Source organism: Halomonas sp. ALS9 (genome assembly GCF_001651035.1).
Lineage (GTDB): Bacteria > Pseudomonadota > Gammaproteobacteria > Pseudomonadales > Halomonadaceae > Vreelandella.
The window spans coordinates 57672-519044 of sequence record NZ_LXRG01000192.1; the positions used below are offsets into that span (position 1 = coordinate 57672).

Below are 461373 nucleotides of genomic sequence, written 5' to 3' on the forward strand. Positions count from 1 at the left end.
TTTGATCGACTCAACAGTTTCCGCCAGCCTTTCATCCTCCCCATGCGCTAACGCCTGTTCAGGCATCGCAAGACGCTCAAACAGACGGCTACCTAGCAGGCTGCCATGGTTAATAGCCATGATGGAGAGGTTCCCTTATTCCTTGTCGAGACGTCCGACTAAAGACAGCTCAAAGTTGGCACCCATGTACTTAAAGTGCGGGCGTACCGACATAGATACCTGGTACCAGCCCGGATCGCCTTCGACATCCGACACTTGAATAGAGGCGGCACGCAGTGGGCGGCGGCTGCGAACGTCAGAGGGCGGGTTCTCTTGGTCGGCCACGTACTGTCGGATCCAGGTATTCAGCTCACGCTCAAGATCCTGACGCTCTTTCCACGAACCGATCTGCTCACGCTGGAGCACTTTAATGTAGTGAGCCAGGCGGTTGATGATGAACATATACGGCAGCTGAGTACCCAGCTTATAGTTGGTCTCAGCGTCTTTGCCTTCGGGCGTGTTCGGAAACACCTTGGGTTTTTGTACGGAGTTGGCGGAGAAGAAAGCAGCGTTATCGCTGCCCTTACGCATCGTTAACGAAATGAAGCCCTCTTCGGCCATTTCGAACTCACGGCGATCCGTCACCAGCACCTCGGTGGGGATTTTAGCCTGCAGTTGGCCTAGCGCTTCGTAGGTATGGACAGGCAAGTTCTCAACCGCACCGCCGCTTTGTGGACCAATAATGTTCGGGCACCAGCGGTATTTTGCAAAACTGTCGGTTAAGCGTTCGGCCAGCAAGTACGCCGTATTACCCCACAGATAATGGTCGTGATCTTCACTGACGGTTTCACGATAGTTAAATGTCTTGATGGGGTTTTCGACTGGATCGTAGGGCATCCGCAGCAGGAAGCGAGGCGCCGTCAGGCCTAAGTAGCGCGCATCTTCTGACTCACGCAGGCTACGCCAGCGAGCGTACTTGGGCCCCTCAAAGATCGCTTTAAAATCTTTGATATTGGGCAGCTCTTCGAAGCTATCGATACCGAAGAAGGAGGGCGCTACCGCCGACAGGAACGGTGCGTGAGCCATCGCCCCGACCGCAGCAGTATGCTGCAGTAACTTCATATCGGGGGTCGAGGGCGTGAAATCGTAATGCCCGATAATCCCCGCTACTGGCTCGCCGCCAAACTGGCCATACCCGCCTGCGTAAACGTGTTGATAGAGACCACTTTGGGTAATTTCCGGGGCAAACTCAAAGTCATCCAACAACTCTTCTTTGGTGGCATGCAGCACATCAAGCTTAATGTTTTCGCGGAAATCGGTGCGATCAACCAACAGCTTCAAGCCACGCCATGCTGACTCTAGCTGCTGAAAGTTATCGTCGTGGAGAATCTCATCAACTTGCCGACTAATTTTGCGGTCAAGTTCAACAATCATGCTATCTACGACGGCTTTGTTAACCTGCGGGGCAGCATTCTCGCCGTTTAACAGCTCGGAAATAAAGGCGGCAACGCCCTGCTTGGCAACGTCGTAGCCTTCATCCGCTGGCGCCATACGAGTCTGCGCCATCACTTGATCAAGTAAAGAAACCTCTTCCTGGGCTTCCGCCGTTTGGCTTTTCTTTTGCGCCATATCACTCATAAGAGATGCCTCGAATACAATCCGGTTACTGGACTAACACGAAAATAAGAATGCTTAATCGTTTCGGTTAGGGTCAGAATCAAGCAGCTCTAGCTCCGCCAACAGTTGCTGACGCGTTTCGTCACTTTCGAGCAGCTTCTGTAAGCGGTCACGAAAAGCAGGTACGTTGCCAAGAGGGCCCTTCAAGGCCACTAACGCCTCCCTTAACTCGACTAACTTACGCAGCTCCGGCACCTGCCGAGCGATACTATCGGGCGCAAAATCATGGAGTGATTTAAACTCCAGATTGACGGCCAAATCGCTTGCTTCCCCCTCTTCTTGCAACCGGTTGGGAACCGCAGCCTGCAAGCCAAGGTTCGCTTCACGCATAACAGACTGGAAGTTATTCTTATCAACAGATACAGCCTCGCGCTCCTCAATGGGGGTATCTTCCTCCCCACCCTTGAAGTCACCGACCACCAATAATTTCAGCGGCAGTTCAGTCTCGGCCTGCTGATCGCCTGTAGCGGGTACATATTTGATGTTGATGCGCTCTTTCGGCGCGACCGTTCCTTGCTTAGCCATGGTTTTCGCCCGTAAAAAAATAGAACAATTCGATTCAAAGAAGAATGCTTATTAATCGCGGGAAACTACCGGATTTAAGCCTAAAGTACCAAATGCTCCCAAACAGGCATCACTGTCATTCAGAAAACAGGAATATCAGAAAGGCATTTTTTTACCGCCATTTTCGCGGTTTTTAGCGACATGATAAGAGAACATTAATTAAAGCTAATTTAAGAAATATGAATTTGTAAGATATTTCTTACAAAAACTGTCAGAGATTTCTTACAAACGGCGAGCAAAATTCATACAAAAGGGGAGCTTAGTGGGGGTAGCTCAATCATTTTTGAGCAGTAAAAATATGGCACTGATGGCACCGTTTCTGCTTAAAACATAGGCAATTCTTATTAGGCATAAAGCATGGCCATGGAAGATGCAACTCTGCGTTACGCAACGCATGTGGATGTAACAAACAGGCAAGCAAGTTCTTGCCCCACCTGGCAATAAGTTGCCCAGCACAGGCAACTTATTGCCTCAGAGAAAGAAACCCATTACCCAAAAACATCATAAGCAACTGATATTTAAGCATTTAAAAATATTGGCCTTGAAGTTGCTCTACTGTTTGTGTCCACGAGACATTCATTTAATTTTCCAGTCAAGGAGCAGACCATGCCAACACCATGTTATATCAGCATCGAAGGCCAAACTCAGGGCAACATCACATCAGGCGCTTTTACCCCTGACTCCGTAGGCAACATCTACGTTGAAGGTCACGAAGACCAGATGCTGGTACAAGAATTCAAGCATGTCGTTACCGTACCTACTGATCCGCAGTCTGGTCAGCCGTCCGGCCAACGTGCTCACAAGCCCTTTATCTTTACTGTTGCTCTGAACAAAGCAGTACCGCTGATGTACAACGCACTAGCGTCTGGTGAAATGCTGCCCAATGTTGAGCTGAAGTGGTACCGCACTTCTGTAGAAGGTAAGCAGGAGCACTTCTTCACCACCACGCTGACCGATGCCACCATCGTTGACATCAACCTGCGCATGCCCCACGCCCAAGACATCCAGAAATCTGAATTCACTCAGCTGATGGACGTGTCACTGGCTTACCGTAAGATTGATTGGGAACACACTGTTGCCGGCACCTCTGGTTCCGACGACTGGCGCGCCCCGATTGAAGGCTAAGCTGTCGCTACTAGCCTGAACCAGGCTTGAAAAACACGGCCTGAAACAAGCGAAGCCCCTTCCAACTGGAAGGGGCTTCGTCGTTTTTACTGCCTTGTTACAATGGGCATATTGCGATTCGTATTACGGCAAGGCCCTGAAACTATACAAACCGCCCCAGACCAACGGCTGTACGAAGACGACCCATCGTTACAGCAGCCTCTTCCCGTGCCCGCTCAGCGCCTTTTTGGAGTACTGCCTCAATATGAGCCGGGTCTTCCATCAGCGCGTTGTAACGTTCACGAGAAGCGCTCAAGTGGGCATTCAAATATTCAAACACCTTATCCTTGGCCTCGCCCCAACCAATACCGCTCTCGTACTGTTCACGCAGGCTGGCGGTCTCTTCCGCTGTCGCAAAGGCTGAATAGATCTGGAACAGCGTGCAGGTATCAGGGTCTTTCGGCTCACCGGGCTCCAGCGAGTTGGTCTTAATCTTGCGCACCAGCTTCTGCAGTTTTTTCTCTGGGGCAAACAGCGGAATGGTATTGTCGTAGCTTTTGGACATCTTGCGCCCATCCAAGCCATTCAGTAGCTGTATTTTTTCGTCTACTACGGCCTCGGGGAGAACAAAGTGCTGCCCTTTATAGAGGTGGTTAAAACGCCCAGCAATATCGCGGGCCATCTCAATGTGCTGGATCTGATCACGACCCACCGGCACTTTGCTGGCGTTGAACATCAGAATATCCGCCGCCATCAGAACGGGGTAGCTAAACAGCCCCATGGTAATGCCTTTATCCGGGTCTTGGTTCTCCGCCTCTTCGTTCTCAGCCACCGCTGCTTTGTAGGCATGCGCACGGTTCATCAAGCCCTTGGCGCACACGCAAGAAAGCATCCAAGCGAGTTCGGGGATTTCTGAAATATCCGACTGGCGATAGAAAATGGCGTTATCAGTATCCAGCCCTAGCGCCAGCCAAGTGGCGGCAATTTCCAAGCGGGACGCCTGCACCCGCTTTGGATCTGGGCACTTGATCAGCGCGTGGTAATCGGCCAAAAAATAGAACGACTGCACGCTGGGGTCTTGACTGGCTTCGATGGCGGGCTTGATCGCCCCCACATAGTTGCCCAAATGGGGGATGCCGGAAGTGGTGATGCCGGTGAGAACGCGGGTTTTAGCGGTTTGACTCATGTTTTCAGACTCTTAGCTTTCAGGCTCTTAGGCAAATAGGACTATCATAACGCGCAGCATGCCGTGTGGCGAATGGCATCCCTGGCATTTAAACAATGCCCCTCACAACTGCTTAGTCGCCTGCTCCGCTGGTTCGGCTGGCCCGTTGATAAACGGCAACCGATGTGCCCTCAATGCTGCTATTAGTGCCCATATCGCGTGTTGTAATAGTCACTTCATCACCACTCACATCAAACGTGACGCCCAACTTATCGAAGGATTCAAATCCCTCGGCGCCAGTTACATCATTTAAAAAATCACTCTCGGTATAAGTAGCGTTAAAGATGCCTTCTAATAACTGACGCCGAGAAGCCATGCTTCTAAACGCCGACAACATGCTTTCTGCGTTCATTTGGGCCTGTACAGAGGCTCGATAATTACCCGCTAACCGCTCATCAATCAACGCGCTCTGCATGCCTGACATGCCTAGCATCAACGCACCGGCAAGCAGAGCCATAACAATCACTAACGCCGCACCTTGTTGTTGCTTCATGAAGTAGGCTCTCGTGATGAGATTGCTTTATTTCGCTCGCTGATAGTAAAGGTGATTTCATCGCACGTCATATTCACGCTTTCTCGGCAATCGCCAAGGGGCAGTGTGATTAAATGAGACACGTCATCGCTGTTGGTTTCGGAAAGCGTTGGGCAATCGGCTTCATCATCAACCTGAGCAAGATCTAAGACAGGTTGGTTTTTAACCTCGTCTTGCAGCACACAATAATAGTCCGTCCCGCTATCAGAGTGACGTCCATCGGACACAATAGCGTAGTCACCAATATTCCCTTTGCGTCCTGCAGCAGTCAGGGTAGTTACCGCAAAAATTAATGTCTCTTGTTTACGACTGACCTTGTCAACGGTTTGAAACGTTTGAAAAGAGGTTAAAAAAAGCTGTCCTGCCCCTAAGATAATCACTGCACCTATCGCCATCGCGACCATCAGCTCAACGAGGGTAAAGCCCTTTTGCCTAACTGGCATCACTCGCCTCCACCTGTATCAGGAAGGCGAAGCGTATAGGTAAACACATCAGATCCGGTATCGCCTGCCAAGCTACCCAGGCCTACCTCAATGGTAAATTCACAACCATCTGATACGATTTTGCTCTCTTGCGCATTCACATTCCGCAAAGGATTTAAATCACTCTCGGCAAACCACTGGGCCTTCCAAGCAGCCTCTACATCAATATCTGCACAGCTATCTAAGCCCTCTCTTGCCAGCTCCGCCCACAGCCGCTCTTGCGCATCCACGGCTGCAACACTTGCTAATGAACGCTGGTAGCCAGCATTAGCACTTTGCAACGCTTTAAGCTGCATGGCGGCAACCCCGATCAAGCCGATGGAAAGCACCACCAGTGCGATCAAAGCCTCAATTAAACTAAAGCCTTGCTGCTTTTCCTGTTTACCAGCAAGCATCGGGCAACCTTTCGCCACTCGAATTTAGCGTCATATTATTGTCGCAGCCGTCATTCTGATGGGTACTAGCGGTCAATAAATAGCCGTTACCGCTAACATCTACCGCAATCGTATAGTTGTTTTCGGGAGAGGCCTTACTGATAGGACAATCACTATAGGAGTAAGTCCGCGTATAACAGCGCTCAAGCTCGGAAGCAGCCTGCATAAGGCCTGCATGGGCATCGGTTCGCACTGATTTTTGCACGTAGCGGGTATAGCTGGGGTAGGCAATGGCGGAGACGATGCCGATGATCACCAGCACAATCATTAACTCAATGAGGGTGAAGCCGCGCTGGCCCTTCAGCAAAGAACGGCCAGAAAAAGAGTGGGAGTCATAAGACACGCGGCTCTGCTCCTGTATTAGTTAGCTCATACTGATTCAGTATGTCGCAAACCAATACGCATTGCATTCCGCAGTTTATATCAACTGCTGGCGATCACCTTTTCACGCAGCTCTTTCGGCATAGAGAAAGTAATGGTTTCTTCGCGGCCCTGTAGCTCTTCAGGTAGTGCAGCGCCCATGGTTTGCAACTTGGCAATCACGCCTTTGACCAACACTTCAGGGGCACTGGCGCCCGCGGTTACGCCAATGCGTGAAACATTCTCAAGCCACTGCGGGTCAATCTGGTCAGCGTTGTCGATCAAATAGGCGGGCGTGCCCATACGCTCCGAAAGTTCACGTAAGCGGTTTGAATTTGAGCTGTTGGGGCTGCCTACCACTAACAGTAGATCGCTTTGGGCGGCTAGCTCGCGTACCGCATCCTGGCGGTTCTGCGTGGCGTAGCAGATATCGTCATTACGCGGCCCCTGAATATCGACAAATTTCTCGCGTAGCGCACCGATCACCTTGGCGGTGTCATCCATCGACAGCGTGGTTTGGGTCACAAAAGCCAGTTTGGTGGGGTCACTCACCTCCAGCTTGGCGACGTCTTTTTCGTCTTCTACCAGATAGATCCGGCCACCATGGGAGGTATCGTAACGCCCCATGGTGCCTTCGACTTCCGGGTGGCCTTCATGGCCGATCAGGATGCACTCCTGTCCGCGCTTGGCATAGCGAAGCACTTCAAGGTGAACCTTGGTCACTAGCGGGCAGGTGGCGTCGAATACCTTCAAACCCCGCCGTTCCGCATCGGCCTGCACCGCCCGAGAAACGCCGTGGGCAGAAAAAATGACGATAACATCGTCCGGCACTTCATCCAGCTCTTCAACAAACACGGCCCCACGAGCGCGCAAGGTTTCTACCACAAAGCGGTTATGGACAACCTCGTGGCGCACATAGATAGGCGGGCCAAACACATCCAGTGCACGATTGACGATATCGATCGCGCGATCCACACCGGCGCAAAAGCCACGCGGATTGGCTAACTTGATCTGGATGGGCTGGGATTGCGTCGATTGCGTCAGTTGCATAGTAGCGCCTTGATGCGTAAGCACATCGCTTAGTGAATTAATGCGTTGTCACCGGTTTGACGTCGAGCACTTCGACTTCAAACACCAGGGTACGCCCTGCCAGTGGGTGATTGAAGTCCACTTCAATGCGCTCACCGTCAATGGTTTTGACCACACCGGGCAATTCCGTTCCCGCTTTATCGGCAAACGACATCACCATGCCAATTTCCGGGACTTCATCACCAAAATCAGCCCGCTTCAGGGTCTGAATATTTTGCGGGTTGTGCTGGCCGAACGCATGTTCAGGGGTTATCTGAAAGGTTGCCTCTTGGCCTGCGGACATGCCTTTAATAGGGTGTTCAAAACCGGGCGGCAAATTGCCGTCGCCAAACTCAAAGGTAGCCGGCGCTTTGTCTTTAGTGGAGTCCACTAAGGTGCCGTCTTCGAGCTTTAAGGTGAAGTGCAGCGTCACTTCCATACCGTCATCAATCAAATAGTCGCTCATGTCAGCCCTCAATGTACCTTTCTAAACGTTCGATTAATGGGCAGCCCCGTGCGCTTTTTTACGCCGCCGCTCACCCATAATGGATTCCCAGATTAAGGCGACCGCCCCCAGGGTAATCGCAATATCGGCCACGTTAAACGCGGGGTAGTACCACCCCGCTGCGTGGAAAGACAGAAAATCGACCACGTAACCATGCACCAGGCGGTCGTAGAGATTGCCCAGCGCGCCACCGATAATCAGCGGCAACGCTATCGCCAGCAGTTTTTCGTCGTTCTTGATCCGCGCAAGCCACACCGTCAGCGCCACGCTGGCACCCACGGCAATCAAGGCGAAGAACCAGCGCTGCCAGCCGGGATGGGTAGCTAAAAAGCTGAACGCAGCGCCCGTGTTGTGCAGCAGCGTCAGGTTAAAAAAAGGCAACACCTCTACCGGCTGTGCATAACCCAACTGGCTACTGGCCACATATTTAGTGGCCAGATCCAAGACAATGACCACCACCGCCAGCCACAGCCAGCGCAACGGCCGCTGCATCGGCGGCCGTGCGTTTGTATCGCTAGGTGTGTCTTTGCTAGGCATGTTTTTATCAAGCATAGTAGCGAATCTCACCGCTTCCCTCGGGGAGGTTGCTGATACAGCGACCACATAGATCCGGATGATCAGCATGAGTGCCTACGTCAGGGCGATGGTGCCAGCAGCGTTCGCACTTGGTGTTACCACTTACTTTAACCGCGACTTTCAAGCCTTCAAGCTCTGTCGCTTCCGCGTCTACATCACCGGCCTCAGCAAGCGGTTTCAGCGTCACTTCGCTGGTAAGCATCACAAAGCGCAGCTCGTCGCCCAGTTTGGTCAGCATCGCCTGCAGCTCGTCGCTGACATACAAGGTGACTTCAGCCGCCAGGCTGCCTTTAATCACTTTGGCATTACGGGCATCTTCCAGGCACTTGTTGACCGAGTGCTTGACCTCTAGCACCTGTTCCCAGAAAGCACGGCCCAGCTCGGCGTTATCATCCAAACGGCCCAGGTCAGTGTAATAGGTCTCCAGCAGCACGCTGTCGCCGCGCTTACCGGGGATATTCTCGTGAATCTCCTCAGCGGTGAAGGAGAGGATCGGCGCGATCCAGCGGCTCAGCGCTTCCACTACATGATAGAGCGCGGTTTGCGCACTACGCCGGGCCAGTGAATCGGCCTGGGTGGTGTATTGGCGGTCTTTGATCACATCTAAGTAGAAGCCACCCAACTCCCGGGCGCAGAAGCCGTGCACCTGCTGGTACACATCAAGGAAGCGGTACTCCTCGTAGGCTTTTTCGATCCGCGCCTGCAGCTGGTAAGCACGATCCACCACCCACTGATCCAGCGCCAGCATATCGCCAAACGCCACCTGGTTCTGCTCTGGGTCGAAGCCGCTAAGGTTCGAGAGCAGGAAACGGGCGGTGTTACGAATCCGCCGGTACACATCCGAGGTGCGCTTCAGAATTTCGTCTGACACCGCCATTTCCCCGGAGTAGTCGGTGGAAGCGACCCATAGGCGCAGAATATCGCCGCCCAACTTATCCATCACTTCCTGGGGCGCGACCACGTTACCTAGTGATTTGGACTGCTTGCGCCCCTGGGAGTCGACGGTAAAACCATGGGTTAGCAGCTGACGATACGGCGGATGGCCATCAATGGCTGAGCCGGTCAGCAGCGACGAATGGAACCAGCCACGGTGCTGGTCGGAGCCTTCCAGGTAGAGATCCGCCCGCGGGCCGCTTTCATGGCCATGGGGGTGCGAGCCGCGCAGTACGTGACGGTGGGTGGTGCCAGAGTCGAACCAGACATCAAGCGTATCGGTGACTTTGTCGTACTCCGCGGCTTCTGCGCCCAGCAGCTCTGCCGGGTCGAGTTTGAACCAGGCGTCGATGCCCTCTTGCTCAACGCGCTTGGCCGCCTCTTCCATCAGCTCCACGGTGCGCGGGTGCAGCTCGCCGGTTTGCTTATGCAAGAAGAACGGGATCGGCACGCCCCAGTTACGCTGGCGGGAGATACACCAATCCGGGCGATTGGCAATCATGCTATGCAGACGCGCCTGGCCCCAGGCAGGCGTAAATGCTGTCGCTTCAATACCTTCCAAGGCACGCTCGCGCAGGGTTTTACCGTCTTTGCCTTGAATATCCATACCCACAAACCACTGCGCCGTGGCACGGTAGATCACCGGTGTTTTGTGGCGCCAGCAGTGCATATAGCTGTGCTTGATGGGGATATGCGCCATCAGCGCATTGACTTCGCGCAGTTTTTCAACAATCTGCGGGTTGGCCTTCCAGATCATCTGGCCGCCGAAGAACGGCAGGTCATCAACGTAAACGCCGTTGCCCTGCACCGGGTTGAGCATGTCGTCAAACTCCATGCCATGCTCGCGGCAGGTGATAAAGTCATCCATACCGTAGGAAGGCGCGGAGTGAACGATACCGGTGCTACCCACTTCAGACTCGACGTACTCTGCCAGATAGACGGGCGAGAGGCGGTCATAAAAAGGATGACGGAAATTGATCAGATCGAGATTTTTGCCCTGCGTGGTAGCAATCACTTCTCCCTGCAACTCAAAGCGTTCCAAGCAGCTTTCCACCAGCTCTTCCGCCAGCAGCAGCAAACGCTCGCCGGTATCCACCAGTGCATAAGTAAACTCAGGGTGAACGTTCAGCGCTTGGTTAGCCGGAATCGTCCACGGCGTGGTAGTCCAGATAACCACAGCGGCCGGTTTCGTCAATTCGGTTAACCCGAAGGCAGCGGCCAGCTTATCGGCATCTTCCACCGGGAAGGCGACATCGATGGCGTCAGACTTCTTATCGGCGTACTCAACTTCGGCTTCCGCCAGCGCCGAGCCGCAGTCAAAGCACCAATTAACCGGCTTCAGGCCTTTAAACACATAGCCTGCATCGACCATCTCGGCCAGCGCGCGAATCTCGCCCGCTTCATTGGCGAAATCCATGGTGCGGTAGGGGTTATCCCAATCACCAATAATGCCCAAGCGCACGAAGTCGGCCAGTTGGGTTTCAATCTGCGCACCGGCGTATTCACGGCATAACTCACGCGCTTTACTGGGCTCAAGGTGCTTACCGTGGGTAGTTTCTACCTTGTGCTCGATAGGCAGGCCGTGGCAGTCCCAACCTGGCACATAAGGGGCATCAAAACCGGCTAAGTTTTTTGACTTAACGATAATATCTTTAAGAATTTTATTAACGGCGTGACCAATATGAATACTGCCGTTGGCGTAGGGAGGGCCATCGTGCAGCACAAACAGCGGCGCACCGGCGCGCGCTTCGCGCAGGCGCTGGTAAATGTTCATATCCTGCCACTGGGAAACCCGCCCCGGCTCTTGCTTCGGCAACATGCCGCGCATGGGGAAGTCAGTTTCAGGCAAATTCAGCGTGTGCTTATAATCCATGGTCTGGTCAGCCGTTGTTAGCATCGGCGTCATCCGCCGAAGAAGAATCAAAAGAAATCGTATCACGCCCAAGCGGGGCCGAGGCCAGCGGAAGAGAATAGTCTTGCTTACCCTCGTCTTGCTCAGCATCGTCTTGCTTAACATCGTGGCGCTGAGCACTGTTTTTCTCACCCATCGCCGCCGTTAGATAGTGACGAGCGCGGGCCTGATCACGTTCAATTTGCACTTTGAGCGCTTCAAGGCCGTCAAACTTCACCTCGCCCCGCAGCCGTGCGCAGGGAAATACCGTCATGCGTTGGCCGTAAAGATCACCATTAAAATCCAGCAGGTGTACCTCTAGCGTCGGCCGATCTGAACCCACCGTGGGGCGGAAGCCCACATTCGCCACCGCCGGGTAGCGCTCACCGTTTTCAAGTACCGCCATGACCGCGAAGACCCCCCGCAGCGTTAATGGCTGGGGCATCAGCGGCAAGTTGGCGGTAGGTACGCCAATGGTGCGCCCCAACTGCTGGTCACGCACTACGCGCCCGTCTAATGAGTAGGCGCGGCCCAGCAAACGCGCTGCAGCAGAAAAATTGCCACTGGCCAGCAATGTGCGAACCCGCGTACTGGAAACGCGTTCGTCATCCACGGTAAAGGTGCGGGTGTGTTCAACCCCGAAGCCCTGTTCACGCCCCACTTCTGCTAGCAGCGCGAAATCGCCGCGGCGATCGCAGCCAAAGCGGAAATCATCGCCCACCACTAAGTGCTTAACGCCAAGCCCATCAATCAAAACCTGGTCGATAAACTCATGCCCGGTGAGGCTGCGCAGTGCATCGTTAAACGGCAGAACCAGCACTTGCTCGGCGCCAAAGTCGCGCAATAGCCGCACTTTCTCACGTAGCCGGGTTAAACGCGGCGGCGCTTGATCACCGGCAAAAAACTCTCTCGGTTGGGGCTCGAACACCACAACGGTCAGCGGCACACTCCAGCGCGCCGCATGCTCACGGCACTGCTGCAGGATGGCTTGATGGCCACGATGCACCCCATCGAAATTTCCAATGGTCGCAACGCAGCCACGATGAGCCGCTTTTAGGTTGTGCAGACCTCGAATGACGCGCATGGCACCTCAGCCGTTGGAGGATATAAAGCCTCTGATTATAACGAACACGCCCGGCGGGGTGCAGTTACGATTGCATTTTAAAATGACGAATGCGCAAACCCAGCGCCGCCAGCCAGGCAAAGTAGAGCGAGCCGCCCAGTACCACTAAGCCTGCAACCCAGCTTACCCGCTGCCAAAGGCCAAAGGTAAGCCACGCCTGCCAGTCAGGCGCCACAAAATAGAGTGCTGCACACATTAACCCACTACCCCCTATTAACTGCACCGCATACCGCTTCCAACCGGGTTGAAAGACCAGCACTCCCTGCTTATGCAGCAAGTAGCCCAGCAGGCCAGCGTTTAGGAATGCAGAAAGCGCGGTGGCTAGCGCCAACCCGGCATGCGCCAGCGGCCAAATCAGCAGTAGGTTTAACAGCATATTCGCGACCATGGCGATAATACCCACCTTTACCGGCGTCTTGGTGTCTTGGCGGGCAAAAAAGCCCGGCGCCAATACTTTGATCAGCATAAAGGCCACCAAGCCGAAGGCATAAGCGCGCAGGCTCATGGCCGCCATTTGGATGTCGTTATCGGTCATCGCCCCGTAATGGAACAGGGTAATCAGCAGCGGCTCGGCCAATACCGCCAGCGCCAGCGCTGCGGGCAAGCCTAACAGCAATACAATACGGATAGCCCAATCGAGCATCGCCGCAAAGTGCTCTTTGGACTGGTCAGCATGGCGTTTAGACAGCGCAGGTAGAATCACCGTGCCAATCGCCACCCCAAACACGCCCAGCGGCAGCTCCACCAAGCGATCCGAATAGTAGAGCCACGACACGCTGCCCGCCGTCAGCAGTGACGCCAAAACGGTATCCAACAGCAGGTTCATTTGCGAGACCGACACCCCAAACAGCGCAGGCCCCATAAGCTTCAGTATGCGCCGCACGCCCTCATGGGCAAAATTTGGCCAGGGCGTGGGCATCAATCCCAGGCGCAGTAAAAACGGCACCTGAAACACCAGCTGGGCCGCCCCGGCGATCAGCACGCCCCAGGCCAGCGCCATAGCGGGCTCTTCCATTAACGGCATTAAAAACAGCGCCGCACCAATCAGCGAAAGGTTCAGCAGCACCGGGGTAAACGCGGGTACCGCAAAGCGGTTCCAAGTGTTCAGCACACTGCCTGAAAACGCGGTGAGCGAAATTAGCAATAAATAGGGAAACGTTAAGCGCAGCATATCCGCGGTCAGCGCTAGCTTTTCCGGCTCACTGCCAAAACCAGGGGCAAATACCCAAATCAGCCACGGCGAACAAAGCATGGCTACGGCGGTAATCAGCGCCAGCACTGCCGTTAAACTACCCGCAGTCGCATTCAGCAGCGCGCGAATCTCTTCACGGCTGCGCTGGGTAGAGTATTCTGAAAGCACAGGCACAAAGGCTTGGTTAAACGCCCCTTCGGCAAACAGACGGCGCAGAAAGTTAGGTATCTTAAACGCCACGAAAAACGCATCGGCGCCATCCCCTGCCCCCAATAAGGTCGCGATGACTACATCGCGCGCCAGCCCCATCACCCTCGACAGCATGGTCATGGCACTGACTACAAGCCCAGAGCGCATTAGCCCGCGGCGGACTATGGTGGTGTTTGGGGGCGTATCGAGTGTTTTCTTAGCTGTCATGAGCTATCCAGAACAAACCGTCTAGAAGAAACCATCAGAGCAAACCATCAGAACAAGCCATCAGAACAAGCCATCCAGAGAAAACTTTCTAGAAAGAATCGTCTAGAAAGAACCATCTAGAAAAGGCCATCTAGGAAAATCATCCAGACACAAAAAAACCGGCCGCAGCCGGTTTTTTTATGGCGCCTGCCGACTTACGCCGCCAGTGCCTTAATACGCTTGTTCAAACGGCTCTTCAGGCGAGCTGCTTTCTTCTTAGACAGCACGTCTTTGTCTGCAATACGGTCAACGACCGGCTGCATTGCCTTGAACTCTTCCATTGCCTTGGCGTGGTCGCCGGTGCCGATCGCTTTCACTACACGCTTGATGTAGGTGCGAACCATGCTGCGCTGGCTAGATTTCAGGACGCGACGGTTCTCGGCCTGGCGGGCGCGCTTGCGAGCTTGCTTGCTGTTCGCCACAGGGTATCTCCTTGGAGAATAAAGGTTGCCGATAAAACGGCAACGAAATTAAATATGTATTCGTCGGCTGCGCTGTCACAGCACGACGTTTCCGCAACAACCAATTGATTTGGCAGGCGTATCATCCTACCAAAATGTGCAGCAGGCAGTCTAAATAAGCTGCCCGCCCACGGGACTTGTCTGAGAGGATGGCATAGTCTATCACGCGCAAGGTGTGCTTGCTAGCTGTTGTCAATGAGATTCAGGGCCAGCCTACTTCACAAGATGGCCTGCCCCGTAGGCGCTAGAATTTTGCGTAAGAAGTGCCGCGTTCGCTCATCTTTGGGCGCTGTGAACAGCTCTTCGGGTGGGGCTTGCTCGACAATACCGCCGTCATCCATAAATACCACTTGATCAGCTACGTCTCGGGCGAACTGCATTTCGTGGGTAACAACGATCATCGTCTGGCGCTCTTCCGCCAATTGCTTCATCAGACTCAGCACTTCCTCTACCCACTGAGGATCTAACGAAGAAGTCGGCTCATCAAATAAAATCACATCAGCATTCGCGGCCATCGCGCGGCCGATCCCCACACGTTGCTGCTGACCGCCTGAAAGTGAGGCCGGGTAAGCATCGGCTTTATCCGCCAGGCCAATGCGCTCCAGAATTTCCCTCGCCCTCGCATGGGCCTTAGCTTTGGGCAGCTTATCCACCACGATCATGCCCTCACTGATATTCTCCAGCGCAGTTTTGTTGGCGAATAGGCCGTAATTCTGAAACACAAAGGCAGTGCGGCGGCGCAGCGCCAGAATATCCGCCCGGCTGGCATGCTGGGTATCGACACTTAAATCACCTACCGTTAAGCGCCCCGCATCTGGGCGCTCTAAAAAGTTAATGCAGCGTAGCAGCGTCGATTTACCGGTGCCTGAAGGGCCAATGATAACGATGATCTCACCTTGAGAAAGGCTCAAATCGATATCTTTAAACACCATATGGCCACTGAAGCGTTTGGTAATGCCTTGCAGCGAAATCATCGTTGGTAGGCCTTATTCAGGTAAATTTCTAACCGACGCTGCCCCCAGGAGAGGACTTCCACTATCGCCCAGTAAATCAGCGCGACTAGCAGGAATGCCTCCAAGTAAAGGAAGCTGCCCGCGGCCTCTTTTTGGGTAGCCCCCATAAGCTCAGTCACCCCTAGCGTAAAGGCCAGCGAGGTCGCCTTGATCATATCGATGAAGTAGTTCATCAGCGTCGGCGTTGCCACACGGGTAGCCTGGGGCAGAATAATACGGCGCATTAATTGCGACTGAGTCATACCGATGGAGAGCGCGGCCTCGGTCTGGCTGCGGTCAATCCCCACAATGGCTGCACGAATGGACTCGGCCATGTAGGCAGAAAAGTGCAACGTTAATCCCAGCACCGCAGCGGTAACGCCGGTAATAGAGATCAATGCGCTGATCAGTTGCGGCAAGCCGTAGTAGAAAAGAAACAGCTGAACCAGCAGCGGCGTGCCTCGGAAAAACGAGATAAACAGCAGCGAAAAGCCGTTTAAAAATGGCACCCGTGAGACGCGAATCACTGCCAGCAGGCACGCCAATATCAGCGCAAAGACCATGGCAATCGTCGCCATTTCCAGCGTAAGCGGCAAATAGCTCAGCAGAACCGGCAACAGCCCCCACATATATTCAAGGTTAAGCATGGTTATTCAACATGGTCATTCAGATTAGTCATCCAACATAGCCATTTGACACAGCCATTCAAACTAGCCATTAACAAACGCCACATCGCGTATAAGCAAACGGCCGTGGCAATGCCACGGCCGCGTGAAACAGGCGAACTCAGCGGTTACGGTTGAGTGATATCGGTATTAAACCACTTTTCGGATATCTCGCGCAGCTCTCCACTATCACGAAGTTCAGCAAGGGCTGCATCAATGCGATCCCGCTGCTCGCGCCCTGCCTCATCATCACGAAACGGCAGAGCATTCTCAATGGTCGAGAACGGCTGACCAGCCAGTTTCAAGGGTAGGCCTTTCTCTTTAATAACCTGGGTAGCACTCACACGATCCATGACAAACGCCTCGACACGACCTAGCGCCACATCTTGCTCAATGTTGGACTCATAGGTGCGAATGTCGATTTCATCGGCGTTAGGCTGTTCACGTAGCAACTGCTCGTAGTTCGAGCCCAGGTTTACCGCGACGCTCTTGCCAGATAAATCTTCCACGCCTTGGATAGAATCATTACCCGCACGCACCACGACCTGCGCGCCGTCATACACGTAAGGCGAAGTGAACACGTACTTCGCTTCACGCTCCGGGGTAATCGTAATCTGGTTAGCAATGGTGTCAATGCGTCCAGACTCCAGCATACCCGCCAAGCCAGAGAAGCTCGCCGTAACGAATTCAATGTCATCACCGATGATCTCACCCACGGCGTTCATGACATCCACTTCAAAGCCTTTTAGCTCGTCTTGCTCAACGAAGGTAAAGGGAAAATAACCACCGGACATGCCTACACGGAGTGAATCTGCATGGGCAGCCGCGGCAAATAACCCGCTGGCAACGCTCAACGAAAACGCGGCCAGGGTGAGATTAAGCTTGCGGGGTAGTGGCATAAGTCTATTTCCTCGTTGGTCGGTTGTGCGACGATATGAATAGCCACACAGCACATAAATAGTCATGGATATTGATGGCAACTATTTTACCTCTAAGAAAAAAGCATACAAAAGAATATTAAAATAATTTTTTATTCCTTTACTGCATATGACATCGCAAAGGGCTGTACGGCTACTTTTGCCTAATAGCCAAAAACGTTTTAGGGGTGGCTACTTGGCGATCAGCATCAAGCACGCTTCCGCCCAACGCTGCCAACTCGTTTGTAAACGCAACCAACTTCTCCAACTGCACTTTATCAAACCCGCGCCTGCGCTTGGGCTTTTTGAGGATCACACTCACGCCACCAAGTAAGTGCTCATCTTGCAGGAAGGTATCCGGGGAAGGCATTACTCCAGGCGGGTAGGCATTGGCAATCCGCAATGGATTTTGTGGGGTAGCTCCTGGCACGCTGTATACCTGAAATGCAGCATCGTAGTGAGCCTCCCATTTTTTAAGACTAAGCTGAAGTCTCTTATTGAGCGCGGCATCCGGCTGATCAAACATCACAAATAGTACATGAGCAGTCTCTTCTGCCTCTACAGTTACCACCTCCTCTACGCTATCTTCAATCTCGGGTAACGTAGAGGAGGTATTCACCTGTTGAGCCATAGCTGAGGGCTGAGCTGGCAATTCGGTACTCCCATCGGCTGGCAATAATGACTGGCCGATCCTTAGCCACTCTCCGCCGCGCCACATTCCACCCTCTAGCACGCCTCTGCCACTCAGCAGGAAATACATACAAACAATAAGGCTGTTAAAACTCAACCAACCTGCTGCAATCGCTAAGGTTACCGCCAGTTTTTGCGGATCCATGGGGTGTTTTCCTGCCCAATGACGAAGGTAAAATTTGGGCACCCACTAGCCGACGAGTGCCAATATAACGACTCATTATCGAGCAAACGCCGGGAAGATCAATTTTAGCGGGCTAAGTAATTAGTGGTATAAGCAAAAAAGAAAGTTAATAAGCTGAGTCCATGCTAGATACCGCTTAGTAGGACAACATCGAACGAGTGTGCTCGCGCTGCTGCTCTATAGCGTTATCCATATCCAACTGACCGTGCATTTATCTTAGGCAATTTTGGCAGTGAAAATACATGGTTAACATAAGTGACTTCTGAAGGAGAGATCGAAACCAAAATCGAGGAGCTACCTTACTGGTTTTACCGCCATGTCGTGCAAAAGCTTAGCCCCTAACCTCCCAACATCGCATGCGTATGCTCACTACCGAGCTGGCGCCAGCGAGCTCAGCCTTTGAGGTGAAAGCGCAAAGTCCTGCTTGTCTGAGCGGCATCTAACGCAAGCTGATTGGCCTTATCCAGCGTGCTATTGCACGACATAGGCCTTAACATAAGGCCTTTTCCCCTATTTGCCATCAAAGCACTCATGGCAACATAGTCGTTAACACCACCACTTTTCACATGCCTATTTCATACGATCACACGAACAGTATGATCAGGGCAGACATCCTTTGATAAGCTATACCATCAGGATGCCCAGGGACTACTCTAGGTAAATGTCAAGGGTTAAGAAGCCAAGAAAATTGCCGATATACCTATAACAGCGATGTTAAACAGTGGCGAAGCATGACAGGCATCAACCAAATATACCCGATAAGTGGTGATATTAATGTAGAATTTTAAAGTCTTAATTTTTCTAGGCTGAGTATAGTTATAACGAAGTGGTCTATTGTTAATTCTATTAAAACGGTAAAAAGGCAATAAACACACAAAATAACCTGTTGGAAAAGTATCTTTTAATTAAGCTTGAATGGTTTCGACAGCATCAACCAACCTTAATAAATCACTACAAAAAGCAGATATGGAAATTATTTACAACCTTTACTGGAAGATGTATGAACGATAAACCCATTTATGTAACCGAACCGTTTCTTCCCCCATTGGAGGAATTCATCCCCTATTTAGAGCAAATATGGGAAAGTAAGCGTCTGACAAACAGCGGACCTATGCACGAACAGCTAGAAAACGCCCTGTGCCAGTATTTAGGTGTTCCAGAGATAGCGCTTTTTAATAACGGTACCATAGCGCTGCTTACTGCATTGCAAGCCCTGCGCATTACTGGTGAAGTGATTACCACTCCATTCTCATTTATTGCGACTGCTCATGCCCTGACCTGGAATGGTATCAAGCCAGTTTTTGTCGATATAGATCCAGAGACATATAATCTTGACCCTAGCAAAATTGAAGCTGCAATCACACCCCGCACAACCGCGATTTTAGCGGTACATTGCTATGGGAATCCCTGCGATATTGTTGCTATTCAAGAAATTGCTGATCGCTACAATTTGAAAGTTATTTATGATGCTGCCCATGCTTTTGGCGTTCAAGATGATGGAGGGAGCATACTAAGGCATGGAGACCTCAGCTCAATTAGCTTTCATGCAACAAAAGTATTCAATACTTTTGAAGGTGGTGCCATCATCTGTCCTGACAAAAAAACCAAACAGCATATTAACAACCTTAAGAACTTTGGAATTGTTAATGAAACAACGGTAGTTGCCGTCGGCATTAATGGAAAAATGAGTGAAATTAATGCCGCCTTTGGGCTTTTGCAGCTCAAACATATTGATACTGCAATCCAGAAAAGAAAAGATATTCATCAGTTTTACCAGGACAACCTTGGCAAAACCAAAGGCATCAAATTATCAACACCCGTAAATCAAGCAGTCAGCAATCACTCTTATTATCCAATCATCATTGAACCAGCATATCACTTATCTCGCGATGAATTATATGAAGAATTTCGCCGCCACAATATATATGCACGAAGGTACTTTTACCCATTAATAAGCAGTCACATGATGTATCAGCGCTCTGTAGATGAAGGCATGCTACAAAATGCCAAATCCATTTCTGAGAAAATACTTTGTTTGCCTATTTACAGTGAACTAACCTTAACGGATGCAAAAAAGATATGCTCTATTATAAACAAGCATTGTTAAATCAAGGCGTGGATTTATGAGTAGCATAGCTATTATGCAGCCCTATTTTTTCCCTTACGGTGGCTACTTTAGTCTTGCCTCGGCATCTGATACTTTTGTTTTCTTTGACGATGTAAATTTCATAAAAAAGGGGTGGATAAATAGAAATAAATTATGCAATGACATCAATATCGTCGTCCCTCTTAGAAAAGCAAGCATAAACAAAAAAATCAATGAAATTGAAATAATAAATGAAAAAAATTGGCGTACAAAACTTCTTAACAGCTTGAATCACTGTTATCACAAGGCTCCTTACTTTGACAATATCTATAGCTTGGTCGAATGTGTCATTGAACCTCAATACAAAAGCATCGCTGACATGGCCAGAGAATCAATTGTCAGATCTAGTGAATACCTGAGCCTAAATTGTCATTGGGAAGTATCTTCAACACACTATCCTGAAACAGCTACCCAAAAAGGTGCGCAGCGTTTACAAGCAATCACTAAAGGAAATCGGTGTAGTCACTATTACAACCCCATTGGCGGCATCGAACTATATTCAAAAGAAGACTTTCTTAAACGTGGCATTCATCTTGAATTCATTTCCAACAATAGTATGGGAAAGATTTCTATATTAGATTACATGATGCGACACCCCCCCGACACTATTAAAAAACTGATTAATGAATACAATATCTCATAGAGTACTTTATGAATCATAACGCTGGTACTGAAAGAATTCTCTTGCTGGGAGGCAACCATTTAATGGTGTCTCTTGTAGAAGAGTGTCAGGCTATCGGACTTGAGGTGTATGTAACTGATAATCTGAAAGATGCTCCTGCAAAGAAAACATGTGACCATGCTTGTAATATAAGTATCCGTGATATCGATGCTATTATTGATCTTATACAAGAAAACAACATAAACGGGGTACTGTGTGGCTTTACCGACTCAGTACTTCCCTATTATCAGCAAATTTGTCAGCGTGCAGGACTTCCATGCTATATCACTACTGCTCAGCAAATGGCTGTCACAACCAACAAACTAGATCTAAAGAAAATATTAAAAAGTCACTCTGTACCATGCTTAGAAAGCTATAACGAGAATCACCTTAGCACAGAGCACTTTCCTGTTATCATAAAACCGACTGATAATAGTGGCGGCAGAGGCATACAGATATGCTCAACAGAAATTAATTTTCAGCATGCATTAGAAAATGCAAGAAAGTACTCACAAAGCGGCCAAGTCCTTATTGAAGAAAAATTGGATGCAGCCGAGGCAACCGTTTTTTATTTTGTCAGTGAAGGAGAGATCAACTACCTAGGAATTGGGGATAGAGTTACACGTCAGATATATGAGGACAATATTCAACTTCCTATTTTATATCGATTCCCTTCTAATCATCAAGAAAGCTATATTTCTCAACTAGATAATAAAATAAGAACCCTGATTACCAGTCTTGAGATGCACGATGGACTAGTTTATCTACAAATGTTTTACCATCAAAATACTTTTATTGTATACGAACTTGCCTACCGATTAACGGGTAGCTTAGAGTACAAAATATTTGAACGTACACTTGGATTTAATTCTGCGAGGGAACTAGCCGCCTTCGCAGTTGGAAGACCAATGAAAAGAATAGATTCCATGCCTATTGCTATCAACGGCTACAACCTAACCATATTGTGTGACGACAGCCGCGATATCGTTAATGTATTAGGCTTGGATGAGATCAACGCACATTCTGGTGTTATCTATATTCACCAGAACTTTACACCTGGCGAAGGCGGCAAGGCAGCTGAAAAAGGGACGCTTGCCCAAGTAATCTATCGCATCCTTTTCCTTGCTCAAAATGAATGTGAAGCAAGGGATATAATCACCATGGTAAACAAAACGTTACGTCTACAGGGAAAATCCGGCAATGTTATACCCTATTACACAGCCAGCCTGTAAAAACTATCTAAACAGGATACTTTAATGAATTTTTTAGTAACAGGCTCAACAGGCATTTTAGCCCAGCAAGTTATTAAAAGCTTGCTGGCAGAAGGACACATTGTTAATGCTTTTTCAAGAACCCACGATGCTAGAAGCAGTCGCCAAGGCGAAGCTAAATATCGAAATGACGAACTACTGAATTTCAATAATCAGGTTGATGCAGTAATCCATTGCGCTTTTACCCGCAGCGAAGATCCAGCTGAGCTGTCGACGTCACTTCAGTTTACCTATGAAGTAGCCAAATTTTGTAACGCTCAGAAAATACCGACCGTCATCAATATTTCATCCCAGAGCGTTTACTCCGATCAGTCTCATGGTCACTTGCTTGATGAAACCTCTGCTGTAACACCTGCTACCCGGTACGGGCTTGCAAAATTTTCCTCGGAGCTAATCCTTAGCAACCTAAATTGTACAAATGCGATCACCATTAGACTCGGAAGCCTCATAGGAAAAGGTATGGAAGTGCGAGCACTTCATAAAATGACCCTTAATGCTTGGAATAACAACCAAGTTACGGCGTTAGATGGACGTCAGTTTTGCAGTCTGATCTCTGTTGATGATGCTGCAAGGGCGGTTATTTCTATTGCTTTGGCCACTCCGCCTACAGAAGATATAACACTCAACTTGACCAGCCATGAGCAACCTACATTAGAGGATATCGTTCAACAAATAGCCTTGACTGTAGAGAAAGCAAAAGACGCTAAAGTAGATATAGTTTATATCCCAGCAGTAGATCAAATGCCTGCTTCACTTAAGATAAGCACAAGCAAGCTAGAAAGAGATTATGGGATCGTTATTCGTGATAGTATCGCTAATACAATTAAGCAAATACTTTCTGACAACGCAGATTAGGATAAAATTAAGTCATATGCGTATTAATAGAAGAAGAGCTTCTCTTAGCAAAAAAATTAAGCTTACGTTTGACGTGAATATTTTTTCTGCTCTGACCACAGGCCACGTGAAAAAAGCGATAGCAGCTGTAGAGCGGGAGATAAAACGAGGTTATTCAGTCACCATTGCAGCATATGACTGGCGCCTGGCATTAACCCTAAAACGACATTATCCGGTAATTAAAGCCAACCTCTTGTTACCAGACCTTATCTTTGATCCAATCAACACCAGACCTACCTCGGCTTTTTACTGTCGCTATAAAAAGTCTTACCTTTTTTATCAAAGTTTCTATGGTCGCGATTGCGCCTGGTTTTTCACCTTTAATCCAAAGAAATATTTTATAGATTTAGGTGCTCTTCTGAACGCAACAGGCGCAGACAGGATAGAGGTTACAAGAAGTTGTCGCAGCTACGTGAATAACAAAACTACAGAAGGAAGTTTTTTTTACAACTACGCGCAATATTCGCAGCTCTCCCAAGAAGGCAGGTACCCCACTTGGAATCACAAGTTTAAAAGCCACTTAGTCAGCCTAGCTGACTACTACCAGTTGGAAAAACATGTTAAGCAACCTGAAGCACATCAGTATCTGAGTGCTGTTAGAAAAGCTGCTCTTCTAGCAGAGGAAATGGCCAATAACAATCACAGGGAGGGAATAAAAGCCTTCTATGACGGACTTAAAAAGATAGGAAAAACACCTAATATTAGTACATTTAAAGATTTATGGTTACATCCAGTGGCACTTAATAAGATTTCTGATATTTACGCCGCTATGGGAGACATCGAAAATTATTTAACCTGTAAAAAAATTGAACTTAACCATCTTTTAGGCATTCATTCAAATAATCCAGTGATGTTGAGTGAGCGACAATTATTGGATGCGATGTTTAAACACATCACAATGGAAGCGGATGGCTTCAAATTCCGTAACTATCATGACGAAGAGTTCTTTAAATTAGTAAGCGGGAAAAGCGTAGCCATCGTTGGCCCTGCACCAAATCAGGAGCAGCATGGTCAAACCATCGACAGTTTTGATAATGTGATTCGCTTACGATTCCCTGAAAAAGATACAGACTCCATCCCTTTTGTTGGAAAAAAAACAACTATTATCAATAACTCTTTAGCGTTTTCAAATCTAATGAAGGACAGCCTAATCTATGATGACAAGATTTCTGTAACTTACCAATCGGCAATTCCAATAGATAATAAAGCAAAGCGTGCGAGAACTTTGTTTGAACTAGAAAATAATCTATTGACCATGCCACATACGATACCCCGTATCCTTATCGACCTACTCGCGTTTTCACCCAACAAGATCAAAGTTTTTAATACAACATTATTCCTTGCTATTAATGGTAAAACCTACACAAAGAATTATGATGAAAAAATTTCTGAAATTTTCCAAAAACATTTAATATCGTCAAAAAGAAATGTCTGCCTTAATTTTTTGTATCACGACCCAACTGTCAATTTCCTCATAACAAAATCTCTATATGAAAGATATTTTTTTGAAGCCGATCAACAACTTTCAAACATACTAAAAATGAACATCAAGGAATATATACATCAAAGAATTAACAGCCATTAAACGTATATTATACCTTCCAGTTTTCACTATGCGATAGATGCATAAACGAAACACGATCAATAGCTCTTCAATCAAACCACTGACGGTGGTTTTCAATCCAATTGTCCAAAAGGCTGCGCTTAAGCAGCCTTTTTATTACGCTCAATTTCCTGCACTTTCCCTGGGTTGAGCGACACGGAACGGTAATCCCCCGTTTTTAGAGGGCTTCAAAAGTAGACTTCAGGACATCATGGCCAACTTCTGTTGAGGAGTGATTCCCCCGAGTCCCATATTGGGTCGTTCGTGATAGTAGTGCCGAGCCAGCGAGTAGCATAATCTTGGACTTCTTCGGAGCTGTCGAACAGATACTGTGCCAGCCAATCGTAACGCTCCGTGCGGGTGTAGCGTTCGATATAGGCGTTCTGCTGGGGTTTGCCGGGCTGGATAAACGCAAGAGTAATGCCTTGGTTCTTAGCCCAGGTCGCCAACTTGCCACTGATGTATTCAGGGCCGTTGTTACAGCGAATAGAACGCGTTTTGCCCCGCCACTCAATGATCTGCTCAAGTGATCGGATAACACGCTATGCCGGAAGCGAGAAGTCTACTTCGATGCCAAGACCTTCGCGGTTGAAGCCATCAATCACATTCAGTAGCCGGTAGCGGCGACCATCGATGAGCTGGTCGTGCATGAAGTCCATTGACCAACTATCATTGATCATTTCCGGCACGGCCAATGGCGCCGGCTTTTCACGAACCAGGTGTTTCTTGGGTTTTATCCGCAGGTTCAGTTCCAGCTCTCGATAAATTCGGTAAACCCGTTTGTGATTCCAGCCAAACCCTTTGACGTTTCTCAGGTGCAAAAAAGCACAGATCTACGCGGTAGTTTTGTTTTATTCTCGTGAATAATTCATGAAAATATCTGCTTTAAAAGAGAGCTTTATGACCCATAATGGCACAAAGTTACTTTAAAAGAGCGTTGTACTGAAAGTTTTCAGTACTTTGACGCTAAAATAGCGCTGCCACTTTTTAAAATTGGAATATCCTTTAGAATCGGAAACGCTATACCAGTATCGATTGAATAATAACAGTCTTTTTTATATTCTAGTAAGTAGTCTGTACCTGGAACCGTAAAGTGGCTATCCCCTTCATAACTTGCTTTACTTGGAGGCACTTTAATTATAAAACACGCTGTTGGGTTCAACGCGTTAGAAGAGTGAGTAATAGGAATAATATCCTCAACACTACCGCCGAAATTTTCGACGACATTTTCTACGTCTTTAATATAACCAAGCCTATCCATTCTCTCACGGCCTTCTTTAGAACAGAGTTCATAACATGGTTCGAAAAGAACACATTTATCTCTCGAAACCCTAAAAAGTTCATTAACAATTTCGCCTAACTGGCTACCATTCGCCTCCAAAGCATGGCTGGAAGTAACGATATCAACAGACTTTGTCGGAAGAGGAATTTCGAGCATATCTGCCACTAAAGGCTTCATCTTAATTGAGGCACCGTGAATATCGTTCCAAAATGAACAACCTTTATAAATCCTAGACCAACTTATCTCTAAGTTATAAACCATTTTAGGTTTTACTGAAAAGCGGTCTACCATTAAAGCTATTGTCCATAACTCACCTGCGCCAACGTTTAAAATCACGCTATCTTTGTTAATATGCCGCTCAAGAATGTCTCCACCTTCATCCGTATACCTTCTTTTCTTTTCTTCATTATTGTAGAAATCCTTGATGTATGTTCCTGCCTGTAGATCATAAGCTATCTCAATTGCTAACGATCTACTATTTGGTACCGATTTTTGCACGAGATCCATTACATTCTGCCCGGTTTTATAGGCGTCCCTACATTCCAAAAACAACTTATAATTCATTTTTCTTAACTCCTTCAGTAAGTGCGCCTTTCAGCATGCCAGCGGTGAAACCAAATCATTTCAACAAAAGCTTCATTTCTTTGAGCGTTAGCATATTCGTTCTTTTTTTGCTTCAACTATTTAGAAAGTCTCCGAATTACTAGCCCGGATATCTTACGCGGAGTAACAAAAAGTGACTGAAGCTGCTATCGTCATAAATTCGGATAATGAATGTTTAACTTCGGTCGGTAAAGCCCGTGAATGTACCGGCGACAGGCCACTGATGGGCTCGAACCAGAATCATAATAATATAAGGCTATGAACCTCCGATATTCGCTTAGGGAGAGGAATCGATCGGCAAAACCCTCTTTTCTTATGTATTACAGTAACTTTAGAATCTACAGAAACAGGACTACGACCAACATTTAACCGCGAAAAATTTCTATTCTTGCTTTCGCCCACAAAGCAATACTTATCATTTTCCTCGTAGCCTCGAACAAAACCTGACAATACAAACTGACTCTCAAAATTATTGGTTAACACCTCTCCTTTGAAAGAGTTCAATATCCTAAGTGAACCATCAATAAAATCAACACTGTGCGGCATAGTAAGGTTGTTCACGACTACCTTCATTTCACCAGTATCAAGATTGACCTCTACTAAACCGCCATCATATACTCCTCTCTTCCAGTTTCCTGAAACAGAGAACATAGAAACGTATGCAAAACTGCCTACAACAATAAGGTCATTGCAATGATGTTGCGCGGACGAGAATTTTGTCTTTTTATCACTGAAGGGATACTCGAATAAAGTTTCGCCCTGCGAGCTGATCCCAACGATGGAATCATTATAGCTTGAAATAAAAACCCATCCGCCTTTAAACGGCCTTAACCCATGAGGTCTGGACGACTTAGGAAGTGGAATAACTGATGACACGTTATAATCAGCATCAAGAACGATAATCCCCTCACCTTGTGAGGATATCGCAATTCCATCTTTGTATCTGATCATCCCATGGATATTCCCTGGATAAAGCTTTTCAATATCTGGATAATCAGAGTCTCCTTCTTGTATTTTATAGACGCCGCCACCTGAATCATCGGTTGCATTCGAAGGTAAACCACTTGATATGAGGAATGCAAAACGTTCATCTTCAAGCTCTGCAATTTCTAGGCGCTCTTCTAGGTAATCCGAAACCCTAGCATCCTTACCCCAGACGAAACCTAATTTTTCAAGTTGTGCTTTCACTTCAGAAACTGACGTGGTACATATTACGACTTCAAATTCATCAGACCTATTGCGTAGAGCCTCAGGTGACTTAATTTCAATTCCATGAAAAAAACCACCGACCAAATCAGGATTATTGTCTACAATAAATGCAGGCTTACTTTTTAGCGATTTTTCAGCTACCACACCACTACCAAAAAACACTAACTCACGGATATTTCTACGCATCTAATTAAATACCTTTTCCATATTGGATGAATTGCTTGCTTGGTGCCCTCGCAAAGCCGCTAGATTCGTGAACCAAAGAAAAATGTTTGCTAAGAACTGCAGATTCATTAACATCCCCGGATTTTATTAGGTTAGCAAATGCTGCAAGCCGGTGTTCCACGTACCACTGGTAACCACTCTCACTGACCCCTAACCATTTAAAGAAAGGCTTGATTTCAACTGAGGCACCAGCATATTCTGACTTTAACTCTATTAACGTATTAGCATCTACTCGACCATGCCGAATTTCGCGCGCCAAGTGGTCATCCAACTTTCTATACCCAGTTCTTTTAAACTTTAGGAGGTCATGAATATTGTAATAAACTGAACTTCCTGCGCGCTCATATGGATCAAATGTCGCCGAATTAGGCTCAGGCCAAAATCCGAACTGGCATGACCTTGAATTTTGACTCAACGGGTCCCACCGAAAAAAATTGCTCAAATATAAACCATGAATATTACGACGTGCTATTTTTTTGATAGCAGGGTATCTATAGTAATTCAGTTTGCGTGTATCAATCTGCGCACCATTACCTATCAGGGTATCAACTTCCACATTCAATAAGTCATGTTCCCTACGACTCCACCTAGACATCTCAACAGAATCAAGATGACTGAACTTACCAACTTGTTCAACACTTTGATTTTGCCCCCATATTACTAACGGTATATTCCGATCATGGGCCACATGAACTGGAAATGCAGTATGAAGATTATGAAAGGGCAAAAGAATACTATCGTACTTTCTTAGACTAGTCTTAATTAACTCTTGGTAAACATGGAAATCTGGATTAAAAAAGACGGAGTCAACGTCAAAATACGTAATTAGATTATGAAGATTATGCCATCCGATATCATTTTTAAAATAATCATTCACACCCACGACTAAAGGGGAAAGGCCTAAATCTAGCACGAGGGACAATACGTAATAATCCTCGGCGTCACCTATAACTGGAACTACACAGTCATATGACTTATTTCTCTTTGTAGAGCCATCTAAAATTTCAATTAAAGCTTTACGCCTTTCCTCCCAATTTATTGAATCTTTTTCTTGATGGGTAATGCAACCGCTACAAACCCCGTTATATAACTCTAACCCAAACGGATGATTTATTGGATATAAACACTTCTTACAGGCCAGCATATTTTTTAGCCTCCAAGATTGAATATTCTTTATGAAGGACTCTATTATCTATTGAGACAGCAGCCACCCCTTCTGACTTAGCCCTCTTGATCACATCTAACCCTATCCCCCCCATTAAAATAGTTCGAGGCAATGGAAATTTAATATCTTGGAGTGCATTAAAGGAAAAAAGGTTATCGAAACCATCGGCATCAGTATCATAAACGATCAACTCATTACACAGGTTATGCAAGCTTTCAAAATCAATTTCTTCTACTCCAATAAATCTATTCTGGCTTGGTATAAACACCCTGACTTTATCGTTATTATAAGAAATTGGAATCAAACACTGTATAGCTTGATGACCAAAGAGTGTTGCCGCTTCCTCTATTAAGGAATAATTTCCTTCGAATACCGCAGAAGAGAAGACAAGCCTCTCTACAGGGAGACGACGAATCTTCTCAAGATCTTTTAAGGATCTAATTCCACCACCAAAACTTAAAGGGCTTAATGTATTACAACTCTCCAATACATCTATGTCGGCATTGTATGCTTGCGCGTCGTCTTCCGATCTCGCATATCGTAATACGGTTATTTCATCACACTCATATTCATCCAAAGAGTCTAAAATGAATTGTAGATCACCAAGCGGGCGCAGTAAATTCCAGCCATATGACTGGACTGCTACCCTATTTTTCATAATAATTGAAGCGCCGATTCTCAAACTACATCCTCCTACAAGATGTGTCGAAGGAATTCTATACCAGACTGCTGGCTTTTTTCGGGATGATACTGAACACCTATTACATTGCGACTAATAACTACCCCACTGTAATTTTTAAGCGAGTTAGATATTGGAAAACTACGTTGATCTCTATCACCGTTTACAGCAGCGTACTCATGATTGTAAAAAAAACGCCCACATAAGACCTTAGCCCTAGTTAATTTTGCCTTCCGCCAATGCTCCGATATGTCTACTTGTCGAAAATCAAAGCTTGTCTGCTCCCAACCATTGTGGGTGCCGACTCCCCTAAGACGTTCAACCTTCCCTCCGAGAATCCCAAGCGTTTGGACTCCCCCATCTTCCTCTGAATACTCAAACATTACTTGAAAACCCAAGCAAATGCCCAATAAGCGACCACCTGCACTGACATGATTCCGGACAGAGTTATCGAAACCTGTTTTTCTCAGTTTATGCATAAACTTCCCTGCTGCACCAACTCCTGGCATCACTAGTAACTCGCTATTAATATCCTCAACTCGATTGATCACGTTGACATCGCAATTAACTTTGGTAAGCCAGTTAGTGACTGATCGGGTATTACCTATCCCCAAGTCTATTAAATCAACTTTCACTATCAACCCCTACTTCGAATTTAGGTTGTGGCCGCCCGGTAATTGAAACGTCAAACAAGTCGACATTAATCCACTTATTGGCAATAGTCCAAAACCTATTATTGTCGATCCCTACATAATCGCAAAAGCCATTAATGATTCGATCCGAGCATACACCATCATATTTTTTGACTATTTCGACTCCTTCTTCACGCGATAACTCTCCACCTCGTATTTTTTCGTTGACTAAATCTGTAGCTCTACCGAAGCCGAACTTATAATATTTCAACATCATATTAATGTTCGTAAACTCCTCATCCAACATTGATGCGTTAGATATATCACCAGTCTCTACCTCATCACCTGGACGCAATGTTAGGCCTTGAAGAGCAGCGTATGTAGAGTTTTGCTCGTTACTCCAATCGTCCCAAGCAGCACCTAGGTAGAATATTTTTATTTTTTTTCTTTTGAATTGTATCTCACCTGGATAAAAGTAGTGCTTTGCCTTGTAAGATTCAGTCACAAAGCTTGTGATCCAGTCATTACCGCCTTCAGTTAGTGTATTTAATTTTCGCAGATTATTTCCATCAAACTCATCTACACCTTCAACCGCCGAGTCTCCGACTTGTAGTGCTGGATTTTCGCCCCAAAAGATCATGTTTACGCCATGTTCAATGGCAAGCCGAGGTACTGTAGAAAACAGTGACATTTCGGTCGATTTACAAACGTTGCCAAACTTTTCGAATGACTCTAGGGCTAACGAAGCAGCAGTCTTGGGAGCCGGTGTAACTGCCATCAAGTCAAACCCCATAGAAATCAAATTACTTAGATTCTCTGCGCCAATATCGCTCATTTGTTTAGGAGGATAAGCTGCACACACTAGCAATGGACGTAGCCCTAAACGATCTCTCACCCAATGTGCTTGTCTCGTACTATCCTTTCCACCACTTACGCCGACGATACAATCATAAGATCCTTTAGATCTTTGTTTCTTTTTTGCTGCTGCGATTAGCTCTTCTAACTGACGTAGCTTTAATGAACTAGACCCATTGCTACTCGTAGTCGCGTATCTACACGCGATGCATATACCGCCTGAAAATTGAGCATTGGGTCGAAGATCTGTTGTTAGACATGTTTTACAGTATTTCAACGTTTAAGATTCCAAACTTTCCCAGCAGACTGGGGTGTTTTTAAAAATATCTGTTTTCAACTTCTTACCAATTAATTCTTCCATATATTTCGGCTCTATTCCGTACCCAGGCCTAACGCTTCTAATATCAGCGTCAGAAATAATTGCACCTGCTTTTAAATCATTAACGAAGTACAAAGAACGCCTGAACTTTACATTTCCGTGCTCACTTGATTTTCGCCCGTAGTCAACCTCGCCTATTGCCTTCCAGGCCGTTTTACTGTCCCTGCAGAGCGCAGCCAGATCGGCAGGCTCCAGTGAGAAGCTATCGTCAGGGCCACCGCCGTTCCGATCCAGTGTAAAGTGTTTTTCAATCAGGGACGCTCCCATCACAATGCTAGCAATTGCAGTGGTGTTATCCAGAGTATGGTCCGACAAACCAGTGACCAACCCGAAACGCTCAATCATGTCTGCAATCGTTCTCAGGTTGTAGTCTTCTGCGGGAGCAGGATAACCGCTAACACAATGCAGAATGGCCAGCTGCTTGCAGCCACCTTCTCTTGCTGCCGTAATTGCTTCCTCTATTTCCTCAGCATTGGCCATGCCGGTGGATATGATCATGGGCTTACCGGTAGCAGCGACATAGCGAATGAGTTGCAAGTCGACCGATTCAAATGAAGCAATTTTATAGGCTGGTGCATTCAGCCCTTCCAGCAGATCCACAGCGGTGGAATCGAAGGGAGAGCTGAAAATTGGAATACCTATCTTTCTAGAGTGTTCGAAGAGAGGTTTGTGCCAATCCCAAGGAGTATGAGCCCACTCATAAAGCTCGTACAACGTTTTGCCATCCCATAGGCCGCCTTTAATCTGAAAATCTGGTAAGTCGGAATCCAGCGTAATGGTATCCGGTGTATACGTCTGAATTTTTAGAGCATCCGCACCCGCTTTTTTGGCTTCGTCAATAATTCGAAAAGCTGTTTCGATATTGCCATTATGATTGGCTGACATCTCGGCGATGATGTAAGGGGGCTGATCAGAACCGATCTTCCTCCCGGCTATCACTACATTATTCATCATTCAGCTTCTCCAAAACGATCTTGTATTTTTGCCCATGTATCTCACACCAAGCAGGGTAGCGATCCGGGTCGCACATCCTTAGCAGATCAAACTGTTCTGAGATTGATTTCTCAGGATTGATTTCACTGTCTTCTGGGCCCCGGCGACGATAATAGCTAGGCTCTGCAATGCCACTTTGAGGTTTCGGATTAATTTGGCTTAATGGCTCAATGGCTTCTGACATTAACTCAATCTCAGCCTCGAAGAGCGAGTGATTTACTTCATACCAGAGAGCGGTTTTCTCGATCGGGATGATCCGCTTGCGCCAGATTCGACCGGTATCTACTTGATCTTCGGCTTCCAAGAGGCTTAGGGTAATTTCTTTGGCACCATGTACTATTTCCCAGACATGGGGACTCCAACCACGGCCTTGTGGTAGATCGCTGGCGTGTAGAACAAGTATGTGGCGGTATCTAGCCCGATGCTCCTGCTTGATAATGTCTGAACAGGAAACCAAAAATAGAAAATCCCCACCTCTCAGTTCTGACCGGGAGCGAGCAAGCTCAATCTGATGTACTCCTTCGTGCTGCTGCACCCAACGCTTCAAGTAAACGTTAACAGGGTGGGCGACGTCGCTGCATAAGATGGTGATCTTCATACGTTGTCCCCAGGGCACAGAGTGCTTACTACGCGTAGACATCCTTTTCCATCGCAGACTTTCTCAGCATTATCCGACATATGCATCAGTATTGAATGCTGAGCATTCAGTTTTTGGATTACACTTCTAACCCGTCCGTCAACGCCACTGATAGATGACTTTTCAGCACAGCCCGCTTTCTCAAGCGCAGCTGCAATCAACCTTTGGTTGTTTGCCAGTACAACCACTATTGACGGCAAGCCCAGGCAACATCGCTCCCAAGAGGTGCTACCAGCCCCGCCAATTGAAAAATCAGCGGCACACATCCGCGCGGCGATATCATTGACACTTACACTCACCGTTGACTGAAAAGGAAGCTCCAAAGCCTGTTTTTTTACATATTCAAGATGAGGAGCAGACCTGCCCATCACAATGTCCAACTCGGTCTCTGTTGGAAGAGTGCTGTTTGAAAGGACTTCTAGCACCTCGCCCGTAACATTGGTGCGGTCAACGCCGCCCAAAGAGATCAGGATTCGCTTGAACTCCGGTGCGCGCCTGCGTTCAAGGCTGGTCGGCCTCAGCTCTGCAAATTCTGGACGAAGTAGCGCAAACTGCGGACCGATCAGTTTGGTACAGGTCGAAGGGATCAGCGCTTCGTAATCTGCAGATTCGCGCCCCAGATTTTGATCCAATAACACCGCACACTCATGCTCCCGGTCAGCCAAGTCATCAATCACCATAATCTGGCCAACGGCTTCGGCCAGTTGGCACTCCCATTGGCTGTCGAGTGCGTAATGGTCGACAATCAGCCAATCAATGTTGTTCCGGGCGAGCACTTCAAGCGTTTGCTTGGCATCGGTTTCCCATGGAACGCCTAGCCAACCGGAATGTGCAAGCGTTGGTTCATCTTTTGCTAACGTTTCTAATTGGGCTGGCGACTGCAGCAGATGAAGATCAAAACCCTTTTCAGTAATCAAACCTGCCAGATGGCCTTCATGGTTTCTACAAATAAACAGGCACTGATGGCCCTGCCGACGCAGCTCTTCAGCCAGAGTTAGGCAACGCATCACATGGCCGGTGCCGATCTGGACAGAGGCATCGGCGCGGAAGGCAACCTTCATTGAGTCTCCGTTTCTGCCCGCATTGCTTTAAAGAGCCACTCAGCACGGGTCCAGTCTTCAGAGGTATCGATATCCTGTACGCGGTGGCGTGGTAGTTTTACCGGCAACGAGTCTTCGCCAAAGATCGGTTTTTCTTCCAACCAGGCGTCAGCTGTGCCCCAGTAAAACTGACCCGCATCGTGCCAGGCTTCTTCCAGGTCTTGGGATCGCGTCTGGGAATGCTCTGGGTTAAACATAGCAACCCGGCCATTCTCAGTGATCCGGATAGCCCGCTGAATCGGAAAAGCGTAGCTGGTTACCGAAAACACAAAGCTAGCACCGCTTTGATGAATTAATTCCCACCCACGCAGGAGATCTTTTGAGGTGACGAAAGGCGCTGTTGCGTAGACGCAACAGGCATAGTCAACCTTCACTTCATGATTAGTGAGCCATTGAACTGCATGTCGAATCACCGGAAGTGTACCCGTATAGTCATCAGCCAGATCGCTTGGGCGAAGAAATGGAGCTTCTGCACCCCATTGTTCGGCTACATCGGCGATATCATGATCGTCTGTGGACACGATGATTTTGTCGAAACAACCGCTGGCTTTTGCGGCTTCAATTGACCAGGCAATCATCGGTTTGCCACAGAATTTTGTAACATTTTTGCGAGGGATACGTTTGCTGCCACCACGAGCGGGGATGATCGCAACTCGGCTCATAAATAGCTTCCAACTTCCAGAGCCGTTTTCAGCGCCTGCATCACGTCATCCTGTTGTTCATCCGTTAGCCCCTGGAACATCGGTAAACTGATTGTTTCCCGATAATACTGCATCGCTTTCGGGAAGGCTTCTGGTTTAAAACCCATTTCTTGGTAATAGGGCTGGGTATGTACAGGGATATAGTGCAGATTCACTCCTATGCCTTGCTCTCTCAAAGACTCAAACACTTGTCGGTGAGTTTTGTTGATTGCACCCAGTTGCAGGCGAATCACATATAAGTGCAAGCCGGTATAACTGTCAGGGTGCTGCCAGGGCGTCATTACGGGCAGATCTTTTAAGAGTTTATCGTAACGTTTGGCCAGCTCATGACGACGGGATATAAAAGCATCCAGCCGATCCATCTGACTGATGCCCAACGCAGCCTGCAGCTCGGTCATGCGATAGTTATAACCCAGCTCCACCTGCTGGTAATACCAGGGGCCATCCGGCTCATGCGTCATGAGGTTCTGATCACGGGTAATGCCGTGGCTGTGCAATAGTCTCATACGGCTAGCCAGTTCGTCATTATTGGTCAGCGCCATGCCTCCTTCAGCGGTGGTGACAATCTTTACCGGGTGGAAACTGAAGACGGTAATATCACTGTAGCGCCCACTGCCTATAAATTTGCCCTTATACTTGCCACCAATGGCGTGAGAAGCATCTTCAACGATGCGGAAACCAAAGCGCTGACTCAGATCATAGATCGCTTCCATATCGCAGGGCTGGCCACACAAATGAACGGCCACCAACACTTTCGGTAGGCGGTTATTCTGCTCGGCTTCTTGCAACTTGGCTTCGAGAGCCTTCGGACATAGGTTGTAGGTTTTCGGGTCTATATCCACGAAATCGACCCGGGCACCGCAATACAATCCACAATTGGCAGAAGCCACGAAGGTAATGGGCGTCGTCCATAACCAATCACCCGATCCCAATCCCAGCGCTTTGCAGGCAATGTGTAAGGCTGAAGTCGCGCTGTTTACAGCAAGCGCGTGTTTGGCACCCACATGTTCAGCTACTTTCTGCTCAAAAGCAGGTACTTTCGGGCCTTGTGTCAGGAAGTCTGACCTCAATACCTTAACTACAGCATCAATATCAGATTGAGTGATATCCTGTTTGCCATATGGAATCATGATCAAATCTTGCCGATTTCGTTATAATGGTGATCAATCCAGCTTTTTAGCTCGTCGTCGGTCATCCATTCGGTGTTGTTATCGCTTGAGTAAACAAAACCTTCAGGCACTTTTTTGCCATCCTTGATACGTTCTACGGAATTACCCCAGTTATTGATACTCGGCAATATCTTGAAGTGCTCCGCGTACTCGTAGGTAAAGTGGGAGTCTTCTGAACCAATCATTTGTTCGTGCAGTTTTTCGCCAGGTCGAATGCCGACTATTTCTTGCTTGGCCTCTGGTGCAATAACGCGCGCCAAATCTGTGACCTTCATTGACGGAATTTTCTTTACATAAATCTCGCCACCCACCATGTCTTCAAAGGCATGCCAAACCAGTTGCACGCCCTGCTCCAGACTAATCATAAAGCGAGTCATGCGTGGATCGGTAATAGGCAGTACACCCTTATCTTTGATCGACATAAAGAACGGTATTACGGAACCGCGTGAGCCCATTACGTTGCCATACCGAACTACGGAAAATTTGGTTTCATGACCACCAGCGTAGGAGTTACCCGCTACAAAAACTTTATCAGACGCTAGTTTGGTAGCACCGTACAAATTAATGGGGCTACTGGCTTTATCAGTGGACAACGCAACAACCCCTTTGACCCCTTTGTCGATACACGCATCGATCACGTTCATGGCACCGTTGATATTTGTTTTGATGCACTCAAAGGGATTGTACTCGGCAGTGGGTACAATTTTGGTTGCGGCAGCATGTACTACGTAATCGACGCCATCCAATGCTCGATACACACGCTCCCGATCCCGTACATCGCCAATAAAGAATCTTAGACGATCATCGCCTTGAAACAACCTGGCCATCTCCCACTGTTTCATCTCGTCACGAGAGAAGATGATGACCCGGCGAGGGTTGTAGCGTTCGAGCAGCATAGGAACAAAGGTGTGGCCAAAGGAGCCGGTTCCGCCGGTAATCAAAACTGATTTATCGTTAAACATATGCACCTTTTTCAAATGCGTAGAAAACCATTGAACCACTATCTAGCAAATCTGTTTTTTTAGCATGGCGTGCAAATATTTTTTTGATTTTTTCACACACAGCCTCATCTTTTACTTCGGGGCCAGTAACGACTACAGACGATGAGATTCTGACTACTTCTCGCGCAAGCTTTTCAGGATTGTCAGAAAACCCCGAAAACTCGCTTATAACGGTCATTTTGTAATGCCTATCGGGCGCATCAAATTCAATTCCATCAACGTCGACTATGAAGGTATTCTTATCACTATTCGCACTCTTAACAACATTATTACTTCCTTTAAAAAACAGGTTATTTAGCGAAGAAAATTCTAAAATATCGCACGGTTTCTCCACTCCCAACTTATTCAACTTAATCAGAAAACTTTTCGACACATTTCTATTTTCAAAATAACTACCATTAGCCGTTGCTTTCGACTTACCATAATAATAAGCAGCAACTTTCTTCCTACCCTCTCTTTCGTGAAACACACCTATCCAATTAAGTGAATTACTTAACATAAGCATTTTATCTAGGGATTTCTTACTAGACCATGTCGATTGCTCATGTAATCGATACGCCGCTGGTTTAATATTAGCTAAATACTTTCCTTTCCCTAACAACCCAAGCCTGCTGATTAATAAGTTATCACCGTTGCTTATCCTTCGAGCTTCTGGCCCACGTGGTGAAAAATGATCTTCTTTTCTAATGAATCTAGTTTGCGTTAGCAAAAAACAATTATTCAGCAGCAAATCATCCTGAGAAAAATCTCTCTTCTCTATATCTGGGAGTTTGGATCTTCTGACAATATCATTACCACTAAAGACAAACGCATTATGATAACAAACTGAGTAATCTGAATTAGACTCCATAAAATCAAACTGTAACTGCAACTGATTTTCATCGACCCAATAATCATCCCCTTCACAGTAAGCTATGTATTTACCACGAGCCATTTTCTTCAAATCAACTGCCATGCCCTTCCGTGAAGACCTCAAGTTAACTTCATTAAAAACTGGACGTATTAATTCAGGGTACTCACTTGCATACCTACTGATAATTTCCTGGGCATCATCAGTTGATGCATCATCAATTACGATAACTTCAAACGGGAAGTTAGTTTTCTGCGAAACAAAGCCTTTCAGAGCATCCTCAATATAGGGACCATGATTATAGGTTGGGCACAAAACAGTGACTACTGCTTCACCTTTGACATGCTCGCTCTGCGGGATAGGTGGGCCTGCAGGAGGTGGTACCTGTGTTTTTGTCGCAGACGCCTTGGGCAAAAGCTCTTGCGCTTCAAGAAACTCCAGCGCCTTATTCTTGCTAATGTCGGCTAACAGCTCAAAAGCAACATCATGCACTGCAAAGACAGCACTTAGCACAAAAGCGAGTTTCGTTTTATTTTCATCACTCAGAGCCGCCATGCGCTCGTGGGAAGGAAGAAAAAGCACATCGGCGCTTTCTTGCTCGGTAGCGCAAGGTGCACGGGAGTTCAACTCTTCTGGCAAATGGCTGTAGTGTCGAATATTGTGGAAGCGATAAAAGCGGAAACCATTTCGGCTGGCCCAGTGCTGTAGTTCAGCAAAGCTAGGCTGTTTTTCATGGGTAAGTTGGAAAGGCACTCGCACCTGAATCAGCAGTGTGTGAGTCAGTGCCTTTTTTCCATTTTCCAGAACTGCCATAGCGTCGCTTAGCTCATCTAGAATTAGCCAATCGAGATTTCCTAAACCTTCAATGCTATCTATGGCTATCGAGCTAATCGGCAATTCAGCTAAAGGCTTGGCGCCCAATTGGTGGCGCTTGGGTAGTTTTTCTGCCGGTAGCGGAGAAAGAGTACTGGACATTTCGGGGGCTACACAGGCATGAAGCGTGGCCGCTTTTCCATCGCCTAGCAGGGCGTGCTGGAATAACTGAATATACTCACTGCCATCATATTGCTTGGCGTCTTTTACTTCACTGGCGGGGTCAAAAGCGACAATACCGAATGCTTTCGTAGCTACCATCTGTTCGGCAAGGCCACTTTTAATTAAGCTGGCACGATTGTCAAGCACCATCACTTTGCCTTTGAACTGCCAAGTAAAGTCATTCGCCAAGCAGAGATGTTGCGACTGCGAATCTTCACCGGGTTTGGCGTTCGTTCCAGCGCCAACCAACTGTTGAAATGAGTTATCGACTTTGAACGTTGGCTTGGTTGCTCGACTGGCTAACCGTTGACGGTGGCGTTTCTTCTGAATAATAGCGAAATCTTTGTTGCCAGCACGTAGCCCTACTAGAGGCGTTAAAGCACTAATCAGCTTATCAGTAGCGCGGTCAAGGTGGTGCTTCTCTTTGCCTACCTGCCTGGCACGATCGACATAGTCCTGATAAAGGTCTTCGTCATCGAAAAAGCTGATGACTGCATCCGTTAAAGGTTGTAGCTCCTCGTCACTGAGAAGATGTTGGTAGGGTTCTTCATAACAAGCATCCGGAAAATCAAAGGCAATACCCGCGTCGCCGATCATTTCGGGCATACCACCGCGGTTGGTAATTAGCGCAGGAATACCGTTCAGCATAGCTTCAGCCAGCATACGCCCAGAGCTTTCCCACCATAGACTAGGCGCCACCACCACGCGAGCACGGCTGTAAGGGCCTCGCATATCGCTGGTATTAGGGGTCACTACAACATTACTTAATGAGTTACGCTGCTCGCCCATTCGGCGTGTAGTCTCCCGCAGTACAGCTGGCCAGTCGGCCCGGGCTTCTACCACTTCAAGCTCAATATCAGGTCTTTCTCGCTCCAGCTTTTCTGCCAGTTGCACAACCACGCTGGCACCCTTTTGCCAACTGGGGTTAACAAACAGCAGTCGATTTCGCTCATGGTGTTCGGCGATAAAATTCTCAGGGGCGATGAACTTGCCCACAGGTTTGGCTGCATAGCCCACTGTTTTACGGTACATATCAGCCGTGGCCTGGCTATCGGTAAGAATCAAATCGATGTCACGACACCAATTTGATGCTTTATAGTTGCCATTGGCTAGATAGAAAGCGACAGGGATACCTCGGTCACGCGCTTCAGCGGCAATTAGCATATCCAAGGTTTGGCCGCCGTAGTACCAAACAACATCAGGCTTAAATGAATCCAGCATATAGAGGTACTGGCTGTACCAAAGCCCCTCTTCATGGGACGTAAAATGGCTGCGATTGTGACTATAGCTGACCACCAATTGATGGTTCAGCGGGCCATCTTCAGCTTCAATCAGTTGATGTAGGTGAGCATTCAGGTCTGAATATTGCTCCTTGAGTCGCCCCATCCCCTTGGGATTATCAAAAATGGTTGCCCCCAACACCTTAATCTCATAGCCACGCGCCGCCAGTTGTAACAGCATTTCGCGCACGGTCATGCTAGCACCGCTGGAGGTATCCAATAAGCAGGAAGGATTAGCCCAAAGCAGGCGAGGTTTGCGTTTTTGAGTAGTAGGGGCAGAGGAGGTCTTGACCATGAAGCGGCTCACAGAGAAAAATGGCAATTTACCCAGCTTACCGTGCTAGCGCAGTCAGCAAAGGCACGAATGCGCCTGTATTTGAGTATGTGTTCTCAAGATCAGCGCCATGCAGAGCTTGAAGCAAGTCACAAATTGAGATTTTACGTTTAAGCGGCTCTCGATTACTAACTCTAAATAAGGCGCCAGAAATACAGTACAGACGAGATTATCAGTCTAACACGCAAAAAAACGGGGCCCGATTGAGCCCCGTCATTACTTTACGTTGTACATCACTAGCTAAAAGATTAGCCCAGCAGAGATAGTACAGACTGCGGCGTCTGGTTCGCCTGTGCCAGCATGGAGGTACCAGCCTGCTGAAGAATGTTGGCACGCGTCATGTTAGACACTTCCACTGCGTAGTCGGCATCTTCGATACGCGAACGGGCTTCAGAAAGGTTGGTTGACGTCGTGGCCAGGTTATCAATCACTGAGTCAAAACGGTTCAGCGTCGCACCCAAGGTTGCACGGTTGGTATCTAGCGTCTCAGTTGCAGCGTCAACGGAATCAACCAGTGACTGGAACTGATCGTGAACAACACCTGCTGCTGCTCCGCCAGAAATCTCAAATGTTGACTCAGAGCCAGCAACAGCAGTGATCGCGCCACCTGACATTCCAAGACCTGCAACTGTGGCGTCAAGCGTAGCAACGGTAATAACGTCCTCATCTTCAGTATTGGAACCAACCTGAATATTTAGAGTACCGCCACCACTTACGTTCAGTAGGCTAGTGCCATTAAAGTTATTGCTGCCAGCCACACGATCAATCTCAGCTAAGCGCTCATTGATCTCGGTAACGATCGCATCACGGTCTTCTGTAGCGTTGGTATCGTTGGCACCTTGTACCGCTAACTCACGAATACGCTGTAGGTTGTCGTTGATTTGGTCAAGACCGCCTTCCATGGTTTGTACCAATGAGATACCGTCGCTAGCATTACGGCTTGCTTGATCCATACCGCGGATCTGAGCTGTCATTTTGTTGGCGATGGCTTGACCAGCAGCATCGTCAGCTGCGCTGTTAATGCGCAGGCCAGAAGACAGACGCTCTTGCGCTTTGGCCAGCATAGACTGGGAGTTAGAAAGGTTGTTCTGGCCGATCAGGGCAGTAATATTAGTATTAATTACAGACATGTGAGTGCTCCTTGGAGATTAACTGGCCTAGTGGCCTGCTTTGCGGCACCTGCGTTGCCGTTATTATAATTAACGGCCTCCCCACCTACTTCTTTAGAAAAAACCGCTCTTTTTTATGTAAATTACTGTAACAATTCTGATTGATACGACAGCTGCTTCTTAACGGCGATATTTGGAGCCTTCAGCCTTAAAATAAAAACGGGGCCCATTGGCCCCGTCATTACTATCGTTTACATATTACCATCAAGGGTATTAGCCCAGCAGAGACAGTACAGACTGCGGAGTCTGGTTAGCCTGTGCCAGCATGGAAGTACCGGCCTGCTGAAGAATGTTAGCGCGTGTCATGTTAGACACTTCCACAGCGTAGTCAGCGTCTTCGATACGCGAACGGGCTTCAGAAAGATTGGTTGACGTTGTGGCCAGGTTATCAATCACTGAGTCAAAACGGTTCAGCGTCGCACCCAAGGTTGCACGGTTGGTATCTAGCGTCTCAGTTGCAGCGTCAACGGAATCAACCAGTGACTGGAACTGATCGTGAACAACACCTGCTGCTGCTCCGCCAGAAATCTCAAATGTTGACTCAGAGCCAGCAACAGCAGTGATCGAGCCACCTGACATTCCAAGACCTGCAACTGTAGCGTCAAGCGTAGCAACGGTAATAACGTCCTCATCTTCAGTATTGGAACCAACCTGAATATTTAGAGTACCGCCACCACTTACGTTCAGTAGGCTAGTGCCGTTAAAGTTATTGCTGCCAGCCACACGATCAATCTCAGCCAAGCGCTCATTGATCTCGGTAACGATCGCATCACGGTCTTCTGTAGCATTGGTATCGTTGGCACCTTGTACCGCTAACTCACGAATACGCTGCAGGTTGTCGTTGATTTGGTCAAGACCGCCTTCCATGGTCTGTACCAAAGAGATACCGTCGCTAGCATTACGGCTAGCCTGATCCATGCCTTTGATCTGGGCAGTCATTTTGTTGGCGATGGCTTGACCAGCCGCATCGTCAGCAGCGCTGTTAATACGCAGGCCAGAAGAAAGGCGCTCTTGCGCTTTAGCCAGCATAGACTGGGAGTTGGACAGGTTGTTCTGGCCGATCAGGGCAGTAATGTTAGTGTTGATTACAGACATGTGAGTACTCCTCGAAATTTAACTGGCCTTGTGGCCTGCTTTGCGGCACTTGCGTTGCCGTTATTATAATTAACGGCAGCCTAGCCAAATTCTTTAGAAAAAATGCTCTTTTTTATGTAACTTTTTTATAAACACCTGTAACACTCCCAACAGCCTTCTTAATTACTATTCTGCATGTTACTCAGAACGCTGAATTGCTGAGAGAGATAACTGCTCATGGAGTTCATTTGGGCGATCAAGCCATCCAGTTGCCCAAACTGCTTGCGGTAACGCTCTGTGCTGCGCTCGATACTTGCCTCCATACGCAGCTTGCGCACATCCAGACTTTCAACACGCTGCTCAGCGCTAGTCACCGAGCTTTGAATAATGCCATTCTCTGCGGTAATGCTTTCAAGCGTGGCGTTTAAGCGTCCAGCAAAGCCGCCTTCCTCTGTATCACCTGCAAAAAAGGCAGATAGCTCCTCGGGGTTATTGGCTACTGCATCGTCCAACTTATCTTCATCAACCTTTAAACGCCCCTTCTCATCGATAGAAATTCCAATTTGGGAAAGGCGTGAAATATCACCAGTGCCGAGGTTGTCTGTTATATCCCGGCGTAGGCGGTCTTCAATGGTACGCACGGTGCGGTCGCCCACCAGCTCGCCTGATGTTTCGCCTTCTCCGTTGTAGGCCGTCATGCGGTCAACGGTGGATTTCATTTCGTTGTAGTTTTTAACGAACTCGTCAATGGCTCCTCTCAGCGATTCTTCATCACGCTCAATGACCAGCGTAACGGGGTCACCAGAAACCGCCGTGAGGTCAAGCGTTACGCCTTGAATCGCCTCTTCAACTCGATTGGTTTTGCTGGTGATCGCAATACCATTAACATTCAATTCAGCATCCTGGCCTGCACGTAGCGTGGCTGCGTCCATCGTCAGTGAGGCCAAACCTGAGAAACCTATGAGTGAAGCCTCTTCGCCCGTCTCTTTCGAGCTCAACGCTAAGCGATACCCTGTGCCATCATTAACGATAGAAGCGGTTACACCTGACTCTTTATCCGCATTGATTTGGTCACGAACATCTGCAAGCGTACTACCTGCTGAAATATCAACGTCGTAGCTTGTTTGTGTACCGCCAGCACCAAAGTCAAGCGTAAGCGTTGTATCGGCTGCCGTTAGCTCTTGATCTAGCGCCACGCTATTAGAAGCAGCGCTGCCTGAGCGTGCTAACTGGGTAACGGTGACTTCATAGCGCCCGGCATTCGCGGTTTCGCCTGCGGTCGCCAACACGCCGTCACCCGTCACGGTGCTTTTTTGCTGCTTAAATGAAGCGGCATCGTTCAACGCAGCAATAGAGGTTTGCACTCTATCCATCGCTGACTCAAGGCGCCCATAGGCAGAAATCTTGGTTTGCTGAGCACTTTTCTGCTCTAGAATAGGCACAAGCTTTTGCTGTTCGGCCGCTTTGAGCTGCTCAACCAAGCCGTTCAGATCCAGTCCAGAACCTACACCGAGTGCTGTAATCGATGCCATGAGGGTCATTCCTTATAAGAAGTAGAGAGAGGTATCTAGGTAATTTATCGGCTGTAGAGGAACAAACTTTAGAGGTAGCGCCTTTTTTAAGCTGTTTTTAAGCCATTGCAAAGAAAAATGCCCAACACAGTGTGCTGGGCATTTTATAAGCCATTAACGTAGCTAGCTTATCTGCTTAACTTTGGTTTTGCTGCCCCAGCGTTGCAAACTGCTGGGTTAAGTAGGCGCTGGTTTGATTCATTTGCGCCACCATACCGTCCATTGCTTGAAACTGCGTGCGATAACGCTCTACGGTTTGTTCGATACGGCCTTCAGTGGTCGTAAAACGTTCTTCTAACGAAGCATAGCGCCGTTCAGATGAATCAACAGCACTTTCAAGGCGGCCACCTGTACCAACCAAGCTTTCAAGCGATGCGGCAATTTGGCCTGCCATACCACCTTCTTCGCTATCCCCCGCAAAAAAACTAGCAAGCTGACCAGGTTGATTGGCCACAATGCTGTCTAATTGATCCTCATCAATCTCCAGCTTGCCGTCAACTTGAAGCGAAATACCTACATCCGACAACACGCTAAAGCCATCGCCGCCGACAACACTGCTAATTGTTTGACGCAGTTCTCTTTCAACCGCGCGAGTAGCTGCATCAGCATTCAGCCCCGCCGCTTGGCCCGTCTCTTCGTCAAAGGCTGTCAAGCTGGTAATGGTATCTTTGAGCGTATTGAAGTCATCAACAAAAGCGGTGACTTGCTCGCGGATAGCTTCGCTATCCTGCTCTACACTTACCGTGCTCGTCGCGCCAGCCTCAGCAAGATTCAAGGTAACACCTTGAATAGCACCTTCCACTTGATTGGTGGGGCTAACAATATCGATTCCATTGACGTTAAACGCCGCATCCTGGCCTGCGTTAACAAACTGTGCATCAGCAGTGGTAACGTCACCAGCAAGAATGTTTGAAAAATTGGTGCTTTCAATACTGGCGTCCGCACCGGTATCGGTGGCATTAACAGAAAGCCGATAACCTTCGCCATCATTGATAATAGAGGCGCTTAAGCGACCATCGCTCTGTTGATTAATGGCATCGCGCATGTCTTCAAGCGTGCTGCCATCTGCAATGGTAATGGGATCCATAGCTCCGTCAGCAAGAGTAAAGGTTAATGACTGCTCCCCAGTCACTATGCTTTCATCTGCTGTTTCTAGTCGCTCCGTCACCAGACTGCTGGCCGTTGCTAAACGGTCAACCTGCACTTCGTACTGACCTGGCTGGGCCTCATTGCTGCTGACAGCACCGACGGCGCTACCCTCTACATTGGTCGTCAGGCTTTCGAATGAGGATCCATCATTAAGAGCTTGAGCAGAGCTTTGAAACTGCTCAAGCGCGCTTTGCAACTTACCATAAGCAGATATTTTTGCGTCTTCAGACTGTAGCTGCTCCGCAATGGGCTCAAGCTTTGCTTGCTCTGCCTCTTTCAACTGACCAAGCAATCCGTTGAGATCTAGCCCAGAACCGATGCCTAGTGATGTAATAGAAGCCATAGAACTAATACCTTTTTTGAATACATGTTGCTACGCATATTGCTTTCAATTAGCGTTCCTTCATAAAGCGATACGTAGCACTGTTTTAATATACTTACCTTAATATAGCGGCTGGGTGAACTATAACTTGAATATTAGGTTATTTTTTTCGTATTAAGACGTAATGCCAAGTAACCGTTCGTAATGCACATATAAATATTTATGAAGAGGCCGCTAATAAATCTACCTAGAGATTGCCCTTTCGCCCCACCCCTGTGTAACGCAAACCCGCCTCTTCAACAGCGCTTGGTGTGTACAAATTACGCCCATCAATAACGACTTTTTCAGCCAACTGGTCGGCTAGCCAAGCGAAATCGACACTGCGGAATTCTTTCCACTCGGTGCAAATCACCAGCGCATCGGCACCTTTGACCGCCTGAATGCGGTCGCCTGCCAGCATTAAGTCATCCCTTTCTCCATAGATACGACGGCATTCCGCCATGGCTTCAGGGTCAAAAGCCTGCACTTTAGCACCCGCTTGCCAAAGCGCTTCCATCAACGTGCGGCTTGGGGCTTCGCGCATATCGTCGGTGTTGGGTTTAAAGGCCAGGCCCCACACTGCAATGGTCTTACCGCTTAGATTGCCTAGGTTGTCTTGCAGTTTTGTGAATAGCGTCTGCTTTTGGCGCAAATTAACGGATTCGACGGCGCTGAGCAGTTCCGGGTTATAACCTAATTGACGCGCGGCGCGCTCTAGCGCTTGGACATCTTTGGGAAAGCAGGAGCCGCCGTAGCCACAGCCTGGGTAGATAAAGTGATAGCCAATCCGTGGGTCGCTGCCAATTCCTCGGCGTACGTCCTCCACGTCCACTTCGAGCCGTTCGGCAAGATTGGCGATCTCGTTCATAAAGCTGATTTTGGTGGCGAGCATGGCATTGGCGGCGTATTTGGTCAGTTCGGCAGCCCGCACGCTCATAAACATCAGCTTTTCGTGGTTGCGGTTGTAGGGGGCGTAGCACTCTTGCATACGCGCTTTCACGCGTTCGCTTTCCGTGCCGACAATGATGCGCGCACCACGGGTAAAGTCCTCTATCGCCGCCCCTTCCTTCATAAACTCAGGGTTAGAACAGACATCAAATGCGAGCGATGCGCCGCGCTGTTCGAGAACATCGCTGATAACAGTGTGAACTTTTTCCGCGGTTCCCACCGGCACAGTAGACTTATCAATCACCAGCTTGTAGCTATCCATATGCTGGCCGATAGTGCGCGCCACCTCTAATACATAGCGTAGGTCGGCACTGCCATCTTCATCGGGCGGTGTTCCCACAGCGATAAATAGCAGCTCGCCATCGGCTACCGCTTGGGCAGCATCGGTCGTAAAGCGTAAACGTCCAGCCGCTACGTTGTGGGCAACGATGGTGCTTAGCCCTGGCTCAAAGATCGGCACCTCTCCGCCTTTAAGCTGATCAATACGCTCAGCATTAACATCCATGCAGGTGACTTGATGGCCAACATCGGCTAAACAAGCACCTGCAACAAGGCCGACATAACCGGTTCCGAATACACTGATATGCATGACTTATTGACTCGCTAAAATACGTGATTAACTCACAAAAATACATAATAGCGAGCGTAGCACATCGGCTTAGCGTTGATGAGTTCCATAGTAGCAAAGCCGTTCTCATTTATAGACCTTGGTCTAACATCGACCTTGGTTTATAATGCGCTGCAACAAGCCCGATTTGGTGCTGACCGCAGGAGAACATGCTATGACTCCGGGACTTATGACTTCAGAACTAACGAAAGAGCCCTCATCACAAGCAGCGAATGGGCTATCAACGGCCGCGAACGTTCAGCGCAGCCTTCGCCAATGTTTATCAATTGCCGCTGAGCTGCTCTACGATAACGGCCATGTGCTTGAAACCATTACCTTGCCCCAGCGCGGTTTAGCCCGCCGTGAATTGCTCACACTGAGTGCAGCATCACCGACCTGGGCAACCTGCCAGAAGGTAATGAAAGCCAGTGAAGCCGCCACCTTCAATGAGTATGGCCGCTTTGTATTGACTCGTCTTGGCCGCGAAATAATGTTTGATATGTTCGGCCAGGGGGCTGCTGACTGCGCTTAACATCTGCTGCTGTCACGCATTGCTGATCAAAAGAGCTAATAAAAGATGCTCAAAAAAAAACCGCCCATAAGCTAAAGCTTTGGGCGGTTTTTTGCGCGGGCTTCTTTTCTAAAGCCTAGCTCTATAGAGTCTAATTCTATATCGCTTAGCGCAGGCCGAGCATCGACAGAATGAACAGCACAACTACGATAAGGCCAATAATGTAGATAATATTACGCATAGGGCACTCCTTGCTTATTGCGTTTTAGAGAAATCAAAGGCTTGCTTACCCATAAGCCAACACACCCATCCTAGCAGGCTTTTTCTGCTTTTGCGTAATGCGGCTGCATTTCCATCTTAGAAAGTGGCTGTATTAGGGTAGCCGCATTGATAGCGTTATCCGAGACGTTGGCGGTTCTCGTCGAATGCTCGCTGAATGATTTTCTGCTGCTTGGCATCGATTTCTAATTCGCGGCAAAGGGACGTCCATTCGGATAGAGCATCGAGGGTTTGCTCAATATATAGATCATGGGTTAAGTACCTGAAAGAGGCACAAACCTGTTTGAGCTTTTTGCGTGTAGCTAGGCCTGCCCCACTGAAAGATGTTGTATGCTCATCTGCATAGCCCCGGACAGGGGCGTAAGTCAGGTCATAAGCTGGAGCCAGTGTCCATCGACCTTGGTCATACAAAAAAGCGAAGTTCTTAGCGTGGTCATCGTGATTGTGGGTCAGGGCGTTGAATACCATCAACCTCGCCATGCGTTCAACGTCTTCTGCGTGACGGGTGAAAGCGTTAGTTGCTTTGAGTAGATCTAAATAGTCCAGCGATGGAGCGCTGTAATCGGCATAAAGAATACCGCTAGCGGTCATCATATGGATTTTTCGATTACCGTTACGATCAAAACGCTGAGCAGAAAAGAGTCGCTCGGTTTCCGCTGAGGAATTGATCTCAATCAGCTTGCTCGCGGCCATTTTCACCCCAGCACGCTCTGCCAATACCGAGTAGGCGTATTCGATGGCGCCGGTGTCGCGATGCTCGGTTGGCGCACGGAATTTTACTAACCAATGCTGATAACCCGCAGGAAGTTCCTGAAAAGCTGTGCTGCACTGCTTACCATCCGAAGATAATGCAACGATCACCTTGGGTCGGGCACCTGCTGGGGATCCACCGGCTAGGCGCAGGGCATCAAGAGTCGCCTCGGTTTCTCCTTCATAGACAGCGTTTGCTGCCTGATAGAGTTGGACTAGGTCAATATTATCTTCGTCAGCGGTACACTCAATAACGGGGCGATACTCCAGTGCCCCCATTCCCCTGTCGGCCATATAAGCTAGCCGATCAAGAGGAGAAATATCTCTCCGGGCTTTCCCATGCTCGGCAAGGAAATAGCGATCCATGAGCAGCATTCCCCAGCCATCAGGCAGCGAGTCAGCAAATGCTCCCGGTAGACCAGCAAAAAGCATTGGATCCGGCGCCTTCTGTGGTTGGGTAGTAAAATCCATGTTCAAAGGCGACAAATTGAAGCCTTCCGCCACCCAATGAGGGTGGTAGGCAAAGTAGATGCCCTGTCGGCTAGCGACCAGTTCCCCCACAGGATTACCCGCTAACAGCACCTCTACGCTGTTGATACGCTTCATTTTCGCCCCCGGGTACGCCCAGTCTGCTTGATCTCTTCAAGTGAAATGGGGTGCTCCTGCTTGAATAGCTCGGCAATTTGGCGTGTGGCGCCCAGCGCTGTGGCAATGAGCACTAGGCCATCGAGAGTTATTTGCCCACTGGATTCGAATCGTTTAATGGTGGACTCAGAAATACCCGCCATCTGCGCCAAGGTTTTACGGGAAAGGTTCTGCGCCAGTCGCGCTTCTCGTGCATTGGCACCGACCTGCTGGGACAGTTCGCCAGGAGCAAGTAGAGCGTGAGTTAGGGCCATAGAAAACCTCTAAATAATGGCTCATTTATAATCTAATATACGCTAAAATGGTTATAAAAGACCACATATGATCTTTTAATTCACAGAAGCATGGTTCCAGGCTCGGAAAGTACTACCTGATTTTACTTCTAGCGGCTATCGGTTGTGGAACCTCTACTACTTCTAAACCTCGAACCTTTGCCACTTATACCGAAGGTGTTGCGATGCGCGCTACTGCTTTGCTTGTTCCGTTTGCTGTTATTTCGTTGTTACCCACCGCCTATGCAGCCGCTAATGAACCTTCTGCAAACGCACTCCAGACACTAGACCAGCAAACCAGCCAGCTTGAGCGCATACACAGCGTCGTAGTGGCCTATGATGGCGAGATTATCCACGAGTTTCACCAGGGCGGGCCGGGGGTGGCGTCGCCTGCCAATATCAAGTCACTGTCCAAAACCGTGCTGGCTGCCATTACCGGCGCGGCGATTGAAGCGGGCATCATTGAGTCAACAGATCAACCCATGGTTGAGCTGTTTGGCGAGCATCTACCTAGCGGTACTGATCCGCAAGTTGGGGACATTACCGTTGCCCACTTACTCGCCCTGCAGGCGGGACTTGAGCGCACCTCGGGCAGCAACTATGGCGCCTGGGTGGCCAGCGCCAACTGGGTGAACGATGCGATAACACGCCCATTCGTGGATGAGCCGGGTGGGCAGATGCTCTACTCCACCGGCACCAGCCACCTACTTTCCGCCGCTCTCACCCACGCCAGCGGCGAGACGACCCTTGCCCTTGCCCAACGCCTATTGGGGGATCCGCTCAATATCACCATTCACCCCTGGTTGCGTGACCCGCAAGGGATCTACTTTGGCGGCAATGATATGCAGCTCTCACCGCAAGCATTGATTGAGGTGGGCGAGCTGTATCGTAATGATGGCATCGTGGTTAATGAAGCCGGAGGCGAGCAGCGCGTACTGCCAGAGGGCTGGGTGGAAGAATCATGGCAGCCGCGCGGCACATCACGCTGGACAGGCGACGGGTACGGCTACGGTTGGTTTATTACCCAGCTAGCAGGCGAAGATGTGTACTACGGACGTGGCTACGGCGGCCAGGCGCTTTACGTTATTCCAGAGCGTGAAATGACCGTGGTGATCACCTCAGACCCGAGCCCACCCTCGCCGGGCGGGCAGTTTCAGCAGCGGTTAAACAGGCTGGTAGAAGGTTTGTTAGCTGAAAATGATGAGTAGCACAGCCAGGTGCGGGTGCGCTTACTCGCCTTTGTGGCCTAGGCTCATTAAATAGAGCGCGGCCGCCAGCGCCAGCACTGAAAGCGCTAAATAGATAGCTTCCAGGGGCGTGGCAAAACGGATATCCACCACGGCGCGGAAAAACTCAATAATCACTGCCAGAATCACCACCCGGGCGATTTTATCTTTGAGTTGATCTAATGAGGCGACATTAAAGGGGTGACGCAAATTACTCTCTTCGGCCTGATCAATGCGGGAGACAAACAGCCGGTAAACACCCAGCGCAAAAATAAGCAATACGATGGCAATCAGATATATATCCACGGCAATGATGATATCGGGCACTAGGCTGTCGTGGATATTCTGAGTGCCACCCACTAGGTAGTAACTCAGTACGTCGGCGACCACTTTTAAAATATCCACCGTGCCGACGATAAACAGCATTAACGAGCCCAATAAGCTTGGCACGACCGCCAACATGACCAAAAAACGCGAGTTCCAGAGTGCTGTTTCTATGCGCCTCTCCCAGTTGCTCTGGTTTTCCGGCGGTGTAGGTGGTTTGGGTGGTGAAGCGTCTGACATAGCCAAATTCCTTTGTTATATAAGGCTCATCGTGATGAAGGCGCAGGTGGCACCGAACAGTGCGAACCCCAGCAGTAGCGCGATACCATCGCGAGCGACCAAGCCTAACCCTAGCAGTGTCAGCGCCAGCCCCGCACCGTTAGCCGAAAAAGGAATAAACTCCATCGGCGGCATCGCTAGAGCGATCAATAAACAGACAACAGCGGTCACGCGAATGCCGATGTAGCCCGTCAGCCAAGGTAATCGTACCCGCAATAGCCCATCTATCCAGCGGGCAGGCTTTTTCATCAGCTGAATGCCTTTATCGAACTTTTGCTGGGAAATCGAACGCTTCAGCAGCCAGCCGGGCAACCAAAATGCTTCACTCCCCGCTAGCAGCTGTACGGAAACCAGCAATACCAGCGCTGCCATTAACGTCGGCATGCCGGGTATATCACCGATAATGGGGGTGAGTGTAATGATCCCAGCGACCAACAGCAGCGGCCCAAATGAGCGCCGCCCCACGGCATGAACCACATCGTCAACGCTGACCCGCGAAGCGTCCTGCTCCATGTGCTCTATCGAGCTAATTAGATCCATTAAATTCGAGTCTTCGTTGCGGTTATGCATTGGGTTTATTGCGCTCCTCTACGTGCAGCTTGGTACGGATAAAATCGCTATGGCTAACATACAGCAAATCCGCCAAGCGACGAATACGGTGCTCCTCAAGCGGGTCAACGTTGCCGTCGGCCCAGGCCAGTTGCCACATTTGCGCGACCAGCTCACAGCGCTGGTCGTAGTTATAGTGTTCTTTGATCAGGCTAACAAACTGATAATGATCGACGGCCTCATCTACTTCGGCTTGCGCCAGCGCCATCAGCTCTTCCACATCGCTTGCGCTTAGCAGGTAGCGCTCGGTTAGCATACTGCGCAGCGCAGCAAGCTCTTCATCGGTGGTGTCGTAGTCGGCGCGAACGATTTCACACAGCAGTGCGGCAGTGGCCAGCTCCAAGGTGAGCGTTTGATTTTCGCGCTGCTCGGGTTGCGCCAGGGTGCGCTGGAAAAAATCACTAATGGCGTTCAGCATTTTACTCTCCATTTATAGCTACCGACTTCTGACCGTACTTAATCCTTGAAGTGCATTCATAGATACTTGGTAACTATTAAGTACGAGTTGCGGAAGCGCTTAGGGCATACTCAAATGAGCATTACTGAGTGAAAAACCATTATTAAGCGGATACACATAGGGCAGCCTCAGGGGCTGCCCTCTTTAGTGCGTTAAGTGAGTATACTGACTAGCAGGTTATTGCTTATCAAGCAGAGCTTCCAAGCTATCTGCCGTCAGAATCTGTACTACCCACTCGTCTAGCTGTGCGTCTGAAGCCAGTGTCAGGCGCTGATCTGCCCAATCGGGCATCTCACCAAACTTCAAGGCGATTTGCTTGCGCAACGTACCTTCCACTCCTTCATGACGCCCTTCCTGACGCCCTTCTTGACGCTCTTTTTCTCGCTCAAAGCGCTCAACAGTGTTGACATAAGGCATGTGTTTTTCCTCCTGTATGGCGTAGACCGCTTGGACAAACTCTGACTCCAGAGCTCTCGGCAGTTGGAGCATCCAGTCGATGATATTGAACAACCGCACAATCTGTTCACGGCTGTAGCCTCGTTCATACAGCAGCCGAATGAGAGCAATCTTGACATCCTTACGCGTTACACCGTCCTTCAATCGCTTGGCGTAGACCTGGGCCATGACCACCAGCGCAAAGGCGTTATCGCTTGCTTCCAGCTTCGTCCAGTTTGCTTCCCAATCCATCAGTTTAGCCGTGGGGAAGGTAAAGGTCAGCTCGCATCCCCAGCGCTGATAGCGGAAAGTGGAGGGCCGGAAGCTATCGCGGCTATCCGCCAGCACCGCCAAGCTCACCACATCCACCCCGTAGCGGTCACGTAGCCGATACTGATAGGTATACATTCGCTCAGCAAAGGCCTCCTCCGGTTCCCCCTGCACCTCAACGTGGATCAGCACCCACGTCTCGCTGCCGTCCCGTGCACAGACCTTGATCAGCTTATCGGCGTAACGCCTGCCACTTTTGGCATCCGCCGTGATCTGCTGTAATTCTTTATCGAGAAAGCTAAACCCTTTCGACCAATCCACTTTTTCGTGAATGGCTGGGAACAACAGATCTAAAAATTCTTGGAAGTACCCTTCCAGCGCCATCTTCCAAGGGCTGTCGTGGTCGGCGGGTCGAGACGTATCCGCTTCGCTCATGCAAGCTCCTCTTTCACTACTCAAATGCTAGCACAGTGACGCCTGTCAAGCGCTATTCCTCTTCATGCTGCCTGCCTGCGTCGTCAACAGAAAAACTCTTCTGGTTAGAGATAGCCTTGTCCTTTCCCTCAATCCTTCTTGGTAAGCTGCTCTCTTAACTGCTTGGGCACTTGCTTGATAATCAGGCGATCCTGAGTGGCGTCATATTCGATGCTAGAACCCAATAGGTGCGAATCAAAACTAATCGAGACGCCGCCCGCTCGGCCGGTAAAGCGGCGGAACTGGCTTAAGGTTCGCTTATCGGGGGGGATTTCCGGCGAGAGCCCGTAATCTGCGTTGCGTATATGCTCGTAAAAGGCTTTGGGCTGCTGTTCGTCCACCAGCCCAGAAAGCTCTTCCAGTGTCATGGGCTCGCCACGGCGAAGCTGTTCATTGGCGTAGTCCACCAGCGTGTCGGTTTTTTCTCGGCTCACCTCGTCGTCGTAATCCTCTTTCTCGACGTAGTCGCTAAATGCCTTGAGCAGCGTACGGGTTTCAGCCGGGGCATCGACGCCCTCTTCCATACCCAGCAATGCCACCAAGCCCTCGGCGAGTTTTTTACCGCCGCGATCTTTGAGAAACGAGACATACTGCGCATTCGGTGCATCACTCTGCCACTGGGTAATATTGATACGCGCCGCCAGAGTAAGTTGGCTGGTATTGAGCTGGGCAGCGGGCACCGCGTGGTGGTCATCATTAATGCCAATCCCTTCGCGCTGATGCACTAATGCCACCAACAGGGTTTCGGTATCGCCCTGGCGCTGGTGGCTAAACACTAAGTAACCACTTACCGACAGCTGCTCTTGAAGCTGCTTGGCAAGTCTTTCCGCCAGCGCAACAGAAAGCTCAGCAAAGCTTTTATCACCGGCCAAATAGTCGCGCAGCCACATGGCAAGCGGCCCTGCCTGATCACCCTCTTCGGCAAAGCGCCCCCAGCCTTTGGGCTTGGTGTTATAGGTGTCGTTGAGTGCACCCACTAGGCTCGCCATCACCGAGTCGTCACTGGGCGCTGCCTGCTCTGATGGGGGCGCGGCGGTTAGGGTTAGGCGCTCACCGTCAAGCGTCGGGTCAAGGCGGTGCACAATACTTTGCAGTAGTGGCATAAAGGTCTAATAGCTTCCAGTGTTTAAAAAAGAATCAGGGTTTAAGGCGATAACCGGTACGGAAAATCCAACCAATGGCGACCAAGCAAGCCACGAGAAATAGTGTAATCATGCCCACACTGGCCGCCAAACTAACGTCGCTGATGCCGTAAAAGCTCCAGCGAAAGCCGCTCACCAGATACACCACGGGGTTAGCCAGCGTGATGGTTTGCCAGAACGGCGGCAGCATATCGATGGAGTAGAAGCTGCCACCTAAAAAGGTCAGCGGGGTAATCACCAGCAGTGGCACCAGCTGCAGCCGGTCAAAGCCATCGGCCCAAATACCGATGATAAAACCCAGCAGACTAAAAGTGACGGCGGTTAGCACCAGGAACGTCAACATCCAGAACGGGTGGGCGATTTCCAGCGGTACAAACAAGCCCGAGGTGGCCAAAATAATCAGCCCCAACAGAATCGATTTCGAAGCCGCCGCCCCCACGTAGCCGATCACGATCTCTAAATGCGAGATAGGCGCCGATAGCAGTTCGTAAATACTGCCGGAGAACTTGGGAAAGAAGATGCCGAAAGAGGCGTTTGAGACGCTCTGGGTGAGCAGCATTAGCATAATCAGACCCGGCACAATAAAGGCGCCGTAGCTAACCCCGTTGACCTCACTGATTCGCGAGCCAATCGCGGCCCCAAACACTACGAAGTAAAGCGACGTTGAAATGACCGGCGAGACAATGCTTTGCAGTAGCGTGCGGCGCGTGCGCGCCATTTCCGCCATATAAATAGCGCGAACGGGATGCAGGTTCATGCTCGCTCCTTAACCAAATCAACGAAAATATCTTCAAGCGAGCTTTGCCGAGTGTTCAGGTCTTTAAAGGTGACGCCCTCTCGCTCCAGCGCGGTCAACAGCTCTGAAATCGCGTGACCATCTTCTTCCTGGCTACCGTCGTAGGTATAGATCAACTCATACCCTTCAGCAGCAAGGCTAAGCTCGAAGCGCTGTAGGTTCGCAGGTATCCCTATCAACGCGCTGTGCAAATTCAGGGTTAACTGTTTGCTGCCCAGTTTGCTCATTAACGCCGCTTTTTCTTCCACCAGCACCAGCTCACCGCGATTGATAACGCCGATACGGTCGGCCATCTCTTCGGCTTCTTCAATGTAGTGGGTAGTCAAAATAATCGTTACGCCGTTATCGCGTAGCTGGCGCACGACTTCCCACATCTCCCGGCGCAGTTCAACGTCGACCCCTGCGGTGGGCTCATCCAGAAACAGTATGCGCGGTTCGTGGGAGAGCGCTTTGGCGATTAGCACACGGCGCTTCATACCACCCGAGAGTGTCATCAAGCGGTTGTTGCGCTTATCCCAAAGCGCCAGCGACTTAAGCACTTTTTCGATATGCGCAGGATTGGGCGCTTTGCCAAACAGACCACGGCTGAAACTGACCGTGTTCCAGACGGTTTCAAACGCTTCGTTGGTTAACTCTTGAGGCACCAGCCCAATACGTTCGCGGGCTTGGCGATAGTGGGTAATATTATCGAAGCCATCGACCAGCACATGACCCGCGGTGGGATTGACCAAACCGCAGACCACACTAATCAACGTGGTTTTACCTGCGCCATTGGGGCCAAGCAGGGCAAATATCTCGCCACGGTGGATAGTTAAATCGATATGGGTTAACGCCTGAAAGCCACCCTCGTAGGTTTTATTCAGGCCGTTAATGGTAATAATCGGGTCGTTCAAGGCGTACTCCTCACGCCGCGGTCAAGTGACCGCGACGCTTGACGGCCTTTTAGGCGCAATTAAGAGCGGTTGGTTAGGACACAGTTGGTGGTAACGTTAAGTGCGTTCGGTAATTTCCAACAGGTGATAACCAAACTGGGTTTTCACCGGGCCGTGTACTTGGCCTACTTCGTCGTTGAAGACGACTTTATCGAACTCGGGCACCATTTGACCGGGGCCAAAACTACCGAGATCGCCACCTTGACGGCTGGAGGGGCAGCTGGAGTGCTCTTTAGCGACTTCGGCAAAGTCGCGGCCATTTTGAATTTCTTCTTTCAGTGCTAGGCACTGCTCTTCACTGCTGACCAAAATGTGGCGGGCGCTGGCGCGTGTCATAGATTACTCCTAACTCATTATGTTCTGAGGGGTCATTCGGGGCAGTAGTTTACCACGGCTTACCCAGTGCTCCGCTATAACGCAAGGCTTCGCCCACGCTGGTCAAGGCTTGTTCGTGGGCGCTTACCGCCACAGGCCCGCGAGTGCAGGTAACAATCACCCACGGCCCTGCTGTTACAGTATCAGCGCTGGTACGCTCGGCAATGCCTGCATCGCAACTACGGCGCTGCTGAGTGCCGGTTTTATGGGCGAAACTTATTCCCTCGCCCATGCCCGCCTTAAGACGCTGTTTGCCTGAACGGGTTCGCCGCATTACGTCCAGCAACATTTGCCGCTGCTCGGCATTTACATCATCCATACCGGGTCGTTGTTGAACAGTATGCAAGCTAGCCAATAGGTCGCCAAAAGCGCTTAAGGTGCCAACGTTCTCACCAGTGGCTTGGTAAGCATCAAAAGCGTGGTCGTAATCCAGCTGAGTGAAAGACGCCGTGCTGACACCCAGCACCCGGGCTAACGCCTGTCCGCGCTGACTCACCGAGTGCTGTCGCAGGGCGATAAAATCCATTCCGCCAAGCGCGCGTGCATCAGGGTGCAGCTCGCCGTAAACCCCCTGGCGTACGCCGACCAGCTTTGAGATGGGGCCAATCTCATCAGGATTACCGCCGCTTGCCGCTATCATGGTACGGGCACGTTGGTTTACCGCTGCAAGCCCCACGCGATCAATCAGCATATCGGTGGCGGTGTTATCGCTGACGGTAATCATTTGCTCCATTAAGTAGCGGATCGAGATAGGCGTGCCGGGGTCGTGCCAGTTGGTAGGCCCTGCACCATCGACAAAGTCACTCCGCGCAAGCGTTAACCGCTCATCCAGAGAGAGCGTGCCTGCCTGGCGCTCGGCGAGCACCTGGGCCGCCACCGGTATTTTGATTAGCGAGGCTAAGTACCAAGGATCGTCGGCACGCCAGGAATAGGCTTCGCCACTGGCGAGGTTTTGCACATAAACCCCCAGCCGACCCGCAAACACCTCTTCGATGGCCTGTAAGCGAGCGGTTAAATCGCCCTGCCAAGCGCTCTGTTTATCTACCTCATAGTACCAATTGGTTTCGTACTCATCTGCATGTGCGGGTAGCGCCATGAGAAGTGCTACGGCTACCAGTCCGCAATGTATCCAGTGTCGCAAATCGTAAACTCCCTAAATGATGGATCGTGTTTAACGGTGCTGGGCTATCCAACGTGTTAACCAAATCCACGCCGCAGCACCCAGTATCAACAGCCCGCCCACGCCAAGTGCCTGTGGATAGGTGTACATTCCCTCGCCTTCCCACAAAAAGCGCAGCACTAAAAAGATCATCACAATATGGAAAATAAACGCTTTAAGGGCATCTGAACCGATCATCGTCAGCGGCAAAAGTGCCTTTGCTGCTTTGGCGCCGCCAGCTAGCGCAAGGGCTAACAGCACCAGCGCACCGCCCAGGCTAAACAGCATAAATTCTAGCCCTGGCGGGTGTTTGCCAACATTTTTCGCCACCGCCAGCATCGCCGCATGCACATCACCACTGGCAAACGCTAAGCCATAAAATCCGGCGACCATAAGTGCACCCAGCCCTAGTAGGGTCAACACTAAACGCCGCCGCATGGCGGTATCAAAGTAGCAGCGCAGCAAGGCTTCGCCGATCAAAAGGCCCACTAAAATCATTGGTGCGCGGCTTATCTGCCCCCAGGTGTAGTGGTCTTCGTGATCCACCAGTAGCGCCTTCAGGATATCGTTGCCGCCGAAGGTGAGGCTCTGCAGCCAGACGGTTAGCGCGATTAACACGCCAATCGTGGTTAGCCGACTCCATAGCGGTGCCCGCGCCCACAGCGGCAAAATCAGCGGCACCCATAGCAGCGCGATGGCGTAGAAGCCTAAGATTTCTACCCAAATTGCGAAACGGCCATAGAGCAGCGCATCGACGATTTCGTTGGGCGGATAGAACGGCAGCATTTCAACAATGAGCAGCGCTTTGTACCAGAACCACACTTCTAAGGCGCGCAGCCAGAGCTTTAAACGGCGTTTCGGCCAGTCATCGCTTTGGGTATGGGAAAGAAACGCCACCGCTAGCGCAATGCCAAACACCATAATAAACAGCGACGAGGAGAATTTGGTCAAAAAATGGATCGGCACCATGCCCCAATCAGGCACATTGCGAATACCCACTAACCCACTGACCGCATGGCTTATGATCATCAAGCCAATGGCTAGGCCACGGGCTAAGTCAATCGCCTCTATGCGGCCTTCGGCCTTGGGCAGTTGAGGAGCTTCCATCCAGTTCAGTGGCATCAAGACATCCTTGTGGGCACCGTAGTCAATGGTTAAGCGTAAGGTGCTTAACACTTTAGCTTGAAATTATATCGTCCGCTTGGGTTGACAGTGTTAACGGCCACACACAAAGTTGCCCCGCAGTGGGCGGGGCATCCTGTGGCTCATCCTTGAGCCCAAGAAAAGTCATTCCTTAAAGGTTGCAATTACCACCCGGAGTCATCCTCCTCTTCATCAGTGGCGGGGACTTCTTGCTCCTCTTCCTCTTCTTCGTAAGTGAATTCTTGCTCTTCCTCTTCATACTCAGTACCTACATCCGAACCTTTATCTTGCTCAGTGTCGTAGCTTTTGTAGGTGCCTTGTTCATCCTGCGTCGTTTCTTCTTGCGGAGTCGGTTCGTACTCGTCGGTGCTATCCACTTGAGCAAAAGCAAGTGGGCTGGCCATCAGACCAAATGATACGCCTAGGATGCCAAGCTTCTTGAGATAATCCATCTTCATCATGATACTGCTCCTGTATGGCTTTACTGCTTAAATTAAACGTCGGTGCAAACATTGCACGTCGGTTTAAAGGGTAAGAACGCCAGGTCGTCCTACCAGTTACGTTCTTAACCTATCCATTGCAGCCTCCATGCCACCTTGTGCCAGAAGCAAATAAAAACCATTATTAAACAACTTCTTATATACCTAAGAATGAAAACAACCTTTTGATTTTATTAATAAAAAATAGGATTATCCTGTTTAAAATAGGCACATGATCCCCGATTGATCAGGCAATCGGGGCAATCTAGAAGGATTACTCGTAGGCCATCTCTTCCAGCTCTTTACCGCGTGTCTCTTTGACGAAGTAAATAACGAAGAAGACCGAGGCAACGGCACTGATCGCATAGAAGCCGTAGGCACCGAACAGCCCGATAGAGCCCAGCATGATAGGAAACGTCATGGTAATACCGAAGTTGGCCAGCCACTGGAAAAGCCCTGCTATCGCCAGCCCCGAACCGCGCATCTGATTGGGGAACATCTCGCCCAGCATAACCCACATCACCGGCCCCCAAGAGGCGTTGAAGAACAGCACGTAAAGGTTGGCGCACAGCAGCGCAAATACGCCCATGTCACTGGATAGCTGTAGGCTGCCATCCACCATCGAGGCCGTAGAGAACGCATAGGAGAGACACGCCAGTGTCGCCGCCATGCCCACAGAACCACCCCAAAGCAGCGGTTTGCGGCCAATTTTGTCGATCAGCGCAATGGCCAGCAGGCAGGCGCCGATACTCACGGCACCAGAGATCACATTGATCAGCAGCGCATCGCCTTCGGAGAAACCGACTGACTGCCATAGCACCGCGCCGTAGTAGAAGACGACATTAATGCCCACCAACTGCTGGAAAACCGCCAAACCAATCCCCACCCAGACGATAGCGTGCATCTTGCCGGTGGTGCGGTTCATCACATCGCTCAACCGTGGCTTGTGGTCTTGATCCAGGGTGGTGTTAATTTCATCAATTTTAGTGCTGACATCCCGTTCAGGCATCACTAACCCCAGCACCCGGCGGGCTTCGCCCTGCTTACCGGTACTGATCAGGTAACGCGGGCTTTCCGGAATAAACAGCAATGCCACCAGAAAAACGGCAGCCGGTATCAGCTCAATCCAGAACATCCAGCGCCAGGTTGCGAAACCAAACCATAGCTCGGTGGTTGCCGAACCCGCGACATACGCCAAGACATAGTTGCTCAGAAAGGCAAAAAACAAACCCGAGATGATCGCTACCTGCTGGATAGTGGCCAAACGCCCACGATAGGCCGATGGCGCGACTTCACTGATATAAGCCGGGGTCATCACGCTGGCGGCGCCGACGGCAAGGCCACCGAGAATGCGGTACACCACAAACTCCATCGAACTACCGGCAACGCCTGACCCCCAGGCACTAATCAGAAAAAACACCGCGGCCACGATCAGCAGCGTGCGGCGGCCAAAGCGATCCGCCAAGCGACCGGCAAAGAAGGCCCCAATCGCGCAGCCCAGCAGCATGGAGGCGACATTGAACCCCGTGCCCGCGCTATCCGAGTTAAAAGTGGTCTGCAGGCCATCGACGGTACCATTGATCACGCCACTGTCGAAGCCGAACAGGAAACCGCCGATGGCGGCAATACAGCAGATCACCAGAATATACGATGAGCGGCTTAGCGTTCTTTGTTGTGTCATTGTCGAGCTCCTTGGATTTGTTATTGAGCGTTTTTGTGTCTATTAAGCGTTTTTGTATCTATTGAAGAGTGGGAAATTGACGATCATTAGTGGTGTAACGTGCTCTCGCGACGACTTGAAGCCTGGTGGACAGCGCCGTCAGGCAGCCGTTGCCCTTCGGCATCGAACGCGTGGAGCTGGGCCTGTTGAGGCGTCATAAACAGCGTGTCGCCATTACTCAGCTCGACATCGCCAGAGAGACGCACGGTGAGCGGGCCGGCCTGCTCGCTGTCCACATAGGCAAAGGCGTCAGCGCCGAGCTTCTCAATGAACCGCACACGTCCTTTCCACTCGCCCTGCTCGCGGCTTACCTCTAGATGCTCGGGCCGAATACCAAGAGTGGTGGCGCCATAGGCCGCCGCTAGCGGCCCTTCGATCAAGTTCATTTTCGGCGAGCCAATAAAGCCCGCGACAAACAGCGTTTCAGGGCGCTGGTAAAGCGCCATGGGCTTGCCCATCTGCTCTATCTGCCCGGCATTCATCACCACAATGCAGTCGGCCAGGGTCATCGCCTCGACTTGGTCGTGGGTGACATACACCATGGTGGTTTCGAGCCGTTGATGGAGTTCGGCCAGCTCGACCCGCATGCGGTTGCGTAACGAGGCATCCAGATTAGACAGCGGCTCATCGAACAGAAATACGCCGGGGCTGCGCACAATCGCCCGGCCGATGGCCACCCGCTGGCGCTGCCCACCGGATAACTCCGCGGGCTTACGCTCCAACAGATCCTCTAAATTGAGCAGGCGTGCCGCCTCGGCGACTTTGGCCTCACGCTCTTTGACGGGCACCTTTGCCAGGCGCATACCGAAGTCGATATTGCGGGCGACCGTCATGTGCGGATAGAGCGCGTAGGACTGAAAGACCATGGCAATATCCCGGTCGCTCGGCTCGGCGGTGGTGACGTCCTCCCCACCGATAGTGATGGTTCCCTGGGTCACGGTTTCAAGGCCTGCAATCATGCGCAGCAAAGTGGACTTGCCGCAGCCAGAAGGCCCGACCAGCACGGTAAAGGAGCCATCGTCGATATGCAGATTTAGATTAGGGATGACCGTTTCTTTGCCATGAAACGTCTTTTCGATGTCGCGTAGGGTTACTTCAGCCATGAGCTTATCTCGTCTCTGAAAGAGGGGCGCGGCGATAGCAAAACGCCTGGAAGTCGGCGGGAGTGCCGCGTCCGCTAATGTCGTGGGCGGCCATGCCCAGGAAAGTGCCGGTAAAGTAGCCGTGGGCGCGGCCACTGCCTTCGTCGGAGAGCAGGCCAGCGTCTAACGTGGGCCCAATCGACTGCCACTCCTCACCACCCTGGGCATAGCGAAAGCGCAGCTCCCGGGCGTGGATATCCAGCCCGAGCCGAATCGTGGTGCCAGGGTCAAGGCGCACGCTCGCATCCGCGAGGTCCAGATTCCCGTTAGGCCAATCATCCAGGCAACTGATAACGCTCAACACCTTGTCCCCGGTGTCATTCAGGGTCACCGCCAGGTAATGGAATTTGAAGCGGTTGTAGTAGGCAATCAGCCCGGCAAACTGCTGAATATCTTCAGGTTCAAATTCAAGCGTCGTTTCGGCGCTGCAGTAGATGCTGTCCTGGCGCCGGGCCACTAACGCCTGCTCAAACCAGGAACCGACCGACTCACGGCCAAACAGGCGCAGGAAGCCGGGCCGCTCGGTAAGCGAAAAAAGCCGTTCAGGATAGGGGGTACGCAGCCATTGAAACGCGGCGGGCAAGGTGTCTGTTTCGAATTCGTAGTGCTCCTCCTGCACCGGGGGCCTTTGCGTTACCCCGCTCACGGCGACCGTTAACGCCGGGGTATTACCTCCATCGGCGAGTCGTGGCCAGCCATCTGCGCCCCACTCCATCCGCTGAATAGCGGTCTCGCGCCCCAGCGGTGACAGCCGGGTTCCCGGTAAGGGGCGGCCACATAAATGCACCAGATAGCTATACCCTTCAGGGCTATCGACCAAATCCGCATGGCCCGCCCGCTGGAGTGGGTTATCGGGGTCATGGCTAGCCGTCAAAAGCGGGGTTTGAGGATGTAGCTGGTAAGGGCCTGACAGCGTTTTTGAACGCGCCATGGTCACCGCATGCTGGTAGCCCGTGCCGCCCTCGGCGACTATTAGGTAGTACCAGCCATCGCGACGATAGAGATGCGGCCCTTCCGTCAGCTTCAGTTCGGTACCCGTGAAGATAGTGGTAATAGCCCCCACTAAGCGGCGCTGCTCAGGATCATACTCTTGCAGCACAATGCCGCCGAAGCGATCCCGCCCTTCCCGCTGGCGATAATCCCACTGCAGGTTAATCAGCCACTTGCGGCCATCGCTGTCATGAAACAGCGAAGGGTCGAAGCCGCTCGAATTGAGATAGACCGGGTCGCTCCAGGGGCCCTCGATATGCGGGGCAGTGACCAGGTAGTTATGGCCATCCTTAAAGTTGCCCTCATAACGCTTCATATCGGTGTAGACCAGCCAAAACAGGCCGTCAGCGTAGCTTAAACAGGGCGCCCAGATGCCGCATGAGTCCGGGTTGCCGCGCATATCCAGCTGGCTGGCCCGGCTCAATGGCCGTGTCACCAGCTCCCAGTTAGCCAGGTCGCGGGAGTGGTGGATCTGAACGCCGGGGTACCACTCAAAGGTTGACGTCGCCAGGTAGTAGTCGTCGCCTATCCGGCAAATCGAGGGATCGGGGTTGAACCCGGCCAGAATCGGGTTGTGGATAACATCGTTCATTAGGGATCCTCCTTTATCCTTTAACAGAGCCACCGGTCAGGCCAGCCACAATGTATTTCTGGGCGGCGAGAAAGAAGATAACCGCCGGAATAATGGTCAAGGTCACGAAGGCCAGAATCATGTTCCACTGGGTCAGGTACTCGCCTTGGAACTGCATCATGCCCAGCGGCCAGGTGTAGATAGAGCGGTCGTTGAGCACCACCAGCGGCAGCAGAAAGTTATTCCAGCTCTGCACAAACACAAACACGCCCACGGTGGCCAGAATGGGGGTCGAGAGGGGCAGCGTGAACGACCAGAAGAAGCGCAGATAGCTGCACCCATCCACGTAGGCCGCTTCAAACAGCTCTTTGGGCAACTGGTCGAAGAAGGCCTTGAACAGCAGGATCGCCAGCGACAAACCAAACGCCGTCTGGGGCAGGATCACCGCCCAATAGGTATCCAGCAGGCCCAAATCGCGCACCTTGATAAACAGCGGCAGAATGGCCGCCGCGAAGGGAAACATCAGCCCTAGCAGTAGGTAGGAGAGGATCATCTTGGCGCCGAAAAAACGTATCTGCGAAAACACGTAAGCCGCAGCGGCCCCCACCACCAGGGTTAAGAACACCGTCATTAGCGAGATGAAAAACGAGTTCCCCAAGTAGCGCCAGAAATTGCCATCCAGCAGGATACCGATGTAATTGTCGGCAGCCCAACTGTCGGGCAGCCACAGCGGATTGGTACGCAGCTCGGCATTGCCCTTAAAGCCACCGAAGAACGCCGCCAGTAGCGGGCCGATCACAATACTGGCCACCACAATCAGGACGATCACCCGCAGCGTGTTTCGGGTAGTGATACTTTTCATGCCTTACTCCCCTTGGACGTGGTGCGTTGGTAGAAGAAGGCGATCCCGATAGCGAGCACGAACAGCACCACCGCAGCGGCGCTACCGAAGCCAATATTGAGCCGTGAGAGGCCGAAGCTGTAGAGGTAGGTGACGATGGTATGGGTCGAGTTGGACGGGCCACCGTTGGTCATGGGGATAATAATGTCGAAGATCTGCAGCGAGCCGATAATGGCAAAGAAACCACTGACGACGAGGGCGTGCTTAATCAGTGGAATTTGCACAAAGAGAGCGACTTGCCTGGGTTTTGCCCCTTCCAGCTTGGCAGCCTCGACAAGATCCTTGGGCACGCCCTGCAGGGCGGCAATATAGATCATCATATGGAAGCCAAAGTACTTCCAAACGATCACCGTCATAATCGCGGGGAACGCCCACTGGTGATCGGCCAGCACATACACCGACTCCTGCCCCATGGCATGCAACAACGAGCTGGTAATGCCGTAGTCACCGTCAAAAACGAAGCTCCAGATAAGCCCTGCAGCCACTTCGGCCAGGATATAGGGCAGGAAAAATACCAGCCGAAACAGGGTATTGGTGGGCGTTTTACGGTACACCATTAGCGCCAGCCCTAACGCCAAGGGCATCTGAATCAGTAGCGACACCAGGATCAGTTTGGCGGTATTCCACAGCGCGGTATGAAATACCGAGTGATCCAGCAGGCGCTGATAATTTTGCGCGCCGACAAAGTCACTGGGCGCGCCATAGCCATTCCAGGAAAAGCCACTGTAATGAACAGCATCCGCGAGCGGCAGAATGACAAACAGCGAAAACAGAATTAACGCCGGCGGCAGCAGGATCAGCAGCGCGGTGAATTTTCCGCTCACCAAGCCTTTCTTCACCCGGTCGGCATTTCCTCTTCGCGGCACGGTCGTTCGGTCAAGCGTGGTCATAGCAAACTCCGAGGCAGAGCAGAAAGAGCACGAACGCCTCGTTCGTGCTCGCCTAAGTGCGGATCATCTAAATTGCCAGGCTTCTTCGACCCGCTCGGCGGCCTCTTCCGGGGTAATAACGCCTTGCGCCAAGTCACCGCTGATATCGTTAATCGTCGCGCCAACGGATGTGCCCAGCGCTTGATCCAGAAACACCTGATGGAACTCGGATTCATCAAGTATCTCGGCAACGCGGCGGGCATAGGGGGTTTCAAGCGCTTCGGCGGAGCCCTCGGCGACCGGCACAAAGATGCCCGTCGCCGCCGCTTTCCGCTGATTCTCAGCGTTGAGTAGAAAGCGCAGGAACTCTACCGCTTCATCGGGCGCGTCGCGGGTGACCGCAAAACCGTTCATGCCGCCAAAACTTTGCGCGTTGCCCTCACCACCCGCGACTTCGGGGAAAGGAATAAACCGCAAGTCGTCATCCGGAACACCATCACCGCTCACCGAGCGCTGCTTGGAAGGGAGGTAGTCCCAGTCACCCATCACGTGGAAGGCAGCTTCCCCATCGCCAAACATGCCGCTGGCGCGCTCGTAGGAAGTAGCCATAAAGCCTGGCTGGAAAGGGTCAAGCTCAACCAGCGACTGCAGCATCTCGCCAGCGCGTACAAAGGGCTCGCCGTTAAAGCCACCGTTGTCACCGCTTTTGGCCGCTTCGATGCCCTCACCACCGGCTAGGCGGGTGACTAAAGAGCCCCAATAGAAGTGCAGCGGCCAGCCATCCTGACCACCGACTACCAGCGGGGTTATGCCCTCTTCCCGCAGCGCCACCACGGCGCTTTCAAAATCCTCCCAGGTCTTGATCGCTTGCACATCGACCCCCGCCTGCTCCGTCAGCGCGGTGTTCGCCCAGATACCCACCACCGTGGCGTAGAGCGGCGCGCCATAGACCCGATCATTCAGGGTGAAGGCGCGCACCGCTGACGCGGGGTAGATATCCTGCCAGCCATCGCGCATCGGCTCGGTCAAGTCGCGGACAAACCCGGCATCCACCTGATCGCGCAGCCCTTCTCCGCCCCAAGTGTAATAGATATCCGGGCGCTGGCTGGACTGCAGCATGGTGGGCAGGCGCGTTTTGTAAGCCTCGTTGGCAAGGTATTCAAACTCGACATTAATCTCGGGATTTTGCGCCTCAAACTCGGCAACCACTTCGTTGTAGTAGTCCTTTTCAGCGCTGCTGCTCTCAATTCTTAACACAGTCACCGTGGTGTCAGCCGCCGCGGCGACTGAACCCAAGGCAGCAGCAACCGCAACGGCGAGTGCTAAATGAAGTGGGCGTGAACAGGGCGCGTTGTAGTTGTTAGCTACCTGCATGATATTCTCCTAATATTATTTAAAAGTAAGCGGACTCACGCCCAGCCGGCGTCCACCGCCAACTCCTGGCCGGTGATGGCCTGGCTTTCGGCGCTGGCTAAAAACAGCACGGCGGGGGCAATATGCTGGGCTTCCAAGCGCATTTTTAGGCACTGGCGTTGTTGAATGGCGACTTCGTCCTCGGGACTAATCCATTTTTCGAGCTGGCGTTCGGTCATCACCGAACCGGGTACCAGAGTATTTACGCGGATGTTGTGCTCACCCAGTTCCCGGGCCAGGCTGCGGGTCAGGCCGTGGGCCGCCGCTTTGGCGGTGACATAAGCGGGTAACCCACCCAGCGCCATCTGCACGCTGACCGAGCCAAAATTGATAATCGATCCCCCGCCTGCCTCGATCATCTGTTCAGCCGCCGCCTGGGCGGCAAAGAACATCGGCCGCAGATTGAGCGACATACGTTCGTCCCAATAGGCCACATCCACCTCCCGCCAGTCGTGTCGGTCGTCGCTGGCGGCGTTGTTGACCAGCGTATGAATAGGCCCGACGTTTTGGCCGGTCTCGGCGATAACCCGCTGCAGGCTGGCCACATCGCGAATATCGCAGTGGTGATACAGCGGCGCCTTGCCGGTTTCGGCGCTCAATTCAGCGACCAGCGCCTCGCTGGCGGCGTCGTTGATATCAACAAACACCACCCGCGCGCCCTGATGATGAAAGGCACGGGTAAGCGCGGCACCAATGCCACTGCCACCGCCGGTAATAAAGACCACACGCTGCTCAAGGCTGGTATAGCGCGCTGAATGCTGATTCATAAGGTTTCCCACCTCTCTCTTTTGCGTGTTTGAACGGTGTTCTAGGAGCCTGTCCGGCTTGGCCGATCGTCGCGAGAAGCACGGATTTTGAGCCAAATTTATCGATCGATTGAGGCGAATAGCGCGCTATTTAACGAAATCGATCGAATAAAGTTGGCCAAAATACCGGGGGTCGCAGTAGATCAGTGTTAAGTCGGACAGGCTCCTAGACATCCACCCACTGCCCACCGGCAGCGGACGAAGCCAGCGCGCGGGTGATAAACCTCAGGCCGTCAACGCCGTCGGCCACCCCCGGCGTTGGCACGGCGAGCGCATCAACGTTTCCAGCGTTTTGATGGGCGCGGATTTGCACTGCGAAATCGCGGTATAGCAGGGCAAAGGCTTCGAGATAGCCTTCCGGATGCCCCGGGGGAATGCGCGCTGCGGCCATCGCAGCTTCACCTAGACCCGGGCCATTACGGGTTAAAATCCGTGACGGCTCGCCCAGCGGTGAGTGCACCAATTGGTTGGGGGATTCCTGGCGCCAAGAGAGACCACCCTGGCTGCCGTAAACACGTAGCTGCAGGCCGTTTTCGTTACCCGGTGCAACTTGGCTCGACCACAGCATGCCCCGTGCACCGCCTTTGAAGCGCAGCAGCATATGCACGTTGTCATCCAGCGCACGGCCGTCCACAAAGGTGTGCATATCGGCAGCGAGGGATTCGAGCTCCAACCCCGTCACATAGCGCGCCAGGTGATAGGCGTGGGTGCCGATATCACCCAAACAGCCCGCCGGGCCGCTGCGTTTGGGGTCGGTGCGCCACTCGGCTTGCTTGACGCCGCTCTCTTCCAGGCGGGTGGAGAGCCAATCTTGCGGGTACTCAACCTGCACGACGCGCAGTTCTCCAAGCTCTCCGTTGGCCACCATTTCTCGCGCCTGACGGATCAGCGAATAACCCGAGTAGTTGTGGGTTAAGCCAAAGAACAGCCCGCTGCGTTCCACCAGTTCGGCAAGGGTTTGCGCCTCTTCCAGGGTGATCGTCATCGGCTTATCGCAGATCACGTGAAAGCCTGCTTCAAGAAAGGTGCGTGCCACATCGAAGTGCACATGATTGGGGGTCACAATGGCGACTACATCGATGGCATCCGATCGCTTGCGCTCCGCTTCAGCCATGGTTTGGTAGTCGGGGTAGGCGCGATCTTCGGCGACGTGTAGTTCCGCCGCGGCAGCCCGGCTACGTTCTGGGTCAGAGGCAAAGGCCCCGGCGACCAGCTCGTAGTGGTCATCCAGCCGGGCGGCGATGCGGTGCACCCCGCCAATAAACGCGCCCTGGCCGCCGCCCACCATACCCAGGCGGAGCCGACGCGGGGTGTCGTGTTGAGTGCTCATGTCGTGTTGTCCTGTCGTCTAGTTGAGTCCCGTTCTTAAAGACCCAGAATGCGTCGATTGGCTGCCTCATCAGAGCCTCCGTCGGCGAAGTCATCAAATGCCCGCTCGGTGACCTCAATAATGTGGTCGCGGATAAAGGTCGCGCCTTCTCGGGCGCCGACTTCCGGGTGCTTTAGGCAGCACTCCCACTCCAGCACCGCCCAACCGTGGTAGTCGTTAGCCGCCATCCACGAGAAGATCGACTTGAAGTCGATTTGGCCATCGCCCAGGGAGCGGAAGCGTCCCGCGCGCTCCGTCCACGACTGATAGCCCGAGTAAACGCCCTGCTTGGGGCTGGGATTAAACTCCGCGTCTTTAACGTGGAACATTTGAATATGCTCGCGATAGACGTCCAGAAAGCCGCGGTAGTCGAGCTGCTGCAGAATCAGATGGCTGGGGTCGTAAAGGATGTGGCAGCGCGGGTGATTGCCGACCCGCTCGAGGAACATCTCAAAGGTGATGCCGTCGTGAAGGTCTTCGCCAGGATGAATCTCGTAGCAAAGATTCACGCCCGCTTCGTCAAAGGCGTCCAAAATCGGGCGCCAGCGATTCGCCAGTTCGTCGAAAGCGGTTTCGATCAATCCTGCCGGGCGCTGGGGCCAGGGGTAGACGTAGGGCCACGCCAGCGAGCCCGAAAAGGTGCCGTGGTCAGTAAGCCCGAGGTTTTGCGATGCCTTGGCGGCCAGCTTTAGTTGATCAACCGCCCAGGCCTGGCGCGCCTTGGGATTACCGCGCACTTCTGGGACTGCAAAACCATCGAACATCTCATCATAAGAGGGATGCACCGCCACCAACTGGCCCTGCAGGTGGGTGGAGAGCTCGGTGAGCGCCAAGCCGTGTTCGGCCAGGGTGCCCTTAATCTCATCGCAATACGTGGCGCTCTCGGCGGCACGTTTTAAATCGATCATGCGCGCATCCCAACTGGGGATCTGCACGCCCTGATAGCCAAGCCCCGCTGCCCAGGCAGCAATGCTGTCGAGGCTATTAAAAGGGGCTTCGTCACCGGCGAATTGGGCGAGAAAGAGCGCTGGCCCTTTGATTGTTTTCATAGGACTCTCTCAATATCGTTTGGATAAAGTGCTTGGGTAGGCGCGGGTAAGGAGTGGTGTTTTTACCCGCGCCTATTTATTAATACTTGTTATCAGCACGCGCTATCAGTAGCGCGATCAGACCGTGTTCAGAACGGCGAATCGGGGAAGTAGTACTGCTCGGCGTTCTCTTGGGTGATCAGCGGCGAGCCCAGAATGTACTCGCCCAGCACCGGGCCATTGGAGACAAAGTGCTGTACGGTCAGATCCATGGCGGTGGCGATCATGGCGGGCGGATATAACACGTCTACCGGCACCAGCTCGTCGCCGTCCATTACTCGCTTGATGATGTCCTTCATGCCTGCGCCGCCGACGATAAACAGCTCATCTTCACGATCCGCCTGGCGCACCGCCTCGATGACACCGAGGGCGATGTCGTCATCCTGGGCCCATACGGCGTCGATCTTGTCGAAGCGCGACAGGTAGTCCTGCATCACTTCAAAGCCATCGTCGCGATTCCAGTTGGCGTGCTGCATATCGAGGATATTGACGTCGGAGCCTTCGATGGCTTCCTGGAAGCCTTGCACCCGCTCGTCGTCAATCACGGTGGGAATACCGCGCAGCACCACAATGTCGCCTTCACCCTCCAGGCGTTCACGAATGTACTCACCGGACACGCGGCCTAACTCATGGTTGTTGCCCGCCACGTAGAGATCCTGAATGCCCTCTTCTGTCAGACCCCGATCCACCACGGTGACAAATACACCCGAGTCTTTCACACGGCGCACTGGATCCGTCAGTGGGCCAGACTCAAACGGCAGCACCACCAGCGCATCGATATTGCGCAGCGATACCAGGTCTTCCAGATCATTGGCCTGCTCACCGGCTGTACCCGCGGTGGAGATGGTGATTTCGATATCGGGATAGAGTGCTTCAAGGCGTTTTTTGGCCTCTTCGGCGTGGTAGTTAACCCCGCCCGTCCAGCCATGGGTGGCCGCGGGGATCGAAACCCCGATAGTGAACTCCTGGGCAACAGCGACGCTTGAAAACCCTACTGCTGTCGTGAGTGCTGCCGTGGCGGCAAAAGTCGCCACTGCTGTTTTGATGGTTGGCATGTTAATGCTCCTTTCGTGTTTGTATTTGTTATGTTGCCGTCGCTTGTATGGGTTGATTACTGCACTGGCCTCCTTTGCCCCTATGGCGCTGTTTTCCTCCACGAGGCGCGCTGCAAGTAGACCGCCACAATGATGATGATCCCCTGCACCGTTCCGTTGAGATAATTAGAAATGGCATCGGTCAAATTGAGAATATTGCCGATCATGGTGAGCATGATGGCGCCCACCACCGTGCCCCAGATGCGCCCATGGCCGCCCTTAAGCATGGTGCCGCCGATGATCACCGCGGCAATCGCCTCCAACTCCCAGAGCACCCCGGTAGCCCCTGAGGCAGAGCCCAGCCGGGGCACATAAATAATCGTCGCCAGGGCCACGCACACGCCTTGCAGCATGTAGGTCATGGTCTTGATACGATCCACATGAATGGCGCTGTATTCGGCGACTTTTTCATTGGAGCCGATGGCAAAGCAGTAGCGTCCGAAGCGGGTGTAGTTGAGCAGGATGTAGCCAATAACGGCGACCGCCAGAAATACCCACACCGGAATGGTGATGCCCAGGAAGCTGCCGTAATACACCGGCCGATAGATATCGCGCACCGCCCAATCCAGGGTTAGGGTGCCGCCATCGGCCAGATAAGTGACCAGAGAGCGGTAAATCCCCATGGTGCCCAGGGTGACAATAAAGGCTTCGATTTTGCCTTTGGTGGTGACCATGCCGTTGATAAAGCCAGCGCACAGCCCGAGCAGCAGTGAGGCGCCCACGCCGAACAGCACGGTGGTCAGCCCTGCGCCAAACTGCTCGACAAGGCTGTTCATCAGAATGATCATCACCCCGGCGATAAAGGCCGCCATTGCCCCTACCGAAAGATCCAACCCACCGGCGGTAATCACAAAGGTAGCGCCGATGGCGATAATGCCGATAAAGGCGCTGCGGGTGAGCATATTCGAGAGGTTATCCAGCCCCAAAAAGGCCGGGTTGATCAGCACCCCCAGTAGCGCCAGCACCAGCAATGCGATGAAAGGCCCCCAGGTTTTGAGGTCTATGGAGAAACCCTTTTGCTGGGTGGTTGTGGTAGCTGCTTTATTAGTCGTTTTGTTATTAGCCATAACGCTGCTCATCGACCCCTACTCCCTTAATGCCGGATGCGTACTGCATGATTTCGTGCTCATTAATCTGCTCGCCTTCAAGCATCCCAGTGAGTACGCCTGCGCACATCACCGCTACCCGGTGGGAAAGCCCAATCAGCTCGCCCATCTCTGAAGAGATCAAGATGACCGAGCAGCCCGTTTCGGTTAATTCATGGATAAAGTGATAGATCTGGTGCTTGGTACCCACATCGATACCCCGGGTCGGCTCGTTGATAATCACGACTTCAGGGTCGATGGACATTACCTTAGCAAGCAGCAGCTTCTGCTGGTTGCCGCCGGAGAGCTCGGCGGCAGTGCGCGCCGCCGTACGCAGGCGGATATCAAAACGCTGAATGGCCTGCTGGTAGGCTTGCTCTTCGCGGCGGCGGTCAATCAGCGGGTGACAGTGAGCGCGTAAATTGAGCAGGGTAACGTTGGAGCGCAGATCCATATTGAGCACCAGACCTTTGCCTTTACGGTCTTCCGTTAAGTAGGCAATTCGCTGGTGCACTGCATCGCGCAAATTTTTCAACAGCACCGGCTGGCCGTTGCGTAGCACTTGGCCAGCACTTTTACCTCGCAAGCCCAGCACTGCTTCGATCAGCGCAGTGCGCCCGGCGCCCACTACCCCGCCAAAACCAAGCACCTCGCCACGCCGCAGAGTAAAGCTGGCCTGCTTAACCGCGCCTGGCACCACCATGTCCCGCGCTTCCAGCACCACCGGCGCATCGGCTGCCAAATGCATACGCGGCGGATACATCTCGTGAATTTCCCGGCCCACCATCAGCCGCGCCAGCTCCTCTTTACTGCGCCCGGCCATTGGGCCGCTGTCTACCAAGTGGCCGTCGCGCAGTACCGTCACGCGGTCGGCGATCTTCTCAATTTCGCGCAGCTTGTGGGAGATATATAGAATCGCCACGCCCCGCTGACGCAGGCGGGCAATCAGCTCGAACAGTACCTTTACTTCTTTTTCGGTCAGGGTGGCGGTGGGCTCATCCATGATCAGCACGCGCACATCGCGGGTAATCGCCTTGGCAATTTCCACCATCTGCTGGTCAGAGGTGCTTAAGTCCTTCACTCTTGCGCGTGGGTCAACGTGGGTTTCAAGCTCCTCCAGCGCCGCCCGGCTTTGTTCCCGCATGGCGCGTCGATCCAAAAACGGCCCACGGCGCAGTTCGCGGCCCAAGAAGATGTTCTCTTCCGCACTCAGTTGTTCTGCCAACGCCAGTTCCTGGTGAATCATGACCACACCGTCGGCCTCTGCCTCGCCGCTGGAGCGGTAGCGCTGTTGCTTACCGTCGAGTAACACCTCGCCAGAGGTAGGACGAAGATACCCAGCAAGGATTTTAACCAGGGTCGATTTACCGGCGCCGTTCTCACCCAGCAGAGCGTGTACTTCCCCCGCCTGCAGGTCGAGATCAACATCGAATAGCACTTGGTTTTCGCCAAACGAGCGGCACAGCTTGCGCGCTGATAACAGCATGGGGCCACCTGATAATGTCTGTTGTTATTGTGTTGGAGGCTTATCAGCATCGATTGCGTTAGGATGATGCTTGATTTACTTTAGGCGCTAAAATAAATACTTGCATATGCAACTTAGGTCGTATTTTGACAATCGCGCTAACGCCCCAGGATGTGTGCGCTAGACAATTGGCATGACAGCCTTTTTCAATACGAACTATAACGGCGACCCTATGGCCCTTCCGTCGACTGATACCAGCCGCCTCGACAACACCCTGGCGGTAATCCGCACTCTGCGTGACCAAGGACCGGTGGCACGCATCGACCTGGGGGCACTCAATGGCATTAGCTCTGCCACCGTCACCTCGATCAGCGCCGAGTTACTCCAGCAGGGGTTGATCACTGAACGCCCACCCGAAGCCCCCCGTCCTAGCGGGCGTGGTCGACCAAAAACCTTGATTGAACTCGACCCCAACGCCGCCTGTGTGGTGTGCATCAAGCTGTCGATCAATGAGATCCAACTGGTGGTGGGCGATTTTTCGGGGCAGGTACGCCACAGCGAGCACCATACGGTGCCCACCTTGGCGTTGAGTGCCAACGACCTGGAAATACTGCTGGAAGAGAAGATCAGCGCTATTTGCACTCAACAGTTGACGGGGTTTCAACGCCTGGCGGGGATCTGTTTGGCGGTGCAGGGGGTGGTGTCGTCGCAAAGCGGTACGATTATCTGGTCTCCCGCGTTGAGCTTTCGTAACGCACCGATATCGGCGCGATTAGCGGAACGATTTCACTGCAGCGTGCTGCTCGAGAACGATGCCAACTGTATTGCCAGCGTACTCGCAGCACAGCCCGCCTACGCTGACTGCCCCAATCTGGTGGTCATTATGTTGGGCTACGGCATCGGCATGTCGGTGTTGATTAACGGCGTGCCTTATCTCGGCGCCAATGGCTCCGCGGCCGAGTTTGGGCATAGCAAATATCAGCCCGACGGCGCCCTTTGCGCCTGCGGGCGGCGGGGTTGTATCGAAGCCTACGCCAGCGACTACGCACTCTATCGCGCCGCCGCCAACCATCTAGAGCTCCCCTCCGGCGACAGCGCACACCCCTCCGAGCAGCAGATGCAAGCGCTAACCCAGCTGGCGTTACAAGGCGACCCGGTAGCTCAGGGAATCTACGCCGAGGCGGGTCGCGCCTTGGGCGTCGGTATCGCCAATGTGCTGGCGCTGTTCAACCCCGACCTGGTGCTGATTACCGGCTCCGGCGTGCGCGGCTTTGACGCCATACGGGGTGCCATGTACAGCACCCTTGATGAAGCTTTGGTGGCTGAACTGAAGGGCACCACCCGCATCGAAAGCTGTGCCTGGGATCGCGACATGACCTGCATGGGCGGTATCGCCATGGCGCTGAATGCTACCGATGGCGAGACACTGTTAAATAGCCAAACCGTCCAAGAAGCCTAGGCCAGCCGATTAATAGCAGCGGAGGCCTGGCAGGGTGTTCAAGCAGTTAAGCATCGCATCGTCAATCGTGATAAACCACGCTGCGCCCCCCATCAATCGTTATGCAGCTGGCGTTGATAAAGGGCGCCTCATCTGAAGCAAGAAAGACGGCGGTCATGGCCACTTCCTCGGGTTTGCCTAACCGACCAGGCGGCAGCAGTGCTTCGATGCGGGCCTTTGCCGCTGTGGGGTCATCGAAGGTCTGCCAATGCGCCTCTACCGCCGGGGTGGAAATATAGCCTGGCGCGATGGCATTAACCCGCACGCCGCGAGAGGCATATTCGATACCGAGTGCCCGAGTCAAACCGATCAAGCCGTGCTTAGCGACCGGGTAGGGAAAACAGCCGGGAATAATTGAGAAGCTGTGGGTGGAGGCAATATTAACAATGGCACCACCGCCCTGCTCCAGCAAATCAGGCATTACCGCCCGGCTGCAGTACCAGGCGCCTTCCAAATCCACCGATAGGCAACGCTGCCAAGCCTCATCCGGCATGGCAAGTGGCTCATAGAAAACATTCATCCCGGCGTTATTGATCAGGGTAGTTAAGGGCCCGGAGAGCTTACGAGCCCTTGCTACGGCGGCTTCCACCGCATATCGGTCAGCAATGTCAGCCACTACCGCTTGCGCCTGATGACCCTCTCCACGTAGCTGTGCCGCCAGCTGTTCAACGCTATCGCCTTCTCTATCCAGCAAGGCAACCTTGGCACCCTCACGAACGCAGGCTTCGGCAATGGCACGGCCAATACCGGTGGCGGCGCCGGTCACCAGGATATGCTTGTCAGCCAGTCTGGCGGTCATCGCGCCTCCTTTACACTTAATCAGTGCGAATGACGCGGCACATCAGCGCCTCGACAGCCAACCAGAAAGTCAAAATCACAGCCCTCATCGGCTTGCAGCACGCGCTCGATATACAGCTGACGGTAGCCGCCCTGGCTGGCGATCAGCGTCGAGGCGGCGGTGGGATCGCTCTCGGCTAGCCGCGAGGCGAGTTCTTCATCGCTAATATCCAGGTGCAGTCGGCCACTTGCGCAGTCGAGCTCTATCCAGTCGCCGTTGCGTACCGCGGCCAACGGGCCGCCCGCAGCGGCTTCAGGGGCCACGTGCAGCACCACCGTGCCATACGCAGTGCCGCTCATGCGGGCATCAGAGATGCGCACCATATCGGTAATCCCCTGGGCGAGGATCTTGGGCGGCAGGCCCATATTGCCGACTTCCGCCATGCCGTGATAGCCCCGCGGGCCGCAGTGTTTCATGACCAGGATGTCGTTGGCTTCAACGTCCAAATCCGGGTCGTTGATACGCGCCTTGTAGTCGTCAAAATCTTCGAACACTACCGCGCGGCCGCGGTGCTGCATCAGCTCGGCGGTCGCCGCCGAGGGCTTGAGCACCGCGCCGTTGGGGGCCAGGTTGCCGCGCACCACGCAGATACCGCCGTCCGCGGTGAGCGGGCTATCCAGCGGGCGGATGACCTCGTCGTTATACAGCGGTGCGTCCTTAACGTTCTCCCAAAGTGTTTTGCCGTTCACTGTTAAGGCATCTTTGAACGGCAGGCGATCCGCTTCGCCCAAGCGCTTAAGTACCGCGGGCAATCCCCCGGCGTAGTAGAACTCCTCCATAAGAAAGCGCCCGGAGGGCTGCAGGTCGACCACCGTCGGGGTGCCGCGCCCGACCCGGCTCCAGTCGTCCAGGGTGAGATCCACACCGATGCGACCGGCAATCGCCTTGAGGTGAATCACCGCGTTGGTAGAGCCGCCAATCGCCGCATTGGTGCGGATGGCGTTGTCGAAGGCTTCCTTGGTGAGGATTTTGGAGAGCCGCAGATCTTCGTCGACCATCTCGACGATGCGGTTGCCGGAAAGATGCGCCAGTACGTAGCGGCGGGAATCCACCGCCGGAATCGCGGCGTTATGCGGCAGAGAGGTGCCCAGGGATTCGGCCATACAGGCCATGGTGGAGGCGGTGCCCATGGTGTTGCAGGTACCCGCGGAGCGGGACATGCCAGCTTCCGCGGCCATAAAGTCGTGGAGGGATATTTCCCCCGCCTTGACCTGCTCGGAGAGCTTCCACACAACGGTGCCGGAACCGATATCCTTGCCCTTGTGCTTGCCGTTGAGCATTGGCCCGCCGGTCACCACGATGGTGGGGATATCGCAGCTCGCCGCGCCCATCAGCAGCGCTGGGGTGGTTTTGTCGCAGCCTACCAGCAGCACCACCGCATCAATCGGGTTGCCACGAATGGCTTCTTCCACGTCCATGCTCGCCAGATTGCGGGTAAACATGGCGGTGGGGCGCAGGTTGGATTCACCGTTGGAGAACACCGGAAACTCGACCGGGTAGCCGCCCGCTTCCAGCACGCCCTGCTTCACGTGCTCCGCCAGCTTGCGGAAGTGGGCATTGCAGGGGGTCAGCTCCGACCAGGTATTACAGATACCGATAATCGGCTTGCCCTGGAACTCATGGTCGGGGATGCCTTGGTTTTTCATCCAGCTGCGGTACATAAAACCGTTCTTATCGGCGGTGCCGAACCACTGGGCAGAGCGTAATGAGCGCTGACGATCGGACATAACAAAGCCTCCGTACAAACCGGGAAGAAGTAACAAACCAATAAAGGGGGTAACGGTTTAGGCGTCAGGCCCGCTGACGGCGGGTATGCTTCCAGCGGTCAAACATCACCGCCAACAGCAGAATCGCACCACGCACCAGGTACTGATAGAAGGTAGGCACGTTAAGCAGCCCCATGGCATTCTGCACACAGCCCATAATCAGTACACCAACTACCACACCGGTAATCGTGGCGACACCGCCGGAAAGCGCTACGCCGCCCAGCACGCAGGCGGAAATAACCGCCAGCTCCAGACCCATGGAGGTATTGGGATCACCCAGCCCCATGCGCGATGCCAGCAATACACCGACCACACCCGCGACGACGCCCTGGAGGCCGAAGACAATAATTTTCAGGCGGCGGACGTTAACCCCCGCCAGCGCGGCGGCTTCGGCGTTACCGCCGGTGGCCAGCACATTACGGCCAAAAGCGGTCATGTTGAGGATTACACCAAAGATCACAAAGCAGGCCAGCATGGTCCATACCGGCAGCGTCAAGCCCAGAAAGGAGGCGCTGCCCAGCTCAAAGAAGCCCGGCACGGTAATCATCACGGCGTCGCCGCCGGAGGTGATATAGGCCAACCCGCGTACAAACTCCATGGCCGCCAGGGTCGCAATCAGCGCGTTAATACCGAACCGGGCAATCACTATTCCATTGAAAACACCTACAGCGCCCCCGGCAACAATCCCACCGATTACGCCGATAAACACGCTACCCGTGCTGGAGGTCACCACCGCGGCGACCACACCCGCAAAAGCCACCGTAGAGGCCACTGAGAGATCCACCTCGCCCAACGCCAATACCAGCATCATGGTGGCGGCGAGACTGCCAATCAGGGTGATCGAGAGCAGTAGCCCGACCATATTGCGCCCGGTCAGAAACCCGGGAATAAATATCGCCAGGGCGATAAACAGCAGCAAAAAAATCGCAATCATGCCCGACGTATCGAGTAGGGTACGCAGCGGTTTGGCAAGCCCCTGGCGCCCCTTGGGGCGTGCAGGCGCATCCCCTTGGGTTACATTGTTAGTTGTCATGATGTTTTTCCTGAACATGTGTCCTGAACGCGTGTTCTAAAGAACTTATCGCAGCAAAAAAATTAGGCAGGCAGCGCCAGCCCCAGCAGGCGTTCCGGGGTAGCCGACTCCCGCGGCACCACATCCACCAGCTCGCCGTCACGCATCACGGCGATGCGGTCGCAAATGGAGCTGACTTCGGCAATGTCGCTGGAGATCACCACCACGCTTTTGCCCTGGTCGGCCAGGTCGTAAAGCAGCGAGTAAATATCCCGCCGCGCGCCCACATCGATCCCCCGGGTCGGCTCGTCCATAACGAACAGATCAATCTCTTCGGCAAGCCAGCGGGCCAGAATCACCTTCTGCTGATTGCCCCCTGAGAGTTTGCCGATGGGTGATCGCGGGCCCGGTGTTTTGATGCTGAGCTGCTGGATATAGGATTCGGCGTTGCGCCGTTCACGGCCGGGGTGACGAAAAAGCCCCCAGCGTTTGAAAAAGCGCCGACAGCTGATATTGAGGTTGTCGGCGACGCTGGCCACCGGGAAGATCCCCTGGGATTTGCGATCTTCCGGGCACATGGCAATCCCGGCACGAATTGCCTCGCCGGGACTTTTGAAACGCCGCGACTCACCGTTAAACGTCACGCTGCCCGCTTTGGGCGACTCGACCCCGCACACCAGCCGCAGCAGCTCGCTGCGCCCGGCACCCACCAAACCAAACAGCCCAAATACTTCGCCACGCTTGACGGAAAAACTCACCGGCGCCTTTAAGCCACGTCCCTCGATGCCTTCCACGTTCAACACCACCTCGCCATGTTCCCGAGCGCGATAGCCGTATACGTCGTTGATATCGCGGCCTACCATTTCACTCACCAACAGGTCGTTATTCAGCGTCGACATATCCTCGTGGGTGCGAATATGCTTGCCATCGCGGAAGATGGTGACCGCATCGCACATCTCAAACACCTCCTCCATGCGATGGGTCACGTAGAGCACGACTCGCCCTTCATCGCGCAGCCGTTGAACGATGCGCTTGAGTTGGCGGGTCTCCTGAATCGAAAGGCTACTGGTAGGTTCATCAAAGGCGATCACCTTGGCGTCCCTCAGCAGCGCCCGACCAATTTCAATCATCTGCTGCTGGCCGATGGAGAGCTCGCGCACCTTGGTCGAGGGATGGATGTCGCCCTCACCGAGATCGGCCAGAATCGCCATGGCTTTTTCTTTCAACTGGCGACGGTTAATAAAGCCTCGCCGCGACGGTAGCTGACCTAGCAGCAGGTTTTCGGCCACCGACATATTGGGTGAGAGCGTTAACTCCTGGTAGATAATCGCGATCCCTTCGCGCAGCGCCTCCCTGGCATTACTGAACACATGGCGCTGACCATCGAGCCATAGCGCGCCTTCCTCCACGCGATTAACGCCGCTCAGCACCTTGAGCAGGGTGGATTTACCTGCGCCGTTCTCGCCCATTAGGGCATGCACTTCCCCAGCGTGAGCGGAAAAGCTCACCCCATCCAACGCACGCACGCCGGGGAAGACAACGCTGATCGCATCGAAACGTAGATAAGCATCAGACATACGTGAGCACTCCTGCTAATCGCTTGTTACCGGTTCTGTTCTTTACAGACCCAGCGCTGCACGCACTTCCTGCCAGTTGTCACGGGTCATTAACGTGCCAGAGGTTTCGGTATTGGCCGGTGGCTCTTGATCCTCGCTAATCCAGCGGTAGAGGTCTTCTGCGGTCTGACGGCCATGCATGGTGGAGCTCACCGCCACGGTACCGTGAAAGCCAGTGGGGTTATCGCGGGAAAACTCCGCAAACGCAGCGCCTGAGCCGTTAATGCCTACCCCGATCACGTCTTCTGCTGCCATACCGTATTGCTCGGTGGCCCTGACCCCGCCAAGCACACTCTCTTCATTAAGGGCGTAGATAATCCAATGTTCATAATCGCCATACTGAGAAAGTACCGGCGAGGCCGCGGAGAAGGCACTGGCGGTATCGCTATTCTGCTGGGGCGCATCGAAAATATTGGCTTCCGGGAAGCCCGCGGCAAGCAGCGCCTCGGTGGCGCCATCGGTACGTTCTACCGCCGTGGGAAGCTCGTTATTGGTGATGCGCAGCGCGGCCACCTCTTCGGGGTTCCAGCCGCGGGCTTCCATCTCGGCGGTAATCGCTTCACCCACCTGCCGACCAATTTTGGTGCCTGACATACCCAAATGCGGCACGCCTTCCATCGGCTCACCGCTGGTATTAACAAACTGATCGTCGACGGTGACTACTTTCATGCCGTATTGATTAGCACGGTTCATGATGGCTGGCCCCAAACGCACGTCCGGCGGGCAGATCACAAACCCTTGTGCGCCCTGGGCATAGAGGTTATCAATCGCGCTGAGCACCTCCTGGCCATCCTCCCCGCCCAGGCGTACCACGTCGAAGCCGAACTCTTCGCCAACTTCGGTGGCGGCCTTCTGTTCGTTAATAAACCATGCCTGCTCGGGTTTTTTAACGATAAAGCCAATCTTCACCTCGTCTTCCTGGGCCTGAACTGATCCCAGCGAAGCCAGCATAATCGCGCTACCGAGGGCTAACCGGGCAAACGTTGTCGTCAATTTCATTGTCATACTCCTGCGATTATAAGCGTTGTTTTTGTTGATGTTTCCATCTTTTTATTGGCAAACCATTGGCGGCTATGAATCAATATTCGGCTGGGCCGAAAAGCGGTATACCGTACGTGAGCGGTAAGTATCGCCGGGCTCTAAGATTGTGCTGGGAAATGCCTCCTGATTGGGGGAGTCAGGGTAGTGCTGGGTTTCCAGCGCAAAGCCGGAGCGATGCCCGTAGGCGTGGCCCTGTTTACCGGTCAGGTCACCGTTAAGAAAGTTACCTGAGTAGAATTGGATCGCGGGTTCGGTGGTGGTGATCTCCACCATGCGGCCGCTCTCGGGCTCCCACACCTTGGCAGCCAGCACCAGCTCATCCGCTGCCGCATTATCGCGATCCAGCACAAAGTTGTGGTCATAGCCGCCGCCGAAGGCGAGCTGTTCATTCTCCTGCTCAATGCGTTCGCCGATGGGGGTCAACTGGGTAAAATCAAACGGCGTACCGTCTACCGAGCGGAGCTCGCCAGTGGGGATCAGGGTGTCGTCGACCGGGGTAAACTCAGAGGCGTTGATCATTAGCTGATGATCGAGAATGGTGTCGCTACCCTCGCCTTTTAAGTTGAAGTAGCTGTGCTGGGTGAGGTTGATCGGGGTGGCTTTGTCGGCCACCGCTCGATAATCCACCATCAGTTCGTCGTCATCGGTCAGCGTGTAGGTAACTTCGCTCTCCAACCTACCGGGGTAGCCCTCTTCGCCATCTTCGCTGGTATAGCGCAACACTAAGCCAATGCCTGCCTCGCTCTCGAACGGTTCAGCCTGCCAGAGCACTTTGTCGAAGCCCTGATCACCACCGTGCAGATGATTATTGCCATCGTTGGTGGCTAATGAATAGCTTTCTCCATCAAGGGAGAATTGGCCGCCCGCGATGCGGTTGCCGTAACGCCCGATGAGGGCACCGAAATAGGGGTTGGCCTGGCGGTACTCATCGGAAAGGTACGCTTCCAGGGAGTCGAAGCCCAGCGCGATATCGTCGAATTCGCCATCCACATTGGGTGTTTTCAGCGACAGGATGATGCCGCCATAGTTGGTCACCCGCAGCTCGATACCGTTGGCGTTGGTAAATTGATAAACATCGACCTGGCGGCCGCCTGGCAAGTGACCAAACACCGATTTCTCAACGCCATTTCCGGCGCCATTTCCAGCTTCCATTTGCGTCTCGCTTTGTGCTTGAGCCGCGCTAGTCATTAGCAGGGCGATACCGGCGCTGAACAGCAGCGTTGATCCAACGCTATGTCTCTGAGCGCTTACCTGAGCATTGCTAGCCTGAGCAGTGATGAGTGGCATGATTTTCCTCCTATGGAAGATCGTTGTTGTTATTGGAAGGCCGATTCAGTCACTACAGTAGCCACGTCTTGCATAACCAACCAATATACAAACGCATCACTATCGATATACTTCTAAGTATCAATAACAACTCAAGGCTTATCCCATGGGCGTTCTCGGTGAGAACTGGTTTCTGGACGTGCGACTAAAGTTGCGCCATTTTCAGCTTTTTTTAGCGCTGGATGAGCAGCGCAATCTGCACCGTGCAGCGGATCAGCTCAACATGAGCCAACCCGCCGCCTCAAAGCTGCTCAGTGACCTCGAGGCCAACCTGGGTATTCGGCTGTTTGATCGCCACCCACGCGGGCTAACGCCCAACTGGTATGGCGAGATTATGATTCGCCACGCCCACAGCATGCTCTCCGCGCTACGCCATACCGGCGAGGAGTTGAATGCCCTTGGCGAAGGCAGCGCAGGCACGGTAGCGGTCGGCACCGTCATGGCTCCGGCGGTCACGCTACTGACCAGTGCCATTGAGCGGGTGCACCGTGACCGGCCAGGGCTCAAGATCAGTGTGGATGTGGATGTCAGCAAGGTGTTGGTACCGCGCCTGCTCGAAGGCGAGCTGGATTTCGCGATAACCCGTATCCCTGCAGGCGTCGATGCCGAGCGCTTCGTATTTGAGGAAATTGGTGAGGAAGAGCTCTGCTTCGTATGCCGCCAGGGTCATCCGTTAGCCGGTAAACAACCGCTGAGTCTGGCTGATATGGCGGGCTACCCTTGGTCCCTACAACCCCCAGGCGCGTTGATGCGTCAGCGGGTGGATAGTCTGTTTCTGCACCATCAGGTCACGCCACCGCGACAGATCGTCGATACCGCCGATCTACTGCTCTCACTGGCGCTGGTGGATAAATCCGATACCATCACGGTAACTACCCGGGAAGCCGCTGACCTGCTCTGCCCACCGCAACGTTTTCACCTGCTGCCCTTCAGCGAGACGCTCAGCGTTCAGCCCTACGGGCTGGTGAGCTTACGCCACCAGCGGCTCTCCCCGGGTGCCGCCGCGTTAATGAGCACCCTGCGGGAGATTATTGGTCAATCCAATTAATGCGAGTGGCGCGGCACATCAGAGCCCCGACAGCCAACCAGAAAGTCAAAATCACAGCCCTCATCGGCTTGCAGCACGCGCTCGATATACAGCTGGCGGTAGCCACCCTGGCTGGCGATCAGCGTCGATGCGGCAGTGGGGTCGCTCTCGGCTAGCCGCGAGGCCAGCTCTTCGTCGCTGATCTCCAGGTGCAGTCGACCACTTTCGCAGTCGAGTTCAATCCAGTCGCCGTTGCGTACCGCGGCCAGCGGGCCGCCCGCAGCGGCTTCCGGGGCCACGTGCAGCACTACGGTGCCATACGCTGTGCCGCTCATGCGGGCATCAGAGATGCGCACCATATCGGTAATCCCCTGGGCGAGGATCTTGGGCGGCAGGCCCATATTGCCGACTTCCGCCATGCCGTGATAACCCCGCGGGCCGCAGTGTTTCATGACAAGAATATCGTTGGCTTCCACGTCCAGATCCGGGTCGTTGATACGCGCTTTATAGTCGTCAAAGTCTTCAAACACCACCGCGCGGCCGCGGTGCTGCATCAGTTCGGCGGTCGCCGCCGAGGGCTTGAGCACCGCGCCGTTGGGGGCCAGGTTGCCACGCACCACGCAAATGCCACCATCCGCGGTGAGCGGATTATCCAGGGACCGGATCACCTCGTCGTTATACAGCGGCGCGTCCTTGACGTTCTCCCAAAGTGTTTTGCCGTTGACGGTTAAGGCATCCTTGAAGGGCAGCCGGTCGGCTTCGCCCAGGCGTTTAAGCACCGCAGGTAGACCACCAGCGTAGTAGAACTCTTCCATCAGAAAGCGCCCAGAGGGCTGCAGATCCACCACTGTGGGTGTACCGCGCCCTACCCGACTCCAGTCATCCAAAGTGAGATCAACGCCAATGCGACCGGCAATCGCCTTGAGGTGAATCACCGCGTTAGTGGAGCCGCCAATCGCCGCATTGGTGCGAATGGCGTTGTCGAAGGCTTCCTTGGTGAGGATTTTGGAGAGCCTCAGATCTTCGTCGACCATCTCAACGATGCGGTTGCCGGAAAGATGCGCCAGTACGTAGCGGCGGGAATCCACCGCCGGAATCGCGGCGTTATGCGGCAGAGAGGTGCCCAACGACTCGGCCATACAGGCCATGGTAGACGCCGTGCCCATGGTGTTGCAGGTACCCGCGGAGCGGGACATGCCAGCTTCCGCGGCCATAAAGTCGTGGAGGGATATTTCCCCCGCCTTGACCTGCTCGGAGAGCTTCCACACAACGGTGCCGGAACCGATATCCTTGCCCTTGTGCTTGCCGTTGAGCATTGGCCCGCCGGTCACCACGATGGTGGGGATATCGCAGCTCGCCGCGCCCATCAGCAGCGCTGGGGTGGTTTTGTCGCAGCCTACCAGCAGCACCACCGCATCAATCGGGTTGCCGCGAATGGCTTCTTCCACGTCCATGCTCGCCAGGTTGCGGGTAAACATCGCCGTGGGGCGCAGGTTGGATTCACCGTTGGAGAACACCGGAAACTCTACCGGGTAGCCGCCCGCCTCCAGCACGCCCTGCTTCACGTGCTCCGCCAACTTGCGGAAATGCGCATTGCAGGGGGTTAGCTCCGACCAGGTATTGCAGATACCGATGATCGGCTTGCCCTGGAACTCATGGTCGGGGATACCTTGGTTTTTCATCCAGCTGCGGTACATAAAACCGTTCTTATCGGCGGTACCGAACCATTCAGCACTGCGCAATGGACGTTGACGTTGGCCCATGAAGTTAACTCCTTGTTTTAGGTCGAAGACTGCTGACGATCTGGCGGTAGGCGTGATGTCTGCGTCGAATGCGCAAGACACTAAACTACCCCGCCCAGCTAGTCGACCATACAAAAGTATATGTTGAACAATTGCTCTTAATGTTCAACATTACCCTCCCGCATGGGTCATTTACCCGTTGCATCACAGCGTTAACCACCGTGTTCTCCACAACGCTTTTCAAAACGATTTTCAAAACAAGAACCTTGAGGATTAGTGCCATGCTCAAATCGAAATACAGCTTGCTACTCACTGGCTCAGCCCTGCTGCTAGGCCTTTCGACGGCTCAGGCGGCCGAATACGAATGGAAATTTCAGGCGTCAGAAACCTCGGGCGAACCCAGCTTTAAGATCAAACAGGAGTGGGCAGAGAAGATCACGGCAATGACCGATGGCCGCGTCGAGATTGAGGTTATGCCGATCAACTCCGTGGTTGGCCCCACCGAAACGCTGACCGCCGTTAGTGCAGGGATTCTGCAGGGCCATATGACCGATCCCAGCTACTTCTCCGGCCAGGATCCCGCTTTCGGCATGCTCGGCAACCTTGTCGGCGCCTGGCAGAATCCTTACGACTTCCTGGAATACATGAAGTACGGTGGCGGTGAAGAGCTCTACAACGAATTGGTTGAGCCTTATGGTGCGCATTTGATCAGCGCAGCGACCTTTCCGTTGGAGTCAGTCCCCTCCACGGTGCCCATCGAATCCATCGCCGACTTTGAAGGGCTAAAAATCCGTGCTCCTCAAGGCATGGTATACAACATTTTCGAGCGCATTGGCGCGACGCCAGTTAACCTACCGGGTTCTGAAGTGTATACCGGCCTGGAAAAAGGCGTGATCGACGCCGCGGACTCCACGGTGCTCTCGAATAACGACGCCATGGGCCTACACGCCTTCGCCCCTTACCCGCTCTACCCAGGCTTTCACTCCATGCCCATGATCGCCGTATCGATCAATAAGGACATCTGGGATGGCCTACCCGAAGAGCTACAGTCGACGCTAAACATCGCCTTCGACGGCATGGCCTATGACCTGATTGCCCGTCTCAAAGAGCAGGATATTGAGACCCTGCAGCGGCTTCAGGAAGACCCTGACGTTCACCCCTTCGACCTTCCTGCAGAGGAACGCCGTAAGTTCCGCGCCGCAGCTGAGCAAGAGTGGCAAGAGTGGGCCGGTGAAAACGAGATGACCCAGAAGATCTATGACTCGGCGACCGCCTTTTTGCGCTCGCGCAATCTGCTCTAACTGTTTGCTCTCTGCTCTCAACTCGGCTTCATTAACCTAACCAACGCATCGCTCGGGACTCCCCGAGCGATGCGCGTAGAGTCGCGCCATGTCTCAGAAAATTCCTGACAAGCAATACCGCTCTCCTCCCACCCATGACCTTCCCGAGATTCTCGAAACGGTTGAGGAGATAGCGCCTGAACGCAATGCCTTAGACCGCTTGATTGCACGGGGCGGCCGGGCCGTTTCCTGGTTGGTGCTGGTGGCAATGGGTATCAGTGTCGTTGAGGTCTTTATGCGCTACGGTTTCAATAACCCGACCTCCTGGGTACACGAAACCGTGGTGTTTCTGATCGCGGTTATCTTTGTGCTTGGCGGCCCAGCGGCCATGGCACGCAATAGCCATATTCGCGTCAAGGTGCTTTACGACAGCGCCGGGCCAACACTGAAGTGCTGGATGGATCGCTTCAACGACCTGCTCACGCTGATTTTTTGCTTGTCGATGAGTTATGCCGCTTTCCATATGTTCTGGGGAGCGTCGCATAACCCGCTTGGCGAGTGGTCGCTGGAGCGCTCCGGTACCTCTTGGAATCCGCCCTTTCCCGCCATGGTCAAGGGCATGATTCTGTTTGCCTTGGCGCTGATGACACTGCAGGCCGTACTGCATTTATGGCAGTCGATTAAGGCGAAGCCCCGTAACGGCACCGAGGAGACGCGCTGATGGATATTTCAACCGCAACGATCCTCATGGTAGGGGCGATTTTCGCGCTGCTGGTCACCGGTTTGCCGCTGGCGTTTATCACCGGCTTGGTGGCCATGGCCTTCACCTTCGGCTGGTTCGGTGAGGCGGCACTGCCGCTGGTCACCAGCCGTGTCTATGGGTTTATCACCGAGTATTCGCTGGTGGCGGTGCCCATGTTTGTGTTGATGGCATCTCTGTTGGATCGATCCGGCATCGCCAAGGATCTATTCAACGCCATGCGCGTTTTCGCTGGCCGCTTGCCAGGTGGTGTAGCGGTGCAGACCATCGTAGTAGCGTTCTTCCTGGCCGCCCTCTCAGGCATCATTGGCGGGGAGATCGTCCTGCTAGGGATTCTGGCACTGCCGCAAATGCTCCGCCTCGGCTACGATAAATACCTCTCCATTGGGGTGGTGTGCGCCGGTGGCGCCCTGGGCACCATGATGCCGCCCTCTATCGTGCTGATTATCTACGGCCTGATCGCCAGCGTATCTATTGCCGACCTGTTCGCCGCGGCCGTTACCCCAGCGGTAATTTTGATGGGCTCCTACATTGCCTATGTGCTGGTACGCTGCCTGAGGAACCCCGCACTAGGGCCACCGCTGGATAAAAATGCGCAAGATAACCCCTTTGCCACCAAGCTAGATGCGGTCAAAGCCATTTTGCTGCCGGGACTGATTGCCTTTTTAGTCTTGGGTACTATCTACGGCGGTGTCGCCTCGGTCACCGAAGCAGCGGCCATGGGCGTCTTCGGCGTACTGCTCGCCACCATTGTGCGCGGCGAATTCACCCCCGGCATGCTGCACCATAGCCTGGGCCAGACCTTAAATACCTGCGGCATGATCATCTGGATCGGCATTGGCGCCGCCGCCCTGGTGGGCGTCTATAACCTGATGGGCGGCAACCGCTTTGTGTCGAGCTTGATTCTCGGACTCGACGTCGCGCCGATTGTGATCATTCTGGTTATGATGGCGATCATGCTGGTGCTGGGGCTATTCCTAGATTGGATCGGGATCGCCATGCTGGCCCTGCCGATCTTTCTGCCCATCGTTATTCAGCTGGGCTTCGACCCGATCTGGTTCGGTATTCTGTTCGCCGTGAACATGCAGGTATCGTTTCTTTCACCGCCCTTTGGGCCCGCCGCCTTCTACCTTAAAAGCGTGGCACCGCCGGATATCAGCCTGAAGGATATCTATCTTTCCGTGCTTCCCTTTATGGCCATTCAGCTGTGTGTCCTTGCGGCGCTATTGATGTGGCCGCAACTGGCCATTTGGCCACTATGATGACCGCTACACTATTGACTGACACTCTGCATAAGGAGGTCGCCATGCGACTGATTCAGTGTGACCACCAGGGCCAGGTTCGCGCCGCCCTGGTCGAGAGCGAAGAGCAGGTCCAACTGCTCGACTGTGACACCTACACGTTGGCCAGCCGGGCGATTAGCGCCGGTAAGCCACTTAGCGAGATAGTGACGGAAGCGCTGACCGACACCCATCTCGATTACCAAGCGCTGGTCGACGCTAAGCGCCTGTTACCCCCGCTGACGCATAGCAACCCGGCGCACTGCCTGGTGACCGGCACTGGCCTTACCCACCTGGGTAGTGCCGATACCCGCTCGGCGATGCACGCGAAAGCTCAAGCTGCGGAAGAAGACATGACCGACTCCATGCGCATGTTCAAGCTAGGGGTGGAAGGCGGCAAGCCCGAAGCAGGCCAACTAGGCGCGCAGCCGGAGTGGTTCTACAAGGGCGATGGCCAGTGCGTGGTAGCGCCGGAAGCAGCGATCCCCTCCCCCGCCTTCGCCGAAGATGCGGGCGAGGAGCCCGAGCTGGCTGGGCTCTACGTGATTGGCAATGATGGCCAACCCTGGCGAGTCGGCTACGCGTTGGGTAACGAGTTCTCTGACCACGTCACCGAGCGCTTCAACTACCTGTGGCTGGCCCACTCCAAGCTACGCGCCTGCAGCTTTGGGCCCGAACTGTTGATCGGCGAACTGCCAGCCCATCTGGAAGGCACCAGCCGCATCCAGCGCAGTGGCGAAACAGTCTGGGAAAAACCTTTTTTAACCGGCGAGGCCAATATGGCCCATAGCCTGGCTAACCTGGAGTATCACCACTTTAAATACGAAGGGTTCCGCCGCCCCGGCGATGTGCATGTGCACTTTTTCGGCACCGCAACACTGAGCTTTGCCGACGGCATCAAGGTGCGCGAAGGCGATCGCTTTGAGATCAACATCCATGAATTTGGCCGCGCTCTGCGCAACCCGCTAAGGGTGGAAGCAGACGCCCCGGCCATCAGCGTGAAAGCGCTTTAACACCCGCATTTTTACACCTGAACTTTTACCACCCACAGGAGGTTGTATGACTCTGGAAGGCAAACTACTTATTGGCCAGCAGGCCATCAGCGGTAAACAGGCGGACATTCAAGCCGTCAATCCCGCCACTGGCGAGACATTGGCTCCCGTCTACCCCGGCGGCGGCAAAGCGGAAGTCGAGCAAGCGTGTGAACTTGCCGAAGCAGCGTACGCCACTTACCGCGAAACCTCGCTTGAAGACCGGGCCGTGTTCCTGGAAACCATCGCTAGCGAGATCGAGGCCATCGGCGAAGAGCTAACCGAGCGAGGGGTTGCCGAAACCGGCCTCCCCGAAGCTCGCCTACAGGGCGAACGTGGCCGCACCTGCGGTCAGCTACGCTTGTTCGCCAATGTGGTTCGGGCAGGCGAGTGGCTCGATGTGCGCATCGACCCCGCCCTGCCTGATCGTGAACCGATGCCGCGCGTCGATCTGCGCCAGCGGCATATCGGCCTGGGCCCGGTAGCGGTATTTGGCGCCAGCAACTTCCCGCTGGCCTTTAGTGTGGCCGGTGGCGATACCGCTTCGGCGCTGGCCGCGGGTTGCCCGGTCGTGGTCAAGGGCCACTCTGCTCACCCCGGTACTTCCGAGCTGGTGGGTCGTGCGATTCAACGCGCCGTTGCCAAGTGCAACCTGCCTGAAGGCGTTTTCTCACTGCTGTTTGGTTCGGGCAAAGAGATCGGCCAGGCGCTGGTCGCCGATCCGCGCATCCAGGCAGTGGGCTTTACCGGTTCACGCGGCGGCGGCACGGCGCTAATGGCCACCGCCCAAGCGCGGCCGCAGCCGATCCCGGTTTACGCTGAGATGAGCTCCATCAACCCGGTGTTCCTGCTGCCGGAAGCGCTCAAAGCGCGCGGCAAAGCTATCGCCGAAGGCTTTGTTGGCTCGCTCAATATGGGCGCCGGGCAGTTCTGTACCAACCCAGGGCTGGTGATTGCGGTTCAGGGCCCAGAGCTGGACGCCTTTGTTGAAGCGGCCGGTGAAGGGGTCAAAGGCAGCGCCGCCCAAACCATGCTCACACCGGGCATTCACGACGCCTACCAGCAGGGCGTTGATCGACTCGCCAACCACGCCAAGGTCACCGAAGTGGCTCGTGGCCAGGCAGGCGAGACGGCGAACCCTTGCCAAGCGGGGCTGTTCATTACCCAGGCCGAAGCGTTTCTCAACGAACCCGCCCTCCAGGAAGAGGTGTTTGGTTCGACTTCATTGGTGATTGCCTGTGCTGACACCCAGGAAGTGGCGAAGGTCGCCGCCCAGCTCGAAGGTCAGCTCACCATTACGCTACAGATGGATGACGGCGACCTGGCGACCGCCAAGCAACTGCTGCCCACCCTGGAGCGCAAGGCGGGGCGGATCCTGGCTAACGGCTGGCCAACCGGTGTAGAAGTGTGCCACGCCATGGTGCATGGCGGGCCTTATCCGGCGACGTCGGACTCCCGCACGACCTCCGTGGGCAGCGCGGCGATTTTCCGCTTCCTGCGCCCGGTGTGCTACCAGGCGCTGCCGGAAGGATTACTGCCCGAAGCGATTCTCGACGGTAACCCCTATGGGGTATCCCGTTTGGTCGATGGCAAGCGTGAATAAACGAGCGTCACTTGAGACGTTACTCGATAAAGGCGTCGGTGGTTTCACGATGACCGTATAAAAACGCATCGGCGACTTGGCGCAGCGGGGCAACATCCACCTCGCTGCGTTTGTTTGCGATCAACTCGCCAAAACGCGCGTAGAGACCTTGATACTCGCGCTCTTCAGCGTCGATGACAACGGCATCGTCAATCACTAAACGACAGCCGCCCTGGGTAAGGCTCAGGCGGCTTCCATCGCTGTCGATATGCATATCCCAGGTAGGTGGGCCGGGTTGACGAAAGTCAAAATCAGCCTCAATCGTCGCACCTTCCGGGTCGGTGAAAGAGAGTTCCGCTGCAATGGGGGTTTGCGCGTTACTGGGTACCTGCAGCCGTGCTTTTTGCAGGAAAAATGGCTGCGGTAAAATAGCGGTGGCAATCGACAGCGCGTTAATACCCGGATCAAATACGCCCATGCCACCGGGCTGCCAGATCCACGCCTGACCTGGATGCCATACCCGCACATCCTCCTTCCACACGATCTCCACCCGCTGCACTTGACGCTCACTCAACCACTGCTGTGCGTGAGCCACGCCGGGGGCAAACCGCGAGTGCCAGGCGGCAAACAGGCTGACGCCTTGCTGCTTAGCGCAGGCAATCAAGTCCTCCACTTCGCTTAGCGTCGCCCCTGGCGGCTTTTCCAGCAGCACGTGCTTGCCGCGCAGAAGCGCTGCCCGCGCCTGGGAGTAGCGCAGGTGGGTTGGCGTGCAGATAGCGACGGCGTCGATATCTGGATGAGCATCAAGCATCGCTTCCAGACCTTGGTAACCCGGCACATCAGGTAGCGACGCATAAGGATCCGCCGTGGCGATCAGTTGGCAGTTTGGGGTAGCGGCTATCGCCGGGAGGTGCTGGTCGCGGACAATTTTGCCCACGCCCACCAGGCCGAGTGTAAAGCCAGAGTTGGAATCAGACATATGTTTGCCTTTGTTTTTGCCATTGAAAAAAGAACTTAGGGAGCGGTGTGGGGTAGCTCAACGCTGCGCCCTAATGAGCTAAAGCTGTGCTCAAGCCCCAACGCCGCGGCAGTGCCTGCCAACACCGCTTGGGACGCTAGAAAGGCCTCCCGGGGGCGGCGCAGCCGGATGCTTTCCATCAGTTGACGGTGGCGCTCCAGGCTCTCTTCAGGATCCGGGGCGTTCTCGTTGGACATGGAGATCAGCATGTAGATGGAAGGTCGCAGGATATGCGATAGCTGCGCCCAGACGATATTGTGGGTCGCCTTAAAAATGGCTTCATGAAAGGCGACATCGCACTCGCTGTGCAGCCGTCGTTCCTCTTCACAGGTGGCATTGCGCAGATTCTGCCCCAGCCCTTCAAAGGCCTCTTCTATAGCAACCAAATCACGCGCTTTGGCGCGCTTGGCGGCGGTCATCGCCACATAGGGTTCAACGTCCAGGCGGAAGGCGAGGATTTCACGCTGAATGTCTGGGTTGGGCGCTGCGTAGCGGGTTAACCAGTCGGTCACCTGGGCATCGAGAATATGCCACTCTGAGTATTCCCGCACCTTGGAACCATGACCGGAAATCCGCTCAATAATCCCCGCATCGACCAGTTGGCGAAGATCGCTGCGCACCGCTGAGCGATTGATCGCAAAGCGTTCGCATAGATCCATTTCCCGGGGCACTAAGTCACCGGGGTGATAGCGCCCACCAAAGATCTCCTCGGCGAGATATTCGGCAATACTGGGGCGAGCGGCTGGCTTACTGGGAGATGACGTCACTGCGATAAGACCCTATTTCGATTCCTGTCAATCATACCGTACTTGACCGGTCGACTGTTATCGACGGCGTAGCATCCAGCCCCGCCCGCTGCTTCAGTTCCAACCGCCGTTCATAGAGGCCTTTAGCACCCAGTGTTCCCAGCACCAGAACGCCGCCAACCATAGCCATTGGCGCTGGCTGTTCGGCCAGAATCCACCAGGCCAGCAGCGTGCCTATCACCACTTCCAGCAGTATCAGCAAACCTACTTCAGCGGACGGGAGATAGAGCGGTCCACGCTGCAGCAGCGTCACGCCGCAGGGCACAATAATCAGACAGAGCAGGATCACCACGGCAAGTTGGTTAGCTGCGGGCAGGCTCGGTTCGCTACCCGCCAGCCAAAACAGCCCCGCAGTGCTACCCACAACAAGGCCGTTGAATACCAGCATGGGGCTCATATCCACCCCTGGGCGTGTGCGACAAAGGGTGAAGTTAATCGCTAGGGTCGTTGCCGCCATCAAGGCGAAAGCGTTGCCGACCCAAGAAACTGCGCCCGCATCATCGAGGGCAATCATGGCGACACCCGCCATACACAGCACTATCGCCAGCCAAGTGCGCCTGGGCAGACGCTCCTTGAGGATGATCCAGGAGAGCACGGCAGCGATAAGCGGCGAACTGGCCAGTATCATCAGCACGTTGCCCGCTTTCGTGTACTGGTTGCCCAGCACGAAGCCACAGGTGGTGAGGCTGAACAGCAGCGCCACGGCGATCCCTGTCCAGCCACAGCGACGGTAGGCCGCCAGCGTGCCACGGCCATAGCGCAGCATGGCGATCAGTAGAAAACCTAAGCCCGAAAGAAAGCCACGCCACATCAATATCTCGGCATCGGGCAGGTCGGCGACCTTGATCAGCAGGGCATCTGGCGCCATGATCAGCGCTCCACCGCCCGTCAGTAGCAGACCCTGCTGACGATGGGACAAGTTACTCAATAGACTCATCTAAGTGCTCGCCCCCTCAGTGATTATCCCTGGGCGGATGCTGGCGGGCCACATCGCGATATTTGGTGGCGGGTTCTAGCGTCATACCGCGATCCAGCGGCTCGACCATGCTGCGCTGAATCTCCTGCCAGGGCGTCTGGTGGCCAGGGTAGCGGTAGCCGCCTTGCTGGGCCAAGCGCTCGCGGCGCGCTGCCAGTTCGCTGGGGTCGATCAGCAGTTGTACTTCGCCGCGGTTGAGATCGACCCGCAGTCGGTCGCCGCTTTCCAACAGCGCCAAGCCACCGCCGGTAGCGGCTTCTGGGGAGGCATTAAGAATCGACGGCGAGCCGGATGTGCCCGATTGGCGGCCGTCTCCCAGGCACGGCAGTGACTCGATACCCTGTTTGATCAGCGCTTCCGGCGGCTGCATATTGACCACTTCCGCACCGCCAGGGTGGCCGACGGGACCCGCGCCACGCATGACCAAAATAGTGCGCGCGTCGATATTGAGCGCCGGGTCGTCAATACGGGCGTGGTAATCCTCGGAGCCATCAAACACCACGACTTTGCCTTCGAAGGCCTCGGGGTCGTTGGGGTCATTGAGGAAGCGTTCGCGGAAATCTCGCGAAATCACGCTGGTCTTCATCAGCGCCGAGTCGAATAGATTGCCCTTGAGATTGAGGAAACCCGCATGATCCACCAAGGGGTCGTTGTAGCGGCAAATCACATCGACATCCTGGGTTTCGCGGCCAAGAAGGTTGTCGCCTATGGAGCGACCATTCACCGTCAGCGCGTCGCCGTGCAGCTTACCGGCGGTGTGTAGCTCATGGAGGATCGCGGGAACACCCCCGGCGCGGTAAAACTCTTCGCACAGGAAAGCACCGGCAGGCATCACGTTGGCCAGTAGAGGAATCTTATGGCCCAGGCGCTGCCAGTCATCGTTATCAAGCGGAATCCCCGCATGGCGGGCAATCGCATTGATATGTACCGGCGCGTTGGATGAACCGCCCAAGGCCGAGCAGGCCACAATGGCGTTTTCAAACGCTTCCCGGGTCAGAATATCCAGCGGGCGCAAGTCTTCCCAGACCATATCGACAATTCGCGTGCCGGTGTCGTAAGCCACCATGGCGCGCTCTTTGTAGGGCGCGGGAATCACCGCCGAGCCGGGCAGGCTCATGCCCAGCACTTCCGCCATAGAGTTCATGGTGGAAGCAGTGCCCATGGTGTTGCAGTGGCCAATCGAGGGTGCCGAGTCACTGGCGCGTGAGAGAAACTCTGCGTAGTCGATATCCCCCGCCGCCAAGCGCTTGCGCAGCTCCCAGATAATCGTCCCCGAACCTACTCGCTCGGCTCCGCGCCAGCCGTTGAGCATCGGCCCGCCGGAAAGCACAATCGCCGGGATATTCACCGTTGCCGCCGCCATTAGCGCCGCGGGCGTGGTTTTATCGCAGCCAGTCGTTAACACCACACCGTCTAGCGGGTAGCCATGCAGCACTTCCACGATGCCTAAGTAAGCAAGATTACGATCCAGCGCAGCGGTGGGCCGCCGCACATTTTCGTGAATAGGGTGCATGGGGAATTCAAACGGCACCCCGCCCGCCGCGCGAATACCGTCTTTTACCCGTTTGACCAAGTCAATGTGATGACGGTTACACGGGGTTAAGTCAGAACCTGACTGACAAATACCAATAATCGGCTTACCGCTGGTCAGCTCATCCAGAGTAATCCCGTAATTCAGATAGCGCTCGATGCACAGCGCCGTAGTACCGGGGTGGTCGGGGTTATCGAACCAGTAGCGTGAACGCAATTGTTCAGGCGTTATACGTTGAAAATTGGCCATGGTGTCTCTCCACGCCTAAAGTAAATATAAAAAGTCAGTCGGCGCGCTTTAGGCACTCAACCGCCCCACCAACATAATCGATTAAGTAAGCTCCCTTAACTATAGGGGAGAGTCGCCATGAAGGTACGCTTTCTTCCCCTCGGCGTCGATACATACAAAAGTATATGTTGAACATATAGGAAAAACGTTAGACATTCGCACCTAAGGGTGGCGGCGCTTACACTGTCGTAAGCGAGTACCGCTGACACACAACAACAATTAACCTCGCTGCAGCTCGTTTAGAAGACGCCCTTAGCGGAGCGGCCTGCAGCACGCCAGGAGAGTGACAACTATGCACCATCTTTGGAAACGTACCCTATTATTGACCGGCGCCACGCTGCTCAGCTCAGGTATGGCTTACGCGCAAACGCCCGATCTTTCCGACCCGCCCGAAATTGATGGCGCCACCGTGGGTGACCACGGCAACGTCACCCTGCGCATGGGGCTTGGCCTGGCAGAAAGCTCGCCTCAGTACATCTCCAGCCAGTATTTCGCAGATATTCTTGACCAGCGCAGTGAAGGACGCATCAGCGTCAATATCTTCCCCAACAGTCAGCTTGGCGACGACGTACAGATGATGGAAATGCTGCAAACCGGTACGCTGGATATGACTTACCCATCATCTTCCCCCGCCACCGGCTATGTTGAAGAGCTGGCGGTCTTTGACCTCCCCTTCTTGCTTCCTACCCGGGAAGCGGCTATCGAGGCCATGCGCAGCGATGCCGCCCAAGAAATGCTCGACGCTTTCGATGGCACCGGCCTGAAAGCCCTGGCATTCTCTGAAAACGGCTTCCGCCAGCTCTCCAATAGCGCCCGAGAAGTCGCTTCACCTGAGGACGTAGCAGGCCTTGACGTTCGTGGCCTTTCAATTCGCACCATGGAAAACCCGGTGCACCTGGCTATTTGGCAAGCGTTGGGCGCTAACCCGACTCCCATGGCCTTTGGTGAGCTGTTTTCCGCCATGGAACAAGGCGTTGTCGATGGCCAGGAAAACCCCTGGAGCACCATCCTGACTTCCAACTTCCATGAAGTGCAGGACTATGGCTCCGAAACCCGCCACGTCTACACACCCTTTATCAAAATGATCTCGCAGCGTACCTGGGATCGTCTCGACCCCGAGTATCAGGAGCTAATTCAGGAAGCCGCGCTGCAGGCAGCCGATTACGAAATCCAGCTTTCCAGCGAGTACGATGACTGGGCGCGGGATCAGCTTGAAGAGCGCGGTATGCAAATCACCCGCCTTGATGACGAGCAAATTGCCGCTTTCCAGGAAGCCGTACAGCCGGTTTACGAAGAGTGGGCTCCGCGCATTGGTGAAGATCTAGTGGCGGAATTCCAACGCATTGCTGAATCGTCTATGACTGAGTAATGTCACTCCTGCCGCCGAACGAATCCGGCGGCAGGATTTATTCGATCGCCTGCGCTATGGGGCATCCGAAAGACGCTTTTTAAGCTGCATATAGGTGCCGTAGTGACGGTCAAGGTGGCGCCGCATAGCTGCCTCGGCCTTATCCGGATCGCGGGACTCAATGGCTTCGATGATTTCGGTATGGGCCGCAGTGGCGGCTTTATCTTCGTCTTTTTTCTGCAGCACCAGCGCCCGGCGATCATCTAGCCACTCAGAGAGCGCCACATGGATAGCATCAAAGATCGGGTTACGGCCGATGCTGGCCAATACACCATGAAAGTCGTTATCAGAGCGCTTAAAGCGTGCTTCATCGCCTATCGCATCTCGATTATCGGCCAACGCCTCGCGTAGCCGCGCCAAATCTTCTTCGCTGGCGTTACGCGCCGCATAGCGAGCCAATGAAATTTCAAACATGGCCCGCGCTTCTTGAAAATATTGCTGGCCATCGGGCTTGGAAAGCAGTTGCCGGGTCACCCCGGAAAGCCTGGCCATCACCGCCTCTGCGGTGGGCCGAATCACCCTGGCGCGCGTGCCACTATTGATAGCAATTAACCCAAGCTGCTGGAGATGGAACAGCGCTTCGCGCACCGCTGGCCTGCCAACCCCAAACTGCTCCATCAACTCCCGCTCTGAAGGCAGTTGATCATTTTCACTTAGCCGCCCTTCAAGGATCTCCGCCTCGAGCTGCTCAGCGACCTGTTCGGACAGCGTTTTTCGCTCGATCCGGTATCTGCTCATAGGCAGTCACCCCTGGTTAACCTGGAATTTTCCGCTATTTTACTGCATTTCTCGTCGCTGTCTTTTAAACCTGGCTTTTAAACCCGTCATTCAAACTTGTCCTCAAACCTGTCCTTAAACCAGCCTTCAATCGAGTTGAATGAGCGGCGCTATTCGGCACTGTTTAGCAATCTCGGCATAGGCCAATTGATTAGCAGAATCGAGAGGAATGCCAAGCGCATCACGCTGCGCTTGGCAGCGCCATTCGCGATCTCCCGGGGCTAGCACTTCTGCACCCTCGGCGGCAGGCTGGGTACGCAGGTCAGCCAAGTACTCGGCTAGTCCGCGTGCGAAAGTGCCTTCATCTACAAACGCATCGGGGTTCATGGCCAGGAAAAAATGCCCAACGCCACGCGGGGTCGACATATCCGGCCCGCCCATGGGGAGAAGTTTAAAGCCGTGCTGCATACCCGATAAGGCTGAACTAAGTATCTCCACCATACCGCCCAGCCCGGCGCCCTTAAAACCAAACCCATTGCCGCCTAATGGCAACAGCGCGGCAATTTCGCTTGGGTCGCGGCTTACCTTTCCAGTGGCATCGGCAGCGACCTGATCCGGCAGCTCACGGCCAATCGCGCCGTACTGCTGTACCCGGTTCCAGGGCACCGAGCTGGTCGCCATATCCAGCAGATACGGCAGCTCACCTCTCACCGGCGCTGCAAAGGCGATAGGGTTAGTACCGTGAAAAGGCTTGGCGCCCTCATGCAATAGCACGAAGGGGTCTGAGTTGCAGAGCGCCATTCCCAGATAACCGCTCTCAGCCGCCGCTAAGGTATAACAGCCCGCCGCCCCAAAGTGCGAAGAGTTACCCACCGCGACAGCGCCCATTCCAACCTTTTCCGCCATATCCATGGCGCGCTTCATCGCGGTATAGCCCGCCAAGTGCCCTAACCCATCGTCCGCATCCAAGAACCCCGTGGCGGCCAAACGCTGGTGAAACTGCATGTTAGGCGCACCGTTAATGCGCCCGCCTTTAAGCGCCTGTAAATAGTGGGGCAGCAGGCGTAGGCCGTGGCTGTCGGTGCCCATTCGCGAGGCCGTCACCAGAGCGCAGGTTACTGCCTCTGCAGATGCGTTGTCAGCGCCCGCAGCCGCAAGCGCTGCTTGCATAAAACGGCTAAGGTCTTCACGGGCAACGCGAAACTCTGGCGACATACCTGGCGACGCATCAGTCATGACTCACATACTCCTGATCTTAATATTAATCCGTTACCGACAGTTCTTAACGAGACAGTTCTTAAAGACAGTTCTTAAAGACAGTGCTTAACGATAAATCAGCGTGGGTAGCCACATAGAGATTGCCGGAATAAAGGTGACCAAGAGTAGGCAGATCACCAAGGGGATAAGAAACGGCATGGTGCCGCGCATGCAGCGCTCAAAGCTGACGTTGGACACCCTGGAAAGCACGTAGAGCACCATGCCCACCGGCGGAGTCAGCAAGCCAATCATCAGGTTGAGCACCATAATCACCCCGAAATGAACTGGGTCTACGCCCACTGCAACCGCCATGGGCAGCAGCACCGGGACTAAAATAGTGATCGCGGCGATGGTTTCCATAAAGCAGCCGACGATCATCAGCACAATGTTCGCCATCATCAGCACGGCGAGCTTGCTGTCGGCAAAGGGGCCCATTAAGGCAATCACGTTCTGGGTGACCTGATTACTGGTGAGGATCCAGGCGAAAATCGACGCGGAAGACACAATAAACAGAATAACCGCTGTGGTCTCAATGGTATCCATGCTGACTTTGAGCAGCTTGCGCCAGGTTAGCGTCCGATAAACCACCACACCCAGTAGCAGCGCATAGAACACCGCAGCCACTGCCGCCTCGGTGGGTGTAAAGGCACCGCTAATAATACCGCCAACGATAATGACCGGGGTGAGTAGCGATAAGAACGCCCGCTTAAAGGTATGACCGAGCACCCGCATCGAGAACACCGCATCGCGCTGATAGCCCCGCCGACGGGAGATAACAAAGATCATCAGCATCAGCATGGCGCCCATCAGCAGCCCGGGAATCAATCCTGCAGCAAACAGCTGGCCCACCGAGGCAGAGGCCATCACGCCGTAAATCACCATCGGCAGGCTCGGCGGTATAATCGGCCCGATAGTCGAGGAAGCAGCGGTAATGCCCACCGCGAACTCCTCATCATAACCGGCGTCTTTCATGGCTTTGACTTCGATCATGCCAAGGCCACCGGCATCCGCCACCGCCGCCCCGGACATCCCGGAAAATACGATGCTGGCGCCGACGTTAACGTGCCCCAACCCGCCGCGCATCCAGCCCATCAAGGCCTTGGCGAAATTGAAGATCCGCTCGGTAATCCCGCCGTTGTTCATCAAACTCCCGGCAAAGATAAAAAAGGGAATCGCCAGTAGCGGAAAGCTGTCGATGCCATTAATCATGCGGTGAGCCACGACGATATTGGGCACTTGCCCGGTGATCAGCACAAACATCAAGCAGGAGCCCGCCAGGCTAATAGCGATGGGCACGCCAAGGACTAACATGGTAAACAGAGCGAAAAACAGAAAAGCGAGATGATAGCCCATCAGCGGCAAGATCACGCAGCCAAGCACCGCAAGGGCCGCCAGTAGCGGCGACACGAGCGGCGTTTGCCAGCGCATCACAGTTAATCGAGACATAGCAGGCCTCTTAATAAAAATGGCGGGGTGAAAAGCACTCTTTAAACATCATCGTTGCGGTGTTGATACTTGAGATAGAGCCGTTGAACGGTACGCATCGCCATCAATACAAACGCCGCGCATACCGTGAAATAGATGATGCTTTTGGGCAGATCAATAGACACCATCAAACTGCTAGTACGCGATGCCAGTTGATAGGTCACCCACGCCATCGCTATATAGAAGGTAAGGCTTATGAGGTTTACTAGACGCTCTAGCAAAAGCGCTTGCCACGCAGGCATGTAGTGGTAGAAGAACTCCACCATAATATGGCTGCCATTGCGGGCGGCCATGACACTGCCCATAAACCCCACCCCAATCAGCAGGTAGCGGGCGATCTCTTCCGTCCAGCCGATTGAGTCCCCCATTACATAGCGGCTAAAGAACTGGGCAAATACCACTAAAATCAGCGCCCAGAACAGTATCAGAGTCGCCAAATCTTCAATCCGGTAATCACTCAGCCTGAACGGGGTATCGTCAAAGGCGGATTCAAAATCGACCCTTGGATCGACGGCAGGCGGGGCGTCTTCTCGTGTGTCATTCATGGCACAACACTCCAAACACTCCGCTCAAAGGAGCGGAGTGTTATCAAAGGGTTGGATTATTGGCCGATAGCCTGGAGACGTTCGTAGGTTTCCTCATCCCAGGTGGCTGCATCGCCGTTATGGGCGGGCACTACGGCTTCACGAAAGGCGGCGCGATCCACTTCGTTAATGGTATTGCCCTGCTCCTCAAACCAGGCCACCAGCTCCTCTTCAGCCTGCTGGATATCCTTAGTGTTGTTCTCGGCAGCCTCTTGGAAAACCTCGCGGAATATTTCACGATCCTCTTCAGAAAGTTGGTTCCAGCGTGGCCCACCCACAATAGTGATTAACGAATCGGTAATGTGGCCGGTCAGGTTGATGTAGTCCTGCACCTCATGGAATGCCTTGGCACGAATGGTCGGTAGCGGGTTTTCCTGGGCGTCCACTACGCCTTGCTGAAGCGCCAGATAGACCTCGTCAAAGGCGATGGGAGTGGGGTTAGCGTCCACGGCACGGGGCATCATCATGTACATCGGGGCGTTGGGTACCCGTATTTTCAGGCCCTGCATATCCGCTGGTTCATTGATGGGAATATTCGAGGTCACATGACGCTCGCCGTAATAGTTGAGCGCCAGCGGCACATTGCCGGTTTGATCCTGGTAACCCTGAGCGATCTCTTGGAACAGATCACTATCGGCGTATGCCTGCCAGTGATCAAAGTCTCGGAACATATAGGCAGCGCCGGCAATGCCGATGGGGCCGTACGCTCGGCCAGCAAACTGAGAGCCGGTATAAATAACGTCCACCGTGCCGAGTTCAAGCCCTTCGTTAATATCCTCCTCTTTGCCTAACGAAGAGGCGGGATGCACCTGCATGGTATAGCGCCCTTCGGTACGCTCTTCGATCTCATCGGCGGCCCATAGCGCCCATTTATGGAACGGTTCAGAGGTTTCATAAACATGGGCAAAGCGGAGGTTTTCAGCGGCTTGAACGGCACCGGTAAAGCCAATGCCCGCGGCGATCAGCGTGGCGGTTAGCAGGCGGGACATACGGAGATGCTGCTGGCTTTTGTAACTCATCGTCTACTCCTCACAACCATTAGATTTGTTGTTGGTTATTGTGATGTGCTGCTGTTTATTGTGATTTATTGGTTATTATTTAATCGGCGACAATCAACGTAACTGACCATAGTGCTGTATACGTATCATACCACCAGCTTCAAACCTAGTTGGTCGCCTGCAATCGCGCAACTATCCAGATAACAATTTTAGTCATACCGGTGGTGATGCCAGCCGCTGACTGAGTTGCCGGTGTAAGCGTACCAGCAGCTGCAGTTCACCAAAGCCGCCTGCCTTGGTCATCACTCTACGAGCGAGATTTCCATCCATGTAACCCAACGCCACGCCCGGCGACCACTCCGTCTCAACGGAGATATAACTCGTACCCAACTGAGTGAGCACGGCCATGGCGACATCACCGCCGGTTAAAAACAGCAGGCTATCAACTGCGTCCTGCTTTGAGGCAATACTCGCTACCTGGACAGCCATCGCTTTGGCTACCTCGCTCGCCGTGAGAACACCCTCCTTACAACCTGGCACTACCACGCAAGAGTGAAGAGCTTGAGCCGGAAAGGCAGCATCACCGGGTTCTTGGCACGCGTTTATAACGGCTAAATCGGGCCACTGTTTGCACAGTTGGTCGAGCTGTTCGCCTGCACGAGGGCTTCTAGACCCCACGGCATATAGCACCGAAACAACCTGATGCAGAGCGCTAAAATGCGTTTTTGTAGGCCCAAAACAGTATTGGGCTAGCGCCGTTGCCAATCCTGCAGCGCCTGCCAGGGCCCGCTTGTCGTCAGCGGCCATTATTAGGCTGTAAAGGACTGAGAGCTCTTCGTCGCTCTCGCTATCAGCGATGCAGTCCGCACTGGGAAAAGGCGTTTCTTGTCCAGGCCGATAGCGCTGAATCGGCAGGCCGCTGGCGGCAAACGCTTGATCAAGCGGGCCAACCAGCGGCGCCGAGCGCGCATCCTGCTGATAGGCCGTGTCGGCAAGAGGAATCCCTTCTACCCACACCTGGGCATCGCGTACTGTTCGCCCCTGCGCTGGAACGGCAGGCGCCAGCAGCAAAGGAATTCCAAGCGCTTCTCTCACTGCTGAACACTCTGCAACCACCTGCCCCCGCATGGTCGAGTCGACCTTTTTAAACCACTGTTCTGGGGTAGCACGCGTTAATAATCGAACCGCCTCACTCACCCGCAACGCTGCTTGCTCAGCTGGTAAGTGACGGGATTCGGTGTTCACAGCGATAACGTCTGGCCATTGATCTTGCCACGCTTCCAGCGTCGCCGCTAACGCCTCCAAGCTGATTACCACGCGAGAGTCCGCGCCCCGAGCGGCAAACGGTGCCGCGGTATCCAGCGCCCCGGATAGATCGTCGGCAATAATCGCCAATCGGCAGCCGCTCATGCTTTAGCGCCACTGGCTAGCCGCCGGGCATAGGCAATCGCTGAGCCCATATTGGTGGCATCAGCTTTGCCCTGCCAAGCAATATCAAAGGCGGTGCCGTGATCCACCGAGGTGCGCTGAAGCGGCAAACCTAGGCTGACGTTCACCGTGGTATCAAAAGCGATCAGCTTGACGGGAATATGTCCTTGGTCGTGATACTGGGCAATGACCAGGTCGAACTCGCCTTTCGAAGCGCGGTAAAACACCGTATCCGCGGAGATCGGCCCGCTCACATCAAAGCCGCGCTCGCGCAAGCGCGCCACCGCAGGGGCAATACAGCGACTGTCTTCATCGCCGAAGATACCCCCTTCGCCGCAGTGGGGGTTGAGTCCGGCCACGGCGATACGTGGAGCACGCATGCCCAGCGCTACCAAGTGCACCTGCCCCGCCTCGACGGTGGCGATGATGCGCTCGGGGGTGACACGATCAATCGCGTCCCGCAGCGACACATGGGTGGAGACATGCAGCGTCGAGAGCGACTCTGATGCCAGCAGCATAAATGACGAAGGCGCACCGGTTAGCGAGGCCAGCATGCCAGTGTGGCCATCGTAAAAGTGCCCCGCTTCGTGCAGCGCTGCCTTGTTCAGTGGTGCTGTCACGATCACCTGCACTCGACCCGCCTGCACCAGCTCAACCGCTTTCTGGACACAGCGAAACGCCATATCGCCAGCACCGGCACTGATTTGGCCATCGGGAATCTCTGCTCCTTCAGGCACCTCGACCACCCCAACGGCCACACTGTCCTGACCGCTCTCTATCTGCTCCAGCGGCACAAAGTCGAGTTCAACCCCGACGCTGGCTGCCGCACGACGAAAAATAACCGGGTCACCGATCACCATGGCCGTGGCGCGTTCGGCGGAGGACATCGCGCTCAACGCACGACAAATGATCTCCGGGCCGATCCCTGCAGGGTCGCCCATGGTGATAGCGATTTCATAACATTGCTTAGTCGCATAATCAGTCGTTGAAGTATTCATGGCATTAGCTGCCCGCCGTTGACCTCAATAATCTGGCCTGTGACATAGCCGCTTAATGTGTCGGTTCCCAGAAATAGATAGGCGCCCACGCACTCTTCCGCGGTTCCCAAACGTCCCATGGGTATTGAGGCCCGGGCTGCGGACAAATGCCCTTCGCTGGAGTGGCGTTCATGAAAATCGGTTGCAATGGTGCCAGGAGCGACAGCGTTAACGCGGATATTATCCCCGGCCAGCTCTTTAGCCATATTGCGCGTAATGGTACTCACAAAGCCTTTTGCTGAAGCATATAGCCCCCCGCCACTCCCACCGCCGTTGCGCGCGGCAATCGAGGTGGTATGAATAATATTCCCGCCCCCAGCGCGGCGAAAATGTGGCAGTGCCGCACGGCTGGCCATCAGCACCGAGCGCACGTTGAGATCCATGACTCGGTCATACTGGTCATCGTCCATCTCTTCCAAGCCAACACGGCCCAGCATATCGCCAGCGTTGTTAATCAGTAGGTCTAAACCGCCCAGACGCTCGGCGGCCTCGTCGACGAGTTTTTGGGTTTCACTGCTGTGGCTAACATCCGCTTTAAGGGTAAAGGCATCTCCACCGGCATCGCGAATAGCCTGGGCCACCGCTTCGGCGGGCCCTTCACTACTGTGATAGTGCACCGCCACGTGAGCCCCTAACGCCCCAAACTGTTTAGCAACCGCGGCGCCGATTCCTCGGCTGGCACCCGTGATTAATACTCGCTTGCCCTTCCACTCGTCTAACATGAAATTCTCCTTAGCGCTTTTTACTTTTATTGTTGAATGCCGTGCTTAGCGAAATTGTATTCATCTAGACAGATTTACCTATCGACCCGAAATGGAGCGGTGCGCTAGAGTAGGGCATGAACTGGCATACCTGTCATACAACACGACATCCATAACAGGATAGGCGATGGCGCACCAACCGCCAGTCGCACAGCATTTTTAAAGACGCATTTATGACTGTTCCATTATTACTGTTCCACTATTACTACAGGAGGCACGCATGAACCCACTTTCCGTGACCGACGCCGTTCCCAATGACCTGGACAAAGCGCTGCTGGTTGGCCGCGTATGGCTGGATGGCCCACAGGCTGGCCCGACACTGGTGACCGTGCACGATGGTCAAGTCATTGATATCACCGAATTTGGCCCGACCATGGCCGACCTGCTTGAACGCGACGACCTGCTGGAGGTAGTAACGCGTGCAGAAGGTCAATCGTTGGGCAGTTTGGAGACGCTACTAGCGAACTCCCAGGCATCGCCGGCGCAAGCACCCTACCTGCTCGCCCCTTGCGATGTGCAGGCGGTTAAAGCGTGCGGTGTCACTTTTGCGGTCAGCCTGATGGAGCGAGTGATTGAAGAGCAAGCGGGCGGCGATCCCACCCGAGCTGACGAGTTGCGTGACGACTTGCAGGCGCTGATTGGCAGCGACCTTTCCAAGATTAAGCCGGGCTCTGAAGAGGCGATGGCACTTAAAAAAGCGCTTCAAGCGCGCGGAGGCTGGTCGCAATATATGGAAGTCGGCATCGGCCCCGATGCCGAAGTGTTTACCAAAGCGCAGCCGCTCTCCTCGGTGGGTTTTGGCACCCCGGTGGGTCTGCACCCATCATCGCAATGGAATAACCCCGAGCCGGAAATTGTCCTGGCGGTGGACAGCCGTGGCCAGGTGCGTGGGGCAACCTTAGGCAACGACGTTAACCTGCGTGACGTTGAGGGACGCAGCGCCCTGCTGCTCGGCAAGGCAAAAGACAACAACGCCTCCTGTTCCATTGGCCCCTTCATTCGTCTATTCGATGACCACTTTGATATCGACAGCGTGCGCAACTGCCAGGTATCGCTACGCATTGAGGGCGAAGACGACGACTTCCTGCTCCAGGGTGAGAGCGATATGCGCGAAATCAGCCGCGACCCGCTGGATCTGGTCAGCCAAACCATCGGTGCTCACCATCAATACCCGGACGGCTTTATGCTGTTTCTCGGCACCATGTTCTCGCCGATTCAAGACCGCGACGGTAAAGGTCAGGGCTTCACGCATCATATGAATGACCGAGTCACCATTGCCACCCCGGCTTTAGGCGCCTTGGTCAACAAAGTCGGCAGAAGCGATCAGTTGCCGCCCTGGACCTACGGCATTCGCGAGCTGATGCGCCACTTAGCGCGTCGCTAACACTGTTCTTGTCAATCAATACGCCACCCACCTCAACGCCAAGGAGAGCACAATGACAACCATTACCCGCGTCGAGATTCAGGATATCCGCTTTCCCACTTCACGCTCGCTGGATGGCTCCGATGCCATGAACGCCGCGCCGGACTACTCCGCCGCTTACGTCATCCTGCATACCGATGACGGCAGCCCCGAAGGGCACGGCTTAACCTTCACCATTGGCCGCGGCAACGAGATCGTGGTGACCGCCTTGCAGTCACTGTCACCGCTGATTGAAGGGCGAACACTTGCGTCGATTACCGACAACATGGGTACGTTTTGGCGGGAGATCACTGGCGACAGCCAACTACGCTGGATTGGCCCCGATAAAGGTGCGATTCATCTCGCCACTGCCGCCATCGTCAACGCCGTGTGGGATATGTGGGCGAAAAATGAGGGCAAGCCGGTGTGGAAACTGCTGGTGGATATGACGCCCGAACAGCTGGTGCGCTGTCTCGACTTCCGCTTTGTCACCGATGCGCTAACGCCCGAAGAAGCCATCTGCTTGCTGCGCCGCCAGGCCCCTGGAAAAGCGGCCCGTGAAGCCGAAATGCGCGGCGATGGCTACCCCGCCTACACCACCTCGGCGGGCTGGCTGGGCTACAGCGACGATAAAGTACGCGGCTTGGCACGGGAAGCGCTGGCGGAAGGCTGGACCCACTTTAAGCAGAAGATTGGCGGTGATACCGAAGAGGATGCCCGCCGCGCAGCGCTGCTACGCGAGGAGATCGGCTGGGACAACGTGCTAATGATGGACGCCAACCAGGTGTGGGAAGTCGACGAAACGGTCACCAAAATGCGTCGCTTAGCGGAATTTGACCCGCTATGGATCGAAGAACCCACCAGCCCAGACGACATCCTCGGCCACGCTGAGATTCGCCACCGCGTTGCACCCATTGGCGTTGCCACCGGTGAACACTGCCACAACAAAGTGATGTTTAAACAGTTCTTCCAGGCCGATGCCATCGACTACTGCCAGCTCGATGCGGCGCGCCTGGGCGGGCTCAACGAAGTCATTCTAGTCGTGCTAATGGCCGCCAAGTTTGGCGTGCCGATTTGCCCCCACGGCGGCGGCGTTGGGCTATGTGAATATACTCAACATATCTCACTGTTCGACTACATCGCGGTGTCCGGCAGCCTAGAGGGCCGCGTGCTTGAGTACGTGGACCATCTCCACGAGCACTTTATCGACCCGGTGGTCATCAACCGGGGCCGCTACCAAGTACCTGAAGCGCCGGGTTACAGCATTGCCATGCACGCAGAGTCCCAAGCACAGCACCGCTTTCCGGAAGGCTCGGCCTGGCAGGAAGAGGCCTAATGACCGACACCATCCCCTTTTTAGATGAACTAACCGGCCTACTCGGCGAGCGCGGTTTAATTCGCGAGCCTGACGCCATGGCCCGCTACGTCAGCGACTGGGCGGGCGACACCTTGGGGATGCCGCTGGCGGTGGCCCGCCCGGCGAACACCGTGGAAGTCGCCGAAGTCGCTAAGCGCTGCTATGCACAAGGGATCGCAATGACGCCCCAGGGTGGCCATAGCGGCCTAGTGGCAGGCGCCTTGCCTGCCGCCAATGGTCAGGAACTGGTGATCAGCCTGGAGCGCTTAAACAGCGTGCGCGCCATAGACCCGGTTAACTTCACCATCACCGTAGACGCGGGCTGTATTCTTGAAAACGTTAAGCTGGCGGCTTTTGAGCATGACTGCGATTTTCCGCTTTCACTAGGTGCCCAAGGCAGCTGTCAGATTGGCGGCAATATCGCCACCAATGCGGGCGGGCTTAACGTGTTGCGCTACGGCATGATGCGCGAGTTGGTGCTGGGGCTTGAAGTGGTACTTCCCGACGGGCGAGTCTGGGAGAGCCTGAACGCGCTGCATAAAGACAACCGCGGTTACGACCTTCAGCAGCTATTTCTAGGCAGCGAGGGCACCCTGGGCATCGTCACTGGCGCGGTACTCAAACTCTCACCACGCCCGACCCAAAACCGTACCGCGCTGCTTGGCCTGCCCTCTGTTCAGGCGGTGATTGATCTCTATGGTTTGGCGCGACGCGACTGCTGCGATCTGTTGACCGCTTTCGAGCTGATCCCCCGCCGCTGTATTGAGTTGGCCATTGAAGCAACGCCTGAGCTGCGCGACCCAATGGAGAGTGCTTACCCCTGGTATGTGCTAATGGAAGTTGCGGCCACCGGGCCGGTAGATCTCGGTTCGATGCTGGAGCAACTGTTGGAAACTGGCATGGAGCGCGAGCTGGTGCTGGATGGGGCCCTGGCGTCCAGCGACACCCAGTCCGTCCAGCTATGGCAGTTCCGCGAAAGCATGCTGGAAGGCCAGCGGCGGCGCGGCGAGCACCTACGCACCGATATTTCGGTGCCCATCTCGGCGATACCCGACTTCGTCAGCCGAGCCAGTGATGTGGTCATGGCGGCGTCACCCGAGTGCGAAATCATTGCCTACGGCCATGTAGGCGACGGCAACCTGCACTTCAATATTCTGCCGCCATCAGCAATGGCGGATAGTGATAAGAAAGCCCATCTGCATGGCTTGGAGGAACAGCTGTTTGACGTGCTCGACGCCTTCCACGGCAGCATCAGCGCCGAACACGGCATTGGCCGCACCAAGCAAGCGGCTTACTTAGCGCGGTTATCGCCTATCGAGCGGGAGTTGATCAGCGGCGTTAAAGCGCTGTTTGACCCTAAAGGGTTGATGAATCCAGGAAGGATTTTGCCTGCTGGGGAGTAATCCCCTGCTTGGTTAGTCACTATTTTGGTTAAAGCGTGTTTTTAAAACGCTCTGCCAACCCACGCAAAGCATTAGCATAAAGCAGCGTATCAATCCCTACACCCACGAAGGTACAGCCCGCTGCTAAATAGCCGCGGGCTGCCTGCTCATCCACCGTGACGATACCCGCCGCCTTGCCTGCGGCACGAATTTTGGTGATAGCATCGCTAATTGCCGCGGTTACTTCCGGGTGGCTGGCGTTGCCAAGGTGCCCCATCGATGCCGACAAATCCGCCGGGCCAATAAATACCCCATCGACACCTTCTACCGCCGCAATCACCTCCAGATTGGCAAGTGCCTGGGGGCTTTCCACCTGCAGCATGAGGCAAATCTCGTCATCGGCACGGGAGAGGTAATCGTCTACCTGCCCCCAGCGCGAGGCCCGCGCCAACACATGTCCCACCCCGCGGGTACCCCGGGGCGGGTAGCGCGTGGCCGCCACCAGCTCGGCGGCTTGTTCGGCGGTTTCCACCATCGGTATTAGCAGGTTCTGCACACCAATATCCAGGTAGCGTTTGATCATCACCACATCGCCGGTGGGCGGCCGCACTACCGGGTGACTTGCATAGGGAGCCAACGCCTGCAGCTGATTGAGCAGACTAGACACGTCATTGGGGGCATGTTCGGCGTCAAGCAGCAGCCAGTCAAAGCCAGCGGTCGCCGCGATCTCAGCCGAATAAGCACTCGCCAACCCAAGCCAAATCCCCGTTTGCGGATGGCCCGCCAGCAGCTGTTTTTTAAAAGTGTTTTGCGGCATTTTCATCCAGCGGCTCCCTTCTCCACTAATAACCCATCACGTCTGGCAGCCAAGTGGCCAGCCCCGGCACGGCGATCAGCAACAAAATGGTGGCAATAATCGGCAGTAAGAACGGCATGATCGCCGTCACGACCTGGCCGTAGCGCAGCCGGGTAATGCCTACCATCAAAAACAGCACAGTGCCAAAGGGCGGCGTAATCACCCCCACCGAGAGCGTGATCACCATGACAATGCCAAAGTGGACGGGGTCTAATCCGGCGCTCAGCGCGGCGGGCACTACTATCGGGGTGAAAATCAGGATGCTTTCAATCACCGACATAAAGCAGCCGATTAACAGGAAGAACAGCGCAAAGCAGAGCAACAGTGCAAACATGGGCATATCGATGCTGGCCACCTGGCCCGCCAACGCTTGGGGAATGCCCATGCGCACCAGAATCCAGCCGTAAAAGCTGGAGACCGCAATAATCAGCAGGATCACCGCACTGAACATCAGGGTGCGGCGGAAGGCGCTGTAGAGATCTCGCCAGTTCAAATCCTGATAGATCAGGCCACCCAGAATCACCGCATAAAGCGAGGCAATCGCGCCAGCTTCTGTGGGCGTAAAGATGCCATACCAAATGCCACCAACGATAATCGCGGGCATTATCATTGGCAAAATAGCGCGCTTACCCGTACGGGCGACTTCGCAGGCATCAAAGGGCGTGGGTTTGGGCATCACCACCCTGCCAGTGGTAGCTAGTAATACAGTCATGCCCATTAGCAGCAGCGCCATCAAAATACCCGGCAGCAGCCCCGCCATAAACAGCCCGCCAATACTCACATTGGCCAGCCAGCCGTAAACGACCAAGGCGATGCTGGGCGGCAGAATCGGCCCGATAACGCTGGAAGCAGCGGTAATGCCGGTAGAGTAATCCAGCGCGTAACCACGCTCTTTCATGGCCTTGATTTCAATGCTACCCAGCCCCGCCGCATCGGCCACCGCAGTGCCCGACATGGTGGCAAAGATGGAGCTGGCCACTACGTTAGCGTGACCAAGACCGCCCTTGGTAAAGCCCACCAAGGCGGTGGCAAAGTCAAAAATCCGCGTGGTCGTCGAGCCGATATTCATAATATTGGCGGCCAGAATAAACAGCGGAATCGCCAACAGGGTAAAGTTATTGAGCGTTTGCACCATACGTAGCGGCAAAAGCTCGACAGGCAAGCCGCCAGTCCCGGTAAATACCAAGGCGATAAACGAGGTAACGCCAATAGCGACGACCACCGGCAAGCCAATCGCCATTAGCACTAGCAGGCCGCCGACAAAAATCAGTAGCTCGGTCATGGCTGCGAGGCCTCTTCTTCATGGGAGGTTTCCAACCACGCCACCGGGCCACGCAGGGTTTGCCACACAGCAATTAGCGCCATGCCTGCAAAACTGAAGAAAACACCATAGTAGAGATAGCTAAAACTGATACTTAACGAGACGGTTTTATTGTTGGCACTCATATCCGACATTATCCACGAGCCCCAGGCAGCGAGCAGAAAAAAACCGCAGGAAATCAGCGCGGTGAGCCGATACTGAATATTTTTACCCAGCCCTGAAAGCTTATGGCTAAAAAGATCCACCACCAGGTGCTCGCTGCGTACCCACGCCGATAACGAACCAAAGCCAATCGCGTAAATCGCCAGCATGGACGCCACCTCTTCCGTCCAGGGCATGCCCAGCCCCAGCAGGTCGCGGGCGATGACCGCCGCCACGATCAGAAACAGAATGGCCGCTATTAACGCTACACCTACCCCATCGCACAGGCGGGTGACGCCGCGCAGCGCATAGAAAGCAATTCGATCCGACCCGTTATTGGGCGCTACCGCGTCTTCCACAGCAGAACTCCTTACTCTGACGTCTTTTTTTATCGGTTATGAAAACTTACTTGTCTTGAAAATTAACTTGTCATGAAAAACCGCGACTGACCTGGGGCACGCCACGGTTTCTGCCCAAGGGGTGTTACTCGCTCTGGTTACCCAGCGCATCTTCACGAACACCCTCGGCCATGTCGGCCATTACACGATCAATCGCCGGTAACGCCGCCTCGCGGAAAGGCGCAACATCCGGCTCAATAACGGTCATGCCTTCTTCCTGAAGGGCTTCCAGATAGAATTCGTCAAGTTCGCGCTCGCGCTCTGACCCGTACTGACGGGCCACCTCAATGGCTTCTTCGATCAGCGCTTGATCTTCCTCTTCTAAGCCATCCCACCAGCGCGAACTGGCCACCCAGCTCCACGGGAACTGCACGTGGCTGGTCATAATCAGGTAGTCCTGCACTTCCCATAGGCGACGGGTATAGGGTGAGGAGAGCGAGTTCTCGTGGCCGTCGACTTGGCCGGTCTGCATGGCGAGATAAATCTCTGGCGCCGGCACGTTGACTACCTGGGCGCCGATCTCTCCCCACACTTCCAGCCAGACCGGCAGCGAAGGCAGGCGCAGGCGGAACCCCTCCAGATCAGCTGGCGAGTGTATTTCCTTGTTAGCGGTCATGTGGCGAGGCCCGCGATGCTGCAAACCAAAATACTTCAGGCCGCCCTGGTTTTCTGCTTTCTCAACCAGCGCCTGGCCGGACGGGCTCTCCATATAGGCGTCCACTTCATCCCAGGTGGTGAACACAAAGGGTACCGTAATGGCGTCATATTCAGGCGCATACTGTTGGCGCCAGTTGCCACCGGTAATGGAGAGCTGAGTTTGACCCAGGTTGAGCAGTTCCAGCACGGCGTTCTCACCGCCGAGAGAACCGGCTAAAAAAGGACGCACTTCGAAGCGGCCAGGCGCCTGTTCTTCTAAATACTCCGCAAAGCGCTCCACCGCGGCGCTTTCCGAACCGCCTTCGCTCATAGTGTTGTTGACTTGAATTTCGATTGGGTTAGCCAAGACGAACGGCGCCGCCGTTAGCATGCCTAGGGTAGCCAGCGTGGCAAGTAGTTGTTTCCGCATGGGAGGACTCTCTACGGTTGTCGTTATTGGGTGTGGTGCTGGTTCGATCTTGAAACAAGCCGCCAAGGGTCTCAAATCGACGTTCAAGAAGGCTGGCTTCGTCAAATACGATGGCTCGCCTCTAGCCTCTAGAGTGTGTCTTCATTCTGATGATGCTGGGTGAGGTGGTCGACTAAATGCCGAGCAGTGGCCGGAAGTGTGGCGTAGCGGCGCATACCAATCACCAATTCCCGCTGGGCCCAGGGGTCGCTGAGCGGAATGCTTCTGAGCTGCAAATCGCCCAGATCACGGTAGATAGTTTGCTCCGGCAGTACGCCCACGCCCATACCGTGGTGAATCATGCGGCAAATGGCATCGAAGCTGCGTACCTGAATGCGCATACGCAGCGCTTTACCGGCCAGGTTAGCTTGTTCATTCAATAGCGATTGCAGCGAGGCATCCTGTTGCAAGCCGATAAAATCAAACGCCAGCGCTTCGTTAAAGGCGATGCTTTCACGCTCGGCTAAGGGGTGGTCGATGGGCGTCATCAATACCAGTCGATCATGCCGGTAGGAGAGCTGCTGGAGTTCCGGTGCCGCGACATGCCCGGCAAAAATACCGATATCGGTCAGCCCATCGCGCACCGCGGTGATGATTTCACTGCTCACTCGCTCCTGGAGATCGATCTTAATCTCCGGGTAAAGGCGCGAAAAAGCGCTGAGATCCTGGGGTAGAAAGGCAATGATCGCCGAGGTATTGGAGTGAATGCGCACATGGCCCCGTACGCCCTCCCCATATTCGCTAAGCTCTGCGTTAAGGCGTTCAATATTATCCATAATACGCCGGGCATGATGCAAAAACGCCTGGCCTGCAGGCGTCAGCTCCACCCCTCGCGGGCGACGATAGAGCAGCGTTGTGCCCACCAGCGCTTCCAGGTCGCTTATCCGTTTGCTCACCGCGGCAAGCGCTAAATGTTCGCGCTCGGCCGCCGCCGTCAGACGCCCCTCATCCGCCACGGAGATAAACAGTTTAAGGGTGACAAAATCGAAGCGGCGCATACAACGGACTCCTTGAAGGCAACCTGTTCATGCTAGCGCACACCTTCGTCACCGACGAACCCTTTGTTACCGATTGCCTAATTGTCGCCCCAGGTTAGCTCACGCATGCTGGGAAACAGTGATACACCAATGATAAGAGAGCGCCTTAATGAATGCTTCCGAAGCACGCCAGCTTCCGCTACAGGGCTTAAAAGTTCTAGAGCTGGGCCAACTGATTGCGGGGCCTTTCGCCACCAAACTGCTGGGAGAATTTGGTGCTGATGTGATCAAAATCGAACCGCCCGGCACCGGCGATCCGCTTCGCAAATGGCGAATGTTAGAAGAGGGCACCTCACTGTGGTGGCATGTGCAGACACGCAACAAGCGCTCGGTAGCGCTGGATTTGCGCAGCGAAGAGGGCCAAGGCCTAGTGCGCCAGCTAGCCGCCGAGGCCGATGTGGTGGTGGAAAACTTCCGCCCCGGTACGTTAGACAACTGGGGGCTGGGTTGGGAGGCACTCTCCAAACTCAATCCACGGCTGATCATGGTGCATATTTCCGGCTACGGGCAAACCGGGCCTTACCGCGACAAACCCGGTTTTGGCGTAATTGGCGAAGCCATGGGCGGGCTGCGCTACCTCACCGGCCAGCCGGGGGAGCCTTCGGTGCGCGTTGGGGTGAGCATCGGCGACTCACTCTCCGCGCTCTACGCCGTTATCGGCACCCTGCTAGCACTCCAAGAGCGTAACCGCAGTGGCCTTGGCCAGGAAATCGACGTTGCGCTATATGAATCGGTATTTGCAATGATGGAGAGCCTGCTGCCAGAGTTCGATGCCAGCGGCCAAGTGCGTGAACCCAGCGGCAGCGCCCTACCCGGCATCACCCCTTCCAACGCCTACCGCTGTCAGGGTGGTGATTATGTGCTGATTGCCGGTAACGGCGACAGCATCTTCAAGCGCCTGATGGGCGTGATTGGCCGCGATGATCTCGCAAACGACCCGGCCCTGGCCCATAACGATGGGCGCAGCCAGCAGGCGGAGATGATTGATGCCGCGATTCAAAATTGGACGGAAGAGCGCCCACGGGATGCCATTTTACAAGCGTTGGATGATGCCCGTGTGCCCGCAGGCTACCCCTACACGGCGGAAGATATCGCCTTTGATCCACACTACCTAGCGCGGGAAATGATTCAAACATTCACTCGCCCCAACGGTAAACCGCTAAAAGTCCCCGGCGTACTGCCCAAGCTTAGCGCTACCCCTGGGCGAATCGGCGACGGCGGCCCCACCCTTGGTCAGCATACCGACGATGTCTTGGATGAGCTGGGCATTGATCACGAAACCCGCGCCAAACTGCGCCAAGCGGGCATTATTTAGGGAGTTTGCTATGCGTCAGTTATCACCTTGCCCCCAAAAAATAGAGATCAATGAAGTCGCCCCACGGGACGGCCTGCAGATCGAGGCGCGCTTTGTGCCTACGGAAGAGAAAATCCACTGGATAGACGCAATCTCCACCACAGGCCTACGGCGCATCGAGGCGACCTCGTTCACCTCCCCCAAGGCGATCCCCAACCTACGTGATGCTGCTGACGTAGTGACCGGCATTCAACGCCGGGAAGGCGTCGATATCACCGTACTGGTACCCAACGTAAAAGGCACCGAGCGAGCACTTGCCTGCCAGGTGGATGAGATCAATTTGGTGATGTCCGCCAGCAATAGCCACGGGCTGGCGAACCTGCGCATGACACCGGAACAGTCCCTTGAACAGTTCGCGGCGATCTTGGAAGTGACACAGGGAAGCGGCGTGTTTATCAACGCCTCTCTGTCGACGGCCTTTGGTTGCCCCTTTGAGGGAGAAATCCCCGAAACACGCGTGCTGGAACTGGTCGAGCAACTTATCGGCCTTGGCATTCAGGGCATCACGCTCTGCGACACCACCGGCATGGCGAACCCCACCCAGGTTAAACACCTGTGTGAAGCCGTGCTTACGCGCTGGCCCGAAACGCCTTTCACGCTGCACTTCCACAACACTCGCGGCATGGGTCTCGCTAACGCACTGGCGGCGTGGCAGGCGGGCATTACCCGTTTTGACGCCTCATTAGGCGGGCTGGGCGGCTGCCCCTTCGCCCCCGGCGCCAGCGGCAATGTATGCACTGAAGACCTGGTGCATATGTTTGAGGCCATGGGCGTGGATACCGGCGTCGACTTGGATGCCCTACTTGAGGTCGCCGCCACCCTCCCCGACCTTATTGGCCACGATGTGCCGGGGCAGGTAGTGAAAGCCGGGAAATCGTCCCGGCGATATGCGATGCCATAAGTTCATGCCTATAGCTCACGCTTGAGCGTTAGGCTGGCCCAATGACGTGTTTCACTTCCAGGTAAGCGCTTAGCCCCCAAGGGCCCAATTCACGACCAATGCCACTACGCTTGAAGCCGCCCCAGCCGGTTTCGGGTAGCACTAATTGTTCGCTGTTGTACCAGATGCTGCCGGCTTTGAGCTGGCGACCGATGCGCTTGGCGTGCTCGGGGTCGCCGCTGATGACGGTGGCCGCCAGGCCGTAGTCACTATCGTTGGCGAGTTTAATAGCTTCCGCTTCGCTTGCCACGCTGCGGCCACAAAGCACCGGGCCGAAAATCTCTTCCTGCCATAAGCGGCTCTCTAGCGGCACATCACGGTAAAGCGTAGGCGCGAGGAAGTAGCCTTGTTCAGGCAGCGTACGGTGCTTTATATCGCGCACTGCCGTAAGGCCTTCCTGTTCGGCAATGTCCAGATAGCGTTGTACCGCATCGCGCTGCTTGGCGCTGGTCAACGGCCCCAGGTCAGTGCCTTCGGCCAGCGGGTCGCCCAGCGTCAGCGCATCCATACGCTCGGCAAGGGCGGCGTAGAGCGCTTCGGCCACGTTTTCGTGCACCAATAACCGCGAAGTTGCAGAGCAGATTTGTCCGGCGTTGAAGTAGATACCGGCCATTACCCACTCGGCTGCCTGATCGGGGTCGGCGTCTTCCATCACCAGGATCGGCGATTTTCCACCCAGTTCCAGAGAGACGCTAGCGGTGCGTGTGGCGGCGGCCTGCATCACCGCTTCACCGACACGGTTGCTGCCGGTAAAGGAGATTTTATCCACACCAGAATGGTGGGTTAGCGGCGCACCGATTCCCTCACCGTCGCCGTTGAGCAGATTCAGCACGCCCGTGGGCAGGTTGATCTCCAGGGCAATCTCGGCCAGCACGAGTTCGGGAAGCGGCGTGACTTCTGACGGTTTAAGTACCGCGGTACAACCGGCCGCCAAAGCAGGCGCCAGCTTCCAGGCGCTGGTCACTAGCGGGAAGTTCCAGGGCGCAATCAGCCCCACTACCCCGACCGGGTCGTGATAGGTACGCGCCTCAACGCCCGCCATCTCCACACTCACCAACTCGCCTTGGCGGTCATCCAGTGCCCTGGCTTGCTTCGCGTAGTAGCGGTAGCAGGCAATCGCATCGTCTAGATCAATGCCCGCTTCTGCCAGCGGCTTACCGTTGTTGGTGGCCGAAAGCGTGAGGATCGAATCCCGGCGGGCTTCCAGTGCATCGGCAAATCCTTCAAGGTATTTTGCCCGCGCGGCACCGCCCAGAGCCTGCCAGGCGGGCTGCGCTTGCTGGGCAGCTTTTACCGCGGCATCAACATCTGCTGCGTCCCCCGCGGTGACCTGGGCAATGCACTCTTCGCGGTAGGGATTCATCACGTCGAGCAGTCGGGTGCCCGCCGAGGGCACCCACTGGTTGTTGATGAACTGGTGATTAAGAATCTGATGGCTGAGTGACGGCATGGGAATATCCTAGTCAGAATGTGCGCACGCGCGCTGCCAGGCAGCGGCGTCAATTTCGATCAGTAGAGGCCCGTTGGTTTCGCGGTTGGCGAGCGCCTCGGATAATTCGGCGGGGCTTTCTACCAGAACGCCCGGGCAGCCAAAACCTTCGGCCAGGGTGAGGAAGTTGGGCGCCTGAATATCCACGCCCAGGCGCGCCACCCCGTTGGCATCCATATAGCGGCGAATCTCTTCGTAACCGGCGTTGTGCCAAAGCACAATCACCACCGGTAGGCGTTCTTCTACGGCGGTTGCGATTTCCGACAGCGTAAACATCACCCCGCCATCGCCGACGAGCGCCACTACTGGCAGATCCGCCCGCGCCAGCTGGGCACCTAGCGCCGCGGGCAGACCATAGCCCAAGGTGCCGTAGCCGGTTGAGGCATTGAAGTAGCGCCTTGGCGCTGGCTGGCTAACCAGATGATTACCGGCATATACCGGCGCGGTAGAGTCACCCACCAGAATCGCCTCGGGCAAATGCTCGGCCAAGGTGTTGTAGAGCGGCACAAAGTCGCTAAAAGCAGGGTCATTTTGCAGATTCAGCGCGCTCAGGACGGCGGCAGTTCGCTCAACGCCTCGACGCTGCACTGTGTCTGGGAAGTGAGCGAGCAGAAGCTCAAGACTGCGCCCAGCGTCCCCCACCAGCCCCAGCGTGACGCGTTGATTACGCACCAGCTGCTCTAGGTCGAGATCGATGCGGATCAGCGTGCCATTAAGGTGAAAGCCACCGTCAAACACCACGTCATAGTCAGTCTCGCCCAGCTCGGTGCCTACCGCCAAAATCACATCGGCATTGGCCGCCAGTTCGCGCACTGCGGGTAGCGCCGCGTTAGCCCCCAAATCCAGCGGGTGGTCGCGGCCTAGCAACCCTTTGGCATTGATTGTCGTGACCGTAGGCGCATCGAGCTTTGCTACTAATGCTCGCGCGGCCTCTGGTGCTGATACGCAGCCACCACCTAATAGCACCAGGGGCTGTTTCGCCGCGTGTAACAAGCGGGCGGCTTCGGCCAGCCCTTCTGGATCAGGCGCTGCTCGATAAAGCGTGGGCGCTCGCCACGAAGCCGATGCTTTTACCGGCGCATTAAACAAGTCGATGGGGATTTCGATATGCACCGGGCCCGGGCGCGCACCGTTGAAGACGGCAAAGGCGCGGGCGAGCACCTCGGGCAAGGTGTTGGCGTCCAGCAGCGTGTGGCTAAACCGCGCCACACCGCTAATCACTTGCTGCTGGCTGGGCAGCTCGTGCAACCGTCCTTGCCCCAAGCCCAGCGTATCGCGGCGGTTGACGCTGGAAATTACCAACATGGGAATAGAGTCCGCCAGGGCTTGGCCCATGGCGGTAGCGATATTGGTCATCCCCGGGCCGGTGATAATCAAGCAAACGCCCGGCTGACCGCTGGCGCGGGCATAGCCGTCGGCCATAAATCCCGCGCCCTGCTCATGGCGCGGAGTGACGTGCTGTACATCGCTGCCTTCCAGCCCGCGATAAAGCTCTACCGTGTGCACACCGGGAATGCCGAACAGCGCGCGCACGCCATAGGTATCGCGTAGCATTTTAATCAGTAACTCAGCGCAGGTCATCGCAGGCCCCTTAGAAGAAAAATGTATGGGCCATAAAGGCGATGATCGGCAGCGTAATCGCGGTACGTAGTAAGAACACTACCGCCAGCTCCCAGAACTTGATGGGAATCTTCGATTTGAGCAGCAGTGCACCGATCTCTGACATATACACCAACTGCGTCATGGAGAGGCAGGCAATCACGAAGCGGGTCAACTCGCTTTCGATGTTGGTCGCCAACACCGCCGGCAGGAACATATCGGCAAACCCTACCAGCGTCGCAGGCGCGGCCGCCTGTGCTTCAGGAATACGCAGCAGTTCGAGCACCGGCACCATAGGGTAGGAAAGCCAGGTAAACAGCGGGGTAAACTCGGCTAAAATCAGCGCAACGGTACCAATCGCAAATACCAGTGGCAGCAGCGTCAGGAAAATATCGATGACGTTGAGTAGAGCCAAGCGGGCTAACTGACGCGGCCCTGGAGCACTGCCTGCGCGACGGGTAGCCTGCAACAGGCTATAGCGGAACAGGCCTACATTATCAGTGCGCTCTTCGCTTAACTGGCAGCCGACCGGCTCATAGTAGTCGTTGGATTTACGCGACAGTGGAGGAATCCGCGACACGATAACGGCAGCGATCAAACCGGACACCACCACCGTGAAGTAGAACTGCACAAACAGGTGGTTAATCTCGACAAAGTTAGTCACTAGCAGGCTGAACGCGATGGAGGCGACCGAAAAGTTGGTGGCGATCACCGAGGCTTCGCGGCCATTGTAGTAGCCCTGCTCGTACTGCTGGGCGGTGATCAGCACACCAACGGTACCCGAGCCCATCCATGAAGCGGTGGCGTCAATAGCGCTGCGTCCCGGCAGATTAAAGATAAACCGGAACGGCTTACGCACCATGGTGCCAATAAACTCCATAAAGCCGAACTCGACCAGAAACGGCAGCAGTAGCGCCGCAAAGAAGAAGAACGTCAGCAGCACCGGCGCCAAGTCATTGAGCATCACCCCGCCGGTAAACGAGGCGGTGACAAACTCTGGGCCGAACTGAAAAAAGGTCATGATGACGAAAATGGCGCCAAGAATGCGCATCGCAACCCAAATGACGCCCACATCGAACATATCGTGAAAGGGCCCGCTTTGAGCCCAGCTAGGTTTAGCGAGCTTGACGTATAGCGTCACCACCACCGAGAGGCAGAGAATGACCACCGCAATGGCGGGAAGCGCTGATCCTAGCAGCGTTTGCAAGCCATCAGCCATCATACCCATGCCAATATTAATAGAGTCCCCGACCTGGAAGGGAACCAAAAACAGCAGTACCCCAATAATGGAGGGGATCAGAAATTTCAGTAAGTGCGCAGGGGGTATCGGTGCCGAAGGACTCGGCTGATCCGATTTAACGTTGCTGTACGACATAGGGTTCACCCATTGGAAGTGATTATTGGAGGTGGGCTGGCGGCTAATAGCGCCTTGTTAGATCGGCGCTTTCTTAATATCTAAACTTTCTTACTATCTAAATTAGTTACTATGCTTAACGCCCGGCAGTATGCAGAGCATTTCATACAGCAGCGTGGCGCCCATTAGCGCGGTATTGCCGCTAGGATCGTAAGGCGGTGACACTTCTACCAGATCGCAGCCGACTATATTCAGCCCAGACGCACCGCGAACCAGTTCTAATCCTTGGGTTGAGGTCAGTCCGCCCATCTCCACCGTGCCAGTACCAGGGGCAACAGAAGGATCCAAGCCGTCGATATCGAAACTGATATACACCGGGATATCGCCCATCTGCTCGCGCACTTCCTGCATCAACGGCGCCAGCGAGCGGTACCAGCACTCTTCGGCGGGCACAACACGGAAGCCCTGATCACGACACCAGTCAAAGTCTTCTGCCGCATAGCCGGTTCCGCGCAGGCCGATTTGCACGACTTTGCCATGGGCTAATAAGCCCTCCTCCTGGGCACGACGAAACGGCGTACCGTGAGCAATCGGCTCGCCGAACATATGCTCGTTGACATCGGCGTGGGCATCGATATGGATCAAACCCACCGGGCCGTGCTTTTTCGCCATGGCGCGCAGAATCGGTAGCGTTAAGGTATGTTCGCCGCCCAGGGTCAGCGGAATGCAGTTGTGCTTGAGTACGTCATCATAAAAGGCAGTGATGATGTCGACGCTTTTCGGCAGGTGAAACGTATTGATCGGTACGTCGCCGATATCCGCCACCTGCAGGCTTTCAAAGGGCGCTGCTCGGGTTGCCATATTGTAGGGGCGCAACATGCGCGACTCATCGCGGATCTGGCGTGGCCCGAGGCGCGTGCCGGGACGGTTTGATGTACCGATATCCATAGGGATACCAATAAATGCCGCATCCAACCCCTCGGCAGTCTCTTGGGTAGGCAGGCGCATCATGGTGGCGGGGCCTGCAAAGCGCGGCATGGTATTGCCGCCCAGGGGCTGATTAAACTCCGACATCGTTCTCTCCTAGACGTTATTTGAACCGAGACGTTATTTGAAATTGTTGAATCGCAATGCGAACGCGGCTTGTCTATCAATAGACATTGCACATAGCGTGCCAAGGCGCTGAAACCGCTAGAACCGCCACTTTTCTTGACCATTCGATGCAAAAATGCATTAAATTGACGGTTATTCAATTCAATATTGCATCGATAATTCAAAAACGGTTCGATTAGAAAGCATCGGCGGCAGGTAAATCAGGTGAGTAATCTCGAATGAGTGAAATAGATAGACGCGTGCTGCAAACCATTGTGGCGACCGCCAACGATCACTTTTTTATCGTCAGTGGCGATGGGCAGATAGTCGATATCAGCCCTGGGGCCGAAGCGGTTTACGGCGTTTCGCGGGAAGAGCTGCTCGCCAGCAGTGTTCAGCAGCTGCAAGCCGCCGGCGTGCTCAAACCCTCGATTAGCATGGAAGTGATGCGCACCCGCAGGCCCGCACAGCTAATGCAGGTCACCGGAACAGGCCGCCGGGTGATTGCCGAAGCCTACCCCGTGTTTGTGGAAGGCAAGCTAGAGCGCATCATCAGCCGCTCCCGGGATTTAACCGACTTGCAGCTATTGCAGGACGAATACGCGCTGCTGCAAAAACGCTTTAGCGAACACTTAAAACGCAGCCAGGCAGCCCCCGATGCCGAAGAGCAGGCGCTGGATGATGCCCTGGACAATTTGCAGGTACGCAGCAGCGTGATGCGCGAAATTGCGCTACTGCTCAAGCGGGTCGCCCCTTCGGATGCCAATGTGCTGATGCTGGGTGAATCAGGCGTGGGTAAAACCGCCTTTGCCAAACAGCTACACCGCTGGAGCCAGCGCTGTGACGGCCCCTTTATTGACGTTAACTGCGCGGCGATTCCCGAGAATCTGTTTGAGTCCGAAATGTTTGGCTACCAGCCCGGCGCCTTTAGCGGTGCCGCGCGGCAGGGAAAAGCGGGCCTGCTAGAGCAGGCCGAGGGCGGTACGCTGTTTCTGGATGAAATAGGCGAGTTGCCGCTGTTGATGCAAACCAAACTGCTCAAGGTAATCCAGGACGGTAGTTTGACCCGACTGGGAGATACCCGCTCACGCAAGGTCAATTTCCGCTTGGTCGTGGCCACCAACCAAGACTTGGCAAAACAGGTAGAGGCCGGGCTGTTTCGTCTCGACCTTTACTATCGCCTCAATGTGATCCCCGTCACCCTGCCGCCACTTCGCGACCGCCGTGAGGATATTCCCGACCTGGTTGAAGCCTGTTTAAACCGGCTCAACCAGCGCTATGGACGACAAAAAATCCTCGATACCCGCGTTTGGTCGACGTTAATGGGCAGCGAATGGCCGGGTAACGTCCGCGAGCTGGAGAACTGGCTAGAGCGAGCCTGGCTTTCCAGCCCCACCGATCAAATCGAGGTGCCCGCCGTGCTTCCTCACGCCGAGCAGCACCCAGCCAGTTTACCGAGCGCCTCGCCAGTCACTTCGGCAGGAGCACTCGAGCCCCAGGAAAGCCTCAAGCAGTACCTAGCGCGGCTGGAGCGAGAAACGCTTGAAGAGCTGTGCAACACACTCCCCAGCACCTATGCCATTGCCGAACGTCTGGGCATAAGCCAATCCAGCGTGGTGCGCAGGCTGCAGCGGTACGGGATTAAGATCAGCAAATGATTTTCGCCATCAATCGTTGATGGGTTAATTAAGTTTTCAATGGGTTAGCGGTAAAGCGTTGATATGAGAAATTGTAATGCCATAAAGGCTTATTTTAACTCCTGTAAACTACTGATACCTTTTCATCATCAATCATCTAAACGAGAAAGATAATGTCAACGCAGAAAGCACCCAAATTTCGTTTGGTTACCCGTAGCGATTTTGATGGTTTGGTATGTGGCGCGCTACTCAAACATCTTGATCTCATTGATGAGATTACTTTCGTGCATCCTAAAGATATGCAGGATGGAAAAGTCGCCATTGATACCAACGATATCACCACCAACCTGCCTTACGTGCCAGGGTGCCACCTTGCCTTTGACCACCATTTAAGCGAAACCGTAAGGAACGTAGAGCGGGCGGACAATCATATTATTAATGCAGACGCTCCCTCTGCTGCCCGCGTTGTTTGGGAGTACTACGGCGGGTATGAGGCATTTCCGGCGCGCTGGGACGATATGATGGAAGCCGTCGATAAAGGCGACTCTGCCCAGTTTAATCAAGATGAAATCCTCAACCCCGAAGGCTGGGTGCTACTTAACTTCATTATGGATGCCCGCACCGGCCTTGGCCGCTTCCGCGACTTCCGCATCTCCAATTACCAGCTGATGATGAAGTTGATTGACTACTGCCGTGAACATACCATTGAAGAGATTTTGGAACTGGACGATGTTCACGAGCGCACCGCGCTGTATCGAGAGCACGAACAGGTGGCGAAGGAACAAATCCAGCGCTGCGCTAAAGTGCAGGGCAACGTTGTCGTTCTCGATCTGCGTAACGAAGACACCATTTACGCAACCAATCGCTTTGTGATTTACGCCCTGTACCCTGACGTCAATATATCTATCCATGTCATGTGGGGGCTAAAACAGCAAAACACGGTATTGGCAATTGGCAAGTCAATTCTCAACCGCTCGAGCAACACCAATATTGGCGAGCTGTGCCTAAGCTATGGCGGCGGTGGACACTTAAATGCTGGCACTTGTCAGATAGAAAACGACAAAGCCGAGCACGCCTTAAGCGACATTATTCAACGTATTAATGCGGATGGTTAGAACAAAAATATCCATTTACAGCTAACCGATTGCTGGCCGTCATTTATACGGCCAGCTTTTAGCGTACGTAGCGTTTGACACTCCGCCATATAATCGTCATAAAGACGTAATGCAATCGCAACACCTTCAACACAAGCTGAACTAACAACAACCAGCAGCCGGTGATGTGTGTGCTATGTCAAACCAATCGCGTATCCGCCTGGAGCGCGTCACCAAACGTTGGGACGCGACCACTGCTGTCGATGATATCTCCTTCGACGTAACCCCTGGCCAATTTGTCATTCTGCTAGGGCCGTCAGGCTGCGGGAAATCCACCACGCTGCGCATGATCGCTGGCCTGGAAGAGGCCAGCGATGGACAAATCCATATCGGTGAGCGCGACGTCACCCGCCTGCCGCCGGGAGATCGTGGACTGAGCATGGTGTTTCAGTCCTATGCACTCTTCCCGCACCTAAGCGTGGCTGACAACATCGTATTTGGACTGCGCAGCCGCAAAGTGCCCAAGGCAGAGCAGCGCGAGCGGTTGGCCAAGGTCGCCGAACTGGTGGATCTCACCGACTACCTGCACCGCAAACCTGCTCAGCTTTCCGGCGGCCAGCGCCAGCGCGTAGCACTGGCGCGCTCGGTTATCTCCGAACACCCGATCTGCTTGATGGATGAGCCACTTTCGAATCTGGATGCGCGGCTGCGCAGCGATATGCGCCGGGAAATTAAAGCGCTGCAAAGTCGTTTGAATATGACGGTCATCTACGTCACCCACGACCAGGTCGAAGCCATGAGCATGGGCGACCGCGTTATCCTAATGCAACACGGCAAAATTGTGCAGGACGGCACGCCTGACGAGCTGTATAACCGCCCGGCCAGTGCCTTTGCCGCCAGCTTTATTGGCAGCCCGGCCATGAACCTACTGCCGCTGGAAGCAGGCAAGGAGGGTGCCGTTATCGTAGGTGAGCCGCACACGCCAGTGGCGCCATTAGAAGCTGTCGGCGGACAGTTAGGCATCCGCCCGGAGGATATCGCGCTAAGCACCACTTCGACGACTGGCGTACCCGCAATGGTGGTCAGCGATGAATACCTGGGTGCCGATACCATCGTCCATTTGGCAGTCGGTGATCATACCCTTCGGGTTCGGCTCAGCGGCCGCCATAGGCTGGCTGGCCAGCAGTGTCGGATCGGCTGGACAGCCGAGGCCGCTCACCTATTCGGTGGAAACGGCCTGCGCCGTGATGACCTCACCGCTTACTCATTATTACCCGCCGCTGCACTGTCAGCGGAAAGCGCTTCGCCCCACTCGCAGCTCCAACCCCAACGTTGAGGTGTTTCCCATGCGTGCCCGTATCCCCATTGCTCTTTCTGCACTCACTGCTGGCCTGCTCAGTGCCGGTCAGGCCGCCGCCAACGACCCTACTGTACTCACCATGTACTATCCCGTCGCAGTGGGCGGTGCGCTCACCGATGTGGTCGATAACTTAGTAGAAGAGTTTGAGAGCGAATACCCGGATATCGATGTAGAAGCCATTTACGCCGGTAACTACGACGACACCCGCGTGCGCGCCATGTCGGCGATGGAGGCGGGCGACACGCCCCAGCTGTCGGTCATGTTCTCGATCGACCTTTACGAACTGATTGAGCAGAACGCCATCGTCGCCTTCGATGATTTAATCGAAAGCGACGAAGAACGCGAGTGGCTCGACAGTTTCTACCCCGGCTTGATGGAAAATGGCCAATTGGATGGCAAGACCTATGGCATCCCCTTCCAGCGCTCCACCATCGTACTGTTCTGGAACAAAGACGCCTTTGAAGCTGCCGGGCTCGACCCCGAAACGCCCCCCGAAAACTGGCAAGAGATGGCTGAAATGGCCGCCACCGTGCACGAAGCTTCCGGTGGCGACCAATGGGGCGTGATGGTGCCGTCCACTGGCTACCCCTACTGGATGTTCCAGGCCTTCGCCTTTCAGAACGGCCACCGGCTAATGAGTGAAGATGGCACGGAAGTCTACTTTGACGACCCCGCAGCGGTTGAAGCACTGGAGTACTGGGTCTCCCTGGCCACCGAGCACAATGCCATGCCCGACGGCACTATCGAGTGGGGTACGCTGCGCCAGAACTTCCTTGAAGAATCCACGGCGATGATGTGGCACACCACCGGCAACCTGACCGCCGTACGCAGCGAAGCCAATTTTGATTTTGGCGTCGCCATGCTGCCGATGAAAACCCAGCGCGGCAGCCCTACCGGCGGCGGCAACTTCTACATTTTTGAAGATACCACCCAAGAAGAACAGCGCGCGGCGATGACCTTTATTCGCTGGATGACCGCCCCCGAGAGAGCCGCTGCCTGGTCGATTGAGACTGGCTACATGGGCGTTAGCCCCGCCGCCTATGAAACCGATGCGCTGCAAAGCTACGTAGAAGAATTCGCGCCGGCAGCGGTGGCCCGCGACCAGCTTGAACACGGCACGGCGGAGCTCTCCACTTACCAGGGCGGCCGCATTCGCCGCGCTTTGGATAACGCTGTGCAAGCTGCGCTGACCGGGCAAATGACACCGCAAGAAGCGCTTAGTCAGGCGCAGCAAGAAGCCGACGGCGTGCTACGTCGCTACGCCCGCTAAGCGTTAGAATTTTACTCTTCGCCGGGGGATGCCCCGGCTTTTCCAACGTGCGGTACGCCTCTATGTCATTCACCAATCACCGCAAAATGCAGCTCTACGGCGCGCTTCTGCTGCTGCCCGCTGCGGTACTGCTGACCACTTTTGCTTATTTACCGACCGTGACAACGGTGATTAATAGCCTGTTTTTACCCGGCTTTCGCGGCGCACCCACTGAATTCGTTGGCCTTGAAAATTATCAGGTGTTGTTCGATGACCCGACGTTTTGGAAAGTAGCTCGTAACAACTTAATCTACGCCGTCGGTACGATTCCTACGTCTATCGCGCTGGCACTTGGCATGGCGCTGTTCGTCAATGGCAAGCTTCGCGGGCGGGGTTTTGTGCGTATGGCGTATTTCACGCCGACGATTCTGCCCATGATCGCCGCCGCCAATATTTGGATGTTTTTCTACGCCCCACAAATTGGCCTGTTCAATAGCCTGCTCGGCGCACTGGGAATCCCAGGCGTTAACTGGCTAGGCGACCCAAGCGTCGCGTTGGGCTCGGTGATTGTGATGTCGGTGTGGAAAGAAGCCGGCTTTTTTATGATCTTCTACTTAGCGGCGCTACAGAGCATGCCACCCGAGTTAAAAGAGGCGGCTGACTTAGAAGGCACTAGCCGCTGGAGTTTCTTCTGGCGAGTCACCTTTCCGCTACTCATGCCCACCACGCTGTTTGTGCTGATCAATGCGCTGATTAACTCGGTTCGGGTCGTCGATCACCTGTTTATTTTGACCAAGGGTGGGCCCAACAACGCCACCAACCTGCTGCTCTATTACGTCTACGAGAACGCCTTCTCGTTCTTTGACCGCACCACGGCGGCGACCATTACGGTGGTGATTTTGGTGGTACTGGCGGTAGTGGCCACGCTGAAGTTCACGATTTTAGACCGCAGGACACACTACCAATGAACCCAACGACGACCTATACGCCCTACACCCGTTACGTCTTTATCCCATCGCTTGAAACCGTGGCGGCATGGCTGCTGGCGATTATTTGGATATTCCCGCTGCTGTATGCCTTTTGGGCCGCCTTCCATCCCAGCGAATTTATGGTGAATTTTGAGTTCTTCGCCCCGCTGACGCTGGAGAACTTCATTAACGCCTGGTCTCAGGCGCCCTTTGCCCACTACTACCTGAACACCTTTGCGTTAGTAACGGGCGTCGTGATCGGCCAGTTTATTGTCTGCACCTTGGCGGCATTTGCCTTTGCGCGTTTTCCGATTCCCGGCAAAAACGTGCTGTTTATGCTGGTGCTGATTCAGCTGTTTGTGTTTCCCGAAGTACTGATTGTGGAAAACTACCGCATCGCAAGCGAACTGGGGTTGATCAATACCATCACCGGGATTGGTCTGCCTTATGTCGCCAGCGCTCTAGGTATTTTCCTGCTCCGCCAGACCTTTAAAACCATCCCCCAGGAGCTTGAAGACGCCGCCCGTATCGAAGGCTGCAACTGGCTGGAAATTTTGTGGAAGGTTTACGTACCGCTGGCTAAGCCTACCTATTTAGCTTATGGCCTGGTCTCAATCAGCCACCACTGGAATAACTTTATCTGGCCGCTGGTGGTCACCAACTCGGTAGAGAGCCGTCCGCTAACGGTGGGCTTAGGCGTTTTCTCTGCGCCAGAAACCGGGGTTAACTGGGCCACCGTTAGCGCCGCCACGCTGCTTAGCATCGCCCCGCTGCTGGTGGCTTTCCTGCTTTTCCAACGTCAATTTGTGCAGTCTTTCTTAAGGGCGGGGATTCGCTAGGCAGTCGCCGCATACGTTTTTCGTGCGACAATTCTCTCTTAAGCACAAGACAAGGGAGAGCATTGATGCACGGCGACACCCACCCGGCAGCCCTCAAGGTGCTGCAGGAGGTATTTGGCTACGACAGCTTTCGCGGTCCGCAGCAGGCCATCATTGAGCATGTGATTGCTGGGGGCGATGCACTGGTATTGATGCCCACCGGCGGCGGCAAGTCGCTGTGCTATCAGATCCCTGCGCTGCTGCGCGCAGGCACTGCGATTGTGGTCTCGCCGCTGATCGCGCTAATGCAGGATCAGGTCGCGGCACTGAAGCAAAACGGGGTCAGAGCGGACTACCTCAACTCCAGCCTCGATTATCACGAGGCAGTCGATGTGGAGAACCGCTTGCGGGCGGGCGAGCTGGATCTTTTGTATGTCGCGCCGGAACGGCTGGCCACGGCGCGTATGCAGATGCTGCTGGAACAGACCCAGATTGCCCTGTTCGCCATTGATGAAGCCCACTGTGTCTCGCAGTGGGGGCACGATTTTCGCCCCGAGTATCGCCAGCTCTCCCACCTGCATCAGCGCTTTCCCCAGGTGCCGCGCATCGCCCTGACCGCCACCGCCGATGTGCCCACCCGGCACGACATCATGGAGCATCTGCAGCTCCACGAAGCAGCGCTATATAACAGCGGCTTTGACCGGCCCAATATCCGCTACCATATTGCCGAAAATCAGGGCAACGCCAAGGAACAGCTGCTGGGTTTTATCCGCGAGCACCACGACGGCGAGGCGGGTATCGTCTACTGCCTTTCCCGGCGCAAGGTGGAAGAGACCGCCGCCTGGCTGGAGCGCCAGGGGCTGACCGCGCTGCCCTACCACGCTGGGCTTCCCCCCGAGCAGCGCCAGCACCACCAGACCCGTTTTCTGCGTGAAGATGGCGTGGTCATCGTGGCCACCATCGCCTTCGGCATGGGTATCGACAAACCCGACGTGCGCTTTGTGGCGCATCTCAACCTGCCCAAGAGCATCGAAGCCTACTACCAGGAGACCGGCCGCGCTGGGCGCGACGGCCTGCCCGCCGATGCCTGGATGGCTTACGGGCTTCAGGACGTGATCACGCTACGTCAGATGCAGCAGGACTCCAGCGCCGCCGACCAGCAAAAGCGCATTGAGCAGCAGAAGCTCGACGCCATGCTGGGGCTGTGTGAAATCATCAGTTGCCGGCGTCAGTCGTTGCTTCACTACTTTGGCGATCACCTAGACGCCCCCTGCGGCAACTGCGATAACTGCCTGACCCCACCCGAGACCTGGGAGGCCACCGTGGCGGCGCAAAAGGCGCTGTCGTGCGTCTACCGCACCGAGCAGCGCTTCGGCGTCACCTATTTGGTGGACGTACTGCTGGGCAAAAGCAACGAGCGCATCACCCGCTTTGGCCATGACCGCCTCAGCACCTTCGGCATTGGTAAAGAGCTAACGGCTAATGAGTGGAAAGCGCTCTTTCGCCAGCTGATTGCCAGCGGCTATTTAAGTGTCGATATGGAGGGCCACGGCGGTATCAAGCTGACTGCCAACGCTAAGCCGGTGCTGCGCGGCGAACACGCCCTCACCCTGCGCAAACCAAGCAAGGCCAAAGCCACCCGGCGTGGCAGCAAAGGGGGCTCTACCGCGCTGCCCCAAGGGGAGCTGTGGGAAGCCCTGCGCCAGCACCGTCGGGAACTGGCCGCGGCCCAGGGCGTGCCTGCCTATGTGATTTTCCACGACGCCACTCTGGCCGAAATGGTCGAGCAGAAACCCCAGAGCCTGGCAGCACTGGGCACAATCTCCGGCATTGGTGCGCGCAAACTGGCGGATTACGGTGAGGGGTTTCTGGGCGTTATTCTGGCGCACAAGGAAGCCGAGTAAAACAGCGACTCCAGCGCGAACAGCTCAAATGGTCGATATTTTCAAAAACCGCTCACTTGGCGTAAGCTATACGTAAGTGAGGAGAAAGCTATATGTCCATTCAGCATAAAACAGCCGACAAACGCCGCGAAATGGGGGCCGCAGCAATGCGCACCTACCCCAACATTTCCCACGCTTGGGGATTGAAAGAGAGCGAGGCCGCGCTGTTGTTAGGTGTACCGGACTCTACCTACCGGCGCTGGAAGCAGTCGCCTGAGCAGGCGCGGCTTGATGCCAATCACTTGGAACGGATGTCGTTGATTCTCGGCATTTATAAAGCGCTGCATATACTGTTGCCCAGTAAAGAAGCCGCTAACAGTTGGCTGCAGCGAGCCAACTGCAACCCTCTTTTTGCCGGCCACTCCCCCATGGAACGTCTGTTAAATGGACAAGTCTCCGACCTCTACGTTGTTCGCCAGCATTTAGATGCCGCGCGTGGTGGGGGCCATGCATGACCTTCCCGCTAAGCAACGTTACTTGGCGACCCAGTTATCGGGTTATTCCCTCGCGTTTCCCGCCTATTGATTTATTCGAAGGCGTCAATAACAACGCTGATGACTGGGCGTTACTCAATGAACTAGAAGGCGAGACCTCGGCTAGGCTTCGTGAAGAAGCGGGCGCGATCCATCTAGTTCGCGACGGCGACCGCCGCTATGGGCCTGGATGGACTCCCGTCATGGCGGCCTTTTGCCACTTCCCTGAGACCGGCTCACGTTTTAGCGATGGCACCTTTGGCGCCTACTACTGCGCGTTAACCGAAGCCACGGCCATTGCTGAAACTGTGTACCACGCAGAGCGCTTTATGGCGGAGTCAAACGAGCCGCCCATGATGCTTCAGCAGCGTGTTTATCTGTCGGATCTAACGGGCCAACTGATTGATTTACGAAGACAGAATGCTGCCCAAGCGCTTCTCGATCCGGATAGCTGGGCAGCCGGGCAAACCTTGGGTAGAAAGGCGTGGGAGGAGCAGACGGATGGCATCGTTTACCCCAGCGTTCGAGACCCGGATGGCGAGTGTGCCGCTGTATTACGGCCACCCGCGCTCTCCGCAACACGGCAAGGGCGTCATCTCGGCTATGACTGGGATGGTCAACGCATCCGCCATATCTATGAGCTAACGCTATTGGGCTAACGATTCCGCTAAACCCTGCCTCAGAAATGCTCGCCCCTGGCAATGGCAGCGGCATCGAATACGCGGGTACCTTATAACGCCTCCATCAACATTCCCCTCAGCTAGACCACGAGCGGAGATTTTGCCGCTTTACACTCAGCGAATAAGCGTCTTTTTACTGCCGATTTTTGCTGTTTCTCCACGCATTCCCCGGCAAGGCCAATCGGCTTAGCTAGACGAAAGATGCGCAACTAAAGTCGCATTGCCTCCAGCAAGTGGTTTTGAATTACTATTCAAACGATTGAGTTATACGGTTGTTTTAATCAGTCGCTTAATTTCCCATGTTATTACTTACACACCCGTAGACGCAGTGAATGCAGCACCATGAAACAACAATAACAATCACGAGATATCGAGGTATCTTCATATGGCAATGTTCGACTACAAAAATCATACCAGCGAAGCATCCGCCGAGTTGCTGATGACAACCCACAAACTCGCCGCCTATGCCAGCCTGTCCGGGGCCATGGGTATTGGGCCGAGCCGCGAAATAGTACAGGGATTCACCGATCAGTTTCCCGATGGCGCCTACCCAAGTGAAATAGATACCGGACTACCTGCAGGATGGCGGGAACTGTCACCAGCCGAGCTCGGACTCCCTGAGAGCGCCCTTGATGCCGCGGGCCACTACACTATCGATAGTCCGGTCACCGGCACCCTGCCTACCGGGCCTCAGGCAAAGCTGTTGGGCGAGTTCAATGAACAGGGTCAACTGACGCGTGTCTCGCTCACCTTCACTGGCACCAACTCACCGGTAGATATCATCGACTACCTGCAACTCAATGCTGGCACCATCGCCCCCAACTTCGAACCGCTGCTCGTTGCGCTCAAGAATTACAGCCAAGCCAACGGCCTGGAGGCCAACGACGTACTGATCACCGGCTACAGCCTGGGTGGCGGAATGGCCAACATTATGGCTCGCTTTCGCGAAGAGTTGGCCGACGGTTTTTTCGCCGAGGCCAACTATATCGGTCACGCGTCACCGCTGATCTACGATGACCCCGAGGTGGTATACAACTATGGCTACGAAAATGATGCCGTGCACCGTGTGGCGGGAAGCTCGGATAGCTTGCTTGAGGCTTTACAGGAGCAGGGGCCGCTACTGAGCCATCCGGACACCTCTTATCAGTCGAGCACGGACAACATCGTGCTATTCAACGACATGTATGCTTCACCGCTGTGGCCCTTACCTACTTTCTCGCTGCTGAATATTCCGGTGAGCTGGTATGCCCATGTCGACGGCTTAATCACCAATGCCATCCAGCGTATCGCTGACTCTCCCTTCTATGAGTACACCGACCGTGAGAGCGCGGTGATAGTCTCTAATCTCTCCTCGCTTTCACGCTCGACGGTCTGGGTAGAGGACAAACAGACCTCGAGTTCGAACCATTTCGGCCAGCCAGCATTTCTCATAGGTAGCGAGCATGCTGACAAAATTCGCGGTGGTGAGAGCAGTGATTATATCTACGCAGGCGGTGGTGATGACTTGATCCGGTTATCCAGCGGTGCCGATCGCGTTGATGGCGGTTCGGGAATCAATACGCTGCGTCTCAAAGGAAATGGAACGGATTGGGATATCCATCAACTCTCGGATGGCACGCTCTTCTTTAACTCCAAGCAGGAGCTTGGCTTGAAGCAGGTGGAAAACGTCAGTTACGTAGAGTTCGAAGGGCTAACATCAGCCACAGGCTCATCGCTGATCAATCAGCGCTATTCGGTGGGAGAGGAAAAGCTGGTCGACGAACGTTTCAGTCCATTTAGGCTCTTCAAACGTGACCTGGATTATAGAGAGCATGTGGAGGGCGATACTGACGATAACGAACTCTCTGGGGCGGTGGTATTTGGCGGTGCAGGAAACGACACCCTGACGGCGCTGGAGGGTGGCAGTTTGCTACATGGTGGCGAGGGAGATGACACGCTGATGGGTGGCCTCGGCAACGATCAACTCTATGGTGGTGAGGGCAACGACACCTTGATTGTGCGTGGCGGCAACGATGTACTCTATGGAGGCATAGGCGACGACCTATTCGTATTCGACGAAGGATACCGGGGCAGCGCCGTCATCAAAGACTTCAACCAACATGCTGGAGATCAGGACTGGTTGGTGCTCGCGAGTGGGTTGTTCGAGGATCAAGCAGATCTGCTCGGTAGTGCCAGACAAATAGGTAACGACGTCGTCATCTCCCGGGACGAGCTTCAGATCACTGTGGAGCACATCGGAATCGCCGAACTAAACGAGAACAGCCTGCTCCTGGCCTGAGCTTTGGCGACTTGAACTTTGGCGACCCGGGCGCTCCTTGGCGAGCGCCCTTCGCCCAACCCAGCGTCAGATTAGTTGGTCATTCAGACTGCTGAAAATCTTCTTTAGCTCCTCCCCTGACAATGCTCGCCACGGGCGATGGCCGCGGCATCAAACACACCTGTGTCGAGCACCCAGCCGGTAACGAGTTTCGCGGGCGTCACATCAAAGGCCGGGTTCCATACGGGTGCATCTTCAGGCGCCCACACCACTTCACCGAAGGCACCCGAAACACCGCGTATCTCGGCGCCATCACGCTGCTCAATGGGAATATCCGCGCCGGTGGCGCAGGCCGGGTCTACCGTGGTGTAGGGGGCCACTACATAGAACGGCACCTGATGATAGTGAGCAACTACCGCCAGCATATAAGTACCCACTTTATTGGCGAAGTCGCCGTTGGCACAAATACGGTCAGCGCCAACCATGACTTTATCTATCTTGCCCGCCGCCATCAGGCTGGCGGCCATGCTGTCAGCAATCAGTTGGTAGGGGATGCCTAAATCAGCCATTTCCCAGGCGGTTAAACGGCCCCCCTGCAGTAGCGGGCGGGTTTCATCCACATACACATGCAGATCGATACTACGCTGCTTGGCCACTGCCAGCGCGCCAATGGCTGTGCCTACACCCGCGGTGGCCAGTGCTCCGGTGTTGCAGTGGGTCAGCACACGGTCGCCTGTTTTCAACAAGTCAGCCCCCCGCTCGGCCATGCGTTGGCAAAGCGCCCGGTCTTCGGCAAACAATTCAGCGGCGCGTTCGGCCAGTGCGTTGGCGCCTTGCTCAAAGCAGGCTTCCATGGCATCCAGGCAGTACATTAGGTTTACCGCTGTGGGGCGTGTAGCGCGCAAGCGATCGCTTACCAACTGCCAATCACCGTCTGGATGGCGGGCGGCATACTGCGCCAGCACAAAGGCTGCGCTCAAGCCAATCAGCGGTGCGCCGCGAATCGCTAAGCTTTTGACCGCAACTTGCCAACCATCCGGCGAGTCACAGCGTATCCACTGTTCCGCTTGGGGCAGTTGGGTTTGATCCAAATACTCAAGGTGGTCGGCATAGACCCGCAAACTGCGTGATTGAAGTTGAGGCATTCGATGAACTCCTTGAGCAATTGCTAGCTTAACAACGGCACGACTTATCAGGCGCGAAGCTTATCATATAGAATGGCTGCCATTAGAAGAGGCGATGCAGATCCTATGATGACGTTACAGACTGAACTGCTCGACGCTATTTCATGGGCGGCACAGCAAGGTTGGACGCCAGCCACTGGCGGCAATTTTTCCGCCCGCACCGGGTCGGGCTATCTTGTTACCGCTTCCGGGCGGGATAAAACCCGCATTCAGGCCGATGATCTGTTGCTCTGCGACCTGGATGGCAAGGTGCTATCTGGCGGTGGCAAGCCAAGCGCAGAGAGCGATCTGCATGCCGCGCTCTATCGTTTGGAACCGTCGATTAACTGCGTGCTGCATATCCATACCGTGGCCAGCACGGTGTTGTCGCGGCGCTATCCCCAGGGTATTGAGCTAAGCGGCTTTGAGATGCAAAAGGCGCTAGCGGGCAATGTCACCCACGACGCCACTATCACGTTACCGGTGGTGCCCAACTCCCAGGATATGGAAGCGCTGGCCGAGCATGTACGTAGCGGTTGGCCGATGCCATGGGGCTTTTTAGTCGCGGGCCACGGCATTTACGCCGTGGGCGATAGCATCGCAAGCTGTCGTCGTCACTTGGAAGCCATCGAATTTTTACTAGCCTGTATGCTTGAAGAGAGTCGATGGTCTTAAATGAATGGTCTTAAATGAGCAGCCTTAAATGAGCAACCCAACTGTACGCGCGATTGTGACCGATATTGAGGGCACCACCACGGACATTAGCTTCGTACATAAGGTGCTGTTTCCCTACGCCCACGCTAAGCTACCCGACTTTCTACGCGCTAACGCAGAAACTCCTGCGGTTGCCGAGCAGATCAACGCCGTGCGCAGTGAAATGGGTGAGCCTGATGCCTCGCTGGATGCCGTCATTGCCCAGCTACTGCACTGGATCGAGACCGATCAAAAAGTCACCCCGTTGAAAGCCTTGCAGGGGATGGTGTGGGCGGATGGCTACCAACGCGGTGATTTTACAGGGCATTTGTATAGCGATGTGGCCCCCACCCTGCGCCAGTGGAAAGATTCAGGCAAAGCGCTCTACGTTTACTCGTCAGGCTCTGTTCAGGCGCAGAAGTTGCTGTTTGGCTATAGCGACGAAGGCGATTTGACCCCGATGTTTAGTGGCTACTTTGATACTCATATTGGTCATAAACGCGAGGCTAGTGCCTATCAGCAGATTATCGCTGAGCTTGACCTACCTGCGGAGGCAGTGCTGTTCTTGTCGGATGTGGTCGAGGAGCTAGATGCCGCCAAGCAGGCGGGTATGCAAACCCTGCAATTGGTGCGCGAAGGGACTCAGGCGGGCAATACCCATGCTTGTGTTACTCGCTTTGATGAAATTGCCTTTTAGGAGAGCCTACGATGTCGCAACTGAAAGTATTTGCTGATCAGAACCCTAACGATGCGCTAATGGACATCACCGACGGCGAGCAAATTGCCGCTGAGTTAAACAAAGTCGGCGTAATGTTCGAGCGCTGGGCAGCACCGGGCGAAATTGCCGACGACGCTACCCAGGAAGATATCTTGGCGCTTTACCAAGAAGATATTGACCGGGTAAAAAGCAAGGGCGGCTATCAAACCGTCGACGTGCTGCACATGGTACCCACGCACCCAGAAAAAGACGCCATGCGGCAGAAGTTCTTAAATGAGCATCGCCATCACGAAGATGAAGTGCGCTTTTTTGTTAAAGGTCAGGGGCTGTTCTGCCTGCACATCGATGACAAGGTGTATCAAGTGTTGTGTACCCGAAACGACTTGATCAGCGTGCCTGCCAATACGCCCCACTGGTTCGATATGGGCCCAGCACCGGAATTCACCGCGCTACGCTTTTTCGATAACGTCGAAGGTTGGGTGCCGCATTGGACAGAGAGCGATATCGCCGGGAAGTTTGATCGTTTGGATCAGTTATAAGCGGTGAGGAGTGAGGGGTAAATCGTAAGTTGTGAATCGTTGTAGGCAGTTGTAGCACGGAGTAAGCGCCAGCGCACCCGCGAAGCAGCGCATTAGCGGTGCTTCGCGGGTGGCACCCAGACCAGATAAGTCGCAGTGGCGTTATCCAGGCGGCTGGCGTCGCCGTTGCGGGTGCCTCATACGCTCGTTCCTCGCAAGATTCGTTACACCGCACTACGGGGTAGTGCCCATCGCGATGCTTATAAAACCTCTTGTTGGTTATACGCTCTTGCTAGGTCTGCAAGCGCAGTAAGGTCACAGTAAGCTTCCGGCTCCAAAATCAGCGCTTGGCCCATCAGCACGTTACGCGCTTCAAGTTTGGCGCGCAGGGCGGTGTCTTCGATCTCTTCAAAGTCGGCGTTGTGGGCCAGGGATAACACCCGGCGGTGCATTTCAATGCCGCAGTAGGCCAGCGCATCCAGTCGGATCTCTTCCAGTAATGCATCGCAGGCATCGTCCGCGCTATTGCCCTGCTCTTCAAACAGAGCTTTCGGGAAAAGAATACCCGCCCGTTCGGTTTGCCACAGGTAACGGAACTCTTCATCGAAGCTGCTAAAGCACGCCTCAATAACCTCCAAAACCCATGTCTGATACGACTCAAGTTCCTCTTCCGAGCGGTGCGCGGGCTGACTGAAATAGGCTATTAGGAAGTTGGCAACGGCCATGCCTAAATCAAACGCCATTGGGCCGTACTGGGAAAACTCAGGGTCAATGACCCGGACGTCAGTATCGGTGGCCATAATTGAGCCGGAGTGCAAGTCACCGTGGAGCATGGTTTCGGTGTTAGCGGTGAACTTCATCAACAGCCGTTGAACCTTGGCTTTTAGCCGCGCATTACGGCGTAGCTCATCTACTACCGGTGAAAGCTCCGGCGTATGGTGATTCATTTCAGCACCGTAATAGGGGTCGGTAAACACCAATGATTCAGTAATGGCGGGAATGGCCACATTGCCTGAAAATAGCCCCACGTCCTGCTTTTTCTCGGGGCTACTCAGCGAAAGTTCCGAACCACGAAACGCCGTGCGTGCACAAAACTGGCCGATGGTTTCGCCAAGCTGAGCGACTTTCTCGCCGTTAATGAGCTTACGGCGCAAAATCGTGTGGGGGTGTAGATACTCCATCACAAACAGCGCCTGGGGTTTGTCGAAGTAGTACACCTCAGGAGCGATAGCCGGTGCCCGCTTGGCCTGGCGCACCAGGGCGTAATACTCAAAATGGGCACGATAAATCGGCAGCGGCCAGCTCTCTCCCACCATTCTCACGTAGGGAAGCGCCTGTTTTACCACTACGCTGCCGTGGCTGCCGGAGACAATAAACACCAGGTTAAGGTTGCCGTCACCCACCTCGCGAATCTCCCAGCTAGCGGGTTCTCCGCCCACTCGACTAGCTACTTCCCCAACGCCACCAAGCCGCTGAGATAGGGTCTCGACGCTGAGCGCGCGGTAATCTTGATCAATCTCCAAAGGTCACTCCTCACAGAACGTTTAAGGGTATGCTTGGCCGCTACTGGGCAGAAATACCTAAGCCATCAACAGCGTCATCGGAGGATGGTAGATCAACCAAGTTCGCCTCCCTGATACGGTTACGGCCCTGTCGTTTAGCTTCATAAAGCGCCACATCCGCTTTTAACAGCAAGTCGGCTGGTGTAAGGCCTACTGCGGGACGGAGCACCGCAACACCAACGCTCACGGTGACAACGCTATGCGTCGAGACACCCTGATTAGGAATCCCTAAAGCTTCCACACTGCACCGTATTCGCTCTGCCGCTGATTTTGCCGATTCAGGTGTTGCATTGGTCATCAGCACTAAAAACTCCTCGCCGCCAAAACGTACGACCAAATCGGAATCACGGCTATTGGCCTGCATGGCAGCAGCCACTTGGCGCAAACATACGTCACCTTCAGGATGGCCATAGTAGTCGTTGTAGGCTTTGAAGTGATCAATATCGATAACCATCATCCCTAAAAAAAGACCTTTATCGGCAGCCTCCTGCCAGCGCAAAGGCAAAACTGTATCGAACTGGCGTCGATTGGCCAGATTCGTCAGGGGGTCGGTGACAGACATCCGCGTCAGCTTTTGATTATCTTGGAAGTAATAGCCCGCGCGGAGCTGCTCTTTCAACACATGCAGGTAGGAGGTTCGCTCACTCTGTTCGAAGCGATAGCTTGCCACCAAGGTAAACAATGCTTGAGCGATGATAGTAAATATAGCGAGCCTTTTTACCTCTGGCGGCATTGCTTCATAGGGCAAAACAAAACCTAATATTATAAATATACTAATGGCGGATGACACACAGGCGTAGCTAAACCGTAATGAGTAAACAATATTACCTACCAGTAAGATAAGGCCGAAAGAGAAAACATCTAGGTACGAGTAAGGAACGGTAGATTCCGCAACTATTAAACATGAAACCACCGTTGCAACAATAACAGTGCTTGCCATTAAGGTCTCACGGAGGAATGGCGCTACGCCTCGATAGACCCACCATAAAATGGGCAAGCCAATAGGTAGCATCACTCCAATGCGTAATAGCAAGGCGGTGGTAAAAGAGTCAGGCCGAAAGCTGTAATCATTGATCAGAAACAGGCAGTAAATGACCGCTGATATTAGCCCTGACATCACCATCTGACGACTACGCTGGCGCTGGGTATCAGCTTCAAAACGCGCTTCCACTTGCGCAGTAAAACGTAACCGCCAAGGCCCTCTTCGCAACTCGTTTTCCACCGCTGTTAGCAGCGTGTCATTGACCATTACTCGCCCTCAACGTCTCACCCAATAACTTACGGCTTTCATGCATCATTACTAAACACCAGAAGCCACCCATCACCTTGGAGTAAGCGGTTAGTGTGCCACAATAACGTTTAGTTAAAGTGAATATTGATACAATATATTAAACGGAATTCATCCGAATTTTCATTCAATGAACATTCAACCAGGAGGCTAATAATGCAGCGCCAACAGGATCCGATGACCAACGACTGGACGTTTACCATCGGGCATCACGAACTCGTTGTGCACCAGCGCTATGAGGTGCTCAGTATGGTCAACGATTTCATGCTGGGTATTTGGTTTACGATCGGCAGTATCTGTTTTTTTTACCAAGGTGCCGTACAAACCGTCGGTGTATGGTTGTTTGTGATTGGCAGCCTCCAACTGCTGATTCGTCCGGCAATTCGTCTTCACCGCTATATCTATTTCAAGCAGCTACCGGACACCGACCACGACGCCTAGAAAGCCGCGTTCAACGCAGTTGGCTGTCTTTGCTACCGCGACGGTTATAGCCACTAAAGGCCGACTGCTGTTTGTCCAGTTTCTGCTGACAAGCCACACACAGCCGTACACCCGGAATCGCCTTGCGGCGCGCTTCGGGAATGGGGTCACCACACTCTTCGCAAATCTCAAGACTCTCACCACGGGGCAACTGGCTACGAGCTCGCTGCACCGCATCCTCTAGCGTGCTCTCCATCTGCTCTTGTTCAGCACCATCTTTTGCCCATCCGCCGGCCATAGTCGCGCTCCTTGTTCAGGCCCTAACAAGCTATCAGCATAGCAGTCTCGCCGTTCGATAAACCAAGTGGATGTTAGCCAGCTAGGTCTGATCATTTTTTGGAGACAACGCCAGGTTCTTCTGCTCCCTCAAACACGCCAGGGTATTTTCGCTTGGCTCGCACTAAGCGAATAATGGTAATGATATTGGTGACTACAATCAGGCCTTCGGCAATGGTACCGCCGATGGTGCCAATCAGCAGGTTGTTAAGCATCCAGGCTAAGGCGGCCAACCCCAGAAAAGTTCGCATGGCGATACCGCGCAGCAGAAACATGCCCACAGTTCCCAGAATCATGGCCGTCACCGGCAGAATATCTACCCAACTTTGCCACGTGAAAGCTGCGGCGATACCGCTGGCCAGCAAGACACCCGCCATAACGGCCTTACTGCCCATATATCGACGAGCCAGAACAATCCGCACTATCACCAGCCCCGTCAGCGCCGCCGCCGTCCAACTCTCGAAAAACACAAACTGCAGCGCAAAAGCCACATTGGCTGAAATCAGTAACACCAAGAGGCGATCGTCGTTTTTACTGGCAAAGGCCACGACACATATCACCAGAGCCACCAAGCCACAGAGCTGACCAGCCAAGGCACTATGGCTTAGGTTTTCTAACATTTATAACGCTCCTCTTTTCCACGCTGCCGTTAGCCCATACTGGCACAGTTAGCGTTCTCCTAACCCAGAAACCGAACGCCTTGGGCGGCCAACGGGCTGCGTAGTCTGTCGGGCAGCGGCACATCGGTCACTACGGCATCATAATCACCCAACTGGCCCGCAGTGCAGCGCAGTGGCAGGTCGAACTTGGTTTTATCCAGCACTAAAACACGATAACCGGCATGAGCTAATAGCGCCTCACGGGCCATCACTTCGTCATCGTTGTAGTCATAAAGCTGACCATGGCTATCCATCCCCCCCACCGACACAATGCCCACATCGGCACGGTAGCGTTGAAAAAAGCGCCAGGCATCGCCGCCTATCACATCCTGGTCGCGCCGACGAACGCGCCCACCCGCCACGACTAACTCACACTTAAGCTGGCACAGCTTAATCAGCGCATGCAGATTATTGGTCATGATATGCAAGCCCTGCTTCTCGCTTAGCGCATCGGCCAACTGCTCAACCGTGGTGCCCGTGCCCAGAAATAGCGCTTGATGATCCTGCACCAAACTCGCTGCCCGCGCCGCAATCTGCCGTTTACCCGCCACATTGACGATCTGACGCTGGTCGTAGCCGATGTTTTCTTGTTCGGGAAACGGCAGCACTTCACCCTGGCGACGCAGCACCAAGCCCTTATCGGCTAGGTGCCGAATATCCCCACGCAAGGTTTGTACAGAAACCCCAAACTCGCCTGCCAAACTCTCTACCGATTGGCGCCCCTTAGCGTGGATTCGCTGCAACAGCTGTTGTCGACGTTCGAACTGACGCATAACTCCTCTCAGCACAGCGAAAGCAAAAAGTGCGGCAAACGAAAGCCACGGAATGTTGAACGAAAGCATAGTGTCACTTTGTTGTAAGCAGATGACAGTAACTTAGGTGGGGTTCACTCACTGGAGGTTTACCCATGTTGAAGCGCCCCCTGTTATCTATTCCGACATCTGCCCTTACTGCTGCCGTCGCGGTAGCCAGCTTTTCCCTTTCGGCTCAGGTAGCGGCGAACGAAACGCTGACGCTCTATACCAGCCAGCCCAATAGCGATGCCCAACAGACCGTTGACGCCTTTGAAGCGGCCTATCCCGACATTGAGGTGGAGTGGGTACGCGACGGTACCACGCGCTTAATGACCCGGCTGCGTTCGGAGCTTTCGGCCGGGGTGAGCAACCCCGACGTGCTGCTGATTGCTGACAGCATGACCATGGAGTCGCTCAAGCAGGAGGGCCATTTACAGCCTTATCTAAGCGATCAGCGCCAAGGGTATGACGCAGATCTATATGACCCGGAAGGCTACTACTACGGCACCAAGCTGATCACCACCGGGATTGTCTATAACACCGGCGCTGAGCATCAGCCGCAGAGCTGGCAAGACCTGCTGGGGCCTGACTACGCAGGGCTGGTCACCATGCCTAGCCCACTCTACTCCGGCGCAGCACTGATCCACATGGCGGCGGTTAGTGCCAACCCAGAGTTAGGCGCCGAATACTACGACGCCCTGCACGACAATCGCACCGAAGCTCAGGGCGGCAATGGCGGCGTATTTAACGCCGTGGCCGCAGGCACCAAGCCCTATGGCATTGTGGTGGACTTCCTGCCGATTCGCGAAGCCGCCAAAGGCTCGCCGGTGGAGTTTGTATTTCCTGAAGAGGGCGTGAGTGCGGTCACCGAGCCAGTCGCCATTATGCAGGGCGCAAAGAATGTCGATGCCGCGCAAAAGTTTGTTGACTTTGTACTTTCCCAGCAAGGCCAAGCGCTGGTTAGCCAGCAGGGTTACCTGCCCGCCCATAACGACGTTGCCCCGCCGGAAGGCTTCCCAGAGCGCGATAGCATTAAATTGATGCCGGTTGATACCGAGCAGGCACTGGCGCAAGAAGCCGAGCTTAAACAGCACTTTAGCGATCTATTCGGCGGGTAACCATGACGCCCGCTCTCATCTTTGACAACAAAACCGGCAACGACAACAAGTACGGCAGCCAGCACCGCTGGCTGCTTTCAAGCCTGTTGATTGGCATCGTACTGCTGAGTCTGGCACCTAGCTTACGTTTGTTAATGGAAGCGTTGAGCGACCTGAGCCAGGGGAGCCAGTCTCCACTGTGGAAAGTGCTCAACAGTGCAAGTACCTGGCGAGCGCTGTGGCATAGCCTTTATACCTCAGGGCTTGGCATGTTGATCGCCCTGCTGCTGGGTAGCCTGTTTGCCTTTGCCATCACGCTGACTAATGTGCGTGGCAAAGCGTGGCTGGTGTTCTGCTTTATGCTGCCGATGATGATTCCGCCCCAGGTCACCGCCTTGAGCTGGCTGCAGCTGTTTGGCCCGGCCAGCCCGCTACTGAAAAGTATTGGCATGGCGCCGCCGTTAGGCAGCCCGCAGCCGCTCTACTCGGCTGAAGGCATTGCGCTGCTGTTAGGTATTCAAAGCGCGCCGCTGGTGTTTCTGGCCCTGCGCACCAGTCTGCTTTCGCTGCCTCGCGAGCTTATTGAAGCCGCCCGCATTAGTGGCGCCAAACAAACCCAAGTATGGGGCCATATCATTCTGCCCGTGACCCGTAGCGGTTTGATCGCCGGGGGAGCCATGGCGTTTATCTCCAGCCTGGGCAACTTCGGCATTCCTGCCATGCTGGGTATTCCCGCCGGCTATTACGTGCTGCCCACGCTGATCTACCAGCGTATGGCCAACTTCGGCACTGGGGTGTTGGCAGAAATGGCCGCCCTGTCGCTGCTGATTGGAGTGCTGGCCTTAGCGGGCGTCGCGCTGCAGCAGCACTTGATGGGGCGCAGTCGCTTTGGGTTGGGCGGCCATAGCGGACGCTGCCACGATTTCACGCTGGGCCGCTGGCGCTCGCTGGTGACCGCCACGCTAGTCGGGATCTTACTGATTATCCTGGTCGCACCGCTGCTCGCGCTGATGATCAGTTCGCTGGTGCCCGCCATGGGCGTGCCGCTTAACGCCGAGACCGCAACTTTAGGTGCTTATGTCGAAGTGATGGGCCGTCAAGGCGCTACATGGCGGGCGGTGAACAACAGCCTTTGGCTTGCGGGTAGTGCGGCTCTGGTGCTGATGCTGCTAAGCCTGCCTTTGGCTTATCGGCTACAGCGCCTACCGGAGCGCTGGCGAGGGGTAGTGCTTAGCGCTATCGAGATTCCCTATGCGCTTCCCGGCGTGGTATTGGCCATTGCCTGCATCCTGCTGTTTGTGCGTCCGCTGCCGATCATCAATATAGCGCTCTACGGCACCTAAGGGCTGATTTTTATCGCTTACCTGGCGCGCTTTCTAGTGGTCTGCGTCAAACCTGTCGCGGCCAGCCTGGCGCAACTGGATCCCTCTCTTGAAGAGGCGGCACAGTTAGCAGGGGCAGGTCCCTGGCGGCGCCTTGGCAGCATTATTCTACCGCTGGTGGCGCCCGCGCTATTCGCCGGTGGGCTGCTGGTGTTCTTGCTGGCGGTCAACGAACTCACCGTGTCTGCGCTGCTGTGGAGCGCCGGCAACGAAACTCTCGGCGTGCTGATCTTCAACCTCGACGAAGGCGGCGAAAGCGTGCTGGCCTCAGCGGTATCAGTGCTGGTGGTGATCATGGTCGCCTCGCTGATGCTGACGCTCAGTTTGCTGGCACCGCGGCTACCTAAAGGCGTCATCCCATGGCAGAGCTAAACATTGCAGGGCCAAACATCGTAGGACTGAGCATTGATCGCGTTACCAAACGCTTTGGCGAACACACCGCCGTGGATGAGCTGTCGTTGGAGATTAATCCGGGAGAGTTTGTTGCCCTGCTCGGCCCTAGCGGCTGCGGAAAAACCACTATGCTGCGCATGTTGGCGGGGTTTGAAACGGTCAACGAGGGTACTATTCAATTAGCCAATCGTACCCTGGCAAGCGCCGATACCCATGTACCCCCCGAGCAGCGCAATATGGCCATGGTGTTTCAATCCTATGCGCTGTGGCCGCATATGAGCGTGGCTGACAACGTGGGCTACCCAGTCAAACTGCGCGGCCTGCGCGGGGCGGCGTATCAGCAAAAGGTTCAGCAAGCGCTAGCGTTGGTGGAACTCGATGCCTACGCCGACCGCATGCCCCAGGCCCTCAGTGGGGGTCAGCGACAGCGCGTGGCGCTCGCGCGCTGTCTAGTCAGCGACCCGTCGGTGGTGTTGCTGGATGAACCACTGGCCAACCTTGACCGTCATCTGCGCGCCACCATGGAGCACAGCTTCCGCGATTTTCACCAACGCACTGGCGCTACCCTGGTCTATGTCACCCACGACCAGACCGAAGCCATGGCGCTGGCGGATAAAATCGCCGTGATGAAAGCGGGCAAGCTGATTCAGTGGGGCTCCCCCGAAACCCTTTACCAGCAGCCGCGCACCGCCTGGGTAGCGGGCTTTATCGGCCAGGGCAGTCAGCTTAAAGTCGCAGCTGGCAGCCCTGGAAAATGGCTTGAGAGCACCTCCCTGATGCGCGGGCTGAACGCCATCGAATCTGAGCGAACCCAAACGGCACTGGTGCGCCCGGAACATATTCAGATCAGCACGGCACTCTCGTCCTCCGCGGCTCCCACGCATAGCCAGCTTGCCGCCCAGGTGGAAAGCGTGATTTTTCGCGGCGAGCGTTATGAACTTACCCTGCGCCTGCCCAGTGGCGAATCTCTGCTGGCCTTCCATCACAGCGCGCCTGATTTGGGTAGCCTGGTTGTCGTTAGCCTTCAAAAGGGCTGGTGTCTGGAGCCCGACCAATGAGTATCACTATCGAGATTCTCAGTGGGTTAGGCGACAAAGGCCCTGCTGCTATAGTGGTAGAAGCCCAGGGGAAACGCCTGTTGTTAGATGCAGGGGGCGCACTGCACCCTGGAGTCCCCATTACCTGGGCCCGCGGCCTTAATGTAGATGCGGTGCTGATCAGTCACGACCATATTGACCACATCGGTGGCGTGGCCGAGCTAGCGGAAGACGTACCACTCTATTGCACACCTCTGGTGGCCAAGGCACTGCCTCATGGCCGTACTTGGCACCCCCTGCCGGAGCGCGGCTCGTTAGAGGTGGAAGGCATCACCGTCACCACCGGCCAAGCGGGACACTCCCTAGGCGGTGTGTGGCTGCATTTAGCGGTGGCAGGCGGGGTTTTCTATAGCGGCGATGCCTGCATTGAGTCATCAGTGTTCCCGTTTGATACGCCGCCGAAAGCCGCTGTTGCGTTACTGGATGCCTCCTACGGCAGCTACGACCAGCCCCAAGTAAGTTGTGTGCAGACCATCAGCGAGTATCTTTATCAACCGCTGGCCTTTCCCGTTCCAGAAACCGGTCGCGCGTTGGAAATGGCATTATGGTTGGTTGAAGAGGCTGCAATAAGAGGGTTAACACTGGCCATTGATGCCGATATTCGTGCCAATCTTGCCGCCCTGCTAGCAATGCCCGAGACTCTGCGGCGCCCTGGTATTGATGCCGCTATCGCTAATGTGTTGGCGCGAGCAAATGATGAACATGCCACACTTCGGTTAATAAGTGATCACAACGATAGGCCGGATCAGTGGATCGATCACCACTTGCTTCACACCGGCTACCTAACCCCTGAGCGCCGCGCTCAGCTAGCAGTGGGCGAGATAAGCTGGCAGCGCTGGAATGTTCACCTGCGTGCGTCGCACCTGGTGGCGCTCGCCGACCTGTTGGACGCCACTCAAGTGGTGCCGCTATTTACCCAGTTTAGCGATAACGAATTAAACGCGTGGCATCGGCTGCTAAGCGATCGCCTCTGCACCGCACAGCGTTTCTCTACTCAGTCCCGTTTAGCCACCTTTTCCTGTTCAGGGAGTTTTGCATGTCCGCAGTCATTGTAGATGTCGACGGCACCTTAGCCGAGTTTCATCCCCACCAGGTCAGTGATTGGGTGTTGGGCAGCCAAAAACAGTGGGAGCCGTTCTTTGCCCATATGGCCGAAGCACCGGTAGTCGAAGCGGTCGCCAGGCTGGTTAAAATATTAAAGGCCCAAGGTCAGCAGATCGTTATTTGTAGCGGTCGCCCAGACAGCCACCGTGAGCATACCCAGCGCTGGCTGGAGCGCCACACCATCCCTTTTGATGCTATGTACCTCCGCCCAGAAGGCGATGACCATGTGGATGATGAAGAGGTAAAAGCCGCACTACTCAATCAAATACGCAGAGATGGCTTTGCTCCCTGGCTGGTGTTAGATGATCGCGACGCCGTGGTCGCCCACTGGCGCGCACTAGGCCTAACCTGCCTACAGTGCGCACCAGGGGATTTTTAGCCACGTAATGATCAGACAATAGGCAGGCAGGCGATCGCTATCACATCATTGCGGTAATTATCGTTGCGTTTGTACTCGCGGTAGCCTGTCGAGGCGACCATGGCGGATAAATAGCTATTGCCCTCGTACTCCAGTCGCTGGAACAGCCGCTCACCATCACGTAAAGCCAGCACCTCTGTGTAGCCGCCAGCAAACAATTTAGGCACGGCAATATCGGCTAAGGTAGAAGAGATCACTTGGCCTTCGGCGTCTATAAACAGAGCGAAAGGTGACAGCGACTGCGCACTACTGTTAGGCAGATTATCAGCGAGAATCTGCCTAAACTCTGGAGCGGCATCAAACACAGTGGCAATGCCACCAACAATAGTGCTGCTATTGAAATCAACCACGGGGGCGCAGTAAAGATACGTGGGTCGATTAGCGTATAGCTCACTCTCCGTAAATGCCGAGACCACGTACCCCTGTTCTGAGAAAGTGTTTAAGCACTCGGCTAAAGGCAGGGTTTCAGGAACATGGGTGCCAATAAGGGCTTCTGAGTGTTTATCGGAAACGCTAACGATAGTGCCTTCTCGGTCAAACAGAAGAATATTGGTATACACAGTGTAAAGACGATTAATCGCGCTAATGACCTCTGCTAGCTCAGCGAGTGCCTGCTTATTACCCTTTGAAGCCGCACATAACTGCTTACGGATACGCTCATCCAGTGCCCACCAGCGCGCATCGTTGGCGCGTTCGTAAAGATTGCGATCCATTATACTGACCATGCTAAAGGCACGCATGGTGGCATCGGCAATAGCGGTTAAACTCATTCCCCGGCGCAGTGTGGAAATAGATTGTTCAAACAATTGATCGGTTAGATTGCCAATCTCACGGATCTGATGCAGCACGGGCACCAGCTCTACCGCCTTGTAACGCACTGAAATAATATGCCCATTAATCACCGCAAGGTTAAGCTGCTGCGCAATCATTGACGCCTGGAGGCGAATGTCGCTTAGCCTTCCCTGTACCACATCGGTGTTCACTGAAGTGTCCATAGCAGCTGGCTGGTGATGAGCAGCGCCCAATAACGCTCTCAGCGCCATAAAACGCCAACCAATTCCACCATAGCCTTGATAAGTGGCGCTTTTAACTTGCCGACACGCATAGGCGTTGCCATTTAGCACAAGGACTTCAACGTTTTCAGCGCCCACCTGCTGCATCGGCTCATTCAGCGCTAGCTGGGGTAAACTGGAAGCGACTACTCGGCCGTCATTATCCAATAAGGCAAGCTCAAACTCACCGTCTGCGACCTCATTGAAAATACCGCGCACTTCCTCTTCAAGGTTAAAACTCAGCGCGAGATAGCCTAAGCACTGATTCGACACCGCTTGATGAACAGGCGAAATAAACAGTAGTGCCCGATGCCGGTGAGGCACCAAAGGGGTGACAGCAAAGTACTCGATGTAGCCGTCGTTTAATTTAGACAGAGTTTGATACAGGCGCTCATCGTGAAACGTATTAGCGTCTCCCAACGTGAGGCTGGTGCGCAGCGTAGCGTCTAAATTGAGCAGCATTACATCATCATAAACAGAGTACTTAGCCACATAGCGGGCAAAGTGTTGCTGGATATTGATCGAACTTGCCGCTTCGTCACTCTCCATGTAGGCGCGGATAATGCTGTCAGTCGAAAGAAAGCCGATGTCAGCAGAGCGCTCGTACAGATTACGCACCAGCATATCGACGGCAATCGCCGCTCTTCCCCCCAGCACCATTTCATATTCTCGGGCGTACTCTTCGGCCAATGCCGTGGCAAGCTGAATGCGCAATAGACGAAAACGATCTTGAACTTCCGATATGCGATCCAGCACGCCGTTACTACCACTGCGACTCGCTACCTTACCCACCAAGGCAATAATGGCTAACCAGTCATCCAAATGTGATAACTGACTGTCGTAGTGTTTAACGTAAGCGGGCGGTTCCAACGCGTGTGTAGAACGCATTCGGGCCAACGCTGGGAGTGCGCCAGAGCCAGGGAGACGGGCGTCAGTTTGGCCGGACAAGCCCGGAGATAAAGAGCGGGTAGTCATAGTGCCACCTTGCTATCAAAGCATCTGCCAGGACATTAACCGAGCCTATTTACTTACTATAACCTTTTGTCCCTGAACTCAAGCACTAAGTCTTACTAAAGCTAAGCTTTGTTAAAAGCGTAGCGGTGCATTCGTTGGATGCTTTAGCTAAGACAGCGCCACCGTTCTTTTATGCTGCCACGCCAGCACCGCCAAAGGCACCAGTGCGACGGGGATCAGCAGTAAATTAAGCGTCGCCCAGCCTAATGAACTCACCAGCGGCCCGGCGAGTAAGGCGGTTACTGCGGCGGTACCAAAGACCAGAAACTCGTTCGCCGCCTGGGTGCGCGCTTTATCCACCGGGCGGTAGCTCTCGGTGAGCAGGCCGGTGGCAGGCAGAAAGGTAAAGTTCCAGCCCAACCCCAGCAGAATCAGCGCCACGTTAAAACCGGCTAAGCCGATCCCAAACTGGGCGACCACAGCACTCGCCACCAGCAGCAGGCAACCAGCCACGATAACTTGTTTAGCACCGAAGCGGGTAGCCAAATGCCCAGTAAAGAATGAGGGTAAAAACATTGCCACCACATGCCACTGAATAGTCATGGATACATGGTTAAAGTGGTGTCCGGCACCCGCCATAGCAAGCGGCGTGGCGGTCATGGCCAGGTTCATCACACCATAACCGACCGTCGCCGCGCTCACCGCCACAATAAATCCAGGTTGGCGGAGTATCTTACCCAGCGGCAGCGCAACGCCTTCGCCGTGGGTGCGGGATGCGGGCGGCAGCTGCGTCAACATCAGCACCACCAATGCCAGAGCGTAGAGCACGGCTAGACCAACAAAACTGCCCAAAAACGGCACCTCGCCCAACTCACGACTCACCCTGGCCAGCCACGGCCCGGCAAACGCAGCCAGCACACCGCCCCCCATCACCAAACCAATCGCCCGGTCACGCATCGTCGCGGGGGCGGCCTCCACGGCGGCAAAGCGATACAGCTGTCCAAAGCCAATGCCAATACCGATCAACCAGGTTGCCAACAAGAACAACCCAAAGTGTTCGCCCATTAGCGCCTGCACGGCAACCAGCGCGCCCACCAACCCAACCATATTACCCAGTATAAAGCCGCGCTTACGGCCCAGTTTGGCCATAATTAACGAGGCGGGAATGGTGGCGCACATCAGCCCCAGCCACTGAGTGGCGACCGACGCGGTGGACCAGGACGCGCTAGGTGCCAAGGAGGCCCCAATCAGCGGCGAAACGGCGATCAACAACACATTGCCGGTGACCAGTAACGCTTGGCAGAGTGATAACAAAGTGACGGTTAAAGGCATGGGGCACTCTCCTGAATAAGACCCGTTTGGGAAGACGCAAAGCGTTGGCGATAGACCGAGGGTGATACGCCGTAGTAGCGCTGAAACTGGCGGCGCAACTGCTCCGCGCCGCCCAGCCGCCAGCGTTGTGCCAAGCGCTCAAGAGATAAGTTTTCGCGCTCGCTGAGAAGTGCCAAGCGCGCTTGCTCAAGGCGTAGCTGGGTCAGGTAGGTGCCTGGTGTAGTATCCAGATGACGCCTAAACAGCCGGGTTAAATGGCGCGGGGAGACCGCCATCAGGTCGGCCATGCTCTCAAGCCCATGATCCACGCTGGGGTCGGCATGGAGTTGATCCAGCAAGCGACGCAGCGGCCCCGTGGCCTGCTGTTTGCGCAGTATTTCGCTGAACTGCGACTGCCCGCCCGGACGGTGCAGAAATACCACCAATTCACGGGCCACACGCCCGGCAAGTTCGGCACCGTGATCCGCCTCGACCAGCGAAAGCGCCAAATCAATCCCCGCCGTTATGCCTGCGCTGGTGTAACGGCCGTTGCTCTCGATATACAGCGCGTCAGGCTCGACGCTTATCGCAGGGTACTCATCGGCCAGTTGAGGTGCATGGCGCCAATGAGTGGTGACGCGGCAGCCATCCAACAGCCCTGCGGCGGCTAACAAAAATGCCCCAGAGCAGATCGACCCAAGCCGTCTAACGATTGGGGCAACTTCACAAAGCAACTGCTTCACTGCGGCTATGTCACGCTGCTGCATTACGCCACTGCCACCCGCCACCAACAACGTATCCAGGGGCAGTAAACGCTTAAGTTGGTGGTAGGTGTGCGTGGCGTGCACGGCTAGGCCGCCATTGGTGGAAACCGGGCCCACGGCATCGGCGACTAGGGTCAACTGATAGAGCGGTTGGGGGCTTAACGCATTGGCGCTGGCAAATACCTGCCAGGGACCGCTGATATCCAGCAGTTGGCAGTCGGGATAGGCAAGTAGGGCGACATGACGGGTCACGATCTCTCTCCGCTAGTGGGATACTAAAGCATGAGAGAGAGTTTCAGCGCTGCGTCCCATGTCGGCAAGGACGATTACCCCACCGATACGGCCATAGCGGCAAATTCACTAAACCTAGGGAACAAACTAGGGGCTAAAATTAAGGCTGAAGTTAGCCTGTTTTTTCTAGCGGTGCCTCCATTCTGCGTACGCTGGAAACAAAGTCACTAAAGCGCTCGCCCTGAATCAATACATGGTCGCTCAGTGCCTGCTGCGCCGCTACCGAGTCACCTTGCTCAATGGCTTCCACGATAGTTTCATGCTCGCGCAGTGAACTGTTCACCCGTTGTCGTACCTGCAGCTGTAAACGCCGGTAGGGTTTTAAGCGCTGCTTCAATTGGCGCGCTTCGCTGGCCAAAAATGCATTGTGGCTCGCGGTGTAGATACAGTCATGAAAACCCTCGTTTTCGTAATAGTATTCGTCACTGTCACCGGCCAGGGCCGCCGCTTCGCAGCGCTGATGCGCTTGTTTTAAAGCGACCAGCTCCGGCTCGGTAATTCGCCGTGCCGCCAGGCGGCCACACATGCCTTCAAGTTCCGCCATTACTTCAAACATCTCAATTAGTTGATCAATCCCCACTTTCGCCACAAAGGTGCCTTTTTTGGGCGAGACCGTCACCAAGCCGCTGGCGACCAACTGCTGAAAGGCTTCGCGCACCGGGGTACGCGAGACCTCAAACTCACGTCCCAAGGCTTCTGGATCCAGACGCTCTCCAGGTAAACGGCGGCCATTAATGATGTCATTCTCGAGTGAATCTCTTAATCGCTGAGCGTTGGAACGCTTAGTGCCCGTCATTTTTACCTCCCTAGATCAAGACTGATCTTAGCCATTTAGGGTGTCATATATTTGACATTAGCATACGTAGCGCCTATTGATATATATATCAGCCTTGCTGATAAACATATAAAGCTCATCCAAGCACACAACAACAACTGTTGGAGACGCAACATGCAACGCTATTTGATCTCAACTGCCGCCGCCCTAGGTCTCGCCATTGCGGCTTCCCACGCCTCTGCAGATACCGTGCTTCGCGCGTCCCACCAATTCCCCGGAGGCCAGGGGGACGTCCGCGATGAAATGGTGCAAATGATGGCCCGCCACGTAGCCGACGCGGATGTTGGTCTGACCATAGAAGTCTACCCTGGCCAATCACTGTTTAAAGCGCGTGAACAGTGGGGTGCCCTGGCCCGGGGCCGCCTGGATATCACCTCGCTGCCGCTGGATTATGCCAGCGGTCGGCATCCAGAGTTCTCCGCCACGCTGATGCCGGGCTTGGTACGCAATCAAGCGCATGCCCAGCGCCTGAACGACTCCGAATACATGGAGATGATTAAAGCGGTGATTCTGGACGGTGGCGCTCGGGTGCTCTCAGATGCGTGGCTGTCGGGCGGCTTTGCCTCTAGCGAGCGGTGCATCACCTCCCCCGATACCGTCGAAGGGCAAAACCTGCGCGCCGCCGGGCCCGCCTTTGAAGAGATGTTGGAAGCCGCCGGTGCTTCCATTGCCTCTATGCCCTCTTCTGAGGTTTACACCGCCATGCAAACCGGCGTGTTGGATGCCGCAAACACTTCGTCGATGTCGTTTATCTCCTTCCGCCTCTACGAGCAGGTCGAGTGTTTGACCGAACCGGGCGACTTCGCACTGTGGTTTATGTACGAGCCGATTCTGATCTCCGAGCAGGTATGGCAGGGGCTTAACGAAGAGCAGCAAGCGGCGCTGATGGAAGCCGGTGAAGCAGCAGAAGCATTCTTTGCTGAAGAGGCCGCCGCGATTGATCAGGAGATGGTCGACCTTTACGAAGAGAATGGCGTGGAGGTGGTCAGCATGAGCGAAGACGATTACAACGCCTGGCTGGAGATCGCTCGTGAGACCTCCTACAAAAACTTTGCTGAAAATGTTCCCAATGGCCAAGCCATTATCGATGCAGCGCTAGCCGTCGAGTAAGCACCCGCTGAACGCCTAACGGCGCGACCACTCCTCTCGGAGTGGTCTCTTAACACTGATGCTTACTGTGCTGATTGAGGGAACTATGGCAACCACAACCACTCACGAACCCCCCGTGCGAGGGGGCATCATCGGCGGCTATATCCGCGTCATGGATAAGCTGTCGCGGCTTTCCGCCTATCTGGCCTGCGCCATGTTTATCGCTGGCGTATTAGTGATTTGCCAGATGGTCTTTATTCGCTACTTACTCGGAATGAGCACCAGTTGGCAAACCGAATTCACCATCTTTTCAGTAACGGCGGCAATGTTGATGGGTAGCCCCTATGTACTGATGACCGGTGGCCACGTCGCTATCACCATTGTTCCCGATGCGTTGGGCGGTATTACCCGCACCATCATGCGTCTGATCGCTTCGCTGTTTGGGTTAGGTTTTTGTGCCGCTCTGGCATATGCCAGTTGGGTTTATGTGGCTGAGGCATTCCACGGTGCATGGACGACTGGCTCGGTATGGAACCCGCCACTGTGGCCCGCGTTACTGCCCATGGCTATCGGTGCCACCCTGCTATCGCTGCAGTATGTGGCTGAAATATTGCGTGGGGAGAGCTGAGTATGGATCCGATTACCTTAGGTATTATTGTCGCCATCGCGCTGATTGTGCTGATGGCCATTGGCACCCCTATCGCTTTCGCTCTGGGCGGCGTATCGCTGCTGGCGCTGCTCTACGACCGTGGCCTTGCTGAGCTCACCTATTTTGGGGAAACCTTTTTTGACCGCATTGCCGAGTTTGGTTTTGTCGCCATCCCGATGTTCATTTTGATGGGCGCCGCGGTGGCCTCCTCCCCCACCGGGCGAGATCTGTATCGTTCGCTGGACCTATGGATGGGCAAGCTGCCCGGTGGCTTGGCGGTTTCCAATATCGGCGCCTGCTCTATCTTTGCTGCGCTTTCGGGATCATCCCCCGCCACCTGTGCGGCGATTGGCAAAATGGGCATTCCCGAAATGCGCATGCGCGGCTACCCGGATGGCGTGGCGGCGGGCTGTATTGCCGCGGGTGGCACCCTGGGCATTCTGATTCCGCCGTCGGTCACCATGATCATCTACGGTATCTCTACCGAAACCTCCATTGGTCGGCTGTTTATTGCCGGGGTGGTGCCAGGCTTTATGCTGGCAGGCCTATTTATGATCTGGACGATGATCGCCTGCAAAATGGCCGGTGGTTACAACAACCCCATGGCGGAGTCCGTCGAACGGCTAAAACAGAACGTTAAGCAGAATGTCGATACCAACCTGAAAGCTCTCGTCCGCGTGTTGCCTTTCCTAGGCGTGGTCGCAGGTATTCTGTTTGCCTTGTATGGCGGGGTAGCAACCCCTTCGGAAGCCGCAGGCGTAGGTGCCTTTCTGTGTTTGGCGCTGGCTATTCTGATCTACCGCATGTGGCAGCTAGGCCCGCTCAAACTAATCATGCGCGACTCGCTACGCGAAAGCGTGATGATCATGCTAGTGATCGCCACCGCCGAAGTGTTCGCCTATGCGCTCTCCTCCATGTTTATCACCCAAACGGTAGCGGGTGCGATTGCTGATCTGGAGATCAACCGCTGGGCACTGATGGGGGTGATTAATCTCTTCCTGCTGGTAGCCGGTTTCTTCTTACCGCCTGTGGCGGTGATCGTGATGACCGCGCCGATTCTGTTACCTATTATCCTGGCCGCTAACTTCGACCCCTACTGGTTTGCGGTGATTTTGACCATCAACTTGGAAATCGGTCTGATCACACCGCCTGTGGGACTTAATCTGTTCATTATTAAAGGCATCGCGCCGGATATTTCGCTGCGCGACATTCTGATGGGAAGCTTGCCCTACGCGCTGTGTATGGTGCTGGGTATCTTGCTGCTGTGTCTTTTCCCAGGCATTGCGCTTTGGCTACCTAACTTGATCATGGGTTAAGGAGTTCGACCATGAACATGCTGTTTTTGCAGGAGCTGTTCAACAACATCACTCAGCGTGATGCGTTGTTGCGGCGCCGCCATCCCGAGACGTTAACGCCCGACCATGGGCAGTTGATTAACGCTTGCCACAAGCTGCTGGAAAGCGATGGTGAAGCCTCTAGCATCGCGTTGGCAAGCCGTGCCCTGGCAATTTATCAGCGCCTTTCGGCGGCTGAAAAGAGCCGCTTCTTTGCCCGCTTGACGGCCGACTTTGCGGCTGATCCCGGGCCCATTGATGCGGCCTATCTGGCCTATCAAGAAGTTCGCGACAACCCATCGCTACAGCGCCTGTTTGAGGCCTGCGAGCCACGCAGGCAGGAGCTTTTCCGGCGCTTAAACCTGGCCAGCGACGGTACCTATGAACTGGTTAAGATGCGCGAAGACCTGCTGGCATTGCTGCGTGAACAGCCCGAGCTGGCGGCCATCGACGACGATTTCGCCCACCTGTTCGGCTCCTGGTTTAACCGCGGTTTCTTGATGCTCAAGCGTATTGATTGGAACACACCGGCGTCGATTCTAGAGAAGATCATCCGCTACGAAGCGGTGCACGAAATACAGGACTGGGACGACCTGCGTCGGCGGCTAGACGCCCGCGACCGTCGCTGTTTCGCCTTCTTCCACCCGGCGATTGGCGACGAGCCGCTGATCTTTGTGGAAGTCGCCCTGCACAAGGGCCTGCCCAGCCGCATCCAGCCCATCTTGTCAGGAGAGAGCTCTGTTAAGAGCCCTGGAAAAAGCCCTGGAAAAAGTAGCGCCGAAAAAGGAATCGACGACCCTGAAGATGCCGATACCGCCGCGTTCTTTGGCATTAGCAACTGTCAGACCGGGCTACGCGGCATCTCCTTCGGTAACTTTTTGATCAAGCAGGTAGTGCAAGAGCTCTCCCAGGAGCTGCCGCAGCTTAAATACTTCGTCACCCTCTCGCCGGTGCCGGGCTTCGCCCAGTGGTTGCAGGAGCAGCGTGATGACGAGCAGCTTCCCGCTTCGATGCGTAAGTCACTCAAAGGGCTTGAAACACCGGGGTGGCATCAGGACAAACCCCGCGAAGAGGAGCTCAAAGCGATTATTCGCCCGCTGGCCGCCCGCTACCTGGTCGAAGAGAAGAACCGCCACGGCCTGCCGCTCAACCCAGTGGCCCGCTTTCACCTCGGCAACGGCGCTGAACTTCACCGCATTAACTGGCTGGGAGATATCTCCGCTAAGGGCTTTAAACAAGCCGCAGGCCTGATGGTCAACTACCTGTATGTGCTGGACGATATCGAGCGCAACCACGAAAACTATACCGCCAAGGCCACCGTTGCCTGCTCCAATGAGGTGCGTGATCTTGCTCGACGCGCGCGCAAAATGGCCAAGGGAGAAACCACCAAATGAGCCACAACCTATTTGACACCTTTGCCGCCAAAATGCGCGAACGCGCAGAGGCCGATTTTATTACCACCCGCGATGGCCGCCGCTATAGCTACGCCGATGCACTAAGCATCAGTGCGCAGCTTGCCGGTGCGCTAACCGAGCTAGGCGTTCAGCAAGGCGACCGCGTCGCCGTACAGGTAGATAAAAGCCCTGAAGCCATTTTGCTTTACCTGGCCTGCCTGCGCATCGGGGGCGTCTATTTACCCCTCAATACGGGCTATACCGGCGATGAGATCCGCTACTTTTTAAATGACGCCGAGCCCGCGCTGTTTGTTTGTCGCCCCAAGATAGAAGAGCAAGCGCGAGCGCTCGCCGCTGAAACCGGCTGTCCGGCGGTGGTTACCCTGGGCAGCGCCGCCGATGGCAGCCTGATGGAAACCGCCCGAGCGGCAACGCCGCGGGAGGATATCGTGGCGCTTGGTGAGCGCGACCTGGCCGCGATTCTTTACACATCCGGCACCACCGGGCGTTCCAAAGGCGCCATGCTAACCCACAAAAACCTTGCCTCGAACGCCGAGACCCTAGCCAAAGCCTGGCACTTTAGCGCTGAAGACCGGCTGATTCATGCGCTGCCGATCTTCCACACCCACGGCCTGTTCGTCGCCTGTAACGTCACCTTGATGTCCGGCGCCAGCATGCTGTTTCTGCCCAAATTTGATGCGGACGTAATCTTTGAAGAACTGCCCCGCGGCAGCGTGATGATGGGCGTTCCCACCTTTTATACGCGGCTGGTGCAGGATGAGCGCCTAACTCCAGAAGCCACCGCCCATATGCGGCTGTTCGTTTCCGGCTCTGCTCCGCTTACCGCTGAGACCCACGAGGCCTTTGAAGCCAAAACCGGCCATGCGATTCTTGAGCGCTACGGCATGACCGAAACCAACATGAACCTCTCTAACCCCTATGAAGGCGCACGGCGCGCGGGCACTGTGGGTATGCCACTACCTGGCGTGGAGATGCGTATTACCAACCGGGAGACCGGCGAAGAGGTGCCTTTTGGCGAGATTGGTATGCTGCAGATTCGTGGCCCCAATGTGTTTATCGGTTACTGGCGGATGCCGGAAAAAACCCGTGAGGAGCTGTTAGACGATGGCTTTTTTATTACCGGTGATCTCGCCATGGTCGACGACCAAGGCTATGTGCATATCGTCGGTCGCGACAAAGACCTGGTGATTTCCGGCGGCTACAACGTCTACCCCAAAGAGGTAGAGCAGGTAATTGACGAGCTTGATCAAGTGGCCGAATCCGCAGTCATCGGCCTGCCACATCCTGACTTTGGCGAGGGCGTCACCGCCGTCGTGGTGCGCCAGCCAGGCGCCAATCTTGGAGAAAACCAGCTTGACGAAGATAAGGTGATCAGTCACTTAGATGGTCGCCTAGCCAAGTACAAGCAGCCCAAGCGGGTCTTCTTTGTCGATGAACTGCCCCGTAACACCATGGGCAAGGTGCAGAAAAACATGTTGCGCCAACAATTCAATGACACCTACCGAACCCCCTAGCTCCCGTCCTGCAAGCACCGCCTCTTCATCAGCCTTTTACCCGTCCTTTTTGCCCCGTAACTGAAGGGGCATTTTTTTTGCAAAAAGGAACCATTTGCTCTACGAAATGTTAAGTTAAGATCACTTAACGAACGATGGAGCAGAACGCTTTGACTACACCTACTATTACCAACGGCATCACCGCCAGCGAGTTATATCAGTTAGTCAGCCAGCCCACGCCCAATAGCGCTGGAGATACGGCCCTTGAGTGGCCTGAGGGTACTATTAGCCTGGATGAGGCGAATCAGACGCTGATCTGGGAGCTTAGCGATTACGGCAACTTGCCGATTACCCTCTCGCGCAGCGAAAACGAGTGGATCGCTATGGCCTCCATCGCTGCCGTAGACGGTGTCAAAAACAGCGCTGAACTCAACGAAGTGCTGCTGCGCCAAGGTATTTCGCTACCGCTGGCCTCCGTGGGTATTGTTGAGATCGACGGCAACGACTTCTATGTGGCTTATGGGCAGCTGTTTGGCGACTCCAAACTTGAGTCAATTTGCGCCGAGCTGCACGCAACGGCCAGTGCAGCCATGGAAGTCGCCGAACTGATCCAGACGCATTTCGTATGACACTCGCAACAGTTCGCCTATCATCAGTATCACCATTGTCGTCACTTACCAGTGAGATTATTTATGTTAAGCAAAATTATGACCGCCCTACGCGGCAAAGCAAATGAAACCGGCCAAGCGGTGGTGGATTCCCAGGCGTTGCGCATTTTAGATCAGGAAATCCGCGATTCAGAGACCCACTTGAGCCAGTCTAAAACCGAGCTTACCCGCCTAATGGGCCAGCGCCAGTTGAACAGCAATAAGGCCGACACGCTGGAAAGCAAAATCGCCGAGCTGGAAAAAAGCGCCGAAGCCGCACTGGATAAAGGCGAAGAAGCGCTGGCCGTGGAAGTGGCTGAACGCATGGTAGCGCTACAGGATGACCTGGAAGCAGAGCGCGCTATTGTTAGCGAGTACGATGCCAGCATTGAAAAACTGCGCGGTGCCATTCGCAGTACCGACAACCAGCTTCGCCAGCTCAAGCAGCAGGTGAGCGTCGTTAAAGCCACCGAGTCAGCACAAAAGGCCCAATCTGCCGTAGCGTCTCGCCACTCTGGTCAGAACAGCGCGATGAGCAGCGCCATGGAATCACTCGAGCGCATCAAAGAACGTCAGCAGCTTAATTCGGCGCAAATGCAGGCCGCTGACGATATGGCCGCGGAAGAGAGCGGTAGCTCGCTGGAAGCCCGCTTGAAAGCAGCCGGGGTGGGTGGTCAGAACCGCAAAGCAGACGACGTGTTAGCGCGCCTGAAAGCGAAGAAAAACGCCGCACAAGAGTAAATTTAGCGTTTAATTTTATTAGGGAGCCAGGCCATGTTTAACACCCTCAAGGCACTTTTTCGCGCTACCACGGAAAAGTCGCCCGAGCCGAATACAGGTCGCCCGGTGGCCGCGGGCCTGCCTATAGGTATCAGTCAGGAAGACCTTGAGGGCTTGCGCCTGGATGGGCGCGTCAATATAAAGCTGATCGGCCTGCGTGCCCATCCCGATGCGCTGTTTCGCTGGAACGACGATGACTACCATCATATTGCCGCCGTGGGGCACGTCGATCTTGGTCAAGGAGCACACCTGGTGCGCTTCTATCTGGATAACGACACCTGGCTGCAGGCCAACATTGAGAACGGCCAGGTGCTTGAATATAAGCTGTTCGACTTTTACCGTGTTGCCCATCTTTCGGATGCCGAATTTGATAATGTGATAAACGGTGAAGATAAGCAGCCCGACAGCATCGGCGCCCAAACTGTCTCGCTCACCTCAACCACTGAGGAAGCGCGCAGTTGCACCTATCAGCGAGTATGGGGGGATGGCGACAGCCTGTGGTCGCCGCCGGTGGTTTTCGAAGAGCAGGTAATGACCACAGAGAGCGTGTCAGCCCGCCATGTGACCCACCATGCAATGCTCTATGAGCGTACCATCGAAGGCGCTGAACGCATGGAGTACTTACTGCTAAGCGCTGAAAACGATGGCGAAGGCAGCTTTATGGTGGTGCACAACGTGGGGGTCGATGTGGCCTCCGTCGATATCGACGCTATGTAATCATTACCACCGTTTTTTAAATACGTTTTACCTACTACAAAAGGAAACCGCCACCATGGTGAACTACCTGTACGGCTTGCCATCATTTATCGCCTATCTAGTCACGGCGATCGTACTGCTCGCCGCCTTTATGTACTGCTACAGCCGGATTACTCCGCACCACGAGTGGACGCTGATTCGCGAAGGTAACGCAGCCGCCGCTTCTGCCTACGGCGGCTCCATTTTAGGCTTTACCATTCCGCTATATAGCGCGATGGCACACTCGATCAGCTTCATCGATTTTGTGCTCTGGGGCGTCGTCGCCTTTATCGTTCAGTTGGCGACCTTCTTCGCGGTTAAGCTGTTTCTGCGTAAACAGGGTGAAAGCCTGTCGCAGCACATCACCGAAGGCCATCAGGCCTACGGCATTTTGATGGCCAGTGTGGCCGTGGCAGTCGGCTTACTCAACGCCGCTTCGATGACTTGGTAACGACGACGTGGTAAAGGAGAGCCTGCATGTCTAAACACGATCATACCCCACATTTGCCACGCCGCAAGCGCAGCGGGCGTTTGTCATTGGCAATGATGGGCGCCAGCGCCTTTGGTCTTACCGCCTGTGGCCAACCGCCCCAGGAAGAGCAAATCACCGATATAGAGTTCGATCAGCCACGCAGCTTTCAAAGCGTAGAGGATTGCGTGGCGGAAAACGTCTACACCCGCAGCGCTTGCGAAGACGCCTACAAAGCCTCGCTGGAAGCGGTGCCGCGTTATAGCACCCTGGAAGAGTGCGAAGCTGAAAATGGTCAAGGCGCTTGTACTGCCCCAACCGAAGAGCAGTCCCAAGCAGCTACCGGAAGCACCGGCGGCAGTTGGTTTATGCCCGCCATGATGGGCTATATGGTGGGCAGTATGATGTCCAATACCAATCGTGGGCGCTCCTTTGAACGGGTGTACCAGGAGCCGGTATACCGCAACCGCCAGAATCAGGGCAACTGGAACACCGCCTCGAACCAGGCCTCCCAGCGCGTCACCCAGCGTAACGATGCAATGCGCAGCTCGGTGGCACAGAACCGCCAAGCTACCTCACAGCGCCGAGGCTTTGGCTCGCGTTCCTCCGCACGAGGTGGCTGGGGCTCCTAAGCCGCCAGTAAAGCCCACCATGCTGCGAATCGATATCCCTGAACGAAGCAACTGGAAAGCCCTGGCCCACGAGCTGGGCTTTCATTTTCATACCATCGACGGGGAGCCCTACTGGAAAGAGGACGCCTACTACCAGTTCACCTTAGAACAGGTAGAGCGCGATATCGAAGCGCCTACCGAGGAAGTACATGAGATGTGCATGGAACTGGTGGATAAGGTCTGCCACTCCAATGCGCTTATGCAGCGTTTGGCACTGCCCGAGCATATGTGGGACAGCATCCACAACTCGTGGAAGTCAGGCCAACCGCACCTCTACGGGCGAATGGACTTTGCCTATTCCGGTGACGGCCCCGCGAAACTGCTGGAACTCAACTACGACACGCCCACCTCGCTCTACGAAGCGGGCTTTTTTCAGTGGGTGTGGCTTGAACAAGCCATCGCCCAGGGCATCCTGCCCCGCCACGCGGATCAGTACAATTCAATTCAAGAGCGCCTGATCAACGCCATGGCGCACCTTGGCGACCGCATTGACGCCCGCACGCTGTATTTCTCCTGCATTAAAGATAACGCTGAAGAACGCGCCACCGTGCACTACTTGCAGGATGTAGCGGTGCAAGCGGGCCTCAAGGCGCCGTTTATCTATATGGAAGATATTGGCATCAATCCCGGCGCGGAACACTTTGTTGACCTGGATAACCAGCCTATCCATGCCCTGTTCAAGCTCTACCCCTGGGAAGAGATGGCCGACGATGCCTTCGGTGAAGATATCCCGCGGTTAAACACCCACTGGTTCGAGCCGCCCTGGAAAGCAGTTCTATCGAACAAGGGTATTTTGCCCCTGCTGTGGGAGCACTTTGAGGGCCACCCCAATCTGCTACCGGCGTTTTTCGAGACCGCCGACAGCCCACCACTGCCAGCAGGCTGGGTGCGTAAGCCGTTCTTCTCCCGGGAAGGCAGCAACGTGGAGCTGATCACTCCAACTGGCCAGCGCGAGTCCGTGGACGGCCCCTACACCGACAGCCCCTGGATTCGCCAGGCGTATCACCCCATGCCGCGCTTTGGTAACAACCATGCGCTAATCGGCAGTTGGGTAGTCGGTGACCGTGCCTGCGGCATGGGCATTCGCGAAGACGTCGGCCGCATTACCAAAGACTCCTCCTGCTTTGTCCCCCACGCGATCGTGTAAACGCAAGTACCAAAACACGCCTATATAGGCTGGACAGCCCTCACAAAAAAAAGCTGAAATCGTTGCCACCACCCTAAGTAGAGTGGTAATTATCACTCTACCACTCACCCTGAGCGCTATTGAGCAGCGTCGTTAGGGCCACGTTTACTTTGGAGCAACGGCGAACATGATGGCGCGCTGGAAATCCCTACCTCTACGGCTTCGGCTATTTCTCTCCTTTGGAACGGTATTAGCACTGGCAATGCTCCTGGCGCTCTATCTTCAAGCGCGCTCCCACAGCCAGGCTCGGCTGGATAACCTGCTTAATCAAGAGCTACCGGCACAGGTCGAAGGGCTAGCCGCGCATATAAACCTTAATCTCAGCCAGGATCTCGCCATTTCCGAAAGTCTGGCCAATAGCTACTTTATTGAGCAGTGGGTTCGCGACGGTTTGCCCGAAGAGCGTCAAAACGCTATCGCCAGCTACTTAGCGCGCCTTATGGCGCAATTAGACACCGAGCTACTGTTTATTGCCGCCCAATACCAGGGGCGAGGCTACTATTTCCAACTGCGCAACGGTGAATTTCTTCAGCGAACAATCCAACCGCCCGGCAGCGAAGACGACTGGTACTACGATTTTACTGATAGCGACAACGCTTACGAGCTGAATCTAGATAGCGACACCTTTTCTCCCGATGATGCCTTTGTTTACGTTAATTACCGCAGCGCGGTCAATGCCGCCAACGGTCGACCGCTGGTCGTGGCTGGCGCGGGGCTTGATCTCTCCCAAATGGCCAGCTTGATTGATGACTTTCGCTTAGGTGGCATCGGCCATGCTTCGCTGCTTAGCGCCGAGGGCGAGCTGCTCGTTCGCAGCGGAGAAACTGCTGCGCAGCCTGTACCGGAGCAGGACTCGCAGCGCCTGTTGCGTGATGAACAGCTACAGGTACAAGAGATTGAGCTCGACGGTCACGCCCTGCTGATTAGCACCCGCTGGCTACCCGAACTGCAGCGTTATCTGATGGTTGAGGTCGATAAAGAGGCTTACCTGGCGTCTACTCGTGAGCGCTTCCTGGAGTCCAGCGGTATCGGCCTACTCATTCTGCTCGTCGGCTTACTGGTGCTCTACCCGCTGACCGGCACTCTTATCCGCCCTCTGATTGATTTCCAGCGCCAGCTAAAAGACATCACCCTCAGCCTGGATCTTTCCCGGCGGGTCAGCACCGACGACAAAGCCGAGCTTGGCGATTTAGCCGATCAGACCAACGAGCTTCTTGAGCGCCTCTCCCGCGCCATTGCGGCAGTGGCCAAGAACGCTCAAGCGCTAACTAAAGTCGCCGACCGGCTGGCACAAACGGCCGGGCTTTCCGGTGTGCACGGCAGCGATATTGACCATGAAGCGAGCCAAACCATGGCCGCAGCGGTGGAAGAGATGGCTTCTTCAGTGGCGGAAATCACCTCCACCATGGAAGAGCTCTCTACGTCATCGACCCAAATCGCCGACCACTCCCAGTCGGTGGTCGACGTGGCTAACCAAACCCTGGAACGCAGCCGTAAAGGCAGTGCGGCCATGCAACTGCTACAGTCAAAGATGCAGGATATCCGCAGCGACAGCGAGCAGAGTCTGACCGAGATCATGACGCTGGGGGCAAAATCCAAGCAGATTAACAAGGTGATGGAGCTGATCAACACCCTGGCTGCCCAGACCAAATTGATCGCTTTTAATGCCGCTTTGGAAGCCTCAAGCGCGGGAGAGTCGGGCCGACGTTTCTCAGTCGTCGCCAGCGAGATACGCCGCTTGGCTGACAGCGTGACCGACTCTACCCAAGAAATTGAAGCCCATACCGATGATATTCAGACGGCAATTAATCGCTTAGTGGTGGCTTCTGAAAAAGGCGCCTCCTCAATCGAGCAGGGCGTTGAAGCAAGCATCAGCACTGCCCAGGATCTCGAGGCACTGCTCAAGGCGGCAAGCCAAACCAGCAGCGCGGCCCAGCAGATATCGCTGTCTACACAGCAGCAAAAAACCGCCAGCAGCCAGGTGGTTATGGCGCTGCGCGATATTGATACAGCCAGTTCTCGCAACGCACATTCGGTGCGCAGCATTACCGACATTAGCCAGGACATGGTGCATATGTCGGCGGAGCTTAACGCGCTGGTGCAGGAGTTCACCCTAACAAATAAAAACCGCTGATAAGGATACCGAATGAGTGCAATTCGGGTAGTCATTGCCGACGACAGCCAAGTAGCCCGCGACGTGCTACGCGATATCCTCAGCCGAGACGGTGATATTGAGATCGTGGGTGAAGCCATTAACGGCCGCGAAGCGGTGGAGCTGGCCAAACGCCTTACGCCGCAACTGATCACTATGGATCTCAACATGCCGGTGATGGATGGCCTAAGCGCTATCGAAGAGATCATGTATAACAAAGGCGTGCCCATCCTGGTGGTTAGCGACCGCTCCGATGCGCAAACGGCCTATCAAGCCCTTGAAGTGGGCGCACTGGAAGTCATGCCTAAACCCACATTGGAAGGGGCTGACGCCGAGCGCCTTTTGGAACGTGTACGCCTGCTAGCCGGTGTCGCGGTGATCACTCGCCTGCGGCGGCGCGTCAAAACGCCAGCGTCGATCATCCCCCTGCCTTCCCTACCCGCCACCCCACGAAGAGTGCCGCGGGATTTTCAACACGTGATCGCCATTGCCTGCTCAACTGGTGGCCCGCAAGCACTCGTGCGGGTACTACGCAGGTTACCCGCCGGGTTCCCAGCGCCCATCGTCATCGCCCAGCACATCAGCCATGGGTTTATTGATGGCATGGCACAATGGCTGGCATCGCTGTGCGCCATGCCGGTCAGTGTTGGCCAAGAGGGTGAGCAGTTGCGCCCTGGACATATCTATTTATCACCTTCTGAGCGTAATTTATGCGTGAGCCCCCGCCACCGTTTTCAGCTTCAATCCAGCCCTGAGACATTTCTATACCATCCCAGTTGCGATGTACTGTTGCAGAGCGTTGCGGAGGTCTATGGCCGTGATGCGGTTGGTATCATTTTGACCGGCATGGGCCGCGATGGCGTGAATGGTATGCGGGCTATCTATCAGGCAGGCGGTACCACTTTCGCGCAAGACGAAGCTAGTTCAGTGATATACGGCATGAACCAGGAAGCCGTTAAAGCCGGGGTCATACAGTATGAATTACCCCTGGATAGCCTTCCGGATCGGCTGCTGCGCGATGTGCGCGGCTACTTGGATAGCCGACCGGAGCCCTTGGCATGAGCACCTTTGCCCCTTTTAAAGCGCTGGTTCATCAGCGCTGCGGCTTACACCTGGAAGGCTTGGCCGAAGCCCGGCTATTTCGGGCGGTGGCCAGCTTACAAGCGTCAACGGGGCTCACCGATACCACTCAACTCCTCACACGGTTAACCAGCGACACTGCGCTATTTGATCAGTTTGTCAGCCAATTAACGGTTAACGAAACCTATTTTTATCGCGAGCCGGATGCCTTGCGCTGGCTGGTCAACCGCTATTTGCCTGAGCGTTTAGCAACAGAGGAACCGCCGCTTTCTATTTTCAGCGCGGGCTGCTCATCCGGCGAAGAGCCCTATAGCGTAGCGATGATGCTATTTGAGCACTTTGGCGAGCGGGCTAAAGCACTATTTAACCTCACGGGTGGCGACCTGGATCATCAAGTGCTCGCCAAGGCGCGCCAAGCGGTTTATGGCGGCATGGCGTTTCGCGCGCTCTCTGCTGACTTCAAAGCGCGCTACTTCAGTCCCTACAAGGGGCGCTTTAAGCTTCACGAGTCATTACGCCAATGGGTAACTTTTTGCCCGTTTAACCTATTAAACGCCGAAGAGAGCAGCCCTGGCGGCCCCTTTGATGTGATTTTATTTCGTAATGTATCAATCTACTTTGATCAGCAGACGCGGCGCCGTATTCACCAACAGCTTGGCCAGCTACTGGCGCCGAATGGCATTTTACTCTGCGGCGTCAGCGAAACCATGGGTAACGATCTGGGCGTATTTGAACTGGTCGAAGCTGAAGGCGTCTTTTACTTTCGCCGTGCAGAGCCGCCCACGGCAGTTCCCCATTCTCCCCCCTTGCTCATGGGCGACGAGTCAGCTGACGGAAGCGGCGATAGCGCGAGCAAAGAGTTAGAGCCAGCCAATAGCGACGCTTTAGCCCCCGCAGCGCCAAGTGAACAAACAACGGAAAAGGCACAAACGGACGCCATTAGCCACCCGCTGCAAACTGCCCATCAGTTGCTGAATCAAAATGCCTTTGACGACGCCGCTACGCTACTGGAGGCGTTGCTTAAGCAACAGCCGTGGTCGATCGATGCGCTGGTGCTGGCTGGATTAGTCGCCCGTTGGCAGCAGCAGCCCCATCAGGCCTACGACTATTTCAAACGGGCCATTTACGTGGCGCCGGAGTGTTGGCCGGCACACTTCTATTTAGCGGAGCTTTATCGTCAGGGTGAGCTGCCCGACGAGCCATTACAGCGCAAGCAACGCTATGCCGCGGTGGTGCGTTTGCTGACCAACACCCCCACCTCTAATGGCGGGCTAGACACCATTGCACCACCGCTACCGCCAGGCGATGCACGTTTTCTTGCCGAACGTTATCTAGCAGCGGTCGACATCACACTGGCAACAACCAGTACCACCCAAGGAGCGGGTTAATATGGCGCTGGATATTCGCCGCTTTATACAGCGCTTCGTGGAAGAAGCCGCCGACCACCTGCCCCGCCTGCGCGAAGGCATCTGTGCACTGGAGCAGGGCCACGCTGATCGCGAACAGATCAACGAGCTATTCCGCGCAGCACATACGCTGAAAGGCTCGTCGCGGATGCTCAAGCTGGTGCCAATTACCACGCTGGCACATAGCACTGAAGAACTGCTCAGCGCCCTGCGCGATGGCACTCTAAGTGCAACGCCAGCGGTTACCAGCCTGCTCAGCCAGGCAGTTGACGGGCTGGCGGACTTGGTCAGCCGACTCGCCGAAGGGGCGACGGGTGACGACTTACCCGCGGCGGATGAGGCCCTATGTAACGCCCTTGAAAATGCTGCCCATGGTCAGCCCTCACCCCAGCCCAACATTTCTACTCCGGCATCCTCGGCACCCGCGCTCTCAGCGGCGCAGGCGGCCGACAGCGAGTTACGTCTCAGCGATACCGTGCGAGTTCGCCTGGATCGGCTGGACGATGTTATCCGTTTGATGGGTGAAGTGCTGTCCGGCCACCACCACTTACACTCCCTGGTTGATCAAGCCCGAGCGCTAAGCATCTCGCTGCCTGCCGAGCAGCAGGCGCCTTTTCACGCCTTTCACCGTGAGCTGAAAGATAGCGTTTTAAGCCACAACTCGCTGATGAGCGACCTACATGACCGGGCACTGCAAATGCGCATGCTGCCGCTAAGCGTGGTGTTTGACCCGCTCGCGCATATGTCCCGGGAACTGGCCCAGTCACTTGGCAAGCAGGTCGATTGCCGTGTACGTGGCAGTGAAATCGAACTTGACCGCCAGATGATTGATCGCCTTTCTGATCCGCTGATTCACCTGCTGCGTAACGCTCTGGATCACGGCTTAGAGCCACCTGCCGAGCGTCAGGCAGCGGGTAAATCTCCCCGTGGACAGCTGGTTATTGAAGCCTGGCAGGATGCTGACTGGGTGGTGGTTGAGATGCATGATGACGGCGCAGGCATAGACCTTGATGTAGTGCGCCAGAAAGCGCTCGCCAAACAATTGATCAACGAAGAGCAGCTTAACGCCTTGAGCGAACAAGAGACCCTGGAGCTTATTTTCTTGCCCGGCTTCTCTACCAAAAGCATGATTACCGACTTTTCTGGCCGCGGTGTGGGCATGGATGTGGTCAAGCGCACCGTGGTAGATGAGTTGAACGGTGACCTGCAGCTAGCCAGCGAACGCGGCAGCGGCACGCATTTTACCCTGCGCCTGCCGCTTTCGCTGGCGATGATGCGGGTACTGCTGGTCAGCGTCGGCGGCGTCAATTTAGGCGTAACCGCGCCTTATGTTTCAGAACTTGTAGAGTGCTCATCACACTCCTTCATTGATGCCGCCGGACAGCGCACGCTGATTTTACGCAACGAATTTGTGCCGGTGGTATCGCTTGCCGAATTGCTCGGGCTACCCGCCACGACGTCCGCCACTGATAACACCCTACTGCTGGTCGTCCACCAGCGGCACCAAAAGCTGGCTTTAATTATTGATTCACTGATTGATGAACGCGACAGGGTCATCAAGCCGCTACCCGTACACCTACGTTACCTACCCTTAGTCTCGGGTATGGTTTCCATGGGCCGCAATGCGCTGGTTAGCCTGCTGCATGTGCCCGCTTTACTGGAAGCCACCCGGCACACTGCCCAGCGTCCAAACCATGAACACACTTCTTCCACGCTTGCGAAGCGCATTTTGGTGGTCGACGACTCACTGAATACCCGTGAAATAGAAAAGGACGTGCTCGAAGCATGGGGCTATCACGTCACCCTGGCCGAAAATGGTCGCGACGGATTAGCCAAGGCACTGGCGGAGCCGTTTGATGCGGTACTGACCGACGTTGAAATGCCGGTGATGGATGGCTTTGCGCTGACTGCCCGACTGCGCGAAAATGAGGCCTATCGTTACCGGCCGATCATTATTATCACCTCGCGGGAAAAAGAGACTGATCGACGACGCGGCATTGAAGTCGGCGCCGACGCCTATATCGTCAAAGGCAGTTTTGATCAGAACAATTTAGTAGAGACGCTCCAGGCCCTGCTGGGTTAGCCGTGGAGGATACTGACATAGTCGTTAGTGACATAGTCGTTAGTGACATAGTCATTAGTGACACAGCCGTTAATGACACACACCAAGAGGTTATAGAATGCCTATCCTGGTCGTAGACGACGATCCGCTTGCCGGGGAAATGACGGCGGCACTGCTAGAGTCTCAAGGTCACACCACCTTGCTGGCTTTTGATGCCATGGAAGCCGTCGAACAGCTAGACACCCATAGCAATATCAAGTTGATTGTCAGCGATATGCACATGCCCTTGGTCAGCGGGCTAGCGTTATTGGCAATGCTGCGCGAGCAAGACAGTCAACTGCCGTTTATTCTTCTCACCGGCGACACCCCGGATGCAACGCTACGGCAGACACCGGGCCTGGATGCCTGTTTGCGTAAAGATGCCGAACTGGCGGACAACCTGGAAACCGCCGTGAAAAAGGCGCTGGCACTCAGCGGCTAAGCAATGCTCGATGCGATGGAATAGATTAATGATGGAATGAATCGCCGCTTTCGATCACTTACGTAGGTAGTTTGATGTCTAAGCCCGCCCCTTCGCTGCACGATAAGCTAAATCAGCTGCGTGAGCGTTTTATTGAGCAATTGCCAGCCCGCTTAGCGCAAACCGCCGAGCTGTGGCAGCAGAGCTGCATGTCGAGTGAAGAACGGACGCGGCTGGCGCCAGAGCTGCACCGCTTTTTTCATAGTTTGAAAGGCACAGGAAGATCGCTGGGCTTTGAGCGGCTTGCCCTGCTGGCGGATCAGGCGGAGGAGGCGCTCACTACCTCCCCCACCCGCGACGATATTGATACCTTTATCAGCCAACTGCTGCTCAAGCTGGGTCGCGAACAACAGCACCTACGCTCCCATCACGGCCAACAGCAAGCGCTGGCGGCCGTCAACAGCTTCGAGCTTACCAGCCAAGTGGAGCCGCTGCGCAATAAGCGCCAGCGGTTAATTTACCTGTGTGACGATGAGCCCGAGCAGGTCGATCAGTTGATCCATCACTTGCGCTGCTTCGGTCATGAAGTCGTTCAGTTTATCGATACTGAAACATTCTTTAACGCCGTGCTCACTCGCCGCCCTGACGCGGTGATCATGGATGTGCAGTTCCCCCAGGGCCAAACCGCAGGGACTGAAACCCTGACCAGCTTGAATAAACTGACCGGCCAACCGCTACCCGCCATCGTCTTATCGGCCCACAGCGACTTCCACTCGCGTCTAAGCGCCGTTCGTGCAGGCTGCGGTGGTTACTTCACCAAGCCGGTAAAACCGCTGGATCTTATGTTGGCTGTGGATGAACTCACCGCTCCCGCGGCGGAAGAGCCGTTGAAAGTGCTCGTGGTGGATGATGAGCCCGAGGTGGCTGCTTACCACGCCTTGCTACTTGAAGAGGCCGGAATGATCGTTCACCAAGTGCACCACCCAGCCGATGCACTTAATGCTATGGAGCGTTTTAGCCCCGACTTAGTGCTGGTCGATGTATATATGCCGGTGTGTTCGGGGGAAGAGCTGGCGACGATTATTCGTCAGCAGCCGGAATACCTGGGACTACCGATTATCTATCTTTCCAGTGAAACCGACAGCCAGAAACAGATTTCCGCCATGTCCGCGGGGGTTGAAGCCTTTCTTACCAAACCCGTGCAGCCCGAAGAACTGGTTTCTGCCGTGCGTCTGCGCGCCGAACGCCTACGCTTGCTGCGCTCATTAATGACCCGGGACAGCATGACCGGGCTGTATAACCACAGCACCACCACCGAGCTGATCAATAAAACCCTCGCTCAGGCCCATCGTGATAATAGCCAGCACGCCATGGCGATGATCGACATCGATCACTTTAAAGAAGTTAACGACACCCACGGCCACTTGGCGGGCGATCAAGTGATCGTTACCTTGGCACGGTTGCTCAAAAGCCGCCTGCGGCTTTCCGACATTATTGGCCGCTATGGCGGTGAAGAGTTTGTCGTGCTGTTGAAAGGCATTAATGCCGAGAAAGCGGCCACGTTAATCAACAGCCTCCGCGAGGATTTTGCGCTGGTTGACTTTCACGCCGGTGAAGTCCGCTTTCGCTGCACCTTCAGCGTGGGTATCAGCAACTTCCCCGCCCAGCCCTCCACAGAGTCGCTGCGTTTAAGCGCCGACCAAGCGCTCTACCGAGCCAAAAACCAAGGGCGCAATCAAGTAGTGATATCGACGGAGCTAGCCGATGAGCGCTGAATACCCCCGAGGCAATCAAGCGAATGACCTGCCGTTCGCCACTCAGACCTTGGAAGAGGCATTAGCAACCCACGGCGATACGGAGACAGTCGTCGATGTCGATGAGCCCACCCAGCAACTAGTGCTCTTCCGACTCAATGGTCAACGTTTTGCGCTACCCGGCAGCGCGGTGAGAGAGATTCTACCCAGCGACCAGCCCGTCTATTACCTACCAGGGCTACCCACCTCTACCGAGGGCGTGCTGCACCTGCGTGGCCAAATTGAGTCGCTGATTAGCCTGCATCAGCTACTTGGTCTAGCCGCGCCTGAAGGCGCCCCTAACGGGATGCTATTGCTAGTCCGTGCAGCCGGTATCAGCAGCGGCGTGCGTATCGAGCAGCTTGACGATGTCTGCGAGGTCGCCCAGAGCATGCTGCAACCGCCCCCAGAAACGCTCACCGCTACGTTGCAGCCTTATGTCAGTGCACTATGGCAGCTCAATGAGCGAGAAGCGCTTGCCCTGCTTGACCCTGAGGCGTTGTTCGACGCCTACCAGCAGGGGCTCGGGTAAAGTGCCACAATATCGCGACCCGCATGAACAAGCCCAGGTTGCGCTGGTACTGTTTCACGTCGGGCCTTACCGCGCTGCCCTGGAAGCGCACTATGTACTCGCCATGACCGACCGGCCTACGACATTGCGCACCGCCAATGCTCACTCGCTGCTCTACGTCGGCGGCGATCATGACGCCCTGCCTAGCCGCTGGCTCACTCTGCGCGATCCCCAAACAGCCAGTGACAACAACAGCACTTGGCAGTTGGGCGTAAGCGGTGACATTACCCTCCAGCAACTGCCAGCTAACACGCTTTACCCACTGCCTAAGCTGCTGCTTTCCCGCCGTTTTTCAACCGCACTCTGCGGCGTCACCCTCGATCAACAACAGCTAGTGCTGCTACTCGACGCGCGCAAGCTTAGCCCTTAGCTTTCTCAAGCCACGGCGCTTAACCAGCCAACCATAAACAACTGATTTTATCGCCTTCGACAACTTCGCTATTGGCCGGAATCACCGCAAAAGCGTCGGCATTGATACAGGAGGAGAGCACGCCAGAGTTCTGATCATCAAAAGCCGTTGCCGTCACCCCGTTGGGCGTGAAATTTAGCGTCACACGCATATAGTGTTCACGAGGGCCGGTGGAGGTGGCAAACCCAGCGTGGGCGGTTAGCGTGGGCAATGTTTTTAGCGCAGGACAGCCAAGCATAGCGCCCAGTAAAGGGCGTAAAAACAGCCAAGCACCGACAAACCCCGAGACAGGATTGCCCGGCAAACCCACAAATCGCGTCTGGCTGCCGTCATCGCGAGGCAGACGACCCAGCGCTAACGGCTTACCAGGACGGATTGCCAGCTTCCACATATCAAGCTGGCCAATCGCTTCCAACGCGGCTTTAACATGATCCTCTTCACCGACGCTCACGCCGCCAGTGGTCACCACTAAATCCGACTCTGCCGCAGCCGCCGTTAACAGCGTCACCGTGTGGGCGTAATCATCCGGCACGCTAACGGTGCTCACCACCTCCGCGCCAAAGTTCTCTAGCAGCCGTTTAAGCATTGGCCGGTTGGAGTTGTAGAGCTGCCCCGGTTTTAACGGCGTGCCCGGATCGACGATCTCATCCCCCGTGGAGAGCAGCGCCACCCGAGGCCGACGGCGCACGCTGACCTGGGTAATCCCCTGGCCTGCCAAATGGCCAAGGGCTGCGGCTTCAAGCAGCTCACCGGCATTGAGTAGCACAGAGCCGCTCTTCACGTCGCGCCCCTGGCGGCGGACATTATCGCCCGCTGGAATATCGGCAGGTATCAGCGCACGTTCGCCGTCAACGTCTACGCGCTCCTGCATCACCACGCAGTCAGCACCCGGAGGAATCTCTCCGCCGGTAAAAATACGCGCACAGCTACCGGGTGCAAGCGCTTTAGCCTGCGTGCCTGCGGCAATGCGTTGACTCACCGGCAGCCACTGCCCTGCATCGGAAGATCGCAGCGCGTAGCCATCCATCGCGCTGTTATCAAATGGCGGCACATCCAACTGCGCGGTGACGGCTTCGGCCAACACACGTCCACCGGCGGCTTCCAGCGGGATACTCTCTGCGTCAAGTGCGCTAACGTCTGCCAGTAGCGCCTCAAGTGCGGCTGATATCGGCTGCAAATCAGCCATGCTGCCCCCGGCCTGGGATGACCAGGTTGGCGAAGTTGCAGGGCTTGTGGCGGCTATCCAACTGCTCGACCAGAATGCCGTCCCAGCCGGTGCGGCAGGCGCCTGTTGAGCCTGGCAGGCAGAACACTACCGTGGCGTTGGCTAGGCCGCCAAGGCAGCGGCTTTGAATAGTGGAGCTGCCGATTTCCTCACCGCTTAGCTGACGAAAACGTTCGCCAAAGCCTTCAATGCGCTTATCCAGCAGCACCGAAATCGCTTCAGGGGTGGAATCTCGGCCAGTAAAGCCGGTACCACCGGTGGTGATCACCACCTGCACATCCGCCTCGGCGATCCAGTTGGCTACCACCGCACGAATACGGTAGACATCGTCTGGCACAATACGCTTTTCAGCGAGCGTGTGCCCAGCGCTGGTCAAGCGCTCGACTAATGCTTGGCCGCTGCGATCCGTCTCTTCAGTGCGGGTATCGGAGACCGTGAGGACAGCTATATTGAGGGGCACCATTGGCTCACTCATCGACGTCACCCTTGTTTGGCTGCTTTCTTTTTAGCGTGGTGCGCTTCCCAAGCGGCCATTTGCTCTGGCGTGGCTTCCGGTTGGTAAAGCTCCTTCCACTCGCTGTAAGGCATACCGTATACATACTCACGGGCCTCGTCGTAGTTGAGGCTTTCATCCCGCGCTTCAGCGGCACTCACCAGCCATTTCGATAAGCAGTTGCGGCAAAAGTCCGCCAAAATCATCAGGTCGATATTCTGGACATCTTTGTTATCGTCCAGATGCTGTAGAAGGCGCCGAAACGCGGCGGCTTCAAGCTCGGTGCGCGTGGTTGGGTCTAACTGATCAAACGCTGACATAACCTTTCCTCTAATAAATATGACTTTTGGTTATTGAATAACTTAAGGTGAAGCATAACAAAAGACACCGCCAAAAGGCGGTGTCTTCGCTACCATTACGAACGTATCAACTGGTTCGGGTCGCGGACGGATCAGCGCTGCCGCCCGATGACTTGCGAGCCGCCACCTCTTGTTCCGATAGCGTTTGGTCTTTGACCTCTTCGTACCACAAATTGTGGTGCTCTTTGGCCCAGGTCTCGTCCACGTAGCCGGTAGTCATACCTTCTAGCGCGCCTTCTGTACCCAGCGTACCGATATAGATATGGCCTAAGGAAATCGCTGTCAGTCCCAGCGCACCCACCGCGTGGATAATATTCGCCCACTGCATGGTGTCGCGGCTCTGGTCGAAGTTGGGGAAGTCGAGCACAAAGCCACTGGCAACCACGAGAATACCGACCGTCGCCAGTATCCAGTACCAGGCTTTCTCACCACCATTGGCAAAACCAGCGTCGACATGCGTTTTACCAATCATGCCACCGCCCTTCTTAAACCACACCCAGTCGTGCTTTTTGGGAAGATTCTCTTTGATCAAGCTGACCAGCAGTATGACGAGCAGAATGCCAAAGATAGGGCCCAAGTAGTTATGCAGCACTTTTGTGGCTGCGATCATCCAAGCCCAAACCCCATCACCAAACAGGGGGCGGAACACAAACTTGCCGAATAGCAGCGTCATCCCCGTTATCGCCAGAATGATAAACAGCGTCGCTACCGTCCAATGCAAGGTGCGTTTCATTAGCGTCCACCGCAATAGCAGACGACCCGTACGCGGTGCCTCAAGCTCCTTGCGTCCCACAATGAAGTAGAACAGCGCGATCAGCGCCGCCATGCCAAATACCGCAATCAAACCAAACGGCGATACCCAGCGGTTGCGAATCTGCCGCCAGGTTTCACCGCTTGCATTGATCAGGCTGTAGTCGCTTTCATAACGCGAGTCACGGTAGTTAGGCCCGGTCTCTCCACTGCGCACCTGACGCCACTGGTCAGCGGTAATGCCGGGGGCGGCAGTGGTCATTTCGCGGTCAGGATCCGCCTGCGCAATAGCCACTTGCGTGAAGCCGAGGCTTAGCACCAGAGCAAGCGCCACCAACATAAAGCGCCAAATGCCCAGGGCGAGCCCTTTACCTGAATGCGGCACCCCACCGGGTGCCTGTGCAGTCAACAGGTTCATGACACGCCTCCTTACCCTTTATGGGCAGCATCATAGGCTAGGTTGTCGGCACTGGCCTGTGGGTTATTCGACCAGGCGCCATCTTTGTGGCCGCGATGGACAACGCGCTGGCGGAAGATATCGGCAACGTCTTGGGCATCACCGGCAAGCAGTGCTTTGGTGGAGCACATCTCGGCACATAGCGGCAGTTTACCTTCGGCAATGCGGTTGGAGCCGTATTTCTGGTACTCCTCTTCTTTGCTTTCGGCCGGACCGCCCGCGCAAAAGGTGCATTTGTCCATTTTGCCGCGCTCACCGAACGCATCCTGCTGGGGAAACTGCGGAGCGCCAAACGGGCAGGCGTAGAGGCAGTAGCCGCAGCCGATGCAGAGGTCTTTGTCGTGTAGCACGATGCCGTCATCGGTTTTGTAGAAGCAGTCGGTCGGGCAAACGGCCATACACGGCGCGTCGTCACAGTGCATACAGGCGACGGAAATCGACATTTCACTTGCTTCGCCGTCGTTGAGCGTGACCACGCGGCGACGCTGGATGCCCCACTCAACATCGTTGGCATTCTTACACGCGGTGACGCAGCCGTTGCATTCGATGCAGCGTTCGGCGTCACACATAAATTTCATTTGAGCCATGGTGTTCTCCTCATGCCGGTGCGGGATGGCTCCCGCACCGTCGTGCTGTCAGGTCGGTCGGGGCTTTCTTATTAAACTTAAGCCCGCTCAATGCGGCAGATGGTGCACTTGGTCTCTTGCATCAGTGTCACCGGGTCGTAGCCGTAGGTGGTGGCGGTATTGGCCGCCTCACCAATGATGTACGGATCCGACCCATCCGGATAACGGTCGCGCAGGCTTTCGCCCTGGAACATGCCACCAAAGTGGAACGGCATAAACGCCACGTTACGATCAACGCGAGGCGTGACCAGCGCTTTGACTTTCACGCGGCCACCCTCAGCCCCTTCAACCCAGACATCGTCGCCATCCTTGATGCTGAGGTCGTTGGCGTTTGCCGGATTGATCTCAACAAACATCTCTTGCTGCAGCTCGGCCAGCCACGACATGGAACGCGTCTCTTCCCCACCACCTTCGTACTCAACCAGCCGCCCAGAGGTAAGAATGATTGGGTAATCGCCGCTGTTGTCGCGATCCTGAATGGTTTTGTACATGGTTGGCAGGCGCATGATGGAGTCGAAATCGTCCCAAGTTGGGAAGCGTTCAACCAAATCACGGCGCGTGGTGTAGAGCGGCTCGCGGTGCTTAGGCACCTGGTCGGGGAACGTCCACACCACGGCGCGTGCCTTGGCGTTGCCGTAGGGCGCACAGCCATGCTCAATGGTGACCCGCTGGATACCGCCAGAGAGGTCGGTTTTCCAGTTTTTGCCTTCCGCCGCCTGCTTCTCTTCGGCGGTTAGGTCGTCCCACCAGCCTAAATCTTTAAGCAACTGGTCATTGAACTCTGGATAGCCGTCGTCAATATCGCCGCCCACTGGTGCTGAACCTTCCGCCAGAAGGTTGACGCCATCACGCTCGATACCGAAACGGGCACGGAAGCCCATGCCACCTTCCATCACCGGCACGCTGGTATCGTAAAGATTGGGCGAGCCCGGGTGGTTGAACTCAGGCGTGCCCCAGCAGGGCCACGGCAAGCCGTAGTAATCACCGTCCGCCGGGCCACCCTCTGCGCGCAGATTCTCGAAGCTGAAGGTGTGCCAGTTTTGCTGGTGCTCTTTGAGACGCTCGGGGCTTTGCCCGGTGTAGCCTACCGTCCACATACCGCTGTTAATTTCGCGCAGAATATCTTCGATCAGCGGCTCATCGCCGTTCATCTGATAATTCTTGACCAGCTCGTTACCGAAGCCCAATTTACGGGCAAACAGGTACATGATTTCGTGGTCAGGCTTGGATTCGAACAGCGGCTCAATCACCCGGTCACGCCACTGAATCGAACGGTTGGTCGCCGTGACACTACCGGTGGTTTCGAACTGGGTCGCCGCTGGTAGCAGATACACGCCATCGCTACGGTCGTGCATTACCGAGGCAACGGTGGGATAAGGGTCAACGATGACCATCATCTCCAGCTTCTGCATGGCTTTTTGCATCTCGACGCCGCGGGTCTGGGAGTTAACCGCGTGGCCCCAGTAGAACATCGCTTTCAGCGCAGTGCGCTGGGAGATGTTTTCGTCTTCCTCTAGCACACCATCGACCCAGCGTGAGACCGTAATACCACTGGTATACATCGGTTTGCCGTCGGCGTATTCGGTATCGTCGTAGCGGCCTTTAAGCCACTCGTAGTCGAGATCCCACACCTGCGCCCAGTGCTGCCAGGCACCTTCCGCCAGGCCGTAGTATCCCGGCAGTGAATCGCAGCCAAGGCCTAAGTCGGTCGCCCCTTGTACGTTATCGTGGCCACGCAGGATATTAGCGCCGCCGCCCGCCACACCGATATTCCCCAGCGCCAGCTCAAGAATGCAGTAAGCGCGGGTATTGTTGTTACCGGTGGTGTGCTGGGTGCCGCCCATACACCAGACCACACAGCCAGGCCGGTTGTCGGAGAGGCGTTTGGCGACATCGTACATCTCGGCTTCGGGGACGCCGGTGACTTCTTCTACAACGCTGGGCGGGAAGTTGGCGACTTCCGCACGCACTTCATCCATACCGTAAACGCGCTGATTGATGTACTCGTTGTCTTCCCAGCCATTTTCAAAAATGTGCCACAACAAGCCCCAAATGTAGGCGACGTCCGAACCGGGGCGTAGACGAACGTATTTGTTGGCCTTGGCGGCGGTGCGGGTAAAGCGCGGATCGGCAACGATAATGTCGCAGTTGTTGCGCTCTTTGGCGATCAGAATGTGCTGCATCGCCACCGGGTGCGCTTCACTGGGGTTCGAGCCAATGAACAGAATTGCCTTGCTGTTATGCATATCGTTGAGCGAGTTAGTCATCGCTCCATAACCCCAGGTATTCGCCACGCCCGCCACGGTGGTGGAGTGGCAAATACGCGCCTGGTGGTCGGTATTGTTGGTGCCCCATAGCGAGGCAAGCTTGCGCATTAAATACGCCTGCTCGTTGCTGAACTTTGCTGAACCCAGCCAGTAAACGCTGTCCGGGCCGTGCTCTTCGCGCAGTTCTAGCAGCTTATCGCCAATCTCGTTAATGGCGTCATCCCAGCTCATGCGCTCCCACTCACCCGCGACCAGCTTCATCGGGTACTTGAGGCGCCGCGTGGAGTGACCGTGCTGGCGCAGCGAAGCGCCCTTCGCGCAGTGCGCACCGCGGTTAATAGGGTGATCGAAAGCGGGTTCTTGCTTCGTCCAAATGCCCTCTTGAACTTCGGCATACACGCCACAACCGACTGAGCAGTGTGAGCAGATGGTGCGTTTGGTCTCGACCGGCGAGTCCAGCACGGGTGTTTTGTCAGCGGCTTCTGAGCGCCGCATCATGGGCGCACCCATAAAGCCAACGGCAGCCACACCGCCGGTGGCAGCACCGCTGCGTTTGAGGAACTGACGACGGGAAATACCCAGCCCGGAGGCCTTGGGGGCGTCTGTTTTGCGAGTTAAGCGCATGGCAAATCTCCTGGCATTCCGCCGTCAGTCACGCAGCGAGGCGTAATAAGCACGGACGTGATCAGTCTCACGGTAGTTAACCGATGGTTTTTCGTTTTTTACCGGGGCAGTCTCGGCCTGGGCCAGAGTGACATGGCCGACTGCCGCCGCGGCGCCAGCAGCGGCGGTTCCCAACCCAACGGTTTTCATAAACCGGCGGCGCTCAGGGTTATGTGCTGATGCTTTTGAAGACGGTTGCATGAGTTTCTCCTCTAACATGCTCTTATCCAGGGTCTTTTATGCAGCTTCTTATACTGATTTTGGCTCTTTACTAATGTTTTTATGTAATGTTTTTATGGAGCCTTCGCTAAGGTTCAACGATCCGCACCGGTGTGTGGCCCGCATCAACGCTTAAGCGAGCTTGCTCACTCTCCATAAAAGCGCTACCTAACTGCCCCAGCGCTGCATAGAAAGCGGTGTCTACCTGTCCTAGATCGGCAAAACAGCTGGCCGCCCAGGGTGCTAAATGTTGGTCAAAGAAATAGCGCTGCTCAGCGCTTTCGGCGTCAATCAACATCGCCATCACTTCACATAGCGCAGCAAGATGATCTTCTGGATCACGGGTATGCTCGCTGCGTACAAAGCCAAGCACTTTCAAATCACGACGCAGTGCCACCAGCGCCGCTTCCATCAATTCGCCGTTGCGGTACCAGGAGGCGTAGGGCACCACTTCACCTTGAATCACGCCGACCAGGAGTCGAAAGTGGGCTCGCTGCAGCTGCTCTACGTTGGCATTCTGGGCGGCGATGGCCAGCGCTTGCCAGCATTCCGCCAAACGGCTGCCATCTTGCTCGATAGCCAACTCAGCCAGCCAATCCAGCAATTCCGTGTCCGGCGCTTGGCGCAACAGCGTGGCTAACAGCCGGTAGATATCGGCGCGTAGCGCATCCGCTTCTTTAAGCGTGGGCAGTGCATCCGTCATCGGCTTATACCTTCAGTTGCGCGTCAGGGTCGCGAATCATGGTTTTCCACACATCTTTTACCCGGCAGTCTTCACACATTTCCAGGCGAATCATTGCCTCACCGGCAAAGTAAGGGTGGTTAGCAAGTTTCTGTTTAATCGTCGCTACCGTGCTGACAGTGGCAAACGGCTTACCGCAGCTGATGCACTCGAAAGCTGCTTCTTCGTGGCATATGTGGCGCGTTTCGCGGGCATCGGATGCCAGGAAGCCGGGCATCAAAGTAATCGCATTTTCAGGGCAAGCCTGCTCACACAAACCGCACTGCACACAGTCCGCTTCAAGGAAGCTCAGCGCGGGCGTGTTGCCGCCTGACTTCAATGCCGGCGTCGGGCAGTTGCTGACACAGGCGTGGCAGAGCGTGCAGGCATCGCTATCGACTTGAATAGCGCCGTAGGCAGCGCCTGACGGCATGGCAACCCGCTCGCCGCTGGGGCTACCCAATTCAGCCAGCCGGGCCAGCACTCGGTTAAAACGCGCACGCTTTTCTGGCTCTGGCAGGCTAAGCGGTGAGTCTGTCAACGGCGTTAGCGCCGGTAGCGCATCCCGGCCTGCAGCATCGGCTATCTCGATGAGTTTTACGCGGGCACGATCATGGCCTAGGGCGTCTAACAGGGCATGCGCCTGAGCGACCTGATCGGTCAAAAAGGCACTTAAGCGGGCGGGCATATTGGGGTGCAGCTGGATACGCACTTCGGCGGCACCGGCGGCCAGAGCGGTTAGCCACTGGTCATGGCCTGCTGCACCCAGCTCTTCTAGCGGTGCGTCAATGACATGGCCTGCGGGCACGATGCCAGCAGCCCGTTCGGCATCCTGAGAGTCATGGGTAATAAAACGCAGCACCGGCACCTGGCCACCCGCTTCGCGGTAGGCACCCAACCAAGCGGAGAGTGTATCCTGCTGGCGGCGCGTTTCCGGTAGGCGAAATTCGATAGCGCCAGTGGGGCAAGCGCTGGTGCAACTACCCACGCCTTGACAGAGAAAGGGATCAATCTCAATGTGAGACTCAATCCGCCCCTTAATGCTGGAGATAGCATCCGCGGGGCAGACGTCCAAGCAGCGGGTGCAGCCAATATTGCCGCTGGTGGAGTGAGCGCATAAGTCGCTGTTGACCTGGAAGTAGCGCGGCTTGTCGAATTCGCCCACCAGCCCGACAAAATCGTCGAGAGTGTCGCTGCGCTGCTCAACGTTCTGCCACTGCATTACCACATAACCAGGTGGCGGCAACTCCCAGCGCTGAGTGTGGGACGTCGCGGCAAGGTCGAGTATGAGGTCAAAGCCGTCGCGCTCAATTAGCGCACGGGCAAGATCCAGCACTGAATCGCCGTCATCAAGCTGGACACTAAAGGCACCCAGATAACCGTTAATACGCAGTTGGCTAAGCTGGGTGAGGGTCAATGTTTGGGTAACTAGTGGCTCGCTAGACCCGAGGGTATCGACAGGGTCGTTGCCTTGATCGGTGATGAGCAGGGTAAGCGATGCCAGACCGCGCCCTTGAAGCGCGCGAGCGGCTGGGTAAACGTCGTCGACAGAACCTATCAGCAGCCCATGACCACGGCTGTGATAGGTCACATTGGCAGGCGTCAGGTTAGCGGGCCAAGAGATACGCTGGCGTACCGTCTCCCGAGCCTCGGCATTGCGCTGGTCGTCTACCGACGCCAGTTGGATTCGTTGGTTCATGCGTTCTCACGGTCAGTGAATAATTCTTATTATATTTTTGAGTTATATTGATTAACTATTGTGACATAACAATGCGTTGAAGCTAAGTTCAGCCTATGGCGAAATACGACATTTGCCAACCTGATTACCGTCAACGCTGCCAACGCTGTGGATCTCTTTCAACATTAAGCTATTGACTTATAACGACTTAACATCTATCTCATGTTTTCGTCTTAGTACCCGATAAATAATCAGACTGGTCGTCTAGCGGCGCATTTTTTACAATGTTGTCGCTGTCAGCGCAAGGCATTGAGGACTCTGCCTCTAACGTAACCGCTGGCTCATTTGTCGGCTCGTCAGCTGTCAGCTCTTTGTGAGACTCGGGTTCGGCGTCCTCTAGCGACTTATCAACGACCTCTTCTACTTTATGTGTCCAACGGCGTAATTTGCTGGCGAGCTCGGAGCCCATGGGCTTCAACAATTTATTATAGTCGGCGTCGTAGTCATCCAGACCATCGCGGACGTTGTAGTTGCCGGTGGACCACAGGCGTTTCAAAGCACGCCGTCGCAGGGCTCCACTTACTCCTGGCACCATAAAGGCGCTGAAGTCGCTGCCCGCTTCCAGCGTTTCAGGGTCGGGCAAGGTGTGGTCGAGGCTGCCCGGTTCTGGCGGTGTCTGCGTTGCGTCAGGGCCATGAGGTGGCTGCGCTACTTCATTTGGCGAAGCATTCGGCTCAGCTGCTAGCTCATTAACAGGCTCTTCAGCAGATGATGAGGCGGGCGGCGCATCCTGCTCTTGGGGAACGTTGCGTTTTAGTCGCGACCAGCGCTCTAAGCGACTCATTGCGGCTGCTCCTTGGTGGGGGTCTCTTTGGCGCGCCCCGCCCCTTTGCGTTTTTTCTTGCGCATTTCCATCGGCGCTTCGCCGTGACGTGCCAGGTAGTTCTCAATCCAGACCTGAATGGCCATCGGCATCGGTGCTTCAAGCACCTGCTGCTCGCCATCCATCCAGCCCGCCGCCACATCCTGGCTGGCGGTGATCGCGTCTGGCTTGGGTGTTTGCCCGGTAAAGCCCGCCCGCACGAATAGCCTTGGGGTGTTAGACGTCAGGTTGAAACGGTAGGCAGCACGCTCGGTCATCGATAGCTGCAGGTTAAGCACATTGGGGCCCTGATCTCCCAGGGTCAGCTCTGCAATACGCCACTGGGTTAGCGTAAAGCTTTTCACCTGCTTAGGCTCAGCAACCAGGGCGACACTCAGTGAACGTAAATTATCAGTCATTGCATTAGCCCCTAGCGAAATAACGTAGGCCTTGAATGGATAGCCCTGAATAGCTAGACAAGTAAGCCTTTCCAGCGCCATCATCGTCAACTCTGACTTTTTTAGTCAGGTATTTTATTTTAGTAGCGAGGATTGCGGATGCACGCCCTTCAGATAAGCCGAGCCCGCTTACCGGCTACCACCGAGATCAGCATCGTTGACGAGTATGGCGATGCCCGACAGCAGGCGATCGCCGCTGAAAGAGCGTTGACGGTCTACCTCAACAAGCGTGAAATTGTCACTTTGATGACTCTGGGCGATGACCCGGAGGCACTAGTGGTCGGCTACCTGCGCAATCAAGGGCTGCTGAACGCCGCGGCTGATTTAGAAGCCGTGCAAGTCGATTGGGAAGTAGAGGCAGCGATAGTAATTACTCGCCACCTGCCCGAGGATTTGGAAGCACGCTTAAGCATTCGCACGGTGACCACTGGCTGCGGCCAAGGCACGGTATTTGGTAGACTGCTTGACCAGACCGCACTTACCGCGCTGCCCGATACCCAATTGGCGCAATCCACGCTCTATCAATTGCTGCAAAACCTCAACGCCTACAATGAGACCTACCGCAGCGCTGGCGCCGTTCACGGCTGTGCGCTTTGCCAGCAAACCGAGGTGCTTGATTTTGTTGAAGACGTAGGGCGGCATAACGCGGTAGATACCTTGGCGGGTCGCCAATGGCTACAACAGGCCGATAGCGCCAATGCGGATATTTTCTACACCACCGGGCGGCTGACGTCTGAGATGGTGCTGAAAGTGGCCCAAATGGGTATTAGCGTGCTGGTATCGCGCTCGGGCGTCACCCAAAAAGGCGTCGAATTGGCCGAACGCTTCGGTGTCATGCTGGTTGCCCGCGCCAAAGGGCGCCATTTTCAAGCGATCAACACCCAAAACCGTTTAGCTCTGGACGCTATTCCACCGCGCCCATCCCACGCCCGTTCATCGCAAGAATATCGCTCATCAAAAAAGGCAAGCTCATGATACCCACTCACGAACTCACCGGCATGATTCTTGCGGGCGGCGAAGGGCGGCGAATGGGCGGGCGCGACAAAGGGCTTGAACCTTTCGCGGGCCTCCCGCTAGTCGGCCATGTGGTCAAGCGCCTTGAAGGCCAGGTGGCCGAGCTAGTGATTAACGCTAACCGCAATGCCGACGCCTACCGCTTTTTCGCTGATCGGGTCATTGCGGATGCTGAAGGCGGCTTTAAAGGCCCGCTGATGGGCATCTATAGCGGCCTGCGCGCGGCAAACACTCCCTGGTTGCTGGTGGCCCCCTGCGACTCCCCCGCGCTGCCCGACGATTTAGTAGCGCGGATGGTGGCAGGCATTGTCTCAGAGAACGGCGAGCATGACATCGCCGTGGCCTTTGACGGTGAACGGCTGCACCCGGTGGTTGCGCTATTGCGCACTTCGCTTGCCGATGATTTGGCCGCTACCTTGGCCGAAGGGGAGCGTAAGATTGACCGCTGGTACGCCCGCCACGACTGGTGCAAGGTCGATATGTCGGACTGCCCCGACGCCTTTGCCAATCTCAATACCGAAGAGGAGAAGCTGCGTCTGGAAAAGGTACTCATGGGATCTCCTAGCAAGGAGGTAAAATGACCCTCTCCTGCTTTGACCTGGGCGAACAGATGCTCAGCGTCGACGAAGCACGTCAGGCGCTTGCTACTCTTATTGATCGCCCGCTAGGCATTGAGCAAATCCCATTGGCGCAGGCCCACGGCCGCCGCCTGGCCACAGCTGTTCAGGCCCCTATTAACGTGCCGCAGAATACTAATGCGGCCATGGATGGCGTAGCGCTAACCTTACCTAGACAAGGTGTTGGAGCCAAGCAGACCCATTGGCCACTGGCCGGTGAAGTGTTGGCCGGGCAGTATCGCCGCGAAATGGTACCTGCCGGTCACTGTGTACGCATCACCACCGGCGCCCCATTGCCGCCCGGCACCGATACAGTGGTGATGAGTGAACAGCTGCGTGCCCCCCATGAAGAGCAGCCAGCGCATGTCATCATTGAGTCGCCGGAGCTCCTCAAACACGGCCAACACGTTCGCCAGGCCGGTGAAGATATTGCCATTGGTGACACGGCGCTGCCTGAGGGGGCACGGCTTAATGCGGCCTCCCTAGGGCTTTTGGCCTCCTTGGGCTATGCCGAAATAACAGTTTACCGACGGCCGAAGGTCGCAACCTTCTCCACCGGCAATGAAGTCACTGCGCCTGGCGAGCCGCTACCCAAGGCAGGCATTTACGACGCCAACCGATTTACGCTGATGGGCCTGCTGACCGAACAGGGCGCCGAGGTGATTGACCTGGGCATTCTGCCAGATGATTTAACAGCGACTAAAACAGCCCTTGAAAAAGCCGCCAAGCAGAGCGACCTGGTGATTACCAGCGGCGGCGTATCGGTGGGCCAAGCTGACTTTACCCGCGATGCCCTTGAACAACTGGGTCGTTTGGCCTTCTGGCGGGTAGCGCTGCGCCCTGGGCGCCCTATGGTCTGCGGTTGGCTAGGTGCTGCGCGCACACCGTTTGTTGGCTTACCCGGCAATCCGGTGGCGGTCATGGTAACCTTTCTACAGTTTGTAAAGCCGCTCTTGGATCGGCTTTATGGACTGCCACTGTCGTCACCTCATCGTCTTACTGCGATTGCCGATAACGCGTTAAAAAGCCGCTTCAAACGCACTGACTTTATTCGCGGCATTTACCATACTGATGAGCAAGGGCAGCTACACGTGCGTAGTACCGGCGCCCAGGGTTCGGGCATTTTAACCTCGATGGTGGCAGCTAACTGTTTGATTGAGCTTGCCGATGACCAAGACGGCGCCCAACCAGGCGAGGTAGTCAGCATACAACCACTAACGGGATGGCTATGAGCGAGCAACGAACCGCACATCAACAATCTAGCCAACAGCAGGCTCAGCCGCTGGCTAACCAGCAACTGATCGACGACTTTGGTCGGCGCATTAGTTACGTGCGCATCTCGGTCACCGATCGCTGCGATTTTCGCTGCGTGTACTGCATGAGTGAGGAGATGACCTTTCTGCCCCGCGCCCAGGTACTGACGCTGGAAGAGATCGCCATGGTCGCCCGAGCCTTCACCGAGCTTGGGGTTGAGAAGATTCGCCTTACCGGTGGCGAGCCGCTGGTACGCCGCGGCATTGAGCAACTGGTCGATGAGATTGGCGCCATGCCAGGCCTTAACGACTTCACCATGACTACCAATGGTGCCAGCCTACGCAAGCACGCCAAGCAGCTTTACGCCAGCGGCCTGCGGCGGCTGAATATCAGCCTGGATTCGCTGGATGCGAAGCGTTTTAAGCAGCTCACCCGTACCGGTGATTTAACCAAGGTAATCGACGGTATTCACGCCGCTCAGGAAGCCGGCTTTAAACGTATCAAGCTCAATGCGGTGATCTTAAAAGGTCGCAACGACGACGAAGTGATCGACCTGGTCACCTTTGCCCGTCAGGAAAAGCTCGATATTAGTTTTATCGAAGAGATGCCCCTGGGCGATGTTTCAGACCACTCTCGGGCGGAAACCTTTTACTCAAGTGACGATGTCCAAGATTTGATCGAGACGCGCTACCCGCTGATCCCTACCACCGAAACCACTCCTGGGCCGTCTCGCTACTTCAAAATGGCCGATAGCGACAGCCGAGTAGGGTTTATCTCCCCCCATAGCCACAACTTTTGTGACACCTGCAACCGGGTACGGGTGACCGTGGAAGGCCGTTTACTGCTCTGCTTGGGCAACGAACACTCGGTGGATTTGCGCGCCGTGCTGCGTCGACACCCTGGTAATATGCAGGCGCTGAAAGAGGCTATTATCAACGCCCTGCCGCTTAAGCCGGAGCGCCACCACTTCACCACCGATGGCGATGTGCAGGTAGTACGCTTTATGAATATGACAGGGGGCTAGGCGTTGGCTGGTTCAGAAGGAAGGATCACGCGAAAAGTGCCGGTACATATCATTACCGGCTTCCTTGGTAGCGGTAAAACCACGCTTATCCACAGCCTGATTGAGCAAAAGCCTGTGGATGAAAAGTGGGCCATCCTGGTCAACGAGTTTGGTCAAATCGGTATAGACCAAGCCATGTTCGACGCCCGCGATGATGTAGTGGTGAAAGGCCTGCCCGGCGGCTGTTTGTGCTGCCAGCTCGCCTTTGTCCTCCAGGCGGCTCTGGTCAACCTGCTCGCCCGCAGCAAACCCGACCGGGTAATCATCGAACCCTCTGGCCTCGGCCACCCAGCGGGCCTGCTGGATCTACTGCGCAGCGAAGCCTTTCAAGAGGTGGTGCAAGTGCGCGATATAATTGCCACGCTCGACCCACGCCGCATGGACGACGCCCGCACCCTGCAACATGATACTTTCCGCGATCAGCTTGATATGGCCGATGCCGTGGCATTGACCATGCTCGACCACAGCACCCCAGAACAGCTCAGCGCCGCCCATGCTTTTGTGGCGCAGCGCTGGCCGCCGCGTAAATGGGTGCAGGAAGCCCCTCAAGGAGAGCTTCCTCTTACGCTGTTGATGCAAAGTACAAGCACCGAAGCAAGCGATGTAAGCATACCCGCCAACCACCAACAGTTGGCGGCCACGCCCAGCCTGGAGGGCGCGTTTTTTGATTTTCCTCCGCCGCCCGGCAAGCCCCAGCGCGAAATCGGCTCCTCGCTGGGTTACACCAGTACGGGTTTACGTTGGCACCCAAGCGAGCGCTTCGACTTGGATAGCTTAGCCAAAAGCTTGGGAGAGCTACCCAAGGCAGCCCGCATTAAGGGCGTGTTTCATACCGATAGCGGCTGGAAACGACTTAACCGCGCGGATGGCGCCTTAAGCATCGAAACCAGCGCATGGCGGCAAGACTCCCGGCTGGAAGTAATTGTTCCCGATACGGATCTCGCTATCGATATAGAAGACCACCTCCGTTCGCTGGCACTGGCTTAAGCACTGTCATAAACACTGTCTTAAACACAGGCTTAATCGCCAAGAATCAAACGCTCAATGGCCTCTGCGGTGACCGGACGCCCAAACAGATAGCCTTGATAAGCGTGGCAGTCGTGGGCCAGTAGCCATGCCTGCTGCGCTTTGGTCTCTACCCCTTCCGCGATGACCTCTAGATTGAGGCTCTCTGCCAGGGCAATAGTACTCTCTACAATCGCCGCGTTAGCCTGACTATCAAGCACCTGTTGCACAAAGGATTGGTCGATTTTTAGCTGATCCAGCGGCAGTTGGGCTAAATAAGCCAGTGACGAGTAGCCGGTGCCGAAATCATCCAGCGAGAAGCGTACGCCTCGCGCTTTAAGGGTGAGCATTTTATCCCGCGCGTCATCTCGCGCTTCCACGAACAGTGATTCGGTCACTTCCAACTTTAGCCGCTGAAGCGGCACCTGGGTTCGCGCAAATACCCCCTCTACGCGGGCCAGAAATTGCTCATCACGAAACTGTAGCGGACTGATATTCACCGATATGGTCAATTGGCTTAGCCGGGGGTGCTGCGCCCAACGCGCTAATTGGTGGCAGGCATCTTCCAACACCCATTCGCCCACATCGTTTATCAGCCCAGTGCTTTCCAACAACGGAATGAAATCACCCGGAGAGACCATACCGCGTTCGGGATGATGCCAGCGCAGTAGCGCTTCCACGCCGGTAATCTTGCCGTGGTGATCCACCTGGGGCTGATAATAAAGCTGCCACTGCTGGTAAGCTTGGGCTTGGCGTAGATCCGCCTCTAATTTTACATGGGCCAGTAGCGCAGCCTGCATTGAGGGATCAAAAAAGCACACGCCATGGCGACCGTTGCTCTTGGCCTGAAAAAGCGCCATATCCACCTGCTGCAGGTAGTCATCAACGCCGTACTCATTGCTCGCCATAATCGCGATACCGATACTCCCCGTCACCGTAATACCCTCTTCGGCAAGGGTGATTGGGGTATTAAGGGTGGCCAGCAACTTATGCGCGATACGTTCTGCAAGCAGAGTGGTTTGGGCGTAATTACTATCAACGCCTTCAATTAACACCGCAAACTCATCGCTACCCAACCGCGCCAAGGTATCGGTATCGCGTAGCATTTGCCCCAGCCGCCGCGCAACGCTCTGTAATACCTGATCTCCCGCATAATGCCCCAGCGTGTCATTGATTTGCTTAAAGTTATCGATATCGATAAATAGCAGTGCGCCGCAACGCTGATGACGCTGAAGCTCCTTGAGAGCGCTTCCTATGCGATCCATAAACAGCCGACGGTTAGCCAGGCCGGTTAAGGTGTCATAAAACGCCAGCTGATGAATCTCCTGTTCAGCGGCTTTACGCTCACTGATATCGCTCATAGTGGCCACGTAGTGAGTTAAGGCGCCCTCAACGCTGTACACCGCGCTAATGGTTAGCCACTCGGGAAACAGTTCGCCATTCTTACGCTGGTTCCATATCTCGCCTTCCCAGTTACCGGTTTTGATAACACGCTTCCATAAACGACGGTAAAAAGTCGCATTTTGTAGGCCAGAGCTAAACATGCGCGGGTTGTTACCGATGATCTCGGCTTCGCTATAGCCGGTAATACGGCTGAAGGTCTCGTTAACCTTGAGAATGGTGCCCTGAGGATCGGTAATCAGGATGCCTAAGTGGGTTTGGAAGGCGGCAGCAGCGATTTGCGCTTCGGCACGCGCTTGCTCGCGCTCTTCGATACGTTGACGTAACTGATGCGCCAACGCCAAACGGTTCAGGTAGTGGCGTACCCCCCAAGCGCCCAGCAGAGCAATCACTGCCATCACCAGCATTAAAATCAAAGCGCGCTGCCGCCAAGCGGAAAGCAATTCGTGAAGATCAACGCCGACCACGGCCAGCATGGGGTACTCGCCAACCCTCAGCATACGGAACAACCGTTTACGTCCATCAATAGGTGAGTCAAAGTTGATTGACCAAGTAGACTCGCCACGGGCGAGCCACGCAATCGTTTCTGGGCTTTCAATTTGACTGCCGGTGGCAAATTGCACTTGTGGTATCGGGTACCGAGCAATAAATTTTAAGTTGGGGTCGACCAAGGCAATGCTTTCACCATCGTAGACACTCATCTGTTCAAGCGCGTCGGCAAATACTTCAGGCACAATGCTGGAGATCACCACGCCGGAAAACTCGCCGGTGGCGGTCTCTAGTCGCCGGCCATGATACAAATAGTAGCGCTGATCGCGGTTAGACCAGTAAAGCGGGGTAATCAGTTCCTCTTGTTCCTCTTGCTTAAAGGCATTAAAAAACACGCTATCACTGATGTCAGCATCTGCCTTTCGGTTACCGCGGCCACTCGCAAGCACGCGCCCTTCGGCGCTCACAACAGCGATTTCATCTACCATGGGGACATATCGGGTCAAATTTTCTAGCGAACGCTGAAGCGCCTGAGCATTTTCGCTATCAGGCATCCCTTGCAGTGCTAACAATTCCTCAAGCCCAAATAACGCTTGTCCGCTTTGCGCAAACACGCCTTTTGCCCACTCAGTAACCACGTTAGCACGGGCGGTAATACGCGACTCGGCGGCCTCAATTTCCTGCTTATGCTGTTCGCTCAGCAGCCAGCCGAAAAGTACCATCATGACGAACAGTGCTAATAGATATAACGCAATCACATGGCGACGCTGCTGACGGTAAGTTTTGGTAGCCTTCAACACATCATCATTTACATTAATGGAAGTCAGGGACATCGCATAGAAGCCTTATCCAGGTAACCATCGGGACACCTGATACAGTGTAAAAAGTAACCACAAACAATACATAGCGCGCATTGGTACGTCGCTTTGTCCGATAGTGCCGCGGCGCTTTTGTGATGTATATCAGTTTTTATCGCCGTTAATACGTTGAAAAGCGTAACGTTAGGCATTGATAGACAACTACCAGGGAATTGTTATGGCATCACTGGGACAAATGAGCGATTACGAGATACGCCTCATCCGTATTTTTAAGACGGTTGTTGAGTGCGGTGGCTTTACCGCGGCGGAAACCACGCTGGGGATTAGCCGTTCGGCGATTAGCCAGCACATGAACGATCTAGAAGGACGGCTAGGTTTTTCGCTCTGTCAGCGCGGGCGTGGTGGGTTTAGTTTAACCGAAGAAGGCAAAGAAATTTACCAGGCGGGTTTAACACTACTGACCTCGCTTGAAACCTTCAAAAGCGACGTTAATGCCCTGCATCAAACAATTAAAGGTGAGCTGAATATCGGCATCACCGACAACTTGGTGACACTCCCCGCCATGCACGTGACCAATGCCCTGGCGGAGCTGAGCGCGCCGGGACATGAGGTAACGCTACATATTCATATGGAGCCTTCGGATGCGGTTATTCGTGGCGTGATGGATGGTCACTTGCATGTGGGCGTGGTGCCGGCGGTCAACCTGCCCACCAGCTTGGAAACCCGCCACCTTTATGATGAGCCATCGTATCTTTACTGCGCGGCTGGCCATCCACTGTTTGTTGAACACGATGATACGCTCAGCTTTGCGGATATCGCCGAGCAGGCTGCTATTTCGCCCCGCTATCCGCTACCAGTTGAAGCACGCCAAGCGCATGATGCGCTCAGCCTGCAAGCCTCGGCCTCTGATCGCGAAGGCGCCGCCTTTTTGATCCTGACTGGGCGCTTCATCGGCTTTCTGCCTGAGCATGTCGCTGCGCAGTGGGTGGCCGCGGGTAAGATGCGGGCACTGCATGCCGCCACCCAACACTACCGCATACCGTTTGTATTGATTACCCGCCATGACCGACGCCCCAATAGAGTCGTTGATGCTTTTTTGCGCTTAATCAAGAGCAGCTAAAGTAAAAACCCGGCACGGAGCCGGTTTAATGGTCTAACTTTGCTCTGTCGCCTCACTAGCCATAATCGGCGCAGGCCCTGCCTGAGGCGATGACGCAAATACTTGGCTTGCCACATAATAAACAATGGCCCCCAGCGCCGAACCGGTAAACCAGCCGTAGTCATAAAACCAATTCATCGTGCCGGTTAACAGCGAAATCAAGGTGAGCAGCACCGGGACGCCAAAGGCGATAAAACCCGCGATGTTGACCGCAGGATAGGCATGGTTGTCCATATACAGGCTCGGGATATCCAAACGCTGCTTTTTAATCAGGAAATAATCCACCGCCATAATCCCCGCGATGGGCCCGAGTAGGCTTGAATAGCCGAGTAGCCAGTTGGAGTACATCTGCTCAAGGGAGACCCCAGGTGGAATAACACCCGCTTTTTGCAGCAGATCGTAGCCCATCAGCAGCACGCCCACCGCACCCGTCATCAGCACGCCGCGCGTCTGGTTAATCAATTTGGGCGCAATATTCTGAAAATCATTGGTCGGCGAGACGATGTTAGAAGCCGTATTGGTAGAAATAGTGGCGATAATGATCAACAGCATCGCTAACACCACCCAGAAAGGACTGTCGATATAGCCGATCAAACGTACCGGATCAGCAACCGTTTGGCCCACCAGCGTCTCGGAAGCAGCGGTTAACACCACACCAAGCGCGGCAAAGAAAAACATCGTCAGCGGCAGTCCAATCACTTGACCAACAATCTGATCTTTTTGGCTTTTGGCAAAGCGGCTGAAATCGGGAATATTCAGCGACAGCGTGGCCCAAAAGCCCACCATGGCGGTTAAGCCTGCGAAGAAATAGCCATACACCGATGCCCCTTCCGGGCGCGAAGGCGGCTGTGCCAGCAGCTCGGTCATCGACATGTTGGGCCACGCCCAGATCATCAGCCCCACACCAACGGCTAACAACAGCGGCGCAGCTAGGGTCTCCAACCATTTAATAGATTCTGCCCCACGAATGACCACATAGAGGTTCATCGCGCCAAAGACAAAAAAGCCGATCACTTCGCCCACGCCGCCAAGCGCAGCCCAAGCGGGAATCAACTCGGAGAGCAGCAGATGAATAGCAAGTCCGCCAAACATGGTTTGAATGCCAAACCAGCCGCAGCCCACTAAAGCGCGAACTAGACAGGGCACATTGGAGCCTAAAATACCGAACGATGAGCGTAGCACCACGGGAAATGGGATTCCAAATTTTGTGCCAGGAAAGGCGTTTAAGGTGAGAGGAATCAGTACGATCACGTTGGCTAACAGAATAGCGAACAGGGCCTCCCCCACGCTCAAGCCGAAGTAGGCCGTTAATACCCCGCCCAAGGTATAGGTGGGCACACAGATCGACATACCTACCCAAAGTGCGGCAATGTTCCATTTACTCCAGGTGCGTTCGCTGGCCTGGGTAGGGGCAATATCCTCATTGAAGCGTGAACTACTGCGCACGTCGTCCCCTACATCAAGCTCTATTAGTCCGCCTCGATCCACCATCTGTGAGGTTGTTTCGGTCATTTTTTATCTCCTCAGCATTGCGTTGCCCATCACTCCCACGGTCAGTGGAGCTGTTCAAAAGACGCTTAGAAATCATCGCTCTTAGAAACCATCCTTTTAAAAGCCAAGCAATAAGTGTGCCTACCCATAAAAGCAGGGCAACTAACTCTTTGATTAAAAAACTGTCTTCATGGACAACAATATTATTGTTAGCTTGTTACCTTTTAACCCTCTCCACCTCAAACAAAAACCGATTAAACAAAGCTAGGTCAAAAAAAATATTTGCACCAATATTAAACAAAAAAATCTACCAACCATTCATTATAAATATAATAAACACATGATTTTAAAGTAAAAAATAAATCAATCAAAACGGTGCAAGGGTTCACCAAAAAAGGGAATATCACTGCTCAAAAAAATAAAAACAAGCAAACTCAAAGAGTTAAACGCGACTGTATAAATAGAATTTTAAGACTTGCTAAAACCACCAAGCCAGCGATACTTTCAACAAAAGCTGTCGCATTGGTCAGCTTTATAATATTAATTCTCAACGCCTAAACACGCTTCAAATCAACAATCAGAATCAAACACCAGAGGGAGTGTCTTATGCAGAAGATGAAAATCGGCCTGATTCAAATGGGCCTAAAAACCAGCACCGATTTGGAACCCGAAGCCATCCGCGACGCGATGAACGAAGCGCACCTTCCGATGATTGAGCAAGCAGCTGAGCAGGGGGTACAGGTACTTTGCTTCCAGGAAGTATTCAATCAGCCCTACTTTTGCCCCAGCCAGGACGGCAAATGGTACGCCGCCGCTGAGCGGGTACCGGAAGGCCCCACCTGTCAGATGATGCAAAAACTCGCCGCCGAGCACCGAATGGTCATTATCGTGCCGGTGTACGAAGAGACCGAAACCGGCGTTTACTACAACACCGCCGCCGTATTCGATGCCGACGGCAGTTATCTAGGCAAATACCATAAAACCCATATTCCCCAAGTCGCCGGTTTCTGGGAGAAATTCTTCTTCAAGCCGGGTCAATCCAACTGGCCGGTGTTCGACACCGCCTACGGCAAAATCGGCGTGTATATCTGCTACGACCGCCACTTCCCCGAAGGGTGGCGAGCACTGGCACTGAATGGCGCCGAGGTGATTTTTAACCCTTCCGCCACCGTCGCCGGGCTCTCTCAATACCTTTGGGAGCTTGAACAGCCCGCTTCCGCCGCCGCCAACGGCTGCTTTATCGCTGCCATCAACCGCGTCGGCACCGAAGCACCCTGGAATATCGGCGACTTCTACGGCTCCAGCTACATCGTTAATCCACGCGGCAAAATCGAGGCCCAGGCCAGTGAGACCGAAGATGAACTGCTGGTTCACGAAATCGATTTGGACATGGTGCGCGAGGTACGCAACAACTGGCAGTTCTTCCGCGACCGCCGCCCAGAAACCTACACCCGCTTAACCGATGGCGAGTAGCCCCGTTAATAAAACCCCAAAGGAGCTAACCATGAGCCTATTAATCAAGGGCGGCACCGTGGTCACCCACGCCGATACCTACCGCGCTGATGTGCTGTGTATCGACGGAAAAATCCACGCTATCGGCACTCACTTAGACGTCCCTGCTGACTGTGAAATTGTCGATGCCAGCGACCAGCTAGTCATGCCCGGCGGCATCGACCCCCATACGCATATGCAGATGCCGTTTATGGGCGCCGTCGCCAGTGAGGATTTTTACACCGGCACCGCCGCGGCCATGGCAGGTGGCACCACCACCATTATCGACTTCGTGATTCCCAGTCCCGGCCAATCGCTGCTGGAAGCTTTTGAAACCTGGCAGGGCTGGGCAGAAAAAGCCGCCACCGATTTCGCCTTCCACGTGGCGGTCACTTGGTGGGATGAAAGCGTTAAAGAAGAAATGGGCACCTTAGTGCGCGAGCACGGCGTGAACAGTTTCAAGCACTTTATGGCCTACAAAGGCGCCATCATGGCCACCGACGACATTCTGGTGGAGAGCTTTTCACGCTGCTTGGAGCTGGGCGCGGTGCCCACGGTACACGCCGAAAATGGCGAGCTGGTCTACCACATGCAGCAAAAACTGCTCGCCCAGGGCATTACCGGGCCGGAAGCACACCCCCTTTCTCGCCCGCCTCAAGTAGAGGGCGAAGCCGCAAGCCGGGCTATTCGCATTGCCACTACCCTGGGCGCGCCGGTGTACCTGGTACATGTCTCCACCAAAGACGCGGTCGATGAAATTGCCTACGCCCGCCAGCAGGGTCACCCGGTGTTTGGCGAGTGCTTAGCAGGGCATCTGGTGATTGACGATAGTGTCTATCAACACCCCGACTGGGCCACTGCAGCCGCTCATGTCATGAGCCCACCCTTCCGCCCCAAAGGCCACCAGGAAGCGCTGTGGCAGGGCCTGCAGTCCGGCAATCTGCAAACTACTGCCACCGACCACTGCTGTTTCTGTGAGGAACAGAAAGCCGCCGGGAAAGACGACTTCACCAAGATCCCCAACGGTACCGCAGGGGTCGAAGACCGCCTCGCGGTGATCTGGGATGAGGGCGTCAATACCGGCAAGCTCTCGCCCCAAGAGTTTGTCGCCATTACCTCCACCAATACCGCTAAGATTTTTAACCTCTACCCACGCAAGGGCGCGATTCAGGTCGGCTCCGATGCCGATATCGTGGTCTGGGACCCTAACGGCACCCGCACGATTTCCGCCAAGACTCACCACCAGAACGTCGACTTCAATATCTTCGAGGGCAAAACGGTGCGCGGCATTGCCCGCCACACCATTAGCCAAGGTAAGTGGGTGTGGCGCGACGGTGACCTACGCGCCGAGCGCGGTGCAGGCCGCTATTTGGAACGCCCCGCCTACCCTGGTGTGTTCGAGCTGCTGGCTAAGCGTGCCGAACTTAACGCCCCCGTCGCCGTTAAACGATAGCCGTCAAACATTAGCTTGCGCTTAATAACTGTTGTTTTTATAAAAACAGTGGAGGCTCTACCGTGACTAGCCAATTGAACCACCTACCCAGCGCAAAAGAGGTCGGCACTTACGACCCGCAAACGCTGGCAAACAATTTTAGCGATCTTCATCCACCGTTAACCCAGCGCCAGGCAATCATCGAAAGCCAGCGCTGCCTGTACTGCTATGACGCCCCCTGCGTCGAGGCTTGCCCGTCGGATATTGATATTCCTAGTTTTATTCGCCAAATAAGCGAAAGCAACATCAACGGTGCGGCAGAAACCATTCTGGAAGCCAATATCCTCGGCGGCAGCTGCGCCCGAGTGTGCCCCACCGAAATCCTCTGCGAGCGCAGCTGCGTGCGTAACCACGACGCCGAGTGTCAGCCGGTGCTGATTGGCCTACTCCAGCGCCACGCCACCGATAACATGCAGTTTGATAGCCATCCATTTAAGCGTGCCGCCAGCACCGGCCGTCATATCGCCGTGGTTGGCGCCGGGCCAGCAGGACTCTCCTGCGCCCATCGATTGGCCATACTCGGCCACCAAGTAACCATTTTTGAGGCCGAACAGAAACCCGGCGGACTCAACGAGTACGGCATTGCCCGCTACAAGATGACCGACGACTTTGCCCGCAAGGAAGTGGAGTTTTTGCTCGATATCGGCGGTATTGATATTCAGTACGGGCAGCGCCTTGGCGATAACCTCGAACTCTCCACGCTACACAAGCAATACGACAGTGTATTCCTAGGCTTGGGCCTGGGTGCCAGCCGCTCTTTAGGGCTAACGGGCGAAGACGCGCCCGGCCTGATGCCCGCCGTGGATTACATCAAAACCCTGCGCCAAACCGACGACCTGAGCAGTTTGGCCGTGGCCAAGCGCTGCATTGTGATTGGTGCAGGCAATACCGCCATTGATATGGCCACCCAAATGGCGCGCTTAGGGGCAAGCGAAGTAACGTTGGTCTACCGCCGTGGCGTGGAGGCTATGTCCGCCACCGACCACGAGCAGGAGATCGCCAAAGCCAACGGCGTGCGCATGATCACCTGGGCGCAGCCCGACGAGATTCTGTTGAATGGTCAGGGCCGGATCGCAGGCATGCGCTTTGCCAAGACCTCCGATCAAGCAGGGCGATTAACTACCACCGGGGAAACCTTCGAGATCACCGCCGATGCCATTTTCACCGCTATCGGCCAAGGCTTCGAAGCCGCAAGTCTAAGCGATGCTACCGCCGCCGAGCTCGCTCGCGACGGCGAACGCATTCACGTCGATGAGATGTTCCAAACGTCACTGCCCAATGTTTACGCTGGCGGCGACTGCATCAAACCCGGCCAGGACCTCACCGTACAGGCCGTGCAGCACGGCAAGTTAGCGGCCCACGCCATTCATCAAGCGCTTGCCGCCAAGCAGGAGGCCGCATGAACACCACCCCTCTCTCTTTCCCAGGTAAGAAAAACAGCGGCGATAGCATTGTTAATGGGGTTGATCTCTCGGTAAATTTCGCCGGTATCAAAGCCCCCAACCCGTTTTGGCTGGCCTCGGCGCCGCCCACGGATAAAGCGTATAACGTGGTGCGCGCCTATGAAGCGGGCTGGGGCGGCGTGGTATGGAAAACCCTTGGCGAAGAGCCACCAGCGGTAAACGTCTCTTCACGCTATTCCGCCCACTACGGCAAAAACCGCGAGGTAATTGGCTTTAATAACATCGAGCTGATTACCGACCGTTCGCTGGAGATCAATCTGAAAGAGATCACCCAGGTGAAGAAGGATTGGCCTGACCGCGCGCTGATCGTGTCTATTATGGTGCCCTGCAACGAGGAAGCCTGGGCTTATATTCTGCCGCTAGTGGAAGCCACCGGCGCGGACGGTATCGAGCTTAACCTGGGCTGCCCCCACGGCATGCCAGAGCGCGGCATGGGCGCGGCAGTGGGCCAAAACCCCGACCTGATCGAGAAGGTTACCTACTGGTGCAAAAAGCACTACTCCAAGCCGGTGATCGTCAAACTCACCCCCAACATCACCGATATTCGCGTGGGTGCCCAGGCGGCGTTGCGCGGCGGCGCCGATGCGGTCTCGCTGATCAACACCATCAACTCGATCACCAGCATCGACCTGGACAATATGGTCGCCAAACCCACCGTGGGCCATCAAAGCACGCACGGCGGCTACTGCGGCAGTGCGGTGAAGCCCATTGCGATGAATATGGTGGCGGAAATTGCCCGCGACCCGGCAACGCCAACGTTGCCTATTTCCGGTATTGGCGGCATCTCCAGCTGGCGGGATGCAGCGGAATTTATCGCCCTCGGTTCCGGCAGCGTTCAGGTGTGTACGGCGGCGATGCTCAACGGGTTTCGGATTGTGGAAGAGATGAAAGATGGCCTCTCTCGTTGGATGGCGGAAAAAGGCTACGACTCCATTGAGGCGTTCTCCCGCAAGGCAATACCGCAAACCACCGACTGGAAACACCTGGATATCAACTTCAAGACCATCGCCAAGATCGATCAGGATTTGTGCATCGAGTGCGGCCGCTGCTATATCGCCTGCGAGGACACCTCCCACCAGTCGATTGCCAAACTCACTGAACAAGGCGGTGCGCGACGTTATGAAGTGATTGAAGAGGAGTGCGTGGGCTGTAACCTCTGCCAGATCACTTGCCCGGTGGAAAACTGCATCACCATGGTGCCTCAAGAGACAGGCCAACCCTTCCTGGCCTGGGATAATGACCCGCGTAACCCTTTCCGGGTTGCCTCTTAAGCACTGTTTTAAACAACCACTCACAGCCGCCCGCCCTCAACCAATGAGGGCGGGCGCGTTTTGCGCAACATGCTGTTCCATAATCGAATAGCGACAAGAGGCAACTTCCTTGACAGTATGAGAAGCTATCGCATATAGAATATTTTCTCATAAAGGAAGCTCAATGAAGCACGCAGCTATCACCACAACCGCTCTCACAACCCTCACTGCAACGCTACTTCTGGCCAGCGCCGCCGCGAGCGCCGACCAGCGTATCGCCACCTTCGATTTAGGCAGCCTGGATACACTGGATGCTTTAGGTTTAAGCGATCAGGTGGTGGGCGTACCTAAATCTAGCCTACCCGGCTATCTAAAGCAGTATGCAGAAGAGACCTACGCCGATATTGGTGGTCTGCGCTCTCCAGATATGGACGCCATTCGCCAAAGCGATCCCAGCCTAATTCTCTACACCGGTCGTCAAGGAGAGTGGGAAGACGAACTTGGCGAGATTGCCCCGTTGCTCAACACAAGCCTGCAAGGCGATAACTACCTCACTACTTTTGATGACAACGTTCGCGAGCTAGCCAGCCAGACAGGAGCCGAAGCTGAAGCGGAAGACGCACTTGAAATCCTGCACAACGAGATCGAGACCCAACGCGAAACACTAAGCAACGCTCCCCGCACGCTAGTGGTCACCCACAATGGCGGCAACCTGATGCTCAACCAACACCCGGTGGTTCACGATGTACTGGGCATAGCAGCGCTTGAGATGCCCGATAGCGTGACAAGCGAAACCCGTGGCACACGCACCTTTACTCCACTTTCACCCGAGGCGATTAGTGACATTGATCCGGAAGTTGTGCTGGTGGTTGATCGCAGCGCGGCGATTGGCGATGAGGCCGCAGACGCGGATGCCATAGCGCAAATGCTTTTAGAAGCGGGTGCTGAAAAAACGCGGGTTGTCATGTTAACACCCGCGCTGTGGTATCTCTCTGGCGGTGGTTTGCAGAGCTTAGCCCTGCAAATCGATGAAGTATCAGCGGCGCTAAGCTCATCAAATAACTAAGTATTCGCGAAACGCCCCCTCTTACGACATCACCACAGCCGCTAAGAGGGGGTAGTGCGGCCCGACAAGAAAGGGGTGGACTTAAAACTCTTCCCACTCGTTATCCGCAGCACTTTTCGACTGCGCTAACCGGGGCGCTGGCCGAAGCAACGTTTGCTGCGGCTTGGCCGGAGCCAAAGGCGCGGAATGAGTTGCCGCGCCACCTTCCACTAAACGGAAGGATGCTACGACACTTTCAAGCCGCGCCGCTTGCTCTTCCAACGAGCTTGCTGCCGAAGAAGCCTCTTGCACCAGCGCCGCATTCTGCTGGGTCACTTCATCCATTTGGGCGACCGCTTGGTTGACCTGCTCAATGCCAGAACTCTGCTCCTGAGATGCCGCAGAGATTTCATCCATAATATCGGTCACGCGGCGCACCGAAGCGACCACCTCGCGCATTGTTTCGCCGGCGCTTTCAACTAATACCGAGCCCTCTTTCACCTGAGTTGATGAGGCATCAATCAGTGCTTTGATCTCTTTGGCGGCATCTGCACTGCGGCTCGCCAGATTACGCACTTCGCTGGCCACCACGGCAAAGCCACGCCCTTGCTCGCCCGCCCGCGCTGCTTCCACCGAGGCATTGAGTGCCAGAATATTGGTTTGAAAGGCGATAGAGTCGATAACGCTGATAATATCAGCAACTTTCTGTGAGCTGCCTGAAATGCCATGCATTGTGGTAATTACGCGCTCAACCACATCACCACCGTTACTGGCCGTGCTGGACGCATCGTTCGCCAACTGGCTGGCCTGACGGGCATTATCGGCATTCTGTTTAACGGTAGCGGTTAGCTGCTCCATGCTGGCGGCAGTCTCCTGCAGCGATGCCGCCTGCTGCTCAGTACGCGACGATAGATCCGCGTTGCCGCTGGCAATTTCACGCGCGCCGATATGAATCGAGCCGCTGCTATCACGCACTTCCGAAACCGTTTTGACCAAATTACTCTGCATATGCTGCATAGCGATAAACAGCTTGCCAATCTCATTACGCCCACGATCACTGACTTTCCCTGAAAGGTCATTTTTAGCGATACGTTCAAAGTGCGCCACTGCCTCGTCCAGCGGTTTTACGATAGAGCCGACCATGGCGATGCGAACGAATAGCACCATTAACGCAGCGATAATCAGGGCTGCCAACTCAATGTACCCAAAGAACTGCGTCTCACTTTCGTAGTCGTCTACCAGTTGGTCAGCGTAATCCACCAAGTAATCACTAAAAGCACTACTTGCAGCGATAAACTCACGGTTCAAAGTACTTGTTGCCTCTCGCGCAGCTCTTAGTCCAACATCATCACCCGCTTGAACGGACTCGCTTAACGGTATTATTCCTTGCTGCATAAGGCTGTTGAAGGTAGTCACCACGGCGTCTGCAAGAGCTGGCTGTAAAGCATGAGGGTCATATGATTGGAAGCTGGTAAAAAAGTCCTGTGCCTCAATTTGAAAGGTTCGTGCTCGCTCCAAGTACTCCTGGGCTAAACGGGCGTTACCCTCCTCTCTCGCGGTCAAACTATTCATATAGTTAAGCTGTGCATTCGCTACCGACTGTTGAGCACGATTGAGAGGTAGCATTTGATGCATTGCCGCATCGTCCAAATTGACGAGGGCTATATCCCCCTGTTTACTAGACTGGTGGCTGAGAAAAGCAATTATTAGTATTATTATCGAGAAAATAGCGAGTATGAGAGTCAAACTCATTTTCACTGAGGTGTTGCTAAGTAGTCGATTCATGGGCTTATAGTCTCTATACCGATGCATTAATGCGTCGGTCTGCTTTAAGTTGACTGGGGAGCTTAGCTAATCCTATTTAAGGAAAAATTCAGTACCCTTTTGGGTTATTGAATACTACAACTCCCACCCAACTTAAAACATAGAGTTCATACTTTTTAACAATTACCCTGTTTGCAAACTAACTATTGTCTAAGTAATTTACCCACTCATAAAGACTCGCGCAGGTGATCTCTCACCCGCACGTTAGGTTTTGCCGGTTTTTCTTGCACATCACTGCCGTTGAGCGAGTGAAAGCCAAATATAGCCTGAGGCCTAAAAAGCTTCCCAGTCCTGATCCGCGCTGTGCGCTTTTTGACTACGCGGTGCTGGCCGCACAAGCGCGGGCTGTCGTTGAGGAGATTGCTGGGACGAGATGAGCGGGGCGTGTTGTATAAGGCTCCCATCTTCCACTAAACGGAAGGCCGAGACGACGCTTTCAAGCCGTGCCGCCTGCTCTTCCAGTGAGCTTGCCGCTGAAGAGGCCTCTTGAACCAGGGCCGCATTCTGCTGGGTCACTTCATCCATCTGGGCAACCGCCTGGTTGACCTGTTCAATGCCCGAGCTCTGCTCTTGGGATGCCGCGGAGATCTCATCCATAATATCGGTCACGCGGCGCACCGAGGAGACCACATCTCGCATCGTCACACCGGCGCTTTCGACTAATGCCGAGCCCTCTTTCACTTGGGTTGTTGATGCCTCAATCAGTACTTTGATCTCTTTGGCGGCATCGGCACTGCGGCTTGCCAGGTTACGCACTTCACTCGCCACCACGGCAAAACCACGGCCCTGTTCGCCTGCCCGCGCCGCTTCTACGGAGGCGTTAAGCGCCAGGATATTGGTTTGGAAGGCGATAGAGTCGATAACGCTAATAATATCCGCCACTTTTTGCGAGCTATTAGTAATACCGTGCATGGTGGTAATGACTTTTTCAACCACTTCGCCACCGTTACTTGCGGTGCTTGAGGCGTCGTTCGCTAGCTGACTGGCCTGACGGGCATTATCGGCGTTTTGTTTAACGGTCGCGGTTAACTGCTCCATGCTGGCGGCAGTCTCTTGCAGCGAAGATGCCTGCTGCTCAGTACGCGACGATAGATCGGCGTTGCCACTGGCAATTTCACGCGCGCCGATATGAATCGAACCGCTGCTATCGCGTACTTCCGAAACTGTTTTAGCTAGATTGCTCTGCATATGCTGCATGGCGCTAAACAGTTTACCGATCTCGTTACGCCCGCGGTCACTGATCCTGCCCGACAGGTCGTTTTGAGCAATTCGCTCAAAGTTCGCCACCGCCTCGTTAAGCGGTTTTACGATAGAGCCCACCATGGCGATGCGCACAAATAGAACCATTAGCACGGCAATCAAAAGCACAGCTAAATCGATATAACCAATCAACTGCATATCGCTTTCATAGTCATCGATCATTAGTCCATTTTGCTCTGCCATGTAATCGTTGTAGGCAATGCTCGCATCGATAAACTGCTGATTTAAATCACTGGCAGTCTCTCTTGCGTTGCGAAACTGTGCTTCATCACCTGCTGCCAACGCCGCTTCTTGGGGCATCAATCCCTGTTCCGTCAAGCCCTGGAAATTGGCTATTAAAGTTTCCACAAAGGGCGTCTGAATAGCGATTGATTCAAATTGCGAAAAGTATTCTTGAGCTGCCTGTTGCATCCCCTGTGCTTCAGCCAGGTAATCACGCGCTGCGCGAGAGTCACCTTCATAAGCCGCGACATAGCTATTCAAGTAAAAAAGTTGAGCGTTCGCAATTGATAGCTGCCCTCGGCTAACTGAGCGCATTTGGTCTGCTGCACGGTCGACCTCTCTAAGGGATGAGCTTCCTTCTTCTCCGCCTCGATGGCCGAGAAACGCAATAATTATTATTAACAGTGAAAAAATTACCAAAACAAGCGTTAAACTCATTTTAATTGAGATATTACTAAGCATGCGATTCATTATGCGGAACAGCTCCAGGGTTAGATTAGTTATTGGCCATCTATATAATCTAGCTAGAGAAATTCCAGCGATATTAGACTAAATTAAATCAACCGTTTGATTTTCAACAGACATGCTATCGGCTAATAGCATCTAGACTTTAGTCTAATTTAGAAAAAATTTAATGCTGCGAGGATCGTCACGTCACCGAAGCGTGGATTCGCCAAGCCTCGGTGATGTGACAAAGAAGCGGGTAACGACGGGACTATTTATCGGGGTGTATGCGAATCCGGTAGAACACGCAATAAACCACCGGCAGTACAATTAGGGTTAATAGCGTGGCGACACCGAGGCCACCGATCAACGCGACCGCCATGCTGGCGAAGAAGGCATCGCTAATCAGCGGGATCATCCCCAGCATGGTGGTTAACGCGGCCATCGACACCGGTCTAACCCGACTAACCGCCGCCTGCACCACGGCATGGTAGCGGTCTTGATGCAGCGGTAGCTGCACATTGATCTCCTCAACTAGCACAATGGCATTCTTGATCACCATACCGATCAGGCTTAGCGTGCCCAGCAGTGCCATAAACGAAAACGGCATACCCGTGAGCAACAGCGCGCCGACGACGCCAATAATGGTTAATGGCACCAGTGACCAAATGGCCAGCGGTTGGCGGAAGTTATTGAACAGCACCACAGTAAGAATAAACATCATCACGATGCCCAGCGGTAGCGAAGCGAATAGCCCGCTTTGCGCTTCGCCTGCGGTTTCATATTCACCGCCCCACTCCAACCGATAACCCGAGGGTAGATCTATCGCTTCCACTCTAGGGCGAATCTCGGCCAATACACTGGCGGCGGTCACCCCGCTTAACGGGTCAGGTTCGCCGTACACCGCCAGCATGCGCTCGCGATTACGGCGCATAATCAGCGGGTCGGCCGCCTGGGTGGTGATATCGCTGATCACTTGATCGGCGGTGATATAGCGGCTTTGCTCATCACTCCACACGTTAAGTGAGCCAAGGTTATCCACATCGTGACGCTGCTCGGGGATTGCCCGCGCCACTATTGGTATCAGGTCGCTGCCATCGCGATACACACCCACTTGGCTGCCGCTAGTACTCAGGGCAAGAGTGCTGGCCAGGTCTTCACGGGAGACACCCAACCTGCGCGCGGTATCCTCAAGAAAGACGGGCTCAATCACCTGCACGCGGTTACGCCAACTGGTGCGCACGCTGGTCATGTGCGGCGTATCACGGAACATGGCCTCTACCTGGTCACCCAACTGGCGTAGCACCGCTGGATCGCTGCCGTAGAAGCGTGCCTCTAGTTTGGCTTTTGGCGCGGGGCCAACTTCTAGCGGGGCGATTTTATAGTCGATATCGCTATGATCGCGCTCCAGCACTTTCTCAACGTCGGCCATGCGGTCGTGCTGGGTCGCTTTATCGTCGGTTTCGACAATCAACTGCGCATAGCTTGCGTAGCGGTCTTCCGGCGAATAAGTCAGGGTAAAGCGCTGCGCCCCGCCGCCCACGGTGGTAGTCAGGTGACGAACCCCCGGCATCTCCATCACGCTCTCTTCCAGCTCGCTAACGCGGCGCTGGGTTTCGAGGATATCGGTGCCCTCCGGGGTGCGGTAATCGACAAAAAAGATCGGCGTATTCGAGGCCGGAAAAAAGGCATTCTTAACCGAACCAAAGCCGACCACCGCACCCGCCAACACCGCCACCATCAACGCCAAGGTTAACCAGCGCCAACGAATACCAGCGATAATCACGCGGCCTACAAACCGATAAACCACACCTTTGTAGGGATCCTCCTGACCGTCACCGGGAGCAACATTGCGGAAAAACAGCTTGAAATAGAACGGCGTTAACGTCAGCGCCGTGATCCAGCTCAGCAGCAGTGAGTAGAGCAGCACGAAAAATAGCGAGCCGATAAACTCACCGGTGGTGTCTGGCGATAAACCGATGGGCGCAAAGGCCGCAATCGCGATCAGCGTAGCCGCCAGCAAGGGCCAGGCGTTTTGGCTAACCACTTGGTGCGCTGAATCACGGATACTTTGACCCCGCTTAAGCCCCACCAGCATGCCTTCGGTAACTACAATGGCGTTATCCACCAACATGCCGAGGGCGATAATCAGCGCCCCCAGCGAGATTTTTTCGAGCTGCAGACCTTGAAAGCGCATTAGCATAAAGGTGCCGACAATGGTGATCAGTAGGATAAATCCCATCAACAGGCCACTGCGCCAACCCATAAATAGCATCAGCACCACGATGACAATGGCCACGGCCTGCAGCAAACTCATTAAGAAGCCCGACACCGCCTCATCGACCACCTGAGGTTGGTCGTAAACGACGTTCAACTCCATGCCGAGTGGCGTGCGGGTTTGCAGTTCAGCCAGACGCTGCTGTAGCCGTTCCCCCACTTCAACCACATTGACGCCGCTTTCAAAAGAGACGCCCAACGAGATCGCCGGCCTACCCATGTCGCGGTAAAGCTGCTGGGGCTGCTCCGCCAGTTCGCGGTTTACATCGGCAATATCGCTTAGCCGCACCAGTTCGCCATCGCCCTCGCTGACAATCAGCGCACGCAGGTCTTCAATATTCGCTGCGCTGCCCGTCGGCGTGATACGGAAACGACGGCCATCCTGTTTAAGATGTCCTGAATCCGCCACGGCATTCTGAGTCTCAAGCAACTGCTGCAGGCGAGAAAGGGGGATATTGAGTGCACGCAGGCGCTCGCGATCAACTTCAATATAGATGCGCTCTTCGTGCTCCCCGCTCAGAGATACCTTCGCGACCCCATTAACCAGCGCAAGTTCGCGTTTGAGAAAGTCAGCGTGATCCGCAAGATCCGGCATGCTATAGCCATCGCCGGTCAGGTTGACCATAAAGCCAAATACATCGCCAAAATCGTCGTTAACGCGGGACTGACTCGCCCCTGGCGGTAGCGCAGCCTGGGCGTCCTGCACTTTACGGCGCAGCGAATCCCACAGTTGCTCAAGCTCTTCGCTTTGTACCGTGCTATCGAGCTCAACGGTGATTTGCGATAGGCCATCGGAGCTCACCGAGCTTACCCGCTTGATTGACGACATCTCCTGGATCGATTCTTCTAGCGTCGAGGTGACTTCCTGCTCGACCTCTTCAGGCGTCGCACCGGGGTACTGCGTGGTGATAAGCGCATTGCGGATAGTAAATTCGGGGAACTCCAGCTGCCCCATGCCTAAAAATGATAGCGCGCCGCCCGCTAGCAGCACCACGGTCATTAAATAGCTGGCGGCGCGGTGGCGTAAGAAGTAGTCGACCATATTAAAGCCCCTGCTCTTTTTCCCACGGCGTTACCTTGGTGTCCGTGGTTAAGCGGTGGGCTCCAGCTGCCACAATACGGTCGCCCGCTGATAAATCACCGGTAATTTCAAGCCCCTGAGAGGTTAGGGTACCTACCTCAACCGGCACCGCCTCGACGCTTTGGGGTTCAATAAAGCGCCAAACCTGGGCCTGGTCGGGGTTATCGCCTGAATAGCTCACGGCGTCTGGAGGAAGGCGCCAAAGCGGAACAGCTTGACCGGATTGTAGAGTGCTTAAATCCAAGCGCACGTTAGCACTCATGCCATCCAACAGGGTGATATCGTCCGGCTGGGGCAGCGTGAGCGTGACTTCATAAGCCAGGCTCTGCGCACTGGCCTGAGTGGTATAGGAGGCTAGCTGGGCGAGATAAGGTTTATCGCTATTGCCAAAACGTACTTCAAACGCCAATGCATCCCCGAAGGGCGCTCCATTGCTGCGTGGTATGCGTTGCACGATCTGTTCGGGCAGATGAAAGACCACGTCTAGCTGCCCTGGCTGCTGGATCACCGCGACCGTCTCCTGAACCTGCACAATCTGGCGGTTATCCACCGGTACTTGGGCTATCACGCCGTCGTAAGGGGCGCGTAGCTTGGTATGTTCGACCTGCTCTTGGGCCTGCTCAAACGTGGCTCGCGCGGCCCGCCACTCACTCTGCGACTCATCAAACTGGGATTGACTCACCGCCCCACGTTGTAGGGTATAGCGCATGCGTTCCAGGGTTGCCTCGGCTAGCTCCAAGCGTGAGCGGGCGCTATCAAGCTCGCTTTGGACATTGCGATCATCAATGCGGGCGATCACCTCACCCTCGCTCACCTGCTGGCCGGGGCTAACATTGAGCTCCAGCAGTTCCCCGGCCATACGGAATGACAAATTGCTGCGCGTAGAGGCTTCCACCCGCGCCGGAAACTGCCGCAAGGCCGCGGCATTGGCTGACTGCAAGGTGATCAACTTTACTGGCCGTGTGGTATCTGCTGACTGCGCCTGGGGTTGCTCGCAGCCCGTTAGCACGAGCAGGGCCAGTATGACGGGCAGTGAACGAAGAAAAGTAACGGGCACGAGTGGCTCCTTGATGGCGGACAGTGCGGATTTTCAAACCGGCCTTCAGAAAATAAAGTCAGTAACATACACTTCACTGACATTCATGAATGTCAGTGAAGTGTATAATAATCACCAACTGGCGACTTTGCTATCCATCGCTGCCAAAATACTGCGAATTTTATTAATAGGAGCCGCTATGTCCCGTCGTAAGGCTGACGCTGAGCGTACCCGCGAGGCGATTCTTGACGCTGCGGAAGCCACCTTTATGGCTCAAGGCGTTTCACGTACTACGCTGGCACATATCGCCCAAGCGGCCGGGGTGACCCGGGGGGCGATCTATTGGCACTTTGAGGATAAAGCAGCGGTCTTTGATGCATTATTGGAGCGAGTACGTATTCCACTTGATGAAATCGTTGATGATGCGGTACAGCAGCTAGGCGCGACACCGATCGAATGCCTGCACGATATTGCCCAACGATCACTCGCCGGCATTTGTCACGATTTACCGCTGCAGCGAGCAGCCACTATCGTGCTACACCGCTGCGAGAAATTGGAAGATGAGCACCCAAGGATCTGCATGATCACTCGACTTTCTGAGCATGCAGAGGCACAGGTAGAGCATTTGTTTGAACAGGCACAACTAGCCGGCACTTTACGCGCTAACCTAACCCCAGCCAGCGCCCGACGACAATTTCATGGCTTTTTGATTGGTGTCTGTTTTGACTGGCTACAGGATCCCCAGCAGCATTCTCTGGCCGATGAGAGCAGCGGTATCGTGGAAACGTTAATGCGTGGTTTATTCAGCACTCAAACGGCATGAGGCTAGACCCAAGCTTAAGGCGCTGATAACTATAGACATGGGCATTTAAAAACTATGTTTAGATCAATTGCTCGGGGGTATTTCTTCCCCCTTTTGCTCTCAGCATCTTTAATCTAAAGTCACGTCGCGAGGGGCAATAAAATGCTCAACCAATGCATCGCTCATCGGTACGTTAAGCGTAATTCCTTTTCCAGGTAGCGGCTGCTGAAACCAGCGTTGGTAAATCAAAGGCATCTCGGAGCTGGTATAAATCTCCGTGAGGGCTTCATTCACATGCTCAGCAAAATCGTTATCCCCTCGTCGCACCATAAAGCCTAACGGCTCTGTCTTGCTAATGGCTTCTTCGGAAAGCGCGTAAGCGTCAGGGTGATCGGACTCAGCAATCATTGTGCTCAGTAATATATCATCCATCGCGAAAGCCGCTACGCGCCCATCAGCGACTAAATCAAACGCTTCCTGCAATGTCTCTACTGGCACGACCGACAAGTTCAGCTGCCGTTCTCGATTTACCTGATTGATTTGGCTGACATTGACGGTGCCACGCGCCACGCTCACGCTACGCCCGGCCAAGTCTTCCAGAGTGGTAAACTCGCTCGTTTTCAGTGCCACATAGCGCACCGACACAAAGAAGTGGCTAAGTGCAAACTGCGCGCTCTGCCGCCGCTCTTGGGTATTCGTACTGGCATTACACTCAATATCGATATCGCCGCTATTGAGGAGTTGTACTCGGTTACTTGGCGTACGAGGCACATACACAATATCAAGGTAGGGAAGCCTCAATTGTGTTGCTAATCGTTGGGCCAGGCGCTGACAGATATCAATGGAGTAGCCCACCACATTGCCTTGCTGGTCTTCATAAGAGAATGGCGCCGTATCACCATAGCCAACACGCAACGTGCCTGTTTTCTCTATGCGCTCAAGCGTATTAATAACGGTGGTGGCGTGTGCGTTTACTCCCGCTAGCATCACTACCATTCCCAGTAAGCTACCCCAGCAAAACAAGAAACTCCTGCGCATTAAACACCTCATCTATTCCACGTGCTGTTCGGGATTGGCGAAGATAGCAGCAAGCTTTGGCCCAAGCGGCAGGTTCAACACGCGACCATCAGGCGGGAGTGGCTGTAAAAACCACTTTTCATACAGGTTCTGAATGGTGTCACTCTGATAAATATCACGCAGCTCTTTATTAACCATCTCAACAAAAACAGGGTCGTCAGGCGGCATCATTATGCCGTACGGCTCAGCGCTACTTAAGGTTGCTTGAGAAATATGAAAAGCAGCAGGCTCAGTGGCTGATGACACTAACCCTGCCAGCAAAATCTCGTCCATCACAAACGCGGATGCCTGTCCTGAAGCCACCATAGCAAACGCTTCTTCATGATTACGGCTTAGCATTACCGATATATTCAGCCTCTCGGTGCGATTGAGTTCGTTGAGCTGGGCAATATTGATAGTGCCCGTTGTTGACACCACACTGCGGCCCGCCAAATCCTGCACACTGTCCATATGCTGCTCGGCGAGGGATACATAGCGTGTCGCGGTCAGAAAATGAGGGTATGAAAAAGCGGCTTGGCGGCGACGTTCAGGGGTGTTGGTGGTTACGCCACACTCGATATCCACTTCGCCATTACGCACTAATATAAATCGATTAGCAGGCGTTACCGGCACGTAAGTTATCTTAAGATCACCCAAGCCCAATGTTTCTTCCAGGCCTTCGATGACGTTTAAACACAGGTCAATCGCGTAGCCTGTAGGCTGGTCGTTTACCAGGTAGGAAAAGGGCACTTCGCTGGAACGATGGCCGACAGCAATCTCACCAGCCGATGCAATACGCGACAAAGTAGGCGAGGCGGCGACCTGCTCATTAGCGGCGGCACCTTGCCACATCGCACTACTCACTAATACCGCTACTAGCCACTTCATAGGCTTACCTTTTTTCGATGATCCCAGAATCCATTGTCATCCCTGCGGCATAGTGCATATAGCGATCGCGCCCTTTCGCCTTGGCCGCATAGAGCGCCAGATCTGCGTGACGAAGCAGATCGTGGCTATTGCGACCATCAACTGGCGCGGTGGCAATGCCAACACTTACGCCAATGTTAATTTCCTGGCTATTAAACTGATACGGTTCACGCAGGGTAGACACAATCGCTTCTGCCAGCACCTTTGCCTCATTGGTGGCGCTACCCACGACGCGTTGAATGATGGCAAACTCATCGCCGCCAAGGCGCGCCACCAAATCATTGTGGGTAAGTAGCCCCTGCACCCGCTGACTGACTTCAACGAGCAGAGCATCACCCGCCGCGTGGCCTAGGCTATCGTTAACTGCTTTAAAATGGTCAAGATCAAACAACAGGACATTAAATACGTCGCCTTGAAGCAGTGAGTGCACAGCAGTTTTTAACGCATTATTTAATTGTACGCGGTTGGGCAATTTGGTTAGCTCATCATGATGAGCAAGGTGCTGAAAGCGTAGCGCTTCGTCTTTAACTTCAAGTAAGTGTTCACGCTCAATGACTTTTTTGCGAAGCCCATCTATGGCCTTTGCCATCCGGCCGATCTCATCGTTACGATCAGTGTAAGGTGTACTGCTTGCGGTCTGATTTTTAGCGATGTCAGTGAGCGACCTAATTAATACCGGCACAGGGGTAAATAACTGACGCATTAAAATAGTCACTAACAGGGCTGTTGCGATCAACACCACCAACAGCGCCATAAATGCTTTGCTGATCAGATCATTACGCATCTGATACAACCCTTCTTTCTGGCCTATAGTAGCGACTAAAACGCCCAATAATTGACCATCAGCAGTCACAATGGGCAGCGAACTAATAAAATGCTCTGCATCACCAACCTGGGCAAAGCCTACATAAAAATCATCAGCTTCTTCGCTGTTTTCCCATGAACTGACCGTCAGGCTAGCTGTCGGATCTGACGGTGGATTTAGCGCATCCGCCACTACATCAAGTGAACCATCCGACGACTTGGTCAATAGCCAAACATTGTTGCGTGTTTGTGCACTGGCCAGCGCCAATACGTCCACCGGACTAAACCCCGTTTCCAGAACGGACTCCTCATCCCCAATGGGACGTTCGGAGATAATCTGCGTGACCTGACCAGTACCATCTGTCTTAACCGCCACTGAGGTATAAATACGCCTAATAGTCGCACTCACTATCTGGGCATTCACCTGCGCTTCGCGCAACCACTGCTCCCGCGCCCCACGTTCAACCATAAAAAACCCCGACAGCGCCCCCGTTAAATACGCAAACAACACGCCCATCAGCATAAACATCACCACCTTACCTACCAGGGTATGATGCCAAGGAAGTTTAGCCGCAGGCAGTGACGCATTCCTATGCTGGGGTTCTGGCATGTACTCCGGTTCCTTTATGGCTATAGCTACAGCAGGCCTATCTAGTGTAATTGCGATGAGCAGTTGCTTCTTCGACTGGTTTTTTTTGACCACTCTATTGCTTCGCTAAGCGTATAAAATCATTTAGGCTTTAATCACTAAAGTATCATTAAAAAGAGCGGGCATGTCTTAAAAACATTACAAGCGAAATCATTCTTATTGATCTAGGCTTTTTGGCATATCTCTTGCTATGTAAGTAGCTAACAGCAAGTAGCTAACAGGTTCGCTTATCTATGTTAGGAGGTCATGATGCACCAGTCTGATTACCCGCTCAGAGAGGTTCCTATCGGCGCCCGCAAAGGCCTGCTTTCCACCTCAGCGGTACTGCTCGGCTTTACGTTTTTCACCGCCACCATGTGGGCCGGTGGCACGTTAGGCCAAGCCTTTCCGATTGGCCAACTGCTATCGATCATTCTAATCGGCAATTTACTGCTGGGGGCTTACGCGGCAGCACTTGCGTATATCGCTTGTAAAAGCGGGCTTAATTCAGTGCTGATGGGGCGCTTTTGCTTTGGCGAGAAGGGCAGCAAGTTGTCTGATTTCATTCTCGGATTTACCCAGATCGGCTGGTACGCCTGGGGCACCGCGACGATTGCGCTAGTGTTAGTACGCACCACCGGGATGCCTGAATGGCTGGAAATCCCCTTAATGGTGCTATTTGGTTTCGGTTTCTGCGTGACGGCCATGATTGGCTATAAAGGTATGGACTGGCTCTCCCGCTTTGCCGTCCCTGCCATGATGCTATTTATATTAATCAGTCTGTTTACTGGGCTGGTGGATGTGCGTGGCTTCGCGGGATTGAGCCAGCAAACGCCGACAGAAAGCATGAGCGTGGCGGCGGCGATTACCGTCATCATCGGCACTTTTATCAGCGGCGGCACCCAGGCGACTAACTGGAGTCGTTTTGCCAAGACGCCGAAAATCGCCGTCATTGCCACCATGGCGGCCTTTTTTGTGGGCAACGGTTTAATGGTACTGACTGGCGCCCTGGGCACCATGATTTACCAGCAGGCGGATATCGTGGATGTGTTGATCGCTCAGGGCTTTGTCACCATCGCCGTGCTGATGCTGTTTTTAAATATCTGGACAACCCAGGACAACACCATTTACAACTTCGCCGTGGCGGGCTGCAACTTGCTACGTACCGAAAAGCGCCGCTTAGTGACGGTAGGTGGGGCGGCCATTGGCACCGTGTTGGCGGTGGGCGGCATGTATAACCTTCTTATCCCATTTTTAGTGTTACTCGGCACCTTTATCCCACCCATGGGTGGCGTCATCATGGCGGACTTTTGGCTTAAGCATAAAGGCCGCTACCCGTCGCTTTCGTCCGCTGCGCTACCCGATTTCAATCGCCGGGGATTAGCTGCGTATGCGCTGGGGGCTGGAGCTGCCTACTTCTCCCCGTTACTCCCCCCGCTGGTGGGTGTTGCGGTGGCCGCGGGAAGCTACGCCGTGCTGCTGCGTTTAAACCACGCTACGCTGAGCGATACACTTCCCTCTACTGCTAAACAATAAGTGAGCCGTTTTTTATATGCCTATGCAGATCATTAACGCCCGTCTTCGCCAGCGCCCTGAGCTTTATCGTATAGATATCGAAAACGGCACGTTCACTGCGATTACCGCCCAGGACGCACCGCAAACCGCGAGCGAAGGGCAAATAGATGCGGGCGCCAAACTCGTTTGTGCGCCCTTTATCGAGCCGCATATTCATTTGGATGCCGCCCTTACGGCAGGCGAGCCTAGCTGGAACCAAAGCGGTACTTTGTTTGAAGGCATTGAGCGCTGGGGCGAGCGTAAGCCGATGCTCACCGAAGCGGATATTCGCGAGCGCGCCCTGAAAACCTTAAACCTGCTAATCGGCAACGGCGTTCAGTTTGTGCGCACCCACGCCGATACCAGCGACCCGAGCTTGATCGGCATCAAAACCCTGTGCGCCTTGCGCGACGAGCTAAAGGATAAAATCGACATTCAAGTGGTCGCCTTCCCGCAGGATGGCCTGCTCTCCTACCCCGGCGGCGACAAACTGCTGGAAGAGGCGCTGGAAATTGGCGCCGATGTGGTTGGCGGCATTCCCCATTTCGAATACACCCGCGAGCTGGGCGTCGCTTCCATGAAGCGGGTGATCGAGCTGGCGATCAAGTATGACCGTTTGGTGGATGTTCACTGCGACGAGATCGACGATCCCAATTCGCGCTTTCTCGAAGTATTAGCCTGCGAAGCACTATTTAACGATCTAGGCAGCCGCGTTACCGCCAGCCATACAACGGCCATGCACTCTTATGATAACGCCTACTGCTCCAAGCTATTCCTGCTGCTCAAGCGCTCGGGCATTAACTTTGTCTCCTGCCCCACCGAAAGTATTCATTTGCAGGGGCGTTTTGATACCTATCCGAAACGGCGCGGCGTAACCCGGGTAAAAGAACTCAACGCAGCGGGTATCAACGTCTGTTTTGCCGAGGACTCCATCTTCGACCCCTGGTACTCACTAGGTAACGGCAAGCTGCTACGCACGCTGGATTTTGGCTTGCATATCTGCCAGATGATGGGCTATCAGGATTTCAGCCAAGCGCTTTCGCTGATCACCGACAACAGCGCCCGCACAATGAATATCGAAGCGCGTTACGGCATTGAGGTAGGTAAACCCGCTAGTTTCAACCTGCTAGACGGCGAAGATGACTACAGCGTGCTGCGCACCCAGGGCGAGGTGCTGCTTTCGGTGCGCCATGGCGACATCATCATGCAGCGCACGCCTGCAAAGATTACGACACCCCAGTGGCTTGGCTAATGCACCAACGGCACGTTAGATTAACCATTTAACTGTCCAATGTTAGCAACGAGTATTAATAACCGGGGGAACCACAATGGGCATAGAGACCGTTCGCCAGTTTTTTGCCGAGCACGCGCCGGATATAAAAATCGAAGAACTTGATACCAGCACCGCTACGGTGCAGTTGGCCGCCGACGCCCATGGCGTCGCCCCAGGCTAAATTGCCAAAACCCTGGCATTCAAAGTCGGTGAAAAGCCGCTATTGATTGTCGCCAGTGGCGATGCGCGTATCGACAACCGCAAGATTCGCGACACCTTCGGCGGTAAGGCCAAAATGCTCGATGCTGAAACCGTCATGGAACTCACCAGCCACCCGGTCGGCGGCGTTTGCCCCTTTGGCCTCGCCACAAACCTGCCGGTTTACTGCGATGAGTCGCTCCACGCCTATGACGAAGTCCTCCCTGCGGCGGGCTCATCCAATAGCGCCGTACGTCTAAGCCCCAAGCGACTGGCCGAGCTAGTCAATGCAGAATGGATGGATGTGTGTAAGTTGCCGGAGAGTGTCGAGTAATCCAGGTCATCACAACACCTAATCACAACACCTAAGATGTACCTTATACTGTACATATTGGAATAGAGCGTTATACTTGTACCATAAACCGTACAGGAGAGAAAATATGCGCGTAATATCCTTTACCGAAGCGCGTAATGGCCTAAAAGGCGTACTGGACGGGGTCGTTAATGATGCCGATACCACGATTATTACTCGCCGCGATGCAGAAGATGCAGTGGTCATGTCACTCGACTACTACAACAGCCTGATGGAAACCGTTTACTTGATGCGCTCACCCGCTAACGCAGAGCACTTAAGCAAGTCCATTGCTCAATACCGTGCCAGTCAAGCTCAGCCAAGAGAGCTAATGGATGGGTAACCGCTTACTATGCTGGACTAACGAAGCCTGGAGCGACTACCTCTATTGGCAGGGGCAGGATAAAAAGACCTTAAAGCGCATCAATAAACTTATCTCAGATACGCAACGCTCTCCTTTTGAGGGCATTGGAAAGCCAGAGCCCCTAAGGGAAAACCTCTCTGGCTTCTGGTCACGACGCATCGACGACTCGCATCGTTTGATTTATGCCGTCGATGAATCCACTCTCACTATTGTTGCCTGCCGTTATCATTATTAAGTTAGTATCCACCTGCGACAGTCTCTGCATCCCCCTTTAGTTGATATCCAATAAATAACCATAAAACGCGGTATTGCGCTGCCAGCCTAACGATTCATAAAGGCGCTGGGCACGCTCGTTCTCTACCTGCGTCATTAATATCAAACGTGCGACGCCGTGATCGTGGGCTAGCTGAGTGGCGGCTTCCATTAACGCGCGTCCTGTGCCTTTTTCACGACAGTCGGGTAGCACGAAAAGATCATTAAGCGTCCAGCGCGCATTTAAACCCACCGTGGAAACCCCAGGGTAAAGCTGCACAAAACCAGTGAGCGCTCCTTCACTGTTCTCGCTCACCAAAATAAACGAGTCCCCAAGTCCCATGCGCTGGCGAAGGAAATCACGCGCCGCCTGAATATCACTCTGTTGTGCATAAAACTGGCGATAGCCATCAAGTAATGCACTAAGAGGTTCTAAGTCACTGAGTACTGCCGAACGAATGTTAGCCATAACGGATGCTCCTTGAGTGTGGTGATTAACCCCAGCTTGCCGCTATAGTGGTCTACGATAAAGAGCCACTTATGGCTAAATTGAGGGAACCAGTGAAACGACGAGACGCTGCAAGCGACTGGGTAGTGGAAGCGTTAGCACTCAGGCTAAACACGCATGAAGCTGCCACGCTTGTTCGAAAGCTCTACCGCTCGCTTAAAGAGTGGATTCAACACGGTGAGCTAACGGCAGGGGATGCGCTGCCCTCTTCCCGCCACTTGGCCCGCGCTTTGGGTGTTAGCCGCAATATGGTGCTGGCCGCCATGGATAGGCTACTGGCGGAAGGGTTGCTGATTTCCCGCCAGGGGGCGGGGCTCTATGTGGCCGATCTCCCCACGCTGTTAACCAAGGCCGAGCTTCCACCGCATTCGCCGGTTCGCTACTCAACGCGGGGCAACAAGCTGTTAGCGCTGAGTGGAACGTTAAGCCAGGGACATCGCGCCTTTGCTCCAGGCGTCCCGGCACTCGACCTGTTTCCCCGCGAGCAGTGGCAGCGCCTGTTGCGTCGTCATTACTATCACGCACAGACAGCATGGATGGATTATCAAACCAATGGCGGGCTACCTGAACTGAAAACGGCCCTTTGTGATTATCTGCGGCTTTCTCGTGCCGTGCGCTGCCAGCCGGAGCAGATCGTGATTACCCAAGGCGCCCAGCAGGCGTTTGAACTGATTACTCAACTACTCACCGATCATGGTGATTCTGTTTGGATGGAGGAGCCGGGTTACGGCGGCGCCCAGGCCTGTTTTTTGGCGTCAGGCTTAACGGTAACGCCGATTCCCGTCGATCGAGAAGGGCTAAATCCTTCACTCGCTCCCGCGAATGCGACAGCACCTCGGCTTATTTATGTCACACCCTCCCACCAATACCCCAGTGGCGTTACCATGCCAGTTCCCAGACGGCTGGCATTACTTGAGCACGCTTCCCGCACCGGCAGTTGGATCATTGAAGACGATTACGACAGTGAGTTTCGCTACGATACACCGCCCACACCTTCGCTACAGGGGCTCGCGGAGCAGACATCGGTTATCTATGTCGGCACCTTCAGTAAAGTGCTCTATCCCGGCTTACGTTTAGGCTATCTAGTACTCCCCATCACGCTCGCCGAAGACTTTAGGCACGCCCATGCGCGATTGCACCGCGAAGGTAACTACCCCGTGCAATCAGCACTTGCTGAATTTATTGCCAATGGACACTTTACCCGCCACATCGCCCGCATGCGGTCTGCTTATCGTCAACGACAGGCGTGCTTACGAACGGCATTAGCGCCTGCGGTAGCCAAAGGGCTTGAGCTTTCTGATGGTCATGCCGGTATGCATCTGTTGGCCAGGCTCAATACCCGTGCGCAAGAAGACCAGCTCGTTGAGCGCGCTGGCAAAGTGGGCATTACCCTTTCGCCACTTTCTCGCTATTACCTCTCTGGAAACAAACATTCAGGTTTAGTGCTTGGCTATGCAGGTTCAACGGAATACGAGCTGATGGAGGCAGGTAGATGGCTAAGCGACGCTTATTTGGCAATAAGAGATGACTCAAAATCATTACCTTGATAAACCAAGACCCACCCTGCCATAAATGGATGCACTTGGCGTATTCTCTGGAAGCATTCCTGTAGTAGTGTATCTTTCTTTACAGGCTTATCTATTCACCAAACGCAAAGGGGACAACACGTTCCCAATGGGGTCAACGTGGTTCAATCTCTTTCTTCGCACACAGAATCCCGCGCCTCACGATGTAAAGCATGGAGCGTGCATATATTTACCGCCAGTGGTGTGCTGCTCGGTACAATGGCGTTGCTCGCACTGGTCGACGATAACCCGGTTGCCTGCCTTCTGTGGCTAGGCGCCGCGATGATGATCGATGGTATCGATGGCACTCTGGCGCGTAAGTATGAAGTGAAGGCCATACTGCCCCATTTCGATGGTTCAACCCTCGATATGGTCATCGACTATCTGACCTGGGCCTTTATACCCGCCCTATTTATTTACTACTTTATTGAATTACCGCCCTATTTAGGGCTGCTATCGGTGTTTATTATTCTGTTGTCATCGATGTTCTGTTTCTGCAATACCAATATGAAAAGTCGGGATAATTACTTTGTTGGTTTTCCTGCCGCTTGGAACATCGCCGCCGCCTATTTTTATATTCTCGATTTCCCACCGTTCGTCACCTTTGCCACTATCGTACTGCTGGCCATTCTCACCGTGACTAAAATGAAGTTCCTCCACCCATTTCGGGTGCGCCAGTTCATGCCGCTCAATATCGCCGTCACGCTGGTGTGGTGTGTATGCGCCACATCACTGGTGTTATCCAGCCCCGAGCACGCTCTATGGGCACTGTGGGGGTGGGGCATTACATCGGTTTATTTTATCGGCATGTGCCTATGGCGTACCGCCCAGGAATGGTTTGATTAGGGCCTGTTTAAGAAGCGAGTAGCTGATGACCAACGACTTTATCGCCCCTGACGGGCATCCTCGCTGCCAGTGGTGTGGCGGCGCACCAGAGTTTCTGCCCTACCATGATAACGAGTGGGGCTTTCCGGTAGACGACGATCAGCGGCTGTTCGAGAAGCTGTGCCTGGAGAGCTTTCAGTCAGGCTTAAGCTGGCGCACGATTCTCAACAAACGCGAGAATTTTCGCGCCGCCTTTCACCACTTCGATTTCCACCAAGTCGCTCGCTTTGGCGAAGACGACGTGCAACGTTTACTTCAAGACGCGGGGATTATTCGCCACCGTGGAAAAATCGAAGCAACCATCAACAACGCCCAACGTGCAAAGGAAATGGTCGAGCAGGAAGGCTCATTGGCGGCGTTCTTCTGGCGCTATGAGCCAACCGAGTTAGCAGAGCCACAAACCCAGACTACCTCGCCCGAATCCGTCGCCCTTGCCAAGGAGTTAAAAAAACGCGGCTGGAAATTTTTTGGCCCCACCACCGCGTTTGCCTATATGCAGGCCATGGGGCTGCTTAATGATCACACGGAAGGATGTGTCGTTCGCGAACAAGCAGCTCGCGCCCGAGAAGGATTTGTGCGGCCATCTGATCGACAAAAAACCACCGCCTAGCAAGCCAGGCGGTGGGCAAATGTAACCTCAAAAGAATAAATGACATTATCCGATATGAGCTGAAACTTTAGGGCATTAACACGCTATCAATCACGTGGATAACGCCGTTCGCCTGCGCTACATCGACGACCGTGATATTGGCACTGTTACCCTGAGCATCCATGACCATCAAGTTGTTGCCGTTGCGCATAACGGAGAGATACTCACCTTGCACGGTTTTAAACGCTACCGTGCCGTCATTCTCCATTACCTGTTCTAACAATACTTCTCGGGTCAGATTGCCAGGCACCACGTGGTACGTTAATACGGTTTGTAACTGCGCTTGGTTTTCAGGCTGTAGCAACATATCCACGGTGCCATCGGGAAGTTTTGCGAAAGCATCATCAATGGGGGCAAATACGGTAAAAGGGCCTTCGCCTTGCAGCACATCAACCAGTTCAGCCGCTTGAACGGCGGCGACGAGTGTTTCATGGTCACCCGAATTCACCGCATTTTCGATGATATTGCGCTCAGGAAGCATGCTAGAGCCGCCTACTGTGGTGGGGCCATGAGCAGCAACAGCTACACTCGTGTATAGGGCAGCGGCACAAAGGCTAGCAGTAAGAAGTTTAAGTTTCATTGGGGCATCTCCTGGTTGTTGTTAACAGAGCTCAACAATGCAAGCTCACTAACACTTACGGCGCCAGGTAGCGAGTGGATGCAACTATCTCAACAATATTTATTCACCGCTGAGACCTCTCCTATTGCCTTCAACGGCTGACTCACCAAGACTGACGATTCGGTTTACTGTGCAGAGATGCCTGAATGCTAGATGCTACGCAACGCCACCAATATCTTGTTGAGCAACTAAACGGCTGCGCCCAGGGCGACCGCAGCGCATTCGAGCGCCTCTATCGTGTCTCCAGTGCGCATCTATATGCTCAGTTGCTGCGTATAGTAAGAGATGAAGGTGCCGCACAGGATTGTCTGCAACATGTGTTTATCAGAGTCTGGCATGCTGCCGATCAATACGACGCCACGCGAGCCAAGCCAATGACCTGGCTTTCCACACTCGCCCGCAATATTGGCATCGACTGGCTGCGCCGCCAAAAGCCCCAGGACACCACCACCGATGAACCTTTATTGGCTACCCTGTTAGGCACCGACGATCCTGAGGATGACAGCATCAGTCATCAGCAAAACGCTAAACTTAAAGACTGCCTTGATACACTCAGTCGCCATCAGCGTCAGTTAATGGAGATGGCCTATTTTCAGGGCATGACTCACAGCGAGCTTGCTAACTCTCTGTCCCAACCGCTGGGCAGCGTCAAAAGCTGGATCCGCCGTGGACTTGAGAGGTTAAAAACATGTCTAACCAATGGGATTTAAGCGACCCTGATGATCGCCACTTAGCGGCTGGCGAGTACGTGCTGGGCGTATTGGATAGCGATCAAAAAGCACGCTTTGAAGCGCTGCTGGCTGTCAGCCATGACCTACGTAATGACGTGGAAGATTGGCGAGAATATCTGCACTTATTCAACGAGCAATTGGATCCTAAGACACCGCCCAAGGAGGTCTGGCAGCGCATTACCCAGGCAACCGGGGCCTCGCCTCTGCGCTGGTGGCAACGCCTGGGCGCATGGCAGGCCATGGCGGCCAGTTTTGGGGTCATTGCGGTAGCGCTGGGTCTTCTTTGGCAACAAGCTGAACTGACCCTACCATCACAGGGAGAGGCGGTCTTCGTTGTTCAGGATGAATCACGCACGCCAGGTTGGATCATTAGCGCGACTCAAGAGGGAGAGCTAATCGTGCAAGCAGTTCAACCGACACAGGTCGATAGCGAACAGACCGGTGAGTTATGGTTGATTGCCGATGGCACGCCCATCTCGCTGGGCCTGCTGCCTGAGCAGGGCAGTCGACGCCTCCAACCCAGCGATGAATTGCGCGCGCAATTATTCAATGCCGATTTAGCCGTCAGTGTTGAGCCCCTGGGAGGCGCTCCAGGAGGCCAGCCAACCGGCCCGATTATCGACCATGGCCGTTTGACGCCAGTGGCGGGCAGCAAGATCATATTTTGATAATAAGTTGCTTTTATTCGTTCCAAATAAGTCACTTATCATGAGGCGCCAAATCAGCGAAATCTAAAATTACTTTCTGGCTACTCGGGCAAAGCGTCATCTCGATAGCTTGGCGCCACTCTTGGCTGGGAAAGACTTGATAATTCGGCAACTCTGTCTGGCCTAAAAGGCCCCAGATAGCTAAGAATTTACGCTGCCAGGTTTCTGCAGACATTCCGGCCAAACTATCGCGCAGGTGAAACCGTTTATAGTGAGCGCCAGGCTTGGACGCCAACTGAATCGCCTGCCCCGTCAATAGCCCATAAGCAATAAACCTCGTTCCCGGTGCCATTAGGTGCAATATATTTGCCGCAACTGGCCCTCCTAAAGCGTCAAACACTATATCCGACTCACGGGCCACATCCGAGATAAGGGACATATTTTGGATAGGTACCGGTTTGATACCAAGCTTTTTCAGACGTGCAACTCTGCTCTCGGAACGGTATATGCCAACGACTTCCTTAGCGCCGTACTGATATGCCCATACCCCAAGATATTCAGAACAGTTCGAACCGGCGCCAGTTAGAAGCACGCGCTTCCCCTCGACGGGGCATGTTTTGAGCATGGTTAGGGCCGCCAAGGGGTTAATGTAGGCGCGCGCGGCAACGTCGTCAGAGATGGTATCGGGAACGGGTACTGCAAGAGCTGGGTCACACTCCACAATCGTCTGCCAGGTACCATCGCCTCGTAATGGAAGCACACGCTTTCCGATCAGGTTGGAATACTCTCCCGGTGCGGCAATAACACGCCCAACTCCTTCGTAACCGGCGACAGCGGGAAGCCTTACACGATGCGAATAGGCACCGGTGATGGGAATCAGGTCAGACGGATTAACGGGGGCGTACAACATCCGAACCCTGAGTTTGTCTTCACTGAGGCCTGGGACATCCGATGTTTCCATTTTCAATGTTTCCAACGGCGCTCCGAAAGAGCGATAAGTGAGAGCATGGCGCCGCATGGATACCTCGAAAATCAGATCGCTGACCGAACACTCTGAATCAGGCTGAGGCGTAGGAATTAGGCCTTGGGTTTAAGTCACTCAGAGGCAGCGCGTATCCCGATTTAACCGTGTCCATAGATACTAGGGTTGTGAACGAGCGCACATTAGGGTGCTCCATCAGCGCCTCCCGGGTGAAGTCTTCGTACTCCTGCAGCGTACGGGTCACCACTATCAAAACGAAGTCCATACTCCCTGTCACGTAATAGCACTGCTGAACATTGGGGTGCTCCCGCATCCGCTGCTTAAACTCATCGACATGCTGGTTGCGTTCATATTCGAGATCGACACCGACGATGCAGGTAGTCGGCAAGCCTAGTGCTTTCGCATCTAGCCGCGCCTCCTCCTGGACAATAACACCCCGCGCCCTTAACCGCTTGAGCCGCCGCTGAACCGCCGCCGCCGACAAACCAACCGCTTGCCCGATACTCTCCCCCGTCACGCGCGTATCGTGCTGGTAAATAGCCAAAATCCGACGATCAAAATCATCCAATTGCTCCGCGGGCCGCTCGCCCGCAGTTTGGTCACTCATTATGCAGTCTCCCCGCAATGGCCCGCTAGGATATGCGGCCAGTAAAAAGGTCTTTCCCGTTAAGCTAAAACTCAAGCAAAGACTTAACCATACAGGCAGAGACAACACCATGAGCCAAATACGCACGATCTTGACCGAAGGCGATCCACGCTTAAGAGCCGTTTCCCAGCCAGTAGAAGAAATCACCTCCGATATAGTAAAGGCGATTGCCGAACTGCATGCCACGCTTGCCGATTTCAAAGCGCGAACCGGCTTTGGCCGTGCCCTCTCTGCCCCTCAAATAGGCGAGCCGTTACGCATCGTGGCGGTTCAATTGGGAGGCCGCCCGTTTACATTGATCAATCCCGTTATTGTCTGGCGAAGCGAAGAGACGCAACCGGTATGGGACGACTGCATGAGCGTGCCCAACCATATTGCCAATGTTAGGCGCCACGCCAGCATCAGCCTGACTTACCAGGACGATAGAGGCAAAGCCTGCCACTGGAATCGCCTTTCAGCGTCACTGGCCGAACTGATCCAGCATGAGGTAGACCATCTTGATGGTGTGCTAATGGTGGATCGGATAGAGCGCCAGGAGGATTTGCAGCCTATCGCTCACCATGCCGAGCTAATTGCCCCCCAGCGCAGCGAGCACCGCATCAAGCTGGAGCATATTGCCGCTGCCTCCAGACGCATCAACCCCACCTTCCTGGCAACCCCACAGTATCGCTCTCCCTCTCTCGATACCACGTTAAGGGTCGCCATGACACTGAAGGTCGAAACGCTCAACCCCCTGCGCAACTTCAAAGGGCGCGGTGCCGACCATTTTGTTTCCCACCATATTCAGCAAGAGAAGCCTGCTCCGCTGGTTTGCGCCAGCGCCGGTAACTGGGGGCTAGCGCTGGCGCATGCCTGCAAGCAGCACGAGCTGCCCCTCAGCGTCTTTGTCGCTGAAAACGCTAACCCACTCAAAATCGCCGGTATTCGCGCACTAGGTGCGGAGGTCATCAGTGCGGGAGAGGACTTTGATCAAGCCAAACAGGCAGCGGCTCGCTTTGCTCAACAACACGGAAGCTTGTTTGTAGAGGATGGACGACAAGCCGAGATTACCGAGGGCGCAGGCACTATTGCGGTCGAAATGCTCGCCCACGGTGACACATTCGATACGCTGCTGGTGCCCCTTGGCAATGGCGCACTGATAAACGGCGTAGGCCGCTGGTTCAAAGCCTCTTCACCCGCCACCCGGGTAATCGGCATCTGCCCTCAAGGCGCGGATGCCACTTGGCAAAGCTGGAAGCGCGGTACGCTCGTCACTAATGATCGAGTGAATACCATGGCAGATGGTGTGGCGGTTCGCGCTCCCATTATCGAGGCATTAGAGGATATGCGCGACCTAGTCGATGACATTTGGCTGGTGGACGAAACCAGCATCGAAGACGGCATGCGCCTTGGTCTGGAACATCTGGGGCTGCTACTGGAACCCGCAGGCGCTCTTGGCTTGGCAGCCGCCTATACCATGCGTGATCAGTGGCCTGAGAATGCCCATGTCGCCACCATTCTGACCGGAGCCAATCCTCCTCCAACACTTACCGACTCGTTACTGGCGGCCTTTCCAGCTAACTGAAAGGAACACTACTTACCCTACACCCACTTCATGCGCCTGCGCCTCCTCCACCATCTCGCTGGCAAGCTCCCCCACGGTGCGCACGGCGCTTTCGATAGCAGGCGTTAGCGTAAATGCATAGTTCAAGCGCAAACACTGGCGAAACTTGCCCGAGGCTGAAAATAGCGACCCTGGTGCGACGTGGATGGCCCGCTTTGCCAAGCGCTCGTTTAGGCGCACGCAGTCCACGGCGGCAGGTAGCTCTACCCAGAGTAAAAAACTGCCCTGCGGGTAGCTAATGCCCGCCCCCTTGGGAAAGTAACGCTGCACCCAGCTAATCATAATATCGCGCTGGCGTTGATACTGGCGGGTGGCGTAACGGACATGTCGCTCGTAGTGGCCTTTGGCGACGAACTCCGCTACTGCCAGCTGTGGCAGTGTCGCCGAGGCACCGGTGGAGACGTACTTCATATGCAGCGCCTGATCGCGGTAACGGCCCGGCGCCAGCCAGCCCACTCTTAGCCCTGGCCCCACTGTTTTGGAAAAACCGCTACACAGCATGACGCGCCCATCGTCATCGAAGGATTTCACGGTGCGAGGCCTGGGAAGAGAGAATGACAAATCGCCGTAGATATCGTCTTCAATAATTGCCACATCAAAACGTTGAGCAAGCTGAAACAGCGCCCGCTTGCGTGCTTCAGGCATGGTGTAGCCCAGCGGGTTGTTGTAGGTCGGCGTGACCTGTATCGCGCGGATCGGCCACTGCTCCAACGCTAGCTCAAGGGCTTCCAGACTGATGCCGGTTTGCGGGTCGGTGGGGATTTCCAGCGCTTTTAAGCCGTTGGCCTTGAGAATCTGCATGGTGCCGTAGAAGCTGGGTGAGTCCACGGCCACCACATCGCCGGGCTGAGTCAGCGTGCGCAGCGAGATTGATAGCGCTTCTTGGCAGCCGGTGGTCACCATAATGTCGTCCGGGTGCAGCAAGCAGCCAGAATTAATCGCCAGGCGGGCTACCTGCTGACGCAGCTCGGGGCTACCACTCAGCTTGTCGTAGTTAAACCCATGCAGGTCATTGCCGCGATGCAGTCCAGCGAGAATTTTCGACAGAGGCCGCAGCGTTTCATACTCAAGATTAGGTATGCCACGCCCTAATAGGAGCCGCTCATCGTCCCGTTGGGTGGCAACCAACTCTAGGACTTGATCCCATTGGGAAATATCCAGCGGGCGTTGGGCAGGCCTTGAGACCGAGGGCAACACCGAGGGCACCCGGCTTGGCAGCACAAAGTAGCCAGACTTGGGACGCGACTCGATCAACGCCACATCCATCAGTTGGCGGTAGGCCTCCTGAGCTGTTGAAATGCTGACGTCCAGCTCATGGCACACCGCGCGAATAGACGGCAGACGATCCCCCACGCGGTAAATGCCGTGCTCAATACGCTCGCGCAAAATGGTGGCAACTTCTTCATAGCGCGTCATGACAACGGTCCTCTCGAAACACAGAAACAATACAGATGCTTATTTATAGCCCATACAGAGAAGAAAAGCACTTCATCTGTATCCAAAAAATATAAAAACCTATATCTGTATCGTAACGACGTCACTGAGTAATCTTGTAAGGCACACAGCACTCAAGGAGAGTCGCCATGCCACGCATTAGCCTTACTCAGCTTCGCTATCAGTTGCGCTGCCAGTTTCACTCTTATCGTCACTATCGCCGTAGCCGCCGTCAGCTACTAGCGCTGGATGACCGGCTGCTAGAAGATGTTGGTATTACCCGAGAGCAGGCGCAAAAAGAGGGTCATAAAGCGTTTTGGAAACACGCATCTTTTAATAAAAGGGGTCACCATGAAAACCGCTGAGTATTACCTGCTGGATGTGTTTACCGATCAGCCGTTTACAGGCAATCCATTGGCCGTGTTTTTAGAGGCTGGAGGACTCGAGACCAGCACCATGCAGGCGCTGGCCAATGAATTGAACTTGGCTGAAACGGTGTTTGTCAGTGCTGCCACTGGCCCGAATCACTATCCGATGCGGATTTTCACACCAACGCGCGAGCTGCCTTTTGCAGGCCACCCGACGGTAGGTACCGCGCATTTGCTCGCGGAACTGAGCCTAGTAAACCGCGCGCAAGGCGTTGTGCTTCACCCCCCTATCGGAGAGCTAGCCGTTAGCTATAACCAAGAAAGGGCAACGTTTACCACTGCCCAGCCCGCGATGTTGAAAGACAGCACGATTGATCGCATCACTGCCGTTGAGCTGTTGGGATTAGACATTCATCAGGTAGTGGGCGATCCGGTCATTGCCTCCTTCGGACTGCCCTTTCATTTAATTGAACTCACTGACGTGGCCGCGTTAGAGAACGTACACATCTCTACGACCACCTGGGCGAGTGCTGTTGTGCCTAGCAGTGCCGAGCAGGTTTATCTGTACGTGATTGAACAACACGACGGGGTAGAGACAGTTGTACGCAGCCGCATGTTTTGTATGCACGCCAGTATTTGCGAAGACCCCGCTACGGGTAGCGCCGCAGCCGCCTTGACCGGCTATTTAGCATCCCTCCAGCCAGACGCCTTGCAGTACAAGATTCATCAGGGCGTTGAGATGGGGCGGCCCAGCGTTATCCGTACCGCCGCCAATGGCGAGATCAAGCCAGGCCTCGTGACGGTGGGCGGTAATGCAACGGTGGTGGGCAAAGGCACACTTTACCTAAAGTGATAGCTAACTATCTAAAAAGCACCTCTCATACCGGTCACCGGTATGAGGGCTTTTGGCTCCTCGGTAATGCGGAAACAACTACTTACCGATGTTCACGGTTCCCGAACCGGTGATGACTACATTACCGTGGGAACCAACACTGCTCAGGACAGCGGCTGGCTTACTGTTTACAAATACGGTAGACGAAACTTCGTGAGTAATAGGACTGCCACAAGCAGATTTATCGTCTAACCTTGCGGCAGACAAGCTATCGTAAAAAACATCAGGCGAGCCAGTTACCAACGGGTTGGTGCCGTGCCCTGGTATAGGGCACGCGGTAAGGTCAGTAATACGTGCTGCGGGCTTTCCACTCATGATATAGCTCCTTAAGCGTATGCCGTTTTAAACATTTCGATACGACAATTATTTAATATTAATTAATATTCATCAAGTTTGCCGGTGCTCACTAAGACCTACGGTTAGCCAATAGCCAGTCATCAGGCAACCGTCACATCGGTAGAAAGATAGACATCCTGAATAGCGTGCAGCAGCTCAACGCCCTCCTGCATGGGTTTCTGGAATGCCTTACGCCCCGAGATCAAGCCCATTCCGCCAGCACGTTTATTGATCACCGCCGTGCGCACCGCTTCGCCAAGATCGGAGTGCCCTTTGGAGCCGCCGCCGGAGTTGATCAAACCAGCACGGCCCATAAAGCAGTTAGCGACCTGATAGCGGGCCAGGTCAATGGGGTGATCAGACGTCAGCTTGCTATAAACATTATCGTGGGTATGCCCGAAACCGACCGCTTTGTAGCCGCCGTTATTCTCAGGCAGTTTCTGTTTGACGATATCCGCTTTAAGGGTTGCCGCCATATGGTTGGCTTGGCTGGTGAGGTCAGCGGCGGCATGGTAATCGGTGCCATCCTGCTTGAAGGCCGGGTTGCGCAGATAGGCCCACAGCACCGTGACCATGCCCAACTGGTGAGCGCGCTCAAAGGCCTCGCTGATCTCCATGATTTGCCGACGGCTCTCGTGGGAGCCAAAGTAAATTGTCGCCCCCACCGCCACGCAGCCCATATCGTGGGCTTGCTCCACATCGGCAAATAGGGTCTGGTCGTATATCGCTGGGTAGCTCAGCGTTTCGTTGTGGTTCAACTTGAGCATCATCGGGATTTTGTGGGCATAGCGCCGCGCCACGGAAGAGAGAACCCCAAGCGTTGATGCAACGCCGTTGCATCCCCCTTCGAGGGCCAGCTCAACGATATTGGCCGGGTCGAAGTAGCGCGGGTTAGGCGCGAAAGAGGCGCCCGCCGAGTGCTCAATTCCCTGATCCACCGGCAGCAGGCTAAGGTAACCGGTGCCCGCTAAGCGTCCATGGTTAAAGAAGCTCTGCATGTTGCGTAATACCGCGGGGCTGCGGTCACTATCGGCCATGACGCGGTCAATAAAATCCGGGCCCGGCAGATGCAAGTCCTCACGACGAACACCCTGACAAGAATGATTAAGCAGACTATCGGCGTCACTGCCTAGCAGAGCGGTTATATCAGTCATGATGAACTCCTTTATACTTATCTGTAACAAAAGGTAAGTGTAGGCCAGATACTTCTTCAATAAAGCCTAGCTCTTAAATAAAGCCCTAAGACCTTCAATAGAACATAGGGGAACCAGTACGGCAATCAGACGGCGCTAGGTTTCCCTGCGGTTGACAAGGCTACGACTAAAAGATAAAAATATAATCACGAATGAGTTTTAGTCGCAAATAAGACTAAATCTGTTAACTTTGCGTTCTCACCTGGAAACACCTTCACAATGCCCGCCTCTTCGCCGCTTGCTGCTCCGTTGGCATCCACCTATCGACGCTTTATTGTTACTCGCCTACTGATCGTCGCAGGCTTAGCAATCGCGCTGGTGTTGTCGCTACTTGCCGATATCGCCACCGGTCCAGCGCCTATTTCGCTTAGTAAACTGATCACGCTGATTTTTGATGCGCAGTCCCAAGGGCCCATTCAGCAGGCCATTGTCTGGGAGATCCGCATGCCTGCGGCGCTCATGGCGGTGCTGGTAGGCGCCACGCTGGGCCTGGCCGGTGCCGAAATGCAAACGGTGCTGAATAACCCCTTGGCCAGCCCCTTTACCCTGGGCGTGGGTGCGGCGGCCACCCTCGGCGCTTCGCTGGTGATTGTGTTTAACCTTACCCTGTTTGGTTTAAATGCCCACTACGCCACCGCCTTGATGGCGTTTGTATTTGCGGCAGCATCGATTTTGACCATCAATGCGCTGTCGCGCCTCTATGGCGCCAGCCGCGAGATTATTGTGCTGTTTGGGATTGCGCTGGTATTTGTGCTCAACGCACTGGTCGCGCTTTTGCAGTTGATTGCCAGCCCCGATGCGTTACAGCAGTTAGTGTTCTGGACAATGGGCAGCCTGTCCCGTGCTTCTTGGGAGACAGTGGCCATCGTCGCAGCAGTGTTGGCCGTTTGCCTGCCCTTCTCACTGCGCAGCGCCTGGGCGATGACGGCGCTACGCTCGGGTGATGAACACGCGCGCAGCTTCGGTATTGGGGTTGAGCGATTGCGGCTTATCTCGCTGCTTAGAGTGAGCCTACTCGCCGCCGCTGCGGTGGCGTTTGTGGGCACCATTGGCTTTATTGGGCTGGTTGGCCCGCATATGGCCCGGCTGGCGCTGGGTGAAGACCATCGTTTCTACCTACCCGGCAGCGCCCTGGCCGGGGCGCTGGTGTTGTCACTTGCTTCTATCGCCAGTAAAACACTGGTTGATGGGCTAGTGCTGCCGGTAGGGCTGGTGACCTCGCTGGTGGGCATCCCTTTCTTTATGGCGTTGATTATGCTGCAGGGGCGAGCGCGATGAGTGCAGGCTTTACGCTCAGCGATTTCACCACCGGCTATCGCAAACGGCGCGTGTTTGAGCAACTCAACCTGCCCACACTTCCACCCGGTTCGCTGGTCGCGGTGCTGGGGCCCAATGCGGTGGGCAAATCGACCCTGTTAAAGGCCATCGCGGGCTTACAGCCTGCCAGCGGGCAAATGCAGCTTAACGATATTGATCTCGCCAGCCTTAGCGGTGCCGCGCGGATGCGCCATGTGGGCTATCTGCCGCAAACGCTCCCTCAGGCCACCACCTTAGTCGCTTATGAAGCGGTACTTAGCGCCTGTCGGGCCGTACGCCCCGACCTCAGCCGACCACAGATAGACGCGTTAATCGAGCGCGTTTTCGATGCCCTGGCCATTCGTTCGCTCGCCCTGCGCCCGCTCAGCGAACTCTCCGGTGGCCAGCGCCAGATGGTGGGCCTGGCCCAGGCGATTGCCCGCCAGCCCGCGCTATTACTGCTGGATGAGCCCACCAGCGCGCTGGATTTGCGTTGGCAACTGGCGCTGATCGATACCGTACGAGCAGTGATAGCGGAGCGTCAGGCGGTCTGCCTGATGGCGATTCACGACATCAACTTAGCCCTACGCTTCTGCGACCAGGTGCTGCTGTTTGGTAACGGCGGTCTGCTGGCCGCCGGCGACCCACACGACGCGATTACACCCGACGTCCTGCGCGCCGCCTACGGTGTGGAGGCGCGAGTAGAGCGATGCTCGCTGGGGCGACCCATTGTGCTAAGCGATCGCGTCAGCCACCTCTCTGCGAATACCCTCTAGGATACCGACATGCGCCGCTTGGCTATTAGTTTGCTGTGTTGGATAAGTTTGTTAAGCGCTGCTGCATGCTTGGCAGGTGAGCCTGCAGAGGGTTTCCCTAAACAAGTCACCGATTTAGCTGGCCGCCAGGTGACGCTTTCAGCGCCGCCGGCTCGGCTGTTTCTAACCCAACCGCGCCAGCTGTATGCCTTGGCAACGCTACTGGATGACCCGACACCACGCTTAGCGGGTTGGGCTTATCCGCTGGCCGTGTTTGACCCCGCTATGGCACAGCGCTTTATTATCCAGTGGCCCGCACTGGATCGACTGCCAGCGCTTTCCAGCGCGCCGACACCTCAGCTGGATAGCGAAGCGCTGCTGAATCTGGCCCCGGATCTGGTGCTGTTCGATCTCTCGCGCGCTAGCAGCGTAGAAGGCTCCCCACTGGCACGGCTGCTGAACGAATTGGGTATTGCCTACCTGTTTATCGACTTTAACCGTCACCCGCTGGAGAACACGCCCAAAAGCCTCGCCCTTTTAGGCCAGGCATTAAACGCAACGCCCCGGGCCAGCGCAATGATCGCCCTGATTAAGCAGCGCCTGGCACTTATCGACCAGCGCTTGGCAGACCTGCCCACAGACCCACCCACTGTGCTGATCAATGTGGCTCCCGGGGTCAAAGTTGACTGCTGCCGCACCAATCTACGCAACGGGCTAGCCGACTTAGTGGCCCGGGCCGGTGGCGATAACATCGCCGATGCGTTAACCCCCGGCGCATCGGCGACGCTAAGCAATGAGTGGGTGCTCAGCCACCCGCCCGACATCATCCTCAATACCGCGGGGCAGTGGTCGGCAGGCGATGGCTTGCGGGCTGGCCTCGGTGTCAGCGCCGACGATATTGACCAGGACTTGCATCACCTTAGCCAATCACTGCCCGGTTGGCAGCACCTCAACGCCGTTCAGGAGGGGCAATTCTATGCCTTGTGGCACGGCTTTCACCAAGGCCCCTTTGCCATTGTCGCACTGGAACGCATTGCCCAATGGCTCTACCCCGAACGCTTCTATGATCTCGACCCGGCCGCTACCTTCGACGCCTTGCTACCCACCCCGCCAGCGCTAAGTCGCGAGGGGCACTTCTGGGGCGCACTCAACGCTCAATAACGCTTCCTCCCTCAACCCACTGACGATAAAAAGGATCTATACCCCCCATGCTTCGCTCCCGAACCATTGCGCTGTTTTCGCCGCTGCTACTGCTGAACCCGCTGCCCTATGCCTACGCTCAACAAGCCAACGAGGCCGCTTCAGAAACAGTTTCAGACACAGTTTCAAAAACAATGATCGTCACCTCGGATCGCCTCACTGACGTAACCCCGCAGAGCTATCGTGCCCAGCGTTCCCGTTTGGCCAGCAACCAGCCGGTGTCGTTCCTGGAAGAAGCCCGCACGGTGGAAACCGTCACCGCCCAGGTAATGGCCGATCATAATATCGACAGCCTCAACGAAGCGATGGCGATGGTCGCGGGGGTAACCGAAGGCAACAATATGGGCGGCACCGAAGACGGCTTTATCAAGCGCGGTTTTGGTAGCAACAGCGATGGTTCGACGCTGATCGATGGCATTCGCCAGCCCCGCGGCACCTTCTCCATGGCGACGGTGGATCATGTCGAGGTGCTCAAGGGGCCAGCCTCGCTCTTTCAAGGCCAGCAGGATCCTGGTGGGGTGATCAACCTGGTGACCAAACGCCCGGAGTACGAGTGGCAGCGCGAGATCAGCGCCGAAGCCACCTCCCTGGGAGGCGGCAATGCCAGCGTGGATGTCACCGGCCCGCTTGCCGATACCGGGCTGGCCTTCCGGTTTATCGTTCACCATGAAGATGAGGACTCCTTTCGCGACTTCAGTAATAACCGACGAACGATCGTTGCCCCTTCGCTGCGCTGGGAAGGCAGCGACAGTCGTGCGCAGATCTCTTATGAGTATCGCGACTACGACTTGGATCTGGATCGCGGCACGGTGATGATCGACGGCGAGCCCGCCAAGGTGCCCAACGACCGCCGTTTCGACGAACCCTGGTCACGGGTATTCGGTCACGACGAAGCCGTTACCGCCTGGTGGGAACAGGATATCAATGACGACTGGTCGACAAGATTGACCTACGGCTGGAACCGCCGCCAGTACAGCGATGGCCAACCGCGGGTACTGCGCGTAAATGAAGACACCGCAGCGCTAACCCGCCGTGCCGATGCTAACTACGGTTTTGACCGCCGCGTGCAATATACCGCCTGGGATACTACCGGCACCGCCACCCTGGCAGGGATGCGCCACGACCTCACGATCGGTGTGGATCATGAGCGCCAGCGGGATTATCTGGCCGAGGTGTATCGCGGCACGGCGGTGACGGATCAAAATATTTACGACATGAGCTACGGTGGCCTGAACCTGGATAGCGATAGCCTTAACAACTCGCTTAGCCAGCGCTTGGATGAGATCAATACCACGGGCGTCTACTTGAATGACCGCTGGCACTTCAACGACCGCTGGACGCTGGGGCTAGGCGGGCGCTACACCCACTACGAGCAGTTTGGTGGCCGTGGCCGCCCCTTCGTGACCGCCACTGATATCAGCGACGATATCTTCCTACCATCGGTCAGCCTGCTGCATCGCTTGACTCCGGAGACGTCTGTTTACGCCAGCTATAGCGAAGCCTTTGTGCCGAATGGGGCCGACAGCGATACCGGCAAAACACTGGATCCCGAACACAGCATGGGCAGCGAAATCGGCGTTAAACACCTCTGGAATGACCAGTTCTCGTTAGCCGCTGCGCTGTTCGATATCCGCAAGGAGAATGTTGCCGTCTCCGACAACGGCGTGACCCGCACGGTAGGCGAAGCGGGCTCCCAGGGTGTGGAGCTAACGGTTTCCGGCCAGTTGACCGATCAGCTTTCACTGCTAGGGGCTTACGCCTACACCGATACCGAAGTACTCAAAGATACCGAAGGCACCCAGGGCAACGCGCTAACCAACGCCGCACGCCATACCGCCAGCCTTTATTTGGCACACGACCTAACCACCGCGCCTGGGCTGGGCAACTGGCGCCTGGGCGGCGGGGTACGCTACGTGGGCGAGCGCGAAGGCGACGCTGACAACAGCTTCCAGTTAGACGCCTACACCGTCGCCGATGCCTTTATCGGCTGGGATACGCCTTGGCTGGGCGACAACCTGCACTTGCAGCTCAACGCCAAGAACCTGTTCGACACCACTTACTACCCCTCAAGCGGCGGCAGCACCCGGGTAGTGGTCGGCGACCCACTGGAAGTTAGCTTGCAGGCATCGGTTAAGTTTTGAACAGGGAATCCCCTTTATAGGCTTTAACCAAAGGCGACGGCTGCCAAAGTCGGAAGACTAGTGCTTGAATACGCCCGATACAGTATATCGGGCGTTTTGAGGTGGAATAGGTGTCAATCTATTTCAGGGCTAGACAGAGCTACCAGTTATTCCCTGCACAAAATTTGAGCCCCTTCTCATTGTGAAAAACTGAACATCATTCCTCCAATCCCCCACAACAAACGCATCGAAAACGCGATGAGCAGCACTCCCATTAACCGCTCGAACCAGTGACCGATACGCAGAAAGCGCTCGCGAACAGGCGGGCTGGTGAAAACAAGGCTGACCAACACAAACCAACCGGCATTGACTAGGCACATCCAGCCGCCATAAAGCATTTGGATACGCAATGGCGTCGAATCACTGACCACAGTCGTGAACACGGCCAGGAAAAACAGCGTCGCCTTGGGGTTGGTCGCATTGGTCAGAAACCCCAGCGCGAACGACTGGTGAAAGCTCTTTGCCCCTGTCTCGGCTGAGGCATCCAGCGTCAGCCCGGCTGTGTGCTTGCCTGCCTGCCGGATGAACATAATGCCGAGATATAACAAGTAGGCTCCGCCCACCAACTCAGCCGCACTCAGTAACCAGGGTGTTGTGTGCATCAACGCGCCGACCCCCAGCAAGGTATAGATCACATGCACCGAGATACCGGCCCCAATGCCGACCGCCGTAGCGATGCCTAGACGCCTCCCATAGAGCACGCTCTGGCGAATCGTGACGGCGAAATCCGGCCCCGGCGCCACGACGGCAAGAAAGTGGATGGCGGCCAGGGCAAGAAATTCCCCCAGATAATCCGGTGTCATATCAACTCCAAAAGGAGAGCGGGGTCGCTGGGCCGCGATAACCCACGAAACAAGACAGGCTAAGTCGCACCCCTTCGGAGCCCGGTGTTACGGCATGCATCTTGCGTGAGTTGAACAGGATCAGGTCTCCGACCTCTGGGCATACCTCCAAAGTGGCCGCTCCCAGAAGCGTTGGATCAATGCCATAACTGTCACCTCGCATCTCATCGAAAGCCTCTGCAGACAGCTGCTGATCCCATATCTGCAGCGTGCCACCCTCGTCGGGCATGGATAGGTAGACGTTGGCAGCCATTTGCGCCTGTAAGCTACAAGCCTGGAAACTGTTGGGTGCGTCTTTGGCGAAGATATCGTGATGGGCCAGGAAAGTGACGCCTGGCTTAACAGCACGCGACAATCCGACATACATCTTTCGACCATATAGCGTTTGGAGCTGAGCACCTGCCGGCCATATTTCGTCCAATACACACCTGAGCAAATCGATAGGGGATACATAAGGTGCGCAGCGCTTCCTCAGTTCATTGATGTTGTCGAAAACACTTTCGAAATAATTAGCGATGAGTGGCGGCTTGTTCTCTGCTTCGTAAAAGGCCATCCCAATCCGGCCAATACTGGGTGCATTCAAGTATTTTTGAAGCCCGCGTTCCATGATCTGCTCGGAAAGCCTGCCGGCAATGTCCTTGTCAATAAAGTGACGTACACGAACCGCCAGAACTTCTTCACGCGCCAGCCTCTCGACCGCCCCCTGCTTTAAATCTTCCAGTTCGATCAACATACTTCCCCCTGTTAATTATCTTTGCAGCCACTTACCGGATGGCAGGCAACGTTTATTGGCGCCTATAACGTCACCGACATAAGCAGCGGGATCATGGCTAGGTCATTGAATGTCGTACTGAACGATTAACCGACCTTTCCTCAGGTTCGCCGACAATATCTGGAGGCCTTGCAGATCCGCCGTTTCCGCGACGTGAGTTCCGCCACATCCATAGGGTTTTAGTTCACCGAAGCCAACCTGACGGAATTGCTTTTCATCTACCTTGACCTTGCAAGGGAGGTTGCGAGCAATCAGGTCTTCACAAAGGTTTTGTACCGCTTCCACATCGACAGCCTGAGCATCGTCAGTAGGTTTAAAGGTCACTCGCGCCTCTCCGGGCCAGTGGTGTGCCTTGACGGGCCGCCAAGCGAACGCTTCAAGTGCGTGACCAATTAGATGTCCAGCCGAATGCAGCCTGGAATGACGTTGGCGTTGATCGACATTCACCCTGGCGAAAGCTGAACCAGAGCCAACCTCCTGGTGGGTGTAATGGATAATATTCCCGTCCACCACTTCCACAGCGAACACTTCCGCTTCATCGATCCAGCCCACGTCTGCGGGTTGCCCACCTCCCTGCGGGTGAAAGGGTGTTGCATTCAACCGCACGCTATACCCGCCATCAGCCAATTTTTCGCAATATATAACTTCAACTTCAGATTCCGTTATGCCCCCTTCCCAATACAACTTTCGCGTCATAGCTCGGCTCCTCTATTATTAATTATCAATTGTATTGATAAAGAACGGCTGCGATAATCCAACGTAAATTCAAATGTTCTTTGCCTCATGAGCACAAATCAGATGGTCGCCTTATTGGGCGAAATGGCGGTCTTCGTCAAGGTGGTCGAAACCGGCAGCTTTTCAGAAACGGCACGCCAGTTGGGCGCAACGCCCTCGGCAATCAGCCGCTCGGTTGCTCGCCTGGAGAAGGCGCTGGGTACCCGGCTGCTCCAGCGCACGACCCGCAAACTGCGACTCAGCGAAAGCGGGCATGAGGTTCATAGACGTTGCGTGGACATGGTGAGCGCAGCGCAGGCCGTGATGGCCGTTTCCGGGCAGTTCGACCCAGAACCACAAGGCTTGATACGCGTCAGTGTGCCGAAGGCGGTAGGACGTTTCGTCATCCACCCCCACATTCCTGACCTCCTGACGCGTTATCCCAAAATCGACGTTCAGTTACAGCTCAAGGACAGCTATGTGGACTTGATTGATGATCAGGTGGATCTGGCAATCCGCATTACTGATCGTCCTTCACCAGGTCTTATGGGGCGAAAGCTCATTGATATCGACCATATGCTTTGCGCGACGCCGGACTATCTCGAGCGTCACGGCACACCAGCGCATCCCCACGATTTGAAAATGCACAATTGCATTTTTCTGGGTGAGGAGCCCGGTGATTCTCGCTGGAAATTCCAGCTCGATGGAAAGAGCGTGAGCGTCAATGTGCGTGGCCGATATGCGGTCAATCACACCGGGGCAAGGCTTGATGCGGTGTTACAGCATCTTGGCATCGGCAGTTTGCCGTACTTCACCGCTCGCCATGCGTTGCAGCAGGGACATATCGTACAAGTACTTCCGGAATGGGAATTCAAGACCCATTATTATTGCGGCGAGGCCTGGGTGCTTTATCCACCGACTCGATATCTGCCGCCGAAACTTAGTGCTTTTATCAGTTTCATGGCCGAGCGACTGGGCCAGGAACCCACTTTGTATAAAAAGTCACCCCAGGAACTACTAGAGCTATCGTCCCCTCCCTACGAGTCGCCTGAGACGTCCTTTTAGTGGTCGGCGACCCACTGGAAGTTAGCTTGCAGGCATCGGTTAAGTTTTAAGTGTCAATTTCTCGGCGTGACAACTTGCTCTTAATTAGCCTTTGTGACAACTTTCATACATGAGAAAGATATCATGGACTTAACAGCAGGAACGCGCCGATGAAATGTACCGCATGCCAACAAGGGAACTTAGTCCCGAGCTTTATTGATGCTCTTTTCCGCAGTCATACTTGCGACAATTGCGGCGGCAATTGGATCTTGATTGAAGATTACATAAGCTGGAAAGAGCGTCACCCCGAACACGTATTTGATGACATTTGTGTCGAGAGCATTGAAGCTGAAGACACCGTAGGCGCGCTTATTTGCCCAATGACCGGCGGCATTATGAGTAAGTTTCGCATTACTAAAGACAATGCCCACCGAATCGACTACAGCGCCCGCGTTGGGGGCGTTTGGTTGAATAAAGGCGAGTGGGAAATGCTGATTGCGGAAGGACTCGCGGGCAACCTGAACAGCATACTGACAGATCCCTGGCAAAAGCGGATACGCCAGGAAAAAACCAGTGACACCTTTGAAAATCTTTATCGCAGCAAATTTGGCGAGTCCGATTATCAAAAAGCCTGCGACGTTCGTGAGTGGCTACACAACCACGCTCAAAAAGCTGACTTACGTGCTTTCTTAATGGCAGAAAATCCTTTCTCGGCTATTGATTAAGTGCTTTAGGCTAGTGCTTTAGATAAATGATTAGTCAGCCGCTGATAACCAGCGGCTGTTTTATCTATGCTGCATCATTAATCAATAACGCATGATTACACCTGGAGCGGCTTAGGGCGAGTCAAGATTGACCAAGTCACTACAGACGATGCGTACCTGCTCATCGGGCGTATATTCATTGGAAAAGAGATCAAGTCGACGATAATAGTGAGCAGCGCTGCTGATACGTTCGAAGTTGTCCATAAACAGGGCATGCGCGTCAATGGGGTCGATAACCCCCTTGAACAGCTCCATGGATACGAACTCGGCGGCGCTTTGCGGCCAGTTATCCATTCCGCTGAGCAGCTTGGCCGAGAACTCCATCATCATAGCCTGCCTATAGCGATTCGTTTCTTCACGATCGTAAAAACGGTGCTTTTCCGCGGTCAGCGACACCGCATCAAGCAGCGCTTGTTGCTCTGCGCTAGGCGCTTCGATCGCGTAAACGCGAGCCAGTTGTGATGCAACACACTGCTCTATCTCGGAGGCGGACAGGACAAAGTTATGAACGAAATAGGTGGTGTTGGATGCCTGCTCAAGACTCATCGGCTGCCATATTGTTGCAACGTCGTCATCGCGAGTCATCGCCCAAGCATCGCCCTGTGGCTGAATATTGAGACCATCAACAACCAGCAGCTCGAACATTTCGCGAAAAATGGGGAACTTTAAGTAGGTCGAATCGTCGCGAGGGTGTAGGAGAGTTTGATATTGTTCAAGCCGCGACATCTCAGGATCATTCAGACGTAACGTCATCGAATCGGAAACATTGGGTAAGCAATCATCATCACCTGAGTGACACGTAGGCGTATGATTCATTGGATGGCGGATAAGGTGCAGTACAACGGTGACCTGATCCCCATCCTGCTTGAACTGTCCATGCACGAGACGCTGGATTTCGAGGCCCCTCCTGACGGCTGTTAGCTGCGGGGCGACCATAACCATCTCCTCAGGAAGGCGAGGCATCACCGACTCAGCCCAGCTTGCCTGCCCAACCGATAAACCAATCAACAAATACCAGAAAAAGTGTTTCACCTGTAACCCCTCAAACTTTGATTTATAAGGCGATGGAGCTTGAATTGCCCTTATGGGCAGCAGTCCACATCGCATGGTTTTATTGGTTAAATACATTCCTGCAGCGCTTACACTCTGGGCTGTGAGCCGAACGTCCAAATATCACTAGCCATGCGGCTCCTCCCACCACAGAGGAACTCAGCCAAATCTTGGAACTCGTAGCACTGGTATTAGCTTCTCGTGAAATGGCAGGGTGTTAGCTCCTTTGTCCCAGTTGGTCTTAACTCTCCCCCGGCCCAGCCTTCCCCCACTGCCCAACCCCCTCCGCAATCAAGCTTAGTTGGCGCACCACCAAGGCACCGGTCTCTTCATTGCCCCCGGTTAATTGCCGACGCTGGAACTCTCGTTTGATATCTTCCCAACGCTGCTTTTCCGCTTCGTTCAAGGTGCCTCTAAGCTCTTTCAGCTTGAGTAGGTTCTCTTCGGCGCCCTGGGTTAATAGCTGCGCTTCGCCGACGTAGTGGTCATCAATGATCGCTTCAAGCTCGTCGTCGCTGAGGATCGGCGACATCTTCTCCGCCAAGCGATTCATATTGCGGTAACTGCCCTGCAACCGGAAAGAGGGTTCGGTGCGGTACTCATCGGCCTGGGCGCTGGAGGCGATATACTGCTGATTAACGCGCAGCACCACTTCACGGGCTTTAAACATATTCTTCAATACCGCGACAATCTCTTCCCGCTCTGCGGCGCTATAGTCGTGTTCAAAGTCAGTGCTCGGCACCTCGCGGCCCATGGCGATATCCACAAAGCGGTAGACGTCGTCCATGCCGCGCGTTGCCAAAGAGGCGAGCACCGTATTGGCGCTCATGGAATTCTCGATGTAGGAGAGCGCAAACACCTCCTCCATACCGCTTAACACATCGCCGAGGTTATAAACATCGGCGCGGTTGGCTAGCATATCGGGCACTTTGAACACATCACCGCTTTCGGTGTAGGGGTTACCCGCCATGGCGATACAGAAACGTTTACCGCGCATATCGTAGGTCTTGGTGCGCCCGTTCCAGATACCGTCTACCCGCCGGCTGCCGTCGCATAACGAGATAAACTTCTGCAAAAACTCCGGGTGAGTATGCTGAATATCATCCAGATAGAGCATCACGTTGTTGCCCATCTCAAAGGCGAGGTTGAGCTTGATCAGCTCTGCCCGGGCGGTGGAGTGGGTCGCCGCGTCAGGATCCAGCGAGGTCACATCATGTCCAAGGCTGGGGCAGTTAATCTTCATAAAGATCAGCCCCAGGCGGTTCGCCACATACTCCATCAGGGTGGTTTTACCGTAGCCGGGGGGCGAGATCATCATTAGCAAACCGCTGTTATCCGTTCGCCGCGTATCGCCTACCGTACCCATCTGCTTAGCCAGATTATCGCCAATAATGGGCAGGTAGCTTTCGGTAATCAGCTTGTTACGCACAAAGGAGTTGAGCGGTTTGGGCAGATACTCTTCGAGCCTCAACCGCTCCCGCTGCTCGCGGAGAATGAGCTGACGACGCTCTTGCAGTGCCGTCCAGTCGCGTATAACGACCTGCTCATGGTGGCGCAGTCGCTCCTGAAAGTCGTCGAGTTGAAGCGTGAGCTCCTGCTGCTCAAGCCGCCCGTGCTGACCCAGCAAGCCGGTAATGGTGAAGGCTAGCTCGACATTATGGGGCGCGGTGGCTAACCGATCCGCCGTATTGAGCATGGCAATCGCTTCAGGCAGGTAGTGCAGCAACGCCTCTTGCTTGGCTTGCCCGGCGTGAGCCTGGAGCCAGTGGGAAGTGATCACCCAGCGGGCGCCGGGGTTACCCGCCACCACGGCCAAGGCCTCTTGGAAGTGGGTATAGTGTCCCTGCTGCTGCATGGAGGTGGTAAAGCTCTCCACCAGGCTGGCGGCGTACTGGGTGACCGGAAAACGCGCTCCCTCTTCAGCCAGCTGGCGTACCAGAAAATCAGTGGCACTGCTTATCTCACTCACCGAGCACTTGATCTGTTGGGCCGTTACAAAGGCGTCAAGCTGCGGCTGTACTTCCTGGATCAAGGCGTTGAGCAGATCCTCGTTATTCATAATGCGGCACAGGATACCCGCCGATAGACAGCGGGTACGCAGGTTACGGGTCGCCTCTTCATCATGAATACGGTCGGCCCAGAACAGCATCCCCAGCGCTCGGGGCAATGGCCCAAAGCCTAGCAAACCGGCACTTTGGCGAGCCGGCCACAGGGTGCGTACGATTAACGCAGCATCGTGATCGTGGATGCCTTTTTCGTAGCTTTCGCGATAGCGCGGCGAGGCAAAATTGGCTATCTGACGCTGCAGCTCGCTGAAATTTTCCACATTAATGGGCTTAGCAACGGGCTGCGCCAGCTCGCTCATAAAACGATAGGCAAGGTACTCGGCGCGATAAACAGCGGGGCTCTCGGAAGGCAGCAGCATCCCCCAGTAGTCTTGCAGCTCGGTCAGCCGCTCGTCTTCCAGCGGCTCGTAATACTGGGTGCCCGTCAGGTGCAGCATGATGCGCTCCTGGCGAGGCACCAGGGTTAAATCGAGATGCTGCTGGTTGACGCTGAAGCGGTGACGCGGGCCCAAGCGAATAACATCGCCACCGGATTCATAGATATCAGAACGGTCGCGCACGCTACGCATAGCGGCATCTTGGGAGGAGCGTAGACGCCCGGCGATATCGTCCGCCTCAAGGTTGCCGCCCATTTCGCGTAGCTCATCGACCATGCTACGCACTTTGCCCACCATGGCATCCGCCGCGAAGAAGCTATGCAGCTCTTCCAGGGTTTCAAAGCGTTCCGTGCGCCGCTCCACATTGGCCAGGATTCGCTGGCTGGCATCGGTCAGAGTCGAAACGCGGCGTTGACGCTCATCCTGCAGCTGCTGGCGGCGGGCTTCGATGCTTTCGTGGGCGCTTTCACGCTGTTCGAGAATGGTGGTCAAAAATTCATCAAACTCACCGAACTGACTCTCCAACTCCTGGAGTTGGTCGAGGATGCGGGTCATTAGCTGATCGCAATCGTCGGGCTCCCGTAGCGCGCCGACACCGTTGGCCAGGCTCTGCTCAAACAGCCGAATCTGCGCTGCAAACTGTGCCTGGGCCTCGGCGCTCCCCTGCTCTCTTAAACGGATCTCGGCCTCAGAGCGCTGCTGATTAATCGAGGCGTAGATACTCGAGATATTCTCGGTAATTCGCGTCTGCTCGATAGCATCGCCGCCGGACATCGACGACAGTAGCCCTTGGATCATATCCAGGCCCGAGGTCAATTCGCGGTAACGCCCTACGCACTCTGCCAGCTGCTGGCGATTTTCCGCCTCACCTACCTGCTCTTTTAGTGCCGCCAGGGTTTCTCGGTAACCGTCCAAGGCTTCAGGCTGGGCAAGAAAACTGAAGGTCTGCTGGGTCAGCGACTGCTCCGCTTTATCCAGCGCTTGCTCTAACGCTTGCAAACGCTCTTCATCCAGGTAGCGGCGCTCGCGCAGCGCCATGAGCCGGCCACGATGGTCGCGTAGGTGTTTCAGGTAGGTGACGAATAGATCGGGGGTTTTCCAACTACTGGGCTTGAGCTCCCGCAGCAGCGCCGCCTGCTGTTTCTCAACTTCATCAAGCGCCTGGGCAGTCTGAGCACGAATCGCCTGAACTTTCTCATACTCATCAAGCATCAGTTCAGCGGTATGCTTTAGCTGTTCAAGCGCGGCGTGAATAGCTTGAAAGTCAGCTTCGCCAATCCAGTGGAACTGATTCAGCGTGCGGTCGACCCGACGAATAATGGCATTAAAGTGCCGCTCGGACGCCTGCTGCTCGTTAGCGAGTTGCACGATACTATTAAGCTCGGCAATGCCACGCACCAGATCAGGATTGCCGATTCGGCCTAGCGGCGTATCGTTACGCACCTCATCCTGGGCATGGAAGCGCTCCGACATAAAAGGCGTTGCCCATACCTGGATGGGATGAACCAGCGTTGGCTCATCTTCGGCATAAAAAATTGCCAGGTGGCCGTTTTCAAGTATCGCTGCCCCATGCCCCACCATGGGGGTATCGACCTGCTTGCGGATCAAGTTATAGCGGTAAAGCACCACCTGCCCGGTTTGTGGCGCGTAGAAGATATACAGAACATCTTCGCCGTTTGGCGAGCGCACCATGCGCTTGAAACGCAGGTCTTCCTCGGGCACTTCGTAGGTGGTCAACTCTCCAGAGTTTAAGTAGTAGCCAGAAGGAAATATCAGGCCATGATTTTCCGGCAGCTCAACCACCGAGCCCGCCATGGCATCGACGCGTTTCACATGCTGCTCGGCGCGATTGAAAAGGTAATAGCGCCACTGCTGCTCATTAAAGGGCAGGATACGAATCAGGATGACGGCACCAAGGTCGGCGTACTCAAAGCTGGCATCGTCCAGCGACTGGGAGTCTGACTCCACCGGGTCGGCAAATACACCCTCGCCGCTGCTGGTATTGTTCTCGATCTTGAAGGTAATGTTACCGCGCAGGTTATCAACAAAGACGGTATCAAGGATATTCAGGTGGGGCGCACGGCCCTGCTCCTGCATATCCCGGCCCGCTGTCTGCCAGGGAAAAGCGAAGCGGTCGGGAAACACCAGATCGCGCTCGCCGCGGTTATCGATATAGCGGCTCACCTCGCCGCTTGCAGCTAATTCCCAGCGGAAGACACGCAGGTCGCTAAGCTTTTCACCGATTTGAAAAGCAATCAGCAGTTTGTTGTTCAGGGTGACCTGTTGAACCAGCGTGGCATGGCTATAGTACTTCTGGAGTTCTTTGAAATCCTGAACAAAGCGGCTCTCGGTGAGAAAGCTATCCGCCATCGGTGCTTCGCTTAACTCAAGCCCCTCTTCATCGTCTTTGAGGTGGTAGAGCGCAAAGATATCGCTCGCTTCCAGTTCTTTACGCAACCCTAATTGAACATTGAAGCCAAACAGGATTTGCTCACCAATACGCACCATATCGCGGGCAATGGCGTTATTTTCGGTACGTACCCGGGCTCTTCCCAATAGCGCCATACTACTACTACCGAAAACATCAGCGCGGGCTGCGTTCAGCTCTCCAATCGAAGCGCCCAGTTCGCCGCCCTGGGTTCTCAACCGCCGCTGAATCGTCTCGAATGCGGTGCTTTCTCTGACGATATTTTCAACCGAAGAGTGCTCCTTCGACATAGTGTTCATCCTGAAAAAGTGCTCACTAGAAATAGCAAAGACCGCAATGGGGTAACAGTTGCGGTCTTAGGGCTTGTACGAAAAGTCACCGGCTGCTTAGGACGAGACTACCGGTAAGGGTGAGGCGGCTCTCCCCTTCGAGAGCCGCCCAGCCTTTAGGCAGACTCGGAAGACTTGCCTGGGTTCATAGCACGGCTCGCCAAGCCCGCCAGCGTGGCTTGCAGCGCGGGCGATTTATCGAGCACTCCTTGAACCGCTTTACCGTAGCCTAGCCCGGCGGTGAGTTTTTCAAACACATCGCTATCGCCGCCAATCAGTTCAAACTTGGCATTGTGCATCGCGGCAGCCATGACTTTGCCATTTTCGAGCATACCGATGCGCTGGGCTTCGATTTGCGCCATGACTTCTTTCTCGTGGACTTCCAGGTTCATGCGGAACTCTTCGAAGTGGCGAGCCTCTTCGGACATATTGTCGTAAGCGCGCAGCTTCTCGACCAAGCCATTGGCTTCGGCTTTGGCCATCGCTTCCCGGGCCTGCGCTTTTGCGGCACCCAGTTTCTCCTCGCCCATCGCCTCGGCTTCAAGGCGCTGTTCAAGAATACGCACTTCCGCCAGTCCAGCATCTTCATCGGCCTTCGCATTGGCCGTTTTAACTTCGGCCTGGGCAAAGCCTTCGCTACGCTGGGCGTGAGCACGTGCTTCCAGTACCTGTGCTTCGGCTAAGCCATCTGCCGCGGCAAGGGCTTGATGACCGCGCGCCTGCTTCTCTTCTGCAGCGGATTTCTTCTCTGCCGCATCCAGGTCTGCTTGCGCGCGAATAACCGCTTCTTCCGCCTCCAGTTTGGAGCGCTCAAACACCGCTTCTGCCGCGCGCACTTCTTTCAGTTTGCGCTCTTCGGCTTCGGCTTGAGCGGCGGTCAGGCGAGTGACCTTCTGGCGCTCTGCTTCAGCACGGTTGCGCACATCGTTAATATTCTCTTCTTCTTCCGCCACGCTGCGTTCAACCGCAATACGCTGGCTGGTAATTTCGGCAATCTCTTTGCGCTCCTCTTCCAGCGCTTTTTCCATTCCGATTCGTTCAATTTCTACCGCGCGCTCACGGGTAACGTCCTCAAGCTCTTTGGCTTGACGAATCCGCACCTCTTCGATCTGTACCGCACGCTCACGAGCCTTAATGGCCATTTCAATCTGACGCTGCTTGTTCTCATCGGCAATCGCCAGTTCTTCGTCGGTTTTAATCCGCGCGGCTTCGCTTTTCGCACGCTCTTGCTGAAGCACTTGTTCAGCTTCGGACTGTTCACGCGACTGCAGGCTTTCGATTTCACGACGTTGGCGCGCTTCGGCATCGGCCTGAGTGCGCTCCAGCTCTAACGCAGCTTCACGAGCGGAGACATTCTTACGCTGAATTTCTAGTTCTTGGTCGCGCTCTAGGCGGTTGGTTTCAACATTGTGCCGAGCGGTAATCTCAGTGATACATTTGATACCCTCTGAATCCAGAATATTGTTCGGATCCAGTGAGCTTTTCGGCGTTTGCTCTAAATAATCAATCGCAACGTCTTCGAGAATATAGCCATTCAGGTCTTGGCCAATGGTCTCAACGATGGCATCACGGAACTGCTGACGCTCTTCGAAGAGTTGCATGAAGTCCATTTTTTTACCGACGGTCTTCAATGCTTCGCTAAATTTGGCGTTAAACAACTCGTTAACGGCATCACGATCTGACGCACGGCCAACACCAACGGATTTAGCAACGCGCAAGACATCATCAGCGGTGGCATTAACCCGTAAGTAAAATGCCACGCTGATATCAGCACGCAAATTATCGCGACAGATCAGCCCTTCTTTCCCCGTCCGGTTAAGTTCAAGGGTAATAACAGAGATCTTCATCGTCTCTGAACGGTGAACCACGGGCAGCACCATAGCGCCGGTAAAGTAAACCTTGGGAGTCGTGGAAAGGTCATTGACGATCAATGCCTGCCCTTGGTCGATCTTCCGATAAAAGGCTTTAAAAAGTGACAGTATTACAAGCAGTGCAATAACAAGCACACAGACACTAACCAGTAGTGGCATGATCCACGACAAATCCATCTTTATCTCCTGCACTAAGGCAATTAATCGGCTAAGCCGGCTTCAAAATTTTTCTCAGACATCACCCAGTACGCGTCTTCATTAACCAGATACTGAATGATGATGGCACGCTCACCACGCACCAGCGTTGAGTCACTTCGTACTTGCAAAATAAGATGGTCGCCATTGATATGCGCATCGGCGCGACCTTTCTCTTTGGTCACCGTTGCTGAGCGCACAGTGCATTGCTTGCCTGTCAGTCGCTGCTCAATTGGCAGGTGTTGAGCGGGGCGGAAGAGGGGCCGCAAAGGACGAATTAGTAAGGAAGTTACGATAGTGGCAACTACAAAACCTAGAACCAGCACAGCGCCATTAAACAGCCACAGTAACAAGCCTGGGTTAAGGTACGTTCCCAGGAGCAGCGTAGCGAAGTAGCTAAACAGCCAGCCGGTTAATGCCACCAGTGTGATCACCAATGGCAAAGGAACGCCGTGCAAACCCAGCGTTGCCAGTAAGCCCCCCAACGCCAGCGAACTTCCATCGCCAACATCACCCTCTATGACATCGCTATCGGCCAACCCCGATAGCGAAAGTAACCAGTAAACAACAGCCACACATAGGAGTACCGTAAAAATCACGGTAGGAAAGGTAGTGATAATCGAAATAAATAGAGGCATGCGCCTGAAGTCCAGTAAGGCTAAATACAAGCGTCATCGATACCGAATGTCGCCATAAGTGATCGCCCTTTTCATTCTTGATGAGAAAGGGCGCTTCTACGAACAGTAGTATTAAGCTGACGCCAATTACCGCTTAGGCTTTGAGCTCGGATTAGATAGGGCTTTGCACTTTTGACAACGCCCCTTAAGTGCGAAGAAAAACTACAGCATCCACTAATAAAATCAATTCGGTCATCGATTTTTAAGAGATATCTTACAAAACCAATGGCGAATGTCTTACAAAATCTATAGCGAATGTCTTACAAAACTGGGTGCTCCCCACTGAAATGCTGACGATCTCGAGCAAATCGAAGCGGACTTGAGAGCATGCCGACATTGTAGAACCAGGCGTGTGATGTACTCGCAGCCTGAAAGAAGAGCCACTGCCAAAAGAGATATTAGAGTCGTGCAGAGCAGCTTGCTAATTCACAGACTCTCTAAAATGCAACTTTGAGTCGTCGACACGGGGGTTATCCATTAGGATTAACGGAATGAGACATTTCAACCTCATCAGGAGATGCGCCCATGCTGCTTTCCACTTGGCTGCTTTTTGTTGCCGTGGCCATGGTCAGTATTGCTAGCCCTGGCCCCGCGTTTCTGGTCGCAGTACGCAATGGCATTACAGGCGGTACCAAGCGCGTCGCGCTATCATCGCTGGGCAATATTACAGGCTTACTCATACTGGCGAGTGCGGCTGTATTGGGGCTAGGCGTAGTACTCAATGCCTCAGAGGTGTTGTTTAGCCTGCTTAAACTGGGCGGCGCGGCTTATTTGATCTATCTGGGTATTCGTCAGTGGCGTAGCCGAACCTCTCTTGCAATCTCTACTATCGCGGCTAAACCAACCCCTAGGTGGCGCACCTTTAGTGAAGGCGCACTGGTAGCTGTGAGTAACCCTAAAGCGATTCTGTTCTTTACCGCCCTGTTTCCACAGTTTTTGGATACACAGCGTGCCTTGCTCCCCCAGTTTTCGCTTATGGTGGGCACCTTTATGGCGCTCTCCTTCGCCGTTTTAATGATCTATGGCGGGCTCGCGAAACACCTCTCCCGTTGGCTGAGCAGTGCCTCACGGGTGAAGTGGGTTAATCGTATGATGGGTAGTGCTTTTATTGGGTTGGGCATCTCTATTTTGCGTTTACGGCAGCCGGTGTAAAGGCTATTTATTACTCACTTCGGTTGCAGGCCAACGGGCAATCACCGCAACAACCACAACGGCAAACAGCAACCGTGCCCACAAGATGCCCACCACGTCGGCCCCGAGCATTAAGATCAGCAGCGTATCCTCTATAACGCTATGGCAGAGGCCAAGAAAGCACAGCGCAAGCGTGCTATCGCGCTTGCTAAGCACACCATTTTGCACGTCTCGGATCAGCAGCCCGGCGCCATAACTTAATCCCAACGTAAAACCAATCACCGTCACATTAGCGGCCGAACGGCCAATGCCTAATAGTTTGAGTAGCGGCAGTAAAACAAGATGAATCCACCGCTCCAGGCCAAGTTTTCTCAGAAGTTTTAACAGCACAATCAGCACTAAAATAATCACAAAAATAAGCGCTAAGGTTTCAAGCTGAGCAACGGCCCAATCGCTTAGCGTTGGCTCCAATGAAAGGCTTGGCTGCCATATCAGCTCAACCGGTGCCTGCAGCAAACCAAACGTTGAGTAAAAATAGTGTAACAACCAAGCAAACAGCAAAGCCCCACCGACACGCAGGACTAACGTGGCCCACCAGGGCACCCCCGCCCGCTTGGCAACCGCTCCCTCCACAGGAATAGAGTGTCCTACCAGCATCAACGCCCCTAACACCGTTACTTGCTCGACACTCAAGGACATATCACCGGCTACTTGAAAAAACACTGCAATGGCAGTGTACAAGTTGGTAAAGAGCGCCGCCGCCCATACAACGCCCAACTGCTCAGGCAGGCCAAGTACGTTCATTAAGGGGGCCAGTAATGTTCCCAACCAATCGACAACACCCAACAACTCTAACCCTTTAACGATGAGCAACGCTGGAATCAGAATTTTGAGTAGCGTTACGTATACACGCAGCGCGTCTTTGAGAACGCTACATAAGCCCTCCAATAGGTGATAAATGCTCATAGGCCTCTAGCTCTCCATTGCCATCGTCTGAATAATCGTTATGCTAAAGGAGGCAATGCAGAATCTTCCTTTCAATACTGCATTAACAATCACTATTCGTTCTTTATAAGCACAGGAAGAGCATTTTATTTCATGGACGCCATTGATCGACGAATCCTTGACCAGCTACAGCGTGACGCCAGCCTAACCAATCAAGCGCTAGCGGATGAGATAGGGCTCTCTCCCTCTGCCTGTTTAAAGCGGGTTAAGCGGTTGCGCGACACGGGGATCGTCGAACGGGAGGTGGCACTGCTCAATCCTGACGCCCTTGGGCAGTGCCTGCATATGGTGGTGGAGGTGACGATGGAGCGGGATAACAAATCACTCTACCAGCGGTTTTTAAAATCAGCACTGAGCGCACCGGAAGTTAAGCAGTGTTACCAAGTGACCGGTGAGTGTGACTTTGTATTGATTGTGACGGTGGCTGATTTGGATGAATACGACCGTTTCTGCGATCGCGTTTTGTATGGCGATGACAACCTGCGCAAGTTCCGCACGTTACTGTCGCGTAAGCGGCATAAGTTTGATACGTCGGTACAGCTTTCTCGTTGAGTGCTGCTCAAGCCGTCAGCCCAATGCCGCGCAAAATCACCGAGGTCACCGACTGTACGGCTTTTTCGAACTGCAGGTCGTCCAGCGGCTGGTCGTCGTTGAGCAGGTAGATTTGGTAGTCGAAGTCGGCATAGTGCTGGGTGGAGGCCCAAATCATATAAAGGAGATAAGAAGGCTCCACCGGATTGATCTGCCCCGACTCGACCCATTCGCGAATTTTCGACTCTTTAAGCTTGGCCCATTCGTAAAGATTGTCGCGTAGGCGCTCTTTCAGAATAGGGGCGCCTTGCATCACCTCGGCTGCCCATATTTTTGAGCCATGAGCGCGATTGCGAGAGTGATTCATCTTGGCGCGGATATAGGTGGAGAGCACCACGCGGGGGTCATCGTAGAGCTCGAAGCAGAGCGCGTCCTGCTTCCAGACCTCTAAAAGCTCCAATAACACATCCTGGTACAAGGCTTTTTTGGTCGAAAAGTAATAGTGCACGTTGGACTTGGGAATATCGGCCAACTGGGCGATTTCCCCCATGGAGGCACCGGCGTAGCCTTTTTCGGCAAATAGCTGCTCCGCGGCTAAGAGAATCTTCTTAACGTTGGTCTGGCGAATTTCGTCCTGGGTTCTTGCCACGCTGCGCTCGTTCCTTACATCGAAGATAGGCATTAAAAAAAAGCACCGTCGCAGGGCGACGGTGCTGAGAAGATGTCCTATTTACACTGGAACGTCAACTTTGATTGGCGGGGAACGAGAACTCTGCCCGGGTCGCTTCGCTAACTGACGGCCAGCGCTGGGAAACTGCTTTACGGCGGGTATAGAAACGCACTGAATCCGGGCCGTAGGCGTGAAGGTCACCAAACAGCGAGCGCTTCCAGCCACCAAAGCTGTGGTAGGCCACCGGTACCGGCAGCGGTACATTGACCCCGACCATGCCCACTTCAACGCCATCGGTAAAGCGGCGGGCGGCTTCGCCATCGCGAGTGAACAGGCAGGTGCCATTGCCGTATTCGTGGTCGTTAATCAGTTGCATGGCGTCGTCCAGGCTGCCAACCCGTACCACGCAGAGTACCGGGCCAAAGATCTCCTCCTGGTAGATGCGCATCTCGGCGGTGACGTTATCGAACAGACAGCCGCCGACGAAGTAACCTTCCTCGTAACCAGCGACCTGTAGATCGCGGCCATCGGCTACCAGCTTAGCGCCAGCTTTAACGCCATCTTCGATGAAGCCGAGCACTTTATCGCGATGCTCAGCCGTCACCAGCGGCCCCATATCCAGATCCTTTTTGGTGCCAGGGCCAACTTTTAACTGTGCGATTTTAGGCAGCATGGTTTCGACTAAGCGATTGGCCGTTTCATCGCCAACGCAAACCGCCACCGAGATCGCCATACAGCGCTCGCCGCAACTGCCAAATGCTGCGCCCATGAGCGTATTGGCGGCGTTCTCCAGGTCAGCATCCGGCAGCACGACGGCGTGGTTCTTCGCCCCGCCCAAGGCCTGAACGCGCTTGCCCGCGGCGGAACCGCGCGAGTAAATCGCTTCTGCTACGGGGGTTGAGCCCACAAAGGAAATAGCTTTTACGGCCTTGGCATCCAGCAGCGTTTCCACAGCCTCGCGCCCGCCATGAACCACATTCATCACGCCTTTGGGTAGCCCGGCTTCTTGCAGCAGTTCTGCCACCGCCATCGCCGCTGAAGGGTCTTTCTCCGAAGGCTTGAGGATAAAGGTATTACCGCAGGCGATCGCCATGGGATACATCCACAGCGGCACCATGGCGGGGAAGTTAAACGGGGTAATGCCCGCCACCACGCCTAACGGCTGAAAGTTAGACCACGCATCAATGCCCGGCCCAACGTTGTGAGAGTACTCGCCTTTGAGCAGTTCCGGCACGCCACAGGCGTACTCAACGTTCTCGATGCCACGCTTGAGTTCACCCATGGCGTCTTCGGGGGTTTTGCCATGCTCTTCGCTGACCAGTTGCACCAGGCGGTTAGCGTTATCTTCGAGCAGTTGCTTAAAGCGGTACATCACCTGGGCGCGCTTGGCGGGCGGGGTATCGCGCCAAGCGGGGAAAGCCGCCTGGGCAGCGGCAATCGCACGCTCTACATCGGCGGCATTGGCATCCGCTACTTGGCGAATCACTTTGCCCGTTGAGGGGTTGGTTACGTCCAGCGTGCGCTGGCTTTGGACTAATTCACCGTTAATCAGGTGGGAAACATTACTCATATTCAAACTCTCTAAAATTTAGTTCAGTCGCTTTCGCCAACGAAGTTTATGCCCGCAGCACTTATGCCAACGAATCCAAGGTGGTCGCCACCGCATCAAACAGCCGCTCTAACTCAGCCTCGGTGGTGCCAAAGGGAGGGCCAAACTGCAGGGTGTCGCCGCCATAGCGCACGTAGAAGCCCGCCTCCCAGAGCGCCATATGGGCATCTCTTGGGCGGATAATGGGGTCGCCGTCCCGGGGCGTTAGCTGAATAGCGCCAGCTAAGCCGTAGTTGCGAATATCAACAATATGGTTGCGGCCTTGCAGGGCATGCAGCTTTTTCTCAAAGGCGGGTGCAATGGCGCTTACCTGTGCAGGGAAGTTTTCACGCTCCATCATCTCAAGCGCCGCCAAGCCTGCCGCACAGGCCACTGGATGGGCGCTGTAGGTGTAGCCATGAGGGAACTCCACGGCGTGTTGGGGGCCACCGGCGTGCATAAAGGTGTCGAAAATCTCGCTGGACGCAATCACCGCGCCCATGGGGATGGCGCCGTTGGTGATCTGCTTGGCCACGTTCATGATATCCGGCGTGACGCCAAAAGCCTCGGCGCCGGTAGTCGCGCCACTGCGACCAAAGGCGGTGATGACTTCATCAAAAATCAGCAGAATATCGTGGGCGGTGCAGATCTCGCGTAGGCGATCCAGGTAGCCTTTTGGCGGCACAATGACGCCTGCAGAGCCTGACATCGGCTCGACAATCACCGCCGCAATAGTCGAGGCATCGTGGAGCGCGATCTGATCGAGCAGCGCATCGGCAAGCTCGGCGCCGGTTTCCGCTTGGCCACGGGTGAAGGCATGGCCCGACTGAAGCGTGTGGGGAAGGTGCGTCACATCCATCAACTGACCGTAGTGTTTACGGTTGCCACCGATACCGCCCAGGCTAGTGCCACCAATATTCACCCCGTGATAGCCCTTGGCGCGGCCGATCATACGGGTCTTCTCAGGTTTCCCTTTCAGCCGCCAGTAGGCCTTGGCCATCTTGACCGAGGTATCGGCGGCTTCTGAACCCGAGTTGGTGAAAAACACATGGTCAAGCCCAGCAGGCGTAAGGCTAGCGACCTTTTCCGCCAGTTTGAATGCCAGCGGATGAGCAAGCTGAAAACCGGGGGCAAAGTCGAGCGTGCCGAGCTGTGCCGCCACGGCTTTTTGAATCTCTTCGCGGTTGTGGCCCGCGCCACAGGTCCAAAGGCCTGACAGCGAATCAAACAGCTTCCGACCCTGGTCATCAATGTAGTAGCGCCCTTCCGCCCCGGTGATAACACGCGGGTTGGCGTGAAAATCGCGGTTGGCGCTAAACGGCATCCAGTAGTGCTGGTTAAGTGCCGTCTTATCTGGCGTATCTGTTGAGGGGGTACGCGAGGTTTCAGAGGGTGTTTTGCTTTTTATTCCAAACATGGTGTCCAGCTCCATCGTATGTGGCATGGCCTCAGCATGCGCCACTGAACACGTTTATAAAATTACCCTCTTCTTTTGTTCACGTTAGGGAATCCATACGTAATAGAGCCGCGTTGAAGATATCTTAACCTTGACGCCGGTTAAAAAAGCACCTAATCATTATATTTATACGAATAAATACAACAAATCAGTGGAACACGCCCAAACAGTACTCGGCACCGATTACGTTGCTTCAACAAGCGATGTGATTCGTCACCGCACGCTGGAAATACTGCTCACAAATTCAACACAAACAGTTCAACGTAAATAAAGGGCTAACTCGCTATGAAATATTTAACCCCGCTAAAGCTGTCGATTTATGGCGGCATGCTTTTCAGTTTTTTTATGCTGGAAAGTCCCCTCATTATGCTAGCTAACCGCATAGAGCCCATGGTGATGGGTATCCCCTTTCTGTTGGTGTGGAACTTGTTTTGGTGGTTTGTGATAACGGCGCTGTTTTTGGTGGCCTACTTCACCAATTGGGGCAGCCCCGTACCGACAACTGCTCACACCAATAAACAGCCATAGCTAGGGGATTAACCATGACCGGTAGTTTATTAATTATTGCGGCCTTTATGATTATCCCCTTGATGGTGGGGATTTTATCGGCGCGTCAATCGCAAGAAACCAGCGAAGACTTTTTCGTTCAGGGGCGCGCCATGGGCAGTATCGCGGTGTTTTTCACCGTGGCGGCAACCTGGTGGAGTGCCTTTGCGTTCCTCGGTTCCAACGCGACCTTTTATACCAATGGGCCGGTGTTTCTTACTGCGTTAGCCTGGAACCTGCTGTTTGGCTTTATGTATTACTGGATCGGCAAGCGGGTTTGGTTTTTAGGCAAGCGATTCAATTATTTAACGCCTTCGGATTTAATTGGCGACTTCTATAATAGCGAGGCGCTACGCATTACCGTTGCCGCTATTACGCTGATTTTCACCGTGCCTTATTTGCAAATTCAGCTCACTGGCGGCGCCTATTTAATCGAAGTCGCCTCCGGTGGTTTGATTCCTTTCTGGCTCGCCGCGCTGCTGTTCTACTTCATCATTATTATCTACGTTTGGATTGGCGGCATCCGCGCCATTGCCTGGACCGACGTTATTTACGGCGCACTGCTATTCTTCGGCATGCTTTACGCGGGCTACTACATTTCCAACCAGGTAGGTGGGCCAACCGCCCTCTTTAGCCAGCTTCATCAGACCTCTCCTGACCACCTCACCATGCCTGGGCCTAACGGCACGATGGGCTACCCCATGTGGTTCTCGCTGTTTGCCATTACCGCTATTGGCGCCTTTATGGGCCCGCAAATCTGGCTGCGCATGTACTCGGTCAAACACGGCAAGCTGTTTAACTTAATGCCTTTTTTGCTGGGCTTGGCCGCCTTTGCTTATGTGGGATCGGTGCTGTCTGGCTACTCCGGCGTGCTACTTGAGCCCAATGTAGAGAATGCCGATCAAATCCTGCCCATCATGTTGATGGAGTATGCCCCTTACCTGCTTGCCTCGTTGATTATGGCAGCAGGCGCTTCGGCCGCGATGTCCACGGCTAACTCGCAGATTCACGCGGTATCCACCGTGGTCACGATGGATATCTACAAACGCTATGTGAACCGTGAAGCAAGCCAGGCACGTATTGTTTATATCGGTCGTCTATCGCTGGTGGGCTTCTCTCTGGCGGCTTATATCATGGCGCTTACCGTACCCGGTGTACTGGTCACCATTGGTATTGCTGCACTGGCGGGCACCGCACAGCTGGTGATTCCCACCATCGGTGCCATCACCTGGAAAAAGGCCCACCCTACCGCTGCGCTCGCCGGGTTATGGGCTGGCGTTGCCTGCGTGCTATTAATGACCTTTGGCCCGCTAAGCGCCCCCTTTGGTTACCATGCAGGTATTTGGGGGCTATTGCTGAATGCCGTGCTCTTTGTTGGCCTAAGCCATGCGTTGCACCGTCGCGATACAGCAGTAGTGGAAAGGTTTACCCAGGCACGCTACGACTACGATGCTGAGTACCACCCTGAACGTTTGCCCGCCTATACCCAAGACGTTACCAGCAGCGCTAACCACAGATAAGGAGTGTGTTGATGACGCAAGCCCCTGTTACAAAAACAGTTTCAACCACTGGTTCAGCCTCAAGGCGTAGACCCAAACTCGCGGAGCTGATCAGCGACGATATCAAGCGCTGGATTGCCGCCGAGTCATTAGGGGAAGGCGATCGCCTGCCGAACGAAAAAGCGCTGATGGAGCTTTACGGTAGTGCCAAGGCGACGGTGCGAGAAGCGCTCAAGATCCTTGAGGTTGAGGGGCTTATCACTTTAAAAACCGGGCCTAAAGGTGGCGCGGTGATCAACCAGCCAGGCATGGAGCCCGCCAGCCGCATGCTGCGCAACTTTCTGCATTTCCAGCAACTAAATGGCAAGCAGGTATATCAGTTGCGCAAGCTATTGGAAGTAGAGCTTGCGGCGTCGGTGGTGGGAAGGCTCACCGAGCACGACTTCCAGCAGTTGGAAGCCAATATATCGGCCTGTGCGTGCTGCGGGGGCGAGGAGGATCATCGCCACCAGCGCTTTTTAGAGCTGGAGTTTCACCAACTGCTGGCCCGTGCCTGCCCTAACCCGTTACTCGCGTTTATGTGCCAGTTTTTAAACGACATGCTGCGTGATTTGGTAGTGATCAAAAAAGCATACGTGCCCGAGCGTAAGCAATTCGATCACGCCAATCAGGACTATCACCGACAGTTGATAGAGGCTTACCGCGCTGAAGATGCCCAACGGGTGCGTCAGGTAATGGCCGAGCATATGGCCGATGCCGAGCATCATATGGCCGCGCTGGAAGCGGAAATGGCTGAACAGATGCTGATCAGCAACGAATCGCCCAACCTTCAGAATCACCGTTCCAAGCTACACGACTTACCGACGGAAAATGCGTCCGTCTAATCTTGCGAGGAGAGTGAAATGAACACCTACGTTACACCAACCAATGATATCACCGACCTAAGAACCGACAGCGACCGCCTATGGGAGTCGCTGATGGAGATGGCCAAACTGGGCGCCACTCCCAAAGGCGGGGTCAACCGTCAAGCGCTTACCGATTTAGAACGCCAGGGCCGCGACTTGTTTATTCAGTGGTGTCGCGCCGAGGGCTGCACGATTCGAATTGATAATATCGGCAATATCTTTGCCCGCCGGGAAGGCAGTGACCCCAACGCCAAAACGGTCATGGCGGGCAGCCACTTGGACAGTCAGCCAACCGGCGGCAAGTATGACGGCTGTTTCGGCGTGCTCTCCGGCCTGGAAGTCATTCGCACCCTTAACCAGCACAACATTACGACGCAATCCCCCATCGAAGTCGTCGCCTGGACCAATGAAGAGGGCTGCCGCTTCCCTCCTTGCATGATGGGTTCCGGGGTATTTAGTGGTGTGTTGGAATTTGACGCCATGCTAGCGCGCACCGACGCCGATGGCGTCACGGTCAGCGATGCCCTGGATGCCATTCACTACCGCGGCAGCGATACGGTCTCGCCTAGCGAGATAAAAGCCTTCTTTGAACCCCATATCGAGCAAGGCCCTATTCTGGAAGACACCGACACCACTATCGGCGTGGTCATCGGTGGTTTGGGCCAGAAGTGGTTCGATTTAACCCTGACCGGGCTGGAAGCCCATGCAGGCCCTACCCCGATGAATCTGCGTCGCGATGCCCTGATGGGCGCAGCAGAAGTCACCCAGGCGCTAAACCGTATTGCCTTTGATCATCAGCCCCACGGGCGCGGCACGGTGGGCTGTCTGACCCTACACCCTGGTTCGCGCAACGTGATCCCTGGCCAAGTCAAAATGACACTGGATATGCGCCACTGGGAACCTGAAGCCCTTATCGCAATGGGCCAGGCCGTGGCCGCCGCCGTTGAAGAAATCTGCCAACGTCACGGGTTAGAGTACGAGCTAACTCCCACCGCAGATTTTGCACCTGAACACTTCAATGAAGCGTGTGTTGACGCCGTACGTCAGGGAGCCGCGAAACTCAATCTCTCGCATATGGATATCATCAGCGGCGCTGGCCACGATGCGATGTTTGTCGGCCGCGTGGCTCCCGCCGCGATGATCTTTATTCCCTGCAAGGATGGCATTAGCCACAACGAAATTGAGAGCGCCACACCGGAGCACGTTCACGCTGGCTGTAACGTGCTACTACACGCCATGCTTGAAGCAGCCGGTGTTGAGGATGGTGAATAATCATGGCCGACTCCTTTGAAACACTAACGGCCGTCGGCGCATTGGCTCGTTTCGGCGAGGGGTCGCTCTCGCCGGAAACGCTAATTGATGACTGCTTGGCGCGGATTGAGCGCGATAACCCCAAGGTCAATGCATTTACCTGCGTTAATGATGTAGAGGCTCGGCGCCTAGCCGCGGAGTCGGCTAAACGCTGGCAGGCAGGCACGCCCTGCGGCCCGCTGGATGGCATACCCATTACCATTAAAGACCTGACCTTAACCAAAGGTTTGCCTACGCGCCTAGGGTCAACCACCACCTCGGCAGATGGCCCTTGGGAGGTAGACGCCCCGATCAGCCGCCACCTGCGCAACGCCGGGGCCATCGTGATTGGCAAAACCACTTCACCGGAGTTTGGCTGGAAAGGCGTCACCGATAACCCGCTGCACGGCATTACTCGCAACCCTTGGAACACTAAACTCACACCAGGGGGGTCATCCGGCGGCGCAGGCGCGGCAGCAGCGCTCAATTTGGGTTTGCTTCATCAGGGCAGCGACGCGGGCGGTTCAATCCGCATTCCATGCAGTTTCACCGGCACCTTTGGCATTAAGCCCACCTTTGGCTGGGTGCCCCAATGGCCCGCCAGCGCCATGAGTACGCTCTCTCATCTGGGCCCAATGACCCGCACCGCCGCCGACAGTGCGCTAATGCTTAGCGTGATGGCACAGCCCGATGCCCGGGATGGCTACTCCGGCAATCCACTCGGCCCTGACTGGCTTACCCCGCCCCCTGCTGATCTACGCGTCTGGCGCATCGCCTTTAGCGCTAACCTCGGTTATATAGAGGTCGCCCCGGATATTGCCCAGCGGGTTGAGGAGGCCGTTGCCCATTTAGAAGCACTGGGCGCGACCGTAGAACGCGTGGATCCTGGCTTTAGCGATCCAATTAAAACCTTTAATACCCTCTGGTTTGCGGGTGCTACCCAAGCGCTCGAAAAACTCAACGAACAGCAGCAGGCAGCGCTCGACCCAGGATTTCTGGATATTGCCAGACGTGGGCAGGATGTATCGCTTTCCGCCTACCTCGCCGCCCGGCGTGAGAGCAGCGAATTAACGGCGCAGATGGCGGCGTTTCATAAGCGCTATGATTTGCTGGTCACGCCTGCGATGCCCATTGCACCCTTTGCCGCTGGCCACAACGTGCCGCCGGATGGAACCTACCGCGATTGGATGGACTGGACGCCGTTTAGCTACCCCTTCAACCTTACACAACAGCCCGCCGCATCGCTGCCTTGCGGGCTGGATAACCAGGGGCTGCCAGTGGGGCTACACCTTGTGGCAGGCAAATACCAAGATCTAAAAGTGCTGCATGCTGCCCAATTGCTGGAGCGCTATTTGCCACCACTAACACCGCCGGGGATGGCATAACCACATGTGTTAGCTACTTATTGACCAACTGCTCCCGCGCCAGCTCAGCAAACTGCTTGCGGGAGGGTTTAAAGCCCACCCCTGGCGGCCAGGCAAGCCAAGCGTCGGGCACCATAAAGCCAGGCAGTGCTTCGCGTACCCAGGCATTTATCGCTTGTTCCGATACGGCCTCGCCGTGCCAATCGATAAACGCCACCGGGCGCTCGCCCCATTCGGGGTGGGGCATTGCTACCACTAGCGCTTGGGCAATGCTGGGGTGGTCGACTAAGCGCTGCTCGATAGTTTCTGGCTGAATATTTTCGCCACCAGAGATAAAGCCATTATCGAGCCGCCCTTCCACCACCAGCGCCCCGTCCGCGTTGAAGTGTCCCTTATCTCGGGTGGCAAACCAACTCTCTTCATTCAGCGCTGGGTCTAGGTTGCCATTGTTTAAATAGCCACAGAACAGGGTCTCGCCACGCACCTGAATTTCGCCATCGACCACCCTCGCCTCACGGCCCGGCAGCGGTTTTCCGACCACACCCGGTGCGGTGGGAATACCAGTACAGACCTGGCTAGCCATTTCCGATAGCCCATAGCTAACTTTCGGCGTTAGCCCTAGCAATGTCATCTGCGTCACCAGCGGCGCTGGGATCGCTGCGCCGCCCAACAGTAGCTCGCGGAGCTGAGTGCGCTTGGGCGTAAAGCCTGCTTTCAACAGCCGCCAAAGCTGAGTGGGCACCAGAGAAAGATGGCTAATCGCCTGCTGCTCAAGACGCTCCGCCAGCGTATGGGGAGCCTCGTCGAGGATCACCCGTCCTCCGGCAAGAAATACCCGAAATGGAATGGCGTAGCCGCCGATATGAAACAGCGGCAGCGACAGCAGCCAGCCACTGTTCTGATCAACCGGGATAAACGACGCCGAGCCGCGAGCAGACGCCAAGTGATTGCCCACGCGGTGTAGCACCGCCTTGGGCGTGCCACTGGAGCCGGAGGTAAAAATCGTATTGCACAGCTGATTGCCATCCAGCACCGGTGGCTCTGTCACATCGCCTTCCGCCAAAAAATCGAGGCTAACCGGTGTGAGTTCGGCAGGATAATGGTGGTCGCTTTCCGTTTGGCAAACCCGCCCAGCCTGCAAACGCTTGGCTAGACTGAGCTGCTGGCCAATAGGGAACACAGGATTCAGCGGACAAAAAATAACCCCTGCCCGCAGGCAGGCCCACGCCAACAGTAAGGATTCAAGCGAACCTTTGGCGGGCACCACTAAGCGATCACCGGGCACAAAACCTTCCCGCGCAAGCTGCTGCGCTAAAGACGCCACCCACCGATTGAACGTCCGGTAGCTAAGACGTACCGACCCCGCCTCTACCGCAATATGCTCGGGGGTCTCTTTGGCCCAGTAGTGGATGGGGCAGGTGTCTATCACGCTGAATTTTCCATTTTAGAGAGACAGTGCAAGTTTTCTGTCATCACTTCGCCCGCGGCAGTGGTCACGCGTTCGCTAAGCCAATGGCCAGTATCCAGCCCCGGCGGCTCATCAGGCGCCCACTCACAGGCCAACCGAGCAAGCAACTCAAGGCCTAGATCAGATTCAAAACTGGAAGAGATCACTACCTGCAAGTCGCGCTCACGGGCTCGCTGAACGAGTGCTTCGCAGGCACTTAGCGAGCCTATCAAAGTGGGTTTGATCACCAGGGCTTTAAGCTGCGGGTGATAGTGCCACTCTTTCTGGCGCGATAGCGTTTCATCCAGGGCGATGGATACCCCCGTTGCCTCCGCCACGGCGATAGTATCGGCAAAGGCAGCGCAGGGCTCTTCCAGGTAGTCGATCTGTTTGAGGGGGAGACGCGTGCAGAACCGCTGGGCTTCTTCCCGTGTCCAGCCGCCGTTGGCATCCAGAATCAGCTTAGTCGAGGGCAGCCGAATGGCGAGCTGGTTAATCAGCGCCAGCTCCTCTGCCATGGTGTAGCGCGCCACCTTGAGCTTGAGCCGAGACGGAGGCAAAGCCCCCCAACCGTTCACGACATTATCAAGCACGAGCATCAATTCCCTGGGCGCGCCTTGGAGCAGTGGATAGGGCGGCAAAGGCGCGGGAAGGTTGGCAGGCCATTGGCGCTGGGCGCAGTCGAACCCAAACTGCACCGACGGCAACGTTGGCGTTACTTTCTCACCATGCTGCATAGTTTCAAGGCAGGCCAGGGTTTCAGCTTCCACATCAGCAAGGGTTTCGGTTGAGAAGCCGGGCAGCGGAGCTATCTCGCCCCACTGGCCATTGATGCACACCAACAGCCCTTCCCTGTTCGCCAGCCGATTGCCTTTAAACATCAGCGGCTGGCGAAACGCTAGTGAGTAGCGGTAAAGCGCCAGCTTCATTACGGATTACGCGGGTAGCGGGAAAAATCCGGGCGGCGCTTTTCGTTAAAGGCGTTGCGCCCCTCCTGCCCCTCTTCGGTCATGTAATAGAGCATGGTAGCGTTGCCCGCCAGCTCTTGAAGCCCGGCCTGGCCGTCGCAGTCGGCATTAAGCGCGGCTTTTAGGCAGCGTAGCGCCATGGGGCTGTGCTGCAGCATCTCGCGGCACCAGCGCACACTCTCTTTCTCTAGCTCTTCGAGCGGTACTACGTGGTTGACCAGGCCCATATCAAGTGCCTGTGCAGCGCTGTACTGGCGGCATAGAAACCAGATCTCCCGGGCCTTTTTTTGGCCCACAATACGCGCCATATACGAAGCGCCGTAACCGCCATCGAAGGAGCCGACCTTGGGGCCTGTCTGGCCAAAAACCGCGTTATCGGCCGCGATAGTCAGGTCGCACATCATATGCAGCACATGACCACCGCCGATAGCGTAGCCCGCCACCATCGCCACTACTGGCTTAGGGCAGGTGCGAATATCGCGCTGAAAATCCAGCACGTTGAGGTGATGGGCGCCCTCTTCATCCTGGTAGCCGCCATAGTCACCACGGATGCGCTGATCACCGCCAGAACAGAAGGCTTTATCGCCGGCACCGGTGAGAATAATGGCACCAATAGCACTGTCGTGGCGGGCGCGGTTAAGCGCTTGAGCCATTTCGCTCACGGTTAGCGGGCGAAAGGCGTTGCGCACTTCGGGGCGGTTGATGGTAATCCGCGCAATGCCATCGGCAGTGGTGTGATACAAAATATCCTGGTAGCCATCTGAGCGATCCTGCCACTCTACCGGCGCATAGAGTTCTGTTTCAGTGAGTCCGTTAATCATGACAATCTCTTTTTTTATCTGTCAGGGATAGTGATTACCACGCGTCGTTTAACCCAGCATACCTGCTAAGACTAAGCCTAACGCTAGAAGGCTTAGCAGCGCGGCACCGCCATACATCAGCTTTTTATTGGTGGCGTCATTGCCCACGCTGATATCAAACAGCCCATGGCGTAAGCGGTGGGCGGCGTGGAACAACGGCAAGCAGACCACCGCTCCGATAAACAGAAAGCCCGGCACGCTAAATAGCAGCGCGGATGCCCGCTCATAGCTCAGTGCTTCGGCGGGCAGCAGGCCCAGGGGCAGTAAAACGGCGATAAACAGAATCACGGCGGGCAGTAAAACGGCGAAACAGACGCCGCCTGCACTAAACAGCCCCCACCAAAGCGGTTCATCAAAGGCTTGTTTATGCTGTGCACCATGTTTACTAATGCTCATGCCTACACCCTCCCCAGTAGCCAGAAAAACAGCAGTGCAACCGCCACCACACCCGCCCACTGCCCAGCGACAATAACTTGATCGGGCAGGCTATGCCCGGCGATACGCAGCGGCATCACCCGCGGGAACAACACAAAGAAGGTAGCGGCGTGGAACAAGCTGGCAGCCAATGCGACAAGGTTCAGCAGCAATACGATGGGCGAACCCATAAAGGCGACCCACCCCTGCCAGCTCTCCGCCCCTTGAAGAAGCGCCACCATACCGGCCAGTAAACACAGCGTGAAAAACACCAGCGGCAGCACCGTGGCTTCGCGCAGCATATAGAGCTTAAAAAAGCGGTGTTTAAGCCACCAGTTGCGTTTAAGCGGTGGCAGGCGTTGCGATGATGATTTATCCATACCTTATCTCCTACACCTTTTCTAACAGTGCTATTTCAGTTTGTTACGGATATCCGATACCGGTGAGTGGGGCAGGTTGTAGCGAGGGTCTTTCGCCATGGATGGCGAAAGTAGCGCCCATGGATGGGTTCACAGCGCCCTCGCGGAAACCTGCCGCACGGCACGCCTCCTACCCTTTAAACAACGCAATAAGCGTGTGCTTGGCCGCCTCGACCTTGCCCTGATTTACCGCAGCGGCGGGGTCAACGTGTTTGGGGCACACCTTCGAGCAGAAGCCCACAAAGGTGCAGCTCCACACCCCCTCATGGCGGTTCAGCTCGGCCATACGCTGTTTTTTGCCGTGGTCGCGGCTGTCTAAGTTATAACGGTGGGCAAGCGTAAGCGCTGCCGGGCCGAGGAACTCTTGATTAAGGCCAAACTGCGGGCAGGCGGAGTAGCAGAGACCGCAGTTAATGCAGTTAGCGAACTGTTTGTAGCGCTCCAACTGTTCGGGCGTTTGGCGGTAGGTTTCCGGCGCGTTGGGATCAAACGCTTTTACCGGATTATCGTCAATAAGGTAGGGCTTCACCGCCGCCAGGTGTTCCAGGAAGATCTCCATATCCACCACCAGATCCCGTTGCACCGGGAAGTGGGCCAGCGGCTCAATACGAATATCGCCCTCGTAATCGCGCAGGAAGGTTTTACAGCCCAGCTTAGGAATGCCATTGACCATGACCCCGCAGGAGCCGCAGATCGCCATGCGGCAAGACCAGCGGTAGCTCAGAGTACTATCGAGCTCTTCCTTGATATGGTTGAGGGCATCCAGCAGCGAAGTGCTGTCATCCACGGGCAGGTCGTACGCCTGCCAGTAGGGTTCAGCCGAGCTGTCCGGCAGGTAGCGTTTGACGCTGATGTGCTTGGTATTGATCTGCTTGGTAGTGATCTGTTCGGTACTCATGCTTTTACCCCCTTGCCCGCATCGCCATAGGCTCGCTCAGCCGGGGCGGAGAATTGCACATCGACATCCTGCCAGTGCAGCTCGGCATGGCCATCACCTTGGTAGAACACCTGGCTGTGTTTGAGGAAGTTAACGTCATCGCGTTTTTGCATACCTTCATCCAAGCGCTGGTGGGCACCGCGGGATTCACGCCGTTCAAGCGCGCCCAAACAAGAGGCTTCGGCTATATCCAGGCCACACTCCAGCTCCAAACACTCAAGTAGCTCGGTGTTAAATATCTTGCTGGTATCGTTAACACGCACCTGTTTGAAGCGGGCACGTAGCTGACGCATGGTCTCCAGCGAATGGCGCATGCCCTCTTCGGTGCGATAAATTCCGCAGCCGCTCTCCATGGCCTGCACCATGGCATGCTTAAGCGCTACCCAGTTTTCCCCGCTGCCGGTGCCATCGCATAGCCGCAGCAGCTTGGCTTGCTGGCGATCGCCCTGGGCTTCCAGCAGGCGCTCATCGGCCCACTCAGTTTGCGCTGCACGCTTGCTTGCCTGTTCACCGGCCAAGCGGCCAAACACCAATAGCTCGGTTAGCGAGTTTGAGCCAAGTCGATTAGCGCCGTGAAGGCCCACCGAAGCGCACTCCCCGGCGGCATAAAGCCCGGCAATGGAAGTTTCACACTGGGGGTTAGTTTCAATACCGCCCATGGTGTAATGAACCGCCGGGCGAATGGGGATGGGTTCTTTCACCGGGTCGACGTTGATATAGGCTTTGGCCAGTTCGCAGATAAACGGCAGGCGCTCGAGAATGGTCTTCTCACCCAAGTGGCGCAGATCGAGATAGACCACATCGCTATCGCCAAACTTGCCGGTGCGGCCCGCCTGCTGCTCTTGCCAGAAGGCCTGTGAGAGCTTGTCCCGCGGGCCCAGCTCCATATATTTGTTTACCGGCTTGCCCAGCGGCGTTTCCGGGCCAAGGCCGTAATCTTGAAGATACCGGTAGCCATCTTTATTAAGCAAAATGCCGCCTTCACCCCGACACGCTTCGGTAATCAAAATGCCGGAGCCGGGCAGGCCTGTAGGGTGATACTGAACAAATTCCATATCCCGCAGCGCCACACCGTGACGATAGGCCATCGCCATGCCGTCGCCAGTGACAATGCCCGCATTGGTATTAAAGCGGAACAAACGCCCCGCGCCGCCGGTGGCCAGCACTACCGCTTTAGCGCGTAGCAGGGTTAATTCGCCGGTGGCGATCTGCAGCGCAATCACACCAATCACGGCACCTTCGTGTACCGCCAGATCGAGCACGAAATACTCGTCAAAGCGTTCGATCTCGGGGTATTTCATTGAGGTCTGAAACAGGGTGTGGAGCATATGGAAGCCGGTTTTGTCGGCCGCGAACCAGGTGCGGGCGGTTTTCATGCCGCCAAAGCGGCGCACCTGCACCTGGCCGTCATCCTTGCGGCTCCAGGGACAGCCCCAACGCTCCATCTGCACCAGTTCTTGATAGGCGTGGTGGACAAAGTAGTCGGCGACTCCCTGCTCAACCAGCCAGTCACCGCCGGACACCGTGTCGTCAAAATGCGCCTGGTGGGAGTCTTCTTCGCTGGTCACCGCCGCCGCACCGCCTTCCGCCGCCACGGTATGCGAGCGCATCGGGTACACCTTGGACAGAAGCGCAATGCGTTGCGGGGTGTTGTGCTCTTTGGCGTGCTCTGCAGCACCAATGGCAGCGCGTAAGCCTGCGCCACCACCACCGACAATCACGATATCGAAATCTCGCTGCTGCATGACGCTTCCTTCCGTTAGCCAAGTCAAAGGTGGTGATAGCGACACTCTTCGGTGCCCTTTCATTATTCGAACTTACCACGCCCTTGGCAGGCGCTTCTCATTAGTCGAAAGAACTATTGACGCACGTCAAGCAAGTTAGAAATCGAGTGAATATTGCTATTTACCTAGGCCCGCACCACCTACTCTTCAAGCCACTCATTGCTGGGCAGAAAGCTATCTGCCAAGCAATAAACATAGCCCTAACAGGCTTAAGAGAGGTGCTGCATGACGACTAATGCTCAACCCTCATCGCGATGGAAACTGCTAGCCCCATTAGCCGTCGCTATTATCATTGCACTGTTACCCACGCCCTCTGGTCTTGCGCCCCATGCCTGGTACTTCTTCGCTATTTTTCTGGGCGTCGTGGTGGGCTTAATCCTTGAACCCTTGCCGGGTGCGGTGGTGGGTTTGATCGGCGTGACGCTGGTGGCGTTGCTTTCCCCCTGGGTGCTGTTCTCCCCGGAACAGCTAGCGGCTGACGGATTTAACGCCGCCAACCAAGCCTTTTCATGGGCAGTGTCGGGCTTTACCAACTCCACCGTCTGGCTGATTTTTGGTGCTTTTATGTTTGCCCTGGGGTATGAAAAAACCGGCTTAGGGAGGCGTATTTCCCTCTGGCTGGTCAAAACCATGGGCAAACGTACTTTGACCCTTGGCTATGCGGTGATGATTGCCGATGGTATTTTGGCGCCTTTTACGCCCTCCAACACTGCCCGCAGCGGGGGCACGATCTATCCTGTCATTCGCAACCTGCCGCCGCTTTACGACTCACTGCCCAACGACCCCAGCATGAAACGCATGGGCAGCTACTTGATGTGGACAGCGCTTGCCTCTACCTGTGTGACCAGTTCGCTATTTTTGACCGCGCTGGCTCCCAACTTACTGGCTATTGCATTAACCGAAAGTGCAACCGGCATAGAGATCAACTGGGGGCAGTGGTTTATGGCGGTAGCGCCGGTGGGCATTTTGTTGCTGCTGCTAGTGCCACTATTAAGCTATTGGCTATGCGCACCAGAAGTGAAGGCGGGTCACGAAATTTCCGACTGGGCTGGGCAGGAATTAACCAAGCTGGGCGCTCTGACTCGCAATGAAATAGTGCTGGTCATCATGGTCGTTTCGGCTCTGCTGCTGTGGATTTTTGCGAGTGACATTATCTCTGCCTCACTGGTGGGGTTAATCGTCATCTGCGGCATGCTGCTAACGGGTATGGTGACTTGGAACGATATTCTTGATAACCGGGCCGCCTGGAACACCTTTGTATGGTTTGCCACCCTAGTCGCGCTCGCGGGCGGGCTTAGCCTAGTGGGATTTGTGACATGGTTTGGCAATGTGGTGGGCGGGCAGATAAGCCACTTTGACCCGCTGATGGCGATGGTGGCGCTGGTGGTTATCTTCTATCTATTGCACTACTTCTTTGCCAGCGTGACAGCCCACGTGACCGCCCTGCTGCCGGTGATTCTGGCGGCGGCGTCAGGCATTGCCGGGCTGGATATGCAGATGTTTATTCTGCTGCTGCTCCCCACCCTCGGCTTTATGGGCATTCTCACCCCCTACGGCACTGGGCCAAGCCCGGTTTACTACGGCAGTGGCTACCTACCCAGCGCACTATTTTGGCGGCTAGGAGCGATCTTCGGGCTGCTGTTCTTGGTGGTGTGGCTGGTGATTGGCCTGCCTTGGTTAATGCTGATCAACTGATTGAACCGTCAGCTATCAGTGCCAAACCAAGCGTTAAGCTGCTGTGAGAACGCCTCTGGTTGCTCAGTATGAAGATTGTGGCCCCCACTTAGCGCGATATGGCGCAGGCGCGGGGCCATCGTTGTTAGGTGGGTCGCTAAGGTGTGGAATTTGGCGTCCCGCTGGCCTGAAAAATAGCTGATCGGTAGCGAGGTGTTTTCCAGCCAATTCCATAGCGAGGGCTGATGCCCCAAGGACGTTGACCGCAGCATCTTGGCGATAGCTGGCCCGTGATTAGCTAATCGACGATGAATCTGCTGACTGCGCTGAGCCTCAGAGAGATCAGCAAACACCGGCTGCTGATACCAATCGATAAGTACGTCTTTCAGCGGCTCCTGCTCAAAGCGTTTGGCCCACTTTTCATCATGGGCAATGCGTGCAGAGCGCTCACTGGCTGGCAGCCCCGGGTGGGCACTTTCCAGCCAGAGCGCTTCCAGCCCCGGCGGTTTTCGGCTGGCATGGTACAGCGCCAAACGCCCGCCCAGGGAGTAGCCCAGCAGGCAGTAACAGCTCACACCGTGGCTTATCAGCGTATCGCTAAGCCAGTGGTGACATTCTTCAAAAGAGCTTACTTGTAGCTGGTGATTCTGGCCGTGACCGGGTAAATCCAGCGCGAGGCAGTGGATGCCTTCCAAGCCAGCGATGACCTCCGCCCAATCGTGGCAGTTTCCCAGTAGGCCGTGTAGCAGTACCAGGGTTGGCGCCTGCTGCAGAGGTTTACGGCTCACGCGGCTATCCTCGAATCGCTGCGCCAAGCGCCTTGAGATCATCGGCGACCTGCTGATGGGGTACGTTAACCTCGATCAGTGTAACGCCCGCCGCTAACGCCTGGGTATAAGCCGCCACGAAGGCGTCCAGTGAGTCGGGCGCTGAATGGCCAAGCCCAAACATTTTGGCCGCATATTCGAAATTCAAGCCGTGAGGCTGACGGTAGTAGCGCTCCAGCAGCTCGCCCCCTTTGGGCACCGGCAGCATATGAAAAATGCTGCCACCATCATTATTGAGAATAACCACCACCAGCGGTTGAGCCGCCTGCTTTAACAGCGCTAAGCTGTTGAGATCATGCAGCGCGCTGGTGTCGCCCAGCACAATCGTCGTGGGTTGCGAGCATGTGCAGCTAAGGCCATAGGCCGTGGCGATCAGGCCATCAATACCGGAGGCACCGCGGTTGGCGAATACCTGCAAAGGCGTTTGGCGATGCCGTCCCAGCATATTCATCAGCCGTGCAGGCAGGCTGTTGCCGATAAACAGCTGCCCTTCGGCCAACTGCGCCAGCTGATGGCAAACACCCAGCTCTGAGAATGCCGTGCACTGCTCCTCTACAAGATGGCTAGTGCGGCGCTGAAGGCTATCCAACTGATGCCAAGGCGATTGTTCAGAGTGCGCTGGCAACGCTGCGATAAAGTCAGCAGGCAAGCCTATCAAACGGCGCTTAACGCAATAGTCGGGATCCAGCCGCTGGGGCAGCGGGTCGACCAACCAGACATCCTGCCACGGCTGCTGGGCAATAAACTGGGTGAGCCGTTTGGAGATTAACCGACCGCCAAACTGCAGCAGCACTTCTGCCTTAGCCAGTTCCGCGCTAAAGCGTTCGTCATGTAGGGCCAAATCAAAATGAATCAGGTTGTGGGGATCAAAGCGAAGCTGGCTCTGCACATCCGCCAACAGCGGCCAGCCCAACTGCTTGGCTAGGGCAACCACTTGTTGCGCCTGCTGCGGGTCATCGATGCTGCCTACCACAATCAGGCCGCGCTGCTGGGCAAACGTTTCCCACTCGTTGTTGAGCGCTGGAATTACTTTGCTAGACGACCAATCACTCCACGGTTTTGAAGCCATCAGCCAGTTCCCCAGCGGTGCAAGATAGTCGCTGGCATCCACTAAGCAGTCACCGGGATAAAGCGGTTCACGGTAGCGACAGTTGATATGGAGGGGCCCTGGCGTGCGGCGCTGTTGATCTATCGCTTGATCAATGGTGCTGAGTAGAAACGCTGCTTTTATGTCAGCGTCTGGCGGCGGCAGGTCGTGATGAACAATGGTGTGGCGGGAGAATATATCCCGCTGGTCAATGGCCTGGTTGCTGCCGTTATCCAACAATTCAATGGGGCGGTCGGCAGAGAGCACAATCAGCGGCACGCCAAGCAGCTTGGCTTCCACCACCGCCGGATAGAGATTCGCCACGGCGGTGCCTGAGGTGGTGATAATGGCCACTGCCCGCTGACTGCCCCGAGCAATACCCAGCGCCATAAACCCCAGCCCCCGCTCATCAAAATGGCAGTGGCAGCGTAAACCGGCATGCTTGCTGGCGGTCATGGTTAGAGGCGACGAACGCGAACCCGGTGCCAGCACTACATCGCGCACGCCTAAGCGGTAGAGCTCCTCCAGCATCAGCGCCGCCCACACATGATTAAAGGTGGCGTGCGCTTGCGCAAAATCGCTCGATACAGGTGTTGCCATGTACGTTATCCCATCCCTAGCAGCGACATAATATCGGCGATTTTGGTATCCAGTTCACGCCACTCTTCGTCCGGCTGGGAGCCTGCCACAATGCCTGCACCGGCATAAAGACGAATAGCTTGTGGGCCGATATGGGCACAGCGAATAGCCACAGCAAGGTCGCTACTGGCATGGCTAATTCGCCCGAAAACCCCCGCATACCAGCCGCGTTGATGGCGTTCATGCTGGCGAATAAATGCCATCGCTGACTCGCGAGAAACACCGCCCACCGCCGGTGTTGGTGGCAGTGAGGAAAGCAAAGACTGGTCAGTGGCGCTGTGATGTAACTCGGCATGGATCAGACGGCGAATATGCTGCAACGAGCGCAGCTTAACAATATGCGCCTCGCCCATCTGAATGTGATGGGCAAGGGGCTCAAGCTGGGACAACAGTTGCTGATAAACACACTGGTTTTCCAGCGTGTTTTTCTTATCCGCCAGCAACTCATCGGCAAGCACTTGGTCTTGCTCGGCGTCACGCCCACGGCGCGTGGTGCCCGCCAATGCTTCGGTAATTAGATGCCGACCTTCGCGCTGATACAGCCGCTCTGGCGGGCAGCCGATGAATGCTTCATGGGAAGTAAACTGAACACCAAAATGAAAACAGTCGGCGGCCCCTGCCTGCCAGCGCGACAGCAGCGCCCAAGGATTAGGCGTTTGCGGTGTTTCAAGACACGTTTCACGAGAAAGCACCACCTTCGGCGTATGCACAAGGTGATCAGGGTGCGTTACCTTTCCTACCCACGCCGCCCACTCTTGTTGGCTAGGGCGGTCTTCACGCTGGTAAACAAGGGGCTGCAGGCGAGGCAGCGGCTGTTCTTCTACCAAGGCGTCCAAACAGGCATAAGCCTGGGCGATTTCGGCAGTAGGGCTGCGGTTATCGAAACGTAGATTCAGTGACAGCGTCGCGCCATCTTGATCACGTTTAAGCTCGATGCGCGGTAGCAAAAAGTGACAGGCGGGAAAGTGTTCCCAACCCGGCGCACCAGGGTCAAAAGCCATACCGCCAAAATAGTCGGGCTGCTGGCCGCCGACACCTGCCAGCGCAGCAAGGTCGGTATCCAGTGCCGCTAGTGAATCAAAGGCGTTAACAGCCCCCAGCGTTGCATACTCTACCTCGCTCGCATCACGCGCATGCCAGTAGAGGCGAGGGTAAACGCTCTGCGCGTTTAGCCACCCCATCAGGTTATCCACCTGGCAGGAAGTAGTTAGGCGGATAAACCCTGTTCTATCGGTATGGCGAAGCGCATCAAGCTGATGCCTGAGGGCTTCAATAGGGTTAAATCGCATAATTCGCCTGTTCTGGAAGCGTTACTAGCGCCGAATATTTGTTTCGTCTAAATAAGCTACCCATCATAATTCAGACTCCTGACGCCGGGGCGATCAGGTTTAGCCCGGCCTTCAACTGCAAGGATGTCGACATCATTTATTAAAGTTGCGGATATAGAATACGTGAGGCTTGGTTCCCTGATCCCGCTGGAGCACCCGTGGGGTGTACTTGGCCAGCGCCTTGCTGGGCGGGCTTTCCAGGTCGTTCAGGTCGCCAAAGATGCGGGCATCCGCGGGGCAGGCGATCACACAGGCGGGATCCTCACCCACTGCAAGACGGTGGTCGCAGAAGGTGCACTTTTCGACCATGCCGCGATCACGAATACCCTGATAGGTCGTGGCCCTTGCGGGGTTGTAGTAAGGAATCGGTGCATCAGCCGCCTGGGCGACCTCCTGGCCGGTCGAGGTTCCCCCCGGTATGGCCGGCTCGCTGTCGCGCATAAAGTTCTGGTGGGGATCTTCCTTGTTGAACCAGATGACACCATAGGGACAGGACAATTGACACAAACGGCAGCCGATGCACTTATCGGGGTCATGTAGGGTCAGCCCATCCTCACTCTTGTGCATCGCCGTGGTCGGGCAGTTAGTAACACAGGGCGCATTTTCACAGTGGTTACAGAGGGTCGGGATATAGTTGTAACGGGTATCAGGGAAGGTACCTGTGGTCTCAATGATGTGATTCGACCAGTGGAACTCCACCGGCACGTTGTTCTCGCTCTTGCAGGCGATGTCGCAAGCTGCACAGCCAACGCAGCGATGCAGGTCGATCACCATGGCATAACGCTTGTCGCTCATATACTAGCCTCCATTGCCAGGGGTTAGACCCGCTCGACCTTGACGCGTGATTGGCCACCGTGGCGGGCGGTCGAGCCGCTGAGGCGCTCGAATTCAGGGTACAGGATTTCGTTGTTATTGCCGCCGAGCGGCACATGCTCGGCGAAATTGGCGGCGGCGACCCGGCCATAGGCCCAGTGGCCCTGGCCATAACATTTCGCCACCGTGCCCGGTCTGAGCCCTTCCCACCGCTTCAACTGAACGGTGATGGAACCCGTCGTCGAGGTGACTTTGACCCTATCGCCGTCGTGCAGCCCAAGGGCGTCTGCATCGACCGGGTTCATCTTGAGTACGTCACTCCAGTTCTCGTCACCTGGGTCGACGTTCTTGTGCGCCTGGTACCAGGTACAGTTGGCCGAGCGCCCTTCGCGGTTCAGGCGAGAACGGTGTTCAAAAAAGATGAAGGGGTATTCGGCCTCGTCACCATGGCGAAGGGCGGGTTCGAAGTGGGGAACGAAGGCGAGCTCTCCGCGACCGACATAGTTGGTGGCTTCGAGTACCTTGTCTACCGTGGTGTCATGACGGTCGGCATGCCCCTGCAGAGCAGCTTTGAGTGTTTCGCTGTAGAACTCGACCTTGCCTGTCTGAGTGGCAAAGTTGTCGATACGCTGACCATATTCATAGCGATGGGAATTCCAGACGCCCTTCGCCTTGAAATCTTCCCAGCCCTCGAGACGGTCGCCATACCGGCCATAATCCGGGTGGGTGCTGTCCCAGCAGCCGCGAGTCAGCATCTTCAGGGCGGATTCTGTGAATTCCTCGCCATTGGTCGGCGCCGCGCCGGTTTCCGGATCAGCGAAGGCTTCAGTGTAGTAGCGATAGAGGTTATCGAAGCCCCGCTCGGCCAGTTTCTCCGCCAGCATGAAGGGCACTTCCGTCTCGTCCTGTTTTACGTCCCAAAGCGGCTCAAGCACGCGCTGATTCAGCGAGACATAGCTGTGCAGATTCTGTTTGTTCTTGACGAACCCCCACTTCTCGAACAACTGATGAGCGGCGGGCAGCACCAGATCCGCAAACATCGACATTTCCGAGGCATTGGTGGTCAGGTGCACAAAGAAGGGAAGCTCCGACAACGCCTGCTCCCAACGATAGGAGCCGGAGGTGGAGAAGCCGAAATTCGACCAGTAGGCGATGGCCACCTTAATCTCGTTGGGGCTCTTGGCGAGCATACCGTCGGCGGCGGCATTGGTTACCACACCGCCCCCGCTCTTGCCGCCGTTGAGTGATGGGAAGGCCAGGGTGCCGCGCTGATCGATCTTGTCGTACTTGCTATGGCTTGCCGCCAGCTCGTCCTGATAGGCCGTCAGGTCGGGTATATCGCCGGTTGGATCCTTGACCTTGGCGACCACGCCCCCTTTGGCATCAATGGAACCCACCAGACCATTGAGGGCATGGGTGGCCATGGATGAATAGCCACCACGGGCCTGCATGGAGGCGCCGGGAGATAGCCAACTGATGGCCCGCGAACCGGCAGCGGCGAACCCCAGCGCCACACGCCGAATCTGTTCTGCGGGAATGCCGGTGCGCTCTGCCGCCCACTCCGGGGTGCGATCCTTGAGCTCAATATTCCACCACTGAACCACGCCATGGGTATGGATCTCGTTGAATACCGGCACCGTAGTCTGGCTCTCGTCGACGGTCTGTCCCACCACAAAGCGGTTTTCACCATCAATGAAATCTCCGACGAAGGCCTTGTTCCAGACGCCTTTCGCGAGGATGACGTGAGCCATGGCCACCGCCAACGCGCTATCCTCGCCAGGGATCACCGGCAACCATTCATCGGCTTTCGCAGCAGTGGCGGACAGCCGTGGGTCGACAACGGCCACGGTGGCATTGTCGCTCATGTTGCCCCAGAAATTGATGGCGTGGGGCACCTGCCGGTTGGAACTCACCGGGTCGGCGCCCCAGCAGAGCACATAACGGGTGTGTTCTAGGTCATAGTCCCGATAGTCCCACTGGCCCTCCACATAGTAGGGGCCGAACTTCTCGGCCTCGGCGCAGATGGCCGAGTGACTGATATTATTCGGGCTGCCGATGATCTTCGGCACGGCGGAGTAGAGGATATCGCGCAGGTAGGTATAGCGGCCGCGGAAGAGCGCAAACTTCTCGGGCTCCCCGGCATCGCGCAGCTCCATGATCTTGTCGGCGAGCATGTCCATCGCCTCGTCCCAGGAAATCGGCACGAAGCCTGGATCCTTACCGCGCCCCTTTTCGGGATTGGTGCGCTTCATCGGCTGGCGGACTCGATCGGGGTCATAGACTTGTTGCAACGCCAGGTGCGGGCGTGGACAGATCTTGCCGTGGTTGGCCTTGGCCAGCGGATTGCCACGCATATGAACGGCGCGGCCGTCGACCACCTTGATCTGCACTGGGCACCAGCTCGTGCAGCCCTGGCAGGTGGAGGGCATCCATTTTCCAGCGGCTTCCGCGGGTTGTGCCTGGGCGCTGGCTGTCGAGAATAAACTCAGTGCCGGGCCCCCTGCCGCAGCGGCGACGGTACCGGCGCTGCCCTGAAGAAAGCCTCGGCGAGAAATCTGCCAAGCGTCATCATGTTTGGATGTCGGGATCTGATCCGTCATGGGAAAACTCCTCAGGATAAAGTGGCCAGCGTCGAGATCGGGAGGTTCAGCTGTCCGCCCAGTACCGCCACGTAACGGATGGCAAAACCGCCTCCCAGCATCAGTACGCAGAGGATAGCGGTGGCAAAGGCCGGCAAGGAGCGCCCACGTAGACCCGCCAGCAAGGCGGCGACACACAGGGCCAGGGCTCCGATCAGCGCAGTGATAGCCAGGGTGATAAGGCTGCCATAGGTCGCCAGTACGGCGGTTATCACCTCCTGATCGCGTGTTGGGCCGAAGCGAAGATCTATCCACCAAGCCAGCAGGGTGACCAGTAACAGAGCCGTCGACACCAGCATGACCAGCACCAACGGGCGCAACCCTGCCCAATAGTCTTTCAGGCTCCCCTCCTCCGAACGGGCGCCCAGGAGGGCGATGCGAATCATGTGCACCAGCAGGGCACCGGCGCTCCCGGTGATCATGAAGAGCAGCACGGAGGCGATGACCATCTGGCCCGTGGCCCACAGCGGGTGCGAGGAAATCACCGCCAGCAGCACACCGTGATAGAGGCCGGTGAGCACTGCGAGAGGAACCGCAACCCAGCCCACCAGTCGAGCACTCAGCCAGTCGAGCAGGGAGAAGTTAGGGAACAGCAGACGAAAGGCAAAGATAGCGCTCAAGCCCACGAAGGCGCCCTGCAGCAAAGCGCCCCACCACATGATCGAGGTCGGAGCGAAATTAAGCCCCATCTGATAGACGTGGAACTTGTAGCCGAGTTTCGAAAACAGCAGGGTCAGGCCAATGGCCACCGCTACGGGGGCGATCACTGCGGCTGTCTGGGCCAGGGGTCGATAGCGACGATCCGCCAGGCACCAGAGCAGGAAGGCGAGCAGGAAAGCGCCAACGCCGAGGCCGCCCAGGGACAGATCCCAGGCAACCCGCGCGTCCCAGATAATGCCGGGCTGTATTTCATAGAAGGGTGACGTATCCATGATCGACCTCTTTGTGATGGTGAGGGTTGTTTTGTCTGCTGCGACCCGCGGTCATTGTCCGTGTCGACAGGCGGGACAGCGGCGAAATTGTCGTTCGATATCGGCGGCCCCGGTCGCTGAGGCGAGCTTTGCGATCATTGAGTCCAGCAGCGTCACCGGCATATGTGAGCTTCCGCAGGCGTCACAGGTGGCAAGCGCTACTTCATTAAGAGGCTGCCAGCGATAGCGTTGTGCCACGCTGGCCAGTCGAGGTTGCAGGGTGATGGCATTTTCCGGGCAGAGACGTTCGCAGAGGCCGCACTGAATACAGTTGGCCTCGGCGAGTTCCAGCCGGGCGGCATGCTCGTTCTCACCATAGCGAATCGACGCCGTTGGGCAGGAATGGGCGCATACCGAGCACATAACGCAGGCTTGAAGGTCGACTGAAATCCCGCCGATCGGCGATCCGACCGGCAATGCAAGGGGCTGCTGGTCGCCAGGCATCAGGGCTTCCTGCCAACGGCGCAGGGCGGCATTGAGCAGCTCACGCTTGCGTGAATCCTGTGAGAGGACAAGAGGCTCGTTGAACATGTGCTGAACCATGGCGATGCCAGGCTCGTGTTCATATTTATGGCGAGCGCTGCCGATGCTGATAACGTCTTGGCCCAACCCCATGGCCTCGGTGATGCAGGCGATCTCGGCCAGGCGCTTATCCAACAGTTGACGAGTGTCGTCGGGCAGCCTGGCTTCGGGCGACAGCTCCACGCGATTGACGCCACGGGCTAGCGCAGCCAGCCAGAGTTCCTCGCCAAAGGCAGCGATCACCGGCACCTCCAGGACGGCATGCGAACCGAGTGACTCATTGGCGTCGCAATCGGGACGGGCACCTCCCGCCACCACATGCAGTGTCGACGGGGGATGTTCGCGCGCGTCGATGACACTGTTCATGCGCTCCAGCAGATCGAACCGACGGGGCTGGGCGACGCTTAGAGCCCCCGTTGGGCAGGCCAGCGTACAGGCGCTGCACCCCTGGCAGAGGTGGGGTTCGACACGAATCAGGGCGCCTTCGGAGCGGATAGCGTCGGCACCACAGACATCCAGACAGCGCGTGCAGCCCGTCTGCCCGGCGATCTCGTGGGCACAGATTTCAGCTGTGTAGGCGAAGTAGCGGGGTTTCTCGAAAGTACCCACCAGCTCGCCTGCCTGGGCGGCAAGATCCGATGGCATGACCGACGCATCGGCATGCAGGTAGCCCGGGGGATGTACCAAGCGTGCGAGTAGCGGATGCGTCGAGAGATCCATGATGATGTCGGCGGTCAGCAAGTGGGAGGCGTTGGTTTCCGTCATCGCCGATTCGATACGAAAGTCGCCCAGCCAGCCCTCGATGCGTAGCGGCGAAGCGTCGACCACCGTCCAGCTCTCGGGAGTCTGGCTGGCCGCCAGCCCCGGCGCTATGGCAATGATTCGCCCCTGGGTAAAATCACTGGCGAGTGCAAGCAGCGTCGATGCGCGATCACTGATCAGCGCCACAACCCCGTCAGACTGGTAAGTAACCCCGTTCACTGCGGCCCTTCCCACAGCGACGCGCGTCAGAATCGGTGTCTGACAGGTTGATCCATTGCTGAAGGGTTGCTGATTCATTTCGACTCCATTGCGGACAGGGGCATCACCCAGTGCTGACGTTGCAACAGCCCGCGGCTGCCTGTAGTCCCTGTCGATATCTACCGTATCCAGCAGGCTGCGCTCGGTATCGTTTCTTGCCTGCTCCAAACGTTGACGAAGTTGCTGCACTTCCTCAACCAGGGCTTCGCGCTGGAACTGTCGGTTCAAGTCGAGACAACAGGTTCGCAATTTGCTGGCCCACAGGCCCAGGGTGTAGATGACCCTTGGCAGACGATGCGGGCCGACGACGATCAAGGTGATCAGACAAACAACCAACATCTCCCAGGTGCTAACATCAAACATAGGGATGGTGGCAAAATTCGGGGAACATGGATTTCGCTCCTTGGCAGGCAACGGCCTGCATTCACATCACTCTAGGAGCATTGAGGTAGCATGCCAGCATAGATCGGCGCGAGCTTGATTCAGGTCAAGCATCAGGGAAGTATTGTGTTCTTTGTGGAGAAGTGTCTCGGCAACCGCGGATACTGATCTACCGAGCCTAAATGCGGCAAACTGACATCAGCTTTTTAAATGAAAATAGTTAATAGGAACAATGACGTAATGGAATCACCCGCTAAACGCCGCCACTACCAAGCCTGGTTGCTAGCCGCTCGCCCCCGAACGCTGCCACTGGCCTGCGCGTCTATACTATTGGGCAGTGGGTTAGCGGCTAGCGTGGATGCTTTTAATGGCGCGGTGCTTTTGCTCGCCCTGCTGACCGCGATTGCGCTACAGATACTCTCTAATCTCGCCAATGACTATGGCGACGCGGCTTCCGGCGCTGATGATCAGGCACGCATTGGGCCGGTGCGGGCGGTCTCTTCAGGCTTGCTAACGCCACAGGCAATGCGCACAGGGATGGTAATTACGGCAATCGTAGCAGCGCTGTTAGGGCTTTCATTATTGGTGACCGCCTTTGGCAACCAGTGGGGCCAAATTGTCACTTTCCTGCTGCTAGGTGCCGCCTCTTTATTAGCCGCCGTGACCTATACCGTTGGGTTGGGTGGAACGCCCTATGGATATCGGGGGCTGGGGGATATTTCCGTCTTTATATTTTTCGGACTGCTCGGCGTGCTGGGCACTTACTACCTCTATACGCAGCAACTCAGTTGGTTGCCGTTTTTGCCCGCTGCGGCATGTGGGCTGCTGGCCACCGCAGTGCTCAATGTGAATAACGTGCGCGATATCGAAAGCGATGCGCGTAACGGCAAGATCTCCCTGGCGGTGCGGTTGGGCCGCGAGAACGCGATTAACTACCACTGGGCATTATTGGTACTGGCGCTGTTACTCACCGTGGTTTATCTGGCAGCTCTCCCCGCTCCCTGGTTGAGCTGGAGTTGCCTGCTGGTCGCCAAGCCACTGACGGATGCCGCCAGAACGTTACGTCATACTCGTGATGGCGAGATTTTGACCGGCATGCTGAAAAAAACCGCCATTTCGACGCTGCTTTTCAGCGTATTGCTGTCGATTGGTTTGGTGCTGGCTTAGTCAACGTTTTAGCTAATGTTTTAGCTGCCCCTGTCAGCGGGGCAGCCACCCCGCTGACAGTCGGCTAACGCTTGCAACGCTAGCCTTACAGCACCACCTCATAACCCTCAAACTTAGGTGGGCCGAGGTAGATGCCTTCCGGCGCTTTGGCATTGGCGTGGGCTTTGCGGAACGCGTCTGACTTTGTCCAGTCACGGAAAGCCTCTTCCGACTCCCACACGCTGTGGGAGATAAACACGGTGTGATCTTCCTGGCTTTCGCCTTGCAGCATCTTGAACTGCTTAAAGCCCGGCACTTCGTCCAGATGAGAATCACGGTTGCGCCACACCTCTAAAAAGTCCTCTTCGCGGCCTGGGGCAATCCGAAAACGGTTCATGGCGATATACACTATTAATCTCCTACTGTTGGATTCTGCTGGGTTGATTACGCAAACGCTACCTTGATGGTAACGTCATCGGTTCATGACGAATAGCTCGGACAAATAGGCTTAACGGTTAATGGCTAAGGCACCCATTCAGGTTGTTTGGTTCAAACGTGATTTACGTATTCATGATCATGCGCCGCTCACCAACGCTGCCATGGCGGGCCCCGTGCTACCCGTATTTGCGATTGAACCCGGCCAGTGGCAAGCGCCGGATAGCGCTCTGCGCCACTGGCAGTTTGCCGCTGACTCACTGATCGACCTTTCCAACGCACTGGAAACACTCAGCCTGCCGCTTTGTATTTGGCAAGGCGATATGGTCTATTTGCTCAACGCCCTGAAAGCCCATTACGGCGAATTTACCCTGCACGCTCATCAGGAAACGGGCAACGCCTGGAGCTTTGAACGAGATAAATGCGTTAACCAGTGGTGCCGAGAGCACAACGTGAATTGGCATGAAGCGCGCCAGCAGGGCGTGGTGCGCGGGCTGACTAGCCGCACGGGGCACCAGAGCCGCTGGGAGTCGCATTGGGAAACGCTAATGACCGCCCCCACCGCTGCTGCCCCGCAAAACGCCCAAGCGGCTGAGGGTTGGCAAACCTTTCACCATATTGACGTTGATCAGCTCCACAGCCTAACCCTTGGGTTTGATACCACGCCGTGCCCCGAGCGCCAGTTAGGCGGCCGCAGCGAAGGCCGCGCACTGTGGCGAAGCTTTGTAAGCCAGCGCGGGCGGCGTTATCGCGGTTCGTTGTCTAAGCCATTGCTGGCCTGGGAGTTTGGCTCGCGGCTTTCGCCCCACTTGGCCTGGGGCACGCTTTCCATGCGCGAAGTCGTGCAGTCGCTGCGCCGCCAGCGCAAAAAGCATGATGAAGATACTGCCTGGGCGCGCTCGCTGCGTGCTTTCACCTCGCGGCTTTACTGGCACTGCCACTTTATTCAAAAGCTCGAAAGTGAGCCAAGCATTGAGCATCAAACGTTGCACCCAGCGCTGCGCGGGCTGCGGGAACGCGACCCAGAACACCCCAACCTGATCGCCTGGAAGCGCGGCCAAACCGGTGTGCCGCTAGTAGATGCCTGTATGCGCAGCCTGATCGCCACCGGCTGGATCAACTTCCGTATGCGCGCCATGCTGATTTCTTACGCCACGTTCAACCTCGGGCTGCACTGGCGTGAACCCGCCCTGTACCTTGCGCGGCTATTTACCGATTATGAACCGGGCATTCACTATCCCCAGGTGCAGATGCAGGCGGGCGCCACAGGCACCAACACGCTGCGGGTCTATAACCCCATCAAACAGGCGGAAGATAACGACCCGGACGGTGAGTTTGTCGCCCGCTGGGTGCCAGAACTAACGCCACTGCCGTTAGAGTGGCGCGCCAAGCCCTGGACGCTGCCGGAAAGCCTGCAAAAGCGCTTCGGCTTCCAACCCGGCGAACACTACCCAATTCCCCACGACTTTGAAGCCGAAGCGCGGCACTGGAAGAAAATGCTCTATGAGCTGCGTCGCACCCCAGAAGCAAGGGAATCAAGCCAAGCGATTGTGGATAAGCTCGCCAGCCAGCGTCGACCTTCAAAGCAGCGCGCTAAAAAAGCAAAGCCCGCCAATCGCCAGCAGCTTTCGCTGTTTGACGATGGCGGGTTGGAAGGATAGGTAGCGGTTACGCTTAGCGATAGTAAGGCTGATGATGCCACTCAGCGCCGCTCGTACTCTATTTAACAGTGCCAATACCGGCGCACAACGCATCTGGGAAATCACGGCATAAGCGAAACTACCAATCCACTGTTCTAATATGTATAAACTCACTTTCAGGTACCCGGTTTTACCTTGCACTTGGTATGGCATATGCGCCATGAGAAGGAGCATTTCGTTCGCCACGTTACTAATATCCTTATCGAACTGTTGCAGTAAAGCTCCCTTAAAAATTACCCATCCTGCGTCTCGTTTGAGTAACGGCCTACATATGCTTACTCAGTTGACAGTAAAGTAACTAACGCCTAGCTCACCGACCCATATTGCGGGGAGCATTTGTGTAAAATAGAACGCAGCACTACACAAACGAGCGTAGAAATATAGAGCCGCATTCAGCTATTCGTTAGCTGCCTATTCCATAAGCCTAAACCAATCTTCAATAGTAAGCCCCAAACGGATCGATTCGCTTTTATGAATTGGACAACTATGTGCAATTGGGCCACGCATAATATTTAAATTTGTCATAATCCGATTAAACGCCTTTTGAGAGTTAAATAAATCATCGAAGGCTTCCCAGTTCTTCCTTACAATATCACCAAGCTCGCCAAATGTTGTGTAATCAATCGGACTCTCTGACCTAGGAGTTATGCCCGCATCTAGTTCTCGTTTTATATTAGCATTAACGTTATTCTGTATGTCTTCTTTTACTTTATCTGTCCACCAGTTGGCATCATAGTAATCTCTCATTTTTTCAGTAATAAGCCTTCTGATAGACCTTTCCAAGCAATAGAAAGCTTCATAATGGCTGGACATTACTTTTGCTTCATTTCTAAGATCTTGCTCAAATTGAGGATAGAAATCAGGATCTTTATCTATCGACACTTCGACATTACGACCGAGGTCTAGTGAGAGTTCTTTCTCAACATCATCAATTGCGCTTTCGAGTAGCATATTACGCATTTGAAATAGCTGAATTCGCTCCATTGTTTTCATATTAGGAATCCAGCAAGTTTTCTTTTAATGACTTAAATATTGCAGAATAGACTTTTGGATCATCCGATTTTGGTAAAACGATATTAATCGTATAATTTAGGCCCAGTTTTAGCTGAGAGGAATGATCTTTAACTGACTGTTTTGAATCAGCTACGCTTGCCTCAACACTGGAGGTGCTTTCTTCTTCGTCTTCATAATCACCTATCGTGCCATTAACAGCATCAAAATCAGCGAAATCTAATGCATTCAAGAACGTTTGCAGTGTTTTTTCTGCAGTACTGTTTTCTGCGGAAACACCAGTAATTTCAATAATATGACCCTTGATATCTTTCGGATTTAGCTTGTTGGCGTATTCATTCCTGCGAAACAACTCTTCATAACCGATTTTTATTGCCGATGCCATGGCATAACCGGATGTAGCCGAATTTCTGAATTTCTTATATAAATCAGTTGGGGTTCCATCTGTATTCAATATTCCACACTTTTTTGCCCAGGAAATGAATGTTCTATCGTTTCCGCCTTTGAAGCCCAATACCGTAGATAAAAAATCTGCATTGAACACACTAGGCACAGCAGCTTGCTTAATTTTATTTAGTATTTTTGTAAGTGCATTTGGTGCGCTCATGTATGGTAGTTTCTTTGACACTTTTTTCTCCTTTTTAGTGGCTGTAGCTAACGCCTGTAATACCGGAAAGCCAGAGCGCAGCGACGGTTTTTTCGCATTCTTTCGCTTGTTAATTTTTTAGCCGATGAATATTGCATAAAAAAATTTTCCTGCACTTAACAGAGCAAGTATGGCGCCGACCATCTTTCTTGATAAGGATGAAAGTGGCAGGCCTTGATAGTGCTAAACCATATCACCACAGAACCATAAAAACGGAAAGAGGCAAGACACCAATACCTGAGTTCCCGATAGCTCAAAAAACCATCTTTCCCAAGTACATAGATGGCTCACATCATTGCTCCAACAAGCTGCGTAACAGAAATTCGCGTTTCTGAAGCCTTTCCCAGCATTTTCACCTTGGTCAGTTACAATGCCAAATCAAGCTTATCACAGGGTGTTTAGGACGACTGACTATCTCAACTTTGAGCTTTCAACGCATAAAAAACCCGCCAATCGCCAGCAGCTTTCGCTGTTTGACGATGGCGGGTTAGATGAAGCCTAGAAGGTAGTATTAGCTAAGCGCTTCCAGGGACTGCTCGATAATGCTGAGCCCTTCTTCCAACACCGCAGACGACACCGTCAGCGGCACCAGAATACGGATGCTGTTGCCGTAGAAACCGCAAGAAAGCAGGATCAGGCCTTTCTCGCGGGCTTTGGCACATAGCGCGCCAGTCATTTGCGTATCTGGCTTGCCGTGGCTGTCGAGCAGTTCAAACGCGGCCATGGCACCGAGTTGGCGGCCATGGGCTACGGCGGGGAAGCGTTCTTCCCATACCGCGAAACGCTCCGCCAGCATTTTGCCCATCTGCTCGCTGCGGGCGAGGATGTTTTCCTCTTCGATTACCTCGATCACCGCCAGCGCTGCGGCGCAGGAGAGCGGGTTGCCGCTGTAGGTGCCGCCTAGCGAATTGGGGCCAGAGGCGTCCATCACTTTGGCGCTACCCACCACGGCAGAAAGCGGCATGCCGTTGGCCAGGCTCTTGGCGGTGGTGAGAATATCCGCCTCGATGCCGCTGTGTTCGAGGGCAAACAGCTTGCCGGTGCGGGCGAAGCCGGACTGCACTTCGTCGGCGATTAGCAGAATGCCGTGCTCGTCACACAGTGCGCGTAGCGCTTTCAGGTAGTCCGGTGAGGCAATGTAGAAACCGCCTTCGCCTTGTACCGGCTCAATCACGATGGCCGCCGTACGGTGCGGGGCGATATCGGTTTTGAACAGCGTACGAATGGCGTTGAGCGAGGCTTCTTCGCTGATGCCGTGCAGCGGGTTGGGGAACGGTGCGCGGAACACATCGCCCGGCATCGGGCCGAAGTCGTTCTTGTAGGGCAACACCTTGCCGGTCATCGCCAAGGTCATCATGGTGCGGCCATGGAAAGCACCGTCGAAGGTGATAATGCCGGTGCGGCCAGTGGCAGCGCGGGCAATCTTCACGGCGTTTTCCAGCGCTTCGGCACCGGTGTTGACTAGCATCGCTTTACGCTCGGGGCCGCGTACCGGGCTCAGTTCACACAGCTTTTGGCACAGTTGCACGTAGGGCGCGTAGGAAATTACCGCCGCGCTGGTATGCATCACTTTCTTGAGCTGCGCTTCTACCGCGGCGACGATTTTCGGGTGGCGGTGGCCCAGGTTCAGCACGCCAATACCGCCCGCAAAGTCGATCCAGCGGTTGCCGTCGGCGTCCCACAGTTCGGCGTTTTCAGCGCGCTCGGCAAACTGGGTAGTCGGCGTGGCGGCACCGTTGGCCACATAGCGGTTTTTTAGCTCGTTTAGTTCTTGGTTAGTCATCATCGTTCTCTTTATAAACCGCCAACGCAGACGTATTTCAGTTCGGTAAACTCATCCAGCCCGTGGTGGGAGCCTTCGCGACCCAGCCCGGACTCTTTTACACCGCCAAACGGTGCAAGCTCGGTGGAGATCAGCCCTTCATTGACACCGACCATGCCGTACTCCAGCTGCTCCATGGTGTGCCAAATGCGGCGGTAGTCGGTGGCGTAGAAGTAGGCCGCGAGACCAAACGGCGTATCGTTGGCCATGGCGATGGCTTCTTCATCGCGCTGGAAGCGGAACACCGGCGCTACCGGGCCGAAGGTTTCTTCGTCGGCCACTGCCATCTTGGTGGTGACGTCGGCCAACACCGTGGGGGTAAAGAAGCGCTCACCTGCGGCGTGGGGCTTGCCACCACAGAGTAGCCGCGCGCCTTGGTTCAGCGCGTCGTCTACATGGCGCTGAACCTTGTCCACTGCCGCTTGGTTGATCAGCGGGCCGATGATGCTGCCTTCCGCGAGGCCATCGCCCACCTTTAGCGCATTCACACGCTCGGTTAGCTTGGCGACGAAGGTATCGTAAATACCGTCCTGCACCAGAAAGCGGTTGGTGCAAACACAGGTTTGCCCAGCGTTACGGAATTTGGAGGCAATCGCACCGTTAACCGCGGCATCCACATCGGCGTCGTCAAAGACGATAAACGGCGCGTTGCCGCCCAGTTCCATGGCTGTTTTCTTCACCGTGCTGGCACACTGGGCCAGCAGGTGTTTGCCCACCGGCGTTGAACCGGTGAACGACACTTTGCGCACCCGCGGATCAGTGGTGAGCACCTCACCTACCGCTGCCGGTTTTGAAGCGGTAATAACGTTAATGGTGCCTGCTGGCAGGCCTGCTTCTAATGCTAGGTAAGCGGCTGCCAGCGCGGTGAGCGGCGTGGCTTCGGCGGGCTTGATGACCACGGTGCAGCCAGCAGCCAGGGCCGGCGCGCACTTACGGGTAATCATCGCCAGCGGGAAGTTCCACGGGGTAATCGCAGCGACCACACCCACCGGTTCGCGCAGCACCAGCAGGCGTTTGTCAACACCGTGGCTGGGCAGGGTTTCACCGGCCATGCGCTTAGCTTCTTCGGCGAAGAACTCGATAAATGAGGCGCCGTAGACCACTTCACCTTTGGCTTCTGCCAGCGGCTTGCCCTGCTCTAAGGTCATCAGGCGAGCCAGGTCATCGGCGTGCTCAATAATCAGTTCAAACCAGCGACGCAGTACCGCCGAGCGCTGCTTCACTGGGGTCGCGCGCCAGCTGGCACCGGCGTTATAAGCGGCGGCCACTGCGTCACGGGCATCATCCGCGCCCATGTCGGCTACGCGGGCAATCGTTTCGCCGGTGGCGGGATTATCGACCGCAAATGTCTGTTTCCCTGCGCGCCACTCATCGCCGATCAGGCCAGCGACGCCATCGTGCAACCACTGTTCAATAAAGCTCATATTATTCTCCTGAGTAACGCTGTTAGAGGCTTACAGATCCACTTTCATATGGCGGTCGCTGTACTCACGCCCGTAGGTGCGCAGTGCATGCACATACAGCACAATGCCTAGCGCCGCCCAACCAGCAAAAATAGTCCACTCCGCACCGCTTAGCGCCGCAGGGCTACCCGGTAGGTAGAGGCATGCCATTCCAAAGGACAGAATGATGGCTAGGGTGCCGCACAGTTTGCCGTTACTCACTTTGAATGGGCGGGGCATATCCGGCTCGCGCACCCGAAGCACCACAAAGGAGATCGCCACAAACAGGTAGGCCAAAACGATGCCTAAGCCACCGGCGTTAACGATCCACACCAGCGCCGGGCGTCCAAAGAAGGGCGCGATGCAGGAGAGAAAACCCATCATAAAGATGGCATTGGTCGGGGTTCTGTAGCGCGGGTGCAGCTTGGCGAATGGGGCAGGCAGCATACCGGCTTTCGCCAGCGCGTAAATCGCCCGAGAGCCGCCAATGTAGAAGGCATTCCAGCTGGTAATGATCCCCGCAATACCCGCCATGACCATTAAGTTGCTAGCCCACGCGGCGTTAAACAGCGAGCCCATGGCATCCGGCACGCTGAGCGAGCTTGCCGCCAACTCATCACTATTGAGTGCCAAGCTGGTGGCCAGAATAATCAGCGCGTACCAGACCACCGCCAGGATGACTGACATCATCAGTACTTTGCCGATGGCTTTATAGGGGAGGTTAATCTCTTCAGCGGCCTGAGGGATAACGTCAAAACCCACAAACAGGAACGGCACCATGACCAGCACCGCCACAATTCCCGCGACCACGCCGGTATCGGCCTGGGTGAACAGCGGCATCATGTTGATGGTTTCGCCTTCAAACAGCGAACCGGTGACAAACATCACCCCCACCAGCAGAATTAATCCGGTGACAACTTTTTGCAGCAGCGCAGCGGTGGTCACGCCGAAGTAGTTAATGACCATCATGGCCAGCGAACCGCCCACGCCTACCGCGACCCAAGTGGCTTTAACTTCCCACCCGGCAATTGTCCAGAGGTGGCCAACGGCGTAGTTGGGCGCCAAGTGCTCGATAACCGTGGGCAGGGCGACGGCTTCAAAAGCCACCACGCTTAAGTAGCCTAGAATAATTGCCCACGTGCACAAAAATGAAGGCAAGTGGCCTAAAGCGCGGTAGCTGTAAACGTGCTCGCCACCGACTTTGGGCATCGCAGCGGCCAGCTCTGCATAGGTAAGGCCGACCAAGACAATCGCTAAGCCACCGATAATAAACGCTATAATGGCACCTAGACTGCCAGCGGATTGAATCGCTGTGCCGGTCAGTACAATCCAGCCCCAGCCGATCATCGCGCCGAAAGCTAGCGCTAATACATCGCCACGGGCCAATACCCGGACGAGCCCTTCCTGTTCTGATGAGGGAGTAGTCATTGTAGAGTGTCCTGCGAGTTATTGGATGTTGTCGTTGGCGCTCAGGGGCGCAGTATCCTGATCCTGATTAACGACCGCGTTTTAAACGGTCTTACTAAACAAGATAGCAACACGCTAGCAGGCGGGAGAGAAAACGCGAATGCACCACTTTTAGGTTCGACTAGACCACTTTTTAGGCGCACCGAAAGGGTGCAATATTTTCCTACTGCTTTCGTCTAAGAGCCCGTCGTTAGCGGGTCAAGCGGGATTAAGGAGGCATTCAGATGAATCGCAAGGAGGTCGTGCACCAACTTGTACAACTTTATGCACTCCAGCCGGAGCGGTTGAGTAAACAGGTGCGTATTGAGCAAGCCTTGCGCCAAGCCATTACCCAGCAGTGGCCTTCCGGGCTGCGGCTGCCCTCTCACCGCCAGTTGGCGGATGCCTTGGGCGTTGCTCGCCAAACCCTGGCGCTGGCGATCCATACGCTACTCGCAGAGGCACTGCTTAAAACCGCCCATGGTCAAGGCACCTGGACGTGTAGGCCGGTTACGCCCACTCTTCCCCTGCGTGGCAATGCGCAGCTCTCCTCGCGCGCCCAGCGGGTATTGGATGGCCCCGGCGCGAGCATGATCCAAAGTGGCGCCTTCGTGCCTGGCATTCCTGATATTGCCCAGTTCCCGATGCGTAAATGGCGGCAGCTATACGCCAGCGTGACAGTGCCGCAAAACGCCCTACTGCTCTCCTACTCCACCGGTGGCTACGGGCCGTTAAAGCGCGCGATCCGCGATTTTTTGGCGCGCTGGCGCAATATCAATTGCGACACAGAACAGATCATCATCACCGACGGCACCCATAACGGCATTGAGCTATGCGCCGTGGCGTTGGCCGATGTGGGTGACACCGTTGCCATGGAGTCGCCGTGCTACTGGGGCGCGCGCAATGTCTTTACCGCCGCAGGTTTGGAAATCGAACCCGTAGCGTGGCTGCCAGGCCAGGGACATTCCCTTCCGCCTGCTTCTGGCCCGGTCAAACTGGCCTACCTGACCGGCTCGCACCATTACCCGCTTAGCGTGCCTACCAGCGCGGTGGATAAACAGCGCTTATGTAATGCCTTAGCGCCTGATTATATTGTCGAAGATGATTACGAATTTAACCGCGATGACCACCCTAACCTGCTCTTCGACCCACACTCGGAGTCTCACTTGCTGGTAGGCTCGTTTTCCAAGATGATGTTTCCAGGCCTGCGCTTAGGTTATTTAGTCGTTCCGCACCACTTAGCGGGACCAATGAACCGCCTACGTAGCGAGCTCTTCCGCGAAGGGCGCATGCTTGATCAGGCCGTGCTGGCACAGTTTATTTTTGATGGCGATTTGGATGCCTGGTGTCGACGCATTCAGCGCGACTACTTAGGGCGCCAACAGGTGCTGCATGATCAACTGCGCTCGCTGCCGCAGGTGCGCCGCGTTTCGCCGCCGAGCAACGCCATCAGCTTATGCGTGGAATTTGAACCGCATATCAATGACGTGCAGATTGCTCAAACGCTGTTAAAAGAGCATTTGATTGTCCGCCCATTAAGCCCGGTATGCGCAAAGGGCGACTCACGTTCTGGGCTCGTGATGGGCGTGGGTATGCTTTCGGGTGAAACCTTAGTGCGCGAGGCCCAGCGGCTAAGGCGCTGCTTAGAGGCGCTGCTCCGCTAGTCGGCTGGGTTACTCAGCAGTTCTTGTGGAACATTAATCACACAGCTTATCCACAAGCTCTCAATAACTTATTCACAAGCTCCTATCTAGAAGAGCTTACCTATAAGGACATTTTATGCGTCACCCTGTTGATAGTTTGACTGCTTTCACCTCGCCCTTTCTCCCGCCGGCTGCCTCTACATTACGCTTGTGGCTAACGCTGAGCTTCGTGCTACTCCTGTCTGGCTGCGCCACCTTTGCGCCCAACCCTCCCCAGGATCAAAGCAATATCTGCGAAATATTCCGCGAGCAGCCCAGCTGGTACGACTATGCCCAGGAATCAGAGGAGAAGTGGGGCACGCCGATCGCCACCCAGATGTCTTTTATTCAGCAGGAGTCATCGTTTCGCAGCCATGTCCGCCCAGACCGCAAATACTACCTGGGCTTTATCCCCGGCCCACGCCCCTCTTCTGCTAAGGGCTACGCCCAGGCCCAAGACCCAGTGTGGGAAGAGTATGAGGATCAAGCGGGCAGCCTGTTTGCCCGGCGTACCCATATGAAACACGCCACCGATTTTATTGGCTGGTACAACCGCCGCTCCCAGCAGCAGGCAGGTATATCGCTCAGCAATCCTGAGCATCTCTACTACGCCTACCACGAAGGCGCAGGCGGCTACCAACGAGGCACTTACCGTGGCAAGCCTCATGTATTGAGTGCGGGCAGACAAGTAGCCGCCCGCACGAACCGCTATCAATCCCAGCTCAACACCTGCGAAGCAGAGTTTCAGTGCCGCAAGTTTTATCAGGTCTGGCCGTTTTGCCGTAGTTAAGGGGTTTAACAATGTCACTATGGATAGGTGCGGCACTGGTTAGCGTGGTGTTTTTCACCTCGATGCTCTCCGGTGTGTTTGGCATGGCAGGCGGTTTGGTACTGCTATGGTTTCTGCTGCTGATCTTTCCCGCGGGCACGGCGATGGCGGTGCACGGCGTGATACAGCTCACCGCGAATGGATCACGAGCGTGGCTATCGCGGCGCTTTATTGTCTGGCGTATCGTCGCTTTTATGACGCTGGGCGTGCTGAGCGCCGCGGGCCTGCTGGTGCTATTTAACTACAGCCCCAATGCCGCCAGCGTATCGATTTTGATTGGCCTAATGCCGATTTTGGTATGGATGCCCAAGCGCTGGTTTCACCTGGATGCCAACCGCGCCAGTCATGCGCTATGTTGCGGGATTGCTTCTGGCGGATTGACGATTGCCGCCGGGGTTTCCGGGCCGCTAATCGATATATTCTTTGTGCGCTCACGCATGGATCGCCGCCAAGTCGTGGCCACCAAGGCGATGATTCAGGTAGTGGCCCACAGCATTAAGATCATCTTCTACCTGGGCGCCGCCATGGCGCTTAGCGCCGGCGAATGGGGCATTGTGCTCCTAGCGGCACCATTTGCGATCTTTGGCACCCACACCGGCAACCGCATTTTACACCGCCTCACCGATGCCAACTTCCGCATCTGGACGCGCTGGATCGTTACTGGCATTGGGGTCTTTTACTTCTTTCAGGGGATATTCCTGCTTACTCGCTAGCGTTGAGGCAGTGCCCAAACGATTTGCACGACATCATTACTGCGACAATTGCCGCACAATACAAACCAGTAATATCAGAACGCCTTACCTGGCGTAGCGCAGCTAATGATTTTGCAGGGAACATCGCCAATGTTTCTGAAACGGTGCGGAGTGCTTGTCTTGAAATAGTATGACTCACCTGGCCCTAAGCGCCTCGTACTGCTTCCCACAATGATTTCAATCTCACCTTCCACGACAAAACCAGCCTCTTCACCATAGTGAGTAATCATGGCTTGCCCAGTATCAGCACCCGGTAAATAGCGCTCAACCATAAAAGCCAAGGCGCGATTAGGACGATTTGCCCCGACAAGTTTGAAAGAGATATCACCAGAGGCAATATCAACCAAATCATCCGCCGAATAGAAAACCTGCTCCTGACTATCCAGATCCATGGTAAAAAAATCACCGACGCTCATAGAGAAGGCGTTTAGGATTTTCTTCAGGGAACTGACGGATGGGCTAACTTTTCCTTGCTCTATTAGCGAAAGACTTGAGTGAGTAACCCCACATAACTTTGCTAGTTCACGCTGCGAAATCCCTCGCTGCTTGCGCAGTGAGCGCAAGCTCGCACCCACGTCATCCGACATGCTTTTTTCACTCCCAATCAATACGTGAATTACGTTGTTGGTCTATTGACGGGCACATAATAGCGCAAAAAAAACCCCACGGCTGTGGGGCAAAAACTTAATTAAAAGAGCGCTTGCTACAAAAGATAATTCGCTTAGTCGGTGTATATCGCCGTGGTCAACTCAAGCACTTCGAGCATCAGCCAACCCAGAGGCCACTTCAGCCTCCTGCGGCTCGTCTTCGTAAGCTATCCGGAAACCGGTAAAGCCGTAAAGAAGGGCAAATAGCGGACTCAGCAGCGCTAGAAAGGCATAGGGCGCGTAGCTAAAAGCACTGACACCTAACGTGGCAAACATAAAGGCACCACAGGTATTCCAAGGCACCAGTGGTGATGTCATGGTGCCGGCATCTTCTACCGTGCGCGAAAGGTTTTTCAGTTTAAGTGAGCGACGCTTGTACTCGCTGGCATACATGCGGGCGGGCAGAATAATGCTGAGATACTGATCGCACCCCACGACATTAGCGGCCATGGCTGTCGCCACCGTGGTAGCAATCAGGCTACCAGTGGTCTTGGCCAGTTTGAGCAGGCTCTCCACGATGGTGCGGAAAAAGCCAGCCGACTCAAGAATGCCGCCAAAGCTCATTGCGATAATAATCAGCGAAACCGTCCACATCATGGCGTCAGTACCGCCGTTGGTCAGCAGGTCGTCCACCGTGACATTGCCAGTATCCACCGCGTAGCCTTCCACAAAAATAGTGAAGCTATCGCCTAAAGGCACATCCTGGATCACAATCGCGCAGACGATGCCCATTAGCGAACCAACAGCAAGAGCAGGGATGGCAGGCACCTTTCTTACCATCATCACGATAACTGCCGCCGGCACCAGCAGCAGCCAGGGGCTGATGATAAACAGCTCGTTTAGGCTTTGCTGCAGCTCCGCAACTTGTGTCGCGCCATCGCCGGAAGGCGTCATGTTCAGGCCAATAATGGTGTAAAGCACCAGCGCCACCGCGAGCGCAGGAACCGTGGTGTAGAGCATATAGCGAATGTGTTCAAACAGATCGACACCGACGACACCTGGCGCCATGTTGGTAGTTTCGGAAAGCGGAGAAATCTTGTCGCCAAAATAAACCCCAGAGATTACGGCGCCTGCTACCATTGCCGGATTTAGGCCTAGCCCTTCACCAACACCCATCAGGGCGATGCCAATAGTGCCTGCCGCCGTCCAGGCGTTACCGCCGGCCAACGATACCAAGCAGCAGATCAGGCACGCCGCGACCAAAAAATAGTCCGGTGCCAGAATACTCAGCCCGTAATAGATCATGGTGGGCACAATTCCACCGGCAATCCAGTAGCCAATAATGGTGCCGATAATGATTAGAATCACAATCGCCTGAGTCGTCAGGCCAATGGAGCGAAGAATACCCGCTTCGAGGTGCTTCCAACGGCTGCCCGTAGCCACGGCCACACAGGTGGCCACAATGGCACTCAAAAATAGCGGTAAATGCGGGTCAGTTTCGAAATAACCGATAAAAACCCCCAATGACGCCGCCATAAACACAATCGGTATCATCGTCGCTTTTAAACTTGGGCGGGGTGTTTCTTGGTCTTCCTTAGCAGAGTGGTCAGTCGACATAATGTCCTCACTTAATGTTTGATTATTGGTCGTCGTATTTCCGTTAGGAAATCATTGCAGTGATGGCGACTCCGATCATTGTTACGCTTGTTTTTATTGGTTTTTCAGGCACAAGGCCCCCTCGGCGAGGAGGCACGGCATTTGCCGTGACACCTAGCGCTGTTGAATCGAATCAATAAAGGGTGAAGTGCCCAGGCGAAGCTCGTTACGAACTTCGATGGTTCAAACGCTCAACGACATCCACACCGTCTTCACTTCGCAGTATTTCTCCTGCGCATGAAGCGATTTATCGCGCCCATTGCCCGACTGCTTCACGCCGCCGAAAGGCACTGTCTGATCGATACCCGCCCAGTTATTCACATATACCTGGCCGGACTGCAGGCGCCGGGAAACCCGCATAATGCGGTCAATATCCTGGCTCCAAACACCGGCAGCGAGGCCAAAATCGCTATCATTGGCCAGTGCAATCGCTTGCTCTTCGCTGTCGAAACCAAACACACTCAGTACAGGGCCAAAGATCTCTTCGCGGCCAATGCGCATCTCAGGCGTCACATCGTCGAAGACCGTCGGCGACAAGAAATACCCATTGGAATCGCTGGCTTCGCCTTTTAGCGTCAAGGTGGCCCCTTCGCTTTCGCCTTGGCGAATATACTCAAGCACTCGGTTGTACTGCGCTTCATCAACCATGGCACCCATAAAGCTGGCCGGGTCGAGTGGGTCGCCTGGCTGCATGTGCTCGGCAGCTTTCACCACACGAGCTACAAAGTCTTTGCGAATACTGTTTTCTACCAGCAGGCGCGAACCGGCAATACAGACCTCACCTTGGTTGTGGAAAATAGCTTCCGCAGCACTTTGGGCAACGGCATCAAGGTGTTGGCAGTCGGCAAAAACGATATTGGGGCTTTTGCCACCGCACTCCAGAAACACGCGTTTCAGGTTGGACTGGCCTGCGTACTGCATCAGTTGCTTACCCACGCCGGTGGAGCCGGTAAACGCCAGGCAATCTACCTGCATCGAAAGCGCCAGCGCCTTGCCCACCGTATGGCCGTAACCTGGTAGTACCTGAAAGACGCCATCGGGAATACCCGCTTCTTGGGCAAGGTGGGCCAAGCGCAGCGCTGACAAAGGCGATTTTTCCGACGGTTTGAGAATAACGCTGTTGCCCGCGGCCAGTGCCGGGGCAATCTTCCAGGATGTCATCATCAGCGGAAAATTCCATGGCACAATCGCCGCCACAACGCCCATCGGTTCGCGTAGCACCAGCCCCAACGCACGCTCACCGGTCGGCGCTACCTCGCCGTAGAGCTTGTCGATACATTCCGCCTGATAGCGCAGGCAAGCTACGGTGCCAGCCAGATCGCCCAGCGAGCTGGAAATTGGCTTACCCATGTCTAACGTGTCGAGTAGCGCCAATTCATCGCGGTGCGTCTCTACCAACTCGGCTAGGCGCAGCAGTACTCGCTTGCGTTTACTGGGGTGACAACGTGACCAGACGCCACTTTCAAAGGTTGCCCGGGCCACTTGGGTTGCCCGCTCAGCATCTGGCGCATTGCAACTGGCCACCTCCGCCAGCGCTTCACCCGTCGCCGGGTTGATGCTAGTTAATGTGCTGCCACCCACAGCGGGGACAAACGCACCGTCAATAAAGGCATGTGTTTCAAAACGTAGCGAAGCCGCTAATGTCTGCCAGTCGGCTAAGTTTTTCGGGGTATCTGCCGCCATCATGCATTCTCCATCGGAAGTGTTACCGCCAGCTTTTCAGCGGTTTTGTCCAGCGCTCGTTGCGCCTTATCCACCAGCTCGTCAATTTCGCTACGCGTGATGATCAAAGGCGGCGATATCACCATGGTGTCGCCTACTGAGCGCATCACTAGCCCGCTTTCGAAACACAAATCACGGCACAGATTGCCTGCGGAAAGGGATTTATCGAAGCGCTCGCCGGTGCTCTTGTCAGCGACCAGTTCCAGCGCGCCGATCAAGCCTAACGAACGCGCCTCTCCCACCAGTGGATGTTCAGCCAGCTCTTGCCAACGTTTCGCCAGATAAGGGCCCAGGTTATTGCGAACGTTGTCGACCACCTGCTCACTTTCCATCAGTTCGAGGTTTTTAAGCGCAACAGCCGCACAGACCGGGTGACCGGAGTAAGTAAAGCCGTGGAAGAACTCACCGCCATCTTCGATCAACGTATCGGCCACGCGGTCTCCCACCAGCACCGCGCCAATGGGCAAATAGCCTGACGACAAGCCCTTGGCAATCGGCATTAGGTCAGGTTTGAGCCCATAGTGGGTGCTACCGAACCACTCGCCTAAACGCCCGAAGCCACAAATGACTTCGTCGGCAATCAACAAAATATCGTACTTGGCCAACACCTCTTTCACCGCAGGCCAATAGCTGTCTGGTGGAATAATGGCACCGCCTGCGCCCTGCACCGGCTCGGCAATAAAGGCCGCTACGTTGTCCTCACCTAATGCCAGGATTTTCTCTTCTAGCGCTTGAGCACACTGCTTGCCAAAGGCCTCCTGGCTCATATCACGCCCTTCCCCAAACCAGTAAGGCTGGCCAATATGGGTAATCCCCGGCACACACGGGCCGCCCTGCTCATGCATCGGCGCCATGCCGCCAAGGCTCATGCCCGCCACGGTAGAGCCGTGATAGCCATTTTCACGCGAGATGATCCATTGCTTTTCCGGTTTGCCTTTAAGTGCCCAATAGCGCCGTACCATGCGCAGCACGGTATCGTTGGCTTCGGAACCAGATCCCGTGAAGAACACATGATTAATATGCTCGGGCGCCAGCTCGCTTAGCTTGGCGGCCAGCTTCACGGCGGGCGGATGGGTGGTTTTGAAAAAATTGTTGTAGTACGGCAGCTGCTGCATTTGCTCAGTGGCGGCATCGACCAGTTCCTGGCGCCCGTAACCGAGATTGACGCACCAAAGCCCTGCCATACCATCAAGAATACGGTTGCCTTGGCTATCGTGAATGTATACCCCATCAGCGTGGGTGATGATGCGGCTGCCCTCTTCGCCGAGCGATTTAAAGTCGGTGAAGGGATGAAGATGGTGCTGGCGATCCAACGTTTGGTAATCCTGGGTCTGCATAAGTCAGTTCCTGATCAAATCGTTGCAACAAGCGTTCAGCCGTCAGCAATCTGGGCGGCGCGCTGGGTACGATGCTGGCGGCAGGCCGTCGCAAAGCCCTGAAACAGTGCGTCATAGAAAGGATGTTCTTTAGGGCGCCACTCCGGATGCCACTGAACAGCCAGTGCGAACGCAGCGGCGTCACGCACCGAAATCGCTTCAACTAGACCATCAGGCGCCCAAGCTTCGGCTTCCAGGCCCGGTGCAAGTTGATCAATTCCCTGCTGATGCAGTGAATTCACCTCTGCATGCTCGCCGCGATATAACGCTGCCAAGGCACCGCCAGCACGAATTTTTACCGTATGGGAGGGGGCATAATGGCCCGCCATGTCATCAGCGGGCGGCTCTCGGTGGTCGAGCATGCCGGGTAGCGTTTGAACGGCTTGGTGCAGCGTGCCTCCCAAGGCGACATTCATTTCCTGAAAACCACGACAAATGCCAAACAGGGGCAATGCCTGGCGTAACGCCTCATGCACCCAGCAAAGTGCCGCTTCATCGCGCCGTGCGTCATCGCGAGTATTCTCTGGGGCGCGTTCGGCACCATAGCGATCAGGCGAGACGTTGGTGTAACTGCCGGTTAGCATCAAACCGTCCAGACTGCCCAACAACTCGACAGCCTGTTCGGCACGCTGCTCGGGCGTCGCTATATCAGCCACCAACACCGGAAGAATCACCGGCGTGACGCCGTAGCGGTAGAGCGCCTGAAGAAATTTATCGGTCACCATTTGAGCAGGATGACCTTCCACCTCTCGGCAGCAGGCGATAACCCCCACCAGGGGGCGCGGAGAATGCGTTGCTTGCATAGTCAAACCACTTTGTCGGTTGTTATGTTTTATTCAACACTCAATTCAACATAGCGTGACTCGTTTTATTTTCCAAGCGCAAAATGCTTTTTTTGCCAAAAAACACACTAAACAATTGAAAAACAATGGATTAAAAAACAACCACATCATGAGGGATAAGTTTTTATACGATTTTTGTTATTAAATAATTGACAGAAACGGCCGACACCGCAAGGATACTGTTAGCAAAAACACAACTAACACGGCATAAAAATAAGGTACAACGTATGTCCTCTGCCAATGACACAGACGCTCAAAACGTAGCCTCGGACTTTCTCGACCGGCACCCAGACATCACCAGCATTGACCTGTTGATCAGTGACCTTAACGGCGTCATCCGTGGCAAGCGCATTCCTTGCGATAACCTTGCCAAAGTGTTTGAAAAAGGCATCTATCTGCCGGCTTCGGTGTTTGCGCTGGACATCAATGGCAACACCGTGGAAGAGACCGGGCTTGGGCTTTCCAGTGGTGACGGTGACCGCGTATGTCGAGCCATTCCGGGCACACTCAACCCGGTCACCTGGATGGATAACAACCAGTATGGCCAGCTATTGATGACCATGGAGGAGATGGATGGCTCGCCGTTTTTTGCCGATCCTCGCCAAATACTGCGGCGTATTCTCGAGCAGTTCTCCGACCGTGGCTTAACCCCTGTCGTCGCCCTTGAGCTAGAGTTTTATCTGGTCGATCGCTTACGCGACGATGAAAACTTGATTCAGCCACCGCAGTCTCCTTCCAGCGGCGAGCGGGCCACTCAAAGCCAACTTTATTCGATGCTGGAGCTAGACGAGTACGCCGAGTTTATCAATGACTTACAGAGTGCCGCTCTGGCACAAGGTTTGCCGCTGGATACGGTATTGAAAGAGTGTGCACCCGGCCAATTTGAAGCCAACTTGATCCACACAGATGATGCATTGAGTGCCTGCGACCACTCGGTGCTGCTCAAGCGTCTGATCAAGGGCGTTGCATTAAAGCACGGCTTTGAAGCCACCTTTATGGCCAAGCCTTACGGTCTAGAAGCCGGTAGCGGCACCCATGTTCACGTCAGTCTGGTAGATAGCAACGGACATAATATCTTTGCCGAAAACGGCGATGACCCGCTGGAAAGCGCAGCACTGCAACACGCGGTAGGAGGCCTGCTGGAACTGATGCCGGACTCCATGGCATTGCTGGCTCCCAACCTCAATTCGTTCCGCCGTTTTCAGGAAGGGCTCTATGTACCCATGGCACCTACCTGGGGTTACGATAATCGCTCCGTGGCAATACGCGTCCCCGCCGGCCCAAAAGAAGCGCGACGCATAGAGCACCGTGTGGCGGGTGCCGATGTTAACCCCTACCTTTTGCTGGCCACCGTGCTGGCATCCGTTCACCATGGGCTAACCCAAAAGATTGCACCTGCGGAGCCAATTATCGGCAACGCCTACGAGCAAATTGCACCTCAGCTAACTAACAGCTGGACCCAAGCGCTGCACTTGCTGGCGAACAACCGCGTACTCGGCGAACAACTCGGCGAAGACTTTATTGACGTATTCATTGCCAACCGCCAAGCAGAGCGCGCTGAAACCATGCGTGAAGTTAGCGCGATGGAGTACGACTGGTACCTGCGCCACGTATGAATTGTTAGACCGCTGATAGAAAAGAGAGGCGGCGCTCGCCGTCTCTCTTGTTACTTCTGCCTGTCTTGTCCTGCTATCCAGTCCTTCTATTAGCTTTTTTATCCCGTGTTATCCGTGAGCGTCCTTGGCCAATAAAAACGGACTGACGAATATCTCCATCAGCCCGTTGCTATGCAACCGTCAAGCAATATGCCGCTAAACCGCCAGTCGATCACGCATGGCGTAGAACCACGCCCCCAGCGCAGAAAGCGGCACACGTAACAGCCGACCACCGGGCATTGGCAGATGGGAAATCTGCGCAAAAGCTTCAAAACGCGTTTCTTCACCGCTAATCGTTTCTGCCACTAACTTGCCTGCTAAGTGGGAGCAGGTAACCCCGTGGCCAGAGTAACCCTGCGCGTAGTAAACATTGCTATTAATACGCCCAAACTGCGGCAGTCGGTTAAGCGTCAGCAAAAAGTTACCACTCCAAGCGTAATCAACACGGACATCGTCAAGCTCGGGGAAGGTAGCCAGCATTTTCGGCCGAATAGCCGCCTCAATACTCGCCGATGCCTGCCCTCCATAGTTCACTCCGCCGCCATACAGCAAACGGTTATCAGCGGTAAGGCGATAGTAATCCAGTAGATAATTACAATCTTCTACTGCTTTATCGTTAGGCAGCAATCGTGCGGCTAACGCTGCTGGCAGCGGCTCAGTGGTAATAATCTGGGTGCCGCACGGCATCGCTTTGCTTTCCAGCTTGGGCAGCAGCCCTTGCAAATAGGCATTGCCAGCCATCACCACCCGCTGCGCAGTCACTCGGCCCTTGGGCGTATGTAGCGTTACCGGCTCACCATGCTCTACACGGGTCACAGGGGAGTGTTCAAAAATCTTGCCACCAAGGGACTCCAGCGCTGCCGCCTGCCCCAACACCAGATTGAGCGGATGCAGATGCCCGCCGGAGTGATCCACCAATGCGCCCACATAGCGCTCGCTGCCTATCTCTCGCTTAACCTCTTCGCCTTCCAGCAGCTCTAACTCATGATGGCCGTAGCGTTCCCATAAGGCTTTTTGTTCCTTTAAGCCTTCCCACTGCTTCTTGTTACAGGCAGCAAACAGATTGCCCTCTTTTAGGTCGCAGCTGATCTGATATTTCTCAATGCGCTGACGGATAATCCGGTTACCTTCAAAGGCCATAGCGCCCAGCGCCTTGGCGGTTTCAGCACCGTTTTGTTTCTCGATAACGTCCATATCACGGCTATAGCTATTAACGATCTGACCACCGTTGCGCCCGGACGCCCCAAAACCAATTGCCACACTTTCCAGCACCACCACTCGGTGGCCGCGCTCTGCCAAATGCAGTGCTGCTGAGATACCCGTAAATCCAGCCCCCACGACACAGACATCACACTCAATATCCCCCTCCAGCATGGGCCGTTGTGAGGTGGAGTTTGACGATGCAGCGTAGTAAGACGCCACATGACCAGAAGACGCTTGAGGTTGCATTTATCACATTCCTTTTGTTGATTATTTTAACCAAAATAATCATATAGATCGTTACAAAAATACGCAAGCATCAGCAAATACTAGCCTTACAGGGTGGCAATACTTCTTTCTCCGCAGAAAAGTGTTATCAAAAAAGCAACACCCATTCATAACGAGGCACGGCCACAAGACTGGAAAAAGTTACCTCTCGTTTTGTATACCGTCCCTCTGAAGGCGAGCTTTCATGCTAACCGGTTCGCCGTTTTCTTCTTTCCACAGGAGGCCTTCCTGCTAACCCGCTAGCGTTGAGGGAGATAAAAGCGAGCTTAAAGCTGGTGCCTATACTGACCTTACCTATTGATGGAGGTCGCTATGGATTATCACCACTACCGCGAAGCCCTTGCGGAAACGCTCGCCCAGAGTGAACTGCCCTTTCCCACTGCCGAATATCAGGCACGCCTGGATAAGATCCGTCAGGCAATGACCGCACATGGCTTAGATGCTCTGCTGCTTACCGATCCCGCCGACATTAATTACCTCACCGGCTATCACACCTTTGAAGTCTCGGTTCACGCCTGCCTGGTTTGCACGCAGGAGCGGTTAGTGCTGCAAGTCGCTTCAATTGAAACCGGCGCCGCAGTGGTGACCGCTCGCGTGGATGAGATCATTGGCTATCGCTGGGAAAATCTGGACGAAATCATCACACCGTTGGCCGATATTCTTACCCCCTGTCAAAAAATCGGCATAGATGGTTGGAGCAGCGGGCTACGTTTTGGAGTGATTGATGCGCTGATGCAAACCATTGGCCGTGAACGCTTTAACGAGGCAGGCGCGTTAGTCGATGCCCTCAGAATTGTTAAAAGCCCTGCTGAACTTGAGATGCTGCAAGAGAGCGCACGAATTACCGCCCTAGGCTTAGAGATCGCCATACAGAGCATTCGCCCCGGCATGACCGATAACGATATTGCCGCCGCGGGAGCCAAAGCGCTGCTCGAAAATGGCAGCGAGTTTATGAGCCTGCAGCCCATTGTGACCAGCGGACACCGCATTGGCGTGATTCATGTCAACCATAAACGGCGTGTCATCCAGGCCAATGAGCCGGTCTTCTTAGAGTTCGGCGCCGCTTATCAACGCTATACGGCACCCATGATGCGCACCGCGGTAACCGGCGTGCCAAGCCTAGCTCTCTCTGCCACCCGGGATCTATGCCGCTCAATTTTTGAAGCGCTGTGCGGCGCCATGCGGCCAGGCAACACCTTTGATGACGCCGCCCAGGCTGCCGACGCCCTGCTCGCCCCTCAGCGCGACCAGTATTTCTTCTCCGGTGTATTTGGCTACGCCGTGGGCGCGCAGTTTCCACCTAGCTGGGTGGAAGGTACCGGCTTTATCGCCAAAGGCCAGAACCGCACCTTTGAAACCAATATGGTTTTCCACCTGCCACTCTGCCTGCGCGTACCCGGCCAGTGGGGGGTAGGCATAAGCGACACCGTGGTGGTGACTGAAAACGGCGCCAAACCGCTGACCACTAACGACTGGCAGCTGTTTGAGGCGCACTCATAGGTGCTTGCGCCTTATAGCCACCGTATTGACAGGTCGATGGAGTAGCGCTATCGTCAGCATAGATGCAAATGAGAAACACTATTTTTAGCTCTCTCATCTATATGAGGTGACGATCATTTGAGGTAAGGGTAAGCACCATGACCAGTGAGCAACGCCAACTCCGCCAAACGTTGATATTTTTGCGCACCTCTTTTGAAGCGGTTCAGCACTCGATTGCTGGCCGCCTGGAAGACCCGTTGCCCTGCTGGCTCGATACCAGCATGCTGTCAATGCTCTCGCGGGAACTCACTCGCTGCTGCCAACAAGCCAAACCGCTGTTCGCCCCACCTGTTATCGAACAGCTTTATATCGCCTCCCAGCAGTGCGAGCTGCTACTCAAACAGTGCCCTGGGGTACTCAGTAGTGCCGTCTGCCATCGTCAATTGGGTGCCATTATGCTGCCGCTCTCTAGCGCGCTCCAGCAGATCGATACCCCCGTCAAGCGGCGCTGGCCTTGGACGAAGTGGCACTGAGCGAGCATTGGGGCATTACTAGTCCAGCAGATATCTAGTGGGGGCACTAGCATGGTAGCAGGCAAGTAGCGACGCTCCAGACCTTGGAAAGGTTAGGGTTTATTGATGTGTATTCTTAGTGGCAAGCACTTGCTTACCTAGGTCTGTTAATCGATATTTTTGGGTTGGGCTACGCGGCGAGCTAGGTTGTGTCATTTCAATCAATGCCAGTGCCAATGCCGGTTGTAAATAATTTTTTATAAACGTCGGGCGATGCGCGAGTGATAACGCCTCAAGAAGTGCTTTAGTGCTCATTGGCTCTTCAAGCAGAGCTTGCAATAACCGCATTACTTGTTCGGTTACTTGTTCGGTTACTTGTTCGGTTACTTGCTTAGTTGCTACAGGGGCTATGTCCTTATCAACCAAAAACCCTCTATGAACGGGTAAGCGAATTAAAAAGTAACTGCGTTCATCGTCGGTTTCGAACACCGGCTCTGGAGAACCGTTCCCCTTCATCACTCGAAGAATTTTTGGCACGCCCGTTGAACGGCCTTCCGTTAAATCCAGCTCTTTTAAAAACTCGCCGATACGCCGGTTGCGGTAGCGGCGGCTGACTGCTGTACCTGCTTGCAGGTCTTGCAAACGAATTGAGCGGTCTGGCCCTGGGAAGCTGAGAACCACAAGCTCCTGACCATCAATACGAATCTCAATGGGCTCACGAATTTCATAAGAGCGGTGATACACCGCATTCACCACCGCTTCTTCAATGGCGACCAGCGGAAAATTCCAGAAACGCTCGGCCTGGGGACGATCAGCGTGCTTTGTTACGCCCTCTTTCAAATAGTTGCGGTTAATGTAGTCCAACGCCGTACGGGTTATACGTCCCAGCGGGCCCTTAAATATCTTCTCTTCAAAATGGTCACCACCGGCTCCGTCTGGAAAATACACCACATCTATTTGAGTGGCTGGGAAAAACTGCTCAGGATGCTCGTTAAAAAACAACAGCCCCACATTTTTGGGAAAGGCCATCTCGCTTGGCCCACCGACCACATTCAATCGACGGCCCAAGGTTTCAAGATCCAGTTCGCGGGCTTCTGCCGCTAATTCACTGCCAATATCGTGCAAAAAGTCACGCATCAAATAAGGGGAAAGATCGCTTAAATCCGCAGTTTGGCGATAGCGATCATCAAAAGGCACGGTTGCTGCCAAACTTAGCAGCTCGCGCTCATCCCGCCCCGATGCTTTTACCGTACTGGTATGTTTGCGCAGGTAATAGGCCCAATTGCTCTTCTTGCTTAAGCTGGTTTTAGCTTTATAGGGCCGTGTTTCCCCGCCTGGGGCCCATAGCACCAGAATAGTTTTGCCCTGAATGTCATAGGTGGCTGTTAATGGATGATAGTGCGGCGAAATCGCTGAATGCCCAAGATTTAACAGCTCTTTTTGAATGGCATCGATTTGCGCCGGTAACAGACCAGCAGGCGGAAATTGCGGCTGGCCATTTTCTTCCGCCACACCCACTAATACGTAACCGCCACCCAAATTGTGAAAGTCATTAGCGAAGGCACACAAGGTGTGTAGGATGGATTCTGGGTTCCAGCCTTCCTTATATTCAATGCGTTCGCTTTCCACCGTGCGGTGATGGAGCAAGTCATCAATATTGATGGGAAGTTTAGGTGTCATGCCGCTTGCTCAGGCGTTTGATTGACGTCATATCGCACGTGCTAGGCCTTATAACGCTTAAGTTAACCTTATGATGTAGAACGGTGCATTTAAATGCAATTATCAAGCGAACAGCACTCTCTTTGAGAACATGAGTCTTCGTTGCCTCGCCCTTGCCTACTCCTTGACCCACTGACCTGTGCAGCTCCGTTTGTATTATCTTTAACACCCCACCTAGTGGCTGCAAAGCATTGGCTGGCATCAACTAGTAAACTGGTCTATTCTAATGCGTACTATTTCATCGAAGCATTCAAAAGGAGCTTAATTGATGGCTTTCGAAACACTGTTTACTCCCACCCAGATGGGCAGCCTATCAATTCCTAACCGCGTTATTATGGCGCCGCTGACTCGTTCGCGTACACCCGATAGCGTACCGAGCAAGATGCAGGAAGCTTATTACGGTCAACGTGCTGGTGCGGGGCTAATCATCAGCGAAGCTACCAATATCTCCCCCACTGCCCGTGGCTATGTGTATACACCGGGCATTTGGACGGATGAGCAGGAAGCTGGTTGGAAAGGCGTGGTGGACGCAGTACACGCTAAGGGTGGCCGTATTGCCCTGCAACTGTGGCACGTTGGGCGCGTTTCCCATGAAATGGTTCAACCCGATGGCCAACAGCCCGTTGCGCCGAGTGCATTGAAAGGTGAAGGCGCTCAGTGTTTCGTCGAGTTTGAAGATGGCACTGCGGGCCAGCATCCCACCAGTACCCCGCGTGCGTTGGAAACCGATGAGATTCCCGGCATTGTCGACGACTACCGCCAAGCGGCTGTGCGCGCCAAGCGGGCCGGTTTCGATATGGTCGAAGTCCACGCCGCTAACGCTTACCTGCTCAACCAGTTCCTAGCCACCGGCACCAACCAGCGTACCGACCAGTACGGCGGCTCGCTGGAGAATCGTGCCCGCTTCCCACTGGAAGTCGTCGACGCCGTGATTGACGTCTATGACGCTGACCGGGTTGGCATTCGCATGACACCGTTTATCGAACTGTTTGGCTTGACCGATGATGAGCCGGAAGCAATGGCCTTCTACATGGCCGAGCAGCTCTCCAAGCGCGGCCTTGCCTATCTGCATCTTAACGAACCCAACTGGGCCGGTGGCGATACCACCTTCCCTGACGGCTTCCGTGAACAGATGCGCAAACGCTTTAGCGGCAGCCTGATCTACTGCGGCAACTACGATGCCGAGCGCGCTGAAGCCCGCATTAGTGAAAACACTACCGATGCGGTTGCTTTCGGCCGTCCTTACATTGCCAATCCTGATTTGCCCGAGCGCTTCCGTGTGAACGCGCCGCTCACCGAGCCCAACCATGAAACCTTCTACGGCGGTGATGAAAAGGGCTATACCGACTATCCATTTATGGATAATGGCTATGACCGTATGAGTTAAACGTATGAGTTAAAACAGCACGCCACTATTGCTGTTACTCCCTTACGTTGGAAAAGCATCACTTAGGTGATGCTTTTTTTATATCTGCCCATTGTAAAACACTGCTAGGCTATTGATTCTTTCGTATGAACAGACAGGTGATCAATGCTTGGTTCACTATTAGCGCTGCTGGTATCTCTTCTGCTCGTCGGCCTTACCGCCACGACTGGTGCGCGCTTTCGGCCCGATGGTTGGTACCGTGAACTGCGTAAACCTACCTGGACACCGCCGGATATCGCCTTCCCTATTGCTTGGGGCATACTGTATCTATTGATGGCTATCGCCGCATGGCGAATATACATGGCTGAAGAATCAGCATGGCGCACGGCAGGCTTAATGGTTTACGCGCTGCAACTTTTAGTCAATGCAGCCTGGTCATGGCTGTTCTTTGGGCGTAAACAAATTGTTGCTGCGCTGGTAGATATCATGGTGTTACTGGCATTAATTACGATCGCCATCGCACTTTTTTTCCAGGTCAACACCCTAGCCGCGTGGCTTATGGTGCCCTACTGGCTTTGGGTAGCACTTGCGCTAGCCCTTAACGCCACTATTTTTCGGTTAAATCAAGCTTGAGCGCTGATTAAACAACAAAGGGTTCTGAGAGTATGGATCGCACCACCGCTATAATATTACTCGCCTTCGCATCGCTGGTATTAGGCGCAATGGCAACGGCGATATTTATCTATGTCATTGTCCCCTGGCGTCGCCGACGGCGCGCAGCGAAAGAGAAAGCCGCTAACCCAGCATCTACTCAAGCGAATAGCCCTCCGGAGCCGTCCGAAACATCCACACCGGCCAAGCGCACTAACAATGTGAAACAACACTCACTATTTATTATTTTTGATCAGCCGAGTGAGCGTTCAGATGAGCAGCTTACCGAGTGGCTGCGTGAGAAAGATGCTCATTATGAACCGCTTAGGAAAGTATTCTTAATCAATGGGCAGCAACCCGCTAACCCCATTACTATTGCCAATGCATTTTTACCGGGAGAGCTGCCTGATCTCTTCAGAGATGAGAGCGGCAGCGAAATAATCAAAGGTATCAGCCTAATCGTCAAGCCTCCTTTGCGTAAACGCCGAAACCAGCAAATGATTGTTTTTGTTGAAATCGCCAAGGAAGCAGCGACGCTATTCAATGCCAATGTACTGGATACTGACCATCAAACGGCAACCGAAGAAACCTACGCCCAGATCATTGGCGAATAGCCTTAGCGATGCTTATAAAAATAGCTAATACCAATAGGCTTACACCACCCCCTGGCTGCGCAGATAGTCGTCGTAGCTGCCGCTGAAATCGACGATGCCTTCCGGCTGCATATCGATAATGCGCGTGGCTAGCGATGACACAAACTCGCGGTCGTGGCTGACAAACAGCAGCGTACCGGGGTAGTTCTCCAAGGCTAGGTTTAATGCCTCGATAGACTCCATATCCAAGTGGTTGGTCGGCTCATCCATCAGCATTACGTTGGGCTGAGTAAGGATTAACTTACCGAACAGCATACGCCCCTGCTCGCCACCAGAAATCACCTTCACCGATTTGCCTATATCATCGCTGGAAAACAGCATCCGCCCCAGAGCGCCGCGAACTACCTGTTCTCCACCTTGCGTCCATGACGACATCCACTCGAATAGCGTGGCGTCAACGGCAAAATCATCGCTGTGATCCTGGGCAAAAACACCCACTTCAGCGGCTTCGGTCCATTTCACTTCGCCCGCATCTGGATGCAGCTCACCCGCCAGGGTTTTCAGCAGCGTGGTTTTACCAATGCCGTTGGGGCCGATAATGGCAATTCGCTCTCCGGCTTCAACGGTCATGGATAGCCGTTCAAACAACGGTTTCTCGCCGTTATAAGCCTTGGTAATGCCATCCACATTGACAGCATTGCGATGGATCTTCTTGGCCTGATCAAAGCGAATAAAGGGACTAACCCGGCTGGAGGGTTTGATGTCTTCCAGTTTGATTTTATCGATTTGACGCGCTCGCGACGTGGCCTGTTTAGCCTTCGAGGCGTTGGCAGAGAAGCGGCTAACGAACTGCTGCAGTTCGGCGATCTGGGCCTTCTTCTTGGCGTTATCAGAGTGCTGACGCTCGCGGGCGGCGGTGGCAGCGGTCATGTAATCATCGTAATTACCCGGGAACAGGGTAATTTCACCGTAATCCAGATCCGCCATATGGGTGCAGACGCTGTTCAGGAAGTGGCGGTCGTGGGAGATGATAATCATGGTGCTGCTGCGCGCTTTAAGAATATCTTCCAGCCAGCGGATGGTGTTGATGTCCAGATGGTTGGTGGGCTCATCCAGCAGCAGTACATCCGGGTCGGAGAACAGTGCCTGAGCCAGCAGTACGCGTAGTTTCCAACCGGGAGACACTTCGCTCATCGGGCCGGTGTGCTGCTCGATGGGGATACCTAACCCTAGTAGCAGTTCGCCTGCGCGGGACTCAGCGGTGTAGCCATCCAGCTCGGCAAAGCGGACTTCCAGATCAGCAACGGCCATGCCGTCCTCTTCGCTCATTTCTGCCAGCGAGTAAATACGCTCGCGCTCGGCAGCCACCGACCAGAGCTCAACATTACCCATGATCACGGTGTCGATGACGCGCTCGTTTTCAAACGCAAATTGATCCTGACGCAGCTTACCCAACCGTGTACTGCTATCCAGCATCACCTGGCCGGAAGAGGGCTCCAAATCGCCACCGAGAATTTTCATAAAGGTGGATTTGCCGCAGCCGTTCGCGCCGATCAGGCCGTAACGGTTGCCGTTATTGAATTTAACAGAGACATTTTCAAACAGGGGCTTGGCCCCAAACTGCATGGTGATATTGGCGGTTGCGATCACAAAAAAAGAGCCCCGGTTAGCATATCTGTAACAACAGTATTTACAATACGAAAGGCCCGCGATTCTACGCGCTATTGGACGGGTATTCACCCATCAGACTTTCGTCACATCAGGTGATTGCCGGAATATCGAGTAGAAAGCGTTGATCATCAAGTGCTTGGCGCAGCCGCGAGTGCAAAATATCGACGATCCCTTGGTGTTCCCCCACCAGTTTCGTCGTGGTAACGGAAAGCTCTGGATGCTGCTGTTCAGCGGCCGCACAAATCTCGGCGATATCGCCGCCCTCCCCGGCGTGGCGGCCCGGCGAAAGAAACAGCATCGCCAAGATAACTGGCCCTGAACTGAACTCGGGTGATACAAGCAAGTTTTCCAGCAGCGGCTCGTTAAAGCGGTACTCATCGCCCTCGCGGCGCTCCATGGAGGCTGCAGCAACGCAGGCCACCTCTTGACCAAGCAGCACACTAAGCTGTCCCGCCAGGCGATTGCGCACCGCGGTGACCTCTGGAATCGGGCTGCCGTGATCTACCAGCGCCACATGCGGCTTAGTACCTGGCTGAAATTTGTCGCGCACGTTGTCGGCCAGCAGATGGGCTAAACGCAGGTCATTACTACCGAACTCATCCACCAAGGGCTGGGCCACCCGCACCTTCACGTGAGGAAAGCGCTCTTGCAGCGTGGCCATACGTTCAGGCAGGTAGCCCGTCAGCGCTTTGCTAGGGCCGAAAAAGAACGGCAGGATAATGATTTCCGTTGCCCCCTGTTCGGCACAGCGCTCAGCGGCGGGGCCAAGCGTTGTAGCAGGGATTCCCTCAACCTCATCGGCTGGGATCTTGTTAGAGTGCAGCAGCGAAGCCGCCTGCACGGTTTCGCCAATCAGCTCGCTAAGCGAGGCCGCCACGCGGCGCAAATTCAGCGTTGCCTGGGGCCGCAGGGAGCCATTATCGACCAGAAAAATCGCGCGCATGTCTGTCTCCCAAGTGATCGTCAGTGACATGATAAGATAGACGCTGAAACAAATACGCCGAGAACATGATGCTTGATACTGATGTTTGACACCACTGCCTTAAACCAGCAAAGAAACTTCTTCGAGGGCCATGCGGCTATCTGGCTGTTTGGTTACGGCTCGCTGATCTGGAAGGCCGATTTTGACTTCCTAGAGCGCCGCCCAGCTTATATTCAAGGCTGGGAACGGCGGTTTTGGCAGGCTTCCCACGACCATCGCGGCACCCCTGAAGCACCCGGGCGTGTAGCGACGCTGATCCGCGCCAAGGATTCGATTTGCCACGGGATGGCTTACCGCATTACCCCAGAAGTGTTGGCACCGCTGGATGTGCGGGAGAAGAACGGCTATTTGCGGGAAAAAGTACCGCTGACATTTGTCGATGACGATGGCAATCCCACTGAACAAAGCGAGGGATTGATTTACCTGGCCAGCGATGACAACCCCGCTTTTCTGGGCGAAGCGCCTCTTGCTGACATCGCTAAGCAAATCGCTAACGCTCATGGCCCCAGCGGCCCCAATCGCGAATACCTCGTCAATCTGGCCAAGGCGCTGCGCGAGCTAGGGGCCAAAGACGCCCATATTTTTGCCCTAGAGCGGCAGTTGAGCCGGTTTTAAAAACACTACCAGTAGCGTGGATAACGGCGGTGACGGGCCAGATTATTGACCAGTATGGCGATAATCAACATGACCACACTGCCGGCACCAATGGGTAACAACGGATACCACCAGCCCAATTGGTGAACGCTGGCACCCCCGCCTACCGCAATCAGAGCCGCCGCGGCTCCCGGTGGGTGAACCGTATGGGTTAGCTGCATACCCAGCACCGACAGTGATACGGCCAGAGCCATTGAGAGCGGTGTTGCCCCCAGCAGTTGATAGCAAGCAACGCCAATACCTGCGGAGAGCACGCTGCCAAACAAAACGTGACTGGGCTGGGCAAAAGGGCTTTCAGGTGCTGCATAGATGAGCACCGAGGTTGCGCCGAAAGAGCCTACGATAAGCAGCTGTTGTGACAGCCACGCCGAGCTTAACCAGCAAATGACCGCCATACCGGTAAAGGCCCCGACCCATGACCAAAAAGCATCCTGCCAACCTACCCGGTCACGCTTAATTGGCTTCCCCCGCATCTTGCCAAGATAAGTTTTCATCACACTCGCTTTGCACAAAATGAGTGCAAATGATGCCAAAATGCACCAAATAAGCAAATGACAATCCATCATGCCCCTGATGAAACTGACTCACGAGAAAACCAGTTGATAGTCGTCAGCGCATAGGAGTGTTAATCAAGGCTAGTAATAAGGCAGGCAATTAATTTAGGAACAATTTTATAAACAATTCCAAGACTCGATCGTCATATTAAGTAGTGGGATCAAACAGTTTAACTTCACGTATATCGACCTGCTCCCAAACACGCTCAGTCATATAAGGCTCCTGCGCCAACCAAGCCTCCAAATCTTCTCGCGTGGTAAATCGGAAATGTGCATTAGAGCCGATCATTTTGCCTTCATCGTTGAGTATCACCCCGCCACTGACGAAATTACCCGACGAATATAAGCGGCGCAGGCCTTCCAGGTGCGGCTCGCGACAAGCCAATCGACGATCCAAGGCACCTTCATCAGTGTAGTCGTAGGCGACCAACGCATATTGTTTCATTTGTTATTCCTCTTTGAGTGTCTACATCATCAACCAGGAAAGAATAAACAGCCCCAACACGGTACGTATAATACCGCCTAGCAGCGAGCCGCGCAGAAACGCGCGCAAACCGCCCCACAGAATCAGCAGCCCGATCACTAAGACGGCAATACTGAAAAACGAATCGTTGATTCCCAGCGACCGAGTGAGACCGTCGATAAAATCGCCGAACGCTCCAAAGAAGTTGGTGAAAATACCTAACAGAAACTCCACCACCACCCGGATCGCTTCGCCAATGGTTTCGCCGATTTCGTCAAAAAAGCCGTTTGCCTGCATTGCGTTTGCTTGCATTAATAGTACTCAAGACTGAGAAGGATAAACCGCATTGTCGGTTAAATACGCTGACTGAGCAAAGCAGCACCACATCCCGCTCCCCATCGCCTCCAATGTTTAGCGTCTTTCCTGCCAAGCAACTACCCTAAAAACTATAAAACGTACGTTTAAATAAACACAATTATCATCTCTACGCGCAAGGTCTTGCTATGACTGATCACTACCCGCTCGCCGACCAACTCCAAGCCAACACTCATAAGGTGGAAAACCAGCCGCCATCGCTTGAGAACTACAACAGCTACACCTCTGATAAGGCCCTTCAGGAAGGCGTCAAGCGCGAAGGCGGCACTGACGACGCTTCACTCAGGGCGTTTGGACAGTGGGCAGGCTCGTCTGAAGCCATCGCCTTAGGGTTTGACGCCAACCGTTACTCGCCGCAGTTGGTCACCCATGACCGGCAAGGTCATCGGATCGATTTGATCGAGTTTCACCCGGCCTATCACCAGCTAATGCAAACAGCGGTAGAGCAAGGCCTGCACGCAAGCCCCTGGCGAACCCCCGGGCCGGGCGCCCATGTTACACGTGCCGCCAACTACTATCTGAACACTCAGGTGGAAGCGGCCCACGGCTGCCCGATCACCATGACGTTCGCTGCCCTGCCTGCGTTACGCCACCAGCCCAGCCTGCTTAAGAGCTGGGGCGATAAAATCACCGCACCGCACTACGACCCGCGCAACGTGCCCTATTTCGAAAAACAGGGCGTCACCCTCGGCATGGCAATGACCGAGAAGCAGGGCGGCTCCGATGTGCGGCTTAACACCACCCGCGCCTATCCGATTGATCAAGGCGGGCCAGGGGAAGCCTACGAGCTAGTAGGGCATAAGTGGTTTGTCTCCGCGCCGATGTGCGACGCTTTCCTGGTGCTCGCCCAGGCCCCGGGCGGCCTGAGCTGTTTTCTACTGCCGCGCTGGCGACCCGACGGTACTAAAAACCCGCTCCATATCCAGCAGCTAAAGCGCAAAATGGGCAACGTGGCGAATGCCTCCAGCGAGACGGAGCTGCGGGGTGCCTTTGCCTGGATGGTGGGCGATGAAGGGCGCGGTGTGCGCACCATCATTGAGATGGTCGCCATGACCCGCTACGACTGCATGATTGGCTCTGCGGCCGGCATGCGACAGGCCACCGCCCAGGCGATTCACCACGCCTCTCATCGCCATGCCTTTGGGGCGCGTTTGAGTGAGCAGCCGCTGATGCAAAACGTGCTCGCCGATCTGGCCATCGAGAGTGAAGCCGCGACGACCCTGATGCTGCGCATGGCTCGAGCGATGGATCAGCAAGACAACGAGCACGAGCGTCTGCTTGCACGCATTGCCACACCGGTCGGTAAATACTGGATCTGCAAGCGCACGCCCCACCACGCCTATGAAGCGATGGAAGTCATCGGCGGTAGCGGCGTCATGGAAACCCATTTGATGCCGCGCCTGTTCCGCGAATCGCCCATCAACGCCATCTGGGAAGGCAGCGGCAACGTGCAGTGTCTGGATATCCTGCGCGCGATTGAAAAGCAGCCCGAGGTGCTTGACGCCTACTTTGTAGAACTCGCCAAAGCACAAGGCGCTGATGCACATTTGGATCGCTTTATTCACCAGTTACAGCAGCAAATGCAGGATACCCAAGCGCTCCAATACCGCGCTCGCCAGTTAGCGGACGGTATGGCTCTGGCGCTACAGGGCGCCCTACTGGTTCAGCACGCCCCCGCTTATGTGGCCGATGCGCTCTGCGCGGGGCGGCTCGCTGAGCGCAGTGGCCTCAACACCGGCACCCTGCCCACGGGGCTGAATTGTGCGGCGATCATCGAGCGTGCACAGCCCGTGGAATAAGCGTTCAAGACCATCGTCGTCTTTCATGCTAAAACTAATCAAGTTAAAGCTGACCGTATTAAAGACTAACCGTATTAAAGACAGCAGCATTTAAGACAATAAGACACAAGGTAATAGCGGGAGAGCTTGGCGCATCTGATAGCAATCGCGATGACGCCAGCGCCGAAGGAGCAACAACCCCGGAAACTCTCAGGCAACCGGACCGCTATCACCCTCGCTTTCCGAAGAGCGGCTGATGACTGCGTCACTCAGCCCACCGAAGGAGCAAGCGCACCCAGCGGATGCGTGAATCTCTCAGGTTCCATGACGGAAGGGGTACGCCCAGCAGCTTACGCCGTTAGGTGGGATTCCCCGACGCTCATACAATCTGGAGAGAGTTATGCAACGCATTGCCGTTATCGGTGGTGGTATCACCGGCATTACCAGCGCTTACGCCCTGGTCAAACGTGGCTATGAAGTCACCGTATTTGAAAAGCATCGCTACGCCGCGATGGAGACGTCATTTGCCAACGGCGGTCAGCTTTCAGCCTCTAATGCTGAAGTGTGGAACCACTGGCCGACGGTTATCAAGGGCCTGCGCTGGATGCTCAGAAACGACGCCCCTCTTTTAGTTAATCCCCGCCCAAGCTGGCACAAGCTCAGTTGGTTTGGCGAATTTATTGCCTCTATCCCCCGCTACGCTGCCAACACCACCGAAACCGCGCGGCTGGCCATTGCAGCACGCGAGCACCTGTTTCAGTGGGCGCAGGAAGAGCAGATCGATTTCGATTTAAAGCAGAAAGGTATTCTGCACATCTACCGGGACAAAAAGGGCTATGACCACGCCGCTAAGGTATCGCAACTACTCAGCCAAGGCGGCCTAGAGCGCAGGGCGGTCACTCCTGACGAGATGCGCGCCATCGAACCCACCCTGGCGGGCAACTACTATGGCGGCTTCTTTACTGAAAGCGATGCCACGGGTGATATTCATAAGTTTACCCATGGCTTGGCCCAAGCTGCCGAACGCCGCGGCGTAACGCTTAAATATGGCCACAGCGTGCAGGATATCGGCGCGGACGAACAGCACGCCTGGGTCACTGCCGCAATTGAAGGCGAGGCTGACGGCGAACCCGTGCGCGAAACCTTTGATAGCGTCGTGGTATGCGCAGGCGTAGGCAGCCGAGCCCTGGCTGCGAAGCTAGGCGACCGGGTCAATATTTACCCGGTCAAAGGTTACTCGATTACCGTGCAGCTTGACGATGCTGCCTCCCAACAGGCTGCCCCTACCGTTAGCCTGCTCGATGATGAAACCAAGCTGGTCACCAGCCGCCTGGGCGATGACCGCTTCCGCATAGCCGGTACCGCCGAGTTTAACGGCTTTAATCGTGATATCCGCGACAACCGCATCCGCCCGCTGATTCGCTGGGTGGAAGAGTGCTTCCCTGGCGTCAGCACCCGCCGCGTGGTGCCCTGGGCAGGGCTGCGTCCGATGCTGCCCAATATGCTGCCCAAGGTCGGCCCCGGCAAACTGCCCACCGTGTTCTATAACACCGGGCACGGCCACCTCGGCTGGACGCTTTCTGCGATTACCGCGTATATGCTAGCGGATGCGGTAGAGGCGAAAGACGCACAAAGCGAGCGATCTACACAGCCACTAGCTTAGCCTTACCTACATCAACTGCACTTGCCAAGCGGTCATCCGTTAATATAGATAGTCGGGATAATGATCGAACCAGCGCCAGGCTCACTTCATAGTGGATAAGGCTGACGTTTGCGCATCGCTCAAATATGGGCGATAATGCAGCCACGACTCAGCCCTGAACGCAGCGATTAGGTTCGCTGGCAGTTAGGGTGAAGAAACCGGCCAATGCGCCGGTTTCTTCGTTTTTAAGGATCTCATTTGTGCAGACTGCCTTCTTTGTCGACGGCTACAACTTGTTCTACGGGCTACTTGCAGGTACGCCTTACAAGTGGCTCGACCTATCAAGCTTGCTCGAAGCTATTGCTCACGAGAACGATCCCTGTAGCCAAGTGGCTGAAATACATTATTTCACTTCTCCAGTGCAACCTACCCTAGCAACACGCAAGCAGCAGTCCAAACAGGCCCAAGATACCTATATTCGAGCGCTCAAGGCTCGTGGCATTGAGGTGCACTGGGGCCGGCATCGCCTGGATCACCGGAAAGCTCCCCGCTTTATCTCCAGAAATATACCAGCCTCTCGGCAGGATCAGGTTGATATCTGGAACCTTGAGGAGAAAGAAACAGATGTTCGTCTCGGTATCACGATGTATCGCCTTGCGGCTAAACAGAATTGGGGAGAGGCTCCGGAAAATCGAATCCAGCAAATCGTCTTAGTGTCGGGTGATACGGACATGACCCCTGCTTTAGAGGCGATCCGTGCAGATTTTCCACACTTACGCATAGGTATCATCCTCCCCCATCGGAAGGGTGTTGACCGGACACCTCCAGGCTCCCTAAGAAAATACGCTGATTGGATGCGTCGCCATATAACCACCGATGAACTCGAAGCCCACCAATTCCCTGATCGTGTCCACACCCGAAAAAAGCCAGCCGACAAGCCCGAGTACTGGTAACGAGTTATTTTAGAGAGGAAATAGCTTTGTTAAAACTGACTCGCATAGTCAGGCTTAGTGCACTCACACTATAGGCGCTTCAAGTTCCAGGAAACGCCGTACCCGGTCGGTTTTGGGGTTGACGAAAAATTCGCTGGGGTGGGATTTTTCGATAATGATGCCTTTGTCGAGGAACACTACTTGGTCGGAGACCGCTCGGGCGAACTCCATCTCGTGGGTTACCAGCACCATGGTGTAGCCCTCTTTTGAGAGGTCTTTGATGACCCCTAACACCTCGCCCACCAGCTCTGGGTCGAGGGCTGAAGTGGGCTCGTCGAACAACATCACATTGGGCTGCATGGCGAGCGCCCGGGCAATGGCCACCCGCTGCTTCTGCCCACCCGAAAGGGTGTAGGGGTACTGCTCGCGTTTATCGACCATCCCGACTTTCTCAAGTAGCGCCATAGCCCGTTCCTCGGCCTCCTTCTTGCTCACCCCCTGCACATGAATAGGCGCTTCAGTGACATTGCGCAGCACGCTCAAGTGAGGCCAGAGGTTAAAGCCCTGGAATACCATGCCCAAGCGCGCACGCATGCCAGCAAGCTCTCGGCGCGACATGGGCTTGCCGGTGTCGCTAACGCCGATGCGGTCACCGTCAATACGAATGTCGCCGCGGTCGGGCTGTTCAAGCCAGTTAATGCAGCGTAGCAGGGTAGATTTACCCGACCCCGATGAGCCTAAAATACTCACCACTTCGCCAGGCTGCACCTCAAGCGATACATCACGCAGCACCTCGGTGCCATCAAAGCTTTTGGAGAGGTTACGAATACTAACAGCGGCGGTCTCAGGCATTTTCGAATCCTCGCTTGGCGCCAAAACGGCCAATCATTTTGATAAACAGTTCTAAACCAATACTGATCAACCAGTAGAAGCCGATCACCACGATGAACGCTTCCATGGGAATGAAGTAGGTGCTCGACAGGCTGCTCGCTGCCGCGGTGAGTTCGCGCACGGTGATAATCACCAGAAAGGCAGTATCTTTAAGCAGGATGATCAGTTGATTGCCCAACAAGCCGCGGGTTTTTAATATCAGTTGGGGCAAGATAATACGCATAAACATCTTGGGCTGCGAAAACCCTTGAGCGATGGCGGCCTCCACCTGTCCTTGGGCAAAAGTGGCGCGGCAGCCACGCAGAATCTCGGCAAAATAAGCACCGTGGTAAATCACCAGGGCAATAATCCCGGCCGTCCAGGCGCTCATACGAATGCCTGCACTGGGTAAACCGTAATAGAGCAGATACGCCAATATCAAAAACGGCAGCATGCGCATGCCATCGATAAAAATTCGCAGCGGAATCTTCAACCGTGGGCGAGAGCCTTCCAACAAAAACACCATACCGCTGCCCATTAAAAAAGCTAACACGGCGGATAAACCAAACAGTTTTAAGGTGTTGTAAAAACCACTTAAAAACACATCGTAAGACGACCAAAGAATGTCCCAATTGCTCATAGAGGTTCCCCCATAATGGCCACGTTAAACGGCCAGTCGGCTGGCCTTGCGCTCAGCCACACGTTGAAACCACACCAACAAACTGATGATCAGCATATACAGCGCCGCAGCCGCTAAAATGGGTGGCAATGGGTCGTAGGTAACCGCTGAGATACGGTTGGTCACCCGGGTAAGGTCGACCACGCCGATGACGGCAATGGCGGGACTGCCTTTAATCAGAAACGACATCTCATTGACCAAGCCCGGCAGACTGGTAATGGTAATTTGCGGCAGCATAATGCGGCGAAAATAGACCCATGGGGTCATGCCAATCGCCAGCGCGGCTTCACGCTGATCTTTAGAGAAGTTGTTAAACGCAGAGCGCCAAATTTCGGCGTTAAAGGCAGTGGTATTGAGCGTTAGCGCAATGATGCCGGCCACATTGCGGTTGAGGTTAACGCCCATGGTCGGTGCGGTTAAGAAGATAAATAACACCAGCGTTACCAGCGGCGTTGCCCGCGCCAGGCTAATATAAACCCCTAGCACTTGATGCAGAACGGGAATTTTTGCCACTCGAAGCAACGCAATCAACAGCCCCATCACCACACCGATGGCAATGGAGATGCCGGAGATCCACAGCGTTGTCCAGGCACCCTGAATGAGAAGTCCCCATGCGCTACTGTCCATGCCCACTCACCCCCTGATTCGCTTGATTGGATAAGCCGCCCGGCTGGATGCGCACAGGCGGCTGGCGAAGGTGATGGCTTACATACCGGCCATTTCGTGGAACTCTTCTACGGAGGTGATCGGTGTTGTCGGTAGGTCGTCAAAAGACTCGCCAAACCATTTTTCCTGTAGCTCGGCCAAACGGCCCGAATCGCGCAGGTGGCTCATAAAATCGGTGATATAGGCCAACAGTTCGGGACTATCTTTACGCACCGGCCAAGCCACATAGCCCGGGCCGGAGACGGCCTGGCCCGCCTCGAATACGTCAGGGCGCTCACTGATCAGGTCATTCACCGGCACGATGGAGTTGATAACGTAGTCAACACGGCCATTGGCGAGATCAGCGTAGATTTCTGGATAGGCTTCATACTGCATGACCTCGCCCAGTTCGCCACCGCTCTCTTCCAGCATGACTTCCAGCTCTGGCAGGCGCGACAGCAGTGCACTGCCCGCTTGAACGCCCAGCGTCATACCGCTTAAATCTGCAACGCTATTGATACGGTCATCACCCGCCCGCTTGATATAAAAGTGCTGGGCGGAGGCGAAAGGCGGTGCATAGTTGAACACCCGCAGCCGCTCATCGGTCACCGAAGCGCCAGTCAGTGCCATGTCGTACTGGCCCGACGACACCGACGCCAGCAGCCCCGTCCAGGGCAAAATATCCTGGCGGATTTCGAAGTCCGCGTACTCCTCCAGTTCAATCAATATATCTTTGATAAAGCCGTCCGGGTCGCTGCCACTCATAAAGTTAAACGGTGCGTAATTATCTTCGGTAGCCACGGTCATGTAGCCACGGCTCTCGATTTCTTCTAAATCTGCGGCTGCCGTAGTGAATGACATCCCTAAAGTAAGAACACCAACGCTTAGTGCGGTAGTTAAAGCAGCTATTTTTTTCATCTTTTTATATCCCTAGAGTGAACAATCATCGCTAACCAAACGGTTACAAGTTGGAAGTAACTTCACCCTAGTTTTTTATCCTCCTCCCGATTAGAGCCAGTTGGCTTAAATTAAAAGGACAGCTGGGCACCCTAAAACTGGCATGAAAGATGCTTGGCTTAAAGAGAGGGGGATAATCTAAAGAGGAGGAGTGCATGACTACGCTGTGTCTTGAGGTCGACCCTAACGCTGCCCCTTGCCTGCAAGAACAGCTGCGTAAAACGCTGTTAGAAGCCATTCGCACGGGCAGCTTACCCACCGAGGACGCGCTCCCCTCCTGCCGCAAGCTTTCCCAACAGCTGGGTATTTCGCGTAATACGGTAGCGATTGTTTACGAAAAACTGGTCGAAGATGGCTATCTGGTTAGTCGCCCACGTAGCGGTTATTACTTACACCCTGATTATAATGAGCCTCAATCAGGACTAAATGCCTCTTTAACCGCAATGACGGAGAGCAGTAGCGCCTCAACCACTGCACCAAACTGGCACAAACGTATTTCCCAGCGCCCTACTAACTACCAAGGTATTCTCAAACCCGGCAATTGGTCGGAATATGCCTATCCGTTTATTTATGGCCAGCTAGATACGCGTCTGTTCCCGCTTGCCCAATGGCGCGATGTTTCCCGGCGTTTATTAAGCTCCCAGCGCGATAAACCGTGGCTGCGCGACCGCATTGATCAGGATGACTCTTTACTCATTGAGCAACTGCGTAAGCGTATTTTGCCGCGTCGAGGTATTTTTGCCCGACCGGAAGAGATACTGATCACCATGGGAACGCAAAATGCGCTCTATTTGATTGCGCAACTGCTTTGCCATCGGGGAACGAGCGTGGCCCTGGAGTCACCGGGTTACCGCGAGGCGATGAATGTATTTGCCCAGCGCGGCGCTAGCCTGCAGTTCCAAACCGTGGATGCAGACGGCATGTGCCTTGAGGGCTCTCAGCAGTGTGACTATCTGTATGTGATGCCCAGCCATCAGGTTCCCACGGGCGTGACCATGAGCCGTGAGAGACGCGAGGCGCTATTGGCCCAACTCCCCTACCGCGACCAAATCGTGATTGAGGATGACTACGACGCCGAGATTCACGGCGACCAGTTTGCGCTGCCCGCGCTTAAAGCCAGTGCCCAGAGTGCGCGGATTATCTATATGGGAAGCTTATCCAAAGCACTCTCACCTGGGCTGCGTATGGGTTACGTGGTCGCGGATGCAGAGTTGATTGACGAACTACGCGCACTGCGCCGCATGATGTACCGCCACCCACCTGCCGCGTTGCAGCACCAACTGGCGCAGTTTATTTCCCAAGGCTATTACGAGCGCTATCTCAAGCTGCATGTGGAAGAGATCGATCAGCGCCGCGATGCCATGCGCCTCGCCATTGAACAGGCCTTGCCTGGCTGCCGAAGCCATAGCAGCAATCGCTCCAGCGCCTTCTGGCTGGAAGCAGACGCCAGCATCGATACCCAGCGGTTGGCCTGGCATGCCGCTCAACGTGGTGTGTTGATTGAACCCGGCTTTCAACACTTCTTCGATGCCGCCCCGCCGCGGCGCTTTTTCCGCTTGGGGTTTGGCGCTATCGAACGGGAACGTATAGACCCAGGCATCCAGCGCCTGGGCCTCGCCTACGATAACGCTTTAAGTACTTAAGTAACTTATTAGCAGTTAGGTAACGCGTAGCCTTCAAACACGCGTTCAAGAATTGCCAACCCATCTTCCACCTCGGCCGCCGACACAATGCATGGCGGCACGACATGAATGCGGTTCTCGACGGTAAACACCAGCAGCCCCTGTTCCATCAATTGCTGCTTGAGCTTCAGCACTTCAGCCCCGGGCAGCGGCGTTTTGCGTACCGGGTCGCTGACCAGTTCCAGAGCGTGAAAAACGCCCAAGCCACGCCAATCGCCGATCACCGCATGCCGCTCGGCAAGCTGCTGCAATCCTTCTGCTAACAAGCCGTTACCGATCTTATCGGCATTTTCAACGATGCCCTCTTCTTCCATGGCGTCCAGGGTCGCGACTATCGCCGCCATTGCCAACGGATGACCGGAATAGGTTAGGCCGCCGACAAAAAAGTGATCATCGAAGTAGTGTGAAATAGATGCTGAAATAATCACCCCACCGGCAGGTACATAGCCGGAGTTGACCCCTTTAGCGAACACAATCAAATCCGGCGCCATATCGTAATGCTCAAAGGCGAACCAACGGCCCGTGCGACCGAAACCGGCCATCACTTCATCGAGAATCAAAACGATGCCGAACTCGTCGGCGAGTTGCCTAACGCCCTGCAGGTAGGCCTTGGGCGGTAATAACACCCCCGCAGTCCCAGGAATGGTTTCGAGCAGAATGGCGGCGACGGCGTTGGCGCCTTCGCACTCAATTACCCGGCGTAGATGGGTTAACGCCCGCTCACACTCTTCATCTTCATCCCGCGCCCAGAACTCGCTGCGATAAAGGTAGGGGTTGAAGAAGTGCACGTGCCCGCTAGCATACTCGTTAGGCACGCGCCGCCAGTCGCCGGTGGCCGCAATCGCTGAACCAGTATTGCCGTGATAAGAACGGTAAGCAGACAGTATTTTGCTGCGCCCGGTATACAGTCGCGCCATGCGAATGGCGTTTTCATTGGCATCCGCTCCCGCATTGGTAAAAAACACCTTGCTAAAGCCTGCGGGGGCTTTGGCGATGATGCGCTTAGCCGCCTCCCCGCGGGCTAAATTGGCATGGGCCGGCGCGATGGTGCACAGGCTTGCCGCCTGGGCCTGAATCGCACTCACCACTTTAGGATGCTGATGGCCGATGTTGGTATTAACCAGCTGGCTACTAAAATCCAAATACGAATGTCCCGCGTAGTCCCAAACGCGGCAACCTTCAGCGCCCGCGATAACCATGGGATCTAAACTGCCTTGCTGGGCCCAAGAATGGAACACATACTGGCGATCCAAGCCGTGTACATAGCGGTTATCCACATCTTGGGTGGGTGGATAAGAAGCAGCAATAGTGGCATTCATGGCAGGCACCCTGTTTAATCCATTAGCTAATAGTGTGCTTGCCAGCCTAGTGAGTTTGATCCTTGAGGCTGTAGGGCCAGTCGTAACACATCAACGGGACAGCGAATGTCACATCGGCTGTTATTATCTGGCCCTAATGGCTTGGGCCAACGTTGCTTACAGTGAGGCAACCATGGGCAATGTCGCCCTATTAAGCGTTAACTAACATGGAGATAGTGCAATGCCTAGCGTACTTATCACGGGAGCTACTTCGGGGTTTGGTAAAGCGGCAGCGCAGCGCTTTGCCAAAGCAGGTTGGTCGTTAATTCTAACGGGCCGTCGTGAAGAGCGCCTAAAGGCACTGGAAGAGGAGCTTTCTAAACAAGTGCCTGTGCTAACGCTGGCGCTTGATGTACGAGATAGTGAGGCGGTCACAAGTGCGATCAGTAATCTGCCAGCAGAATTTTTACCGCTAACTTGCTTGATCAATAATGCGGGCTTAGCCCTGGCGCCGGAACCGGCACAAAAGGTGGCGCTGGAAGATTGGCACACCATGATCGATACCAATATCACGGGCCTGGTCAACGTGACTCACGCGGCGCTGCCACTGCTACTTAAAACCGGAAAAGGGGCGAGTATTCTTAATCTTGGCTCGGTGGCGGGGCAGTGGCCGTACCCTGGCGGGCATGTGTATGGCGCCTCCAAAGCCTTTGTGCAGCAATTCAGCTATAACCTACGCTGCGACCTGTTAGGTACCGGTGTGCGCGTCACCGATCTTGCCCCCGGCATGGCCGAAACCGAGTTCACACTGGTTAGAACCAAAGGCAACCAGGCCGCCTCTGATGCGCTTTACCGAGGCACCACGCCACTCCAGGCGGAAGATATTGCCGAGCAACTTTACTACTTGGCGACCCTGCCCGACCATATCAACATCAACCGTTTAGAAATTATGACCGTTCGTCAGGCGTGGTCACCGTTCGCCATTGATCGCGACCAAGATTAAGCTTGCTTAACAGAGGGTAATAAACCACCCGTTGAAACTTGATCGCGCCCTTCCTCTTTCGCGAGGTAAAGGGCGTTATCCACTCGCTTCATGACGCTCTTTACCGACTCATTGGAGAGCACTTCCACAACACCAAAGCTTGCCGTGACCCAGCCTTCCACGGGGAAGTCAGTGGATTTTATTGCGCCGCGCACTTTTTCTGCTAGCCGCACGGCCTGTTCAAGCGAGGTTTCAGGCGCCAGCAGCATAAACTCTTCACCACCCCAGCGTGCGCAACAATCCGCTTTACGTAGATTGCGCCTAAGCAAATCAGCGAGTTCAACCAGTACTTGGTCACCGACATCATGCCCATAGTTATCATTGATCTGTTTAAAATAATCGATATCCAACATGATCAAAGAGAGCGGGCGAGCGTAGCGGTTTTGGCGGTTGATTTCGCTTTTCAGTACCGTATCAAACTGAGACCTGTTAACGAGCCCGGTTAACATATCGGTGGTTGCTAGCCGCTTAAGCTGGGCTTCTTTCTCCTTCTGCTCGGTCACATCGCGCTGGGTTAACACGAGCGTAATGGCATCATTGTGCCTTACGCCCATCGCCGTAATTCGCCATTCAACATATCGACGCGACCCATCATGACGGCGGTTTACTTCCAGCCCACCAATGCCCTCAAAAAAACTTTCCGCATCATTGATCAATGGATTCAGCGCATCGTGCAACTGGTCAAAAATTTGCCGGTTGGCGGCCTCTTGCTGAACGATAATGGGCGCCACTCCCAGCCAATCTTCACGGCTGCCACCCCATAACCGCTGATAGTCGGTATTAACGTCGACAATGTGAACCCCAGGTGAGTTTCCTTTAAAGCGGAGAATTGCCACCGCGTGGCCTGGCCGCTCTTTATCAAGTTCCGAACCTTGCTGGCTATAGTGCTGATACATGCTATTTACTCGTCCTTGTAAAATAGTCGTGCGGTCATGGTGCTAGGCATCAACAGGTCGCGATACCCACAGCCGATATAGCGCTGGGGTAAAGACAAACGACACTAGCGTTGCTAAGAGTAGACCAAATCCAATAGTTTGCGCGAAGGGTGGCCAAAGACCGCCGGAAGCCACCATTAGCGGTATTAAACCAGCAAAGGTAGTGATCGTGGTCGAAACGATATGTCGGCTGGTGGGGCCACTGATCACCGCCAGCATGGCGTCAATGTCGCCTCGGCGGGCGGCTTCATCGTCATCCAAGGCGGCAATAATGATAATGGTGGCATTAATCGCTACCCCCACCAAGCCCATAATACCAACGATAATCACAAAGCCAAACGCATGCCCGCTGAGTAGCAGCGCGACAATGCCCATCCCCATTGCCTGGGCTCCGGCTATAAAGACGATGGCGGCCCGCCGGAAGGAGTTAAAGGCCAACACCACGGTGGCTACCATGGCGATGACTAGCAACACCACCGAAGCAAGCAGCTGGCCCACGGCTTCATCACGCTCGGCAGCTTCACCACCGGTTTCAATGCGGTAGCCCCGTGGCAATTGAAACGCCCCCGAGTCCAACGCCGCCTGAAGCTTGCCATCTAGTTGAGTCATGGAGACCGCTGGCAAAGCGTCAGCCACCAGGTACCCTTGCACCAACTGAACCCGTTCCGCGTTACGGCGGGTAATCACGCTCCAGGCAGGCATGAGCGACACCTCCGCCACCGCCGCCAGTGGCAGGCCCTCCGCTACTTGGTCGCTGACCAAGCGCAGCGCCGCCAACTGCTCGGCGTTAGTGCGCCACTCATCGGCGTAGCGTACCCGCACCGGCAGTTGCTGAGTATCCTCCAGCAGCATGCCTGCCGATTGTCCCGAGAGCGCGGCACCCACTTGTTCCGCTAACCGCTGCGGTGTCAGCCCAACATCACTCAATGCAGTATGGTCGATATCCAGGGTTAACCTGGGCAAATCACGCTGCATGCCCGCCCGCACATGGGTGACTTGCGGCAGTTCGTGCATGAGCCCCGCCAGCTCAAGCCCCAGCGATGACAGCACCGCTAGATCATCGCCATAGACCCGTAGCTCAATCGGGGCTTTAAACGGCGGGCCCTGCTCATACTTGCGCACCACGCTTTGGGCCTGGGGGAAACGCTGATCAAGCGCCTGCTGCAGGGCGGGCACGCGCTCGTTAGTGATTTGTAACGACGCTGTATCCACCACTAGGTGCAAAAACGCTGGGTTGTTATCCTCATTGGTAAGCACGTTGTAGTACATCATCGGTGCGCTTTCACCCACAAACGCCGAGACGCGGGTGACGCCCGGCAGCTCCCGAATCATCGCCTCGACCTCATGGGCCAGGGCTTCGCTGTTAGCCATACTGCTGGCAGGAGGCAAGCGCACCTCTATATGAAACTGATCGCGGTCTGCGGGTGGGAAAAACGCCACGTCCAGTGTAGGCATCAGCGCCATGCCACCCACCGGCACGCACAAGGTAATGATCATCGCGGCCCAGGGATGACGCAGCGCGCTACGTACCGTTCGGCGAAAACCGCGCTTAACCCTATAGCTGATGCCGCTTTCGGTTGGCGCTGGAGGTTTGTCAGCAACCTTGGCTAACAGCATGGGTGACAGTGCTGGCACCAGCAGCAACGAGACCAGATAAGAGCTTACCAGTGCAACCATCACCGCCATGGCCAAGGGGCCTACGAACTCCCCCGCAGGGCCTGGCATCAACACAATCGGCATAAACGCCAGAATGGTGGTTAAGGTACTGGCCAATAGCGGCACTGCCAAGTGGCGCAGTGTGTCTCGGGTAGCGGCCAGCGCTGAATCGCCTTTCAAAAAACGCTCGCGCAGGGCGTTGGTCATCACAATGGCGTTATCGACCATCAACCCCAGGGCCACAATAATGCCGGTAATGCTCATCTGGTGGATATCGATACCCAGCGGTTTGAAGAACGCCAGGGTCAGCAGAGCCGTGGCGGGAATCGCCAGTCCCACTGTCACCGCCGAGCGCCAGCCCATGGTAAGGAACAAGATCGCCACCACCAGCACCAGCCCTATCAATAGGCTAACTGCCACGTCACTCAAACGCTGATTGGTGTAACTGGCTTGCTCGAAGACTTCTTCAACCGCGATACCAATCGGTAGCTCGTCGGCAAACGCCGACAACTGCAGCTGGGCTTGTTCCACCCAGCGATCAATTCGCTGGCCGGGCGCCATACGGGCGCCGACAAATACCGCACGCTCGCCATTTAACAGGGCCACCGCGGCAGGCGGGTCTTGTACGCCGCGGCGTAGTTCAGCCAACTCGCCAAGCCTGACGGTTTGCCCCTGGCGAGTCGCCACTTCTATATCGCGCAGCCTATCAAGCGCATCGAACTCACCGCTTAGCCCCACCGTTAGCCGGTGGCCGTCGGACACCACTTCACCTGCGGTACGCCGACCGTCGCTTGCTTCAATGGTGGCCGCTAACTGCCCAACGGAAAGCCCCAAAGCATTGAGCTCAAGCGGGTTAACCTTTACTTCTACCTCCTCCCCCGCCACGCCAAAGCGGTGGGTATACTCCGTGCCAGGGACGTTTCGAAACGCGGCTTCCAATCGCTCAGCGTAGCGCTCCATCAGTTGGGGATTGGGTGGGGCGTCCAGTGTCCAGCGCAGCGCGGCCACGATGCTAAACGCGTAACTCCGATCATCCAACAGCTCCGGCGTTTGCACGCCGTCAGGCAGCGTAGGCGCCACGTCGGCCAGCTTGTCTCGCACGCGACTCCACACCGGCGTTACGTTGGTCACAGCGTCCTCAAGCTCAAGGCTAATCACCGCAATGCCTTGGCGTGAGGTGGATTCCAGTACGCTAATCTCAGCGATGGTGCGTAGTTCATCCTCAATGGGACGCGCCACTAAAGCTTCAACCTGCTCGGGGGTGGCGCCCGGAAAAGGCGCTAATACGGTGGCCATGCGCGCCACCAAGTGAGGATCCTCCGCACGTGGCAAGGTTTGAATGGCCGACAGCCCGGCGACCACAAGAAGGCCCAGCGCGAGCGCTAACAGTCGTCGGTTAAATAACCACTCAAGGCGCTTCATTAGCCACTTCCTCACTCAGCGTGACCTGCTGCCCTGGGGTAATCCGGTGGGTGCCGCTGGTAATCAGCCGCATACCCGGCGCTAGCGTACCGCGCACAAAGGCTTGGTCGCCTTCGCTGTGCAGCAGTTCTACGCTGGCCTGGGCCACACGGTAGTGATCATTTTCTAGCGGCTCGGCCACCAATACATTCCACAGGCCACGGTCAGCGGCTTGCAGGGAGTCCAACGGCACCCAGTAGCCGCTTGCGGGCTCGGTGATTGTGTAGCGCAGTTCTGCCAAATCGCCGGGCACGGCGTGGTCTGTAGCTTCCAGCGATACCACCAGCGTCTGGGTGCGGCTGTCGCTGTCAACCTGGGGCAGCCGGGCACGCACCTCTGCGCGGATCGCCTCGCCATTGACACTCAGTTCAACGGCCTCGCCTGGGGTAAACGTGGCCGCTAGCGCGGCAGGTAGGCCAAGATGCGCTTCTAACTGTTCGATATCGATAAGATCGAAAGCCGACGTTCCGCTACTCACCAGACTGCCGACACTGACATGGCGCTCGATCACCCGTCCGGTAAAGGGCGCTTTTAATGTGCTGTCATCCAAATCGGCGGTCAGGCTATCGCGCTCGGCAGCCAGCGCCGCAAGTTGAGCCTGAAGGGTTAGCCGATCGGTACGGGCCTGATCCAGTGCGGTACGGCTGGCAAAGTTATTCTGGTTTAGCTGCGCCTCACGCTCCTCCTGTCGCTGGGCAAGGGCGAGGCTGGCACGGGCTTCTTCACTGCGCGCGGCGACCTCCGCCAAGCGGCTCTCTAATCGGCGGGTATCCAGCGTGGCCAGCACATCCCCTTGCTCAACCGCATCACCTCTGTCGGCGGACACAGCAGTGACCCGCCCCGCGGGTTCGAACGCCAGTGATACTGACTGGCGCGCCACCACACGCCCGGTTAAGCGCACCTCCCGCTGCAGCTGTTCAGCCTGTTCCAGGGCCTCGGTCGCCACCTGCAGTAGGGCGTTATCAGCGCCTTGCTGGCGGGCCAGCTGAGCACTACTGCGCTGGCTGGTCAGGAAAAACACCGCCACCAGTGTGACACCTATCATCAGCAGCGCCGCCAACATGCCGCGTAGTCGGTGGCGCCAAGAAGACGCTAATAACCTAACCATAATGGCCTCGAAATGGTTTATTCTTGAACGATACCGTCCACTATAATACCTGTACGCGTACGTTCAATATTTATTTACTCGATGGGCACGGATTGCACTGGATGACAGATTCTCAACATACATCGCCGGAACCAACACGCCGCGCTGGCCGACCTAAAGATATGGCTAAACGGAATGCCATGATGGATGCGGCGGCAAGTCTGTTTTTTCGCCATGGCTTAGAGGGGGTAACGATGGAAGCCGTTGCCCGAGAAGCGGGGGTTTCCAAAGTCACCGTTTACGGCCATTTTGTAACCAAAGAGGCCCTGTTTGGCAGTGTGATCCGGCGTGAAACCACCATCATCCGCCGCGGGTTGGATAAACTGCCCGACACCCACAGGGCGGTGCGCCAATCGCTGATCGAGGTCGGTTTAAGCCTGGTGCGCTTTTTATTAGAGCCCCATGTGCTGGCGGTTGAACGGGTAATGACCGCCCAGGGCGAGCAGTACCCGGAGCTGCTACGGGCGTATTTCGAGGCAGGCCCCTGGGCCACTAAACAGTGGCTTCAGGAGAAATTGGAGGGGTTAGCCAACAGCGGGCACTTAACGCTTACCGCACCTCAATCTGCCGCCGACCAACTGTGCAGCATGTGGCAGGGCACGCTGGTCACAGAAGTCCGTATGGGCGTGCGCCAACCGCCCTGTGATGAAGAGCTTCACCGCCAAATCAGCAGCGCCGTGGATGTGTTTTTGGCGGCGTATGGGAAGCCCCGACGAGATAACGTCCACTAGGTATGTTATAGACGCGCCAGCTTGCCGTGCCCTATAGCAGAGGGTAGACAAGTCTGCCAAAAGAAACACCCAGCTAATGAGTTTTACCCACTGCAGAGAGCATCAGTTCCAACAAAGCTTTATCTCAGAACAAGGGCATTCTTGGCGTGGTATAGCGTTAGGGCTCTCTTTGCAACCAGGCGTCAAAAAAGGTCATAAATGCACGCGCTTTAGCGGTTACGTGTCGTCCTGGCGGATATACCGCATAAACACCGCCTTCGGGCAGTGCCCACTCGTCAAGCACGCGTACTAAACGTTCGGCCGCTATCTCTCGCGCCGCGGTCATATCCGGCATTACGGAAAGACCGCCGCCAGCGACCATCAGCGCGACTAAACTCGCCGTTGAATTGGCCGCTAACCCTGCGCTCATTTGCACCTCATACCGCTCATCGCGTCGCTGAAAAGCCCAGGTTAACGGCGCTTTTAGCGGTGTAAATGCGATCCACGCATGGGCTTCCAGCGCCTTGGGATGTGTGGGTATGCCGTGGCGTTTCAGGTAATCAGGAGCAGCCACCACATGCTGTTGAAAAGTGCCTATCCGACGGGCGCGTAGCGTGGAGTCTTTTAGCCAGCCTAAACGAAACGCTAAATCGATACCCTCCTGAACCATATCGCTTACTTGGTCGCCGCTACGTAGTTGTATGTGTAGTGCCGAGTGCAAACGACTGAACGCCACCACCGCTTCGCTCAACACCCCGGCGGCGTAATCTTCAGGGGCCGTGATACGCAGCTCGCCGTGCAACTGTTGTGTGTCACTCACGGCACTGGCAAGCGCCCCCTGTAGATCGGTTAACAGCGGATGGCACTGATGATAAAGCGCCTCGCCGGCCTGGGTAAGCTGAACCCGCCGCGTGGTACGAAGGAACAGCGTTACCCCCAGTCGCGTCTCCAACTGCCGAATTTGCAGGCTTACCCGGGTTTTTGTGCAGCCTAGCCGCTCCGCTGCCTTGGTAAAGCTGCCGGCTTCCACCAGGGCGATAAAGATCGGCAAACCGTTTAAATCGAACTCGCTGGCGGTGGTCATTTAGAGCCCTATTGTTATGAAAACAACAACAGTAAATTACGTTAATGGCTATTTTTCAAATCAATAACGCGTACGACAATGCAGCGACTACCCACTGAAGGAGTACTACGATGAAGATTGCACTGATTGGCGCTAGCGGATTTATTGGTTCCGCCCTGTTAACCGAGGCACTCTCCCGCGGTCATCACGTGACGGCGTTAGTGACTCGCCCTGAACGGGTGGCACCACAGGAGAATGTCACTATCGTTAAAACCGATGTATTAAATACTGATGAACTCGCCGGTCAGCTTCGCGGTTTTGAAGCCGTTATTAGTGCCTTTAGCGGCCATGCCCAGGAGAACGTTTACGACTACTATCTCAAAGGCTTTAATTCGATTTTGGCCGCCACCCAACACGCTTCTGTGCCTAGATTACTGGTAGTAGGTGGCGCGGCCACACTCGAGGTAGCGCCAGGTAAGCTTTTGTTAGATGCGCCGGGGTTCCCGGCAGAGTATCGGGCTACAGCGGAAGGGGCGAAAACGGCCCTTAAAACACTGCGCGCGCAAACGGCTCAAGCGTGGACATTTCTCTCCCCCGCCGCTGAGATATTCCCTGGCGAGCGCACGGGCAGTTTCCGGCTTGGCACCGATACGCTACTCACTGATAGCGAAGGTAAAAGCCGTATTTCCGTACAGGATTACGCCATCGCCATGATTGATGAGCTGGAAAACTCACACCATACCAATCAGCGGTTCTGCACCGCGTACTGAGCCAGTTCCCATAACCCCCTCACCTGAGATTGGAGAGGGGGTTATCTTTAATTCACCGTAATACTCATCAGTCATATTTAACTACGTGAATTAATCCAAACACCACCCGACTACACATTAACTAACAACTGCGTATTAAAAAGTTACTTATAAGGCATTTCTTACATAGGTATAGCGAATCTCTTACAAATACTATCAACAATATCCTACATACACAGCCGCCAATACCTTCAACAATCATGTAGACATAAATAAAGAAATACTAAAAAACTTGCACACTTGTGACAGCTAATGAACTTGATAGGTTCATAATCAATTACTCAGACATGCACGCGCATAGAGCTCACATTAATAGAACTCGCATTAACTGACCCAATTACTGCAAGGAAAAGATCATGAAAGCCAATACCGATCTCGTTAAGATAGGCAACCATTGCGTGCATGTAGAGTTTTATCAACAGCCTCAAAATACTGAAAGTATTATTATGGTCAACGGTGCACTAGCTACCACGGCCTCTTTTACCAATTGTGTCAAATACTTGAGTGACGGGTTAAACGTTATCCTGTTTGATTTGCCTTTTGCCGGCCAGTCGAAACCGCATAACCCTGTGGGTGGCATCATTACCAAGGATGATGAAGTTAATATCCTCCTAGCTCTGATTGAACGTTACCAGCCAACGTCGCTACTTTCCGTTTCTTGGGGAGGCTATGCCGCCATGATGGCATTGGCGCAATCCCCCACATCGATTAAAAGAGCGGTGCTAGCCTCATTTTCAACTCAGCTTAACGTCGGCATGCTGCGCTATATCAATGGTGCTCGCCATTATATTCAAATTGGCGATGTCAAAACCGCTGCTAACTTGCTTAATGAAGAAGTAGGAAAATACTTACCCCGCTTATTAAAATATATCAATTACCGGCACCTCTCACGCTTAGATGATCAAGAACTTCAACAGGTTTGCTTTCATATCGAGCAAATACTTTCCATGAACGACACCGACTATGAGCAACTGCTGGGTAATATTGAGATACCAACGCTTTTCGTTAATGGCAAACTGGATGAGTACACGACGCCAGAAGACATCCTAATCGCCGACGACTATATGCCGAAGTGCGAGTTTGAAGTCGTGCCCAATGCAGGCCATTTTCTTGACCTTGAGCATGCTGACGCAAGGCAGCGAATGGAAAAAATCCTGCGCGGCTTCTTGATTCCAGGCGAGCTTGAAAGACAGGTTGCCTAAGCCAAGACGGGAACTGTCTATCACCGCTATTCAACAACACAGAGCCACCTCGCTAAGCGCCATAACCGCTTAGCGAGGTGTTTTGATATGGCTTTTAGCAAAAAAAACGACCGCATCATCTCAAGGATTAAGGGCTACCTGCATCAACGCACCCACCGCCAACGGCATCACTGCTTCATCAAAGTCAAAGCTGGCGTGATGATGGCCAGCCGCAAGATCAGCGCCAAAAATCATGTAAGTCGCCTGACCACCACGCTCCATCACCCTGGCCATTAGCGAGGTGGCATCTTCAGAGCCTGCAGGCGTCACGTCGTGCCTCACTAACTGGGAGATGCCGGGGTAATCGGCGAGGCAAGCGGCAATTTTTTCTACCAAATCAGGACTAGCGGCACACGCACTAGCAGCGCCTACGCGCTCGGTAGAGATGCTTACTCCCTGCATAGCGGCGGCCCCTTTGAGCACCTCAAAGGCACGGTTTCCCATATAGCTGTTTATATCCGCAGTGGCGCCTCGGGTCTCCAGCGTTAACAGCGCGCTATCGGCAATGATATTGCGCCCACTCCCGGCATGCAGTTGACCAACATTAATCCGCGCAGCGCCTTGGCTGTGTGGGGCGATGGCGTGTAAACCCAGGGTCGCCTGGGCTGCCGCCAGTAGCGCATTGTGGCCAATCTCTGGCTGCCCGCCGGCATGTGCCGCCTTCCCCGAAAAGTGAACATCCAGCTTGGTGGTGGCCAGAAAGCCATCCGCCGCGCATATCACCTGGCCGCTGGGGTGGCCGAGGCCCAGATGCGTGGCGACCAGTCTGTCAACGTCATCGACGACTCCCGCCTCGACCATCGACTGAGCACCCCGAACGCCCTCTTCGGCGGGTTGGAAAATCAATTTTATTTTGCCAACCAACTGACTGGAAAATTGGCTCAACAGTTCGGCCATTCCCAAGCCAATGGTGGCATGCCCATCATGGCCGCAGGCGTGCATTGAGCCTTGATTGAGCGAGTGAAAACCCTCTTGGTAAGGGCGGTGATTGCCCTCGCTGGACTCTACGATGGGTAAGGCATCAAGGTCGAAACGAAACGCCTGGGTTGGCCCAGGGCGCTGCGTATCCAGTGTGCCCACCACGCCGGTAAAGCCCCCTTCCAGGGCAGGCAACCAACGTTCAATGGCACCCTGTGTGCGCGCACGTGCCAAGGCTTCTTCCAGGGTTTGCCTATCCGGCACGCCCATGCGTGCGCAACCACTCACCACCGCTTGCCCCAGTTGAACGCTAAACCCCAGTTGGCTAAGCCGTTCAGCCACAAGGCTGGCGGTGCGAAACTCCATCCACCCCTGCTCGGGGTAGCGATGAAAGTCACGCCGCTGGGCATTGAGTTGGGGGGTGATAGCGTTAGCAGCATCCACAATATTCGCGTTCATAAGGTCTCTCCACCGCTAGCCCATGGCCTGAGATATCAAGCCAAAGCGCGTTAACGGCCCCTCCTCAATGCTCTCGCCATAGTACATGCGGGTCACTTCGTCGACGCAGTTGAGTCCTGAAGCAGTCAGCCAGCTATCATCGTCGGGATCCACTAAGTCGATGCGTATAAATTCTCCCTCACTCTCCGCCAGCAGCGCCAATACCAACGCCTGAGCCTGTTCAGCACTGCGTGCCAGAATAGGGCCTATTTGCGCACCGCGCCCATACGTTCGCTTCAGCGCTACCCCTTCAATCACGCCCGCCTTTTCAATCACCATCCCATGGGTAGCCGATTGAGCGACCACCGCATGAGCCGGACTGTCGGGTGAGAGAGCAACCAGCGCCGCCTGATCGCTTGCCTGCATCGCACGTAAACCCGGCAGCGGCGGCGCAAGCGGTGTATCGGTGACTATCCCTTGGTATTGGCAGATCCGATTGCATGCCTCAAAACCCATCTTTTGGTACAGAGGCCGGCCCGCGGCCGTGGCTACTAATAGCAGCGTCCGGTCACCCGCCAGCGCCATCAACCGCACCATCATCTCGCGCCCCAGCCCGAGGCCCTGCCACTCGTCGCTAATAACCACCAGCCCCAGGGTGGCCATAGCCCCTTGATTGAAGCAGAGCCCAGTGCCCACCAGTTCACCGTCGATGCTCTCCAGAGCGACGCCCTCTCCCACATCAAGCATTTGGCGCCAATCGTCGATGCGATGGGGCCAGCCAAGTTTATGGGACAGGCTATGCGCCGCCTCAAGATCGTTAACGGTTATTGTTCGCCACGTTAAGCCCTCACGTTCAAAGCGGGCAGTCGCGTTAGCTGAAGCAGACGTCAAAGGGGAGTGGGTCATCGCACTATTTTCCTTGAACTGGTGTTGATCGGTTTGCCGCTACTTTGGCACTCAGGGCGACGCGATGCCACGCCGTAAACGAGCGCTTTGCGCAATTCAGCAGATTTAACCGTCGCTGCTATAGGTGAGCGCATCACCTGCGCCCAAGCACCCTGTACTCAGCACCCCATGCTGGGGCATCCGACCTAGGATGGTAGGTAAACGAAAACGCTATTGAACTAACTTCAAGGACTCTTATGCCAAGTTTCGATCCTGCCCGCATTGCCTTGCCCTGTGCGCACTTTATTCAAGGCCAGCACGTAACTGACCCAAGCGCGCTCAGCGTATCCCGTCCCTCCGACGGGGCCGTCTATGCCGAGTTGCCCATGGCCGATGCCAATCGCGTCGATGATGCTGTCACCAGTGCCCACCAAGCGTTTGTGCGCGGCGACTGGTCACGCTGCGCGCCGCGGGAGCGGGCACGTATCATGCGCCGCTGGGCGGATCTGATTGAAGCCGATATTGACTATCTCGCCCCACTGGAATCACTCGGCTCCACCCGGCCGATCGACCAGACGCGGGCCTGGGATGTGCCCTACACCGCCGAGGGTATTCGCTTCTTTGCGGAATTCGCCGACAAACACGGCGGCGAGGTCGCGGCGACCGCCCACGACCACCTGGGTATGCAGATTGCCGAACCGCTCGGCGTGGTTGGCGCGATCGCCCCGTGGAACTTTCCCCTCAGCATGACCTGCTGGAAAGTCGCTCCCGCCCTGGCAGCGGGCAACACGGTGGTGCTTAAGCCCTCCGAAATGACGCCTTTCACCGCCGTGCGGCTGGCCGAGCTAGCCATCAAGGCGGGCATGCCGCCAGGGGTGTTCAACGTCATTCAGGGTAATGGGCCGGTCACTGGCGACGCGCTATGCCGTCACCCCTATGTGGCCAAAGTCACCTTCACCGGCTCAACGGTGACCGGGCGCACCATCATGGGCGCCTGTGCCGAAACCGGGCCCAAGCCGGTCACCCTGGAGCTGGGTGGCAAGAGCCCGCAGCTGGTGTTTGCCGATATCCCGGATATTGATCGCACCGCTAAAACCCTCGCCGCGGCGATTACCGGCAACGCCGGGCAAGTGTGTGTAGCAGGCTCGCGGCTATTGATCCAACGCGAACTGCTTGAGCCCATGATTGAACGGCTTAGCGGGCTTTTCAAAGCCCTTACCCCAGGTCACACCTGGCAGGCAGGCGGTTGGTTTTCACCGATTATTTCCAACACCCAGCTGACCCGCATTGAATCGATTGTAGCGTGCTCCCGCGAGGCGGGCGCTGAATTGCTGGCCGGGGGAGAGCGCTTCGAACGCCATGATGGCGGCCATTTTTATCAGCCCACCCTGCTGCATACAAACGATCGACACAATCCCGCCGTGGAGGAAGAAATCTTCGGGCCCGTGCTGACCATTCAAACCTTCGACAGTGAAGAAGAGGCACTAGCGCTGGCCGAGCACGATGTTTACGGCCTGGCAGCCGGTATTCATACCGCTGACCTGGGGCGTGCGCTGCGCACGGTAAGAAAGCTCTCGGCGGGCACGGTATGGGTTAACCGTTACGGCCGCAGTAACGACTACATTCTTCCCACTGGCGGCTACAAACGCTCTGGGGTGGGCCGGGACTTGGGGCGTGCTGCCTTTGACGCCTGCCTGCAGCATAAAAGCGTGCTGATCGATCTCGACCAGTGAGTGACACCGCGTATTGGATGGTTACTTTATCTATCAACTAGAGGTAGCAAGCATGTTTATCAACGTGGACGCTGTGCACGACTCTCCTACCCTTCCCGAGCAGGTGGATGTGGTGGTGATCGGTGGCGGCATTGTGGGGACTACTGCAGCCTATGAGTTGGCCCGACAGGGTGTATCGGTTGCCCTGCTGGAGAAGGGGCTTATCGGCGGCGAGCAGTCCAGCCGCAACTGGGGCTGGGTACGCCAGCAAAACCGCGATATGTTCGAACTGCCACTGGCCATGTATAGCCTTGATCGCTGGGAAGCGTTCTCTACCGAGTTGGGCCGCGATGTGGGGTTTCGGCGCAATGGTATTGTTTACACCACCGATAGCCAAGCCAGCCTTGCCAAGTGGGAGGCCTGGGGAAAACAGGCCCGGGAACGCGGCTTTATCAGCCATATGTTGAGTGCCGAAGAAGCCCGTGAGCGCTCACCAGGCAGCACCACACCCTGTATTGGCGGCGTTTGGTCGCCCAACGATGCCCAGGCAGAACCCTCAATGGCCTGTTCGGCCATCGCCACTGGGGCCCGTGAACACGGCGCCTATCTTCACCAAAACTGTGCGGTGCGCGGCCTGGATCTGCATGACGGGCGTGTGAGTGGCGTGTGGACTGAACATGGATTGATAAAAACTTCGACGGTTATCTGTGCAGGCGGGGCCTGGAGCTCTCGCTTCTGCCGTCGCCACGGCGTTGAGCTCCCCTCGGCCAATATCATGGGCACCACACTGCAAACTACCGCCGCACCGGAGGTCACGCCGGGTTGTTTAATTACCCCCAAGGTCGCTCTACGCCGCCGCCTGGATGGCAGCTACACCTTGGCGCTGTCGGGCCTTGGCCGGGTGGAAATCAGCCCTCAGGGGCTTCGCTACGCGAGCAAATTCTACGCCGCCTACCGCAGTAAATTAGCCAAGAAGCTGCAGATACGCATCGGTGCGTCTTTCTTTAACGGGCCAGAAGCGGCCGGCAGTTGGCAGTTTGATCAGGTATCGCCGTTTGAGCGCCAGCGCGTGCTTGACCCCGCCCCTGACCTACCTCAGGCACGTGCCGCCCTGGCTGCCCTACAGGCAGAGTACCCCGCGCTCAAAGGTGTCCATATTGCCCGCGCCTGGGGCGGCATGATCGATACCACACCGGATATGATACCGATCATCTCCCCGGTTGAGTCCATCCCCGGCTTTATCGTCGCCGCTGGCTTTAGCGGCCACGGCTTTGGCATTGGGCCTGGGGCAGGAAGGCTGGCGGCGGATTTAGCGACCAATGCAACGCCCGTTGTCGATCCTGCTCCTTACCACATCAAACGCTTCTCCGATGGCAGCCGTATCCGCCAGCCCGAAATGATGTGATCGGCCTGCCGCATTCTATGCTGCATCAATCCCAAAAAAAGGCGGTTTGTGTTAGCCGGGCGCGTACTTTCAGCGTCTGGCGCCTGCTCAAGAATGCTGTAATGAAATGAGTAGCTGCGCTAAGGACTCTCCAACTACTCCGATTACGACAAAAGAGGATCAAACACCATGAGCGAGATTATGCGCCCTAAGTACATCACCTTTGATTGTTACGGCACTCTCACCAACTTCCAGATGGGGCGCATGACGCGCGAGATTTTTGCCGATCGCATCCCTGATGCTGAACGCATGGAGCGCTTCGTGCAGGACTTTGGCGCTTATCGTTACGATGAAGTACTCGGCGAGTGGAAACCCTATGCGGAGGTTCTCTGCAGCGCTCTGGAGCGCACCTGCAAACGCTGGGGCATCGAATACCGTGACAACGAAGGCATGCTCTATTACCAGGCCGTGCCTACCTGGGGCCCACACCCAGACGTCATTGAGGGGCTGGCGAAAATTGCCGACAAAATCCCCCTGGTGATTTATTCCAACGCCGATGACAGCCAAATCATGTCGAATGTGCAAAAGCTTGAGGTGCCCTTTCACAAGGTCTTCACCGCCGATACGTTCAAAGTTTACAAGCCACGTTTAGCCGCCTTCGAAGCCATGATCGACAGCCTGGACTGCCACCCCGAAGAGCTGTTGCACGTCTCATCCAGCTTCCGCTATGACCTTATCTCTGCCCACCTAATGGGCATCAAGAACAAGGCGTTTGTGGCCCGCAACCACGAGCCCTATTGCGACGGCTACGGGGCGACCAAGATTAACGATATCCGCGACTTGCCCGCGTTAGTCGGTCTTTAAGCTGACTGTTTCGCCCACCGTGCAGGAGCCGCCCATGCAACTCAACTCCTATTGGCTGTCCACAGCGCCCGCCTTCACCGGGGGCCAGCAGGCCCTCACCCAAGAGCACTACGATGTTGCGGTGGTGGGCGGCGGTTTTACCGGGCTGTCGGCTGCCCGCACGCTGGCCCGGGGCGGGGCCCGGGTAGCACTGCTGGAAGCAGGCCAAATCATTGGTGAAGCCTCGGGGCGCAACGGCGGCCAGTGCAACACCGGCGTGGCCCAAGACTACGCCAGTCTGGTCGAGCAGCTTGGCCGCGAGCGCGCGATTGCTCACTACACCACTTACGCCGATGCCGTCTCCAGCGTCGAGCAGGTGATGGCCGAAGAAGCGATCGACTGCGACTACCTGCGCCACGGCAAGCTGAAACTGGCGGCTAAACCGGAACACTATGACAAGCTCGCACGCACCTGCGACGCCATTCGCCGCGACGTGGATAGCGACGTGGAAATGCTCTCTGCCGCCGCCGTTAGAGAGGAAGTCGATTCAAAGCTCTACCATGGCGGATTGCTTCAGCGTAACGGCGGCCAGATGCATATGGGGCGCTTCGGCGTCGGCTTGGCCGAAGCAGCGGCGAGGCATGGCGCGCATATTTTTGAACGTACGCCGATGACCCGCGTCACCCGCGAGAAGTCCGCGTACCGGCTAGGCACACCCAGCGGTGACATTCGCGCCGAAAACGTGCTGCTGGCCACCGGCGCTTCGCAGACAGGCCCACTAAGCTGGTTTCGCCGCCGCCTGGTGCCGGTGGGCAGTTTTATCGTCGTCACCGAGCCGCTTTCAGCCGCCCAGTGTGCCCAATTGCTGCCCCAGCGGCGCTCTTATGTCACCAGCCGCATTGTCGGTCACTACTTCCGGCTTACCGCCGACAACCGGCTGCTGTTTGGCGGGCGGGCACGCTTTGCCATGTCCGGCAGCCAATCCGATGCCAAAAGCGGCGAGATACTGCGCCGGGGGCTGGAAGAGGCCTTTCCCCAACTAAAAGGGGTGCGGCTCGACTACTGCTGGGGCGGGCTGGTCGATATGAGCCAAGACCGGTTTCCCCATGCAGGGCAGCACAATGGCATGTACTACGCCATGGGCTATAGCGGCCATGGCGTGCAGATGTCGGTGCATATGGGGCATGTGTTAGCCGAGGTGATGCTTGGCAACCGCCAAAACCATCCTTGGCAGGATACCAAGTGGCCAGCTATCCCCGGCCATTTTGGCAAACCGTGGTTTTTACCCCTGGTGGGTAGCTGGTACCGACTACAGGATCGATTGCATTAAGCCATCACCACAGCACTCACACTACTTCCCAAACTCACCAAGAGAGCGATCAAAACAGCGATTACAAAAACAGGGCTATTAAGAAAAAAGCTATTAAGAACAAGGCTATTAAAAATAGAGCTATTAAAAAACAGCCAAGCACGCGCTGCCAGACTCACAACAACACTTAATCGCAGTAAGGAGAAGGCTTATGACACGTGAAAAAAACCCCAATGATCGGTTTGTTTCTCCCGAACAAAGCATGCAGGTTTACAACGCCATGCAGCGCGGGCTGTCTCGACGCGAAGCCATGAAAGTCATTGGCGCAGCGGGCGTGTTTGCCGCCGCGGCCGGTACCTTTCCCGGTTTCTCCTCGGCCTGGGCGGCGGATAGCGAAAGCGCGACACCCCAGTACGGCGGCCGTATCCGCATAGCGGCACACTCAGCATCCACAAAAGACACCCTGGATCCCGCCTTGGGGGCAACGGCCATCGACTATGTCCGCGCCTATATGTTTTATAACGGCCTGACCCAGTACGATGAAGATCTGACGCCCCAGCCTTGCCTGGCGGAGTCGTTTGAGAATACCGACAACGGCAGCCACTGGATTTTTACTCTGCGGCGCGGCGTTACCTTCCACGATGGCAAACCGCTGACGCCCCAGGATGTAATCTTTTCGATCATGCGCCACAAGGATCCCGCTACGGGTTCAAAAGTCGCCTCCATGGTCGACCAGATCGACAGTATCAGGGCTCTTGATGATCAGCGTGTCGAGTTCAACCTCTCCTCGCCCAATATCGAGTTACCCTCCATCCTCGCCGTTTCGCACCTTGTGATTGTGGCAGACGGCACGACCGACTTCTCGAAAGGGTTGGGTACCGGCGCCTTCAAGTGCCAAGAGTTTACGCCTGGTGTGCGTTCAGTGGGCGTTCGGAATGAGAACTACTGGCGCGATGGCCATCCCTATCTGGATGCCATCGAGGTGGTGGGGATTAGCGACGAATCGTCCCGGGTCAATGCGCTGCTGTCTGGCGATGTGCAGATGATTAATGAAGTGAGTGGCAACTCCGCAGAGCGCTTGAAAACCAGTGACGGCTATCAGGTAAAAGCGACGAACGCCGGTAACTATACCGACCTGGTCATGCGTTTTGACCAACAGCCCACCAGCCGCCCCGAATTCCGCGAGGCGATGAAGTACCTCTTCGACCGCGAACAGATCAAACGCGTCGCCCTGCGCGGTTATGGCGAGATCGCCAACGATCAGCCGATTATTTCTAGCTCCCCCTATTACTTCGATGGGCTACCCCAGCGGGAGTACGACCCAGAACGGGCGGCCTCTTTGCTTGCCAAGGCAGGGGTGGCTGGCGCAACTGTGCCACTGGTGGCGTCGCCTGCGGCTTCCTCGTCGGAAGATATGGCCGTGCTTCTCCAGCAGTCCGCGGCTCAGGCAGGGCTCAACCTAAATATCAACCGGGTTCCCTCTGACGGCTACTGGTCTAACCACTGGATGAAGCACCCGCTGGGGTTCGGCAATATCAACCCGCGCCCCACAGCGAATATTTTGCTCTCACAGTTTTTCCTCTCCAGCGCGGCCTGGAACGAAGCCGGCTGGCACAACGAGCAGTTTGATCAATTGTTGATTGCCTCGCGGGGAGAGCCGGATTTGGCCACCCGTAAACAGATGTACGCCGATATGCAGACCATGATCCACGAAGAGGGTGGCATCGGCATCCCCGTCTTCCTAAGCAGCATCGAAAGCTACGATGACCGCATTGGTGGCATGGATCGCACCGTGCCCTTGGGTAGCTTTATGGGCTACATGTTCGCCGAGCACATCTGGTGGAAAGGCTAGTTCCTGCTCTCCCTACTGTTTTCACAGACCATGGGCATCATCACCGGCGCGGCTAATCCGCCCCGGTGATCAACATGGCCCTTGAGCCGGAGAAGAAAGATGCGCGACTCACTCTTTGGACTGGTACTAGGTCGCTTAGCCTCCAGTCTTATTACCCTGCTGATGGTATCGTTGGTGATCTTTGCGATTACCTCGCTGCTGCCAGGGGACACCGCCCAGCAGGTGCTGGGGCAGTTTGCCACGCCGGAACAAGTGGAGGCACTGCGAGCCCAGCTAGGTCTTAATCAGCCGCCCTTGCTGCGCTACTGGCAATGGTTAAGTGGCTTTGCCACCGGCGACCTTGGCCGCTCCGCCAGTAATGGCGTAGATGTCATACAGCTGGTCAATGACCGGCTGCCCAATTCACTGTTGTTAGCCGCGATTACCACCGTTATCTCAGTCCCCGTGGCACTCATCATGGGTATCGCTGCCGCCATGCGCCGGGGTGGCATGCTTGACCGCACCTTGAACCTGATCACTTTGTCGATGGTGGCAGTACCCGAGTTTCTGGTCGCCACCCTGGCGGTGCTGATTTTCGCCGTGCAACTCGGCTGGCTACCGGCGCTCTCCTACGTCTCCACTGTCGATAGTTTGGGCGCCTTTATGAAAGTTTACGCCATGCCGGTGCTCACCCTGTGCAGCGTGTTGATTGCCCAGATGGCACGTATGACGCGGGCGGCCTTAATCGATCAGCTCGACAGCGCTTATGTGGAGATGGCACGGCTCAAAGGCGTCCCACCGATGCGACGTGTCTTGCGCCATGCGCTGCCTAACGCCGTCGGCCCGATTGCCAATGCGGTAGCGCTTAGCCTTTCCTACCTGCTGGGCGGGGTGATCATCGTCGAAACCATCTTCAACTATCCAGGCATCGCCAGCTTAATGGTCGATGCGGTTTCCAACCGCGATCTCGCTCTGGTACAGGCCTGCGCCATGATCTTTTGCGGCGCTTATCTGCTGCTGGTCATGCTGGCCGACCTGTGCGCGATCCTCTCCAACCCGAGGCTGCGAAACCGATGAACGACACCAAGACAATGCCCACTAGCAAGGGCAACCGTCGTCCCTATGTCTCGCCAAGAAGCCGCCTGCCGATAGCGGTGCCAAAACAGCGCAATCGTTCAGGGTGGCAACTCACCCGCTGGATCGGTCTCAGCTTGTTCAGCTTCTGGCTGTTAGTGGCGCTGTTTGGGCCGCTGTTGGCACCGTATCCGATGGGGGCTTTTGTCTCTGATCAGATATACGGCGGGGCAAGCACGGCTCATCTACTGGGTACCGACTATATGGGCCGCGATATGCTCAGTCGCATGCTCACCGGTGCGCGCTACACCGTAGGGCTGGCCCTGGTGGCCGCGCTGCTGTCGAGTCTCGTCGGGGCAGGATTTGGCATGTTGACGGTGCTCCTGCCCCGCTGGCTCGAGGAGAGCGTTCGGCGGATATTCGATACGCTGATTTCGATCCCCAGCAAAATGATGGCCCTGGTGATGGTCTCCGCCTTTGGTACCTCTATCCCACTGCTGATTCTGGCGGCGGTGCTCAGCTACGCGCCGGGCTCTTTCCGTATTGCCCATAGCCTGGCTAAAAACCTCTCCACCCTGGAGTACGTTCAAGTCGCCCGTACCCGGGGAGAAGGACGGCTGTATATCGCCGCCGTGGAAATTTTCCCCAACATGATCCAGCCGGTGCTCACCGATATGGGCATGCGCTTTGTGTTTATCGTCCTGCTGCTCAGCGGCATGAGCTTTCTGGGCTTAGGCGTGCAGCCGCCGGTCGCCGACCTGGGCTCTCTGGTGCGTGAAAACATCGGCGGCCTTAGCCAGGGGGCGTTGGCCGTGATTGCCCCGGCCCTGGCGATTGGCTCATTAACCGTCGGCGCCAACCTATTGATCGACAGTCTCTCGAACAGCCGCGATAACCAGAAGGAGTGATGCCATGCAAGGTGAATCGCTGATCGTCCGCGATCTTGATATCTGTGCGACCCCGCCTGGTGAGGATGAGCGCACGATCGTCAACCAGATCAATTTCGCGCTCAAACCAGGCGAAGTGATGGCGCTAATCGGTGAATCCGGTTCAGGCAAGACCACCATTGCGCTGGCCATGATGGGTTACGCCAGACGCGGCTGCCGGATCGCCGGTGGCAGCGTGCAACTGGGCGAGACCGACATACTCACCCTTTCAGCGGTGGAAACCCGCGCGCTGCGCGGCCACCGGGTGACCTACATCGCCCAAAGCGCCGCAGCAGCCTTTAACCCCTCGCGCCGCCTAATGGATCAGGTCATCGAAAGCGCGCTTATCCATGGCGTTATGGATCGACAGCAAGCGCAGCAGAAAGCCATTCAACTGTTTGGCGAGCTAGCCCTGCCCGAACCAGAACATATCGGCGACCGATATCCCCACCAAGTCTCCGGGGGTCAGCTACAGCGTCTTATGGCCGCCATGGCCTTGATTACCGATCCCGCGCTGGTGATTCTGGATGAACCGACCACCGCACTGGATGTGACCACTCAGGTCGATGTGCTGCGGGCTTTCAAACGCGTTATGCGCGAGCGGGGTACCACGGCGCTGTATGTCTCTCATGACCTTGCCGTGGTGGCGCAGATTGCCGATCACGTGCTGGTGCTACAGGCCGGGGAAGAGCAAGAGCAAGGGCCCATTGGGCAAATCCTGGACAATCCGGGCCATGCCTACACGCGCAGCTTATTGGCGGCGGCGCGTCCGGAGACCCGCGCGCCCTCCGGCCCTCAGTCCAGCGGCGACGAACTGTTGCGTATTGATGATCTTCAAGTGGGCTACGGGCGCTGTGATCGCAATGGGCTCCCGAATAATGTCGTGCTGGATCATATCCAACTGCGCATTGATCGCGGCCAGGCGTTAGGCGTGATTGGTGAATCCGGGTCAGGCAAATCGACGCTTGCCCGGGCGGTCGCTGGCCTGGTGGCGCCGTCACGGGGTGAAGTTCAGTTCAATCGCCGTGAGCTATCGCAGACGCTGCGAGGACGCACCCCCGACCAGTTTCGGCGTATCCAGATCGTCTTCCAGAGCGCCGACAATGCACTCAACCCGGCCCACTCGGTTAGGCGGCTGCTCAACCGACCGCTGGAAACCTATTTCCAGATGAGTCGCGATGCTCGCCGCCAACGTGTGGAAGAGCTAATGGATCTGGTCAAACTGCCGCGCACGCTGCTTGACCGCAAGCCCCGTGAGCTCTCCGGCGGCCAGAAGCAGCGCGTTAATCTCGCCCGGGCGCTGGCCGCGGAACCCGACCTGATTCTCTGCGATGAAGTGACCTCGGCGTTAGATACAGTGGTGGGCGCCGCCATTCTCGAGCTGCTGGCCGAACTGCGCCGTGAGCTTGGCGTTGCCTATTTATTTATCAGCCACGATATATCGACGGTACGTTCACTGTGTGACGACGTCATGGTGCTTTACCAGGGGGAGTGTGTGGAGTTTGGCCCCTGCAGCACGGTGCTCAACCAGCCACAGCACGACTACACCCGCAAGCTGATTGGCTCGGTGCCTGAACTCCAGCCTGGCTGGCTGGAGGGGTGCCAATGGTCGACCCATACGCAGCCGTCAACCGCGCCCGTTTAACCACTAGCCCTATTAATGACAAGGAGAAAAGCATGCCGACGCTGCACCTCAATGACAGTGACCTGCTACGCGAGCAGGCCTTTATCAACGCACAATGGTGCGACGCCGACGATGCGGCCACGCTGACCGTTACTAACCCCGCCACCGGCGAAGCGCTGGCTAGCGTACCCAGCATGGGGGCCAGCGAAACCCGCCGGGCAATCGTGGCCGCCGAAGCGGCGTGGCCCTCCTGGCGTGCCCGCACAGCGGCAGAGCGAGCAGCACTGCTGGAGCGCTGGCATGCGCTGATACTGGAAAATAGCGAGGATCTGGCGGTATTGATGACGCTGGAACAGGGCAAGCCGCTAAGCGAAGCGCGGGGAGAGACCCAGTACGGCGCGAGTTTTATCAAGTGGTTTGCGGAAGAGGCACGCCGTGCCTACGGCGAGACCATCCCCTCCCCCAGCGCGGATCGCCGCATTGTTATCCTCAAACAGCCGGTAGGCGTGTGCGGTGCGATTACGCCTTGGAACTTCCCCATCGCCATGATTACCCGCAAGTGCGCGCCCGCGTTAGCGGCCGGATGCCCGATTGTCATCAAACCGTCAGAACTGACGCCGCTGTCAGCACTGGCCTTGGCAGTACTCGCGGAGCGTGCGGGTTTCCCCCCCGGCGTAGTGAATATCGTCACCGGGTTGCCCGAAGGCATTGGCGGTGAACTGACCTCCAACCCCACCGTGCGCAAACTCTCCTTCACCGGTTCGACTCGGGTAGGCAGCTTGCTCATGCGCCAGAGCGCCGACGATATCAAGCGCCTCAGCCTGGAGTTGGGCGGCAATGCCCCGCTGATCGTGTTTGACGATGCTGACCTGGAACTGGCAGTCGCCGGGGCTATGGCAAGCAAGTTCCGCAATGCCGGGCAGACCTGTGTTTGCGCTAACCGTATTCTGGTTCAATCCGGCATCCATGACCGCTTTGTGGCCCGCTTGGCGACCGAAATCGAAGCGTTGCGCTGTGGCGACGGCATGGAAGAGGGCACCACTATCGGCCCTCTCATCAACGACCAGGCGGTGAGCAAAGTCGCCCGTCATCTCGATGATGCCTTAGCCCATGGGGCTGAACGGGTGCTCGGCGAGGTGCCCAATGGTCAGGATCGCTTTGTGGCGCCAGTACTACTCACCAAGGTAACCGAAGCCATGCTGGTCACCCAGGAAGAGACCTTTGGCCCCGTCGCCCCCATTATGCAATTTGACAGCGAAGAAGAGGCTATTCGTATTGCCAACGCAACGCCCTTTGGGCTAGCCGCCTACTTCTTTACCGAAAGTGTGCGTCGAGCCTGGCGGGTTGGCGAAGCACTGGAGTTCGGGATGGTGGGCCTTAACACCGGCTCCATTTCAATGGAAGTTGCCCCGTTTGGTGGCATGAAACAGTCTGGCCTGGGCCGTGAAGGCGCCCGCCAAGGCCTGGATGAGTATCTGGAAGAGAAAGCGTTTCATATGGGCGGGCTTAACTAGTCTGGGAAAGTAAGTGAGGCGCTCTCGCCATAGCGGTCGCCTCTTTCTATAAAAACATATAGATACCCATAAATCACTTACGGGGAAGTCTCATGCAAACGTTATTAACATCGGATTTTATATATGATTAAAAAACAAGAGACACTTTAAATGAAGACACTTTTGCTTAAAAAAGAAGAAGTCAGCAAGTTAATATGCATGCAGGAAACCATCGATGCTGTCAGGGAGGCATACAAAGCATTCAGCAGAGGCGAGGTGGTACAACCTGACTATATAGGGATAGATCTCCCTGACCCTCGCGGAGAGATTGATTTTAAAGCGGGGTACTATAAAGCCAATGAAATAATCTCGATGAAGACCTCTTCAGGCGGTTTTGTTGATAACCCCGCACACGGTCTGCCTAGCGGCATGGGTAACATACTGCTGTTCGATGCGATGAGCTGCGCGTTGATTTGCGCGATGGATGGCAGTCTGATCACCGGCCTTAGAACGGGAGCTGCTGGAGCTGTTTCGGTACAAGTGCTAGCCAGAAAAAACGCAAAAAAAATCACGACCATTGGCACCGGCAACCAAGCCCGGATGCAAATTCGAGCAATCAATGAAGTGATGAAAATTGAGGAGATCCACGCCTGGAGCAGAAACCCAGCGACGCTTTCCCGCTATAAGGAAGATATCGAAAGTGAGTTCGGTATTCCTGTGATCCTAGCAAATTCAAACAAAGAGGCCGTTGAGCAGGCTGACATACTCATTACCACAACCCGTGGCAAAGGCCCACTCGTCAATGCAGACTGGATTAAGCCCGGCACACATATCGTGGCCATTGGTACAGACCAGCAAGGTAAACAAGAACTGGATCCAGAAATATTCAGACATGCAAAAATAGTCAACGACTCCATTGAGCAGTGCGTTACAAAAGGAGAAACATGCCACCCTTTGCATGAAAACATCATCACTAGAAACGATATCCATGGCGAAATTGGCGAAATACTTCTGAACAAAAAACCGGGAAGAGAAAACGATACAGAAATTACCATTTTCGACTCCACCGGCATGGCCATACAAGACAACACCACTGCATTTAAAATCTACAGCAATGCAATAGAGAACAGCATTGGGACTTCTTTTGAATTCTTTTAATATTGCTCATGGAGATAAGCACTATGTGCGACCGTCCTACCATTCAGGATATTCGGGAAGCCCAAGAACGATTAAAACCTCACATCAAGCACACACCGCTATTACGCGGTGAAAAAATGGATGAAGCGCTCGGCTGTCAAATATACCTTAAGCCAGAGAACCTACAAATTACCGGCGCCTTCAAAATCCGTGGGGCTTTAAACAAGTCGCTCTCCCTGCCAAAAGAAGAGATAGCTAATGGCATAATTGCCACTTCTTCGGGCAATCATGCACAGGGACTTGCCTACGCGGCCAGATTGCTGGGTGTAAAAGCACTATTAGTGCTTCCAGTAACCACGCCAAAAATTAAAATTGCCAATACAAAAGCGCTTGGTGCCGAGGCCATACTGTTCGATGGTGATACGGCAGCTAGATGGAAAAGGGTGTATGAAATTGCTGAAGAAAATAAGTATGCCGTTGTTCACGCGTTTGAAGACCCGATGGTAATGGCGGGCCAGGGCACCATTGGATGTGAAATATTGGAAGACCTGAAAAATGTCGACACAGTCATTATTCCCATGGGCGGCGGAGGCCTTATTTCAGGCATCGCCACGGCTATAAAAGAAATTAAACCATCGGTGCGTGTCATAGGTGTAGAACCCGCCTTAACACCCAAATATTTTCAAAGCAGAATACACAAAAAGCGTGTATCGCTTCCTTTACAAAACACCATTGCGGATGGATTAAGAATAAGCGTACCTGGAAAAAACCCATACCCGATTATTGAAAAATATGTAGACGAAATTATTCTCGTAGAAGACGAGTATATTATTGCAGGCATGCGAACGCTTGCCAAAGACGCGAAATTAATCGTTGAGCCAGCCGCCTCAATTGGTATCGGCGCTTTGTTGGCCGGGAATATAAAAACTAAACCAGATGAAAAGGTCTGTGCTGTATTGACGGGCGGAAACTGGGACTTATGCGAACTTGCTAAAATATACAATTTCAATGATTAAGTATTTAGGCCTTGTACGAAAAGTCGTCGAGTCATTATGTTGGGCGTCTCAGCCTAAAAACAGCCCGCTCGCCAGTATACACGGCGAGCGAGTGGAGACGCGCTATTTTGCGGCGCTAGTAGCCTCGCTGAGGATCCACCTGCCCGACCATCAAACGTCCTTGCTGGTGACGGCGCAAATTATCGAGCAAAACAGGAAAAGCGGAATCTGGCTGGGTCATAGCAGCCACATGGGGCGTTAGCAAAATCCGCTCGTCTCGCCAGAAGGGGTGGTCATCGGCGGGCGGCTCTTCGCTCAACACGTCCAGCACCGCAGCGCTCAGATGCCCGTCGTCGAGGGCTTGCGTCAGGTCATGTTCAACCAGGTGCTCGCCACGGCCAATGTTGATCAAGGCCGAGCCTTTGGGCATACGCGCAAAAAGGTCTGCGTTGAGAATACCGCGAGTGGCATCGGTCAGCGGCAACACACAGATCACAATATCGCTTGAGGCCAGAAACCCATCCAGCGCTTCCTGGCCACTATGACAGTGAACATTAGCCAGCTCTCGTGGCGAACGCGCCCACCCGCTCACGTCAAAACCGTAACCTGCCAGATGCGTGGCAATAGCGCAGCCCAACTGGCCTAAACCAAGAATCCCGATACGCCGCTTTTCGGTGGCCACAAGCATATGCGCCTGCCATTTTCCCTCGCGCTGCTGGCGCACATAATCACCCATCCGGCGGTGCAGCCACAGCGTTGCAAAGGTAGCGTACTCAATCATGCCGCGCTCAATGGCAGGGTCGAGCATCCGCACGACCGGCAGCTCTGGAGGCAGTGCGTCAAACTCAAACTGATCGACACCCGCGGAAGTGGCAAACAGCACCTCAAGGGAGGGCAGGCACGCCATTATGTTCTCCGGGGGCATCCACGCTAGCAAGTAGCAGATCTCGTCGGGGTCACCAATATCGGGCCATTGGCGAAACTCGATATCCGGCGCGTGTTGGGCAAAAAGTTCTTTCCAACGGGCGCCGCGCACCGGGTCGGATTTATACAGCAGTGCCATCGCAGCGTCTCCTTAGCTAAAACGTCATCCTACGGTGGTTTGAGTGGCAGCGGATACCGTTTTGGCGGTTGTGAAGCGAAGCCATGGGCCTAAATCCGCGCTTAAGACGCAGATTACACTGCGCTCCTCTACGACAGTGAATCATGCTGCACACGCTAGAAAATACGAAGGATTACGCGGTTGTCACCGCCATGCCAAGCGTATCTAGCTTGCTAACAACGGTAAGCTCAAGAACGTATGGGGTGTTGGCACTCGCGCTACACGTTCTGCCAGCGGCGCCAACACACCACAACATGAAAATCGTGACTATAACGTGACTATGTTCAAGGAGCCGCAGATGAAGACCGACGCCCACCCTTCCCACGCCATGCTAAGCCAGCGCGAGCAGAATATTCCCCGCGGAGTGGTGAACGCCCACCCTATCGTGATTTCCCATGCCCGCGGCAGCGAAGTCTATGACGTCGACGGCAATCGCTATTTGGATTTTGTGGGGGGTATCGGCGTACTCAATGTTGGCCACAATCACCCACGGGTGGTTGCAGCGGTTCAGGCCCAGGTGGAACGTATTTCCCATATGAGTTTCCAGGTGGCTGCCTACCCAGGCTATATAGAACTGGCCAGCCAGTTGGCCAAGCTGGTTGGTGGCACACAGGACTACCAAAGCGTGCTGTTTACCTCCGGTGCTGAAGCGGTAGAAAACGCCATTAAAATTGCCCGCTCTCATACAGGGCGCCCCAACGTGATTGCCTTTCGCGGCGGCTTTCATGGGCGCACGCTACTGGGCACCACGCTCACAGGCATGAGCCAGCCCTACCAACAAAATTTTGGCCCTTTTGCCCCCGCTATCCACCACGTCAGCTACCCGGATGCACTGCGGGGTATCAGCAGCGAGGACGTACTTGCCGAGCTGGATACACTGTTCGCCACGCAAGTCGTCCCCGACCAGGTTGCCGCTATCTTAATTGAGCCCGTTCAGGGTGATGGCGGTTTTCTTCCTGCCCCGGTCGAGTTTATGCAAACGCTGCGCGCTTTAACCGAACGCCACGGCATTGTGCTCATCGCCGATGAAATCCAGACCGGCTTCGGGCGCACGGGCAAGATGTTTGGCTTTGAACACAGCAATATCCAGCCAGACCTGGTCACCGTTGCGAAAAGCCTGGGCGGTGGCTTGCCGATTTCAGGCGTGGTTGGGCGTACCGAGATGATGCAAGCTCCCGCACCGGGTGGGCTTGGCGGCACCTATGGCGGCAGCGCGCTGAGCTGTGCGGCGGCACTGGCGGTGCTGGATATTTTTGCCGATGAACAACTGCTTGAACGTGGCATCGCCATGGGCAAACGCCTGGAGACAGGATTGCGCCAGCTGCAAGCCAAGCACCCTTTGATTGCCGAAGTACGCGGGCAAGGCCCGATGCTTGCCATCGAGCTTCTCAACGGCCCGCGGGCAACACCGGAAGACGCCGCCCTGGTGCAACAGGTCATTGATCACTGTCGTGCAGCGGGTTTGCTGGTGATCAAGTGCGGTGTTTACCGCAATGTCATTCGCTTCCTGGCGCCGCTGAATACGAGCGACGAACAAATCGACGAAGCAGTGGCGATGTTAGACAACGCATTATCGAACATCACTGACTAATTCATCACCAGCGCCAGGAGAGCAGGACGTCATGCAATTGACCGACTATACGACGCTATGCATGGATGCCCATGGCGTGCTGATTGATCGGGATAGAGACATTGTGCGGGGCCTAGCGCCACTGTTAGCGATGCTGCCTAACCCACCACTACAGGAACAAGTATTAGCCGACTATGTGCAGGCGCTGCATGAACTCACGGATGAGCAGATGGGCGCCGTTTCGGCTCACTGCACTGTCTATCGCGCTCTTGCGAGCCGTTGGGGGCTGGAGGCAGATTGGCAACAAGGGATTGAGTTCGCCAGTTCATTGGGTTTTGGATCGCTTTATGAAGATGCCCCTGGCGCTATCCACTACCTGCGCAAGTTCTATCAGCTCAAAGTGGTGACGTCCCTCAATGAGCAGGAGTTCCTTGCGTTTAATCAGCGCATTGGCCTCTCCGGTAGTGAACGGCTCACCACCGGCAGCTTTGTGGCCGCGCGGGCCAAGCTGCGGGAGATGGAGGCGGATAGCCAGGTTCTACTCTTAACTGCTGGCCCCGCCTCGGTAAATAGCCGTGGGGGTCACTGCCGTATCACGCGCAGTGCCAAAGCTGATACGCCGCAACCGCAGGCGTGTATCTCGCTAAGTGATTTTATTTATCAACACCAGCTTGCTCTACGCGGCGAATTGCTTTAGACAAAGGTATTAGTCAAAAACCGCGGGGCGACTTCCAACGCCCCCTAATAAGTAAAGGACTTTACATGGTGGCTAGCGTTCGTCTTGACCGTATCGATATCAATATTCTGGTTCAGCTTCAAGCAGATGGCAGAATGACCAACGTCCATTTGGCCGATGCAGTCGGGCTATCGCCAAGCCCTTGCCTACAGCGAGTTAAGCGACTAGAAGCCGCTGGCTATATCACTTCGTTTCAAGCCCGCCTCAATCTATCGAAAATGATGGAGAGCGTGACCGTCTTTACAGAGGTCACCCTATCGGATCACCACCGGGAAGATTTCCTACGTTTTGAACAGAAAATTCGCCAGGTTGATGAAGTCATGGAGTGCCACCTTATTAGCGGTGGCTATGACTATTTACTGCGCTTTATCACCCGCAGCATTGCCCATTATCAGCGTGTGATGGAGGCACTTATTGAAGATGAAATTGGCATTGAAAAGTACTTCAGCTACATCGTTATCAAGACGCCTATCAATAAAGAGCAGCTTCCGCTGCGCACGTTAATGGAGGGGTAGTATAAAGTAGAGCACTCAACCCTCCCGAAACGCCTCAACCACCCTCTCGGCCAACACCTCGCTGGCATCACCACTGCCAGCACGCTTCACCAGGGCCACTTGATAGTCGCCTAGTGGGGGCAGCGATTCGTTGTGCAGGCGCTTGAGCGGCGGTCGAACCAAGCTTTTGGGGAAAGCCGTCACGGCCAAATCGGCCAGCATAGCGGCCTCCTGCCCGGCACAGTGGTCGCAGGAGTAAGCAATGCGGTAAGCGATCCCCGCTTGATCAAGGGCATTGAGCGTAATTCGTCGCCACGCACACCCCTGCTGGGCCAGGGTTACCGGCAGTGGCGAGCGCTGCACGGCAACGCCATCCTCACGGCCCGCCCACACTAGCGGTTCGCTGTGAACGATCTCTCCCCGCGCCGCCTGACCAGGCCCTCCAGCCATCACCAGGGCGAGATCAAGCTCGCCCTCGTCCAGCCTGGCAAGCAGATCTTTGCTGCGCCCTACCTCGACATCGACCTGCACCGCCGGGTGCGAGCGGGCAAACTGGGCGAGTACCGTGGGTAAAATACGCCCTACCACGTCATCCGTTATACCCAGCCCCACACGCCCCTCTATGGTCGGCGCAAGAAACTGGGTCACGGCTTCGGCGTTGAGCTTAAGCAGCCGACGACCATAGCCCAGCAGCACTTCCCCCTCGGCAGTCAGGCGTACATGCCGCGCCTCGCGTACAAACAGCGTCTGGCCAAGGATCTCTTCCAGGCGTTTAATCTGCATGCTCAGCGCGGAAGGGGTGCGAAATAGCTGCTGGGCGGCGCGGGTAAAACTGCCGCTTTCCGCAATCATTACAAACGTTCGCAGCACCTCGCTATCCAGTAGCGGCAAGGCGGCTCGGCTGGGAGCTAGGGTAGAGAGTTGATTCATCACGCCGACCTTTCAGAAAAACTTAAACCTTAGTGTAGTTCTTTTCGTTTGATTGATCCAAGGCAAAGCGCCAAGCTGATAACCAGAGGTCGCGACCCTCCTACTTATTAATCTCAGCTCACACCTGCCCAGTCGGTGCATAGGCGCCGCTTACTGTGCAGCGGGGGTAACGATGGAGGTGCGCGATGAAATGCCAAGACCCTACCCAACAGGCCCAACATGCCTGGGAAAAAGCCAGCCAATTGGCGCCGCCGCCCAAGCCGCCTCAATTGCAGTTTTACATGCCTGCCATGCCGTCAATGCGACTGATTCGAGCGCTGGATATGGGCTGGTGGCATTACCGGCGGCGTTGGCTTTTCCGCCGCCATATAGTGCCGTTACTGGACTACGACGATCATGTTCTGCGCGATATTGGCCATTGCCGCGAAGATATTCTCTGGGCCAGCCAGCTTCCCTTGAAGGTCGATGCCATTCACGCATTAGAAGCCCGGCAGAACAAGCGTCAGGCTCAGCAAGCCTAAAACTAAAAAAAAGCTTCGAACCTGGGAGAGGTTCGAAGCTTTTAATAGTGCGCTTGTTATCACTCCAGCGCTTAGTGCCTGATTTTTAAACGCCTACTGGGCCGCCATCGCGTTTCTGAATCACCACGGTCGATGCCCGAGGGCGTACTTGGCCGCTGGCGGCAACAGTGGCGTCTTGGGCCAGCGCGCTTGCATCGGCGGGCCAATTGCTCGGATGCTGAATATTGATAAACAGCGCGGTTTTATCCGGCGTGGTAAAAATACCGGTGACTTCGCAGCCGTTAGGCCCTACCGCAAAGCGCTTAAGCTGTTGCTGGTTACTGCTGTTAATGACCGGGCCGGTTCCCTGGATATCGTCTAACCCGTTGGGTACCACCGCGAGCAGTTGGTCGTTGGTGTACTCCGTAATGCCTTCATAGCCGTTATCGGTCTGAATCCACAGGATGCCTTGACCATCATCGCGCTCATCAAACCAGAGCCCATCAGGGCTGGCAAACTGGTTCATTTCGGTTAGAGCCGAAAGGTTATCAGCATCGTCAGCCGCCGCACCAAATACAAACACTTCCCAGCGAAATGCATTCGGCAGGCGACTTTCACGCCAGCGAATAATGTGACCCGCGCCATTATTTTCCCGAGGGTTGGCGGCGTTAGTCGGGGCAGTGACATAGCCAACCCCCAACTGATCAATCTCGTCACCTTCGTTGGTAAAGGTCGGCGCTGCGGCCTCCTCACTACGCTGGGAATTGTTAGTCAGCGTTAGATAAACATCGCCAGTGGCCGTATCCACGGCGGCCCATTCGGGCCGATCCATCGGTGTTGCCCCCATCAGGTCTGCCGCATCGCAGGTATTGATAATCACACCGGCTAAATCGTTCTCTGCCAAGCCCAGCGCCGCTGCCAATGTACGGCCATCCTGGGTCTCGGCGTCAGGCGTCAGCGGCAGCCACTCACCGCTGCCATCGGCGTGAAAACGGGCCACATAGAGCGCGCCGTTATCCATATATTTGTTGCCAATGGCGAGGCGGTCGTACGCCTCGCCCGGGCGGTTGGCATCAGCGGGATCCCAGACGGCATCAGAAACGTATTTATATACGTACTCGTTGCGGGCATCGTGGCCGGAATAGAAGACCACTGGCTGGCCAGCTTCCAATTTGCCTAACCAGCAGCCTTCATGGCGGAAACGGCCCAGAGCCGTGCGCTTAACTGCCCGGGCACCGCTATAAGGGTCGATTTCGACCTGGTAGCCGAAGGTGCGCGCTTCATTACGGTAGTCATCCTCGGCGCGCGCACCGCGTGGAGTGATATCAAAACGGGCAAACTCGTCGTTCTCTTCAGAAGCATCACCTGCCGACGTTTCCCAGGCGTAGCGGCCGCGTTCAGTGGGAATGCCGATACGGGCGTCGTCCTGGAAGCGCTCGCCGGTGTGAACAAAGACGTTGGGCCAGTTCTCTTCACAGGCGATGTAGGTGCCCCAGGGCGTGACGCCGTGCCCACAGTTATTGTTGGTACCCCGGGTTTGAGTACCCGCCGGTGAAAAGCGTGTTTTAACGTAGTCACTGCCCGCCACGGGGCCAGCCAGATCCATTTCCGTTGCGCTGGTAAAGCGGCGGTTATAGCGCGATCCCGGCACATGCGACCACTGCCCGTTAGCGTCTTTTTCGACCTCGACAATTGTCACACCGTGAGCATTGATCTCGGTGCGTGACTCCTCCGCCGGGCGCTTACCTTCATCCGCGTTGGTGGGGCCGCCTTGGGGTGCCCAGAGCGCCGCCTGGTCGATATATTCATTGTTCAGCGCCAGGATGAAACGGCGCGAGGCGCTGTCGATATCCAGCGGGAAGGCATCCATGCCATCGTGGTGCATACCCACGCTTTCCGCCTGACGCTCGGCGGTCATTGGCTGGTCAGCTTGCCACGAATCACTTTGATTCAGTGGTGTGCCCCAGGGCACTAATATCTGGGCAACATAGCCTTCCGGCACCACCACGGCGTCGGTGAGTGACCCTTGAACCGCTTCAAACGCCAGTGTCAGAGGTGTTTTTTGTGCCCCGTTTGAAGCAAGCGCTTGAGCAGCACCGCCAAAACTAAGCATCGAGGCAGCGGCCATGCTCAAACCACCGCGCATCACATCGCGACGGGATACATGGCGCGCCAATACATCGGCGAAAGGTTGGTTACCGCTGTGGTTAAACAGGCGATGGTCTTCGATCTCTTTACTCATTTTGGTCTCCCCCTGATCGTTTGTAAGTCAACGATTGAACGTTAGGAGACCCTAAAGAAGCTAAATGACAGCACGATGACGGCCTGCCTGCATTTGGATGAAGAACTCAGCTATAGACGTTAATTCCCTACCCCTCCCCCCAACTCCTATTGAGAGACTATTGAGAGGCAGTCTCAACTCTGCTAATTTAACGCTAATAGTTATCATTAACACAGGAGTTATTCTCTCATGCACTTAGTCGCCGGGCGACGATGGGCGCAGCCTGTTCGCCAACCTCAATTGGCAGTGGTATCCCCAGCCAGTGAACCATAAAAGAGGTGCGTTATGATTCCATCCCAACAGATCGCGATTATCGAAGCCCTTGAGGCGGCGCGTGCCGCTCAACCGCGCCTTCCCGCCATTGAGATTGCCGAACGTTTAGCGATCAGCGAAGGCGAACTCCAGGCAGCACGGTTAGGGCGAGATGTATGGACGCTGCCGCTCCCGCCCAACGAGCTTGCCGCTTATCTGCCCCAACTAGGGTGGGTTAAAGCGTTGACACGCTCGCGGCTGGCCGTGTTAGAGCAAACCGGTGACTACCCTGAACTCAGCGGCGGACCACAAACTGGCCTGCTGCTCGCCCCCGGCGGCCTGGATCTACGTTTGCTCTACACCCACTGGCACTGGGCCTGCTTGATTCGTGATCCTATGCCTTCCCCCAATCCTATGCCTTTCTCTCATGAAGAAGAGCCCCAGTGGCGGTGGAGTCTGCAGATATTTAACCAGCATGGCTGCGCCGTGCATAAGTGCTTTGCCCTGGAGAACCCGCTGCCACGCCCCTGGGGCGCACTAGCGGCTTTGGGCACGCGAGATGCGCCGGCGTTTACCCAGAGCATGCCCCGCCACAAACGCCCACTCCCCGAAATACCCTCCCTTGCCAGCGAGTGGGGCGCGATGCGCGATGTGCACCAGTTCTTTGCCCTTCTCCAGCGCCATCGCCTGGAGCGCATTGAAGCTAACCAGCTAGTGGAAGGGCGCTATACCCGTGCGTTACCTACGCATGCACTGGAAACGGTGCTTCATCAAGCCAGCCAGCGCGGACTGCCTTTAATGTTGTTTGTCGCCAGCCCCGGCTGCGTGCAGATACGCACCGGCAAACTCCCCGCTCCGCAACATGCACGCGGCTGGCTAAACCTATTTGGCGAGCAGTTCACCCTGCACCTTGACGACACCGCGATTGATCAGGTTTGGCAAGTCAGCAAACCCAACCGCGACGGCGGCGTCACCAGCATAGAGGCCTTCGATGCCCAAGGCTCGCTAGTGCTGCAGCTTTACGCAGAACGCCAGGAAGGCCATGCGGAGCGCCGCGAGTGGCGGCAGCTGCTGGATGAGCTTGGCAGCCAAGAGGCGGTGGCATGAGCACAGCACGTTTTATACGCCGCTCGCTGGTAGCACTGCTGATTGGCTGGCTGACCAACGGGGCCGTATTGGCCAGCGAGCGCTGGGTAGTGCTGGGTGGCGATATCGCCGAGACCCTGGCCGCCCTGGATACCGATATCAACGTTATCGCCCAGGACGACACGGTGGCCTATCCGCCCGCCATGGCCAACTTCACCACCTAAAGGGTGGCCCGCATGGCAAACCCCTGCTTGCCCTGGCGCCTTAAAACAGGTTTTATCAGCCGTCGAGGTCTATCCTGCTGGATGGCAAAGTCATCATATAAGTCCATACTTATCCATACATAACGGGCCATTGATGCGCCACCGCGTGCCAATTTAGGAGCAACAATGAGATTGATCCGCCTCATGTGGGTGGTGCTGGCAGGGGTGAGTTTTAGCATCGGTGTGCTGGGTATTTTTCTGCCTCTGCTACCTACCACCGTGTTTATGCTGATGGCGGTTTACTGCGCCTCCAAAGGGTCGCCCCGCTTCGAGGCCTGGATTCGCTCCCGGCACTATGTCGGCCCGCTGTTGGTTACCTGGGAACAAGAGCGCGCCATCCCTCGCCGCGCCAAGCTGGCGGCCGTTAGCATGATCGCGTTGAGTGCGCTGATCACCGCCTGGTCACTCGGCCCCGGCTGGCAACGTTGGTTGGTGGTTGCGCTACTGATGCTGATTGCTCTTTGGCTGGCTACCCGGCCAGAGCCATCTTCTTCGCCTTAGCCCAGGACTAAATTAACACCAGCCTAAACCAGCACCTTATGGGTAGAGACCACCTGACGTAGCCCCATAAACGAGCGGATCTGGCGTACGCCGGGCAGGTAGAGCAGTTGTTCGGCGTGTAGCCTGTTGAAGCTTTGGCTATCCCGGGTGCGCACCAGCATAAAATAGTCAAACTCCCCGGTGACCACATGACACTCCATACAGCCGGATACCTTCTGGGCGGCCTCTTCAAAGGCGGCGAAGGATTCCGGCGTCGAGCGATCCAGCACCACGCCAATCAGCACCACCATGCCCGCCTGGAGCTGTTCAGGGTCTAAATGCGCCACCACCCGGCTGATCACCCCGTCTCGTTTAAGCTTTTCAACCCTTCGCAGACAGGCCGCAGGGCTCAGGCTCACTTGCTCCGCCAGCGCCACATTGGAGAGCGTGGCGTCGTCCTGAAGCAGTTTGAGAATACGCCGGTCTGTTCGATCTAGTTCAACCGCCTGATTATCAGGCTCAGCGCCTGAACGGAGAGTTTTTGAACGCACTATTATTTACCTTATTGATATTTACACACCATTTAAAACTACATAATGCATTTAATATCAACTCTTGTTGCTTTAACACGTCTAATTTTGCAACACAAAAATCTTAGCTAGCACTTAGTATAAATAGCAGAGCGCGCCCACTGTTCACACAGAGCTTTTCACACAAACCTTCCACATCCCCACTCGCCACGCGAGCTTTCTATTTCGCACTGAAACGCTTAAAAGCTGGAGCCTGTTATGAACCTAGAACGTTTCCCACGCTACCCTCTCACCTTTGGCCCCTCCCCTATCACGCCACTCAAACGTCTAAGCGAACATCTCGGCGGTGAGGTAGAGCTCTACGCCAAGCGCGAAGACTGCAACAGCGGCCTGGCCTTTGGCGGCAATAAGACCCGCAAACTGGAATACTTGATTCCCGAAGCACTGGAACAGGGCTGCGATACGCTGGTATCGATTGGCGGCATTCAGTCCAACCAGACCCGCCAGGTTGCCGCAGTTGCCGCTCACCTGGGCATGCAGTGCGTTCTGGTACAGGAGAACTGGGTCAACTACTCCGACGCAGTGTATGACCGGGTGGGCAATATCGAGATGTCGCGCATTATGGGCGCCGATGTACGTCTGGATGAAGCAGGCTTTGATATTGGTATTCGCCCCAGCTGGGAACAGGCGATGGAAGATGTGCGCCAGCGAGGTGGTAAGCCCTTCCCAATTCCCGCAGGTTGTTCCGAACACCCCTACGGCGGCTTAGGTTTTGTCGGCTTTGCCGAAGAGGTCCGCCAGCAGGAGAAAGAATTAGGCTTCACATTTGACTACATCGTCGTCTGTTCGGTCACCGGCAGCACCCAGGCAGGGATGGTGGTGGGCTTTGCCGCCGATGGTCGCGCCCAGCGAGTGATTGGCATTGACGCCTCCGCCAAGCCGGAACAAACCCGCGAGCAGATCCTACGCATTGCGCGCAACACGGCCGAGCTGGTGGAGCTGGAAGGCGGCATTAACGATGACGATGTGATTTTGGATACCCGCTATGGCGGCCCAGAATACGGCCTGCCCAATGAAGGCACGCTGGAAGCTATTCGCTTATGCGCCCGCCTGGAAGGCGTACTCACCGACCCGGTTTACGAAGGCAAATCCATGCACGGCATGATCGACATGGTGCGCAACGGTGAATTCCCCGCGGGTTCTAAAGTGCTTTATGCCCACCTGGGCGGCGTACCCGCATTAAATGCCTACAGCTTTCTGTTTCGTAATGGATAAGCCCCTAATGGCTAAATAACAAGACATCCACCTCAAACCGTCTGATCAAGCGCCCAAATAGCGCCGATCAGGCGGTTACTGCTGTACAAATAACGTACACCCTTTAGTCTTGGCGTATAGGATATTCACTTATGAGGATACGCCATGTCTTCACCTCTTCCCGCTCACCTTACCCTTGACGAGCTTGCACAATGCTCAGCGCCGTTGCCCGACGTAGAAGTCCACGGGCTCGATAGAGGTTGGTACATTGTTCGCTTGCATCAGGATAACGCCGTCAGCTTGCTCACCGATCAGAGTGGCGAGGCACAACGCTTTACCGGTACGCAATGGATTGGCCGTGCGCTGGCGCCGCTGGGCTTCACCCACGGCACGCTGACCTGGGCCGACGCCGCCGATGAAATGATAGGCTCTGATGTGCCGTCCGTTTCCGCACAACAACGCTTAGCCTACGGTGTACGCGTGGCTTTCAACCAAACCAGTCTATAAACTTAACAAAGCGAGCCTCCGAGAGTTTGCAATTTTATTGCCTTAATACCTAGTTTCCAAAAAGGACGGACGCTATGCGCGATGATGAAAAATATACCAATAACGAAGAGCTGCTGCTCTATCTTCAAAAGCTTTTAGACACCCCAGACACAGCGGCTCTACAAGAGTTTTTCACTGAACTCGATATTTTAGACATTGCGCGAACACTTGAATCCTTCCCGGCCAAAACACGCGATTTCCTTTGGGAATATGTGCCTGACGAGTTAATTGGCGAGGTGCTCGCCGAAGTTGACGAAGATATTCGTGCCGACTACATCGAAGACCTTTCTGCCAGCGATGTGGAGCAGATAGTCAGAGGCCTTGATGCCCAGGAAGTGGCTGAAGTACTGGATGTTGCTGACGAGGCCATCAAAACCAGCGTTTACGCCAGCTTAGACCAAGAAATACGCGCCCAGGTCGAAAATCTTCATGCCTATGAAGATGATGTAGTGGGGCGCTATATGGATCCCGAAACGGTCAATGTAAAACAAGGCGTCTCGTTAGAGGCCGTGCAACGCTATATTCGGATTCATCGCCTGCTCGACGATGAATCGCAGCAAATCATGATTACCGATAAAGATAAACGCTTACTCGGCACACTGTCCCTGATCGATTTAATCAAACAGCCCCAGGACGCGGTGGTTGATGATTATATGGATGATTTCTTCACCCTAAATGATCAAATGAAGGTCAGCGATGCCGCCGCGTTATTGCGCTCCAAAGAACTTCATTTTGTGCCGGTGTGCGATAGCGATGGCTTACTGGTAGGGCAACTCAACTCAACCGACGTATTAGAAATCACCCAAGACGATGCTGACATGACGTTAAAACATATGTCAGGCGTCAGTGATGAAGAGGAAGTTTTTACCCCCATATTGCGCAGCGCCAAAAGCCGCGGCATTTGGCTGGGCATTAATTTGTTAACAGCTTTTCTAGCCGCCTTTGTCATTGGCCAGTTTGAAGCGGTACTCGATCAAATCGTGGCACTAGCCATCCTGATGCCCGTCGTTGCCAGCATGGGAGGGATAGCAGGCAGTCAAACCCTGACCGTGGTTATTCGCGGCCTGGCGCTGGGTCAGCTCGCGGGTAACAATATTAAATGGCTTTATAACAAAGAGATGTGGGTAGGCATGAGCAACGGCCTAGTGTGGGCGTTGGTGGTCGGCTTAATTGCACACCTTTGGTTTGGCGACGCCATGATTACGCTGGTAATCACACTGGCCATCTTTATCAATATGAGCCTGGCCAATGTTTCTGGGGTGCTGATTCCATTGGTACTGAAAAAGCTGCGGATTGACCCGGCACTGTCTGGTGCGGTGATTTTAACCACCGTTACCGATGTGGTTGGGTTTTTATCCTTTTTGGGGCTCGCGACACTGATTATCCTGTGATCTCTTCATTCCCGGCAGGCGCTGGGAACTTTGGCAAACAGCCCCAGCGCTTGGTTTAGCAGCCGCGGCTATACCGTCACCCACCGGCCGGTCTGATCCGACTTTTCGATAGCATCGATCAGTCGATTAACCCGGGCCGCTTCGCGAAAATCGGGGTAGAGGGGGCGATTGTTGATGATGCCTTCTACAAGATCACGCACTTCGATAATTTTCTGATCGTTATAGCCCAATCCATGCCCCGGCGCGGGGCTGAAAGCGGCATAGTCGGGGTGTTCGGGGCCTGTAAACAAGGTGGTAAAGCCGCGTCTCCCTGGGGCATCGCCGTGGCGATATAGCTGCAGCTCGCTCATGCGCTCCTGATCAAACACAATGGCACCTTGAGTGCCCGTTAGCGTATAGGCCAACCCCATTTTGCGCCCAGCGGCTACCCGTGACGTCTCGATATTACCGATTAATCCCTGGTCAAAACGCAACATAGCCTGTGCCTGGTCGTCGTTTTCTACCGCCGCCATACCACTACCGCCAGCATTTGGGCGCATGGCGATAACGGTCTGTAGCTGACCGCATACCTCGGTAATACGCTGCCCGGTTAAAAACTCGGCCATATTGAGAATATGCGAGCCTACATCGCCTAACGCGCCAGCACCCGCTGTTGCCCGCTGGGTATGCCAGTCGTGGGGCTTTTGTGGGTCGAGTAGATAATCCTCGTTGTGGCGACCACGAAAGTGAATCAACTCACCGATCTCACCGCTGGCGACAATTTGGCGGGCCAGCTGGGTGGCGGAATTGCGAATGTAGTTAAAGCCCACCAGGGTTTTGACACCCGCCTTTTCTGCCGCAGCCACCATCTCGTTGGCATCGGCGCTATTGAGCGCCAGCGGCTTTTCAGCGTAAACATGCTTGCCCGCGGCAATGGCGGCCAGCGCCATCTCTTTATGCAGAAAATTGGGCGCGCAGATATCCACCACATCCACATCACTGTCTGCCACCAGGTCTCGCCAGTCATTGGTGGCGCGGGAAAAGCCCCAGGCACGCGCGCGGCTTTCTGCAGTGGCGAGGTCGACATCTGCCAAGAGTTCGCATATGGGGTTAGCGGGCAGTTCAAAAACGCTGGACGCTGCATTAAAGGCGATAGCATGGGCTTTACCCATAAAGCCGGTGCCGATTAAGCCAATTTTGAGGGTTTTCATTGTGATTATCCCTGCTAACAATTTCACTGCCGGTAAAATACAGGCTCCATAAACGTGGTGTGAGGGCAGTTTGAAGCGAGGGTCTTTCGCCATGGATGGCGAAAGTAGCGCCCATGGACGGGTTCACAGCGCCCTCGCGGAAATCTGCCCTCATCACCAGATATACATACCTGTTTTAGTGAGCCACTATCAGGCTGTTTACATCGTCGGCATAGTGAAGTGATTGGTCTCTTCACGAATGCCGCTAGGCCAGCGTTGGGTGATGGTTTTCATGCGGGTGTAAAAGCGCACGCCATCCGGGCCATGCATATGCAACGGGCCAAACAACGAACGCTTCCAGCCACCGAAGCTGTGGAACGCCATGGGCACCGGAATCGGCACATTAACGCCCACCATGCCGACCTGGATTTGCTCGCAGTATTGGCGTGCAGCATCTCCATCCCGGGTAAAGATTGCGGTGCCGTTGCCGTACTCGTGGGCATTGATCATGCTCACCGCGTCGTCAAAGCTTTCCACACGGGCAATCGCCAACACCGGGCCAAAGATTTCTTCAGAGTGGATACGCATGCTCGGCGTCACATGGTCAAATAGTGTCCCGCCAATAAAGTAGCCATCACCTGCGCCATCTATGCTTGTCTGACGGCCATCCACCACCAGCTCGGCGCCTTCATCGACACCGGTTTGGATATAACCCGCCACTTTATCGCGATGCTCCCGGGTGATCAGCGGGCCCATATCGTTATCCGGGCCATCAACCAAGCCAGGGCCGACGGTTAATTTCTCCAGTTCAGCCACCAGCTTTTCACGCAGGCGATTAGCGGTCTCTTCACCCACGGGCACCGCGACAGAAATCGCCATGCAGCGCTCGCCCGCCGAGCCGTAGGCGGCCCCCATCAGGGCACCCACCGCCTGATCCAGATCCGCATCGGGCATGATCACCATATGATTTTTTGCCCCGCCCAGCGCCTGAACGCGTTTGCCATTTTTTGATGCCGTAGCGTAGATATACTCGGCGATGGGCGTGGAGCCCACAAAACTTACCGCCTGGACACGCTCATCGGTGAGCAGCACGTCCACGGCTTCTTTATCGCCGTTGACGACATTAAAGACGCCATCCGGCAGGCCCGCTTCTTTAAGCAGCTCGGCCAAGCGCAGTGGCGTGGAGGGATCTTTTTCAGACGGTTTCATCACGAAGGTGTTGCCACAGGCCAGGGAGATGGGGAACATCCACATGGGCACCATGGCAGGGAAGTTAAATGGTGAGATACCCGCACACACCCCCAGCGGCTGCATCATCGAGTAACTATCCACGCCGGTACCAACATTCATGGAGTGCTCGCCTTTCTGCAGGTGAGGAATGCCGCAGGCAAACTCGACCACTTCCAGACCGCGAGTCACTTCCCCTTTGGCGTCTGAAAATACCTTGCCGTGTTCGCTGGAGATCAGTCGCGCCAACTCATCGGTGTGCGCCTCAACCAGCTCCTTGAATTTAAAAAGAATTCGAGCGCGCTTTAGCGGCGAGGTTTTTGACCAGGAGACAAAGGCCTCATTGGCGATGCGCACTGCGTCACGGGTCTCATCGGCACTGGCCAGCGCCACCTGGGCGCTCTGCTCGCCGGTGGCCGGATTATAGACCGGCGAAGTACGTTGGCTCTGACCGACGATATGTTGGCCGTTGAGATAGTGGGATAGCGTCTTCATAAAGACTCCTGATAAAAATGCGTCGCGAGTGCTGTTTTAGTCGGCAATGTCAAAACCTGCCTGCTCGGCAAGCTGGCGCAAATTGCGGTAGCCCAGACGGGCATAAGTCAGCGGGTGAGCGACTTCAGGGTCTTGCTCGGCTTCCACGACTAACCAACCCTGATACCCTTGCTCGCACAGGTGAGTTAAGGCGGGCAGAAAATCCACATTGCCATCCCCCGGCACCGTAAACAGGCCGTCCAGCACGCCGTTTAAAAAGCTTTTGTCGCGGTTGCGCACTGCGTCTAACACCGAGAAGCGCAGATCTTTGCAGTGAACATGATGAATGCGCTGGCTGTAGCGCTTGGCGATGGCGAACGGATCGCCGCCAGCACCGCGTAGATGACCAAAATCAAGCAGCAGCCCTACTCCTTCACCGGTGTTGTCCATTAAGCGCTCAACATCCGATTGGCTCTCGATCACCGTGCCCAAGTGGTGGTGATACACCAGTTGAATACCTTGAGATTTCAAATAGTCGCCCACTATGTCCAGACCTTTTAGCAAACGCTGCCACTCTTCTTCAGCAAGATGCGGGCGTTGAGAGAGCGGGCGCGCCTGGTCGCCGTGCACACAGTGGGTAACTTCACACAGCACCATGACCTTGGCGCCGCACTGCTTGAGCAGGTTCATATGGTCTTGAATGGCTTCAATCTCTTCTTCCGGGCTGCGCTCCAGCAGATGTGCGGAGTACCAGCCCGAAACAAGCGATAAGTCGTGAGCGCTAAGCACCTCATTCAAGGCATCCGGCGTGCGGGGAAATTTATTGCCCAGTTCAAAGCCGCTAAAGCCCGCTTCGCGCCCCTCTTGCAGGCAGGTTTCCAGGGGCGTTGCGCCGCCCAGGCTGGGCAAATCATCGTTCGTCCAGGTGAGCGGGTTGATGCCTAAAGTAACCGTTGGCATAGCGTATTCCTTGTGATTATGTTTGTTGGTATTAATGGCGTTGGCGCTGCTTGGCTTCGCGGTACCCTTGATAGGCTTTATTGACCGCTTCACGCTCGGAAACCTCGGGCACGGCCACTTCCCACCAGGCACCGCCTTCTTGGGTGCTGGGTAACGGGTCGGTATCCAGAGCAATCACGTAGGTAGTGTGGGCGGCGCGAGCGCGCACCAGCGCCTGCTCCAGCTCCGCAATACCGGTTACCGATTCAGCCTCACAGCCCAGAGATTTGGCGTGGGCGGCAAAATCGGTTTTCGGCGCACCCGCCTCCACCGTGCGGCAATCCTGCAGCAGGTTGTTGAAACCCGCGCCGCCGGTGGCGTGCTGCAGGCGGTTGATACAGCCATAGCCGCGGTTGTCCAGCACCACCACAATCAGCTTGTGGCCCAGCATCACCGAGGTGGCCAGCTCGGAGTTGTGCATCAGGTAGCTGCCATCACCGACCATCACCACCACTTCCCGCTCGGGCTTGGCCATCTTGACGCCTAGACCACCGGCAATCTCATAGCCCATGCAGGAGAAACCGTACTCCACGTGGTAACTGCCAGGGCCCGAGCACTGCCAGAGCTTATGCAGCTCGCCGGGCAAGCCACCGGCGGCGCATACCACGGTGGTATCGTTGCCTGCTTGGCGATTCACCGCACCGATCACCTGGGCATCGGTGGGTAGCGCCAGCCCTTGGTCGGCGGTTACACGGTGTACTATTTCGGCCCATTCGCGCTTGAGCGTTACGGTTTGTTCGCGCCATTCATCGCTGCCGCGCCACTCGCCCAGCGCTGAATCGAGCTGCCCCAGCCCGATCATGGCATCGCAGGTCAGCGGCAGCGCCTGGTGCTTAACGCTATCAAAGCGGCCAACGTTGAGGGCAATCAGCGTTTTATCGCTGCTTTCAAACAGCGCCCGGGAGCCGGTGGTAAAGTCCTGCAGACGAGTGCCCACTGCCAGAATGACATCTGCCTGCTCTGCCAAATGATTTGCGGCTGCGCTGCCGGTCACCCCAATCGCGCCCACCGCGCAGGGGTGGCTGTCGGCCAGTGCGCCTTTGCCAGCCTGGGTTTCGGCTACCGGGATGCCGCGCGCTTTGGCAAACGCTGCCAAGGCGTCGCAGGCAGCAGCGTAATGCACGCCGCCACCGGCAATAATTAGCGGGCGTTTGGCCTGTTGTAGCGCAGCGATTGCTTGGCGTAGCTCGTAAGCATCCGGCGGCGGGCGGCGAATGCGATGTACTTTGGGGGCAAAAAACGCTTCTGGATAATCGTAGGCAAAGGTCTGCACATCCTGGGGCAGCGCCAGGGTCGCCGGGCCGCAGTGCTCAGGATCAAGCAGGGTGGCTATCGCCTGGGGCAAGCTGGTCAGCAGTTGCTCCGGGCGGTTAATACGGTCGAAGTATCGCGATACTGGGCGAAAGCAGTCGTTAACGCTAATGGTCGGGTCGCCGAAATGCTCTACCTGTTGCAGCACCGGGTCGGGGTCGCGGGTGGCAAAAGTGTCTCCCGGCAGCAGCAAGATCGGCAAACGGTTGGCGTGAGCGAGCGCCGCAGCGGTAACCATATTGGTCGCCCCTGGGCCGATGGAACTGGTGGCGGCTATTAAGCGCTGACGGCCGCTGGCTTTGGCAAAAGCAATGGCCGCGTGGGCCATGGTTTGTTCGTTATGGGCACGAAAGGTCTGCAAGCGGTCTTGCACGTGGTAAAGCGCCTCGCCCAACCCGGCCACATTGCCATGACCAAAAATCGCAAACACGCCTTCAAACAGTGGCACTTCTTGCCCATCCTGTTCCTGACCATCTAGCTCGATACGCTGGGCGGCAAGGTACTTGACCAATGCCTGGGCCATGGTGAGTCGAATAGTGCTCATCTTACGCCTCCTCCGTGTGGGCCAGCGCTTGCGGCTGCGCCTGCCTTAATTGCCGCCACGCCTTTATCAGTTCGGCATAGTTTTGGGCGACCCGCTCTACCAAGCTGGCATCGTCGATACGCCCCGCCAGCCAGTCGCGACTGGCGCTGGCAAATAGCGTGCGCCCAACGGTGAAGCCTTTGCAGCAGGCATGATTGGCTGCTGCTTGAAAGCCGCGCTTCATATCGTCCATAGGGGCGTCGAGCCCAAGCAGTACGACACCGCGACAGTAGGCATCTTCCCGCTCAATGGTCTCGCCCACCGCCTGCCAGGCGGCGTCTGACATAGCAGGCAGTTTCCACCAGTCGGGGCGAATGCCCAGGTTGTAAAGCCGCTGCAGGCTTCGCGGTAACGTCTTATCATCGTTAGGCATGTTTGCAGGGGGAATGATTTCAATCAGCAACTCCAGCCCATACGCACAGGCCGCTTGGTAGAGCTGGCGCAGGCGCTCCTCCTGCTCCAGGCGCAGCGCAAGCTCATCGTCGGGGTGGTAGAACACCAGGCATTTGATGATTTGCTCCCGCGGCCATTGGCGCAGACAGGCACCTAAATCATCGCCATGCTGGAAGCGCAACGGACGTGACCCTGGCAATTCCACAGGACGGCCAATCCACCAGCCTTTGCCGCTGGCGTGATTGAGCGCGTCCTGACCCAGCACGTCATCTACCAGAATTGCGGGCGTGGGAATACCACCCAGCTTTGCGCCCTCTTCGGCGGCGGTGACCAGGAGTTTTTTGAGTGCCGGTAGCCGCGCGCTGTCGGCATACTCTTCACGGGCCATATCGGTGAGCTGGCGGCGGTGGTCAAATGCCAGCCCGAGTACTTCAGGCCACTGAGCAGGCACTCGGGTAGTGACCCGGTGCAAATGATTCAGGCGTTGATCGATATCCGGGCGGGGTACTTTGTCGCGGCGCGCCAGATAATCAAATAACTCGTCTTCAGTGGGCATGGCGGGGGCACAGCCGTGACGGGAGACCACCAACGCCCCACAGGCGTTGGCATAGGCGGCGCTGGTTTGCCAGGGCTCGCCGCGTAACCACCCCCGTAGCAGCCCGCTCATAAAGGCATCCCCGGCGCCCAGTACATTAAGCACTTCGACCTGCACGCCCTTGACCAAAATACCGTCTTCGATATGCTCTGGAATAGCACCTTCAAACACTACACAGCCCATGGGCCCCAGTTTGCAAACCAGGGTAGCCTGGCTAACCTCACGCACTGCGCGCAGCGCCGCCAAGGTGTCCGTGCTGCCACCGGCAATATGGAACTCCTCTTCGGTGCCTACAATCAGGTCAAAATCCAGCAGCCAGCGCTGTAGGTCGGTGGTCACTTTATCATCGGCGATAAAGCGGGTTTCGCCATCGCCGGGGTTGGTCAGTCCCCACAGCACGGGGCGGTAGTCGATATCCAGCACCCGCTTCACACCATAATGGGCAGCGGCGTCCAGCGCTTTGCGACACGCCCGCCGGGTGGTATCGGTAGAAAGGTGCGTGCCAGTAATCGCCAGGGCTTTTGCCCGGGCAATAAATTCAGGGTCGATGGCGTCAGCGTCGATGGCCATATCGGCGCAGTCACGACGGTAAAACAGCAGTGGAAAGCTTTCGCGGTCTTTCAACGCCAACAGCACCAGGCCCGTGTGGCGCTCGGGGTCGGTTTGTAGCGCGCTGGTATCCACTCCAACCCGCTCCAGCTCTTCGCGCACGAAGTTACCCATCTGCTCATCGCCGACCCGCGAGAGCATGGCGGATTTCAGCCCTAACCGCGCAGTACCGTAGGCCATATTGCCCGAGCTGCCGCCCAGGTACTTGGCAAAGCTCGCTACGTCTTCTAAACGGCTGCCAATCTGTTCGGCGTAAAGGTCGACCGCCACGCGTCCAAGACAAATCAGGTCAAGCGGTCGGTGTTGACTGTTGTTATTCAGCATAAACGTCTCCCCACGTCACAAATTCGTGGTATCGGGCAAAAGATGACACTGGGCATATAAGCGTCTTGGGTGGCTATCGATTAAAATGAGAAGGCAGCACGGAACCGGTCAAGAGCGAGGTCATCGTCGCCAGAGGCCCAGCCTTCCAGCCCTACGGTGCCGCGATAACCCATGTCGTTCAGCGTTTTGGCAATGGCCGGGTAGTTAATCTCGCCTGTTCCTGGCTCGCAGCGCCCAGGCACATCAGCCACCTGCACTTCTCCGATGTAAGGCCCACAGCGGCGAATCAATTCAATCAGATTACCTTCGCCAATTTGGGCGTGATAAACGTCCAACATGATGCGCAGGCCCGGTCGATCAACGCTTTCTACAAGCGCCAACACATCTGCCAAGCGAGCAAACGGCACGCCGGGGTGGTCAACCTCGTTATTAAGATTTTCAAGCACAAAGGTGACGCCATGCTGCTCGCCGAGATCCGCCAGCCGGTTGAGTGTGTCGCGGGCTTTGAGCCACATAGCACCGGTCATCTGCTGGCAAGGTTGAACGGGCAGCCCATCGCCATCTAGCCCGGTGCCGTGCAGGTTAAGGCGCGGAATACCAAGACGCTTTGCTACCTCAACCGACTCAGTAGCGGTGCGAAGCAGTTCATCGGCTCCGGCGGCATCCGCCAGGTTGCCGGCGACATAGCCGGTCATGGAGGAAAATGTCGCCCCGCTATTGGCCAGTGCGCCAATGTCGTGCTTAGTCCAGTCCCATATTTCGACTTGAAAACCCAGTTCAGCAATACGCTTAACGCGCTCCAGTACGGGCAAATCGCGGAAGATCATTTCAGCACACACGGCCAGTGTGAACGGAGAGGATGAGGTTGGGTTATTCATCATGACTCCTTAATAACCGCCAGCAATACGCGTTGAAGGTTGCCCGGTGTCTGTTTCGTCCCCAAGCTGAGAATCTTGACCGGCTAAGTTGGCCTTCTTGGCTTTATCGTCCCGCTGGAACTCCGCTAGCTCCGCGTCCAGGCTTTCTAGCTCAGCGCCACCCGCCATCATATTGAGCACCTCTTCGCGGCTAACCTCTTCTTTACGGAAGGAACCCAAGCTGCCGCCGCGTGACAATAGGGTGAAAGCGTCAGCCACTGGGTAGGCATGGTGGACGTTGTGGGTAATAAAGATGACCGCAAGGCCATCGGCGCGGGCTTTGGCGATGTAGCGCAGTACCACGGAGGCTTGCTTGACCCCGAGAGCTGACGTTGGCTCATCCAAAATCAGTACTTTGGCGCCAAAATAGACAGCGCGAGCAATCGCTACGCACTGGCGTTCGCCACCGGAAAGCGTACCCACCGGCTGGCTTGGATCCCGCACATCGATACCGATCTTGGCCATCTCCTCTTTGGCAACCCGGTCGGCATACTTCCAATCGATGCGCTTAAACGGGCCCCAGCCCACCGTCGGTTCGCGACCCATAAAGAAGTTACGGGTAATAGACATCAATGGCACCATCGCCAAGTCCTGAAAAACCGTGGCGATACCCGCATCTAGCGCGTAAGCCGGTGACTTGAAGCGGGCGGGTTCGCCATCCAGCAGCATTTCGCCATGGGTGGGTTGATGAACCCCAGAGAGGGTTTTGATCAGCGTCGACTTGCCCGCACCATTATCCCCCAGCAGGCACATAACCTCACCGGAATAGACCTGCATCGAGATATCACTGATGGCGATGACGCTGCCGAAGTGCTTGCTGACACTGCGCATTTCGATCATTGGCGTTTGAGTTGTCATGTTACTTGGCCTCCATCGCCTTCTTGCGCATGTAATTATTGAAAAGCACGGCCACCAGCAGCATCACGCCCAGGAAGACCTGGAACCAGTCAGTGTTAACACCGGTGTAGAAGATACCCATTTGCACCATGCCGAAGATCAGCGCACCGAGGGCCGCACCAATGGCAGACCCGTAACCGCCGGTCAGCAAAGCGCCACCAATGACCACCGCAATAATGGCCTCCAGCTCTTTTAACAAGCCGCGAATGGTGTCCGCTGAACCGGTATCCATGACCTGTATGCAGGCAAAGATGGTGGCGGAGAAAGCGGTGAACATGAAAAGCGAAATCTTAACGCGGTGGACAGGCACGCCCGAGTTGCGTGCCGCGTTAGCATCGCCACCGCTGGCAAAGATCCAGTTGCCGTAAGGCGTGCATAGCAACACCCAGGTTGCCACAGCAGTTAAACCGAGCCACCAGACGATAGAGACCGGAATGCCCGAGACGACAGGATTGCCCGCAAAGTTAGTGGCCATCCAGCCATTTGCCGCCATCCAACTGAATAGTCCCGTAGCAACTTCTCCAGAAAAAAGCGCCGCGAACCAATCGCCGGGAATATGCTCTTGAACGCCCCCGACCTGAGTACGCCCCGTCAACAACCGACTAGTACCGATAGCCAGGCCACGCAGAATGAACAGGAAGCCCAGGGTAACGATAAATGAAGGCAACCCCGTTTTATTGACCAGATTACCGTTAATCCAGCCCACCAAGCCTGCACAGGCGAAGGCCAATAAAATAGCCGCCCATAGCGGCCAGCCATACTCCACTGCCGGAATAGCAATCAGAATGCCCGCCAAGCCGATCATTGAGCCGATCGAAAGATCAAACTCACCGCCGATCATTAGCAGCGCAGCCGCCGTGGCGATAATGCCGAGCTGGGCGGCAACTTCAAGAAAATTAATAATACCCGCGGGGGTAAACATCCCGGTGCCGCTGGACGCGGCGATAAAGAAGGCAAGCACCAACACGGCACCCGCTAGCGCACCCAATTCAGGGCGATTGAGCGCTTTTTTCCAAAATGAGACTTTCTGAATCCGCTCATCTTGATCAACCGCTGCTGGCGCAACAGGTTGGTTAGTTTCATTGGAACTCATGGCGATCGACTCCCAAGGCTCGGCACCGCCGAGCCTTTTCCGATTAGGTCGTTATCAACGGATGCCCTGACTGCTCAGTTCAATAACCTGCGCAGCATTTTCTTGAGTGACAAACCCTGGGCCGGTGGCAACATCCCCTGCGGGTAGCAGACCGTTCTTGACGAACTGGTCTAGGAACATAACGGGCAGGTAGCCCTGCATGTACTGCTGTTGGTCGATCGCAAAATCCAGGTCGCCCGCATCAAGTGCTTCTAGAATGCCTGGCGAAAGATCAAAGGTGCCCAGAGTGAAGGTATCGGTAGCCCCTTGCTCACGCATAGCACGAATCATTGGATCCGCCGCCAGCGCCCCCAGCGTTAAAACACCTCGAACGTCGTTATTCTGGTTGAGATAAGCCACGATAGCGTTGCGAATATTGGTGGGGTCGTAGGTGGTCGCCAACTGATCAGCGTTGCCATCAAAGCCGTCGACAAAACCATCACAGCGCTGATCAAGCCCCTGGTTACCCTGTTCGTGATTTACACAAACGCCTTTCTCAACGCCCAGTTCTTGCATACGCTCAGCGGCCTGTTTACCCGCCTCATACTCACTCTGCCCAATGTGCAAACGGGCGCCATAATCCCGCGCCACATCACCACCGGAATTGATCGTGATCACGGGAATGCCGTTATCGACCGCATCTTGCACAACACTGCCCAAGGCATTTTCGTCAGTGAACGACAGGATCAAACCGTCTGGTTGAGACGCCACCGCCGCCTGAACGAGTTGCTGCATTTTGGCCATATCAAAGGTGGAAGGTGCGCGGTATTCAAGCTCAGCGCCTACGAGGTCAGCCGCCGCCTCAGCGCCGTTTTTGACCACAGACCAGAAAGGATCTGAGGGAACGCCATGGGTCACCATGACAAAGCGGTTCTCTTCTTGTGCCGGTTCTTGTGCTTGTGCGGCACCGGCCATGAGCGCCGTAGTGGCGGCGGAGGCCAGAAGCCAATGAGATAGACGTGCCATAAGTAAATTCCTCTTCGTATTATCATTATTCGTTGGTAGTGCAGCATCGAATGCTTTTCTTTGACGCTATGAAATATAGATTCCAAATGGCAACATAATCAAATTATTTATTCTATACTTTGGTATAAATGGAATATTTATTTCAATAAACTAGACTGCACAACAACCAGCCACTTTGCTCAGTAGCAAACGCCCAGTAGTCAATAAGTGAATGAGTGCTAGATGGGCTAACGCGAAGGAATTTGTATGTCACAACCCCCACAAAGCTACCGTGAGTTGGAAACGCTGATCAGCGCCGAGTACGCCACGCTAAGTAAACGCTTGCAGCAAACCGCGCGTTTTATGCTTGACCATCCTCAGGAAGTCGCTTTGGCCACCGTGGCCAAAATTGCCGAGCAGGCGGATGTCACCCCCTCCACCTTGATTCGCTTGGCCAATAGCTTGGGCTTTAAGGGTTTTTCCGAAATGCAGCAGCTGTTTCGCAGCCGCCTGGTCGACGAACTACCTAATTACACCGAGCGTATTCGTGCGGTTCGCAGCGCTACTGGGGAAACCCCGGATAGCACCCAGCTGTTGTGGGAATTCGCCGATGCCAATCGCGCTGTTTTGGAGCAGCTTCCCAGCCGTATCGATCCAGAGAGTCTAGAGAAGGCGCTGGATATTTTTGAGCAGGCCCACGCCATACATGTGATGGGCGCCCGGCGTAGCTTTATGGTGGCCAGCTATATGACCTACGCCCTAGCGCATGTGGACAAGCCCGCTTTATTGGTCAGCGGATTGGGAGGGATGTACGGCGAGCAACTGCGTGCCATGAGCCAGCACGACGCCCTTTTAACCATCAGTTTTTCCCCCTATGCAGAAGAGAGCCAAAAAGCCTGCGAAGACGCCCATCAGCGCGGTCTACCTATCGTGGTGATTACCGACTCGACCCTCAGCCCACTTGCCCGCTTCGCCGATGTGGTGTTTGTGGTCAACGAAGCCGAGGTGAAAAGTTTCCGCAGCTTGACCGCATCGCTCTGCCTGACCCAAGCCCTGGCGATTGCCCTGGGCGTGCGGCAAGACAAGTCCCGTGACAAAGCGCTGGAAAAAGCTCAGACAAAAGCCCCAAGCAAAAAACGTAAGACATAAACGCCCATGCAAGCTAACACCAACAACAAGACAGGAGAGCTTATGAAACTCGCACTTATCGGCGCTGGACGTATCGGCAAAGTGCATGCCCAGGCCATTCATTCACACCCAAACGTTACGCTGGCCGCCGTGGCCGATTTTCATCAGCCTGCTGCAGAAGCCCTGGCCGAGCAGTACGCAAGCCGCGCGGTCAGTGTCGATGATATTTTCGCCGACGACACCATTGATGCAGTGCTGATTGCCTCCAGCACGCCCACCCACGCGGAGTATCTCGAACGCGCCGCTCGCGCAGGCAAAGCGATTCTATGCGAAAAGCCCATCGCCCTGGACTTAGCGCGCACACGCGATGCGCTGCAGGTGCTCAGCGACAATCCGGTGACCTGCGCGTTAGGTTTTAACCGTCGCCACGATCCTCAATTTGCTGCACTTAAAAAGGCCATTATCGAAGGACGTATTGGCGCCTTGGAAACGCTGACTATCATCAGCCGCGACCCCTCGCCCCCGCCTGCCGAGTATGTGGCTAAGTCCGGCGGCCTGTTCAGGGACATGATGATTCATGATTTCGACATGGCGCGCTGGCTACTCGATGAACCGATCGAAAGTGTCTTTGCCGTTGGCAGTAGCATTATCGACCCAGCCATTGGTGAAGCGGGTGATGTGGATACCGCCATGGTCATCCTCACCACCGCCAGTGGAAAGCTTTGCCAAATCAGCAACTCACGCCGTGCCTGCTATGGCTACGATCAGCGTATCGAAGCGTTTGGCAGCCAAGGCATGCTACAAGCACAAAACGAGTCTGATACTCGGCTACGCTTTACCGGCGAGGCAGGACAGGTGGAAGAGAAACCTAAGTGGTTCTTTTTAGAGCGTTATGCTGAGGCTTATCGATTAGAGATTGGAGACTTTGTCGATGCTTGGCGCGAAAAGCGTGCCCCTCTAGCGGGTGCCCAGGATGGTTTGGAAGCCTTGCGCTTAGCCGACGCAGCGGAGCGTTCGCTGCACGAAGGCCGCAAAATCCTACTTCAGGCTGATTAAGACCTTGATAAATAAAGGAGCAATGTATGGCTTCACTACTGGTTCACCCCACCGCACCAGACGCTCAAGGCACCGTGATTGACGTTACCCCAGCATCCGCTGGCTGGCAGCATGTCGGCTTTCGGGTGCACAAACTCGCCAAAGGCCAGCGTCTGGAGGCCAGCAGCGATGATCAGGAAGTCTGCCTGGTGCTGCTCACTGGTCGCGCCAATGTGGTCTGCGGTGAACACCGCTTTGATGATATCGGCCAGCGTATGGATATCTTTGAACAGATTCCCCCCTACGCGGTTTATCTACCCAATGGGGTTAGCTACACGGTGGAAGCAACCACCGATCTTGAACTGGCCGTGTGTGCGGCCCCAGGGCACGGCAATCATGCGCCACGCTTGATAGCGCCTGACAACATCAAGCAGAGCACCCGCGGCCAGGGCACCAATACCCGCCATGTGCACGACATTTTGCCGGAAACCGAGGCTGCCGATAGCCTGCTGGTGGTCGAAGTATTTACCCCAGCAGGCAACTGGTCGAGCTACCCGCCTCATAAACACGATGTGGATAACTTACCCCACGAATCGCAGCTGGAAGAGACCTACTACCACCGCATTAATCCCGCCCAGGGCTTTGCCTTTCAGCGTGTCTACACCGACGACCGTAGCCTTGATGAAACCATGGCGGTGGAAAATGGCTGCTGCGTACTGGTGCCCAAGGGCTATCACCCCGTTGGCGCCGCCCACGGCTACTCGCTTTATTACTTAAACGTGATGGCCGGCCCCAAACGGGCGTGGCAATTCCATAACGACCCCGACCACGAGTGGCTAATGAACGTTTGATAGGTCGACGATTCGCTCGCTAACGTTTATCTAATGCTATGCTATCTTGCCCCGCCTCTGCGGGGCTTTTTATTGACCACTGATATCTGAGAACTGATAACCAAGAGAGGCGTATGCTCCCCGACTACTCCGTGATTGCCTGGCTGCTGATCGTATTTTCCGTTTACCTGACCGGCGTTTCCAAAGGCGGTTTTGCGGGTGGGTTCGGCACGCTTTCGGTACCGCTAATGGCGCTGGCGATTAGTCCCACTCAGGCAGCCGGTCTGTTGCTGCCGCTGCTGCTGGTGATGGACGTGTTTGCGGTGAAGGCATGGTGGGGCAAGCAATCAAACGCCGAGGTCTGGCGCTTTGTGCCGGGCTTATTCATTGGCGTGGCAGTGGGCACGCTGCTGTTTGGCAGCCTGAGCGAGCAAGGATTGCGCCTGACACTTGGCGTCATCACTTTGCTGTTCGCCGCTTACATGCTACTCAAGCCCGTCGCCAAAAAGCCCATTTCTTCCCGTTGGGCCCTACCTGCAGCAAGCGTCTGCGGCTTTACCAGCTTTATGGCCCATGCGGGCGCGCCGCCGCTGAACGTTTACTTGCTGCCGCGCAAACTCTCTAAAGAGACCTTTATCGCCACCTGCGCGGTATCCTTTGCGGTGGTCAACGTGATTAAACTGGCCCCTTATATGTGGCTTGGCGAGATCAACGTCACCAGCGCCTGGGCGTCGCTGCTGCTGGTGCCCATCGCCTGGATCGGCGTGCGCAACGGCCTCTGGCTGCAAAGCCGTGTAAACGAAGCGCTGTTTTATCGCTTGGTGATTCTAGCCATGTTTTTGGTCGGCTTTAATCTGATTTGGCAGGCATTAAAATAGCGTGTACTTAGATACTGAGTTGCTCTCTACTTCATAAATCACAGCTTACATTTTTATGCTGTAAGTCATGGATTAAAATTTTGTAAGCGATCTCTTACAAGCGTGTAAGAGATCGCTGTGACTTGCCCGCCAGGGGTTGCGATATCCCCCGGTAGCGCTACCCTAACTCGTTCTCATTAGCAGATAACGATCCAAGGAGCGGCGTGATGGCGGATAAAACGGGCCTGCAGTTTACCCTGACCCTACCCGGGGCCGTTGACACGGCCGTGGTGCGTTTTACCCATCGCGAGGCCCTGTCAGAGCCCTTTACCCTCTCCGTGGACTTTGCCAGCCGCACCCACACCCTGTCGCCCAGTGACTGTTTGGATCAAGAAGCCACCCTGTCCATTTGGCAGGACGGCGAGCCGCTGCGCCGTGTGCATGGGGTGGTCGCTGAGCTGCACCGCGGCGATCGCGGTCATCGGCGCAGCTTCTATCGGGTGGAAATTCGCCCTGCGCTGTGGCGGTTATCGCTGCGCCACAACGCGCGGATCTTTCAGGACACCTCGCCCTACGATGCGATCACAACATTAGCCAGCGAACGCAGCCTCACCGACATCGGTTTTGCCACCACCCGCACGCCCTTGGATCGGGAGTATTTGGTGCAGTACCGGGAGACCGACCTGGCCTTTATCGAACGCGTGGCCGCCGAAGAGGGCTGTTTCTATTTCCATGAGTTTGAAAATGCCGAAGGCGGTAAGCACTCGCTGGTGTTCGCCGACTCGACAGTGGTGTTGCCCAGCGTGGGCGAGCGCACCTACCACGGCCGCGCCGGGGGCACCCCGCCCCGACGCCATGTGCGCAAATTGCGTCAGGCCAGCCGGGTACGCCCCGCCTCGGCAATGCTCAAAGACTACACCTTTAAGAACCCCGCCTATGCGCAGATCCACGAGCATCAAGCATCGGGGCTGGGGGAGCATGCCCAACGGGAAGATTACGAACACTTCGATTACCCCGGCCGCTATAAGAAGGACGCGTCCGGTAAACCCTTTACCCGCCACCGGTTAGAGTCCCTGCGCGCCGACGCGACCACCGCCGAAGCCGAGAGTGATTTGCCCGAACTCGCCCCCGGCCTCTGCTTTACCCTCACCGACCACGATATCGATAGCCTTAACCAAGCGTGGCAGGTGGTGGCTGTGGTGCACCACGGCGAACAGCCCCAGGCGTTGGAAGAGGATGGGATGGCCCGGGGTGGCAATGGAGCTCTGAGTCGTGGGGCACTGTCGGATGCGTCAGGCGAACAGATGACCCGCTACCATAACGAGCTGGTGATCATGCCCAAGGCTCAAACCTTCCGCCCGGTGCCCAACCCTAAACCGCGCGTCGACGGCCCCCAGGTGGCCTTTGTGGTCGGGCCGGAAGGCGAAGAGATCTACTGCGACGAGTATGGCCGGGTCAAGGTGCAGTTTCCCTGGGATCGTTATGCCGATCCTGATGAGACCGCCAGCTGTTGGGTACGGGTGGCCCAAGGCTGGGCAGGCGGTGGCTACGGCAGCATGGCGATCCCCCGGATCGGCCATGAGGTGATCATCTCCTATTTGGAGGGTGACCCGGATCAACCGCTGATTACCGGGCGCACCTATCACGCGGTGAACACGCCACCTTATCCGCTGCCCGCCAACAAAACCCGTACGGTGATTCGTACCCAGAGCCATAAGTCCGTCGGCTTTAACGAGCTGCGCTTTGAGGATGCCACCGACCAGGAGCAGATCTGGCTGCATGCCCAGAAAGACCTGGAGCTACTCACCCTTAACGACCGCACCGAGGAGATCCGCCGGGACAGCCACCTTAAGCTGCATCGCAACCGCTTGAGCGAGATCCATAACGACGATCACCTTACCGTGCACGGCAAGCGCTACACCCAGATCAAGGGCGATGACCACCTTCAGATCGATCAAACTCGCCATGAAGTCTACGGCGAGTCCCAGTTGGTGGAGACCGGCCGCGAGCTGCACCACAAGGCAGGCAGCCAGATCGTCTTGGAAGCGGGCAGCGAGATCACCCTCAAAGCCGGCGGCAGCTTTATCAAGCTCGACCCCGGCGGTGTGACCATTGTCGGCCCCCAGGTCAAGATCAACTCCGGCGGCAGCCCTGGGCGTGGCCAGGGCCACGCCATTGTGCTGCCCCGCTTGCCCGGGGAAGCCGAGCCCGAGGAGAGCGAAGACGTTACCCTCGACCCGCACCAGACCCCGCTACTCAGTAGCGATATCACCGCCGCCACCCCGTTGGCGCTGGACGATATCGATATTACCGACGGCTTGGCCGACGACTGCAGCGCCTGCCAACCGGCGGTGGGTAGCCCGGTTAACCCGCTGTTGGGCGCTAAGTTGCTACCGGCGGAGACCGACTTTGCGCTCCCCGCGCCACGGCCGTTTGTGTTTAGCCGTGGCTACCTCTCCAGCAACGGCGAAGTGGGCGCCCTGGGTCAGGGCTGGTCACTCCCCGGCGAGTCCCTGGCCATTACCCTCAACGACGACGCCTGCATTGTTCACGATGCCCAGGGCCGTGAGATTACCTTTGGCGCACTGGCCCCCGGCCAGGCGCGCTTCTCGCCTACCGAGCAGCTGTGGATACGTCGAGGGGGTGCTTCAACCGATGAAGAGAGTAACGCGCCTCGCTGGCAAGCGTTAGACGAGACGCTGCGCAGTGATTCCGAGCGTATCGTGTTAAGCGATGCCAGTGGGCTTTACTATGTGTTTGCTAAGCCAACAGAGACGGTGGCCACCACGAGTGCAAGCTCAGGCGATAACTCAAGGGATAACGCTACTCGCTGGCCTTTGATCGAAGAGCGCGACCGCAATAGCTATACCACCCAGTACCGCTGGGATGGCGATCTGCTGATGCGGGTGATCGACAGCGCCCAGCGCCACTACCAGCTGGTCTACGATGGCCTGTTGCCCGCCATGCAGGGCGATAACGGGCAGCGTTTAACCGGCGTCAAGCTGGTGCAAGCCCACGACGGTGAGACGGCGGACGAGTGGTTGGTGCGCTATTCGTTTAGTTCCGCCGGGGATTTGATCGCGGTGCGCCACCGCCACGGCGAGGTGGTGCGTGAGTTTGAATGGCAGGCGCATATGCTCACCGCCCATCGTGTGCCCGGAGGCATGGAAGCGCACTACACCTGGGATCGCCATGCTCCGGATGGCCGCGTGGTGGGCCAGCAGGAAGCCGGTGGCCTGGCACGCTCTTATACCTATCATGTAGACCACACCCTGGTCACCGACAGCCTGGGCCGGGAGGATCGCTACCACTTTGTCGGCAGTGGCCCCGGTCGCCGCTGGACGGCCCACACCCGCGCCGACGGCTCGCGGATCGAGTTCCGCTACGACCGGGCCGGTCTTAAGGTAGCCACCGTGGATCCGCTGGGTCACGAGACATTAATCGAGCGCGATGACCACGGCCAAGTGATTGCGCAGACCGGCCCGGACGGCACTCGCTGGGCGATTGAGCGCGATGCTCTCGGGCAGCCGGTGAATATCGAAGGCCCCGAAAATCAGCGCTGGCAGATCACACGTAACGACCTCGGCCATCCGCTGGCGGTCACCGGGCCCGAAGGCACCACTGCTTTTGCCTATGACAATGCCGATCTGCCCGACCGCCCTACCACCGTCACCGATGCGGTGGGTGCTACCCACCAGCGGGAGTGGAACGCCCTGGGCCAGATCACCGCTCAGATCGACTGCTCCCAGCAGCGTACCGAGTACGCCTACGACCGCCACGGCTACCTGGCCAGCGTCACCAACGCCCTAGAGGAAACCACCCGCACCCAGCACGATGAGATGGGGCGGCGCATCGCCACCCAGCTTCCTGACGGGCTCTACTGGCACCACCATATGGACTCCCTAGGACGGCTGGTGGAGCTGGAAGGCCCGCAAGGGTTTCGGCAGCAGTTCTTCTTTGATGACCACGGCCGCCCGGTGCAGCGCATCGAAGCCGACGGTAGCCAGCAGTTTACCGCCTACGATGACATTGGCCGCTTGAGCGAGCTGACCCTGGGCAACGGTGCAGTCTACCGGTTTGCCTATGACGACATGGATCGCTTAGCCAGCGAGACCGGCCCCGACGGCCGCGAGCAGCAGTACCGCTACGATGACGCCGGACGACTGATCGAACGCATTGAGGCCAACCGCCCAGGCCCCGACGGCCAGCCGCTGGTGACCCGTTACGATTACGATGAAGCTGGTCGCCTCACCGCCCGGCACTTGCCCGCTACAGAGCACGCCCCGGTCAGCACGGAGCAGTACCAGTGGGGTGCCAATGGTCAGCTACTCAGCGTTACCAACGACCACGGCGAAGTCACGTTCCGCTACGACCATGCCCAGCGGTTAATTGGCGAGCAACAGCAACATGCGGGCCTAGCAGGTGAGAGTGGCTGGCAGTGGCAACATCAGCACAGCCTCACCGCCACCGGTGCGCCCCAGGCCAGTCAGTTCGGCGACCTCCCGGCGCTGAACTGGCACACCTACGGCAGCGGCCACCTGCACGGCATGAGTGCACCGGGCCTGGATCTTGAGATCGCCCTGGAACCCGATGCCCTGCACCGGGAGACCCAGCGCCGCCTTAGTACCAGTGCCAACGCGCACAACCAGCCACTGGTGCTGGAGCGCGGCTACACAGAACTGGGCCAGTTAGATCACCTGACCCTACGCAGCCCGGACACCACCAGCCAGCAAAGCTATCAGTACGACGCCCTGAGCCGGATGAGCTTCCGCAGCCTGGAAGGTGATCCCACTTCCAAAGTCATCGCCTACAGCTACGACGCCGCCGGGCGCTTGATCGGCAGCCAGCACGGCGATAATGCCCACCGCTACTCGGTGGATGCGGCGGGCAATCGGTTAGCGGCACCATCAACAGAGAACCCAACGCCGAACACCACCAACCAGCTGGCTCAACTCAACGGCACCCGCTATCGTTACGACGGCGCTGGCAACCTGATCGAACGCCAACAGCCCAACGGCGAACGCTTAACCCTAGGCTACGACGGCGCCAATCGCCTAGTACATCTCACTCACGCCAGTGAGCTGGGCTACACCCGCGACGCCACCTACCGCTACGATGGCCTGGGAAGACGCATCAGCAAAACCGTGCGCCACACCAACGGCACCACCGCCACCACCCACTACGGCTGGGACGGTGATCGCATCGTGCGGGAAGAAACGGATAGCCAGCGCACTACCGTGGTGTATGAGCCTGGGAGTTTTGTACCCATGCTGCGGATCGATGATACCCAGCAAGGCCAAGTGCTCAGCGCCTATATCACCGACGCCCTGGGCACGCCCATGCAGCTGGTCACCCCCAACGGCCAACCCCGCTGGCTCGCCGAACCCGACGACTGGGCAGCGGTTAAAAATCAACGCGCCGTGCGCAACGTCGCCCAACCGATCCGGTTCCAGGGCCAATGGCACGATGAAGAGAGCGGGCTTTACTACAACCGCCACCGCTATTATGACCCGCAGCAAGGGCGGTATATTAGTCAGGATCCGATTGGGTTGCGGGGTGGGACGAATTTGTATGGCTATGTGGCCAATCCGACGGGGATGGTGGACCCGTTGGGATTGAGTGGATATTTAGGCACTGATTTAAGCAGCTTTACTTCTGGCAGTGTTTGTGAAGAAGGGAGAGTGGGGAACGGCATCACTGGTTATGATGAACATGGTGTTCCTACTTTTGATGAGTCCCATCCGAGCTTTCATCATTACTATGGATCGAACTCTTGTACCAAAGGAGTGGCAGGCTGTTCGTATGAGAATGCAATGTCTGGCCTTTTAAGGTATCCAGCACCCGGTGGAACCGGCGAAGAACCTATAACAAATGGACAAACCAGCTTTGCTATGCCCGTTGGCAGTGTGCGCCATGCGGTTATTGATGGTGATTCTCAGGTAGTGAATATTACCCTTCCGTGCAGACATTCTCTCCATCCGGGAATAGTTCGAAGATGGGTAACGCAAGACGCAAACAGCGTTACAATTCACACTTACGGGGAAGGAACCGGCCCTTTTGCTCGAACAAACGAAGTGCTCTCCGATTCATTGTGGCGTGGTGTTGATGAAAATATTTTTGATTATATGAGCCAACAGCAATGATTAAGCTAATCCTAATAGCATTAACGGACATTATATTTTTCGCGGTCTTAATTTTAACAGCGGTCTTCTTGTTAAGCGATATGGCAGGATGGATTCATTTAAGCCGAGAAATAGGACAATTAGTTGTGCGCTTATTCATTGCAGGTGCTCCTTTATCTTTAGTTTTTTCCTTGATTGCATTTTTTAACTTTAAGAAAGCTCGACATAAACGATATTGCTTGATATCAGTAATTGAGGTTTTAATCCTAGTCATGGTGTACTGGATTATCTATGCGAGCCAAATTTAGTTATTATTTTTCCTGAATTCAACTAAATGGTTGTGCAAAAATAAACCAGCACCGATGACTTATAACCCATTGAATTTTAATGGATTAAATGCACGGAAACTTATATGGAGCCACTTAATAAGTGCAGCACATGGAGGTTCTAGCACGCAAGTTTGAGTGGCAAGCGCATATGCTCACCGCCCACCGGGTACCCGGGGGCATGGAAGCCCATTATACCTGGGATCGTCACGCCCCGGATGGCCGCGTGGTCGGCCAGCAGGAAGCCGGTGGGTTGGCGCGCTCTTACAGTTATCAGGTGGATCACACCCTGGTCACCGACAGCCTGGGCCGGGAGGAGCGCTACCACTTTGTGGGCAGCGGCCCCGGCCGCCGCTGGACGGCCCACACCCGTGCCGACGGCTCGCGCATTGAGTTCCGCTACGACCGTGCGGGGCGCAAGATTGCCACCGTCGATCCCCTGGGCCACGAGACGCTGATTGAACGCGATGACCACGGCCAAGTGATTGCGCAGACCGGCCCGGACGGCACGCGCTGGGCCATCGAGCGCGATGCCCTGGGCCAACCGGTGAGTATCGAAGGCCCCGAGAATCAGCGCTGGCAGATCACACGTAACGACCTCGGCCATCCGTTGGAGGTCACTGGGCCCGAAGGCACCACCGCCTTCGCTTATGAGAATGAACAGTTACCCGACCGCCCTACCACTGTCACCGATGCGGTGGGTGCTACCCATCAGCGCGAGTGGAACGCCCTGGGCCAGGTTACCGCCCAGATCGACTGCTCCCAGCAGCGTACCGAGTACGCTTACGACCGCCACGGCTACCTGGCCAGCGTCACCAACGCCTTAGGGGAAACCACCCGCACCCAGCACGACAAGATGGGCCGCCGTATCGCCTCCCAGCTCCCCGACGGACTCTACTGGCACCACCATGTGGACTCTCTTGGACGACTGGTGGAGCTGGAAGGCCCGCAAGGGTTTAGGCAGCAGTTCTTCTTTTATGACCACGGCCGCCCGGTACAGTGTATCGAGGCCGACGGAAGCCAGCAGTTTACCGCCTACGATGACGTTGGCCGCTTGAGCGAGCTGACCCTGGGCAACGGCGCGGTCTACCGTTTTACTTATGACGAGATGGATCGTCTCGCCAGCGAGACCGGCCCCGATGGCCGCGAGCAGCAGTACCGCTACGATGACGTCGGACGACTGATCGAGCGCATTGAGACCAACCGCCCCGGCCCCGACGGCCAGCCGCTGGTCACCCGTTACGACTATGACGAAGCCGGTCGTCTCACCGCCCGGCACTTGCCCGCTACAGAACACGCCCCGGCCAGCACAGAGCAGTACCAGTGGGGGACGAATGGGCAACTCATTAGCGTCACCAACGATCATGGCGAAGTGACCTTCAGCTACGACGCAGCCCAACGCTTAATCGGCGAACAGCAGCAACATGCGGGCCTAGCAGGTGAGAGCGGCTGGCAGTGGCAACACCAGCACAGCCTCACCGCCACCGGCGCGCCCCAGGCCAGTCAGTTCGGCGACCTACCGGCGCTCAACTGGCACACCTACGGCAGCGGCCATCTGCACGGCATGAGCGCCCCCGGCCTGGATCTGGAAATCGCCCTGGAACCCGACGCCCTGCACCGGGAGACCCAGCGCCGTCTCAGCACCGGTGCCAATCAGCCATTAATGCTGGAGCGGGGCTATACCAACCTCGGCCAGCTGAATCACCTCACCCTGCGTAGCCCGGACACCACCAGCCAGCAGAGCTATCAATACGACGCCCTGGGCCGGTTGAGCTTCCGCAGCCTGGAAGGCGATCCGACCTCTAAGGTAATCGCCTACAGCTACGACGCCGCCGGGCGCTTGATCGGCAGCCAGCACGGCGATCATGCCCACCGCTACTCGGTGGATGCGGCAGGTAATCGCTTAGAGCAACAGCAGGACAAGCAGCAAGGGCTGACGGATAACCGCCTCACCCAACTCAACGGGGCGCGTTACCGCTACGATGGTGCAGGCAACCTGATCGAACGCCAACAGCCCAACGGCGAACGCCTAACCCTGGGCTACGACGGCGCCAACCGCTTAGTGCACCTGATCCACGCCAGTGAGCTAGGGGCTACCCGCGAGGCCACTTATCGTTACGACGGCCTGGGAAGACGCATCAGCAAAACCGTACGCCACACCAACGGCACCACCGCCACCACCCACTACGGCTGGGACGGTGATCGCATCGTGCGGGAAGAAACCGAGAACCAGCGCACCACGGTGGTCTACGAGCCGGGCAGCTTTGTGCCCATGCTCAGAATCGACGATACCCAGCAAGGCCAGGTGCTCAGCGCCTACATCACCGATGCCCTGGGCACCCCCATGCAGCTCGTCACCCCCAACGGCCAACCCCGCTGGCTCGCCGAACCTGATGACTGGGCGGCGGTCAAAAACCAACGCGCCGTGCGCAATGTCACCCAACCGATCCGCTTCCAGGGCCAATGGCACGATGAAGAGAGCGGGCTTTACTACAACCGCCACCGGTACTACGACCCGCAGCAAGGACGGTATATTAGTCAAGATCCGATTGGGTTGCGGGGTGGTACGAATTTGTATGGCTATGTGACGAATCCGACGGGAATGGTGGATCCGCTGGGGCTGAGTGGCTTCGGTTTTCATCATTTAGAGCCGCTTAGCATTCCAGCGGGTGAAGCCCAGGGGCGCAGCATGTATCCGCAAAGCCAACAGGCTGGAATAGGCGAAGAATCAATGTTTTGGCGAGCGATTAAAACCGTCCCATATATGTTTGGACAGTACTATGATGACATGGTGAAGCCGGAAAAGGAGACGGCAGAGGCTGTCAGCACTGTAGCAGCGGTTTGTTCTGTCATTCCGGCTGTGACTGTTCCATGCGGCGTTACTTCGATTGCTGCAGCGTCATATGCAGCTAATCTAGAGCGCATGAATGGTAACAACCGACAGGCTGTAATAGACATGGCGCCAACGGTTGCATCTGAAACGGCAACCCTAATCTTCAAACGAGCAGAGATTGTATCTGATGCTGTAAGTACCGCTATTGGTGTTGGCACAGGCTTTAAAACTCAGCACTGGATGAAAAGAGACAATCATATTGATAATGAGGGTGCATGTGAGCATGCTGAATAACAGAAGGCTGGCTTTTGGCATCTGCCTTTGGGTCTTTTTTGCACTGCTAATGGTGAAAGACCTTGGGATGATCACCTCTGATCCTTTTGGATTCATTGTTAACTTTATCTTCGGTCTTTTTTTTAGCTACTATTTTATCGCTTATTTATTTGGCTGGCATATGCCCCATTCTGTAGGTTTATTAAAAAAAGGCGAGCATGATTTTTGGCGGGCCATCATGCTTTTAGTCTTTGTTTGCTTATGGCTATGGAGTTTTTTTAGTGCCTAAGCAAGCACAACGTGGGCGCTGTTTCTCTCTCCTCAGTGGCGGACGAGTGGTTTGTGCGCTATCCCTATGCCCGTAGGGGGGGGGGTTGCTGCGCGCCACCGTCCACTGCGGCTGGTACGGAGACCGCTTTGTGCGGGAAGAAACGGGCGACCAGCGCACCACGGTGGTCTCCGAACCGGGCAGTTTTGCGGCTATGCTCAGAATCGATGATACCCATCAAGGCCAAGTGCTCAGCGCCTACATCACCTACGCCCTGGGCACTCCGATACAACTGCTCACCCACAACGGCCAAGCCCGCTGGTTCGCCGAACCCGACGACTGGGCAGCGGTTAAAAATCAACGCGCCGTGCGTAACGTCACCCAACCGATCCGGTTCCAGGGGCAATGGCACGATGAAGAATCGGGGCTTTACTACAACCGCCACCGCTATTATGACCCGCAGCAAGGGCGGTATATTAGTCAGGATCCGATTGGGTTGAGGGGCGGTACGAACCTGTATGGTTACGTCACTAACCCTATCAGCATGGTGGATCAGCTGGGGTTAAGTGGTTTCGGATTTAATAGCATAGATGCAGCATATGGACATGCAGCACGAGAAGCACATGGGCGCCTCATGTATCCGCAAAGCCAACAAACTGGATATGCTATCGGTATATTAATGCGTACTGAAGCTGATATGAAACGAGAAGATCTCATTGATGCGGATGATTTCTTTCATTGCGTTGCTTTTTGTAGGGTAGCTAAATCTGATGCGCCTGATAAAAATAGCGCACTATCTTATGGTTATCTTAAAGAGGTAGCAGATTATGTACGTGGAAGGTTTGGCCTCTATGGAGATAGAGAAATAAGATCGCACCAAGAAATGCTGGAAGACAACTTATCGGATTTAAGAGTTAACGAGTATGGTTTCAGCTGCCCGCCTGACCAATCCTGCTCCGACCGATGTGGTAGATACATACCAGAGGATCACCTTAAAACACGGGCTCGGTTGCAAGAAATGGGGTATTTAGATTAACCCTTCAACTTACAACCTCCATACTCAAACATCTAAAAGGTTTGAATAAATGTCAAAAAATTCAATCTTAACTTTCATCTTAAAATCAGTGAAAATCACGATTTTCATCACCGGCATTCTCTCTCTAATTTTTATATCTCTTTTTTTTGCCAGCATATTTTTTTTGGATCCAGTAAATTTTAGTGAATTTGAAACATATAAAGAACTTAAGGAAGAGGGAAGCATTGGGCAAAACAGTTGGTTTCCTCCCTTTTTTCCAAAAAATTCTAGCAACATAACGCTACGGACAAATGTGGAAACAAGCGATTACAAAATAACATTCACTCTTCAGAATAAACAAGAGTTGGCTGATCTTTTGAAAGGTTCCAGTGTGACAACTGCATCTAGGCGTAGAAAAGGCTATGACTCTGAAGAGTATAGTTTTTGGTGCAAAACTGACTATGAGCATGACAGACGAACACACCTAATTATAACTAACAACATAGACTCAGAGATAGTGATAGGAAATCCATACTCTGATGAGTGCCGTTGTAACACTCTTTAATTCCTGAATTCAAACATTAAGCGCAGCACCTGCGGTTTTCAGCGCCCCTGAATACTCTCCCAGGAACACTTGTGCCGGTGTCCGATACCCCAAACGTTTTCTGGGGCGGTTGTTCAACTTGGCAACGACTCTCCTCAGTGCTGAGTCACTCACCTTTCGGAAGTCCGTCCCTTTCGGGAAATATTGGCGAATCAGGCCGTTGGTGTTTTCATTAGTGCCACGCTGGCATGAGCGGTACGGGTCGCAAAAATAGGTCTTGGCCGAGACAGCCTTGGCAACCTGTCGGTGCTCGGCGAATTCCGACCCGTTATCCAAGGTGATGGTCTGCACTGCGCCTCGGCGTGGTTTTAATAAACGGGTCATCGCTTTAGCCGTTCCAGTGGCCGTGATCGTCGACAGGCGCGCTGCCAAAAGGTAACCGCTGCGTCTCTCGACCAGGGTCACCAGGCCAGATTCTTTGTGGCCTTTGAGCACCGTATCGCCTTCCCAATGGCCGATATGGCGCCTTTCTTCCGCTTCGGCGGGACGCTGTTCAATGCCTACCCGGTGTGGAATTTTGCCCAATCCCGCATGCTTGGCCAATCGGCGCTGATAGCGCCGCTGGCGTGGTAGCCGGAGTCGCCTCCATAATTCGCCGCCGCGTTTCTTGTCGTCCCAGATTAGCGCATAGATCCACTGATGGCTTACGCAAACGCCGTTGGCATTCGCCATGAAGCCACTAATTTGCTGGGGGCTCCATTCGTCCATCAGTTGATCAGTGACCCATCGAATCAGGCTGGGCAGGCGCTGCGTCGGCGCTGATCACTTCTCGATTGCGCCTGCTCAGGCGCATAGCCAGTCTTAAGCCCATTGCGCTTTATCTCCCGGCTAATGGTGCTGCTGTGGATCCCAATAGCTTTGGCTATTTGTCGCTGGCTGATGCCAGTCTCAAGATAAGCAAAAATTTGGTATCGTTGGGCCTGGGTCAGTTGTCGGTATCCCATGCTCTGCTTCACTTTGGTCGGTAAAGTCGAGAGGGTACCGGCGCTGGCCCTCCTTCCTCTACTGTGTGATCCAAAGTGCTGCGGTTATTCTATGAATCCAGGGTGACAGGATCACTCTTGACCATCTTTATCATTAGTGTAGTCTTAATTCTTTGGCTTATCTTATGGACATAACTTTAAACATTAAGGAAGTTGTATGTTTGAAAAATTCACTCTCGGTTCGCTGTACATTATGAACCAATATCGTAGCGCTATATTAAAAGGCATTGTTTTTCCTTTCATTTTATATGTCTTACTTCAACTAGCACGCTATGAATCCGCCTATACTGAGTTTACACATGGCAGTGCCTTCTCTCTCTTACATATAGTTTTATTTGTTATTGACATGGCTATTCTGTCAATTATCTCAATAAACACAACGCGGATCATATTGCTCAACGAACGGCCAGAAGCTTTTAAGCTTAGATTTAACAGGCGTGAAACAAAGTACCTTTTGTATAGCATTGGTTTTTTAGCGTTATGGATAGTCCCTGGCATGTTTATTGGAGCCTCTTTAACCCTTATTACGTATAGTGTCTTTATGGGCCTTATCCCTCTAACCTTTTTCTTGGCCACTTTATTTTTCACACTAAGATTATCGCTTGTATTTGTAGGCGTGGCGCTTGATAAAAAAATATCGATGAGAGAATCATTAAGCATGACTAAACGCTGCCAATGGTCACTTTTCTTTTCACTTTCCTTGCTAATCGGCTTGCTATTTATGTTTGAATATTGCTTTGAACTCGTTTCAAGCACGATTGGGGGTCAAACCTTTAGCCTGATAACATTTATTTTGATAACCCCATTAGTAGACACATTTATATACGTATTTTCGGCTATTATCTTAACCATTTTATATTCCAATGCCTATCAGCCAACTAGCAGCCCCTAAGCGGGATCGATGGAGGATGCCAATAGTATTGAAGGGCCTGTCGCAAAGCTGGCAGATTTAACTGCCAGCTAGATTGCCTTACGCTGAGTGGTGCCAACAAGCACCGCCAGCGCCATGGCCTAAAGCGCCACCAACACCAGCCCCGCCAACATCACCAGGGTGCCAATGGCCTTTGCCCTGGAGGCTGGCTCCTTGAGCCATAGCACGCCCATCAATACCCCCACAGGAATTGACAGCTGGCGCAGCGCCACCACATAACTCACCTCGTCGGTGAGCGCCATGGCGATTAATACCAGACCGTAGGTGCAAGTCATCATCAGCCCGGTAACAACCAGCATGGTAAGCCCCTGTTGGCGAAGCGCGGGCAGGCGACGGCGCTCTGCGGGTAGCAGCGCCAGCAGGGGTATCGCCCAGGTGAGTGTCATCAGCGCTTGCAGCACCATAAACACCGCCCCGGCGGTTAACCCGCTATGCCCTGCCCTCTGCATCAGTCCCAGCGCCTGCTTATCGATCAGCGAGTAACCGACCGTACCGACAGCGGCCAGCAGCGCAAATCCCATGGCAGGCGTTAGATAGGTAGAAAACCTACGCGCCTGAGGGTGGCTAAGCGGTAGGCAAAGCGCACCTGCCACCACCAGCACCATGCCGAGGCCATCCCAGCGATCCAGCACCCGGCTGCCCAAGAGCGCAATGGATACCAGTGGCACCAGCACCACTGGCAGCGCACGGGCAATGGGGTAAAGCACGCTGACGTCACCGCGAGAATAGGCCCAGGCCAAGCCGCCCATATAGAGCATTTGGCATAATCCCGAAAGCGCCAACCAGCCCCAGAAGGCCGTTGGCAACGCACTCAGCGATGGCCCCAGCCATAGCAAGGGCATAAGCACTGCCCCACCGGCGCCGTAGGCCAGGGAAAATGCCCCCAGCGAAGGCGCATTGCGTTTACCCAGTACATTCCATCCGGCGTGCATGCATACCGACACCAGCACTAATGTAAGCGCGGCTGGACTCAAGGGTGCTCTCCCTGTTGAAGGCGGGTATTAATGGCATCGACCACGCCGGGCAGCTCGGCGATGGTCTCAATACAATAGTGTGGTTGTGAGGCGGCAAACTGAGCGGCTACCCGCGAATGGGCAGCTTGGCGCTCTAAATCACTCAGCGCTTGATACTGATCAAACGTTAGCCCTAGCGCATTGCCTGAACAGGTAAGTGCGACTGTCCACATACCGGCGCTGCGCCCTTCAAGAATGCCCGGCGTGGTGTCGTCGACTTTTACACATGACGCCACATCGCTGACGCCTAACGCAATCACATTGGCCAGCGCCTGGGCAGGGTGCGGTCGACCATTGGGTACTTCATCGGTGGCCACCACATGATCGACGTGCAGGCCATTATCCGCCGCCAGAGCGACGACTTTTTCCATCACCACCGCTGGATAGCCGGAACAAGAGCCGATCTTCAGTTCCTGAGCGCGCAACGTGGCTAAGGTATCAAGCGCACCGGGAATAACCGCCGAATGGTCGGCAATTTTGGCAATTTGCAGCGGCATAAAACGCTCATAAAGCGCCGTTACATCGGCATCCGAAGGTGCATGGCCCACCGCCTGGGCAAAACGCTCTGCGATGGCCGGTTGGTTACACAGGGTGCGAATATGATCCCACTTGCCCATGCCCATGGGGCCGCGGGCTTCTTCCAAGCTAATCGCCACGCCCAGTTCAGCAAACGCTTCGACAAAGATCTGGGTGGGCGCAAAGGAGCCAAAGTCGACCAACGTACCGGCCCAATCACAGATAACCGCTTGTAAGCATTGAGGAGAGTGATACTGCATTAGGCGCTCCCTGATGGTGAAGATAGGTCAGCAAAGAGGTAGACGCCCATTTCGTTAAGCGCGTCTTGAATGGCGTTTAGCAACTGGGCAATCACCGTGATACCTAACTGACCCATGCAGCCGATGCGAAAACTCTCCACTTCGGTCAACTTGCCGGGGTAGATCAAAAACCCGCGCGCCTTTAGCGCCGCGTAGAAGCTGTGAAACTCAAACGCTGGGTCGGTCGGGCTTAAGAAAGTGGTGATGATCGGCGATAGCCATTCGTCTTCCAGCAGGGTGCTGAAGCCTAGCGCCCGCATGCCTTTTACCAACGCATCACGATTGCGGGTATAGCGCGCGCAGCGCCCCGGCACGCCGCCCTCTTGCCGGTGTTGAGCAAGCGCCGCCTGAAAGGCCACCACGGTATGCGTGGGCGGCGTAAAGCGCCACTGGCCAGTGCGTTCCATATATTCCCATTGGGCGTACAGATCCAGACTCAACGAGTGAGCACGGCCTTCGCCTGCTTCAAGCAGCGCCTGGCGGATAATTACAAAGCCAAAACCCGGCACGCCCTCAATGCATTTATTGGCGGAGGAGACCAGCACGTCAATCGGCGTTGTCGCGAGGCTGATGGGAATGCCGCCAAAAGAGCTCATGGCATCCACAATGAGCGTTTTACCTTGGACGTGCACCACGTCAGCAATGGCGTCTAACGGGTTCAAAATACCCGAGCTGGTTTCGCAGTGCACGAGAAACACCGACGTAATCTCTGGGTCTTGCTCCAGCAGCGCCGCCACTTCATTGGGCTGGGGCGGCAGATAGTCGCCTTTATCCAGCGTCGCATAACGGCGGCCCATCATGTGGAGCAACTGCGCCGCGCGCTTACCGTAGGCACCGTTCATCAGCACCAGCACTTTGCCGCCGGGATCCGTTGCGCAGGCCAGGGCACTCTCAACGGCAAAGGTACCGCTGCCCTGCATAGGCACACAGGCGTACTCGTCGCTTGGCGCCTCGGCCATGGCAAGTAACTGGGTGCGAATATCGGCAGTCACCTGATTAAAGTCGTCATCCCAGGAACCCCAGTCGCGCAGCATGGCGGCTTTAGTGGCACGGGACGTCGTCAGCGGCCCAGGGGTTAATAGATAGGGCTCTTCAATATGATCGTTCATTTTGGTCTATACCAGATTTTTTTAAACACTTTAACTTCAAGCACGGCGGCGGTCTAGATGCTGCCTAGCCCGCCATGCGCCAGCGCTGGGCGTTGTTTAATAGAACATGAGTAAGAACTGTGTGAAGCAGCTTCACCACTAGCGAGGTAAGGAAAATCAGCACCGCCATGGCCGCCGCGCTGGCGAAGTAACCGGCTTCATCCAGATGGAGAACCGCCACCGAGGCCAGCCGCGTGTCGCTGTTGTAGAGAAACACCACCGCGGACACCGTGGTCATCGCATTGACGAACAGGTACACCGATATATCCAGTACCGCGGGCAGCGACACCGGTAGCGTCACGCGGCAAAAGGTCGTCCAAAACGGTACTTTGAGTGACGCCCCCACCGCTTCAAACTCGGGGTCGAGCTGTTTAAGCGCGGTGACCGAGGTGAGATGGCACACGGTGTAGAAGTGAATCAAGGTATTAAGCACCAGAATCATCAGCGTGCCGTATAGCCAGTTAAATGGGTTGCCCGCCTGATTGAAGAAGAAGATATAGGCAAGCCCCAGCACCATGCCGGGCACCGCCATGGGCAGCATGGCCATAAAGTGCAACCCTTGACGCAGCGGGCGAAAGCCTTCGCTCTTTTCGATCAGCCAGGCGTTAAAGAAGATCACCAGCGTGCCCACCAGCGCCACGCTAAAGGCGAGCTTGAGCGAGTTAAACCACGCTCCCCAGCCGCCATCGGCCATACCTTGGAAGGTGTAGTGCTCAAAGGTGATCGATAAGTTGTAGGGCCAGAACTGCACCAGCGAGGCGTACATCGCGGTGCCGATCACCAACACAATCGCTCCCGCCACCGCGTAGCAAAGTAGTGTAAAGAGCCAATCCCGCAGCGGGCTGGGGGTAGGCTGCCACGGCACTGCCCGGGCCGAGAGCTGGGCCACCTGGCGGCGCTGTATCCAGCGATCAACGATAAACGAGAGCACTGCAGGCAGCAGAAGAATCACGCTGACCACCGCGCCCATTTGAAAGTTCTGTTGGCCGACGACCTGGCGGTAGACGTCGGTGGCCAGCACGCTGAACTGACCACCGATGATTTTTGGCACGCCAAAGTCGGTGATCGCCAGGGTAAACACCACAAACAGGCAGGAAATCAGCCCGTAGCGCACACCAGGCAGCGTAATAGTCAGAAAGGTACGCCACTTGGGAGTGCCCAGCGCTTCGGCCGCTTCGTAGAGCCGCGCATCGCTGTTGGTTAGCGCGGTGGTCAGCAGCATTAGCGCGTGGGGGAATATCCAAAAGCTCATGCCCATTACAATGCCAATCGGCCCATAAATCGACTGGCCTGCCAGCACGTCGCGCAGAAACCCTTGGTTGCCGAACAGATAAACCAGACTAATGGCGGGCAGCAGCGACGGCGCCAGAATGGGCAGAATCGCCAGCATACGAAACAGCCGTTTGCCCGGCATGCAGGTGCGGGTAATTCCGTAGGCGCATACAAACGCCAAGCCGACCACCACTACGGTGGTCATCAGCGCCACCCGCAACGAGTTAACAATCGAATTGACCAGCGCGGGGGTTTGAAAATACTCAACAAAGTTGGCCAGGCCTATAAAGTCGCCGGCGCGGTCTTGCAGGCTTTTAACCAGCATGGCCACCAACGGAAACAGCAGGCCCACCACCAGCAAGGCGACGCCAGCGAGTAACGCTAACAAACGGATCAGCGACTCTAGCGACGGCTTGGTCGCCGACATTGTAAAGGTCTTAGCCATCATTGCTGGCTACTCCCTGCGGGGTACAGGCGGGCGGCCTCTGCGGGTAGATGAATCGATAGCATCTGCCCCACAAACAGGTCGAGGTCACTACTATCCCGGCTGGGCACATCGGCGATAAGCGTTTGATCGGCTTCCGTCAGGCGCAGGGTAACCCGCTGAAAGGGGCCCAAAAACTCGATGCCAACTACCTCGCCTTTTAGCGCTCCCGCTTCACGGCTAAGCGCCACGGCCTCCGGGCGGATGGCCAACTGGGCGGCCTGGCCCAATTCCAGGGTATGCGGCAGGCAGGCGCAAGGCGTGGTACCCAGCCAAGCCTGGTCGCTGCTCTGCACGGTGACCTCAAGGAAATTCATGCTGCCAATAAACGAGGCCACAAAGGCGCTGGCAGGCTGGTGGTAGATCTGGGCCGGGGTGCCCACTTGCTCGATCACGCCGTGGTTCATCACCACGATGCGGTCGGCCATGGTCAGCGCCTCTTCCTGGTCGTGGGTGACCATAATAGTGGTTACGCCTAGGCGCGCCTGGAGGGCTTTGATCTGGCTCCGCAAGTGCCCGCGTACCCGGGCATCCAGCGCCGAGAGAGGTTCATCCAGTAGTAACAAGCCTGGCTCGGTGGCCAGCGCCCGCGCCAGCGCAACACGTTGCTGCTGACCACCAGACAGCGCCGCCGGATACTTGTCTTCGCTGCCGGTCAGGTTCACCAGGGCGAGCAGTTCAGCGACCCGCTTGTCGATACGCGCCCGGTCATCCCGACGGTTGCGCAGCCCATAGGCGATATTGTTAAACACCGTCAGATTGGGAAACAGCGCGTAAGACTGGAACACAATGCCGAAGTCCCTCGCTTGGGTGGGCAGCCGGGAAATATCCTTGTCGCGCTGAATCAGCGTGCCCGACGTTTGCTGGGTTAGCCCTGCAATGGTACGCAGCAGGGTGGTTTTGCCGCAGCCGGAGGGGCCCAAAAAGCAGACAAACTCGCCTTCGTTAATGGCCAGTGAAATGTTGTCCAGCGCGGTAAAAGTACCAAAACACTTGGTCACCGCTTCAATGCGCAAATGGGGCGTTGTGGGGGTCATCACCGCTGGCGAGTCGGCCGCCAGCAGCGATGTCATTGTCGTGTGCATAACATCTCCAAGCCCCGGCGCATGGGCCGGGGCATCTGATCGCGAATCGCCGTTTATTGTTCGGTTTTACCGTCGTAGCGACGCTGCCACTCGGCCAGTACGCGCTCGCGGTTCACGGCCGCCCACTTGAAGTCGGCATCAATCATGCGCTCGGTGATGTCTACAGGGTAGTTGTCGATGGGCTGTGCCACGCCGGGATAAGCCACCACCGCATAGCCTTCGTTATACAGCTCGTTGGCCTCCCGTGAGATCGACCAATCCAGAAGCGTTTGCGCTGCTTCTTGCTTGTCGGTACCGGCCACTATCGCGGAAGCTTCCATATCCCAACCCAGGCCTTCTTCAGGGAACACGACTTCAATTGGCGCACCCTGGGACTTCAAGCGCGCACCGCGGAAGGCAAATGACACGCCCACTACGGTTTCACCGGTCGCGGCCAGGCTGCAGGGCGCGGAGCCCGAATGGGTGTAGCGGGCGATATTGTTATGCAGGCGATCCATATAGTCCCAGCCCTGCTCTTCGCCCCAAAGCTGCAGCCAACTGGCCACATCCAGGTAACCAGTGCCCGACGAGTTGGGGTTAGGCATAATCACATGGCCTTCAAATTCAGGCTTAGTCAGGTCTTCCCAGGAGGTCGGCATAGGCACGCCATGGCGCTCGCCCTCAATGGTGTTGTAGCAGATTGCCGCTACCCAGGCGTCCATACCCACCCAAGCCGGGTCTTCACCATCACGATAGGCCGCATCGACAAATTTCGGATCAAGATTTTCAACACCTGCGGGGGCGTAGCGCTCCAGCATGCCCTCGTCTTCCAGCACCAGCAGGCTGGTGGCGGCCAAGCCCCAAATCACGTCGGCCTGGGGGTTGTCTTTTTCGGCCAGCAGGCGGGCGGTTATCACCCCGGTGGAGTCGCGCACCCAGTTAATCTCGATATCCGGGTGAGCCGCGTTAAAACGCTCGGCGTATTTTTGCAGGTCGTCCGACTCAACGGCGGTATACACGGTTAATTCAGTGGCCTGGGCATTGGCAGCAAGCACAGTTGAAGCAAACGCAACGGCAGCGGTGCCTGCTAATAACGTAGAGGGGAATAAACGGCGCGTGATCATGATGGTGGTCTCCCGGTGATTGGTATAGACCAGAAGTGTGCCGTGGTTAAATGACACCGCGATGACGCTTGTTTGACCGTTTTTTTAAGCGATGATGATCGCCTTGAAGCAATCGCTGCTAGCGCTGCCCCGAAAGCTCCACACTGATGCAAAGAGAATCGTGCAGCCAGTGCTCTTCGTCATACTCAATGGGGCGCTGCTGGTCGTCAAAAATGGCACGATTAATATTTAAACCGGCTGTGCCCGGCGCGACGGATAGCTCTTCGGCATCCAAAGGCGACAGCGCTTCCGACACCATGCGAATAGAGCGGTTAGCCAAATAGTGCCCCCAGCGCTCGCGCAACAGTCCCCACAGAGACTGCCCGGCGTAGATATCCAGCAACTCGGGCGCGCGCTCGGGCACCACCCACAGCGACTCCACCAGCACCGCGCGGTCATCCACGTAGCGGCGGCGGCGAATATGCTGAAACGGCTGGTCATCCGGCAGGCCCAGCGCCCGAGCGGCAGGCGGGTGAACGCGGGCTTCCAGCTTCAAAACAGCGGTGCGAGGCTGTCGTCCCTGGGCGCGCACATAGTCGTTAAAGCCCGCGTCACGGGTGGGGTCGTAGACTAACCGGGCGGGAGAGATAAACCAGCCGCGCCGGTTACTGCGGTGGATCAGGCCCTCCCCCTCCAACTGAGAAAGTGCTTGGCGCAGGGTGACGCGTGTGGTGGCAAAACGCTCGGCCAATACTCGCTCGGCGGGGAGCTTGCCTTTCCACTGGGCGGCATTTTGGTCGATCAAGGTGCGTAGCTGTTCGGTTAACTGTAAATAGTAGGCATCAGACATGCGCCGATTTTCCTGGCAAAGCGTTAGGCGACGAAGCGCTTGGGGGCGTTCGCCAGTCTAAGCGCCGCCACCCTTCAACGCTAGCCACCTCGGCCAGTACCGGGTCTGGGTTAACTGCCACGGGGCAATCGACATATTGCAGTAACGGTAAATCATTGCGGGAGTCTGAGTAGAAGGTGGTGTGGCTGGGGGTGATCTGCTGCTCGGCCAGCCACTGTTTCAGACGCAGCACCTTGCCGCCGCGATAGGAAAAAATACCCTCGCTGCCACCGGTATAGCGCGGGTCTTCATTAATGCCATGCTCCACGCTGAGCTCCACCGCCAGCACGTGTTCAATGCCCAGAATGGTCGCAATCGGCTCGACCAGGTGACGCGACGAAGCAGAAATCAGCACCAGCGTATCGCCTGCCTGGCGATGCGCTTCCAGGCAGGCCCAGGCCTGATCAAAAATACGCGGCTGCAGATGGGTAGCGACAAAGCGCTCGACCTCTTTCTGTACATCTTTTACCCGGCGCCCACGCAGCGGCGCCAGGGTCATGGCTAAGTACTCTTCCAGCTTTAACTTACCCGCGTGATAGGCCTGGTGCATTTGCGCCGCCCGCGCCATGAAGGCGTCGGCATCGCTGATCCAACCTTGCTCTATCATCCATAAATTCCAGCGGTCGCTGCAGTCTCCATCCAGAAGGGTATCGTCAAGATCAAACAGGGCCAGGCGCATGGGACACTCCTTTCATCGCGGGTTGGCGGCGCGTAGGGTATGCCAAAGGTGATGACAAGACGATGACGATGATAAGGACTTAAGGTGCTAGCCACCGCGCCGCAAACTCATCCGCCGGTAATGGGCGGCCGAACCAGTAGCCTTGCGCTTCATTGCAGCCCATGTCGGCAAGCAAACGAGCTTGCTCCTGGGTTTCGACCCCTTCTGCCACGGTCTTCATTTCTAACGCCTGCGCCATGGCGATGATGGTCTCCACGATGGTGCGGTCATTTTTGTTTTCGAGCATTTCGCGGACAAAAGAGATGTCAATTTTCAGCGCGTCGGCAGCGAAGCGCCGCAAGTAGGAGAGTGAGGAGTAGCCCGTACCAAAATCATCAATGGAGAGCGAGTATCCTGCTTTGCGCATGGTGTGGGTAATCTCGACGGCTTGGTCGGGGTCGCGCATAAAATCGCTTTCGGTGAGTTCCAGAGCGATCGCGCTCGGAAAAACACCGGCGGTGAGGTGCGCAATGTGGCAGGTGAGCTCTGGGTCAGCAAACTGTTGGGCGGAAATATTGATCGATAACCTGCCTGGCAACCCTCCCCCAGGTTGGTTACGCCAAGTGATTAACTGCTTGGCGGACTCTTCCAACACCCAGTCCCCCAGGGCACGGATCAAGCCGCGCTCTTCGGCCAAGGGAATAAACTCGCCGGGGCTTACCCACCCCCACTCGTCGTCGTACCAGCGGCATAAGACTTCTGCGCCGGTCAACCGACCATTGATAAGGTTCACCTGGGGCTGAAAGTTGAGCGCTAACTTATGCTCAGCGATAGCGGCGCTGAGCCGTTCGCTCATGCGTTGGCGTCGGTGCAACGCCTGGCGCATAAGTTGAGTGTAAGGAGAGGTACAGTTTTCACGCCGTTTGGCATGATGAAGGGCGATACTAGCGGCATTAAATAGTTCGCCAGCCTCCGCGACATCCTGTGGGTAATGGGCAAAACCGATGCTGACATCGAGATGAAAGACGCGGCGCTGTAAATGCAGCGGCTGCTTCACTGCTGAACGTAGCTGCTCGACAAGCACGCCGATATCAACGGGATCAGCGACGGCGACTAGCAAGGCAAACTCATCCCCAGATAAGCGCGCCAATGCGCCATGCATGTGGCTGATCTGCTGTAAACGCTCGGCCACCGTCACCAGCAGTTGATCCCCCACCTGATGACCATGCAGGTCATTAACCTCCTTAAAACGGCGGATATCCAATAACAGTAACGCAAGACCACGCTCGCTCCGGTGGGCCTCTTTCCACATCTGCGCTAACAACTCCATAAAACGCCCGCGGTTAGGCAAGCCAGTGGTGCTATCGGTGTAGGCCAACTGATGCATATGGCGGTGGTCACGGCGGCGCTCAAGCTCTGCCGCAGCGCCGGTGGAGAGAATTTTCAGTACTGAGGTAGCAAAGGCATTAGTGGTCAGCGGCTGGCGATAAAACACCATCATCACACCAATCGCTTCGCCGTTGGCGTTATCCAGGCGTCGGCCAATCCATGCCTTTGTTGAGAGCAAGGTGCCTGGCAACAGCAGTGGCGGGCCGTCATGCATAACGGCTTCGCGCTCTAGCACCACCTGCTCGCTGGGGGAGCCTCGCAGCGCAAAGGCGTGTTGTTCGTGTTGAGCACCTTCTACCACCATGCTGACAGTGGTCGCCTGTCCAACGACTTTTGTGTCGCTTTGAGGGGACGTATGCAGCAGCGCAATAAAACCTGCGTCGGCTTCCAACACCTTAACCAAGGTCGCAATCAACTGTTGAAAATAGCCGTCACCCACCTGTGTGGTGACCGTAGAAGCCACTTGAACCACGGCGTTTTGTACCCGCTGCGACTCTTGCTGGTCAGTCACATCAGAGATAAAGCCTTCTAAGCATACGATGTCGCCCGCTTCATCCCTCACGGCCTGGCCCTGCTCCCACATCCAGCGGTAGCCGCCGTCGCGATGGCGCAGTTGGTAGGTCACACGGTAAGGCCGATTATTGGCAATGGCCGACTGCACCTCGCGACAGATCTTGTCCTGATCATTAGGATGAATCAGGGCAGCGAAGCTGGTCAGTCGATTATCTTGCAATTCATCAGGCCAATACCCGGTTAATGCTTTGGCCCCCTGACTCACCACCTGCATTGTCCAATTACGGTCATTCAAACAGCGGTAGGCCATGCCCGGCAGGTGGTTGAGCAGCGTATCCAGGCGCCGCTCGCTTTCCCTCGCCACCGCTTCGCTTTTTCTTAATGCCTGTTCCGCCTTTTGACGATCCAGCTCTGCCCCCGCCTGGGCGGCGGCAATTTGCAGAACCTCACTGGCTAAGTCATTCAACTGCATGGGGGAATTTTTAAGCACCGCTAACAGGCCAATCAGCGCACCATCCGCCGCATAGAGCGCTCGCCCTAAGTAGCTCTCGGCGCCCAGTTCACAAAGCAGTTTATCGTCAGGAAAGCGTGACTGAACATCACGGAAGTAAAGGCAAGGCTCCTTCCCCAACGCGGTTTCGCAAGGCGTACCGGTTAGCGGGTAAGTGATATTGCAAAGCAACCGGCCATTAGACCAGACCGCCAGCGTCTCAGCCTGATGGCGTTGCGTAACATCGGCCACTAGCACATGGTCAACGCCAAGTATGGTCGCTAAGCGCTCCACCAGCGTTGTATAAAAACGGGGGCTCCCACTGTGCCCTACGCCTTCTGCCAACTGGCGGAATATATCGGCCGCGTCGTTCTTTGTGTGCATTGTTGCACTCACTTTTTTTAATTCTGGAGCAGTTGGCGCGCTTGCCACTAACCTCATAAAGTATATATAGCGACCTACATAGCATAAACCGTTCTTTTCCAACTATAACAACGTCAACACTAGCTGGGTATATGGTAAAATTAGGACATCACCTCATGATGGCTGGCAGCTACGCTACAAAGGGCGCAGGAGATAACGTGACTAGAGCATCGAAAAAAGATGAAGCGCTATACCTAATGCTAACTGAAGCGCTGCCTGGTTTTCTGATCAGCGACTTCCTAAAGTGCCAACGCTTACCTTCGCTCCCCTCGATCGCACTGCGCATCCTCAGGTTAACGCAATCTTCAAAAGCGACAATCAACGATGTTGCCGACACCATTGAGCATGACCCAGCATTAACCGCTCGGCTAATATCTCTTGCAAATAGTGTCCACCATACTCGCTCGGCCAATTCGACACAGACGTGCCTTGAGGCCGTCCAGCGTTTAGGACTCGATGCAACGTTAACGGTGGTGTTGAGCTTCAACCTTTTTCAGCACACCAGTAAGGGGCCGCAGCATACCCATATTTGGCAGCGGTCAATTATGTCTGCGTTAATAGCGCGTCAGCTTGCCGAGCAAACGTGCCCTAAACAGGCAGGTCATGCTTTTACGGCAGCACTGTTGCAGGATATTGGCATATTGGCGCTGAGCGCGACGTACCCTGAACAAGTAGACGAACTATACATTGATAGCGCTATTCCCCATGCTCACCTTATTGAAGAAGAGCAGCGTTTCTTTGGTTGCAACCACACTCTTATTGGCGCTTGGCTAGCCGCTAAATGGGGGCTCCCGGCCACGCTGATCAACACCATTCGCTTCAGCCATGCCCCCTATAAAAGCGATATTAAAAGCGACAGCTTGATGGAAATGTGTGTTCGCATCTCCGGCCCCACTGCGGATGCCTGCCTATCCAGCGCACCAGAAGAGCAGCTTGCCGCCCTCCTATACGATTTAAGCGCAACAGCCGGCGTGCCCTCTTTCTCATTTGAAAGCGTGCTACAAGAAGTGCAGCCCAAAATGGAGTTGATCGCCAAAACACTGATGATAGATACCCCCGCGGCTATCGACCCCAAAGAGCTGCTTGAAAATGCTCAGCAACTCTTGCTAAACCACACGCTGGTACTCAATAGCCGTAGAGAAGCGCAATCCAAAGCACTCGCTAGGCTACGCAAAGGCTATAGCGCCCCGGGCGAGTTCAACAAGGACATTGCGTTCAAAAAACTCAGCACCCAATCCCGCTCTAAATCCTAAATCTCTGGCCAGAACATGCATGTCATCAAGCGCTCCGGCCAGAGCGTTGCTTCTTGTTTATCGTTAATACGCTTTCTTTTACCAGCGCCTTAACGCGTCATTGCCTCCGGCAGGTAGAGCGCAATGCCAGGGAAGATATGCATTAAGGCAATCGCCAATAGCATCAGCAGGAAAAACGGCAGCGTGGCCTTGGTAATGGTCAAAATGTCTTTACCGGTTAGCCCCTGAATCACGAACAGGTTGAAGCCCACCGGCGGTGTGATTTGCGACATTTCGACCACCACGACCAGATAAATACCAAACCAGATCAGATCAAATCCCGCGGCACTCACCAGCGGCATAATGATCGCGGTCACCAGCAGAATCAGCGAGATACCATCCAGAAAGCACCCCATTACTAACAGCAGCAGCGTTAGTGCAATCAACAGCATGGTGGGCGACAACCCCATCTCACCAATCGCCGTTGCCAGCTTCATAGGCACCTGGGTAAACCCCATGGCCGAGGTCAGAAACGAGGCACCGGCAATAATGAACGCGATCATGCAGGCGGTACGCACGGCGGCAAACAACGAGCTTTTAAAAATGTCGCGATTAAAATGACCGTTAAAGCGTGCAATCACAATCGACAGCACCACACCGACTGCCGCGGCTTCGGTGGGCGATGCCAACCCGCCATAAATCGAAAAGATAATCCCGCCGATTAACAGCAGAATAGGCACCAACGACCAGGTATTGCGCAGCTTTTCAGCAAAGCTCATGCCGGATTCATCTTCACCGGTAAGCCCTTCGCGGTTGCCTTTAAGTAGCGCCCACAAAATGAGATAGCTCATAAACATCGCCAGGATCATCAAACCTGGGCCAATACCGGCCATAAACAGTCTGGAGATCGACTGCTCGGTGACCACGCCGTAGACGATCAGCACGATAGAGGGCGGAATCAACAGCCCCAAGGTGGAAGCGCTGGCCAGGGTACCAATTGCCATATTGCTGTCGTAGCCCCGCCGCTCCAGCTCTGGCAGAGTCATTTTACCTACCGTGGCACAGGTAGCGGCCGAAGAGCCACACACCGCGGCAAACATGCCGCTGCCAATGATATTGGTATGCAGCAAACGGCCCGGCAGGCGGTTTAACCAGGGCGACAGGCCACGGAACATATTGTCGGCAAGCCCGGAGCGAAACAGAATCTCGCCCATCCAGATAAACATCGGCAGTGCAGTGAGATCCCAGCCGTAGCTGGCGCCCCAAAAATCTGAGGCTAGAATAGACCCAGGGGAGAATGAGCTGAAGAACTCAAGCGCTATCCAGGCGGTGCCGATCAGCGCAAAGGCGATCCATACCCCGCTTCCCAGGAGTACCGCAAGGGTGAATATAGTGGCGAGACTTAGTAGCAGCACGAGGATCTCTCCAATTCAGGCAGCAGCGTGGTTAACAGAGATGTCGCTTCAACAGGCTGGGTGAAAATCGCCATTTAGTAGCCCTCGCTTTCATCTGGAGCCGTCGCTTCGCGAAAGCTCGCTGGGTCACGAATGGCAATGCGAACCGCCATAAACAGGGCTTCAGCCAGCGCCAGGCAAAGCAGCCCGACACTGGTCGCGAGTACAAGCTGAGGAATCCACAGCGGAATCGACACAAACCCTGAAGACACATCATTGTATTGTATGCTCTCTCTCGCCAGGCCAATGAGGCCGTAACTGAGCATCAGACTGATCGCCAGGGCGACGATGAGGCCAAACACTTCAAACCACACACGAATTGCTGGTGGCAGCCGGGTAATTAGCAGCGTTACGCGAATATGGGCGTGATGCACAAAGGTGTAAGCCAGCCCCAGGAAGGTCGCCCCCACCAATAGGTAAGAGGCAATTTCCGAAACGCCGGTAATACTCAGGCCCAGGCGGCTGAGACCAACCAATACCAGCAGAGCATCCACCAAGCGGAAGGTCACTTGAAGCGCTATTAGCGCACAGATAGCCACCATGCACGCCGCCGCACCCCAAGCCCCCAGGCGATAGAGCTTATCGAATTTAAACGTCATGTTCGCAGCCTCACGATGCACTTAGGGAAAGCACTTAGGATAAGCGCTTGGAAAAAGCACTTAAGAAAAAGCACTTAGGAAAAAGCGCGTATGAAAAGCAGGGGCAGCGCCAAAACCACCGCCCCTACAAACAGGATCACGTCCGCACTTAGCTAGACAACACTTAGCTAAACAGCACTTAAATTAGCTGCCTTGCTGCTCGCGGTAAGTTTCCAGCGCCTGTTTGGCTTCATCGTCGGCACGAGACTGCCAATCTTCAAAAAGCGTATTACCGGCCGCCTGAAGCGCTTCAGAAATAGCGTCGTTAGGCTCAGACACTGAAATACCGTTCTCTTGCAAAACGGCAAGGCTGGCATCGTTATCTTCGCGGCTCATTTCCCAACCACGTTTTTCGGCTTCAGCGGCGGCTTCCATCAGTGCTGCCTGGGTCGCTTCATCCAGGCCATCAAAACTGCGCTGGCTGATAAAGACGATATTCTTGGGCAGCCACAGGTTAGCGTCGGTGTAATCACTCACGTAGTCCCAAGCGGCCATTGAGTTACCCGTGGAACTTGAGGTGATCATGGCATCTACACGCCCGGTGCTAAACGCGGTAGGGATATCAGACTCTTCAGTTTCAGTCGGGCTGCCGCCCAGGTTATCGACAAAACGCTGGGTATTAATATTGGGTGCACGAACGCGCAGGCCTTCAAACTGCGCAGGGTCGGTGAGAGGCTCAGCGGTGTAGATACCTTGTGCTGGCCAGGCGACCGCGTAGAGCGGAATCAACCCTTCATAGGCGAACAGCTCGGTGATCATCGGCTTGGTAGCTTCCCACAGCGCATAGGCATCATCATAGCTACCCGCTACACCTGGCAGCGTATCAACTTCAAAGATCGGGTCGTCATTGGAAAGAACCGAGAGGAATACTTCACCTGCATCAATAGTGCCACGGCGCACCGACGGCTTGATTTCACCATGTGACACCAGCGAGCCGCCGCTATGCACGGTAATGGTCAGCGCGCCGTCGGTTGCTTCCGCTACATCTTCAGCGAACTGTTTGTTGTTTTGGGTATGAAAGCTGGCATCGCCGTAAGGCGTCGCCATCGTCCATTCTGCGGCGTGAGCCGACACCGTTAACCCGCAGGCGGTCGCCAGTAGTAGTGACGTTGTGATTGTCTTGCGCATCGTAAGAACCCTCTTATTTCTATTAATAGTGTGGTGCTTCTAATAGTTCGTTGCTTCTAGTGCGTCGCTTCTAGTGCATTGTTTCTAGTGCATTGCTTCGGTGGTACCAGAGGAGGCGTAGGTAGCAACCCAGCGCCCGGAGAAAAGTGTTGTTGTCATATCGGCACGCCGCGCCTGGGCGTAGCGGCAGGCACACTGCTGGGCTAAGCGGGCAACGCCTCGGCAAAAGCGCGGATGATTCGCATTGCGCCATATCGCATCATAGTGCATAGCCGGTAATGGCACCGGCAGCTCAAGGCGGTAGAGCTCCCCCCGCTGCCACTCATCCAGCACAGTGGCAACGGGCAGCGCGCCGATCCCTAGCCCTTCGGTGGTCATGCGTACAATCGTCATCAAGGTACTAACGCTATGAATACGCGGGCTGGCCACGCCCTGCTCTGCTAAGTAATTCACCAGCTCCGCATAAGGGCGCGCCTGCTTACCAAACGAAATAAACGGCAATTGTTTACCCCAGCTGTCGGCACTTTCACTCAGCAGCTTGGCGTGCCGGGGAGAGACAAACATGCCCATTTCGTAGGGGCTCAGTGACTCGGACTCGATCTGCTTCTGCGGCGAATAACCATTCATCGCCAGCACAATATCCAGCTCATTGCTCAGTAGCCGCTCATTCAGCACCGGCGAATAATCAACCGTCAATTCGATGGTGAGACGCGGGTACCGCTCGGTGAGCCTGCGCATAAAGTCGGGAAACCAGCTATGGGCAATGGTTTCAATCGTGCCGAGCCGAAGTGGTGCAGAAAAAGCCTCTTCGCTATCGAATAGCTTCATTGCCTCATCGCGTTGGTGCAGCATCCGCTCAGCGTGGACAAAGAACTCACGACCGCGCATGGTCGGCTGAATAGGCCGAGCAGACCTTTCCAGCAGCAATTCTCCTACCGTGGATTCAAGGCGTGAAATACGCTCAGATACAGAAGGCTGGGTAAGGTGCAGGCGGGTCGCCGCCTTACGGAAGGAGCCAAGCCTTACCGCCCATACAAACGCCTCAAGTTCTTTAAAATCGAGCATAGTGACTCGCCTACCCATAACCTTCTAAAGTGGAAAAACACCGTTGCGCTGTTACATCCTGACTGCCGAGGGTTACCACACACAGCGACCATCTCACTATGCAACTTTGAGACCACTCCCGACAGCAAAATGCGACCAACGTTATTATCACGCCACGCCTATACTGTGATAAGCGTATCGCCTCCCTCCGTCAACCATTTTTCAATAAATAACAATATGATAGGAGCGCCCGATAGTTAGTATCGACAAAAACGATTGGCACTCAGCAAGCCGTGTTCATATATTGGTGGTGACTGACGATGCTACTTTTTGCCAAGTGAACGCATTAACAACTAACAGGAGTCAGGAGTCGCTATGGCTATCCCTCTGCTTAATTGCGATATGGGCGAAAGTTTCGGCAACTGGACGATTGGGCTGGATGCCGAAGCAATGCCGTATGTCGACTGCGCCAATATCGCCTGCGGCTTCCACGCCTCTGACCCCCACGTGATGCGCCGCACCGTCAAACTCGCGGTTCAACATGGTGTACGTATTGGCGCGCACCCCGGTTACCCGGATTTGATGGGGTTTGGTCGCCGTTCCATGGCCTGCTCGCCAGAAGAAGCGGAAGATATGGTGCTTTATCAAGTGGGGGCATTGGCGGGCATATGCCAAGCCGAAGGCACTCAGCTAAGCTATATCAAACCTCACGGTGCGCTATATAACGACATGGCCGCCAACCCGGCGCTGCTGGAGGGCGTGATGCGCGCGGTGCGTGCTTACGATTCCAGCCTGCCGCTGATGATTATGTCCACCGCCGACCCTGAGCCACACCGCGAGCTAGCCGCCAAGCTGGGCATTACCCTGTGGTTCGAGACCTTTGCTGATCGCGCTTATGACGCCAACGGCCACTTGGCCTCCAGGCGTTTATCCAATGCCGTTCACCACGACCAGAACACCATCGTCAATCAAGCCATTATGCTGGCCAAAGGCGAGCCGCTGACCGCGCTTGATGGCACCCAGCTGCAGTTAGCCTGCGACACACTCTGCGTTCACGGCGATAACCCTGAGTCCGTGGCTGCCGTTCGCGCTATCCGCGAGGCCTTTCAGGCGTTGGAGCAGGCGTGAAGGTGCGCATTGAAACCGCCGCCATGGATGCCCTGATGGTGCGCCTGTTCGACGCCATCGACGAAGCCAATATGGCCTGGGTCATCGCCGCCGACCAAGCGCTGCGTAACGCCTTTGGGAACGTGTTAATTGACTTGGTACCCTCTTACACCACGCTGTTGCTGCATTACGATTGCCAGCAGTTAGCCCATAGCGAGGCTATGCAACTTATTCACAAGGCGCTTTCTGGCCTCACCCCTGTGGATACAAAAGCCGGTGAGCTCCATGACATCCCGGTGTGGTACGACGAAAGAGTGGGCCCTGAGTTACCCCTGGTCGCCAAGCGTGCTGGCATCAGCGTGAATGAGCTGATTAAGCAGCACTGCAACCACGACTACTGCGTATTCGCACTCGGCTTCGCGCCCGGCTATGGCTTTATGGGCTTGGTAGACGAATCGCTCGCTACGCCGCGCCTGAAAACGCCGCGGCGAAAAGTTGCCGCCGGAAGCGTGGGCATCGCCGATCGTCAAACTGCCATTTACCCACTGCTCTCGCCGGGCGGCTGGAATATTCTGGGTCGCACCAACGTGCCGCTGTTCGAGCATGCCAAGCGCGGCGATCCGCTTTTCCGCCCCGGCGACAAGGTGCGTTTTAGAGCCATCTCCCGGGCGGAGTTTGAAGCGGACGGTGGCGATACCACGCCCATGGAGGAGCGCCCATGAGCCAGGTCACGACGAACAATGCGCAAACAGGCATAGTGGTTAAACAAGCAGGCCCACTGGCATTGATTCAAGATGCAGGACGCTTTGGCGTCGGCCATTTAGGCGTTACCCAGGGCGGCGCCGCCGACTGGATCTCTTTTCGTTGGGCCAACTGGCTGCTGGGCAACGCATTAAACAGCGCCGCGCTGGAAATCGTTATGGGCGGCGGCCTGAGCTTTGAAACCGAACGCGAGGTGCGCCTAGCGCTGACCGGTGCGGATCTGGACGCCCAACTGGATGGCAAGCCGCTCGCTCCCAACGCCAGCTTTAAGCTACTGCCCGGCCAGCGCCTGGAGTTCCGCCAACCGCGCCACGGCCTGCGCGCCTACCTCGCCTTTCCCGGCGGGCTAAACGCGCCGGAGGTGCTGGGTAGCCGCGCCTGCACTGCCCGCGAGCAAATCGGCGGCCTACATGAAGATGGGAAGCCGTTAAAAGTGGGCGACCGTTTAACCTGGAAAGGCACCGCTCCTGCACTACGCCGGATTCCAGAAGGCCAAGGCCCACTTATGCCCACCTCGGGCTGCCGCTTGCCTATCGTACTAGGTTCGCAAATCGCCTCGTTTAGCGGTCGCGCACTCTTCCAGGCGTTCAACCACCCCTGGAAAGTGGATAACCGCGCCGACCGAATGGGCGTGCGGCTCACCGGCCCTGCGCTACACGGTTCGCTCACAGGAATTATTTCCGAAGGCATTCCGCTGGGGGCGGTGCAGGTACCGCCGGATGGTCAACCCATCGTACTGATGAACGACCGCCAGACCATTGGCGGCTACCCGCGCCTAGGCGCCCTCACCCCCATCGCCTGCGCCACGCTTTCCCAATGCCTCCCCGCCACAGAGGTGTGGCTAACGCCGGTCAGCGCCAGCCAGGCGCAGGATGATTATCTTAAGCAGTTAAACGCATGGATTTGAAGTAAAAAAGCCCCAACCGGGGCTTTTTTAGCATACTGCTGACGCGCTAGTTTCTACCCATCTGCAGCTCTTTAACGACGATATCACCATCAATCACAACCGGCTCATCATCGAGAAACAGCGAGCAGTTGCGCATGGGAATATCGAGGTGACAGGCGGTATCGTTGGGGCCGCCTAACTCACTGTTGGGCCCTGTAGAGAACATCACGTTGCCATAGAAGCTGCGCGGTTCCATGCCCATACCACCGGGGAACTCACCCGGCACCATACGGTGCCACTTGGCGTTTGGATTCATGCCCCAGCCCACATGGCTCATCCCCAGGCCGCGCGGGTCGTTAAAGCTATCCATATAGGATTTCACCAACTCGGCATCCAGCCCGCCGCGTATATCGCTAATCCAGCCCTTCTCTATGGTGTACGTAATGGGCTCTCGGACATACATGTTCTGGGGAAGCAGGATGTCGCCTGGCGCCACCACAATGGTGCCATCAACGCCATCGTCATCGCCGCCGGTAAATACAAAGCCAGAGGGCCAGTGATCCCAGCGGCCAGGCTCATCGGTGCAGGCATACTCGGCGACGGTAGCGTACGTATTCAGTTGATAGGTGACATCGGTACCGTGGGGCGAGGTGATGCGCATCACCTTGGCTTTTTCCAGTAGCGCGGCGGCCAGCTCGACCTTTTCCCTTAACTCCTTGGTGGGCAGCATTCTAGCCAGCAGCTCTGGGGGCTCAACTGCCGTTAATATCCGCGTGCCCGCGGCTTGAATCGCCATTTGCTCCGGTGAAAAAAGCAGGAAAATACAATCGATCAACATGTCGCAATTTTTTAGCGCTTCCACTGCATCGGGCATGCTGGCAAGCCCCGTTGCTCCCACGGCCCAACCACCGGTGGGTAGCGGCGCGGGTAACCGCATATGGTACATATTGGCGCCTAAGCGCTGCCCCGCCGCCATAAAGGCGTCGGCATAATCAAGGCGTTCGCTACCTTGGGTTAGCACGACGAGCTTTTCGCCTTCGTGGACACCAGACATTTTTAACTGGTGGAGGCAAATTTCCGTAAAGCTTGCATGATCCATAACGTCTCCTAACTTCCCGGGCGCAAGCTCTGCTATAGCGTACCGGGAAGTGTTTGCTGAGAGCGCTTAAGCTCGCCAATGGGCATACCCAGCGCTCTATTATTTGGCCGAAATAAGCAGCTAGGCAGCCGCCTCTTTAGTCGCCTGATCGTGAGAAGAACGGCGTTTTTTACCCAGCTCTTCAGCGATGGCGGTAAAGAATGCATCCGTGGTGGCTTGATGGGGTTTGGTCACGAGACTGACGCCAACAAACAGCACACTGGCGACCACAATGCCCCATACGCCAGCAGGCAGGCCCAGCAGCGAGTTACCGGTGGCATACATCAGCAGTACAAAGGCGCTGGTACCCACCACGCTCACCAATGCACCGGCGGCCGTGCCGCGTTTCCAGTAGAAGGCGCCGATCAGCGCAGGCACCATGGCGACTAGGCCCGACGATGCAGCCACTGACAGCACCGCAATCAGGTCAAGCTGCAGCTCGGCGAAGGCTAACGCCATTAGTGCAATTACCGGCACCACAAACTTACCCACCAGCAGTTGGCGCTTTTCACTAACGTTAGGTTTGACGTTGGCATACACATCACGGGAGACCATGGAGGCCAGGGTCAGCATGATCGAGTCAATGGTGGAGACGGCCGCCGCCATAATGCCGATCATCACGATGACACCTAGCACGGGTGGGACAAACTCTGAAGCCAGCAGTGTCGGTGTGGCCAAGTCTGCCCGCTCCAGACCAGGGAAGGCGGCTAAGGCAGAGAAGCCCCACAGCACCGACACCATGGTGTAGATAAAACCAAACACCAAGAAGCCAATCAGCATGTGGCGCATCGAGCGCAGCGAAGAGGGCATAAACAGGCGCTGACTAACCTGGGGGTTCGAGAGACTAAAGAAGAACCAGGGAATCGTTAGCCCTAAGAACGTTACGAAGCTGAACAACCCAGAACCCGGTACAGTTAATGACTGAGGATGTTCTGTTGCCAGCGTATTGAAGAGCGCGCTGAAGCCCCCCAACCCCTGAACAACCAGAAAGGCCACCAGCGTTGAGGCGACAATCATCATGATTGCCTGGAGGGAGTCGGTCCACATCACCGAACGGATCCCAGCGATATAAGAGAAGAAGATTGCGATCACCGTGGCCAGCACGACGCCGGTGGTAAAGGTAATCGCCCCATCGGTAATGCCTTGCAGCAGGTAACCCACGCCAGCAAGCTGAACGGCCGAGTAGGGAATCAGGAAGATACAGCTGGCGATGGAGACGGCCATCGCCACATGCTTGCTGTTGTAGCGATGTCCTAACATCTCACTTGGGGTCACAAAGCCGAACTTTTTGCCCACCGCCCAGAACTTGGGCCCAAAGATAGCCACCAGCGAAACACCAGCAAAGTAGATAATTTCAAAGCCGAGCGCGCCCACACCGCCGGCATAGGTAAGCCCTGCCAGGCCCACCATCATAAAGGCGCTGTAAGTCGTGGCGCTGTAACTTAGCGCAGAGACAAAGCCGTTCATTTGTCGGTTGCCCAGGAAGTATCCCGACATACTTTCAGAAGGGCCTTGTCGGGACATAACCGCAATGCCGATCGCGATCACTAAGTAGATGGTAATGGACCACCAGATGAGTGATTCAGTCATTGCTGTGCTCCTCAAAATCTTTAGTGATAAACACGTTCAGTGCAATAACCGCTAACCCTGCACACGCCCAAAACAGGAAGCTGCCGTACCAGAGCGCGACACCGCTCAATAGGGTGTAAGGCACTAAATAGCTCAGCAAGACGACGGCCCAAACTAGCCATATCCATTTACTACGTTTCATAGTCCACCTCGTTTTATTACGTCAGGGAGTAGAGTGAGTGTTGTTGTGGTGAGGCTGGCGTAAATCAGCAATGCGTTGTTCTACTTGTTGCCAAGGCGCTTTCTCTGGAGCAAAACGCGCTCGGAGATAGGTCGCCAAATCAGCGACCTGGGTATTACTAAAACTGTCGGCAAAGCCAGGCATGTTACCCACACCGGGTACGTGCTCCGCGTGAACACCGCCCAAAATTGACTGAATAACGTTATCAGGGTGATCACTATGCAAATTGGTATTCAGCGCCAGGTTGGTGCTCGCGCTTGAAAATGTCGGCACACCTGATGCCACATGGCAGGCCGCACAGGCCCCCTCGAATAGCCGCTCGCCTGCCTCCAGCTCGGGGGCGCTAAGCGCTGCGCTTGCCACGCGCTGTTCTGCCCCCGCCACATCGGCATCGCTATTGCCTGCGGGCGCCTGCATTTGGGCGGCCACGTAATGGGCAATGGCGCGCACGTCGTATTCAGGCAGCTCGGCCAAGCCCGCCACCACCGGGGCCATCGGGCCAGAAGCAACGCCATGCAGTGACGATTCGCCCTGGCGTAGGTAGTCGTAAAGCGATGCTTCACTCCACGGTACAGGGGCACGCGACAAGGTATTCAGCGGCGGCGCTTCCCAGCCATCCACAAAGGCACCGGCCAAATACGCCCCGCCGCTTTTTTCCGCGCCCATGGCATTGCGGGGGCTATGACAGGCACTGCAGTGGCCTAACCCTTCGGCCAGATAGGCACCTCGGTTATACAGTTCGCTCTGTAGGGGGTCAGGTTGGAAGGGAGCCGGATCGTGGTAAAGGGTATTCCAACCCGCCATTAAGGCGCGCACGCTGAAGGGGAAAGAGAGTTCATTGGTGGTTTTTGCAGCCGCTACTGGTGGCTGAGCCATTAAGTAGGCATAAAGCGCCTGCAAGTCGGCATCACTGGTTTTGGCAAAGGCCGTATAGGGAAAAGCAGGATAAAGGTGGCTGCCATTACGGCTAATGCCATGGCGCATGGCCCGCTCAAACGCCGCGTAGGACCACTGGCCAATCCCCGTTGCTTCATCCGGGGTAATATTAGTGCTGTAAAGCGTCCCGAAGGGCGTTTCAAAAGCACGTCCGCCCACATTGGTCACGCCACCTTCGGAGGTATGGCACGCCGCACAATCACCCGCTGCAGCGACCAGCCGCCCGCGCTCGATAGTCTCGGCGGAATAGAGGTTGGCAGCGGGCCGGGAAACGGGCGCGATTGCTCCTTTCCACGGCCAGGCCATGGCCGCAGTGCCTGCAATGGTGGTGAACGCAGCGGCGGCCAACCAACGTCGCTTCGTGGAGCGCGACTGTTTAACTGGCTTAGATGGCCGCCCTGCTTCTTCGGCCGACGATTCTTCAAGTGCTTGGCGTACGCGGTTGGCGGTAAACGGCGGTTGGCGAAAACGCAGGCCGGTGGCATCAAACAGCGCATTGGCGATAACCGCAACCCCCGGCGACAGCTCCGCACCGGTTAGTACGTCTTCCCCAACAGCGGCCACCGAAGCACTAGGCGAATAAAGGGTTGGCCAAGACGCGGTTGGCGCTAACGCTGAAGATTCATGTTTAGTCAGCGCACGACTGCCGTCGCCCCACTCGTCGAAACGGGGCTCATGCCCCAAAAAGGGGCGCGCTTCGCCCAACACGCGAGCCTGTAACGTCTGCTGCAGACGCGCCGTATCAATATCAGGGCCGGCATCCTGCCCCACTACCAGGCGGGTAAGCTGCACATCGCCGGTAATACGATTGACCTCCACATCGGCAATCCAGGCAGAGCGCACCCCCGCTTCCACGCGTTGTTCGCGGTCAGGTAGCTGGGAGTAGGCAAAGCCTCGCCCGCGTAGTAGATCCTGGGATAGTGATTCCGATGATGGATTGGACGAACGTTGCCACTCGGCCCGTTTAGCCACGGACTCAATCAACTCAATGCCCCGCGCATCCTCTAAATGTCGCAGCCTCAGCGCGATGGGGTCTTGCTCGCTCTCGCGGGCAACCTCATCTAAAAAGGATTCCCGTGCAAACGCCTGCTGTATACCGATCAAGGTGGGATTGGTGGCAAGCGAGGCTGGCTGGGAGCGTGCGGCAAGGTATTGATCGCGAAAGACATAAGGCGAGAACGGCGGTGTGCCGTTATCTCCAGCCGGGAACTCCGCCAGCTCGGCGATTGCGGCGGCGCCGCTTAGCCACAGCCCGACGGCGGCCACCTCACCGGTGAGATTGGCCTGCTGATAGCGATAACGGGCTATCTCACCGTCACTGGAGAGATCCGCATTTAGGGTAATCCGCTGCGCTTGCCCTAGCGCTTCAACGTCCTTGGCGTAGCGGGCATCAAGCCAAACGGCGACGGGGTTGCCCACTGCCCGCGACATCAACGCGGCATCTACGGCGGCATCATCGCCGCAGTGGCGGCCCAATCCCGACGCCTGCTGCGTTGAGTGGTTATTAACAGCACTGTAAAGCTCGATCTGGCTGACATCCAGCGCGGTTAACCGGTTTAAATCCTGCTTCAGCGCCACTGGGGTGGCGGTCTGCCCCCACACTCTCAATTGCTGGTCGCTATAATCGGCGATTACCCAGCTGGGATGATTGCCCCAGCGCATTCGACTGGGCCAACCATACGCATGGCTCGCCGATGCGTATGGCGGATGCCTCTCTTCAACGGGCATTTTAGCGGGCGATTTATCAGCGGCTTGACGAACAGTTCGCCACTCCACTTTCAACTGTTTAGCCGCATCGGTTGCCAACGCCAAACTATCGGCCACCACCCCCACAAAGTCCCCTTCCACCACCACGTCGATAGGGCCGGAGAGTGAGGCGAGGCTATTTTTGTCGACGCCAACCAAGCGGTCACTTGCAAAGCGCCCGTCGCTCCAACGGTAGAAAGGGGGTCGCACCACCACACCGTAGCGTGCCTTCGCCAGCAGTGCGGAGGTACCGGCCGGTGCCTGCTGGCCATTGAGCATCGACCCATCACTCATAAGGTGTCTCCTCCAGCGCGACCGCATTAATCACTACGGCACGTTCAGCTGCCTGGAGAATTTCAACGTGGGTACCGCAGCGGCAAAGGTTATGCTCTAACGCCGCGCGAATCTGCTCTGCAGTGGGCTGGGCATTATGATTTAACAGCCCGCGAATAGTGATGATCATGCCGTTCAAACAGTAGCCACACTGCGCCGCCTGGGCATCGATAAAGGCCTGCTGCACAGGATCAAGCTGGCCATCCTGGGCAAGTCCATCAAGGGTCGTCACGTTGTGCCCAACGGCGGCGGATACAGGCAGCACGCAGGAACGTGCCGCCATACCGTCGATCAGTACGCTACATGCACCACACTCGCCTAAGCCACAGCCATATTTCGGGCCATTGAGCGCCAGGTCATTACGCAGCACATTGAGCAGCGGTGACTGCGGCGGCACCGCTAGCTCACGTTCTTGCCCATTGATAGTTAGCTTTAGCGTCATAGGGGATCATCATCGTTATTGTTAAAGCAGCCATCTCGCTTACATAAAGCATTGGGACTGGCTTAGATACTACTAATAAATACTGCCTTCCAAACACGCTTCGAAGCACTTGATAGCTAGCCTATTTGCCTCTTTGCCATCCGCTTTGCACCAGCAGTGTGCAGCGTTTTCCATGACCGTTCATTAAAGTGCATACGCCATAAAAAATAGACTATTAAACGTATAGCACTCAATTGAGGCGTCTTTCAAGTTTTTCAAAAAATCAGCAAAACCACCAAATAACTAATAAAATTCAATGAATTGAAGACAAATTTACCTATTTTACTCAAGAAAAATATTTTACGACTTAATTCTTGACCAACAATTAAATGGTGTATACGTTGTTTTATAGCATTCGCGACTGTCCCTGAAAAGGGCCTTATAGCGCTAACAGTCAAGCGAACACCCTCCCCTTAAGTGATGTACGCAGCAACCAGTACGCAGTGAATAAAACAGCGAGGAAATAACCCTATGAATAATAAACCCACCATTGCCGTCATTGGCGCAGGTCTTGGCGGTGCTGCTGCAGGCGCGCTGCTGCAGCAAGCGGGTTACCCCACCAAGGTGTACGAACAGGCCCCGGCATTTGCCCGCCTGGGAGCAGGCATTCACCTGGGCCCCAATGTGATGAAAGTCATGCGACGCATTGGTATTGAAGAAAAACTCAATGCCATGGGCTCACACCCCGACTACTGGTTTAGCCGTAATGGCATGACGGGGGAGTATCAATCACGCATCCCGCTGGGTGAGTTTGCTCGTGAAAACTACGGCGCGGCCTATATCACCGTGCACCGTGGCGACCTACACGAACTAATGGTCAGCACGCTTGATCAGGACAATCTCTATTTCGATAAACGCCTGGTCGATGTGGATGACAGCGGCGACAAAGTGGTCATGACCTTCGCCGACGGCTCAATCGAAGAGGCCGATTTGGTGATCGGCGCTGATGGCGTTAACTCGCGCCTACGTGAGAAGCTGCTCGGCCCTGAAGCGCCTATTTACAGCGGCTGGGTCGCCCACAGAGCGATTATCTCGGCGGAAAAGCTCAAAGCATACGACCTGGATTTTGAAGCCTGCGTAAAGTGGTGGTCGGAAGATCGCCATATGATGGTCTACTTCGTCACCGGCGACGAGAAAGAGTACTACTATGTTACGGGCGTGCCTGAACCCGACTGGAACCACGGCACCTCTTTTGTTGATAGCTCCCAGGAAGAGATGCGCAAGGCATTCGAGGGTTACCACCCTACTGTGCAGGCGCTAATCGACTGCACCGAAAGCGTTACCAAGTGGCCGTTACTGGAGCGCAACCCGCTACCGCTATGGCATGAAAACCGCCTAGTACTGTTGGGTGACGCCTGTCACCCGATGAAGCCGCATATGGCCCAGGGCGCGGCCATGGCCATTGAAGATGCCGCCATGCTGGTGCGCTGCCTGGAAGAAGTGGGCGCAGAGAAGTACCAGCAGGCCTTCGAGCTTTACCGCACCAACCGATTTGAGCGCGCCTCCCGGGTACAGCAGGTTTCCCACGACAACACATGGCTTCGCCAAGACGAAGACCCGGCCTGGGTATTTGCCTACGACCCCTTTGAGGTTCCGCTAAAACAGCCGATCAACGAAGGGAGCCCGGTATGAGCAGCACTTATCTTTATGGTGCCAACCTGCACGCCAACGGTATTCGTCAGCACTACCTGCGCTTCGGCGACAGCATCGATTCATCGCGCCAACCGTTGGTACTGATACCGGGCATTACCAGTCCGGCGATTACCTGGGGCTTTGTGGCTGAGCGCCTGGGGCAGCACTTTGATATTTATGTACTCGACGTTCGTGGCCGTGGCTTATCCTCTAGCGGCCCAGATCTCGCCTACGACACCGACACCTGCGCCGACGACGTGATCGGCTTTATCGAAGCACTGGGGCTCAACAACGTCATCCTGGCGGGCCACTCCATGGGTGCACGTTTTGCCCTGCGCGCCATGAGCCGTGGCGCCAAGGGTATCGACAAGCTGGTACTGATCGACCCGCCGGTTTCAGGGCCAGGTCGTCGGGAGTACCCCAGTAAGCTGCCCTGGTATGTGGACTCGATTCGCGACTGCACACGTGGTGTCGATATCGAGACCATGCGCCACTACTGCCCCACCTGGAGCGATGACCAGCTGCGGCTGCGCGCCGAATGGCTGCACACCTGCTATGAACCCGCCATTGTTCAGGCGTTTGAAGAGTTTCATAGCGTCGATATCCACCAGGATTTCCCAAGCATCAAGGTGCCTACGCTGCTGATGTGCGCGGGTAAGGGCGGGGTTATCCAAGATGAAGATCGCGCCGAAATACGCTCCCTGCTGCCGACGATTCGCATTACCACCGCGGAACAAGCGGGCCATATGATTCCCTGGGATGACTTCGATGGCTTTTTTGCCGCGTTTGAAGACTTCCTGGGTACACAACTCTAACAAAGGCCAATGATCATGACCCACAACGCTATCACCCACAGTTCCATGACCAAACCATACCGTATCGGCCAGATCGTCCCCAGCTCCAATATCACCATGGAGACCGAAATCCCGGCGATGCTGGCGGCGCGGCAGTTGATCCGCCCTGAACGCTTTACCTTCCACTCCAGCCGTATGCGTATGAAAACCGTCAGCAAGGACGAGCTGGCCGCCATGGACGCAGAGTCTGACCGCTGCGCCCTGGAGCTGTCTGATGCGGCGGTGGATGTCATGGGCTACGCCTGCCTGGTGGCCATTATGGCCATGGGCCCTGGCTACCACCGCGAATCCCAGCAACGGCTGCGCAGCCGCACTAAAGAGAACGGCTGCGATACACCCGTGGTGACCAGCGCTGGCGCCCTTGTGGATGCCCTGGGTGTGATGAAAGCCAAGCGCGTCGTGGTAGTGGCACCCTATATGAAGCCGCTCACCGAGATGGTGGTCGACTATATCCGCCAGGAAGGCATTGAGGTGCTTGATTACCGGGCGCTTGAGATCCCCAACAATCTGGATGTTGCTCGCCACGACCCGGCCAACCTGCCAGAGATTGTTGCTAGCCTGGATTTAAGCAATGTCGATGCGATTGTACTGTCCGCCTGTGTGCAAATGCCGTCGCTGCCTGCCGTTTCCAAGGTCGAAGCCCTAACCGGCAAACCGGTAGTCACGGCCGCCATTGCGACCACTTACGCCATGCTCAAGGCGCTTGATTTAGAGCCTATTGTGCCGGGTGCGGGCGCGCTCCTGTCAGGGGCTTACTAACGATATCCGGTGCTGAGTAAGGAGATGGCCATGTCACCAAACAAGACTGATGACAGCGGTGATGTTAGTAACAACTACAAAGGCGTTTGGGATGGCCGCATCGGCTTTGGTAAAAGCCCAGCGCTGCTAGTGGTCGATTTTATGCAGGGCTACACCACCCCCGGCTCACCACTATTTGCCCAGGGCGTAGTAGACGCCCTGGCCAATATGCCGACGCTATTAAATACCGCGCGGCAGACGGGCACGCCCCTTATCCATACCAATATTCTGTATCACGCCCCGGATCAGATCGATGGCGGCATTTGGGTTAAAAAGGCCCCGGTGATGCGGGCCATGGTGGCGGGTAACCCCTACGCAGAATTCTGCCCTGAGGTGACACCTCGTGAAGATGAACTGGTAATGACCAAGCAGTATGCCAGCGCCTTCTTTGGCACCTCGCTGGCGTCCACACTGGTCGCCATGGGTGTCGACACGCTGATCATTACCGGCTGCTCCACCAGCGGCTGCATTCGCGCCACCGCGGTGGATGGGCTGCAGCATGGCTTTCGCGTGATGGTTGTTCGCGACTGTGTCGGCGACCGCCACCCAGCCCCCCATGAAGCCAACTTATTTGATATCGACAGTAAGTATGGCGATGTGATTGGGCTGGATGAGACGCTGGGCTACTTAATGAAGCACTAGCAATACTCGAAGACCGCGGGTGAGAGGGGCACCTTTGCCGTGTTACCCATCCGCGTTCATTTTCTCCAGCAGGTGCATCAAAGCGATTCGCTCTGCGGGGTTTAGATTTTTCATGGTCTGATCGCTGATCTGCTTGGCACTGGGCACCATGTTCTCGACTAGCTCGGCTCCGGGCTCGGTGATCACGACCATGACTTTGCGTTGATCGTTTGGGTCGGTGGTAAGTGAGATCCACTCACGTGCTTTTAGGCGCTTAATAACGCCACGGATCGTGGCCGGGTCAATCGCCGTGACGTTGACGATATCGGTAAGCGAACTAGGGCCACGCTCCATAACGGTGCATAAAGTGACAAACTGAATGGCCGTAAGTTGTTTATCGCTGCTGTAGCGCTGAAAGATAGCGGTATGCCGCTGGTAGGCTTTACGCAGCAGATGCCCTACCTGTTCGGAAAAATCATAGCCCTGCTCACTGGGCGTAGGATGCTCGCCGTAAGACGAGTGGTGAAGCGCACGATCCGTTGTCATTCCCTCTCCTTTAAGTAATGGCGGCGTTGTAAAACGATTATGGCACTGGTCAGCATGGCGTTACATCAACGCACAAAATTCTGCTTGCGCTGACGCAATTCATCATGCTTTTATGGCGTACACGCTATAATTTTACCCTAGTTACCGCCATATCATCATCCCAAATATCAACCCACATATTCATTTAAGCATAGCGCGGGAGGCAGACATGGCGGGTAAGCTGGACTATACAAGAGAGTCGCTGCTTAATGACCCCGACCTTCTGGTAGTCTACCGAGACCCGGTAACGCCTCCCAAGCCCGCCCCAGGACAGCCAGGTACACACTCAAACTTTACTCCGCTTGAGCCCGAGATATTCATTGCCGTATTGAGTGACAGTCATATCGTGGCTTTCAACGGCCACGTAGACCTGGGCACCGGTATCCGCACCGCGCTGGCACAAATCGTTGCGGAAGAGCTCAACGTTGGTTTCGATAGCGTCACCATGGTACTGGGCAACTCCTGTGAAGCACCCAACCAAGGCCCCACCATCGCTAGTGCGACGATCCAGATCACCGCTGAACCACTGCGCCGGGCCGCAGCCCAGGCGCGGGAATATCTGTTGGCAATTGCTGCCAGCCACTTTGACACTGAGCGCGCTCTACTTAGTTGCCAAGACGGCACTGTTTATCTCAACGACTCTATTCATTCCAACGATAAGCACCGTCTGTCCGTCAGTTATGGGGCGTTACTGCAGGGCGCCCGCCATGCGCTAAGGCTTGCCGATCACGCGCCGCTTAAACCAACCAGTGATTACACCCTGGTGGGGCGCTCTACCTCGCGTGTGGATATTCCCGATAAAGTCACCGGCAAATTGACCTTTGTCCACGACCTGCGCCTGCCCGGCATGCTACATGGACGCGTCATGCGGCCGCCTTACGCAGGTTACGACAGTGGCGACTTTATCGGCACCAGCTTAGTCGCTGTGGATGAAAGCTCCGTGGCGCATTTGCCAGGGGTGGTCAGCGTCGTGGTGATCGGTGACTTTGTCGGCGTGGTGGCCGAGCGTGAAGAGCAGGCCGCCGCCGCCGCCAAACAGCTAAAGGTAGAATGGCGGCCGATCAAAGGCCTGCCTCAACTGGACAATATCGAGAAAGCGCTGCTCGACCTGCCCAGCAAGCAGCGCGTGCTGCTCGAAGAGGGTGATCTCGATAGCGCCCTGGCCGCCGCCGACCAACCGCTCAATCGCCACTATGTGTGGCCATTCCAATTGCATGGCTCCATTGGCCCCTCGTGCTCCGTCGCCGATGCCAGAGAAGGAGCCCTTCACGTCTGGTCGGGCAGCCAGAACCCGCATAGCCTGCGAGCCGACCTCGCCCGCCTTACCGGCCTGGATGAGAGTGTCATTACGATTACCCGCATGGAGACCTCGGGCTGCTATGGCCGCAACTGCGCTGACGACGTTGGTGCCGATGCCGCGCTGCTCTCACGGGCGGTGGGCCGACCTGTTCGGGTACAGTTGACCCGTGAGCAGGAGCACAGCTGGGAACCTAAAGGGGCAGCCCAGTATATGGCCATTCAGGGTGGCTTGAACGCAGACGGCAGCCCGGCAGGCTACCGTTTTAGCACCCGCTACCCTTCGAACAGTGCGCCCACGCTAGCACTACTGCTGACTGGGACAGTAGCGCCTATCGACATCCCCTTTGAGATGGGCGACCGAACGTCGGTGCCGCCCTACCGCTACCCTCATCGGCAGATAATCTGTGACGACGTGCCGACCCTGGTGCGCGCCTCCTGGCTACGCGGTGTCTCAGCGCTGCCCAATACCTTCGCCCACGAAAGCTATATCGATGAGCTCGCCTATTTGGCAGGCGAGGATCCCGTTGCCTATCGACTGCGCTACCTAACCGATGAGCGCGCCTGCGAGCTTGTCGAAGCGTTAGCTAAACACGCGAACTGGGAACCCTGCAGCGCCAATGCCAACCCAAGAAGCGATGGTGATTGGCGCTATGGCCGAGGCTTCGCTTATGCCCAGTACGTGCATAGTAAATTTCCGGGCTTTGGAGCAGCGCTCGCCGCCTGGGGCGTTGAGCTTAAGGTCAATGTGAAGAGTGGGCGCATTGTGGTTGAGCACGTATATGTAGGTCAGGATGCGGGGCTAATGGTGAACCCGGCGGGTGTTCGCCATCAGGTGCATGGCAATGTGATTCAAATGCTCAGCCGCACCTTAAAAGAAAAGGTCACCTTTGAAGATAGCTTACCGACCAGTAAAGAGTGGGGCGGGTACCCGATACTGCGCTTTTCAGAGCTTCCTCCCATTGATGTCATGCTGCTTGATCGCCCTGAGTTGCCGCCATTAGGCGTTGGAGAGTCCGCGTCCCTACCCGCCGCTCCCGCGATTGCTAACGCGCTCTTCGACGCCACGGGCGTACGCTTTACCCACCCCCCTTTTACCCCTGACACCGTTCGTGAAGCACTAAAAGCGGGTCTTAGGCTTCATCAGGAGATGGTTAGTTAATGCACCACCTTGATTTACAGGTGATTGAGCGCGCACTTAAATGGGCCAACCAGGGGATGGTTGTTTGGCTGTGCACGGTTTTGAAAACTTTTGGCTCGGCACCCAGAGAACCGGGGGCCATGCTGGTGGCGTGCACAACAGGAGAATACGTGGGCTCACTGTCAGGCGGCTGTGTTGAGGAAGATTTTATTGCACGGCTCCAAAAGGGTGAATTTGACGAACCGGTGAAACGAGTACGCTATGGTGGTGAGGGTGATTCAACAAATATCCGTTTACCCTGTGGAGGCAGCCTTGACGTACTGGTCGAACGGCTAGCGCCAAACACCGAAAACCTCACGCATCTAGAAGTAATGCATGCCACGCTACTGGGCCGCCAACCGCTTACCCGCTATATCAAATTAGATGGCAGCGGTAAACGCTTTAACCCTGCGAATAACTCCACGCCCGCCGTCACTTTCGATACGAATAGCGTCAATATCCGCATTGGGCCCGCGTTACGGCTGATTATCGCGGGGATCTCCTCTATCTCTTCGCCCTGTGCGCTGTTTGCCCAATCGCTGGGGTTTGAAGTGATTGTCTGCGATCCCCGAGACGCAGCCCGCAAAAATTTCGCCGTAACCGGCGTGGAAGTCCAGGCAGTGCTGCCTTCGGTGTTTATCGCCTCGGGCGGTTGCCATGCCAATACCGCCGTTGTGGCTTTGACCCACGACCCGCGTATTGACGATTTAGCCATGATCGAAGCCGTTCGTACGGAGGCATTTTACATTGGCGTCATGGGCTCCCAGCAAACCTCGCAACAGCGTGCCGAACGGCTACTGCGTTCTGGCGGCCTAACGGAACGCCAAGTAGCCAAAATCGCCATGCCCATCGGGCTCAATCTGGGCAGCAAAACACCGGCTGAGATCGCGCTGGCCGTAATGGCCGATATTGTTCGCCTCTATCGTGGAAAACAGCGCCATGCGTTGTAACGATATTATCGTCATCGTGATGGCAGCAGGCCAATCAAGTCGTTTTGGCAGCGATAAACGAGTCGCCAAACTGAGTAGTGGCGAAACACTCTTAGACGCCACTTTATGGTCTATTCAAAAACACTTTTCTAATATCTGCGTCGTCATTAAACCCGAAGATAATATCGAATCATTCGGGCTCTCTATACAACCTTCTACAATAATTAGCCCGCGCAGTCATTTAGGCCTTGGCTACAGCATTAGCGATGCTTTCTTACAGTTAATGCAAGACAAAAGAACACAAGACGAAAACATACAACACTACCGTGCTGCAGCGATATGGTTAGCCGATCTTCCCTGGGTAAGCCAAAAGACATGTGAGGTAGTAACTAACATTACAACCGCAGAAAATATTGTACAACCCTTACATTTTAAAAAACCAGGGCATCCCGTTATTTTTGGGAATAAATTTTGGCACGAGTTAGCACATTTAGAAAATCCCAAGGGGGGTAGCACTCTCGTCAAAAAGTATAGCAGCCATGTAATTAATGTCTCTCTCAACGACCCAGGCGTGTGTGCTGATGTCGATTATCCCGATGATTTAATCGAACCATTAAAAAACACAAGAGATACATAAATGCCACATAACACCCCAACAAAAATTACATTAAAAATAAAACAACGAACGAATTTAACGCTACTATATTAGATTAAATAAATATTAAAAAAAGCAACTTAGAAAACAACTGTAAAAAGCAAGGGCATCAACGGTCGCCAATGAATAGCGGCCGTAAGAAAACTTCCAGGGAACTATTAAACAGCCAGGGCATAATACTCGCCACTCCCGCAGTCTTCTGCTTCTGGCCTACACATCGAGGCAACAAATGAAAAAAATTTCTCGTCTTTCTCTGACGCAGAAACTGCTGGTCGCTGTCGCTATCCCCCTCTTAGTGGTGGCCGTCATTTTAGGTTTTGTCGTCAATCAACAGCTTAACCAGGCCATTCCTGCGCTAATCGATAATGCCGGTAAGCGGCAGGTAGAAGCACGGGCAGATGAAATCAGCCGCTGGATTACCGGGTACCGTAATTGGATAGCCGTGCTGGCCCAGGATGAGCGTTTGGTGGAAGACGTACCGCTTGCGTCTCACCGCGAATGGCTCGAAAAGCGCTACCCACCGGGAGGCACCATTGAGTCACTGTTCTTTACTGACGCATCTGGCGCGACCCTAACCCACGCGGGGGTTAATTTGCAGATAGCTGAACGTCCGTATTTTAAAGCCCTAGTGACTGACGGTACTCAGGATAGCCTGCTAAGTGATCCTGTTATCTCCATGGTTAGCGGCCTGCCTACCGCAATTGTCGCCGATACGGTCTTCGATGAGCGCGGCAATCGAGCGGGGTTGCTAGGTATGACTGTCTCCATGGCCGCCGTGTCTGATATCACCTCTGATATCAATGTAGGCGAAGGCAGCTACGGCTGGTTAATTGATAGCCAGGGGCAAGTCATCGCACATCCGGTGGAAGAGTATCGCATGTCGCTTAATTACACCGATGCCGACCAGCAGGGCTACCAAGGTCTGGATGCACTGAGTCAGCAAATACTCAGCGGCACCGCGGGCTCCGGCGAAATCACCATGCCCAGCGGGGAGCACACTATTCTCATGTGGAGCCCGGTGGAAGGTACCTCCTGGGTGGTCGGGGTGACGGTGCCCATTGCCGCCTTTACGACAGTGACCAACAAGCTACTACAGTCACTGCTGCTGGCCGGTGGGCTGCTGCTGATCGTACTGTTGGTTGTGGTTGCCTATGCAGCGCGGCGCTCGCTTGCCCCCATCAAACATACCGCCAGCGCCATGGCGGATATTGCCCAAGGTAGAGGCGATTTAACGCGCCGATTGGAAGCCAAAACCCAGGATGAAATCGGTGATCTTGCCCATGGCTTTAATGCCTTCGTCGAGCGCATGCAGTCCACCCTTCAGGAAGTACGCCAAAATGCCCGCACGGTACTCTCAGATGCCAGCGATATGGCGGATGGTACCCATGAGCTTTCATCGCGTACCGAGCAAGCGGCGGCCAATCTCCAGGAAACCTCCGCTTCAATGGAGCAAATTCACTCCACGGTAGCGCATACCTCCCAGGCTTCCGAGCAGGCAAATAGTCTTGCACTGGAAGCCGCCAGTGCTTCAGAGCGCGGCACAGAGTCCATGACTCAAATGGAAGCCAAGATGGCCGCGATCAACGAGTCAGCCAATAAAATCAGCAACATTATCGGCTTGATTGACTCGATTGCATTTCAAACCAACATTTTAGCGCTTAATGCGTCAGTAGAAGCTGCCCGTGCCGGTGAGCAAGGTCGTGGTTTCGCGGTGGTCGCTAGCGAAGTACGCACGCTAGCCAGTCGCTCGGCATCGGCGGCGCATGATATTCGTGCGTTAATTGATATGTCGGTCAGTCACTCTAAAGAAGGCAGCGACATCGTTAAGGCGGCGGCTGAACGTATGAATGAGATTCGCCACAGCGTGACCCAGGTATCGGATGTCATCGCCGAGATTGCCGCCGGTGCGCGGGAACAAACCGCAGGCATTCAACAGGTCAACACGGCGGTTGCCGAGATGGATATGATGACCCAGAAGAATGCGGCCATGGTCAGTCAAAGCGCCAACCTTGCCACCAATATGCGCGACAATGCTCAGAGGCTTGATCAGCTGATGAGTGAGTTTGTGCTCAGTGAAAACAGCGCTACAGCGCTGCCCTATACGGCAATACACAAAACGCGTTCAGCACCAAACACTGAATTAACTCAAACGGCGCGTCATACCCAGGCAGTCAAGCAAAAACATGAAGTGGTGGAGTGGGAAGCGTTCTAACTCCTCTCCTCATCATTAGTAAGACTAAAAAGCACTCCATTGGGTGCTTTTTAGTTTCATACAGCACCTAGGCTAGGATCGGCTGCTTTGCAACAACTCAAGCACAGTGAAGATATTTTGCAGTTCACTGTGCAACTGCCCGCAAAAGGGTAAGTCAGCTACGGCTATTTCTGAATCAGGTGTCGTCAGCGCTGGTTGATCAGTGTTGAGCAGTAATAATACCTGCTGATTAAACATGCTCACCGCTATACCTGCATCGGCATATTGATCAGATAAACTAAGCAAGCGCTGCATTAATGCAGGTGTTAGCCAAGCTCTGGCAGCAATTTGGTCGGTGCTATAAACAGTAAAGCGCTGATTAAAATCCGCATCTTCCAGGAATACTTGCTCTGTGTTGGCAACATCAGTTGTTAGCTTAAAACGTGACGCCAAGGTTCTTTGCTGCACAAGAGTGGTGACACCCTCAAAGCCAGTTGGCGCAGCTAAATACAGCATCAAGCCATGAAATTTTTTGCGAGCCCGTTGATGGCCGCGCTGCCGACCGTAAAACTCGGCGTGGCTGACCTGAAAATGGCACTGTCGATAATACCCAACGATATAGTCTTCTTGAAATACGTCTCCATTATGTGGCGGCAAAATACCTGATGCCGCCAATGGTTGTATTGGTATAGCGCCATAGCGCTGGTAGTCCAACTTTCCAAACTCAGTTAGTAATAGTGGTATCAGTCGCTGTTTACAGTTATCGATGTAGTTCAGATAGGAACCAGCAAAACTAAGGTAACTAATCCCAACGGCTAGCATAATGGCCCAGAAAAAGGGTGACAGCACAGACATAAAAAAGGACAAATTAAAATCGCCGCCATTTATTAACATCCATAGCTGCGACAAGACCGTCCAGCCAGCAAAAGCCGCAGCCGCCAGCAAAAAGGCGGGGAGCAGCTTGTTACCCAATAAGTCTGCTTGGCTTTGCAAACGTTGGCGCTCAACTTCCAGCTGTTGAATATCATCACGGCGTTGTTGCAGTACATCCTTTACTGCTGCCGATGCTAAGCTGGGTGGCTGGCGATTTCTGCCAAACCGTAGCGCTAATCTGGCACTAATTTTATTGAGAATAAAATCTACGGCCACCAGCCAACGTTGTGACGCAATATTGCGCCGATAGGGCTGCAGCTCACCTTGCTGTTCGGTAGACATCATAGCCTTTAATTAAGTAGCGATTTTGCATCAACGGGTTGATGCGCATCACTGTCTGCTTGAAAAAAAGGATATTTATCAATCGACATTGCCGATGCAAGCACAGACCCTGGAAATATCTCCGTGATATTACGCAGCCGCCTGACAGAGGTGTTGTAGAAGCGCCGAGCAGCGGCGATGTTGGTCTCTACTTCTACGTAAGTTTGTTGGGCATTAACCATAGGGCCAGCAGAAGTCAGCTCTGGATAGGCCTCGGCTTGCACCATCAAGCGACTCATTGCACCCTGTAATTGCTGCTCCAGTGCAAAGTGGGAGGCTACATCAGAAGCGTTGTGGCTTTGCTCCGTCTGCTGCAGTGCAGAGAAGGCTTCGGTTCTAAGCCGGGTAATGTCGTCTAGCAACTGCTGCTCATGCTGCATAAAGCGTTTAGCAATCGTCAGTACATTAGGAATCAAATCGTGGCGTTTTTTCAATTGCACATCAACGCCCGCTAGCGCATCTAACGTGGCGTTACGCCTAGCAATAATCAGCATGTACCAAGCATAAAGCAGAGCAAATACTGCAAAGGCAGCGACCCAAAACAGCATAAAATTCTCCACACTCAGCACTTAGACAGAAAGCGAAGTTAACATAGCCTCACGATTGGCGCTAGCGTCATACTTCTCTCCAAACATTAATGTAAATGTTGTGCCAGACAATATAAAAAAGCCCGCATCCAAAAATGCGGGCTAGGCTTATCTACTGAGGCTAAAGCACCCAGTAGTTAGTAGGAGTACTTACGCGACATCAAAGCGATCCGCGTTCATCACTTTCGTCCAGGCGGCGACGAAGTCTTTGACAAACTTCTCGTCGTTGTCGTCCTGGGCGTAGACTTCTGCGTATGAGCGCAGCAGCGAGTTGGAACCGAACACCAGGTCAACGCGGGTAGCCGTCCATTTCACGGCGTCGGTTTGACGGTCGCGAATCTCGTAGGCATTTTTGCCCACCGGCTTCCAGCTGTTGCCCATATCGGTCAAGTTGACGAAGAAGTCGTTGGTCAACTGACCTTCACGGTCGGTGAATACGCCGTGCTTGGTGCCACCATAGTTGGTGCCGAGCACACGCATACCACCCAGTAGCACGACCATTTCCGGCCCTGTCAGCCCCATCAGTTGAGCGCGATCCAGCAGCAGCTCTTCCGGCTTCACGACGTAATCTTTCTTCTGCCAGTTACGGAAACCGTCAGCCAGCGGCTCTAGCGGCTCGAAAGATTCGCCATCGGTCATTTCGGCAGAAGCATCGCCACGCCCTTTCAGGAAAGGTACGCGAACGTCATAGCCTGCCGCTTTGGCGGCTTTCTCAATGGCGAAACTACCGGCCAGAACGATCACGTCGGCAAGGCTTGCGCCGGTGTCGGCAGAAATCTTCTCGTAGACCGCTAATACGCTGGAAAGGCGAGCGGGCTCGTTGCCTTCCCAATCTTTCTGAGGCGCCAAGCGAATGCGGGCACCGTTGGCACCGCCACGCATATCAGAGCCGCGGTATGTACGCGCGCTGTCCCAAGCAGTACTGACCATGTCGCTGATGCTCAGGCCGGCTTCGGCGATTTTCTGCTTCACCACTTCTTCGCTGTAATCAGTGCTGCCAGCTGGGATGGGATCCTGCCAGATCAGGTCTTCAGCGGGCACTTCGGGGCCGATGTAGCGAGCTTTCGGGCCTAGATCACGGTGAGTCAGTTTGAACCAGGCCTTGGCGAACGTCTGCTTGAAGTACTCCGGATCCGCCATGAATTTTTCACAAATGGCACGGTAGGTCGGATCCATCTTCATGGCCATATCCGCATCCGTCATGATCGGATTGTGGCGGATAGAAGGGTCGCTGGCGTCAACCGGCTTGTCTTCTTCCTTGATGTTCACCGGCTCCCACTGGTGAGCGCCCGCAGGGCTCTTGCGCAGTTCCCACTCATAGCCGAACAGCAGGTCAAAATAGCCCATATCGAACTGGGTCGGATTGGTAGTCCAGGCGCCTTCAATGCCAGAGGTCACGGCATTGCTCGCCTTGCCACCCATAGTTGGGTTGCCCCAGCCAAAGCCCTGATTTTCAACGTCTGAGGCTTCAGGTTCAGCAGCAAGAGCGGCTGCGTCGCCGTTACCGTGACACTTACCTACCGTGTGGCCACCGGCGGTGAGCGCGGCGGTCTCTTCGTCGTTCATTGCCATACGGGCGAAAGTTTCACGCACCTGCTGAGCGGTTTTCAGCGGGTCGGGCACACCGTTAACACCTTCAGGGTTAACGTAGATAAGCCCCATCTGTACCGCGGCTAGCGGGTTTTCCATGGTTTCCGGCTTTTCAACATCGCCATAGCGCTCGTCAGAAGGCGCCAACCACTCTTTTTCATCACCCCAGTAGATGTCTTTTTCCGGGGCCCAGATATCTTCGCGGCCAAATGAGAAACCATAAGCCGGTAGCCCCATGGATTCATAGGCAACGGTGCCCGCCAGGATCATCAGGTCAGCCCAGCTAATTTTGTTGCCATACTTTTTCTTGATCGGCCACAGCAAGCGCCGCGCTTTATCCAGGCTGACGTTATCCGGCCAAGAGTTGAGGGGAGCGAAACGCTGGCTGCCAGTACCGCCGCCACCGCGGCCGTCGGCCAGGCGATAAGTACCCGCAGAGTGCCACGCCATACGAATCATTAGACCGCCGTAGTGGCCCCAGTCGGCCGGCCACCAGGCTTGGCTGTCGGTCATCAGCGCGTGGACGTCTTGCTTGAGCGCGTCAAAATCGAGCTTTCTGACCTCTTCCCGATAGTCAAAATCAGCATCCATCGGGTTTGTTTTGCGGTCGTGCTGGTGCAAGATATCCAGGTTAATCCCTTCCGGCCACCAGTCTTTGTTTGACGTGCCTGTGGAGGTATTACCACCGTGCATTACTGGACATTTACCACTCATAGCTCTCTCCCTCTAACTCTATTTTGCGTTAGCTGTTTTTGTCTTGGTTGCATTTATCTTAGCAGCTACCAAGTCAATTGACGGTGAGCGCCCTTACGATATGTATCGGTTCACCTGCTGTGCAGGAAAAGGGCGCTTCACTCACTTGGTACTGTTTTAAAGCAGAAACATCATAGGCACAATTTGCTTTTAGCGACCGATCTAATAGTTTTTATACATCGACCGATTGCTAGCGCTACAGTGGTTAAAATTCTTCCGTGTCGATATCCGCCTGCTGAGCCTCGCTGTAGCGTGCGCCTGCCACTTGGTCTGGCGTCATCATGGCATTCAACTGAGACAAAGTGGTGACATCAAGGCACAGCATTTCCGCGGCTAGGTTTTCACGCATATGATCAGGCGAGCGGGTGCCAGGAATAGGAATAATATCGTCACCTTGGGCTTTCAGCCATGCCAGCGCCAGTTGCCCCGGCGTGACGCTTAAGGCCTGCGCCAGCGCCGCTAAGTGTTCAAACAGCTTTAAATTATGCGGGTAGTTGTCGGCGCTGAAGCGCGGCATATTGCGACGCATATCGCCCTCTACTAAACGCGCCGGATCCTGAATGGCACCGGTTAAGAAGCCTCGACCCAGGGGGCTAAACGCGACCAGGGCAGCTCCCACTTCGCGGCACTCCTCAATTAGGGCGATTTCCGGGTTGCGCGTCCATAGCGAGTATTCCGACTGCACTGCGGCGATAGAGTATTCGGCCACCGCGCGGCGTAGCGTTGCCGCAGAAACTTCAGACAGCCCCACACCACCTATCTTGCCCTCTTCCACTAAGCGCCCCAACGCCCCCACGCTCTCTTCAATGGGGACTTGGCGATCCAAGCGGTGCAGGTAGTAGAGATCCAAATAGTCGGTGCGCAGGCGATCAAGGCTTGCTTCGCACTGTTTGCGCAGGGTTTCCGGGCGGCCGTCAATCACCCGCTTGCCCGATTCAGGATCCATCGCCATGCCGCACTTACTGGCCAGAAAGAGCTGGTGGCGCTTGCCCTCCAGGGCGCGCCCGACCACTTTCTCATTCGCCGTGGCGCCATACAGGGTGGCAGTGTCAAAGTGGCGATAGCCCATATCGAAGGCCTCATCCAGCGCCCGTAGAGCCGCGCTTTCCGGCACGATGCTGCCGTAACCGTGGGAGAGGTTCATACAGCCCAGACCAATCGAAGGGGCGTTGACGGCGTTAAGGCGCTGAAAAAAGGTCGACATCGGTATTCTCATCTTTAAAAGAATAGTTTTATAACGTTTCGCCGCCAAACTGCAACGCGGCTAAATGACGATAGAGTTCGCTGCTGTTGATCAATTCGGCGTGGGTGCCCGCAGCGACCAGCTTCCCACCATCAAGCACCAGCAGTCGATCAGCGGCAATGACTGTCGCCAGCCGGTGGGCGATCACGATGCTAGTGCGCCCCACCATCAACCTGTCCAGCGCCTGCTGCACTAGGCGCTCGCTCTCGGCATCCAGGGCGCTGGTGGCTTCATCTAGCAATAGCACTGCGGGATTTTTAAGCAGCGCCCGGGCGATAGCGAGCCGCTGACGCTGGCCACCGGAAAGCTGCACCCCGCCGGGGCCCAGGGGCGTATCAAAGCCTTGGGGGAGCGCGTCGATAAACTCCAGGGCGCTGGCATCCTGGGCGGCAATGCGCAATCTATCGATATCAGCCTCGGGGTTTCCGTAGCGCAGATTTTCGGCCACCGAGCCGCTAAACAGCACCGGCTCTTGGGCCACTAGGCCCATCGCACCGCGCAAGGCAGCAAGATCCAAGCTGCGAATATCGCTACCATCAAGCGTGATACGCCCCTGAATAGGATCATAAAAGCGCAGCAACAGTGCGAGCAGCGTGCTTTTACCTGCCCCCGAAGGCCCCACCACCGCTACCCGCTCTCCTGGTTGGATATGCAGATCAAACCCTTCAAGCGCTGCGGTTTCCCGGCCAGGGTAGGTAAAGCTGACGCTCTCCAGGGTGATCTCACCCCGTAAAGGTTGCGGTAGGCTATACGGCTCCATGGGCGAGTGAATAACAGGCGGGGTATCGAGTAGCTCCAATAAACGCTCCGCTGCACCCGCTGCGCGCTGCACATCCCCCGCGACTTCAGCGAGTGTCGCTATAGCGCCCGCTGCCAGCACGGCGTAGAAAATAAACGCCGATAGCTCACCGGCGCTCATGGTGCCCGCGAGTACCGCCTGCCCGCCCTGCCAAAGCATTAAGCCAACGGCGGTGAACACCACCAGCATGGCAATACCGGTTAGCCAGGCGCGCTGCTGGGTGCGCTCGATGGCGCTGCCAAACGCCTGCTCCACGCGTTGGCCGTAGTGGGTTTTATCCACCGCCTCATGGGTAAACGCTTGAATCGTTTTAATACCGCTTAGCGCCTCTTCAGCATAGCGGCCAAGCTCCGCTACGCGATCCTGACTGGTGCGGGAGAGCCGCCGCACCCGTCGGCCATACCATACGATGGGCAGCAGGGTCGCGGGGATACCAATCAGCACCATCGCCGAGAGCCACGGCTGGGTCACCAGCATTAGCACCACGGCACCCACCAGCATGACCAGATTGCGCAGCGCCAGCGACACTGAAGAGCCAAACAGGCTCTGCAAGACGCTAGTGTCCGCGGTTAGCCGAGAAGCGATCTCACCCGCGGCACGACCGTCGCTGGCGCTTTCAAAAAAGCTCGGTTCCAGTGTTAATAAGTGGTCGAACACGCGCTGGCGCAGGTCAGCGGCCAAGCGCTCGCCAATCCAGGTGACCTGGTAGTAACGCAGCGCGGAGGCCAGCGCCAGCACCGTGACCACTACCAGCATCAAACCCAGCATTTGCGCCAACGCTTGCTCATCCGCTGCCAAAAAGCCGCGGTCGATGACCAAGCGCAGTCCGTTACCCAGCAGCAACACGCTTCCCGAGGCCAATAGTAGTGCCAAGCCAGCAAGCGCTAAACGACTGCGGTAGGGACGCAGTAGACCCAGCAGGCGCAGCAGCACCCGGGGATTGGGGCGTTGATTCATAGCAGAAGGTGCTCAACAAAAGAGGCGGTAGCTGACCATAGCAGGAGTACTCAAAGCATGCAGCCAGGGAAGCACTAGAGTCGACAAAAAAAGCCCGCGAATAATCGCGGGCTCAGTACCTAATCACTCTTGATATTTAGCTTTTTGCTAGGTTGTATAGGTCGCTTGTTGCCGAGGCCTAATCAATTAACGGCAGCAGCGTATTTAAGCTATCCCGGGCATCACCGTAGAACATGCGCGTGTTGTCTTTGAAGAACAGCGGGTTCTCGATTCCGGAGTAGCCGGTGCCCTGGCCGCGTTTACTGACAAAAACCTGCTTGGCCTCCCATACCTTCAACACCGGCATACCGGCGATGGGGCTATTGGGATCCTCTTCGGCAGCGGGGTTAACGATATCGTTGGAGCCAATCACAATCACCACATCGGTTGTAGGGAAGTCGTCGTTGATTTCGTCCATTTCCAGCACGATGTCGTAAGGCACTTTGGCTTCCGCCAGCAGCACGTTCATATGCCCAGGTAAGCGCCCGGCTACCGGGTGAATCGCAAAACGCACGGTTTTACCCGAAGCACGCAGCTTGCGTACCAAATCGCTCACTGCGGTTTGCGCCTGGGCCACCGCCATACCGTAACCCGGCACGATAATCACGCTATCAGCATCGTTCAGCGCGCTTGCCACACCGCCAGCATCAATCGCGACCTGCTCGCCCTCAATTTCCGCTGCGGGCCCAGAGCTTCCGCCAAAGCCCCCCAGAATCACGTTAACAAAGTTGCGGTTCATCGCCTTACACATGATGTAAGAGAGAATCGCACCGGATGAGCCCACCAGTGCACCGGTCACAATCAGCAGGTCGTTGGAAAGTGTGAAGCCGATGGCCGCCGCCGCCCAGCCGGAGTAGCTGTTGAGCATTGACACCACCACGGGCATATCCGCCCCACCAATGCCCATGATCAGGTGGTAACCGATAAACAACGACAGCGCTGCGAGCACAATCAGTGTCCAGAAACCTGCGCCGTTAAGGTACAAAATCGCTAACAGCAACGACAGCACCGCCGCACCAGCGTTAAGCATATGCCCACCGGGCAGTTGGCGAGGCTTGCCATCTACTTTACCGGCCAGCTTACCGAACGCCACCACCGAACCAGTGAAGGTCACTGCACCGATAAAGATAGCGAACACGACTTCAATCTGCAGAAACGTGAGCTCGTCAGGTGCCTTGGTGGCGACCAGTGCGGCAAACGCAGAAAACTCCTGCATAACGCCATCGGCCGCTTGTGCCGCCAGTACCCGGCGGCGCTCTAAATCCGCGCTCCAGGCGACAAACACCGCGGCCAAGCCGACAAAACTGTGCAATGCTGCCACTAGCTGGGGCATTTCGGTCATCTCGACCTTACCCGCCACATAAACACCGATGCCAGCACCAATCACCATCATCGGAATTAACCACCAGTAGCCGCCAATACCCGGCCCTAAGGCGGTAAAAAACACTGCCAACGCCATACCCACAATGCCGTACCATACGGCCCGCTTGGCTTTTTCTTGGTTACTCAAGCCGCCTAGCGACAGAATAAACAGTACGCTCGCCGCGATCGCCGCGGCAGATACGAATCCTTGACCTAACATATCGTCTCTCCGCCGCTTAGGATTTTTGGAACATGGCCAGCATCCGGCGTGTCACCAGGAAGCCACCCACGATATTGATTGATGCGATAAGCACCGAGATCGCCGCCAGCACGCCTACCACGGCGCTGCCGGAGCCAATCTGCAGAATCGCCCCTAAAATAATGATGCCCGAAATCGCGTTGGTCACCGCCATCAGCGGTGTATGCAGCGAGTGGCTGACGTTCCAGATCACCTGGAAGCCGATAAAGCAGGCCAAAACAAAGACAATAAAGTGCTGCATAAACGAAACCGGAGCCACTTGCCCCAACAGCAGCATCAGCGCGCCACCGACGGCCAATAAGCCCGCTTGGCGTTTTGTTTGTGCTTTGAAGGTGGCCAGCTCAGCGGCTTTTTTCTCCTCTGGCGTGGGCGCCTTCTCTTTCTTTTTCGGCTTAGCGGCAGCAATCGCTTTTACTTTGGGCGGTGGTGGCGGAAAGGTTATTTCGCCAGCGTGTGTCACCGTGGCGCCACGAATCACATCGTCGTCCATATTGTGATTGATCACGCCCTCTTTCTCAGGGGTGAGATCGGTCAGCATATGGCGAATATTGGTGGCGTAAAGTAGCGACGCCTGGGTGGCCATGCGCGAAGGGAAATCGGTGTAGCCGATTACTACTACCCCGTTCTCGCTTACTACCCGCTCATCGGGCTTGGTCAGATCGCAGTTGCCGCCCTTCTCGGCGGCCAAATCGATAACCACCGAACCAGGCTTCATCGCCGCGACCATGTCTTCCAGCCACAGCTTGGGCGCGGGACGGCCAGGAATCAGCGCCGTGGTAATGACGATATCCACATCGGCTGCCTGCTCGCGGAAGCACTCAAGCTGTTTCTCGCGGAACTCTGGGCTTGAGGGCGAAGCGTAGCCACCGCTTTCAGAGCCATCCTGGCTATCTTCGAAATCGAGGAACAGGAACTCGGCACCCATGGACTCGATCTGCTCAGAAACCTCAGGGCGCACGTCAAAGGCGCGCACCACGGCACCCAGGCTGGTAGCGGTACCGATCGCCGCCAAGCCCGCCACGCCCGCACCAATCACCAGTACCTTGGCAGGGGGCACTTTACCCGCAGCGGTAACCTGGCCGGTAAAGAAGCGGCCAAAGTTGTTGCCCGCTTCAATCACCGCCCGGTAGCCGGCGATATTGGCCATGGAGGAGAGCGCGTCCATCTTCTGCGCGCGCGAAATACGCGGCACCATATCCATAGCGATAACGGTGGCGCCCTGGGCTTTGCACTTCTCCAGCAGCGCTTCGTTTTGCGCTGGCCAGAAGAAGGCAATCAAGGTTTGGCCTTTGCGCAGCCGCTCTGCCTCTTGATCAGAGGGCTCGCGGACTTTAATCACCACCTCAGCGTCGTTCCAGAGCGCTTCCGCTCCTTCGACCACGGTAACGCCCGCCTCACGATAAGTGTCGTCATTAAAGCCCGCCGCCAAGCCTGCGCCGCTTTCTACCAAGCACTCGTGGCCCAGCTTCTGGATCTGTTTAGCGCTCTCGGGGGTTAGCGCGACACGCGCTTCCCCCCGGGCACTCTCTTTCGGTGCACCTATTTTCACTCGCGTTCTCCTTTGTTGTTTTCTGCGTTGTTTCCTGCTGCTGTTACCTTCCCACAGCGCCACCACACAGAGATTGGGCACTGCCCATTTCGACGTTAGTCATAACATCTTTTAGCAGTCTAGGATCTAACGGGGTGGCTGCCAGATACTATTCAACCTTTGATTCAACTGGGTTGTTTAACTACAACATGGGCTGATCTGCAGCCTAGCGTCTGTTGATATATGATTTTTAAAATACCGACAGATACTTCTAGCAAAATGAAAAAGCCCCAGCAACTGTCTGGGGCACATGAGTTCCTGTATGGATTTAACTGCCCCAGCTATGAGGCGGTTAGCCAAGCTGCAGGCGCTAAAACGATGGATGGGAAAGCGGCAAGAAGCACCAATATCACGATATTAACGGCATAAAAAGGTAGCGCTGCGACGACTAGCCGCTCGACTGGCACTTTGGAGACTTGCGCAGTCGCAAACAGACACGTACCTACCGGGGGGGAGGCCAAACCCACTGCTAGGCTTGCTACCATAAAGATCAAAAAGTGGAGCGGATCAACGTTGGCATTCACCGCTGCGGGCATCAGAACCGGTATCAGCATCAGCGCGGCGGCGACGATGTCCATCAGCATTCCGACGAGGAGAAAGACAACGCCCATTAAAAGTAGCGTCGCGAATGGAGAAGAAGCAATGGTACCCAGCAGACCGGTGGTCTTTTGTGGCAACAGGTCGACGGTGAACACATAAGTGGCAATATTGGCCACCATAAGAATGAGTAGCACCGAACCCGCCGTTTGACCTGCGCGGATAATCAGCGGCACTAGGTCGCGCCAACCCATTTCTCGATGCACCACGATAGCCACTAGCAAGGTATAAATCACCGCCAAGCCAGCAGCTTCGGTAGGTGTCACTATGCCGGAGAACATGCCAGTGAGGATGATAACCGGAGCCCCTACCGACGGTACGGCTCTGAGTAGAGATCGCAGACTCTTTCGATAGCTAAATTTTGACATGGTGCCGTAGCCATGACGGCGTGCGGCGAAAGCATTGTAAGCGGCTAGCGCAAGGGCAAGGAGCAAACCGGGGCCTAATCCCCCAGCAAGAGCGGCACCCACGGATTGGCCCGCCGCCGCCGCAGCCACAATAATTAATATAGAGGGCGGCACCAGCGTTGCCAGAGTAGCGGTGATTAACGTAAGCGCTGCCGAATAAGGTAGCGGATAACCGCGCGTTGTCATGGCACGGATGGAGATAGGCCCTAAGCTTGCGATATCAGCGACCGATGAGCCAGAAATGCCACCAAAGACAAAGCTAGAAGCAATGTTTACGTGTCCAAGGCCACCTCGAAATCGACCCACCGCTACTTCTGCAGCATCAAAGATGCGCTCTGACAGCCCACCACGTTCCATGATTTGGCCTGCCAGAATGAATAAGGGCACTGCGATGAGTAGAAAAGAATTGATCGACGAAGCCATCGCTTGAGTAACCATCGACATCGGCAAGTCGAACCACCATAGGGTAGTCAGGGCGGCCAGCCCCAGGGACAGCGAAAGAGGAATGCCGAGTAACGCAAGTGTCGCGAAGATGGCCAACAGCCAGATACTCATGAAGAACCCTCCACCATCGTTGTTGCAGGCTGGTCGTCTTGGATAGGCGCCAGAGCGTGCATAAGTGCACCGAAAATGGCCAATGCCGAACCCATTACCAGAGGAACAGTCGTCAGCCACATGCCTAATTGGAGAATCGCTGAAACTTCACCAAAGCGAAGCTGCTGTTGGATTAGCTTCACGCCATACCAGCAGACAATGGAAAAAAAGGCAGCGGCAGCAACCGCCTGGAGAATACGCAGCAGCGGCTGTATACGAGGAGGGGAGATGGCAGATAGAAAGTTGAGAGAGGGGTGCTGGCCCTGCCGGAAGCCGGCTGCCATACCTAGCCAAATCGTCCATATAAACAGAAAACGAGAGAGTTCCTCGGTCCAGGCCAGAGAACCTCCCAGCCATCTAGAGCCTACTTGCAAGGTGATAAGCACCACCATGCCAACTACCGTCACGAAGATCATGGCGTCGAGCAGGCGCCAGACCCAGGATTCAAATTTTTTCATCGTCCGTTCGCCTTAGAAGATGAATCCCAGGTGTCTGTAGCGGTTCAATAAAACCGGACACCTGGGATAGATGGGTTCATTCAGTGACGAAATTCAGGCTTTTTTGCATGAAATCTTCGCCAATGTTTTCGCTAAATTGTCCGTAAACACCTCTAGCGATTTCTTGAACCTTCTCTAACTCACCCTCGGCAAACACATTGACCTGCATACCTTCATTTTTGAGCTTCTCGACGATTGCTTGTTCCTGCTCTATCTCAATGGTGTTTCTCTCGTGGGCCATCTCACTTGCCGCCTGTTCAACCTCGTCGCGATATTCCTCTGGGATACGCTCCCAGGCAGACTGCGACAGCGACAACAGGAAGGCGTCGGCGATGTGCTGGGTCAGGTTGAGGTGATCTTGCACCTCGTAGAAACGATTGTTGTAGGGAACCTCAACCGGATTTTCCTGGCCATCGATGGCCTTAAGCTGGAGCGCACTATAGACCTCGGAGAAAGCCATTGGCGTCGGATTGGCTCCCAGCGCCTCAAACAAGCTAACGAACAGAGGATTGTTGGGCGTCCGCAAGGTAATGCCTTCAAAGTCCTCAGCTGTAGTGATAGGCGTTTCCCGCGTGGTCACATTACGAAAGGTGCGCAGGAAAAAGCCAAGCCCATGAATGTCCAACCGATCGAGTGATGAAAGCAACTCCTTCCCTGGTTCGCCGTTCAGATAAGCCTGGAACTGCTCATAGTCGCTGAACAGGTAGGGCAAGCTGATAGCGTTCATACGAGGTTCAAAAGAGGCATACACCGAACTAGCTAAGATAAGACCGTCGAGTGCGCCGGAACCCTGTTGATTGATAGCCGCATTCTGATCACCGCTAAACAGGACGCCGTCAGGAAAGACTTGAAAGGTGACCTCGCCGTCTGTTTTCTGCTCGACAAGCTCAGCGAATCGACTGGCCGCTTGTCCCACCGACGACTGGGCAGGATCGGGTACTGCTAAGCGGAGGTTAACCGCCGCTTGAGCCTGACTGGCGATCATGGGGATGGTCAGTGAGAACATAACGGCATAGCCGCATTTGAGCGCGTATGATTTAGTATTGTTACGCATGGTGTGACTCCTTAACGCTGTTGTTATTGAAGCTCGTTATTGAAGACTGCTATTTGACCTTATGAAGGCCCGTTGATGAAAAGCCATTGCGACGCCGCACTTCTAGATACAGCGCGCTATGGTCTAATTCACCTCCGCCCGCCTCAACAAGGTCGGCAAACAGGCGATCGGTTAACGCGAGCAGCGGCAGGTCAAGCTCGAGCTCTTGTGCCACTGCAGAGGCCGCTCGTGTATCTTTGAGCTGGTATTTAGCGGGCCCCCCAGGTAAGAAATTATCATCCAGCATTCGCTGGCCGTGCTGTTCGAGTACGCGTGAGTTGGCGAAACCTCCTAGCAGTGCTTCTCTGACCCGAGCGGGATCCGCGCCACCCGCCTCGGCGAGTAACAATGCCTCAGATACCGCACAAATAGTGCTGGCCACCGTCAGTTGGTTAACCAACTTCGCCAACGCACCAGTGCCTGCAGGGCCAATATGTACGGGGCGGCCCATGGCCAATAGAATTTCCTCAGCCAACGCAAAGGCCTCTGGGGTTCCCCCCGCCATAATTGACAGGCTGGCATCGATGGCGCCTTTTTCACCTCCTGAGACCGGCGCATCCAACCACTGAAGACCAAGCGCATCGCAGCGCTGTGCCATGCTGATGGCCTCCCCTCTACCAATGGACGACATAACGATAAGCAGGCTCCCTGCGTTCATCGCTTGGATGGCCCCTCGCTGGTCAAACAGCACCTCCTCGCATACCTGCCCGGAACTAACCATGACCACGACAGCATCGCAGCCCTTGACGGCTTCGCTGGGGCTTGCGGCCACATGCGCACCCGCGTCGCTCAGCAGAGCTGCCTTTTCAAGACTGCGGTTCCAAACGCTGACTACATAACCCGCCCGCAATAGGTTGCGCGCCATGGGGCGGCCCATGATGCCGGTGCCGAGCACAGCAATTTTTTGTTGGCTCATCTTCGCCGCCTTATGCATGTCGCCGAGTGAGAAAGCGCGCCGAAAGCTCGCGCTCGACCAAGGTAAGTGAGTCCCGGAAAGCCGCCAAGTGGGGCGTTTCTAGATGTGCGTCGAAGGCCTCTTTGGAGCGATATACCTCGTAGAACACCACGTTTGAGCTTGGCGATGACTCATCGACATTGATATCGAATTGCAGACAGCCCGGCTCGTCGGCTAACGAACAAGTGGCGTCCTGCCTAGCAGCCGCCAGAAACGCGTCAAGGTTTGCTGCGGCCACTTCAAACTCAGCGATGACAACAAAGTTAGATTGGCTTGCCATTACCGCGCCCTCCTAGGCATTACTGCCCATGGTGCGAAGCTGTTCGAGCCGTATGTCGATGACGTCTCGATCCTTGACCAATTCCACATCGGACATGCGTACCACCTGGTCTTTTTTGACCGGATTCTTAAGCTTGACGTTATGGGCGAGACCAATGGGCAGCGCATCCAGTTGCATACTAAGTGAAGCGGGAATGGCCTTGGCCCACACGGCGTACCCACCCTCACCATCGAGCATCTCCCCAGCGGCAAGATCCTTCTTGGCCGTGGCTACGGCATCAGCGCGATAGAATTTTGAACTGCCAGTAGGCTCGCCACGGAAGTAGGCCGAAAGAACACTCACTGACGTCTCTAGGCCAATCAGGTGGAAAGGCCGCCACATAGAGGCGTACCAGCCCGATTTGTCAGTCAGTAGTCCATACTGATCAAAGCAATCCCGGGTATAGACATCGGGCGCCTTGAAGGTGACAAACATGCCAAAACGGATATTGTTCAAGACTTCACGGCCATCCGGCTCCTGGCTCGCCGCTATATCGACAAGACCCGATCGCGGCAAGCGTCCGCCTTCACTTTGGGGCTTGAAGACCGAGGCAAGATCGTGAAGTCCAGACGGATAGAACGCCAAACCATCGTCAGGGCAATCAAGGCCGGTTCCATTGGCTACCGCCGCCATTTCGATGGCTGCTTTGGTGCCGTCGGTAAACGAGTTGTACATTTTGGGATTAAAGTCCCCTTCGGCTACTTTCTCCTCACTCCAGCCGAAGTACCCCCAAACAGTATCGGGGGTGGAATAGCGATAACGGGGTTCGAAATTCATGCCCTTGCCAGCCGAGGTGAGCTCGAAACCGCAGGAATGCACCCAATCAACCAATTCACAAATGGCAGCTGGCTGATCGCCATAAGCCATGGAATAGACCACACCCTTGGCACGGGCCTTTTGGGCTAAAATCGGGCCGCACATAACGTCGGCTTCCACGTTTACCATAATGACGTGTTTGCTATTATCGATCGCCATCAGGGCATGACGAACACCCGCAATGGGATGGCCAGTCGCCTCTATGATGCAGTCAATATCTTCAAACTCACACATGTCACGGGCATCGGGTGTGATGAAGGTCTTTCCGCTGGTAATGGCATCGCCCATTGACGTCGCGGAATACTCATTCTCTTCCCACCCCGTACGCTGGAACGACTCTCTAGCTTTCTGGGTATCAATATCTGCAACAGCAACAATATGATAGCCAGGAATTTTTCTTGCTTGCGCCAGCACCATGGAACCAAATTTTCCCGCGCCAATCAGCCCTACGCGAATTGATTTCCCCTGGGCATGATGGTCAGCGAGCATGGACGATAAATTCATATGGCTTTCTCCTAAGGATTGACGATACCGAATGGCAGTACCGAGCAATACAAGCGTTAGTTAAAATTATTAGCAGTGGCGATTCGTTGTTAGCACTAACACTATTGAAGGTAGGAGCATTCCATCCTTAGGAAAATTTACTTTTTCTTGGCGATAATTAAGATTAACTAAAGAGTTGAGCGTCGTTCTGATCGCTCCATTGACTGGCTTTATCCTGTATCCATTCTACAAAGCGTCTGACGTGAGGAAGGCGAAGGCTTTGGTTGGGGCACACGATCCACTGCGTACATACCGGCATTTTTGGCGTCACTGTCGATGGGATGATTAACTGACCCGTCGTTAATTCACTTTCCATCATCAGATTGCTTTCAAGAGCAATACCCAAGCCAAGGGCCGCTGCGTCCACTGACATATGAGATCGATCAAAATAAAGTCCCCCTGAGAAGACGTCCCTTTTACTGCCAATGGAAGCGAACCAATGGCGCCACTGAACCTGTGCCTTGACCGAGTGAATGAGACGATAGTCCTTGAAGTCGTTTGGCGATAACGAGTTAGGCAGGGCAAGCGTAGGAGAACATACCGGTAAAAAGTGCTCTGTAATCAGAGGCTGAACATAAAGACCAGGCCAACGGCCAGTGCCATGGCGAATTTCGATATCCACCCTTTCCCGACTAAAGTCGGTAGGTTCATTTGAGCCATCAAGTCTGACCTCCAAATCTGGATGAAAAGAGAGGAATTCACTGAGACGTGGAAGCAGCCACTTGGTGGCGATAGTTGGGGTGGCACGGATGTTAATACGGGTCAGTGTTTTAGTGCCTTTGATTTGGTCGGTGACCTTAATGATGTGCTCGATATCTTCTGAAATTAAATCAAAGTAATGCTCGCCTGCTTCAGTGAGTCGTAAGGCACGCCCAGACTTTACGACGAGGGTTGTGCCAAGGTGTTCTTCTAAAGACCGAAGCTGTTGGCTGACAGCAGAGGAGGTGATATTGAGGTGCTCCGCCGCGCCGGTAACGCTTTGGATCCTCGCCACATGGAAGAAAACGGCAATGTTACGAAAAGGAATCATTGGCACCACCACTATTAAATATAATTATTATTCACTCAAGATACTAATATTAAAGATTTTCCCTAAATCCAGCACTGAATTAATAGCATGGCTACAACGCCATAAACGGCTAATCCCACGCCCTCATGCCCCTTTACCAATGACCCAAGAGTATTCAACTCCCCGCATTACAGCTGTTATTAACGGGGTCACTAAACGCTTGCGCAAACGCCATGAGTTGCTGGTATAACCAAACCACTGCAGGATCATTGGCATACAGCCCATGCTGAATCAGGGTCATTTTCAGCACTGGTAGCTCTTTAGGCGGCTCTACCAAGCGTACCGGTAGCATCGCAACGAAACGCTCAGCCATTTGGCGTGGCAGCGTCATGATCGCCTCGGTTAGCGCGACTACCCTAGCCGCGGCGATATAGTTGAGGTTTTTAGAGATGACCCGGCGGGATAAGCCGTGCTGAGTCAAGCAGCTTTCAATATTGCTGGGGCGCAGTCCACTGATATCAGCCAGCTCCACATGGAGCGCTTGAGCAAACTGGGCAATATCCAGCGCATCGCCGACGCGGCCATTATGGGTAGCGGCTAAGCAGACTAGCTCCTCATCCATCCACGGGGTCTGAATCACGCCGCTAGGCAGCTCGCGTTGGCTATCCAACCCTACCACCATGTCGATTTGGCGCTGCTTCAGCCCCTCACTCAGCACATCCGGAGTAATCAGCTCAATAGAGAAGCTAATGCCCGGCGCATAGGCCAACAGCTGGCTTAAAAAGAGCGGGTACATGACCTCTTCAAAGTAGTCGGTGGTCGCTAACGTAAAGCGCCGCGTGCTAGTAGCAGGCAAAAACATCGCGGGAGGCGCAAGGCCCTCCCTTAGCTGCCCCAGCGCCAGCTGTACGACGGGCAAAAGTGCCAGCGCACGTGGGGTTGGCTGCATGCCGTTTTCGGTGCGCACCAGCAGTGGGTCATCCAGCGCTTCACGCAGTCGTTTTAAGGCATGGCTCAAGGCGGGTTGGCTTAAATGCAGCTTTTCTGCCGCGCGTGTAACGTGGCGCTCGTGCATCAGCGCTTCAAATACCAGCAGCAAATTCAGGTCGAAATGGCGTAGCGAGCGCATGGTTTCTCATTATTCATATCACGAATGATTAAATTCTAAACATTCATTTAATTTATCACCAGAAATTGCTTATTGTCTGCCGCTTATTCGCCCATCAGCGATCATTCAGCACGAAAGGAGAAGCACACCGGTGACCCACCCACTGTCTCAAACTATGCCCAGCCTGTATGGCGATATGATCTCTACCTTTATGGGCGTAGAGAAAGCAACGGATCCCAAGGCAAGCGACGCCGACGTTGTGGTGAGTGGCGTACCCTTCGACCTGGCTTGCTCTGGCCGTGCGGGCACCCGCATGGGGCCGAATGCTATTCGTCAGAGTACCGCCAACCTGATCTGGGAAGGTAAACGCTGGCCATGGGACTTTGCCTTAGAAGATCGCCTCAAAGTATGCGATGCAGGCAACGTTGATTACGCCTATGGCGAACCTGAAAGCCTGGTCGACAACCTGGAAAGCCATGCTGGCCGCTGGTTAAAAGCGGGCAAAAAGATGCTTACGCTGGGCGGTGATCACTATATTTCGCTACCGCTGCTGCGTGCCCACGCCCGTGAGCATGGCCCGCTAGCATTAATCCACTTTGATGCCCACACCGACACCTACGAGCAAGGCACACGCTTTGACCATGGCACGATTTTCCACCACGCCCTTAAAGAGGGGCTGGTAGTGCCTGAGCACTCGCTGCAAATTGGTATCCGCACCAGCTACGACCGCCACAACCACCCTTACGAGGTACTGGATGCGGACTGGGTAAACGATCATGGGCCGAAAGCCGTGCTGGAGCGCATTCGCGCCAAAGTAGGCTACCACCCAGCTTACGTGAGCCTGGATATTGACGGCCTCGACCCCGCCTACGCTCCTGGCACCGGCACACCGGTCTGCGGTGGCATGTCGACAGACCTAATGCTAAAAGTCATCCGTGGCATGGTGGGTATGGAATTGGTCGGCATGGACGTGGTGGAAGTAAACCCCGCCTATGATCACGGCGACATTACTTCGCTTGCCGCCGCGACGTTAGGGCTGGAGTTTTTGTATACGTTGGCGGCGTCTAAAAGCGTTTGATGGCTAAACGCTTAACGCACCATTAGTGTCAGAAGCCCCGCCGCCGTTGCATTCATAGCAATAAGGCGGCGGGAAAAGCAAAAGAACTACCCTTGAGAAGCCGCCAGCGCTTGATCAATATCTGCCAGCAGGTCGTCGATATGCTCAATGCCGATCGACAGGCGAACCATATCCCGCGTAACACCCGCGGCTTTCAGCTCCTGCTCGTTGAGCTGGCGGTGTGTGGTTGAGGCGGGAATGGAGGAGCAGCTTTTGGCATCGCCGATATTCACCAGGCGAAGAATCAGCGCCAGCGCATCGTAGAAGCGCTCGCCGGCGGCCTGGCCACCTTCAATACCAAAGCTAAGAATCCCCGAGGCGTGGCCGTTCATGTAACGCTTGGCCAGCGCGTGATCGGGGTGGTTTTCCAAGCCTGCATACTGCACCCAGGTGACCAACGGATGGCTTTCCAAGTGATTGGCAACGGCTAAGGCGTTGGCGCAGATACGCTCGATGCGCAGAGACAGCGTTTCCAACCCCTGGAGCAGGTTCCAGGCCGCTTGAGCAGAGAGAGCAGCCCCCATGTTGCGTAGCGGCACCACCCGGGCGCGAGCGATAAAGGCCGCATCACCCACATCACGGGTATAGCTCACGCCGTGGTAAGAAATGTCAGGCTCGTTGAGTAGCGGAAAACGGCTGGCATGCTCGGCCCAAGGGAAGGTGCCCGAATCCACGATCACACCGCCCACGGTAGTGCCGTGGCCGCCGATATATTTGGTGGCAGAGTGGATGACAATATCCGCCCCATGCTCAATCGGCCGACACAAGAACGGCGTCGCAGTGGTGTTATCGACAATCACCGGCACCCCATGACGATGGGCCGCCTCGGCGAGCTTCGCCAGATCGACCACTCCCCCCGAGGGGTTGCCAATACTTTCGCAGAAAACCGCCTTGGTTCGTTCATCGATCAGCGCTTCGATGCCGTCAATATCGTCTTTATCGGCAAAGCGTACCTGGATGCCTTGGCGTGGCAAGGTGTGGGCAAACAGATTGTAGGTGCCGCCATACAGCTCGCTGATCGAGACGATGTTATCGCCCGCTTCAGCAATAGTCTGGATCGCATAGGTGATCGCTGCCATCCCCGACGCCACCGCTAGCCCGGCGATACCGCCTTCCAGCGCGGCTACCCGCTGCTCCAACACAGCGCAGGTGGGGTTCATAATGCGCGAGTAGATGTTTCCTTCCACTTTAAGATCAAACAGATCCGCCGCGTGCTGCGCGTTATCGAAGGAAAACGACGTGGTTTGATGAATCGGTACCGCCACGGCGTTTTGTGAATCAGGCGAATAGCCATGGTGGAGGGCAATGGTTTCTGGCTTCATGAGGGCGGCTCGCTAGTTTTTATTGAGTTCGTTATTGATCCTAAACAAGCGCCGCTCGGAAGGCCAATAATCGTTTAGAGTCTAGTAACAAGCGACCCCAACATGTTCACCAATTCCACTCACTCCGCGCCACCGCGTCATGGGCGTGAAGGCTCTCGGCGTGCACCACCTTGAGCTGAAACCCGGCGACTCCCGGTGCTTGCCGCAGGGCTTTATCGACCCGCCTCGCCGCGTCTTCACAGAACATCAGGTTTTGCCCGTTGGCGAGAGCAAACGCCTGCTCGTCGATGCGTTTCACTGCGGTTTGCAGTGCGGTGCCTAGTGCCTTCTCAATGCGATCTACCGCCCGCTCTAGCCAATCTGCTATGGGTAATTCCTCGTTTTCACCCTCGGTTAAACGCAGCGAGCACTCGACAGAGCTGCGCTGGCTGTGGGGCGTGGCTAATATGCCCTCTTCGCTGCCCAGCCATGCCGATACCGCCGATGGGGTTAGCGGGATTTCCGAGAAATCCTCTGCAAAGGCTTGCTGGATAGACTGCCGCGCCAGCGCCGCCGAGCAGGGGCAGGTGGATGAATAGCCCACCGTCAACCCCAGTTCAACGTGAAACCCGGCGGGGGTTAATTGGCCGCGCAGTGAAAAAGGATAGCTTTTCCACCCAGCCAGAGGGCTAATCAGGGCTTGCCGCTTGAGCGGCAGTTCGCCTTCCACCGTCAGGTACGCCTGCTGGGATAAGCCCTCCTGGCTGGTTAAAAACGTGCTCAATATGTCTTTCACCGTTGGCAAGGTAAGCGGTGCGTCCTCAAGCGGTGCCAGCGCCAAATAGAGCCGCGACATATGGATACCGCGCGCTTCGCTATCATCAAGGCTCACCCCTGCGTCCAGTTTGGCTGTCACGCTGCGTGTGCCCAGTTGGACTGGTAGCGCAATGCCCTCCATGCCCACCCAAGTCAAGGTACTCGTTAAGCGAGTGGTTTGGCTGGCGATATCGGGTAAGGTTAAAACGGTCATTGGGTGACCTCTTGAGAGGAATTAAAGAAGTTGTACAGCTCGGCGACGGTGTCAGGCGCCACGTTTTGGGTAATAAACACAAAGCGTGATACCCGGTCGCTCACACTGTTGGCGGGCAGCGGCGCAGGCGGGTGAAAAATATGCTGCACGCCGTGAAGCGCTAGCGGCGTCTCGCGGTCAGTGAGGTGCACAATGGCTTTAATGCGCAGCATTTTGTCGCCCATTAACGACATCAACACATCCAACCAGCCTTGCAAGGCGTCTGGCTCGATAAGCTCGTTAACGCTAAAGCAGAAGGCATTAATGCCGTCGCTGTGCGGGGAATCGCCGGGCTGATGAGTATTCAATGGCGAACGGTTCAGCGGTGCGGAAAAAGCGCCCGGATGAGGGTCTGCTTGATGTACAGCGTAGCTGCCCGCTTTGAGCCACTGCTCCACCTGGAACCCCTTGGTCTCGCCACCATGTAACCCTGCCCCCACCAGCAGATCTGCGGAGAGTTCGCCGTTAATCACCTGCCACTGCGCCGCGGCGGGGTTCAACTTGGCCAGTCGATTCGCCAGTTGGGACACACTCTCTTCGCTCGCTAGGTCGGTTTTGGTGATCAGCAGCTTGTCGGCCACGGCGATTTGCTGTTGCGACTCCGGGTGGGCGTCCAGGGTCGCCAAGCCATTGGCGGCATCAACGCAGCACACCACGCTGTCCAGCTTAAAGCGGTGCGCCAGCCAGTGATCCGTCATCAGCAGTTGCAACAAAGAGGTTGGCTCCGCTAGCCCTGTGGTCTCAATCACCACCCGGGCGGGCAAGGGCTTCTCCTGCGCCTCCAAGTCTTCCATTGCCTGTTGCAGCGTACGGCTCAAATCGCCCCGCAGGGTGCAGCATAAGCAGCCGCTGCTCATTTCGATCACCGCCTGCTCATCGCTGTGGGTAATCAGTTGGTGATCCAATCCGATGGCACCAAACTCGTTGATCACCACCAGGGTGTTGTGCATGGAGGTTTGGTGAACCCAGCGATTGAGTAGCGTGGTTTTGCCGCTGCCTAAGAAGCCGGTGAGTAGATTGACCGGTATTAATGGCGCTTCCTGCATAACAACTTACTCCCAGCGCGCTTTGCGATAATGGTGCTCTTGCTGCTCCTGACGCTCTTTTGCCTCAATGCAGAGTTTGGCGGTGGGCCTAAACATTAGCCTGGGAAGCCCGATGGGATCGCCAGTCTCTTCGCAGTAGCCGTACTCACCGTTCTCAATGCGCTTCAAGGCTGACTCAATGTTGTTCAGCAAGCGGCTCTCGCGATCTGCTTGCCGCAATGCCAGGCGCAGCTCCTCCTCAAAAGAGGCCTGATCCGATTCGTCGCTGTCGCGCTCATGGGAAGCGATGACGTCCTTCATCTCCTTTAAATGCGCCTCAATTTCGGCACGCTCGTCGAGCAGCCGCCGGCGGAAAAATGCCAGCTGCTCATCGTTCATATAGTCGCTGGCAGGCATCGCCAGTAGCTGCTCTGCCCAGGCTTTATCAGCGGATGCGCTTGGCTCTTGCGTATTCATACTTGTCTCTTGCATATCCCTATCGCACCTTGAAATAAATGTTATAACGTAGCACAAAATAACAACGGACGAAGCTCCCTGCTAACCGGCGGTCAAGCGCTCCATTAGCCGCTGCTGGGCCGCACGATGTTCAGCGGCATCCGGCGTTTGAACATGTTCTAACAGTAACGCTACGGCTTGCTTAATCGGCAGTACACCCAGGTCTTCGCCCTCACGAGTGCGCAGGGCAATACTGCCCGCCTCACGCTCCTTGGCACCCGCCACCAGCAAAAAGGGGATACGCTGCAGGGTTTGTTCGCGAACTTTGTAGCCGATCTTCTCGTTGCGCACATCCACCTCGCTGCGCACGCCTGCCCCGTTGAGCAGCTGCGCCACCTCCTGGGCATAGCGGGCATGGTCGTCGGTGATCGACAGTACCACTGCCTGCACCGGCGCCAACCAGGCCGGGAGCTTGCCCGCGTAGTGTTCGATCAGGATGCCGATAAAGCGCTCAAGCGAGCCAAACAGCGCCCGGTGCAGCATCACGGGGCGCTTGCGCTGGCCGTCTTCAGCCACATACTCCAGGCCGAAACGCTCGGGCAGGTTCATATCGACCTGAAGCGTGCCGCACTGCCAATCGCGGCCAATGGCGTCGCGTAGCACAAACTCAAGTTTCGGGCCGTAGAAGGCACCTTCACCGGGGTTGAGCTGATAGGTCAGGCCCATGCCCGTTAGCGCCTGCTCCAGCGCGCCTTCCAGTAGATCCCAGCTGGCATCGTCACCCATGCGGTTTTGCGGCCGGGTAGAGAGTTTGATGCGCACATCCTCAAAGCCGAACTGGCGGTAGATATCCAGCACCAGGGCCACCACATCCCGGCACTCGGCATCCATCTGGCCCGGGGTGCAGTAGATGTGGGCGTCGTCCTGGGTAAAGTGACGCACCCGCAGCAGCCCGTGGAGCGCGCCGGAGGGTTCGTAGCGGTGCACCTTGCCAAACTCGCCCATGCGAATGGGCAGGTCACGGTAGCTTTTTAAACCGTGGCGGTAGAGCAGCACGCTGCCGGGGCAATTCATCGGTTTGAGCGCCAGCGAGCGGCCATCCTCGGTCTCGGTGGTGAACATGTGCTCGCGGTAGTTGTGCCAGTGGCCGGAGATTTCCCACAGGCTGCGATCCATCACATCGGGGGAGTTGACCTCCACATAGCCCGCCGCCTGCTGGCGGCGGCGCATATAGGCGACCAATTCCTGGAAAACCGCCCAGCCGCGGGGGTGCCAAAACACCGCGCCCGGCGCATCTTCCTGGAAATGAAATAGATCCAAGCCGCGGCCCAGGCGTCGGTGGTCACGCTTTTCCGCTTCTTCAAGGCGCTGCAAATACGCTTTGAGCTGTTTTTTATCCGCCCAGGCGGTACCGTAGATGCGCTGAAGCTGTTCGTTGTTGGCATCGCCCCGCCAGTAGGCGCCGGCCAGCTTGGTCAACTTGAACACCTTGAGAAAGCGGGTATTGGGCACGTGGGGGCCACGGCACATATCCACATACTCTTGGTGGACATACAGCCCCACACGGGTGACGTCCGCGGGCATTTCTGCGATCAGGCGCTGCTTGTAGGTCTCACCGCGCGCTTTAAACAGCTCGGCCGCCTCCTCCCGGGGCGTCATGCGTTTTACAACGTCATATTGCTGATCAATCAACTCGCTCATCCGCGCTTCGATGGCGGCGAGGTCGCTGGGGGTAAAGGGGCGTTCAAAGGCGATATCGTAGTAGAAGCCAGCGTCAATCACCGGGCCAATCACCATCATGGCGCTGGGGTAAAGCTGTTTAACCGCATGGCCGACCAGGTGGGCGCAGGAGTGGCGAATGATCTCAAGCCCTTCATCATCCTTGGGGGTAATGATCTGCAGTTGGGCATCGTGATCAATCACTTCGCAGGCATCGACCAGGCGGCCATCGAGCTTACCGGCCAGGGTCTGTTTCGCCAGCCCTGGGCCAATGGCGTGCGCCACCTGGGCGACGCTAACCGGGTGGTCAAAGGAGCGCTTGGCGCCATCCGGCAGGGTGACAGTGACTGCCTGTTCTAATGTGGGCATGTTTGAGGTGGGCATGTCTGAAGTGAGCATGTCTGAGGTAGAAAAGGTCATCGCATAAAACTCGTTATCAAGAGGGGGAATCAACGGCACTGCTTGCTTGAGCCCGGCGACGCCGGAGCGCTAGCAGGATTCGACGCAGCAGCGTTAAATGGGGGAACTCCACTAACATGCCTATGACCAAGGCAGCGTAGATGAGGGGCTGGCCGGGCAGCACCGTCATGGTCACCGCCAGCATCAGCGGCGCATTACGGGCGGCGATGGTCATGGTGAGTAGCGCGTGTTCGGGGTAGTCCAGGCGGCACCCGCGGCTGATCGCTTCGCTAAGCACGAAGGTCAGCACAAAGAACACAAACACCGACAGCAGCAGCCAGGCAAACACATAGCGGTGCGCTAAGATTGAGGCGATATTACCGGCGAATATCTGCAGCACCAGCAGGGCAATGACCCAGGGGGTGGCGCGGTCTGCAAAGGTTAAGCACTGCTCAAAACGTTGCTCGCCAAGCATAAAGCGTAGCGTGTGATGCAGTGTTAGGGCGGCGATCACGGGCAGCAAAAACCAGTACAGCAGCGTGGTAGCGATTAACGGGGGATCAACCGCTCCGGTATGCGGGGTAAACCACTGCAAGTAGACCGGATAAAGCAGCAGCTGTAGCGCCATATTAACCGGTATCAGCGCCATGCCTAAGGCGACATTGCCCCCTGCCAAGCGAGTAAAGCCCAGAAACCAGTCGGTGCAGGGCGACATAAAGTAGATCACTAGCCCCACCATCAGCAGTGGGTGTGCTGACATAAACAGCGACGCTACGCCATAGCCAATCAGGGGCACGACAATGAAGTTAGCCACCATGGCAATGGCGATAAAACGTAGGTTGCTCGCCTGTTGGGCAAGCACGTTTAAGCGCACGCTGAAGAACAGCAAACCAATCATGGTGAGCAGCGTGGTATCGACGTTATCGCCCAGCCACTGCCCGCGGACGGGGGCGAAGTGGCCGAGTAGCGCGCCGATAATAATCGCCATCACCAGCAAGCTGGAGGTCAGCGTGGCAGCGGGTAAGCGGTCATGGGAGCTAAGGGTCAGCATTGGCAGTCCTCGCAGCACTCTTGATTGCCGAACGCGCCCCATACTTGGTTATCCGCTTCCAGTACCCAGGCATCAATGTCCAGGCGCTCGGCCAGACAGGTGGCCATCATGCTGAAGCGCTGGCGAAACTTGTAAATAAAGCAGTAGATTTGCGGGTCGTGACGCACCTGGGGGCCGACTAAAAACAGTCCTGGCGTTAGGGTGGATTCGTCCAGCTCGGTGAGCATTACCTGCCCTTTTGCATCCCACTCCCACCACGCATCGATCTGGGTGGCGCCGCCGCCGCTGAGAAAGCCGGTGCCTAGAATCGGCGGCTGTTCGCAGGCCCACTGACGACCATCGGCGGCGTGGATACTAAAACCGCTGTCCGCATTGGCCATGACTTCGACAATATCCGCGCCGAAGACAATCTCCAGCCGCCCGGTGTTGACCGCCTCATTCAGACGGCCACGGGTGTAGGGCGACAGCGACAGGCTGGGGTCGTGGGGGCTGCTGGGATCCCAGGAGGATTTGCGCGCCAGCAGGCGCACCGAGCGCCCCAGCTGCACCAGGTTGACCGCCGCATCGACGCCACTTTCGTAGCCGCCGATCACCGTATAGCGGGGGGCGGTGAAGTCTGCCCAGTTTGCCACTTCGGCATAGTGGGGGCACCAACTGGCCCCGGGGAATGGCGCCAGCGCGGGAAACTGATACTCGCCGGTGGCCCACACCAGAAAGCGGGTGTGCAGCTCGCCCTGTTCGCCCCTGACGATAAAGCCGCCGTCTGCTGCAGGCGCTACCTGCTGTACTTGCCAGCCTTCGCGGATGGGTAGCTCGTGCTGCTGGGCAATAAAGCTTAAATAGTCGGCGTACTGGGCGCCGCTGGGGTGCTCTACACCGCAATAGAGTGCGGGCGAACTTAGTGCATCCACGGCATTGAGATCGGCCAGGCCGAAGGGGTTGCTGTAGAAAGAGGGGGTGATAAAACGCGTTTGCGCGGGCCATCGGCGCAGCGACTCACCAATACGCCCGCCTTCCAGCAGTACGTAATCGAGATCGGGCAGTTTTGCCAGCAAGGTGGCCAAACCGACCCCGGCTGGGCCCGCCCCGACGATAATCACATCATAGTGTTGCATTACGCGCCTCCCTCCTCATACCGTCACCTCGTCGGCGAACTGCCACTGGGTGCCCTGTGGGGTGTCGTGGATCTCCACGCCAGCCGCTTCAAGGGTCTGGCGCAGGGCGTCTGCCTGGGCAAAATCGCGCTGCTGGCGGGCCTGATGGCGTTCTGCTACCAGCGCCGCCACCCGGTTGGCGGGCAACCGTGGTGGCGAGGCCTGAGCCGGCAATTCCCGCAGGGCGTTTAAGGCGCTTGCTGCCGGTTGCTGTAATAAGCCGACCAACGCGGCAGAGGCACGCAGCCGTTGGGCGGCTAAGCGTGCCTCTTCTTTATTGGTAGCGTCGCCAATGGCGCTTGATAGCGCATGCAGACGGCTGATCACGCGGGGCACATTGAGGTCATCGCGCAGGGCTTCCAGCACTTCGGCATCCGGCGCTACGCTCTTCCACGCATTCTGCTCTCCTTCAGCCTGCTCATCCCCAGTGGCCGCGGCTAGGCGGCGGTACCAGCGCGCCAGGGTTTGCCGCGCCTGGGCCAACCGCTGGGCATTCCAATCTAGCGGGTGGCGGTAATGGGTCGCCAGCAGCGCAAAACGAACCGCTTCGCCGGGCGCCTGACTGAGCAGATCGCGCACCAGCAGCACGTTGCCGAGGGACTTGGACATTTTCTGCCCTTCGACGGTAATAAAGCTGTTGTGCACCCAGGTATGGCAGTAAAGCGCGCCGTGGGCGCAGGTGCCCTGGGCAATTTCATTTTCGTGGTGGGGAAAGATCAGATCCTGACCGCCGCCGTGAATATCAATGGTAGGCCCCAGGTGCTGGCCGATCATCGCCGTGCACTCCACGTGCCATCCGGGGCGCCCGCGACCCCAGGGGCTTTGCCAGCCGGGCATTGCCGGTGTTGAAGGTTTCCAGAGTACGAAATCAAGCGGGTTACGCTTGTAGGGGGCGACGTCGACCCGGGCACCGGCCAGCATGTCCTCTGGGCGGCGACCGGACAGCGCCCCATACGCAGGGTAAGAGGCCACATCAAATAGCACATGGCCCTGGGCTACATAGGCATGGCCGCGGGTGATTAATGTGCCGATCAGTTGGATAATGTCAGGGATATGCGCGGTCACCCGGGGCTCTATATCCGGTGGCCGTACGTCCAGCGCCTGCATATCCTGGTGGTACGCCTCAATATAGCGCTCGGTGATCGCACCAATCGGCACGCCTGCGTCTGCTGCGGCGGCATTAATCTTGTCATCCACGTCGGTAAAATTGCGCGCGTAGACTACCTCGGGGTAGTCATACCTTAACAAGCGCGCCAGCACGTCAAAAATCACCGCCGGGCGGGCGTTACCAATATGTGCAAAGTTGTATACCGTGGGGCCACAGACATACAGGGTCACCCGGTCGGGGCGTTCGGTGCGAAGCGGCTCTTTAGCGCGCGTCAGCGTGTTATAGAGGCGAATCATCGCGGTCATGGTGTCTCCACGGTGGGCATAAGCGAGCGGTGGTTGGGTGATTCAAGATCATCAACCCAATATTGTTACATTATAACATAACATCAGACTAACCCTATGAAGCCCCTGGGTGCCATGACAACCCTTATCAGGAATGCCTAAGCAGGATCAATACTCATCAGCAGCCGCTTACCTTCGCCATCCAACGCAGGGCTTCTATGCACTAACCCCCGCTCTTCGCAGCCCAACCAGCCGCTCCCCTTGAGTAACGCGATATCGCCCGGCGCAAGGCGCTGAACAGCGCTGGTGTCGGTTGCGATGTCGGGGCGGTCGGGGTGCGGCGCGCCCAGTCCCGCACGGTTAACGGCGTGCTCTGGCAGCCATTCGCTGCCTGGGCCGACATAGGTGGTGACCATGCGCACCGGGAGGTTATCGCAGTGAAAGCGCGGGCACATGGCGCTCGTCAGCAGGCGCACGCGGATGCCGACGGTCTGGGTGTCAAACAGAAAGGCGATCGCTTCGGCGATCGTCGCCATGTCCTCAACCAGCGGGGTGGCCGCCTCCGGGGCGGGCAGATGGCGAAGCAAGTCAGCGGTGAAGGCTTCATCGGGATGGCCAAGCCAACTATATTGCCAGGCGCGATCCGTTTGGCACTGCGCCTGGGCGCTAAAGGCAATATCGGCGGGCAGTGGGCGCTGGAAGATCGCGATGTTAATAGCGTCTTCAAAGATGCGCGGCAGCACGCTGATGTCATTATCACCGGCGGCATGGTCTGGCAACGTCCAATGAGTAGCGGGTGGCGAAGACATAAGCGAAGACATAAATGACTCCATAAGCGTTGTTGAGATAGCCGTCATTGAATCCGCTGACGCAAGAAGCGCCAGCTTTGTGTCGTGACCGTCGCCAGGGTAAACAGCACAGCGGCGAGCGTGACGATCGTTGGCCCGGTCGGCGTATCCATCACATAGGCAGCTCTAAGCCCCGCCGTCACCGCCAGCATGGCGACTCCAGCGGCCACCATCGCCATGACTTCTGGCGTGCGGCAAAACGGGCGCGCCGTGGCCGCCGGGATAATCAGCAACGCGGCAATCAGCAGTACACCCACCACTTTTAGCGCCACGGCGACGACCAGCGCCAGCGCCAGGGTGAGCACCAGCTGTTCGCGGCGCGGGTGGAGGCCGCTGGCATGGGCAAGCTCGTCGCTTAACGTCGCGGTCAACAAGGATGA

Annotated in this window: 401 protein-coding genes, 4 pseudogenes and 1 riboswitch (2 of these 406 running past the window's edge); of the genes and pseudogenes, 165 read left to right on the forward strand and 240 right to left on the reverse strand. The window is 55.2% G+C overall.

Annotated features, from left to right (window positions below; all coding sequences use genetic code 11):
* The 3 genes in view from tssE to tssB are tightly spaced (at most 54 nt apart) and all read right to left on the reverse strand, a layout consistent with a single transcriptional unit that may run on beyond the window.
* Positions 1 to 120, reverse strand: partial view of a type VI secretion system baseplate subunit TssE gene (gene tssE / locus A6R74_RS14190; RefSeq protein ID WP_064235140.1) — the beginning only. It extends 312 nt beyond the left edge of the window; 120 of the gene's 432 nt are visible here — the first part of the coding sequence; its start codon is at positions 118 to 120; its stop codon lies off the left edge, out of view.
* Between the two features lie 15 nt (positions 121 to 135).
* A complete protein-coding gene (tssC, locus tag A6R74_RS14195; RefSeq protein WP_064235141.1) occupies positions 136 to 1617 on the reverse strand; it encodes a type VI secretion system contractile sheath large subunit in 1482 nt (493 codons plus the stop codon).
* Positions 1618 to 1671: 54 nt separating this feature from the next.
* Positions 1672 to 2181 (reverse strand): type VI secretion system contractile sheath small subunit, encoded by a 510-nt coding sequence (gene tssB / locus A6R74_RS14200; protein ID WP_064235142.1) that lies wholly within the window; start codon positions 2179 to 2181, stop codon positions 1672 to 1674.
* A gap of 645 nt (positions 2182 to 2826) precedes the next feature.
* Here tssB and A6R74_RS14205 point away from each other — a divergent pair.
* Entirely contained in the window at positions 2827 to 3345 is a 519-nt protein-coding gene (locus A6R74_RS14205) for an Hcp family type VI secretion system effector (protein WP_035580474.1), read from the forward strand.
* Positions 3346 to 3487: 142 nt separating this feature from the next.
* On the opposite strand, the gene A6R74_RS14210 is transcribed toward A6R74_RS14205, so the two are convergent.
* From A6R74_RS14210 to A6R74_RS14285, 16 genes are all read right to left on the reverse strand, one after another.
* Entirely contained in the window at positions 3488 to 4510 is a 1023-nt protein-coding gene (locus A6R74_RS14210) for a tryptophan--tRNA ligase (RefSeq protein WP_064235143.1), read from the reverse strand.
* A 112-nt stretch (positions 4511 to 4622) separates the two neighbouring features.
* Positions 4623 to 5042: a pilus assembly PilX family protein gene (locus A6R74_RS14215; RefSeq protein ID WP_064235144.1), complete on the reverse strand. Its 420-nt coding sequence runs from the start codon at positions 5040 to 5042 to the stop codon at positions 4623 to 4625.
* Positions 5039 to 5524: a PilW family protein gene (locus A6R74_RS14220; RefSeq protein ID WP_064235145.1), complete on the reverse strand. Its 486-nt coding sequence runs from the start codon at positions 5522 to 5524 to the stop codon at positions 5039 to 5041. Before A6R74_RS14220 ends, A6R74_RS14215 begins: the two co-directional genes overlap by 4 nt.
* A complete protein-coding gene (gene pilV / locus A6R74_RS14225; protein WP_064235146.1) occupies positions 5524 to 5958 on the reverse strand; it encodes a type IV pilus modification protein PilV in 435 nt (144 codons plus the stop codon). The genes A6R74_RS14220 and pilV overlap by 1 nt, the downstream gene beginning before the upstream one ends.
* On the reverse strand, positions 5945 to 6340 hold the full coding sequence (locus A6R74_RS14230; protein ID WP_276204798.1) for a type IV pilin protein: 396 nt from the start codon (positions 6338 to 6340) through the stop codon (positions 5945 to 5947). Before A6R74_RS14230 ends, pilV begins: the two co-directional genes overlap by 14 nt.
* An 80-nt stretch (positions 6341 to 6420) precedes the next feature.
* A complete protein-coding gene (ispH, locus tag A6R74_RS14235; protein ID WP_064235147.1) occupies positions 6421 to 7407 on the reverse strand; it encodes a 4-hydroxy-3-methylbut-2-enyl diphosphate reductase in 987 nt (328 codons plus the stop codon).
* 37 nt (positions 7408 to 7444) lie between these two features.
* A complete protein-coding gene (fkpB, locus tag A6R74_RS14240; protein WP_064235148.1) occupies positions 7445 to 7891 on the reverse strand; it encodes an FKBP-type peptidyl-prolyl cis-trans isomerase in 447 nt (148 codons plus the stop codon).
* Positions 7892 to 7924: 33 nt separating this feature from the next.
* Positions 7925 to 8467 (reverse strand): signal peptidase II, encoded by a 543-nt coding sequence (gene lspA / locus A6R74_RS14245; RefSeq protein ID WP_064235758.1) that lies wholly within the window; start codon positions 8465 to 8467, stop codon positions 7925 to 7927.
* A 7-nt stretch (positions 8468 to 8474) separates the two neighbouring features.
* A complete protein-coding gene (ileS, locus tag A6R74_RS14250) occupies positions 8475 to 11336 on the reverse strand; it encodes an isoleucine--tRNA ligase (protein WP_064235149.1) in 2862 nt (953 codons plus the stop codon).
* Positions 11320 to 12414 carry a bifunctional riboflavin kinase/FAD synthetase gene (gene ribF, locus A6R74_RS14255; protein ID WP_064235150.1) on the reverse strand — a complete coding sequence of 365 codons (1095 nt, stop codon included), beginning with the start codon at positions 12412 to 12414 and terminating at the stop codon, positions 11320 to 11322. The genes ileS and ribF overlap by 17 nt, the downstream gene beginning before the upstream one ends.
* A 64-nt stretch (positions 12415 to 12478) precedes the next feature.
* Positions 12479 to 14062, reverse strand: a complete 1584-nt coding sequence (murJ, locus tag A6R74_RS14260) for a murein biosynthesis integral membrane protein MurJ (RefSeq protein ID WP_064235151.1) — start codon at positions 14060 to 14062, stop codon at positions 12479 to 12481.
* 194 nt (positions 14063 to 14256) lie between these two features.
* Complete coding sequence (rpsT, locus tag A6R74_RS14265; RefSeq protein ID WP_022521977.1) at positions 14257 to 14523, reverse strand: 30S ribosomal protein S20; 267 nt, start codon at positions 14521 to 14523, stop codon at positions 14257 to 14259.
* Positions 14524 to 14780: 257 nt separating this feature from the next.
* Positions 14781 to 15536, reverse strand: coding sequence for an amino acid ABC transporter ATP-binding protein (locus tag A6R74_RS14270; protein WP_064235152.1), 756 nt, complete (start codon positions 15534 to 15536; stop codon positions 14781 to 14783).
* Positions 15533 to 16201: an amino acid ABC transporter permease gene (locus A6R74_RS14275; protein ID WP_064235153.1), complete on the reverse strand. Its 669-nt coding sequence runs from the start codon at positions 16199 to 16201 to the stop codon at positions 15533 to 15535. The genes A6R74_RS14270 and A6R74_RS14275 overlap by 4 nt, the downstream gene beginning before the upstream one ends.
* Positions 16202 to 16347: 146 nt before the next feature.
* Complete coding sequence (locus A6R74_RS14280) at positions 16348 to 17118, reverse strand: amino acid ABC transporter substrate-binding protein (RefSeq protein WP_064235154.1); 771 nt, start codon at positions 17116 to 17118, stop codon at positions 16348 to 16350.
* Positions 17119 to 17290: 172 nt separating this feature from the next.
* Complete coding sequence (locus A6R74_RS14285) at positions 17291 to 17971, reverse strand: hypothetical protein (RefSeq protein WP_064235155.1); 681 nt, start codon at positions 17969 to 17971, stop codon at positions 17291 to 17293.
* Positions 17972 to 19010: 1039 nt separating this feature from the next.
* On the opposite strand from A6R74_RS14285, the gene A6R74_RS14290 reads away from it, so the two are divergent.
* The 5 genes from A6R74_RS14290 to A6R74_RS14310 are packed head-to-tail and all read left to right on the forward strand — an operon-like array spanning position 19011 to position 24567.
* A complete protein-coding gene (locus A6R74_RS14290; RefSeq protein WP_064235156.1) occupies positions 19011 to 20117 on the forward strand; it encodes a DegT/DnrJ/EryC1/StrS family aminotransferase in 1107 nt (368 codons plus the stop codon).
* Positions 20118 to 20133: 16 nt separating this feature from the next.
* Positions 20134 to 20799, forward strand: a complete 666-nt coding sequence (locus A6R74_RS14295) for a WbqC family protein (protein ID WP_064235157.1) — start codon at positions 20134 to 20136, stop codon at positions 20797 to 20799.
* A gap of 8 nt (positions 20800 to 20807) precedes the next feature.
* Positions 20808 to 22049, forward strand: a complete 1242-nt coding sequence (locus A6R74_RS14300) for an ATP-grasp domain-containing protein (protein WP_064235158.1) — start codon at positions 20808 to 20810, stop codon at positions 22047 to 22049.
* Positions 22050 to 22073: 24 nt separating this feature from the next.
* Complete coding sequence (locus A6R74_RS14305; protein ID WP_064235159.1) at positions 22074 to 22943, forward strand: NAD-dependent epimerase/dehydratase family protein; 870 nt, start codon at positions 22074 to 22076, stop codon at positions 22941 to 22943.
* Positions 22944 to 22959: 16 nt separating this feature from the next.
* Complete coding sequence (locus A6R74_RS14310) at positions 22960 to 24567, forward strand: hypothetical protein (RefSeq protein WP_064235160.1); 1608 nt, start codon at positions 22960 to 22962, stop codon at positions 24565 to 24567.
* Between the two features lie 219 nt (positions 24568 to 24786).
* On the opposite strand, the pseudogene A6R74_RS14315 reads toward A6R74_RS14310, so the two are convergent.
* The 19 genes and pseudogenes from A6R74_RS14315 to A6R74_RS14405 all read right to left on the reverse strand — a co-directional run.
* Positions 24787 to 25409 (reverse strand): annotated as a pseudogene (locus A6R74_RS14315) (integrase core domain-containing protein); the annotation flags it as partial.
* 128 nt (positions 25410 to 25537) lie between these two features.
* The gene (locus A6R74_RS14320) at positions 25538 to 26431 is read right to left on the reverse strand and encodes a methyltransferase domain-containing protein (protein ID WP_064235161.1); all 894 of its coding nucleotides are present in this window, start codon (positions 26429 to 26431) and stop codon (positions 25538 to 25540) included.
* A gap of 279 nt (positions 26432 to 26710) precedes the next feature.
* Positions 26711 to 27865, reverse strand: coding sequence for a DUF4915 domain-containing protein (locus tag A6R74_RS14325; RefSeq protein ID WP_064235162.1), 1155 nt, complete (start codon positions 27863 to 27865; stop codon positions 26711 to 26713).
* 4 nt (positions 27866 to 27869) lie between these two features.
* On the reverse strand, positions 27870 to 29048 hold the full coding sequence (locus tag A6R74_RS14330) for an N-acetyl sugar amidotransferase (RefSeq protein ID WP_064235163.1): 1179 nt from the start codon (positions 29046 to 29048) through the stop codon (positions 27870 to 27872).
* Positions 29035 to 29751, reverse strand: a complete 717-nt coding sequence (locus A6R74_RS14335) for a HisA/HisF-related TIM barrel protein (protein ID WP_064235164.1) — start codon at positions 29749 to 29751, stop codon at positions 29035 to 29037. Before A6R74_RS14335 ends, A6R74_RS14330 begins: the two co-directional genes overlap by 14 nt.
* A gap of 11 nt (positions 29752 to 29762) precedes the next feature.
* Complete coding sequence (gene hisH / locus A6R74_RS14340; RefSeq protein WP_064235165.1) at positions 29763 to 30383, reverse strand: imidazole glycerol phosphate synthase subunit HisH; 621 nt, start codon at positions 30381 to 30383, stop codon at positions 29763 to 29765.
* Entirely contained in the window at positions 30373 to 31512 is a 1140-nt protein-coding gene (locus A6R74_RS14345; RefSeq protein WP_064235166.1) for an N-acetyl sugar amidotransferase, read from the reverse strand. The genes hisH and A6R74_RS14345 overlap by 11 nt, the downstream gene beginning before the upstream one ends.
* A gap of 3 nt (positions 31513 to 31515) precedes the next feature.
* A complete protein-coding gene (gene pseI / locus A6R74_RS14350; protein ID WP_064235167.1) occupies positions 31516 to 32568 on the reverse strand; it encodes a pseudaminic acid synthase in 1053 nt (350 codons plus the stop codon).
* Positions 32558 to 33205 carry a formyltransferase family protein gene (locus A6R74_RS14355; protein WP_064235168.1) on the reverse strand — a complete coding sequence of 216 codons (648 nt, stop codon included), beginning with the start codon at positions 33203 to 33205 and terminating at the stop codon, positions 32558 to 32560. Before A6R74_RS14355 ends, pseI begins: the two co-directional genes overlap by 11 nt.
* Positions 33202 to 34305: a UDP-2,4-diacetamido-2,4,6-trideoxy-beta-L-altropyranose hydrolase gene (gene pseG, locus A6R74_RS14360; protein ID WP_064235169.1), complete on the reverse strand. Its 1104-nt coding sequence runs from the start codon at positions 34303 to 34305 to the stop codon at positions 33202 to 33204. The genes A6R74_RS14355 and pseG overlap by 4 nt, the downstream gene beginning before the upstream one ends.
* Positions 34302 to 35006, reverse strand: a complete 705-nt coding sequence (gene pseF / locus A6R74_RS14365; protein ID WP_064235170.1) for a pseudaminic acid cytidylyltransferase — start codon at positions 35004 to 35006, stop codon at positions 34302 to 34304. The genes pseG and pseF overlap by 4 nt, the downstream gene beginning before the upstream one ends.
* Positions 35003 to 36175, reverse strand: a complete 1173-nt coding sequence (gene pseC, locus A6R74_RS14370; protein WP_064235171.1) for a UDP-4-amino-4,6-dideoxy-N-acetyl-beta-L-altrosamine transaminase — start codon at positions 36173 to 36175, stop codon at positions 35003 to 35005. Before pseC ends, pseF begins: the two co-directional genes overlap by 4 nt.
* A 2-nt stretch (positions 36176 to 36177) precedes the next feature.
* The gene (gene pseB, locus A6R74_RS14375) at positions 36178 to 37176 is read right to left on the reverse strand and encodes a UDP-N-acetylglucosamine 4,6-dehydratase (inverting) (protein ID WP_064235172.1); all 999 of its coding nucleotides are present in this window, start codon (positions 37174 to 37176) and stop codon (positions 36178 to 36180) included.
* Positions 37169 to 40576: a glycosyltransferase gene (locus tag A6R74_RS14380; RefSeq protein WP_165603387.1), complete on the reverse strand. Its 3408-nt coding sequence runs from the start codon at positions 40574 to 40576 to the stop codon at positions 37169 to 37171. The genes pseB and A6R74_RS14380 overlap by 8 nt, the downstream gene beginning before the upstream one ends.
* Before the next feature lie 386 nt (positions 40577 to 40962).
* The gene (locus tag A6R74_RS14385; protein WP_064235174.1) at positions 40963 to 41844 is read right to left on the reverse strand and encodes a flagellin N-terminal helical domain-containing protein; all 882 of its coding nucleotides are present in this window, start codon (positions 41842 to 41844) and stop codon (positions 40963 to 40965) included.
* Positions 41845 to 42096: 252 nt separating this feature from the next.
* A complete protein-coding gene (locus tag A6R74_RS14390; protein WP_064235175.1) occupies positions 42097 to 42978 on the reverse strand; it encodes a flagellin N-terminal helical domain-containing protein in 882 nt (293 codons plus the stop codon).
* 158 nt (positions 42979 to 43136) lie between these two features.
* Positions 43137 to 44489, reverse strand: a complete 1353-nt coding sequence (fliD, locus tag A6R74_RS14395; RefSeq protein WP_064235176.1) for a flagellar filament capping protein FliD — start codon at positions 44487 to 44489, stop codon at positions 43137 to 43139.
* 175 nt (positions 44490 to 44664) lie between these two features.
* A complete protein-coding gene (gene fliD / locus A6R74_RS14400; protein ID WP_064235177.1) occupies positions 44665 to 46020 on the reverse strand; it encodes a flagellar filament capping protein FliD in 1356 nt (451 codons plus the stop codon).
* Between the two features lie 226 nt (positions 46021 to 46246).
* Entirely contained in the window at positions 46247 to 47575 is a 1329-nt protein-coding gene (locus A6R74_RS14405) for a UDP-glucose dehydrogenase family protein (protein ID WP_064235178.1), read from the reverse strand.
* A gap of 193 nt (positions 47576 to 47768) precedes the next feature.
* On the opposite strand from A6R74_RS14405, the gene A6R74_RS14410 reads away from it, so the two are divergent.
* Positions 47769 to 48125, forward strand: coding sequence for a hypothetical protein (locus tag A6R74_RS14410; protein WP_373557065.1), 357 nt, complete (start codon positions 47769 to 47771; stop codon positions 48123 to 48125).
* A 375-nt stretch (positions 48126 to 48500) separates the two neighbouring features.
* Here A6R74_RS14410 and A6R74_RS14415 read toward each other — a convergent pair whose 3' ends face one another.
* A complete protein-coding gene (locus A6R74_RS14415; RefSeq protein WP_064235179.1) occupies positions 48501 to 49739 on the reverse strand; it encodes a type II toxin-antitoxin system HipA family toxin in 1239 nt (412 codons plus the stop codon).
* A complete protein-coding gene (locus A6R74_RS14420) occupies positions 49736 to 50032 on the reverse strand; it encodes a helix-turn-helix domain-containing protein (protein ID WP_064235180.1) in 297 nt (98 codons plus the stop codon). The genes A6R74_RS14415 and A6R74_RS14420 overlap by 4 nt, the downstream gene beginning before the upstream one ends.
* 203 nt (positions 50033 to 50235) lie before the next feature.
* Between A6R74_RS14420 and A6R74_RS14425 the strand changes: the two genes are divergently transcribed.
* Positions 50236 to 51258: a serine hydrolase domain-containing protein gene (locus tag A6R74_RS14425; protein ID WP_082906693.1), complete on the forward strand. Its 1023-nt coding sequence runs from the start codon at positions 50236 to 50238 to the stop codon at positions 51256 to 51258.
* Positions 51259 to 51279: 21 nt separating this feature from the next.
* Here A6R74_RS14425 and A6R74_RS14430 read toward each other — a convergent pair whose 3' ends face one another.
* From A6R74_RS14430 to A6R74_RS14540, 23 genes are all read right to left on the reverse strand, one after another.
* Entirely contained in the window at positions 51280 to 51840 is a 561-nt protein-coding gene (locus tag A6R74_RS14430) for a YqhA family protein (protein WP_064235181.1), read from the reverse strand.
* A gap of 15 nt (positions 51841 to 51855) precedes the next feature.
* A complete protein-coding gene (locus A6R74_RS14435; protein ID WP_064235182.1) occupies positions 51856 to 52449 on the reverse strand; it encodes an exopolysaccharide biosynthesis protein in 594 nt (197 codons plus the stop codon).
* Entirely contained in the window at positions 52442 to 52906 is a 465-nt protein-coding gene (locus A6R74_RS14440; protein ID WP_064235183.1) for a TerB family tellurite resistance protein, read from the reverse strand. The genes A6R74_RS14435 and A6R74_RS14440 overlap by 8 nt, the downstream gene beginning before the upstream one ends.
* Before the next feature lie 216 nt (positions 52907 to 53122).
* Complete coding sequence (locus tag A6R74_RS14445) at positions 53123 to 54085, reverse strand: hypothetical protein (RefSeq protein WP_064235184.1); 963 nt, start codon at positions 54083 to 54085, stop codon at positions 53123 to 53125.
* Positions 54086 to 54213: 128 nt separating this feature from the next.
* Positions 54214 to 55227 (reverse strand): nucleoid-associated protein, encoded by a 1014-nt coding sequence (locus A6R74_RS14450; protein WP_064235185.1) that lies wholly within the window; start codon positions 55225 to 55227, stop codon positions 54214 to 54216.
* Positions 55228 to 55261: 34 nt separating this feature from the next.
* Positions 55262 to 56023 carry an ABC transporter permease gene (locus A6R74_RS14455; protein ID WP_064235186.1) on the reverse strand — a complete coding sequence of 254 codons (762 nt, stop codon included), beginning with the start codon at positions 56021 to 56023 and terminating at the stop codon, positions 55262 to 55264.
* Positions 56020 to 56955, reverse strand: a complete 936-nt coding sequence (locus A6R74_RS14460; RefSeq protein ID WP_064235187.1) for an ABC transporter ATP-binding protein — start codon at positions 56953 to 56955, stop codon at positions 56020 to 56022. The genes A6R74_RS14455 and A6R74_RS14460 overlap by 4 nt, the downstream gene beginning before the upstream one ends.
* 96 nt (positions 56956 to 57051) lie before the next feature.
* Positions 57052 to 57330: a peptidylprolyl isomerase gene (locus A6R74_RS14465; RefSeq protein ID WP_007112840.1), complete on the reverse strand. Its 279-nt coding sequence runs from the start codon at positions 57328 to 57330 to the stop codon at positions 57052 to 57054.
* Positions 57331 to 57379: 49 nt separating this feature from the next.
* Entirely contained in the window at positions 57380 to 58465 is a 1086-nt protein-coding gene (locus tag A6R74_RS14470; RefSeq protein ID WP_064235188.1) for a serine hydrolase, read from the reverse strand.
* 75 nt (positions 58466 to 58540) lie between these two features.
* A complete protein-coding gene (locus A6R74_RS14475; protein ID WP_064235189.1) occupies positions 58541 to 59650 on the reverse strand; it encodes a heparan-alpha-glucosaminide N-acetyltransferase domain-containing protein in 1110 nt (369 codons plus the stop codon).
* Positions 59651 to 59835: 185 nt separating this feature from the next.
* Complete coding sequence (locus tag A6R74_RS14480) at positions 59836 to 60132, reverse strand: hypothetical protein (RefSeq protein ID WP_121499410.1); 297 nt, start codon at positions 60130 to 60132, stop codon at positions 59836 to 59838.
* Between the two features lie 292 nt (positions 60133 to 60424).
* Positions 60425 to 61831 (reverse strand): sugar porter family MFS transporter, encoded by a 1407-nt coding sequence (locus tag A6R74_RS14485; RefSeq protein WP_064235190.1) that lies wholly within the window; start codon positions 61829 to 61831, stop codon positions 60425 to 60427.
* 86 nt (positions 61832 to 61917) lie between these two features.
* Positions 61918 to 62973, reverse strand: a complete 1056-nt coding sequence (locus tag A6R74_RS14490) for an ABC transporter ATP-binding protein (RefSeq protein WP_064235191.1) — start codon at positions 62971 to 62973, stop codon at positions 61918 to 61920.
* Positions 62974 to 62977: 4 nt separating this feature from the next.
* A complete protein-coding gene (locus tag A6R74_RS14495; RefSeq protein ID WP_064235192.1) occupies positions 62978 to 64594 on the reverse strand; it encodes a glycoside hydrolase family 43 protein in 1617 nt (538 codons plus the stop codon).
* Between the two features lie 13 nt (positions 64595 to 64607).
* Positions 64608 to 65435, reverse strand: a complete 828-nt coding sequence (locus A6R74_RS14500; RefSeq protein WP_064235193.1) for a carbohydrate ABC transporter permease — start codon at positions 65433 to 65435, stop codon at positions 64608 to 64610.
* On the reverse strand, positions 65432 to 66364 hold the full coding sequence (locus A6R74_RS14505) for a carbohydrate ABC transporter permease (protein ID WP_064235194.1): 933 nt from the start codon (positions 66362 to 66364) through the stop codon (positions 65432 to 65434). The genes A6R74_RS14500 and A6R74_RS14505 overlap by 4 nt, the downstream gene beginning before the upstream one ends.
* Positions 66365 to 66427: 63 nt before the next feature.
* Entirely contained in the window at positions 66428 to 67717 is a 1290-nt protein-coding gene (locus A6R74_RS14510; RefSeq protein ID WP_064235195.1) for an ABC transporter substrate-binding protein, read from the reverse strand.
* Positions 67718 to 67752: 35 nt separating this feature from the next.
* A complete protein-coding gene (locus tag A6R74_RS14515) occupies positions 67753 to 68523 on the reverse strand; it encodes an SDR family NAD(P)-dependent oxidoreductase (protein ID WP_064235196.1) in 771 nt (256 codons plus the stop codon).
* Positions 68524 to 68728: 205 nt separating this feature from the next.
* A complete protein-coding gene (locus A6R74_RS14520; RefSeq protein WP_064235197.1) occupies positions 68729 to 69892 on the reverse strand; it encodes a Gfo/Idh/MocA family protein in 1164 nt (387 codons plus the stop codon).
* A 35-nt stretch (positions 69893 to 69927) separates the two neighbouring features.
* Positions 69928 to 70980 carry a sugar phosphate isomerase/epimerase family protein gene (locus A6R74_RS14525; RefSeq protein ID WP_064235198.1) on the reverse strand — a complete coding sequence of 351 codons (1053 nt, stop codon included), beginning with the start codon at positions 70978 to 70980 and terminating at the stop codon, positions 69928 to 69930.
* A gap of 128 nt (positions 70981 to 71108) precedes the next feature.
* Positions 71109 to 72074, reverse strand: coding sequence for an ABC transporter substrate-binding protein (locus A6R74_RS14530; protein ID WP_064235199.1), 966 nt, complete (start codon positions 72072 to 72074; stop codon positions 71109 to 71111).
* Between the two features lie 80 nt (positions 72075 to 72154).
* The gene (locus A6R74_RS14535) at positions 72155 to 73180 is read right to left on the reverse strand and encodes an ABC transporter permease (protein ID WP_240488238.1); all 1026 of its coding nucleotides are present in this window, start codon (positions 73178 to 73180) and stop codon (positions 72155 to 72157) included.
* Positions 73173 to 74684 carry a sugar ABC transporter ATP-binding protein gene (locus tag A6R74_RS14540; protein WP_064235201.1) on the reverse strand — a complete coding sequence of 504 codons (1512 nt, stop codon included), beginning with the start codon at positions 74682 to 74684 and terminating at the stop codon, positions 73173 to 73175. Before A6R74_RS14540 ends, A6R74_RS14535 begins: the two co-directional genes overlap by 8 nt.
* 211 nt (positions 74685 to 74895) lie before the next feature.
* On the opposite strand from A6R74_RS14540, the gene A6R74_RS14545 reads away from it, so the two are divergent.
* Positions 74896 to 76122, forward strand: a complete 1227-nt coding sequence (locus A6R74_RS14545) for an ROK family transcriptional regulator (RefSeq protein WP_064235762.1) — start codon at positions 74896 to 74898, stop codon at positions 76120 to 76122.
* Positions 76123 to 76183: 61 nt separating this feature from the next.
* On the opposite strand, the gene A6R74_RS14550 is transcribed toward A6R74_RS14545, so the two are convergent.
* The 6 genes from A6R74_RS14550 to A6R74_RS14575 form a co-directional block, all read right to left on the reverse strand.
* Complete coding sequence (locus A6R74_RS14550) at positions 76184 to 76960, reverse strand: SDR family oxidoreductase (RefSeq protein WP_064235202.1); 777 nt, start codon at positions 76958 to 76960, stop codon at positions 76184 to 76186.
* A gap of 20 nt (positions 76961 to 76980) precedes the next feature.
* The gene (locus A6R74_RS14555; protein WP_064235203.1) at positions 76981 to 78726 is read right to left on the reverse strand and encodes an IlvD/Edd family dehydratase; all 1746 of its coding nucleotides are present in this window, start codon (positions 78724 to 78726) and stop codon (positions 76981 to 76983) included.
* A 64-nt stretch (positions 78727 to 78790) separates the two neighbouring features.
* On the reverse strand, positions 78791 to 79798 hold the full coding sequence (gene araH / locus A6R74_RS14560; protein WP_040480005.1) for an L-arabinose ABC transporter permease AraH: 1008 nt from the start codon (positions 79796 to 79798) through the stop codon (positions 78791 to 78793).
* A 62-nt stretch (positions 79799 to 79860) separates the two neighbouring features.
* Positions 79861 to 81354 (reverse strand): L-arabinose ABC transporter ATP-binding protein AraG, encoded by a 1494-nt coding sequence (araG, locus tag A6R74_RS14565; RefSeq protein ID WP_064235204.1) that lies wholly within the window; start codon positions 81352 to 81354, stop codon positions 79861 to 79863.
* A gap of 42 nt (positions 81355 to 81396) precedes the next feature.
* The gene (locus tag A6R74_RS14570) at positions 81397 to 82392 is read right to left on the reverse strand and encodes an arabinose ABC transporter substrate-binding protein (protein WP_064235205.1); all 996 of its coding nucleotides are present in this window, start codon (positions 82390 to 82392) and stop codon (positions 81397 to 81399) included.
* A 72-nt stretch (positions 82393 to 82464) separates the two neighbouring features.
* Positions 82465 to 83721, reverse strand: a complete 1257-nt coding sequence (locus A6R74_RS14575) for an aldose epimerase family protein (protein WP_064235206.1) — start codon at positions 83719 to 83721, stop codon at positions 82465 to 82467.
* Between the two features lie 145 nt (positions 83722 to 83866).
* Between A6R74_RS14575 and A6R74_RS14580 the strand changes: the two genes are divergently transcribed.
* Entirely contained in the window at positions 83867 to 84808 is a 942-nt protein-coding gene (locus tag A6R74_RS14580) for a LysR substrate-binding domain-containing protein (protein WP_064235207.1), read from the forward strand.
* Here A6R74_RS14580 and A6R74_RS14585 read toward each other — a convergent pair.
* Entirely contained in the window at positions 84805 to 86550 is a 1746-nt protein-coding gene (locus A6R74_RS14585) for an IlvD/Edd family dehydratase (RefSeq protein ID WP_064235208.1), read from the reverse strand. The two genes, A6R74_RS14580 and A6R74_RS14585, sit on opposite strands and share 4 nt — an antisense overlap.
* A gap of 260 nt (positions 86551 to 86810) precedes the next feature.
* On the opposite strand from A6R74_RS14585, the gene A6R74_RS14590 reads away from it, so the two are divergent.
* The 5 genes from A6R74_RS14590 to A6R74_RS14610 all read left to right on the forward strand — a co-directional run bounded on the left by A6R74_RS14590 (position 86811) and on the right by A6R74_RS14610 (position 92483).
* Entirely contained in the window at positions 86811 to 87830 is a 1020-nt protein-coding gene (locus tag A6R74_RS14590) for a TRAP transporter substrate-binding protein (RefSeq protein WP_064235209.1), read from the forward strand.
* A gap of 88 nt (positions 87831 to 87918) precedes the next feature.
* Entirely contained in the window at positions 87919 to 88530 is a 612-nt protein-coding gene (locus A6R74_RS14595) for a TRAP transporter small permease subunit (RefSeq protein WP_064235210.1), read from the forward strand.
* On the forward strand, positions 88530 to 89831 hold the full coding sequence (locus A6R74_RS14600; protein WP_064235211.1) for a TRAP transporter large permease: 1302 nt from the start codon (positions 88530 to 88532) through the stop codon (positions 89829 to 89831). The genes A6R74_RS14595 and A6R74_RS14600 overlap by 1 nt, the downstream gene beginning before the upstream one ends.
* 44 nt (positions 89832 to 89875) lie before the next feature.
* On the forward strand, positions 89876 to 90862 hold the full coding sequence (gene araD1, locus A6R74_RS14605; protein WP_064235212.1) for an AraD1 family protein: 987 nt from the start codon (positions 89876 to 89878) through the stop codon (positions 90860 to 90862).
* 46 nt (positions 90863 to 90908) lie between these two features.
* The gene (locus A6R74_RS14610) at positions 90909 to 92483 is read left to right on the forward strand and encodes an aldehyde dehydrogenase (NADP(+)) (RefSeq protein ID WP_064235213.1); all 1575 of its coding nucleotides are present in this window, start codon (positions 90909 to 90911) and stop codon (positions 92481 to 92483) included.
* A 19-nt stretch (positions 92484 to 92502) separates the two neighbouring features.
* Here the strand turns inward: A6R74_RS14610 and A6R74_RS14615 are convergent, their stop codons facing one another.
* The 4 genes from A6R74_RS14615 to A6R74_RS14630 are packed head-to-tail and all read right to left on the reverse strand — an operon-like array spanning position 92503 to position 97042.
* On the reverse strand, positions 92503 to 93441 hold the full coding sequence (locus A6R74_RS14615) for a Gfo/Idh/MocA family protein (protein ID WP_064235214.1): 939 nt from the start codon (positions 93439 to 93441) through the stop codon (positions 92503 to 92505).
* A gap of 35 nt (positions 93442 to 93476) precedes the next feature.
* Positions 93477 to 94247, reverse strand: a complete 771-nt coding sequence (locus A6R74_RS14620; RefSeq protein WP_064235215.1) for a FadR/GntR family transcriptional regulator — start codon at positions 94245 to 94247, stop codon at positions 93477 to 93479.
* A 31-nt stretch (positions 94248 to 94278) separates the two neighbouring features.
* A complete protein-coding gene (locus tag A6R74_RS14625; protein WP_064235216.1) occupies positions 94279 to 95223 on the reverse strand; it encodes a DMT family transporter in 945 nt (314 codons plus the stop codon).
* 16 nt (positions 95224 to 95239) lie between these two features.
* Positions 95240 to 97042, reverse strand: a complete 1803-nt coding sequence (locus tag A6R74_RS14630) for an IlvD/Edd family dehydratase (protein WP_064235217.1) — start codon at positions 97040 to 97042, stop codon at positions 95240 to 95242.
* A 331-nt stretch (positions 97043 to 97373) separates the two neighbouring features.
* Here A6R74_RS14630 and A6R74_RS14635 point away from each other — a divergent pair, with 331 nt between their 5' ends.
* Complete coding sequence (locus tag A6R74_RS14635) at positions 97374 to 98450, forward strand: TRAP transporter substrate-binding protein (protein ID WP_064235218.1); 1077 nt, start codon at positions 97374 to 97376, stop codon at positions 98448 to 98450.
* Positions 98451 to 98504: 54 nt separating this feature from the next.
* Here the strand turns inward: A6R74_RS14635 and nanR are convergent, their stop codons facing one another.
* The 8 genes from nanR to A6R74_RS14675 form a co-directional block, all read right to left on the reverse strand.
* Positions 98505 to 99227 carry a transcriptional regulator NanR gene (nanR, locus tag A6R74_RS14640; RefSeq protein ID WP_064235219.1) on the reverse strand — a complete coding sequence of 241 codons (723 nt, stop codon included), beginning with the start codon at positions 99225 to 99227 and terminating at the stop codon, positions 98505 to 98507.
* Between the two features lie 126 nt (positions 99228 to 99353).
* Positions 99354 to 100442 (reverse strand): Ldh family oxidoreductase, encoded by a 1089-nt coding sequence (locus tag A6R74_RS14645; protein ID WP_064235220.1) that lies wholly within the window; start codon positions 100440 to 100442, stop codon positions 99354 to 99356.
* 87 nt (positions 100443 to 100529) lie between these two features.
* Complete coding sequence (locus A6R74_RS14650) at positions 100530 to 101909, reverse strand: TRAP transporter large permease (protein WP_064235221.1); 1380 nt, start codon at positions 101907 to 101909, stop codon at positions 100530 to 100532.
* Positions 101910 to 101950: 41 nt separating this feature from the next.
* Positions 101951 to 102493 carry a TRAP transporter small permease gene (locus tag A6R74_RS14655; protein ID WP_064235222.1) on the reverse strand — a complete coding sequence of 181 codons (543 nt, stop codon included), beginning with the start codon at positions 102491 to 102493 and terminating at the stop codon, positions 101951 to 101953.
* A 56-nt stretch (positions 102494 to 102549) separates the two neighbouring features.
* On the reverse strand, positions 102550 to 103551 hold the full coding sequence (locus A6R74_RS14660) for a sialic acid TRAP transporter substrate-binding protein SiaP (RefSeq protein ID WP_064235223.1): 1002 nt from the start codon (positions 103549 to 103551) through the stop codon (positions 102550 to 102552).
* 192 nt (positions 103552 to 103743) lie between these two features.
* On the reverse strand, positions 103744 to 104940 hold the full coding sequence (locus A6R74_RS14665; RefSeq protein WP_064235224.1) for a four-carbon acid sugar kinase family protein: 1197 nt from the start codon (positions 104938 to 104940) through the stop codon (positions 103744 to 103746).
* Positions 104937 to 105956: a 4-hydroxythreonine-4-phosphate dehydrogenase PdxA gene (pdxA, locus tag A6R74_RS14670; RefSeq protein ID WP_064235225.1), complete on the reverse strand. Its 1020-nt coding sequence runs from the start codon at positions 105954 to 105956 to the stop codon at positions 104937 to 104939. The genes A6R74_RS14665 and pdxA overlap by 4 nt, the downstream gene beginning before the upstream one ends.
* Positions 105953 to 106717 carry an SDR family NAD(P)-dependent oxidoreductase gene (locus A6R74_RS14675; protein ID WP_064235226.1) on the reverse strand — a complete coding sequence of 255 codons (765 nt, stop codon included), beginning with the start codon at positions 106715 to 106717 and terminating at the stop codon, positions 105953 to 105955. The genes pdxA and A6R74_RS14675 overlap by 4 nt, the downstream gene beginning before the upstream one ends.
* A 259-nt stretch (positions 106718 to 106976) precedes the next feature.
* Between A6R74_RS14675 and A6R74_RS14680 the strand changes: the two genes are divergently transcribed.
* From A6R74_RS14680 to A6R74_RS14690, 3 genes are read left to right on the forward strand one after another with little or no spacing between them, the layout of a single operon-like run.
* Positions 106977 to 108140 carry a fumarylacetoacetate hydrolase family protein gene (locus A6R74_RS14680; RefSeq protein ID WP_064235227.1) on the forward strand — a complete coding sequence of 388 codons (1164 nt, stop codon included), beginning with the start codon at positions 106977 to 106979 and terminating at the stop codon, positions 108138 to 108140.
* A gap of 52 nt (positions 108141 to 108192) precedes the next feature.
* Positions 108193 to 109494 (forward strand): L-fuconate dehydratase, encoded by a 1302-nt coding sequence (locus A6R74_RS14685; protein WP_064235228.1) that lies wholly within the window; start codon positions 108193 to 108195, stop codon positions 109492 to 109494.
* Positions 109494 to 110918, forward strand: a complete 1425-nt coding sequence (locus A6R74_RS14690) for an FAD-binding oxidoreductase (protein ID WP_064235229.1) — start codon at positions 109494 to 109496, stop codon at positions 110916 to 110918. The genes A6R74_RS14685 and A6R74_RS14690 overlap by 1 nt, the downstream gene beginning before the upstream one ends.
* A 28-nt stretch (positions 110919 to 110946) precedes the next feature.
* Here the strand turns inward: A6R74_RS14690 and hpaI are convergent, their stop codons facing one another.
* The 5 genes from hpaI to A6R74_RS14715 form a co-directional block, all read right to left on the reverse strand.
* Positions 110947 to 111720 (reverse strand): 4-hydroxy-2-oxoheptanedioate aldolase, encoded by a 774-nt coding sequence (hpaI, locus tag A6R74_RS14695; RefSeq protein WP_064235230.1) that lies wholly within the window; start codon positions 111718 to 111720, stop codon positions 110947 to 110949.
* Between the two features lie 19 nt (positions 111721 to 111739).
* A complete protein-coding gene (locus tag A6R74_RS14700) occupies positions 111740 to 113035 on the reverse strand; it encodes a TRAP transporter large permease (protein ID WP_064235231.1) in 1296 nt (431 codons plus the stop codon).
* Positions 113032 to 113574 carry a TRAP transporter small permease gene (locus A6R74_RS14705; protein WP_064235232.1) on the reverse strand — a complete coding sequence of 181 codons (543 nt, stop codon included), beginning with the start codon at positions 113572 to 113574 and terminating at the stop codon, positions 113032 to 113034. Before A6R74_RS14705 ends, A6R74_RS14700 begins: the two co-directional genes overlap by 4 nt.
* 124 nt (positions 113575 to 113698) lie before the next feature.
* Entirely contained in the window at positions 113699 to 114679 is a 981-nt protein-coding gene (locus A6R74_RS14710; RefSeq protein WP_064235233.1) for a TRAP transporter substrate-binding protein, read from the reverse strand.
* A gap of 128 nt (positions 114680 to 114807) precedes the next feature.
* Positions 114808 to 115716, reverse strand: coding sequence for a LysR family transcriptional regulator (locus A6R74_RS14715; RefSeq protein WP_064235234.1), 909 nt, complete (start codon positions 115714 to 115716; stop codon positions 114808 to 114810).
* Between the two features lie 148 nt (positions 115717 to 115864).
* On the opposite strand from A6R74_RS14715, the gene A6R74_RS14720 reads away from it, so the two are divergent.
* A complete protein-coding gene (locus A6R74_RS14720) occupies positions 115865 to 117070 on the forward strand; it encodes a CaiB/BaiF CoA transferase family protein (protein WP_064235235.1) in 1206 nt (401 codons plus the stop codon).
* A gap of 10 nt (positions 117071 to 117080) precedes the next feature.
* Entirely contained in the window at positions 117081 to 118010 is a 930-nt protein-coding gene (locus A6R74_RS14725) for a hydroxymethylglutaryl-CoA lyase (protein WP_064235236.1), read from the forward strand.
* Between the two features lie 28 nt (positions 118011 to 118038).
* Here A6R74_RS14725 and A6R74_RS14730 read toward each other — a convergent pair whose 3' ends face one another.
* The 4 genes from A6R74_RS14730 to speB (A6R74_RS14745) all read right to left on the reverse strand — a co-directional run bounded on the left by A6R74_RS14730 (position 118039) and on the right by speB (A6R74_RS14745) (position 123565).
* Positions 118039 to 119499: an aldehyde dehydrogenase family protein gene (locus A6R74_RS14730; protein WP_064235237.1), complete on the reverse strand. Its 1461-nt coding sequence runs from the start codon at positions 119497 to 119499 to the stop codon at positions 118039 to 118041.
* Between the two features lie 9 nt (positions 119500 to 119508).
* Positions 119509 to 121119, reverse strand: coding sequence for a 5-guanidino-2-oxopentanoate decarboxylase (locus A6R74_RS14735; RefSeq protein WP_064235238.1), 1611 nt, complete (start codon positions 121117 to 121119; stop codon positions 119509 to 119511).
* Positions 121120 to 121129: 10 nt separating this feature from the next.
* Positions 121130 to 122512: a YjiH family protein gene (locus tag A6R74_RS14740; protein WP_064235239.1), complete on the reverse strand. Its 1383-nt coding sequence runs from the start codon at positions 122510 to 122512 to the stop codon at positions 121130 to 121132.
* Between the two features lie 102 nt (positions 122513 to 122614).
* Complete coding sequence (speB, locus tag A6R74_RS14745) at positions 122615 to 123565, reverse strand: agmatinase (protein WP_064235240.1); 951 nt, start codon at positions 123563 to 123565, stop codon at positions 122615 to 122617.
* 257 nt (positions 123566 to 123822) lie between these two features.
* On the opposite strand from speB (A6R74_RS14745), the gene A6R74_RS14750 reads away from it, so the two are divergent.
* From A6R74_RS14750 to A6R74_RS14795, 10 genes are all read left to right on the forward strand, one after another.
* Positions 123823 to 125241 carry a sigma-54 interaction domain-containing protein gene (locus A6R74_RS14750; RefSeq protein ID WP_064235241.1) on the forward strand — a complete coding sequence of 473 codons (1419 nt, stop codon included), beginning with the start codon at positions 123823 to 123825 and terminating at the stop codon, positions 125239 to 125241.
* 152 nt (positions 125242 to 125393) lie between these two features.
* The gene (locus A6R74_RS14755; protein ID WP_064235242.1) at positions 125394 to 126335 is read left to right on the forward strand and encodes a hypothetical protein; all 942 of its coding nucleotides are present in this window, start codon (positions 125394 to 125396) and stop codon (positions 126333 to 126335) included.
* A gap of 175 nt (positions 126336 to 126510) precedes the next feature.
* Positions 126511 to 127650 carry an ABC transporter ATP-binding protein gene (locus A6R74_RS14760; RefSeq protein ID WP_064235243.1) on the forward strand — a complete coding sequence of 380 codons (1140 nt, stop codon included), beginning with the start codon at positions 126511 to 126513 and terminating at the stop codon, positions 127648 to 127650.
* A gap of 10 nt (positions 127651 to 127660) precedes the next feature.
* The gene (locus A6R74_RS14765) at positions 127661 to 128944 is read left to right on the forward strand and encodes an ABC transporter substrate-binding protein (protein WP_064235244.1); all 1284 of its coding nucleotides are present in this window, start codon (positions 127661 to 127663) and stop codon (positions 128942 to 128944) included.
* 62 nt (positions 128945 to 129006) lie between these two features.
* Positions 129007 to 129891: a carbohydrate ABC transporter permease gene (locus A6R74_RS14770; RefSeq protein ID WP_064235245.1), complete on the forward strand. Its 885-nt coding sequence runs from the start codon at positions 129007 to 129009 to the stop codon at positions 129889 to 129891.
* Entirely contained in the window at positions 129888 to 130730 is an 843-nt protein-coding gene (locus A6R74_RS14775) for a carbohydrate ABC transporter permease (RefSeq protein ID WP_064235246.1), read from the forward strand. The genes A6R74_RS14770 and A6R74_RS14775 overlap by 4 nt, the downstream gene beginning before the upstream one ends.
* A gap of 65 nt (positions 130731 to 130795) precedes the next feature.
* On the forward strand, positions 130796 to 132613 hold the full coding sequence (gene recQ / locus A6R74_RS14780; RefSeq protein ID WP_064235247.1) for a DNA helicase RecQ: 1818 nt from the start codon (positions 130796 to 130798) through the stop codon (positions 132611 to 132613).
* 92 nt (positions 132614 to 132705) lie between these two features.
* Complete coding sequence (locus A6R74_RS14785; RefSeq protein ID WP_064235248.1) at positions 132706 to 133107, forward strand: MbcA/ParS/Xre antitoxin family protein; 402 nt, start codon at positions 132706 to 132708, stop codon at positions 133105 to 133107.
* Positions 133104 to 133784, forward strand: a complete 681-nt coding sequence (locus A6R74_RS14790) for an RES family NAD+ phosphorylase (RefSeq protein WP_064235249.1) — start codon at positions 133104 to 133106, stop codon at positions 133782 to 133784. Before A6R74_RS14785 ends, A6R74_RS14790 begins: the two co-directional genes overlap by 4 nt.
* 406 nt (positions 133785 to 134190) lie before the next feature.
* Positions 134191 to 136083 carry a calcium-binding protein gene (locus A6R74_RS14795; RefSeq protein ID WP_064235250.1) on the forward strand — a complete coding sequence of 631 codons (1893 nt, stop codon included), beginning with the start codon at positions 134191 to 134193 and terminating at the stop codon, positions 136081 to 136083.
* A 104-nt stretch (positions 136084 to 136187) separates the two neighbouring features.
* On the opposite strand, the gene mtnA is transcribed toward A6R74_RS14795, so the two are convergent.
* Positions 136188 to 137207, reverse strand: a complete 1020-nt coding sequence (gene mtnA, locus A6R74_RS14800) for an S-methyl-5-thioribose-1-phosphate isomerase (RefSeq protein WP_064235251.1) — start codon at positions 137205 to 137207, stop codon at positions 136188 to 136190.
* Positions 137208 to 137312: 105 nt separating this feature from the next.
* Between mtnA and mtnB the strand changes: the two genes are divergently transcribed.
* The 3 genes from mtnB to A6R74_RS14815 are packed head-to-tail and all read left to right on the forward strand — an operon-like array spanning position 137313 to position 139175.
* The gene (gene mtnB, locus A6R74_RS14805; protein WP_064235252.1) at positions 137313 to 137900 is read left to right on the forward strand and encodes a methylthioribulose 1-phosphate dehydratase; all 588 of its coding nucleotides are present in this window, start codon (positions 137313 to 137315) and stop codon (positions 137898 to 137900) included.
* A gap of 28 nt (positions 137901 to 137928) precedes the next feature.
* Positions 137929 to 138615 (forward strand): acireductone synthase, encoded by a 687-nt coding sequence (gene mtnC, locus A6R74_RS14810; RefSeq protein ID WP_064235253.1) that lies wholly within the window; start codon positions 137929 to 137931, stop codon positions 138613 to 138615.
* 11 nt (positions 138616 to 138626) lie between these two features.
* On the forward strand, positions 138627 to 139175 hold the full coding sequence (locus tag A6R74_RS14815) for a 1,2-dihydroxy-3-keto-5-methylthiopentene dioxygenase (protein WP_064235254.1): 549 nt from the start codon (positions 138627 to 138629) through the stop codon (positions 139173 to 139175).
* Between the two features lie 239 nt (positions 139176 to 139414).
* Here the strand turns inward: A6R74_RS14815 and mtnK are convergent, their stop codons facing one another.
* Together mtnK and A6R74_RS14825 are read right to left on the reverse strand one after the other, a co-directional pair.
* Positions 139415 to 140677, reverse strand: a complete 1263-nt coding sequence (mtnK, locus tag A6R74_RS14820; protein WP_064235255.1) for an S-methyl-5-thioribose kinase — start codon at positions 140675 to 140677, stop codon at positions 139415 to 139417.
* A 40-nt stretch (positions 140678 to 140717) separates the two neighbouring features.
* Positions 140718 to 141887 carry a GGDEF domain-containing protein gene (locus A6R74_RS14825; protein WP_240488239.1) on the reverse strand — a complete coding sequence of 390 codons (1170 nt, stop codon included), beginning with the start codon at positions 141885 to 141887 and terminating at the stop codon, positions 140718 to 140720.
* Positions 141888 to 142160: 273 nt separating this feature from the next.
* On the opposite strand from A6R74_RS14825, the gene A6R74_RS14830 reads away from it, so the two are divergent.
* On the forward strand, positions 142161 to 142445 hold the full coding sequence (locus A6R74_RS14830; RefSeq protein WP_082906694.1) for a YrhK family protein: 285 nt from the start codon (positions 142161 to 142163) through the stop codon (positions 142443 to 142445).
* 10 nt (positions 142446 to 142455) lie between these two features.
* On the opposite strand, the gene A6R74_RS14835 is transcribed toward A6R74_RS14830, so the two are convergent.
* The 3 genes from A6R74_RS14835 to A6R74_RS14845 all read right to left on the reverse strand — a co-directional run bounded on the left by A6R74_RS14835 (position 142456) and on the right by A6R74_RS14845 (position 144192).
* Positions 142456 to 142722: a DksA/TraR family C4-type zinc finger protein gene (locus tag A6R74_RS14835; protein WP_064235257.1), complete on the reverse strand. Its 267-nt coding sequence runs from the start codon at positions 142720 to 142722 to the stop codon at positions 142456 to 142458.
* Between the two features lie 91 nt (positions 142723 to 142813).
* Positions 142814 to 143380, reverse strand: a complete 567-nt coding sequence (locus A6R74_RS14840; protein ID WP_064235258.1) for a YgjV family protein — start codon at positions 143378 to 143380, stop codon at positions 142814 to 142816.
* Between the two features lie 59 nt (positions 143381 to 143439).
* Positions 143440 to 144192: a DeoR/GlpR family DNA-binding transcription regulator gene (locus tag A6R74_RS14845; protein WP_064235764.1), complete on the reverse strand. Its 753-nt coding sequence runs from the start codon at positions 144190 to 144192 to the stop codon at positions 143440 to 143442.
* A 134-nt stretch (positions 144193 to 144326) separates the two neighbouring features.
* Between A6R74_RS14845 and A6R74_RS14850 the strand changes: the two genes are divergently transcribed.
* The 5 genes and pseudogenes from A6R74_RS14850 to A6R74_RS14870 all read left to right on the forward strand — a co-directional run bounded on the left by A6R74_RS14850 (position 144327) and on the right by A6R74_RS14870 (position 149665).
* A complete protein-coding gene (locus A6R74_RS14850) occupies positions 144327 to 145331 on the forward strand; it encodes an ABC transporter substrate-binding protein (protein ID WP_064235259.1) in 1005 nt (334 codons plus the stop codon).
* A gap of 2 nt (positions 145332 to 145333) precedes the next feature.
* Positions 145334 to 147064: pseudogene (locus A6R74_RS14855) on the forward strand (ABC transporter permease).
* Positions 147052 to 148143 carry an ABC transporter ATP-binding protein gene (locus A6R74_RS14860; RefSeq protein WP_064235260.1) on the forward strand — a complete coding sequence of 364 codons (1092 nt, stop codon included), beginning with the start codon at positions 147052 to 147054 and terminating at the stop codon, positions 148141 to 148143. Before A6R74_RS14855 ends, A6R74_RS14860 begins: the two are co-directional and overlap by 13 nt.
* Positions 148140 to 149237, forward strand: a complete 1098-nt coding sequence (locus A6R74_RS14865) for an MBL fold metallo-hydrolase (RefSeq protein WP_064235261.1) — start codon at positions 148140 to 148142, stop codon at positions 149235 to 149237. Before A6R74_RS14860 ends, A6R74_RS14865 begins: the two co-directional genes overlap by 4 nt.
* The gene (locus A6R74_RS14870; RefSeq protein WP_064235262.1) at positions 149219 to 149665 is read left to right on the forward strand and encodes a phosphatase domain-containing protein; all 447 of its coding nucleotides are present in this window, start codon (positions 149219 to 149221) and stop codon (positions 149663 to 149665) included. The genes A6R74_RS14865 and A6R74_RS14870 overlap by 19 nt, the downstream gene beginning before the upstream one ends.
* An 11-nt stretch (positions 149666 to 149676) precedes the next feature.
* Here the strand turns inward: A6R74_RS14870 and A6R74_RS14875 are convergent, their stop codons facing one another.
* The 4 genes from A6R74_RS14875 to A6R74_RS14890 all read right to left on the reverse strand — a co-directional run bounded on the left by A6R74_RS14875 (position 149677) and on the right by A6R74_RS14890 (position 154872).
* Complete coding sequence (locus tag A6R74_RS14875; RefSeq protein ID WP_064235263.1) at positions 149677 to 151731, reverse strand: cache domain-containing protein; 2055 nt, start codon at positions 151729 to 151731, stop codon at positions 149677 to 149679.
* A gap of 147 nt (positions 151732 to 151878) precedes the next feature.
* A complete protein-coding gene (locus A6R74_RS14880; protein WP_064235264.1) occupies positions 151879 to 153042 on the reverse strand; it encodes an MFS transporter in 1164 nt (387 codons plus the stop codon).
* Positions 153033 to 154037 (reverse strand): GlxA family transcriptional regulator, encoded by a 1005-nt coding sequence (locus A6R74_RS14885; protein ID WP_064235265.1) that lies wholly within the window; start codon positions 154035 to 154037, stop codon positions 153033 to 153035. Before A6R74_RS14885 ends, A6R74_RS14880 begins: the two co-directional genes overlap by 10 nt.
* 151 nt (positions 154038 to 154188) lie before the next feature.
* Positions 154189 to 154872: a GntR family transcriptional regulator gene (locus tag A6R74_RS14890; protein WP_064235266.1), complete on the reverse strand. Its 684-nt coding sequence runs from the start codon at positions 154870 to 154872 to the stop codon at positions 154189 to 154191.
* Between the two features lie 153 nt (positions 154873 to 155025).
* Here A6R74_RS14890 and dctP point away from each other — a divergent pair, with 153 nt between their 5' ends.
* From dctP to A6R74_RS14985, 19 genes are all read left to right on the forward strand, one after another.
* Positions 155026 to 156021: a TRAP transporter substrate-binding protein DctP gene (gene dctP, locus A6R74_RS14895; RefSeq protein ID WP_064235267.1), complete on the forward strand. Its 996-nt coding sequence runs from the start codon at positions 155026 to 155028 to the stop codon at positions 156019 to 156021.
* Between the two features lie 85 nt (positions 156022 to 156106).
* Positions 156107 to 156628: a TRAP transporter small permease subunit gene (locus A6R74_RS14900; RefSeq protein WP_064235268.1), complete on the forward strand. Its 522-nt coding sequence runs from the start codon at positions 156107 to 156109 to the stop codon at positions 156626 to 156628.
* 2 nt (positions 156629 to 156630) lie between these two features.
* Positions 156631 to 157965 (forward strand): TRAP transporter large permease, encoded by a 1335-nt coding sequence (locus tag A6R74_RS14905; protein ID WP_064235269.1) that lies wholly within the window; start codon positions 156631 to 156633, stop codon positions 157963 to 157965.
* Positions 157966 to 157976: 11 nt separating this feature from the next.
* Positions 157977 to 159377, forward strand: a complete 1401-nt coding sequence (locus tag A6R74_RS14910) for a malonyl-CoA decarboxylase (protein WP_064235270.1) — start codon at positions 157977 to 157979, stop codon at positions 159375 to 159377.
* On the forward strand, positions 159374 to 160912 hold the full coding sequence (locus A6R74_RS14915) for a malonate--CoA ligase (RefSeq protein ID WP_064235271.1): 1539 nt from the start codon (positions 159374 to 159376) through the stop codon (positions 160910 to 160912). The genes A6R74_RS14910 and A6R74_RS14915 overlap by 4 nt, the downstream gene beginning before the upstream one ends.
* A 149-nt stretch (positions 160913 to 161061) precedes the next feature.
* On the forward strand, positions 161062 to 161520 hold the full coding sequence (locus A6R74_RS14920; RefSeq protein ID WP_240488240.1) for a DUF2170 family protein: 459 nt from the start codon (positions 161062 to 161064) through the stop codon (positions 161518 to 161520).
* Positions 161521 to 161583: 63 nt separating this feature from the next.
* Positions 161584 to 162279, forward strand: a complete 696-nt coding sequence (locus tag A6R74_RS14925; protein ID WP_064235273.1) for a PspA/IM30 family protein — start codon at positions 161584 to 161586, stop codon at positions 162277 to 162279.
* 33 nt (positions 162280 to 162312) lie between these two features.
* Positions 162313 to 163035, forward strand: a complete 723-nt coding sequence (locus tag A6R74_RS14930) for a DUF2491 family protein (protein WP_064235274.1) — start codon at positions 162313 to 162315, stop codon at positions 163033 to 163035.
* Between the two features lie 55 nt (positions 163036 to 163090).
* Entirely contained in the window at positions 163091 to 163504 is a 414-nt protein-coding gene (locus A6R74_RS14935) for a DUF350 domain-containing protein (protein ID WP_064235275.1), read from the forward strand.
* A gap of 26 nt (positions 163505 to 163530) precedes the next feature.
* Complete coding sequence (locus A6R74_RS14940) at positions 163531 to 164154, forward strand: DUF1190 domain-containing protein (protein ID WP_064235276.1); 624 nt, start codon at positions 163531 to 163533, stop codon at positions 164152 to 164154.
* Between the two features lie 19 nt (positions 164155 to 164173).
* Positions 164174 to 165340, forward strand: coding sequence for a glutathionylspermidine synthase family protein (locus A6R74_RS14945; RefSeq protein ID WP_064235277.1), 1167 nt, complete (start codon positions 164174 to 164176; stop codon positions 165338 to 165340).
* 166 nt (positions 165341 to 165506) lie between these two features.
* Positions 165507 to 167513 carry a methyl-accepting chemotaxis protein gene (locus A6R74_RS14950; RefSeq protein ID WP_064235278.1) on the forward strand — a complete coding sequence of 669 codons (2007 nt, stop codon included), beginning with the start codon at positions 165507 to 165509 and terminating at the stop codon, positions 167511 to 167513.
* A 12-nt stretch (positions 167514 to 167525) separates the two neighbouring features.
* The gene (cheB, locus tag A6R74_RS14955) at positions 167526 to 168593 is read left to right on the forward strand and encodes a chemotaxis-specific protein-glutamate methyltransferase CheB (protein ID WP_064235279.1); all 1068 of its coding nucleotides are present in this window, start codon (positions 167526 to 167528) and stop codon (positions 168591 to 168593) included.
* Positions 168590 to 169999 carry a CheR family methyltransferase gene (locus A6R74_RS14960; protein ID WP_064235280.1) on the forward strand — a complete coding sequence of 470 codons (1410 nt, stop codon included), beginning with the start codon at positions 168590 to 168592 and terminating at the stop codon, positions 169997 to 169999. The genes cheB and A6R74_RS14960 overlap by 4 nt, the downstream gene beginning before the upstream one ends.
* Position 170000: 1 nt before the next feature.
* Positions 170001 to 172100 (forward strand): hybrid sensor histidine kinase/response regulator, encoded by a 2100-nt coding sequence (locus tag A6R74_RS14965; RefSeq protein WP_064235281.1) that lies wholly within the window; start codon positions 170001 to 170003, stop codon positions 172098 to 172100.
* Between the two features lie 97 nt (positions 172101 to 172197).
* Positions 172198 to 172560, forward strand: a complete 363-nt coding sequence (locus A6R74_RS14970) for a response regulator (RefSeq protein ID WP_064235282.1) — start codon at positions 172198 to 172200, stop codon at positions 172558 to 172560.
* 74 nt (positions 172561 to 172634) lie between these two features.
* Entirely contained in the window at positions 172635 to 174314 is a 1680-nt protein-coding gene (locus A6R74_RS14975) for a diguanylate cyclase (RefSeq protein ID WP_064235283.1), read from the forward strand.
* Complete coding sequence (locus A6R74_RS14980; protein ID WP_064235284.1) at positions 174304 to 174864, forward strand: chemotaxis protein CheW; 561 nt, start codon at positions 174304 to 174306, stop codon at positions 174862 to 174864. The genes A6R74_RS14975 and A6R74_RS14980 overlap by 11 nt, the downstream gene beginning before the upstream one ends.
* A 1-nt stretch (position 174865) precedes the next feature.
* Positions 174866 to 175273 (forward strand): hypothetical protein, encoded by a 408-nt coding sequence (locus A6R74_RS14985; RefSeq protein WP_064235285.1) that lies wholly within the window; start codon positions 174866 to 174868, stop codon positions 175271 to 175273.
* 19 nt (positions 175274 to 175292) lie between these two features.
* On the opposite strand, the gene A6R74_RS14990 is transcribed toward A6R74_RS14985, so the two are convergent.
* From A6R74_RS14990 to A6R74_RS15040, 11 genes are all read right to left on the reverse strand, one after another.
* Positions 175293 to 176498 carry a molybdopterin molybdotransferase MoeA gene (locus tag A6R74_RS14990; RefSeq protein ID WP_064235286.1) on the reverse strand — a complete coding sequence of 402 codons (1206 nt, stop codon included), beginning with the start codon at positions 176496 to 176498 and terminating at the stop codon, positions 175293 to 175295.
* A complete protein-coding gene (moaB, locus tag A6R74_RS14995) occupies positions 176491 to 177012 on the reverse strand; it encodes a molybdenum cofactor biosynthesis protein B (RefSeq protein ID WP_064235287.1) in 522 nt (173 codons plus the stop codon). Before moaB ends, A6R74_RS14990 begins: the two co-directional genes overlap by 8 nt.
* 5 nt (positions 177013 to 177017) lie before the next feature.
* Entirely contained in the window at positions 177018 to 177350 is a 333-nt protein-coding gene (locus A6R74_RS15000; RefSeq protein WP_007112728.1) for a DUF1244 domain-containing protein, read from the reverse strand.
* A 106-nt stretch (positions 177351 to 177456) separates the two neighbouring features.
* Positions 177457 to 178557: a formate dehydrogenase subunit gamma gene (locus A6R74_RS15005; RefSeq protein ID WP_064235288.1), complete on the reverse strand. Its 1101-nt coding sequence runs from the start codon at positions 178555 to 178557 to the stop codon at positions 177457 to 177459.
* A gap of 11 nt (positions 178558 to 178568) precedes the next feature.
* On the reverse strand, positions 178569 to 179183 hold the full coding sequence (gene fdh3B, locus A6R74_RS15010; RefSeq protein ID WP_007112726.1) for a formate dehydrogenase FDH3 subunit beta: 615 nt from the start codon (positions 179181 to 179183) through the stop codon (positions 178569 to 178571).
* A gap of 77 nt (positions 179184 to 179260) precedes the next feature.
* A complete protein-coding gene (locus A6R74_RS15015; RefSeq protein ID WP_064235289.1) occupies positions 179261 to 182113 on the reverse strand; it encodes a molybdopterin-dependent oxidoreductase in 2853 nt (950 codons plus the stop codon).
* Positions 182114 to 182137: 24 nt separating this feature from the next.
* Positions 182138 to 182353 (reverse strand): twin-arginine translocation signal domain-containing protein, encoded by a 216-nt coding sequence (locus A6R74_RS15020; RefSeq protein WP_064235290.1) that lies wholly within the window; start codon positions 182351 to 182353, stop codon positions 182138 to 182140.
* A 106-nt stretch (positions 182354 to 182459) separates the two neighbouring features.
* Positions 182460 to 183074, reverse strand: coding sequence for a TorD/DmsD family molecular chaperone (locus A6R74_RS15025; protein WP_064235291.1), 615 nt, complete (start codon positions 183072 to 183074; stop codon positions 182460 to 182462).
* A gap of 4 nt (positions 183075 to 183078) precedes the next feature.
* On the reverse strand, positions 183079 to 184791 hold the full coding sequence (locus A6R74_RS15030; protein WP_064235292.1) for a 4Fe-4S dicluster domain-containing protein: 1713 nt from the start codon (positions 184789 to 184791) through the stop codon (positions 183079 to 183081).
* Positions 184792 to 184990: 199 nt separating this feature from the next.
* The gene (locus tag A6R74_RS15035; RefSeq protein ID WP_064235293.1) at positions 184991 to 185614 is read right to left on the reverse strand and encodes a DUF3306 domain-containing protein; all 624 of its coding nucleotides are present in this window, start codon (positions 185612 to 185614) and stop codon (positions 184991 to 184993) included.
* Positions 185611 to 186051, reverse strand: a complete 441-nt coding sequence (locus A6R74_RS15040) for a DUF3305 domain-containing protein (protein WP_064235765.1) — start codon at positions 186049 to 186051, stop codon at positions 185611 to 185613. The genes A6R74_RS15035 and A6R74_RS15040 overlap by 4 nt, the downstream gene beginning before the upstream one ends.
* A gap of 138 nt (positions 186052 to 186189) precedes the next feature.
* Here A6R74_RS15040 and A6R74_RS15045 point away from each other — a divergent pair, with 138 nt between their 5' ends.
* The 5 genes from A6R74_RS15045 to A6R74_RS15065 are packed head-to-tail and all read left to right on the forward strand — an operon-like array spanning position 186190 to position 191025.
* A complete protein-coding gene (locus A6R74_RS15045; protein WP_064235294.1) occupies positions 186190 to 187065 on the forward strand; it encodes a formate dehydrogenase accessory sulfurtransferase FdhD in 876 nt (291 codons plus the stop codon).
* The gene (gene mobA / locus A6R74_RS15050; protein WP_064235295.1) at positions 187062 to 187685 is read left to right on the forward strand and encodes a molybdenum cofactor guanylyltransferase MobA; all 624 of its coding nucleotides are present in this window, start codon (positions 187062 to 187064) and stop codon (positions 187683 to 187685) included. The genes A6R74_RS15045 and mobA overlap by 4 nt, the downstream gene beginning before the upstream one ends.
* The gene (moeA, locus tag A6R74_RS15055; RefSeq protein WP_064235296.1) at positions 187682 to 188953 is read left to right on the forward strand and encodes a molybdopterin molybdotransferase MoeA; all 1272 of its coding nucleotides are present in this window, start codon (positions 187682 to 187684) and stop codon (positions 188951 to 188953) included. Before mobA ends, moeA begins: the two co-directional genes overlap by 4 nt.
* Positions 188950 to 189999, forward strand: a complete 1050-nt coding sequence (moaA, locus tag A6R74_RS15060; RefSeq protein WP_240488241.1) for a GTP 3',8-cyclase MoaA — start codon at positions 188950 to 188952, stop codon at positions 189997 to 189999. The genes moeA and moaA overlap by 4 nt, the downstream gene beginning before the upstream one ends.
* Positions 190000 to 190035: 36 nt before the next feature.
* Positions 190036 to 191025 (forward strand): CobW family GTP-binding protein, encoded by a 990-nt coding sequence (locus A6R74_RS15065; RefSeq protein ID WP_240488242.1) that lies wholly within the window; start codon positions 190036 to 190038, stop codon positions 191023 to 191025.
* Between the two features lie 32 nt (positions 191026 to 191057).
* Here A6R74_RS15065 and A6R74_RS15070 read toward each other — a convergent pair whose 3' ends face one another.
* Positions 191058 to 193766 carry a bifunctional diguanylate cyclase/phosphodiesterase gene (locus tag A6R74_RS15070; protein WP_064235297.1) on the reverse strand — a complete coding sequence of 903 codons (2709 nt, stop codon included), beginning with the start codon at positions 193764 to 193766 and terminating at the stop codon, positions 191058 to 191060.
* Between the two features lie 202 nt (positions 193767 to 193968).
* On the opposite strand from A6R74_RS15070, the gene A6R74_RS15075 reads away from it, so the two are divergent.
* Positions 193969 to 194871 carry a LysR family transcriptional regulator gene (locus A6R74_RS15075; RefSeq protein WP_064235298.1) on the forward strand — a complete coding sequence of 301 codons (903 nt, stop codon included), beginning with the start codon at positions 193969 to 193971 and terminating at the stop codon, positions 194869 to 194871.
* Positions 194872 to 194904: 33 nt separating this feature from the next.
* On the opposite strand, the gene A6R74_RS15080 is transcribed toward A6R74_RS15075, so the two are convergent.
* A complete protein-coding gene (locus A6R74_RS15080) occupies positions 194905 to 196422 on the reverse strand; it encodes an NCS1 family nucleobase:cation symporter-1 (protein ID WP_064235299.1) in 1518 nt (505 codons plus the stop codon).
* Positions 196423 to 197007: 585 nt separating this feature from the next.
* Here A6R74_RS15080 and A6R74_RS15085 point away from each other — a divergent pair.
* The 5 genes from A6R74_RS15085 to A6R74_RS15105 all read left to right on the forward strand — a co-directional run bounded on the left by A6R74_RS15085 (position 197008) and on the right by A6R74_RS15105 (position 203163).
* Complete coding sequence (locus A6R74_RS15085; protein ID WP_064235300.1) at positions 197008 to 197874, forward strand: nitrilase-related carbon-nitrogen hydrolase; 867 nt, start codon at positions 197008 to 197010, stop codon at positions 197872 to 197874.
* A gap of 31 nt (positions 197875 to 197905) precedes the next feature.
* Positions 197906 to 199345 carry a dihydropyrimidinase gene (gene hydA / locus A6R74_RS15090; RefSeq protein ID WP_064235301.1) on the forward strand — a complete coding sequence of 480 codons (1440 nt, stop codon included), beginning with the start codon at positions 197906 to 197908 and terminating at the stop codon, positions 199343 to 199345.
* A 62-nt stretch (positions 199346 to 199407) separates the two neighbouring features.
* Entirely contained in the window at positions 199408 to 200787 is a 1380-nt protein-coding gene (locus A6R74_RS15095; RefSeq protein WP_064235302.1) for an NAD(P)-dependent oxidoreductase, read from the forward strand.
* Positions 200784 to 202118 carry an NAD-dependent dihydropyrimidine dehydrogenase subunit PreA gene (gene preA, locus A6R74_RS15100; RefSeq protein WP_064235303.1) on the forward strand — a complete coding sequence of 445 codons (1335 nt, stop codon included), beginning with the start codon at positions 200784 to 200786 and terminating at the stop codon, positions 202116 to 202118. Before A6R74_RS15095 ends, preA begins: the two co-directional genes overlap by 4 nt.
* 163 nt (positions 202119 to 202281) lie before the next feature.
* A complete protein-coding gene (locus A6R74_RS15105; RefSeq protein ID WP_064235304.1) occupies positions 202282 to 203163 on the forward strand; it encodes an ABC transporter substrate-binding protein in 882 nt (293 codons plus the stop codon).
* A gap of 81 nt (positions 203164 to 203244) precedes the next feature.
* Here the strand turns inward: A6R74_RS15105 and A6R74_RS15110 are convergent, their stop codons facing one another.
* The 4 genes from A6R74_RS15110 to A6R74_RS15125 all read right to left on the reverse strand — a co-directional run bounded on the left by A6R74_RS15110 (position 203245) and on the right by A6R74_RS15125 (position 211307).
* Positions 203245 to 204927: a methyl-accepting chemotaxis protein gene (locus tag A6R74_RS15110; protein ID WP_064235305.1), complete on the reverse strand. Its 1683-nt coding sequence runs from the start codon at positions 204925 to 204927 to the stop codon at positions 203245 to 203247.
* A 312-nt stretch (positions 204928 to 205239) separates the two neighbouring features.
* Positions 205240 to 206919: a methyl-accepting chemotaxis protein gene (locus A6R74_RS15115; protein ID WP_064235306.1), complete on the reverse strand. Its 1680-nt coding sequence runs from the start codon at positions 206917 to 206919 to the stop codon at positions 205240 to 205242.
* Positions 206920 to 207163: 244 nt separating this feature from the next.
* Positions 207164 to 210211, reverse strand: coding sequence for an efflux RND transporter permease subunit (locus A6R74_RS15120; RefSeq protein WP_064235307.1), 3048 nt, complete (start codon positions 210209 to 210211; stop codon positions 207164 to 207166).
* A 1-nt stretch (position 210212) separates the two neighbouring features.
* Complete coding sequence (locus A6R74_RS15125) at positions 210213 to 211307, reverse strand: efflux RND transporter periplasmic adaptor subunit (protein ID WP_082906696.1); 1095 nt, start codon at positions 211305 to 211307, stop codon at positions 210213 to 210215.
* 178 nt (positions 211308 to 211485) lie between these two features.
* On the opposite strand from A6R74_RS15125, the gene A6R74_RS15130 reads away from it, so the two are divergent.
* A complete protein-coding gene (locus tag A6R74_RS15130) occupies positions 211486 to 212109 on the forward strand; it encodes a TetR family transcriptional regulator (RefSeq protein ID WP_064235309.1) in 624 nt (207 codons plus the stop codon).
* Between the two features lie 108 nt (positions 212110 to 212217).
* Here A6R74_RS15130 and A6R74_RS15135 read toward each other — a convergent pair whose 3' ends face one another.
* From A6R74_RS15135 to A6R74_RS15145, 3 genes are all read right to left on the reverse strand, one after another.
* Entirely contained in the window at positions 212218 to 213075 is an 858-nt protein-coding gene (locus tag A6R74_RS15135; protein WP_240488243.1) for an amino acid ABC transporter substrate-binding protein, read from the reverse strand.
* A gap of 63 nt (positions 213076 to 213138) precedes the next feature.
* Positions 213139 to 214032, reverse strand: coding sequence for an amino acid ABC transporter substrate-binding protein (locus A6R74_RS15140; RefSeq protein ID WP_064235311.1), 894 nt, complete (start codon positions 214030 to 214032; stop codon positions 213139 to 213141).
* Between the two features lie 4 nt (positions 214033 to 214036).
* On the reverse strand, positions 214037 to 215485 hold the full coding sequence (locus tag A6R74_RS15145) for a GGDEF domain-containing protein (RefSeq protein WP_064235312.1): 1449 nt from the start codon (positions 215483 to 215485) through the stop codon (positions 214037 to 214039).
* A gap of 288 nt (positions 215486 to 215773) precedes the next feature.
* On the opposite strand from A6R74_RS15145, the gene codB reads away from it, so the two are divergent.
* The 6 genes from codB (at position 215774) to A6R74_RS15170 (ending at position 219479) form a co-directional block, all read left to right on the forward strand.
* A complete protein-coding gene (gene codB / locus A6R74_RS15150) occupies positions 215774 to 217039 on the forward strand; it encodes a cytosine permease (protein ID WP_064235313.1) in 1266 nt (421 codons plus the stop codon).
* Between the two features lie 16 nt (positions 217040 to 217055).
* The gene (codA, locus tag A6R74_RS15155; RefSeq protein WP_064235314.1) at positions 217056 to 218309 is read left to right on the forward strand and encodes a cytosine deaminase; all 1254 of its coding nucleotides are present in this window, start codon (positions 217056 to 217058) and stop codon (positions 218307 to 218309) included.
* A gap of 76 nt (positions 218310 to 218385) precedes the next feature.
* On the forward strand, positions 218386 to 218511 hold the full coding sequence (locus tag A6R74_RS23245) for a hypothetical protein (RefSeq protein ID WP_276204799.1): 126 nt from the start codon (positions 218386 to 218388) through the stop codon (positions 218509 to 218511).
* A 12-nt stretch (positions 218512 to 218523) separates the two neighbouring features.
* A complete protein-coding gene (locus A6R74_RS23140; protein WP_276204809.1) occupies positions 218524 to 218862 on the forward strand; it encodes a YbaK/EbsC family protein in 339 nt (112 codons plus the stop codon).
* Positions 218863 to 218968: 106 nt separating this feature from the next.
* A complete protein-coding gene (locus A6R74_RS15165; RefSeq protein ID WP_064235315.1) occupies positions 218969 to 219223 on the forward strand; it encodes a type II toxin-antitoxin system Phd/YefM family antitoxin in 255 nt (84 codons plus the stop codon).
* Complete coding sequence (locus A6R74_RS15170; RefSeq protein WP_064235316.1) at positions 219216 to 219479, forward strand: Txe/YoeB family addiction module toxin; 264 nt, start codon at positions 219216 to 219218, stop codon at positions 219477 to 219479. Before A6R74_RS15165 ends, A6R74_RS15170 begins: the two co-directional genes overlap by 8 nt.
* A 36-nt stretch (positions 219480 to 219515) precedes the next feature.
* Here A6R74_RS15170 and A6R74_RS15175 read toward each other — a convergent pair whose 3' ends face one another.
* Positions 219516 to 219965, reverse strand: a complete 450-nt coding sequence (locus A6R74_RS15175) for a GNAT family N-acetyltransferase (RefSeq protein WP_064235317.1) — start codon at positions 219963 to 219965, stop codon at positions 219516 to 219518.
* A 92-nt stretch (positions 219966 to 220057) separates the two neighbouring features.
* Between A6R74_RS15175 and pdxR (A6R74_RS15180) the strand changes: the two genes are divergently transcribed.
* The 3 genes from pdxR (A6R74_RS15180) to A6R74_RS15190 all read left to right on the forward strand — a co-directional run bounded on the left by pdxR (A6R74_RS15180) (position 220058) and on the right by A6R74_RS15190 (position 223064).
* Entirely contained in the window at positions 220058 to 221551 is a 1494-nt protein-coding gene (gene pdxR / locus A6R74_RS15180; protein WP_121499417.1) for a MocR-like pyridoxine biosynthesis transcription factor PdxR, read from the forward strand.
* 138 nt (positions 221552 to 221689) lie between these two features.
* Positions 221690 to 222415: a phosphatidylcholine synthase gene (gene pcsA, locus A6R74_RS15185; RefSeq protein WP_353047672.1), complete on the forward strand. Its 726-nt coding sequence runs from the start codon at positions 221690 to 221692 to the stop codon at positions 222413 to 222415.
* 25 nt (positions 222416 to 222440) lie between these two features.
* Positions 222441 to 223064 (forward strand): DNA-3-methyladenine glycosylase I, encoded by a 624-nt coding sequence (locus tag A6R74_RS15190; protein WP_064235320.1) that lies wholly within the window; start codon positions 222441 to 222443, stop codon positions 223062 to 223064.
* A 67-nt stretch (positions 223065 to 223131) separates the two neighbouring features.
* Here A6R74_RS15190 and A6R74_RS15195 read toward each other — a convergent pair whose 3' ends face one another.
* Positions 223132 to 223683 carry a fasciclin domain-containing protein gene (locus A6R74_RS15195; RefSeq protein ID WP_064235321.1) on the reverse strand — a complete coding sequence of 184 codons (552 nt, stop codon included), beginning with the start codon at positions 223681 to 223683 and terminating at the stop codon, positions 223132 to 223134.
* 185 nt (positions 223684 to 223868) lie between these two features.
* Here A6R74_RS15195 and A6R74_RS15200 point away from each other — a divergent pair, with 185 nt between their 5' ends.
* Together A6R74_RS15200 and A6R74_RS15205 are read left to right on the forward strand one after the other, a co-directional pair.
* Complete coding sequence (locus A6R74_RS15200; RefSeq protein WP_064235322.1) at positions 223869 to 224432, forward strand: sigma-70 family RNA polymerase sigma factor; 564 nt, start codon at positions 223869 to 223871, stop codon at positions 224430 to 224432.
* Complete coding sequence (locus tag A6R74_RS15205; RefSeq protein WP_064235323.1) at positions 224411 to 225121, forward strand: anti-sigma factor; 711 nt, start codon at positions 224411 to 224413, stop codon at positions 225119 to 225121. The genes A6R74_RS15200 and A6R74_RS15205 overlap by 22 nt, the downstream gene beginning before the upstream one ends.
* A gap of 31 nt (positions 225122 to 225152) precedes the next feature.
* On the opposite strand, the gene A6R74_RS15210 is transcribed toward A6R74_RS15205, so the two are convergent.
* Positions 225153 to 226076, reverse strand: a complete 924-nt coding sequence (locus A6R74_RS15210; protein WP_240488245.1) for a zinc-dependent alcohol dehydrogenase family protein — start codon at positions 226074 to 226076, stop codon at positions 225153 to 225155.
* An 82-nt stretch (positions 226077 to 226158) separates the two neighbouring features.
* Positions 226159 to 226689 carry an Lrp/AsnC family transcriptional regulator gene (locus A6R74_RS15215; RefSeq protein WP_064235325.1) on the reverse strand — a complete coding sequence of 177 codons (531 nt, stop codon included), beginning with the start codon at positions 226687 to 226689 and terminating at the stop codon, positions 226159 to 226161.
* Positions 226690 to 226798: 109 nt separating this feature from the next.
* Between A6R74_RS15215 and A6R74_RS22365 the strand changes: the two genes are divergently transcribed.
* A complete protein-coding gene (locus A6R74_RS22365) occupies positions 226799 to 228292 on the forward strand; it encodes a pyridoxal-phosphate dependent enzyme (protein ID WP_165603388.1) in 1494 nt (497 codons plus the stop codon).
* A 12-nt stretch (positions 228293 to 228304) separates the two neighbouring features.
* Here A6R74_RS22365 and A6R74_RS15225 read toward each other — a convergent pair whose 3' ends face one another.
* Positions 228305 to 229747, reverse strand: coding sequence for an aminotransferase-like domain-containing protein (locus tag A6R74_RS15225; protein ID WP_064235326.1), 1443 nt, complete (start codon positions 229745 to 229747; stop codon positions 228305 to 228307).
* A 167-nt stretch (positions 229748 to 229914) separates the two neighbouring features.
* On the opposite strand from A6R74_RS15225, the gene A6R74_RS15230 reads away from it, so the two are divergent.
* Positions 229915 to 230130, forward strand: coding sequence for a DUF1127 domain-containing protein (locus A6R74_RS15230; RefSeq protein ID WP_064235327.1), 216 nt, complete (start codon positions 229915 to 229917; stop codon positions 230128 to 230130).
* Positions 230117 to 230986, forward strand: coding sequence for a PhzF family phenazine biosynthesis protein (locus A6R74_RS15235; RefSeq protein WP_064235328.1), 870 nt, complete (start codon positions 230117 to 230119; stop codon positions 230984 to 230986). The genes A6R74_RS15230 and A6R74_RS15235 overlap by 14 nt, the downstream gene beginning before the upstream one ends.
* Positions 230987 to 231064: 78 nt before the next feature.
* On the opposite strand, the gene A6R74_RS22370 is transcribed toward A6R74_RS15235, so the two are convergent.
* Complete coding sequence (locus tag A6R74_RS22370; RefSeq protein ID WP_082906699.1) at positions 231065 to 231340, reverse strand: PAAR domain-containing protein; 276 nt, start codon at positions 231338 to 231340, stop codon at positions 231065 to 231067.
* Positions 231341 to 231462: 122 nt separating this feature from the next.
* Positions 231463 to 232515 carry a class I fructose-bisphosphate aldolase gene (locus tag A6R74_RS15240; RefSeq protein WP_064235329.1) on the reverse strand — a complete coding sequence of 351 codons (1053 nt, stop codon included), beginning with the start codon at positions 232513 to 232515 and terminating at the stop codon, positions 231463 to 231465.
* Between the two features lie 258 nt (positions 232516 to 232773).
* On the opposite strand from A6R74_RS15240, the gene A6R74_RS15245 reads away from it, so the two are divergent.
* From A6R74_RS15245 to A6R74_RS15260, 4 genes are read left to right on the forward strand one after another with little or no spacing between them, the layout of a single operon-like run.
* Entirely contained in the window at positions 232774 to 233832 is a 1059-nt protein-coding gene (locus A6R74_RS15245; protein WP_064235330.1) for a FecCD family ABC transporter permease, read from the forward strand.
* On the forward strand, positions 233829 to 234626 hold the full coding sequence (locus tag A6R74_RS15250) for an ABC transporter ATP-binding protein (protein WP_064235331.1): 798 nt from the start codon (positions 233829 to 233831) through the stop codon (positions 234624 to 234626). Before A6R74_RS15245 ends, A6R74_RS15250 begins: the two co-directional genes overlap by 4 nt.
* A 9-nt stretch (positions 234627 to 234635) precedes the next feature.
* A complete protein-coding gene (locus A6R74_RS15255; protein WP_064235332.1) occupies positions 234636 to 235766 on the forward strand; it encodes an ABC transporter substrate-binding protein in 1131 nt (376 codons plus the stop codon).
* 47 nt (positions 235767 to 235813) lie between these two features.
* On the forward strand, positions 235814 to 237946 hold the full coding sequence (locus A6R74_RS15260; protein WP_064235333.1) for a TonB-dependent siderophore receptor: 2133 nt from the start codon (positions 235814 to 235816) through the stop codon (positions 237944 to 237946).
* 176 nt (positions 237947 to 238122) lie between these two features.
* Here A6R74_RS15260 and A6R74_RS15265 read toward each other — a convergent pair whose 3' ends face one another.
* From A6R74_RS15265 to A6R74_RS15275, 3 genes are all read right to left on the reverse strand, one after another.
* The gene (locus A6R74_RS15265) at positions 238123 to 238788 is read right to left on the reverse strand and encodes a LysE family translocator (protein ID WP_064235334.1); all 666 of its coding nucleotides are present in this window, start codon (positions 238786 to 238788) and stop codon (positions 238123 to 238125) included.
* A gap of 1 nt (position 238789) precedes the next feature.
* Positions 238790 to 239560 (reverse strand): 2OG-Fe(II) oxygenase, encoded by a 771-nt coding sequence (locus tag A6R74_RS15270; protein WP_064235335.1) that lies wholly within the window; start codon positions 239558 to 239560, stop codon positions 238790 to 238792.
* A gap of 102 nt (positions 239561 to 239662) precedes the next feature.
* Positions 239663 to 240295: a hypothetical protein gene (locus tag A6R74_RS15275; RefSeq protein ID WP_064235336.1), complete on the reverse strand. Its 633-nt coding sequence runs from the start codon at positions 240293 to 240295 to the stop codon at positions 239663 to 239665.
* Positions 240296 to 240382: 87 nt separating this feature from the next.
* Here A6R74_RS15275 and A6R74_RS15280 point away from each other — a divergent pair, with 87 nt between their 5' ends.
* Together A6R74_RS15280 and A6R74_RS15285 are read left to right on the forward strand one after the other, a co-directional pair.
* Complete coding sequence (locus A6R74_RS15280) at positions 240383 to 241378, forward strand: LysR family transcriptional regulator (protein WP_064235337.1); 996 nt, start codon at positions 240383 to 240385, stop codon at positions 241376 to 241378.
* Positions 241379 to 241527: 149 nt separating this feature from the next.
* The gene (locus A6R74_RS15285; RefSeq protein WP_064235338.1) at positions 241528 to 242082 is read left to right on the forward strand and encodes a zf-TFIIB domain-containing protein; all 555 of its coding nucleotides are present in this window, start codon (positions 241528 to 241530) and stop codon (positions 242080 to 242082) included.
* A gap of 111 nt (positions 242083 to 242193) precedes the next feature.
* Here the strand turns inward: A6R74_RS15285 and A6R74_RS22650 are convergent, their stop codons facing one another.
* The 4 genes from A6R74_RS22650 to A6R74_RS15305 all read right to left on the reverse strand — a co-directional run bounded on the left by A6R74_RS22650 (position 242194) and on the right by A6R74_RS15305 (position 251075).
* Positions 242194 to 243249 carry a hypothetical protein gene (locus A6R74_RS22650; protein WP_125410302.1) on the reverse strand — a complete coding sequence of 352 codons (1056 nt, stop codon included), beginning with the start codon at positions 243247 to 243249 and terminating at the stop codon, positions 242194 to 242196.
* Positions 243250 to 243412: 163 nt separating this feature from the next.
* The gene (locus tag A6R74_RS15295; RefSeq protein ID WP_240488246.1) at positions 243413 to 248332 is read right to left on the reverse strand and encodes a DNA repair ATPase; all 4920 of its coding nucleotides are present in this window, start codon (positions 248330 to 248332) and stop codon (positions 243413 to 243415) included.
* Positions 248333 to 248487: 155 nt separating this feature from the next.
* A complete protein-coding gene (locus A6R74_RS15300) occupies positions 248488 to 250419 on the reverse strand; it encodes a hypothetical protein (RefSeq protein ID WP_064235341.1) in 1932 nt (643 codons plus the stop codon).
* 23 nt (positions 250420 to 250442) lie between these two features.
* Entirely contained in the window at positions 250443 to 251075 is a 633-nt protein-coding gene (locus A6R74_RS15305) for a hypothetical protein (protein ID WP_064235342.1), read from the reverse strand.
* Positions 251076 to 251639: 564 nt separating this feature from the next.
* Between A6R74_RS15305 and A6R74_RS15310 the strand changes: the two genes are divergently transcribed.
* Positions 251640 to 252266: a LysE family translocator gene (locus tag A6R74_RS15310; RefSeq protein WP_064235343.1), complete on the forward strand. Its 627-nt coding sequence runs from the start codon at positions 251640 to 251642 to the stop codon at positions 252264 to 252266.
* A 3-nt stretch (positions 252267 to 252269) separates the two neighbouring features.
* Here A6R74_RS15310 and A6R74_RS15315 read toward each other — a convergent pair whose 3' ends face one another.
* Positions 252270 to 253211, reverse strand: coding sequence for a nucleoside recognition domain-containing protein (locus tag A6R74_RS15315; protein ID WP_064235344.1), 942 nt, complete (start codon positions 253209 to 253211; stop codon positions 252270 to 252272).
* 132 nt (positions 253212 to 253343) lie between these two features.
* On the opposite strand from A6R74_RS15315, the gene A6R74_RS15320 reads away from it, so the two are divergent.
* Positions 253344 to 253802, forward strand: coding sequence for an Lrp/AsnC family transcriptional regulator (locus A6R74_RS15320; RefSeq protein WP_064235345.1), 459 nt, complete (start codon positions 253344 to 253346; stop codon positions 253800 to 253802).
* 7 nt (positions 253803 to 253809) lie between these two features.
* Here A6R74_RS15320 and A6R74_RS15325 read toward each other — a convergent pair whose 3' ends face one another.
* The 3 genes from A6R74_RS15325 to A6R74_RS15335 form a co-directional block, all read right to left on the reverse strand.
* Complete coding sequence (locus A6R74_RS15325) at positions 253810 to 254430, reverse strand: TetR/AcrR family transcriptional regulator (RefSeq protein ID WP_035580959.1); 621 nt, start codon at positions 254428 to 254430, stop codon at positions 253810 to 253812.
* 94 nt (positions 254431 to 254524) lie between these two features.
* Entirely contained in the window at positions 254525 to 256021 is a 1497-nt protein-coding gene (locus A6R74_RS15330; protein ID WP_064235346.1) for a CoA-acylating methylmalonate-semialdehyde dehydrogenase, read from the reverse strand.
* A gap of 61 nt (positions 256022 to 256082) precedes the next feature.
* Positions 256083 to 257456, reverse strand: a complete 1374-nt coding sequence (locus A6R74_RS15335; RefSeq protein ID WP_064235347.1) for an aspartate aminotransferase family protein — start codon at positions 257454 to 257456, stop codon at positions 256083 to 256085.
* Between the two features lie 324 nt (positions 257457 to 257780).
* Between A6R74_RS15335 and A6R74_RS15340 the strand changes: the two genes are divergently transcribed.
* Genes A6R74_RS15340 through A6R74_RS15360 form a run of 5 tightly spaced genes read left to right on the forward strand, consistent with a single transcriptional unit; the run spans position 257781 to position 263120 of the window.
* Positions 257781 to 258023, forward strand: coding sequence for a hypothetical protein (locus A6R74_RS15340; protein WP_064235348.1), 243 nt, complete (start codon positions 257781 to 257783; stop codon positions 258021 to 258023).
* 14 nt (positions 258024 to 258037) lie between these two features.
* The gene (locus A6R74_RS15345; RefSeq protein WP_064235349.1) at positions 258038 to 259561 is read left to right on the forward strand and encodes a sodium:solute symporter family protein; all 1524 of its coding nucleotides are present in this window, start codon (positions 258038 to 258040) and stop codon (positions 259559 to 259561) included.
* Between the two features lie 11 nt (positions 259562 to 259572).
* Positions 259573 to 260424 carry a FadR/GntR family transcriptional regulator gene (locus tag A6R74_RS15350; protein WP_064235350.1) on the forward strand — a complete coding sequence of 284 codons (852 nt, stop codon included), beginning with the start codon at positions 259573 to 259575 and terminating at the stop codon, positions 260422 to 260424.
* 18 nt (positions 260425 to 260442) lie between these two features.
* Positions 260443 to 261717: a Zn-dependent hydrolase gene (locus tag A6R74_RS15355; protein ID WP_064235351.1), complete on the forward strand. Its 1275-nt coding sequence runs from the start codon at positions 260443 to 260445 to the stop codon at positions 261715 to 261717.
* A gap of 2 nt (positions 261718 to 261719) precedes the next feature.
* Positions 261720 to 263120, forward strand: coding sequence for an amidase (locus A6R74_RS15360; RefSeq protein ID WP_064235352.1), 1401 nt, complete (start codon positions 261720 to 261722; stop codon positions 263118 to 263120).
* 13 nt (positions 263121 to 263133) lie between these two features.
* On the opposite strand, the gene A6R74_RS15365 is transcribed toward A6R74_RS15360, so the two are convergent.
* The 7 genes from A6R74_RS15365 to frdA all read right to left on the reverse strand — a co-directional run bounded on the left by A6R74_RS15365 (position 263134) and on the right by frdA (position 269889).
* Positions 263134 to 264528 (reverse strand): AMP-binding protein, encoded by a 1395-nt coding sequence (locus tag A6R74_RS15365; RefSeq protein ID WP_064235353.1) that lies wholly within the window; start codon positions 264526 to 264528, stop codon positions 263134 to 263136.
* Positions 264525 to 265475, reverse strand: coding sequence for an o-succinylbenzoate synthase (gene menC, locus A6R74_RS15370; protein WP_064235354.1), 951 nt, complete (start codon positions 265473 to 265475; stop codon positions 264525 to 264527). The genes A6R74_RS15365 and menC overlap by 4 nt, the downstream gene beginning before the upstream one ends.
* Positions 265475 to 266335, reverse strand: a complete 861-nt coding sequence (gene menB / locus A6R74_RS15375) for a 1,4-dihydroxy-2-naphthoyl-CoA synthase (protein WP_064235355.1) — start codon at positions 266333 to 266335, stop codon at positions 265475 to 265477. Before menB ends, menC begins: the two co-directional genes overlap by 1 nt.
* 48 nt (positions 266336 to 266383) lie before the next feature.
* Entirely contained in the window at positions 266384 to 266770 is a 387-nt protein-coding gene (gene frdD / locus A6R74_RS15380) for a fumarate reductase subunit FrdD (RefSeq protein ID WP_064235356.1), read from the reverse strand.
* Positions 266771 to 266772: 2 nt separating this feature from the next.
* Positions 266773 to 267168 carry a fumarate reductase subunit C gene (locus A6R74_RS15385; protein ID WP_064235357.1) on the reverse strand — a complete coding sequence of 132 codons (396 nt, stop codon included), beginning with the start codon at positions 267166 to 267168 and terminating at the stop codon, positions 266773 to 266775.
* A 169-nt stretch (positions 267169 to 267337) separates the two neighbouring features.
* Positions 267338 to 268105 (reverse strand): succinate dehydrogenase/fumarate reductase iron-sulfur subunit, encoded by a 768-nt coding sequence (locus tag A6R74_RS15390; protein WP_064235358.1) that lies wholly within the window; start codon positions 268103 to 268105, stop codon positions 267338 to 267340.
* Positions 268102 to 269889 (reverse strand): fumarate reductase (quinol) flavoprotein subunit, encoded by a 1788-nt coding sequence (gene frdA / locus A6R74_RS15395; protein ID WP_064235359.1) that lies wholly within the window; start codon positions 269887 to 269889, stop codon positions 268102 to 268104. The genes A6R74_RS15390 and frdA overlap by 4 nt, the downstream gene beginning before the upstream one ends.
* A 264-nt stretch (positions 269890 to 270153) precedes the next feature.
* On the opposite strand from frdA, the gene A6R74_RS15400 reads away from it, so the two are divergent.
* Positions 270154 to 271623: an anion permease gene (locus A6R74_RS15400; RefSeq protein ID WP_064235360.1), complete on the forward strand. Its 1470-nt coding sequence runs from the start codon at positions 270154 to 270156 to the stop codon at positions 271621 to 271623.
* Positions 271624 to 271631: 8 nt separating this feature from the next.
* Here the strand turns inward: A6R74_RS15400 and menH are convergent, their stop codons facing one another.
* The 7 genes from menH to A6R74_RS15435 all read right to left on the reverse strand — a co-directional run bounded on the left by menH (position 271632) and on the right by A6R74_RS15435 (position 281697).
* The gene (gene menH, locus A6R74_RS15405; RefSeq protein WP_064235361.1) at positions 271632 to 272390 is read right to left on the reverse strand and encodes a 2-succinyl-6-hydroxy-2,4-cyclohexadiene-1-carboxylate synthase; all 759 of its coding nucleotides are present in this window, start codon (positions 272388 to 272390) and stop codon (positions 271632 to 271634) included.
* A 4-nt stretch (positions 272391 to 272394) separates the two neighbouring features.
* A complete protein-coding gene (gene menD / locus A6R74_RS15410; RefSeq protein ID WP_064235362.1) occupies positions 272395 to 274116 on the reverse strand; it encodes a 2-succinyl-5-enolpyruvyl-6-hydroxy-3-cyclohexene-1-carboxylic-acid synthase in 1722 nt (573 codons plus the stop codon).
* Positions 274117 to 274121: 5 nt separating this feature from the next.
* Positions 274122 to 275444: an isochorismate synthase gene (locus A6R74_RS15415; RefSeq protein ID WP_064235363.1), complete on the reverse strand. Its 1323-nt coding sequence runs from the start codon at positions 275442 to 275444 to the stop codon at positions 274122 to 274124.
* A gap of 132 nt (positions 275445 to 275576) precedes the next feature.
* Complete coding sequence (locus tag A6R74_RS15420; RefSeq protein WP_064235364.1) at positions 275577 to 276278, reverse strand: 4Fe-4S dicluster domain-containing protein; 702 nt, start codon at positions 276276 to 276278, stop codon at positions 275577 to 275579.
* Positions 276279 to 276301: 23 nt separating this feature from the next.
* Positions 276302 to 278896 (reverse strand): molybdopterin-dependent oxidoreductase, encoded by a 2595-nt coding sequence (locus tag A6R74_RS15425; protein ID WP_064235365.1) that lies wholly within the window; start codon positions 278894 to 278896, stop codon positions 276302 to 276304.
* Positions 278897 to 278907: 11 nt separating this feature from the next.
* Positions 278908 to 279867 carry an NrfD/PsrC family molybdoenzyme membrane anchor subunit gene (gene nrfD, locus A6R74_RS15430; protein ID WP_064235366.1) on the reverse strand — a complete coding sequence of 320 codons (960 nt, stop codon included), beginning with the start codon at positions 279865 to 279867 and terminating at the stop codon, positions 278908 to 278910.
* Positions 279868 to 279918: 51 nt separating this feature from the next.
* Positions 279919 to 281697: a 4Fe-4S binding protein gene (locus tag A6R74_RS15435; RefSeq protein WP_165603389.1), complete on the reverse strand. Its 1779-nt coding sequence runs from the start codon at positions 281695 to 281697 to the stop codon at positions 279919 to 279921.
* 372 nt (positions 281698 to 282069) lie between these two features.
* Here A6R74_RS15435 and A6R74_RS15440 point away from each other — a divergent pair, with 372 nt between their 5' ends.
* The gene (locus A6R74_RS15440; protein WP_064235368.1) at positions 282070 to 282996 is read left to right on the forward strand and encodes a 1,4-dihydroxy-2-naphthoate polyprenyltransferase; all 927 of its coding nucleotides are present in this window, start codon (positions 282070 to 282072) and stop codon (positions 282994 to 282996) included.
* 85 nt (positions 282997 to 283081) lie between these two features.
* Here the strand turns inward: A6R74_RS15440 and A6R74_RS15445 are convergent, their stop codons facing one another.
* The gene (locus A6R74_RS15445) at positions 283082 to 283384 is read right to left on the reverse strand and encodes an antibiotic biosynthesis monooxygenase family protein (RefSeq protein WP_035560873.1); all 303 of its coding nucleotides are present in this window, start codon (positions 283382 to 283384) and stop codon (positions 283082 to 283084) included.
* A gap of 109 nt (positions 283385 to 283493) precedes the next feature.
* Here A6R74_RS15445 and A6R74_RS15450 point away from each other — a divergent pair, with 109 nt between their 5' ends.
* Positions 283494 to 285071 (forward strand): cryptochrome/deoxyribodipyrimidine photo-lyase family protein, encoded by a 1578-nt coding sequence (locus tag A6R74_RS15450; RefSeq protein WP_064235369.1) that lies wholly within the window; start codon positions 283494 to 283496, stop codon positions 285069 to 285071.
* Positions 285072 to 285521: 450 nt separating this feature from the next.
* Here the strand turns inward: A6R74_RS15450 and A6R74_RS15455 are convergent, their stop codons facing one another.
* The gene (locus A6R74_RS15455; protein ID WP_064235370.1) at positions 285522 to 286103 is read right to left on the reverse strand and encodes a Swt1 family HEPN domain-containing protein; all 582 of its coding nucleotides are present in this window, start codon (positions 286101 to 286103) and stop codon (positions 285522 to 285524) included.
* A 1-nt stretch (position 286104) separates the two neighbouring features.
* The gene (locus A6R74_RS15460; protein WP_082906701.1) at positions 286105 to 286749 is read right to left on the reverse strand and encodes a DUF5343 domain-containing protein; all 645 of its coding nucleotides are present in this window, start codon (positions 286747 to 286749) and stop codon (positions 286105 to 286107) included.
* 388 nt (positions 286750 to 287137) lie between these two features.
* Here A6R74_RS15460 and A6R74_RS23250 point away from each other — a divergent pair, with 388 nt between their 5' ends.
* On the forward strand, positions 287138 to 287269 hold the full coding sequence (locus A6R74_RS23250; RefSeq protein ID WP_276204800.1) for a hypothetical protein: 132 nt from the start codon (positions 287138 to 287140) through the stop codon (positions 287267 to 287269).
* A gap of 9 nt (positions 287270 to 287278) precedes the next feature.
* Here the strand turns inward: A6R74_RS23250 and gabT (A6R74_RS15465) are convergent, their stop codons facing one another.
* From gabT (A6R74_RS15465) to A6R74_RS15475, 3 genes are read right to left on the reverse strand one after another with little or no spacing between them, the layout of a single operon-like run.
* On the reverse strand, positions 287279 to 288550 hold the full coding sequence (gabT, locus tag A6R74_RS15465) for a 4-aminobutyrate--2-oxoglutarate transaminase (protein WP_064235372.1): 1272 nt from the start codon (positions 288548 to 288550) through the stop codon (positions 287279 to 287281).
* 11 nt (positions 288551 to 288561) lie between these two features.
* On the reverse strand, positions 288562 to 290013 hold the full coding sequence (locus A6R74_RS15470) for an NAD-dependent succinate-semialdehyde dehydrogenase (RefSeq protein WP_064235373.1): 1452 nt from the start codon (positions 290011 to 290013) through the stop codon (positions 288562 to 288564).
* Positions 290014 to 290043: 30 nt separating this feature from the next.
* A complete protein-coding gene (locus tag A6R74_RS15475) occupies positions 290044 to 291459 on the reverse strand; it encodes an APC family permease (RefSeq protein ID WP_064235374.1) in 1416 nt (471 codons plus the stop codon).
* Between the two features lie 263 nt (positions 291460 to 291722).
* On the opposite strand from A6R74_RS15475, the gene A6R74_RS15480 reads away from it, so the two are divergent.
* From A6R74_RS15480 to A6R74_RS15490, 3 genes are all read left to right on the forward strand, one after another.
* Positions 291723 to 293141 (forward strand): aminotransferase-like domain-containing protein, encoded by a 1419-nt coding sequence (locus tag A6R74_RS15480; protein ID WP_064235375.1) that lies wholly within the window; start codon positions 291723 to 291725, stop codon positions 293139 to 293141.
* 115 nt (positions 293142 to 293256) lie between these two features.
* Positions 293257 to 293949: a transglycosylase SLT domain-containing protein gene (locus A6R74_RS15485; RefSeq protein WP_064235376.1), complete on the forward strand. Its 693-nt coding sequence runs from the start codon at positions 293257 to 293259 to the stop codon at positions 293947 to 293949.
* Positions 293950 to 293960: 11 nt separating this feature from the next.
* Entirely contained in the window at positions 293961 to 294701 is a 741-nt protein-coding gene (locus A6R74_RS15490; protein ID WP_064235377.1) for a sulfite exporter TauE/SafE family protein, read from the forward strand.
* A 74-nt stretch (positions 294702 to 294775) separates the two neighbouring features.
* On the opposite strand, the gene A6R74_RS15495 is transcribed toward A6R74_RS15490, so the two are convergent.
* The 5 genes from A6R74_RS15495 to A6R74_RS15515 all read right to left on the reverse strand — a co-directional run bounded on the left by A6R74_RS15495 (position 294776) and on the right by A6R74_RS15515 (position 300884).
* On the reverse strand, positions 294776 to 295327 hold the full coding sequence (locus A6R74_RS15495; protein WP_082906702.1) for a cupin domain-containing protein: 552 nt from the start codon (positions 295325 to 295327) through the stop codon (positions 294776 to 294778).
* 162 nt (positions 295328 to 295489) lie between these two features.
* Complete coding sequence (gene nhaC / locus A6R74_RS15500) at positions 295490 to 296944, reverse strand: Na+/H+ antiporter NhaC (protein WP_064235379.1); 1455 nt, start codon at positions 296942 to 296944, stop codon at positions 295490 to 295492.
* 222 nt (positions 296945 to 297166) lie between these two features.
* Entirely contained in the window at positions 297167 to 298666 is a 1500-nt protein-coding gene (locus tag A6R74_RS15505) for an aldehyde dehydrogenase (protein WP_064235769.1), read from the reverse strand.
* Positions 298666 to 300042, reverse strand: a complete 1377-nt coding sequence (locus tag A6R74_RS15510; protein ID WP_064235380.1) for an aspartate aminotransferase family protein — start codon at positions 300040 to 300042, stop codon at positions 298666 to 298668. Before A6R74_RS15510 ends, A6R74_RS15505 begins: the two co-directional genes overlap by 1 nt.
* A gap of 35 nt (positions 300043 to 300077) precedes the next feature.
* Positions 300078 to 300884 carry a gamma-glutamyl-gamma-aminobutyrate hydrolase family protein gene (locus A6R74_RS15515; protein WP_064235381.1) on the reverse strand — a complete coding sequence of 269 codons (807 nt, stop codon included), beginning with the start codon at positions 300882 to 300884 and terminating at the stop codon, positions 300078 to 300080.
* A gap of 266 nt (positions 300885 to 301150) precedes the next feature.
* On the opposite strand from A6R74_RS15515, the gene A6R74_RS15520 reads away from it, so the two are divergent.
* Positions 301151 to 302539 (forward strand): glutamine synthetase family protein, encoded by a 1389-nt coding sequence (locus A6R74_RS15520; protein ID WP_064235382.1) that lies wholly within the window; start codon positions 301151 to 301153, stop codon positions 302537 to 302539.
* Between the two features lie 195 nt (positions 302540 to 302734).
* Here the strand turns inward: A6R74_RS15520 and A6R74_RS15525 are convergent, their stop codons facing one another.
* Positions 302735 to 304027 (reverse strand): NAD(P)/FAD-dependent oxidoreductase, encoded by a 1293-nt coding sequence (locus A6R74_RS15525; protein ID WP_064235383.1) that lies wholly within the window; start codon positions 304025 to 304027, stop codon positions 302735 to 302737.
* A 351-nt stretch (positions 304028 to 304378) separates the two neighbouring features.
* Here A6R74_RS15525 and A6R74_RS15530 point away from each other — a divergent pair, with 351 nt between their 5' ends.
* Together A6R74_RS15530 and A6R74_RS15535 are read left to right on the forward strand one after the other, a co-directional pair.
* On the forward strand, positions 304379 to 305566 hold the full coding sequence (locus A6R74_RS15530; RefSeq protein WP_064235384.1) for a M24 family metallopeptidase: 1188 nt from the start codon (positions 304379 to 304381) through the stop codon (positions 305564 to 305566).
* A 137-nt stretch (positions 305567 to 305703) separates the two neighbouring features.
* Positions 305704 to 306078 carry a hypothetical protein gene (locus A6R74_RS15535; protein WP_064235385.1) on the forward strand — a complete coding sequence of 125 codons (375 nt, stop codon included), beginning with the start codon at positions 305704 to 305706 and terminating at the stop codon, positions 306076 to 306078.
* Between the two features lie 99 nt (positions 306079 to 306177).
* On the opposite strand, the gene A6R74_RS15540 is transcribed toward A6R74_RS15535, so the two are convergent.
* Positions 306178 to 307737 carry a Fic family protein gene (locus A6R74_RS15540; protein WP_064235386.1) on the reverse strand — a complete coding sequence of 520 codons (1560 nt, stop codon included), beginning with the start codon at positions 307735 to 307737 and terminating at the stop codon, positions 306178 to 306180.
* Positions 307738 to 308044: 307 nt separating this feature from the next.
* On the opposite strand from A6R74_RS15540, the gene A6R74_RS15545 reads away from it, so the two are divergent.
* The 3 genes from A6R74_RS15545 (at position 308045) to A6R74_RS15555 (ending at position 310407) form a co-directional block, all read left to right on the forward strand.
* Entirely contained in the window at positions 308045 to 309163 is a 1119-nt protein-coding gene (locus A6R74_RS15545; RefSeq protein WP_064235387.1) for an alkene reductase, read from the forward strand.
* Positions 309164 to 309307: 144 nt separating this feature from the next.
* A complete protein-coding gene (locus A6R74_RS15550; RefSeq protein ID WP_064235388.1) occupies positions 309308 to 309775 on the forward strand; it encodes a TspO/MBR family protein in 468 nt (155 codons plus the stop codon).
* 32 nt (positions 309776 to 309807) lie between these two features.
* Positions 309808 to 310407: a cell division protein ZipA C-terminal FtsZ-binding domain-containing protein gene (locus tag A6R74_RS15555; protein ID WP_064235389.1), complete on the forward strand. Its 600-nt coding sequence runs from the start codon at positions 309808 to 309810 to the stop codon at positions 310405 to 310407.
* A 39-nt stretch (positions 310408 to 310446) separates the two neighbouring features.
* Here A6R74_RS15555 and A6R74_RS15560 read toward each other — a convergent pair whose 3' ends face one another.
* Both A6R74_RS15560 and A6R74_RS15565 read right to left on the reverse strand, forming a co-directional pair.
* The gene (locus A6R74_RS15560) at positions 310447 to 312036 is read right to left on the reverse strand and encodes an ABC-F family ATPase (protein WP_064235390.1); all 1590 of its coding nucleotides are present in this window, start codon (positions 312034 to 312036) and stop codon (positions 310447 to 310449) included.
* A gap of 109 nt (positions 312037 to 312145) precedes the next feature.
* Entirely contained in the window at positions 312146 to 313000 is an 855-nt protein-coding gene (locus tag A6R74_RS15565; RefSeq protein WP_064235391.1) for a sirohydrochlorin chelatase, read from the reverse strand.
* An 81-nt stretch (positions 313001 to 313081) separates the two neighbouring features.
* Here A6R74_RS15565 and A6R74_RS15570 point away from each other — a divergent pair, with 81 nt between their 5' ends.
* On the forward strand, positions 313082 to 313654 hold the full coding sequence (locus A6R74_RS15570) for a gamma-glutamylcyclotransferase (protein ID WP_064235392.1): 573 nt from the start codon (positions 313082 to 313084) through the stop codon (positions 313652 to 313654).
* Between the two features lie 5 nt (positions 313655 to 313659).
* Here A6R74_RS15570 and A6R74_RS15575 read toward each other — a convergent pair whose 3' ends face one another.
* The 3 genes from A6R74_RS15575 to A6R74_RS15585 form a co-directional block, all read right to left on the reverse strand.
* Positions 313660 to 314187 (reverse strand): HPP family protein, encoded by a 528-nt coding sequence (locus A6R74_RS15575; RefSeq protein WP_064235393.1) that lies wholly within the window; start codon positions 314185 to 314187, stop codon positions 313660 to 313662.
* Positions 314188 to 314395: 208 nt separating this feature from the next.
* Positions 314396 to 314692 (reverse strand): YciI family protein, encoded by a 297-nt coding sequence (locus A6R74_RS15580; protein WP_064235394.1) that lies wholly within the window; start codon positions 314690 to 314692, stop codon positions 314396 to 314398.
* Between the two features lie 21 nt (positions 314693 to 314713).
* Positions 314714 to 315007 carry a hypothetical protein gene (locus A6R74_RS15585; protein WP_064235770.1) on the reverse strand — a complete coding sequence of 98 codons (294 nt, stop codon included), beginning with the start codon at positions 315005 to 315007 and terminating at the stop codon, positions 314714 to 314716.
* A 206-nt stretch (positions 315008 to 315213) separates the two neighbouring features.
* Between A6R74_RS15585 and A6R74_RS15590 the strand changes: the two genes are divergently transcribed.
* The 3 genes from A6R74_RS15590 to A6R74_RS15600 all read left to right on the forward strand — a co-directional run bounded on the left by A6R74_RS15590 (position 315214) and on the right by A6R74_RS15600 (position 319458).
* On the forward strand, positions 315214 to 316884 hold the full coding sequence (locus A6R74_RS15590) for an isovaleryl-CoA dehydrogenase (protein ID WP_064235395.1): 1671 nt from the start codon (positions 315214 to 315216) through the stop codon (positions 316882 to 316884).
* Between the two features lie 107 nt (positions 316885 to 316991).
* A riboswitch (glycine riboswitch) is annotated at positions 316992 to 317099 on the forward strand.
* Positions 317100 to 317263: 164 nt separating this feature from the next.
* On the forward strand, positions 317264 to 318526 hold the full coding sequence (locus tag A6R74_RS15595) for a D-amino acid dehydrogenase (RefSeq protein ID WP_064235396.1): 1263 nt from the start codon (positions 317264 to 317266) through the stop codon (positions 318524 to 318526).
* Between the two features lie 239 nt (positions 318527 to 318765).
* On the forward strand, positions 318766 to 319458 hold the full coding sequence (locus A6R74_RS15600) for an NYN domain-containing protein (protein WP_064235397.1): 693 nt from the start codon (positions 318766 to 318768) through the stop codon (positions 319456 to 319458).
* A 63-nt stretch (positions 319459 to 319521) separates the two neighbouring features.
* Here the strand turns inward: A6R74_RS15600 and A6R74_RS15605 are convergent, their stop codons facing one another.
* The 4 genes from A6R74_RS15605 to A6R74_RS15620 all read right to left on the reverse strand — a co-directional run bounded on the left by A6R74_RS15605 (position 319522) and on the right by A6R74_RS15620 (position 322549).
* A complete protein-coding gene (locus A6R74_RS15605; RefSeq protein WP_064235398.1) occupies positions 319522 to 320289 on the reverse strand; it encodes an amino acid ABC transporter ATP-binding protein in 768 nt (255 codons plus the stop codon).
* Positions 320282 to 320947: an amino acid ABC transporter permease gene (locus A6R74_RS15610; protein WP_064235399.1), complete on the reverse strand. Its 666-nt coding sequence runs from the start codon at positions 320945 to 320947 to the stop codon at positions 320282 to 320284. Before A6R74_RS15610 ends, A6R74_RS15605 begins: the two co-directional genes overlap by 8 nt.
* Before the next feature lie 24 nt (positions 320948 to 320971).
* Positions 320972 to 321613 (reverse strand): amino acid ABC transporter permease, encoded by a 642-nt coding sequence (locus A6R74_RS15615; RefSeq protein WP_064235400.1) that lies wholly within the window; start codon positions 321611 to 321613, stop codon positions 320972 to 320974.
* Positions 321614 to 321691: 78 nt separating this feature from the next.
* Positions 321692 to 322549 carry a transporter substrate-binding domain-containing protein gene (locus tag A6R74_RS15620; protein WP_064235401.1) on the reverse strand — a complete coding sequence of 286 codons (858 nt, stop codon included), beginning with the start codon at positions 322547 to 322549 and terminating at the stop codon, positions 321692 to 321694.
* 194 nt (positions 322550 to 322743) lie between these two features.
* Here A6R74_RS15620 and pdxR (A6R74_RS15625) point away from each other — a divergent pair, with 194 nt between their 5' ends.
* A complete protein-coding gene (gene pdxR / locus A6R74_RS15625) occupies positions 322744 to 324231 on the forward strand; it encodes a MocR-like pyridoxine biosynthesis transcription factor PdxR (protein ID WP_064235402.1) in 1488 nt (495 codons plus the stop codon).
* A gap of 8 nt (positions 324232 to 324239) precedes the next feature.
* Here the strand turns inward: pdxR (A6R74_RS15625) and A6R74_RS15630 are convergent, their stop codons facing one another.
* Positions 324240 to 325589: an aspartate aminotransferase family protein gene (locus A6R74_RS15630; protein WP_240488248.1), complete on the reverse strand. Its 1350-nt coding sequence runs from the start codon at positions 325587 to 325589 to the stop codon at positions 324240 to 324242.
* A gap of 220 nt (positions 325590 to 325809) precedes the next feature.
* Here A6R74_RS15630 and A6R74_RS15635 point away from each other — a divergent pair, with 220 nt between their 5' ends.
* Positions 325810 to 326571 carry an SDR family NAD(P)-dependent oxidoreductase gene (locus A6R74_RS15635; RefSeq protein WP_064235404.1) on the forward strand — a complete coding sequence of 254 codons (762 nt, stop codon included), beginning with the start codon at positions 325810 to 325812 and terminating at the stop codon, positions 326569 to 326571.
* Here the strand turns inward: A6R74_RS15635 and A6R74_RS15640 are convergent.
* Genes A6R74_RS15640 through A6R74_RS15650 form a run of 3 tightly spaced genes read right to left on the reverse strand, consistent with a single transcriptional unit; the run spans position 326568 to position 331770 of the window.
* A complete protein-coding gene (locus A6R74_RS15640) occupies positions 326568 to 327506 on the reverse strand; it encodes a GGDEF domain-containing protein (protein WP_064235405.1) in 939 nt (312 codons plus the stop codon). The two genes, A6R74_RS15635 and A6R74_RS15640, sit on opposite strands and share 4 nt — an antisense overlap.
* A 42-nt stretch (positions 327507 to 327548) precedes the next feature.
* Positions 327549 to 330623 carry an efflux RND transporter permease subunit gene (locus tag A6R74_RS15645; RefSeq protein ID WP_064235406.1) on the reverse strand — a complete coding sequence of 1025 codons (3075 nt, stop codon included), beginning with the start codon at positions 330621 to 330623 and terminating at the stop codon, positions 327549 to 327551.
* Positions 330610 to 331770 (reverse strand): efflux RND transporter periplasmic adaptor subunit, encoded by a 1161-nt coding sequence (locus A6R74_RS15650; protein WP_064235407.1) that lies wholly within the window; start codon positions 331768 to 331770, stop codon positions 330610 to 330612. Before A6R74_RS15650 ends, A6R74_RS15645 begins: the two co-directional genes overlap by 14 nt.
* A gap of 101 nt (positions 331771 to 331871) precedes the next feature.
* Here A6R74_RS15650 and A6R74_RS15655 point away from each other — a divergent pair, with 101 nt between their 5' ends.
* Complete coding sequence (locus tag A6R74_RS15655) at positions 331872 to 332540, forward strand: TetR/AcrR family transcriptional regulator (RefSeq protein WP_064235408.1); 669 nt, start codon at positions 331872 to 331874, stop codon at positions 332538 to 332540.
* Positions 332541 to 332697: 157 nt separating this feature from the next.
* On the opposite strand, the gene A6R74_RS15660 is transcribed toward A6R74_RS15655, so the two are convergent.
* Complete coding sequence (locus tag A6R74_RS15660; protein WP_064235409.1) at positions 332698 to 333603, reverse strand: LysR family transcriptional regulator; 906 nt, start codon at positions 333601 to 333603, stop codon at positions 332698 to 332700.
* Between the two features lie 110 nt (positions 333604 to 333713).
* On the opposite strand from A6R74_RS15660, the gene A6R74_RS15665 reads away from it, so the two are divergent.
* Together A6R74_RS15665 and A6R74_RS15670 are read left to right on the forward strand one after the other, a co-directional pair.
* Complete coding sequence (locus tag A6R74_RS15665; RefSeq protein WP_064235410.1) at positions 333714 to 334352, forward strand: NAD(P)-dependent oxidoreductase; 639 nt, start codon at positions 333714 to 333716, stop codon at positions 334350 to 334352.
* Between the two features lie 395 nt (positions 334353 to 334747).
* On the forward strand, positions 334748 to 335593 hold the full coding sequence (locus A6R74_RS15670) for an alpha/beta fold hydrolase (RefSeq protein ID WP_064235411.1): 846 nt from the start codon (positions 334748 to 334750) through the stop codon (positions 335591 to 335593).
* Positions 335594 to 335713: 120 nt separating this feature from the next.
* On the opposite strand, the gene A6R74_RS15675 is transcribed toward A6R74_RS15670, so the two are convergent.
* Positions 335714 to 337009 (reverse strand): amidohydrolase, encoded by a 1296-nt coding sequence (locus A6R74_RS15675; RefSeq protein ID WP_064235412.1) that lies wholly within the window; start codon positions 337007 to 337009, stop codon positions 335714 to 335716.
* A gap of 15 nt (positions 337010 to 337024) precedes the next feature.
* Entirely contained in the window at positions 337025 to 337894 is an 870-nt protein-coding gene (locus A6R74_RS15680) for a GNAT family N-acetyltransferase (protein WP_082906704.1), read from the reverse strand.
* 236 nt (positions 337895 to 338130) lie between these two features.
* Between A6R74_RS15680 and A6R74_RS15685 the strand changes: the two genes are divergently transcribed.
* From A6R74_RS15685 to A6R74_RS15735, 11 genes are all read left to right on the forward strand, one after another.
* The gene (locus tag A6R74_RS15685; protein WP_064235413.1) at positions 338131 to 339606 is read left to right on the forward strand and encodes an aldehyde dehydrogenase family protein; all 1476 of its coding nucleotides are present in this window, start codon (positions 338131 to 338133) and stop codon (positions 339604 to 339606) included.
* A gap of 52 nt (positions 339607 to 339658) precedes the next feature.
* A complete protein-coding gene (locus A6R74_RS15690; RefSeq protein ID WP_064235414.1) occupies positions 339659 to 340990 on the forward strand; it encodes an NAD(P)/FAD-dependent oxidoreductase in 1332 nt (443 codons plus the stop codon).
* Between the two features lie 168 nt (positions 340991 to 341158).
* Positions 341159 to 341833, forward strand: a complete 675-nt coding sequence (locus A6R74_RS15695) for a haloacid dehalogenase type II (protein ID WP_064235415.1) — start codon at positions 341159 to 341161, stop codon at positions 341831 to 341833.
* Positions 341834 to 341867: 34 nt separating this feature from the next.
* Positions 341868 to 343142: an NAD(P)/FAD-dependent oxidoreductase gene (locus tag A6R74_RS15700; RefSeq protein WP_064235416.1), complete on the forward strand. Its 1275-nt coding sequence runs from the start codon at positions 341868 to 341870 to the stop codon at positions 343140 to 343142.
* A gap of 190 nt (positions 343143 to 343332) precedes the next feature.
* Entirely contained in the window at positions 343333 to 344973 is a 1641-nt protein-coding gene (locus tag A6R74_RS15705) for an ABC transporter substrate-binding protein (protein WP_064235417.1), read from the forward strand.
* Between the two features lie 99 nt (positions 344974 to 345072).
* A complete protein-coding gene (locus A6R74_RS15710) occupies positions 345073 to 346029 on the forward strand; it encodes an ABC transporter permease (RefSeq protein ID WP_064235418.1) in 957 nt (318 codons plus the stop codon).
* Entirely contained in the window at positions 346026 to 346934 is a 909-nt protein-coding gene (locus tag A6R74_RS15715; RefSeq protein ID WP_082906705.1) for an ABC transporter permease, read from the forward strand. Before A6R74_RS15710 ends, A6R74_RS15715 begins: the two co-directional genes overlap by 4 nt.
* 4 nt (positions 346935 to 346938) lie before the next feature.
* Entirely contained in the window at positions 346939 to 348597 is a 1659-nt protein-coding gene (locus A6R74_RS15720) for an ABC transporter ATP-binding protein (RefSeq protein ID WP_064235419.1), read from the forward strand.
* Positions 348598 to 348629: 32 nt separating this feature from the next.
* Positions 348630 to 350090, forward strand: a complete 1461-nt coding sequence (locus A6R74_RS15725) for an NAD-dependent succinate-semialdehyde dehydrogenase (RefSeq protein WP_064235420.1) — start codon at positions 348630 to 348632, stop codon at positions 350088 to 350090.
* Between the two features lie 150 nt (positions 350091 to 350240).
* Complete coding sequence (locus A6R74_RS15730; RefSeq protein ID WP_064235421.1) at positions 350241 to 351227, forward strand: ornithine cyclodeaminase family protein; 987 nt, start codon at positions 350241 to 350243, stop codon at positions 351225 to 351227.
* Positions 351228 to 351250: 23 nt separating this feature from the next.
* Positions 351251 to 352222 (forward strand): threonine/serine dehydratase, encoded by a 972-nt coding sequence (locus A6R74_RS15735; protein ID WP_064235422.1) that lies wholly within the window; start codon positions 351251 to 351253, stop codon positions 352220 to 352222.
* A gap of 115 nt (positions 352223 to 352337) precedes the next feature.
* Here A6R74_RS15735 and A6R74_RS15740 read toward each other — a convergent pair whose 3' ends face one another.
* Positions 352338 to 353264, reverse strand: coding sequence for a 2-hydroxyacid dehydrogenase (locus A6R74_RS15740; protein WP_064235423.1), 927 nt, complete (start codon positions 353262 to 353264; stop codon positions 352338 to 352340).
* Positions 353265 to 353601: 337 nt separating this feature from the next.
* Between A6R74_RS15740 and gabT (A6R74_RS15745) the strand changes: the two genes are divergently transcribed.
* From gabT (A6R74_RS15745) to A6R74_RS15755, 3 genes are all read left to right on the forward strand, one after another.
* Entirely contained in the window at positions 353602 to 354894 is a 1293-nt protein-coding gene (gene gabT, locus A6R74_RS15745) for a 4-aminobutyrate--2-oxoglutarate transaminase (RefSeq protein ID WP_064235424.1), read from the forward strand.
* Positions 354895 to 354925: 31 nt separating this feature from the next.
* The gene (locus tag A6R74_RS15750; protein WP_064235425.1) at positions 354926 to 355570 is read left to right on the forward strand and encodes a hypothetical protein; all 645 of its coding nucleotides are present in this window, start codon (positions 354926 to 354928) and stop codon (positions 355568 to 355570) included.
* Between the two features lie 65 nt (positions 355571 to 355635).
* The gene (locus tag A6R74_RS15755) at positions 355636 to 356124 is read left to right on the forward strand and encodes an Lrp/AsnC family transcriptional regulator (RefSeq protein ID WP_035581182.1); all 489 of its coding nucleotides are present in this window, start codon (positions 355636 to 355638) and stop codon (positions 356122 to 356124) included.
* Positions 356125 to 356139: 15 nt separating this feature from the next.
* Here A6R74_RS15755 and A6R74_RS15760 read toward each other — a convergent pair whose 3' ends face one another.
* On the reverse strand, positions 356140 to 357033 hold the full coding sequence (locus tag A6R74_RS15760) for a LysR substrate-binding domain-containing protein (protein WP_064235426.1): 894 nt from the start codon (positions 357031 to 357033) through the stop codon (positions 356140 to 356142).
* 185 nt (positions 357034 to 357218) lie between these two features.
* Here A6R74_RS15760 and A6R74_RS15765 point away from each other — a divergent pair, with 185 nt between their 5' ends.
* On the forward strand, positions 357219 to 357554 hold the full coding sequence (locus A6R74_RS15765) for a hypothetical protein (protein WP_064235427.1): 336 nt from the start codon (positions 357219 to 357221) through the stop codon (positions 357552 to 357554).
* A gap of 85 nt (positions 357555 to 357639) precedes the next feature.
* Here the strand turns inward: A6R74_RS15765 and A6R74_RS15770 are convergent, their stop codons facing one another.
* Positions 357640 to 359775: a PhoX family protein gene (locus A6R74_RS15770; RefSeq protein ID WP_064235428.1), complete on the reverse strand. Its 2136-nt coding sequence runs from the start codon at positions 359773 to 359775 to the stop codon at positions 357640 to 357642.
* Between the two features lie 324 nt (positions 359776 to 360099).
* On the opposite strand from A6R74_RS15770, the gene A6R74_RS15775 reads away from it, so the two are divergent.
* The 3 genes from A6R74_RS15775 to A6R74_RS15785 all read left to right on the forward strand — a co-directional run bounded on the left by A6R74_RS15775 (position 360100) and on the right by A6R74_RS15785 (position 361916).
* Positions 360100 to 361173, forward strand: a complete 1074-nt coding sequence (locus A6R74_RS15775; protein WP_064235429.1) for a ChuX/HutX family heme-like substrate-binding protein — start codon at positions 360100 to 360102, stop codon at positions 361171 to 361173.
* A complete protein-coding gene (locus tag A6R74_RS15780) occupies positions 361170 to 361376 on the forward strand; it encodes a hypothetical protein (RefSeq protein ID WP_064235430.1) in 207 nt (68 codons plus the stop codon). Before A6R74_RS15775 ends, A6R74_RS15780 begins: the two co-directional genes overlap by 4 nt.
* A gap of 165 nt (positions 361377 to 361541) precedes the next feature.
* Positions 361542 to 361916, forward strand: a complete 375-nt coding sequence (locus tag A6R74_RS15785; RefSeq protein ID WP_064235431.1) for a YbaN family protein — start codon at positions 361542 to 361544, stop codon at positions 361914 to 361916.
* A gap of 23 nt (positions 361917 to 361939) precedes the next feature.
* Here A6R74_RS15785 and A6R74_RS15790 read toward each other — a convergent pair whose 3' ends face one another.
* Positions 361940 to 362446 (reverse strand): Lrp/AsnC family transcriptional regulator, encoded by a 507-nt coding sequence (locus tag A6R74_RS15790; RefSeq protein WP_064235432.1) that lies wholly within the window; start codon positions 362444 to 362446, stop codon positions 361940 to 361942.
* 237 nt (positions 362447 to 362683) lie between these two features.
* Here A6R74_RS15790 and A6R74_RS15795 point away from each other — a divergent pair, with 237 nt between their 5' ends.
* The 3 genes from A6R74_RS15795 (at position 362684) to mgtE (ending at position 365616) form a co-directional block, all read left to right on the forward strand.
* On the forward strand, positions 362684 to 363700 hold the full coding sequence (locus A6R74_RS15795) for a 1-aminocyclopropane-1-carboxylate deaminase (RefSeq protein WP_064235433.1): 1017 nt from the start codon (positions 362684 to 362686) through the stop codon (positions 363698 to 363700).
* A 144-nt stretch (positions 363701 to 363844) separates the two neighbouring features.
* On the forward strand, positions 363845 to 364186 hold the full coding sequence (locus tag A6R74_RS15800) for a DUF6482 family protein (RefSeq protein WP_064235434.1): 342 nt from the start codon (positions 363845 to 363847) through the stop codon (positions 364184 to 364186).
* Between the two features lie 74 nt (positions 364187 to 364260).
* Positions 364261 to 365616, forward strand: a complete 1356-nt coding sequence (mgtE, locus tag A6R74_RS15805; protein ID WP_064235435.1) for a magnesium transporter — start codon at positions 364261 to 364263, stop codon at positions 365614 to 365616.
* 68 nt (positions 365617 to 365684) lie between these two features.
* On the opposite strand, the gene A6R74_RS15810 is transcribed toward mgtE, so the two are convergent.
* The 9 genes from A6R74_RS15810 to A6R74_RS15850 form a co-directional block, all read right to left on the reverse strand.
* Positions 365685 to 366806, reverse strand: coding sequence for a Gfo/Idh/MocA family protein (locus A6R74_RS15810; protein WP_064235436.1), 1122 nt, complete (start codon positions 366804 to 366806; stop codon positions 365685 to 365687).
* A 198-nt stretch (positions 366807 to 367004) separates the two neighbouring features.
* Positions 367005 to 368507: a CoA-acylating methylmalonate-semialdehyde dehydrogenase gene (locus A6R74_RS15815; protein ID WP_064235437.1), complete on the reverse strand. Its 1503-nt coding sequence runs from the start codon at positions 368505 to 368507 to the stop codon at positions 367005 to 367007.
* Positions 368508 to 368543: 36 nt separating this feature from the next.
* Complete coding sequence (iolE, locus tag A6R74_RS15820) at positions 368544 to 369446, reverse strand: myo-inosose-2 dehydratase (protein ID WP_064235438.1); 903 nt, start codon at positions 369444 to 369446, stop codon at positions 368544 to 368546.
* A 31-nt stretch (positions 369447 to 369477) separates the two neighbouring features.
* Positions 369478 to 371340 carry a 3D-(3,5/4)-trihydroxycyclohexane-1,2-dione acylhydrolase (decyclizing) gene (gene iolD / locus A6R74_RS15825; protein ID WP_064235439.1) on the reverse strand — a complete coding sequence of 621 codons (1863 nt, stop codon included), beginning with the start codon at positions 371338 to 371340 and terminating at the stop codon, positions 369478 to 369480.
* A 1-nt stretch (position 371341) separates the two neighbouring features.
* Positions 371342 to 373300, reverse strand: coding sequence for a bifunctional 5-dehydro-2-deoxygluconokinase/5-dehydro-2-deoxyphosphogluconate aldolase (locus tag A6R74_RS15830; protein ID WP_064235440.1), 1959 nt, complete (start codon positions 373298 to 373300; stop codon positions 371342 to 371344).
* Between the two features lie 80 nt (positions 373301 to 373380).
* Positions 373381 to 374178, reverse strand: coding sequence for a TIM barrel protein (locus A6R74_RS15835; RefSeq protein WP_064235441.1), 798 nt, complete (start codon positions 374176 to 374178; stop codon positions 373381 to 373383).
* Between the two features lie 9 nt (positions 374179 to 374187).
* Positions 374188 to 375075, reverse strand: a complete 888-nt coding sequence (locus A6R74_RS15840; RefSeq protein ID WP_064235442.1) for an ATP-binding cassette domain-containing protein — start codon at positions 375073 to 375075, stop codon at positions 374188 to 374190.
* A gap of 1 nt (position 375076) precedes the next feature.
* Positions 375077 to 376207: an ABC transporter permease gene (locus A6R74_RS15845; RefSeq protein WP_064235443.1), complete on the reverse strand. Its 1131-nt coding sequence runs from the start codon at positions 376205 to 376207 to the stop codon at positions 375077 to 375079.
* Positions 376208 to 376261: 54 nt separating this feature from the next.
* Positions 376262 to 377212 carry a sugar ABC transporter substrate-binding protein gene (locus A6R74_RS15850; RefSeq protein ID WP_064235444.1) on the reverse strand — a complete coding sequence of 317 codons (951 nt, stop codon included), beginning with the start codon at positions 377210 to 377212 and terminating at the stop codon, positions 376262 to 376264.
* Positions 377213 to 377458: 246 nt separating this feature from the next.
* On the opposite strand from A6R74_RS15850, the gene A6R74_RS15855 reads away from it, so the two are divergent.
* The 10 genes and pseudogenes from A6R74_RS15855 to A6R74_RS22655 all read left to right on the forward strand — a co-directional run bounded on the left by A6R74_RS15855 (position 377459) and on the right by A6R74_RS22655 (position 392443).
* Positions 377459 to 378340: a MurR/RpiR family transcriptional regulator gene (locus A6R74_RS15855; RefSeq protein ID WP_064235445.1), complete on the forward strand. Its 882-nt coding sequence runs from the start codon at positions 377459 to 377461 to the stop codon at positions 378338 to 378340.
* A 42-nt stretch (positions 378341 to 378382) separates the two neighbouring features.
* Positions 378383 to 379375 (forward strand): inositol 2-dehydrogenase, encoded by a 993-nt coding sequence (gene iolG / locus A6R74_RS15860; protein WP_064235446.1) that lies wholly within the window; start codon positions 378383 to 378385, stop codon positions 379373 to 379375.
* A gap of 26 nt (positions 379376 to 379401) precedes the next feature.
* Positions 379402 to 380205 carry a 5-deoxy-glucuronate isomerase gene (gene iolB, locus A6R74_RS15865; protein WP_064235447.1) on the forward strand — a complete coding sequence of 268 codons (804 nt, stop codon included), beginning with the start codon at positions 379402 to 379404 and terminating at the stop codon, positions 380203 to 380205.
* A gap of 113 nt (positions 380206 to 380318) precedes the next feature.
* Positions 380319 to 381062 carry a sulfite exporter TauE/SafE family protein gene (locus A6R74_RS15870; RefSeq protein WP_064235448.1) on the forward strand — a complete coding sequence of 248 codons (744 nt, stop codon included), beginning with the start codon at positions 380319 to 380321 and terminating at the stop codon, positions 381060 to 381062.
* Positions 381063 to 381268: 206 nt separating this feature from the next.
* Positions 381269 to 383269, forward strand: a pseudogene (gene tssI, locus A6R74_RS23145) (type VI secretion system tip protein TssI/VgrG); the annotation flags it as partial.
* 123 nt (positions 383270 to 383392) lie between these two features.
* The gene (locus tag A6R74_RS23150; RefSeq protein WP_240488262.1) at positions 383393 to 387184 is read left to right on the forward strand and encodes an RHS repeat-associated core domain-containing protein; all 3792 of its coding nucleotides are present in this window, start codon (positions 383393 to 383395) and stop codon (positions 387182 to 387184) included.
* A gap of 417 nt (positions 387185 to 387601) precedes the next feature.
* Positions 387602 to 390616, forward strand: a complete 3015-nt coding sequence (locus tag A6R74_RS15885; protein WP_064235450.1) for an RHS repeat-associated core domain-containing protein — start codon at positions 387602 to 387604, stop codon at positions 390614 to 390616.
* Positions 390600 to 390884: a hypothetical protein gene (locus tag A6R74_RS15890; RefSeq protein ID WP_125410303.1), complete on the forward strand. Its 285-nt coding sequence runs from the start codon at positions 390600 to 390602 to the stop codon at positions 390882 to 390884. Before A6R74_RS15885 ends, A6R74_RS15890 begins: the two co-directional genes overlap by 17 nt.
* Positions 390885 to 391014: 130 nt before the next feature.
* Complete coding sequence (locus A6R74_RS15895; protein ID WP_082906707.1) at positions 391015 to 391899, forward strand: RHS repeat-associated core domain-containing protein; 885 nt, start codon at positions 391015 to 391017, stop codon at positions 391897 to 391899.
* Positions 391900 to 391948: 49 nt separating this feature from the next.
* On the forward strand, positions 391949 to 392443 hold the full coding sequence (locus A6R74_RS22655; RefSeq protein ID WP_125410304.1) for a hypothetical protein: 495 nt from the start codon (positions 391949 to 391951) through the stop codon (positions 392441 to 392443).
* Positions 392444 to 392452: 9 nt separating this feature from the next.
* Here the strand turns inward: A6R74_RS22655 and A6R74_RS15900 are convergent.
* Positions 392453 to 393426 (reverse strand): annotated as a pseudogene (locus tag A6R74_RS15900) (IS30 family transposase).
* Between the two features lie 196 nt (positions 393427 to 393622).
* Between A6R74_RS15900 and A6R74_RS15905 the strand changes: the two are divergent.
* Positions 393623 to 394357 (forward strand): hypothetical protein, encoded by a 735-nt coding sequence (locus A6R74_RS15905; protein WP_064235452.1) that lies wholly within the window; start codon positions 393623 to 393625, stop codon positions 394355 to 394357.
* 119 nt (positions 394358 to 394476) lie between these two features.
* On the opposite strand, the gene A6R74_RS15910 is transcribed toward A6R74_RS15905, so the two are convergent.
* From A6R74_RS15910 to A6R74_RS15950, 9 genes are all read right to left on the reverse strand, one after another.
* Positions 394477 to 395370 carry an EamA family transporter gene (locus tag A6R74_RS15910; protein ID WP_064235453.1) on the reverse strand — a complete coding sequence of 298 codons (894 nt, stop codon included), beginning with the start codon at positions 395368 to 395370 and terminating at the stop codon, positions 394477 to 394479.
* Positions 395367 to 396185, reverse strand: a complete 819-nt coding sequence (gene phnX, locus A6R74_RS15915) for a phosphonoacetaldehyde hydrolase (protein WP_064235454.1) — start codon at positions 396183 to 396185, stop codon at positions 395367 to 395369. Before phnX ends, A6R74_RS15910 begins: the two co-directional genes overlap by 4 nt.
* Positions 396185 to 397333, reverse strand: a complete 1149-nt coding sequence (locus tag A6R74_RS15920; RefSeq protein ID WP_064235455.1) for a 2-aminoethylphosphonate--pyruvate transaminase — start codon at positions 397331 to 397333, stop codon at positions 396185 to 396187. Before A6R74_RS15920 ends, phnX begins: the two co-directional genes overlap by 1 nt.
* 64 nt (positions 397334 to 397397) lie before the next feature.
* On the reverse strand, positions 397398 to 399092 hold the full coding sequence (locus A6R74_RS15925; protein ID WP_064235456.1) for a putative 2-aminoethylphosphonate ABC transporter permease subunit: 1695 nt from the start codon (positions 399090 to 399092) through the stop codon (positions 397398 to 397400).
* Positions 399089 to 400213, reverse strand: coding sequence for a putative 2-aminoethylphosphonate ABC transporter ATP-binding protein (locus A6R74_RS15930; RefSeq protein WP_082906708.1), 1125 nt, complete (start codon positions 400211 to 400213; stop codon positions 399089 to 399091). The genes A6R74_RS15925 and A6R74_RS15930 overlap by 4 nt, the downstream gene beginning before the upstream one ends.
* 53 nt (positions 400214 to 400266) lie before the next feature.
* Complete coding sequence (locus tag A6R74_RS15935) at positions 400267 to 401316, reverse strand: putative 2-aminoethylphosphonate ABC transporter substrate-binding protein (protein ID WP_064235457.1); 1050 nt, start codon at positions 401314 to 401316, stop codon at positions 400267 to 400269.
* Between the two features lie 118 nt (positions 401317 to 401434).
* Complete coding sequence (locus A6R74_RS15940) at positions 401435 to 402145, reverse strand: UTRA domain-containing protein (protein ID WP_064235458.1); 711 nt, start codon at positions 402143 to 402145, stop codon at positions 401435 to 401437.
* Positions 402138 to 402863 (reverse strand): HAD family hydrolase, encoded by a 726-nt coding sequence (locus A6R74_RS15945; protein WP_064235459.1) that lies wholly within the window; start codon positions 402861 to 402863, stop codon positions 402138 to 402140. Before A6R74_RS15945 ends, A6R74_RS15940 begins: the two co-directional genes overlap by 8 nt.
* Before the next feature lie 79 nt (positions 402864 to 402942).
* The gene (locus A6R74_RS15950; protein ID WP_064235460.1) at positions 402943 to 405618 is read right to left on the reverse strand and encodes a bifunctional diguanylate cyclase/phosphodiesterase; all 2676 of its coding nucleotides are present in this window, start codon (positions 405616 to 405618) and stop codon (positions 402943 to 402945) included.
* Positions 405619 to 405815: 197 nt separating this feature from the next.
* Between A6R74_RS15950 and A6R74_RS15955 the strand changes: the two genes are divergently transcribed.
* Positions 405816 to 406910, forward strand: coding sequence for an HDOD domain-containing protein (locus A6R74_RS15955; RefSeq protein WP_240488249.1), 1095 nt, complete (start codon positions 405816 to 405818; stop codon positions 406908 to 406910).
* A gap of 89 nt (positions 406911 to 406999) precedes the next feature.
* Here the strand turns inward: A6R74_RS15955 and A6R74_RS15960 are convergent, their stop codons facing one another.
* From A6R74_RS15960 to A6R74_RS15975, 4 genes are all read right to left on the reverse strand, one after another.
* Positions 407000 to 408304 carry a TRAP transporter large permease gene (locus tag A6R74_RS15960; protein ID WP_064235462.1) on the reverse strand — a complete coding sequence of 435 codons (1305 nt, stop codon included), beginning with the start codon at positions 408302 to 408304 and terminating at the stop codon, positions 407000 to 407002.
* 74 nt (positions 408305 to 408378) lie between these two features.
* Positions 408379 to 408942, reverse strand: a complete 564-nt coding sequence (locus A6R74_RS15965) for a TRAP transporter small permease (RefSeq protein ID WP_064235463.1) — start codon at positions 408940 to 408942, stop codon at positions 408379 to 408381.
* A gap of 183 nt (positions 408943 to 409125) precedes the next feature.
* Positions 409126 to 410109, reverse strand: a complete 984-nt coding sequence (locus A6R74_RS15970; RefSeq protein WP_064235464.1) for a TRAP transporter substrate-binding protein — start codon at positions 410107 to 410109, stop codon at positions 409126 to 409128.
* Positions 410110 to 410193: 84 nt separating this feature from the next.
* Positions 410194 to 411174, reverse strand: a complete 981-nt coding sequence (locus A6R74_RS15975) for a LysR family transcriptional regulator (RefSeq protein ID WP_064235465.1) — start codon at positions 411172 to 411174, stop codon at positions 410194 to 410196.
* A gap of 354 nt (positions 411175 to 411528) precedes the next feature.
* Here A6R74_RS15975 and A6R74_RS15980 point away from each other — a divergent pair, with 354 nt between their 5' ends.
* From A6R74_RS15980 to A6R74_RS15990, 3 genes are read left to right on the forward strand one after another with little or no spacing between them, the layout of a single operon-like run.
* Complete coding sequence (locus A6R74_RS15980; protein WP_064235466.1) at positions 411529 to 412281, forward strand: 5-oxoprolinase subunit PxpA; 753 nt, start codon at positions 411529 to 411531, stop codon at positions 412279 to 412281.
* A complete protein-coding gene (gene pxpB / locus A6R74_RS15985; RefSeq protein WP_064235467.1) occupies positions 412278 to 412982 on the forward strand; it encodes a 5-oxoprolinase subunit PxpB in 705 nt (234 codons plus the stop codon). Before A6R74_RS15980 ends, pxpB begins: the two co-directional genes overlap by 4 nt.
* Entirely contained in the window at positions 412979 to 413929 is a 951-nt protein-coding gene (locus A6R74_RS15990; protein WP_064235468.1) for a biotin-dependent carboxyltransferase family protein, read from the forward strand. Before pxpB ends, A6R74_RS15990 begins: the two co-directional genes overlap by 4 nt.
* Positions 413930 to 413975: 46 nt before the next feature.
* Here A6R74_RS15990 and A6R74_RS15995 read toward each other — a convergent pair whose 3' ends face one another.
* The 5 genes from A6R74_RS15995 to A6R74_RS16015 form a co-directional block, all read right to left on the reverse strand.
* Positions 413976 to 415007 (reverse strand): hypothetical protein, encoded by a 1032-nt coding sequence (locus tag A6R74_RS15995; protein WP_064235469.1) that lies wholly within the window; start codon positions 415005 to 415007, stop codon positions 413976 to 413978.
* A 120-nt stretch (positions 415008 to 415127) separates the two neighbouring features.
* Positions 415128 to 416636: a sodium:solute symporter family protein gene (locus A6R74_RS16000; RefSeq protein ID WP_064235470.1), complete on the reverse strand. Its 1509-nt coding sequence runs from the start codon at positions 416634 to 416636 to the stop codon at positions 415128 to 415130.
* Positions 416629 to 416817, reverse strand: coding sequence for a hypothetical protein (locus A6R74_RS16005; RefSeq protein ID WP_064235471.1), 189 nt, complete (start codon positions 416815 to 416817; stop codon positions 416629 to 416631). Before A6R74_RS16005 ends, A6R74_RS16000 begins: the two co-directional genes overlap by 8 nt.
* A gap of 21 nt (positions 416818 to 416838) precedes the next feature.
* Positions 416839 to 419832, reverse strand: a complete 2994-nt coding sequence (locus A6R74_RS16010) for a c-type cytochrome (RefSeq protein ID WP_064235472.1) — start codon at positions 419830 to 419832, stop codon at positions 416839 to 416841.
* Positions 419825 to 420313 (reverse strand): (2Fe-2S)-binding protein, encoded by a 489-nt coding sequence (locus A6R74_RS16015; protein ID WP_064235473.1) that lies wholly within the window; start codon positions 420311 to 420313, stop codon positions 419825 to 419827. Before A6R74_RS16015 ends, A6R74_RS16010 begins: the two co-directional genes overlap by 8 nt.
* A 510-nt stretch (positions 420314 to 420823) precedes the next feature.
* On the opposite strand from A6R74_RS16015, the gene A6R74_RS16020 reads away from it, so the two are divergent.
* Genes A6R74_RS16020 through A6R74_RS16035 form a run of 4 tightly spaced genes read left to right on the forward strand, consistent with a single transcriptional unit; the run spans position 420824 to position 424278 of the window.
* Complete coding sequence (locus A6R74_RS16020; RefSeq protein WP_064235474.1) at positions 420824 to 421984, forward strand: FAD-dependent monooxygenase; 1161 nt, start codon at positions 420824 to 420826, stop codon at positions 421982 to 421984.
* Positions 421981 to 422799, forward strand: a complete 819-nt coding sequence (locus A6R74_RS16025) for an alpha/beta fold hydrolase (RefSeq protein ID WP_064235475.1) — start codon at positions 421981 to 421983, stop codon at positions 422797 to 422799. Before A6R74_RS16020 ends, A6R74_RS16025 begins: the two co-directional genes overlap by 4 nt.
* 15 nt (positions 422800 to 422814) lie before the next feature.
* Positions 422815 to 423597 (forward strand): maleate cis-trans isomerase family protein, encoded by a 783-nt coding sequence (locus A6R74_RS16030; RefSeq protein WP_276204803.1) that lies wholly within the window; start codon positions 422815 to 422817, stop codon positions 423595 to 423597.
* A 30-nt stretch (positions 423598 to 423627) separates the two neighbouring features.
* Entirely contained in the window at positions 423628 to 424278 is a 651-nt protein-coding gene (locus A6R74_RS16035; RefSeq protein ID WP_064235476.1) for an N-carbamoylsarcosine amidohydrolase, read from the forward strand.
* A gap of 42 nt (positions 424279 to 424320) precedes the next feature.
* On the opposite strand, the gene A6R74_RS16040 is transcribed toward A6R74_RS16035, so the two are convergent.
* Positions 424321 to 424803, reverse strand: coding sequence for a MarR family winged helix-turn-helix transcriptional regulator (locus A6R74_RS16040; RefSeq protein WP_082906710.1), 483 nt, complete (start codon positions 424801 to 424803; stop codon positions 424321 to 424323).
* A 208-nt stretch (positions 424804 to 425011) separates the two neighbouring features.
* Here A6R74_RS16040 and A6R74_RS16045 point away from each other — a divergent pair, with 208 nt between their 5' ends.
* From A6R74_RS16045 to A6R74_RS16060, 4 genes are all read left to right on the forward strand, one after another.
* Entirely contained in the window at positions 425012 to 427300 is a 2289-nt protein-coding gene (locus tag A6R74_RS16045) for a xanthine dehydrogenase family protein molybdopterin-binding subunit (protein WP_064235477.1), read from the forward strand.
* On the forward strand, positions 427300 to 428268 hold the full coding sequence (locus tag A6R74_RS16050; protein ID WP_064235478.1) for an XdhC family protein: 969 nt from the start codon (positions 427300 to 427302) through the stop codon (positions 428266 to 428268). Before A6R74_RS16045 ends, A6R74_RS16050 begins: the two co-directional genes overlap by 1 nt.
* Positions 428258 to 428884 (forward strand): nucleotidyltransferase family protein, encoded by a 627-nt coding sequence (locus tag A6R74_RS16055; protein ID WP_064235479.1) that lies wholly within the window; start codon positions 428258 to 428260, stop codon positions 428882 to 428884. Before A6R74_RS16050 ends, A6R74_RS16055 begins: the two co-directional genes overlap by 11 nt.
* 247 nt (positions 428885 to 429131) lie before the next feature.
* Positions 429132 to 431114, forward strand: a complete 1983-nt coding sequence (locus A6R74_RS16060; protein WP_064235480.1) for a methyl-accepting chemotaxis protein — start codon at positions 429132 to 429134, stop codon at positions 431112 to 431114.
* A 72-nt stretch (positions 431115 to 431186) separates the two neighbouring features.
* On the opposite strand, the gene A6R74_RS16065 is transcribed toward A6R74_RS16060, so the two are convergent.
* The 15 genes from A6R74_RS16065 to A6R74_RS16135 all read right to left on the reverse strand — a co-directional run bounded on the left by A6R74_RS16065 (position 431187) and on the right by A6R74_RS16135 (position 449483).
* A complete protein-coding gene (locus A6R74_RS16065; RefSeq protein ID WP_064235481.1) occupies positions 431187 to 432308 on the reverse strand; it encodes a DUF3137 domain-containing protein in 1122 nt (373 codons plus the stop codon).
* A gap of 8 nt (positions 432309 to 432316) precedes the next feature.
* Positions 432317 to 432895 (reverse strand): LemA family protein, encoded by a 579-nt coding sequence (locus A6R74_RS16070; RefSeq protein WP_064235482.1) that lies wholly within the window; start codon positions 432893 to 432895, stop codon positions 432317 to 432319.
* Between the two features lie 189 nt (positions 432896 to 433084).
* A complete protein-coding gene (gene katG, locus A6R74_RS16075; RefSeq protein WP_064235483.1) occupies positions 433085 to 435238 on the reverse strand; it encodes a catalase/peroxidase HPI in 2154 nt (717 codons plus the stop codon).
* Between the two features lie 244 nt (positions 435239 to 435482).
* Positions 435483 to 436481 carry an aldo/keto reductase gene (locus A6R74_RS16080; RefSeq protein ID WP_064235484.1) on the reverse strand — a complete coding sequence of 333 codons (999 nt, stop codon included), beginning with the start codon at positions 436479 to 436481 and terminating at the stop codon, positions 435483 to 435485.
* A 28-nt stretch (positions 436482 to 436509) separates the two neighbouring features.
* Positions 436510 to 438276, reverse strand: a complete 1767-nt coding sequence (locus tag A6R74_RS16085; protein ID WP_064235485.1) for an ABC transporter transmembrane domain-containing protein — start codon at positions 438274 to 438276, stop codon at positions 436510 to 436512.
* 178 nt (positions 438277 to 438454) lie between these two features.
* Positions 438455 to 439897, reverse strand: coding sequence for an NAD(P)(+) transhydrogenase (Re/Si-specific) subunit beta (locus A6R74_RS16090; protein ID WP_064235486.1), 1443 nt, complete (start codon positions 439895 to 439897; stop codon positions 438455 to 438457).
* A gap of 16 nt (positions 439898 to 439913) precedes the next feature.
* A complete protein-coding gene (locus A6R74_RS16095) occupies positions 439914 to 441485 on the reverse strand; it encodes a Re/Si-specific NAD(P)(+) transhydrogenase subunit alpha (RefSeq protein ID WP_064235487.1) in 1572 nt (523 codons plus the stop codon).
* 320 nt (positions 441486 to 441805) lie between these two features.
* On the reverse strand, positions 441806 to 443083 hold the full coding sequence (locus tag A6R74_RS16100) for a TRAP transporter large permease (RefSeq protein WP_064235488.1): 1278 nt from the start codon (positions 443081 to 443083) through the stop codon (positions 441806 to 441808).
* Positions 443080 to 443580 (reverse strand): TRAP transporter small permease, encoded by a 501-nt coding sequence (locus tag A6R74_RS16105; RefSeq protein ID WP_064235489.1) that lies wholly within the window; start codon positions 443578 to 443580, stop codon positions 443080 to 443082. The genes A6R74_RS16100 and A6R74_RS16105 overlap by 4 nt, the downstream gene beginning before the upstream one ends.
* A gap of 76 nt (positions 443581 to 443656) precedes the next feature.
* Entirely contained in the window at positions 443657 to 444673 is a 1017-nt protein-coding gene (locus A6R74_RS16110) for a DctP family TRAP transporter solute-binding subunit (protein WP_082906712.1), read from the reverse strand.
* 49 nt (positions 444674 to 444722) lie between these two features.
* Positions 444723 to 445628 (reverse strand): NAD(P)-dependent oxidoreductase, encoded by a 906-nt coding sequence (locus A6R74_RS16115; protein ID WP_064235490.1) that lies wholly within the window; start codon positions 445626 to 445628, stop codon positions 444723 to 444725.
* Between the two features lie 10 nt (positions 445629 to 445638).
* A complete protein-coding gene (locus A6R74_RS16120) occupies positions 445639 to 445947 on the reverse strand; it encodes a putative quinol monooxygenase (protein WP_064235491.1) in 309 nt (102 codons plus the stop codon).
* A 12-nt stretch (positions 445948 to 445959) separates the two neighbouring features.
* Positions 445960 to 447306, reverse strand: coding sequence for an NAD(P)H-dependent oxidoreductase (locus tag A6R74_RS16125; RefSeq protein ID WP_064235492.1), 1347 nt, complete (start codon positions 447304 to 447306; stop codon positions 445960 to 445962).
* 163 nt (positions 447307 to 447469) lie between these two features.
* On the reverse strand, positions 447470 to 448375 hold the full coding sequence (locus tag A6R74_RS16130) for a LysR substrate-binding domain-containing protein (protein WP_064235493.1): 906 nt from the start codon (positions 448373 to 448375) through the stop codon (positions 447470 to 447472).
* Positions 448376 to 448529: 154 nt separating this feature from the next.
* Positions 448530 to 449483 carry a LysR family transcriptional regulator gene (locus A6R74_RS16135; RefSeq protein WP_064235494.1) on the reverse strand — a complete coding sequence of 318 codons (954 nt, stop codon included), beginning with the start codon at positions 449481 to 449483 and terminating at the stop codon, positions 448530 to 448532.
* 154 nt (positions 449484 to 449637) lie between these two features.
* On the opposite strand from A6R74_RS16135, the gene speB (A6R74_RS16140) reads away from it, so the two are divergent.
* Positions 449638 to 450540, forward strand: coding sequence for an agmatinase (speB, locus tag A6R74_RS16140; protein WP_064235495.1), 903 nt, complete (start codon positions 449638 to 449640; stop codon positions 450538 to 450540).
* A gap of 86 nt (positions 450541 to 450626) precedes the next feature.
* On the opposite strand, the gene A6R74_RS16145 is transcribed toward speB (A6R74_RS16140), so the two are convergent.
* The 10 genes from A6R74_RS16145 to A6R74_RS16190 form a co-directional block, all read right to left on the reverse strand.
* On the reverse strand, positions 450627 to 451901 hold the full coding sequence (locus tag A6R74_RS16145; RefSeq protein ID WP_064235496.1) for an O-acetylhomoserine aminocarboxypropyltransferase/cysteine synthase family protein: 1275 nt from the start codon (positions 451899 to 451901) through the stop codon (positions 450627 to 450629).
* A gap of 106 nt (positions 451902 to 452007) precedes the next feature.
* The gene (folE2, locus tag A6R74_RS16150; protein ID WP_064235497.1) at positions 452008 to 452910 is read right to left on the reverse strand and encodes a GTP cyclohydrolase FolE2; all 903 of its coding nucleotides are present in this window, start codon (positions 452908 to 452910) and stop codon (positions 452008 to 452010) included.
* Complete coding sequence (locus tag A6R74_RS16155; protein ID WP_064235498.1) at positions 452907 to 453995, reverse strand: CobW family GTP-binding protein; 1089 nt, start codon at positions 453993 to 453995, stop codon at positions 452907 to 452909. The genes folE2 and A6R74_RS16155 overlap by 4 nt, the downstream gene beginning before the upstream one ends.
* A gap of 6 nt (positions 453996 to 454001) precedes the next feature.
* Positions 454002 to 454451 carry an RNA polymerase-binding protein DksA gene (gene dksA / locus A6R74_RS16160; RefSeq protein ID WP_064235499.1) on the reverse strand — a complete coding sequence of 150 codons (450 nt, stop codon included), beginning with the start codon at positions 454449 to 454451 and terminating at the stop codon, positions 454002 to 454004.
* A gap of 81 nt (positions 454452 to 454532) precedes the next feature.
* Positions 454533 to 456548, reverse strand: a complete 2016-nt coding sequence (gene thrS / locus A6R74_RS16165; RefSeq protein ID WP_121499420.1) for a threonine--tRNA ligase — start codon at positions 456546 to 456548, stop codon at positions 454533 to 454535.
* A gap of 37 nt (positions 456549 to 456585) precedes the next feature.
* A complete protein-coding gene (locus A6R74_RS16170) occupies positions 456586 to 457599 on the reverse strand; it encodes an arsenic resistance protein (protein WP_064235500.1) in 1014 nt (337 codons plus the stop codon).
* Entirely contained in the window at positions 457593 to 458714 is a 1122-nt protein-coding gene (locus A6R74_RS16175) for an NAD(P)/FAD-dependent oxidoreductase (RefSeq protein WP_064235501.1), read from the reverse strand. The genes A6R74_RS16170 and A6R74_RS16175 overlap by 7 nt, the downstream gene beginning before the upstream one ends.
* 15 nt (positions 458715 to 458729) lie before the next feature.
* Positions 458730 to 460166, reverse strand: coding sequence for a cysteine--tRNA ligase (cysS, locus tag A6R74_RS16180; protein WP_064235502.1), 1437 nt, complete (start codon positions 460164 to 460166; stop codon positions 458730 to 458732).
* Positions 460167 to 460303: 137 nt separating this feature from the next.
* Positions 460304 to 460966, reverse strand: coding sequence for a DUF1826 domain-containing protein (locus A6R74_RS16185; protein WP_240488250.1), 663 nt, complete (start codon positions 460964 to 460966; stop codon positions 460304 to 460306).
* A gap of 32 nt (positions 460967 to 460998) precedes the next feature.
* A protein-coding gene (locus tag A6R74_RS16190) for a metal ABC transporter permease (protein ID WP_064235503.1) crosses the window boundary here: on the reverse strand, positions 460999 to 461373 show its end. It continues 435 nt past the right edge of the window; only the last 375 of its 810 coding nucleotides appear in the window; the start codon falls outside the window, past its right edge; it ends in the stop codon at positions 460999 to 461001.

Excerpts from the sequence above, each read along its gene's own strand:
- tssC (WP_064235141.1), bottom strand. The coding sequence starts at position 1,617 with ATGAGTGATATGGCGCAAAAGAAAAGCCAAACGGCGGAAGCCCAGGAA.
- tssB (WP_064235142.1), bottom strand. The coding sequence starts at position 2,181 with ATGGCTAAGCAAGGAACGGTCGCGCCGAAAGAGCGCATCAACATCAAA.
- A6R74_RS14205 (WP_035580474.1), top strand. The coding sequence starts at position 2,827 with ATGCCAACACCATGTTATATCAGCATCGAAGGCCAAACTCAGGGCAAC.
- A6R74_RS14210 (WP_064235143.1), bottom strand. The coding sequence starts at position 4,510 with ATGAGTCAAACCGCTAAAACCCGCGTTCTCACCGGCATCACCACTTCC.
- A6R74_RS14215 (WP_064235144.1), bottom strand. The coding sequence starts at position 5,042 with ATGAAGCAACAACAAGGTGCGGCGTTAGTGATTGTTATGGCTCTGCTT.
- A6R74_RS14220 (WP_064235145.1), bottom strand. The coding sequence starts at position 5,524 with ATGCCAGTTAGGCAAAAGGGCTTTACCCTCGTTGAGCTGATGGTCGCG.
- pilV (WP_064235146.1), bottom strand. The coding sequence starts at position 5,958 with ATGCTTGCTGGTAAACAGGAAAAGCAGCAAGGCTTTAGTTTAATTGAG.
- ispH (WP_064235147.1), bottom strand. The coding sequence starts at position 7,407 with ATGCAACTGACGCAATCGACGCAATCCCAGCCCATCCAGATCAAGTTA.
- fkpB (WP_064235148.1), bottom strand. The coding sequence starts at position 7,891 with ATGAGCGACTATTTGATTGATGACGGTATGGAAGTGACGCTGCACTTC.
- lspA (WP_064235758.1), bottom strand. The coding sequence starts at position 8,467 with ATGCCTAGCAAAGACACACCTAGCGATACAAACGCACGGCCGCCGATG.
- ileS (WP_064235149.1), bottom strand. The coding sequence starts at position 11,336 with ATGCTAACAACGGCTGACCAGACCATGGATTATAAGCACACGCTGAAT.
- ribF (WP_064235150.1), bottom strand. The coding sequence starts at position 12,414 with ATGCGCGTCATTCGAGGTCTGCACAACCTAAAAGCGGCTCATCGTGGC.
- murJ (WP_064235151.1), bottom strand. The coding sequence starts at position 14,062 with ATGACAGCTAAGAAAACACTCGATACGCCCCCAAACACCACCATAGTC.
- A6R74_RS14270 (WP_064235152.1), bottom strand. The coding sequence starts at position 15,536 with ATGATTTCGCTGCAAGGCATTACCAAACGCTTCAGTGGCCATATGGTG.
- A6R74_RS14275 (WP_064235153.1), bottom strand. The coding sequence starts at position 16,201 with ATGCTTAACCTTGAATATATGTGGGGGCTGTTGCCGGTTCTGCTGAGC.
- A6R74_RS14280 (WP_064235154.1), bottom strand. The coding sequence starts at position 17,118 with ATGCCACTACCCCGCAAGCTTAATCTCACCCTGGCCGCGTTTTCGTTG.
- A6R74_RS14285 (WP_064235155.1), bottom strand. The coding sequence starts at position 17,971 with ATGGATCCGCAAAAACTGGCGGTAACCTTAGCGATTGCAGCAGGTTGG.
- A6R74_RS14290 (WP_064235156.1), top strand. The coding sequence starts at position 19,011 with ATGAACGATAAACCCATTTATGTAACCGAACCGTTTCTTCCCCCATTG.
- A6R74_RS14295 (WP_064235157.1), top strand. The coding sequence starts at position 20,134 with ATGAGTAGCATAGCTATTATGCAGCCCTATTTTTTCCCTTACGGTGGC.
- A6R74_RS14300 (WP_064235158.1), top strand. The coding sequence starts at position 20,808 with ATGAATCATAACGCTGGTACTGAAAGAATTCTCTTGCTGGGAGGCAAC.
- A6R74_RS14305 (WP_064235159.1), top strand. The coding sequence starts at position 22,074 with ATGAATTTTTTAGTAACAGGCTCAACAGGCATTTTAGCCCAGCAAGTT.
- A6R74_RS14310 (WP_064235160.1), top strand. The coding sequence starts at position 22,960 with ATGCGTATTAATAGAAGAAGAGCTTCTCTTAGCAAAAAAATTAAGCTT.
- A6R74_RS14320 (WP_064235161.1), bottom strand. The coding sequence starts at position 26,431 with ATGAATTATAAGTTGTTTTTGGAATGTAGGGACGCCTATAAAACCGGG.
- A6R74_RS14325 (WP_064235162.1), bottom strand. The coding sequence starts at position 27,865 with ATGCGTAGAAATATCCGTGAGTTAGTGTTTTTTGGTAGTGGTGTGGTA.
- A6R74_RS14330 (WP_064235163.1), bottom strand. The coding sequence starts at position 29,048 with ATGCTGGCCTGTAAGAAGTGTTTATATCCAATAAATCATCCGTTTGGG.
- pseI (WP_064235167.1), bottom strand. The coding sequence starts at position 32,568 with ATGATGAATAATGTAGTGATAGCCGGGAGGAAGATCGGTTCTGATCAG.
- A6R74_RS14355 (WP_064235168.1), bottom strand. The coding sequence starts at position 33,205 with ATGAAGATCACCATCTTATGCAGCGACGTCGCCCACCCTGTTAACGTT.
- pseG (WP_064235169.1), bottom strand. The coding sequence starts at position 34,305 with ATGAAGGTTGCCTTCCGCGCCGATGCCTCTGTCCAGATCGGCACCGGC.
- pseF (WP_064235170.1), bottom strand. The coding sequence starts at position 35,006 with ATGAGCCGAGTTGCGATCATCCCCGCTCGTGGTGGCAGCAAACGTATC.
- pseC (WP_064235171.1), bottom strand. The coding sequence starts at position 36,175 with ATGATTCCATATGGCAAACAGGATATCACTCAATCTGATATTGATGCT.
- pseB (WP_064235172.1), bottom strand. The coding sequence starts at position 37,176 with ATGTTTAACGATAAATCAGTTTTGATTACCGGCGGAACCGGCTCCTTT.
- A6R74_RS14380 (WP_165603387.1), bottom strand. The coding sequence starts at position 40,576 with ATGACCGTGCGCGAAATGCTGTTACAACTGGCGGCGCGTGGCTATGAG.
- A6R74_RS14385 (WP_064235174.1), bottom strand. The coding sequence starts at position 41,844 with ATGTCTGTAATTAATACTAATATTACTGCCCTGATCGGCCAGAACAAC.
- A6R74_RS14390 (WP_064235175.1), bottom strand. The coding sequence starts at position 42,978 with ATGTCTGTAATCAACACTAACATTACTGCCCTGATCGGCCAGAACAAC.
- fliD (WP_064235176.1), bottom strand. The coding sequence starts at position 44,489 with ATGGCATCGATTACAGCACTCGGTGTAGGTTCTGGACTGGATCTGAAC.
- fliD (WP_064235177.1), bottom strand. The coding sequence starts at position 46,020 with ATGGCTTCTATTACATCACTAGGCATCGGTTCTGGGCTAGATCTCAAC.
- A6R74_RS14405 (WP_064235178.1), bottom strand. The coding sequence starts at position 47,575 with ATGCATATCAGTGTATTCGGAACCGGTTATGTCGGCCTTGTTGCAGGT.
- A6R74_RS14410 (WP_373557065.1), top strand. The coding sequence starts at position 47,769 with ATGACTCCGGGACTTATGACTTCAGAACTAACGAAAGAGCCCTCATCA.
- A6R74_RS14415 (WP_064235179.1), bottom strand. The coding sequence starts at position 49,739 with ATGAAGCGTATCAACAGCGTAGAGGTGCTGTTAGCGGGTAATCCTGTG.
- A6R74_RS14420 (WP_064235180.1), bottom strand. The coding sequence starts at position 50,032 with ATGGCCCTAACTCACGCTCTACTTGCTCCTGGCGAACTGTCCCAGCAG.
- A6R74_RS14425 (WP_082906693.1), top strand. The coding sequence starts at position 50,236 with ATGCGCGCTACTGCTTTGCTTGTTCCGTTTGCTGTTATTTCGTTGTTA.
- A6R74_RS14430 (WP_064235181.1), bottom strand. The coding sequence starts at position 51,840 with ATGTCAGACGCTTCACCACCCAAACCACCTACACCGCCGGAAAACCAG.
- A6R74_RS14435 (WP_064235182.1), bottom strand. The coding sequence starts at position 52,449 with ATGCATAACCGCAACGAAGACTCGAATTTAATGGATCTAATTAGCTCG.
- A6R74_RS14440 (WP_064235183.1), bottom strand. The coding sequence starts at position 52,906 with ATGCTGAACGCCATTAGTGATTTTTTCCAGCGCACCCTGGCGCAACCC.
- A6R74_RS14445 (WP_064235184.1), bottom strand. The coding sequence starts at position 54,085 with ATGAGCGAAGCGGATACGTCTCGACCCGCCGACCACGACAGCCCTTGG.
- A6R74_RS14450 (WP_064235185.1), bottom strand. The coding sequence starts at position 55,227 with ATGCCACTACTGCAAAGTATTGTGCACCGCCTTGACCCGACGCTTGAC.
- A6R74_RS14455 (WP_064235186.1), bottom strand. The coding sequence starts at position 56,023 with ATGAACCTGCATCCCGTTCGCGCTATTTATATGGCGGAAATGGCGCGC.
- A6R74_RS14465 (WP_007112840.1), bottom strand. The coding sequence starts at position 57,330 with ATGACACGCGCCAGCGCCCGCCACATTTTGGTCAGCAGTGAAGAGCAG.
- A6R74_RS14470 (WP_064235188.1), bottom strand. The coding sequence starts at position 58,465 with ATGGCGCTACCCGCACATGCAGATGAGTACGAAACCAATTGGTACTAT.
- A6R74_RS14475 (WP_064235189.1), bottom strand. The coding sequence starts at position 59,650 with ATGCCACTGAACTGGATGGAAGCTCCTCAACTGCCCAAGGCCGAAGGC.
- A6R74_RS14480 (WP_121499410.1), bottom strand. The coding sequence starts at position 60,132 with ATGATGAAGATGGATTATCTCAAGAAGCTTGGCATCCTAGGCGTATCA.
- A6R74_RS14485 (WP_064235190.1), bottom strand. The coding sequence starts at position 61,831 with ATGACACAACAAAGAACGCTAAGCCGCTCATCGTATATTCTGGTGATC.
- A6R74_RS14490 (WP_064235191.1), bottom strand. The coding sequence starts at position 62,973 with ATGGCTGAAGTAACCCTACGCGACATCGAAAAGACGTTTCATGGCAAA.
- A6R74_RS14495 (WP_064235192.1), bottom strand. The coding sequence starts at position 64,594 with ATGAACGATGTTATCCACAACCCGATTCTGGCCGGGTTCAACCCCGAT.
- A6R74_RS14500 (WP_064235193.1), bottom strand. The coding sequence starts at position 65,435 with ATGAAAAGTATCACTACCCGAAACACGCTGCGGGTGATCGTCCTGATT.
- A6R74_RS14505 (WP_064235194.1), bottom strand. The coding sequence starts at position 66,364 with ATGACCACGCTTGACCGAACGACCGTGCCGCGAAGAGGAAATGCCGAC.
- A6R74_RS14510 (WP_064235195.1), bottom strand. The coding sequence starts at position 67,717 with ATGCAGGTAGCTAACAACTACAACGCGCCCTGTTCACGCCCACTTCAT.
- A6R74_RS14515 (WP_064235196.1), bottom strand. The coding sequence starts at position 68,523 with ATGAATCAGCATTCAGCGCGCTATACCAGCCTTGAGCAGCGTGTGGTC.
- A6R74_RS14520 (WP_064235197.1), bottom strand. The coding sequence starts at position 69,892 with ATGAGCACTCAACACGACACCCCGCGTCGGCTCCGCCTGGGTATGGTG.
- A6R74_RS14525 (WP_064235198.1), bottom strand. The coding sequence starts at position 70,980 with ATGAAAACAATCAAAGGGCCAGCGCTCTTTCTCGCCCAATTCGCCGGT.
- A6R74_RS14530 (WP_064235199.1), bottom strand. The coding sequence starts at position 72,074 with ATGCCAACCATCAAAACAGCAGTGGCGACTTTTGCCGCCACGGCAGCA.
- A6R74_RS14535 (WP_240488238.1), bottom strand. The coding sequence starts at position 73,180 with ATGGCTAATAACAAAACGACTAATAAAGCAGCTACCACAACCACCCAG.
- A6R74_RS14540 (WP_064235201.1), bottom strand. The coding sequence starts at position 74,684 with ATGCTGTTATCAGCGCGCAAGCTGTGCCGCTCGTTTGGCGAAAACCAA.
- A6R74_RS14545 (WP_064235762.1), top strand. The coding sequence starts at position 74,896 with ATGGCCCTTCCGTCGACTGATACCAGCCGCCTCGACAACACCCTGGCG.
- A6R74_RS14550 (WP_064235202.1), bottom strand. The coding sequence starts at position 76,960 with ATGACCGCCAGACTGGCTGACAAGCATATCCTGGTGACCGGCGCCGCC.
- A6R74_RS14555 (WP_064235203.1), bottom strand. The coding sequence starts at position 78,726 with ATGTCCGATCGTCAGCGCTCATTACGCTCTGCCCAGTGGTTCGGCACC.
- araH (WP_040480005.1), bottom strand. The coding sequence starts at position 79,798 with ATGACAACTAACAATGTAACCCAAGGGGATGCGCCTGCACGCCCCAAG.
- araG (WP_064235204.1), bottom strand. The coding sequence starts at position 81,354 with ATGTCTGATGCTTATCTACGTTTCGATGCGATCAGCGTTGTCTTCCCC.
- A6R74_RS14570 (WP_064235205.1), bottom strand. The coding sequence starts at position 82,392 with ATGAAATTGACGACAACGTTTGCCCGGTTAGCCCTCGGTAGCGCGATT.
- A6R74_RS14575 (WP_064235206.1), bottom strand. The coding sequence starts at position 83,721 with ATGCCACTCATCACTGCTCAGGCTAGCAATGCTCAGGTAAGCGCTCAG.
- A6R74_RS14580 (WP_064235207.1), top strand. The coding sequence starts at position 83,867 with ATGGGCGTTCTCGGTGAGAACTGGTTTCTGGACGTGCGACTAAAGTTG.
- A6R74_RS14585 (WP_064235208.1), bottom strand. The coding sequence starts at position 86,550 with ATGGGCCAACGTCAACGTCCATTGCGCAGTGCTGAATGGTTCGGTACC.
- A6R74_RS14590 (WP_064235209.1), top strand. The coding sequence starts at position 86,811 with ATGCTCAAATCGAAATACAGCTTGCTACTCACTGGCTCAGCCCTGCTG.
- A6R74_RS14595 (WP_064235210.1), top strand. The coding sequence starts at position 87,919 with ATGTCTCAGAAAATTCCTGACAAGCAATACCGCTCTCCTCCCACCCAT.
- A6R74_RS14600 (WP_064235211.1), top strand. The coding sequence starts at position 88,530 with ATGGATATTTCAACCGCAACGATCCTCATGGTAGGGGCGATTTTCGCG.
- araD1 (WP_064235212.1), top strand. The coding sequence starts at position 89,876 with ATGCGACTGATTCAGTGTGACCACCAGGGCCAGGTTCGCGCCGCCCTG.
- A6R74_RS14610 (WP_064235213.1), top strand. The coding sequence starts at position 90,909 with ATGACTCTGGAAGGCAAACTACTTATTGGCCAGCAGGCCATCAGCGGT.
- A6R74_RS14615 (WP_064235214.1), bottom strand. The coding sequence starts at position 93,441 with ATGTCTGATTCCAACTCTGGCTTTACACTCGGCCTGGTGGGCGTGGGC.
- A6R74_RS14625 (WP_064235216.1), bottom strand. The coding sequence starts at position 95,223 with ATGAGTCTATTGAGTAACTTGTCCCATCGTCAGCAGGGTCTGCTACTG.
- A6R74_RS14630 (WP_064235217.1), bottom strand. The coding sequence starts at position 97,042 with ATGGCCAATTTTCAACGTATAACGCCTGAACAATTGCGTTCACGCTAC.
- A6R74_RS14635 (WP_064235218.1), top strand. The coding sequence starts at position 97,374 with ATGCACCATCTTTGGAAACGTACCCTATTATTGACCGGCGCCACGCTG.
- nanR (WP_064235219.1), bottom strand. The coding sequence starts at position 99,227 with ATGAGCAGATACCGGATCGAGCGAAAAACGCTGTCCGAACAGGTCGCT.
- A6R74_RS14645 (WP_064235220.1), bottom strand. The coding sequence starts at position 100,442 with ATGACTGATGCGTCGCCAGGTATGTCGCCAGAGTTTCGCGTTGCCCGT.
- A6R74_RS14650 (WP_064235221.1), bottom strand. The coding sequence starts at position 101,909 with ATGTCTCGATTAACTGTGATGCGCTGGCAAACGCCGCTCGTGTCGCCG.
- A6R74_RS14655 (WP_064235222.1), bottom strand. The coding sequence starts at position 102,493 with ATGAATGACACACGAGAAGACGCCCCGCCTGCCGTCGATCCAAGGGTC.
- A6R74_RS14660 (WP_064235223.1), bottom strand. The coding sequence starts at position 103,551 with ATGAGTTACAAAAGCCAGCAGCATCTCCGTATGTCCCGCCTGCTAACC.
- A6R74_RS14665 (WP_064235224.1), bottom strand. The coding sequence starts at position 104,940 with ATGAGCGGCTGCCGATTGGCGATTATTGCCGACGATCTATCCGGGGCG.
- pdxA (WP_064235225.1), bottom strand. The coding sequence starts at position 105,956 with ATGAATACTTCAACGACTGATTATGCGACTAAGCAATGTTATGAAATC.
- A6R74_RS14675 (WP_064235226.1), bottom strand. The coding sequence starts at position 106,717 with ATGTTAGACGAGTGGAAGGGCAAGCGAGTATTAATCACGGGTGCCAGC.
- A6R74_RS14680 (WP_064235227.1), top strand. The coding sequence starts at position 106,977 with ATGAACCCACTTTCCGTGACCGACGCCGTTCCCAATGACCTGGACAAA.
- A6R74_RS14685 (WP_064235228.1), top strand. The coding sequence starts at position 108,193 with ATGACAACCATTACCCGCGTCGAGATTCAGGATATCCGCTTTCCCACT.
- A6R74_RS14690 (WP_064235229.1), top strand. The coding sequence starts at position 109,494 with ATGACCGACACCATCCCCTTTTTAGATGAACTAACCGGCCTACTCGGC.
- hpaI (WP_064235230.1), bottom strand. The coding sequence starts at position 111,720 with ATGAAAATGCCGCAAAACACTTTTAAAAAACAGCTGCTGGCGGGCCAT.
- A6R74_RS14700 (WP_064235231.1), bottom strand. The coding sequence starts at position 113,035 with ATGACCGAGCTACTGATTTTTGTCGGCGGCCTGCTAGTGCTAATGGCG.
- A6R74_RS14710 (WP_064235233.1), bottom strand. The coding sequence starts at position 114,679 with ATGCGGAAACAACTACTTGCCACGCTGGCTACCCTAGGCATGCTAACG.
- A6R74_RS14715 (WP_064235234.1), bottom strand. The coding sequence starts at position 115,716 with ATGCGCCGCTTCGATTTTGTCACCCTTAAACTGTTTATCTCCGTGGCG.
- A6R74_RS14720 (WP_064235235.1), top strand. The coding sequence starts at position 115,865 with ATGAATGCTTCCGAAGCACGCCAGCTTCCGCTACAGGGCTTAAAAGTT.
- A6R74_RS14725 (WP_064235236.1), top strand. The coding sequence starts at position 117,081 with ATGCGTCAGTTATCACCTTGCCCCCAAAAAATAGAGATCAATGAAGTC.
- A6R74_RS14730 (WP_064235237.1), bottom strand. The coding sequence starts at position 119,499 with ATGCCGTCACTCAGCCATCAGATTCTTAATCACCAGTTCATCAACAAC.
- A6R74_RS14735 (WP_064235238.1), bottom strand. The coding sequence starts at position 121,119 with ATGACCTGCGCTGAGTTACTGATTAAAATGCTACGCGATACCTATGGC.
- A6R74_RS14740 (WP_064235239.1), bottom strand. The coding sequence starts at position 122,512 with ATGTCGTACAGCAACGTTAAATCGGATCAGCCGAGTCCTTCGGCACCG.
- speB (WP_064235240.1), bottom strand. The coding sequence starts at position 123,565 with ATGTCGGAGTTTAATCAGCCCCTGGGCGGCAATACCATGCCGCGCTTT.
- A6R74_RS14750 (WP_064235241.1), top strand. The coding sequence starts at position 123,823 with ATGAGTGAAATAGATAGACGCGTGCTGCAAACCATTGTGGCGACCGCC.
- A6R74_RS14755 (WP_064235242.1), top strand. The coding sequence starts at position 125,394 with ATGTCAACGCAGAAAGCACCCAAATTTCGTTTGGTTACCCGTAGCGAT.
- A6R74_RS14760 (WP_064235243.1), top strand. The coding sequence starts at position 126,511 with ATGTCAAACCAATCGCGTATCCGCCTGGAGCGCGTCACCAAACGTTGG.
- A6R74_RS14765 (WP_064235244.1), top strand. The coding sequence starts at position 127,661 with ATGCGTGCCCGTATCCCCATTGCTCTTTCTGCACTCACTGCTGGCCTG.
- A6R74_RS14770 (WP_064235245.1), top strand. The coding sequence starts at position 129,007 with ATGTCATTCACCAATCACCGCAAAATGCAGCTCTACGGCGCGCTTCTG.
- A6R74_RS14775 (WP_064235246.1), top strand. The coding sequence starts at position 129,888 with ATGAACCCAACGACGACCTATACGCCCTACACCCGTTACGTCTTTATC.
- recQ (WP_064235247.1), top strand. The coding sequence starts at position 130,796 with ATGCACGGCGACACCCACCCGGCAGCCCTCAAGGTGCTGCAGGAGGTA.
- A6R74_RS14785 (WP_064235248.1), top strand. The coding sequence starts at position 132,706 with ATGTCCATTCAGCATAAAACAGCCGACAAACGCCGCGAAATGGGGGCC.
- A6R74_RS14790 (WP_064235249.1), top strand. The coding sequence starts at position 133,104 with ATGACCTTCCCGCTAAGCAACGTTACTTGGCGACCCAGTTATCGGGTT.
- A6R74_RS14795 (WP_064235250.1), top strand. The coding sequence starts at position 134,191 with ATGGCAATGTTCGACTACAAAAATCATACCAGCGAAGCATCCGCCGAG.
- mtnA (WP_064235251.1), bottom strand. The coding sequence starts at position 137,207 with ATGCCTCAACTTCAATCACGCAGTTTGCGGGTCTATGCCGACCACCTT.
- mtnB (WP_064235252.1), top strand. The coding sequence starts at position 137,313 with ATGATGACGTTACAGACTGAACTGCTCGACGCTATTTCATGGGCGGCA.
- mtnC (WP_064235253.1), top strand. The coding sequence starts at position 137,929 with ATGAGCAACCCAACTGTACGCGCGATTGTGACCGATATTGAGGGCACC.
- A6R74_RS14815 (WP_064235254.1), top strand. The coding sequence starts at position 138,627 with ATGTCGCAACTGAAAGTATTTGCTGATCAGAACCCTAACGATGCGCTA.
- A6R74_RS14830 (WP_082906694.1), top strand. The coding sequence starts at position 142,161 with ATGCAGCGCCAACAGGATCCGATGACCAACGACTGGACGTTTACCATC.
- A6R74_RS14835 (WP_064235257.1), bottom strand. The coding sequence starts at position 142,722 with ATGGCCGGCGGATGGGCAAAAGATGGTGCTGAACAAGAGCAGATGGAG.
- A6R74_RS14840 (WP_064235258.1), bottom strand. The coding sequence starts at position 143,380 with ATGTTAGAAAACCTAAGCCATAGTGCCTTGGCTGGTCAGCTCTGTGGC.
- A6R74_RS14845 (WP_064235764.1), bottom strand. The coding sequence starts at position 144,192 with ATGCGTCAGTTCGAACGTCGACAACAGCTGTTGCAGCGAATCCACGCT.
- A6R74_RS14850 (WP_064235259.1), top strand. The coding sequence starts at position 144,327 with ATGTTGAAGCGCCCCCTGTTATCTATTCCGACATCTGCCCTTACTGCT.
- A6R74_RS14860 (WP_064235260.1), top strand. The coding sequence starts at position 147,052 with ATGGCAGAGCTAAACATTGCAGGGCCAAACATCGTAGGACTGAGCATT.
- A6R74_RS14865 (WP_064235261.1), top strand. The coding sequence starts at position 148,140 with ATGAGTATCACTATCGAGATTCTCAGTGGGTTAGGCGACAAAGGCCCT.
- A6R74_RS14870 (WP_064235262.1), top strand. The coding sequence starts at position 149,219 with ATGTCCGCAGTCATTGTAGATGTCGACGGCACCTTAGCCGAGTTTCAT.
- A6R74_RS14875 (WP_064235263.1), bottom strand. The coding sequence starts at position 151,731 with ATGACTACCCGCTCTTTATCTCCGGGCTTGTCCGGCCAAACTGACGCC.
- A6R74_RS14880 (WP_064235264.1), bottom strand. The coding sequence starts at position 153,042 with ATGCCTTTAACCGTCACTTTGTTATCACTCTGCCAAGCGTTACTGGTC.
- A6R74_RS14890 (WP_064235266.1), bottom strand. The coding sequence starts at position 154,872 with ATGACGGGCACTAAGCGTTCCAACGCTCAGCGATTAAGAGATTCACTC.
- dctP (WP_064235267.1), top strand. The coding sequence starts at position 155,026 with ATGCAACGCTATTTGATCTCAACTGCCGCCGCCCTAGGTCTCGCCATT.
- A6R74_RS14900 (WP_064235268.1), top strand. The coding sequence starts at position 156,107 with ATGGCAACCACAACCACTCACGAACCCCCCGTGCGAGGGGGCATCATC.
- A6R74_RS14905 (WP_064235269.1), top strand. The coding sequence starts at position 156,631 with ATGGATCCGATTACCTTAGGTATTATTGTCGCCATCGCGCTGATTGTG.
- A6R74_RS14910 (WP_064235270.1), top strand. The coding sequence starts at position 157,977 with ATGAACATGCTGTTTTTGCAGGAGCTGTTCAACAACATCACTCAGCGT.
- A6R74_RS14915 (WP_064235271.1), top strand. The coding sequence starts at position 159,374 with ATGAGCCACAACCTATTTGACACCTTTGCCGCCAAAATGCGCGAACGC.
- A6R74_RS14925 (WP_064235273.1), top strand. The coding sequence starts at position 161,584 with ATGTTAAGCAAAATTATGACCGCCCTACGCGGCAAAGCAAATGAAACC.
- A6R74_RS14930 (WP_064235274.1), top strand. The coding sequence starts at position 162,313 with ATGTTTAACACCCTCAAGGCACTTTTTCGCGCTACCACGGAAAAGTCG.
- A6R74_RS14935 (WP_064235275.1), top strand. The coding sequence starts at position 163,091 with ATGGTGAACTACCTGTACGGCTTGCCATCATTTATCGCCTATCTAGTC.
- A6R74_RS14940 (WP_064235276.1), top strand. The coding sequence starts at position 163,531 with ATGTCTAAACACGATCATACCCCACATTTGCCACGCCGCAAGCGCAGC.
- A6R74_RS14945 (WP_064235277.1), top strand. The coding sequence starts at position 164,174 with ATGCTGCGAATCGATATCCCTGAACGAAGCAACTGGAAAGCCCTGGCC.
- A6R74_RS14950 (WP_064235278.1), top strand. The coding sequence starts at position 165,507 with ATGATGGCGCGCTGGAAATCCCTACCTCTACGGCTTCGGCTATTTCTC.
- cheB (WP_064235279.1), top strand. The coding sequence starts at position 167,526 with ATGAGTGCAATTCGGGTAGTCATTGCCGACGACAGCCAAGTAGCCCGC.
- A6R74_RS14960 (WP_064235280.1), top strand. The coding sequence starts at position 168,590 with ATGAGCACCTTTGCCCCTTTTAAAGCGCTGGTTCATCAGCGCTGCGGC.
- A6R74_RS14965 (WP_064235281.1), top strand. The coding sequence starts at position 170,001 with ATGGCGCTGGATATTCGCCGCTTTATACAGCGCTTCGTGGAAGAAGCC.
- A6R74_RS14970 (WP_064235282.1), top strand. The coding sequence starts at position 172,198 with ATGCCTATCCTGGTCGTAGACGACGATCCGCTTGCCGGGGAAATGACG.
- A6R74_RS14975 (WP_064235283.1), top strand. The coding sequence starts at position 172,635 with ATGTCTAAGCCCGCCCCTTCGCTGCACGATAAGCTAAATCAGCTGCGT.
- A6R74_RS14980 (WP_064235284.1), top strand. The coding sequence starts at position 174,304 with ATGAGCGCTGAATACCCCCGAGGCAATCAAGCGAATGACCTGCCGTTC.
- A6R74_RS14990 (WP_064235286.1), bottom strand. The coding sequence starts at position 176,498 with ATGGCTGATTTGCAGCCGATATCAGCCGCACTTGAGGCGCTACTGGCA.
- moaB (WP_064235287.1), bottom strand. The coding sequence starts at position 177,012 with ATGAGTGAGCCAATGGTGCCCCTCAATATAGCTGTCCTCACGGTCTCC.
- A6R74_RS15000 (WP_007112728.1), bottom strand. The coding sequence starts at position 177,350 with ATGTCAGCGTTTGATCAGTTAGACCCAACCACGCGCACCGAGCTTGAA.
- A6R74_RS15005 (WP_064235288.1), bottom strand. The coding sequence starts at position 178,557 with ATGAACCTGTTGACTGCACAGGCACCCGGTGGGGTGCCGCATTCAGGT.
- fdh3B (WP_007112726.1), bottom strand. The coding sequence starts at position 179,183 with ATGGCTCAAATGAAATTTATGTGTGACGCCGAACGCTGCATCGAATGC.
- A6R74_RS15015 (WP_064235289.1), bottom strand. The coding sequence starts at position 182,113 with ATGCGCTTAACTCGCAAAACAGACGCCCCCAAGGCCTCCGGGCTGGGT.
- A6R74_RS15020 (WP_064235290.1), bottom strand. The coding sequence starts at position 182,353 with ATGCAACCGTCTTCAAAAGCATCAGCACATAACCCTGAGCGCCGCCGG.
- A6R74_RS15025 (WP_064235291.1), bottom strand. The coding sequence starts at position 183,074 with ATGACGGATGCACTGCCCACGCTTAAAGAAGCGGATGCGCTACGCGCC.
- A6R74_RS15030 (WP_064235292.1), bottom strand. The coding sequence starts at position 184,791 with ATGAACCAACGAATCCAACTGGCGTCGGTAGACGACCAGCGCAATGCC.
- A6R74_RS15035 (WP_064235293.1), bottom strand. The coding sequence starts at position 185,614 with ATGAGTCGCTTAGAGCGCTGGTCGCGACTAAAACGCAACGTTCCCCAA.
- A6R74_RS15040 (WP_064235765.1), bottom strand. The coding sequence starts at position 186,051 with ATGACTGATAATTTACGTTCACTGAGTGTCGCCCTGGTTGCTGAGCCT.
- A6R74_RS15045 (WP_064235294.1), top strand. The coding sequence starts at position 186,190 with ATGCACGCCCTTCAGATAAGCCGAGCCCGCTTACCGGCTACCACCGAG.
- mobA (WP_064235295.1), top strand. The coding sequence starts at position 187,062 with ATGATACCCACTCACGAACTCACCGGCATGATTCTTGCGGGCGGCGAA.
- moeA (WP_064235296.1), top strand. The coding sequence starts at position 187,682 with ATGACCCTCTCCTGCTTTGACCTGGGCGAACAGATGCTCAGCGTCGAC.
- moaA (WP_240488241.1), top strand. The coding sequence starts at position 188,950 with ATGAGCGAGCAACGAACCGCACATCAACAATCTAGCCAACAGCAGGCT.
- A6R74_RS15070 (WP_064235297.1), bottom strand. The coding sequence starts at position 193,766 with ATGTCCCTGACTTCCATTAATGTAAATGATGATGTGTTGAAGGCTACC.
- A6R74_RS15075 (WP_064235298.1), top strand. The coding sequence starts at position 193,969 with ATGGCATCACTGGGACAAATGAGCGATTACGAGATACGCCTCATCCGT.
- A6R74_RS15080 (WP_064235299.1), bottom strand. The coding sequence starts at position 196,422 with ATGACCGAAACAACCTCACAGATGGTGGATCGAGGCGGACTAATAGAG.
- A6R74_RS15085 (WP_064235300.1), top strand. The coding sequence starts at position 197,008 with ATGCAGAAGATGAAAATCGGCCTGATTCAAATGGGCCTAAAAACCAGC.
- hydA (WP_064235301.1), top strand. The coding sequence starts at position 197,906 with ATGAGCCTATTAATCAAGGGCGGCACCGTGGTCACCCACGCCGATACC.
- preA (WP_064235303.1), top strand. The coding sequence starts at position 200,784 with ATGAACACCACCCCTCTCTCTTTCCCAGGTAAGAAAAACAGCGGCGAT.
- A6R74_RS15105 (WP_064235304.1), top strand. The coding sequence starts at position 202,282 with ATGAAGCACGCAGCTATCACCACAACCGCTCTCACAACCCTCACTGCA.
- A6R74_RS15110 (WP_064235305.1), bottom strand. The coding sequence starts at position 204,927 with ATGAATCGACTACTTAGCAACACCTCAGTGAAAATGAGTTTGACTCTC.
- A6R74_RS15115 (WP_064235306.1), bottom strand. The coding sequence starts at position 206,919 with ATGAATCGCATGCTTAGTAATATCTCAATTAAAATGAGTTTAACGCTT.
- A6R74_RS15120 (WP_064235307.1), bottom strand. The coding sequence starts at position 210,211 with ATGGTCGACTACTTCTTACGCCACCGCGCCGCCAGCTATTTAATGACC.
- A6R74_RS15130 (WP_064235309.1), top strand. The coding sequence starts at position 211,486 with ATGTCCCGTCGTAAGGCTGACGCTGAGCGTACCCGCGAGGCGATTCTT.
- A6R74_RS15135 (WP_240488243.1), bottom strand. The coding sequence starts at position 213,075 with ATGCTAGCGGGAGTAAACGCACACGCCACCACCGTTATTAATACGCTT.
- A6R74_RS15140 (WP_064235311.1), bottom strand. The coding sequence starts at position 214,032 with ATGAAGTGGCTAGTAGCGGTATTAGTGAGTAGTGCGATGTGGCAAGGT.
- A6R74_RS15145 (WP_064235312.1), bottom strand. The coding sequence starts at position 215,485 with ATGCCAGAACCCCAGCATAGGAATGCGTCACTGCCTGCGGCTAAACTT.
- codB (WP_064235313.1), top strand. The coding sequence starts at position 215,774 with ATGCACCAGTCTGATTACCCGCTCAGAGAGGTTCCTATCGGCGCCCGC.
- codA (WP_064235314.1), top strand. The coding sequence starts at position 217,056 with ATGCCTATGCAGATCATTAACGCCCGTCTTCGCCAGCGCCCTGAGCTT.
- A6R74_RS23245 (WP_276204799.1), top strand. The coding sequence starts at position 218,386 with ATGGGCATAGAGACCGTTCGCCAGTTTTTTGCCGAGCACGCGCCGGAT.
- A6R74_RS15165 (WP_064235315.1), top strand. The coding sequence starts at position 218,969 with ATGCGCGTAATATCCTTTACCGAAGCGCGTAATGGCCTAAAAGGCGTA.
- A6R74_RS15170 (WP_064235316.1), top strand. The coding sequence starts at position 219,216 with ATGGGTAACCGCTTACTATGCTGGACTAACGAAGCCTGGAGCGACTAC.
- A6R74_RS15175 (WP_064235317.1), bottom strand. The coding sequence starts at position 219,965 with ATGGCTAACATTCGTTCGGCAGTACTCAGTGACTTAGAACCTCTTAGT.
- A6R74_RS15190 (WP_064235320.1), top strand. The coding sequence starts at position 222,441 with ATGACCAACGACTTTATCGCCCCTGACGGGCATCCTCGCTGCCAGTGG.
- A6R74_RS15195 (WP_064235321.1), bottom strand. The coding sequence starts at position 223,683 with ATGAAACTTAAACTTCTTACTGCTAGCCTTTGTGCCGCTGCCCTATAC.
- A6R74_RS15200 (WP_064235322.1), top strand. The coding sequence starts at position 223,869 with ATGCTAGATGCTACGCAACGCCACCAATATCTTGTTGAGCAACTAAAC.
- A6R74_RS15205 (WP_064235323.1), top strand. The coding sequence starts at position 224,411 with ATGTCTAACCAATGGGATTTAAGCGACCCTGATGATCGCCACTTAGCG.
- A6R74_RS15215 (WP_064235325.1), bottom strand. The coding sequence starts at position 226,689 with ATGAGTGACCAAACTGCGGGCGAGCGGCCCGCGGAGCAATTGGATGAT.
- A6R74_RS22365 (WP_165603388.1), top strand. The coding sequence starts at position 226,799 with ATGAGCCAAATACGCACGATCTTGACCGAAGGCGATCCACGCTTAAGA.
- A6R74_RS15225 (WP_064235326.1), bottom strand. The coding sequence starts at position 229,747 with ATGACGCGCTATGAAGAAGTTGCCACCATTTTGCGCGAGCGTATTGAG.
- A6R74_RS15230 (WP_064235327.1), top strand. The coding sequence starts at position 229,915 with ATGCCACGCATTAGCCTTACTCAGCTTCGCTATCAGTTGCGCTGCCAG.
- A6R74_RS15235 (WP_064235328.1), top strand. The coding sequence starts at position 230,117 with ATGAAAACCGCTGAGTATTACCTGCTGGATGTGTTTACCGATCAGCCG.
- A6R74_RS22370 (WP_082906699.1), bottom strand. The coding sequence starts at position 231,340 with ATGAGTGGAAAGCCCGCAGCACGTATTACTGACCTTACCGCGTGCCCT.
- A6R74_RS15240 (WP_064235329.1), bottom strand. The coding sequence starts at position 232,515 with ATGACTGATATAACCGCTCTGCTAGGCAGTGACGCCGATAGTCTGCTT.
- A6R74_RS15245 (WP_064235330.1), top strand. The coding sequence starts at position 232,774 with ATGCCCGCCTCTTCGCCGCTTGCTGCTCCGTTGGCATCCACCTATCGA.
- A6R74_RS15250 (WP_064235331.1), top strand. The coding sequence starts at position 233,829 with ATGAGTGCAGGCTTTACGCTCAGCGATTTCACCACCGGCTATCGCAAA.
- A6R74_RS15255 (WP_064235332.1), top strand. The coding sequence starts at position 234,636 with ATGCGCCGCTTGGCTATTAGTTTGCTGTGTTGGATAAGTTTGTTAAGC.
- A6R74_RS15260 (WP_064235333.1), top strand. The coding sequence starts at position 235,814 with ATGCTTCGCTCCCGAACCATTGCGCTGTTTTCGCCGCTGCTACTGCTG.
- A6R74_RS15265 (WP_064235334.1), bottom strand. The coding sequence starts at position 238,788 with ATGACACCGGATTATCTGGGGGAATTTCTTGCCCTGGCCGCCATCCAC.
- A6R74_RS15270 (WP_064235335.1), bottom strand. The coding sequence starts at position 239,560 with ATGTTGATCGAACTGGAAGATTTAAAGCAGGGGGCGGTCGAGAGGCTG.
- A6R74_RS15275 (WP_064235336.1), bottom strand. The coding sequence starts at position 240,295 with ATGACGCGAAAGTTGTATTGGGAAGGGGGCATAACGGAATCTGAAGTT.
- A6R74_RS15280 (WP_064235337.1), top strand. The coding sequence starts at position 240,383 with ATGAGCACAAATCAGATGGTCGCCTTATTGGGCGAAATGGCGGTCTTC.
- A6R74_RS15285 (WP_064235338.1), top strand. The coding sequence starts at position 241,528 with ATGAAATGTACCGCATGCCAACAAGGGAACTTAGTCCCGAGCTTTATT.
- A6R74_RS22650 (WP_125410302.1), bottom strand. The coding sequence starts at position 243,249 with ATGTATTTAACCAATAAAACCATGCGATGTGGACTGCTGCCCATAAGG.
- A6R74_RS15295 (WP_240488246.1), bottom strand. The coding sequence starts at position 248,332 with ATGTCGAAGGAGCACTCTTCGGTTGAAAATATCGTCAGAGAAAGCACC.
- A6R74_RS15300 (WP_064235341.1), bottom strand. The coding sequence starts at position 250,419 with ATGGATTTGTCGTGGATCATGCCACTACTGGTTAGTGTCTGTGTGCTT.
- A6R74_RS15305 (WP_064235342.1), bottom strand. The coding sequence starts at position 251,075 with ATGCCTCTATTTATTTCGATTATCACTACCTTTCCTACCGTGATTTTT.
- A6R74_RS15310 (WP_064235343.1), top strand. The coding sequence starts at position 251,640 with ATGCTGCTTTCCACTTGGCTGCTTTTTGTTGCCGTGGCCATGGTCAGT.
- A6R74_RS15315 (WP_064235344.1), bottom strand. The coding sequence starts at position 253,211 with ATGAGCATTTATCACCTATTGGAGGGCTTATGTAGCGTTCTCAAAGAC.
- A6R74_RS15320 (WP_064235345.1), top strand. The coding sequence starts at position 253,344 with ATGGACGCCATTGATCGACGAATCCTTGACCAGCTACAGCGTGACGCC.
- A6R74_RS15330 (WP_064235346.1), bottom strand. The coding sequence starts at position 256,021 with ATGAGTAATGTTTCCCACCTGATTAACGGTGAATTAGTCCAAAGCCAG.
- A6R74_RS15335 (WP_064235347.1), bottom strand. The coding sequence starts at position 257,456 with ATGTTTGGAATAAAAAGCAAAACACCCTCTGAAACCTCGCGTACCCCC.
- A6R74_RS15340 (WP_064235348.1), top strand. The coding sequence starts at position 257,781 with ATGAAATATTTAACCCCGCTAAAGCTGTCGATTTATGGCGGCATGCTT.
- A6R74_RS15345 (WP_064235349.1), top strand. The coding sequence starts at position 258,038 with ATGACCGGTAGTTTATTAATTATTGCGGCCTTTATGATTATCCCCTTG.
- A6R74_RS15350 (WP_064235350.1), top strand. The coding sequence starts at position 259,573 with ATGACGCAAGCCCCTGTTACAAAAACAGTTTCAACCACTGGTTCAGCC.
- A6R74_RS15355 (WP_064235351.1), top strand. The coding sequence starts at position 260,443 with ATGAACACCTACGTTACACCAACCAATGATATCACCGACCTAAGAACC.
- A6R74_RS15360 (WP_064235352.1), top strand. The coding sequence starts at position 261,720 with ATGGCCGACTCCTTTGAAACACTAACGGCCGTCGGCGCATTGGCTCGT.
- menC (WP_064235354.1), bottom strand. The coding sequence starts at position 265,475 with ATGAAGCTGGCGCTTTACCGCTACTCACTAGCGTTTCGCCAGCCGCTG.
- menB (WP_064235355.1), bottom strand. The coding sequence starts at position 266,335 with ATGATTAACGGACTCACTGAAACAGAACTCTATGCGCCGGTAGAGTGG.
- frdD (WP_064235356.1), bottom strand. The coding sequence starts at position 266,770 with ATGAGCATTAGTAAACATGGTGCACAGCATAAACAAGCCTTTGATGAA.
- A6R74_RS15385 (WP_064235357.1), bottom strand. The coding sequence starts at position 267,168 with ATGGATAAATCATCATCGCAACGCCTGCCACCGCTTAAACGCAACTGG.
- A6R74_RS15390 (WP_064235358.1), bottom strand. The coding sequence starts at position 268,105 with ATGAGTACCGAACAGATCACTACCAAGCAGATCAATACCAAGCACATC.
- frdA (WP_064235359.1), bottom strand. The coding sequence starts at position 269,889 with ATGCAGCAGCGAGATTTCGATATCGTGATTGTCGGTGGTGGTGGCGCA.
- A6R74_RS15400 (WP_064235360.1), top strand. The coding sequence starts at position 270,154 with ATGACGACTAATGCTCAACCCTCATCGCGATGGAAACTGCTAGCCCCA.
- menD (WP_064235362.1), bottom strand. The coding sequence starts at position 274,116 with ATGGCAACACCTGTATCGAGCGATTTTGCGCAAGCGCACGCCACCTTT.
- A6R74_RS15415 (WP_064235363.1), bottom strand. The coding sequence starts at position 275,444 with ATGCGATTTAACCCTATTGAAGCCCTCAGGCATCAGCTTGATGCGCTT.
- A6R74_RS15420 (WP_064235364.1), bottom strand. The coding sequence starts at position 276,278 with ATGAGCGACAAGCGTTATGCCATGGTGATCGACCTGCATCGCTGCGTT.
- A6R74_RS15425 (WP_064235365.1), bottom strand. The coding sequence starts at position 278,896 with ATGACGGATCAGATCCCGACATCCAAACATGATGACGCTTGGCAGATT.
- nrfD (WP_064235366.1), bottom strand. The coding sequence starts at position 279,867 with ATGGATACGTCACCCTTCTATGAAATACAGCCCGGCATTATCTGGGAC.
- A6R74_RS15440 (WP_064235368.1), top strand. The coding sequence starts at position 282,070 with ATGGAATCACCCGCTAAACGCCGCCACTACCAAGCCTGGTTGCTAGCC.
- A6R74_RS15450 (WP_064235369.1), top strand. The coding sequence starts at position 283,494 with ATGGCTAAGGCACCCATTCAGGTTGTTTGGTTCAAACGTGATTTACGT.
- A6R74_RS15455 (WP_064235370.1), bottom strand. The coding sequence starts at position 286,103 with ATGAAAACAATGGAGCGAATTCAGCTATTTCAAATGCGTAATATGCTA.
- A6R74_RS23250 (WP_276204800.1), top strand. The coding sequence starts at position 287,138 with ATGCCAAATCAAGCTTATCACAGGGTGTTTAGGACGACTGACTATCTC.
- gabT (WP_064235372.1), bottom strand. The coding sequence starts at position 288,550 with ATGACTAACCAAGAACTAAACGAGCTAAAAAACCGCTATGTGGCCAAC.
- A6R74_RS15470 (WP_064235373.1), bottom strand. The coding sequence starts at position 290,013 with ATGAGCTTTATTGAACAGTGGTTGCACGATGGCGTCGCTGGCCTGATC.
- A6R74_RS15475 (WP_064235374.1), bottom strand. The coding sequence starts at position 291,459 with ATGACTACTCCCTCATCAGAACAGGAAGGGCTCGTCCGGGTATTGGCC.
- A6R74_RS15480 (WP_064235375.1), top strand. The coding sequence starts at position 291,723 with ATGAATCGCAAGGAGGTCGTGCACCAACTTGTACAACTTTATGCACTC.
- A6R74_RS15485 (WP_064235376.1), top strand. The coding sequence starts at position 293,257 with ATGCGTCACCCTGTTGATAGTTTGACTGCTTTCACCTCGCCCTTTCTC.
- A6R74_RS15490 (WP_064235377.1), top strand. The coding sequence starts at position 293,961 with ATGTCACTATGGATAGGTGCGGCACTGGTTAGCGTGGTGTTTTTCACC.
- A6R74_RS15495 (WP_082906702.1), bottom strand. The coding sequence starts at position 295,327 with ATGTCGGATGACGTGGGTGCGAGCTTGCGCTCACTGCGCAAGCAGCGA.
- nhaC (WP_064235379.1), bottom strand. The coding sequence starts at position 296,944 with ATGTCGACTGACCACTCTGCTAAGGAAGACCAAGAAACACCCCGCCCA.
- A6R74_RS15505 (WP_064235769.1), bottom strand. The coding sequence starts at position 298,666 with ATGGCGGCAGATACCCCGAAAAACTTAGCCGACTGGCAGACATTAGCG.
- A6R74_RS15510 (WP_064235380.1), bottom strand. The coding sequence starts at position 300,042 with ATGCAGACCCAGGATTACCAAACGTTGGATCGCCAGCACCATCTTCAT.
- A6R74_RS15515 (WP_064235381.1), bottom strand. The coding sequence starts at position 300,884 with ATGCAAGCAACGCATTCTCCGCGCCCCCTGGTGGGGGTTATCGCCTGC.
- A6R74_RS15520 (WP_064235382.1), top strand. The coding sequence starts at position 301,151 with ATGTCCTCTGCCAATGACACAGACGCTCAAAACGTAGCCTCGGACTTT.
- A6R74_RS15525 (WP_064235383.1), bottom strand. The coding sequence starts at position 304,027 with ATGCAACCTCAAGCGTCTTCTGGTCATGTGGCGTCTTACTACGCTGCA.
- A6R74_RS15530 (WP_064235384.1), top strand. The coding sequence starts at position 304,379 with ATGGATTATCACCACTACCGCGAAGCCCTTGCGGAAACGCTCGCCCAG.
- A6R74_RS15535 (WP_064235385.1), top strand. The coding sequence starts at position 305,704 with ATGACCAGTGAGCAACGCCAACTCCGCCAAACGTTGATATTTTTGCGC.
- A6R74_RS15540 (WP_064235386.1), bottom strand. The coding sequence starts at position 307,737 with ATGACACCTAAACTTCCCATCAATATTGATGACTTGCTCCATCACCGC.
- A6R74_RS15545 (WP_064235387.1), top strand. The coding sequence starts at position 308,045 with ATGGCTTTCGAAACACTGTTTACTCCCACCCAGATGGGCAGCCTATCA.
- A6R74_RS15550 (WP_064235388.1), top strand. The coding sequence starts at position 309,308 with ATGCTTGGTTCACTATTAGCGCTGCTGGTATCTCTTCTGCTCGTCGGC.
- A6R74_RS15555 (WP_064235389.1), top strand. The coding sequence starts at position 309,808 with ATGGATCGCACCACCGCTATAATATTACTCGCCTTCGCATCGCTGGTA.
- A6R74_RS15565 (WP_064235391.1), bottom strand. The coding sequence starts at position 313,000 with ATGCGCGCGATTTTTCTGGTCGATAATGGCTCCCTGCGGCCCCAGGCA.
- A6R74_RS15570 (WP_064235392.1), top strand. The coding sequence starts at position 313,082 with ATGTTTGACACCACTGCCTTAAACCAGCAAAGAAACTTCTTCGAGGGC.
- A6R74_RS15575 (WP_064235393.1), bottom strand. The coding sequence starts at position 314,187 with ATGAAAACTTATCTTGGCAAGATGCGGGGGAAGCCAATTAAGCGTGAC.
- A6R74_RS15580 (WP_064235394.1), bottom strand. The coding sequence starts at position 314,692 with ATGAAACAATATGCGTTGGTCGCCTACGACTACACTGATGAAGGTGCC.
- A6R74_RS15585 (WP_064235770.1), bottom strand. The coding sequence starts at position 315,007 with ATGCAGGCAAACGGCTTTTTTGACGAAATCGGCGAAACCATTGGCGAA.
- A6R74_RS15590 (WP_064235395.1), top strand. The coding sequence starts at position 315,214 with ATGACTGATCACTACCCGCTCGCCGACCAACTCCAAGCCAACACTCAT.
- A6R74_RS15595 (WP_064235396.1), top strand. The coding sequence starts at position 317,264 with ATGCAACGCATTGCCGTTATCGGTGGTGGTATCACCGGCATTACCAGC.
- A6R74_RS15605 (WP_064235398.1), bottom strand. The coding sequence starts at position 320,289 with ATGCCTGAGACCGCCGCTGTTAGTATTCGTAACCTCTCCAAAAGCTTT.
- A6R74_RS15610 (WP_064235399.1), bottom strand. The coding sequence starts at position 320,947 with ATGAGCAATTGGGACATTCTTTGGTCGTCTTACGATGTGTTTTTAAGT.
- A6R74_RS15615 (WP_064235400.1), bottom strand. The coding sequence starts at position 321,613 with ATGGACAGTAGCGCATGGGGACTTCTCATTCAGGGTGCCTGGACAACG.
- A6R74_RS15620 (WP_064235401.1), bottom strand. The coding sequence starts at position 322,549 with ATGAAAAAAATAGCTGCTTTAACTACCGCACTAAGCGTTGGTGTTCTT.
- pdxR (WP_064235402.1), top strand. The coding sequence starts at position 322,744 with ATGACTACGCTGTGTCTTGAGGTCGACCCTAACGCTGCCCCTTGCCTG.
- A6R74_RS15630 (WP_240488248.1), bottom strand. The coding sequence starts at position 325,589 with ATGAATGCCACTATTGCTGCTTCTTATCCACCCACCCAAGATGTGGAT.
- A6R74_RS15635 (WP_064235404.1), top strand. The coding sequence starts at position 325,810 with ATGCCTAGCGTACTTATCACGGGAGCTACTTCGGGGTTTGGTAAAGCG.
- A6R74_RS15640 (WP_064235405.1), bottom strand. The coding sequence starts at position 327,506 with ATGTATCAGCACTATAGCCAGCAAGGTTCGGAACTTGATAAAGAGCGG.
- A6R74_RS15645 (WP_064235406.1), bottom strand. The coding sequence starts at position 330,623 with ATGAAGCGCCTTGAGTGGTTATTTAACCGACGACTGTTAGCGCTCGCG.
- A6R74_RS15650 (WP_064235407.1), bottom strand. The coding sequence starts at position 331,770 with ATGGTTAGGTTATTAGCGTCTTCTTGGCGCCACCGACTACGCGGCATG.
- A6R74_RS15655 (WP_064235408.1), top strand. The coding sequence starts at position 331,872 with ATGACAGATTCTCAACATACATCGCCGGAACCAACACGCCGCGCTGGC.
- A6R74_RS15660 (WP_064235409.1), bottom strand. The coding sequence starts at position 333,603 with ATGACCACCGCCAGCGAGTTCGATTTAAACGGTTTGCCGATCTTTATC.
- A6R74_RS15665 (WP_064235410.1), top strand. The coding sequence starts at position 333,714 with ATGAAGATTGCACTGATTGGCGCTAGCGGATTTATTGGTTCCGCCCTG.
- A6R74_RS15670 (WP_064235411.1), top strand. The coding sequence starts at position 334,748 with ATGAAAGCCAATACCGATCTCGTTAAGATAGGCAACCATTGCGTGCAT.
- A6R74_RS15675 (WP_064235412.1), bottom strand. The coding sequence starts at position 337,009 with ATGAACGCGAATATTGTGGATGCTGCTAACGCTATCACCCCCCAACTC.
- A6R74_RS15680 (WP_082906704.1), bottom strand. The coding sequence starts at position 337,894 with ATGACCCACTCCCCTTTGACGTCTGCTTCAGCTAACGCGACTGCCCGC.
- A6R74_RS15685 (WP_064235413.1), top strand. The coding sequence starts at position 338,131 with ATGCCAAGTTTCGATCCTGCCCGCATTGCCTTGCCCTGTGCGCACTTT.
- A6R74_RS15690 (WP_064235414.1), top strand. The coding sequence starts at position 339,659 with ATGTTTATCAACGTGGACGCTGTGCACGACTCTCCTACCCTTCCCGAG.
- A6R74_RS15695 (WP_064235415.1), top strand. The coding sequence starts at position 341,159 with ATGAGCGAGATTATGCGCCCTAAGTACATCACCTTTGATTGTTACGGC.
- A6R74_RS15700 (WP_064235416.1), top strand. The coding sequence starts at position 341,868 with ATGCAACTCAACTCCTATTGGCTGTCCACAGCGCCCGCCTTCACCGGG.
- A6R74_RS15705 (WP_064235417.1), top strand. The coding sequence starts at position 343,333 with ATGACACGTGAAAAAAACCCCAATGATCGGTTTGTTTCTCCCGAACAA.
- A6R74_RS15710 (WP_064235418.1), top strand. The coding sequence starts at position 345,073 with ATGCGCGACTCACTCTTTGGACTGGTACTAGGTCGCTTAGCCTCCAGT.
- A6R74_RS15715 (WP_082906705.1), top strand. The coding sequence starts at position 346,026 with ATGAACGACACCAAGACAATGCCCACTAGCAAGGGCAACCGTCGTCCC.
- A6R74_RS15720 (WP_064235419.1), top strand. The coding sequence starts at position 346,939 with ATGCAAGGTGAATCGCTGATCGTCCGCGATCTTGATATCTGTGCGACC.
- A6R74_RS15725 (WP_064235420.1), top strand. The coding sequence starts at position 348,630 with ATGCCGACGCTGCACCTCAATGACAGTGACCTGCTACGCGAGCAGGCC.
- A6R74_RS15730 (WP_064235421.1), top strand. The coding sequence starts at position 350,241 with ATGAAGACACTTTTGCTTAAAAAAGAAGAAGTCAGCAAGTTAATATGC.
- A6R74_RS15735 (WP_064235422.1), top strand. The coding sequence starts at position 351,251 with ATGTGCGACCGTCCTACCATTCAGGATATTCGGGAAGCCCAAGAACGA.
- A6R74_RS15740 (WP_064235423.1), bottom strand. The coding sequence starts at position 353,264 with ATGGCACTGCTGTATAAATCCGACCCGGTGCGCGGCGCCCGTTGGAAA.
- gabT (WP_064235424.1), top strand. The coding sequence starts at position 353,602 with ATGAAGACCGACGCCCACCCTTCCCACGCCATGCTAAGCCAGCGCGAG.
- A6R74_RS15750 (WP_064235425.1), top strand. The coding sequence starts at position 354,926 with ATGCAATTGACCGACTATACGACGCTATGCATGGATGCCCATGGCGTG.
- A6R74_RS15755 (WP_035581182.1), top strand. The coding sequence starts at position 355,636 with ATGGTGGCTAGCGTTCGTCTTGACCGTATCGATATCAATATTCTGGTT.
- A6R74_RS15760 (WP_064235426.1), bottom strand. The coding sequence starts at position 357,033 with ATGAATCAACTCTCTACCCTAGCTCCCAGCCGAGCCGCCTTGCCGCTA.
- A6R74_RS15765 (WP_064235427.1), top strand. The coding sequence starts at position 357,219 with ATGAAATGCCAAGACCCTACCCAACAGGCCCAACATGCCTGGGAAAAA.
- A6R74_RS15770 (WP_064235428.1), bottom strand. The coding sequence starts at position 359,775 with ATGAGTAAAGAGATCGAAGACCATCGCCTGTTTAACCACAGCGGTAAC.
- A6R74_RS15775 (WP_064235429.1), top strand. The coding sequence starts at position 360,100 with ATGATTCCATCCCAACAGATCGCGATTATCGAAGCCCTTGAGGCGGCG.
- A6R74_RS15780 (WP_064235430.1), top strand. The coding sequence starts at position 361,170 with ATGAGCACAGCACGTTTTATACGCCGCTCGCTGGTAGCACTGCTGATT.
- A6R74_RS15785 (WP_064235431.1), top strand. The coding sequence starts at position 361,542 with ATGAGATTGATCCGCCTCATGTGGGTGGTGCTGGCAGGGGTGAGTTTT.
- A6R74_RS15795 (WP_064235433.1), top strand. The coding sequence starts at position 362,684 with ATGAACCTAGAACGTTTCCCACGCTACCCTCTCACCTTTGGCCCCTCC.
- A6R74_RS15800 (WP_064235434.1), top strand. The coding sequence starts at position 363,845 with ATGTCTTCACCTCTTCCCGCTCACCTTACCCTTGACGAGCTTGCACAA.
- mgtE (WP_064235435.1), top strand. The coding sequence starts at position 364,261 with ATGCGCGATGATGAAAAATATACCAATAACGAAGAGCTGCTGCTCTAT.
- A6R74_RS15810 (WP_064235436.1), bottom strand. The coding sequence starts at position 366,806 with ATGAAAACCCTCAAAATTGGCTTAATCGGCACCGGCTTTATGGGTAAA.
- A6R74_RS15815 (WP_064235437.1), bottom strand. The coding sequence starts at position 368,507 with ATGAAGACGCTATCCCACTATCTCAACGGCCAACATATCGTCGGTCAG.
- iolE (WP_064235438.1), bottom strand. The coding sequence starts at position 369,446 with ATGCCAACGGTTACTTTAGGCATCAACCCGCTCACCTGGACGAACGAT.
- iolD (WP_064235439.1), bottom strand. The coding sequence starts at position 371,340 with ATGAGCACTATTCGACTCACCATGGCCCAGGCATTGGTCAAGTACCTT.
- A6R74_RS15830 (WP_064235440.1), bottom strand. The coding sequence starts at position 373,300 with ATGCTGAATAACAACAGTCAACACCGACCGCTTGACCTGATTTGTCTT.
- A6R74_RS15835 (WP_064235441.1), bottom strand. The coding sequence starts at position 374,178 with ATGAATAACCCAACCTCATCCTCTCCGTTCACACTGGCCGTGTGTGCT.
- A6R74_RS15840 (WP_064235442.1), bottom strand. The coding sequence starts at position 375,075 with ATGACAACTCAAACGCCAATGATCGAAATGCGCAGTGTCAGCAAGCAC.
- A6R74_RS15845 (WP_064235443.1), bottom strand. The coding sequence starts at position 376,207 with ATGAGTTCCAATGAAACTAACCAACCTGTTGCGCCAGCAGCGGTTGAT.
- A6R74_RS15850 (WP_064235444.1), bottom strand. The coding sequence starts at position 377,212 with ATGGCACGTCTATCTCATTGGCTTCTGGCCTCCGCCGCCACTACGGCG.
- A6R74_RS15855 (WP_064235445.1), top strand. The coding sequence starts at position 377,459 with ATGTCACAACCCCCACAAAGCTACCGTGAGTTGGAAACGCTGATCAGC.
- iolG (WP_064235446.1), top strand. The coding sequence starts at position 378,383 with ATGAAACTCGCACTTATCGGCGCTGGACGTATCGGCAAAGTGCATGCC.
- iolB (WP_064235447.1), top strand. The coding sequence starts at position 379,402 with ATGGCTTCACTACTGGTTCACCCCACCGCACCAGACGCTCAAGGCACC.
- A6R74_RS15870 (WP_064235448.1), top strand. The coding sequence starts at position 380,319 with ATGCTCCCCGACTACTCCGTGATTGCCTGGCTGCTGATCGTATTTTCC.
- A6R74_RS15885 (WP_064235450.1), top strand. The coding sequence starts at position 387,602 with ATGGAGGTTCTAGCACGCAAGTTTGAGTGGCAAGCGCATATGCTCACC.
- A6R74_RS22655 (WP_125410304.1), top strand. The coding sequence starts at position 391,949 with ATGTCAAAAAATTCAATCTTAACTTTCATCTTAAAATCAGTGAAAATC.
- A6R74_RS15905 (WP_064235452.1), top strand. The coding sequence starts at position 393,623 with ATGTTTGAAAAATTCACTCTCGGTTCGCTGTACATTATGAACCAATAT.
- phnX (WP_064235454.1), bottom strand. The coding sequence starts at position 396,185 with ATGCAGTATCACTCTCCTCAATGCTTACAAGCGGTTATCTGTGATTGG.
- A6R74_RS15920 (WP_064235455.1), bottom strand. The coding sequence starts at position 397,333 with ATGAACGATCATATTGAAGAGCCCTATCTATTAACCCCTGGGCCGCTG.
- A6R74_RS15925 (WP_064235456.1), bottom strand. The coding sequence starts at position 399,092 with ATGATGGCTAAGACCTTTACAATGTCGGCGACCAAGCCGTCGCTAGAG.
- A6R74_RS15930 (WP_082906708.1), bottom strand. The coding sequence starts at position 400,213 with ATGCACACGACAATGACATCGCTGCTGGCGGCCGACTCGCCAGCGGTG.
- A6R74_RS15935 (WP_064235457.1), bottom strand. The coding sequence starts at position 401,316 with ATGATCACGCGCCGTTTATTCCCCTCTACGTTATTAGCAGGCACCGCT.
- A6R74_RS15940 (WP_064235458.1), bottom strand. The coding sequence starts at position 402,145 with ATGTCTGATGCCTACTATTTACAGTTAACCGAACAGCTACGCACCTTG.
- A6R74_RS15945 (WP_064235459.1), bottom strand. The coding sequence starts at position 402,863 with ATGCGCCTGGCCCTGTTTGATCTTGACGATACCCTTCTGGATGGAGAC.
- A6R74_RS15950 (WP_064235460.1), bottom strand. The coding sequence starts at position 405,618 with ATGCACACAAAGAACGACGCGGCCGATATATTCCGCCAGTTGGCAGAA.
- A6R74_RS15965 (WP_064235463.1), bottom strand. The coding sequence starts at position 408,942 with ATGACGTTTAAATTCGATAAGCTCTATCGCCTGGGGGCTTGGGGTGCG.
- A6R74_RS15970 (WP_064235464.1), bottom strand. The coding sequence starts at position 410,109 with ATGCGCAAGACAATCACAACGTCACTACTACTGGCGACCGCCTGCGGG.
- A6R74_RS15975 (WP_064235465.1), bottom strand. The coding sequence starts at position 411,174 with ATGCTCGATTTTAAAGAACTTGAGGCGTTTGTATGGGCGGTAAGGCTT.
- A6R74_RS15980 (WP_064235466.1), top strand. The coding sequence starts at position 411,529 with ATGGCTATCCCTCTGCTTAATTGCGATATGGGCGAAAGTTTCGGCAAC.
- A6R74_RS15990 (WP_064235468.1), top strand. The coding sequence starts at position 412,979 with ATGAGCCAGGTCACGACGAACAATGCGCAAACAGGCATAGTGGTTAAA.
- A6R74_RS15995 (WP_064235469.1), bottom strand. The coding sequence starts at position 415,007 with ATGGATCATGCAAGCTTTACGGAAATTTGCCTCCACCAGTTAAAAATG.
- A6R74_RS16000 (WP_064235470.1), bottom strand. The coding sequence starts at position 416,636 with ATGACTGAATCACTCATCTGGTGGTCCATTACCATCTACTTAGTGATC.
- A6R74_RS16005 (WP_064235471.1), bottom strand. The coding sequence starts at position 416,817 with ATGAAACGTAGTAAATGGATATGGCTAGTTTGGGCCGTCGTCTTGCTG.
- A6R74_RS16010 (WP_064235472.1), bottom strand. The coding sequence starts at position 419,832 with ATGAGTGATGGGTCGATGCTCAATGGCCAGCAGGCACCGGCCGGTACC.
- A6R74_RS16015 (WP_064235473.1), bottom strand. The coding sequence starts at position 420,313 with ATGACGCTAAAGCTAACTATCAATGGGCAAGAACGTGAGCTAGCGGTG.
- A6R74_RS16020 (WP_064235474.1), top strand. The coding sequence starts at position 420,824 with ATGAATAATAAACCCACCATTGCCGTCATTGGCGCAGGTCTTGGCGGT.
- A6R74_RS16025 (WP_064235475.1), top strand. The coding sequence starts at position 421,981 with ATGAGCAGCACTTATCTTTATGGTGCCAACCTGCACGCCAACGGTATT.
- A6R74_RS16030 (WP_276204803.1), top strand. The coding sequence starts at position 422,815 with ATGACCCACAACGCTATCACCCACAGTTCCATGACCAAACCATACCGT.
- A6R74_RS16035 (WP_064235476.1), top strand. The coding sequence starts at position 423,628 with ATGTCACCAAACAAGACTGATGACAGCGGTGATGTTAGTAACAACTAC.
- A6R74_RS16040 (WP_082906710.1), bottom strand. The coding sequence starts at position 424,803 with ATGACAACGGATCGTGCGCTTCACCACTCGTCTTACGGCGAGCATCCT.
- A6R74_RS16045 (WP_064235477.1), top strand. The coding sequence starts at position 425,012 with ATGGCGGGTAAGCTGGACTATACAAGAGAGTCGCTGCTTAATGACCCC.
- A6R74_RS16050 (WP_064235478.1), top strand. The coding sequence starts at position 427,300 with ATGCACCACCTTGATTTACAGGTGATTGAGCGCGCACTTAAATGGGCC.
- A6R74_RS16055 (WP_064235479.1), top strand. The coding sequence starts at position 428,258 with ATGCGTTGTAACGATATTATCGTCATCGTGATGGCAGCAGGCCAATCA.
- A6R74_RS16060 (WP_064235480.1), top strand. The coding sequence starts at position 429,132 with ATGAAAAAAATTTCTCGTCTTTCTCTGACGCAGAAACTGCTGGTCGCT.
- A6R74_RS16065 (WP_064235481.1), bottom strand. The coding sequence starts at position 432,308 with ATGTCTACCGAACAGCAAGGTGAGCTGCAGCCCTATCGGCGCAATATT.
- A6R74_RS16070 (WP_064235482.1), bottom strand. The coding sequence starts at position 432,895 with ATGCTGTTTTGGGTCGCTGCCTTTGCAGTATTTGCTCTGCTTTATGCT.
- katG (WP_064235483.1), bottom strand. The coding sequence starts at position 435,238 with ATGAGTGGTAAATGTCCAGTAATGCACGGTGGTAATACCTCCACAGGC.
- A6R74_RS16080 (WP_064235484.1), bottom strand. The coding sequence starts at position 436,481 with ATGTCGACCTTTTTTCAGCGCCTTAACGCCGTCAACGCCCCTTCGATT.
- A6R74_RS16085 (WP_064235485.1), bottom strand. The coding sequence starts at position 438,276 with ATGAATCAACGCCCCAATCCCCGGGTGCTGCTGCGCCTGCTGGGTCTA.
- A6R74_RS16090 (WP_064235486.1), bottom strand. The coding sequence starts at position 439,897 with ATGTTAGGTCAAGGATTCGTATCTGCCGCGGCGATCGCGGCGAGCGTA.
- A6R74_RS16100 (WP_064235488.1), bottom strand. The coding sequence starts at position 443,083 with ATGAGTATCTGGCTGTTGGCCATCTTCGCGACACTTGCGTTACTCGGC.
- A6R74_RS16105 (WP_064235489.1), bottom strand. The coding sequence starts at position 443,580 with ATGAAAAAATTTGAATCCTGGGTCTGGCGCCTGCTCGACGCCATGATC.
- A6R74_RS16110 (WP_082906712.1), bottom strand. The coding sequence starts at position 444,673 with ATGCGTAACAATACTAAATCATACGCGCTCAAATGCGGCTATGCCGTT.
- A6R74_RS16115 (WP_064235490.1), bottom strand. The coding sequence starts at position 445,628 with ATGAGCCAACAAAAAATTGCTGTGCTCGGCACCGGCATCATGGGCCGC.
- A6R74_RS16120 (WP_064235491.1), bottom strand. The coding sequence starts at position 445,947 with ATGGCAAGCCAATCTAACTTTGTTGTCATCGCTGAGTTTGAAGTGGCC.
- A6R74_RS16125 (WP_064235492.1), bottom strand. The coding sequence starts at position 447,306 with ATGAATTTATCGTCCATGCTCGCTGACCATCATGCCCAGGGGAAATCA.
- A6R74_RS16130 (WP_064235493.1), bottom strand. The coding sequence starts at position 448,375 with ATGATTCCTTTTCGTAACATTGCCGTTTTCTTCCATGTGGCGAGGATC.
- A6R74_RS16135 (WP_064235494.1), bottom strand. The coding sequence starts at position 449,483 with ATGCGCTCGCTACGCCATTTCGACCTGAATTTGCTGCTGGTATTTGAA.
- speB (WP_064235495.1), top strand. The coding sequence starts at position 449,638 with ATGCCCAGCCTGTATGGCGATATGATCTCTACCTTTATGGGCGTAGAG.
- A6R74_RS16145 (WP_064235496.1), bottom strand. The coding sequence starts at position 451,901 with ATGAAGCCAGAAACCATTGCCCTCCACCATGGCTATTCGCCTGATTCA.
- folE2 (WP_064235497.1), bottom strand. The coding sequence starts at position 452,910 with ATGACCGTTTTAACCTTACCCGATATCGCCAGCCAAACCACTCGCTTA.
- A6R74_RS16155 (WP_064235498.1), bottom strand. The coding sequence starts at position 453,995 with ATGCAGGAAGCGCCATTAATACCGGTCAATCTACTCACCGGCTTCTTA.
- dksA (WP_064235499.1), bottom strand. The coding sequence starts at position 454,451 with ATGAATACGCAAGAGCCAAGCGCATCCGCTGATAAAGCCTGGGCAGAG.
- thrS (WP_121499420.1), bottom strand. The coding sequence starts at position 456,548 with ATGCTCACTTCAGACATGCCCACCTCAAACATGCCCACATTAGAACAG.
- A6R74_RS16170 (WP_064235500.1), bottom strand. The coding sequence starts at position 457,599 with ATGCTGACCCTTAGCTCCCATGACCGCTTACCCGCTGCCACGCTGACC.
- A6R74_RS16175 (WP_064235501.1), bottom strand. The coding sequence starts at position 458,714 with ATGCAACACTATGATGTGATTATCGTCGGGGCGGGCCCAGCCGGGGTC.
- cysS (WP_064235502.1), bottom strand. The coding sequence starts at position 460,166 with ATGACCGCGATGATTCGCCTCTATAACACGCTGACGCGCGCTAAAGAG.
- A6R74_RS16185 (WP_240488250.1), bottom strand. The coding sequence starts at position 460,966 with ATGTCTTCGCTTATGTCTTCGCCACCCGCTACTCATTGGACGTTGCCA.